This window comes from Antarcticibacterium flavum (assembly GCF_006159205.1).
GTDB classification, from domain to species: Bacteria; Bacteroidota; Bacteroidia; order Flavobacteriales; family Flavobacteriaceae; genus Gillisia; species Gillisia flava.
Genome location: NZ_CP040812.1, coordinates 1,787,810 through 2,249,182, shown reverse-complemented (window position 1 = coordinate 2,249,182; position 461,373 = coordinate 1,787,810). Strand labels below are relative to the sequence as shown.

415 protein-coding genes, 5 tRNA genes, 1 rRNA gene and 5 pseudogenes (2 of these 426 only partly in view) are annotated in these 461,373 nt (G+C 42.0%); 242 read left to right on the top strand and 184 right to left on the bottom strand.

Going from position 1 to position 461,373, the window contains the following annotated elements:
* On the bottom strand, positions 1-4 hold the 5' end (the start) of the coding sequence (gltX, locus tag FHG64_RS09520) for a glutamate--tRNA ligase (protein ID WP_139067942.1). 1,514 nt of this gene lie to the left of the window's left edge; only the first 4 of its 1,518 coding nucleotides appear in the window; it begins with the start codon at positions 2-4; its stop codon lies beyond the left edge, outside the window.
* A 337-nt stretch (positions 5-341) separates the two neighbouring features.
* Here gltX and FHG64_RS09515 point away from each other — a divergent pair, with 337 nt between their 5' ends.
* The 5 genes from FHG64_RS09515 (at position 342) to FHG64_RS09495 (ending at position 7,614) form a co-directional block, all read left to right on the top strand.
* Positions 342-3,647 (top strand): coiled-coil domain-containing protein, encoded by a 3,306-nt coding sequence (locus FHG64_RS09515; protein WP_139066182.1) that lies wholly within the window; start codon positions 342-344, stop codon positions 3,645-3,647.
* On the top strand, positions 3,628-4,059 hold the full coding sequence (ybeY, locus tag FHG64_RS09510; RefSeq protein ID WP_139066181.1) for an rRNA maturation RNase YbeY: 432 nt from the start codon (positions 3,628-3,630) through the stop codon (positions 4,057-4,059). Before FHG64_RS09515 ends, ybeY begins: the two co-directional genes overlap by 20 nt.
* A 16-nt stretch (positions 4,060-4,075) precedes the next feature.
* On the top strand, positions 4,076-5,947 hold the full coding sequence (gene mnmG, locus FHG64_RS09505) for a tRNA uridine-5-carboxymethylaminomethyl(34) synthesis enzyme MnmG (protein WP_139066180.1): 1,872 nt from the start codon (positions 4,076-4,078) through the stop codon (positions 5,945-5,947).
* A gap of 61 nt (positions 5,948-6,008) precedes the next feature.
* Entirely contained in the window at positions 6,009-6,872 is an 864-nt protein-coding gene (locus FHG64_RS09500) for a class I SAM-dependent methyltransferase (protein ID WP_246054057.1), read from the top strand.
* A 226-nt stretch (positions 6,873-7,098) separates the two neighbouring features.
* On the top strand, positions 7,099-7,614 hold the full coding sequence (locus tag FHG64_RS09495) for an OmpH family outer membrane protein (RefSeq protein ID WP_139066179.1): 516 nt from the start codon (positions 7,099-7,101) through the stop codon (positions 7,612-7,614).
* A gap of 69 nt (positions 7,615-7,683) precedes the next feature.
* On the opposite strand, the gene FHG64_RS09490 is transcribed toward FHG64_RS09495, so the two are convergent.
* Both FHG64_RS09490 and FHG64_RS09485 read right to left on the bottom strand, forming a co-directional pair.
* Positions 7,684-8,079 (bottom strand): DoxX family protein, encoded by a 396-nt coding sequence (locus tag FHG64_RS09490; RefSeq protein ID WP_139066178.1) that lies wholly within the window; start codon positions 8,077-8,079, stop codon positions 7,684-7,686.
* A gap of 12 nt (positions 8,080-8,091) precedes the next feature.
* Complete coding sequence (locus FHG64_RS09485) at positions 8,092-9,246, bottom strand: DNA polymerase III subunit (protein ID WP_139066177.1); 1,155 nt, start codon at positions 9,244-9,246, stop codon at positions 8,092-8,094.
* Between the two features lie 71 nt (positions 9,247-9,317).
* Here FHG64_RS09485 and FHG64_RS09480 point away from each other — a divergent pair, with 71 nt between their 5' ends.
* From FHG64_RS09480 to FHG64_RS09470, 3 genes are all read left to right on the top strand, one after another.
* On the top strand, positions 9,318-10,502 hold the full coding sequence (locus tag FHG64_RS09480; RefSeq protein ID WP_139066176.1) for a phosphoglycerate kinase: 1,185 nt from the start codon (positions 9,318-9,320) through the stop codon (positions 10,500-10,502).
* A 125-nt stretch (positions 10,503-10,627) separates the two neighbouring features.
* Entirely contained in the window at positions 10,628-12,220 is a 1,593-nt protein-coding gene (locus tag FHG64_RS09475; RefSeq protein WP_139066175.1) for a LysM peptidoglycan-binding domain-containing protein, read from the top strand.
* Positions 12,221-12,242: 22 nt separating this feature from the next.
* Positions 12,243-13,217, top strand: a complete 975-nt coding sequence (locus FHG64_RS09470) for a DUF4837 family protein (RefSeq protein ID WP_139066174.1) — start codon at positions 12,243-12,245, stop codon at positions 13,215-13,217.
* 49 nt (positions 13,218-13,266) lie between these two features.
* On the opposite strand, the gene tatA is transcribed toward FHG64_RS09470, so the two are convergent.
* A complete protein-coding gene (gene tatA, locus FHG64_RS09465; RefSeq protein ID WP_139066173.1) occupies positions 13,267-13,458 on the bottom strand; it encodes a twin-arginine translocase TatA/TatE family subunit in 192 nt (63 codons plus the stop codon).
* A gap of 112 nt (positions 13,459-13,570) precedes the next feature.
* On the opposite strand from tatA, the gene FHG64_RS09460 reads away from it, so the two are divergent.
* Genes FHG64_RS09460 through FHG64_RS09430 form a run of 7 tightly spaced genes read left to right on the top strand, consistent with a single transcriptional unit; the run spans position 13,571 to position 20,875 of the window.
* Complete coding sequence (locus FHG64_RS09460; protein WP_139066172.1) at positions 13,571-14,440, top strand: M23 family metallopeptidase; 870 nt, start codon at positions 13,571-13,573, stop codon at positions 14,438-14,440.
* A gap of 6 nt (positions 14,441-14,446) precedes the next feature.
* Positions 14,447-15,952 (top strand): GH3 auxin-responsive promoter family protein, encoded by a 1,506-nt coding sequence (locus FHG64_RS09455; RefSeq protein WP_139066171.1) that lies wholly within the window; start codon positions 14,447-14,449, stop codon positions 15,950-15,952.
* A 3-nt stretch (positions 15,953-15,955) separates the two neighbouring features.
* Complete coding sequence (locus tag FHG64_RS09450) at positions 15,956-17,641, top strand: DUF6909 family protein (protein WP_139066170.1); 1,686 nt, start codon at positions 15,956-15,958, stop codon at positions 17,639-17,641.
* Positions 17,642-17,648: 7 nt separating this feature from the next.
* Positions 17,649-18,194, top strand: a complete 546-nt coding sequence (gene rfbC, locus FHG64_RS09445; protein ID WP_139066169.1) for a dTDP-4-dehydrorhamnose 3,5-epimerase — start codon at positions 17,649-17,651, stop codon at positions 18,192-18,194.
* Positions 18,191-19,054: a dTDP-4-dehydrorhamnose reductase gene (gene rfbD / locus FHG64_RS09440; RefSeq protein WP_139066168.1), complete on the top strand. Its 864-nt coding sequence runs from the start codon at positions 18,191-18,193 to the stop codon at positions 19,052-19,054. The genes rfbC and rfbD overlap by 4 nt, the downstream gene beginning before the upstream one ends.
* A 47-nt stretch (positions 19,055-19,101) precedes the next feature.
* Positions 19,102-20,091, top strand: coding sequence for a UDP-glucuronic acid decarboxylase family protein (locus FHG64_RS09435; RefSeq protein WP_139066167.1), 990 nt, complete (start codon positions 19,102-19,104; stop codon positions 20,089-20,091).
* Between the two features lie 7 nt (positions 20,092-20,098).
* On the top strand, positions 20,099-20,875 hold the full coding sequence (locus FHG64_RS09430) for a glycosyltransferase family 2 protein (protein WP_139066166.1): 777 nt from the start codon (positions 20,099-20,101) through the stop codon (positions 20,873-20,875).
* Here FHG64_RS09430 and FHG64_RS09425 read toward each other — a convergent pair.
* Entirely contained in the window at positions 20,868-22,175 is a 1,308-nt protein-coding gene (locus FHG64_RS09425; RefSeq protein WP_139066165.1) for a phenylacetate--CoA ligase family protein, read from the bottom strand. The genes FHG64_RS09430 and FHG64_RS09425 overlap by 8 nt on opposite strands.
* Before the next feature lie 88 nt (positions 22,176-22,263).
* Between FHG64_RS09425 and purD the strand changes: the two genes are divergently transcribed.
* The gene (gene purD, locus FHG64_RS09420; RefSeq protein WP_139066164.1) at positions 22,264-23,538 is read left to right on the top strand and encodes a phosphoribosylamine--glycine ligase; all 1,275 of its coding nucleotides are present in this window, start codon (positions 22,264-22,266) and stop codon (positions 23,536-23,538) included.
* On the opposite strand, the gene FHG64_RS09415 is transcribed toward purD, so the two are convergent.
* Positions 23,530-23,763, bottom strand: a complete 234-nt coding sequence (locus tag FHG64_RS09415; RefSeq protein ID WP_139066163.1) for a DUF6341 family protein — start codon at positions 23,761-23,763, stop codon at positions 23,530-23,532. The two genes, purD and FHG64_RS09415, sit on opposite strands and share 9 nt — an antisense overlap.
* A gap of 46 nt (positions 23,764-23,809) precedes the next feature.
* Here FHG64_RS09415 and FHG64_RS09410 point away from each other — a divergent pair, with 46 nt between their 5' ends.
* From FHG64_RS09410 to FHG64_RS09390, 5 genes are read left to right on the top strand one after another with little or no spacing between them, the layout of a single operon-like run.
* Positions 23,810-24,736 carry a DUF6427 family protein gene (locus FHG64_RS09410; RefSeq protein WP_139066162.1) on the top strand — a complete coding sequence of 309 codons (927 nt, stop codon included), beginning with the start codon at positions 23,810-23,812 and terminating at the stop codon, positions 24,734-24,736.
* The gene (locus FHG64_RS09405; protein ID WP_139066161.1) at positions 24,733-25,377 is read left to right on the top strand and encodes a hypothetical protein; all 645 of its coding nucleotides are present in this window, start codon (positions 24,733-24,735) and stop codon (positions 25,375-25,377) included. Before FHG64_RS09410 ends, FHG64_RS09405 begins: the two co-directional genes overlap by 4 nt.
* On the top strand, positions 25,374-26,375 hold the full coding sequence (locus FHG64_RS09400; protein WP_139066160.1) for a DNA adenine methylase: 1,002 nt from the start codon (positions 25,374-25,376) through the stop codon (positions 26,373-26,375). Before FHG64_RS09405 ends, FHG64_RS09400 begins: the two co-directional genes overlap by 4 nt.
* 1 nt (position 26,376) lies before the next feature.
* A complete protein-coding gene (locus FHG64_RS09395; protein ID WP_139066159.1) occupies positions 26,377-26,982 on the top strand; it encodes a DUF4254 domain-containing protein in 606 nt (201 codons plus the stop codon).
* A gap of 11 nt (positions 26,983-26,993) precedes the next feature.
* Positions 26,994-28,100, top strand: a complete 1,107-nt coding sequence (locus tag FHG64_RS09390; RefSeq protein WP_139066158.1) for a glycosyltransferase family 9 protein — start codon at positions 26,994-26,996, stop codon at positions 28,098-28,100.
* Between the two features lie 76 nt (positions 28,101-28,176).
* On the opposite strand, the gene FHG64_RS09385 is transcribed toward FHG64_RS09390, so the two are convergent.
* Positions 28,177-29,223: a ferredoxin--NADP reductase gene (locus FHG64_RS09385; protein ID WP_139066157.1), complete on the bottom strand. Its 1,047-nt coding sequence runs from the start codon at positions 29,221-29,223 to the stop codon at positions 28,177-28,179.
* A 95-nt stretch (positions 29,224-29,318) separates the two neighbouring features.
* Between FHG64_RS09385 and FHG64_RS09380 the strand changes: the two genes are divergently transcribed.
* The 22 genes from FHG64_RS09380 (at position 29,319) to FHG64_RS09275 (ending at position 49,505) form a co-directional block, all read left to right on the top strand.
* Positions 29,319-30,803 (top strand): DUF5687 family protein, encoded by a 1,485-nt coding sequence (locus tag FHG64_RS09380; RefSeq protein ID WP_139066156.1) that lies wholly within the window; start codon positions 29,319-29,321, stop codon positions 30,801-30,803.
* A 14-nt stretch (positions 30,804-30,817) separates the two neighbouring features.
* Positions 30,818-31,546 (top strand): ABC transporter ATP-binding protein, encoded by a 729-nt coding sequence (locus FHG64_RS09375; protein WP_139066155.1) that lies wholly within the window; start codon positions 30,818-30,820, stop codon positions 31,544-31,546.
* A 94-nt stretch (positions 31,547-31,640) separates the two neighbouring features.
* Positions 31,641-34,184 carry a type IX secretion system periplasmic lipoprotein PorW/SprE gene (gene porW, locus FHG64_RS09370; protein ID WP_139066154.1) on the top strand — a complete coding sequence of 848 codons (2,544 nt, stop codon included), beginning with the start codon at positions 31,641-31,643 and terminating at the stop codon, positions 34,182-34,184.
* 37 nt (positions 34,185-34,221) lie between these two features.
* Positions 34,222-34,629, top strand: a complete 408-nt coding sequence (locus FHG64_RS09365; RefSeq protein ID WP_139066153.1) for a bactofilin family protein — start codon at positions 34,222-34,224, stop codon at positions 34,627-34,629.
* On the top strand, positions 34,598-34,825 hold the full coding sequence (locus FHG64_RS09360) for an AtpZ/AtpI family protein (RefSeq protein ID WP_139066152.1): 228 nt from the start codon (positions 34,598-34,600) through the stop codon (positions 34,823-34,825). Before FHG64_RS09365 ends, FHG64_RS09360 begins: the two co-directional genes overlap by 32 nt.
* 8 nt (positions 34,826-34,833) lie before the next feature.
* Positions 34,834-35,220: a hypothetical protein gene (locus tag FHG64_RS09355; protein ID WP_168191344.1), complete on the top strand. Its 387-nt coding sequence runs from the start codon at positions 34,834-34,836 to the stop codon at positions 35,218-35,220.
* A gap of 134 nt (positions 35,221-35,354) precedes the next feature.
* Positions 35,355-36,440 carry a F0F1 ATP synthase subunit A gene (atpB, locus tag FHG64_RS09350; protein WP_139066150.1) on the top strand — a complete coding sequence of 362 codons (1,086 nt, stop codon included), beginning with the start codon at positions 35,355-35,357 and terminating at the stop codon, positions 36,438-36,440.
* Positions 36,441-36,463: 23 nt separating this feature from the next.
* On the top strand, positions 36,464-36,694 hold the full coding sequence (atpE, locus tag FHG64_RS09345; RefSeq protein WP_006989078.1) for an ATP synthase F0 subunit C: 231 nt from the start codon (positions 36,464-36,466) through the stop codon (positions 36,692-36,694).
* 90 nt (positions 36,695-36,784) lie between these two features.
* A complete protein-coding gene (locus tag FHG64_RS09340) occupies positions 36,785-37,279 on the top strand; it encodes a F0F1 ATP synthase subunit B (RefSeq protein ID WP_139066149.1) in 495 nt (164 codons plus the stop codon).
* 4 nt (positions 37,280-37,283) lie between these two features.
* Positions 37,284-37,838 (top strand): ATP synthase F1 subunit delta, encoded by a 555-nt coding sequence (gene atpH / locus FHG64_RS09335; protein WP_139066148.1) that lies wholly within the window; start codon positions 37,284-37,286, stop codon positions 37,836-37,838.
* 45 nt (positions 37,839-37,883) lie between these two features.
* Complete coding sequence (atpA, locus tag FHG64_RS09330) at positions 37,884-39,464, top strand: F0F1 ATP synthase subunit alpha (protein ID WP_139066147.1); 1,581 nt, start codon at positions 37,884-37,886, stop codon at positions 39,462-39,464.
* Between the two features lie 116 nt (positions 39,465-39,580).
* Positions 39,581-40,441 carry an ATP synthase F1 subunit gamma gene (atpG, locus tag FHG64_RS09325; RefSeq protein ID WP_139066146.1) on the top strand — a complete coding sequence of 287 codons (861 nt, stop codon included), beginning with the start codon at positions 39,581-39,583 and terminating at the stop codon, positions 40,439-40,441.
* Positions 40,442-40,605: 164 nt separating this feature from the next.
* Positions 40,606-41,046: a hypothetical protein gene (locus tag FHG64_RS09320; RefSeq protein ID WP_139066145.1), complete on the top strand. Its 441-nt coding sequence runs from the start codon at positions 40,606-40,608 to the stop codon at positions 41,044-41,046.
* An 84-nt stretch (positions 41,047-41,130) separates the two neighbouring features.
* Entirely contained in the window at positions 41,131-42,570 is a 1,440-nt protein-coding gene (locus tag FHG64_RS09315; protein ID WP_139066144.1) for an oligosaccharide flippase family protein, read from the top strand.
* 11 nt (positions 42,571-42,581) lie between these two features.
* Positions 42,582-43,226, top strand: coding sequence for a plasmid pRiA4b ORF-3 family protein (locus FHG64_RS09310; RefSeq protein ID WP_139066143.1), 645 nt, complete (start codon positions 42,582-42,584; stop codon positions 43,224-43,226).
* Between the two features lie 91 nt (positions 43,227-43,317).
* Positions 43,318-43,752, top strand: a complete 435-nt coding sequence (gene dut, locus FHG64_RS09305) for a dUTP diphosphatase (RefSeq protein WP_139066142.1) — start codon at positions 43,318-43,320, stop codon at positions 43,750-43,752.
* 72 nt (positions 43,753-43,824) lie between these two features.
* The gene (locus tag FHG64_RS09300; RefSeq protein ID WP_139066141.1) at positions 43,825-44,835 is read left to right on the top strand and encodes a sugar phosphate nucleotidyltransferase; all 1,011 of its coding nucleotides are present in this window, start codon (positions 43,825-43,827) and stop codon (positions 44,833-44,835) included.
* 53 nt (positions 44,836-44,888) lie between these two features.
* Positions 44,889-46,262, top strand: coding sequence for a tetratricopeptide repeat protein (locus FHG64_RS09295; protein WP_139066140.1), 1,374 nt, complete (start codon positions 44,889-44,891; stop codon positions 46,260-46,262).
* Positions 46,263-47,033: a DUF4292 domain-containing protein gene (locus FHG64_RS09290; protein ID WP_139066139.1), complete on the top strand. Its 771-nt coding sequence runs from the start codon at positions 46,263-46,265 to the stop codon at positions 47,031-47,033.
* A complete protein-coding gene (locus FHG64_RS09285; RefSeq protein ID WP_139066138.1) occupies positions 47,033-48,256 on the top strand; it encodes a murein hydrolase activator EnvC family protein in 1,224 nt (407 codons plus the stop codon). Before FHG64_RS09290 ends, FHG64_RS09285 begins: the two co-directional genes overlap by 1 nt.
* A 90-nt stretch (positions 48,257-48,346) precedes the next feature.
* Positions 48,347-49,054 (top strand): hypothetical protein, encoded by a 708-nt coding sequence (locus FHG64_RS09280; RefSeq protein WP_139066137.1) that lies wholly within the window; start codon positions 48,347-48,349, stop codon positions 49,052-49,054.
* Positions 49,044-49,505 (top strand): hypothetical protein, encoded by a 462-nt coding sequence (locus FHG64_RS09275; protein WP_168191343.1) that lies wholly within the window; start codon positions 49,044-49,046, stop codon positions 49,503-49,505. Before FHG64_RS09280 ends, FHG64_RS09275 begins: the two co-directional genes overlap by 11 nt.
* Positions 49,506-49,670: 165 nt before the next feature.
* On the opposite strand, the gene FHG64_RS09270 is transcribed toward FHG64_RS09275, so the two are convergent.
* Together FHG64_RS09270 and FHG64_RS09265 are read right to left on the bottom strand one after the other, a co-directional pair.
* Complete coding sequence (locus tag FHG64_RS09270; protein ID WP_139066135.1) at positions 49,671-50,183, bottom strand: acyl-CoA thioesterase; 513 nt, start codon at positions 50,181-50,183, stop codon at positions 49,671-49,673.
* A gap of 57 nt (positions 50,184-50,240) precedes the next feature.
* Positions 50,241-51,173 carry an HU domain-containing protein gene (locus FHG64_RS09265; protein ID WP_139066134.1) on the bottom strand — a complete coding sequence of 311 codons (933 nt, stop codon included), beginning with the start codon at positions 51,171-51,173 and terminating at the stop codon, positions 50,241-50,243.
* Positions 51,174-51,402: 229 nt separating this feature from the next.
* Between FHG64_RS09265 and dprA the strand changes: the two genes are divergently transcribed.
* Entirely contained in the window at positions 51,403-52,503 is a 1,101-nt protein-coding gene (dprA, locus tag FHG64_RS09260) for a DNA-processing protein DprA (protein ID WP_139066133.1), read from the top strand.
* Here dprA and trpS read toward each other — a convergent pair.
* Positions 52,500-53,468: a tryptophan--tRNA ligase gene (gene trpS, locus FHG64_RS09255; protein WP_139066132.1), complete on the bottom strand. Its 969-nt coding sequence runs from the start codon at positions 53,466-53,468 to the stop codon at positions 52,500-52,502. The two genes, dprA and trpS, sit on opposite strands and share 4 nt — an antisense overlap.
* Positions 53,469-53,540: 72 nt before the next feature.
* Between trpS and FHG64_RS09250 the strand changes: the two genes are divergently transcribed.
* Complete coding sequence (locus tag FHG64_RS09250) at positions 53,541-54,281, top strand: lysophospholipid acyltransferase family protein (protein WP_139066131.1); 741 nt, start codon at positions 53,541-53,543, stop codon at positions 54,279-54,281.
* Positions 54,282-54,284: 3 nt separating this feature from the next.
* On the opposite strand, the gene FHG64_RS09245 is transcribed toward FHG64_RS09250, so the two are convergent.
* From FHG64_RS09245 to recA, 4 genes are all read right to left on the bottom strand, one after another.
* Positions 54,285-55,649, bottom strand: a complete 1,365-nt coding sequence (locus FHG64_RS09245) for a PorT family protein (protein ID WP_139066130.1) — start codon at positions 55,647-55,649, stop codon at positions 54,285-54,287.
* A 1-nt stretch (position 55,650) separates the two neighbouring features.
* Positions 55,651-56,193, bottom strand: coding sequence for an RNA polymerase sigma factor (locus FHG64_RS09240; protein ID WP_139066129.1), 543 nt, complete (start codon positions 56,191-56,193; stop codon positions 55,651-55,653).
* A 20-nt stretch (positions 56,194-56,213) separates the two neighbouring features.
* Complete coding sequence (locus tag FHG64_RS09235) at positions 56,214-56,639, bottom strand: hypothetical protein (RefSeq protein WP_139066128.1); 426 nt, start codon at positions 56,637-56,639, stop codon at positions 56,214-56,216.
* 127 nt (positions 56,640-56,766) lie between these two features.
* Positions 56,767-57,783, bottom strand: a complete 1,017-nt coding sequence (recA, locus tag FHG64_RS09230) for a recombinase RecA (protein ID WP_139066127.1) — start codon at positions 57,781-57,783, stop codon at positions 56,767-56,769.
* A gap of 378 nt (positions 57,784-58,161) precedes the next feature.
* Here recA and trhO point away from each other — a divergent pair, with 378 nt between their 5' ends.
* From trhO to FHG64_RS09200, 6 genes are all read left to right on the top strand, one after another.
* On the top strand, positions 58,162-59,193 hold the full coding sequence (gene trhO, locus FHG64_RS09225) for an oxygen-dependent tRNA uridine(34) hydroxylase TrhO (RefSeq protein WP_139066126.1): 1,032 nt from the start codon (positions 58,162-58,164) through the stop codon (positions 59,191-59,193).
* A gap of 115 nt (positions 59,194-59,308) precedes the next feature.
* Positions 59,309-60,475: a PSP1 domain-containing protein gene (locus tag FHG64_RS09220; RefSeq protein WP_139066125.1), complete on the top strand. Its 1,167-nt coding sequence runs from the start codon at positions 59,309-59,311 to the stop codon at positions 60,473-60,475.
* Positions 60,468-60,959: a gliding motility lipoprotein GldH gene (locus tag FHG64_RS09215; protein WP_139066124.1), complete on the top strand. Its 492-nt coding sequence runs from the start codon at positions 60,468-60,470 to the stop codon at positions 60,957-60,959. The genes FHG64_RS09220 and FHG64_RS09215 overlap by 8 nt, the downstream gene beginning before the upstream one ends.
* A 13-nt stretch (positions 60,960-60,972) precedes the next feature.
* A complete protein-coding gene (locus FHG64_RS09210; protein ID WP_139066123.1) occupies positions 60,973-63,279 on the top strand; it encodes a penicillin-binding protein 1A in 2,307 nt (768 codons plus the stop codon).
* Positions 63,280-63,436: 157 nt separating this feature from the next.
* Positions 63,437-64,135 (top strand): CoA transferase subunit A, encoded by a 699-nt coding sequence (locus FHG64_RS09205; RefSeq protein ID WP_139066122.1) that lies wholly within the window; start codon positions 63,437-63,439, stop codon positions 64,133-64,135.
* 136 nt (positions 64,136-64,271) lie between these two features.
* Positions 64,272-64,928, top strand: coding sequence for a CoA transferase subunit B (locus tag FHG64_RS09200; RefSeq protein WP_139066121.1), 657 nt, complete (start codon positions 64,272-64,274; stop codon positions 64,926-64,928).
* A gap of 56 nt (positions 64,929-64,984) precedes the next feature.
* Here the strand turns inward: FHG64_RS09200 and FHG64_RS09195 are convergent, their stop codons facing one another.
* The 3 genes from FHG64_RS09195 to FHG64_RS09185 all read right to left on the bottom strand — a co-directional run bounded on the left by FHG64_RS09195 (position 64,985) and on the right by FHG64_RS09185 (position 67,345).
* Entirely contained in the window at positions 64,985-65,347 is a 363-nt protein-coding gene (locus FHG64_RS09195; RefSeq protein WP_139066120.1) for a DUF6616 family protein, read from the bottom strand.
* A 258-nt stretch (positions 65,348-65,605) separates the two neighbouring features.
* Positions 65,606-66,733, bottom strand: a complete 1,128-nt coding sequence (locus FHG64_RS09190) for a diaminopropionate ammonia-lyase (protein WP_139066119.1) — start codon at positions 66,731-66,733, stop codon at positions 65,606-65,608.
* Between the two features lie 126 nt (positions 66,734-66,859).
* Positions 66,860-67,345: a peptide deformylase gene (locus tag FHG64_RS09185; protein WP_139066118.1), complete on the bottom strand. Its 486-nt coding sequence runs from the start codon at positions 67,343-67,345 to the stop codon at positions 66,860-66,862.
* A 286-nt stretch (positions 67,346-67,631) separates the two neighbouring features.
* Between FHG64_RS09185 and xth the strand changes: the two genes are divergently transcribed.
* The 3 genes from xth (at position 67,632) to FHG64_RS09170 (ending at position 70,860) form a co-directional block, all read left to right on the top strand.
* A complete protein-coding gene (gene xth, locus FHG64_RS09180) occupies positions 67,632-68,453 on the top strand; it encodes an exodeoxyribonuclease III (protein WP_246054055.1) in 822 nt (273 codons plus the stop codon).
* Between the two features lie 185 nt (positions 68,454-68,638).
* The gene (locus tag FHG64_RS09175) at positions 68,639-70,297 is read left to right on the top strand and encodes an APC family permease (protein ID WP_139066117.1); all 1,659 of its coding nucleotides are present in this window, start codon (positions 68,639-68,641) and stop codon (positions 70,295-70,297) included.
* A complete protein-coding gene (locus tag FHG64_RS09170; RefSeq protein ID WP_139066116.1) occupies positions 70,213-70,860 on the top strand; it encodes a hypothetical protein in 648 nt (215 codons plus the stop codon). Before FHG64_RS09175 ends, FHG64_RS09170 begins: the two co-directional genes overlap by 85 nt.
* 86 nt (positions 70,861-70,946) lie before the next feature.
* On the opposite strand, the gene FHG64_RS09165 is transcribed toward FHG64_RS09170, so the two are convergent.
* Together FHG64_RS09165 and FHG64_RS09160 are read right to left on the bottom strand one after the other, a co-directional pair.
* Complete coding sequence (locus FHG64_RS09165; RefSeq protein WP_139066115.1) at positions 70,947-72,050, bottom strand: Gfo/Idh/MocA family protein; 1,104 nt, start codon at positions 72,048-72,050, stop codon at positions 70,947-70,949.
* A gap of 52 nt (positions 72,051-72,102) precedes the next feature.
* A complete protein-coding gene (locus tag FHG64_RS09160; protein ID WP_139066114.1) occupies positions 72,103-73,947 on the bottom strand; it encodes a PLP-dependent transferase in 1,845 nt (614 codons plus the stop codon).
* 224 nt (positions 73,948-74,171) lie between these two features.
* Here FHG64_RS09160 and FHG64_RS09155 point away from each other — a divergent pair, with 224 nt between their 5' ends.
* Entirely contained in the window at positions 74,172-75,743 is a 1,572-nt protein-coding gene (locus tag FHG64_RS09155) for an AbgT family transporter (protein WP_139066113.1), read from the top strand.
* Positions 75,744-76,073: 330 nt separating this feature from the next.
* Here FHG64_RS09155 and FHG64_RS09150 read toward each other — a convergent pair whose 3' ends face one another.
* From FHG64_RS09150 to FHG64_RS09095, 12 genes are all read right to left on the bottom strand, one after another.
* Complete coding sequence (locus FHG64_RS09150; RefSeq protein ID WP_139066112.1) at positions 76,074-76,961, bottom strand: bile acid:sodium symporter family protein; 888 nt, start codon at positions 76,959-76,961, stop codon at positions 76,074-76,076.
* Between the two features lie 5 nt (positions 76,962-76,966).
* Positions 76,967-78,856 carry a S9 family peptidase gene (locus tag FHG64_RS09145; protein WP_139066111.1) on the bottom strand — a complete coding sequence of 630 codons (1,890 nt, stop codon included), beginning with the start codon at positions 78,854-78,856 and terminating at the stop codon, positions 76,967-76,969.
* A 166-nt stretch (positions 78,857-79,022) separates the two neighbouring features.
* Complete coding sequence (locus tag FHG64_RS09140; protein WP_139066110.1) at positions 79,023-79,376, bottom strand: bleomycin resistance protein; 354 nt, start codon at positions 79,374-79,376, stop codon at positions 79,023-79,025.
* A gap of 91 nt (positions 79,377-79,467) precedes the next feature.
* Positions 79,468-80,091: a DUF1648 domain-containing protein gene (locus FHG64_RS09135; RefSeq protein WP_246054361.1), complete on the bottom strand. Its 624-nt coding sequence runs from the start codon at positions 80,089-80,091 to the stop codon at positions 79,468-79,470.
* A 16-nt stretch (positions 80,092-80,107) separates the two neighbouring features.
* Positions 80,108-80,497, bottom strand: a complete 390-nt coding sequence (locus FHG64_RS09130; RefSeq protein WP_139066109.1) for a hypothetical protein — start codon at positions 80,495-80,497, stop codon at positions 80,108-80,110.
* A 17-nt stretch (positions 80,498-80,514) separates the two neighbouring features.
* Entirely contained in the window at positions 80,515-81,135 is a 621-nt protein-coding gene (locus tag FHG64_RS09125; protein ID WP_139066108.1) for a GNAT family N-acetyltransferase, read from the bottom strand.
* 141 nt (positions 81,136-81,276) lie between these two features.
* Entirely contained in the window at positions 81,277-81,636 is a 360-nt protein-coding gene (locus tag FHG64_RS09120; protein ID WP_139066107.1) for a hypothetical protein, read from the bottom strand.
* 55 nt (positions 81,637-81,691) lie between these two features.
* Positions 81,692-82,168, bottom strand: coding sequence for a cupin domain-containing protein (locus FHG64_RS09115; RefSeq protein WP_139066106.1), 477 nt, complete (start codon positions 82,166-82,168; stop codon positions 81,692-81,694).
* A gap of 707 nt (positions 82,169-82,875) precedes the next feature.
* Positions 82,876-83,865, bottom strand: a complete 990-nt coding sequence (locus FHG64_RS09110) for an acyl-ACP desaturase (RefSeq protein ID WP_139066105.1) — start codon at positions 83,863-83,865, stop codon at positions 82,876-82,878.
* A gap of 156 nt (positions 83,866-84,021) precedes the next feature.
* Entirely contained in the window at positions 84,022-84,756 is a 735-nt protein-coding gene (locus FHG64_RS09105; protein WP_139066104.1) for a metallophosphoesterase family protein, read from the bottom strand.
* Positions 84,757-85,893, bottom strand: a complete 1,137-nt coding sequence (locus FHG64_RS09100) for an ATP-binding protein (protein ID WP_139066103.1) — start codon at positions 85,891-85,893, stop codon at positions 84,757-84,759.
* Between the two features lie 493 nt (positions 85,894-86,386).
* Positions 86,387-87,148: an SDR family NAD(P)-dependent oxidoreductase gene (locus tag FHG64_RS09095; RefSeq protein WP_139066102.1), complete on the bottom strand. Its 762-nt coding sequence runs from the start codon at positions 87,146-87,148 to the stop codon at positions 86,387-86,389.
* A 183-nt stretch (positions 87,149-87,331) separates the two neighbouring features.
* On the opposite strand from FHG64_RS09095, the gene FHG64_RS09090 reads away from it, so the two are divergent.
* From FHG64_RS09090 to FHG64_RS09035, 12 genes are all read left to right on the top strand, one after another.
* The gene (locus FHG64_RS09090; RefSeq protein ID WP_246054359.1) at positions 87,332-88,171 is read left to right on the top strand and encodes a DUF4382 domain-containing protein; all 840 of its coding nucleotides are present in this window, start codon (positions 87,332-87,334) and stop codon (positions 88,169-88,171) included.
* A gap of 150 nt (positions 88,172-88,321) precedes the next feature.
* On the top strand, positions 88,322-89,326 hold the full coding sequence (locus tag FHG64_RS09085) for an AAA family ATPase (protein ID WP_139066101.1): 1,005 nt from the start codon (positions 88,322-88,324) through the stop codon (positions 89,324-89,326).
* 81 nt (positions 89,327-89,407) lie between these two features.
* On the top strand, positions 89,408-90,274 hold the full coding sequence (locus tag FHG64_RS09080; protein ID WP_139066100.1) for a DUF58 domain-containing protein: 867 nt from the start codon (positions 89,408-89,410) through the stop codon (positions 90,272-90,274).
* Positions 90,275-90,283: 9 nt separating this feature from the next.
* A complete protein-coding gene (locus FHG64_RS09075; RefSeq protein ID WP_139066099.1) occupies positions 90,284-91,975 on the top strand; it encodes a DUF4381 domain-containing protein in 1,692 nt (563 codons plus the stop codon).
* Positions 91,975-92,979 carry a vWA domain-containing protein gene (locus tag FHG64_RS09070; protein ID WP_139066098.1) on the top strand — a complete coding sequence of 335 codons (1,005 nt, stop codon included), beginning with the start codon at positions 91,975-91,977 and terminating at the stop codon, positions 92,977-92,979. Before FHG64_RS09075 ends, FHG64_RS09070 begins: the two co-directional genes overlap by 1 nt.
* Before the next feature lie 26 nt (positions 92,980-93,005).
* Positions 93,006-94,055, top strand: a complete 1,050-nt coding sequence (locus tag FHG64_RS09065; RefSeq protein WP_139066097.1) for a VWA domain-containing protein — start codon at positions 93,006-93,008, stop codon at positions 94,053-94,055.
* The gene (locus FHG64_RS09060; protein ID WP_139066096.1) at positions 94,052-94,918 is read left to right on the top strand and encodes a tetratricopeptide repeat protein; all 867 of its coding nucleotides are present in this window, start codon (positions 94,052-94,054) and stop codon (positions 94,916-94,918) included. Before FHG64_RS09065 ends, FHG64_RS09060 begins: the two co-directional genes overlap by 4 nt.
* Before the next feature lie 43 nt (positions 94,919-94,961).
* Positions 94,962-96,725, top strand: a complete 1,764-nt coding sequence (locus tag FHG64_RS09055; protein ID WP_139066095.1) for a BatD family protein — start codon at positions 94,962-94,964, stop codon at positions 96,723-96,725.
* A 3-nt stretch (positions 96,726-96,728) separates the two neighbouring features.
* The gene (locus FHG64_RS09050) at positions 96,729-97,487 is read left to right on the top strand and encodes a tetratricopeptide repeat protein (RefSeq protein ID WP_139066094.1); all 759 of its coding nucleotides are present in this window, start codon (positions 96,729-96,731) and stop codon (positions 97,485-97,487) included.
* 81 nt (positions 97,488-97,568) lie between these two features.
* Positions 97,569-97,859: a hypothetical protein gene (locus FHG64_RS09045; RefSeq protein WP_139066093.1), complete on the top strand. Its 291-nt coding sequence runs from the start codon at positions 97,569-97,571 to the stop codon at positions 97,857-97,859.
* A gap of 175 nt (positions 97,860-98,034) precedes the next feature.
* Positions 98,035-99,618 (top strand): SulP family inorganic anion transporter, encoded by a 1,584-nt coding sequence (locus FHG64_RS09040; protein ID WP_139066092.1) that lies wholly within the window; start codon positions 98,035-98,037, stop codon positions 99,616-99,618.
* 140 nt (positions 99,619-99,758) lie between these two features.
* Positions 99,759-100,325 carry a carbonic anhydrase gene (locus FHG64_RS09035; protein ID WP_139066091.1) on the top strand — a complete coding sequence of 189 codons (567 nt, stop codon included), beginning with the start codon at positions 99,759-99,761 and terminating at the stop codon, positions 100,323-100,325.
* 484 nt (positions 100,326-100,809) lie between these two features.
* On the opposite strand, the gene FHG64_RS09030 is transcribed toward FHG64_RS09035, so the two are convergent.
* Positions 100,810-101,343 carry a CvpA family protein gene (locus tag FHG64_RS09030; protein WP_139066090.1) on the bottom strand — a complete coding sequence of 178 codons (534 nt, stop codon included), beginning with the start codon at positions 101,341-101,343 and terminating at the stop codon, positions 100,810-100,812.
* Between the two features lie 48 nt (positions 101,344-101,391).
* Between FHG64_RS09030 and FHG64_RS09025 the strand changes: the two genes are divergently transcribed.
* The 4 genes from FHG64_RS09025 to FHG64_RS09015 all read left to right on the top strand — a co-directional run bounded on the left by FHG64_RS09025 (position 101,392) and on the right by FHG64_RS09015 (position 103,397).
* Positions 101,392-101,748 carry a hypothetical protein gene (locus FHG64_RS09025; protein WP_139066089.1) on the top strand — a complete coding sequence of 119 codons (357 nt, stop codon included), beginning with the start codon at positions 101,392-101,394 and terminating at the stop codon, positions 101,746-101,748.
* Between the two features lie 65 nt (positions 101,749-101,813).
* The gene (pheS, locus tag FHG64_RS09020; RefSeq protein WP_139066088.1) at positions 101,814-102,833 is read left to right on the top strand and encodes a phenylalanine--tRNA ligase subunit alpha; all 1,020 of its coding nucleotides are present in this window, start codon (positions 101,814-101,816) and stop codon (positions 102,831-102,833) included.
* The gene (locus tag FHG64_RS19185) at positions 102,834-103,001 is read left to right on the top strand and encodes a hypothetical protein (RefSeq protein ID WP_168191342.1); all 168 of its coding nucleotides are present in this window, start codon (positions 102,834-102,836) and stop codon (positions 102,999-103,001) included. It abuts the gene before it with no gap.
* Complete coding sequence (locus FHG64_RS09015; protein WP_139066087.1) at positions 103,002-103,397, top strand: hypothetical protein; 396 nt, start codon at positions 103,002-103,004, stop codon at positions 103,395-103,397.
* 8 nt (positions 103,398-103,405) lie between these two features.
* On the opposite strand, the gene FHG64_RS09010 is transcribed toward FHG64_RS09015, so the two are convergent.
* Positions 103,406-104,401 (bottom strand): NAD(P)H-dependent glycerol-3-phosphate dehydrogenase, encoded by a 996-nt coding sequence (locus FHG64_RS09010; protein WP_139066086.1) that lies wholly within the window; start codon positions 104,399-104,401, stop codon positions 103,406-103,408.
* A gap of 307 nt (positions 104,402-104,708) precedes the next feature.
* Here FHG64_RS09010 and lysM point away from each other — a divergent pair, with 307 nt between their 5' ends.
* Positions 104,709-105,206: a peptidoglycan-binding protein LysM gene (gene lysM / locus FHG64_RS09005; protein ID WP_139066085.1), complete on the top strand. Its 498-nt coding sequence runs from the start codon at positions 104,709-104,711 to the stop codon at positions 105,204-105,206.
* Positions 105,207-105,726: 520 nt separating this feature from the next.
* On the opposite strand, the gene nadD is transcribed toward lysM, so the two are convergent.
* From nadD to FHG64_RS08975, 6 genes are all read right to left on the bottom strand, one after another.
* Positions 105,727-106,311 carry a nicotinate (nicotinamide) nucleotide adenylyltransferase gene (gene nadD, locus FHG64_RS09000; protein WP_139066084.1) on the bottom strand — a complete coding sequence of 195 codons (585 nt, stop codon included), beginning with the start codon at positions 106,309-106,311 and terminating at the stop codon, positions 105,727-105,729.
* Positions 106,308-106,895 (bottom strand): guanylate kinase, encoded by a 588-nt coding sequence (gmk, locus tag FHG64_RS08995; RefSeq protein WP_139066083.1) that lies wholly within the window; start codon positions 106,893-106,895, stop codon positions 106,308-106,310. The genes nadD and gmk overlap by 4 nt, the downstream gene beginning before the upstream one ends.
* The gene (locus FHG64_RS08990; RefSeq protein WP_139066082.1) at positions 106,895-107,752 is read right to left on the bottom strand and encodes a YicC/YloC family endoribonuclease; all 858 of its coding nucleotides are present in this window, start codon (positions 107,750-107,752) and stop codon (positions 106,895-106,897) included. Before FHG64_RS08990 ends, gmk begins: the two co-directional genes overlap by 1 nt.
* Before the next feature lie 118 nt (positions 107,753-107,870).
* A complete protein-coding gene (locus tag FHG64_RS08985; RefSeq protein WP_353057336.1) occupies positions 107,871-108,410 on the bottom strand; it encodes a DUF1206 domain-containing protein in 540 nt (179 codons plus the stop codon).
* Positions 108,411-108,463: 53 nt separating this feature from the next.
* On the bottom strand, positions 108,464-108,712 hold the full coding sequence (locus tag FHG64_RS08980; RefSeq protein WP_139066080.1) for a DUF1206 domain-containing protein: 249 nt from the start codon (positions 108,710-108,712) through the stop codon (positions 108,464-108,466).
* Positions 108,713-108,958: 246 nt separating this feature from the next.
* Positions 108,959-109,924, bottom strand: coding sequence for a YheT family hydrolase (locus tag FHG64_RS08975; protein WP_139066079.1), 966 nt, complete (start codon positions 109,922-109,924; stop codon positions 108,959-108,961).
* Between the two features lie 81 nt (positions 109,925-110,005).
* Here FHG64_RS08975 and FHG64_RS08970 point away from each other — a divergent pair, with 81 nt between their 5' ends.
* The gene (locus tag FHG64_RS08970; RefSeq protein WP_353057335.1) at positions 110,006-110,521 is read left to right on the top strand and encodes an acyl-CoA thioesterase; all 516 of its coding nucleotides are present in this window, start codon (positions 110,006-110,008) and stop codon (positions 110,519-110,521) included.
* On the opposite strand, the gene FHG64_RS08965 is transcribed toward FHG64_RS08970, so the two are convergent.
* From FHG64_RS08965 to FHG64_RS08955, 3 genes are read right to left on the bottom strand one after another with little or no spacing between them, the layout of a single operon-like run.
* Positions 110,502-111,407 carry a DMT family transporter gene (locus tag FHG64_RS08965; protein WP_139066077.1) on the bottom strand — a complete coding sequence of 302 codons (906 nt, stop codon included), beginning with the start codon at positions 111,405-111,407 and terminating at the stop codon, positions 110,502-110,504. The genes FHG64_RS08970 and FHG64_RS08965 overlap by 20 nt on opposite strands.
* On the bottom strand, positions 111,400-111,753 hold the full coding sequence (locus tag FHG64_RS08960; RefSeq protein WP_139066076.1) for an arsenate reductase family protein: 354 nt from the start codon (positions 111,751-111,753) through the stop codon (positions 111,400-111,402). Before FHG64_RS08960 ends, FHG64_RS08965 begins: the two co-directional genes overlap by 8 nt.
* Before the next feature lie 31 nt (positions 111,754-111,784).
* A complete protein-coding gene (locus FHG64_RS08955; protein ID WP_139066075.1) occupies positions 111,785-112,549 on the bottom strand; it encodes a DUF3298 and DUF4163 domain-containing protein in 765 nt (254 codons plus the stop codon).
* 179 nt (positions 112,550-112,728) lie between these two features.
* Here FHG64_RS08955 and FHG64_RS08950 point away from each other — a divergent pair, with 179 nt between their 5' ends.
* On the top strand, positions 112,729-113,871 hold the full coding sequence (locus tag FHG64_RS08950; RefSeq protein ID WP_139066074.1) for a cystathionine gamma-synthase: 1,143 nt from the start codon (positions 112,729-112,731) through the stop codon (positions 113,869-113,871).
* Between the two features lie 180 nt (positions 113,872-114,051).
* Here FHG64_RS08950 and FHG64_RS08945 read toward each other — a convergent pair whose 3' ends face one another.
* Positions 114,052-114,828: a THC0290_0291 family protein gene (locus FHG64_RS08945; RefSeq protein WP_139066073.1), complete on the bottom strand. Its 777-nt coding sequence runs from the start codon at positions 114,826-114,828 to the stop codon at positions 114,052-114,054.
* 198 nt (positions 114,829-115,026) lie between these two features.
* Here FHG64_RS08945 and gdhA point away from each other — a divergent pair.
* The 10 genes and pseudogenes from gdhA (at position 115,027) to FHG64_RS08895 (ending at position 129,479) form a co-directional block, all read left to right on the top strand.
* A pseudogene (gdhA, locus tag FHG64_RS08940) lies at positions 115,027-116,369 on the top strand (NADP-specific glutamate dehydrogenase).
* 316 nt (positions 116,370-116,685) lie between these two features.
* Positions 116,686-119,802: a WD40/YVTN/BNR-like repeat-containing protein gene (locus FHG64_RS08935; protein ID WP_139066072.1), complete on the top strand. Its 3,117-nt coding sequence runs from the start codon at positions 116,686-116,688 to the stop codon at positions 119,800-119,802.
* Between the two features lie 75 nt (positions 119,803-119,877).
* Complete coding sequence (gene recO, locus FHG64_RS08930; RefSeq protein WP_139066071.1) at positions 119,878-120,597, top strand: DNA repair protein RecO; 720 nt, start codon at positions 119,878-119,880, stop codon at positions 120,595-120,597.
* Positions 120,597-122,996 (top strand): TonB-dependent receptor, encoded by a 2,400-nt coding sequence (locus FHG64_RS08925; RefSeq protein WP_139066070.1) that lies wholly within the window; start codon positions 120,597-120,599, stop codon positions 122,994-122,996. Before recO ends, FHG64_RS08925 begins: the two co-directional genes overlap by 1 nt.
* Before the next feature lie 248 nt (positions 122,997-123,244).
* Positions 123,245-123,904, top strand: coding sequence for an NDR1/HIN1-like protein (locus FHG64_RS08920; RefSeq protein WP_139066069.1), 660 nt, complete (start codon positions 123,245-123,247; stop codon positions 123,902-123,904).
* An 8-nt stretch (positions 123,905-123,912) separates the two neighbouring features.
* Positions 123,913-124,170 carry a hypothetical protein gene (locus tag FHG64_RS08915; RefSeq protein ID WP_139066068.1) on the top strand — a complete coding sequence of 86 codons (258 nt, stop codon included), beginning with the start codon at positions 123,913-123,915 and terminating at the stop codon, positions 124,168-124,170.
* Between the two features lie 161 nt (positions 124,171-124,331).
* The gene (ileS, locus tag FHG64_RS08910; protein WP_139066067.1) at positions 124,332-127,733 is read left to right on the top strand and encodes an isoleucine--tRNA ligase; all 3,402 of its coding nucleotides are present in this window, start codon (positions 124,332-124,334) and stop codon (positions 127,731-127,733) included.
* A gap of 5 nt (positions 127,734-127,738) precedes the next feature.
* Positions 127,739-128,122, top strand: coding sequence for a TraR/DksA family transcriptional regulator (locus FHG64_RS08905; RefSeq protein ID WP_139066066.1), 384 nt, complete (start codon positions 127,739-127,741; stop codon positions 128,120-128,122).
* Positions 128,123-128,191: 69 nt separating this feature from the next.
* Positions 128,192-128,812, top strand: coding sequence for a DUF4097 family beta strand repeat-containing protein (locus tag FHG64_RS08900; protein ID WP_139066065.1), 621 nt, complete (start codon positions 128,192-128,194; stop codon positions 128,810-128,812).
* Positions 128,813-128,855: 43 nt separating this feature from the next.
* Entirely contained in the window at positions 128,856-129,479 is a 624-nt protein-coding gene (locus FHG64_RS08895) for a lipoprotein signal peptidase (protein WP_139066064.1), read from the top strand.
* Here the strand turns inward: FHG64_RS08895 and FHG64_RS08890 are convergent.
* The 6 genes from FHG64_RS08890 to FHG64_RS08865 all read right to left on the bottom strand — a co-directional run bounded on the left by FHG64_RS08890 (position 129,476) and on the right by FHG64_RS08865 (position 134,264).
* Entirely contained in the window at positions 129,476-129,895 is a 420-nt protein-coding gene (locus FHG64_RS08890) for a response regulator (RefSeq protein WP_139066063.1), read from the bottom strand. The genes FHG64_RS08895 and FHG64_RS08890 overlap by 4 nt on opposite strands.
* Before the next feature lie 6 nt (positions 129,896-129,901).
* A complete protein-coding gene (locus FHG64_RS08885; protein ID WP_139066062.1) occupies positions 129,902-131,350 on the bottom strand; it encodes a sensor histidine kinase in 1,449 nt (482 codons plus the stop codon).
* Positions 131,351-131,412: 62 nt separating this feature from the next.
* Positions 131,413-131,979, bottom strand: a complete 567-nt coding sequence (locus tag FHG64_RS08880) for a 5-formyltetrahydrofolate cyclo-ligase (protein WP_139066061.1) — start codon at positions 131,977-131,979, stop codon at positions 131,413-131,415.
* Positions 131,969-132,967 (bottom strand): succinylglutamate desuccinylase/aspartoacylase family protein, encoded by a 999-nt coding sequence (locus FHG64_RS08875; protein ID WP_139066060.1) that lies wholly within the window; start codon positions 132,965-132,967, stop codon positions 131,969-131,971. The genes FHG64_RS08880 and FHG64_RS08875 overlap by 11 nt, the downstream gene beginning before the upstream one ends.
* A 3-nt stretch (positions 132,968-132,970) precedes the next feature.
* On the bottom strand, positions 132,971-133,843 hold the full coding sequence (gene rimK, locus FHG64_RS08870) for a 30S ribosomal protein S6--L-glutamate ligase (protein ID WP_139066059.1): 873 nt from the start codon (positions 133,841-133,843) through the stop codon (positions 132,971-132,973).
* Positions 133,815-134,264 (bottom strand): ATP-dependent zinc protease family protein, encoded by a 450-nt coding sequence (locus FHG64_RS08865; RefSeq protein WP_139066058.1) that lies wholly within the window; start codon positions 134,262-134,264, stop codon positions 133,815-133,817. The genes rimK and FHG64_RS08865 overlap by 29 nt, the downstream gene beginning before the upstream one ends.
* 177 nt (positions 134,265-134,441) lie before the next feature.
* Here FHG64_RS08865 and uvrC point away from each other — a divergent pair, with 177 nt between their 5' ends.
* The 12 genes from uvrC to FHG64_RS08815 all read left to right on the top strand — a co-directional run bounded on the left by uvrC (position 134,442) and on the right by FHG64_RS08815 (position 150,194).
* Positions 134,442-136,238: an excinuclease ABC subunit UvrC gene (gene uvrC, locus FHG64_RS08860; protein WP_139066057.1), complete on the top strand. Its 1,797-nt coding sequence runs from the start codon at positions 134,442-134,444 to the stop codon at positions 136,236-136,238.
* A complete protein-coding gene (locus FHG64_RS19900; protein ID WP_317133600.1) occupies positions 136,235-136,909 on the top strand; it encodes a patatin-like phospholipase family protein in 675 nt (224 codons plus the stop codon). Before uvrC ends, FHG64_RS19900 begins: the two co-directional genes overlap by 4 nt.
* Complete coding sequence (locus FHG64_RS08855) at positions 136,906-138,462, top strand: POTRA domain-containing protein (RefSeq protein WP_317133599.1); 1,557 nt, start codon at positions 136,906-136,908, stop codon at positions 138,460-138,462. Before FHG64_RS19900 ends, FHG64_RS08855 begins: the two co-directional genes overlap by 4 nt.
* 510 nt (positions 138,463-138,972) lie before the next feature.
* Positions 138,973-140,136: a homogentisate 1,2-dioxygenase gene (locus FHG64_RS08850; protein ID WP_139066056.1), complete on the top strand. Its 1,164-nt coding sequence runs from the start codon at positions 138,973-138,975 to the stop codon at positions 140,134-140,136.
* 69 nt (positions 140,137-140,205) lie between these two features.
* Positions 140,206-141,348, top strand: a complete 1,143-nt coding sequence (gene hppD / locus FHG64_RS08845) for a 4-hydroxyphenylpyruvate dioxygenase (RefSeq protein WP_139066055.1) — start codon at positions 140,206-140,208, stop codon at positions 141,346-141,348.
* Between the two features lie 307 nt (positions 141,349-141,655).
* Positions 141,656-142,435: a DUF3108 domain-containing protein gene (locus tag FHG64_RS08840; protein ID WP_139066054.1), complete on the top strand. Its 780-nt coding sequence runs from the start codon at positions 141,656-141,658 to the stop codon at positions 142,433-142,435.
* 3 nt (positions 142,436-142,438) lie between these two features.
* Positions 142,439-143,407 (top strand): tryptophan 2,3-dioxygenase family protein, encoded by a 969-nt coding sequence (locus FHG64_RS08835; RefSeq protein WP_139066053.1) that lies wholly within the window; start codon positions 142,439-142,441, stop codon positions 143,405-143,407.
* Positions 143,408-143,409: 2 nt separating this feature from the next.
* Positions 143,410-143,859, top strand: a complete 450-nt coding sequence (locus tag FHG64_RS19895) for a hypothetical protein (RefSeq protein ID WP_317133598.1) — start codon at positions 143,410-143,412, stop codon at positions 143,857-143,859.
* Positions 143,859-144,641: a peptidoglycan DD-metalloendopeptidase family protein gene (locus FHG64_RS19890; protein ID WP_317133597.1), complete on the top strand. Its 783-nt coding sequence runs from the start codon at positions 143,859-143,861 to the stop codon at positions 144,639-144,641. The genes FHG64_RS19895 and FHG64_RS19890 overlap by 1 nt, the downstream gene beginning before the upstream one ends.
* Position 144,642: 1 nt before the next feature.
* Positions 144,643-146,274 (top strand): glucose-6-phosphate isomerase, encoded by a 1,632-nt coding sequence (pgi, locus tag FHG64_RS08825; protein WP_139066052.1) that lies wholly within the window; start codon positions 144,643-144,645, stop codon positions 146,272-146,274.
* Positions 146,275-146,460: 186 nt separating this feature from the next.
* Positions 146,461-149,667: a TonB-dependent receptor gene (locus tag FHG64_RS08820; RefSeq protein WP_139066051.1), complete on the top strand. Its 3,207-nt coding sequence runs from the start codon at positions 146,461-146,463 to the stop codon at positions 149,665-149,667.
* A gap of 89 nt (positions 149,668-149,756) precedes the next feature.
* Positions 149,757-150,194, top strand: coding sequence for a hypothetical protein (locus FHG64_RS08815; RefSeq protein ID WP_139066050.1), 438 nt, complete (start codon positions 149,757-149,759; stop codon positions 150,192-150,194).
* Positions 150,195-150,224: 30 nt separating this feature from the next.
* Here the strand turns inward: FHG64_RS08815 and FHG64_RS08810 are convergent, their stop codons facing one another.
* The 5 genes from FHG64_RS08810 to FHG64_RS08790 all read right to left on the bottom strand — a co-directional run bounded on the left by FHG64_RS08810 (position 150,225) and on the right by FHG64_RS08790 (position 153,127).
* On the bottom strand, positions 150,225-150,887 hold the full coding sequence (locus FHG64_RS08810) for an HD domain-containing protein (RefSeq protein ID WP_139066049.1): 663 nt from the start codon (positions 150,885-150,887) through the stop codon (positions 150,225-150,227).
* 33 nt (positions 150,888-150,920) lie between these two features.
* Positions 150,921-151,652, bottom strand: a complete 732-nt coding sequence (locus tag FHG64_RS08805; RefSeq protein ID WP_139066048.1) for a lysophospholipid acyltransferase family protein — start codon at positions 151,650-151,652, stop codon at positions 150,921-150,923.
* A gap of 52 nt (positions 151,653-151,704) precedes the next feature.
* Entirely contained in the window at positions 151,705-152,085 is a 381-nt protein-coding gene (locus FHG64_RS08800) for a hypothetical protein (RefSeq protein WP_139066047.1), read from the bottom strand.
* 111 nt (positions 152,086-152,196) lie between these two features.
* Positions 152,197-152,607: a BrxA/BrxB family bacilliredoxin gene (locus FHG64_RS08795; protein WP_139066046.1), complete on the bottom strand. Its 411-nt coding sequence runs from the start codon at positions 152,605-152,607 to the stop codon at positions 152,197-152,199.
* A gap of 124 nt (positions 152,608-152,731) precedes the next feature.
* Positions 152,732-153,127, bottom strand: a complete 396-nt coding sequence (locus FHG64_RS08790) for a hypothetical protein (RefSeq protein WP_139066045.1) — start codon at positions 153,125-153,127, stop codon at positions 152,732-152,734.
* Positions 153,128-153,294: 167 nt separating this feature from the next.
* On the opposite strand from FHG64_RS08790, the gene FHG64_RS08785 reads away from it, so the two are divergent.
* A complete protein-coding gene (locus FHG64_RS08785; protein ID WP_139066044.1) occupies positions 153,295-154,026 on the top strand; it encodes a TerB family tellurite resistance protein in 732 nt (243 codons plus the stop codon).
* A gap of 2 nt (positions 154,027-154,028) precedes the next feature.
* On the opposite strand, the gene FHG64_RS19790 is transcribed toward FHG64_RS08785, so the two are convergent.
* Positions 154,029-154,577 (bottom strand): TonB-dependent receptor domain-containing protein, encoded by a 549-nt coding sequence (locus tag FHG64_RS19790; RefSeq protein ID WP_139066043.1) that lies wholly within the window; start codon positions 154,575-154,577, stop codon positions 154,029-154,031.
* Between the two features lie 2 nt (positions 154,578-154,579).
* The gene (locus FHG64_RS08775) at positions 154,580-156,289 is read right to left on the bottom strand and encodes a TonB-dependent receptor (RefSeq protein WP_139066042.1); all 1,710 of its coding nucleotides are present in this window, start codon (positions 156,287-156,289) and stop codon (positions 154,580-154,582) included.
* Between the two features lie 99 nt (positions 156,290-156,388).
* On the opposite strand from FHG64_RS08775, the gene FHG64_RS08770 reads away from it, so the two are divergent.
* Genes FHG64_RS08770 through FHG64_RS08760 form a run of 3 tightly spaced genes read left to right on the top strand, consistent with a single transcriptional unit; the run spans position 156,389 to position 158,331 of the window.
* Complete coding sequence (locus FHG64_RS08770) at positions 156,389-157,045, top strand: metal-dependent transcriptional regulator (RefSeq protein ID WP_139066041.1); 657 nt, start codon at positions 156,389-156,391, stop codon at positions 157,043-157,045.
* A 3-nt stretch (positions 157,046-157,048) separates the two neighbouring features.
* Entirely contained in the window at positions 157,049-157,870 is an 822-nt protein-coding gene (locus FHG64_RS08765) for a ZIP family metal transporter (protein WP_139066040.1), read from the top strand.
* Between the two features lie 50 nt (positions 157,871-157,920).
* Positions 157,921-158,331, top strand: coding sequence for a hypothetical protein (locus FHG64_RS08760; protein ID WP_139066039.1), 411 nt, complete (start codon positions 157,921-157,923; stop codon positions 158,329-158,331).
* Positions 158,332-158,414: 83 nt separating this feature from the next.
* On the opposite strand, the gene FHG64_RS19180 is transcribed toward FHG64_RS08760, so the two are convergent.
* From FHG64_RS19180 to FHG64_RS08745, 4 genes are all read right to left on the bottom strand, one after another.
* Positions 158,415-158,564, bottom strand: coding sequence for a hypothetical protein (locus tag FHG64_RS19180; RefSeq protein ID WP_168191341.1), 150 nt, complete (start codon positions 158,562-158,564; stop codon positions 158,415-158,417).
* 7 nt (positions 158,565-158,571) lie between these two features.
* A complete protein-coding gene (gene feoB, locus FHG64_RS08755) occupies positions 158,572-160,671 on the bottom strand; it encodes a ferrous iron transport protein B (RefSeq protein WP_139066038.1) in 2,100 nt (699 codons plus the stop codon).
* A 1-nt stretch (position 160,672) separates the two neighbouring features.
* Positions 160,673-160,903 carry a FeoA family protein gene (locus FHG64_RS08750; protein ID WP_139066037.1) on the bottom strand — a complete coding sequence of 77 codons (231 nt, stop codon included), beginning with the start codon at positions 160,901-160,903 and terminating at the stop codon, positions 160,673-160,675.
* A gap of 76 nt (positions 160,904-160,979) precedes the next feature.
* The gene (locus tag FHG64_RS08745; protein WP_139066036.1) at positions 160,980-161,654 is read right to left on the bottom strand and encodes an SCO family protein; all 675 of its coding nucleotides are present in this window, start codon (positions 161,652-161,654) and stop codon (positions 160,980-160,982) included.
* Positions 161,655-161,810: 156 nt separating this feature from the next.
* Between FHG64_RS08745 and rseP the strand changes: the two genes are divergently transcribed.
* The gene (gene rseP / locus FHG64_RS08740; RefSeq protein ID WP_139066035.1) at positions 161,811-163,130 is read left to right on the top strand and encodes an RIP metalloprotease RseP; all 1,320 of its coding nucleotides are present in this window, start codon (positions 161,811-161,813) and stop codon (positions 163,128-163,130) included.
* A 300-nt stretch (positions 163,131-163,430) separates the two neighbouring features.
* Here the strand turns inward: rseP and FHG64_RS08735 are convergent, their stop codons facing one another.
* The 3 genes from FHG64_RS08735 to FHG64_RS08725 all read right to left on the bottom strand — a co-directional run bounded on the left by FHG64_RS08735 (position 163,431) and on the right by FHG64_RS08725 (position 165,194).
* Complete coding sequence (locus FHG64_RS08735; RefSeq protein WP_139066034.1) at positions 163,431-164,606, bottom strand: esterase; 1,176 nt, start codon at positions 164,604-164,606, stop codon at positions 163,431-163,433.
* Between the two features lie 387 nt (positions 164,607-164,993).
* Positions 164,994-165,067: transfer RNA gene (locus tag FHG64_RS08730), tRNA-Asn, on the bottom strand.
* 53 nt (positions 165,068-165,120) lie between these two features.
* A tRNA-Asn gene (locus tag FHG64_RS08725) sits at positions 165,121-165,194 on the bottom strand.
* A 449-nt stretch (positions 165,195-165,643) separates the two neighbouring features.
* On the opposite strand from FHG64_RS08725, the gene FHG64_RS08720 reads away from it, so the two are divergent.
* From FHG64_RS08720 to pncA, 4 genes are all read left to right on the top strand, one after another.
* A complete protein-coding gene (locus FHG64_RS08720) occupies positions 165,644-166,063 on the top strand; it encodes a hypothetical protein (RefSeq protein WP_139066033.1) in 420 nt (139 codons plus the stop codon).
* 157 nt (positions 166,064-166,220) lie between these two features.
* Positions 166,221-166,760, top strand: coding sequence for a macro domain-containing protein (locus tag FHG64_RS08715; protein WP_139066032.1), 540 nt, complete (start codon positions 166,221-166,223; stop codon positions 166,758-166,760).
* Between the two features lie 12 nt (positions 166,761-166,772).
* Positions 166,773-168,203, top strand: a complete 1,431-nt coding sequence (locus FHG64_RS08710) for a nicotinate phosphoribosyltransferase (RefSeq protein WP_139066031.1) — start codon at positions 166,773-166,775, stop codon at positions 168,201-168,203.
* On the top strand, positions 168,181-168,786 hold the full coding sequence (pncA, locus tag FHG64_RS08705; protein ID WP_139066030.1) for a bifunctional nicotinamidase/pyrazinamidase: 606 nt from the start codon (positions 168,181-168,183) through the stop codon (positions 168,784-168,786). Before FHG64_RS08710 ends, pncA begins: the two co-directional genes overlap by 23 nt.
* On the opposite strand, the gene FHG64_RS08700 is transcribed toward pncA, so the two are convergent.
* The gene (locus FHG64_RS08700) at positions 168,783-169,499 is read right to left on the bottom strand and encodes an acetolactate decarboxylase (protein WP_139066029.1); all 717 of its coding nucleotides are present in this window, start codon (positions 169,497-169,499) and stop codon (positions 168,783-168,785) included. The genes pncA and FHG64_RS08700 overlap by 4 nt on opposite strands.
* Positions 169,492-170,730 (bottom strand): cysteine desulfurase-like protein, encoded by a 1,239-nt coding sequence (locus FHG64_RS08695; protein ID WP_139066028.1) that lies wholly within the window; start codon positions 170,728-170,730, stop codon positions 169,492-169,494. Before FHG64_RS08695 ends, FHG64_RS08700 begins: the two co-directional genes overlap by 8 nt.
* 276 nt (positions 170,731-171,006) lie before the next feature.
* Between FHG64_RS08695 and FHG64_RS08690 the strand changes: the two genes are divergently transcribed.
* Both FHG64_RS08690 and FHG64_RS08685 read left to right on the top strand, forming a co-directional pair.
* Positions 171,007-172,641, top strand: a complete 1,635-nt coding sequence (locus FHG64_RS08690) for a DUF5602 domain-containing protein (RefSeq protein ID WP_139066027.1) — start codon at positions 171,007-171,009, stop codon at positions 172,639-172,641.
* Positions 172,642-172,823: 182 nt separating this feature from the next.
* Positions 172,824-174,350: a M20/M25/M40 family metallo-hydrolase gene (locus FHG64_RS08685; protein ID WP_139066026.1), complete on the top strand. Its 1,527-nt coding sequence runs from the start codon at positions 172,824-172,826 to the stop codon at positions 174,348-174,350.
* Positions 174,351-174,447: 97 nt separating this feature from the next.
* Here the strand turns inward: FHG64_RS08685 and FHG64_RS08680 are convergent, their stop codons facing one another.
* Genes FHG64_RS08680 through FHG64_RS08670 form a run of 3 tightly spaced genes read right to left on the bottom strand, consistent with a single transcriptional unit; the run spans position 174,448 to position 176,619 of the window.
* Positions 174,448-174,828 carry a hypothetical protein gene (locus FHG64_RS08680; protein ID WP_139066025.1) on the bottom strand — a complete coding sequence of 127 codons (381 nt, stop codon included), beginning with the start codon at positions 174,826-174,828 and terminating at the stop codon, positions 174,448-174,450.
* A gap of 54 nt (positions 174,829-174,882) precedes the next feature.
* Positions 174,883-175,875: a DUF1028 domain-containing protein gene (locus FHG64_RS08675; protein WP_139066024.1), complete on the bottom strand. Its 993-nt coding sequence runs from the start codon at positions 175,873-175,875 to the stop codon at positions 174,883-174,885.
* 51 nt (positions 175,876-175,926) lie between these two features.
* Positions 175,927-176,619 carry a DUF2490 domain-containing protein gene (locus tag FHG64_RS08670; protein WP_139066023.1) on the bottom strand — a complete coding sequence of 231 codons (693 nt, stop codon included), beginning with the start codon at positions 176,617-176,619 and terminating at the stop codon, positions 175,927-175,929.
* 156 nt (positions 176,620-176,775) lie between these two features.
* Here FHG64_RS08670 and FHG64_RS08665 point away from each other — a divergent pair.
* The 5 genes from FHG64_RS08665 (at position 176,776) to FHG64_RS08645 (ending at position 180,432) form a co-directional block, all read left to right on the top strand.
* Positions 176,776-176,847, top strand: a tRNA-Arg gene (locus tag FHG64_RS08665).
* Positions 176,848-177,062: 215 nt separating this feature from the next.
* A complete protein-coding gene (locus FHG64_RS08660; protein WP_139066022.1) occupies positions 177,063-178,325 on the top strand; it encodes a site-specific integrase in 1,263 nt (420 codons plus the stop codon).
* A 277-nt stretch (positions 178,326-178,602) separates the two neighbouring features.
* Positions 178,603-178,884, top strand: coding sequence for a helix-turn-helix domain-containing protein (locus tag FHG64_RS08655; protein WP_139066021.1), 282 nt, complete (start codon positions 178,603-178,605; stop codon positions 178,882-178,884).
* A gap of 5 nt (positions 178,885-178,889) precedes the next feature.
* Complete coding sequence (locus FHG64_RS08650; RefSeq protein ID WP_139066020.1) at positions 178,890-179,639, top strand: hypothetical protein; 750 nt, start codon at positions 178,890-178,892, stop codon at positions 179,637-179,639.
* 424 nt (positions 179,640-180,063) lie between these two features.
* A complete protein-coding gene (locus FHG64_RS08645) occupies positions 180,064-180,432 on the top strand; it encodes a hypothetical protein (RefSeq protein ID WP_139066019.1) in 369 nt (122 codons plus the stop codon).
* A gap of 272 nt (positions 180,433-180,704) precedes the next feature.
* On the opposite strand, the gene FHG64_RS08640 is transcribed toward FHG64_RS08645, so the two are convergent.
* From FHG64_RS08640 to FHG64_RS19410, 6 genes are all read right to left on the bottom strand, one after another.
* Positions 180,705-182,189: a potassium/proton antiporter gene (locus tag FHG64_RS08640; protein ID WP_139066018.1), complete on the bottom strand. Its 1,485-nt coding sequence runs from the start codon at positions 182,187-182,189 to the stop codon at positions 180,705-180,707.
* 170 nt (positions 182,190-182,359) lie between these two features.
* Positions 182,360-182,587: a hypothetical protein gene (locus FHG64_RS08635; protein WP_139066017.1), complete on the bottom strand. Its 228-nt coding sequence runs from the start codon at positions 182,585-182,587 to the stop codon at positions 182,360-182,362.
* 300 nt (positions 182,588-182,887) lie between these two features.
* Positions 182,888-183,241, bottom strand: a complete 354-nt coding sequence (locus FHG64_RS08630; RefSeq protein WP_139066016.1) for a hypothetical protein — start codon at positions 183,239-183,241, stop codon at positions 182,888-182,890.
* Positions 183,242-183,784: 543 nt separating this feature from the next.
* On the bottom strand, positions 183,785-184,165 hold the full coding sequence (locus tag FHG64_RS19420) for an NAD(P)-binding protein (RefSeq protein WP_394344218.1): 381 nt from the start codon (positions 184,163-184,165) through the stop codon (positions 183,785-183,787).
* 11 nt (positions 184,166-184,176) lie between these two features.
* A complete protein-coding gene (locus FHG64_RS19785) occupies positions 184,177-184,542 on the bottom strand; it encodes a cation:proton antiporter domain-containing protein (RefSeq protein WP_317133601.1) in 366 nt (121 codons plus the stop codon).
* Positions 184,543-184,550: 8 nt separating this feature from the next.
* The gene (locus tag FHG64_RS19410) at positions 184,551-185,408 is read right to left on the bottom strand and encodes a cation:proton antiporter domain-containing protein (protein ID WP_218937567.1); all 858 of its coding nucleotides are present in this window, start codon (positions 185,406-185,408) and stop codon (positions 184,551-184,553) included.
* A gap of 188 nt (positions 185,409-185,596) precedes the next feature.
* Between FHG64_RS19410 and FHG64_RS08615 the strand changes: the two are divergent.
* Positions 185,597-187,802, top strand: a pseudogene (locus FHG64_RS08615) (APC family permease).
* Between the two features lie 127 nt (positions 187,803-187,929).
* Here FHG64_RS08615 and FHG64_RS08610 read toward each other — a convergent pair.
* From FHG64_RS08610 to FHG64_RS08590, 5 genes are all read right to left on the bottom strand, one after another.
* On the bottom strand, positions 187,930-188,748 hold the full coding sequence (locus FHG64_RS08610; protein ID WP_139066013.1) for a universal stress protein: 819 nt from the start codon (positions 188,746-188,748) through the stop codon (positions 187,930-187,932).
* A gap of 180 nt (positions 188,749-188,928) precedes the next feature.
* On the bottom strand, positions 188,929-190,410 hold the full coding sequence (locus tag FHG64_RS08605; RefSeq protein ID WP_139066012.1) for a potassium/proton antiporter: 1,482 nt from the start codon (positions 190,408-190,410) through the stop codon (positions 188,929-188,931).
* Positions 190,411-190,452: 42 nt separating this feature from the next.
* The gene (locus FHG64_RS08600; protein ID WP_246054357.1) at positions 190,453-191,007 is read right to left on the bottom strand and encodes a hypothetical protein; all 555 of its coding nucleotides are present in this window, start codon (positions 191,005-191,007) and stop codon (positions 190,453-190,455) included.
* 171 nt (positions 191,008-191,178) lie between these two features.
* Complete coding sequence (locus tag FHG64_RS08595) at positions 191,179-191,706, bottom strand: hypothetical protein (protein WP_139066011.1); 528 nt, start codon at positions 191,704-191,706, stop codon at positions 191,179-191,181.
* Between the two features lie 223 nt (positions 191,707-191,929).
* The gene (locus tag FHG64_RS08590) at positions 191,930-193,153 is read right to left on the bottom strand and encodes an IS4 family transposase (protein ID WP_139065037.1); all 1,224 of its coding nucleotides are present in this window, start codon (positions 193,151-193,153) and stop codon (positions 191,930-191,932) included.
* A gap of 1,046 nt (positions 193,154-194,199) precedes the next feature.
* On the opposite strand from FHG64_RS08590, the gene FHG64_RS08585 reads away from it, so the two are divergent.
* On the top strand, positions 194,200-194,562 hold the full coding sequence (locus tag FHG64_RS08585) for a BfmA/BtgA family mobilization protein (protein ID WP_174760400.1): 363 nt from the start codon (positions 194,200-194,202) through the stop codon (positions 194,560-194,562).
* A 665-nt stretch (positions 194,563-195,227) separates the two neighbouring features.
* Here the strand turns inward: FHG64_RS08585 and FHG64_RS08580 are convergent.
* Positions 195,228-195,680: a nuclear transport factor 2 family protein gene (locus tag FHG64_RS08580; protein ID WP_139066010.1), complete on the bottom strand. Its 453-nt coding sequence runs from the start codon at positions 195,678-195,680 to the stop codon at positions 195,228-195,230.
* A 410-nt stretch (positions 195,681-196,090) separates the two neighbouring features.
* Between FHG64_RS08580 and FHG64_RS08575 the strand changes: the two genes are divergently transcribed.
* The 13 genes from FHG64_RS08575 to FHG64_RS08515 all read left to right on the top strand — a co-directional run bounded on the left by FHG64_RS08575 (position 196,091) and on the right by FHG64_RS08515 (position 215,821).
* Positions 196,091-196,636 carry a lipid-binding SYLF domain-containing protein gene (locus FHG64_RS08575; RefSeq protein ID WP_139066009.1) on the top strand — a complete coding sequence of 182 codons (546 nt, stop codon included), beginning with the start codon at positions 196,091-196,093 and terminating at the stop codon, positions 196,634-196,636.
* A gap of 122 nt (positions 196,637-196,758) precedes the next feature.
* The gene (locus FHG64_RS08570; protein ID WP_139066008.1) at positions 196,759-197,268 is read left to right on the top strand and encodes a RidA family protein; all 510 of its coding nucleotides are present in this window, start codon (positions 196,759-196,761) and stop codon (positions 197,266-197,268) included.
* A gap of 105 nt (positions 197,269-197,373) precedes the next feature.
* Positions 197,374-197,976 carry a lipid-binding SYLF domain-containing protein gene (locus FHG64_RS08565; RefSeq protein WP_168191340.1) on the top strand — a complete coding sequence of 201 codons (603 nt, stop codon included), beginning with the start codon at positions 197,374-197,376 and terminating at the stop codon, positions 197,974-197,976.
* Between the two features lie 140 nt (positions 197,977-198,116).
* Positions 198,117-198,659 (top strand): lipid-binding SYLF domain-containing protein, encoded by a 543-nt coding sequence (locus FHG64_RS08560; RefSeq protein WP_139066007.1) that lies wholly within the window; start codon positions 198,117-198,119, stop codon positions 198,657-198,659.
* 113 nt (positions 198,660-198,772) lie between these two features.
* Entirely contained in the window at positions 198,773-199,789 is a 1,017-nt protein-coding gene (locus FHG64_RS08555) for a LacI family DNA-binding transcriptional regulator (RefSeq protein WP_139066006.1), read from the top strand.
* Positions 199,790-199,922: 133 nt separating this feature from the next.
* Complete coding sequence (locus tag FHG64_RS08550) at positions 199,923-202,703, top strand: triple tyrosine motif-containing protein (protein ID WP_139066005.1); 2,781 nt, start codon at positions 199,923-199,925, stop codon at positions 202,701-202,703.
* 252 nt (positions 202,704-202,955) lie between these two features.
* A complete protein-coding gene (locus FHG64_RS08545; RefSeq protein ID WP_139066004.1) occupies positions 202,956-205,979 on the top strand; it encodes a SusC/RagA family TonB-linked outer membrane protein in 3,024 nt (1,007 codons plus the stop codon).
* 11 nt (positions 205,980-205,990) lie between these two features.
* A complete protein-coding gene (locus FHG64_RS08540; protein WP_139066003.1) occupies positions 205,991-207,454 on the top strand; it encodes a RagB/SusD family nutrient uptake outer membrane protein in 1,464 nt (487 codons plus the stop codon).
* A gap of 18 nt (positions 207,455-207,472) precedes the next feature.
* Positions 207,473-209,584, top strand: a complete 2,112-nt coding sequence (locus tag FHG64_RS08535) for a hypothetical protein (RefSeq protein WP_139066002.1) — start codon at positions 207,473-207,475, stop codon at positions 209,582-209,584.
* Between the two features lie 21 nt (positions 209,585-209,605).
* A complete protein-coding gene (locus tag FHG64_RS08530; protein ID WP_139066001.1) occupies positions 209,606-211,255 on the top strand; it encodes a family 16 glycosylhydrolase in 1,650 nt (549 codons plus the stop codon).
* Between the two features lie 73 nt (positions 211,256-211,328).
* Positions 211,329-213,605 (top strand): beta-glucosidase BglX, encoded by a 2,277-nt coding sequence (gene bglX / locus FHG64_RS08525; RefSeq protein WP_139066000.1) that lies wholly within the window; start codon positions 211,329-211,331, stop codon positions 213,603-213,605.
* A 3-nt stretch (positions 213,606-213,608) separates the two neighbouring features.
* Positions 213,609-214,370, top strand: a complete 762-nt coding sequence (locus tag FHG64_RS08520) for a glycoside hydrolase family 16 protein (protein WP_139065999.1) — start codon at positions 213,609-213,611, stop codon at positions 214,368-214,370.
* 50 nt (positions 214,371-214,420) lie between these two features.
* Positions 214,421-215,821 (top strand): sugar porter family MFS transporter, encoded by a 1,401-nt coding sequence (locus tag FHG64_RS08515; RefSeq protein WP_139065998.1) that lies wholly within the window; start codon positions 214,421-214,423, stop codon positions 215,819-215,821.
* 10 nt (positions 215,822-215,831) lie between these two features.
* Here the strand turns inward: FHG64_RS08515 and FHG64_RS08510 are convergent, their stop codons facing one another.
* Positions 215,832-216,284, bottom strand: coding sequence for a nucleoside deaminase (locus FHG64_RS08510; protein WP_139065997.1), 453 nt, complete (start codon positions 216,282-216,284; stop codon positions 215,832-215,834).
* Positions 216,285-216,528: 244 nt separating this feature from the next.
* On the opposite strand from FHG64_RS08510, the gene FHG64_RS08505 reads away from it, so the two are divergent.
* The 4 genes from FHG64_RS08505 to FHG64_RS08490 all read left to right on the top strand — a co-directional run bounded on the left by FHG64_RS08505 (position 216,529) and on the right by FHG64_RS08490 (position 220,127).
* A complete protein-coding gene (locus FHG64_RS08505; protein WP_139065996.1) occupies positions 216,529-218,304 on the top strand; it encodes a 1-deoxy-D-xylulose-5-phosphate synthase in 1,776 nt (591 codons plus the stop codon).
* A 23-nt stretch (positions 218,305-218,327) separates the two neighbouring features.
* Positions 218,328-219,389: a DUF3078 domain-containing protein gene (locus FHG64_RS08500; protein WP_246054356.1), complete on the top strand. Its 1,062-nt coding sequence runs from the start codon at positions 218,328-218,330 to the stop codon at positions 219,387-219,389.
* Between the two features lie 195 nt (positions 219,390-219,584).
* Positions 219,585-219,827 (top strand): type II toxin-antitoxin system ParD family antitoxin, encoded by a 243-nt coding sequence (locus FHG64_RS08495; RefSeq protein ID WP_139065995.1) that lies wholly within the window; start codon positions 219,585-219,587, stop codon positions 219,825-219,827.
* Positions 219,828-220,127, top strand: a complete 300-nt coding sequence (locus FHG64_RS08490; protein ID WP_139065994.1) for a type II toxin-antitoxin system RelE/ParE family toxin — start codon at positions 219,828-219,830, stop codon at positions 220,125-220,127.
* Positions 220,128-220,592: 465 nt separating this feature from the next.
* Here FHG64_RS08490 and dgt read toward each other — a convergent pair whose 3' ends face one another.
* From dgt to FHG64_RS08455, 7 genes are all read right to left on the bottom strand, one after another.
* Complete coding sequence (gene dgt, locus FHG64_RS08485) at positions 220,593-221,936, bottom strand: dGTP triphosphohydrolase (RefSeq protein ID WP_139067933.1); 1,344 nt, start codon at positions 221,934-221,936, stop codon at positions 220,593-220,595.
* Positions 221,937-222,176: 240 nt separating this feature from the next.
* Positions 222,177-223,136 carry a ribonucleotide-diphosphate reductase subunit beta gene (locus FHG64_RS08480; protein ID WP_139065993.1) on the bottom strand — a complete coding sequence of 320 codons (960 nt, stop codon included), beginning with the start codon at positions 223,134-223,136 and terminating at the stop codon, positions 222,177-222,179.
* Between the two features lie 354 nt (positions 223,137-223,490).
* Positions 223,491-224,315: a DUF4412 domain-containing protein gene (locus tag FHG64_RS08475; RefSeq protein WP_168191339.1), complete on the bottom strand. Its 825-nt coding sequence runs from the start codon at positions 224,313-224,315 to the stop codon at positions 223,491-223,493.
* Between the two features lie 67 nt (positions 224,316-224,382).
* Positions 224,383-225,129, bottom strand: coding sequence for a hypothetical protein (locus tag FHG64_RS08470; protein ID WP_139065991.1), 747 nt, complete (start codon positions 225,127-225,129; stop codon positions 224,383-224,385).
* A gap of 95 nt (positions 225,130-225,224) precedes the next feature.
* Positions 225,225-226,184, bottom strand: a complete 960-nt coding sequence (locus tag FHG64_RS08465) for a hypothetical protein (protein WP_139065990.1) — start codon at positions 226,182-226,184, stop codon at positions 225,225-225,227.
* 227 nt (positions 226,185-226,411) lie between these two features.
* Positions 226,412-226,876 carry a hypothetical protein gene (locus tag FHG64_RS08460; protein ID WP_139065989.1) on the bottom strand — a complete coding sequence of 155 codons (465 nt, stop codon included), beginning with the start codon at positions 226,874-226,876 and terminating at the stop codon, positions 226,412-226,414.
* A 443-nt stretch (positions 226,877-227,319) separates the two neighbouring features.
* Positions 227,320-227,913 carry a DUF3109 family protein gene (locus tag FHG64_RS08455; RefSeq protein WP_139065988.1) on the bottom strand — a complete coding sequence of 198 codons (594 nt, stop codon included), beginning with the start codon at positions 227,911-227,913 and terminating at the stop codon, positions 227,320-227,322.
* A gap of 147 nt (positions 227,914-228,060) precedes the next feature.
* Here FHG64_RS08455 and FHG64_RS08450 point away from each other — a divergent pair, with 147 nt between their 5' ends.
* Genes FHG64_RS08450 through FHG64_RS08440 form a run of 3 tightly spaced genes read left to right on the top strand, consistent with a single transcriptional unit; the run spans position 228,061 to position 229,487 of the window.
* On the top strand, positions 228,061-228,636 hold the full coding sequence (locus FHG64_RS08450) for a MarC family protein (protein ID WP_139065987.1): 576 nt from the start codon (positions 228,061-228,063) through the stop codon (positions 228,634-228,636).
* Positions 228,637-228,681: 45 nt separating this feature from the next.
* Complete coding sequence (locus tag FHG64_RS08445) at positions 228,682-228,879, top strand: hypothetical protein (RefSeq protein WP_139065986.1); 198 nt, start codon at positions 228,682-228,684, stop codon at positions 228,877-228,879.
* Entirely contained in the window at positions 228,879-229,487 is a 609-nt protein-coding gene (locus tag FHG64_RS08440; RefSeq protein WP_139065985.1) for an FAD-dependent oxidoreductase, read from the top strand. Before FHG64_RS08445 ends, FHG64_RS08440 begins: the two co-directional genes overlap by 1 nt.
* Here the strand turns inward: FHG64_RS08440 and FHG64_RS08435 are convergent.
* From FHG64_RS08435 to FHG64_RS08420, 4 genes are all read right to left on the bottom strand, one after another.
* Positions 229,479-229,700: a hypothetical protein gene (locus FHG64_RS08435; RefSeq protein ID WP_246054354.1), complete on the bottom strand. Its 222-nt coding sequence runs from the start codon at positions 229,698-229,700 to the stop codon at positions 229,479-229,481. The genes FHG64_RS08440 and FHG64_RS08435 overlap by 9 nt on opposite strands.
* Before the next feature lie 97 nt (positions 229,701-229,797).
* Positions 229,798-231,384: a S41 family peptidase gene (locus FHG64_RS08430; protein WP_139065984.1), complete on the bottom strand. Its 1,587-nt coding sequence runs from the start codon at positions 231,382-231,384 to the stop codon at positions 229,798-229,800.
* On the bottom strand, positions 231,385-231,816 hold the full coding sequence (locus FHG64_RS08425; protein WP_139065983.1) for a deoxycytidylate deaminase: 432 nt from the start codon (positions 231,814-231,816) through the stop codon (positions 231,385-231,387).
* 102 nt (positions 231,817-231,918) lie between these two features.
* Positions 231,919-232,509: a HupE/UreJ family protein gene (locus FHG64_RS08420; protein WP_139065982.1), complete on the bottom strand. Its 591-nt coding sequence runs from the start codon at positions 232,507-232,509 to the stop codon at positions 231,919-231,921.
* A gap of 1,084 nt (positions 232,510-233,593) precedes the next feature.
* Between FHG64_RS08420 and FHG64_RS08415 the strand changes: the two genes are divergently transcribed.
* Both FHG64_RS08415 and FHG64_RS08410 read left to right on the top strand, forming a co-directional pair.
* Positions 233,594-234,289: a protein-L-isoaspartate(D-aspartate) O-methyltransferase gene (locus tag FHG64_RS08415; RefSeq protein ID WP_139065981.1), complete on the top strand. Its 696-nt coding sequence runs from the start codon at positions 233,594-233,596 to the stop codon at positions 234,287-234,289.
* Between the two features lie 649 nt (positions 234,290-234,938).
* Positions 234,939-235,682 (top strand): sterol desaturase family protein, encoded by a 744-nt coding sequence (locus FHG64_RS08410; RefSeq protein WP_139065980.1) that lies wholly within the window; start codon positions 234,939-234,941, stop codon positions 235,680-235,682.
* 365 nt (positions 235,683-236,047) lie between these two features.
* Here FHG64_RS08410 and FHG64_RS19175 read toward each other — a convergent pair whose 3' ends face one another.
* Complete coding sequence (locus FHG64_RS19175) at positions 236,048-236,188, bottom strand: hypothetical protein (RefSeq protein WP_168191338.1); 141 nt, start codon at positions 236,186-236,188, stop codon at positions 236,048-236,050.
* A gap of 158 nt (positions 236,189-236,346) precedes the next feature.
* On the opposite strand from FHG64_RS19175, the gene FHG64_RS19170 reads away from it, so the two are divergent.
* On the top strand, positions 236,347-236,514 hold the full coding sequence (locus FHG64_RS19170; protein ID WP_168191337.1) for a hypothetical protein: 168 nt from the start codon (positions 236,347-236,349) through the stop codon (positions 236,512-236,514).
* A gap of 2,791 nt (positions 236,515-239,305) precedes the next feature.
* Here the strand turns inward: FHG64_RS19170 and FHG64_RS08400 are convergent.
* From FHG64_RS08400 to FHG64_RS08390, 3 genes are all read right to left on the bottom strand, one after another.
* On the bottom strand, positions 239,306-242,719 hold the full coding sequence (locus FHG64_RS08400; RefSeq protein WP_139065979.1) for an amidohydrolase family protein: 3,414 nt from the start codon (positions 242,717-242,719) through the stop codon (positions 239,306-239,308).
* 105 nt (positions 242,720-242,824) lie between these two features.
* On the bottom strand, positions 242,825-243,139 hold the full coding sequence (locus FHG64_RS08395; RefSeq protein WP_139065978.1) for a hypothetical protein: 315 nt from the start codon (positions 243,137-243,139) through the stop codon (positions 242,825-242,827).
* Between the two features lie 54 nt (positions 243,140-243,193).
* Positions 243,194-243,442 carry a hypothetical protein gene (locus FHG64_RS08390; RefSeq protein ID WP_139065977.1) on the bottom strand — a complete coding sequence of 83 codons (249 nt, stop codon included), beginning with the start codon at positions 243,440-243,442 and terminating at the stop codon, positions 243,194-243,196.
* 228 nt (positions 243,443-243,670) lie between these two features.
* Between FHG64_RS08390 and FHG64_RS08385 the strand changes: the two genes are divergently transcribed.
* The 4 genes from FHG64_RS08385 to FHG64_RS08370 are packed head-to-tail and all read left to right on the top strand — an operon-like array spanning position 243,671 to position 249,518.
* Positions 243,671-243,970: a helix-turn-helix domain-containing protein gene (locus FHG64_RS08385; RefSeq protein ID WP_139065976.1), complete on the top strand. Its 300-nt coding sequence runs from the start codon at positions 243,671-243,673 to the stop codon at positions 243,968-243,970.
* Positions 243,963-245,615: an Eco57I restriction-modification methylase domain-containing protein gene (locus tag FHG64_RS08380; RefSeq protein WP_139065975.1), complete on the top strand. Its 1,653-nt coding sequence runs from the start codon at positions 243,963-243,965 to the stop codon at positions 245,613-245,615. Before FHG64_RS08385 ends, FHG64_RS08380 begins: the two co-directional genes overlap by 8 nt.
* Position 245,616: 1 nt before the next feature.
* On the top strand, positions 245,617-248,367 hold the full coding sequence (locus FHG64_RS08375) for a BpuSI family type II restriction endonuclease (protein WP_139065974.1): 2,751 nt from the start codon (positions 245,617-245,619) through the stop codon (positions 248,365-248,367).
* Positions 248,364-249,518, top strand: coding sequence for a DNA cytosine methyltransferase (locus tag FHG64_RS08370; protein ID WP_139065973.1), 1,155 nt, complete (start codon positions 248,364-248,366; stop codon positions 249,516-249,518). Before FHG64_RS08375 ends, FHG64_RS08370 begins: the two co-directional genes overlap by 4 nt.
* Before the next feature lie 349 nt (positions 249,519-249,867).
* Here FHG64_RS08370 and FHG64_RS08365 read toward each other — a convergent pair.
* A pseudogene (locus tag FHG64_RS08365) lies at positions 249,868-250,041 on the bottom strand (ATP-binding protein); the annotation flags it as partial.
* Positions 250,042-250,110: 69 nt separating this feature from the next.
* On the opposite strand from FHG64_RS08365, the gene tnpA reads away from it, so the two are divergent.
* The 3 genes from tnpA (at position 250,111) to tnpC (ending at position 252,315) form a co-directional block, all read left to right on the top strand.
* Entirely contained in the window at positions 250,111-250,392 is a 282-nt protein-coding gene (gene tnpA, locus FHG64_RS08360) for an IS66 family insertion sequence element accessory protein TnpA (protein WP_139065972.1), read from the top strand.
* Positions 250,392-250,733 (top strand): IS66 family insertion sequence element accessory protein TnpB, encoded by a 342-nt coding sequence (gene tnpB / locus FHG64_RS08355; protein ID WP_139065971.1) that lies wholly within the window; start codon positions 250,392-250,394, stop codon positions 250,731-250,733. Before tnpA ends, tnpB begins: the two co-directional genes overlap by 1 nt.
* Before the next feature lie 73 nt (positions 250,734-250,806).
* Positions 250,807-252,315: an IS66 family transposase gene (gene tnpC / locus FHG64_RS08350; RefSeq protein WP_139065970.1), complete on the top strand. Its 1,509-nt coding sequence runs from the start codon at positions 250,807-250,809 to the stop codon at positions 252,313-252,315.
* A gap of 75 nt (positions 252,316-252,390) precedes the next feature.
* Here tnpC and FHG64_RS08345 read toward each other — a convergent pair.
* From FHG64_RS08345 to FHG64_RS08335, 4 genes and pseudogenes are all read right to left on the bottom strand, one after another.
* A pseudogene (locus FHG64_RS08345) lies at positions 252,391-252,963 on the bottom strand (ATP-binding protein); the annotation flags it as partial.
* Positions 252,964-252,983: 20 nt separating this feature from the next.
* Complete coding sequence (istA, locus tag FHG64_RS08340; RefSeq protein WP_139065968.1) at positions 252,984-254,537, bottom strand: IS21 family transposase; 1,554 nt, start codon at positions 254,535-254,537, stop codon at positions 252,984-252,986.
* Between the two features lie 690 nt (positions 254,538-255,227).
* Positions 255,228-255,362: a hypothetical protein gene (locus FHG64_RS19885; RefSeq protein ID WP_317133596.1), complete on the bottom strand. Its 135-nt coding sequence runs from the start codon at positions 255,360-255,362 to the stop codon at positions 255,228-255,230.
* Positions 255,359-255,706: a UpxY family transcription antiterminator gene (locus FHG64_RS08335; protein ID WP_317133595.1), complete on the bottom strand. Its 348-nt coding sequence runs from the start codon at positions 255,704-255,706 to the stop codon at positions 255,359-255,361. The genes FHG64_RS19885 and FHG64_RS08335 overlap by 4 nt, the downstream gene beginning before the upstream one ends.
* 471 nt (positions 255,707-256,177) lie before the next feature.
* Here FHG64_RS08335 and FHG64_RS08330 point away from each other — a divergent pair, with 471 nt between their 5' ends.
* A complete protein-coding gene (locus FHG64_RS08330; RefSeq protein WP_139065967.1) occupies positions 256,178-256,684 on the top strand; it encodes a hypothetical protein in 507 nt (168 codons plus the stop codon).
* Between the two features lie 6 nt (positions 256,685-256,690).
* Positions 256,691-257,431, top strand: a complete 741-nt coding sequence (locus FHG64_RS08325; protein ID WP_139065966.1) for an LVIVD repeat-containing protein — start codon at positions 256,691-256,693, stop codon at positions 257,429-257,431.
* 590 nt (positions 257,432-258,021) lie between these two features.
* Here the strand turns inward: FHG64_RS08325 and FHG64_RS08320 are convergent.
* Positions 258,022-258,324, bottom strand: a complete 303-nt coding sequence (locus tag FHG64_RS08320; protein ID WP_139065965.1) for a helix-turn-helix domain-containing protein — start codon at positions 258,322-258,324, stop codon at positions 258,022-258,024.
* On the bottom strand, positions 258,311-258,652 hold the full coding sequence (locus FHG64_RS08315) for a type II toxin-antitoxin system RelE/ParE family toxin (RefSeq protein WP_139065964.1): 342 nt from the start codon (positions 258,650-258,652) through the stop codon (positions 258,311-258,313). Before FHG64_RS08315 ends, FHG64_RS08320 begins: the two co-directional genes overlap by 14 nt.
* Before the next feature lie 139 nt (positions 258,653-258,791).
* On the opposite strand from FHG64_RS08315, the gene FHG64_RS08310 reads away from it, so the two are divergent.
* From FHG64_RS08310 to FHG64_RS08295, 4 genes are all read left to right on the top strand, one after another.
* Entirely contained in the window at positions 258,792-259,277 is a 486-nt protein-coding gene (locus FHG64_RS08310; RefSeq protein WP_139065963.1) for a helix-turn-helix transcriptional regulator, read from the top strand.
* Between the two features lie 23 nt (positions 259,278-259,300).
* Positions 259,301-262,276: a DEAD/DEAH box helicase gene (locus FHG64_RS08305; RefSeq protein WP_246054353.1), complete on the top strand. Its 2,976-nt coding sequence runs from the start codon at positions 259,301-259,303 to the stop codon at positions 262,274-262,276.
* 486 nt (positions 262,277-262,762) lie between these two features.
* Positions 262,763-263,323, top strand: a complete 561-nt coding sequence (locus FHG64_RS08300; protein WP_139065962.1) for a LemA family protein — start codon at positions 262,763-262,765, stop codon at positions 263,321-263,323.
* Positions 263,324-263,326: 3 nt separating this feature from the next.
* The gene (locus FHG64_RS08295; protein WP_139065961.1) at positions 263,327-264,283 is read left to right on the top strand and encodes a M48 family metallopeptidase; all 957 of its coding nucleotides are present in this window, start codon (positions 263,327-263,329) and stop codon (positions 264,281-264,283) included.
* Positions 264,284-264,761: 478 nt separating this feature from the next.
* On the opposite strand, the gene FHG64_RS08290 is transcribed toward FHG64_RS08295, so the two are convergent.
* From FHG64_RS08290 to FHG64_RS08280, 3 genes are all read right to left on the bottom strand, one after another.
* On the bottom strand, positions 264,762-265,508 hold the full coding sequence (locus tag FHG64_RS08290) for a CPBP family intramembrane glutamic endopeptidase (protein ID WP_139065960.1): 747 nt from the start codon (positions 265,506-265,508) through the stop codon (positions 264,762-264,764).
* Between the two features lie 128 nt (positions 265,509-265,636).
* Entirely contained in the window at positions 265,637-266,011 is a 375-nt protein-coding gene (locus tag FHG64_RS08285) for a PH domain-containing protein (protein WP_139065959.1), read from the bottom strand.
* A 486-nt stretch (positions 266,012-266,497) separates the two neighbouring features.
* Positions 266,498-267,370, bottom strand: coding sequence for an MBL fold metallo-hydrolase (locus FHG64_RS08280; protein WP_139065958.1), 873 nt, complete (start codon positions 267,368-267,370; stop codon positions 266,498-266,500).
* A 368-nt stretch (positions 267,371-267,738) separates the two neighbouring features.
* Between FHG64_RS08280 and FHG64_RS08275 the strand changes: the two genes are divergently transcribed.
* A complete protein-coding gene (locus tag FHG64_RS08275; protein WP_139065957.1) occupies positions 267,739-268,260 on the top strand; it encodes a CIA30 family protein in 522 nt (173 codons plus the stop codon).
* Positions 268,261-268,746: 486 nt separating this feature from the next.
* Here the strand turns inward: FHG64_RS08275 and FHG64_RS08270 are convergent, their stop codons facing one another.
* Positions 268,747-269,043 carry an isoamylase early set domain-containing protein gene (locus tag FHG64_RS08270; RefSeq protein ID WP_139065956.1) on the bottom strand — a complete coding sequence of 99 codons (297 nt, stop codon included), beginning with the start codon at positions 269,041-269,043 and terminating at the stop codon, positions 268,747-268,749.
* Between the two features lie 647 nt (positions 269,044-269,690).
* Here FHG64_RS08270 and FHG64_RS08265 point away from each other — a divergent pair.
* The gene (locus FHG64_RS08265) at positions 269,691-271,373 is read left to right on the top strand and encodes a Na/Pi cotransporter family protein (RefSeq protein WP_139065955.1); all 1,683 of its coding nucleotides are present in this window, start codon (positions 269,691-269,693) and stop codon (positions 271,371-271,373) included.
* A 27-nt stretch (positions 271,374-271,400) separates the two neighbouring features.
* On the opposite strand, the gene FHG64_RS08260 is transcribed toward FHG64_RS08265, so the two are convergent.
* Positions 271,401-272,111 carry a hypothetical protein gene (locus FHG64_RS08260; RefSeq protein ID WP_139065954.1) on the bottom strand — a complete coding sequence of 237 codons (711 nt, stop codon included), beginning with the start codon at positions 272,109-272,111 and terminating at the stop codon, positions 271,401-271,403.
* A gap of 94 nt (positions 272,112-272,205) precedes the next feature.
* On the bottom strand, positions 272,206-272,973 hold the full coding sequence (locus FHG64_RS08255; protein ID WP_139065953.1) for an undecaprenyl-diphosphate phosphatase: 768 nt from the start codon (positions 272,971-272,973) through the stop codon (positions 272,206-272,208).
* A gap of 274 nt (positions 272,974-273,247) precedes the next feature.
* On the opposite strand from FHG64_RS08255, the gene FHG64_RS08250 reads away from it, so the two are divergent.
* The 6 genes from FHG64_RS08250 (at position 273,248) to FHG64_RS08225 (ending at position 277,373) form a co-directional block, all read left to right on the top strand.
* Positions 273,248-273,329: transfer RNA gene (locus tag FHG64_RS08250), tRNA-Leu, on the top strand.
* A gap of 409 nt (positions 273,330-273,738) precedes the next feature.
* Positions 273,739-274,068, top strand: a complete 330-nt coding sequence (locus tag FHG64_RS08245) for a hypothetical protein (RefSeq protein WP_139065952.1) — start codon at positions 273,739-273,741, stop codon at positions 274,066-274,068.
* 98 nt (positions 274,069-274,166) lie between these two features.
* Positions 274,167-274,673: a hypothetical protein gene (locus FHG64_RS08240; protein ID WP_139065951.1), complete on the top strand. Its 507-nt coding sequence runs from the start codon at positions 274,167-274,169 to the stop codon at positions 274,671-274,673.
* Complete coding sequence (locus tag FHG64_RS08235; protein ID WP_139065950.1) at positions 274,673-275,623, top strand: calcium/sodium antiporter; 951 nt, start codon at positions 274,673-274,675, stop codon at positions 275,621-275,623. The genes FHG64_RS08240 and FHG64_RS08235 overlap by 1 nt, the downstream gene beginning before the upstream one ends.
* A gap of 2 nt (positions 275,624-275,625) precedes the next feature.
* The gene (locus FHG64_RS08230) at positions 275,626-276,084 is read left to right on the top strand and encodes a COG2426 family protein (protein WP_139065949.1); all 459 of its coding nucleotides are present in this window, start codon (positions 275,626-275,628) and stop codon (positions 276,082-276,084) included.
* A 29-nt stretch (positions 276,085-276,113) separates the two neighbouring features.
* Positions 276,114-277,373 (top strand): dicarboxylate/amino acid:cation symporter, encoded by a 1,260-nt coding sequence (locus tag FHG64_RS08225; protein ID WP_285897870.1) that lies wholly within the window; start codon positions 276,114-276,116, stop codon positions 277,371-277,373.
* Positions 277,374-277,743: 370 nt separating this feature from the next.
* Here FHG64_RS08225 and FHG64_RS08220 read toward each other — a convergent pair whose 3' ends face one another.
* Both FHG64_RS08220 and FHG64_RS08215 read right to left on the bottom strand, forming a co-directional pair.
* Positions 277,744-278,541 (bottom strand): LuxR family transcriptional regulator, encoded by a 798-nt coding sequence (locus tag FHG64_RS08220; protein ID WP_139065948.1) that lies wholly within the window; start codon positions 278,539-278,541, stop codon positions 277,744-277,746.
* 456 nt (positions 278,542-278,997) lie between these two features.
* A complete protein-coding gene (locus FHG64_RS08215; protein WP_139065947.1) occupies positions 278,998-280,329 on the bottom strand; it encodes an ATP-binding protein in 1,332 nt (443 codons plus the stop codon).
* A gap of 702 nt (positions 280,330-281,031) precedes the next feature.
* Here FHG64_RS08215 and FHG64_RS08210 point away from each other — a divergent pair.
* Positions 281,032-283,233 (top strand): vanadium-dependent haloperoxidase, encoded by a 2,202-nt coding sequence (locus tag FHG64_RS08210; protein ID WP_139065946.1) that lies wholly within the window; start codon positions 281,032-281,034, stop codon positions 283,231-283,233.
* A gap of 310 nt (positions 283,234-283,543) precedes the next feature.
* On the opposite strand, the gene FHG64_RS08205 is transcribed toward FHG64_RS08210, so the two are convergent.
* From FHG64_RS08205 to FHG64_RS08185, 5 genes are all read right to left on the bottom strand, one after another.
* Positions 283,544-284,152: a nucleotidyltransferase family protein gene (locus FHG64_RS08205; protein ID WP_139065945.1), complete on the bottom strand. Its 609-nt coding sequence runs from the start codon at positions 284,150-284,152 to the stop codon at positions 283,544-283,546.
* Entirely contained in the window at positions 284,149-285,294 is a 1,146-nt protein-coding gene (locus FHG64_RS08200) for an XdhC family protein (RefSeq protein WP_246054352.1), read from the bottom strand. The genes FHG64_RS08205 and FHG64_RS08200 overlap by 4 nt, the downstream gene beginning before the upstream one ends.
* 5 nt (positions 285,295-285,299) lie before the next feature.
* Complete coding sequence (locus FHG64_RS08195; protein ID WP_139065943.1) at positions 285,300-286,454, bottom strand: cysteine desulfurase family protein; 1,155 nt, start codon at positions 286,452-286,454, stop codon at positions 285,300-285,302.
* Between the two features lie 225 nt (positions 286,455-286,679).
* On the bottom strand, positions 286,680-288,947 hold the full coding sequence (locus FHG64_RS08190; RefSeq protein ID WP_139065942.1) for a xanthine dehydrogenase family protein molybdopterin-binding subunit: 2,268 nt from the start codon (positions 288,945-288,947) through the stop codon (positions 286,680-286,682).
* Positions 288,948-288,960: 13 nt separating this feature from the next.
* Positions 288,961-289,425 (bottom strand): (2Fe-2S)-binding protein, encoded by a 465-nt coding sequence (locus FHG64_RS08185; RefSeq protein WP_139065941.1) that lies wholly within the window; start codon positions 289,423-289,425, stop codon positions 288,961-288,963.
* 346 nt (positions 289,426-289,771) lie between these two features.
* Here FHG64_RS08185 and FHG64_RS08180 point away from each other — a divergent pair, with 346 nt between their 5' ends.
* The 5 genes from FHG64_RS08180 to FHG64_RS19585 all read left to right on the top strand — a co-directional run bounded on the left by FHG64_RS08180 (position 289,772) and on the right by FHG64_RS19585 (position 292,800).
* Positions 289,772-290,683: a DUF302 domain-containing protein gene (locus tag FHG64_RS08180; protein ID WP_139065940.1), complete on the top strand. Its 912-nt coding sequence runs from the start codon at positions 289,772-289,774 to the stop codon at positions 290,681-290,683.
* A 180-nt stretch (positions 290,684-290,863) separates the two neighbouring features.
* Positions 290,864-291,424: a peroxidase-related enzyme gene (locus FHG64_RS08175; protein ID WP_139065939.1), complete on the top strand. Its 561-nt coding sequence runs from the start codon at positions 290,864-290,866 to the stop codon at positions 291,422-291,424.
* Between the two features lie 10 nt (positions 291,425-291,434).
* Positions 291,435-291,851, top strand: coding sequence for an FAD-dependent oxidoreductase (locus FHG64_RS19595; protein WP_246054350.1), 417 nt, complete (start codon positions 291,435-291,437; stop codon positions 291,849-291,851).
* Entirely contained in the window at positions 291,806-292,063 is a 258-nt protein-coding gene (locus tag FHG64_RS19590) for a hypothetical protein (RefSeq protein ID WP_246054348.1), read from the top strand. Before FHG64_RS19595 ends, FHG64_RS19590 begins: the two co-directional genes overlap by 46 nt.
* Positions 291,985-292,800 (top strand): FAD-dependent oxidoreductase, encoded by an 816-nt coding sequence (locus FHG64_RS19585; RefSeq protein WP_246054346.1) that lies wholly within the window; start codon positions 291,985-291,987, stop codon positions 292,798-292,800. Before FHG64_RS19590 ends, FHG64_RS19585 begins: the two co-directional genes overlap by 79 nt.
* 57 nt (positions 292,801-292,857) lie before the next feature.
* On the opposite strand, the gene FHG64_RS08165 is transcribed toward FHG64_RS19585, so the two are convergent.
* Both FHG64_RS08165 and FHG64_RS08160 read right to left on the bottom strand, forming a co-directional pair.
* Positions 292,858-293,955 carry an alkene reductase gene (locus tag FHG64_RS08165; RefSeq protein WP_139065938.1) on the bottom strand — a complete coding sequence of 366 codons (1,098 nt, stop codon included), beginning with the start codon at positions 293,953-293,955 and terminating at the stop codon, positions 292,858-292,860.
* A gap of 131 nt (positions 293,956-294,086) precedes the next feature.
* Positions 294,087-294,572, bottom strand: a complete 486-nt coding sequence (locus FHG64_RS08160; protein ID WP_218937566.1) for a carboxymuconolactone decarboxylase family protein — start codon at positions 294,570-294,572, stop codon at positions 294,087-294,089.
* A gap of 237 nt (positions 294,573-294,809) precedes the next feature.
* Between FHG64_RS08160 and FHG64_RS08155 the strand changes: the two genes are divergently transcribed.
* The 12 genes from FHG64_RS08155 (at position 294,810) to FHG64_RS08100 (ending at position 307,553) form a co-directional block, all read left to right on the top strand.
* The gene (locus FHG64_RS08155) at positions 294,810-295,751 is read left to right on the top strand and encodes a ribose-phosphate pyrophosphokinase (RefSeq protein ID WP_139065937.1); all 942 of its coding nucleotides are present in this window, start codon (positions 294,810-294,812) and stop codon (positions 295,749-295,751) included.
* 444 nt (positions 295,752-296,195) lie between these two features.
* A complete protein-coding gene (locus FHG64_RS08150) occupies positions 296,196-296,855 on the top strand; it encodes a 50S ribosomal protein L25/general stress protein Ctc (protein WP_139065936.1) in 660 nt (219 codons plus the stop codon).
* A 436-nt stretch (positions 296,856-297,291) separates the two neighbouring features.
* A complete protein-coding gene (pth, locus tag FHG64_RS08145) occupies positions 297,292-297,918 on the top strand; it encodes an aminoacyl-tRNA hydrolase (RefSeq protein ID WP_139065935.1) in 627 nt (208 codons plus the stop codon).
* 6 nt (positions 297,919-297,924) lie between these two features.
* Positions 297,925-298,863, top strand: a complete 939-nt coding sequence (locus FHG64_RS08140; RefSeq protein ID WP_139065934.1) for a bifunctional riboflavin kinase/FAD synthetase — start codon at positions 297,925-297,927, stop codon at positions 298,861-298,863.
* Positions 298,853-300,172: an HTTM domain-containing protein gene (locus FHG64_RS08135; RefSeq protein WP_139065933.1), complete on the top strand. Its 1,320-nt coding sequence runs from the start codon at positions 298,853-298,855 to the stop codon at positions 300,170-300,172. The genes FHG64_RS08140 and FHG64_RS08135 overlap by 11 nt, the downstream gene beginning before the upstream one ends.
* A 54-nt stretch (positions 300,173-300,226) precedes the next feature.
* Positions 300,227-301,498, top strand: coding sequence for a serine--tRNA ligase (serS, locus tag FHG64_RS08130; RefSeq protein ID WP_139065932.1), 1,272 nt, complete (start codon positions 300,227-300,229; stop codon positions 301,496-301,498).
* Positions 301,499-301,543: 45 nt separating this feature from the next.
* Positions 301,544-303,328, top strand: coding sequence for a tetratricopeptide repeat protein (locus FHG64_RS08125; protein WP_139065931.1), 1,785 nt, complete (start codon positions 301,544-301,546; stop codon positions 303,326-303,328).
* Between the two features lie 322 nt (positions 303,329-303,650).
* A complete protein-coding gene (locus FHG64_RS08120) occupies positions 303,651-303,965 on the top strand; it encodes a DUF4286 family protein (protein WP_139065930.1) in 315 nt (104 codons plus the stop codon).
* 64 nt (positions 303,966-304,029) lie between these two features.
* Positions 304,030-304,863, top strand: coding sequence for a 16S rRNA (adenine(1518)-N(6)/adenine(1519)-N(6))-dimethyltransferase RsmA (gene rsmA, locus FHG64_RS08115; RefSeq protein WP_139065929.1), 834 nt, complete (start codon positions 304,030-304,032; stop codon positions 304,861-304,863).
* Positions 304,847-306,199 carry a magnesium transporter gene (gene mgtE / locus FHG64_RS08110; protein WP_139065928.1) on the top strand — a complete coding sequence of 451 codons (1,353 nt, stop codon included), beginning with the start codon at positions 304,847-304,849 and terminating at the stop codon, positions 306,197-306,199. Before rsmA ends, mgtE begins: the two co-directional genes overlap by 17 nt.
* Positions 306,200-306,231: 32 nt before the next feature.
* Positions 306,232-306,597, top strand: coding sequence for a cupin domain-containing protein (locus tag FHG64_RS08105; RefSeq protein ID WP_139065927.1), 366 nt, complete (start codon positions 306,232-306,234; stop codon positions 306,595-306,597).
* A 5-nt stretch (positions 306,598-306,602) separates the two neighbouring features.
* Positions 306,603-307,553, top strand: coding sequence for a 2-hydroxyacid dehydrogenase (locus FHG64_RS08100; protein WP_139065926.1), 951 nt, complete (start codon positions 306,603-306,605; stop codon positions 307,551-307,553).
* Between the two features lie 538 nt (positions 307,554-308,091).
* Here FHG64_RS08100 and FHG64_RS08095 read toward each other — a convergent pair.
* The 6 genes from FHG64_RS08095 to FHG64_RS08070 form a co-directional block, all read right to left on the bottom strand.
* Positions 308,092-308,289 carry a YwbE family protein gene (locus FHG64_RS08095; protein WP_139065925.1) on the bottom strand — a complete coding sequence of 66 codons (198 nt, stop codon included), beginning with the start codon at positions 308,287-308,289 and terminating at the stop codon, positions 308,092-308,094.
* 1 nt (position 308,290) lies between these two features.
* Complete coding sequence (locus tag FHG64_RS08090; RefSeq protein ID WP_139065924.1) at positions 308,291-308,935, bottom strand: SDR family oxidoreductase; 645 nt, start codon at positions 308,933-308,935, stop codon at positions 308,291-308,293.
* Between the two features lie 90 nt (positions 308,936-309,025).
* On the bottom strand, positions 309,026-310,825 hold the full coding sequence (locus FHG64_RS08085; protein ID WP_139065923.1) for a GNAT family N-acyltransferase: 1,800 nt from the start codon (positions 310,823-310,825) through the stop codon (positions 309,026-309,028).
* 59 nt (positions 310,826-310,884) lie between these two features.
* A complete protein-coding gene (locus tag FHG64_RS08080; protein ID WP_139065922.1) occupies positions 310,885-312,138 on the bottom strand; it encodes an aspartate kinase in 1,254 nt (417 codons plus the stop codon).
* A gap of 2 nt (positions 312,139-312,140) precedes the next feature.
* Positions 312,141-312,614, bottom strand: a complete 474-nt coding sequence (locus FHG64_RS08075; protein ID WP_139065921.1) for a GNAT family N-acetyltransferase — start codon at positions 312,612-312,614, stop codon at positions 312,141-312,143.
* A gap of 74 nt (positions 312,615-312,688) precedes the next feature.
* Positions 312,689-313,168: a GNAT family N-acetyltransferase gene (locus tag FHG64_RS08070; RefSeq protein ID WP_139065920.1), complete on the bottom strand. Its 480-nt coding sequence runs from the start codon at positions 313,166-313,168 to the stop codon at positions 312,689-312,691.
* Between the two features lie 116 nt (positions 313,169-313,284).
* Between FHG64_RS08070 and fbp the strand changes: the two genes are divergently transcribed.
* Complete coding sequence (gene fbp, locus FHG64_RS08065; protein ID WP_139065919.1) at positions 313,285-314,295, top strand: class 1 fructose-bisphosphatase; 1,011 nt, start codon at positions 313,285-313,287, stop codon at positions 314,293-314,295.
* On the opposite strand, the gene FHG64_RS08060 is transcribed toward fbp, so the two are convergent.
* Positions 314,296-314,721: a TerB family tellurite resistance protein gene (locus FHG64_RS08060; RefSeq protein WP_139065918.1), complete on the bottom strand. Its 426-nt coding sequence runs from the start codon at positions 314,719-314,721 to the stop codon at positions 314,296-314,298.
* A 155-nt stretch (positions 314,722-314,876) separates the two neighbouring features.
* On the opposite strand from FHG64_RS08060, the gene FHG64_RS08055 reads away from it, so the two are divergent.
* The 7 genes and pseudogenes from FHG64_RS08055 (at position 314,877) to mfd (ending at position 327,426) form a co-directional block, all read left to right on the top strand.
* Positions 314,877-315,956: a ligase-associated DNA damage response exonuclease gene (locus FHG64_RS08055; protein WP_139065917.1), complete on the top strand. Its 1,080-nt coding sequence runs from the start codon at positions 314,877-314,879 to the stop codon at positions 315,954-315,956.
* 23 nt (positions 315,957-315,979) lie between these two features.
* Positions 315,980-317,611 (top strand): ATP-dependent DNA ligase, encoded by a 1,632-nt coding sequence (locus tag FHG64_RS08050; protein ID WP_139065916.1) that lies wholly within the window; start codon positions 315,980-315,982, stop codon positions 317,609-317,611.
* Positions 317,612-318,218: 607 nt separating this feature from the next.
* The gene (gene ltrA, locus FHG64_RS08045; RefSeq protein ID WP_139064915.1) at positions 318,219-319,457 is read left to right on the top strand and encodes a group II intron reverse transcriptase/maturase; all 1,239 of its coding nucleotides are present in this window, start codon (positions 318,219-318,221) and stop codon (positions 319,455-319,457) included.
* Between the two features lie 187 nt (positions 319,458-319,644).
* Positions 319,645-322,132: pseudogene (locus tag FHG64_RS08040) on the top strand (ligase-associated DNA damage response DEXH box helicase).
* Positions 322,133-322,141: 9 nt separating this feature from the next.
* Positions 322,142-322,777: a ligase-associated DNA damage response endonuclease PdeM gene (gene pdeM, locus FHG64_RS08035; protein WP_139065915.1), complete on the top strand. Its 636-nt coding sequence runs from the start codon at positions 322,142-322,144 to the stop codon at positions 322,775-322,777.
* 16 nt (positions 322,778-322,793) lie between these two features.
* On the top strand, positions 322,794-323,594 hold the full coding sequence (locus FHG64_RS08030) for a tryptophan-rich sensory protein (RefSeq protein ID WP_139065914.1): 801 nt from the start codon (positions 322,794-322,796) through the stop codon (positions 323,592-323,594).
* Between the two features lie 406 nt (positions 323,595-324,000).
* A complete protein-coding gene (gene mfd / locus FHG64_RS08025; protein WP_139065913.1) occupies positions 324,001-327,426 on the top strand; it encodes a transcription-repair coupling factor in 3,426 nt (1,141 codons plus the stop codon).
* A gap of 189 nt (positions 327,427-327,615) precedes the next feature.
* Here the strand turns inward: mfd and FHG64_RS08020 are convergent, their stop codons facing one another.
* From FHG64_RS08020 to FHG64_RS07975, 11 genes are all read right to left on the bottom strand, one after another.
* Positions 327,616-328,191 carry a hypothetical protein gene (locus tag FHG64_RS08020; protein ID WP_139065912.1) on the bottom strand — a complete coding sequence of 192 codons (576 nt, stop codon included), beginning with the start codon at positions 328,189-328,191 and terminating at the stop codon, positions 327,616-327,618.
* Positions 328,181-328,711 carry a hypothetical protein gene (locus FHG64_RS08015; RefSeq protein WP_139065911.1) on the bottom strand — a complete coding sequence of 177 codons (531 nt, stop codon included), beginning with the start codon at positions 328,709-328,711 and terminating at the stop codon, positions 328,181-328,183. Before FHG64_RS08015 ends, FHG64_RS08020 begins: the two co-directional genes overlap by 11 nt.
* Positions 328,712-328,797: 86 nt before the next feature.
* Entirely contained in the window at positions 328,798-329,055 is a 258-nt protein-coding gene (locus FHG64_RS08010) for a hypothetical protein (RefSeq protein WP_139065910.1), read from the bottom strand.
* Between the two features lie 476 nt (positions 329,056-329,531).
* Positions 329,532-330,170: a hypothetical protein gene (locus FHG64_RS08005; RefSeq protein WP_168191336.1), complete on the bottom strand. Its 639-nt coding sequence runs from the start codon at positions 330,168-330,170 to the stop codon at positions 329,532-329,534.
* Entirely contained in the window at positions 330,160-330,396 is a 237-nt protein-coding gene (locus FHG64_RS08000) for a hypothetical protein (protein WP_139065908.1), read from the bottom strand. Before FHG64_RS08000 ends, FHG64_RS08005 begins: the two co-directional genes overlap by 11 nt.
* Before the next feature lie 3 nt (positions 330,397-330,399).
* Positions 330,400-331,566: a hypothetical protein gene (locus FHG64_RS07995; RefSeq protein ID WP_139065907.1), complete on the bottom strand. Its 1,167-nt coding sequence runs from the start codon at positions 331,564-331,566 to the stop codon at positions 330,400-330,402.
* 396 nt (positions 331,567-331,962) lie between these two features.
* The gene (locus FHG64_RS19165; protein WP_168191335.1) at positions 331,963-332,109 is read right to left on the bottom strand and encodes a hypothetical protein; all 147 of its coding nucleotides are present in this window, start codon (positions 332,107-332,109) and stop codon (positions 331,963-331,965) included.
* A 65-nt stretch (positions 332,110-332,174) separates the two neighbouring features.
* Complete coding sequence (locus FHG64_RS07990) at positions 332,175-332,528, bottom strand: hypothetical protein (protein WP_139065906.1); 354 nt, start codon at positions 332,526-332,528, stop codon at positions 332,175-332,177.
* Positions 332,529-332,661: 133 nt separating this feature from the next.
* Positions 332,662-332,967, bottom strand: a complete 306-nt coding sequence (locus tag FHG64_RS07985) for a hypothetical protein (RefSeq protein ID WP_139065905.1) — start codon at positions 332,965-332,967, stop codon at positions 332,662-332,664.
* A 150-nt stretch (positions 332,968-333,117) separates the two neighbouring features.
* Positions 333,118-333,810, bottom strand: coding sequence for a hypothetical protein (locus FHG64_RS07980; RefSeq protein ID WP_139065904.1), 693 nt, complete (start codon positions 333,808-333,810; stop codon positions 333,118-333,120).
* Positions 333,749-335,152, bottom strand: a complete 1,404-nt coding sequence (locus FHG64_RS07975; protein WP_139065903.1) for a hypothetical protein — start codon at positions 335,150-335,152, stop codon at positions 333,749-333,751. Before FHG64_RS07975 ends, FHG64_RS07980 begins: the two co-directional genes overlap by 62 nt.
* 588 nt (positions 335,153-335,740) lie before the next feature.
* On the opposite strand from FHG64_RS07975, the gene FHG64_RS07970 reads away from it, so the two are divergent.
* The gene (locus FHG64_RS07970; RefSeq protein WP_139065902.1) at positions 335,741-335,989 is read left to right on the top strand and encodes a type II toxin-antitoxin system Phd/YefM family antitoxin; all 249 of its coding nucleotides are present in this window, start codon (positions 335,741-335,743) and stop codon (positions 335,987-335,989) included.
* Between the two features lie 197 nt (positions 335,990-336,186).
* Here FHG64_RS07970 and FHG64_RS07960 read toward each other — a convergent pair whose 3' ends face one another.
* From FHG64_RS07960 to FHG64_RS07950, 3 genes are all read right to left on the bottom strand, one after another.
* The gene (locus FHG64_RS07960; protein WP_246054344.1) at positions 336,187-338,091 is read right to left on the bottom strand and encodes a BamA/TamA family outer membrane protein; all 1,905 of its coding nucleotides are present in this window, start codon (positions 338,089-338,091) and stop codon (positions 336,187-336,189) included.
* A 64-nt stretch (positions 338,092-338,155) separates the two neighbouring features.
* Positions 338,156-338,518, bottom strand: coding sequence for a YraN family protein (locus tag FHG64_RS07955; protein ID WP_139065901.1), 363 nt, complete (start codon positions 338,516-338,518; stop codon positions 338,156-338,158).
* Between the two features lie 73 nt (positions 338,519-338,591).
* The gene (locus FHG64_RS07950) at positions 338,592-339,167 is read right to left on the bottom strand and encodes a hypothetical protein (RefSeq protein WP_139065900.1); all 576 of its coding nucleotides are present in this window, start codon (positions 339,165-339,167) and stop codon (positions 338,592-338,594) included.
* Positions 339,168-339,288: 121 nt separating this feature from the next.
* On the opposite strand from FHG64_RS07950, the gene metG reads away from it, so the two are divergent.
* The 3 genes from metG to FHG64_RS07935 all read left to right on the top strand — a co-directional run bounded on the left by metG (position 339,289) and on the right by FHG64_RS07935 (position 345,370).
* Positions 339,289-341,367, top strand: coding sequence for a methionine--tRNA ligase (gene metG, locus FHG64_RS07945; protein WP_139065899.1), 2,079 nt, complete (start codon positions 339,289-339,291; stop codon positions 341,365-341,367).
* A 205-nt stretch (positions 341,368-341,572) separates the two neighbouring features.
* Positions 341,573-342,475 (top strand): histone deacetylase family protein, encoded by a 903-nt coding sequence (locus FHG64_RS07940; protein WP_139065898.1) that lies wholly within the window; start codon positions 341,573-341,575, stop codon positions 342,473-342,475.
* A gap of 117 nt (positions 342,476-342,592) precedes the next feature.
* On the top strand, positions 342,593-345,370 hold the full coding sequence (locus FHG64_RS07935) for a M16 family metallopeptidase (protein WP_139065897.1): 2,778 nt from the start codon (positions 342,593-342,595) through the stop codon (positions 345,368-345,370).
* A gap of 92 nt (positions 345,371-345,462) precedes the next feature.
* On the opposite strand, the gene FHG64_RS07930 is transcribed toward FHG64_RS07935, so the two are convergent.
* The gene (locus FHG64_RS07930; protein WP_139065896.1) at positions 345,463-345,792 is read right to left on the bottom strand and encodes a single-stranded DNA-binding protein; all 330 of its coding nucleotides are present in this window, start codon (positions 345,790-345,792) and stop codon (positions 345,463-345,465) included.
* Between the two features lie 264 nt (positions 345,793-346,056).
* On the opposite strand from FHG64_RS07930, the gene FHG64_RS07925 reads away from it, so the two are divergent.
* From FHG64_RS07925 to FHG64_RS07910, 4 genes are all read left to right on the top strand, one after another.
* Entirely contained in the window at positions 346,057-346,677 is a 621-nt protein-coding gene (locus tag FHG64_RS07925; protein ID WP_139065895.1) for a DEAD/DEAH box helicase, read from the top strand.
* Positions 346,678-346,841: 164 nt separating this feature from the next.
* Positions 346,842-348,104, top strand: coding sequence for a DUF389 domain-containing protein (locus FHG64_RS07920; protein WP_168191334.1), 1,263 nt, complete (start codon positions 346,842-346,844; stop codon positions 348,102-348,104).
* 36 nt (positions 348,105-348,140) lie between these two features.
* Positions 348,141-348,617, top strand: coding sequence for a hypothetical protein (locus FHG64_RS07915; protein ID WP_139065893.1), 477 nt, complete (start codon positions 348,141-348,143; stop codon positions 348,615-348,617).
* A 770-nt stretch (positions 348,618-349,387) separates the two neighbouring features.
* Positions 349,388-349,837, top strand: coding sequence for a GNAT family N-acetyltransferase (locus FHG64_RS07910; protein ID WP_317133594.1), 450 nt, complete (start codon positions 349,388-349,390; stop codon positions 349,835-349,837).
* Positions 349,838-350,128: 291 nt separating this feature from the next.
* Here FHG64_RS07910 and FHG64_RS07905 read toward each other — a convergent pair whose 3' ends face one another.
* The 12 genes from FHG64_RS07905 to FHG64_RS07855 form a co-directional block, all read right to left on the bottom strand.
* On the bottom strand, positions 350,129-350,416 hold the full coding sequence (locus tag FHG64_RS07905) for a hypothetical protein (RefSeq protein WP_139065892.1): 288 nt from the start codon (positions 350,414-350,416) through the stop codon (positions 350,129-350,131).
* A 24-nt stretch (positions 350,417-350,440) separates the two neighbouring features.
* A complete protein-coding gene (locus FHG64_RS07900) occupies positions 350,441-351,235 on the bottom strand; it encodes a TIGR04290 family methyltransferase (protein WP_139065891.1) in 795 nt (264 codons plus the stop codon).
* A 9-nt stretch (positions 351,236-351,244) separates the two neighbouring features.
* Positions 351,245-352,318: a CgeB family protein gene (locus FHG64_RS07895; protein WP_139065890.1), complete on the bottom strand. Its 1,074-nt coding sequence runs from the start codon at positions 352,316-352,318 to the stop codon at positions 351,245-351,247.
* A gap of 14 nt (positions 352,319-352,332) precedes the next feature.
* Positions 352,333-353,445, bottom strand: a complete 1,113-nt coding sequence (locus tag FHG64_RS07890; RefSeq protein ID WP_139065889.1) for a CgeB family protein — start codon at positions 353,443-353,445, stop codon at positions 352,333-352,335.
* The gene (locus tag FHG64_RS07885; RefSeq protein ID WP_139065888.1) at positions 353,438-354,565 is read right to left on the bottom strand and encodes a CgeB family protein; all 1,128 of its coding nucleotides are present in this window, start codon (positions 354,563-354,565) and stop codon (positions 353,438-353,440) included. Before FHG64_RS07885 ends, FHG64_RS07890 begins: the two co-directional genes overlap by 8 nt.
* Positions 354,566-354,574: 9 nt before the next feature.
* Entirely contained in the window at positions 354,575-355,705 is a 1,131-nt protein-coding gene (locus FHG64_RS07880; RefSeq protein WP_139065887.1) for a glycosyltransferase family 4 protein, read from the bottom strand.
* Positions 355,695-356,717 carry a Gfo/Idh/MocA family protein gene (locus FHG64_RS07875; protein ID WP_139065886.1) on the bottom strand — a complete coding sequence of 341 codons (1,023 nt, stop codon included), beginning with the start codon at positions 356,715-356,717 and terminating at the stop codon, positions 355,695-355,697. Before FHG64_RS07875 ends, FHG64_RS07880 begins: the two co-directional genes overlap by 11 nt.
* A 164-nt stretch (positions 356,718-356,881) precedes the next feature.
* Positions 356,882-357,868: an MDR/zinc-dependent alcohol dehydrogenase-like family protein gene (locus FHG64_RS07870; protein ID WP_139065885.1), complete on the bottom strand. Its 987-nt coding sequence runs from the start codon at positions 357,866-357,868 to the stop codon at positions 356,882-356,884.
* 23 nt (positions 357,869-357,891) lie between these two features.
* Positions 357,892-359,433, bottom strand: a complete 1,542-nt coding sequence (locus FHG64_RS07865) for a GDP-mannose 4,6-dehydratase (protein ID WP_218937565.1) — start codon at positions 359,431-359,433, stop codon at positions 357,892-357,894.
* On the bottom strand, positions 359,430-359,921 hold the full coding sequence (locus FHG64_RS19405; protein ID WP_218937564.1) for a hypothetical protein: 492 nt from the start codon (positions 359,919-359,921) through the stop codon (positions 359,430-359,432). The genes FHG64_RS07865 and FHG64_RS19405 overlap by 4 nt, the downstream gene beginning before the upstream one ends.
* A 10-nt stretch (positions 359,922-359,931) precedes the next feature.
* Complete coding sequence (locus FHG64_RS07860) at positions 359,932-361,044, bottom strand: NAD-dependent epimerase/dehydratase family protein (protein ID WP_139065884.1); 1,113 nt, start codon at positions 361,042-361,044, stop codon at positions 359,932-359,934.
* Between the two features lie 21 nt (positions 361,045-361,065).
* On the bottom strand, positions 361,066-361,773 hold the full coding sequence (locus tag FHG64_RS07855; RefSeq protein WP_139065883.1) for an SDR family oxidoreductase: 708 nt from the start codon (positions 361,771-361,773) through the stop codon (positions 361,066-361,068).
* Between the two features lie 363 nt (positions 361,774-362,136).
* Between FHG64_RS07855 and FHG64_RS07850 the strand changes: the two genes are divergently transcribed.
* Positions 362,137-362,484, top strand: a complete 348-nt coding sequence (locus tag FHG64_RS07850; RefSeq protein WP_139065882.1) for a hypothetical protein — start codon at positions 362,137-362,139, stop codon at positions 362,482-362,484.
* On the opposite strand, the gene FHG64_RS07845 is transcribed toward FHG64_RS07850, so the two are convergent.
* Entirely contained in the window at positions 362,481-362,948 is a 468-nt protein-coding gene (locus FHG64_RS07845) for a CBS domain-containing protein (protein WP_139065881.1), read from the bottom strand. The two genes, FHG64_RS07850 and FHG64_RS07845, sit on opposite strands and share 4 nt — an antisense overlap.
* A gap of 125 nt (positions 362,949-363,073) precedes the next feature.
* On the opposite strand from FHG64_RS07845, the gene FHG64_RS07840 reads away from it, so the two are divergent.
* From FHG64_RS07840 to FHG64_RS07825, 4 genes are all read left to right on the top strand, one after another.
* Entirely contained in the window at positions 363,074-365,401 is a 2,328-nt protein-coding gene (locus FHG64_RS07840) for a M28 family peptidase (protein WP_139065880.1), read from the top strand.
* Between the two features lie 281 nt (positions 365,402-365,682).
* Entirely contained in the window at positions 365,683-366,489 is an 807-nt protein-coding gene (locus FHG64_RS07835) for an SDR family oxidoreductase (protein ID WP_139065879.1), read from the top strand.
* A gap of 78 nt (positions 366,490-366,567) precedes the next feature.
* Positions 366,568-366,897 carry a nucleotidyltransferase family protein gene (locus FHG64_RS07830; protein ID WP_174760399.1) on the top strand — a complete coding sequence of 110 codons (330 nt, stop codon included), beginning with the start codon at positions 366,568-366,570 and terminating at the stop codon, positions 366,895-366,897.
* Positions 366,866-367,201, top strand: coding sequence for a HepT-like ribonuclease domain-containing protein (locus FHG64_RS07825; RefSeq protein ID WP_139065877.1), 336 nt, complete (start codon positions 366,866-366,868; stop codon positions 367,199-367,201). Before FHG64_RS07830 ends, FHG64_RS07825 begins: the two co-directional genes overlap by 32 nt.
* 18 nt (positions 367,202-367,219) lie before the next feature.
* Here FHG64_RS07825 and FHG64_RS07820 read toward each other — a convergent pair whose 3' ends face one another.
* The 3 genes from FHG64_RS07820 to FHG64_RS07810 all read right to left on the bottom strand — a co-directional run bounded on the left by FHG64_RS07820 (position 367,220) and on the right by FHG64_RS07810 (position 371,262).
* Positions 367,220-368,815, bottom strand: a complete 1,596-nt coding sequence (locus tag FHG64_RS07820; RefSeq protein ID WP_139065876.1) for a 4Fe-4S binding protein — start codon at positions 368,813-368,815, stop codon at positions 367,220-367,222.
* 230 nt (positions 368,816-369,045) lie between these two features.
* Positions 369,046-369,615, bottom strand: a complete 570-nt coding sequence (locus FHG64_RS07815; protein ID WP_139065875.1) for a transposase — start codon at positions 369,613-369,615, stop codon at positions 369,046-369,048.
* A 363-nt stretch (positions 369,616-369,978) separates the two neighbouring features.
* On the bottom strand, positions 369,979-371,262 hold the full coding sequence (locus FHG64_RS07810) for an NAD(P)/FAD-dependent oxidoreductase (RefSeq protein ID WP_139065874.1): 1,284 nt from the start codon (positions 371,260-371,262) through the stop codon (positions 369,979-369,981).
* A gap of 78 nt (positions 371,263-371,340) precedes the next feature.
* On the opposite strand from FHG64_RS07810, the gene FHG64_RS07805 reads away from it, so the two are divergent.
* Positions 371,341-372,054, top strand: a complete 714-nt coding sequence (locus FHG64_RS07805; RefSeq protein WP_168191333.1) for a DUF547 domain-containing protein — start codon at positions 371,341-371,343, stop codon at positions 372,052-372,054.
* A gap of 499 nt (positions 372,055-372,553) precedes the next feature.
* Here the strand turns inward: FHG64_RS07805 and FHG64_RS07800 are convergent, their stop codons facing one another.
* The 6 genes from FHG64_RS07800 to FHG64_RS07775 form a co-directional block, all read right to left on the bottom strand.
* Positions 372,554-372,874, bottom strand: a complete 321-nt coding sequence (locus tag FHG64_RS07800; RefSeq protein ID WP_139065873.1) for a GIY-YIG nuclease family protein — start codon at positions 372,872-372,874, stop codon at positions 372,554-372,556.
* Positions 372,875-373,146: 272 nt separating this feature from the next.
* Positions 373,147-373,959: a purine-nucleoside phosphorylase gene (locus FHG64_RS07795; protein ID WP_139065872.1), complete on the bottom strand. Its 813-nt coding sequence runs from the start codon at positions 373,957-373,959 to the stop codon at positions 373,147-373,149.
* On the bottom strand, positions 373,956-374,570 hold the full coding sequence (locus FHG64_RS07790; RefSeq protein WP_139065871.1) for a TIGR04282 family arsenosugar biosynthesis glycosyltransferase: 615 nt from the start codon (positions 374,568-374,570) through the stop codon (positions 373,956-373,958). The genes FHG64_RS07795 and FHG64_RS07790 overlap by 4 nt, the downstream gene beginning before the upstream one ends.
* A 36-nt stretch (positions 374,571-374,606) precedes the next feature.
* Positions 374,607-375,668 carry an arsenosugar biosynthesis radical SAM (seleno)protein ArsS gene (gene arsS, locus FHG64_RS07785; protein ID WP_139065870.1) on the bottom strand — a complete coding sequence of 354 codons (1,062 nt, stop codon included), beginning with the start codon at positions 375,666-375,668 and terminating at the stop codon, positions 374,607-374,609.
* A 427-nt stretch (positions 375,669-376,095) separates the two neighbouring features.
* Positions 376,096-376,431, bottom strand: coding sequence for an arsenosugar biosynthesis-associated peroxidase-like protein (locus FHG64_RS07780; RefSeq protein ID WP_139065869.1), 336 nt, complete (start codon positions 376,429-376,431; stop codon positions 376,096-376,098).
* Between the two features lie 435 nt (positions 376,432-376,866).
* Positions 376,867-377,046, bottom strand: a complete 180-nt coding sequence (locus tag FHG64_RS07775; protein WP_139065868.1) for a hypothetical protein — start codon at positions 377,044-377,046, stop codon at positions 376,867-376,869.
* 687 nt (positions 377,047-377,733) lie between these two features.
* Between FHG64_RS07775 and FHG64_RS07770 the strand changes: the two genes are divergently transcribed.
* From FHG64_RS07770 to FHG64_RS07730, 9 genes are all read left to right on the top strand, one after another.
* Positions 377,734-378,753, top strand: coding sequence for a helix-turn-helix domain-containing protein (locus tag FHG64_RS07770; protein WP_139065867.1), 1,020 nt, complete (start codon positions 377,734-377,736; stop codon positions 378,751-378,753).
* A gap of 509 nt (positions 378,754-379,262) precedes the next feature.
* Entirely contained in the window at positions 379,263-379,601 is a 339-nt protein-coding gene (locus FHG64_RS07765) for a type II toxin-antitoxin system RelE/ParE family toxin (RefSeq protein ID WP_139065866.1), read from the top strand.
* A 1-nt stretch (position 379,602) separates the two neighbouring features.
* Positions 379,603-379,893, top strand: a complete 291-nt coding sequence (locus FHG64_RS07760) for a helix-turn-helix domain-containing protein (RefSeq protein ID WP_139065865.1) — start codon at positions 379,603-379,605, stop codon at positions 379,891-379,893.
* A 514-nt stretch (positions 379,894-380,407) separates the two neighbouring features.
* Positions 380,408-380,884, top strand: a complete 477-nt coding sequence (locus tag FHG64_RS07755) for a UpxY family transcription antiterminator (protein ID WP_139065864.1) — start codon at positions 380,408-380,410, stop codon at positions 380,882-380,884.
* A gap of 456 nt (positions 380,885-381,340) precedes the next feature.
* The gene (gene gmd, locus FHG64_RS07750; protein ID WP_139065863.1) at positions 381,341-382,456 is read left to right on the top strand and encodes a GDP-mannose 4,6-dehydratase; all 1,116 of its coding nucleotides are present in this window, start codon (positions 381,341-381,343) and stop codon (positions 382,454-382,456) included.
* A 64-nt stretch (positions 382,457-382,520) separates the two neighbouring features.
* Positions 382,521-382,892 (top strand): GxxExxY protein, encoded by a 372-nt coding sequence (locus tag FHG64_RS07745; RefSeq protein ID WP_139065862.1) that lies wholly within the window; start codon positions 382,521-382,523, stop codon positions 382,890-382,892.
* A gap of 575 nt (positions 382,893-383,467) precedes the next feature.
* Complete coding sequence (gene ltrA, locus FHG64_RS07740; RefSeq protein WP_139064915.1) at positions 383,468-384,706, top strand: group II intron reverse transcriptase/maturase; 1,239 nt, start codon at positions 383,468-383,470, stop codon at positions 384,704-384,706.
* 109 nt (positions 384,707-384,815) lie between these two features.
* Positions 384,816-385,787 carry a GDP-L-fucose synthase family protein gene (locus tag FHG64_RS07735; RefSeq protein WP_139065861.1) on the top strand — a complete coding sequence of 324 codons (972 nt, stop codon included), beginning with the start codon at positions 384,816-384,818 and terminating at the stop codon, positions 385,785-385,787.
* A gap of 101 nt (positions 385,788-385,888) precedes the next feature.
* Positions 385,889-386,281, top strand: a complete 393-nt coding sequence (locus tag FHG64_RS07730; protein ID WP_139065860.1) for a hypothetical protein — start codon at positions 385,889-385,891, stop codon at positions 386,279-386,281.
* 1,051 nt (positions 386,282-387,332) lie between these two features.
* Here the strand turns inward: FHG64_RS07730 and FHG64_RS07725 are convergent.
* Both FHG64_RS07725 and FHG64_RS07720 read right to left on the bottom strand, forming a co-directional pair.
* A complete protein-coding gene (locus tag FHG64_RS07725; protein ID WP_139065859.1) occupies positions 387,333-388,655 on the bottom strand; it encodes an L-lactate MFS transporter in 1,323 nt (440 codons plus the stop codon).
* 1,118 nt (positions 388,656-389,773) lie between these two features.
* Positions 389,774-389,846 (bottom strand) — tRNA-Phe (locus tag FHG64_RS07720).
* A gap of 118 nt (positions 389,847-389,964) precedes the next feature.
* Here FHG64_RS07720 and FHG64_RS07715 point away from each other — a divergent pair.
* From FHG64_RS07715 to FHG64_RS07680, 9 genes are all read left to right on the top strand, one after another.
* Positions 389,965-390,696 carry a type III pantothenate kinase gene (locus FHG64_RS07715; RefSeq protein WP_139065858.1) on the top strand — a complete coding sequence of 244 codons (732 nt, stop codon included), beginning with the start codon at positions 389,965-389,967 and terminating at the stop codon, positions 390,694-390,696.
* A gap of 166 nt (positions 390,697-390,862) precedes the next feature.
* Entirely contained in the window at positions 390,863-391,123 is a 261-nt protein-coding gene (locus FHG64_RS19580) for a hypothetical protein (protein WP_246054342.1), read from the top strand.
* A complete protein-coding gene (locus tag FHG64_RS07710) occupies positions 391,120-391,938 on the top strand; it encodes a hypothetical protein (RefSeq protein ID WP_246054340.1) in 819 nt (272 codons plus the stop codon). Before FHG64_RS19580 ends, FHG64_RS07710 begins: the two co-directional genes overlap by 4 nt.
* Positions 391,939-391,956: 18 nt before the next feature.
* Positions 391,957-393,321, top strand: a complete 1,365-nt coding sequence (locus tag FHG64_RS07705; RefSeq protein ID WP_139065857.1) for a tetratricopeptide repeat protein — start codon at positions 391,957-391,959, stop codon at positions 393,319-393,321.
* A complete protein-coding gene (gene lptC, locus FHG64_RS07700) occupies positions 393,282-393,893 on the top strand; it encodes an LPS export ABC transporter periplasmic protein LptC (protein ID WP_246054339.1) in 612 nt (203 codons plus the stop codon). The genes FHG64_RS07705 and lptC overlap by 40 nt, the downstream gene beginning before the upstream one ends.
* On the top strand, positions 393,890-394,081 hold the full coding sequence (locus tag FHG64_RS07695) for a hypothetical protein (protein WP_139065856.1): 192 nt from the start codon (positions 393,890-393,892) through the stop codon (positions 394,079-394,081). Before lptC ends, FHG64_RS07695 begins: the two co-directional genes overlap by 4 nt.
* A gap of 6 nt (positions 394,082-394,087) precedes the next feature.
* The gene (locus FHG64_RS07690) at positions 394,088-395,377 is read left to right on the top strand and encodes a hemolysin family protein (protein WP_139065855.1); all 1,290 of its coding nucleotides are present in this window, start codon (positions 394,088-394,090) and stop codon (positions 395,375-395,377) included.
* 1,363 nt (positions 395,378-396,740) lie between these two features.
* Positions 396,741-398,813: a peptidylprolyl isomerase gene (locus FHG64_RS07685; protein ID WP_139065854.1), complete on the top strand. Its 2,073-nt coding sequence runs from the start codon at positions 396,741-396,743 to the stop codon at positions 398,811-398,813.
* Between the two features lie 438 nt (positions 398,814-399,251).
* Positions 399,252-399,650 carry an endonuclease domain-containing protein gene (locus FHG64_RS07680; protein WP_246054337.1) on the top strand — a complete coding sequence of 133 codons (399 nt, stop codon included), beginning with the start codon at positions 399,252-399,254 and terminating at the stop codon, positions 399,648-399,650.
* A gap of 95 nt (positions 399,651-399,745) precedes the next feature.
* Here FHG64_RS07680 and FHG64_RS07675 read toward each other — a convergent pair whose 3' ends face one another.
* On the bottom strand, positions 399,746-400,675 hold the full coding sequence (locus FHG64_RS07675; RefSeq protein WP_139065853.1) for a GYDIA family GHMP kinase: 930 nt from the start codon (positions 400,673-400,675) through the stop codon (positions 399,746-399,748).
* On the bottom strand, positions 400,672-401,988 hold the full coding sequence (locus FHG64_RS07670; protein WP_139065852.1) for a hydroxymethylglutaryl-CoA reductase, degradative: 1,317 nt from the start codon (positions 401,986-401,988) through the stop codon (positions 400,672-400,674). Before FHG64_RS07670 ends, FHG64_RS07675 begins: the two co-directional genes overlap by 4 nt.
* A 198-nt stretch (positions 401,989-402,186) precedes the next feature.
* On the opposite strand from FHG64_RS07670, the gene FHG64_RS07665 reads away from it, so the two are divergent.
* From FHG64_RS07665 to FHG64_RS07655, 3 genes are all read left to right on the top strand, one after another.
* Entirely contained in the window at positions 402,187-404,358 is a 2,172-nt protein-coding gene (locus FHG64_RS07665) for a S9 family peptidase (protein WP_139065851.1), read from the top strand.
* Positions 404,359-404,382: 24 nt separating this feature from the next.
* Positions 404,383-405,981, top strand: a complete 1,599-nt coding sequence (locus FHG64_RS07660; RefSeq protein ID WP_139065850.1) for a peptide MFS transporter — start codon at positions 404,383-404,385, stop codon at positions 405,979-405,981.
* Positions 405,982-406,262: 281 nt separating this feature from the next.
* The gene (locus FHG64_RS07655) at positions 406,263-406,805 is read left to right on the top strand and encodes a thioredoxin family protein (protein ID WP_139065849.1); all 543 of its coding nucleotides are present in this window, start codon (positions 406,263-406,265) and stop codon (positions 406,803-406,805) included.
* A gap of 3 nt (positions 406,806-406,808) precedes the next feature.
* Here the strand turns inward: FHG64_RS07655 and FHG64_RS07650 are convergent, their stop codons facing one another.
* From FHG64_RS07650 to surE, 5 genes are read right to left on the bottom strand one after another with little or no spacing between them, the layout of a single operon-like run.
* On the bottom strand, positions 406,809-408,848 hold the full coding sequence (locus tag FHG64_RS07650; RefSeq protein WP_139065848.1) for a ComEC/Rec2 family competence protein: 2,040 nt from the start codon (positions 408,846-408,848) through the stop codon (positions 406,809-406,811).
* A 44-nt stretch (positions 408,849-408,892) separates the two neighbouring features.
* Positions 408,893-409,462 carry a C40 family peptidase gene (locus FHG64_RS07645; protein ID WP_246054336.1) on the bottom strand — a complete coding sequence of 190 codons (570 nt, stop codon included), beginning with the start codon at positions 409,460-409,462 and terminating at the stop codon, positions 408,893-408,895.
* A gap of 7 nt (positions 409,463-409,469) precedes the next feature.
* Positions 409,470-410,585 (bottom strand): lipid-A-disaccharide synthase, encoded by a 1,116-nt coding sequence (lpxB, locus tag FHG64_RS07640; RefSeq protein WP_139065847.1) that lies wholly within the window; start codon positions 410,583-410,585, stop codon positions 409,470-409,472.
* 1 nt (position 410,586) lies between these two features.
* Positions 410,587-410,868, bottom strand: a complete 282-nt coding sequence (locus FHG64_RS07635) for a hypothetical protein (protein WP_139065846.1) — start codon at positions 410,866-410,868, stop codon at positions 410,587-410,589.
* Positions 410,855-411,643, bottom strand: coding sequence for a 5'/3'-nucleotidase SurE (surE, locus tag FHG64_RS07630; RefSeq protein ID WP_139065845.1), 789 nt, complete (start codon positions 411,641-411,643; stop codon positions 410,855-410,857). Before surE ends, FHG64_RS07635 begins: the two co-directional genes overlap by 14 nt.
* Positions 411,644-411,789: 146 nt before the next feature.
* On the opposite strand from surE, the gene FHG64_RS07625 reads away from it, so the two are divergent.
* Positions 411,790-414,015 carry a carboxy terminal-processing peptidase gene (locus FHG64_RS07625; protein ID WP_139067924.1) on the top strand — a complete coding sequence of 742 codons (2,226 nt, stop codon included), beginning with the start codon at positions 411,790-411,792 and terminating at the stop codon, positions 414,013-414,015.
* Between the two features lie 681 nt (positions 414,016-414,696).
* On the opposite strand, the gene FHG64_RS07620 is transcribed toward FHG64_RS07625, so the two are convergent.
* The 7 genes from FHG64_RS07620 to purH are packed head-to-tail and all read right to left on the bottom strand — an operon-like array spanning position 414,697 to position 422,010.
* Positions 414,697-414,945: a hypothetical protein gene (locus FHG64_RS07620; RefSeq protein ID WP_139065844.1), complete on the bottom strand. Its 249-nt coding sequence runs from the start codon at positions 414,943-414,945 to the stop codon at positions 414,697-414,699.
* Between the two features lie 23 nt (positions 414,946-414,968).
* Complete coding sequence (gene rodA / locus FHG64_RS07615; RefSeq protein ID WP_139065843.1) at positions 414,969-416,219, bottom strand: rod shape-determining protein RodA; 1,251 nt, start codon at positions 416,217-416,219, stop codon at positions 414,969-414,971.
* Complete coding sequence (mrdA, locus tag FHG64_RS07610; protein ID WP_139065842.1) at positions 416,219-418,087, bottom strand: penicillin-binding protein 2; 1,869 nt, start codon at positions 418,085-418,087, stop codon at positions 416,219-416,221. The genes rodA and mrdA overlap by 1 nt, the downstream gene beginning before the upstream one ends.
* Positions 418,084-418,590: a rod shape-determining protein MreD gene (locus FHG64_RS07605; protein WP_139065841.1), complete on the bottom strand. Its 507-nt coding sequence runs from the start codon at positions 418,588-418,590 to the stop codon at positions 418,084-418,086. The genes mrdA and FHG64_RS07605 overlap by 4 nt, the downstream gene beginning before the upstream one ends.
* A complete protein-coding gene (gene mreC, locus FHG64_RS07600; protein WP_139065840.1) occupies positions 418,583-419,404 on the bottom strand; it encodes a rod shape-determining protein MreC in 822 nt (273 codons plus the stop codon). Before mreC ends, FHG64_RS07605 begins: the two co-directional genes overlap by 8 nt.
* A 15-nt stretch (positions 419,405-419,419) precedes the next feature.
* Positions 419,420-420,448: a rod shape-determining protein gene (locus tag FHG64_RS07595; RefSeq protein WP_139065839.1), complete on the bottom strand. Its 1,029-nt coding sequence runs from the start codon at positions 420,446-420,448 to the stop codon at positions 419,420-419,422.
* 35 nt (positions 420,449-420,483) lie between these two features.
* Complete coding sequence (gene purH / locus FHG64_RS07590) at positions 420,484-422,010, bottom strand: bifunctional phosphoribosylaminoimidazolecarboxamide formyltransferase/IMP cyclohydrolase (protein WP_139065838.1); 1,527 nt, start codon at positions 422,008-422,010, stop codon at positions 420,484-420,486.
* 142 nt (positions 422,011-422,152) lie between these two features.
* Here purH and FHG64_RS07585 point away from each other — a divergent pair, with 142 nt between their 5' ends.
* Complete coding sequence (locus tag FHG64_RS07585) at positions 422,153-423,406, top strand: ABC transporter permease (protein WP_139065837.1); 1,254 nt, start codon at positions 422,153-422,155, stop codon at positions 423,404-423,406.
* A gap of 496 nt (positions 423,407-423,902) precedes the next feature.
* Here the strand turns inward: FHG64_RS07585 and FHG64_RS07580 are convergent, their stop codons facing one another.
* Positions 423,903-424,379 carry a GAF domain-containing protein gene (locus FHG64_RS07580; RefSeq protein WP_139065836.1) on the bottom strand — a complete coding sequence of 159 codons (477 nt, stop codon included), beginning with the start codon at positions 424,377-424,379 and terminating at the stop codon, positions 423,903-423,905.
* A gap of 84 nt (positions 424,380-424,463) precedes the next feature.
* Here FHG64_RS07580 and xrtF point away from each other — a divergent pair, with 84 nt between their 5' ends.
* The 13 genes from xrtF (at position 424,464) to FHG64_RS07510 (ending at position 440,454) form a co-directional block, all read left to right on the top strand.
* The gene (gene xrtF, locus FHG64_RS07575) at positions 424,464-425,027 is read left to right on the top strand and encodes an exosortase family protein XrtF (protein WP_139065835.1); all 564 of its coding nucleotides are present in this window, start codon (positions 424,464-424,466) and stop codon (positions 425,025-425,027) included.
* Positions 425,005-425,457: an exosortase F system-associated membrane protein gene (locus FHG64_RS07570; protein ID WP_139065834.1), complete on the top strand. Its 453-nt coding sequence runs from the start codon at positions 425,005-425,007 to the stop codon at positions 425,455-425,457. The genes xrtF and FHG64_RS07570 overlap by 23 nt, the downstream gene beginning before the upstream one ends.
* 113 nt (positions 425,458-425,570) lie before the next feature.
* Positions 425,571-425,975: an HYC_CC_PP family protein gene (locus FHG64_RS07565; RefSeq protein WP_139065833.1), complete on the top strand. Its 405-nt coding sequence runs from the start codon at positions 425,571-425,573 to the stop codon at positions 425,973-425,975.
* A gap of 130 nt (positions 425,976-426,105) precedes the next feature.
* The gene (locus tag FHG64_RS07560) at positions 426,106-429,981 is read left to right on the top strand and encodes an efflux RND transporter permease subunit (RefSeq protein WP_139065832.1); all 3,876 of its coding nucleotides are present in this window, start codon (positions 426,106-426,108) and stop codon (positions 429,979-429,981) included.
* Entirely contained in the window at positions 429,971-431,236 is a 1,266-nt protein-coding gene (locus tag FHG64_RS07555) for a TolC family protein (protein ID WP_168191332.1), read from the top strand. Before FHG64_RS07560 ends, FHG64_RS07555 begins: the two co-directional genes overlap by 11 nt.
* 2 nt (positions 431,237-431,238) lie before the next feature.
* The gene (locus FHG64_RS07550; RefSeq protein ID WP_139065830.1) at positions 431,239-432,996 is read left to right on the top strand and encodes an efflux RND transporter periplasmic adaptor subunit; all 1,758 of its coding nucleotides are present in this window, start codon (positions 431,239-431,241) and stop codon (positions 432,994-432,996) included.
* A 9-nt stretch (positions 432,997-433,005) separates the two neighbouring features.
* Entirely contained in the window at positions 433,006-433,569 is a 564-nt protein-coding gene (locus FHG64_RS07545; protein WP_139065829.1) for a DUF2911 domain-containing protein, read from the top strand.
* Positions 433,570-433,976: 407 nt separating this feature from the next.
* The gene (locus FHG64_RS07540; RefSeq protein ID WP_139065828.1) at positions 433,977-434,426 is read left to right on the top strand and encodes a DUF305 domain-containing protein; all 450 of its coding nucleotides are present in this window, start codon (positions 433,977-433,979) and stop codon (positions 434,424-434,426) included.
* 63 nt (positions 434,427-434,489) lie between these two features.
* On the top strand, positions 434,490-435,203 hold the full coding sequence (locus FHG64_RS07535; protein ID WP_139065827.1) for a PepSY domain-containing protein: 714 nt from the start codon (positions 434,490-434,492) through the stop codon (positions 435,201-435,203).
* Positions 435,204-435,239: 36 nt separating this feature from the next.
* Positions 435,240-435,833: a DUF3347 domain-containing protein gene (locus FHG64_RS07530; RefSeq protein ID WP_139065826.1), complete on the top strand. Its 594-nt coding sequence runs from the start codon at positions 435,240-435,242 to the stop codon at positions 435,831-435,833.
* Positions 435,834-436,101: 268 nt separating this feature from the next.
* Entirely contained in the window at positions 436,102-436,671 is a 570-nt protein-coding gene (locus FHG64_RS07525; protein WP_139065825.1) for a helix-turn-helix domain-containing protein, read from the top strand.
* A 93-nt stretch (positions 436,672-436,764) separates the two neighbouring features.
* Positions 436,765-437,085 (top strand): four-helix bundle copper-binding protein, encoded by a 321-nt coding sequence (locus FHG64_RS07520; RefSeq protein WP_139065824.1) that lies wholly within the window; start codon positions 436,765-436,767, stop codon positions 437,083-437,085.
* Positions 437,086-437,226: 141 nt separating this feature from the next.
* Entirely contained in the window at positions 437,227-440,454 is a 3,228-nt protein-coding gene (locus FHG64_RS07510; RefSeq protein ID WP_246054334.1) for a heavy metal translocating P-type ATPase, read from the top strand.
* Between the two features lie 360 nt (positions 440,455-440,814).
* Here the strand turns inward: FHG64_RS07510 and FHG64_RS07505 are convergent, their stop codons facing one another.
* The gene (locus FHG64_RS07505) at positions 440,815-441,690 is read right to left on the bottom strand and encodes a DUF7282 domain-containing protein (RefSeq protein WP_139065823.1); all 876 of its coding nucleotides are present in this window, start codon (positions 441,688-441,690) and stop codon (positions 440,815-440,817) included.
* Between the two features lie 258 nt (positions 441,691-441,948).
* A complete protein-coding gene (locus tag FHG64_RS07500; protein ID WP_139065822.1) occupies positions 441,949-444,447 on the bottom strand; it encodes a zinc-dependent metalloprotease in 2,499 nt (832 codons plus the stop codon).
* Between the two features lie 351 nt (positions 444,448-444,798).
* Between FHG64_RS07500 and FHG64_RS07495 the strand changes: the two genes are divergently transcribed.
* Together FHG64_RS07495 and FHG64_RS07490 are read left to right on the top strand one after the other, a co-directional pair.
* The gene (locus FHG64_RS07495) at positions 444,799-445,011 is read left to right on the top strand and encodes a DUF2267 domain-containing protein (RefSeq protein ID WP_139065821.1); all 213 of its coding nucleotides are present in this window, start codon (positions 444,799-444,801) and stop codon (positions 445,009-445,011) included.
* A 194-nt stretch (positions 445,012-445,205) separates the two neighbouring features.
* Positions 445,206-445,883 (top strand): hypothetical protein, encoded by a 678-nt coding sequence (locus FHG64_RS07490; RefSeq protein WP_139065820.1) that lies wholly within the window; start codon positions 445,206-445,208, stop codon positions 445,881-445,883.
* A gap of 91 nt (positions 445,884-445,974) precedes the next feature.
* Here the strand turns inward: FHG64_RS07490 and lysS are convergent, their stop codons facing one another.
* A complete protein-coding gene (lysS, locus tag FHG64_RS07485; RefSeq protein WP_139065819.1) occupies positions 445,975-447,681 on the bottom strand; it encodes a lysine--tRNA ligase in 1,707 nt (568 codons plus the stop codon).
* Between the two features lie 173 nt (positions 447,682-447,854).
* On the opposite strand from lysS, the gene FHG64_RS07480 reads away from it, so the two are divergent.
* Both FHG64_RS07480 and lipB read left to right on the top strand, forming a co-directional pair.
* Entirely contained in the window at positions 447,855-448,013 is a 159-nt protein-coding gene (locus tag FHG64_RS07480; RefSeq protein WP_139065818.1) for a YqaE/Pmp3 family membrane protein, read from the top strand.
* A gap of 581 nt (positions 448,014-448,594) precedes the next feature.
* Positions 448,595-449,305: a lipoyl(octanoyl) transferase LipB gene (lipB, locus tag FHG64_RS07475; RefSeq protein ID WP_139065817.1), complete on the top strand. Its 711-nt coding sequence runs from the start codon at positions 448,595-448,597 to the stop codon at positions 449,303-449,305.
* A gap of 31 nt (positions 449,306-449,336) precedes the next feature.
* On the opposite strand, the gene FHG64_RS07470 is transcribed toward lipB, so the two are convergent.
* Complete coding sequence (locus FHG64_RS07470) at positions 449,337-451,784, bottom strand: DUF3352 domain-containing protein (RefSeq protein ID WP_139065816.1); 2,448 nt, start codon at positions 451,782-451,784, stop codon at positions 449,337-449,339.
* 35 nt (positions 451,785-451,819) lie between these two features.
* Complete coding sequence (locus FHG64_RS07465) at positions 451,820-452,419, bottom strand: ribonuclease HII (RefSeq protein WP_139065815.1); 600 nt, start codon at positions 452,417-452,419, stop codon at positions 451,820-451,822.
* Positions 452,420-452,589: 170 nt separating this feature from the next.
* Here FHG64_RS07465 and FHG64_RS07460 point away from each other — a divergent pair, with 170 nt between their 5' ends.
* The 4 genes from FHG64_RS07460 to FHG64_RS07445 all read left to right on the top strand — a co-directional run.
* Positions 452,590-455,664 carry a SusC/RagA family TonB-linked outer membrane protein gene (locus tag FHG64_RS07460; RefSeq protein ID WP_139065814.1) on the top strand — a complete coding sequence of 1,025 codons (3,075 nt, stop codon included), beginning with the start codon at positions 452,590-452,592 and terminating at the stop codon, positions 455,662-455,664.
* A 3-nt stretch (positions 455,665-455,667) separates the two neighbouring features.
* Positions 455,668-457,086, top strand: a complete 1,419-nt coding sequence (locus FHG64_RS07455; RefSeq protein WP_139065813.1) for a RagB/SusD family nutrient uptake outer membrane protein — start codon at positions 455,668-455,670, stop codon at positions 457,084-457,086.
* 184 nt (positions 457,087-457,270) lie between these two features.
* The gene (locus tag FHG64_RS07450; RefSeq protein ID WP_246054333.1) at positions 457,271-459,208 is read left to right on the top strand and encodes a putative porin; all 1,938 of its coding nucleotides are present in this window, start codon (positions 457,271-457,273) and stop codon (positions 459,206-459,208) included.
* Between the two features lie 696 nt (positions 459,209-459,904).
* Positions 459,905-461,373, top strand: a 16S ribosomal RNA gene (locus FHG64_RS07445) (it continues 49 nt past the right edge of the window).

Sequence of the window (461,373 nt, the reverse complement as noted above, 5' to 3'; positions counted from 1 at the left end):
CCATAGAATCTAATTTTAAAGCAAAGGTAATAGATAATTTTTCGATAAGCCATTTTATGTAAGTGGCATACTGCTTTTCGAATTTTGCCATTCTTATCCTAAGTCACATTTCAAATTCTTCCGGGGAGTGGGGGAGGGTTCTAGTTTGAGGAAATTAAGTTCTCTGCGTGTCCTGGATTTAGGAATGACTACAATTTGAATTTGTTTTCATAACCTCCTGCAGGGATTGATTCCTATTTTAAAACTGAAACAGAATGATTTATAATATCTTATATACTTGTAAACCTGAAACTAATAAAAGAAATTTGTAGTTTTAGTACCATATACGAAGAGGGAAAAGAATGGAGGATTTTAATTACATAAAAAAGCAGCTTGCGGCCTTTACAAGAAAGTATTATCTCAATGAATTATTGAAGGGAGCCATTCTGTTTTTTTCTATTTGGCTGTTATATTTCCTTCTTGTTTTATTTATCGAATATTTCTTCTGGCTTTCGCCTCCCAATCGCAGTATCTTATTTTGGGCTTTTATAGCAGTCTCTGTAGCATTGTTGATCAAGTTCATCGTCGTACCCCTTTCAAAATTATTTAAACTTTCCCGGGGGATTAATGAACTGGAGGCTTCCCGGATCATAGGAAAACATTTCCCGGAGGTTAATGACAAACTTCTTAATGTATTGCAATTGCAGCAGTCTGGAGAACATTCTGATCTTTTACTCGCAGGAATAGCTCAAAAATCAAAGGAATTAAAGCCTGTACCCTTTAAAACAGCGGTTACCTACAGGAGTAGTTACCGCTACTTTAAATACGCTGCCTTTCCAATTATTATTATTCTTGCTGTGATCATTACGGGAAACCAGGCGGTTTTTTCTGAAAGTTATTCCAGGGTCATCCACTATAAAACTGCCTACGAACCACCGGCACCTTTTAATTTCAATCTTCAAACAGATGTACTTCAAGTGGAAGAGGGTAATAGTTTTCCCCTTACTGTATCCACACAAGGCACTATGGTGCCTGAAACAGTTACTATTCATTTTAATAATGAAACTTATTTCCTCCGGACCCTGGAGAATGGTATGTATGATTTTGTTTTTCAGGGTGTTAAGGAAGATGTTGACTTTTATCTAAGTGCAAACGGAGTAAGAAGCCATACCTATACCCTGGAAGTCCTGGAGGTGCCCCGCCTGCTTGAATTTAAATTAAGGATGGAATATCCGGGATATCTTAAAAGATCTTCTGAAATTAAAAAAGGCAGCGGAAATGTAATTGTGCCAGAGGGAACTAATATCACCTGGGAACTGGATACAAGATCAACAAATGAAGTAATCTTCAGTACCAGGGACACTGCTGAAAGTTTTAGACGGGAGGGATCAAAATTCAGTTTTACATCAAGCTTTTTCAACAATACAAAATACCAGGTTACGACGTCCAATGAGAAACTAAGAGATTATGAATCGCTCGATTATTCTATAGAAGTTATAAAAGATGAATTTCCTCAAATTGAAATTCAGCACAAAAGAGATAGTATTAATAATGGGGAACTTTATTTTTTTGGAAAAATAAGCGACGACCATGCGGTTGCCGGTTTGAACATGGTTTATTATAAGGGAACAACAGGGGAAGAGGCGGCAAACAGGACTGCTATTCCTGTAAGCAGGGAAGTTTACAATGAATTTTTCTATAGTTTTCCTGGTGATTTGAATCTTGAGAAAGGGGAAAATTACAGCATTTATTTTGAGGTTTACGATAATGATGGCGTAAATGGCGCAAAACGGAGCAGGAGTGAAACTTTTAGTTATAGGGAGAAAGCAGAAGAAGAGATACGGGAGGAGAAAATTAAACAACAGGGAGAGTCTATTAATAATCTATCCCAAAGCCTTGAAAGAATTCAACTTTCAGAAAAGGAACTGGAGGAAATCTCACGTCTTCAAAAGGAAAAGGAAGAGTTAAATTTCAATGACCGTAAAAAACTGGAAAATTTCCTTGAAAGGCAGAAAAGCCAAAATGAAATGATGAAAGACTATTCCCAAAAATTAAAGGAAAGTTTACAACAGGAAGGACAGGAAGATAAAGGTGAATTCAAGAAACAGCTGGATGAAAGATTACAGCGCAATGAGGAAAGGTTAAAGGAAAATGAAGATTTGCTGGAGGAGTTGCAGGAGTATGCCGATAAGATTAACAGGGAAGAACTTTCTGAAAAACTGGAGAAACTTTCCAAGCAAAACACAAATAAACAAAAGAGCCTGGAACAATTACTGGAATTAACAAAGAGATACTACGTACAGGAGAAGACCCAAAAGATTGCCCGGGATCTCGAAAAACTGGGGGAGAAACAAGAGGGAATGGCTGCAGAAGATTCCACCAATACCGTTGAAAAGCAGGAAGAATTAAACAGGGATTTCGAAGAGGTTATCGAGAAAATTGAGGATGTTGAAAAGGAGAATGCAAGTCTTAAAAAACCCTATGATCTGGAAAGGGATATCGAGGAAGAAAAAGAGATAAGTGAGAAGCAGGAGAGTGCGGGTGAACAACTAAAGGAAGAAAACAAAGAGGGTGCCAGGCAGGAACAGAAAAAAGCAGGAGAGATGATGAAGAAGATGGCAAAGAAAATGCAACAGGCGCAAATGAGTGCTCAGGGAGAACAGTTAAATGCCAATATCGAAAGCCTGAGACAAATTCTTAGTAATTTAATGGTTTTCTCTTTCGAGCAGGAAGAGCTATTATTAAATTTTAGAAAACTTAGGCCTAATGACGCCTCTTATGCCGGTGCGCTTAGAAAACAACAAGTTCTTAAAGAGCATTTCCAGCACGTGGATGACAGCCTTTTTGCCCTTGCGATGAACAACCCTATGATATCTGATAAGATCACCACTAAGCTCACAGATATTGAATTTGATATTGATAAATCCCTTGATCGTTTAGCACAAAATGAAATTCCGCAGGGAACTGCGAGCCAGCAATATGTTATGACCGGCACCAATGAACTTGCTTTGATGTTAAGTGATGTGCTTGGGAATATGCAGGAGATGGCCAACCCCAGTATGTCACCCGGTGGCGGGGGAGAGGAACAGCAATTGAGTGATATTATCATGACCCAGGAGGAGTTAAAAAAGCAAATGCAGGAGGGTTTGAATGAGCAGGAGCAACAACAGGGGCAGGAGGGTGAAGAAGGGGAAGAACCCCAGGAAAGAGAGGGAGGTAGTGAAAGTCGTGAAGGTGGTTCGGGACAGCAGGAAGAAATGAGTGGAAAGCTCTTTGAGATCTTTAAACAACAACAGCTACTAAAACAGCAACTTGAAAATAGATTAAAAGAAGCACAGGGGGATACCCAACAAGGTGAACTTTTACAGGAAATGGAACAGGTTGAAAAGGATATATTGAATAAAGGCTTTAATGCTCAAACTCTCGAAAGAATGAACAGGATCATTCATAAAATGCTGGAATTAGAACAGGCAACTTTTGAACAGGAAGAGGATGAGGAAAGATCTTCAAGGACTAATACCACCAATTTTGAGAACACGGCTAAGGATCAAAATCTTAAAGCCCGGGAATATTTTAATTCAACCGAGATTTTAAACAGACAAACCTTACCTTTGCGGCAAATTTATAAAGCTAAAGTAAAGCAGTATTTTGAAGCCGTCGAAAATTAATTTTTATTCCGAAAATTCTTTCAACCTTGAAGCACAGGAAAAATATGCCGGCTGGATTGAGCGGGTCATATCTTCTGAAGGGAAAAAGCTGGAAGAGATAAGCTACATCTTTTGTGATGATGAATACCTCCTTAAACTTAATGAGGAGTATCTTCATCATGACACATATACCGATATTATAACCTTCGATTATTCTGTAGGAAAAATATTGCAAGGTGATATTTATATTAGCACCGAAAGGGTTGATGAAAATGCGCGGGAATATAATGTTAGTTTCGAAGAAGAATTGCGACGGGTAATAATACACGGGGTTTTACACCTCGCAGGTTATAAAGATAAGACAGAGGAAGAATCCTCTTTGATGAGAGAAAAGGAAGAGGAAAAAATGAAATTGTTCCACGTGGAACAATGATAAGAATTTGAGATATATGTTTGATAAAGTTTATGACGTAATAGTAGTAGGTGGTGGCCATGCTGGTAGTGAAGCAGCTGCTGCCGCTGCCAATATGGGTTGTTCCACCCTTCTTGTTACTATGAACCTTCAAAATATTGCCCAAATGAGCTGCAACCCGGCTATGGGTGGAATCGCAAAGGGACAGATCGTAAGAGAGATCGATGCCTTGGGGGGTTATAGTGGTTTGGTGAGTGATACCAGTGCTATTCAATTCAAGATGCTTAATAAATCAAAAGGTCCTGCCATGTGGAGCCCGAGAGTTCAAAGCGACAGGATGATGTTTGCCGAACATTGGAGGCTTAGATTGGAGCAAACCCCTAATCTGGATTTCTATCAGGAAATGGTTGCCGGTTTAATTGTAGAGGGGGAGAGTATAAAAGGAGTAAAGACATCCCTTGGTCTTGAAATAAAAGGGCGAACTGTTGTGCTTACAAACGGTACCTTTTTGAACGGACTCATTCATATTGGTGATAAAAGTTTTGGTGGAGGACGTTCCGGCGAAAGAGCTGCGACCGGTATAACAGAGGAACTTGTTCAATTAGGTTTTGAAGCCGGGAGAATGAAAACAGGAACCCCGCCGCGGGTGGACGGTAGATCTCTTGATTTTTCAAAAATGGTGGAGCAACCGGGAGATGATGTGCCTTCCAAATTTTCTTATTTGGATGAAACTAAACCTTTGTCAAGACAAAGGTCTTGCCATATGACTTATACCTCCCCGGTTGTGCATGATCTATTGAAGGAAGGATTTGAACGCTCTCCTATGTTCAACGGCAGGATTAAAAGTATTGGTCCGCGATATTGTCCTTCTATAGAAGATAAGATCAACAGATTTGCTGATAAGGACAGGCATCAACTTTTTGTGGAGCCTGAAGGTTGGAATACCGTCGAATATTATGTCAATGGCTTTTCAACTTCGCTGCCCGAGGATGTACAATTTAAAGCACTAAGGTCTGTTGAAGGATTTGAGAATGTGAAATTTTTTAGGCCAGGCTATGCGATCGAATATGATTATTTTCCACCAACGCAATTAAAACATACCCTGGAGACAAAACTCGTAGAGGGATTATATTTTGCAGGACAAATAAATGGAACTACAGGGTATGAAGAAGCAGCATCGCAAGGATTAATGGCAGGACTAAATGCAGCTTTAAAAGTGCAGGAAAAAGATCCATTTATTTTGAAAAGGGATGAAGCATATATTGGGGTGCTGGTGGATGACCTTATCACAAAAGGAACAGAAGAGCCTTACAGGATGTTTACCTCCAGGGCAGAATACAGGACCTTGTTGAGACAGGATAATGCCGATTTTAGGCTAACGCAAAAATCCTTTGAAATTGGATTGGCCAAAGAATCGAGGATGAGAAAGATGGAAGAGAAGAAGGAGAAATCTCTAAAATTCGTAAAGTTTTTAAAAGAAACAAGTGTTTTGCCTGAAGATTCGAATCCTGTTTTAGAGGACAAGGATTCTTCAAAAATGAAGCAAAGCGATAAGATCTTTAAGATCTTCTCCAGGCCGAATATTACAATGGAAGATGTGAGAAAATTTCCGGGCGTTAACGAATTCATTGAAGAAAACCAGTTGAATGAGGAAATGCTGGAGCAAACTGAAATTCAGGTTAAATATTCGGGTTATATCGATAAGGAAAAAAATAATGCTGACAAACTTCACAGGCTGGAGGAGGTGAAGATTCCCGGTAATTTTGATTATTCAAAAATCAAGTCAATGTCTTTTGAGGCACGGGAAAAATTGAACAAGATTCAACCCGTAACAGTTTCGCAGGCATCACGAATTAGCGGTGTGAGTCCAAGTGATATTTCAGTGCTGTTGGTTTATATGGGAAGATAATGTTTCACGTGGAACATCGGGATATTTTTGTAATTTAACAAGGTGAAATTTAAGCTCTTCCGTGAAAAATAAAATAGAGAACCCTTCTTTACAAGAGTATCATATTTGTAAAGATCATACAGTAACGGGTAGGTCTTTTAGGTTGCTCTATGACCAGGAAAAAGACATGTTGATCACATCTCCAAAACCTACTGTTGAAGAATTACCTTTTTATTATCAGAGTGAAGATTATATCTCCCATACCGATTCCAGGAAAACCTTAACCGACAAAATTTACCAGCAGGTGAAAAAATTCATGCTGGTCAAAAAAATTAAATGGATAGATAAAAAATTTCCGGAGCGGGGAAGGATTTTAGATATTGGAGCAGGAACCGGGGACTTTTTGCTGGAGGCAAAAAAAAGGGGGTGGAAGGTAAACGGAATTGAACCAAATATAAAAGCCCGGGAGCTCGCCCTTGAGAAAGGAGTTAAGATAGATAAGGATGCGGGAAATTTTAAATCGGGAAAGTTTGATGTCATCACCATGTGGCATGTTCTTGAACACGTCCCCGATCTTAGAGCACAGGTCATAGAAGTGGAACATTTGCTAAAAAAGGGAGGTCTTTTGATAATAGCCGTTCCTAACTTTAAAAGTTATGATGCATCTTACTATAAAGAAGATTGGGCAGCTTTTGATGTGCCCCGACATTTATGGCATTTTTCCCAAAACAGTTTTAAACATCTTTTTAGCGGTACTGGTTTTAAACAATCTGATTTTCGCCCATTGATGTTTGACTCATTTTATGTGAGCCTGCTCTCAGAAAAAAATAGGACAGGTAAAACAAATTACCTGAGAGCTGCCTTCATTGGTTTAAAATCTAATTTCAAGGCCAGGTTCACATCTGAGTATTCTTCTATCGCCTATTTCTTCAGAAAACTAGGCTGAAAACGATTTTAAAGCTTTTTAAGGGCTTTTCTCTTCCTATAAAAGGAAAGGCTATTCCATAATACAAGATAAACGAATCCTGCTGCTCTAATTAATCGATTTTTCATTTGATTTTATTATAAGACTTCTTTTTTTAATAAGATTATCCTATAGTAGGAAAAATTAAAAAAATATTCTTTTCCAATCTTACTTTCTTACTTTTGTCTTTAAATAAATTTTAACAGTGATGAAAAAACTTTTAATGGTTGTATTGATTGCAGCCGGTCTTACAAGTTGTAACCAGGAAAAAACAGCTTATGTGGATACCACAAGATTGATCCAGGAATATACCGAGATGCAGGAAGTGGAAGCCGAATTCAATACCCGCTCTGAGAGTGTTAAAACCCAACTTGATTCCCTTGCCCGTGGTTTCCAGCAGGAAGTACAGGAATACCAGGCTAATATGGGAAGTATGACTACTGCTCAAAGACAGGAGATTGAAGAAGAGCTTATGCGTAAACAACAAACTATCCAGCAGCAACAACAAAGAATGGGAAACCAGTTACGGCAGGAGAGCGATGTGGTGATAGATTCTATTGTTGATAAGGTAAAGGATTACGTAAGGGATTATGGCCAGGAGAATGGTTATACTTATATTTTTGGCTCAAACGAAAGCGCCAACATTATGTATGCTAAAGAAGGCCGGGATATTACAGATGAGGTTCTTGAGAAATTGAATGAGAGCTACAGGAAACCTGAATAATTAAAGATTACACCAAAAAAAAATCCCCGGCACTGCCGGGGATTTTTTGTTTTAAGATTGATTTGATATTTATGACATGATATATACTCCCAGGATGACAACCACAAAATATCCTGTGATCGTAAAAGCACCCGCATAGTCCTTGGCAACCCGTTGTCCAAACAATAACATAAGCAGAGTAATGGCAGAAAGTACTGCAGCGTACAAGGCAAGAGTGACCTCTCCTGTAGTTAATATCTCCACGATCCCGGCAATTGCAAGTAAGCCGGCAATCACTTCCAGAACCAGGATGATGCCAACCATCAAAGGTACCTGCCCCGCCAAAAATGTTCCTGAAAAATGCTCTTTTAGCCATCCTGTATTTCCTTTCCAGTCGACGATCTTATCTATGCCAGACTGTAAAAATGTGATGGTGATAAAAACGAGTATAAGCAACTCTGTTAAAAAAGCATTGAGATATTCCATAAAAAAGATTGATTATGCCGCTTTCTTGTGAAGCAGGCGGGTTAATTTAATTGAAAGGTCTGTAAGGATAATACGGGAATTTCCGTTTCTTTCTATGTGATAAATCGCATCTTCGATCTCCTTGCTTATTCCCAGTATATTGAGATCATTTACAAATGGCGCAAATTTTTCCAGCTTAAAGTCGGCAGCCTGCATTTTCATGTATACCAGGTTTCCAGCATTGTAATTAAGCAGGAGTGCCTGCCTGAAGAAATTTAGGCAGTATAATAAAAAACTCTTTTGAGATTCCCTGCCCATTCCTGCGATCTCTTCACTCCAGGAAATGAGATCAATTATAGAAGCTTTATTACCCTTTGCTTTAAAAGCCGTACGCACCCATTTTATAAACAGCGCTTCAAATTGTTCATCACCGGCATCTTTTCGCATTATATGCAATGCCCTGGCATAACTGCCGTTGGCCTGCACTGCAATATTGGTAGCATTCCCTGGGTCCGCCTGGTGATAATTCTCCAATGCTTCAGCAATAACCGCTTCAGGAAGTGGGGGAAAACGCAGGATCTGGCATCGTGATCTAATGGTTTGAATTATTTGTTCCTCATCTTCAGCAATAAGGATAAAGAGGGTTTTATCTGGCGGCTCCTCTATTAATTTCAGGAGTTTATTTGAAGCGGCAGTATTCATCTTATCTGCCATCCATATAAGCATTACCTTATAACCTCCTTCATAAGATTTGAGTGATAGGGATTTAAGGATATCCTGGGCCTCATCTACTCCTATTTGACCTTGTTTATTTTCAATTCCCAGTTTTTGGTACCAGTCATATAAACTGCCATAGGGATCCTCCTTCACAAACTCTCTCCAGGAGCTAAGAAAATTGGAGGAAATTGGTTTGGATTTTACCTGCTCTGTTGTAGCGACAGGAAAAGCAAAGTGGAGGTCGGGGTGTGCAAGATTTGAAAACCTTGAATTACAGGAGGTATTCCCGGTGTTGTTCTCCTGCCCGTTATTATTGCAAAGGATATATTGGGAATAGGCTATTGCCATAGGTAATAACCCGCTGCCATGACTGCCCACAAAAAGTTGTGCATGCGGTATACGGCCCCTGTCTGCAGTGGTGGTTAAATGGTTTTTAATATGCGGTAAACCCAGGACTTCAGAAAAAAGCATAAGCAAAGATAAAATTTATCTACACTTTATATCTTCAGAAAAAATTATATTTGTGATATATACTTTTACTTATGAAAACACTAGACGATTATAATTTCAAAGATAAACAGGCTTTAATTCGGGTAGACTTCAATGTCCCTGTGAGTAACGGGGAAGTGGGGGATGCCACCAGGATTGAAGCGGCTAAACCCACTATAATAAAGATCCTTGAAGATGGCGGCAGTGTGGTGCTTATGTCTCACCTTGGAAGGCCCGAGGGGAAGGAAGCAAAATATTCTCTGGAACAAATCACAGATACCGTTTCAAATATCCTGGGAGTAAAGGTGAAATTTGTAAATGATTGTGTGGGTGAAGCGGCAGAAAAAGCTGCTAGTGAATTAAATCCCGGGGAGGTTCTTCTTCTTGAAAATCTTAGATTTTATGACGAAGAGACTGCCGGGGATGAAGGTTTTGCCAAACAGCTTGCAGGTCTTGGGGATATATATGTAAATGATGCTTTTGGAACTGCCCACAGGGCTCACGCCTCTACAACAATTGTAGCGCAATACTTTGATGATAAATGTTTTGGCTATCTCCTGCAAAAGGAAATAGAAAGCTTAAATAAGGTGCTAAAAGCTGCCGAAAAACCTGTAACTGCAATCCTTGGTGGTGCCAAGGTTTCATCAAAGATAACTGTCATAGAGAATATTCTTGATAAAGTAGACCATCTTATCATAGGTGGTGGAATGGCATTTACATTCGTAAAGGCCAAAGGTGGGAACGTGGGTGATTCCCTGGTGGAAGAAGATAAGCAACAACTGGCACTGGATATTCTAAAGAGTGCAGAGGAGAAGGGGGTAAAAATTCACTTACCCGTGGATTCTGTGATAGCCAACAGCTTTTCCAATGATGCCAAAACCGATGTAAAGCCTACCGGAAATATTCCTGAAGGCTGGATGGGACTTGATGCAGGACCTGAAACCATTGAAAATTTCTCTAAAGTAATTGCAGGCTCCAAAACTATATTATGGAATGGTCCAGTGGGAGTATTCGAAATGGATGCTTTTGCAAACGGGACAATTAAAATTGGGGAGGCTATAGGTAAAGCTACCTCCAATGGGGCCTTCTCCCTGGTTGGTGGTGGTGACTCTGTCTCTGCAGTGAAAAAATTTAATCTGGAAGATCAAATGAGCTATGTTTCAACCGGCGGTGGTGCCATGTTGGAAATGCTGGAAGGAAAATCCCTGCCGGGAATCGATGCTATTCTTAAAGCTTAGGCACGAAAATCCTAAGATTTTCGTTCTGTTTTTTAACATGAGGTAGATAGTTACATCTGTAAGGATTCTGTATTTTAAGAACTGAAAATAGGTGTAGATCAGGCCGGTTAAAATCTTATTAATTTATGAAAAAAGTTATCTCTTTACTCATATTCTTGATCACCCTGGGGCTAAGTGCGCAAACGGGAAAAAAGAAGGAAGCTGAAGATCCTGAACCTAAACAAGCCAATTTCAGGGTACAGGTCTTCAAAAAATCTGAAGATGGAGATATAAAATTAAAGGAGGCCGATCCTGAATTTAAGAAGCGCCTGCCCATTTCGGCTAATATTGAAAGTCCTGCCTTACTGGACTTAAATGACCTGCCACGCGCCGCTAATATAGATTCCGTTTGGAAGGCAGAGCTTTTAAATTCAGACCTCTTTGAGAAAATGAGGTCAGAGATACTTGAACAGGACTATGCAGAGGTGGTTTATAAAGAATTACCCACAGATACTTTAAAGGCCCGACTGGAAAGACTTAATGCCCGGACCCCTTTTAATGTAGAGTATAATCCAATCCTGGAAAGCGTTATAAAATCATATCTCAAAAGGAATAAAAGATCCATGGAAAGGCTAATGGCCTTAAGTGAATACTACTTTCCCCTGTTTGAACAACACCTGGACAGGCTGGATGTTCCCCTGGAGATAAAATATCTCGCAATCGTAGAATCGGCCCTTAATCCCCGTGCTAAATCGCACATGGGTGCCACAGGACTGTGGCAGTTTATGTTTGCCACCGGTAAGATGCACGGGCTTGATGTAAGTTCTTACGTTGATGAACGTATGGACCCTGTGCTTTCATCCAAAGCAGCAGCCGAGTATCTTGCTGCTCTTTACAGGACATTCGGTGATTGGGACCTGGTGCTGGCAAGTTATAATTCTGGTCCGGGGAATGTTTCCAAAGCGATTAGAAGAAGTGGAGGATCTACAAATTACTGGGACCTGCGAAGGTTTCTTCCCCGTGAAACAGCTGGTTATGTGCCTGCATTCCTGGCGACACTGTATTTATTTGAGTATGCCGATGAGCACGACTTCCAGCCCAACCGACCTGAAATTGCATTTTTTGAGACCGATACTATCCACGTGAAACAACTGCTCACTTTTGACCAGATCACAGAAGTTACAGGAGTTGAAAAGGAAATGCTGCAATTCCTTAATCCTAGCTATAAACTGGATATTATACCTTATGTGAAGGATGAGGCTTATGCGCTTAGGCTGCCCAGGAGCAGTGTGGGCCTCTTTGTGAACAATGAAGATAAGATCTATGATTTCACAAAAGAACAGCTGGCACAAAAGGAAAAAGATTTGCCTAAATTCATAAAGGCTGAGGACCGGGTGAGATATCGCGTTAAAAGTGGTGATTATCTTGGGAAAATAGCCCAGAAGTATGGAGTGGGCATAAGCAGTATAAAAAGCTGGAATAACCTGAGGAGTAATAATTTAAGGGTAGGACAATACCTTACTATATACCCCAGGAAAGCTGTTTCTTTAACTGAAACAGCCTCAGAAAAATCGGGCAACAGCAATGTTTCTAAAAGTTATACTGTGAAGCGGGGAGACTCCCTTTGGAGTATAAGCAGAAAGTTCCCGGGAATTACGGTACAGAATTTGAAGAGTTGGAATGATATATCAGATTCTAATTTAAAACCGGGAATGGTCCTTAAGCTATCGAGAGGCTAACCCGGCAATTAACTATAGCTTTATGAAGAATATATTATTCTCACTGGTTTTCACTTTACTTTTAGTAGGATGTAATAACGGAGAAGAAGATGAAAGAATACTTGCCACCTCCTCCGGTAATATCAATAATGTAACTGTAGTGATGGAGAATGACCGGTGGGAAGGCTCCATAGGAGAAGCTCTTAGAAATACGCTGGCCGCTCCGGTAGACGGCCTGCCGCAGGAAGAACCTCTATTTTCCCTAAACCAAATGCCTCCGGAAGCCTTTACAGGTTTCGTAAGGAAGAACAGGCTCTTTATTAAAATAGAGCAGGGGAAGGATGCAAATTTTGGAATTTTCAGAGAAACCTTTGCAAAGCCTCAAACCGGCGTTCTAATAACGGGACAGAATACAGATGAGATCGTGGATCAAATCTATAAGAATGCCGAGGAAATCGTAAGGACTTTTAAGAATACCGAAATTAAAGAGAAACAACGCCGAATTAGAAAATCTTTAAAAGATGACAGCAGATTAAAAGAACAGCTAGGGGTTTCTTTAAAATTTCCTACCGCCTACCGGTATGCCATAGAAGATGAGGACTTCTTCTGGATTAGAAAGGATATCCCGAAAGGTATGATGGAATTAATGGTCTATGAGGTCCCGCTGCATGTGATAGAAAAGGATACTAATATTATAGCTAATATTATTAGGATGAGGGATTCTATAGGACAGGCACACATTCCCGGGCCTGTAGAAGGAAGTTATATGATCACAGAGGAAGCTTACGCTCCTTATTTATTTGAATCGCAACTGGATGGCAAATTTGCCTGGGAGACCAGGGGCACCTGGGAAGTTAAGGGTGCTTTTATGGCCGGCCCCTTTATTAATTATGCCGTAAGGGATAGTGTTAATAACAGGTACGTGGTACTTGAAGGATTTGCTTTCTCTCCTGCCACAGGAAAGAGGGATAATATGTTTGAGCTGGATGCTATTCTGCAGTCCTTAAGAATAGAATAAAAAAAAGCCCAATCTTAAATTGGGCTTTTTTTAAATGCTATAAATTTGATTATTTGTTCTCTTCAGGAACCTTTTTATCGTCTGAATCGTCTTTGGAGGCGTCCTTAAATTCTTTGATACCACTACCTAAGCCCCTCATTAATTCAGGTATCTTACGCCCACCGAATAATAACAGGACAACTATCACAATAAGGATAATTTGCGGTGCTCCAATCATTAAAGGTAAATTAAATAAAATCATAGTAATATGTTTAGATTTACAAATTTAGGAAGAATTGCTCAATCTAAACGATCTTATGTGATAAATAGTATAAAATTAACTTTGTAGTATCTTTGCAGGAGCAGGAAATTGTATGACCAACGAAAAGAAAAATAAGAAGAAATTTGCTAAAAAGTTACTTCACAAGTACCGCTTAGTAATTTTAAATGAAGACACATTTGAGGAGCGGGTTTCTTTTAAACTTACCCGCCTCAACGTTTTTGTAGTGGTAACCCTTAGTGCGATCTTTCTCATTGCGGCCACAACCTTTCTCATTGCATTTACAGGATTAAGGGAATATATTCCGGGATACTCATCTGCTGCTCTAAAAAGACAGGCAACCGAGCTGGCTTATAAGACAGATTCCCTTCAAACGGTGCTGGTGGTGAACAACCAGTATTATGAATCCATAAGGAGGGTGCTTACCGGTGACATGGAACCTTCAAGACTTAATCGTGATTCTTTGGAACGCTCTTTCCAGGCAGATCCTTCATTGCTGGACCTAAACCCATCCAGGGCAGATTCCCTCTTAAGGCAGGAAGTGGCACAGGAAGACAGGTTTAATGTTTTTGAAACAGCTGGCTCTGCAGGTGAATTCTCATTGTTTCCACCGGTACAGGGACCAATTACAGAGGGTTATGACCTTAGGACCAGGCATTATGCCGTAGATGTAGTGGTAGCTAAAAATGCACCTATTAAAGCCGCTGCAGATGGACGCGTGATCTTTGCTGAATGGAGTGCAGCCACAGGTTATGTTATTATGGTAAAACACGATTACGGACTCATTTCTGTTTACAAACACAACTCCTCTCTTACCAAGGAGCAGGGGGATCTTGTAAAGGCAGGTGAAGTAATTGCTGCCGGTGGATCCTCCGGGGAACTTAGTACCGGCCCGCATTTACACTTTGAACTATGGAAAGAAGGAAACCCGGTTAATCCTACAGATTATATTGACTTTGAATAAACAGGTATGTCTATAAAATCCTTTGCAGCCAAAATATTTGCAAACCACATTAGAAAAAAAATAGATAAATGGGCCTCCAATCCTATGGAAACCCAGGAAAAAGTGTTTAATGAACTTCTGCAAAAAGGTAAAGAAACGGCCTTTGGAAAAGACCATGGTTTTGAGACGATCACCTCTTATTCCCAGTTCCAGGAAAAGGTTCCTATCAGGGATTATGAAGAGCTTAAGCCATACGTAGACCGAATGGTTGCGGGTGAGCCGGATGTCCTGTGGCCGGGAAGACCTCTTTATTATGCCAAGACCTCTGGCACCACCAGTGGCGCCAAGTATATCCCTCTTACCAAAGATTCCATGCCTACCCATATTAAGGCCGCCAGGAATGCTATTTTATGTTATATAGCAGAGACTGGAAAAGCTTCTTTTGTAGATGGGAAAATGATATTTCTACAGGGAAGTCCGGAAATGGATGAGAAGAACGGGGTAAAACTAGGAAGGCTATCCGGGATCGTGGCGCATTATGTCCCTGCTTATTTGCAAAAGAACAGGATGCCCACCTGGGAAACAAATTGTATAGATGACTGGGAAACAAAGGTAGATGCCATTGTGGAGGAGACAAGGAAAGAAAATATGACGGTCATAAGCGGTATTCCCTCCTGGGTTCAAATGTATTTTGAAAGGCTGCAGGAGAAGACCGGCCAAAAGGTGGGAGACCTATTCAGGAATTTTAACCTGTTCATTTACGGGGGGGTTAATTATGAACCCTATCGTGCAAAATTTGAAAATCTAATAGGGAGGAAGGTAGACAGCATAGAACTTTATCCTGCTTCTGAAGGTTTTTTCGCTTTCCAGGACAGGCAGGAGGATAAAGGAATGCTACTGCAGCTGGACTCAGGAATGTTTTATGAATTTGTAAAAGCCGACGAGTTTTTTGATGAAGTTCCTAAAAGATTAACCCTGGGAGAGGTGGAAATGAATGTGAATTATGTTATGATCATTTCAACCACAGCAGGTTTATGGGGATATAATATTGGCGATACAGTGATGTTTACTTCGTTAAAACCATTTAAATTGGTAGTTTCAGGTAGGATAAAGCATTTTATTTCAGCGTTTGGAGAGCATGTGATCGCAAAGGAAGTGGAAGAGGCAATGCAAACTGCCACAGAGAAAACCGGGGCGAGAATTTCAGAATTTACCGTGGCACCGCAAATAACCCCGCAGGGAGAGGAGCTGCCTTATCACGAATGGTTCATTGAGTTTGAGCAGGAACCTTCAGATCTAAAGGAATTTTCTGCCATACTTGATGAAGCCCTTCAGCAACAAAATTCGTATTATCTGGATCTCATTTCAGGAAAGATCCTTCAGCAATTAGTAATAACCAAAGTGCCCCGGGATGGATTTCAGCAGTACATGAAATCTATTGGGAAACTGGGCGGGCAAAACAAATTACCCCGCCTGTCCAATGACCGGAAAATAGCCGATGCGCTTGAAAAAATAATAAAGACAGAGAAATAATATATGGCAAATTTAAACCTGATGGGCAGGACCCGTGCCCAGGAAAGCACCAATTCAATAGAGCGCCTTTACATTACTATGAGGCACCTTTTTAACCGGGGCTTTTATAAACCAATGGGAGTATCTGGAGAAACCCTTAGAGAAGCGCTTATGACGCTGCGCCCCGAAATATATGGTACGATCGCCGAGGAGAAAGTGGAGCTTAATGGCCTTCTTTACGTGATGGACCGTCTTCCCAAAGGCATTGAGGAATGCAGGTATATTAATTTAACCAGTGACGAGGGTTATGCAAATTCGCACTTTAAACCTATTGTTCCTCCAAAACGTCGCAGGAATTGTTACAGGATCGATGAGGAACAAATAAACATTGAGATCACCCGTGGAAGGTCTGAGATCTATGATATCCTTACCCACCTAACTTTCCTTTTTATGGAATCCCATAAAATTATGAGAAGGATCATTATTGATGAGGATGGAAGTGTTTCAAGGGACTGGGATAAACTGGAGGCCGCTGTAAAAAAGAAGGACCTCTCCCAAAATGAACGAGAAATAGCTTTAACGCATATGGCCAATATACTGGGAAGGACCTTTAAGGAGGTTACAGAGATATATCCAAAATTCATGATCCCTGAGAATGAAGAAAGACTGCTGCATATAGTCTACTGGCTGGGGAAACTTGCGCTTGATGAAACGGTTAATAATAATAAACGTATAGTAACCTTTAGCCCTGTTCTGCGCGAGCGACTGGGACACCATATTCACGGGGAAGTTTGGGCAGATACTATCAAGAGGCAATTGCTGGAAAAAAACCTGATGCACCGCCCAATCCATATAATAAGTGCTAACATGCACAGTGTGATGAACACACTTTTCACACCCGAAGCCCTTGAAAAGGAAATGGGGAAAAAGCCGGTTATGGAAATGTATGAGGCTTTAAGCGATAAAGGCAATGGCCAGCTGCGCAATAAAGTGATGAAAATGGCACTGGAGAACGGCATGCAATTCATTGAAGATAAGAGCGGCACCAATATAGATGTCCAGATCTTTGATACAGCCCTTTTAAAGGTTGGGTATCGCAACGCAGCATTTCATGAAATGGAGGCAGATTCAAAACCCGTGATCCTGGTGATGGATTATGCTTTTGGAGAACAGGCCTATGAAACTATGGATGAGCTCCTTAAACCATACACTTATGAGGATAACGAGATACATTTAAATGTTGTGTCGATCTCAATTATGGGAAAGGCCGGTATCCTGGAGGGTGGGAAAGGAGATATTATGATCCCCTCTGCCCATTTATTTGAAGGCACTGCAGATAATTACCCCTTTTACAATGAACTACGCAAGGAAGATCTCGATGGGCAGGGAATTAAAGTGGTAGACGGGACTATGATCACTGTACTAGGAACTTCCTTGCAAAATAAGGACCTGCTTAAATTCTTCCAGGAATCAACCTGGAATGTTGTGGGGCTGGAGATGGAAGGAGCGCATTACCAAAAGGCGATCCAGGCAGCTTCACGTCTACGGGATAATATAAGGGAGGATGTGCAGGTGAGATATGCTTATTACGCCAGTGATAATCCCCTGGAGACAGGGAGCACCCTGGCTTCGGGAGGCCTGGGAACAACCGGGGTAAAACCTACATACCTGATCACAGAAAAGATCCTGGAACAAATTTTTAATTCATAATATTTACATGAAATTTCATTCAACCCCCTTAAAGGATTGTTTTTATATAGCACCAGATGTCTTTAGAGACCACCGTGGCATCTTCCTGGAGAGTTACCGCAAAAATAAATTCAGGGAAGGCACAGGCCTGGATATTGATTTTGTACAGGATAACCAATCGGTTTCCACGAGAGGCGTATTAAGGGGGCTACATTTCCAGGGGGGCGATCACGCGCAGGCAAAGCTTGTAAGGGTGATCTATGGCGAGGTGCTGGACGTAGTGGTAGACCTTAGACCAGATTCTCCTACGTTTAAAAAATCCTTCAGTATTTTGCTGAATGATAAAGAGCACCACCAGCTGTTCATTCCGCAGGGGTTTGCACATGGATTTTTAACCCTCTCTGAGGTCTCTGTATTTTCTTATAAATGCGACCGATATTATTCCCCCGGGGCAGAGAGCGGCGTGATCTATAATGATCCTGAACTTGCAATTGACTGGGGAATGCCTGAAGAGGATCTTATATTATCCACCAAGGACAAGCAGCTTCCAACCCTTAAAATGCTTTTTCCATGAAAACAGTTTTGATAACAGGAGCCGGTGGGCAACTGGGGAAATGTTTTGAACTTGCTACCCGCGAGATGGATGATATTGACTGGTTATTTATGGATTCCAATGAAGTGGATATCACTTTAACCTATGATCTACAACAGGTCTTTAGCAGTAAAAGAATAGATTTTTGTATAAACTGTGCGGCGTATACCAACGTAGAGAAGGCGGAGGATGATCGTGAAAAAGCATTTCTTATCAATGCAACAGCGGTAAAGAACCTGGCAGAAATTTGCAAAAAAAACAGGACAGTTTTATTCCATTTTTCTACAGATTATGTTTTTGACGGCAGTGCATCTACTCCTTATAAGGAAGAGGATCAAACGGCCCCCATAAATGTTTATGGTGCTTCCAAACTAAAAGGGGAGCAATTTATAGAGGAAATAAGCCACGCATATTTCATCTTTAGGACCTCCTGGTTATACTCACAGTTTGGCCATAATTTTTACAAAACTATATTAAATAAGGCAAGGGAAGGGGCAGCATTGAATATCACGACCTCTCAAACCGGTACCCCTACCAATGCAAATCACTTAGCCAGGCTCATTGTTGGGTTAATAAAAGAAAATAACAGCAATTACGGTTTATATCATTACAGCAACACAGGACAAACCACCTGGTATGGATTTGCAAGGGAGATACTTAAGATTTCGGGCAATCTGGATTCTGTAAGCCTTAAAGAGGACAATTCTTACCAAACCATAGCAAAGAGGCCGGCCTATAGTGTGCTGGATAAAGAAAAGGTGCAAGCTGGTTTATCAAAATCGATTGCGTCCTGGGAAGATGCTTTGAAAGAATTATATGAAACCGGTTCTGTAAAAGATTGATCTTTCAATATTTTCGTTAAATTTAGGCTTAACATAAATTCTATTTGATGGCAAAAAGAATACTCATTACCGGGGCAGCGGGATTCCTTGGATCCCATCTTAGTGACAGGTTTATAAAAGAAGGTTTTGAAGTTATTGGAATGGATAACCTCATTACCGGGGATATGAAAAATATTGCCCACCTTCTCAACCATCAAAATTTTGAATTCTTCAATTACGATGTTACCCAGTTTGTACACGTTCGGGGAGAGCTTGATTATATCCTGCATTTTGCCTCGCCGGCAAGTCCAATAGATTATTTAAAGATCCCTATTCAAACCCTAAAGGTTGGTTCTCTTGGAATTTGGCACCTGCTGGGCCTTGCAAAGGAAAAGAATGCAAGGATCCTTATTGCGTCAACATCTGAAGTGTATGGAGATCCCCTGGTGCACCCACAAACCGAGGATTATTACGGGAATGTTAATACGATATGTCCCCGGGGAGTATATGATGAGGCCAAACGTTTTCAGGAATCAATGACCATGGCCTATCACCGTTTTCACGGCGTTGATACCCGTATAGCAAGGATCTTTAATACATATGGCCCCAGGATGAGGTTGAATGATGGCCGGGTGATCCCCGCTTTTATTGGTCAGGCCTTGAGGGGGCAGGACCTTACAGTCTTTGGGGATGGTTCCCAAACCAGGTCTTTTTGTTATGTGGATGACCAGGTGGAAGGAATTTACAGGCTTCTGCTTAGTGATTATACAGATCCTGTGAATATTGGAAACCCAGATGAGATCACTATTAAGGATTTTGCTGAAGAAATCATAAAACTTACAAATACCACTCAAAAAATAATTTATGAACCCTTGCCGGCAGATGATCCCATGCAGCGACAACCCGATATTACCAGGGCAAAAGAGATCCTTGGATGGGAGCCAAAGGTTTCAAGGCAGGAGGGAATGAAGATCACATACGAATATTTTAAAGGCTTAACAGAGGAAGAACTTTTTAAGAGTGAGCACAAAGACTTTTCCAGGCATATAAAACGCTAATATAGCTATGCACGAAGCGTCTAAGGTTTCTGTAATCATGCCGGCATATAATTCCGAAGCATATATTGCAGGGGCGATAGAATCTGTTCTTCATCAAACCTGGGACAATTGGGAACTTTGGGTTATAGATGATGCATCAACAGATCCCACTGTGAAAATTGTGGAGGAATATGCGCAACTCTATCCCAATATTCACATTATTAAAAATCCCATTAACCGGGGAGCGGGTGCGGCTCGAAATAAAGGCATTAAAGCTGCTACAGGAGATTATATTGCGTTCTTGGATGCCGATGATCTTTGGATGCCTTTAAAGCTTGAGGAGCAGCTTAAATTTATGCAGGAGCATGACCTCGCGATGACCTTCTCAAGTTATATCCTGATCGATGAGGATGGAAAGCTTTTGCAAAAGGAGATAAAAGCCCTTCCACATCTTACTTATCAAAAACTACTTAAATCAAATTACGTGGGAAATCTTACCGGCATTTATGATGTGAGGAAAGTGGGAAAGGTATATGCTCCAGTTATTAGGAAGCGGCAGGACTGGGCTTTGTGGCTGGAGATACTAAAAAAAGTTGGGTCAACACGTGCTATTACTGCACCTCTTGCCTGTTACAGGGTTAGAAAGAATTCGGTCTCAGGAAATAAATGGAAACTCCTGCGCCATAACTACAGGATCTACAGGAGCTTTCTTGAATATGGTTTTCTAAAAAGCCTGGGAGCAATGAGCAGGTTTCTTTGGGAACACTTTCTTGTAAAGAACCGTCAGGTTAAAAAGCTTAAATAAGAGAGGTGAATTGTTTTAGCTTCCCGCTTATATTCCTTTGAAGGATATTCTTTCTTTCCAGTTCTACCTGCAGGTTCTTACCCACAAAAGTCTCTATGGCCGTAAGTATCCTTTGCACCTGGACGGGGGTGAATTCCTGCTCGCTCACGTATTCGATCTTAAAAGTATCCAGTGCTGTTTGAACGATCACAAACTCCTTAATGCTACCTGCGTCTTCTATAATTGATTTTGTCACATAGTAGAAAGTCAAACCCGGGACCACTTTGCCATCTGCCAGTTTTGCCACATCATTTGTCCTTCCGGTAAGTTTTTTAAGTATTGGCCGCTTTAAGGTGCTTCCGGGCATTAAGGTGCCGGTATCCCCAATATCATAGCGTATCATGGGATGAGCCTTATTGTATAGCGAGGTGATCACAATACGCCCTTCCTCACCATTCGGCAAGATCTGGTTATTCTCATCAAGGATCTCAATAAAGAGGCTTTCAGAATTTACGATCCATTCCCCATTTGAATTTTCAAAAGCTATAAGACCCACCTCGCTGGCTCCATATTCGTTTACAACAGGCACTCCAAAGAATGTCTCAATAAGCTGTTTGTCTTTTTCAAAAAGTTTTTCAGAAGTAACTATGCACACCTTAAGAGTAGGGCACAGATCCTTTAATTTTAAATTTTTCTTCTGTAAATATTTGGCAAACAATACAATTGCACTGGTATAGCCATTGACATAATCAAAAGGTGACTTCCTGAACCTCTCGAGGAAAGCCAGCATTTTCTTCTCGCTTAGATCAAAGACATTAAAACGCCGGCGAAGGCTTACCCGGTCTTTAAAACGCTCCAAAAGATTGCCATAGAAATCCAGGGGGATCCCGTAGAATCGTGCTTGTAAGGAGCTGTTAAGGTCAATATCTATCCATTGGTACCTGTCGATGAACTCTGCCCAGGTAAGGGCATGGCAAAACCTGTCCTTTGCAAAGATAAAGGGATGACCGCTGGAACCAGAAGTTTTACCTATGTAGCAGGTTGATTTTGTATAAGGTTTGCTTAGCCGCTGGTCCAGGGGGCGTTGCAGGTCCTTCTTTTGCATTACAGGCACCTCCTCCCATGATGTGAAATTATTACTGCCATAAAACTGCCGGTAATGCTCGTTATGCTGCAGGTGATACTCTACAATATGACGGGATTGCTCTTCAAGGTATGCGCCATAGACATCCTCGGGTATCTTTTGAATTTGCCATAGTTTTTCCTGTGCCCTGTTGATAGGGAACCTGTTAAGCTGAAGGGAGATCTTAAACCAGTTCAAGGGAAATTGGCTTTATTTTATTGGAATTTATTAGTGCTTCAATTTACAAACAATTATTTTTGGCACAAGAATATAAAACAACTTCCATATGAATATTTTAATCCTTGGCGCCGGCGGGCGTGAGCACGCATTCGCAGTAAAGATCAAAGAGAGTGCAAACTGCTCAAATCTATTCGTTGCCCCCGGGAATGCAGGTACTGCCCAGGTAGCTGAAAATGTCAATTTGAAAGTAACCAATTTTGAAGCGATCAGGGAATTTGTATTGGAGAAAAATATACAAATGGTAGTTGTAGGGCCTGAGGATCCTCTGGTAGAAGGAATATATGACTATTTTCAGGAAGATCCCGACTTAAAGGAGGTGATGCTTATAGGACCTTCAAAAAGGGGAGCGCTGCTGGAAGGAAGTAAGGAACGTGCCAAGGAATTTATGGGGATACACAAGATACCAACTGCGGCTTATCAAAGTTTTACTGCTGAAAGTCTTGAGGCAGGGAAGAAATTCCTGGAGACCTTAAATGCGCCGTATGTCTTAAAGGCTGATGGGCTGGCTGCCGGAAAAGGGGTTTTAATTTTAGAAGATCTGGCCGAAGCAAAACAGGAACTGGAGAATATGCTTGTGGACAGCAAATTTGGTGCTGCAGGAGCTACTGTGGTTATTGAAGAATTCCTTGAGGGTATAGAACTAAGTGTTTTTGTTCTTACAGATGGTAAGAATTACAAGGTTCTTCCTACAGCAAAGGATTACAAGCGAATTGGCGAAGGCAATACAGGTTTAAATACCGGTGGTATGGGTGCCATTTCCCCTGTACCATTTGCCAATGAGGAATTCATGAAGAAGGTGGAAGAGCGTATTATAAAACCTACCATTGAAGGGCTTAGAGAGGAAAAGATCGATTATAAGGGTTTTGTCTTCATTGGTTTAATGAAAGTAGGTGATGATCCTTATGTTATTGAGTATAATGTGAGAATGGGAGATCCCGAAACAGAAGTGGTTTTACCGAGGATAGAGAACGATCTGGTACTATTACTTCAAAAAACTGCTCAACAAAGGCTTGATGAGGTTGAAGTTAACATTAAGAAAGAATCTGCTGTGACAGTAGTTCTGGTTTCTGGCGGATATCCTGAGGATTATGAAAAGTCAAAGGAGATATCAGGTCTGGATAATGTTGACGGCTCGGTAGTGTATCATGCCGGCACTACCCAAAAGGACGGAAAGATCCTTAGCAGCGGCGGGCGTGTGCTTGCTGTTACCTCTTTTGGAAAGGATTACAAAGAGGCACTAAAAAAATCTTATCAAAATGTCGATAAACTCCATTTTGATAAGATGTATTATAGAAAAGACCTTGGATTTGATTTATCCTAAAAAGGAATGTGCAGTAGGATCACGGTTTTCCTCGTCATTGTCATTGAATTTCTTAAGCTGCTTCATCCAGTATGCGAAGGCAACAATTACAACAAGTACAAAGATCCAGTTTATAATGTTAGCTAAAAACCAGGAGGTTTCAAACTCTACATCTCTAAGCATATTAAATGGAAGAAATAAAATCTCCTCAAATAACCAGGCAATTCCCTCAAAAAAATCTCTCATTTCTTTAGTTTGAAATATTATTTTCACAAAAATATAAAAAACGGTAATGCTAACAAGCTTTTTTAGCAAATCAAAACCTATAAATTTTCTTGCCGTCATATTATTCATGGCGGCTTTTTATCTGCTGGCAAACTTGCGGCCACTGCTTGACTCCTTTAGTCTTTCAGGAACGACGGCAAAATTTGGGGTCCTTATTGTTTTTATTATAAGCGTTTCTGTGCTTAATTTTATAGCCAAGAAAAATGACCTTACAAAACGCAGTGCCTTTAAGATCCTCATATTTGGGGTGCTTTCGGTCTCTTTTTGGGAAATATTGCGCAATGATCAGGTAATTATCGCCAATCTATGTGTACTGCTGGCATTGAGAAGAGTAATAAGCCTGCGATCGCAAAAGGACATTAGGCAAAAGATCTTTGACGCCACCTTCTGGATATGCATTGCTTCCCTGTTCTATTTTTGGGCGATCCTCTTTTTATTGATCGTATACAGCGGGATCCTGCTTCACGTTGCAAACTATTTTAAGAACTGGCTGGTTCCCGGGATTGCCTTCCTGGCGGTCTTTGGATTGGTAACATCCTTTAGCATCATTATGTATGATGACTTTTATACGTTCTCCCTGTGGTTTGAAACCAGCAGTTTTGATTTTGAACAGTACAGCAATCCGGCGTTATTTATTCCCCTAAGCATCATTCTTGCCCTATGTGTTTGGACGCTTTTCTTTTACCTGGGACTGCTTCAAAAGGCCAATATAAACTCCAGGCCCACATATATACTTGTACTCCTTACTTTGGTTACCGCTATTGCAGTTGCATTGTTTTCGCCGGTCAAGAATGGCAGTGAATTATTGTTCTTTTTCGTTCCCCTTTCTATAATCTCTTCCAATTATTTTGAAAGTAAAAAAGAAAAAGTCTTTAAAGAGATCCTGCTCTTTGGCCTTATTCTCATGCCCATTCTAATACCCTTCATATTTTGAATTCCCGGCAGCTGTTTCAAATAGAGGACGAATTAAAAAAGCGGCTGGATCATCCATACAGCTGGGGAAGAAAGCAAAATGATCAATGGGATAGATTTTCTGGCTTTATTTATAGAACACAAAGCTGGGAGGAGGTCCTGGAGCAGGCAGGGAAGGTTGCCGAACAGCAAAACCTGGAAAAAGCTTCTTTTATTAATTATGCGGCAAACAGGTGGTATAACTTCTGGAGCGCAAAAGCCGTTGAAAGTATTTTCTGCGATTTACCGGGTGTTACCCCTGCGCGGGACGAGAGGGACAGGCTTCGGGATTTTAATATTCAGGGAGTGGATATGGACCTAAAGACCAGTATTTACCCCAGAGGCTTTAACCACGCTTTGGATTATGCACAGCGACATCCCGGTGATTTGGTTACCTGGCTATACCGCAACCAAAGTTCACAGCAAAGAATGCATTACTATAACAGGTTGTTCCTTATAGTATATGCTGAAGGGGGTGATCATTGGAAATTAAAAGCAGAAATTCTGTTTCTAAAGGAGGTGGTTGAAGATTATGTTGTTAATTTTGACTCTCAAAAATTGCTGAAGTTTCAATACCAACCCGGGAAATTCGCCTTCTCAGACATTATTTGGGCAATAAAATGAATTACATAGGATCTAAACATAAACTTGCCGGTTTTATTCGCTCCACCGTAGAGGAGGTTATGGGGCTGGACCTTACAGGAAAAGTATTTTGTGACCTCTTTGCGGGTACGGGTATTGTGGGCCGTAGTTTTAAGCCATTGGTAAAAAAAGTACTGGCCAATGATATCGAATATTACAGCTATGCATTGCTTAAAAATTATATTGGAAATAATCGGGAGTTAAATTTTAAAGAGAGGATTGAAGAATTAAACAATTTGCCCGGCAGGGAAGGATTTATTTTTAAGCACTATGCTGAAGGAGGAGAGGAAGGAAGGCTTTATTTTTCTGCTGAAAATGCACGCAAGATCGATGCTGCGAGGATAAAACTGGAGGATTGGCGTGAAACATCTGTCATCGAGGAAGATCTTTATTATTTTCTGCTGGCTTCTGTTATTGAAAGTGCAGATAAAGTGGCCAATACAGCATCGGTTTACGGGGCTTACCTCAAGAAATTAAAACCTTCAGCAATAAAAGATTTGCAGATCCTTCCCGCCCATTTTGAGATCGCAGGAGATGGCCATAAGGTTTACCGGGAAGATGCCAACGATCTTATTGAGCGCATTGAAGGTGATATCCTGTATTTAGACCCACCTTACAATGCCCGGCAATACGGAGCAAACTACCATTTGCTTAATACTATTGCAAAATATGATACCTTTGTACCTAAAGGAAAAACAGGCCTAAGGGACTATTATAAGTCATCATATTGCAGAACCGGGGAGGTGAGGGACTCCTTTGAAAACCTCATTAGATCTGCAAATTTCAGCTATATTTTCCTTAGTTACAATAATGAGGGCTTAATGCCTGCGGAAGAAATTAAAAAAATCATGCAGCAGTACGGGAAATACGACCTGGTAACCAAAGACTATCAGCGTTTTAAAGCAGATAAGACAGAGAACAGGAATCACACAGCTACTGCTACGACCGAATATTTACACATCCTAGAAAAAAATCAATAGTATGTTTTCAGATAAAGCAAACCAGATATTCCAAGAAGTAATAGAGAAATACCACGAGATAAACAGCGTGGAGCAGCCTTTCGAGAATCCCTATGACAGGGAGAACGAGCTGCTGGAGCATTTGCTGTACCGCAAATGCTGGATAGACACTGTACAGTGGCATTATGAAGATATCATTCGTGATCCCAATATAGATCCTGAAGCGGCTCTTAAACTTAAAAGGCAAATAGATGCCTCCAACCAGGACCGTACAGATACGGTAGAATATATTGACAGCTATTTCCTGGAAAAATACAAGGATGTTACTCCAAAGGAAGATGCCACGATAAATACTGAAAGTCCCGCCTGGGGGATTGACAGGCTTTCTATCCTCGCCCTTAAGATATATCATATGAATGAGGAGGCCAACAGGGAGGATGCCAGCCAGGAGCATCAAATGAAATGCCAGGCAAAACTTGATGTGTTACTGGAACAAAGGGTAGACCTCTCAACAGCTATCAATCAATTACTTGAGGATATAAGCAAAGGCGATAAGTATATGAAGGTCTACCGCCAAATGAAGATGTATAACGACGAGGAGCTTAACCCTGTTCTGCGGAAAAAATAAAACCTTTTGAAATGAGCGGCAATCGATCTACCGGCGGTGCTTCCCGAAATTCTCCCAGCAATTCCCGGGATAAAAAGGAGCACATCCTGGTAATTCGCCTCTCGGCCATGGGAGATGTGGCAATGCTGGTGCCTGTGCTAAGGGTAGTCACAGCCACATATCCGCATTTAAAGATCACAGTCCTTACCCGGAAGTTTTTTGCACCTCTCTTCAAAGGGATCCCCAACGTTGAGGTTTATGATGCCGATGTCACCGGAGTTCACGCCGGGGTCATAGGCCTTGGTAAACTTGCCCAGGAATTAAGGGATCTGGAAATAACAGCGGTGGCAGATATGCACGATGTGCTGCGAAGCAATATCCTTAAAACCGTATTTTGTTTTTACGGTCTTACTGTAAAGCAAATCAACAAGGGAAGGACAGAGAAAAAGGAACTTACAGCATTTAATAATAAGGTTTTTAAACAACTTAGGTCTACACATCAAAGGTATGCCGATGTTTTCTCTCACCTTAGATACCCTATAAACCTGGAGGACCATTCCTATCCTGAAAAGCAAAAGTTATCACCCAACACCCGGGAGATCACCGGCAAAGACTTAAAAAAATGGGTGGGCATTGCACCTTATGCCCAGCATGATTCAAAAGTGTATCCTGAGGATCTTTTGATGCAGGTGCTGGAAGACCTTGAGAAGGATCCAAATATGAAGATATTTCTTTTTGGCGGAGGGAAAGCCGAGAAGCAGAAGCTGGACCAAATAGCGGGGAATTACAAAAACACGATCTCTCTGGCCGGCAGGCTTACTTTTGAAGAAGAGCTGGCTTTAATTTCCAATCTGGATATAATGCTTTCAATGGACAGTGGCAATGCGCATCTTGCAGCCATGTACGGGATCCCGGTGGTTTCGCTGTGGGGAGTGACACATCCATTTGCCGGTTTTAAACCATTTGGGCAGCCTATGGAAAATAGTCTTTTTCCAGACCTACATAAATATCCTGCGATTCCCACCTCGATTTATGGTAATAAGGTGCCTGTTGGTTATGAGGAGGTGATGAGGACCATCGCGCCCCAAAAGGTTGTGGAGAAGATTAAAAATCCACTTCTGCCTGTTGGTAAGACATAAAAAAGAGATCACGTAGACCTCTTTTATATATTACAATTTCCCTTTTTTCAAACTGCAGGGTGCATTGAAAATGCCCCTAAACATCATCATAATCTACCTTTAGGGTAGGCGTAAGAGCCTGCGCCTGGCACGTAAGAATAAGCCCTTCAGCTATCTCACTGTCAGTAAGGATCTGGTTTTTGCGCATCTCAGCTTTACCTTCGGTAATCCTGGCTATACAACTGCTGCAAATACCTCCCTGGCAGGAATAAGGGACATCCAGATCGTGCTCCAAAGCTGCATCAAGAACGGTTTCCTTACTGTCCATTGTAAAGGTGGTTTCCTCATCATCTACCGTGATGGTTAACTCTACCTGGCCTTCCACACCAGTCTCTACCGCTCCCGTACCTTCAGTAGTAAATAATTCAAAAAGAATATTTTCCTCTTTAATCCCATTCTCTAAAAGTATGGTCTTCACATTTGTGATCATCTCCTCCGGGCCACAAAGGTAAAAGGTCTCTATGGAAGAGTCCTTGAACTTATTTTTTAGCACGTAATTAACGGTACTGGTCTCAATACGTCCAAATTGTGCATTTTCTTCCCGTGTACGGCTGTAAATGAATTCAATAAAAAGCCTCTCCGGAAATTTTGCCTGCAGTTCGAGCAGTTCCTTATAAAAAATCGTATTCTCTGTTGATTTATTCCCGTATACAAGAATAAAATTGCTCCCCGGTTCGCGGTTGAGCACTGTTTTTATAATGGATAATACAGGTGTGATCCCGCTTCCGGCCGCAAAAGCAGCATATGTATTTGACCTGCTGGCAGGTTCAAAGATAAATTTCCCCTCTGGTGGATGAACTTCAAGGATGTCCCCTGCCTTTAGAATATTATTGGCAAGCACAGAGAACTTTCCACCTTCAACTTCCTTAACGGTGACTTTGAATTCCCCGGTTCCAGGTGCCGAACATAAGGAATAGGCCCTTCTTATTTCTTTTCCTTCCAGGTTTGTCCTGAGGGTAATGTATTGTCCCGCTTTATAATTAAAAACCTCTTCAAGATCTACAGGGATCTCGAAAGATAAACTTACGGCTTCGGTGGTTTCCCGTATAACTTCTTTTATCTTTAAAGGATAAAATTGACTCATATTCTAATCTTTGAGGCAAAAATACAAAGTCTGGAGTTTTTTAAATGTAACAATTTGGTAAATTTCCACACTACTAAAGAAAGAAGCACAGGATTATGTACAAGAGGTTAGTCTTACTGGAGTGGAAAGCCTTTTTTAGATCGGCCAGTGTTGGCAAGAGCATCGGGCTTAAGATACTCATGGTTTTCCTGGCATTGTATTTTGCCACCCTTTTTCTATTTACAGGGATTGGCCTGTATCCCCTCATCCAGAAATATTTCCCGGGAGAAGATCCCATAACAGTGGCAAATCGTTTTGTCCTGCTTTGGTTACTCGCAGAGCTTTCTATAAGATTCTTTTTACAAACCCTGCCCATACTGGATATTAAACCCCTGTTGGTACTTCCTGTACTTAAACGGAAGGTTGTGAATTTTGTACTTATAAAATCCTTTTTTTCTTTCTTTAACTTTCTTCCGCTTTTGGTGATCATTCCTTTTGGACTATTTAATATCTATAAGGATGAATACAATGCAACGGCGGTAATTTCCTGGATGATTGCCCTGTGGGGATTATCCCTGGCTGTTAATTTCACCAATTTTATTATTAAGAAGAAATTTACTGAAAACCTAAAGGCCCTTCTTCCTGTAGCATTGGGGATCGCGGCTTTAGGTGTACTGGATTATTTGGGCATTTTGGATATTTCTGGCAGCTTTGGCAGCTTGCTTGATCAAATCCTTATTTATAACTGGGCCGCCGTGATCCCAATCCTTATGGTAGCTGCTCTTTACATCTGGAATCGTATCAACCTTGAAAGGAAGTTTTTCCTTGATGCACATTTGAAGGAAAGGACCAGCAATGCCAATACCCGGGAATTTACGTGGACGAGGCGGTTTGGCGATATTGCTCCTTACCTGCAACAGGATCTTAAGATGATATGGAGGAACAAAAGGCCAAAAACAACTATATACATGTCACTTTTGCTTCTTGGGTATGGAATGTTCATATATCCCCAGGATATCTATTTGGATATGCCTGCCTTTTATGTTTTTGTAGGCATCTTTATCACGGGCATATTTATGATAAATTTTGGCCAGTTCATCCCGGCCTGGGACGCCTCTCATTATCCCCTTATTATGGCCCAGAATATCCCGGTTAAAAAATATCTTGAGGCAAAAGCCGGGCTCATCACGTTTAGCGTGGTAGTTCTTGCAATACTTGCCACCCCTTATATTTATTATGGATGGCGTATATTTTTCCTGAATTTGGTATGTGCCGTATATAATATCGGCGTAAATATCCCCATTTTGCTCTACGCAGGTTCGTTTAACAGGAAGCGTATAGACCTGGATAAAAGCCCATTTATGAATTACCAGGGAATGGGTGCGGCCCAGTGGTTGGTTGGCCTGCCGCTCCTTATATTGCCGGTCCTCCTTTTCTGGATCTTTTACAAGTTTATATCCTTTGAGTGTGGCGTCGCCGTGTTATTGGGATTAGGGTTACTGGGGTTGATCTTAAGGAATCGCATTTTGGAATTTATAGCACAAGTATATAGAAGAAAAAAATACGCTATGATAGAGGGATTCAAGCAAACAGGAGAATAATAAAAAGCACAGGTATGATCACAGCAAGCAATCTAACAAAAGTATATAACGGGGTTACAGTTCTTAGTTTAGAGCACCTGGAAATTCCTGCAGGACAAAGTTTTGGACTTGTAGGAAATAACGGTGCGGGAAAGACCACTTTTTTTAGTCTTTTACTCGATCTTATACAGCCTACCACAGGGAGTATCTTCAACAATGATATTACGGTAAACCAAAGTGAGGAATGGAAATCATATACCTCCTCTTTCATCGATGAAAGCTTTCTCATAGGATATCTTACCCCCGAGGAATACTTTTATTTTATTGGAGATCTACGCAAGCAGAACAAAGCCGATGTTGACTCCCTGCTTACGGGTTTTGAGGATTTTTTCAACGGGGAGATCATTGGTCGTAAAAAGTACTTGCGGGACCTTTCCAAGGGAAATCAAAAAAAAGTAGGCATAGTTGCCGCTCTCATTGGAGATCCAAAAGTTGTTATCCTGGATGAACCCTTTGCAAACCTTGACCCCACAACACAAATAAGGTTGAAAAAATTAATTAAGGACCTTGCAATGGAAAGGGATACCACCTTTCTTATCTCCAGCCATGATCTTATTCATATCACTGAAGTCTGTGAACGAATCGTGGTGCTGGATAGGGGTGAGCTGGTAAAAGACATCCATACCTCCAAAGCGACCCTTAGCGAGCTGGAGAGCTTCTTTTCAGGGGAACAACACCTGGAAGCCCAGAATAATTTTTCGTAAAATTCCCCCAATGCCGGTTTATAAAAAGAAATGTACTTTAGCATACTAAATACAGGACATTTAAGTTATATATTTTATCCGGAACTTATTGATTTTGAATAAAAATACCATTGGGATCCTATGCGTTCTTTTGATGATAGCCATTTCGGGATGCTCCCGTAAAAAGGATAAATTCATCAACAGGAACTGGCACGCGGTTACTACTGAATATAATACCCTTTACAACGGGAATCTTGCCCTGGAAATGGGCAGGGAACAAATAGCCACTTCTTACAGGGAGAACTTCTGGCAGCTTTTGCCGGTTGAAAGAATGCAAATTTCTGAAGAGATACGAGTGCCGGGAGCTGAAAGAAATGAGAATTTCCAGATCGCTGAGGAGAAGGCGACTAAAGCTATCCAGAGACATTCCATGCTCATACAGGGGAAGGAACGAAATCCTCAAATAGATGAGGCATACCTTTTACTTGGAAAAGCCAGGTATTATGATGAACGTTTTATTCCAGCCCTGGAAGCTTTCAATTATATCCTTCACAAGTACCCTGCAAGTAACACAATAAGCCATGCTCAAATTTGGCGGGAAAAGACCAACATGCGGTTGGAGAATGATAAACTTGCCATTAAAAATCTTAAGCGTCTTATAGAATCTGGCCGGCTGGAAAAGCAGGACAGGGCAGATGCGCACGCTGTTCTTGCCCAGGCCTATATCAACACAGGCTCTATAGACAGTGCAGTAGCGCCTATAAGAACTGCCGCTGTCCACACCACGAAAAATAAGGAGAAGGCGAGGTATCATTATATTGAGGGCCAGCTGTACAACAGGCTTCAAAAGAGGGACAGTGCCAATATGGCTTTTGAAAAGGTGATAGATCTAAACAGGAAGATCCCAAGGGAATTCCTCGTAAATGCAAGGCTGGAAAAAATGCGCAATTTTGATTTCAGCACCGGCAACAGGCATGAATTCCTTTCAAGGCTTCAGGAAATGGAGGAGGACAGGGAAAACCGCCCTTTCCTTGACAAGATATATTTTCAAATTGCTGAATATTACAGCTTCTTAGACTCTTCTGCTGTGGCTATTGATTATTACAATAGATCATTAAGAACCCCCTCGGGTGACAGGTTTTTACAATCTGTAAATTATGAGACTTTGGGGAATATATATTTCGACAGGTCGCAGTATCGTACAGCGGGGGCTTATTTTGATAGCACCCTTACCAGGATCCCCAACACTACGAGGGATTATTTTGTGGTAAAGAGAAAAAGGGACAATTTGCAGGAAGTCATTATGTATGAGGAGATGGTGGAAAAGAATGACAGCATCCTCGACCTGGTAGCTATGAGTGACGCACGCCGGGAGGATTATTTTATTAAATACACCAATGAGCTTAAGGAGCAGGCAATAGAAGAGGCGCGCAGTGGGTTTCTGGCAGAGTCACCTGCAGTGGTACAGGGTCCTCCAATAAGAAGCCCGGGTGGTCCCCCGGGACTGGGAGCTCCCAATACGATCTCAAATTTTTATTTCTACAATCCTGCAAGGGTAAATACAGGAATGCAGGAATTTCTACGACAGTGGGGTGCCCGTGAACTTAAAGATAACTGGAGAACAGACCCCGGGAATATTGCAACAGGAGGGGAACGGCAACTGGATGAGGTTTCAGAATTGATCATTGCCAATAATCCAAAATTCAATCCCGCAACTTATATTGAAAGAATCCCAAGTGATTCCCGAATTATTGACAGCCTTCAGTCACAGCGTAATAACGCCTACTACAGGCTGGGCCTTATTTATAAAGAGAAATTTTCTGAAAATCAACTGGCGAAAGAAAGGTTGCTCTCGCTTATGGATTTCACTACTGAAGAGAGGTTAATTTTACCAGCCTCATATTATCTCTACCAAATTTACCTCGAAGAAGGAAATGCTGCTGAAGCTGAACGTTATAGGAACAAGGTGCTTCGGGAATATCCTGAATCGAGGTATGCCTCCAGGATCCTAAACCCCGGCTCTTCCTTAGAGATGGAAGATTCAGTTGAAGTGAAATATAAAGAAATGTATGCTCTTTTTGAGGAAGGGGAATTTGAAAAGGCCATTACATTAGGGGAACAATACCGCAAGGATTTTAATGACCACGAACTATTGCCAAAGATTGAACTTTTACATGCTACTGCGACAGGAAGGTTATATGGCTTCCTAGCCTATAGGGAAGCTTTAAGGCAGGTTTCGGTGAACCATCCGCAAACACAGGAAGGACTCAAAGCGCGCGAACTGCTGGATAATGCACTGCCAAAAATGGCAAAAAGTGAATTTAGCGATTCACCCGGCAAAGTGAAAATGCTTTATACTTTTCCTGTACTTCAAAAAGAGGAGGCGTTAGACCTGCAACAGAGGATAGATGCTGCTTTGGAGGAACTGCAATATAAAAATTACACCACATCCTTAGATGTTTATAATGTGGACACTATATTTGTAGTGGTTCATGGCTTTGAGAATATGGAACGTGCCGGCGGTTTTGAGGAGCTGTTGCGTGTTAATAAGGATTACGCTATTCAAAGAGAGCCGGTGATCATCTCCTCAGAAAATTATCATGTAGTACAATTGCATAAAAATCTTGATGCCTATTTGAACCGCAAAACAACCCCCTAACCCCAAATTTTTTACCCCAACCCCAAACCCCACTCTCATGTTTAAAAAAAACTCCCCCAACCCAAATCCTGAAGCCAGTAAAGAACAAAGCAGGATAGCAGCAGGAACTCTCATCACCGGCGATATTGAAGCCAAAGGAGGTTTTCGTATCGAAGGGACTATTAAAGGCAATGTTACTACCTCCGGAAAAGTGGTCATAAGCAAGGGCGGATACATTGAAGGAAACCTTACTTGCCATAATGCCGATTTTGAAGGAAAATTTAAAGGGAAACTGGTGGTGCAGGACACCCTCACCCTGCGTTCAACTGCGGTAATTGAGGGAGAGGTGGTCTCAGGAAAATTATCTGTAGAACCAGGTGCAACTTTCAATGCCACCTGTGAAATGAAAGGAAATATAAAAACCCTCTCCAAAGATGGTCAAAAACAAAAGGAACGCTCCGCATGATAAATACCTGGAGTTCGTAAACATTGCGATCCAGATGGGAATTATCATTGCTGCCGGCGTTTTCCTTGGCATTTGGCTGGATAAGGAGTATCCAAATGAATACTCTGCATTTACAATTGGGATCTCTCTCCTGGGTGTTTTCATAGCACTCTATCAGGTCATAAGAAAAGTGATCCAAATGAGTAAAGACGAATAATTTTAAATATGAAAAACCAACTCTTGAAGTTCCTGGCAGTGCTCCTGCCGCTTACCCTGTTTCTTTTTATTGCTCAATATCTTCTCATAAATTTCGCTCTGGAAGAATATGATTTTTTCTATCCTACCTATGCGATCTATTTATTTCATTTTTTTGCGACCTTTCTCATTTATTTGATATTGGTATTGATCTATCATAATTTCAGGGATAAAACAGGCTTTGCCTTTATGGGAGCCAGTTTTCTTAAAATGCTTGCGGCCATAATCTTTCTTCTTCCAATGTTGTTAAACCACACCGGTAATGCATTTGGAGATTTACTCAGTTTTTTTGTTCCCTACTTCCTCTACCTGGTTTTTGAAACTTTTTATGCAGTGAGGCTAATAAATGCGAAATAAGGAATTGGCACTCAATAAGCTTCATAAAAATTGCAAAAGAGGCAAAAAAAATAATCGGGGGCTTTTAGATAAGAATTAAAAGCATACCTTTGCACGGAAATTTTGAGCCCACAATTATTAAGTTTAACAGGACTATGACAGCACAAAAATCTTTGAAGATTATAGTGACATTTGCACTGGCTATTCTTCCTTTTCTTTCCTTTTCACAGGAAGAAGGCAGCGCTGTAAAGGAAGCTTCAGAAAAATTTAATGCTACAGATATGATCATGCACCACATTGGTGATGCTCACGAATGGCACTTTTTTGGGGAAGGAGATCATTCCTATACCTTACCCCTTCCTGTTATTTTATATACAGATAATGGATTTGTGACATTTATGTCCAGCAATTTTAACCACGATCTTGAAGGGCAGGTAATTGTGGAAAAAAATGGAATGAGTTTCGTGAACTATCATGAAAAGATCTACCGCCTTGAGGATGGGGAAACAGCTTTGGAATTTGGAGAGGATGGGTATCCTGTCAATGCCGGCAAGCCTTGGGATTTCTCGATAACAAAGAATGTGGCTGCAATGTTCATTACTGTGATCCTGATGCTCTGGTTCTTCTTTTCACTGGCCAACTACCACAAAAAGAATAAGCAGGCGCCTAAGGGCTTTAATAACGTTTTAGAGAGTCTTGTGTTATTTGTTCGTGACGATATTGCTATCCCTCAAATTGGTGAGAAAAAATATATGAAGTTTATGCCGTTCCTTTTAACTGTGTTCTTCTTCATTTGGATCACCAATCTGCTTGGATTGCTACCCGGGGCAGCAAACGTAACCGGAAATATCGCCGTTACTGTTTCTCTTGGTTTATTCACTCTTGCTTTGATATTTATCAATGGGAACAAGGACTACTGGAAACACGTTTTCTGGATGCCAGGTATTCCAACATTCGTGAAACCTATTCTTGCTGTGGTGGAAGTGATGGGGTTGTTCATTAAACCTATCGCTCTTATGATTCGTCTTTTTGCCAACATTACGGCAGGACATATTATCATCTTAAGCTTACTTGCTTTAATATTCATTTTGGAAAGTGCCGGAGTTGCCGGGATCTCGGTTCCTTTTGCACTATTTATAACAGTACTGGAATTGCTGGTTGCATTCCTACAAGCGTTTATTTTTACAATGCTGTCTGCCCTGTTCATCGGGATGGCGGTTGAGGAACATGAACATCATTAATTTTAATTTTTAATTTAATTACTATGGAGTATTTACACATTGGACTTGCCGCATTAGGAGCTGGTCTTGCAGTTATTGGAGCTGCTATTGGTGTTGGTAGAATTGGTGGATCTGCAATGGATGCCATCGCTCGCCAGCCAGAAGCTTCTGGAAAGATCCAGACTGCTATGATTATTGCTGCGGCTCTTGTAGAGGGTGTTGCCCTTTTTGGAGTTGTTGCTGCATTACTAGGGGTACTTACTGTACCTGCTTAGTCCTTAAGTTTAAGAACCGGTTCCCAACGGTTGGTTGGGAACTGGTTTTAATTAATGTTATTGATTAAAAATTTATATATATAATTAATTATGGATTTAATAACTCCTGAGGTTGGCTTATTTTTTTGGCAAACCGTAGTTTTTCTGGTTCTTATCTTTATAATGGCAAAATTTGCCTGGAAGCCTATTCTTGGTGCTGTTAAGGAGAGGGAAGATTCTATTAACAACGCACTGGCATCTGCTGAAGAGGCCAGGAAGGAAATGCAGAATTTGCAGGCAGACAATGAGAAGCTATTGCAGGAAGCACGTGTTGAGCGTGATGCGATCCTTAAAGAAGCCAGGGAGATCAAGGAAAAGGTGATCAACGATGCTGCGACTGAAGCACAACTTAAAGCCAATAAGATCGTAGCCCAGGCACAGGTGACCATTGAGAATGAAAAGAATGCTGCTATGGCAGAGATCAAGAACCAGGTTGCAACCCTGTCTCTTCAAATCGCTGAAAAAGTAGTACGGGAAGAATTATCCAGTAAGGAGAAGCAGCACAAGCTGGTTGAGACTATGCTGGAAGATGTTACCTTAAACTAAAATAATGAAAGGGACCAGAGCAGCACAAAGATACGCAAGGGCAATATTAGACCTTGCAAAGGAACAAAATGCCTCTGAAGCAGTGTATGGTGATATGGAAACTATTTCCAAAACCATTACCGCAAGTAACGAGCTACAGGATGTTCTTTCCAGCCCGGTGGTAAAATCCAGTCTTGTGAAAAATGCATTGACAGAGATCTTCAAGAATTCCCACGCGGTTACCCTTGGAGCTTTTGATATCCTGTTAGAGAACAACCGTATCTCGATTTTAAAGCACGTGGCTCAAAAATATATGCTCTTGTATAATGAGCTTAATAATATACAAATTGCTACTGTGACCACTGCTATTCCTCTTGATGCTTCCCTGGAAGAAAAGATACAGGCTAAGATCAAGGAGATCACCGGTAACAGTGCAACTATAAAGAATGTTGTTGATCCCTCTATTATTGGAGGTTTTATCCTTAGAATTGGAGACCTGCAATATAATGCAAGCGTTGCGAGGAATTTCAGCAACCTGAAGAGAGAGTTCAAAAACAACACATATACATCACAAATTTAATTAAAACAGGTACGCTTTAGACGTGCCAATTTTATTCCAAATATTATGGCCGAAGTAAATCCTGCTGAAGTTTCAGCAATATTAAAAAAACAACTTTCAGGTTTTGAAGCAAAGGCTTCTCTTGATGAGGTGGGTACAGTACTTACCGTGGGAGATGGTATTGCACGTATTTACGGTTTGGGTAATGCCCAGTATGGTGAATTGGTGGAATTTGAAAGCGGACTTGAAGGAATTGTATTAAACCTGGAGGAAGATAATGTAGGGGTAGTGCTTTTAGGACCATCAAAAGATATCAAAGAAGGGTCTGTTGCAAAAAGAACCGAGCGCATTGCTTCTATTAGGGTAGGTGAAGGTATTACCGGAAGGGTAATCGATACCCTTGGAAATCCAATCGATGGTAAGGGACCTATCCAGGGAGAGACTTTTGAAATGCCACTGGAGCGTAAAGCACCGGGAGTAATTTACAGGGAGCCTGTAACAGAGCCACTTCAAACAGGGATCAAGGCTATTGATGCAATGGTACCAGTAGGAAGAGGACAAAGGGAATTGGTAATTGGTGACCGCCAAACGGGTAAGACCGCGGTGTGTATTGATACTATCCTTAACCAAAAGGAATTTTACGATGCAGGTGAGCCTGTATTTTGTATATATGTTGCTATAGGACAAAAAGCTTCTACCGTTGCAGGGATTGCAAAGGTTCTTGAAGACAAGGGAGCTCTTGCCTATACAACGATAGTGGCCGCAAACGCATCAGATCCTGCTCCTATGCAGGTATATGCTCCGTTTGCAGGTGCTGCAATTGGGGAATATTTCAGGGATACTGGACGTCCTGCACTTATCGTGTATGATGACCTTTCAAAACAAGCGGTAGCTTACCGTGAGGTATCTCTTTTATTACGTCGCCCACCGGGACGTGAAGCGTACCCTGGAGACGTTTTCTTCCTTCACTCAAGGTTACTGGAGCGTGCTGCAAAAGTGATCAACGATGATAAGATCGCGAGTGAAATGAATGACCTGCCAGATTCTATTAAGCATCTTGTAAAAGGTGGTGGATCGTTAACTGCACTTCCTCTTATTGAGACTCAGGCGGGAGACGTTTCTGCATATATCCCAACCAACGTAATTTCGATTACAGACGGGCAGATATTCTTAACCTCAGATCTTTTCAACTCGGGGGTTCGTCCTGCGATCGATGTGGGTATCTCTGTATCACGTGTGGGTGGTAGTGCACAGATCAAGTCTATGAAAAAAGTTGCCGGTACCCTTAAACTGGACCAGGCGCAGTACCGTGAACTTGAAGCATTCGCCAAGTTTGGGTCAGACCTTGATGCTGCCACAATGAGCGTTATTGAGAAAGGTAAGAGAAACGTGGAGATCCTAAAGCAGGCAGAAAATGATCCATTCCCGGTTGAAGAGCAGGTAGCGATCATCTTTGCAGGTTCCAAGAACCTTCTAAGAGCGGTTCCTGTAGAAAGGGTTAAAGAATTTGAGAAAGAATATCTTGAGTTCCTTAATATGAAACACCGTGATGTCCTTGATGGCCTAAAAGCCGGAAAGCTTACAGACGAGATCACAGATACGCTTACGAATGTAGCGAAGGAACTTTCAGCAAAGTATAAGAAGTAGTATTGAGTATAGAGAATTGAGTAATGAGATACTCCTTTTCTGTTTCAAAGTTGAATTATAAGTATTGAGATTTAGATCTAATATCTAATATCTCAATACTCAATACTAAAATAAAAATGGCAAACTTAAAAGAATTACGCAGCAGGATTACATCGGTATCATCTACGATGCAAATCACCAGCGCCATGAAAATGGTATCTGCCGCTAAGTTGAGCAAGGCACAGGATGCGATTACTGCAATGCGGCCTTATTCTGAAAAGTTGACAGAGTTATTGCAAAGCCTTAGCGCGACCATGGAAGAGGATGCAGGGAGCAAGTATTCTGAAAAAAGGGAGGTGAAGAAAGTGTTGATCGTTGCGATCTCCTCCAACAGGGGGCTTGCAGGGGCGTTCAATACTAATATCGTTAAAGGGGTGAGGGAACTTGCTTCTACTACCTATGCAGGGAAGGATGTGGAACTTCTTACCCTGGGTAAAAAGGCAAATGATGTATTGAAAAAGACTTTCACTATCTCAAAGACCAACAGTGCGATATATGATAACCTGGACTATGAGCATGTGGCTGAAATTGCTGAGGAGCTTATGGAATTGTTCGTAGATGAGAAATTTGATGAGATCGCTATCATATATAACCAGTTTAAGAATGCAGCTACTCAAATTGTTACTACAGAGCAATTTTTGCCTATACAGCAATTTAAAACAGATGAGAACGTAACCCTGGATTATATTTTTGAACCTTCCAAAGAGGAGATCGTAAAGGACCTTATTCCAAAATCTTTAAAGATGCAACTTTACAAGGCGATGAGCGATTCCCTTGCGGCAGAGCACGGTGCACGTATGACCGCGATGCACAAGGCCACAGATAATGCTACAGATCTTAGGAACTCTCTTAAGCTGTCCTACAACAAAGCGAGACAGGCATCTATTACCAATGAGATCCTTGAGATTGTTGGTGGTGCCGAGGCTCTTAATAATTAGAAAAATTATTGAACTGCACCACATTTCGGGGCGAAATAATATAAACTTACCCTTTAAAACCCTGTTGTAAAAAGCAGGGTTTTTCTTTTGGCATGCAATTTGTTTTATACCTTTATATCGCAAGGCTGTTTTAGCCTTGAGAGAACCCTCTAAAAGAAGACCACATGAAAAATCTATTACCTTATATCGGTTTGGTATTTACCCTTGTCCTTTTCAGCAGTTGTGCTGGAAATAAAGGATTACAGGAAAAAGCACCCGCGCAGTTTCAACCGGCATATTTCACTACCAATGCTGCTTCAGTCCAGTTATTTATTCCTGTGAGTTCAATTCAGACGGAGAGGGTAGAGCTTAACAGCGTATATTTTAGAGGAAGGAAGGCTCCCCTTGAAGTACATCCCGAAAGGCCTGGAGTTTATATGGCCAATTTTGATACAGGGAAGCGGGATATCATAATGCACGAGGATCCAAAGAAGGAATATGGTAACAAGGTTCCTGAAGTGCATGAAAAACCTCCGTTTGACCTCGATGAGGATGAAGCTTTAATTGTCTTTACAGAGAATAACAGTACAAAGTTCTACAAGATCACCGGTATAGAGCAACGATAGTAGAAACTCCCTTAAAAAAACCTGCACATTACGGTAAGTTTGTCCGGAATTTAGGATATTTAAGCTCTAAACCAAAAAAAGCTTTTGAGTACCCTAAAACGGTTTTTCCAGGATACAATTGTTTATGGATTTGCAACGGTATTGCCGCGGCTCATGAATTTTATCCTGGTGCCGCTCCATACCTTTGCGCTAGGCACCGCCGGATATTCAATCAATACCACCTTCTATGTTTGGGCAGCTTTTTTTAACGTGGTACTTACCTATGGGATGGAAACAGCCTTTTTCAGGTTTTTTAGCCATTCAAAGGAAAAAGCAAAGGTGTTTTCAACAGCTTTTATCAGTTTAACGGTTACTACAATAATCTTTTTCCTGGTGGTTTTTACCTTTAGGGAATGGATCACCGGGCTTGTAGACCTGCAACCGGTGTATTTTAATTACCTCTTAGGTATCCTGGCACTGGATACCCTGGTTGTGGTTCCGTTCGCTTATTTAAGGGCACAGGGGAGGCCTTTGAAATTTGCCACTGTCAAGATCATCAACATTGGCGTGGTAGTATTGCTTAACTTCTATTTCCTATGGTTTGTGGCACAATTTCCAAACCTATCGCCAGAGCTTGTTCTTTCAAACTATACAGAGGCAGATAAAGTAGGATATATTTTCCTTGCAAACCTTGTGGCGAGCGCGGTGACTTTTCTTATCCTTTTACCATATTTTTTCAATACAAAGATCGAATACAGCTATAGCATCTTTAAACAAATGTGGAAATACGGCTGGCCCATAATGGTCGCAGGGCTTGCATTTGTTATAAATGAAAATCTTGATAAACTTCTTCTTAAGGATATGATCTCACCCCAAGTGATGGGGGCATACGCCGGCTGTTACAAACTTGCTGTTTTCATGATGATCTTTATTCAGGCCTTCAAAATGGGAGCAGAGCCTTTTTTCTTTAATCACGCCAAAAAAGAAAATGCGCGCGAGACCTATGCCCTTATCCTACAGTATTTCGTAATTGCAGGAAGCCTCATCCTTGTGGTCCTGGTAGTATATATAGATCTCTTCAAAAAGTTGATCATTCGTGATGAGGATTACTGGATCACCATTTCCATTGTCCCTGTGGTACTGCTCGCCAATCTCTTTTTGGGAATTTACCACAACCTTTCCGTATGGTATAAGCTTACAGATAAGACAAGGATAGGGATGTATATCTCTATTTTTGGAGCAATAGTAACAATAGTATTTAATCTTATATTTATTCCCATTATAGGTTTCATGGCAGCAGCCTGGGCCACCCTCGCGGCTTATGGCAGTATGATGGTAATTTCCTATTTTTTGGGTAGAAAATATTATCCCGTACCTTATAACTTAAAAAAAATTGGATTATACCTGTTGATCTCTATTGTGATCTCTTTTATTTCCTATATTTTCTTCCGGGAAGATTATTTGACAGGAACAGCTTTTGTAATTTTGTTCCTGGCGAGTATAATTTTCCTGGAAAAGAACCAGTTAAGACGTATAATGTCCTAATACCACCCTAAATGAGCAAAGATACAGCTGTGCAAATAAAAATAGTTCTTAAGAACAGCAAACCTCCTATATGGAGAAGGGTTCTGGTAGATAGTGCTATTAGCTTTGAAGAGCTGCATTATACTATACAGCTTAGTATGGGCTGGGGTATTTACCACTTATATGAATTCAAGGTAGATGGATATAAGATTGGGGTGATAGATGAGGAGATGGATGACTATGGCTTTGGAGCTTCAGAAATGATAGATTCTGAAGAGATCATCCTGGACGAAATCATTTCCAAAGGAATTAAAAAATTCACTTATGAATACGATTTTGGTGATTCCTGGGAGCACAGTATAGAAATTGAAAAAACGCTGCCTATGGATCCTGAAAAGTTCTACCCGGTATGCATTAAAGGAAATATGAATTGCCCTCCTGAAGATGTGGGGGGTATCCCCGGCTACCTTTACCTTCTCGAAGTGCTGAAGGATCCAACTCATCCCGAATATGAAGAACTTAAAGAATGGGTTGGAGGAGAATATGATCCCGAGGATTTTGATCTCGATGAGACCAATTTTTTCCTTCGGGAAATAGGGGAGATCATGGATAGCGATGAGGACGATGATCTATTCCCCGGGGATGCAGAGGATGATGATGACGAGGAAGAATTTTAAAGCTCAAAAAGGCTAAGCTTATTTTAATTAGTTATAAAAAATAGATCCTTCAGAGAAAGAAGGAGCAAATCAATAAATATAATTTTCAGAAATGACAATAAAGATCATAAACAGGTCACAGCATAATTTACCGCATTATGAGACCGAAGCTTCAGCAGGAATGGACCTTAGAGCCAATATATCTGAAGTTGTTACGTTAAAACCTTTGGAGCGGGCCATCATTAAGACCGGCCTTTTCATTGAACTGCCGGTAGGCTATGAAGCCCAGGTGCGTCCAAGGAGTGGCCTGGCAGCAAAAAAAGGTATTACGGTGCTAAATGCTCCTGGTACCGTAGATGCCGATTACAGAGGTGAAATAGGAGTGATCCTGGTGAATCTTTCCAATGAGGAATTCAGGATAGAGAACGGTGAACGTATTGCGCAGCTGGTGATCGCTAAACACGAACGCGCACAATGGGAAGAGGTTGAAGTCCTCGAAGAGACCACTCGTGGCGCCGGCGGATTTGGCAGCACTGGAACAGTATAAAAAGAATATTAATTGTAAAGGGAGGATAAAAAAAATAATGAAATTTTTAAATCTCCTGTTTAAATTTAAATAATGAAGATCATAGTACCAATGGCAGGACGTGGATCACGCCTGCGACCACATACACTTACAGTACCAAAACCACTAATTCCTATAGCAGGAAAACCAATTGTACACCGCCTGGTAGAGGATATCGCCCGCGTCCTTGATGAAAAGATCGATGAAGTAGCATTTATCATAGGTGCCGATTTTGGTGAAAAGGTGGAAGCAGACCTTAAGGAAATAGCAGAAGCTATGGGCGCTAAGGCCAGCATCTACTACCAGGATAAACCTCTTGGGACAGGACACGCAATTATGTGTGCAAAGGATTCCCTGGAGGGCCCTGCAGTGATCGCTTATGCAGATACGCTTTTCAAAGCAGACTTCACCCTGAACAAGGATGCCGATGCCGTGATATGGGTAAAACAGGTGGAAAATCCCAGCGCTTATGGAGTGGTAAAACTCAATGAGAAAAGGGAGATCACAGATCTTGTGGAGAAACCAGAAGAGTTTGTATCAGATCTTGCGGTTATAGGAATTTACTATTTCAAAGATGTAGCTGTACTTAAGGGAGAGTTGCAAAATGTACTGGACCAGAATATCATTCGCGGCGGGGAGTACCAAATCAATGATGGTATCGAGGCAATGAAACAAAAAGGCTACACGTTTGTGCCCGGGAAAGTTGATGAATGGATGGACTGCGGGAATAAAGATGTAACCGTGGAAACCAATGGCAGGATGTTGAATTTTCTTCACGGCGATGGCGAAAAACTTATTTCCAACTCGGTTAAGATCACCAATAGTGAGATCACAGAGCCTTGTTTTATTGGCGAGAATGTAGAGCTGGTGAATGCCAAAATTGGACCTAATGTTTCTATTGGTAACGGCTGTATTATAAAAGATTCCGCAATTAAGAACAGTCTTATCCAAGAGTTTGCTGAAGTTCGCAATGCAAAGCTGGACAACGCGATGATTGGTAATTTTGCCAAATTTGACGGGAATTTTACCCAGATTAGTATTGGGGATTATTCTGTTTTGGAATAATTTTAAAGGCCCGGGACTTTGTCCCCAAAGGCAATATATTAATGTAGAAAGAGATGAAGGCCCTTGTAATTTTTCTTATGCTGTTCGGGTTTACTGCCCCTGTGCTCCTGGCACAGGAGGATGGTCTGCCTTTAAGAATTACAGTTGCCAATGAGGACGATCTTGGGAATGTGACAGATGAGTTTCAGGAGAACTTCTTTGAAGCCCTTAAACAAAAGGCTATAGAGAATTATGAAAGAGCCCTGGCATCCCTGGAAAAATGCGAAAAGCTCCAGCCAAATAATCCAGTTGTACATTTTGAAAAGGGAAAGAATTACAAATTCCTGGAAGATTATGACCTGGCAATAAGCAGCCTTCAAAAAGCCAACCGCCTTAAGCCCGACCAGGAATGGGTCCTGGCAGAACTAATGGATGCCTTTTATCGCAATGAAGATTATGAAAATGCTATTATCATAGCCAAAAACCTGGTTCCCATCAATACCAGATATTATGATAACCTGGCAGATCTCTATATGAAATCTTCACAGTACGAGGAACTTTTGAAGCTATTGGACAGGCTGGATGCCGAACTTGGGATTGCCGATTACCGCCTGGGGTTGAGACAGCAGGTATATGCTATCACCAATAATACCCCTGCACGCATCCAGGTCCTGCTGGAGGCTATCGAAACAAATCCTGAAAAGGAGGCAAACTATCTTAACCTAATTTTCGTTTATAGCGAAGAGGGGATGGAGCAGGAAGCCTTTGGTGCTGCACAGGACATGCTTGAGAAATTCCCCAATTCAAAGGTGGTTCACCTGGCCCTGTATAAATTTTATCTTGAAAAAGGAGAACCTGGAAAGGCTATGGAATCTATGAAAATTGTTTTAAAGGCTGAAGAAATAGATGCAGAATCAAAATTCAGGGTTTTAAATGATTTTTTACTTTTTGCAGCTCCAAATCCGGAATATGAGGAGGAAATAAAAGAGGTGATCAATATTTTTTCTGAAGCTGAGAACAGCCCCCAGGTGTATCAAAAATTAGGGGAATATTTTCTCATAAAAAACCAAAAGGAGCAGGCTCTTAGTTATTTTGAGCTTGGGATAGAAAAGGATCTTGATAATTTTGAACTTCTTAGAAATACCCTGCTTCTTCAATTGGATATGGGTAGGTATAATGACGCCGAAAGTCTAAGTGAGAAAGCCCTGGAGATCTTTCCTGCCCAACCTGTGCTCTTCCTTATACAGGGGGTGGCATTAATTGAGCTGGAAGAATACAGGAAAGCAGAAGAAATACTTACTTTTGGCCTGGATTATGTTATAGAGAATGAGGCGATGGAAGCCGATTTCTATGAGCAGTTGTCCAAAGCCTATACAGGGCTGGGAGATGCAGCAAAAGCTGCCGATTTTGGTGACCGGGCAAAGGAATTAAAAAATAAAATAAATTAGATGATCAGGAAAATAGTTATAATCCTTGTAGTAACCCTATTTACCGCCTCCTGCGGAAGCAGAAAAAAAGCAGCTGAAATCGAAGATGCCGCCACTGCAGAAGTAATAACCAGGCATTATGATAATCAGGCCGATTTTAAGACATTAAGCAGTCGTATGCGGCTCAATTACCAGGATGAGGAAAGGTCTCAATCTGTTACAGTAAGCTTTCGTATGGAAAAGGATGAGACCATTTGGATAAGCGCACAGCTACTGGGTATACCACTTGCCAAGGCATTGATCACCCGGGACAGGGTAAGTTATTTTGAGAAAATTGGAAAAACTTATTTTGATGGAGATTACAGCCTGTTGAGCAAATGGCTGGGCACCCCGCTGGATTATGATAAGCTTCAAAATCTTTTGCTGGGACAGGCAATTTATGACCTTCGGGAGGACCGGTATGTACTTACAGAATCTTCGAGAGGCTACCAACTTGTGCCTGCAAATGGCGCAGCCGATGCTATAAGAAAGATGTTCCTCCTGGATCCCCAGAATTATAAAGCTTCTGCACAACAACTTAACCAGGACAGGGAGAACAGGAATGTTACCGTTACCTATCCTAAATATCAGCGTGTTTCAGGACGTACGCTGCCAGAGGAGATCAAGATCGTGGCCAACGAGGGAGGCAGGGGTACTAATATCGATATTTCCCTGCGCTCAGTAAGCTTTAATGAAAATTTGAATTTTCCGTTTGAGATCCCATCTGGTTATGACGAAATTGTGATCGACTAATGAAGTTACAAAAGCTTTTACCCCCGGTACTTTTATTTATATTTCTGTTTTTTGCTGTGGTACCCGCCTTTTCTCAAAGTACCCGGGAAGACCTTGAGCAGCGAAGGATAGAACTAAGGGAGGAGATAAAGAGGATAAATTCCCTTCGTACTACCAACAAGCAGCGGGAGAAATCTGTACTTACAGAGGTGGAGGACCTAAACCGGCAAATACGCACCACAGAGAATTTGCTTAAGGTCACCAATCAACAGGCTAATCTCATTACAAGAGATATAAATTCCAATACCAATAAAATCCAACAATTACGAAAAGAGTTGGAAAAGCTTAAAGAAGATTATGGGGAGATGATAGGGAAATCCTATAAAAGTAAATCCCAGCAAAGCAGGATCATGTTCCTGCTATCCTCACAGAGCTTTTTACAGGCTTATAAGCGCCTGCAATACATGAAACAGTACGCCAACTACCGCAAGAACCAGGGAGACGAGATACAGGAGCGTACGAAGGAATTACAGTCCCTGAACTCCAGTCTTATTGCCCAGAAAAAGCAAAAGGAAAGATTGATAGCTGAAAACAGAGAAACAAGGGCCCAACTGGAAAGGAACAGGCAATCACAACAATCTCTTATTAAGACCATAAGACAAAAGGAAGGACAATTTGCCTCAGAGATAAGGAAGAAACAACAGGAACTTACCGCAATTGATAAAAAGATCGATGAGATCATTAGAGCATCTATAGCACGGGAGAACAAGGAAAGTGGTTCCACTTCCAGAGATACTTATGCGCTTACGCCAGAGGCTAAAGCCCTGGCAGCCAATTTTGCCAGTAACAAGGGTAAACTACCCTGGCCTGTGCGATCTGGAGTGGTGGTGAGACGCTTTGGTTCACAACCCCACCCGGTAGTGAGAACTGTTACTATTGAAAGTAACGGGGTTCATATTGAGACCGATGAGGGCAGTACAGCCCGCGCTGTTTTTGGAGGAACTGTTAGTGAGGTACAGGCTGTTCCCGGCTCCAATAAAGCTGTAATGGTAAGACATGGAGATTATCTGTCTGTATACAATAACCTGGGAAAGGTGTATGTAAAAAGAGGTGATAAGGTTTCCCTTGGGCAGGACCTTGGGGAGATATCGACCAACAGCAGCTCGGGTAAGACCACCCTTTATTTTCTAATGTACAGGAATATGGATAAAATGGATCCGGCAGACTGGATCCTGAGGATGTAAGGAGGAAATTTCTGTTATAATTCTTCCGGAGCTACCGCAGAAGGAATTTTCATTTTATTTTGCTAATTTTAGCTCACATTCCTACTTTCTATGATCAGGATTCTCTGCGTTTTACTAATTACTATTTCCTTGTATAGTTGTATCCCGGAGAAAGTAAGAATTATTTCTGATAAAAGAATTTCGATTGAAGGCAAGGTTCTAAATACAAATCTGCCGATTGGGGGCGTCCCGGTGGTCTCTTTTGGAGTATCTGGCACTTATGTTAATTCTCACCCTTCGCATATACTTGGCTATGGTAGAACTTCAGCCTCCGGAGAATTTAGTTTTATATCTCTTGATTCCAGGAATATGAAGCTTTCCATTAGTGTTAATCCTCCATATGAGGAACTTTATAATGACAATTTTGCTACTCTACATTTTTTGTACCCGGAAGGAGAACGTCCGGCAACTATTAGACTTGAAGAAATAGATCTGCCAAAGAAGGTAAATTTTACAGTAAGGCTGGAAAATACATCTGGCACTCCGGAAGAGTTGACTTATACCCTTGATTTTAGAAATCCTGAAAGCACCTACCTGTTGGAACAAAGTCCCGAAAACGAAGAGGAAGCAGCATTGAACTTGCGGAATTTTGGCAGTAAGGGCGGGACTCATAATCTTTCAGATGGAATTAAAGAAGAGGTTTTACTTACACTTGAGGATTCTGAGATCATATTTAAATACATCCTTGGAGAGAGGGAACCACAGGAGATCTCTATTCCTGTAACTCCACAGGTAAATGCGTATAGCTTTGAATATTAAACTATTATTTTTACTGCTTTTTTGTGGCATTACTTTTTGTAATGCACAGGAAATCCCCGGGGGAAATGATGATTTTAATGATGATCCCGAGACGGTTTTCTTTAATCTGGAAATATTCAGGCCTGTAGGAATTGGAAATTCCTTTTTAGCAAAGGACTATAATGACGGTGCCGGTCTTGCTTTTGATTTTAACTGGTTTTTCCTTCCGCAATTTACCCTAGGTACCCATATTAATATTTTTGGAAGCAGCGTAAAAAATCAATCTGCAGTTGGGAATATACAGAAAACCTCTGTTAGCATTTTTGGTCTTACGGCAGGATATTATCACGAAATGGACCGGCACTGGAATTTACATGCCACCGCAGGCTTTGGGGCTTTAAATTACAGAAATACGGCCCCGAGGATAAGTTTTCTGAATCTGGCACTTCCTATTGGGTGCAGGTGCAGGTAGCTTACAGGTTTAATAAGACAGTGGCCGTTTATTTTAAAATGGAACCACGGCTCGATAGGCTGAAAATTATGGCCCCTGCTGGATTGGATGATTATTTTAACCGGCACTATATTTTGAGTCCGGGATTTGGATTGCGGTTAAATTTTCACAACCCCGGGGGATAATTTAATCCTTAAAAAGGGCCTTAAGCTCTGTAGCATCGTGCGGCTTCATTTTTCCCGCCAGTACCAGGCTTAATTGCTTTCTTCTTAGTGCGGCATCAAATCTTTTTTGTTCTAGCTCTGTTTGCGGCTCCAGTGGTGGTACATTTACAGGGGATCCTGTTTCGTCTACGGCTACAAATGTATAAATAGCTTCGTTGGCTTTAGAACGCTGGCCGCTTTCCCTGTCTTCCACCCATACATCTATAAAGATCTCCATGGAGCTTTTAAAAGCCCTCGAAACGGCTGCCTCAACAGTTACCACGCTTCCCAGGGGAATGGCTTTATTAAAAGCCACGTGGTTGACAGATGCTGTTACCACGATCCTGCGGCTGTGCCTGCGCGCAGCGATACTTGCCGCACGGTCCATACGCGCAAGCAGTTCGCCTCCAAAAAGATTGTTTAGGGGATTAGTCTCACTGGGTAAGACCAGGTCTGTAAGAGTGGTTCTTGAGTCTTCCGGATATTTTGCCTGCATTGCCAAATTTTTGGCAAAGGTAAGTCGCAGAACTTGCTGTTACAAGTTAAGGAACTATTAAAGTTCCTGTATCAAAAGCCAGGCACCGTCATTGGTTTGCTTTACTTCTCTTAAAGTCTGTAAAGCTTCGGCCCTGGTTTTATGGCTGCTGTAAACCACCTGGTGCAACCCGTATTTGTTCTCCCCAATGTAGCGTGCCTTATGGCCTTCAGCCTTAAGTTCGCTTACGGTTTGATGAGCATTTTCCTCAACTCGAAAAGCTCCGGCAACTACATGATAATTACCGCTTTGCCTGGTTACCTTAAAAGTGATTTCAGGCAGTGGATTATCAATTACAAATGTTGCCTGCTGGATCTTTTGGTGAAGTTGAGATTCTGCAGCCTGTTGTTCTGCCACATTGTGCTCATTCACCTGGTTGCTGTAAAGGTTAAGCCCTGCAAAGCCCGAGAGGCCAAGAGCGATCAACCCAACTGCGGCATATCGTAGATATGGCCTGCTGTTCCTTCTCTCTGGCGTAAACAGGAATGGTGTTTTTTCTTCAAGTTCCTCAACCTGCTTTTTAAGTGCTTCTCTTTTCACTTCAAGAGCAGGAACCTGGCTAAGTCCAAAAGCTTCAGTTAAATAGTTTGTTTCCTTAACAGGCTCAAACTGAAGGCTGTCTTCACTGGAAAGTGTAAAACTTCCAAGGTTCTCCAGGGAAACTGTTTGCTTCTCCTCCAAACGGGTATGTAATTTTTGAACATACTCATCGATCATGTAAACCGCCTCTGGATATGATATTTGCCTGGCATCTGCAACATAATTGGCTAGAAGGCCATCGTTCTTCTTAAGCTGCGCATTAAACGAAAGCACTTTTTTAGGCGGATAGAATGCCTGTGCCTTTTCATTGTAATGAGCCGGTTCTTTCTGGGTCAAAAACGCACCGAATCCTGGCAGGATCACACATTCGTAACGGTACAATAAATCGGAGATGTGAGAAGCTATAGTCATAAAAACAAAAGTAAGATTTTATGGAACAGGATAAAATTAGCTAAAGATATCTTATTAACAAATCTTTTTTGGCAGAAATACCAACAAAATTATTAACTGTTAATTACTGAAAATCAGTAAAAAAGAACTTTATTATTTGCCCCTAATTCTCTTATTTTGCTGAAAATTTACCGCCACCGGCCTGGTCAGGATTTACAGGGGCTTTTTCCTGTACCCGTGGCATGATGTTATGGAAAAGAACGAACTTCTATATATTCTGGCGCTGCAAAACCTTCCTAATCTGGGAGACAGTACCGCCAAAAAACTCATAAGGCACCTTGGAAGTGCACAACAGGTATTTTCTGAAAAGAAACAGAATCTCCTTAAGGTAGACGGGATAGGCGACATTAAATTGAAAGGCCTGGAAGACCCCGCATATCTTAAACTGGCAGAAGAGGAATTAAGGTTTATTGAAGAAAACGAAATACAAACCACCTACTATAAAGACAAGGATTATCCAGATAAGCTGAAGCATTGTGCAGATGGTCCCATCCTGCTGTTCTCCAGCGGGAATATAGACCTTAAGAACAAGCGAATCATTAGTGTGGTGGGAACCCGGTTGATCACCACCCAGGGTATTGCCTTCTGTGAGCAGTTCATTGAGGAATTATCGCCCCTGGAACCGGTTATTGTTTCTGGCTTCGCTTATGGTGTAGATATTACTGCTCAAAAGGCAGCTGTAAAGAACGGCCTCCAGACTATTGGAGTTCTTGCTCATGGCCTTAACCAAATCTATCCAAAGGTGCATAAGAAATACGTGGCACAAATAGAGGAGAACGGCGGCTTTTATACTGATTTTTGGAGTAGTCACGCATTTGACCGTAATAATTTCCTGAAACGAAACAGGATCATTGCCGGGATAAGTGAAGCAACGGTAGTTATTGAGAGTGCCGAAAAAGGAGGCTCCCTGGTCACTGCAGATATTGCCAACTCCTATAACCGGGAAGTTTTTGCGGTGCCGGGCAGGCCAACAGATTCTCAAAGCAAAGGCTGTAACAATCTTATTCGTTCCCAAAATGCACATTTACTAACCTGTGCGGCAGACCTGGTGTATATGCTTAACTGGGATGTAAAGGATAAACCGGCAGCAGTTCAAAAACAGCTGTTTATAGAACTGGAACCACAGGAACAGCAGCTTTATGACTACCTGCAAACAACCGGCAAGCAGCAACTGGATTCTATAGCACTGGGCTGTAGTTTTCCAACCTATAAAGCTGCAGGGCTGTTATTGGAAATGGAACTTAAAGGGGCGGTGCGGCCCCTGCCTGGAAAACTCTTTGAAGCTATCTAGTAGCCAAGTTTTGTCCGTACCCGCTCCAGCACCTCATTAGCAACGATCCGTGCTTTTTCAGCTCCTACCTGGAGAGCAGCTTCGATCTCCTCAGGGTGGTCCATATAATAATTGTAGGATTCCCTTTGTTTTGCAAATTTTTCAATGATGAGGTCAAACAAGGCCTGCTTTGCATGTCCATATCCAAATCCTCCCGAAGCATAGTTGGCCCGCATCACCTTCACCTGCTCCTCGTTCCCAAGAAGTTTGTATAAGGCAAAGACATTACAGGTTTCTGTATCCTTAGGCTCCTCTAAGGGGGTACTATCTGTTTGGATCCCCATGATTTGTTTTCGCAGTTTTTTATCTGGCAGGAATAGGTTAATGAGATTTCCTTTGGACTTGCTCATCTTTTCCCCATCTGTCCCGGGGATATATTTTGTTTCTTCCTGCACCTTAGCTTCCGGCATTACAAATGTTTCTCCCATTTGCGCATGAAAGCGGGAGGCTGCGTCCCTGGTCATTTCCAGGTGTTGCAGCTGGTCTTTTCCCACAGGGACAATTTCAGCATCATAAATGAGAATATCTGCCGCCATAAGCATGGGGTAAGTAAATAAACCCGAATTCACATCCTCAAGCCTGTCGGCCTTATCTTTAAAAGAGTGGGCCAGGGTCAACCGCTGGTAAGGAAAAAAGCAACTTAGGTACCATGAAAGTTCTGTAACCTGTGGGATATCGCTTTGCCGGTAGAAAACTGTTTTTTCAATATCAAGTCCAAAGGCCAGCCAGGTGGCTGCTGTGGAATAAGTGTTTTCTTTAAGGGCTTGCGCGTTTTTTATTTGAGTAAGGGAGTGCAGGTTAGCAATGAATAAAAAGGATTCATTTTCCGGTCTGTTGGCCATTTCTATGGCTGGCATAATGGCTCCCAGTAAATTTCCCAGGTGTGGAGTGCCCGTACTTTGCACCCCTGTAAGAATTCTTGCCATGGATTTTTTAAATTTTGACAAAGGTACTTCTTTTATGGAATTGGTAAATTCATTTTACTATTTTTACCGCATATGGGAGTTATAAGGTCTATTGCGATCATTATTTGGAGAATATGGTTTTATGTACTTCTGGCATTACCCATTGTGGTAATGTTCCCCTTTTTGATACTTTTTACTTCTTCTGAAAGGTTTTATCCGCAGTACTTTGTATGTGCCAGGATATGGGCAAAATGTATCTTATATGGAATGGGATTCTTTCCGAAGAAGATATCTTCAGCAAAACTTGAAAGGGGAAAGAGTTATATGTTCGTAGCCAACCATACTTCCATTACAGATATTATGCTCATGCTTGCTGTGGTAGACCACCCATTTGTTTTTCTGGGAAAGGTAGAGCTGGCTCGTATCCCTTTATTTGGATATTTTTACAGGCGTACGTGTATCCTTGTAGACCGTGGGTCGCAAAGGAGCAGGTTGGAGGCTTTTGCTGAAGCTCAACGCCGGCTTAAACAAGGAAATAGTATTTGTATCTTTCCTGAAGGAGGCGTACCCAATGATAAAAAGCTGGAAATGGCGACCTTTAAGGATGGCGCATTTCGCCTGGCCATTGACCATCAAATCCCTATTGTTCCCATAACTTTCCACGATAATAAAAGGAGGTTCTCCTATACCTTCCTTTCAGGTTCTCCTGGAAATATGAGGGCAAAGATCCATGAGGTTATTCCCACGGCAAACAAGAGCCAGGCCGATAAACGGGAACTTAAGAATAAGGTCTATGATATTATCCTTAGCGAGTTGCGAAACCCTTCCCTGTAAATCTTAAAACTTAAAACTAAATCCTGAATAGATCCCGAAGAAATAAGGGTTCAGGTTGGTTGAATTTTGATAGGTATTGATCTGGTACTTAAAGATAGGCTCCAGGTTAAGTTGAAATTGTGGAGAGATCTTATAATCCACACCCACACCTATATTTGTACTAAAGCTTACATTATTAAGGTTATTGGCCTGCCCAAGATCTGTTGAGAAGTTGGAAGAATTTAATGAGATCATATTCTCATCAAGAAAAAGGGTACTTCCACCCCCAATGATGTTAAGCCCAATCTTCTTGTCTATTATTACGTATTCGATTTCCAATGGCACTTCAATGAACCCAAGGCGTTGATTTAGATACCCCGTAGCCGGTGCAGCAATGCTGGAACGATTAAATTCGGTAGAGGCATAGGCATTACCAAAGGGTCTTGCCGCCGTGTTTTCAATTCGATACTTTGGGATCTCACCCCCTCTGTAATCTATTCCACTAAGGGCAGAAGGGTTGACAGTAGCCGTAAATGCAATACCACGGGTATTATGACTTAAGTCCACCTTACTAATACCGGAACGGATCTTAAGTTTTTCAGAAATTTGATAAGCCAGGTTGATACCGTAGGACATTGAGACTTCCCCGCCACTTTCATTATTGGCAAATCTTGCATCTATAGCATTCCCGCTGCCCATATTCTCAAAATATACCGGGGCTGCAGTAGTGGTTACCCTAAGCTTTTTGGAAGCGGCCTTTTCCTGGCTGGTCTCTTCCTCTACAAGCGATATTTCTTCAAAAATATTTTTCTTTACAGGTAAATTATTTGGAAGGACCGGGGTGTCGGGATTATTCTCCTGCTCAATCATTGCACGCGTGGAGAAAGCAGAGCTGTTCACGGCCATTCTTGCCGTGCCTGTATTTTGAATCTCTGAAACTCCTCTAACAGGGTAATTCACCAATCCTGCAACTGCTCCTCCAGGAGTTTCTCCTGTGGCAGTTTCACTATTGGTGATCGATTCAATAGTCTCCTTATTTTTCGTATCCTGCATAATGGCCTGCAGGATTATGGACGACCGTATCATATTTTCATTGTAGCTGCTGGAAACAAGCCGTAGCTCTCCAAAAGGCCGTTCCTGTGTTGAGGTGACCGGTGCCTGCTCATATGCCGGGGTAGATTTAAAAAGACCACTGGCATAGTTGAAAAGAAGTGCTAAAACTGCAGCAACTCCTGCAATCCTGTACCATAGGGGCAAGGCGCTTCTTCTTTTGCGTTCCTTTTCCTGTAATCTTGCAGATATATTGTTCCAGACCGCCTCGCGTGGGGTAGCCTCGAAATCCTTGAATTTCTCCTGGTATAGCCTGTCTATATGCTTTCTTTCTTCCATTCTACAGCGAACTAACCGCCTTTGTTACCTGGTTGGCTTCTATTCTTTCTTTTAAAATCATTCTCGCCCTTGCAAGGTTAGATTTGGATGTGCCGGTAGTTATTTGCAGCATTTCGGCGATCTCCTTGTGGGAAAAACCGTCGAGTGCATACAGGTTGAATACCTGGCGGTACCTGTCTGGCAATTCCTGGATGATCTCCAGCAAATAATCCATTGGCACCGTATCCTCATCTATTTCAAGAGCCGGTTCTTTGAGATTTTCTTCACTAAAGATCTCAAAAACCGTTTGTTTTCTATATTTCTGAAGGGTGGTATTTATCATAATACGCTTCATCCATCCTTCAAAGGACCCTTTGTCCTGGTATTGCTTTATTTTCTCAAAAATTGTCATAAAACCATCCTGCAGGTTGTCTTCTGCCTGTTGGTAGTTACTGGAATACTTAAGACACACTGCAAAAAGCTTGTTGGCATATAGCCTGTAAAGCTGTTCCTGTGCTTTTATATCCTGTTTTTTACAATTATGTATGAGTTGCTTTAAACTCAAATGCCGGGAGATATTAGTTATTACTCTACTCCTGGCGGGGTTACGGGTACTTCTATAGTTAAAAATTGGTCTGTTCCTGCCGCATTTCGTCCCTGCCAGAATTTAAAGATATAAAAATCATCCCGTTCTGCAACAAAATTAATTACGGAGGTGGCCTGTAAATTTCCTGTTTCCACACAATTAGGGTTACTGGTTCTAAAACTTGTAACCACTCCTATGGTGATCTCATTCTCATCCCTGGAGACATCCAGGCCTGTAAATGTATGGCAGGAGGTAGGCCGTTTATACAATATTTCTATTTCATAGGTTTGACCAAATTCAAAAGTTTCGGGCATATCAACAGAGAGGACACTTGCGAGGTTTTGCATAAGGTCCCCGGCATCATCATCGCTACTGCAACCGGTGGAAAGGATTGTAATAAAAACAAGCAGTAATAGTCTCTTCATTCGCATAATCTTCGGGTGGCCCCGGTAGGTTGTATTCATCAGATGCAGAATAGCGAAAAGGGTTGCGTTGACGCAAATAAAAAAATCCCACCGAAGGCAGGATTTTTATAAATATTTAAAAATATTTTTAGGCAATTGCCAGTTTTATGGCATTTTTAATTTTGTCTTCAAGTTCATCCATAAGATCTGGATTGTCCTTTAATACAGCTTTCACCGCATCACGGCCCTGCCCCAGTTTTGTATCCTCATAGCTAAACCAGGAGCCACTTTTCTTGATGATCTCGTAATCTACTCCAATGTCAATGATCTCTCCAATCTTTGAGATGCCTTCCCCATACATAATATCGAATTCGGCTGTTTTAAATGGAGGTGCCACTTTATTTTTCACCACTTTCACCCGGGTCTTGTTACCCATGATATTGCTGGCTGCATCCTTGATCTGGGTGGACCTTCTTATATCCAGTCTCACTGAAGCATAGAATTTAAGGGCATTACCACCTGTAGTCGTTTCGGGGTTTCCAAACATCACCCCAATCTTTTCCCTTAACTGGTTAATGAAGATAACTGTGCAATTGGTCTTGCTTATACTGGAAGTAAGTTTTCTCAACGCCTGGGACATAAGCCGTGCATGAAGACCCATTTTTGAATCCCCCATTTCTCCCTCGATCTCACTTTTGGGAGTAAGAGCGGCAACAGAGTCGATTACGATAATGTCTATCGCGCCCGAGCGTATAAGATTATCGGTTATTTCAAGGGCCTGCTCCCCATTATCTGGTTGAGATATGATCAAATTTTCAAGGTCTACGCCAAGAGCTTCAGCATAAAACCTGTCAAAAGCATGTTCAGCATCAATAAAAGCTGCGATCCCACCATTTTTTTGAGCCTCTGCTATGGCGTGAAGGGTTAATGTTGTTTTACCAGATGATTCGGGACCGTAGATCTCGATCACCCTTCCGCGGGGATAACCTCCCACTCCAAGGGCGATATTTAGACCAACAGAACCCGAGGAGATCGCTTCCACATCAGATATCGCCTGGTCACTCATCTTCATCACCGTTCCCTTGCCATAGGTCTTATCCATCTTGTCCAGGGTAAGCTTAAGGGCCTTTAATTTTGCTTCTTTTTCTTTGTTATCTGCGCTCATATTTATGACTGTCTTTTTTAAATGCGTGCTGCTAAAATACTATAAGTTTTTCTATCGCTATAATTTTAACACGCAACCTTTTTGAAAATTCTGCATCTAATAAGTAATTAAAAGAAGCAGACATATGAGGTTTCTTAAGATGAGTTTAATTTTGAATCGATTCGGTTCTGCCACTACAATTCTTTTAAGTTGTAGTAGCAGGATTGATGGAGGCTAAGCGTTATTGGTTTTTTATGATAGTAAGTAAAAAATAATAATAACGAATTAGCCATTCAGAAAAATGCCCTGGGAAAGAATCTCAGGGCATTTTTTCTTCCCTTGATCTAAACCTTTATCTTTGCGCAAAATTTTTTCTTTAACTTAATAAATTGGTATAGCATGCAACTGTACAATAAATTAAGCGCAAAGGAAAGAGCAGCTTTAATACAGGAGGCCGGGGAAGACCGGCTCACTCTTTCTTTTTACGCCTACGCCAAAATTGGCAATCCGCATCTTTTTAGAAATTATCTCTTTATTGCCTGGGACCAAATGGAAGTTCTTGGACGTATCTATGTGGCCCATGAAGGCATAAATGCCCAGCTTTCTGTTCCTGCGAAACGTTTTAATGAATTCAAGGAATTTCTGGACAGTATCTACTTCCTCGAGAATGTTAGGTTAAACATCGCCATCGAGCATGACCTTATGTCCTTCCTTAAATTAAAGGTGAAGGTGAGGAAGAAGATCGTGGCAGATGGGCTTAATGATGAAACCTTTGACGTAAGAAATAAAGGTGTTCATGTAGATGCCCCCACCTTTAATCAATTACTGGAAGATCCTAATACGATCCTGGTGGATATGAGGAATCACTATGAGAGTGAAATTGGCCATTTTAAAGGAGCCATAACACCAGATGTGGATACCTTCAGGGACTCTCTGGATATTATAGAGGAAGATCTTAAGGATCATAAGGAAGATAAGAACCTTGTGATGTATTGTACAGGTGGTATACGATGTGAAAAAGCCAGCGCTTATTACAAACATAAAGGCTTTAAAAATGTATTTCAGCTGGAGGGGGGTATTATTGAATATGCCAGGCAGGTGGAAAATATGAAGCTGGAAAATAAATTCATAGGTAAGAACTTTGTATTTGATCACCGTCGCAGCGAACGCATTACTCCAGAGGTTATAGCAAGTTGTCACCAGTGCGGGAAACCATGCGATACACATGTTAATTGTGCCAATGAGGCGTGTCACCTGTTGTTCATCCAGTGTGATGAATGTGCCGCGGCCATGGATAATTGCTGCTCCACCAATTGTAAAGAGATCAACGCGCTTCCTTATGAGGAGCAAAAGGCCCTTAGAAAGGGGATACCGAACAGCAACAAGATCTTTAAAAAAGGAAGATCTGAGGTGCTTAAATACAAGCAGTAGGTAATAAGATCAAAAAAAATAGCGTACCAATAAATATTGGTATATTTACCTTTTAATTTTATTATCAAATCAAATTCGGCCTGCAAATTAGGTCAGGATTTTCAATATATATTATATGGGATGTACAAGTTGCTCGACCGGCAAAGACGGTCAGCCAAAAGGATGTAAGAATAATGGCACATGTGGTACAGATGGTTGTAATAAGCTCACTGTTTTTGACTGGCTGGCCAATATGTCCTTGCCAAATGGTGTTGAGGCCTTTGATTGCGTGGAAGTACGTTTCAAGAACGGGAGAAAGCACTTTTTTAAAAATACAGAGAATTTAAGTTTAAGTATAGGAGACGTTGTTGCCACAGAGGCTTCACCGGGACATGATGTAGGTATTGTTACCCTTACCGGGGAGCTGGTACGAGTGCAAATGAAGAAAAAGAAGGTAAGCCGCGACAGCGATGAGGTCCTTAAGATATATAGAAAAGCTTCCCAAAGGGATATAGATGTTTGGCAGGAAGCCCGTGACAGGGAAGATAAAATGAAGGTGCGTGCACGGGAGATAGCCATAAGGCTGGACCTGCGCATGAAGATAAGCGATATAGAATTCCAGGGGGATGCTTCCAAGGCTACCTTTTATTATACTGCTGAAGAGAGAGTGGATTTTCGCCAGCTAATCAAGGAATTTGCCAGGGAATTCAATACCCGTATCGAGATGAGGCAAATAGGCTTCAGGCAGGAAGCCTCCAGGCTGGGAGGAATTGGTTCCTGCGGGAGGGAACTTTGTTGCTCTACCTGGTTAACCGATTTTAGGTCTGTAAACACTTCTGCAGCGCGATACCAGCAATTATCCCTTAATCCGCAGAAACTGGCGGGACAATGTGGGAAGCTAAAATGCTGTTTGAATTATGAACTGGACACCTATCTGGATGCCCTTAAAGCCTTTCCGAAAACTGAAATAAAGCTGTATACTAAAAAGGGTACAGCGGTATGTCAAAAAATAGACATTTTCCAGGGTTATTTATGGTATGCCTATGAAGGAGACTGGATGAACTGGCACAAACTTACTGCAGAGCAGGCCAATAAGATCATAAAAGCCAATGTTGATAAAGAACCTGTTGCCAGCCTTGAGGAATATGAGATAGTGGCAGAGGCAGATGAGAAAACAAAATCAGATTTCAACAATGTGGTGGGGCAGGATAGTCTTACCCGTTTTGATGCTCCAAAAGGATCTGGTAATAAGAAGAGAAGAAAATCAAAGCGTCGTAAAGGAAAACCTTCTAAGAATGCATAGATCTTTTTTATGTGGGCTGCTTGTCCTTGCAGCCGCTTTTGTTACCTCTTGTGATAAGGACCGGGTTTTCGACGAATACAAATCTCTTCCCGGTACATGGAATAAAGATTCTGTTGTAACGTTTAAGCTTGAGAATATAGATACCTTACAAAATTACGACCTGTTTATTAACGTTCGAAATAACAATGATTTTGCCTATAGCAATCTTTTTTTAATAGCCCAGATCCATTTTCCATATGGGAAAGTGATCACAGATACCCTGGAGTATCAAATGGCGGCACCGGGAGGGGAATGGCTTGGCACAGGATTTGGTGACGTGAAGGAAAATAAGTTGTGGTATAAGGAACAGGTAAGGTTCAATGAACCCGGCCGGTATGAAGTCACCCTAAGGCATGCAATGCGCAAAAGCGACAGTGAGCAAGGTATCGAAAACCTGGAAGGAATTACCCAGGTAGGTTTCCGAATAGAGAATACCCAAAATTAATGTAATTGCACAAATGGCAAACCCATCAAAAAAATCTAAAAAAAACACCGGCTACAGTAAATATATTATTGGCTTCTGGACATTGTTTTCCCTTGGTATACTAACTATTATTTTCCTGTTCCTCCTTGCGAGCTGGGGCGCGTTTGGAAAAATGCCAAAATTCGAGGAGCTTGAAAACCCTGAGACCAATCTCGCTACAGAAATTTTTTCGGCAGATGGGGAAACCCTTGGAAAGTATTACAGCGAGAACAGGACTCCTATAAAATATGAGGATTTGCCAACCCATCTTGTACAGGCTCTAATTGCTACTGAAGATGAACGTTTTCATAACCACTCCGGGATAGATGCCAGGGGCACAATGCGTGCAGCGGTGTATCTTGGCGAAAGGGGAGGTGCCAGTACCATTACCCAACAGCTCGCAAAACAGCTTTTTACCGAGGATGTTTCCAGGAGCTTTACCGGCAGGGTCTTACAAAAGTTTAAGGAATGGATCATCGCGGTGAGGCTGGAAAGGCAGTATACCAAAGAAGAGATCATTACTATGTATTTCAATAAACACGATTTTGTGTACCAGGCGGTTGGAATACGGTCTGCTGCCAGGATCTATTTCGATAAAGAAGCAAAAGATCTTGATATAGAAGAAAGTGCTGTACTGGTTGGAATGCTTGTAAACGCAGCTTATTATAACCCTATGCGCCGGCCAGACCTTGTGGAGCAGCGGCGTAATGTGGTATTGGGCCAAATGGCGAAAAACAATTTTATCACAACCCAGGAAAGGGATTCTCTTCAAGCCCTGCCTATGGAAATCAAATTTACCCCACAGGGGCATGATGATGGGATCGCAACTTACTTCAGGGTATACCTTCAGGGTTTCATGAGGGACTGGATCGAGAAAAACCCTAAGCCTGACGGGGAACAGTATAATATCTTCAGGGACGGATTAAAAATATACACCAGCCTGGATTCCAAAATGCAGAAGTATGCAGAGGATGCTGTAGAAATGCACATGGCCAAACTTCAAAAGGAATTTGACAGGCAGAACGAGAATAATAAGACAGCTCCTTTTCGCGATATAGATGAAGCAGAGATCGAGGGTATCATCAACAGTTCAATGCGAATTTCTGACAGGTGGAAGCAAATGGAAGCCCAGGGAAAATCCAGGGAGGACATTGTGAAATCCTTTGATAAGGAAACTAAAATGCGCGTTTTTAGCTGGAGCGGGATCAAGGATACGGTGATGACCCCACGGGATTCCATAAGATATTATAAATCCTTCCTTAATACAGGAATGATGTCTATGACCCCACAAACAGGAGAAGTAAAAGCCTGGGTTGGTGGTATAAACTTCAAGCATTTTAAGTATGAACATGTGAAGCAGGCTAAAAGGCAGGTAGGTTCTACCTTTAAACCTTTTGTATATGCCACTGCTATAGATCAGCTAAAATTATCGCCATGTGATACGCTTCCCAGGAACCACTTTACTATTGAGGCAGGCAGGCATGGAAACCAGAATGACTGGTCTCCCCGTAACAGTGATAATGAGTACAGCGGGATGATGACCTTAAAGGAGGCATTGGCACAATCTGTAAACACCGTTACTGCCCGTTTAATTGATAAGACAGGAACAGGCCCGGTGATTGAAATGCTCAATAAACTGGGAATTGATACCAGGAATGTGGATAAGGGACCTGCAATTGCACTTGGTACGGCAGATATGAGCGTTTTCGAAATGGTCTCTGCCTACAGCACCTTTGTGAATGAAGGAGTTTATGTAAAACCGGTTATTGTTACCCGCATTGAAGATAAGAATGGAACTATCCTGTACCAGCATGTGCCCGAGACCAGGGATGTGATGAGCAAGGAAACAGCCTATGTCACAGTAAACCTCCTGGAGGGAGTAACACAGGGAGGTTCTGGGACCAGGTTAAGAGGAACCTGGGCAACCAACAATATCGATTACCAACGCGCTGTAACAGGATATCCTTATGATTTTAAGAACCCAATCGCAGGTAAGACCGGAACAACACAAAACCAAAGCGATGGCTGGTTCATGGGAATGGTACCAAACCTGGTAACCGGTGTTTGGGTAGGAGGGGAACACCGCTCTGTGCATTTCCCGGGCATACGTTATGGACAGGGAGCTACTATGGCCCTTCCAATTTGGGGGATCTATATGAAAAAGGTATATGCAGATCCTTCCCTGGAAATATCCTCGGGAGATTTTCCCCGACCCGAACGTCTTACTATTGAAGTGAATTGCAGAGACTATGGCAGGAATAATGATGATTATCAATCCCTGCCAGATGAACTTGAATTCTAAAACTCTTAGGTAAATCCAATTCACCATATAAAAAATAAGCCCTTTAACTTTTAAAAAAGTTGAGGGGCTTTTTTGTGTTTTAAGTCACACCCGGCTTTTTGAAGAAAACGTTGTAGTAAGCTCATTAATTTCGTAATTTTCGCAAAACTGAAATCTAATGATCAAAAAGACTGTAAAGAACGTACAGGAAGCGCTGGAAGGAGTTAAAGATGGAATGACGATGATGCTTGGAGGCTTCGGCTTAAGCGGGATTCCTGAAAATGCCATAAGTGAACTGGTAAGACTCAATGTTAAAAATCTTACCTGCATTTCTAATAACGCCGGGGTAGATGATTTTGGCCTGGGCCTTTTACTTCAGAAAAAACAAATCGACAAAATGATCTCTTCCTACGTGGGAGAGAATGCGGAATTCGAGAGACAAATGCTAAGCGGGGAGCTCGAGGTGGAATTAACTCCCCAGGGTACGCTTGCTGCAAAGTGCCAGGCAGCGCAGCAGGGATATCCTGCAATTTTCACCCCCGCAGGTTATGGGACAGAGGTGGCCGAGGGGAAGGAAACCAGGGAATTCAATGGAAAACATTATGTCCTTGAGGAAGCTTATAAGGCCGATTTCGCATTTGTAAAGGCCTGGAAAGGCGACGAGGCAGGCAATCTTATCTTCAAAGGCACAGCGAGAAATTTCAATCCGTTGATGTGTGGTGCTGCGACGATTACCGTGGCAGAGGTAGAAGAGCTGGTAAAACCTGGAGAACTGGATCCAAATCATATCCATATCCCGGGGATTTTTGTGCAAAGAATTTTTCAGGGCAGCAATTACGAAAAAAGAATTGAACAGAGAACTGTTAGAAAACGATAGTGATATGAAGATCTGAAAATGAGGCGATTTGAAAATGATTTTTCTCCTTGAAGAGTAGCGGAAAAATCCTCAAATTCTCAAATCAACCAATCATCAAATTAAATCTTCAAATCAACACATCTTCAAATTAAAAAATATGTTAGATAAAAACGGAATAGCACAGCGCATCGCAAAGGAAGTAAAGGATAAATATTATGTGAACCTTGGGATAGGCATCCCCACTCTGGTGGCGAATTATGTAAGAGATGATATTGAAGTGGAGTTCCAGAGCGAGAACGGCATCCTGGGTATGGGACCTTTTCCTTTTGAAGGGGAAGAGGATGCAGATCTTATTAATGCCGGTAAACAAACCATTACAGCCCTGCCGGGTGCGAGTTTCTTTGATTCTGCCATGAGCTTTGGGATGATTCGCGGGCAGCACGTTGACCTTACTATCCTTGGAGCTATGGAAGTGGCAGAGAACGGTGATATAGCCAACTGGAAGATCCCGGGAAAAATGGTGAAGGGAATGGGAGGCGCAATGGACCTTGTAGCATCTGCTGAAAATATAATTGTTGCTATGATGCATACCAACCGCGAAGGGGAATCCAAGCTTCTTAAAAGATGTACCCTGCCACTTACGGGAGTGGGTTGTGTGACAAAAATAGTTACCAATCTCGCTGTGATCGAGGTAACCGATAAAGGCTTTAAGCTTCTGGAGCGAGCCCCCGGGGTGAGCGTGGAGGAAATAAAAAATGCCACAGAGGGAACCCTCATTGTTGATGGGGATATCCCCGAAATGAAACTAAATTAAAAAACAAACCCCGGAGCCACAAGCTGCCGGGGTTCGTTTTTATATAAGGTTGTCACTTATTCGATAATTGAGGTAGACTGTTTTTCAAGATTGATGAGGTTGTCAATGGCCTTGTTCAAAGGAATGATCTCCCCGCGGGCATTCACCTGCGAAAAATACTTGTGCCAGCCGGAGTCCGCCACCGCTTTCTCCAGTTCCTTTACAGCATCTATAGAAGGCAGGGTCCAAACTGCCATATAGCGGTAATCGCTGCGGTAGGGGGTATGCTCATCATTCATTGCCCAGCCGGTAAGCTCCACCCCCGAGCCCATAAGCTGCTGTATTCCCGGCCCAACTTTGTCAAAAAAATCCTTTCTCTCTTCCCTGGAAAGGTCCATCCATTTCTGGGTTACATTCCATAACTCTACATATAAATACATAATCTTTGGTTTTTGGTTAGTACTGTTTTACCTAAGTTACTAAAAACCTAATTATGAATAAAATAGTTTAGGGAAGATTATGACTTAATGTTCCGGTAAAGGAATCTGGACCGCTTTGCTGCTAGAATCCAGAATCTGGACCGATTTTTCTGTCATTTTCAGATTATCAGATTTATTGACCTCTATTTCTGTTTCAACTTTGAATGTCTTCAGGATTTCCAGTCGACATTGGTTTCAGAAATAAGATATACACTGAATTTAACCGGGAGTCTGATTTATGATCTTCTGAAAGTTCTGAGGATCTGTTGCACCTTCCGTATTATAGACCAGGACCCTTGTTTTTGCTGAGATACCCAGGGCCTCTTTAAGTTCAGCAAATCGGTTATCATTTATCAAAGCTAGAAAACCCGCAAAACCTCCTGCGCCAGATTCTCCTGCTTCCACGCGTGGATCATCTCCCTGTCCATTATGAAGCATCCTGATTGCCTGTTCCATGAAGCTGTCTTCAATGGCCATTGAGGCAGTCGCTGTATTCCTCAGGATCTCCCAGGCAGTGGTGGAGGGGATTCCGCAGTTTAAGCCTGCCATCATTGTTTTGGAATTGCCAGAAGGGCTGCTGCGCTTTCCGCTTTTAAAAGAGGTAAGGAAGCCGGCAGCTTCAGCAGGTTCCACGATGACCAGTTGAGGCCTATTTTTTCCATACCGGTTCTGGTAATACCAGGCTGCAGCGGCAGGCCAGCTGCCTACCCCCGCCTGCAGAAATACGATGTCTATACCGGGTTCCGGCAATGAGTGTATGCTGTCTTCCATTTCTTTGAAATGGGTAAAATAGCCTGCCATTATGTAAGCCGGGATCTCTTCATAATCTTCTGTGGCAGTATCCTGTACCAATTGCCAGCCGTTCCTGTCACTCATCTCCTTCGCCCTGGCGCAGGCAGCTTCATAATTTCCATCAACCACCTCTACCTCTGCACCTTCATTTCTTATTGCTTCAACTCTCGCAGTGGTGCTTCCTGCCGGCATAAATACATAGGCTTTCTTATCTAGCATTCTGGCGCTCCAGGCCACAGCGCGGCCATGATTCCCGTCTGTCGCCGTGCAAAAGATATCAATTTCAGGATTTTCCTCCAGGATCCTGTGAATGGCATAAGAAGCCCCGAGACCTTTAAAAGCCTTGAGTCCAAATCTGCGGGATTCATCCTTCACAAAAATGCTTTTTACTCCCAATTCCTTTGCTGCCTCTTTTAATTCTACAAGAGGTGATGGTTTATATTGAGCTAAAGAAGAATGAAATTTCCTTGCATCACTGCTGCTAAAAATTTGATGCGTAAGATCCTGAGGCAACTCCCCGGAAGGTTCATTTATATAATAAGCGGTGTTTTCCATTTCTTTAATTTTTCAGTCCGGACTATAGACTCCAAATCCTCGAAACCTGTGTTCCGGTTTCTATTCCAATTGCAAAATTTTAGTCTAGATTCTAGACTCTAACAGCGTAGCGGTCCAGACTCTTTATTACAGTCTCCACTTAAAAGACTTCTCATCTATGGCTCTCATAGTACATAGCACGCCGTTTAGATGGTCATATTCGTGCTGTAACAGTTCAGCTAGGTCATTTGTCAATTTCATCTCCTGCGGCTGCCAGGAGGCGTCCAGATACTTTATAGTAGCTGCTTTATGCCTCTTTACCTTCACCAGGAGATTAGGGAAACTCATGCAATCATCCCATACTTCAAACATTTCCTCACTTAGATACGTGAATTGCGGGTTTATAAAAACCACCGGCCGGTCTATGTTCATATAAATAAGCCGCTTCATTATGCCAAGTTGTGGCGCTGCAATTGCCCTTCCAAAGTTATATTTTGCCCTTATTTCCTTCATAACATTGTCCAGGTCCCGCACCCACTCATCAACCAGCGGTAGCTCGTTTTTTTCGACAGGTTCACACGTCTCATAAAGGCGGGGATCTCCAAGCAGCAAAAGGTCATCTAAATTTTTCATCTCAGGTAGTTATATTTCAAAGGTAAGAAATACCATGTTTTACAGCAGGGGCATTACGGGTATAAATACCTATAAAAAGGAATAAGTTCTACCCTTTAGCTTTCCATCTGAAGGTATTTTGAGGCCGGTAATAGTTTCTGTTTTCTGCTGAAGGGTTTTTGCTATTAAAACATACTTTAGAAATAACCTGAAATGTACTCTTATATCACTCCTCCTTCAGAAAAGATCTAGCTACTTCAATATCTTGCATTCCAAGGTTGCTGCCGGGTTTCCAATTATTAGTACCTTGAGTTATTATATTCAGAAAGAAACAATGAAGATCTCCACTTATAATGTGAACGGAGTTAATGGCCGGTTGCCTGTGCTCTTACGCTGGCTTAAAGAAGCGAAGCCAGATGTGGTTTGCCTGCAGGAATTAAAGGCGCCCAATGAAAAATTCCCTCAAAAGGAGATTGCCGCTGCAGGATATAATGCCATTTGGAACGGACAAAAGAGCTGGAACGGGGTTGCCATACTCACCAAAGACCTGGAAATTATCGAAGTGGCACGAACGCTCCCCGGGGAAGAGGACGATGTTCAAAGTCGTTATCTTGAGGCCCTGGTAGAAGATATTATTGTAGGATGCCTCTACCTCCCCAATGGCAATCCGGCCCCCGGGCCAAAATTTGATTATAAAATGCGGTGGTTTAAGCGTCTTACAGAGCACGCTTCAAGTTTACTGGATCTGGAGACCCCGGTGGTATTGGCAGGAGATTATAACGTGATGCCTACAGAACTTGATGTCTATAAACCCGAGAAGTATAAGAATGATGCCCTCTTCATGCCAGAGGTGCGCACTGCTTACAGTAATTTGCTAAGCCAGGGCTGGACAGATGCTCTACGGGAGCTTTTCCCCGGCGAGGAGGTCTATACTTTCTGGGATTATTTTCGCAATGCCTATGGCCGCAATGCTGGATTAAGGCTGGATCATTTCCTTTTAAGCCCGCAGTTACGGGACCAGTTAGTGACGGCAGGGGTAGATAAGGAAGTGAGGGGCTGGGAAAAGACCAGCGACCACGCCCCTGTTTGGATTGAATTGGCCAATAAGGGGAATTTCAGCTTTAAATAATTTAAAGGGTATTCTCGCTGGAAAAGAACAAGTAGATTACAGTTTATGAATGCTTGCCGGTATTTAATTTACATGCTTTTGTAGGGCCCCGGGTTTTTGTCAATAATTAAGATTTAAAGCGCCGATCTTTTGAGTAATTTTAAAAGAAGTTAAATCACCAGTTTTATACGCAGATTATATCCATTATGAGTAAAGATAGCTCCACACCATCATCAACCCGCAGCATAGGTTTCATGGGTGCGCTTGGCATTGGGGTGGGAGCGATGGTAGGTGGTGGGATCCTGGCCCTTGCAGGGGTTGCCTTTGCAGTAAGTGGACCATCTGCAATCCTCGCGTTCACACTAAACGGACTTATCGCCCTCATTACTGCCCTAAGTTTTGCTGAAATGGCTTCAGCAAATCCGCAGTCGGGCGGGACCTACACCTATGCTAAGAAAGCCCTCTCGCTGCAGGTGGCCTTTGGGGTAGGGTGGATCGTGTGGTTTGCTTCCCTGGTAGCGGCAGTTCTCTATGCCCTTGGATTTGGGGCTTTTGCCGTGTTCGCTCTTCAGCAAATTCCCGCAGGAGGCTTCAGCCAATTTTTGGAAAACGACATTTTGCCGGTCCTGCTCGCTCTTGCAGCCATATCTTATTTTGCCTTCAGCCTTAGAAAAGGTACAGGCGACGGGGGCGCAGTGATCAATATTGGAAAACTGGCGGTTTTCGCTGTCCTTATAGCCGGGGGGCTTGCGGTTTTTATACAAACACCTTTTGATCATATTGCCAATAGCCTCGACCCCTTCTTCTCAGGCGGATTCAGTGGCGTGGTCGCGGCGATGGGGTATACTTTTATCGCGCTGCAGGGTTTTGATCTCATTGGATCTGCTGCAGGGGAGATTAAAGCTCCTGAAAAAACCATTCCCAAAGCTATGATGGGTACCCTTGCAGTTGGACTGGCGGTCTACCTCCCGTTGCTGTTTGTAATGTCTACCGTGGGTGTTTTACCGGGTGGATCTATTACTGCGATGAGCGTGGAAGATCCCGAAACGGTCCTGGTCATCGCGGCACAAAATTATCTGGGAGCTTTTGGGTTCTGGCTGGTACTGGTGGCCGGTATCTTTTCAATGTTATCTGCCCTGCAGGCTAACCTTTTTGCGGCTTCCAGGATCTCACTGAGAATGGCAGAAGACCGTACCCTCACGCATTACCTTTCAAGGATCGATGCGAAATATGGTACCCCGGTGATGTCCATTTGGATCACCTGCGGGATCGTTGCCCTGCTGGTATTGATCCTGCCAGATGTGGCCGCGGCGGGTGCGGCTTCCAGTTTGATCTTCCTCATCACCTTTGCCCTGGCGCACCTCATTATGATCTTAATGCGCAACCGTGGCTATAAGGAGAGCGACACCTTTCGAGCTCCCTTCTTTCCTGTTCTTCCAATTGTGGGAATGGCTGCCTGCCTTGGGCTGGCAATATTTCAGGCAGTTGTGGTGCCGGCTGCGGGATTGATCTCCCTGCTTTGGCTGCTTATTGGAGCTGTACTCTTTATTTCCTTTTTTGTGAAGAAGGCACAAACCATAGAAGCATCGGAACATGCCCTGGACCCGGACCTCGTGCGATTAAGGGGATTAAGTCCTCTTGTTTTGCTTCCTATTTCCAATCCTGCCAACGCAGCATCGATGGTTTTCCTGGCAAATGCACTGGCCCCGCCTGTGGTAGGAAGGGTGCTGCTGCATTCCATTGTTATTCCGGGACAGAGGAGGGTGAACTGGATAAAAGTTTGGCCTCAAGCCGCGATGCCACCCAATATGCCCTTAAAGCCTCTTTCGAAGCTGGCTTGCGACCCGATACGCTTACAACAATAGCCGCACATCCCTGGGAAGAGATCGAGCGGGTGGTAAAAGTTCATAATTGCCGCAGCCTGCTGCTGGGATTAAGCGATCTTAATGATTTACAGACAAATGAGAATCTTGAAAAACTGGTAAAACATGTGAAGGCAGATGTGGTGGTTTTCCGGCAGCCTTATAGCGGCTGGAAGATCACTACAGCACAAAAGGTCCTTATTCCCGTTGCGGGATTTGGAAGTCACGATCCGTTAAGGGCACGTGTGGCTGCCAGTCTTTGGCGTGCTTCACAACCGGCGATAAATTTCATACAGATCCTGCCGGCAAACACCCCCCGCGAAGCCCTCCAACGAAACCACCTGAAGCTCTCGCGCTTTGCGAGCAGAATTATTCCGGGCAAGATAGAGGTGCATATCATTGTAAATGATGATGTGGAAGCAGAACTTATAAGTCAGGCTTCAGCACATGACCTGGTGATAATGGGACTTGGAAAAGCAGGGAGGAACGAAAAGGCTTTTGGGCATCTTGCCTTAGGTTTGGCTGAAAAAACAGATACGGCCCTGATATTTATTAGTAAAAAGTAAAAACAGTAAATCTGCCTTGGACTCAGGGTTCGGGTTAAAGATATTCTTTTTTCTAATCCTTGTTGCCTCAGTAGACAGCAGTAAGGTTAGGGGTTTAAATTAACCGTCTTTCCCTTTTCGGCGCTACGGCGGGCTGCGTCGAGGATCTCCATTACCGTCATATTGTTTTCGAGCGAAGAAAGATCATTTTCTGCCGGGATTATCTGCCCCCTTATTACCGCGGCAAAATAAGCGAAGGGGTCGTTGTACGGGTAACTCAATTCCTGCAGCTTATGCGCTTCCTCACTGTAATTATCATAGCCTTCTGCCTGGCGCACCCGCAGGTCATTCCGGTTATCAGAATAGATCACTCCTGTTAGGCCGTAGAGCTCCATATCCTTTCGGCCAATGGGCCAGTTCCAGGAGGCCTGTATGAGCACCGTGGCATCTTCATAATCCAGAATGATATTGGCTTCATCCTCTACCAGCGGATTATTTTCAGGCTGTAATTGCCGGGTGACGGCGGTAACTCTCAGAGGTTTTTTGCCCTCCTGTATCCAGGTGGCAAGATTGGCGCCATAACAGCCAAAATCCATAAGTGCCCCGCCACCATTTTGTACAGGGTCTGTGAGCCATTCAAGAAATTCTTCGTTAACCCCAATCTTTTTTGGTCCCCGGTGACCATCTCTTACAATTATTTTGTGCAGGTCTCCAACAGTACCTTCATCAAGGAGCTTTTTGGCTTCCTGGTTGGTGGGGTACCAGGTGGTCTCATAATTGGTGAGTAAATGTATATTATGCTCCTTCGCCAGGGACTGCATTCTTAAAGCGTGTTCCATATTTACCGCAAGGGGTTTTTCAACCATTACATGGATACCTTTGGGGGCACAGGCTTCGACTACTTCCAGGTGCTGGAAAATAGTTCCAAAGGCGACTACGGCTTCAGGTTTGGTTGCCGCAATCATTTCTTCCAGGCTATTGTAGACCAGGTCCATGGAAAAACCATGCTGCTTCGCATACCGCTGTGCCAGCTCCCGGTTGGGCTCTGCAATTCCCGCGATCTCCACATCGCCCAAATCTTCCCTGCCCAGCAGCCAGTGTACATGGGTATGGGTAAGCCCCGCTATTCCAATCCTTACCGGCCGTTCCTGGGAATGTGCCAACAGCGGAATAAGAATTAAAAATGAACAGATGGCGATTTTTTTCTTCATATTACAGCTGGATTATTTTGGCAATTACTTGAAAAATGTGAGTATTATTAAATCAAATTTGCTCCACAAATTCCAGAAATACCTTTTTATGACGTTCGAGATCCATCCTGGGGGAACCCGATACCCTTGCGATATAGTCCTTATCATCCTCCTTCGTGGTACCCTGGGTAGATGTTGCCGGGATTGTCCAGTAACAACCTTTTAACTGCCCATAACTTACACAATATTTACTTTCATCTGGGATCTCACTTATCATCATATCGATGAGCTTTTGGTTCAGGGATCTTTTATAAGCTTCCCGTTCCTCGTGAGTATTCCCTTTAGTAGGGAGGTCCAGTGAAAATACTGAAGGGGTAAAGCCTTCCGCAGCCAGTTCTTCTGAAACAAAATTGATCTTTGCCTCCGGTAAATTCTCCTTTATGAAGTTCACAAATTCCCGGGTATTTTTATAAGCATCTTTGATCCTCTGGTTCATTGAGGGCAACTGTTCAGCCAGGATCTCAACCTGCAGCGGGGTGGCCTCATTGTCACAAAGCTTAAGGTGGTTTTCTATTTTTTCCATTAGTGCTGCAGCTTTAGTATTTGCCACACAGTAACCCGCTGTACATCTACCCCCGCTTGGGAATTTGGACCCGCTTACGTAGGAAATAGCTTTAACATTGGAGAATATCCAGTCTTCACTTAAGAACTGCACATTGGGACAAAAAGTCTGGTCCAGGATAAAGACCGGGGCTATTGCTGTTTCACCTTTGGCAGTTTGACGTTCTTTTGTAAGTACATCTCTCAATTTTTCAAGATCCGGGACTTCCACCCTGGGATTTGTAGGGATCTCAGCAATAATATATGGTACGGCATCTTCCCGGGCAATGTTCTCCAGCACAGTGTTAGTGCTTTGCACCATGTCGTTGTCGCCGTCTACCGGCAGGTCCACCACTTCAACATTCTCCAGGCAGGCGGCAACCCGTCTTGCCTGGTCGTTTGTTCCCCCGTAACAATTTGGAGGCACAATGATCTTTATATCCTTCCCGGGATGATTTTGAATAGCATCATCAATGAGCCCCATCATAATGGCATATTGAATTGAAAGCCCGCTGGAGGCCAGTAATGCTTTTGTTGACGTACTGGTGATCTTCTTTATAGATTCAAGGACGCTTGCCTTGTTTTCCCCGGCAGGCGCTGCATCTGGCTGTGAAGCTTTTTTACCAATGAGGCTTTCAAGTGCTTCAAAAGAATTGACCGGCGTCATGGCAATTGACTCTCTTCTGCGTACATGCTGGATTTCAGAGATATAACCTTCATTTTCCCAGCCATTGACTATTATCACACTACCCAGCCGGGGGTGAAGATTTACCGTAAAGTCAATTAGCGGATTACGATCAATGTTGCTAAGGTCTTCTTTTTCAGAAATAAAAACAGTGCTACCCGCAAATTCCTGAATTTCTGCCACATCTTTTATTTGAACAATTTCAAAATCATAATTATATATTCGTCTCAAGGTTTCAGCATCAAAAAATTGGGGGAGCTGACTGGTGTGAACAATTCGGGTTCTTTTATTATCAAATAAATTTTTCCTGAGGATCGCCAATACAGGCATTGTCCTGGAGGAGAAACTTATGACATTCTTAGCCTTGAGGCCATTCACTTCTGCAATCGCCCATTCCAGGACAGAGGACAGGGGGTGGCCCAGCCTTATATAATCGAAAGCAGTGGGTAATCCGCTTAAAGCAGCTCTTTTAGCATTATTATTTTTATAAAGGGCTTCAAATTTTTCCAGGAATTGCGTCTTGGCAAGTTCTTCATTATAAATATCAAGCCGATGGGTGGTTAATTTTATCCAATCCTCAGGCATATTTTTGAGTACCATTTCAAGGTAATCCAGCACGTTATTCTCTTTCATATAAATTTCTATTGTTTTTTAAAGGATGGTGCAAAACGCATACCCTATAAAGATCTATGTCGTATTGACATCCCGCTAATCTCTTGGAGCTTTTTTATTCCCGGCAAGATAAAGGGAAATAGATTTATTTGAAAATGAAATAATGTGGCTACTGAAGAATAACGAAGGCTTTATTTTAATAAATTCATATTTTAGCACTTCATTAACAAACTAGCTGGTCAAATATGGAAAAAGCGGTCGATTCATCTCAAAAAAAAGGCTTATTAAATAAAGCACTGGATTTAGTAGAAAGGGTTGGAAATAAACTTCCGGATCCAGCAATTCTGTTTTTCTATTTGCTCCTTTTCATCTGGGTCTTATCGGCTGTCCTTTCTCCCTTTGATTTTGGGGAGGTTCATCCTATGACCGGCAATAGTTTGAATGTTCAAAATCTACTTACGGGAACCCAACTTGCGGCCTTTCTGGCAAATATGGTAAATACTTTCGTGCTCTTTGCGCCCCTTGGAATTGTGCTTGTCGCCATGCTGGGGGTTGGAGTAGCAGAACATTCTGGTTGGATCGATGCGGGATTAAAGAAGCTCTTAAACTTTACACCGAAACAACTACTTACTCCTATGCTTATTTTAATCGCTATAGTGAGTCACACGGCGGCAGATGCCGGTTATGTACTGGTCATCCCCCTGGGAGGTGTGATCTTTTATGCCGCGGGCAGGCACCCTTTAGCGGGAATTGCAGCAGCATTTGCCGGAGTTTCCGGTGGGTTTTCAGCCAATTTTATTCCCTCGGCGATAGATCCCCTTATTATGAGCTTTACGCTGGAGGCGGCAAGGATCCTGGATCCCGATATTAATTTGAATCCGCTTAATAACTGGTATTTCACCTCGGCTTCAACCTTATTGATCGTACTTGTAGGCTGGTGGATCACAGATAAGATAGTAGAACCACGTTTAAATAAAGTTAAAGTAGATGGGGATGAAGATCAAATGCCGAAAATGGAAAAAGTGACCTCCCGTGAAAGTAAGGCTTTCTGGATGGGATTTCTTGCGATGGTATTAGGTATCATTGGTTTGTTCTTGTGGGCTTACCCCGAGGATTCAGCCCTTAGAGGCCCCGGAATGGTAAACCCAGAGGAACAATCTCTCACTTCTTTTCACGCGCCATTGATGAAGGCAATAGTACCTCTTATCTTTATCCTGCTATTGATCCCGGGGCTTGTTTTTGGTTTTGTTTCCGGCCGATATAAATCTTCTGGAGATTTGATCCAAAGTATGAAGAAATCCATGGAAAGTATGGGTTACTACATCGTAATGGCCTTCTTCGTTGCCCTCTTCATCGATGCATTTTCAAGGTCAAATATTGGGTTGTTAATAGCTATAAAAGGCGCTAATTTCCTGCAGGCTCTGGAATTGCCGGGGCAAATCACCTTTGTGGGGATCGTAGTGCTTAGTGCATTTGTGAACTTAATGGTGGGCTCTGCCTCTGCCAAATGGGCACTTATCGCACCCATCTTTGTTCCAATGTTAATGCAGCTGGGCATTTCTCCAGATCTTACCCAGGCGGCCTATAGGGTAGGGGACTCGGTGTCTAATATCATTACGCCTCTTTTACCGTATTTTCCACTGGTAGTGGTCTTTGGACAGCGCTATGTAAAGGGAATGGGAATTGGAACCCTCATCTCTATGATGTTGCCCTACTCTGTGATCTTCCTCATCACCTGGACCGTCTTCCTGCTGGTTTACTGGTGGCTTGGAATTCCATTGAGTTTTGAGGCGAATTATGTTTATCCGGCACAGTAGAGATATCTGCTGCACAAATAACAGAAAAGATGTTTCCACGGTTTGGTAAACATCTTTTTTGTTGCTGAAATTTTTTCAATTTAAATTGATGCCTCCCGGTATTGATTTACAGGTTTTAAATTTCCCTGAAGCCTTTCCTTTTATGGTGAGAGGGCAAACAACCTTGCCCTTGGTAAGGTTTCTGGTCCTAAATAAATTTGAAGGTTTCAATTTGTTCAGTACAGGATTAGGTGTCTTATTTTTCAGACTACATTAAAAGTCCTGGTTCTAGATTCCAATAGCAAAGCGGGTCCAGAATCTTTACAGGATAATCCTGATTTTTTATATGATTTATCCTGGGGTCTTCCGTATCCCCTGTACCCTGTTTTTCTTATTACCTAAATAAACCAATAACATAGCCCCTGGGAACATTATGATGCTATATATAGCTGAAGGAATGGTCATTACAGAATTCTCCAGAATCCCCGCTGCTATGGCAATTCCCAGGGTACCGTTTACGATACCCACTTCAATCCCCACAGCAAGAGACTGTGCTTTATTTTTAGTAATTGCTTTGGTAATATAGTAACCGATGAGCATTCCCAACAAATTCAGCAATAATGATAACGGGCCCGCTTTGAGGAAGAACTCCACCAGGTTTGCACGTTCCTTTATAAGTACTGAGGCTATAATTAGAACCAAAAATATAGCTGATAGGATCTTTACCGGCTTCTCGGCCTTATGGGAAAGACGAGGTGATCTTTTATGAAGGATCATGCCTATGCCCACAGGAAGGATGGTGATTATCAGGATCTGGATGATGGTCCTAAAAAACGGAAGTTCTATCATTTGGCCTTCCCCCATAAATTGCAACATTCCTATATCCACCAGGATGGGAATGGTAAACACCGTGATCACGCTGGCAATTGCCGTTAAGGTGATGGAAAGTGCCACATCGCCCTGGGCAAGATGGGTAATAAGGTTTGTGGTTGCCCCACCGGGACAGGCTACCAGTAAAACGAAGCCAACCGCCAGCTCAGGTTGTAAAGGGATGAGGTATAACATCCCAAAAGTAAGAGCGGGAATGAATATAAGCTTTAGCACCAGTCCCACGCCCACTGCTTTCGGAAAGAGCACCACATTCCTGAAGTCGGCAGGTTTTAGGGTCAGCCCCATCCCCAGCATAATGATAAAGAGGGCGAGGGGTAAAAAAACTTGTGTGAGGAGGTTGGCTTCCATCTAGCTTACAGGGTTTCCTCCAGCCACCTGAAAAATTCACGCTGCCACACCATCGCATTCTGTGGTTTTAATATCCAGTGGTTTTCTTCCGGGAAAAGTATAAACCTGCTTTTGATACCCTTTTGCTGCAACACCTGGAATGCTTCCTGGCTTTGACCCACCGGCACACGAAAATCTTTTTCGCCCTGGATAATGAGCATTGGGGTGTCCCACTTTGATACATTGGTGATAGGGTTAAAGGACGCATAGGAATGTTGAGCTTCCTTATTTTCAGTATCCCAGTAAGGACCGCCTATATCCCAGTTCACAAAGAATAATTCTTCAGTAGTGCCATACATACTTTGCAAATTGAAAAGCCCTGCGTGGGAAATAAATGTCTTAAACCTGTTTTCATGTATTCCTGCAAGATAAAAAGCAGAGTATCCCCCAAAACTGGCACCTACCGCTCCTATTCGGGAATTATCAACATAAGGTTCTTCACTTAGAGCATCTATAGCGCTAAGATAATCGTCCATGGCCTGTCCTCCCCAGTCCTTGCTTATATCTTCATTCCAGGCAACCCCATGCCCGGGCATCCCGCGACGGTTAGGTGCTACCACAATATAACCCTGTGCAGCCATTACCTGGAAGTTCCATCTAAAGGAATAGAACTGACTCAAAGCGCCTTGTGGGCCGCCCTGTAAATAAAGCAGGGTAGGATATTTTTTTGAAGCATCAAAGTCTGGCGGGAAGATCACCCAAACCAGCATTTCCTTTCCATCTGTAGTAGGCACCCATCTTTTTTCAACTTTGCTCTTTGAAATGTTATCATAAATGGAGGCATTTACATTGGTGAGCTGCTCCCACTTTTTGGTTTTAAGGTCAAGGGAATAAATTTCAGCTGCATGGTTAAAATCGGTGCGGGTAAGGATCACCTTGTTTCCGGAAAAACCAACAATGCCGGTGATATCAAAATCCCCTTTTGCCACTTCTTTAACTTCAGGTGTGGCTTTCCTGTTTCCGGGGAAATTCACTTCCATTAACTGCACTGTTCCGCCAACAGGGGCTACAAAATATATTTTAGAACCATCAGGACTCCATTTGAATGAATTTACTGTTCCATCCCAATTGGCGGTTAGGTTCTTATCCTCTCCATTATGTCTTACGATGATGTCAAATCCATCGCGACCCATTTGCAGCCAGGCCAGGTCTCCTTTTGAAGAAAAGGCGGGGTATTTATCGTAACCGGGATAATCATCGGTTAAGTTTCTGGTTTGTCTGGAATTTAGGTCATACTCGTAGATATCTGTATTTGTACTGTTGGCATATTCTGTTCCCGTAAGTTTTTTACTTACGTACAGGATCTTTTTACCATCAGGAGACCAGATGTAGTCTTCATCACCGCCAAAAGGTTTTTGAGGGGAGTGATGAGGTTCATCTTTCATAATATCAATCCCTTCAGCACCCTCTTTGTTTTCCCTGTAAAATACGTGATTGAATTTCCCTTCGTTGTAAGTATCCCAATGCCTGTAATCCAGGGCGTCATAAATATAAACTTCAGAGTCTTCCATTTCAGGATAATAATCTTCACCCAGTGCTTTATTCACCTTCACCTCCTCGTGATATAGAATATATTCCCCATCTGGCGACACATTTTTGTCCTTAATCAACTCTTTGTGGTTTTCAACCTCCTTTTGTTCCCCGCCTTGAAGGCCAACGGTATAATTTTTACTGCTGAAGTCATTTTCAGCTATGGAGGGAGTGGTGACCCTATAAACGACAGATTTTCCATCCTTTGAAATCCCTAATGCTGAAACCCTCCCGAGCTCCCATAATTTTTCCGGAGTCATAACTTCCTGAGCCATAATGCTTGCAGAACTCAGAATAAATGCAGTAATAAAAAATATGTATTTCATAAGATCCTGTTTTTATAATGCCTTAAATTACTAAAAATAAGGCTTCACTTTTTAACAATTGATATTTTTGCTGGCGAAATGAAAAGCTGAAGTTGAAGAATTTTTCATCGCTAAAAATAGTGATATCAATTCAAGTCATGTTTGTAAGCTTATTTTGCATTTATCACTACTGTAAAGTCTGTCCAAAAGTTAGTAAATTTTTGTCCGGATCAAGTAAGGCAAACTCCTTTTGTCCCCAGGGTTTCATTGAGAGGTGGCCATTAGGATGAATTTTAACCTTTTTATCCAAAAGCTCCCTGAAAAGAATATCAATATCATTGGTTCTAATATACACCTGGGAATAATTCTCTTCAGGCTTAAGTTCCTTGAACTCAAAAAAATGAATTTCAATATTATCCTTGCCTAACATTAAGTAATCCCCGTAATCTCCAAGTTCTTTAAAACCTAAATTGTTAAGATAATATGCCCTGGTCAAAAGTTTATCTCGCATTGGTAGTTTTGGATTTATTGCTGTAAACATATTTTTAGTTTTAAGGTCAGTACATAAATACAAAATGATTAAATGATTGTTTTTGTGCCATATCCTCCCTTTTGCTTTGGAAGACGCATTATTAAGATTTTTTCTTTTTTAATTTCTGCTCTATGGACTTTAGTATATAATAGATCATTGGTATAAGGATAAGCCCTATTGTTAATGGCAAAAACCAAATTCCAAGTCCTTCAACATTGCCGTGTGCGTTTTGGATCGTTTTAAAAACAATAAGTCCAAAAATTATTATGATAGCTAATTTTAAAAATCTAATCATACGGGTGGCATTGTTATATTGATGCAGTGCATTTTCTTTTGTTAATTCGGTAGGATAATTGAATATATGAGGAAAACGATTCAAATAAGTAAGCCCCATAAACAGTACAGTTGAAACAATCGGCAAAATTAAAATTTGGGTTTTATTTCCAAATCTGTCGGCCTCTCCGGCTCCATTATAATGTACTGGTATAATTTCTGGTAATGTGGAATAATTGGAAAATGTCAGGATCCAAATCAAGGCCATGCCAATCCAACTTATAAATTCAATTGATTTATCAAATGTCGTTAATTGTAATTTTATCTTGGGAAGGTCACTCATGTCGAGAGTTGAAATTGGTCTTAATTCCGCTTGTAAAAGAGCATGCTTGCTATTTCCTACAAGGCAGATCCAGGGTTTATATTCAATTTCGTGAATTACTATGCACACAAGTACTAATTTAATTCTATAAAGCATTATAAATTATCCACCCGCCAAATAAAAATGCAAAGGGTGCTAGGAGTTGGAAATAGAAGGGTTTAAGAAAATGCGCGCTCATTAAGGAAAATTTATGATGTATCTTTCTTGGGACAGCATACAGAATGAGAGAAGTTATGAGCATTATCCATCCCAAAATTTTAAATGCTTCCGGTATTTTAGAAGAGTCGGCATATAATATTAAAGAGACAGCAGGTATCAATCTAACAGTTATTTCGGCATAATTAATAAAATTGGTGCTACCTGCCTGTCTTAAGGTTAACCTCGCTTTTGATGGAGCTATGAGCATTACAAAGCCTATAAAGATTATAAATATTCCGAAACATATAACCACCCATTTTGCAATTTCTAAAATCATATTGTATGGCTGAGATATTAAAAAAGAGGGTCAGGCGTTGGGTTTAATTTGTTTTTCAGTTCGTATTTTACATATTCGTGCCACTCATTTTTTAAAATGCTTAATAAAACGGCATCAGTTCGTCCAATCCCATTTAGTGCAGGAAAAATTGCTCGTGAAAATCCTTCTTTTTTACACCCTACACTTTCCATTGCCGCAATGCTTATTTTATTCTCTATATAAGCTGCAAGTCCAATTCTTTCAGCCCCCATTTTTTCGAAAGCGAATTCAAATAATAGGTACTTGCAATGCTTGTTTAACCCCGTGCCTCTGAATTCTTTTCCGTACCAGGTATACCCCAGTCGTATTGCTTTTAAACCCGGCAGGATTTCGAGGTATCTGGTACTTCCTGCATACCGGTTCTTTATTTTGTCAAATACGACAAATGGATAATCCCTTTCCTCTTTTCGACGGTCAATAGTCGATTGGATATATTTTGTCAAATTATCAATACCGTTTCCTTTCTCGAAAGAGTATTTCCAGATGTCGGTTTCATTTGCTATTCCTATTAGATCGTCAACATGTTCAATTTTGAGAGGACTCAATTTTACAAAGTCATCTTCTAAAATGTACTCTTCTTTAAAATCGAAATTGAGCATTAGGTCCTTGTTTAATTGGCTATATTTTCTCCTGTATCACAACTTACTTTACTGGAGGCTAAAATTGTATGTCTTTCATCTAAGCGCAGCCCACTTGAGATGTTCATACTTTAGAGTATATGGGCAGGAGACATCCTTTTGCTATAATTGGTAAGTTAGTTTTATTTTTCCTTCTGTAGCTTTATAAGGATAGAGAGTTATATATTTATTTGACTCGCCATAATAATCCAGCCTTATTTCATTTTCAAAGTCACCTATGAAATAGTAGTTTAAATTTGATTCCTTAGATTCGTGAGAGCTTATATTCAAACGAATTGTATCATTTGAATACCCTTTTATTTTCGTGTAGAAAACAAAATATGCCTTTTCAGGAAGTGGAATAAGACTATCTACAAATGGTTCCTTGAAATTTTCTATGGTTGCCTTTTTTCTGTCCTGGGTATTTCCACAGGAATTAAACAAAATTAACAGAGTTAGCAATTTTAGGTACTTCTTATTCATTAATAGTTGGTTTATTGGTTTTTTCTGTTCATTTAATTAAACCTCAATATCACCATTAATTGCTTTTCAGTTTTTTAGCTACCTTATCATAATATTCCTGTGTTAGTACCTCTGTCCAAACTGTTGGCTTTTCACCACTATAGAAAGCCAGATAGGTGACATCCTTATCCTTTGTTGAAGAGTGCCAGTGCTCGGTCTCTTTCTCACATTTGATGATGTCCCCTTCTTTGAGTATTACAGGTTCTTTTCCTCTCTCCTGGTAATAGGCTTCGCCATCCACAATTATTAAAACCTGTACTGAACTATGCTTATGCCAGTCCAGTGTAGAGTTTGCCAAAAAAGTGGCTTTTGTAATATTATAACCCAACTCTGGATCATCATGAATGATGGCATTTAACCAGGCCTCTCCTATGTAATGGGTGTTTGGAGCTTTAGTACCCTCAGTAAGATAGGATGACACATCATAATCTTGACTTTGGGAAAATAAAAATAGAGGGGCTAAGAGAACCAGGGTAAAAACCAGAGATTTCATTTTTATAATTTTAATATTTCACACAATTCTTTGGTATTGAATGCTTTCCTATAAGTTCAAATATAACAAATAGTGCAGATTAGAGGGTTTAATTCTTCGCCCTATCTTCCGGACTATTGGCGTAAAGAAAGTTTTCAGAGGAAGCAGAGTCAAACACCGAAATTTATTTTCATCTCCTGGCATAATTTGATAAATAAATATCTGTTCAACCTCCAGATTTGAAGAATGTAGAATTGAGAAATTAGCAGTAAATGATTTTTTTTATGGCTTTTATGTTGTTGAATATATTTAAGTCTGTCGCTATAAAAGGTAGCCACGAAGACACGAATATCTTTGTTTTAGTTCCTAGCCGAATGATATTGAAATCTCAATTCCTGAACCAGGAATCCAGATTCTGGTTTATGGACAAAAGGGTTCAGCACTAACATTCGGCTATATCTTAACCTTGCCAGAGGTACTTGGCCGGCTCAAAAAAGTATTCTCAGGATAACATAAGTGTGGAAAAGGCACCAAACTCGTTGTTTAACTCCGCCCTACCGTGCTTGAAATAATTAATCTCAAAAAAAACAAAAATTAAACTGGTTTTCTCTATTTCAACCTACAACCTACAACCTACAACCTACAACCTACAACCAAAAAAACCCACTTATCACTAAGCAGGCTTTTTTAATCTTATTTTATATTACTTAATTCTTAACACGTAAGAACTAGATCCTCCCATTGGCCTCCACCCATTTAAATTGGTGCTGGTCCTGGGGGATGGAGATCCTGTTGGCTATCCTGCTCATCCTGTCCGGAAGGGCCATAAGGTAATCCCTGGCTTTTTCTGCCTCGTCTGTAAGCGAGGTGTACTTATCTATTTCCCAGTAATCATTAAGTTTTTTAAGAATGTCTATATAGTCGAAAGTGGTGTACACCCCCAGGCGTTGCGCGGCATTGGAGAAATTCTCAAAAGCCTCTGCAATTCCCTGGCCGCTCTCGCGTATGAACTGCGCCGGCATCACGATCTTTTTCTTCATCATATCATTAAAAGCCAACATCATTTCACTTGGGTCATGCTCAAAAATGATCTTTACAAATTCCCTGTAAGCAAGATGGTGCCTCATTTCATCACCTGCAATAATGCTGCACATCTTGGCCAGCATCTTATTACCTTTCTTCTTGGCAAGCTGTCCCACTCTTTTATGGGAAATATTGGTTGCCAGCTCCTGGAAACTGGTATATACGAAATTCTTATAAGGATCTCTTCCCGTACCTATATCAAAACCGTCATTGATCAAATATTGGGTAGTCTTTTCAATCTCCCGCATATTCACACGGCCGCTAAGGTAAAGGTACTTGTTAAGAGTGTCTCCGTGACGGTTTTCCTCCCCGGTCCAGTGGCGTATCCATTTGGACCAGCCGTCGCGCCCATGCTGGTCTACCCCCTTCATATCCATTAACCAGGATTCGTAGGTAGGCAGTGCTTCTTCTGTAACCATATCTGCCACCAGAACAACCCAGAAGTCATAGCCAAGTTCCTTGGCTTCTTCCCGAATTTGCTCGAGTTCATCCATATAGTTTTCCTTTTGAAAGTTTGGCAACAAATCTGTAGGTTGCCATATTTCCTCCACAGGAATTAGATATTTTTCTACAAAACTGTCTACATCTTTCTCGACAGTTTGCATTACTTCAAGTCTCATGTTATCTAAGGCCATAGCTTCATTTTTTAGGGGACCATACAATACAAAAAGGTGAATTCTGTAAAGCGCTGGCTTAAAATCTTTTAATAGATCCTTTCACAATAATAGTGCTAGAAATCATTTATGCCTCAAATATAATAAGATATTATGCCCCCGGGGTATAAAAATATCTTAATTTCTACCTTCTTCTTCCGCATAAAGCTTATATACGGGCTCACTTTGCCAAAGCTCCTTGGAGTCTATGTCCATGGCACTCAATTTCCCTTTAAATGCAGCCCCTGTATCGATATTCCAAACATTGGCCGCATTCACCGGTTCTTCCTTTCCTATCCTGGTGGTTGGTGTATGGCCAATGTAGATCTCTTTAAAGAGTTTAAGGCGTTTGGGGTAATAATCATGCTCTTTAGAAAGGGAATTGTCCAGTGACAGGGCAGTTTCCCATAAGGTGCGGTCCCAGTAAAATCCAGTGTCATGATACTCCTGCTGCGGTCCGTGCAAATTTGTAAAGCCTGCATGTACAAAAAGCCGCTCTTCCTTATCGATGTAATAATTAACCATTTGGTCAAAAAATTCTATATGCGCCGCGATCTCCTCCTTTGAAAAATTCCTGTAAGCATCTATGCTGGACTGCCCCCCATGCTGCAGCCATTGATCATTAAGTTCCCCTGTCTTCAGCCACCGGTGGGTAAGGTCGTCGTGATTGCCGCGCAGGAAGATGCAGGTGTTTTGCTTCCCCAGTTCTATGAGGTAGGAAACCACGTTGGCACTATCACTCCAGCCATCTACATAATCACCAAGAAAAATGAGCTTGTCCTTCACGGTTACCTCTACCTTTTTTAATAAATCAACCAGGGCCCTTAACCCTCCATGTATGTCTCCAATAACAATTTTTCTTCCCTGTGACATTTAACTGTATTTTACTTTTCTCAATATTCTCATACTCTCCTTGTATAGCTGGTAGGCTACCTTGTTATGGCTTCGCAGCAATTCCCTGGCATTTTCAAGCTTCTCTATGGCCTTTTCAAAATTGTTTAAATAACAAATTAAATAAGTTGCGGGCAAATTTAGAAGATCTTTCTCTTCATTTTTATTCAAAGCTTTCCCGTTCTTAAGTTTTGCCAGCAGAGCATTATTTGAGTTATAAATGTGATAGAGGATCTTTTTGTCAAACTGCGGCGGCTCAAACAGCAGGCGGGTATTGATATCATAGCCGGCATTTTCAGTAAATCTTATCGTCACCTCTTCCAGTGGGTAATATTGAAATTTATTCTGAAGGCCCAGATTCACATATTCCACGATCTTAAAATGGTCCTCATCCACTTTGATACTTACCTCGTCAAGATCTGAATAAAACAACTTCACCTGCTCATTGATCAATTCGATATCCACCCTGGAATAATAAACCTCCCCATTGGTCTTCTTGATCTTCCCGGCCCAGCAAACCACAAAATATTCTTTAAAAACCCGGTAAGCGGGATTAAAATCCTTGCGTTTTTTCATAAAGTCGAACACCCCGTCCAGGGTAAGCTCTATGTTGTTATGGGAATGCCGCTCGATTGCTTCTACGATTGCTGAATTTGTGTCCTTCACCTCAATATCAAACACCTTTGGCATGCTAATACTCCCTTCTCTGAAGAATACGGCCCCGCCATAATATTTCCAGATGTTCTTGCGCAGGGAACATATTTTCCCGTTGTTGGGCCTTATAGTCACCAGCCCTACCACCAGCTCATCTGGCAGGTGTGGGAACGGGATATTCTCATAGCCCACCAGCGGCGGATTCGTAAGATAGGCGTTGATCAAATTCTGAATTTTGCTGTCATCAAAGAAATCCACCCCCGTGATGCTGTTGTCTTCATCCTCCACCCCAATCACGATATAGGAATTGTTCTGCGGATTCGAATTAGACAGCGCGCACACGTGTTTCAGGAACTTTGCCTTTCCTTCTTTTGTATCAAGATTAAGCCTGCGCTTTTTATCATAAAAGCTGTTCTCGTCATTATGCGCGAGCAGGTTTTTTATAAGCAGGCGTTTGTTGATCATGCCAGTCGTTAGTCTTTAGACTTTAGTCGTTAGAATGGAATAAGTTACGGTGTAGCTATAATACGAAAAAGTCGGGAAAAGAAATTGCGTTTTCTGTTTACCGTTTTCCGTTTCCCGTTTTCTGTTTTCTGTTGGAATTTGGAATTTGATGCTTAATGCTTGGTGCTTGGAATGTGAGATTTTTTAACCACAAGTGGCCACGGAGTTTACAAAAGGAGTTTCACGGAGGAAAAAATATACTAAAAAAAGGGCTCCCCTACTTTCCAGGGAGGGGTGGTCCCGCTTGCGGGAGCGGGGTGGTTGCCTCGTGACCGGAATTATTCTCGTATTAATAAGCCAACAAAGCGGAATATGAAACTCTTGGACTCTGGACTCCATCTTCTTTTTCCCGTCTTGTCTCTTGGTTCTTGTCTCTTGTTTCTCACCCACCCCAATTTGTCCAGATTCTAGATTCTAGACTCCTCCTTAATAATATCATCCCGGCAAACTACAATTAGCCTCGCTCCTCAACTTTATTAACAACGACGCTGCTCGCCTGCGCAGCGGGCATCACGGTGAGATCGGCAATATTAACGTGGGCGGGTACTGTCACCATAAAGGCGATTATACGGGCAATGTCTTCCGGCAATAGGGGCTGGTAGCCTTGGTAAACTTTCCCGGCTCTGTCGTGGTCGCCTTTGAAGCGCACATCACTAAAGCCCGTCTTTGTTAGACCCGGATTTACGGCGCCAACCTTGATCCCGGTCTTGTTGAGGTCCAGGCGCATTCCCTGGTTAAGGGCATCTACGGCATACTTGCTGGCACAGTACACATTTCCGTTTGGATATACTTCCTTGCCGGCAGTGGAACCTACATTTATGATGTGCCCGCTGTCCCTTTCCAGCATCCCCGGGAGTACCGCCTTGGTCACGTACAGCAAACCCTTTACATTAATATCCAGCATGGCATCCCAGTCGTCAATATTGCCACTCTGTATAGGCTCCAGTCCATGCGCGTTCCCCGCATTGTTAACCAGTATATCTATCCTGCTGAAGGTGTTTGGCAGATTGCCTATTTGTTCAAATACTTCAGCCTTGTTCCTAACATCGAATATCAGAATATGTGAACTTACTGCTGAAGGAAACTCCTCCTGCAGGCGTGTGAGGGCATCTTCATTCCTTCCGCAGAGGATGAGATTATAGCCCATTTGAGCAAATTCCAAAGCCGTAGCCCGGCCTATTCCACTGCTGGCACCTGTTATTATTACTGTTTTCATAGTGTTAAAGATTGTTTAAGTGTTTTTCTAAGAAAAAATTTTAAGATCCTGCGGCTCAACTCTTTGTAGGGTTTTACCCACTTTAAGCTTTTGTTAAAATTTGTTAAGGCATAAATTTAAGTGAAATGAAGCCGGCAATACGCCGTTAAACAAGGCAAAACTCAAATCAATTAAATTATGAAAATGAAAATGTTTTCTGGAAAACTAAAACTAAGAAAATTTGCCGGTTTATTATTGGCTGCTGTAGCCTTAACTTCTTTTTACAGCTGTAGTGATGATGATGATAATAACCTGGAAGAGGATACTGCCCGTCTTACGGTAAGGATGACAGATGCTCCCGGGGACTATGACGCAGTTTTTGTGGAAGTGGAGGATGTAATGATAAAATCTGACCTTGAAGCTGAAGGTGAAGGATGGGTAAGTGTTGGTAACGTACAAACCGGTATCTATGATCTTCTTGAACTTACAGGTGGGGTAACCCAGTTGCTTGCTGAAGCTGAAGTGCCTGCAGGTCACCTTGGCCAAATAAGATTGGTCCTTGGTAACAATAACTCTGTAGTAATCAACGGGGAGTCGCAGCCGCTTAGCACCCCGAGTGCACAACAATCTGGGCTTAAATTACAGGTGAACCAGGAGCTTGAAGCAGGAGAACAGTATGAATTCCTGTTGGATTTTGACGTAGACCAGTCTATTGTAACTGCCGGGTCTTCTGGCGGATTCATTCTTAAACCTGTTATTCGTGTTTCTGCAACTGCTGAGACCGGCATGATCATTGGTGAGGTACACCCATCTGCCGTTGGAGGACTGGGAATCCAGACTGTGGTAAAAGCTACAAACGCCAGTCACACAATTTCTGCTTATACAGATGCTAACGGGGCCTTCGTTCTTAATGGAGTGCCTTCTGGAACCTACCAGATTACTGTAACTCCTGAGGCTGCGAGCGGACTTTCAGCTAAGACCATGAGCAATGTAGAAGTGAGCTCCAATGCTACAGTGGACCTGGAGACCATATTTTTGGACTAAGACTCTTTTTTGAACATATTTAAAAGCAGCGGAAACTTTTCCGCTGCTTTTTTGTTTAATGCAGGTTTTTAACAGGGTTATCTCCAATATTTTTCTATTTGCATCGTTGGTATTTTGTGAATATCTTCACATATTTTAAAATACACATCAATGATAGAGAATAACGCTTCAATAGATATCGCAAGCCTTAATGAGAAAATTGAGAGGGAAAGTGCCTTTGTTGACCTGCTTACCAATGAGATGAACAAGGTGATCGTTGGCCAGAAGGGGATGGTTGAACGTTTACTCATAGGCCTTTTAGGCCAGGGACATATCCTTTTGGAAGGTGTGCCCGGTCTTGCAAAAACACTTGCTATTAACACTCTTGCACAAGCCGTGCACGGTAGCTTTAGCCGGATACAATTTACTCCAGACCTTCTTCCTGCAGATGTTGTGGGGACGATGATCTATAATATGAAAGTCAATGACTTCAGCATTAAAAAAGGTCCAATCTTCGCCAATTTCGTGCTGGCAGATGAGATAAACAGGGCTCCTGCCAAAGTACAGTCTGCCTTGCTGGAAGCCATGCAGGAAAAGCAGGTGACCATTGGCGATGAGACTTTTGTACTGGACAGGCCCTTCCTGGTAATGGCTACCCAAAACCCGGTAGAGCAGGAGGGAACCTACCCGCTGCCAGAGGCACAGGTTGACCGTTTTATGCTTAAAACCGTGATCCAATACCCTGCGATGGCAGAGGAGCAGCTTATTGTACGTGCCAATCTTAGAGGCGGCTTTGAGAAAGTAAACCCCGTGGTTAGCCTGGAGCAGATCGCCAGGGCACAAGCCGCTGTTAGGGAGGTGTATATGGATGAAAAGATCGAGAAATATATCCTGGATATCATCTTCGCCACCCGTACCCCTGAAAAATATAAACTTGAGGAGCTTACGCCGCTTATTAATTTTGGTGCTTCCCCGCGTGGTAGTATCAATCTGGCTACCGCTGCAAAATGTTACGCTTTTATCAAGAGAAGGGGATATGTTATTCCTGAAGATGTGCGCGCAGTGGTATATGATGTCCTTCGGCACAGGATAGGAATTACTTATGAGGCAGAAGCTGAGAATGTTACTTCTGAAGATATCATAAGCAAGATCATCAACGAGGTAGAAGTTCCATAGAAATATCCTCCCGCCATAAAATTTTTCAAAAGAAAATAAACGAAAAAGAGGATCTTCAGTCTTAATTGAAGTACAGCATAAATGGATACCAAGGAGCTACTTAAAAAGGTTAGAAAAATTGAGATCAAAACCCGCAGGCTAAGCAATCATGTCTTTGGCGGGGAGTATCATTCTACCTTTAAGGGCCGCGGGATGACCTTTAGCGAGGTGCGCGGTTACCAGTTTGGCGATGACGTGAGGAGCATTGACTGGAATGTGACCGCCCGGTATAATGAACCGTTTGTTAAGGTATTTGAAGAGGAACGCGAACTTACCATGATGCTGGTGGTGGATGTTTCGGGATCTGAATTGTTCGGGTCCAAAGAACAGTTCAAAAAAGAGGTGATCACAGAGATTGCGGCGATCCTGGCATTTTCTGCAACTCAGAATAATGATAAAATAGGCTTGCTGCTGTTTTCAGATAAACCGGAGCTTTTTATTCCGCCAAAAAAGGGAAGGTCCCACGTGCTACGTATAATTAGGGAATTGCTGGAATTTGAACCAACAGGTAAGGAAACCAATCTTGCAGAAGCTTTAAAATACGTGAGCAATCTCATAAAGAAAAAGGCCATCATCTTTATCCTGTCAGATTTTTTGACAGATGATTACAGCCATACCTTAAAGATACTTAGCGGGAAACACGATGTTACCGGCATACGCGTCTATGACGAGCGGGAGCAGAGTATCCCCAATGTTGGTTTGGTACAAATGTTGGACAGGGAATCTGGCGAACTCATTATGGTAAATACCGGTTCCAAAAGTGTTAGAAATGCCTATGGAGCCTACTTTCAAGACCGTGAGAATTATTTTAGGGATAGTTTTTCCAAAAGTGGGGCGGGAATGCTTAGCACTATGGTGGGTGAAAGCTATGTGAAAAAATTACTTGGTTATTTTAAGACCAGAGGATAAGAAAAACGAATGACAAACAGCTTTTTTAGAGAAGATTGCCTTACTAGCTTACCCATTACACCAGCCTTGACAGGCGCCGGCGATACAGTTGCCTGCATTAAAAGGGCTCTCTTTATTTCTATTTTGCTGCTCCTTTCATTTCCTGCTTTAGCGCAGGAAACAAGGGTGACTGCCACTATTGATACTGCTCAAATTTATATTGGAGACCAAATCTCCTATAAAATTACGGTGGATGCAGCCGAAATTCCCTCTATTGTTTTTCCTGAAGCTCAAACATTTAATCCGCTGGAGGTGGTAGAGGCTCTTACCATAGATACTTCCAGGGTGGAGAACAGGTACAGGCTGGTGAGGGAGTACTACCTTACTCAATTTGACTCCGGCAGCTATATGATCCCCTCACAACGGGTGCTGGTGAATGATAACCCCTTTTTTACAGATTCGGTTAGAGTAGAGGTGAGGGATGTAGTGGTGGACACCACCAAACAAAAAATGTATGCCATCAAACCGGCTATGGAAGTTCCAGGTGGGTTTCGCATACTTGTATGGCTATGGTGGCTGCTGGGAATGGCAGCGCTTGGGGCTTTGATCTATTACCTCCTGCGCAAACGAAAACAAAAAAAGGAAGCAGCCAAACAACTGCCTCCCTACGAACGTGCCCTCTTCGAACTACAGCAGCTGGACAACTCCAGGTTACTGGAAAACAGGGAAACTAAAGAATACTATTCCAAGTTAACAGAAGCTGTTCGCCGGTATATTGAAGATGAGGTACACCTGCGGGCAATGGAAAGCACCACCTCTGAACTTATTCATGACCTGGAAGTGAAAATGGAGAAAGGGGAATTAAAACTTAGCCGCAATACGATTGATGACTTAAAGGTAATCCTGCAGCGTGCAGATCTTGCAAAATTCGCCAATTCCAGACCTGATATTATTACTGCTAAAGGGGACCGCTCCAAAATAGAATATGTCATCAATGATACCAAAGCCGCGATCCCGGAGCCTACAGAGGAGGAGCTGTTGCGGGATGAGGAATACCGTAGGGCAAAACTTGCCCGTAAAAAACGTAGAAAGATCATTATGGGCGCAACAGCGGGTATGGTGGTAATAATAATAGCTGTTTCTGTAATAATCTCCACGCGCGGGTTTGATTACCTGGCCACGAGTATCTTTGGAAACCCTACCAAAGAGCTGCTGGAGGGGGAATGGATAAGCAGTGAATATGGCGATCCTGCTGTAACCGTGAACACACCGCGCGTTTTAAAGCGCGGGGAATTGGATATGCCAGATGAGGCCCGTAGAATGATGGTAGGTAGTGAAACTTTCATCGACGGGGACCTTGCGGAAGATCTATATGTCGTGGTGAGTACCGTAAGATTCCAGCAGGGGACAAAATTTGATCTTGATACTGCCGTGGAAGGGGTTTATAATAACCTGGAAAGCAAAGGCGCAAGGAATATTATAGTTAAGGATGAAGATTACACCACCCTGCAGGGGATCCCTGGCGTGAAGGTGTTTGGTACCCTGGAAATGGAGCATCCCCGCCGCGAGGGAGAGTTTATAAGCAAGGAATATTCCATTCTCAACTTTGGTGTGGGTGGTGGCTTCCAGCAAATAACGGTGATCTTTGATGAGGAGGATGAATATGCAGAGGAGATCGCGGGAAGAATAATTAATTCGGTTGAATTTCAAACCAGACCCTGATGCTTGAGAATTTTACATTTGAAAATCCCGGTTTTTTCTGGCTTCTGGCACTTTTGCCACTGTTGGCGGCCTGGTATTTCTGGAAAAAGGATAAGCAGCAGGCAGAGCTTAGAATGTCCAGCCTAAAAGGATTTAAAGGTACTAAAAGCATCTTGCCAACACTAAGGCACATTTTGATTTTCCTACGCCTGCTGGCACTGGCTTTCTTTATTGTCGCCATGGCCAGGCCCCGTACTACAGATGTTACCAGCAGGACCAGTTCCACCCAGGGAATAGATATAGTGCTGGCCATTGACGTTTCAGCAAGTATGCTGGCACGGGACCTTAAACCCAACCGCCTGGAAGCACTTAAGGAAGTGGCGGCAGAGTTTATACAGGACAGGGTAACCGACAGGATTGGCCTGGTGGTTTATGCAGGAGAGAGTTTTACCCTTACCCCGGTAACCAGTGATAAGGTGGTAGTGCTTAACGCTCTTAAAGATATTGAATATAATAACGTGATTGAAGGTGGTACTGCCATAGGAATGGGACTGGCAACATCTGTAAACAGGCTAAAGGACAGTAACGCCAAAAGTAAGGTCATCATCCTGCTTACAGATGGGGTGAATAATGCGGGGTTTATAGATCCGTTGATCGCTAGTGAACTGGCGGTGGAATATGAAATTAAGACTTACACAATTGGATTGGGAAGCAACGGGATGGCGCTTTCCCCCATAGGCACCCTGCCCAATGGCCAGTTCCAGTATGGTAATGTACCCGTAGAGATCGATGAGCAACTTATGCAGGATATTGCAAAAACCACTGGAGGAAGATATTTTAGAGCGACAAATAATGAGAAACTTGAGGAGATCTATGAAGAAATAGATGCTCTGGAAAAAACCGAGATCGAAGAACTGAAGTATTATAATTATGAGGAAAGGTTCAGGCCATTCCTGTTGATAGGAGGATTATTACTTATTATGGAGCTCTTGTTGAGATTTACAATATTCAGGAGTTTTATATAAGGAACATTAAAAAAGCAGCATAGAGAATGTTTATTTTAGAAGAAGGAAAATATTTCTGGTTATTGCTCATCGTCCCGGTGCTGCTGTTCTTTTATGCCATACTTTATCTTTGGAAGAAGCGCAAACAAAAGCAGTTTGCCGCACCGGGAATGTTACAACACTTAAGCCCGGACAGGAGCTGGTTCAAACCTGCCCTTAAATTTGGACTTATCCTACTGGCACTTGCCAGTCTTGCCATTGCACTTGCAAATCCAAAAATTGGCACGAAAATGGAAATGGTTACCAGGGAAGGAGTAGATATTGTCTTTGCCATAGATGTTTCCAAGAGTATGGAGGCAGAGGATGTTGCCCCCAACAGGCTTGAAAAATCAAAGCAACTGGTAAACCAGGTTCTTAACAACCTGGCGAGTGACAGGGTAGGGATCATTGCCTATGCAGGCAGTGCCTTCCCGCAACTGCCCATAACAACAGATTATTCCTCTGCAAGGATGTTCCTGCAGGCACTTAATACAGATATGGTCTCCTCACAGGGTACCGCCATTGGTGATGCGATTGAATTGTCAAAGACATATTTTAATCCGCAGGAGCCTACCAGCAAGGTGCTGGTGATCATTAGTGACGGGGAGGACCACCTGGGAGAGGTTACAAGTGTGGCAAAAGATGCAGCAAATGAAGGTATAAGAATAGTCACCATTGGTGTGGGCACCCCCCGTGGAGGGCCTATTCCTATGAAACGAGGGGGAGTGGTGCAAAGCTATAAAAAGGACCAAAGCGGGGAGACCGTGATCACGCGGCTGGAAGAGCAAACCCTTAAGGATATAGCAGCTGCTACCAACGGGATCTATATAAGCGGAAATGTTACTGCTGAAGTGACTGAAAATATGACAGATTTTCTCGGGAATCTCGATAAAACTGAATTTGAATCACGGCAGTTTGCAGAGTATCAGTCACAATTCCAGTGGTTTCTCGGTTTGGCAATCCTTTTGCTGTTGGTAGATATATTCCTGCTGGAAAGGAAAACAGCCTGGGTCAAAAAACTCAATTTGTTCAACGAACGAAGAGCAGTTAAGAAATGAAGGTAAAAGCATATAATCTCAAAGTTTTGAGGCCATTATATATACTGGTCCTGGCATTCTTTTGCATTACTGTAGCCAACGCTCAATCACTCCAGGAGGAAAACAGAAAAAAAGAGAGGGAGACCAACAAGTTGATGCGGGATGCTGAAGATAAATTGGGAGAGAACGATTTTGAATCGGCTGAAGCATCTTACAGGGAAGCTGTAGCAAAAAACGATAACAGCGTAAAAGCCAGGTATAACATGGCCAATATGTACTATACCAAAGAAAAGCCATCTCAGGCAACTTCCAGGTTAAAGCAGGCCGCACAGCTGGCAGAAAGTAAGGAAGATAGGCATAAGATATTCCATAATATGGGGAACAGCTTTATGGAACAAAAGAAATATGCAGATGCTGTAGAAGCCTATAAGAATGCCCTGCGTAATAACCCGAAGGATGAAGAGACCCGCTATAACCTGGCCCTTGCCAAAAAAATGATAGAGGAAGAAGAAAAAGAAGGCGGCGGCGGTGATGATGACCAGGAAAGTGAAGAGAAGGACCAGCAGGAGCAGGATCAAAATGAAGGCGGCGAGGGAGACAAGGAACAGGAGCAGGATAGTGACCAGGGAGAAGACAAGAAGGATAGTGGAGGTGACAGTGGTGAGAACCAGCAGGAGCCGGAAGAGCAGGACGACCAGGGGAAGCCACAGGAACAGGAGCAAAATGAAGAGGGACAGGCACAACAGCCCCAGCCCGGACAGCTCTCACCACAACAAATAAAAAGCCTCCTGGAAGCTATGAACAATGAAGAAAAGAAGGTGCAGGATAAAATAAATGCTGAAAAAGCCAGGGGAGCAAAGACAAGGACAGGAAAAGACTGGTAAGTTCCCTGCATTACAGGAGACTAAAAAAATTGATCGTATTAAAATGAATTTGAAGTTATTCATACTTACATTTTTTCTAATCATATCCTCAGCGGGGTTTGCCCAGGTAAAATTTGAAGCCAAGGCAAGCAAACAAAAGCTGGGGGTGAATGAGCGTCTAAGGGTGGATTTCGAAATGAACCAGGATGGGGATAATTTCAAGGCTCCTTCTTTTAACGGCTTTACTGTGGTGGGTGGCCCCAACCAGGTGGTGAGCAACCAGTGGATCAACGGGAAACGCACCTACTCCAAGACCTACAGTTACTTTCTTGAACCTACAGCTCGTGGAAAATTTACCATTGGACAGGCAGAGATCATAGTTGATGGAGATACCTATAAGACCTCGCCCATCCAGGTGGAGGTAACGGCAGCAGTAGACACACCTAAAGACGGGGATAACTCAGAACTTATTGCGAGCGATAATCTGCATTTGGTGGCAGAGATCTCAAATCCCAATCCTTTTCTTAACCAGGCGATAACAGTGGTGTATAAACTTTACGTAAGCCCACGAATAAGCGTGAGTAACTGGAGGGAAATGGATAGTCCTGTATACCGGGATTTCTGGAGCCAGAATATAGATATTAAACAACTCAAGATCGAGACCGGCGAATACCAGGGGGAGCCATATCGCTATGTTGTGCTAAGAAAGACAATTCTCTACCCTCAAAAGACAGGCGAATTGGAGATAGAGCCGCTTACCCTCTCTGTCTCTGTAGATGTACCCAGCGACCGGCGTGATATCTTTGGGGGCAGGCTATATAAAACCGTGGATAAAACAGTGGCGGCAGGAAGACGAACTATTAACGTGAAATCTTTGCCTGAAGCCGGGAAACCTGCCGGGTTCACAGGAGCGGTGGGGAAATTTGATTTCAAGGTAAGCCCCAGCCGTACCGAACTTGCAGCTACAGAGTCCCTCACTGTACAGGTGCGGGTATCGGGTAACGGTAACCTCAAACTTTTTGAATTGCCAAAACTGGAGGTACCTTCTTCCTTAGAGCGGTATGAGCCAGAACGCACAGAGAATGTGCGTACAGACCTAAATGGGACCCAGGGCAGCCTTACAGATAATTACACGGTGATCCCTACCAGGCAAGGCAAGTTCCCTATCCCGGGAATATCATTTTCTTATTTTGATCCCACCAGCGGTACTTATAAGACTATAAACTCTGAGGAGATCCTGCTGCAAGTGGAAAGGGCTCCTGCGGGAAGTTCAATGCCTTCAGCAGCGACAGGAGGTGTTTATAAGCAGCCGGTAGATTTCAGCGGCGCCCAGTTCAAATACATTAAATTAAGCACAAGCCTTCGGCCGGTGGGTTCCACCTTCTTCCTTGGATCCTGGGTCTTCTGGAGTCTTATGCTTCTGCCGTTTGCACTGGTTTTTGGAGCGATCGCTCTGGGTAAAAAGAGAAAAACACTTGCAAATGATGTACAAGGAAACAGGATTAGAAAGGCGAACCGCCTGGCCAGAAAATATCTTTCAGAAGCCAAACGTAATTTGGGAGATCAAAAAGCATTCTATGAATCCCTCGAAAGGGCATTACATAATTACCTTAAGGCAAAATTGCACATTCAAACAAGTGAAATGACAAAGGAACATATCCAGGTCCTGCTTTCAGAAAAAAATGTGGACCAGCAAACATCCTTGGAATTCATTTCCCTGCTTAAAAGTTGTGAATTTGCACGCTATACCCCAACCTCCCAGGGGGCAATGGAACAGGATTATGAAAAAGCTGCCCGGGTACTTGCAGCATTGGATAAACAGTTATAGGCTATGAATAATAATATAAAGTATATTTTTTTCTTTATTTTTTTAGCTGTTCTCCCTGTTATGGGCCAAAACCCTGTACTTTTTGAGGAAGGGAACAGGGCTTACAATGAGGGCGATTATGCTGCAGCAATAAATGATTACCAGCAAATAATCGATAACGGGGAAACATCTGCAGAGGTTTATTTCAATTTAGGGAATGCTCATTATAAATTGAACAATATAGCCCACAGTATCTATAACTATGAAAAGGCCCTTCAGCTCAATCCCAATGACAGGGATATACGCGATAACCTGGCTTTTGCCCGTAATATGGTGCTGGATAATATAGAGGAACGGGAGCCTACCGGTCTTAGCGGGATGTGGCGAGACTCGGTCTCTGTGCTTGGATATAACCAGTGGGCATGGCTGGCGATAAGCTTCGCCATCCTGTTTTCCATCTTCTTTCTCATCTACTACTTCAACCGTAGAAGTGTTATAAAACGTCTGTTTTTTACCCTTTCTATGGTTGGGATCTTCTTCTCTGTCCTTTCTGTTGTCTTTGCATTTCAGCAAAGGGAATATGCCACAGGAGGACAATATGCTATCATTTTTGCAGAGGAAGCAGATGTGAGGGGTGAGCCTACCCTTAGAGGTGAGGAGATCTTCACGTTGCATGAAGGTACAAAAGTTGAGGTCCTGGAAACTTATCAGGACTGGGTGCGGTTTGAACTTGCAAATGGCATTCAGGGGTGGATGGATAAAACCTATTTAAAACCGCTTTAAATAGATTTTCTCTATGTTAACCTTTAATTAAAATGTAAAATTTGCTTTTTTAAGGAAATTTTTAATATTATTTTTGCCACAATGAAGAAAATAGCTCAATTACTATTGTTCGTCTTTGTGGTGTTTCTTGCAACACCCACGGTGGTTACGTACATAGATAGGGACATTGACGTGTCCATGGCTTTTACGGCTAATGAGGAAGAAAATTCTTCCAAGACCCAGCCCGGCTTTGAGTATACCCTTCACGACCACGATCCTACTTACACTAGCATACAATTTTCACAGGAGCAAACCTCATTGAACCATTCTTATAAGGAAGGTTACAGGCTTGTATTCCTTGATGTGCTATCCCCGCCTCCCAAACAGGCATAACAGCTTTATACTTAAGATTTAAATGCATCCCGCCGGGGGTGTAAGGCCATATTTGTTGCATTATATTTTAATGCAATCCGCTATTTAAAATTTGCGGTATTTGTCCTGAAAAATCATTCCCTTTAAATAAATCTGGAGATCAAATTTATAATTTCTCCGTAATAAAATATTATATATGTTTAAACACATAAAAGCCGATTTGCCTGCTAGTTTAGTTGTTTTCTTTGTTGCATTACCACTATGTTTGGGTATTGCACTTGCCAGTGGCGCACCCCTCTTCTCAGGTATTATTGCGGGTATTATAGGAGGTATTGTTGTTGGTGCTATTTCCGGGTCTTCTATTGGGGTAAGTGGTCCTGCAGCCGGTCTTGCGGTTGTGGTTCTTACAGCAATCTCTGACCTTGGGAGCTATGAATTGTTCCTTGTGGCAGTTGTTATTGCAGGGGTCCTGCAGGTTATAATGGGATTTTTAAAGGCCGGGGTTATAGGATATTTCTTTCCCTCTTCAGTCATTAAAGGGATGCTCTCTGCTATTGGGATTATCATTTTCTTAAAACAAATACCTCTTGCTTTGGGATACGAAGAGGGAGAAACGCCATTCGCATTTTTTGAGACTACAGGATTTGACCTTTACCGGTCTCTTTCAAATATGGTTACTTCCATTGACCCCGGCGTGGTTTTAATTACAGCGATCTCACTTGTCATCCTATTGGTTTGGGATAAGGTCCTTGTTAAAAAGAGCAAATTTTTCAAACTTGTTCCTGGGCCACTTGTAGCTGTACTGGTAGGAATAATCTATCAATTGATCCTTAGTGGTAGTGACTCTCCTTTCGAAATCACAGGAAACAACCTGGTATCTGTACCGGTGCCAGATAATTTTGGAGATTTCCTTAGCCAATTCACCTTCCCAGATTTCACACAAATGGGTAATACCCAGGTATATATTGTGGCAATAACTATTGCAATTGTAGCGAGTCTTGAGACACTGTTAAGTGTTGAGGCAACAGATAAGCTGGATCCTCATAAGCGTGTTACTCCTACCAACAGGGAACTGGTTGCACAGGGTGTTGGTAATACAATGTCTGGTCTTGTTGGAGGATTGCCAATTACCCAGGTAATCGTTCGAAGTACTGCCAACGTAATGAATGGTGGTAGAACAAAACTCTCAGCAATAATCCATGGATTTTTCCTGCTATTCAGTGTGCTTTTAATAGCTGAATATCTTAACCTTATTCCTTTGGGTGTTCTTGCCGCTGTTCTACTTATTATTGGATGGAAACTTGCAAACCCCGGGCAATTCGTAACGATGAAGAAGTTAGGGAAATCCCAGTTCATCCCCTTCGTGGTTACGGTGGTGGCGATCGTGGCAACAGATCTTCTTGTGGGGATACTACTTGGTCTTGCAGTTGGAATTATCACTATACTTATTAATAGTTACAAGAACTCTCACTTCCTTAATATTGAAGATAAATCCAACGGGGTACACCGTATAAAAATGGAACTGGCAGAGGAAGTTACTTTCTTAAATAAAGCTGCTATCCAGAGAGAATTATATGCACTGCCAGAAAATACATATCTTATCCTGGATGTGACCAAAACCAAAGCGCTGGATCTGGACGTATTGGAGATCCTTGATGATTTTTCAGTTACTGCAGAGGAAAGGAATATTAATGTAAAATTGATATCACAAAGAGGTGAGGTTGAAAACCCCCACAGTTACAGGGAATTTTTTGGGGTGAATGTATTTGAAGGCGCATAACATAGTAAGGAACCAAATATCAATTAACCTATATAAATGGAAATTTCACGTAGAAGCAAATGTTGCGGAGGTCCAATTTTATAAGGGAAGATAAAATCAAAACATAAAGATAAATAGTTCAATATTTAAAACGATAAATTATGACTAAAGAAGAAGTATTAAATAGGTTAAAAGAAGGAAATGAACGTTTTACTGCCGATAATAAGGAAGGTAAGCTTCAGGATAAATCAAGAAGAGAAGAGCTAACGAAGGGACAATCTCCATATGCAATTGTTTTAAGTTGTGCTGATAGCCGTGTGGTGCCGGAGCATGCTTTTGACAGTGGGCTTGGGGAATTATTCACGGTGCGTGTAGCAGGGAATGTTGCCAACAGTTCCTCTATTGCCAGTATGGAATATGCAGTAGCACATTTAGGATCTGAGGTTATTGTGGTAATGGGCCACGAAAGCTGTGGGGCCGTAAGCGCTGCTTTAAGCGGTGGTAACAACGGCTATAACCTGAACCATCTTTTGTCTCACATAGCGCCTGCTATAGCGGCTTCAGGTAAAGATGCTCCTGTGAATGATGTGGTAAAGAAAAATGCACAGCTCACAGCCGAGGAACTTAAAACCCGCTCTACGATCATAAGAGAGGCTGTTGAAAGCGGAAAAGTTCAAATCGTTCCTGCGTATTATAATTTAGACTCAGGGAAAGTAGACTTTTTGTAGAATTTCCCATATATTATATCAAAGGCTGCCTGCAAGGGTGGCCTTTTTTTGTTTTGGTAGTAGTGAGTGATTTTTGTTGTCAGTTGTCGGTTCTCCGTTGTCGGTTATGATGGGAGAAGGCGAGACTGATTTTTCATCTTTTCGAGGTAAATAGCAGTTTAACCACAGTTAAATGGAGTTTAAAAAAGAGTTTCACGGAGGAAAGATGAGTACGCAGATTTTAAGTCATTACGCGAAAAAGGTAGATGCAGCAATTACTTATTTCCCCTTTGGGATATAGCGGGCTTTTTGTTCCACAATTGAAAACCGCCAACTTCCGGGTCGGGGCAAGCCCGACCCCTACAACAGGCGTTAACTCCACTCTCTGCACTTTCCACATTTTCAACCTACAACCTACAACCTACAACCTTTTTTAACCGACAACCGGCAACTGACAACCGACAACTGAAAACCGCCAACTTCCGGGTCGGGGCAAGCCCAACCCCTACAACACCTCCGTCTCCTCCTCCTCATCATCAAACAAATCCAGCTCCCTGGCTTCTCTCATAATGGAAGGAATGATCGCCGGGGCGATATTGCGTACAGGTCCATATAGAATTGAATCCTGCAGGGTTTCTTCATCAACTACCTGCACATCCTCTTCAGTTGAATGGAAGAACATGATGATCACGCTTACAATAAATGCTACTTTCAGGACGCCAAAGATGCCTCCCAGGAGTTTATTCAGAAGTCCCAGCATAGCAAGATTTGCTATGCTGGTAAGAAATTTTCCTGCTAGAGAAATAAGGAATACCACCAGTATAAACGTAATGGCAAATGCCGTTAGATTCACATATTGAATGTTCCAGGTAACCCTGTCGGCAAGATAATCGCTTAAAATATGGGAGAAATATACCGCCACATAGATACCTGCTATGAAGGCTACAAAGGAGGCAAGTTCGGCAAAGAATCCGCGGAAGAAGCCCCTCACCAGGCCATAAAGCAGGATCACGGCCAGGATTATATCAACTGTATTCATTAGCTCAAATATAGTTTTTACAATGCCTAAGATACGTATCTTTGCCAAATGGCAAGAGATGAACAATTAAAAGAGCGGTGGACAGTTTTACAAACCAAACTTTCACAGCAATTTGCAGATGGGGACTTGCTGGACCTGGATGCAATAATATATTTAATTGGGGTGCAGGAATTAGGGCAACCCCACAGGAAATTCAAGAAAGATCACAAGCTGGACCTTATGCATATAGCAATATGCCGGTTGCTGGAACCTTATGGGTATTATGAATTCGATTATTTCGACGAGGACAGCTGGCCACATTATAAGGTACTGGAAACCCTGCCGGCATTAAAGGCGGGAGAACAGGCGGTGCTTATGAAAGAGGCGATCGTGCAATATTTCCTGGAAAAAGGCTATATAGAATAGGACCACACATACAGGGGGTAAACTTCTTTTTTAGTAAATTTGCCCTTCTTAAAATGAAAGTTTTCATGATTGACAAGATAAAGGAGCATATAATTAGAGTTGAGAATTTTCAGGCTAACAGTCCGGAGGAGGTTGAAGCCTTCCGTATTGAATACCTTGGAAAAAAAGGACTTTTGAACAAGTTCTTTGCCGACTTTAAGAATGTTCCCAATGAGCAGAAGAAGGATTTTGGACAGGCTATTAATACCCTAAAGACCGCCGCACAGGAAAAAGTAAATCTGCTTAAAGAGACTATGGAGGGGCAGCAGGTAGAAAAAGGTGTGTATGGAGACTTAACACGCCCGGGGGAACCTTTGGAGATAGGTGCCCGCCACCCAATTTCCCTTGTTAAGAACCAGATCATTGAGATCTTCTCCAATATTGGTTTCAATGTTTCTGAAGGACCAGAAATTGAGGACGACTGGCATAACTTTACTGCCCTGAATTTGCCCGAATATCACCCTGCCCGTGATATGCAGGATACTTTCTTCGTTCAAACCGATCCTGATATACTTTTGCGTACCCATACCTCCTCTGTACAGGTGAGGTATATGGAAAATAATGAACCGCCCATAAGGACCATCTCCCCGGGGAGGGTCTTTAGAAATGAAGCCATCTCAGCAAGATCCCACTGTATATTTCACCAGGTAGAAGGGCTATATATTGATAAAGATGTTTCCTTTGCCGATTTAAAACAAACTTTATTGTATTTTACAAAGCAAATGTTCGGGAAATCTAGAATAAGGTTGCGTCCGTCCTATTTCCCTTTTACCGAGCCAAGTGCAGAGGTTGATATATATTGGGGCCTTGAAACTGAAACCGATTACAGGATCACCAAGGGTACCGGCTGGCTTGAAATTATGGGCTGCGGGATGGTAGATCCAAATGTTTTAAAGAACTGCGGGATTGATCCTACAGAGTATACAGGATTTGCCTTTGGAATGGGAATAGAACGTATTGCAATGTTGTTATACCAAATTGGAGATATTCGAATGTTTTATGAGAATGACCTGCGTTTCCTTAAACAATTTAAATCAAGCATATAGATGAAAAAAGTTGGAATCATTATCCTGGGTATTATTGTACTTGCTCTTATTCTTTCCCTAACCCTTGTTTTTCAGATCCTGGAATTCATGGTGGGAGCAATCCTCTTTGTTGTTGCCGTTATAGCCCTTATTTTTCTATATTTTAAGGTAAAGAATAAACTGGATTAAGTGAAAAAGGATATTGAGATCCCACAAGTTGAAGGGGTTTACGTAGCCGCCGTGAGGGAGGAAAATAAAGCCTTCAGGTCACAGGACTGGAACGCTTACCTTATCAATGACAGGATGGAACCCATAGAAATGGTACTTATCATTGCCCGTGGTTACGACGGGAAGGATCTCACCTCAACCATGCGGCACTCAATAAAAGTGCTTCCGGCTAAATCCTATGCTAAAATCGAGTTCATGCAGGATGAGGTGCTAAAGCTCAATAATGAGTTCCTGGTTACATTTTTTGAAGGAAACAGGATGTATGAAAAGACATTCACCTTCAGTAAAAATACAGTAAAGGAGGATGCAGCCGTGAAATTACCGGTTATTCCCGCGAAAGGCATCCTGGCAAATTAATGAAACTATTAGTCTAGTTTTTCAGCTAATTTCTTAAATACCTTCTTTGGATTTTTTCCTTCGTAAAGGATCCCGTAAACCGCATTGATAATAGGGGTCTTAGCACCTTTTTCCTTATTGATCTTATAGGCACTCTCAGTAGCGTAATAACCTTCGGCCACCATGCTCATTTCCATTTGGGCGCTTTTTACCGTATAGCCTTTTCCAATCATATTTCCGAACATACGGTTACGGCTAAAGACTGAATACCCGGTTACAAGAAGGTCTCCCAGGTAGGCCGAGTCATTGATGTTACGCTTCATTTTATGGACTTTCTTGATGAATTTCTTCATCTCTCTAATGGCATTGCTCATAAGCACGCTCTGGAAATTATCTCCATAACCAAGCCCATGGGCGATACCAGCTGCGATAGCGTAGATATTCTTGAGCATCGCTGCATACTCTGTGCCGGTAACATCATCACTGGTCTTGCAGGTGATGTAATCGCTCTGGAGGTGTTTGGCCATGATCTTTGCCTTTTCCTCATCCATACAGGCTATGGTAAGATAGGACAGTCGCTCAAGGGCTACCTCCTCGGCGTGACAAGGGCCGGTGATCACTCCGAAGTTTTCATCGGGCACATCATACTCGCGGTTGAAATGTTCCCCCACAATAAGGCTCGTTTCAGGGACTATTCCTTTAATTGCTGAAAAGATCACCTTATCTTTTAATGGAACGGTTAATTTATCCAGTTCCTGCTTCACAAAGGCAGAAGGGATTGCAAAGATTATATAGTCTGAAGCTTTTACAACCTCGTTGATGTCATTGCTTAATTTAAGCTGGTGCACATGGAATTCAACCGAACTTAGATAGTTGGGGTTATGTTCCTGGGTCTTTATATGGTGAATCGCTGTTTTACTGCGCATATACCAGTTGATCTCATCTAGGTTCTCACTCAACATTTTAACAATAGCCGTAGCCCAGCTACCGCCTCCTATTACTCCAAACGTGGGGGTTTTATCCATAATCTTATTTATACTGGCCAAAAATACATAAAATTAAAAGATTTGCCGAATCCTGCTTTTTTATGAGAAGCCTTCACAATCTACTCCCTTATTTTGCGTTACAATATTGAAAAGTGGCGGTTGATATTTTTGATCACCGGTTTTCATTTAGTTTTTTGGTTGGTTATTTAGTTAAACAGGGGAGAGGCCATCAGGAATTTTCCCTGTTTTTCTTTTAAGTGAAAGAGGTGCTAACAAAACTTTAATATTTTCTACATGTTTAATATTACGGGGATTTCGTACTTTAGAAAAAACACAAAGTAGAGCTATGGGATTGTTCAAATTTATAAAGAATGCAGGCGCCAAGGTTTTTGGTCCTAATAAAGAAACCCGAAAGGAAACTGCCAGGGTTGAAGGAGAGATAAATGAACAGGAGAGGCAGGAAGACCAGAAGGCGGCCCGAAAGCTGGAAGAAACAATAAGGGACCTAAGCCTGCAGGTAGATGGGCTTAAAATAGATATAGAAGGCGACACAGCTACTGTCAAGGGGAAGGCAAAAGACCAGTCCACCAGGGAAAAGGTTGTCCTGGTAGTTGGAAATGTTGAGGGTATTGCTGAAGTTGATGATCGAATGGAAGTAGAAAATAAGGAACCCGAAGCTGTTTTCCATACTGTAGAAACAGGCGATACCTTAAGTAAAATATCCAAAGAACATTATGGAGATGCCAATAAATACAATGAGATTTTTGAGGCCAATAAGCCAATGTTGAAGCATCCCGACAAAATATATCCCGGGCAGGTGCTGCGCATTCCGGCCAGGAAATAATAAAGTACAAAGAACTGTTTAAAAGATTTGAGAAGGTTACATTGAGCGCAGTCGAAGTGCAAAGTTATAGGTCCACAATGAAAAAAGTAGGATCAATTAACCCAACCGAACTTTCAAAAAGGTTTCTTAGACAGTTCTTTACAAAAGAAGATCCCGCTATTATCAAGTAGCGGGATCTTTTTTTTTATCCTTGTCTTGTGTTCTGTCAAATTATGCTCTTCAAAATTAAAACCAGGAACCAACCTGGGAACAGGAGCCAAGAAACAAGAAACAAGAAACAAGAGCCAGGACTAAGAAAATAGGGAAATGCCCCCTTGAGACTAACGACTTACGAACGACTATCCCCCCGTTCTTCTCTCCAGTTTTTAACACATCCTGACTATCTACTCTTCACTTTCCACTTTTTTAACCTACAACCTACAACCTACAACCTACAACCGACAAAAGCCAGGCCGGTTAACCGAACTCAAAGAGGTATTAAGATGTTTAAACGGACGAATAGATTAATAATTAGAAACGCCTATTTATAAAAGTTCATTCTATCAATATATTCCCAAACTTTTGGAGGTAACATAGTGGTAATATTTTTCCCTTCTTTTATAGCCTGTCTTATAAATGATGAGGAGATCTCGATCACAGGGGCTTCCACCCGGTGGATCTTTTGATGCTCCTTGAACCTGTCATCCATTTCCCCTTCAGAGATACGAGGATAAACGTAAATGGAATGGCGCTCCAGGATGACCTCGTAATTCTTCCACCTGTGAAAACTGTTGAGATTATCCTCTCCCATAATGAGGGAAAATTCATAATTGGGGTGGTCTTCTTCCAGCTTTGCCAGGGTAGTGGCAGTATAATTGGGTTGTGGTAACCTAAATTCCACATCGCAGGGCTTCAGTTTTTCGTGTCCTTCGCAGGCCAGGTATACCATTTCCAGCCTGTGATGGTTCTCCAGCAAGCTGCTTTTTTTCTTAAAAGGATTATGTGGGGTAACTACCAGCCAAACTTCATCAAGGTCGCTGAACTCAACCATGAAATTAGCAACTATAAGATGCCCTGTATGAATAGGATTAAAGGTCCCGAAATAAAGACCTACTTTCTTTTTCATTGGTCGTTTTTTTCTGCTTTCACAAAGGTTGAAACCAGGTCGTAAGCTTCATTTAATGCAGTTTGAAGGTTATTATTCTCGATTATAAAATCAAACTGTGGGGCTGTGGCAAGTTCAATAGAGGCTTTGGCCACGCGCATATTTATTTTGTCGTCGCTCTCTGTCTTACGTTTCTTTAAACGAATTTTGAGTTCCTCTATACTGGGAGGTTTAACAAATACAGCAAGGGTTTGTTCAGGATATATATGCTTAATGTCCAAACCTCCCACTACATCAATATCAAAGATCACATTTTTACCTGCAGCCCATATTCTTTCAACTTCAGTTTTTAAGGTGCCGTAAAAGTTATCCCGGTACACTTCTTCCCATTCAAGGAATTCATCATTTTTTATCTTCTTCTTAAAATCGGCCAGGGAAAGAAAGTAGTAATCCTTTCCATTGACCTCCCCGCCGCGTGGTTCCCGCGAGGTGGCAGATATTGAGAAATCCAGCTTAAGTTCAGGCTGGGCTAGTAAGTGTCGTACAATGGTAGTTTTTCCCGAACCCGATGGTGCCGAGAATACAATTAATTTTCCGCCTTGCATTAGAGTACGTTTAAAAGTTGTTCTTTGATCTTTTCCAGCTCATCCTTCATTTGCACTACCAGTTGCTGCATAGGTGCGTAGTTGGACTTGCTACCTATGGTATTGATCTCCCTGCCCATTTCCTGGGAGATGAAGGCAAGTTTCCTTCCGTTGGAGTCTGCAGACTCTATAGTTTCCTTAAAGTAGGATAGATGGTTATCAAGACGTACCTTTTCCTCAGTAATATCAAATTTTTCAATGTAGAACACAAGTTCCTGTTCAAAGCGGTTCTCATCTACATTCTCCTTTAGCTCTGCCACTCCTTTTCTAAGGCGTTCCCTAACGCCGGCGATCCTGTCTGGATCCATGGCGATGATGTCTTTCAAAAGGGATTCTATATTGGTAATCCTTTGTTTGAGGTCTTTTTCAAGAGCGAGGCCCTCATCTGTACGAAAGGTATTGATCTCCTTTAAGGCCTCTATTACCGCCTGCTCTATGGAAGCAAATTCATCCTCGTCTATTTCTTCCCTTTCCGTTTTCAAAGCATCGGGCATTCTTACAGCCATTTTTAGTAACTCAGTCTCATCACCCTGGACGATCTCTCTTAACTGCTGTATATATTTTTTCACTACCGCCGGGTTTACTGAAGCTGCTGTTTCCTCTCCAGTAACCTCTACATATAGGGAGAAATCCACCTTTCCCCTTACCAGGGCGGCACCAATGGTGTTTCGAAGCTGTAATTCTTTTTCCCGGTATTGTCCCGGGATCCTGGCATTAAGGTCCAGGGTCTTGCTGTTTAAGGATTTGATCTCTACCGTTATCTTTTTGGAAGGTAGCTGTATTAAGCTTTTTCCAAAACCTGTCATTGACTGGATCATGCGTGATTTTTAAATAGTTGCGCAAAGATAATCAAATTAGTGGAACAGGTTGTGGCCAGGCCCTCTTGAGATATAGCCAAACCTTGCATTTATTAAAGGTGAAAATTATTTTTAGCGATCAGGTAAGCCTGGTGAGATTCGCATGCCGGGCAACCATCACATTAAAGAGACCGTATAGGGTCAATCCAAGTGCCACAACCCCCAGGAGCCAGGTGCCATAACTAAATGTAAGCAGGTATTGCAGGGCACCTTCTGTACCCTGGTATGCGTTGGCATTATGCTGCAGGATGACTTCCACGATAAAAAACGCCAGTATCCCAAAAACCACCCCTCTTGAAATATAGCCCATTCTGCCAGATTTTCTAATGAAATCATATTCGTGTTTTATACTGGGATAATTGTCTATCTTCTTCATATAACTCGCTGTGTAAGCTATATAAAATTGCTGAATTGCCTGTCCAACAATGATCGCTGCCAGGAGCCAGAGCAAAGCCTTACCCCAGTCCATGGAAAGTAGTTCCCAAAGTGCGGCCTTTTCATCACCATTGTCATTGTCTTCCACACTGGCCTTACTGTTACCCATGAGAGCCCTTATAAGCGGCTTTGCAAAGGAATAGGCAATGGTACCATATAATAAACCGGAATAAAAATATCTAATCCTTTTAAAAATTGATTTTATTTTCTTCTCATCGGCTTTTCCTTTGGGACGTCTTACTGTTTGATAAAATCTCCAGAGGGCATATGCAAAAAGCCCAAGGATGCGATCCCTATAAGAGCTTTACCCAAAGGGAGGTCAAGGAGGAATTTAATAACATTCCTACGGCTTGAAACATCCCCGCCCCAACCGAAAGCCGCCATAAAGGTGAGGGATCCCAGGATCATATAAACAATACCCTTCATAAAGAACCCAAAGGATCTTATTTTGGCTATTTTACCTGTTTCTGTGTTATTAAAATCCATGTGTACTGCCGCTATTGCTTATTGTAAAAATATTATAAAGCTGTCACTCCTTGACCGGTTCCATTTAAAATAATTTCGTAGTGGCCAGATTAAAATAAATAGAATTTCCCTGAAACCAGTATATATAATAGTCAAGGAGTAAATCACTTCTACATAGGGAGACATAAATTTCCTGGAGGGGGTAAGGCTAATTAAGGACATAGGACTTAAAGTCCAGGTTCTGGTAGCAGCATTAGCTGGAAACTTTTACCGGGCATGTTTATTTATGAATTCAACAGCTCTCTCCTCGGCATATGTTTCCTCTTTATTCTGGAGGAACCCAACGTGGCCTCCATGTTTTGGTGTCTCCAAATAGAAATGCCTGTTGTTTTGTGCAAGCCCTTCGGGGGAGGAATTCCTGGAAAGAAAGGCATCATTGGTGGCGTTGAGCAGCAGGGTAGGTATCTTAATGTTAGGAATAAAATTGAGGGCGCTGCTTTTTTCATAGTAATCCCTGGCTCCCTCAAACCCATGCGCCTTACCGGTGTAGAGGTCATCAATAGAATAAAGGCTCCTGCAGGAAGCGATCTCCTCTGTGGAGATTTGCCCAGGGAATTTTTGCTCTCTTAACAGTAACTGCTTCTTCAGCTTATTTACAAAGCGCCTGGAATAGATGAAATTCTGTGGCTCCTGCAATTTCAGTAAGGACTTATAAAGGTCACAGGGCGCAGAAATTGCCACCGCTCCCTTGATCTCTTTGGGGAGTTTGCGGTCTTCACCCAGGTACTTCAGCATAAGATTCCCACCAAGGCTAAAACCTGTTAAGGCCAGTTCAGAATAAATATTCCCATCCAAAATATGGGCTATCACCTGTTCCAGGTCCTCGCTGGCACCGGCATTATAGGAGCGGTAGAGCCGGTTCATCTCCCCGCTGCAACCTCTCAAATTCACTGCTGCCACATCCCAGCCGTTCTTATTAAAATGATTCGTCATTCCCATTACATAAGGCCGGTTGGAACTTCCCTCCAGCCCATGGAGGATGATTACAACCCTCGTATTTTTACCGGGGGCGCTGCTCCAGTCTATGTCCATAAAGTCCCCGTCCTCTAACTCCAGCCGCTCACGTTTGAATGGTGGCCGGGGGACTTTACGCAGGGCAGATGCATATATGGTGCTTATATGGTAATTCCTGAAAAGCAACGGAGCTTTGTATGTACTTTCTATAACCGGCATATGGCTAAATTGCAATAAATTGACAAGATGGACAATGTTACAAAAAACAAAACAATTATGCGTGCATAATAAAAATTTGGTATTTTAGCGGGAAAGCAAATACAAGATATGTACGTTAAAGAATTTGATATAAGATGGAGTGACCTGGATGCCAACAGGCACCTTGCCAACACTGCATACATCAATTTTATGAGCCACACCCGTATGGGTTTTCTTATGGAGAATGGTTTTGGACACCGGGAGCTGGCAAAATATAATATTGGCCCGGTAGTTTTCTATGAACATGTCTATTATTTCAAGGAGGTATTTGCCGGTCGTCCGGTAAAGGTCACCCTGCAATTAAAAGGACTTTCAGAAGACGGGATGTATTTTGAGTTCGTACATAATTTTTACGATCACAAAGGCAGGAATTTTGCCAGCTGTGAAATGATGGGAGCCTGGATAGACCTTAAGGAGCGAAAACTCATTGGCCTGCCGCAGGAACTTTTTGAAAACCTAAGCAGTTTGGATCACACTAAAGATTTTAAGGTCTTAACCAAAGAGGACACCCGTCGCTTTGGAAAAAAACCCATGGATATTAATCCCGAACAGCTTTAGGTCCCGTCTTTCTGGTTACCAGATAAACTCCTGCAAAAACCAGCACAGCTCCAAGGATCTTTACGGTGGTTAGGGTATCTGCTCCTGTGCTTACGGCATAGATGATCGCGATGAGAGGCTGTAGGTAAATGAAGGCGCTTATGGTAGAGGCACTTAGTTCCTTTAAAGCATAGACATTAAAAAGATAGGTGAGAAAGGTGGTGCCTACCACAACAAATCCCATTTTCCAGATTGCATCAACCGGAAGTTTCAGCCATTCCACCCTTGAAAATTCTGGCCAGGCGATAGGAAAGTTAATGATCACCGCCAGGAGAAAGAACCACTTCATAAGGGTGAAAGGATGATATTTGGCTGTTAAAGGCTTGACCAGGATTAGGTACAATCCGTAAGAAATGGCATTTATCATAAAGAAAATATTTCCCAGGGGAATGTTAGGTGCATTTTCAGCTTTCTCGGCACTAAAAAGCACCAGGCTTAAGGCGCCGGCCAGCCCCAAGAGGATGCCCGTGATCTTAAGGATGGTAATTCGTTCTTTGATTAGGATTGCTGCCAGAATAAGCACCAGGATTGGGGAGAGGGTAACGATGACTGAGCTGTTTATGGGGGTGGATAGGCTAAGTCCTTTAAAGAACATGAGCATATTGATCACCATACCAAAAACGGTGCAACCCAGGATCCTGGGCCAGTCACTGGTTGCGATCTTCTCCCGGGGCCCAAAGATGCTAATCGCCCAAAAGAGAATGGCAGCGCCAAGAACTCTTAAAAGTATAAACCCAAAAGGCTCAATATGGTCTGGCATCACCCCTTTGGCCAGGGTGTGATTGATGCCATAGATAGTACCGGCTCCTGTTGCAGCCAGGATGGCCAGTAACCTCCTGTTATCCATTTATCGCTTTTTTGGCAGCCTCCACGGTTTTTTTGGAATTTCCAATGAATATCTCCCCATTATTAATGATAACCGGCCGCTTCAAAAATGTGTAATGCTCAAGGATTAACTTTCGGTATTGAGCTTCATTTAATGTTTCGTTTTTTAAATTCCGCTCCTTATACAATCTTGCTCTTTTGCTGAAAAGAGCCTCATAGCTTCCTGCCAGGCGCTCCATTTCATCCACCTGTTCCCCTGTAATAGGTTCGTTCTTGATGTCCTGAAGGATAAATGACTGTGGCGGCTCCAGTTCCTTTAAAATTTTCTTGCAGGTGTCACAGGTGGAGAGATGGTAAATCTTTTTCATACTTTATTTTTTTGCTGAAGGTCTTATGAACTTAAAGTATCTTCAGGTATTCTTCTGCCTGTTCCTTTGGTATCTCCAGCTGTATGCCCCCTTCTGAATATGAGGCTACTTCATAAGCGTTATACCTTAATATGATCCTGTTACGGTAAAAACCAATGTTCTGTGGCAGGCTGAAGCTGTCACCCTCAAAGAAATATCCGGTACTGTTGATGGGCTGGTCCTGCGGGATATCATTCTTCTCACGGAATAAACGCTCTGCATACTCATTGAATTCCGAAGTGAAAAGCTCTGAAGTTTCATAGGTCTCCCCTGTTTCCGGGTTAAAGTTGAGGTAACTGGTACTTGTAAATCCATGAGCCCCGCCGGTGAAAATGGCCAGTTTAAATTCCATGGAGATAAGTTCAGGCGAATTTGTTAAGATCCTTCCTGCGACTGATGCCTCCCAGGGGATGTTGTATTCCGGGAATTCCTTTGCAGATGCTTCATAATTATCGATAAAATTCTGCGAAAGTGCTTCCAGGCTTCCAAAATCATTTTCCTCCTGGAAGTCGATCAAATTGATGACATGCTGCTCTATATGCCGGTTAATGTTCCTGTTCCTGTCATTGTCATTTTTGGCCCAGGGAATATGAATGCTTATAAAAGCACAATTTTCCTCCTCGGGGTCGCAGTCTACACTGGATACCTCATCGATATGAAATTCCTCAAATACAGGTGGAGGGGTCTCTTTCCCGCAACCGGTTAATAATGTGATAATAAAAAGAGTGCAAAGCAGCTTTTTCACGGCATTTTTCATTGTTAAATTAGGGATAAAGGTACATGCAATTTTGCCAATCCCCAACAGGAGTAGTACATTAGAAGCAAATAATTTAGAGGTTATAATTTACCTTATTCTTTGTGGATATTGCCTTGTAATCGACTTATAATTAATAACATCAGGATGTTTTCATTTTAAAAATATTTTAATTCTCATTTATGAAATTCAATACCAAAACCATCCATGGGGGACAACAGAATATTGACCCGGCCTATGGAGCAGTAATGCCTCCCATATACCAAACAACAACTTATTCGCAAACCACTCCCGGAGGACATAAGGGTTATGAGTATTCCCGCAGTGCCAATCCTACCCGCACCGCCCTTGAAAATTCCCTGGCGAGCATTGAAAATGGGAGATTTGGAATGGCCTTCGGTTCAGGTCTTGCTGCAATTGATGCCGTGATGAAACTTTTCAAACCCGGTGATGAGATCATATCCACAAATGATCTATATGGAGGGTCATATAGATTATTCACAAAGATATTTGAAGGTTTTGGATTAAAATTTCGGTTTATTGGAATGCAGGATGCTTCTTCTTTAGAGGAGCACATTAATGAAAACACAAAGCTTATTTGGGTTGAGACTCCTACCAATCCAATGATGAATATTATTGATATTGAAGCCTGTTCCAGGGTTGCCAAAAAGCATAACCTCCTCCTGGCAGTAGACAATACCTTTGCCACGCCATACCTGCAGCGGCCGCTGGACCTGGGGGCAGATATTGTGATGCACAGCGCGACAAAATACCTGGGAGGCCACAGCGACGTGGTTCTTGGAGGACTGGTTGTAAAGGATGAACAGCTGGCAAAGAAATTATACTTCATTCAAAATGCAAGTGGGGCGATTTGTGGTCCGCAGGACAGCTTTCTTGTGCTGCGAGGAATAAAGACCTTACACTTACGTATGCAGAGGCATTGTGAAAATGGAGAGAAGATCGCAAGGTTCCTTAAAACACATCCCAGGGTTGGAAAAGTGTACTGGCCCGGGTTTGAAGATAATCCTAACCACGAGATCGCTAAAAAGCAAATGAGCGGCTTTGGGGGAATGATCTCTTTTACTACTGCACAGGGCACCCTTGAAAGTGCCGTTAAGGTAGTGGAGAAATTAAAGATATTTACCCTGGCAGAATCCCTGGGGGGAGTTGAATCTCTCGCCGGGCATCCTGTAAGTATGACACATGCCTCAATTCCCGTGGAAGAACGTGAGAAAACCGGGGTGGTGGATTCTCTTATAAGATTGAGTGTAGGTATTGAAGATGAAGAAGATCTTATCGGGGACCTGGAACAGGCTCTGGAATGAAAATTTCTTTTTCGTTAAACAATGTTGATTGGAGAAAAGAGAACAAAGAAAATAGAACAGAGAACAGAAAGATCAAATGTCGTTTGGGCTCAGGAGTGCGAAGTCATTCTGTTAATAAGTCCTGGTTCTTGTTTCTTGGCTCTTGGCTCTTGTTTCTTTGCTCTTGGGAACCGGGTATTCTTAGTAGTTGAGGTAGTAGACATAGCCTACAGTGAACCACATGACAAAATCATTGTACTTATTTTGAGGAGCCTCAATATTTAAACCGTCAAGCCAGTCGGTATCATAATAGTTCCACCTGGCTTCCACAACCAGGTCACTTACCAGGTTTAACCTGTACCGGGTACCAATACTTCCCTGCAGGGACCAGGTAGATCCCCCGTCGAGGTCTATTCCTCCTATGAAGGTGGGAAATATCACCTTGGGGTTATCTATCTCACCAAGGTCTGACCAGGCTGTGGGCTTGAAATACACAAAGTGGAAGCCGGCAGCGATGAAAGGTGAGAAGCGCAGGCCAAAAGAGGTATAATCTTTTATGCTAAGGGGATAATACTCCAAAGCTGCACCTATTTCCAGAAGCTGGGTCCTGCCGTGCATTGCCCGTAACAACCTTCCACCTTCAGAATCCTTGTTGGCTACCGGGCCATAATGTTCCAGGTCGCTAAAGAGGTAATCCATCTCTGTGCGAATCTTGAAGTGATCACTAAAATAATTTTGAGTGGGGTAACAATTACATTCAGCCTGATAGGCAAAGTTCATATAATGCACAAACCCTATCCCAAAACCGGCATTTTCAATATTGTTCTTTAAATTCCATCGCTCCCCGTAATCGGTAAAAAAGGAGGCAGGGCCAAGGATCACCCCAACTTCATGGGAAATACCTATCTGTGCTCCTGCTCTTTGAGTAGAAAGCGCACAAAAAATTATTGAGAAAACAAGAATGCGAAACTTCGCCATGTATACCCGGTTGAAGGAGAAACAAATATATAAAATAGAAGTTAACAATTTTCACAGTATCTTAAGACCTCTTTGCGCTAATAAATTGAGTCGTTAATTTTATATCAAATCAAAAAATTACAAGGCCTATCATTAAAGAATCTTTATATTTGCATCAGTTTACGCAAACGTTTTTAATAACAATAATAGCATTGTATTATGGAGCAAAATGTCAAAGACTTTTTGGAGGTTGTATCTAAAAGAAATCAGAACGAACCGGAGTTTATGCAAGCTGTACATGAAGTAGCCGAAACGGTTATTCCATTTATAGAAAAAAATAAAAAATATCAAAACGCCATGTTGCTGGAGCGAATGGTAGAGCCGGAAAGGGTTATCATGTTCCGTGTGCCGTGGATAGATGATCAGGGAAAGACACAAGTAAATCGCGGGTTCAGGATTCAAATGAACTCTGCAATTGGACCATATAAAGGAGGTATTCGCTTCCACCCATCAGTAAATCTTAGTATCCTTAAATTCCTTGCTTTTGAGCAGGTGTTTAAGAACAGTCTTACCACACTTCCTATGGGCGGTGGTAAAGGTGGTGCCGATTTTGACCCTAAAGGAAAATCAGATAATGAAGTGATGCGTTTTTGCCAGAGCTTTATGACAGAGCTGCAGCGCCATATTGGTGCAGATACGGATGTTCCTGCAGGAGATATTGGTGTAGGTGCACGTGAAGTGGGTTATATGTTTGGACAATACAAGAGGCTGAGAAATGAATTTACCGGAATTCTTACCGGAAAAGGCCTTTCTTATGGAGGATCGTTAATTCGTCCCGAAGCTACGGGTTACGGTAACGTATACTTTGCGCAAAATATGCTGGAGGTAAAGGGTGATTCATTAAAAGGAAAATCTGTTGTTATCTCCGGATCAGGAAATGTGGCACAGTATGCTGCTGAAAAAGCTACCCAACTAGGGCTAAAGTGATCACTATGTCCGATTCCGGTGGGTATATCTATGACGAGAACGGAATTGATGCTTCCAAACTTCAGTTCATCATGGACCTTAAGAATGTGAAAAGAGGAAGAATAAGCGAATATGTAGATGAATATTCTTCAGCTAAATATTTCGATGGTGAAACTCCATGGGGTGTGAAATGTGATGTGGCAATGCCTTGTGCAACACAAAATGAGCTTCATAAAGAAGATGCTGAAAAACTGGTTTCAAATGGTTGTATGCTTGTTGGAGAAGGTGCCAATATGCCTTGTACGCCAGAGGCTGTAGCTGTGTTCCAGGATGCAAAGATACTTTTCTCACCGGGGAAAGCTTCTAATGCCGGTGGGGTTGCCACTTCAGGTCTTGAAATGTCACAAAACTCCATGAGATATAGCTGGACCGCGGAAGAGGTTGACAAAAAACTTCACGAGATCATGAAGAACATTCACGCAGCCTGTGTACAGTTTGGAACTGAAGAAGATGGATACATTGACTATGTTAAAGGTGCAAATATCGCCGGTTTCGTAAAAGTAGCCGATGCTATGCTTGCTCAAGGCGTGGTATAATCCAACCTTATATACAAAAAATTAAGTGCCGCTCCTCGAGCGGCATTTTTTATTCGAAGAGGGTAAATACCCCTACGCTTGCCTCGTAAGTAAATGTAGTGAAGTTCGAAAACGTGTTCCACTAAAATGCTCTGCAGGCTTGCCCCGGAGAAATTTTACTTTGAAATCTTCAAAAAGTCCAGTAAAAACTAGTCTTCCTTATAATTGAAGTTAGGAGAATTTCCTGCCGGCAATTCTGTTATCCCGCATTTCCCCCACCACTTTTAGGTTTTAAAGACAAAAAATCCTTAAACTTGAAGTACATTCCTTACATACTATGAAACAAAAAGGCTATTACTTCACGCTGTCTCTAATTTTATCATTATTGTTTTCTCTATTGTCCCTGCAAAAAATACAGGCGCAACAGGAAATTGACACCTCAGCTTTTCAAACCCTTGAATACAGGATTGCAGGACCTTACCGCGGTGGAAGATCTACTGCAATTGCTGGGCATGCGAACAGGCCCCACGAATATTATTTTGGTGCCACCGGGGGCGGACTCTGGAAAACTACAGATGGCGGCCTTACCTGGAATCCTGTTACAGACGGGCAAATAAATGCCTCCTCTGTAGGAGCCGTTGATGTGGCAGACAGTGATCCCGATGTCGTGTATATAGGCTTGGGGGAATCTCAATTTCGTGGGAATATTATGCAGGGTGACGGAATATACAAATCTGTTGATGCAGGAAAGACCTGGGAACATGTAGGTTTAAAAGATTCACAAACCGTCTCTCGGGTTCGTATTCATCCCACCAATCCAGATATAGTATATGCCGCAGTGTTAGGACATCCCTTTGGGCCCAATGAAGAGCGCGGGGTCTTTAAGACTACTAATGGCGGGAAGACCTGGGATAAAGTGCTGTACAAAGGGCCAAAGGCCGGGGCAGCAGATATTATCCTGGATCCCAATGATCCTGAAACTATTTACGCCAGCATTTGGGAAGTTTACCGCACCCCCTGGAAAATGTGGGGCGGGGGCGGTGCCTCCGGCCTTTTCAAATCAACCAACGGCGGGAAGACCTGGGAGGAACTAACCAACAAACCGGGGATGCCGCAGTTGCCGATAGGGAAAATTGGAATAACCGTTTCACCTGTGGATCCCAACCGGGTGTGGGCAATCATCGAAGCCAATGAAGGTGGCGTTTTTCAATCCAATGATGCCGGGATGACCTGGGAAAGGACCAACGAAGACAGAAAGTTGCGCCAGCGGGCATTCTACTACACCCGAATCTATGCCGATCCTAAGGACAGGGAAACTGTCTACGTACTCAATGTTGATTTCTGGAAATCTACAGATGGCGGAGTAACTTTTGACGAGAAAATAAGGGTGCCCCATGGCGATAACCACGACCTGTGGATAGACCCCAATGATCCTAACCGAATGGCAGAGGCCAATGACGGTGGGGGAACAATAAGTGTTAACGGCGGGAAGACCTGGACAGATGAGGATTTCCCCACTGCACAACTTTACCATATTACAGCAACTAATGACTTTCCATATTTCATAGCCGGGGCCCAGCAGGATAACAGCACAGTGGCCATTCCCAGTGAAGGCTGGGATTTTCTTAGTGCCGGGAATAATACCCTTAAACCCCGGGTGCATTCCTATGCGGTAGGAGGTGGTGAAAGTGGGTGCATTGCCCAGGATCCCAATAACCTTGATATCTTCTATGCGGGTAGTTATTCAGCCGTTCTCACCAGGATCAATAGAAGAACGGGAGAGCGAAGACGTATAGAGCCGTATCCGCGTTATTTTATGGGTAACGCTGCTGAAACCCTTCCCGAGCGGGTGCATTGGACCTACCCTATAGTTTTCTCCACTCTTGAGGACCGGCTGTATGTTACCTCCCAGCACGTGTGGACAACCACCAGTGAAGGGCAATCCTGGGAAAAAATAAGCCCGGACCTTACCTATGCCGATCCTGAGACCATGGGAGTAAGCGGGGGAGAGATCACTTTGGATATGAGTGGCCCAGAACTCTATGCCACTATTTATGCGCTGGCACCTTCTTTTCACGAGGTGAATACCCTCTGGGCAGGGTCAGACGATGGCCTGATACATATTACACGTAACCATGGAAAATCCTGGGAGAATATCACTCCTTCCGGCCTTCAAAAGCATTCGCGGGTGAGCATTATTGATGCATCGAGGCATAAGGCAGGGGCGGCTTATGTGGCAGTAAAGCGCTACCAAATGAACGACAGGTCCCCATATATCTTTAAGACCAATGACTACGGGAAAACCTGGAAGAAGATCATAAACGGGATTCCGGAAGGGCATTATGTGCACGCGGTAAGGGAAGATATAACCACCCCGGGAGTACTTTATGCAGGTACAGAACATGGAATGTATGTTTCCTTTGACGACGGGGAACAGTGGAATTCCCTGCAGCTCAATTTACCCGATGTTGCCATACGGGACCTTGCCGTTACAGAAAAGGATCTGGCCATCGCCACCCACGGCAGGAGCATGTGGATCCTTGATGATATTGCACCCATTAGGGAATACAACAAGGAAAACCTGGCAAAGGAACTTCACCTCTACACCCCCTATTACGCAGTACGCCGTGTGCAGGATGCTGTTTTCAACTATAATCTGGCACGGGAAGCAGGGGAGGTGAAGATCGAGATCCTAGATGCTTCAGGAGAAGTTATACAGTCTTTTGTTACTGAAGAGGTGGAGGAAAAGGAAGAAGATGGAATCAAGGCGGCAAAGGGGGAGAAGGAAACTTCAGAAGCAACGGCAGCACAAGAGGGTGGAAAAGAGGAAAAACCTTCCGAAGAAAAGAAAACCACAGGGCCTACCACCAACCGTGGACTTAATACTTACACCTGGGACCTGCGCCTGCCCGGATCCACCGTATTTGACGGGATGATCCTATGGTCGGCAAGACCTGAACGTGGCCCTATGGTTGTGCCGGGATGGTATACCGTAAGGGTGACTGCCAATGGAAAAACGGAAAGTGAACGCTTTGAAGTGAAGATGGATCCAAGAATTGAGGATGTAACCCGGGAAGACCTGGAGGAGCAATTTGATTTGCTGGTCAAGATCAGGGAAAAGGTGAGCGAGGCCAATGAGGCGGTGATTAAAATTAGAGAATATAAGGAAAGCCAGGGAGAAGATATTGATCCCGCTGTGCTGGAAAGCCTGAATGCAGTGGAAGAAGCTATATACCAGGTAAAAAACCAGAGTAACCAGGATCCTTTAAATTATCCTATACGGCTCAATAATAAGATCGCCACTCTTGGTCTTATAGTAGACAGCGGCGAGGCAAGGCCAACAGATGGTGCTTACGTGGTTTTCAAAGAGCTTTCAGAAGAACTTGCGGTGCTTATAAACGAGATGGAAACTATCCTGCTTAATGCGCAAAGGGAAACCCCCGTAAGAAATTAATTAAAGGTTGGGTGCTTAATAAGAGGACCGAATGTAAACCCCGATTTTTATATCTTCGGGTGGTAAATAAATTCCATGCTGGTAAACACCCGGGCAATCGTTATTAGCGCGCTTAAGTATGCTGAGGCAGATCTTATTGTGCGATGCTTTACTCAAACCTCAGGCTTAAAGAGCTATCTCCTGCGGGGGGTGCTTAAGTCAAGGAAAGGGAAATTCAAAGCCTCCATGTTCCAGCCGCTCACCCAGCTGGAGCTGGTGGCAAAACACAAGGATAAAGGTAAACTGGAATATTTACAGGATGCCCGGCTGCTGTTGCATTACCAGAGTCTCCATACCAATGTGGTGAAGAGCACGATGGTCTTGTTTCTTTCTGAAGTTTTGCGAAGTGCCATCCAGGAGGAGGAACAAAATGAGCCTCTATACGTTTACCTGGAAGGAGCTGTTAATTACCTTGATCAAACCGAAAATATTTCCAACTTTCACCTGTTGTTCCTGCTGGAGCTTACCAGGTACCTGGGGTTCTATCCGGATGATTCCCTTGAAGGTGGTTCCTGTTTCAATCTCCTGGATGGTATTTTCCAGGAGGAGAAAACCAATGAGTATTGTATAGACGGGCCTAATTTTGTACTTCTAAAGCAGCTTCTCGGTACAAATTTTGATGACTTGGAGCATATAAAACTAACCAGGAGCGCACGCGCTAATTTTCTTACCATGTTACTCGCTTATTACCGTTTACATATTGAATCATTCAGGAACCCGCAATCCCTTACGGTGCTAAATGAAATTTTTAATTAATGCGGTTACTATTATTTATATTATTTCTTGCAGGATGTAATTCATTACAGGCACAGGAGGTCCTGGTTATCGATGAAGAGACAGGGAAACCATTGCCCTATGTAGCGATCTATAACAGAGATAAGACCAAAAGCACCTTTACTGCCGGCCAGGGAAGGGCAGATCTTACAAAGTTCTCACCCGGGGAGGTGATCATTTTCAAGCATGTTTCCCACCGGGAACATGTGACTACCAAGAAACAAATATTGGCAGCAGGAGCAAAGGTCTATTTGGTTATTGACGATAATAATTTGCAGGAGATCGTCCTTTCTGTTTCCAGGTTTAATTCCAGGAGCAGGGATGTGCCGCAAAAACTGGTGAGCATAAAACCTGCCGAGATTGCCTTTACCAACCCTCAAACTTCTGCCGATATGCTCCAAAGAACGGGCAAGGTATATGTGCAAAAGAGCCAGATGGGTGGTGGTAGCCCAATGATAAGAGGGTTTGCAACCAACCGTCTTCTTCTCACGGTAGATGGGGTGCGTATGAACAATGCGATCTTTCGCAGCGGGAATCTGCAAAATGTAATCTCTGTTGATCCTTTGGCAGTACGGGAGGCAGAGGTGATCCTGGGCCCCGGCTCTGTGATCTACGGGAGTGATGCTATAGGCGGGGTGATGAATTTTTATACCCTGAAACCGGTTTTCTCCTATAAAGAAGAGAATATAAGTGGGAATGCATTTACGAGATTCTCTACTGCCAGCAATGAGAAAACCGTTCATGCCGATGTTAATTTTGGATATGAGAAATGGGCTTTTTTAAGCAGTATCTCATATTCAGATTTTGGAGATCTTAGGATGGGAAGCCATGGGCCTCAAGAATATCTAAGGCCCAAGTATGTCGTTACCAGGAATGGAGAGGATTTCGTGGTGGACAATGATGATCCACGGGTGCAGGTGCCAACGGGATATAACCAGATAAACCTCCTCCAAAAGATCGCTTACCAGCCCCACGAATTGTGGGATCTTACAATGGGTTTATATTATTCCACCACTTCAAATTTCCCGCGATACGACAGGCTCTACCAGGAGCGGAACGGTCGTCCCCGTAGTGCTGAATGGTATTACGGGCCGCAAAGATGGTTTCTGGGAAATGTGCAAATTGAAGCCCGAACCCACCGGAAAATGTATGACAAGGTAAAATTTACAGGTGCTTATCAATTCTTTAATGAAAGCAGAAATGACCGGGATTTTGGAGGTGATATAAAATATCATTCAGAAGAGAACGTAGATGCCTGGTCTGCAAACCTGGATTTCGAAAAAAACTTTGGTAAGGATAAATTCCATTATGGAGCAGAGTATGTTCTTAATTTTATAGGTTCCACAGGGTCTCAAAGAAATCTCCTTAATAATACAATTGCACCAGATCCTTCAAGATATCCCGATGGGTCCTCCTGGCAATCCATCGCCGCCTACAGCAGCTTTCAATGGGAGATCAATAAGCAACTTAATGCACAGTTTGGTGCCAGGTATAACAGGATCCTGCTTAGGGCAAATTTTGAGGATTCCTTTTATGATTTCCCATTTGACAATGCCAACCTGGAAACCGGGGCCCTTACGGGAAGCGCAGGAATAAACTGGAAACCAAATCACAGGACCACCTGGAGGGCAAATATTTCTACAGCCTTCAGGGCTCCTAATATTGACGATATTGGTAAGATCTTTGACTCTGAGCCCGGTGCGGTTGTTGTGCCAAACCCTGGATTGCGACCTGAATATGCTTATAATATGGATGCCGGGCTTAACTGGAAGATCTCCCATAATTTCATCGTGGACCTGGGAACATTTTATACCATCCTTGAAGATGCCATGGTGCGCAGGGAATTTGATCTTAATGGAGTTACAATTATAGATTACCAGGGGGAGCCCAGTAGGGTGCAGGCAATTCAAAACGCAGCAGGAGCTTATGTTTACGGGATTGAGGCCGGGGCAGAGTTAAAGATCTCCCAGGCCTTAAAAATTCTTTCCCAGCTTACAGTTACCCGCGGTAGGGAGGAGCAGGAGGACGGCAGCACTGTACCGCTTCGCCACGCGGCTCCGTTATTTGGAAACACTCACCTTGTATGGACTTCCGGGAAAGTGAAGCTGGACTTCTTTAGTGAATACAACGGGCAGTTCGATTATGAGGACCTGGCACCGGAGGAACAGGGCAAAGCATTTTTATATGCTGTAGATGAAAACGGAAATCCTTACTCCCCTTCCTGGTATACCCTTAATTTTACCGGGCAGTATGAGATCGACGAACACTGGCAAGCCACGGCATCCTTAGAAAATATTACCGACCAGCGCTATCGTACCTATTCATCTGGCCTTACCGCACCGGGAAGAAACCTGGTACTGGCCTTGAGGTATAGCTTTTAAAAGCAAAATTTAAAACTTAGAAGTTTTTACTGCCGAAACTATCTTGCTGTTTTGAGCTGTATGTTACCACACCCCAATATTTCTCCCCGGGAATTATTTTATGATCTTTTTTTATTCTGCCTCCGGCATCTTATAAAAACCTTAACCCTTGTTATTGTGATAGTTACATCGTAATTGATATCTTATTCTTAAATCTTCAAATTTTAACAAGTAGATATTATTCTATGTGATTGAAGAAAGGAAATGATATGAGAAATAATAAATGGATAATATTAATTGGTGTGCTGTTAATAGCGGTTGCAGGAATATGGTGGTGGTTTTCTTCTTCTTCTTCTTCTTCTTCGGATTCCTCATCACCATCTCAGGGGGGAATAATAGCAGAGGGCCTAACTCCTGAAATGGATATCCTCTCAGCCAGAATAACTAATATAAGTGACGACAGGGTAGATGTTATTGCAGAGGTGATCTTTAAGAATTCCCTGCCTGTCGAATTTAGCAGCAGTAGCTTGGAATACGAGGCTTACATCGATTCTATTAAGGTGGTGGAGGATGCGCATGATGATCCCGTGACCTTAAACAGTGGGGATAGTACAGTGATAGAATTGCCATTAGAGGTAAGGTCAGGCCCACTTGACCGGGTGCTAAGTTATTTTAAAGAAAATAATATTGATAGTGCACACTATGCTCTAAAGGCATCAGTCATTCTGGATGTTCCAATAGAAGGCAAAGAAGAATTTGACCTCGAATTGAGCGATACTCTCCCGGCATTTAAAAAAATGGAATTTAGTATTGAAGAAGTGGAAACTAATATCCTTAGTTCAGATGACGGCCTGGACCTGGTTATTAGGGCCAGGAATTTCAATACTTTTCCCACAGAGATAAGAAGCGGATCTTTTTCATTACTATAAGGGACGAAATGAAGGTGGTGGGCCAGCTGGAAGAAATTGTTTATATCCCCGCCAATGGGACAGAGGATGTTTCCTTATTTGCCGAAAAGGAATGGGGAAGCCTCACTCAAAGTGCCAGGGATTTTATATTTAACAGGGAAGATACCCGTTTTAAGATCCATTTTAATGGGATATTACATTCAAATAGTAAAATGCTTAATGAAACAGAAGTTGACCTAAGGGTGAATGGTACCCTGGATGAATTATCTGAAGCTGTGGGCAACTAATTCCCTGCAGCACAAAACAGTTCCCCGGTAGCACATTTTTATCTTCAAATGCTAATTCTACATTTTAGCCTTGGGGCTGCTATGATATCATTTAACCATTTAATCATCACGTAATTTCTTAAAAATCCTTATTTTCGCGACTCATTGGAAATATTGAAGAAATGAGCAAAAAGTTCGCTGAATATAAAGGACTTGACCTGCCAAAAGTAGCCGAGGAGATCCTTGGCTACTGGAAGGAAAATGAAGTATTTGAGAAAAGTATGACCACCCGTGAAGGGAAAGAACCTTTCATCTTTTTTGAAGGTCCACCGTCTGCAAACGGTCTGCCGGGTATTCACCACGTGATGGCGCGTGCCATTAAGGATATTTTTTGCCGATATAAAACTCAAAAAGGTTTCCAGGTAAAACGTAAAGCAGGGTGGGATACCCATGGTTTGCCAATTGAACTTGGGGTAGAGAAGGAGCTTGGGATCACCAAGGAAGATATTGGAAAGAAAATAAGTGTAGAGGACTATAACCAGGCCTGTAAGAATGCAGTAATGCGTTATACAGATGTTTGGAATGACCTTACTGAAAAAATGGGTTACTGGGTAGATATGGACGATCCATATATTACCTATAAGTCCAAATACATGGAAACCGTATGGTGGCTGCTTTCAGAGATCTACAAAAAAGGCCTTATCTATAAGGGTTATACTATACAGCCTTATTCCCCAAAAGCAGGTACAGGATTGAGTTCTCACGAACTTAACCAGCCGGGTACTTACCAGGATGTTACAGATACTACTGTGACTGCGATGTTCAGGGCTAAGAAAGAATCCCTGCCCGATTTTCTTCTGGATGGTTCGCAGGATGTATTCTTCATCGCCTGGACCACTACTCCCTGGACCCTGCCGGCCAATACCGCATTAACAGTGGGTCCAAAAATTGAGTATACTACAGTTAAAACTTATAATCAATATACATTTGAGCCTATCACTATTGTGGTGGCAAAGGATCTTGCTGAAAAACAATTCGATAAGAAGTTTAAAAAGGTTGAAAGTGAGGAAGGACTGAAGCCTTTTAAGCAGGGAGATAAGATCCCGTATTTAATTGGAGAAAGCTTTCTGGGAAAAGACCTGGTGGAGATCAAGTATCACCAATTGATGCCTTATGTGCAGCCTTACCATAAGCCTGAAAATGCCTTTAGGGTAATCGCCGGGGACTTTGTTACTACAGAGGATGGTACGGGAATAGTACATACCTCTCCAACTTTTGGTGCAGATGATGCCATGGTAGCTAAACAGGCAAGTCCTGAGGTGCCGCCGCTTTTGGTCAAGGATGAGAACGAAAACCTGGTACCGTTGGTAGACCTGCAGGGAAAATTCGTAAAGCAGCTTGGGGAACTTGGCGGGAAGTATGTGAAAAATGAATATTATGATGAAGGCGACGTCCCGGAGAAATCTGTAGATGTGGAGATCGCCATCAAATTAAAAGAGGAGAACCGCGCCTTTAAGGTGGAAAAATATGTTCACAGTTATCCTAATTGCTGGAGAACAGACAAGCCAATATTATATTATCCCCTTGACTCCTGGTTCATCAAGGTGACAGATTTTAAGGATCGTATGCATGAGCTTAATCTGGGCATCAACTGGAAGCCAAAATCTACCGGAGAAGGTAGATTCGGGAACTGGCTTGCAAATGCAAATGACTGGAACCTTTCCCGTAGCCGCTATTGGGGTATCCCATTGCCAATATGGAGAACAGAGGACGGGAAGGAAGAAATGATCATAGGCTCTGTTGCTGAACTTAAGGCTGAGATCAAAAAAGCCATTGAAGCAGGAGTAGCAAAAGAAGATATATTCGAAGGTTTTGAACCAGGGAATATGAGTGAGGAGAACTATGATAAAGTAGATCTTCACAAAAATGTGGTGGATCAAATCATACTTGTATCTCCATCTGGTAAGCCAATGAAAAGGGAGGCAGATCTTATTGATGTATGGTTTGATTCAGGCTCCATGCCTTATGCACAATGGCACTACCCATTTGAAAATAAAGAGAAGGTAGAGGGAGGAGAGCGCAAGGCCGATTTCATTGCTGAAGGGGTTGACCAAACAAGAGGTTGGTTCTACACCCTGCACGCTATCGCTACGATGATCTTTGATGATGTAGCTTATAAAAATGTGGTTTCCAACGGGCTTGTACTTGACAAGAACGGCCAGAAAATGTCCAAACGTCTTGGCAATGCCGTAGACCCATTTGAAACCCTGGCTGCTTTTGGACCCGATGCCACACGATGGTATATGATCTCCAATGCCAACCCATGGGATAATTTAAAATTTGATATTGAGGGAATAGGGGAGGTGCGCCGTAAATTCTTCGGAACGCTCTATAACACCTATTCATTCTTCAGCTTATATGCCAACCTGGATAATTTCACTTATTCTGAAGAAGATGTTCCTTCAGCTGAACGTCCTGAAATTGATAGGTGGATCCTTTCAGAATTACACACTCTTATACAAAAGGTAGATGTAATCTATTCAGAATATGAACCTACAAAAGCCACCCGTGCAATCTCTGAATTTGTGCAGGAAAACCTTAGTAACTGGTTTGTAAGGTTAAGCAGAAGGCGTTTCTGGAAAGGAGATTATGAGCAGGATAAGATCTCTGCTTACCAAACTCTTTACACTTGTCTTGATGCAGTTGCAAAACTAAGTGCGCCGGTAGCCCCATTCTTTATGGACAGGCTGTATAAGGATCTTAATGCCGCCACCGGGAAAGAAAAATATGAATCTGTTCACCTGGCAGAATTCCCTGTTTTTGATGCCTCATTCATAGATAAGGAACTGGAGCGCAAAATGCAGAAGGCTCAAACTATTTCTTCTCTAGTACTTTCACTGCGTAAAAAAGAAATGATCAAGGTAAGACAGCCGCTGCAAAGGATCATGATCCCTATTTTGGATGAGCAGCAAAGAGCAGAGATCGCTGCGGTGGAGGATCTTATAAAATCTGAAGTAAACGTAAAGGAGATCGAACTCATAGATGATGCTTCAGGGCTACTGGTGAAGCAAATAAAGCCTAACTTTAAGGTGCTTGGACCGCGGTTTGGAAAAGACATGAAAGCAGTGAGCGCGGCTATAAATAACTTCACTCCAGAGCAAATTGCGACCATTGAACGCGAGGGTACTATTTCGATTGAAATTAATGGAAAAATGATTACTTTTGCAGCCAATGAAGTGGAAATCAGTTCTCAGGACATCGAGGGCTGGCTGGTGGCGAGCAATGGAGGATTGACCGTTGCGTTGGATGTTCATATCTCAGATGAGTTAAAGAACGAAGGAATTGCCCGGGAACTTGTGAACAGGATACAGAACCTAAGAAAGGAATCTGGATTTGAAGTAACAGATTCTATTGATGTGACCCTACAGAAGGATGGTATTGTCGAGGATGCTGTCTTAAATAATATAAATTATATCAAAAACGAGACACTAACTGCAAACCTCGAATTTGCAGATGTGGTTAAGGATGGAAGCGAGGTGGAATTCGATAACGTCACCACTAAATTGTGGATCAAAAAACATTAAGACCCATGTCAACAGAGACCAAAGAACGCTTCAGTGATGCCGAGCTGGCGGAATTTAAGGAATTAATCCAGGCAAAGATTAGAAAGGCACAGGAACAACTAGAGCTTTATAAAAGCGCCTATGTTAATGACGGAAACAATGGTACAGATGACACTTCCCCTACTTTCAAGGCTTTTGAAGAAGGAAGTGAGACCCTAAGCAAGGAAGCAAATTCCCAGCTGGCCATACGTCAGGAGAAATTCATCAGGGACCTTAAAAATGCCCTGGTACGTATAGAAAGCAAAACCTACGGGATTTGCAGGGTTACCGGTAAATTGATCAATAAAGAACGCCTTAAGCTTGTACCTCACGCGACTTTAAGTATTGAAGCGAAGAACTTGCAACGCTAAGCGTTAGTTTTAAAACAGTTTAGAACGCCCTGATGTGATTTTCATACAGGGCGTTTTTAGTTCCTCTTTATGAGATATTTTTTCTTCATATTCATTTTCCTAACCAGCTCCCCGGCTGCCCTTTTCCAGAGTGAAAGCTCCAGGTTAATTGATGCTGCCGGAGTAAAGGAGTTAGTGATCCTTACAGATGAGGTTTATAAGATTTATATAAGGTCGGGTGATGGAGAACAGATCCTTCTTACCACATATAGTGAAGGGGAATATTATAATGAAATCCACCTGGATGTGGAGCGTTCACAGGAGCGGGTGGTACTAAACTCTCGTTTTCGGGAGATCCTGCAGGGTGGTTTTGATAAATTAAGTGCGCACAAGGTGTTTTCCATGGAGATTAGCCTTCAAGTTCCCCAGGGGCTGGATGTATATGTGCGCTCAAATATTGCCTCGGTTACAGCTTCAGGAAATTTCAGGAATTTTAAGGCAGAGCTGCAGGAGGGATATTGCCACCTGGAACAGTTTACCGGGAATGCCCTGGTGAATACCTACAGGGGGAACATTTGGGTGCAAACTGCCGGGGTGGAAGTGAAGGCAAATTCGGTAGCCGGGAAAGTACAGGTAGATCCCAATCTTCAAGGTCAAAACAGGATCCAACTTCGATCTGTAACCGGGGATATTAAGGTAGAGAAAAACTAAATAATATTAGTATTTTTGGAACCGGTTAAATACAACACAATCAATGTCCTTAAAAAAAGCCAGCCTAATCATAATTTTGATCCTGCTTATAGATCAAATTTCCAAATTATATATTAAGACTAATTTTGTTCTGGGAGAAGAGGTAAAAGTCTTCGACTGGTTTAGTATTCTGTTCGTAGAGAATGAGGGCATGGCCTGGGGAACCAAGATCCCGGGACAGTATGGAAAACTGCTGCTTACCCTGTTTAGATTGGGAGCTATTGTTGGTATTGCCTACTGGTTATGGGATTCTGTAAAGAACCACGCATCACGTGTACTTATTGTAGCGATCTCTTTCATTTTTGCAGGTGCCTTTGGAAATATAATAGACTCGGTTTTTTACGGACTCATTTTTACTGACAGCTATGGACGGGTGGCAGAGTTCATGCCTGAGGGTGGTGGTTATGCCGATCTTTTCTATGGAAAGGTAGTAGATATGCTTTACTTCCCTTTATATGATGATACCTTACCTGATTGGATCCCATTTTGGGGCGGGGACCACTTTACTTTCTTTGAGCCGGTCTTCAATGTGGCAGATACTGCTATAAGCACGGGAGTTGTGCTGTTGCTGCTGTTCAATAAAAAAGCCTTTCCTAAAAAAGAAGAGGAAGAGAACAAGACTAGTTAAGCCACATCCTTATCGCGGTCAAAGATCTTCTCAAACTTTTTAAGCTCAATGGGTTTTATCAAATAATCTGTTACCAGGTTAAAGGATCTTGCCCGTTCCAGATCCCGGGGATCAATGGATGAGGATACCACATAAAGCGTGATCTTTTTATCAAAATTGTTCTTGATCTTTATGAATTCCCCCAGGAATTCCCAACCGTCCATGACAGGCATATTTAGGTCCAGGAAGATGATATCCGGAAGTTTCTCCTCGGTCATATTGGAGAGGATCACTTTAAAATAATCCAGCGCCTCCAGGCCATTTTTGAAAATGAGAAGGTTTTCTGAAAGCTTTTTGATCTCGATGATCTTGCGTACCAGGTTCACGTATATTTTATCATCGTCGATAATACACGCCAGTTCTACTTTTTGCCCCATGAAATTCTAGAATTTGATTTTAAAAGTTGTACCAATATTAACGGTACTTGTAACCGAGATGGTACCCCCCATGGTTTCCACCTGGTTCCTTGTTATAAACAAACCAATGCCTTTAGCGTCGGGATTATGGTGAAAGGTCTTATACATTCCAAACATTTTGTCCCCATGCCGGTCCAGGTCTATTCCCATTCCATTATCACTTACTTCCAGGTAGGGCTGGTCATTCTTTAGGTAAGACTGTATGAATATAACCGGTTTTCTTCCCGGCTGTTTATATCTTATAGCATTTGTGATCAAATTTAGTAAAATGCTTTCAAGATATTCAGGAATATACATAATTTCTTTCAAATTTGAAAAATCTGAAACAATCCTGGCACTTTCCCTGTTGATCAAAGAGGAGATGGAAGCCACTACCACATCCAAAGAATTGCTGAAAGCCACCTGCCGCCGCTCCTTCTTTAAAAGGTTTTGATGGGATACCATATCATTCAACTGAGTAATCGCAGCATCCAGGTTTTCTGAAATACTTGAAATATTATCCAGCAGCTCGATCTTTTCTTTCGCATCCCGCGATTCCGAGACCAGCTGCACCACCAGGCTCAGGTTACTACTGTGGGATCTTAGGTTATGTGATACCACATGGGCAAAATTAAATAACCTTGAGTTTTGAGTGGCTATGATATCCAGGGAATTCTGAAGATTGATCTCGTTGTTCTTGTTTTCGTCTATATCCTGGAAAACCCCGCGTATGCCAATGATCTCCTGCTCTTCATTGTAAACCGGCTTTCCGGTTGCCCTTACCCAAAACTCCCTGCCATACAGAGTGACCATTTTAATTTCCTCTTTAAAAGGAATCCCGTATTTTTCGCATTTATCAAATAACGAAATTGCTTTCTCCTGGTGGTCCCTTCCATAAAATCTTAACCTTTCATCGTAGTTTAAATGAAAATCCTGCGGGCAGTCCAGGATCTTCTTCGTTACATCGTCCCAATAGATAGCCTTTGTAACAGTATCCACATACCAGCCGCCTGTAGAGGTCATTTCGGCAGTTTCCCTGTAATAGAAGAAATTTTCCTCTATAGTGTACTGGTCCCTCTTGGATTGATGAATATTTACGAAAAGCAGGACGGCAGTTTCTTTATTATTGTCCCGGCTTTTTAAATTGCGACACTCAAACCAGCGATATTTATCATTTTGAAGCTTTAATTTTATTTCCTGGCTAAAGCCCGTGGCCCCCTCCAGCAGGTTCTCATATGCCACCCTGAAATCATAACGGTAATCCCGGTGCAGGATGTGATTAAGAAAATGTTCAATTGGGGAGGTTTGTGGAGCAGGCGCCCCTACAAGTGATGCAAAATGTTCACTCCAGGTAATCTCTTGTGTTAGAAGATCGATTTTCCAGTAGGCAATATCAAAATCTTCCAGAATACTGTTTAACTGAAGGTCGTTGAGCATCAGGTATCACTATAAGTGGCTTAAATGTAACGCAATGTTAAAAATAAAGCAAGAATACAGGCTTATTTTTTAAAATTATAGATGGTTGACGGGGTTACGCAATAATCCAGAGGTACATCACTTTCAAGAATTCCGGGGATATTATCTTCGGCTTCAAAAAGAGAAAGCCCTACCTTGATCACATCTTTACTGCATCCCGATAGGAAGATATCATAGAATCCCTTGCCATAACCTACCCGGTGACCCTGGCGGTCAAATGTAAGCAGCGGCACAAAAACCACGTCTATTTGATGTGCAGGCACCTCAATTCCACCTTGTGGTTCCGGAATTCCCCAGCGGTTCTTTTTGATGGTAGTGGTATCTGTAAGCAGGTAATTATGTAATTGATTGGTTTCAAAGTCACTTTTCGAAAGCACTATATTCTTGTCCATTCCCTGCAAAATATGGAGAATTGGCTCTGTGTCTATTTCTTTCTTTTCAGAAATACTTAGAAAAAGATGGTAGAACTCATATTCCCAAATGGGCAGTTTGAGCAGTTTATTGGCAATCTCAAGACTCTGTTCTTCCAGCTTTTCTCCCGAAAGTTCTTCCCTTAAAGCTATATATTTTTTTCTCAGCTTACTCTTCATCTTTATCCTCTGCTTGCCTGGGCGGTGCTGAAATATGAAAGATTGCATCTCCCTGGTAAACAATGGGAGATTCATTCACATTGATGATATAGCCGGTATGCGGTGCTATCACCTTGTGGCGAAATTTTCCATAAGGATCTGTAATAGTGGCGATGTATTCTCCTTTTTCCACGTGCTTCCCGCATTCAATTTTTACGTGAAGCAGGCCACTGTATTTTGCGCGCATCCACGAACTGTTCTCAATGACTATGGTCTTTACCGGAGGATCGGGACTTTCAAACCTTGGCTTCAACATCCCCAGGTGGTGCAGGATACGCATTGTTCCTTCCACGCCATGCCGGGCTATTTCCTTGTTGCTGTCCATAGATTTCCCTCCTTCATAAAGCAGCACCATTTTCCCCTGTCTATAGCAGGTTTCCCTGTAGGATTTTCCAATGGTCTTAGAATGCATGGTAAAAGGAGCGTTGAAGATATTTGCAAATTTTATACTTTTCTCATCTCCTTTTAAAACCCTTACCTGGGCTGCATTAAATCTACTTGCCCCTCCTGTGTGGAAATCAAGACAGAAATCTGCCACAGGCAGGATCTTATTGACAAACTGAAATGCAAACCTGCTTGCCAGGGAGCCATTCTTTGTGCCGGGGAAGACCCGGTTAAGGTCCCTGCCATCTGGGAATTCCCTTTTCATATTCAGGAATCCAAATACGTTTACTACCGGGATGCAAATGATAGTTCCCTTTACCGGCTTATTGATGTTTTTAGAAATGACCTGCCGTACGATCTCCACCCCGTTGATCTCATCACCATGAATACCGGCAGTAAGAAGAACCACAGGGCCGGGTTTTTTTGAACGTTCAATAATGACCGGGACCTCTACAGAAGTTGTGGTGTAGAGTTTGGCCATGTTAAGGTTGATCACTGCACCTGTTCCCGGGTGCACTTTCTTTCCAAGGATCTCAAGAACATTGTTCTTGTCTATATGAGCCATAGGCTATACGTTTCTTTCTATATATCTTATAATGGTTTTTGCAATATCCTTTCCGGTGGCAGCTTCAATCCCTTCCAGGCCGGGAGAGGAGTTAACTTCCAGGATCAAAGGACCACGGGAACTTTGCAGCATATCTACTCCTGCCACACCAAGGCCCATCGCCTTGGCAGCTTTTATTGCCGCATTCTCTTCATCATCTGTAAGTTCAATTACACTTGCGGTTCCCCCGCGGTGAAGGTTTGAACGAAATTCCCCTTCCTTTCCCTGTCTCTTCATAGCCCCTACAACGTGGCCATCTACTATAAGCGCACGAATATCTGCCCCGCCGGCTTCCTTGATGAATTCCTGCACGATTACCCTTGCCTGTAATCCATTAAAGGCTTCGATAACACTCTCTGCTGCGTTCTTGGTTTCGGCCAAAACCACTCCAAGACCCTGGGTACCCTCCAGAAGTTTTATAATAAGAGGAGCTCCTCCTACGTGGTCAATAACCTCCCCAACATCTTTAGAATAGTTCGTGAACACAGTTTTAGGTAAACCCAGGCGAGCACGCGATAGCACTTGTAGACTTCTTAGTTTATCCCGGCTTCTCACCAGTGACTGTGACTCTGTAGTAGTGAATACCCCCATCATCTCAAATTGTCTTACAACGGCTGTTCCGTAAAAAGTCACTGAAGCTCCTATCCTGGGAATTACAGCATCTGTATCTACGATCATCTTGCCCTTGTAAAAAATAGAGGGTTTCCGCTTTTCTATTATAAGGTCACACTTAAGAGGATCTATTACCTCTACGTTATGGTTCCTTTTTTTAGCGGCCTCTATAAGGCGCTGGGTGGAATACAAATGGCTATTCCTGGATAGAATTTTTATGTTCATTAGATTTTAAATTATAAGAAACATCGGTGAGTTCAGTATCTACGATAAATTTTTTAGTGAGAAATTTTCTTCCAATCAATACAGGATACCGCATCTCCTGCCGGGCCGACAAAGAAAGGGAAATTTTAAAAACCTTGTCAAAAATTTTTATTGTGGATTGTACCTGGAATCTCTTCTGGATTATACCGTTACTACTGCGTACAAATACGATATCGTAGTTCTTAAAAATAAACTCTTTACCATTGTAAAGCGGGTGTTCTTCATCCAGAAAAGTGCAGTGCAGCGCATCTTCCCTTTCCACTATATTATCACAATGAATGGAAGAGGTATATGCACCGGTATCTATCTTTATTGCAATATCTTCCAGCTTCAACAACGGGAAGTCTGCTTTATCTACCCTGCCTATTACTTGTTTTTCCATTCCTGCAAGGTAATAAAATGATTAGTGGTGATTTCTTATAACATCCTTAAAATGTAGGTTTTTGCAGTTTTAATCTTCATTTATGCTGAAGGTTAAGTATTACTGCAGGAAAATTTTAACATTTCATGTCCGTTCTGATATTTAGCCCTCCCGTGATAATGTAATACCTTTGAAGTAATGGAGACACCTGCATTAAACGTCCAGTTACAAACCCTGCCGGCCAGCCCCGGGGTCTATCAATATTTTGATAAGAACGGAAAGATCCTCTATGTAGGGAAAGCAAAAAACCTGAAAAAGAGGGTTACTTCCTATTTTACTAAGCGCCACGACAGCCATCGAATTGGTGTAATGGTAAAGAAGATAAGGGATATAAAACATATTGTTGTAGACTCTGAGACAGATGCGCTGCTGCTGGAGAACAATCTCATTAAAAAACACCAGCCAAGGTTCAATGTCATGCTTAAAGATGACAAAACCTACCCCTGGATATGCATAAAGAACGAACGCTTCCCGCGGGTCTTTCCCACCCGGCGCCTGGTTAAGGATGGGAGCGAATACTACGGCCCTTTCACCAATTTTAAAACCGTAAATACCCTGCTGGACCTTATAAAAGGCCTGTACCAGCTGCGCACCTGTAATTATGACCTGGCTGAAGAAAAAATACAAAACGGGAAATATAAAGTTTGCCTTGAATATCACCTTGGAAACTGCAAAGGCCCCTGCGAGGACAGACAAAGTGAAGAGGAGTATAACCGGAATATTTCAGCTATACGGGAGATCGTAAAGGGAAACTTCAAGGATTCCCTGCAGCAATTCCGCCAGCAAATGAAAGAACACGCAGAGCGCATGGAATTTGAAGATGCGCAGCGTATAAAGAACAAAATAGACATCCTCGAGAATTACCAATCCAGGTCTACAGTAGTGAATCCGCGTATCAATAATGTGGATGTTTTCTCAATAGTTAGCGACGAGGGCTATGGCTATGTGAACTTTCTTCAAATCTCACATGGGGCCATAATTCGTTCCCATACAATTGAGATGAAAAAGAAACTTGATGAGAGCGATAAGGAGCTGCTGGAACTTGGGATCGTTGAAATAAGACAGCGCTTCCATTCCAGGTCCAGGGAGATCTATGTGCCTTTTAAAGTGGAGGTGGGAGAAGAGGTGCAAATTACGGTTCCAAAACTTGGAGACAAGAAAAAGATCGTGGAGCTCTCTTATCGCAATGCAAGATACTTCCGCCAGGAACAGTTCAAGCAAATGAAGATCGTGGACCCGGACAGGCACGTAAACAGGATCATGGCACAGATGAAAGAGGACCTTCGGCTAAATGAAGAACCGCGTCATATAGAATGTTTTGATAACTCCAACATACAGGGGACAAATCCTGTGGCAGCCTGTGTGGTCTTTAAAAATGGAAAACCCAGTAAAAAAGATTACAGGAAATTCAATATAAAAACCGTGGAGGGACCAGATGATTTCGCCTCAATGGAGGAAGTGGTCTTTCGAAGGTACAGGAGGTTGCTTAACGAGGAAGAACCATTACCGCAGTTGATCATAGTAGACGGGGGTAAAGGCCAGTTATCTTCAGGAGTGAAAGCTTTAGAGGATCTGGGGCTGCGGGGCAAGATTGCCATCATTGGGATAGCCAAGCGGCTTGAGGAGCTCTATTATCCCGGGGATTCCATCCCGCTGTACCTTGACAAGAAATCTGAAACTTTGAAAATAATTCAGCAGTTAAGGAACGAGGCGCATAGATTTGGTATTACCTTTCACAGGAATAAGCGAAGTAAAACCGCCCTTAATACAGAGCTGGAAGCTATCCCGGGAATTGGGGATAAAACGGTAGTGGAACTCTTAAAGAATTTTCGCTCCTTAAAAAGAGTGCGGGAGGCCAGCCTGGAGGAGTTAGCTCAGGTAATAGGAGCAGCAAAAGCATCCATTGTATATAAAAATTATAATCCCGATAAATGAGAAAGCGCCTGCTTTTATTGTTTTTGCTTTTTCCCCTGTTCCTGCACGCACAGGAGCAGGAGAGGCCAAAGATTGGCCTGGTACTAAGTGGAGGAGGAGCCAAGGGTCTTGCGCATATTGGAGCATTAAAAGTAATTGAGGAGGCGGGTATAAAAATAGATTACATTGGAGGCACCAGTATGGGAGCCATAGTCGGGGCCCTCTACGCCTCGGGATACAGCGCTTCACAGCTGGATTCCATTTTTCACGAGATCAATTTCAATATTCTCATCCAGGATGATATCCCGCGCAGCGCCAAGACATTTTATGAGAAGGAAGAAACAGAAAAATATGCGATCACCCTTCCCTTTGATGATTTCCAGGTAAAATTTCCCTCTGGCCTTTCCCGTGGCCAAAATATCTATAATCTTATTTCCAGGCTTACCGTCCATTTAGGGGATGTTAGGGATTTTTCAGAATTGCCCATTCCCTTCTTTTGCATTGCTGCCAATATAGAATCCGGGGAAGAGGTGATCCTGGACAGCGGCTCTTTGCCAAAAGCAGTATCTGCCAGTGGAGCAATTCCCACTCTATTCAATCCAGTTAGGCATGATGGAAAATTGCTTACAGATGGTGGGGTGGTCAATAATTATCCTGTTGAAGAATTGCGCAGGCGGGGGCAGAGATCGTGATAGGAATAGATGTGCAGGATACCTTGATGAACAGGGAACAATTAAGGAGTGCCTTTGACATCCTTACCCAAATAAGCAATTTCAGGACTATCCATGACATGCGGGAAAAGGTGGAGCTTACAGATATCTATATAAAACCCGATATAAGTAATTACAGTGTACTGTCTTTTGAGAAAGGGGAATCTATCATTAAATCTGGAGAGGAAGCAACCCGCGCCAGGCTTAATGACCTGGAGGAGCTTGCCGCCAGGCAGGGCCTGGCTTACAAGCCTAAGGGAAAGAAGAATGTGGTGGACAGTATTAACATCGCCTCCCTTACCATTGAGGGCAATAACAGCTACCCCCGTGCTTATATCCTGGGAAAAATGCGACTCAGGTATAATGCCCAGTACACTATGGAGGACCTTAGCCGGGGGATCAATAATCTCGCTGCTACCGGGAATTTTAACCGTATCAACTATAACCTTATTCCCGTGCAGGACGCCTACACCCTCGCGTTGCAGCTGGAGGAGAGCAGGAGCAAGACCTTCCTACGCCTTTCATTACATTATGACAACCTGTTTAAGAGCGGCGCCCTGGTGAATCTTACAAGAAAAAGTAATTTTTTTACCAATGACGTGGCTTCCCTCGATGTAGTCCTGGGCGACAACTTCAGGTATAATTTTCATTACTACCTGGATAAAGGTTACTACTGGAGCGTAGGGGCCAGGTCCCGCTATAACAGTTTTCACAAAGGGGTGGCTTATGACCTTGTTTTTAATGAACCCCCGGTTGATGCGATTGGGGGAATTAACCGGGTCGAAATAGATTACAGGGAGGTAACCAACCAGGTTTATATAGAGACTTTGTTCCAGCAGATATTTTCCTTTGGAGTGGGTATTGAACATAGGTTCCTGAGGGTCTCTTCTGAAACAATAAGTCCGTTGAGGGCTGCTTCCAGTGCGGTGACAGATTTTGACCGTACCAATTATTTCAGCGCTTTTGGTTACCTGCTGCTTGATAGCTATGATGATAAATATTTTCCTTCCAGAGGTATTAATTTTGAAGGCAACTCCCATATTTACTTGTTATCCTCCTCCCCGGAAGAAGATTTTGCTGAATTTTCTATAACCCGGGGTCATTTGGGATATGCCTTTACTCCCATAAACAGGCTTACTGCCAGGATATCTTCTGAAGCCGGTTTCAGGATTGGGAATTATCCAAGAAACGCCCTCAATTTTTTCCTGGGTGGCTACGGCAACGATATCCTTAATAATGTGATCCCATTTTATGGGTATGATTTCATAAGCCTCTCTGGAGACAGCTACATCAAGGGACTGGTAGAACTCGATTATGAATTCCTGAGAAGGAACCATATTATTGCCAGTGCCAATTTCGCCAATGTTGAAGATGACATCTTTTCCAGTGGAACCTGGCTTAGCCTGCCAGACTATAGTGGATATGCCATAGGTTATGGCCTGGAGTCACTTTTTGGGCCAATCGAGGTCAAATATTCCTGGTCGCCCGAGGTGCGGTCTTCCCAATGGTTCTTCAGCCTTGGATTCTGGTTTTAGAATAATTTGAAGATTTGAAAATGAAATAATTTGAAAATGAATCTTCAAATCCCAAATTCATAGTTGTCCGGTAAGAGAGTCTGGACCGCTTCCGCTACTAAAATCCAGAACCTGGACTTTAGATTATAGGGCCTGGAAATAGACCATTAACCTTCTGCGGAATAATTGAAAAATTCAAAAAAAATTTTAAACCCAGAACCACCCCCAGGGCGGGTTTGATATATTCTCTGCCCGCATATAGGAAGGCTTAAAGAAAATTTCACCAGTTTAATCGAACAACAAGGATTCCAAATACCAAATCCCAAATCCTCAAATCTTCAAATCCTCAAATCCTAAAATTTTCAAATTTCAAATTGCCCCATTTTCAAATCCATAGAAACTTCTTTTAATCCTTCCTTAAGAACGATTTTCATAAAAAATATCGATATTTGTGAGAATTCGATTTAAAGCCACTATAATATACGAAAACGTTATATCACACCGGCTTTAGAACCTTAAAATAAAATCCTTATGCCTTTTTATCACAAATTAGGAAAGATACCGCATAAGAGGCATACCGTTTTTAAGAAGCCAGACGGTAGCCTTTATTATGAACAATTATTCGGCACCATTGGATTTGACGGAATGTCTTCCAATATGTATCACGAGCACCGGCCCACACAGGTGAAGGAAATAAAAGGGAGCTATAGTGTCAAACCAAAAGTAGCCACCGAGAATAATATTAAATCCTATCGCTTTAGAGGTTTCCAGATGCCCCCGCAGCCAGATTATCTTGAGAGCCGCAAGGTGGTGCTTACCAATAGTGATGTGGACATCATCCTTGCTGCACCACAGGAATCCACCAGGGATTATTTTTATAAGAATACAGATGCAGATGAGTTGCTCTTCATACATAAGGGCAGCGGGAAATTGCGTACACACTTGGGTAACCTGGACTTTAAATACGGCGACTACCTGTTGATCCCCAGGGGTACTATCTATAAACTCGATTTTGATGACGATGTAAACCGGCTTTTTATTGTGGAATCCAGGAGGCCAATTTACACCCCAAAACGTTACCGTAACTGGTTTGGCCAGCTGCTGGAACATTCCCCATTTTGTGAACGGGATTTACGACAGCCTTACGAGCTTGAAACAAATGATGAAAAGGGAGATTTCCTTATTAAAGTAAAGAAACAGGGAGAGATATTTGATATGGTCTATGCTACCCATCCTTTTGACGTTGTAGGCTATGATGGCTATAATTATCCTTATGCATTCTCTATTCACGACTTTGAACCTATTACCGGGAGGATCCACCAGCCGCCGCCGGTTCATCAAACCTTTGAAACAGATGCCTTCGTGGTTTGCAGTTTTTGTCCAAGAAAATATGATTACCATCCTGAAAGTATCCCTGCACCCTATGCCCATAGTAACATAGACAGCGATGAGGTATTGTATTATGTAGATGGGGATTTTATGAGCAGGAATGACATTGAAGCAGGACATATTTCCCTGCATCCCGCCGGTATCCCGCACGGGCCGCACCCGGGAGCAGTAGAAAGAAGTATTGGGCAGGTGGAGACTGAAGAACTGGCTGTAATGGTTGATACCTTTAAACCTTTAATGGTGACAAAGGATGCGATGACAATTGCTGATGAATCCTACCACCAGTCCTGGCTGGAACATGATTAAAATATAAATTATTATCAGGCCCGGCGACAACTATAAAGTGGGGCCTTAGGAACAATTAAAAAACAAACAATGAGTACAGATAGCACATCATTAAACCTTAAAAAAACTGTAGAACAGGCAGAGGATTTTTTGCCTTTGCTGGGTACAGACTTTGTTGAACTTTATGTAGGTAATGCCAAGCAGGCCGCCTACTATTATCAACAGGCCTGGGGCTTCCAGCCTGTTGCTTATGCCGGTCTTGAGACCGGTAGGAAGGACAGTGTGTCGTATGTATTGCAGCAGGATAAAATTCGCCTGGTGCTTACCTCCCCGCTGCAACCCGGGGGCGAGATCAACGAGCATGTAAATAAACACGGCGATGGAGTGAAAGTAGTAGCCCTTTGGGTGGATGATGCCCGCAAAAGCTATGATGAGACCACCAATCGTGGGGCAGAGTCCTATGTAGAGCCTTATGTAATGGAGGATGAGCACGGGAAAGTTGTGATCTCAGGAATTCATACCTATGGAGAAACAGTGCATTTATTTGTAGAAAGAAGTGCATATAACGGCCCCTTTTTGCCGGGGTACAAGAAATATGAGCCAAGATTCCAGGTGGAGCCAACAGGTTTGAAATTTATTGACCATATGGTAGGGAACGTTGGATGGAATGAAATGAACAAATGGTGTGAATTCTATGCCAAAGTGATGGGATTTGCACAGTTGGTTTCCTTTGATGATAAGGACATCTCAACAGAATATACTGCCTTAATGAGCAAGGTGATGAGTAATGGTAATGGAAGGATCAAATTCCCTATTAACGAACCTGCTGAGGGAAAGAAGAAATCCCAGATAGAGGAATATATAGATTTTTATAATGGCGCAGGGGTGCAACATATTGCCGTGGCTACAGATAATATAATTGATACCGTGACCAAACTTAGGGACAGGGGCGTAGAATTCCTATATGTGCCAGAAGTTTATTATGACACTGTCCTGGACAGGGTGGGGGAGATAGACGAAGACCTTGAGCCTTTGAAAGAACTGGGAGTTCTAATTGACCGTGATGATGAAGGTTATTTATTACAGATCTTTACAAAGCCTGTTTTGGACCGTCCTACGATGTTTTTTGAGATCATACAGCGCAAAGGAGCTCAATCTTTTGGAAAAGGTAACTTTAAAGCCCTTTTTGAAGCTATTGAGAGGGAGCAGGAATCAAGGGGAACTTTACAATAATTGATAAAATATTGCCAATTCGATAACTGAATTATTTAAAAAATTGCCACAAGGATAAATTTATGGTTAAAGTAAATTTTTGTGTTGCATAAAAGACTCAAATAGGGGACTTTTGCACCGCATTTCGGAGTGGTTACCAAAGTGTATTAAATTTTTTTTTCATAATTTAAGTTTTAGTTGGTTAATAAGATAAAAACCCCGTCATTAATTTGATGGGGTTTTTTGTTTTGATACATTTGGAATAGTAATTGTAATTCTTGAAAATAGATAAATTTTTTTGTCCTCCGGTATCTATAAATTTTGAAAAATGAAGAAAAATAGAATTGCAGTAATCATACTCTTATTAGTATTTCTCCCCCTGAGCCTTTTCTCACAGGCTGCATATGATGTTGGGGAATGGTTTAAATTTCGTGTTCATTACGGCCCGTTAAATGCCGGATATGCCACCATGGAAGTGGCAGATGCCAGCTTTAATAGCAAGGACACCTATCATGTAGTAGGAAAGGGCTGGTCTGCCGGAGCTGTTCATGCCTTTTTTCGGGTAAATGATAACTATGAGACTTATATAGATAAGAATACCGGCCTGCCATACAGGTTTATAAGACAAATAGATGAAGGAGGCCATACCCGGGACCAGCAGGTAGATTTTAATCACGACCTTAATAAGGCCTATGTTTTTGACAGGAAGAAGCAAACAAATGAATCCTATCAGGTACCAGATGGGGTGCAGGATATGCTCTCTGCCTTCTATTACCTGCGTAACGATCTTAATGGTAAGCCCCTGGTGCCGGGAAAGGAATATAAGCTCAACATGTTCTATGGAGATGAAAGCAATGAGTTCAAGTTAAAGTTTCTGGGAAGAGAGGTTATTAACACAAAATTTGGTAAAATTGCCACTTTAAAATTTCGCCCCTATGTTTTGGCAGGAAGGGTGTTTGAGGAGAAGGAAAGTCTTACCTTTTGGGTGAGTGACGATAAGAATAAAATGCCGGTAAAAATTAGTGCCAAGCTGGTTGTTGGATCACTTAATGCCAGCCTGGAAGAATTTAAAGGGTTAAAACATCCCCTTCAAATAATAATGGATTAAAGAATGGACGAAATAAAACCCGAAATTGCCGAAAGGATCTTCAAACTGGAAGAAAAATTCAGGAATTCCGGCCAGGATTTGGGTTCGTACCTGGATGGGCTTTTATATGATAAATATCTTACCTATTGGGATTACATAAGCCTTGATACACTTCTTAGTCTTCAAAATACAAAAACGCATTTTCCAGATGAGGAGATCTTTATCACCTATCATCAAATAACTGAACTTTACTTCAAGCTCATCATTCATGAGCAGCAGCAAATAATCGCAGCCGATGATCTTTCTGCTGCTTTTTTTGTGGAAAAACTTAACAGGCTTAACAGGTATTTCAGGATCCTTATCAATTCCTTTGATGTAATGATCAAGGGGATGGACCGGCAGCAATTCCTTCAATTTCGTATGGCTTTGCTACCTGCAAGTGGTTTCCAGAGTGCACAGTTCAGGATGATCGAGATCTATTCCACTCCCCTGCAACATTTAATTCCGTTTGCTGAAAGAAAAGATTTTTCAGAAGAAAATAGTGTCGAGGAGTTATTTGAAAATTTATATTGGAAGAAAGGCGGGATTGACCTTGCAACAGGGGAAAAGACACTTACCCTGCGGCAGTTCGAAATTCGCTATACCCCGCGTTTCCTTAGGATCGCGAACGAGGTAAAGGGAAAAACTTTGTTTCATAAATACCTGGAGCTTCCTGAAGAGGAAAAAGAAAATAAGAACCTAATAGAGGCCTTGCGCACTTTTGATGTGAATGTGAACGTTAACTGGCTGTTGATGCATATGGGGGCAGCACACCGGTACCTTAACAAGGATAAAATGACGATTGCAGCAACAGGGGGAACAAACTGGAAGGATTTTTTACCTCCCAGCTTTCAAAAGAATACATTTTTTCCGAATTTATGGACAGATGAGGAATTTAATAATTGGGGCAAAGAATGGGTTACCCACTTGTTTAATAAAGAAAATACAAATTAGCATTGAAAAAATTAAGTTACTTACTACTGCTGGGCCTTTCCTTAACCGCGTGTAAACAGGAAAAAGAGCCTCGTGAAATTTCTGAAGTAAAAGTGGTGGAGGAGCCCCCAATTTACGAGGAGTATGGGATGGTGTTGAATGACTATGAGGTGGTGCGGGACACCATACGCTCGGGCGATTATTTTGGAGGGATCCTCAATACTCACGGCGTAAGTAGTGCAAAGGTTTATGAAATAGTAAACCATGTGAACGAAACCTTTAATCCAACAAAACTTGTTGTAGGAAAACCATATGTAATCCTTAAAGCAAAAGACTCTGTTTCCACTCCTGAATTTTTTATCTATGAAAATGACAGGATAGATTATACGGTGGTAAATATTGGAGATAATGTTGCAGCCTATAAGGCAAGTAAACCCGTCTCTATTAGAAAAAAGACAGTTTCGGGGTTATAGTGAGCAATCTTTCAGACGCTATTACAAATGAGGGCTATAGCATTTTACTGTCTTATGAACTTAGTAATATCTACCAGTGGAGTATAGATTTCTGGAAGCTTCAAAAGGGGGATAAGTTCAAGATGGTGTTCAACGAAAGATATATAAATGATACTATTTATGCGGGGATAGAAGGAATTGAAGGGGCGGTTTTCGTACACCAGGACAAGCCATATTATGCATTTAACTATGCCGTAGATCCGGAATCTGGGAAGGCCGATTTTTATGACGAAGAGGCGCGCCCTCTGGAGAGTTTCTTTTTAAAGGCACCCCTTAACTTCAGCCGTATCTCTTCCAGGTATTCAGGCAGAAGATTTCATCCGGTACAGAAGACCTGGAAAGCCCATAGGGGTACAGATTATGCTGCACCTCACGGTACCCCAATTTGGAGTACTGCCCATGGGACTGTAATTGCCTCTGGCTATACCGCCGGTAATGGGAATTATGTTAAAGTAAAGCATAATGACACTTATACAACTCAATACCTTCATATGTCCAAGAGAAACGTGAAAGTGGGACAAAGGGTAAGACAGGGAGATGTCATTGGATATGTTGGCAGTACAGGACTGGCTACAGGCCCACATGTATGTTACAGGTTTTGGGTGAGAGGAGAGCAGGTAGATCCTTTCAGGCAAAATCTACCGGCGGCAGATCCTATAAAGGAACATTTAAAAGAAGATTATTTTGCCTCTATCACGCCGGTGAAGGAGCAACTTGAGGCAATCCCATTTAAAGAAATATAGCATGAAAAATATAGATCCATCAAAGACTGAAGCCTGGAAAAAACTTCAGCAGCAATTTGAAGAACATAAAAATCTGCAAATGAAGGATCTTTTTAAAGAAGATCCCTCGAGAGCTGAAAGGTTCACTATAAATTGGGAAGATTTTTATGTAGACTTCAGCAAAAACAGGATCACAGAAGAAGTGCAGACTTCGCTTCTGGAATTAGCTGAAGAATGTGGCCTTAAGGTGGCGATGGATGCCTATTTTGGAGGGGATGTCATCAACAGAACAGAAGGGCGCCCTGTTTTACATACGGCTTTGAGATCGCCTGAAGATGCTACAATTAAGGTAGACGACGAGAATGTAATGCCGGAGGTTTACGCCGCGAAGAAAAAGTTGAGTGACTTCTCTCAACAAATAATCACAGGTGCCAAGAAAGGACATACCGGGCAGGCATTTACAGATGTGGTGAATATAGGCATTGGAGGATCAGACCTTGGGCCTGTAATGGTGACAGAGGCTCTTAAATTCTATAAGAACCATTTGAATGTACATTATATCTCGAACGTTGATGGAGACCATGTACAGGAAACCTTGAATAATTTAAATCCTGAAACCACCCTTTTCGTTATCGTTTCCAAGACCTTTACTACCCAGGAGACCATAAGCAATGCAAATACAGCGAGAGACTGGTTTAAAAAAACGGCGCCCGGGGATGCGGTTTCCAAACATTTCGTAGCCGTTTCCAGCAACCTGGAAAAGGTAGGAGAATTTGGTATAGACCAGGAAAATATATTTCCTATGTGGGACTGGGTAGGCGGGAGATTCTCCCTTTGGAGCGCCGTTGGGCTTTCCATAAGCCTGGCTGTGGGATTTGACCAGTTTGATCAATTGCTACAGGGAGCTCACAAAATGGATGAACACTTTAAAAAAGAGGAGCTTCGTTCCAATATTCCCGTGCAACTTGCTTTGTTAAGTGTGTGGTATAATAACTTTTTTAAGGCTGAAAGTGAAGCGGTGATCCCGTACACTCAGTATTTACAAAAGTTACCTTCCTACCTGCAACAGGCAATCATGGAAAGCAACGGGAAAAGTGTAAATCGCAATGGTAAACCTGTCTCCTATGAAACCGGAAATATTATTTGGGGTGAACCGGGCACCAATTCCCAGCACGCCTTTTTTCAATTGATCCACCAGGGTACAAAATTGATCCCTGCCGATTTTATTGGCTTTAAGGAATCTCTTTACGGTAATAAAGACCATCATGATAAGCTTATGGCCAATTATTTTGCGCAAACCGAAGCGCTGCTTATGGGTAAAACTGCGGCTGAGGTTAGGCAGGAGCTGGATTCAAAAGGTATGGACAGGGAAGAAGTTGAAAAACTTGAGCCATTTAAAGTCTTTGAAGGTAATAAACCAACTACATCTATTCTTATCGATAAACTCACTCCAGAAAGTCTTGGGAAATTGATCTCGATGTACGAACATAAGATCTTTGTACAGGGAGTTATCTGGAATATATTTAGTTATGACCAATGGGGTGTGGAATTGGGTAAGCAACTTGCATCAAAAATTCTTTCCGAAATCGACAAATCTGACGTTTCAAATCACGATAGTAGCACTAAAAATCTGTTAAAATCCTATATAAAATAATAGTTACCTTATTGTTAATAAGTTGTTAGCTAATATAATGTTCTTTCAATCAATTGATTAGCTTGTTTGGTTAAGTTTGCGCAGCAGGAGGTGTTAAAAGACAAAATCTTAACATTACGTTAAAGTATAGTCTTTAGAAAATCGCTTCTTTTGCAGCGAATTATAAATCATAACTTAACAAGTACAATGAAAAGATTTACAGGTTTATTTGTCGTCTTATTTTTAATGATGGCTGCCTCAACATTTGCACAGGGGGTTACCACCTCAGCAATTAATGGACGGGTTTTAGATTCTAGCGGGGAAGGACTCCCTGGTGCCAACGTAGTTGCCGTGCATCAACCTTCTGGTACCCAGTATGGGGCAATGACAGATTTTGATGGTTTCTACCGTATATCAAATATGCGTGTAGGTGGACCATACCTGATCACAATATCCTATGTAGGTTTCGAAACCTTTACTGCAACAAATATTAATTTGCAATTAGGGGATTCAAGAACGATCAACTCTACCCTTTCTGAAGCGGCAGATGCTCTTTCAGAAGTGGTAATTACTGCTGAAAGAGGCGGGATTTTTGACTCCAGCAAAACAGGAGCAGAGACTAACGTAAGCCAGAGACAGGTAAATGCTTTACCGTCTATTTCAAGGAACATTGCAGATTTTGCCAGGTTAACACCACAGGCTCAGGTATCTGGAGATGATGTTATTTCTATTGCCGGTCAAAATAACAGATACAACGCACTTTATATTGATGGTGCCGTAAACAATGATGTATTTGGACTTGCAGCAAGTGGAACAAATGGTGGACAAACAGGAGTTAGCCCTATTTCCCTTGATGCGATTGAATCTTTCCAAATTAACGTAGCTCCATTTGACGTAAGACAATCTGGTTTTGCCGGAGGTAGTATAAACGCAATTACAAAATCTGGTACAAACCAATTTGAAGGATCTGTTTATGGTTTTTATCGTGACCAGAGCCTGGCAGGGAAAACCCCTGTTGGAGTTGCCGGTGCAGATGGGGAACGTGAGAGACTCGAAGACTTTACTGCAGTCACCACAGGTGTTCGTGTAGGTGGTCCAATTATTAAGGACAAATTATTCTTCTTTGTAAACTATGAAAGACAGGATAATGAAACTCCGCAGCCATTTGATATATCTAATTATCGCGGGGATGCCACTGCCGCAGATATGACTACTCTAACAAACTTCCTTACCAATGAATATGGTTACAATCCCGGAGGTTATGCCAATAACACATCTTCTTTGGTAAGTGATAAGCTTATTGGAAAAATTGACTGGAACATCAACGACAAGAATAAATTGTCATTTAAGCATTCCTATGTTAAAGCAGTACAATTAAACGCTCCAAGGTCGAACCAGGGTGCGATCAACTTCTTCAACAGTGCGATAAATTTTGAATCTGTTACAAATTCCAGCGCACTTGAATTAAGTTCTCAAATTGGTGACAATATGTCCAACAACCTTGTTGTGGGTTGGACTACAGTAAATGACAATAGAGATCCACAGGGAGAATGGTTCCCGGCTGTACAAATTTTTGATGCTGCAGGATCTTCAATTAACTTTGGATCTGAAGCATTCTCTACGGCAAACTTATTAGAGCAAAGTACCTTAACTATTACAGATAATTTCAATATTTATTCCGGTAGACATAACATCACCATTGGTACAAATAATGAATTCTCATCTTCAAGAAACGTTTTCTTCAGACAAAATTTCGGAGAATACCGTTACAGTAGTTTGAATGATTTCCTAACAGGAGAAAGAGCTAACAGATACCGTCACGGATACTCCTTAATTGGAGGTTTTGGGGATGACTCACAGGGAGCTGCAGAGTTCGATGTTTTCCAATTTGGGTTATATATTCAGGATAAGATAAACCTTACAGATAACTTTAAAGTAACTGTAGGTGCAAGAATTGATGTTCCGTTCTGGGATGATGGACTTGTAAATGATGATTTTAATAACAGGACTATCCCAATGCTTGAAGCTGCAGGGAAAGATCTTAGAGGTGCCCGTGTAGGGGAGGGAATAGATGCCAATGTTCATTTCTCACCTCGTTTAGGATTTAACTGGGATGTAAACGGTGATAGATCTACCCAGGTACGTGGTGGAACAGGAGTATTTACTTCAAGATTGCCGTTAGTATGGCCTGGAGGTGTTTATAACAACAACGGTTTAACGGCAGGTTTCATTCAAAGAACAGGAGATGGAGTTCCGGCGTTTAGTCCAGATCCAAGAAACCAGTTGCAAGATCCTCCACAGGGGTCTGGCCAGGTTGGTGGTGAAATTAACCTTTTTGCCAAAGACTTTAAACTTCCACAAGTTTGGAAAACTAATATCGCTGTAGATCAAAGATTACCTGGTGACTGGATCCTTTCTGCAGACTTTATCTATAATGATGATCTAAATGCTGTAGCATACGAAAACATCAATCTTGAAGGTCCACAATTCATGACTACAGGCGCAGGTTCAAGACCCAACTATGGTTATGCAAATATTGATAACACTTATGATGCAGTTTACATGGGTTACAATGTTAAGGAAGGGAACTCTTACAATGTTAGCGGTACTATAACAAAGAACTTCTATAGCCCATTTATTGATGTAACTGGACAGGTTTCCTATTCTTATGGAGACTCTAATGTATTCTTTGATGCTACGTCCTCACAAAACAGCTCACAATGGAGAAACCTTGAAACTGTGATGGGTTCTAACAGGCCTATGCTTTCAAGATCAGATTTTGCACCGGGTCACAGGATCATCTCAAATTCTACTATTGAATTTAAATGGAATGATAACTTACGTACACGTATAGGTTTATTTTATGAAGGAGCCCAGGGACAGCCATTTAGCTACGTATATAACGGTAGTGGATTGCTAAGTGATACAGGTTCATTCTCTGCACTCGCGTTTATTCCATCAACTCAGGCAGAAGCTAACCTTATTGATTCCAATTCAATGACAGCTTCTCAACAATGGACGGCTTTAAATGCTTACATTGAAGGTGATGAATATTTAAGCAGCCGTAGAGGACAATTTGCTGAGAGAAATGCAGATCGTACGAACTGGACTCACATCCTTGATCTAAAGTTTGCTCAGGAATTTAGATTACAAATCAAAGAAACCAATCACAGGTTTGAGTTTACTGCAGATATCTTTAACTTCACCAATTTCCTTAATAAAGAATGGGGACAAAGAACTTTCGCCAATTTTGGACAGGTTCAACTTGCCAGATTCGAAGGATTTGCTGCAGATGGAACTACACCACAGTTTACTTTTGACCCAAGATCTTTGGAAACCAGAAATATCATCGATGATTCAGGTTTACAATCTTCAAGATGGCAAATGCAGGTTGGTCTAAGATATTCTTTCTAGATAAAATTGAAAGTTATTAATGAATAGCCCCGGTCTCCCGGGGCTATTTTTTTATGAGAAAAAACTATCTTTGGTAAAACTTTAATATTATGTACGAAACCGTTCTCTTTATTCACTCTTACTGGGCTTACCTGGTACTTCTTTTGTTAATCGTAGCTTCCGTTAATGCCCTTGTTGGATTTTCTTCAGGTAAGGAATATGGTGCAACAAATTTCAGGATTGCCCTTTTTACACTTATCGTTACCCACATCCAGTTACTTATAGGCCTTGTGCTTTATTTTGTTTCTCCTTACTTCAGGATGTTTGGAGAGGCAGGAATGGGCGGTGTTATGGGAGACTCTGTACTGCGTCTTTATCTTGTGGAACACCCTTTAATGATGATCATTGCTGTGGTTCTTGTAACAATGGGGTACTCAAAACATAAAGCAAAACTCACTTCAAAGCCAAAATTCAAAATGCTGGCAATTTTCTATACGCTGGCGCTAATAGTAATGCTTTCCAGAATTCCCTGGAATGCCTGGTTTTAATATTTTAAAAGGTCCCGGAAACGGGATCTTTTATTTTTCACCATTCCACTCTGCATAGAACTGCGACAGGAAGTTTTCCATAAATACATGTCTTTCATCAGCCATTTTGCGGCCCGTAGGGGTATTCATCCTGTCTTTTAAGAGGAGCAACTTTTCATAAAAATGGTTGATTGTAGGTGCAGTTGAATTCTTATATTCTTCTTTACTCATTTGCAATTTTGGCGTGATGGCAGGATCATATAAAGCCCTGCCTTTAAAGCCCCCGTAATTGAAAGTTCTGGCTATTCCAATTGCCCCCAGCGCATCCAGCCTGTCAGCATCCTGGACTACATCCAGTTCGAGGGAATGGAAATCCTTTTCAATATTTCCTCCCTTGAAGGAGATATTCATAATTATCTTCTCAACATGTGAGATAACCTTTTCATCAACCTGCAATTGAGAAAGAAACTTCCTGGCAACAGCCGGCCCCACACTTTCATCCCCGTTGTGGAATTTATAATCGGCAATATCATGTAACAGGGCTCCAAGGGCTACGATAAGATGATTTGCCTTCTCTTCCTTATTGATGTGCAGTGCATTCTTATATACCCTTTCTATATGGAACCAGTCGTGACCACCTTCAGCATTTGCAAGGGTTTGTTTGACGAAATCAATGGTAGTCTCAATAATAGAAGCGGGATTGGTTTTATGCATAGTTTCTGAAAATTTTTCAGTAGAAATTAAATCTTAACGAATATCGGCAATGATGGTCCTCTCCACAAGGGCGATTAAACTGGTAGGATCATCTGAACTAACCGATATGGGCTCGTGAACCTTAAGTTTAACATGAACCCCAACTCCAAGAGGAAAATTCCCGTACCTAAACAGCTTCCAGGAATTATTCACGGTAATAGGCACCACAAGGGCCTCAGGAAGCTTTTTAAAGAGCACCTGCAGGCCGGTAACCGCAAACTTCTTGGGTTGGCCTGTCCTGCTGCGGGTTCCTTCTGGAAAGATCACCGCAGAGCGTTTTGTTTTTTTAAGATAATCTGCAAACCTGGAGATCTCTGTGATCGCTTCCCTTGGATTCTTCCTGTCTATTAATGCGCTGCCTCCATGCCTTAAATTAAAGGAAATTCCCGGGATGCCTCTTCCCAGCTCTTTCTTGCTAACAAATTTGGGATGGTGCTTCCTTAGGAACCATATGATTGGAGGGATATCATACATCCCCTGGTGGTTTGCCACAAAAATACAGGTCCTGTTAACCGGAATATCATGGGGATTATCTATACTAAACCTGGTGCCCATTATATTAAGGCTCCTCATAAGGAACAGGTTAAATATATCTACAGATTTTTTATGTGCCTGGTAACCGCCTAGTTTTAGAGCAAGCCACTGGATCACATGGAATATCAAAAGATTGGAAAAGAAAATGAAATAACATATAACCGACAGGGGGTAGGAAATGATTTTCTTCATGGCACAGGTTAACTACTGCAAAAATACATTTTTATGCCAATTTAAGAAGTGGTTATTCCAGCTGTACGCAGTTTCCATCTACGCAACCAAGTTTTGCCGGTTCCGGCGGGATGCTGCAGTCGCTCATAATACCTTCTTGTTTGTTATAGGTTGCTTCAGCCTTTGTATAGGCATCAACTTTGGTTTGAAGCTCATCCACATCTACATTGGAAGAGAAAATAAGATAACCCTGTGGGCCACCGCAGGCTTTGCTGCCATATGGGATAAACCGGCATTGTGAGTTCTCTGTACAACTGCCTTCCTCGATAAGGGCTTCAATTGCTACAAGTTGCTGGTCAAGTTGCTCGCGGGTTACTTCCTGTTTAATCTGCGCCATTTGTTCGCAGCTGGCAAAGACCCCGACAAAAAGGGAAAAGGAAAGAAAAATTTTCATGTGGAGAGGTTTAGGTTGTAGGAAAGGTACTAAATTTCTCTCATTTTGGGGTAAACAAAAGCCGGCTTTAGTGAGCCGGCTTTAAAATGTCATCTTGTGAAAATTTGCTGCTTAGCAAAATTCGTTATAAGCACCCACAAGGTTTTCTGCTATCAACTCTGCAGGGCGTCCTTCAATATGATGACGCTCGAGCATATGAACCAGTTCTCCATCTTTGAACAATGCCATTGAAGGAGAAGAAGGAGGGAAAGGCACCATAAAACCACGGGCCTTATCTGTGGCTTCTTTATCTACCCCTGCAAATACAGTTACTAAATTGTCTGGGGTTTTTGAATTTTGTAATGATATTCTTGCGCCGGGACGGGCATTTGCTGCAGCACAGCCACATACCGAATTTACTACTACCAGGGTAGTTCCTTTACGTTGCATGGCTTCCTCTACATCTGCTACCGTGTGTAGCTCTTCAAATCCTACTTTTGTAAGATCTTCCCGCATTGGTTTTACTAATTCTGCTGGATACATATATTGGATTTTTTATTAAATGATTATAAGTTACAAAGATAGGCATTTTAGTTAACCTTAAATATCTCCTGTTTCTATCCGGTCATAGTATTAACTTATGGTAGATCACGGTAAATGTGTTTTGTCACCCCTTTTTATTTTCTTTTTCAGAAGGTCTTAATTTCCTTGATTGAACTTCGAGATATTTTTCAAACTGGGGTTTGGTGAGTATATTTCTAAACTCGCTGGATTCCCGGGTTTGAAGTGCTGTTAATCTGGCTTTTTTTGCTTCTTCATTCATTTTTGAATTCATAATTTCTTCTTTTTTCATCTCAAACTCCAGGATCTTTTTTTCGATTAACCGTGCTTGTTTTGTGGTAAGGGATAATTCCATGTTCCATCTGGCAGTTGCCTCCTTTGCTATTTCCCGTAGCTCCTGTCCAGGTTCACCAGGGGTAAGGTCCTGGGAGGAAACAGTAAAACTTGCAAAAAATGCCAATAGCATTAAGATTCCAGATCTTATAACTTTTGTCCTGTCCATTTTAATTTGATTTTTCGTTCGTAGATTAGAAGATAAAACCATAATATCAAAAATAGGGTTAAAGCAGGGTTAAAATAAACCCGGGCAAGCCTTGAAGTATTGTATCTTCTTCCTGTCCTTAAACTTTCCCAAAATGTTATCTTTGCAGCTTATTAAGAAAAAATTACATGTTTAAATGGATACTGGCCATTATTGGCTTTATGTTTTTTAGGTACGCAGGTGCTGTCCTTGGATTTATCCTGGGGACTGTAATAGATAACTGGAGCCGTTCCTCTACAAGTTTCCAGGCAGGCTATGGCAGGGAAGGGCAAAAGGTTTCCCCGGGGGATTTTGAACTCAATCTTCTTTCGCTGGCATCCATCGTGATTAAAGCCGATGGTAAGGTTTCTCAAACGGAGCTGGATTACGTGAGGGCCTATTTTGTACAGGCTTATGGTAAGGAAAGAGCCAATGCTACTTTTCGCACCTTTAATGATGTTATAAAGAACAGGGAAATATCGGCTCAACGTATTGGCCTTTATCTGCAACAGCGTACCCGTTATGAAGTGCGCCTTCAAATTATCCATTTCCTCTTTAGTATCGCGAAGGCAGATGGGCAGGTATCCCAGGCAGAGCTGAATCAACTACGCGAAATATCGGGCTTCCTGAACTTAATGAAAAGGGATTTCGAAAGTATTAAGGCGATGTTCTTTAAGAGTGCAGATAATGCATATAAGATCCTGGAAATAGAGAAATCGGCCACAGATGCCGAGGTGAAGAAGGCATTCAGGACCATGGCCAAGAAATATCATCCAGATAAACTACAGCATATGGATGAGGCTTACCGCAAAGGAGCCGAGGAAAAGTTCAGAAAGGTCCAGGAGGCATATGAACACATCCAGAAGGAACGGGGTATATAATCCTAAAAAGTATATCTAAGGTTCAGCATTAGATTCCTGCCGGGGCTGGGAACATTAAAAGCTCGAAGGATGGACATATGATCAACATAGTTTTTGTTCAATGCATTTTGTAAGGTAAGCCCACCTTCTATAGTGGTACGACCTGTGAACCAGGTTTTGTTTATTCCTATATTAAGCAGTGAGTAACCCGGGGTTTCCTCTTCGTTGATGCCTGTCCTGTTTTGCCGGTTTATCATCCTTAATCTTGAATGTAAGTGGAGCGACCTGTCTTCAAGGGTATAATAATCCAGAGACAGGTTTAAATTATCTGGAGGAATAAAAGCCAGTGGTCTGCCGGCATTGTTATCTATTCCTCTCACCATTGTTCCATTAAGGCTCGTTTCCAAATTATTGTCCCTCAACCATGAATGTTTAATTTCAAATTCCAGTCCGCTGAAACGGGCTGTGGTTTGCCGGTATTCCCATAACTCCATCCCGCTCTCATGCTGCTGCCCTGCTGCCTCAAAAAATATGTAATTATCAATGATACTACTATAGGCTGAAATGTTCATTCTCAATTTTTTTTCTGAAGGGTATAGGAAAGATCTGCCTGCAGGCTCTGCTCCCTTTCAAATTGATCATTTCCTTTTTCAAATCTACTGGTGCCGGGATGTGGGCCGTTTGAGAAAAGTTCGGCAAGGTCTGGCGCCCGGAATCCGCCTGAAATATTTAATTTAAAAATGTGATTTTTATTAAGCATTTTTGTGGCCCCCAGGGAAGCGGTGGTTCCACTAAAGATCCTGGTTAACTCTTTGTCTCCCGGATTCCCCGGAAGGATGAATTCATTTTCCACCAGGTTTGGGGAACTCGCAATAGCAGTAACTTCTCTGTAATCATACCTTAAAGCTCCTTGCAGGAACCAGGAATTGAGATCCATTCCCGCTAAGTAGTAAAGCCCGGTTTCAATTAGATTGGCATCGGGAATGAGAATATCCTGTGCATTTGAAAGGTTATGGTTGGTGAGATAACTACCCTGTACTCCAAAGCTATGGGAGATTGTGCCTTGCGGAAATTTGATGCGGGCGTTGTAGAAAGTGTGACTCTGTTTTAGCCCGAGATCTGTTGCATCAAAAGAAGTCTCGATCTCCTCCCTTGTATTGCGATGATGTGATAAATGCAGGATTGTTTCAACATTGCTGTGAAATGTTTTTTGATTATATGATAACAGAAGGTCTTCCACTTTTTGAAATGGCAGTTGCATTTCCCTGGCCCACTCATGAGTTGCGAGAGATTCCCCGGGCAACATTTCCTCATCTGTGATAATGCCCAGTTGTTGATCGTTGTAACTGAATGACAGCTTATTTTTGAATCTTTGCCGGTTCATTCCCGCGTGGAGTCTAAGGGTCTTAACATTGAATCTGCTGTTTCCAATGATGCTGTTGTTCCCATCCCTATAATCGGCATGATTTTCATAGGCAATATCTGTAGCAAAAAATAGATCGTTCCTGAACTTTTTTCCTGCAGATGCATTGAACCTGTACCCATTGGAGACCGTATTTAATGTAGCGCCGGCACTACCGGTAATTGAATTGCTTTGAAGGTAAGATTCCGTGTCATTAACAAGAAGTACCCCGCCCAGCGCCCCTGAACCATACAGGACAGATGCCGGCCCCTTAATAATATCCACATTTTCTATTCCCAGGTCATTGACCCCTAAGCCGTGATCTGCCCCCCATTGATGGTTCTTGAGCTTGTTTCCCTGATAAATGGTCACTATACGGGTAAATCCCAGGCCGCGTATAAATGGTTTTACAATCCCCTGGCCCAGTTCTGCCCCGTATACTCCAGGTGCTTCTCTAAGCACTCCCATAAGCCCTCCCGGGGAGCCGGTATTCTTTAAACCCTTTAATTCGATACTTGAAATATTATAAGGGGTTTTATTATTTAATCCCGCACGCCTATCAATGATAAGGATTTCTCCCAACTCATCCCGGCTGGGAATCAATTCAAAATTAATTATAAGCAGGCTATCAGGCTGTACCAGTACTTCCCGAACCTCTTTTAAGTATCCCACAGAGCTGGCAGTAAGAATGTACTTTCCGGGCCTGATATTTTCTATAGAATAGCTGCCATCCTCCCGGGTCATGACACCATTTTTGCCGTCAAGGAGGATATGCACCAGGTCCAGGGGTTCCCCGGCCGTGGTCACTATGCCTTTTATCCCACTGTTTTGTGCTGTGGCAGAGAGGAAAAAAGAAAAAAAGATGACCGTGAGAGTTTTCATTACATATATTTTCACAAAAGTATAATATATTTTTAGACTTATCTAAAAATTGTATTTGATGTTTTTAAATTTTGTATTTTTGAATTCCAAAAATGTTGTATGTATACTTTTTCTGAAGAAAACTATCTGAAAGCCATTTTTCATCTTGAACGTATGTATCCTGCCGGGGTAAGCACCAATGCCCTGGCTGAACAAATGGATACCAAGGCTTCCTCGGTAACAGATATGATCAAAAAACTATCTGATAAGGATCTTGTTAATTACCGGAAATACCAGGGGGTGAAATTAAGCAAGGCCGGGAAGCACACGGCGGTTACTGTAATAAGAAAACACAGGCTGTGGGAGGTTTTTCTGGTAGAAAAGCTTGGCTTCAACTGGGATGAAGTTCATGATGTGGCAGAGCAGCTGGAGCATATTCAAAGCGAAAAATTAATTAAAGAACTGGATAGGTTCCTGGAATTTCCAAAACGTGATCCTCACGGGGATCCTATACCAGATGCCGAAGGCAATTTCACTGTCTTCAATAAAGTCCTGCTGGCAGATCTTGATAAGGGCGAAGCGGGAATATGTGTGGGAGTTAAAGATTCTTCTCCTGCATTTTTGCAGTTCCTCGATAAACACAGGATTGCCCTGGGAAAGGAAATAAAGGTGCTGGAAAAGGAAGATTTTGACCAGTCCATGAAAATTAAACTTGAAAAAGAGGAATTGAGGATATCCCATCAAATTTCAGGGAATTTATTTATAAAAACTGCTTAGTGTATGGATAATATAATTAATTACTTTGAAAGTATTGACCCAATCCTGGCTGCCTTTCTTGCCACTTTATTTACCTGGGGGCTTACGGCCCTGGGTGCTTCCCTGGTGTTCTTTTTTAATAATATGAACCGGGCTTTCTTTGATGGGATGCTGGGTTTTACCGGCGGGGTGATGGTTGCTGCGAGTTTTTGGAGCCTGCTGGCACCCGGGATAGAAATGAGTCCCGGCGAAGGCTTTGTTAAGGTCATTCCTGCCGTGGTAGGTTTTGCAACCGGGGCTTTGTTCCTGTTTGGCCTGGATAAGATCCTGCCTCACCTTCATGTCAATTTTAAAATGAGCGAAAAGGAAGGAATTAAAACACCCTGGCATAAATCTACCCTGCTCACTCTGGCAATAACCCTGCATAATATTCCTGAAGGACTTGCGGTGGGAGTTTTGTTTGGTGCAGCTGCTGCAGGTTTTGACGGGGCTACCATTGGTGGTGCAGTTGCCCTGGCATTAGGTATTGGTCTACAAAATTTCCCGGAGGGCCTGGCAGTTTCCATGCCTTTAAGAAGGCAGGGTCTTTCCACCTGGAGGAGCTTTAACTTTGGGCAACTCTCTGCCGCAGTAGAGCCTGTTGCTGCAGTTCTTGGGGCCTGGGCCGTATTGACTTTTGAACCCATACTTCCGTATGCATTATCTTTTGCAGCAGGGGCTATGATCTTCGTGGTAGTGGAGGAGGTGATCCCAGAATCACAACAAGATCGATTTACAGATATTGCAACGATGGGATTCATTGGCGGTTTCATCATAATGATGACCCTGGACGTTGGTTTGGGCTAATATTTGCAACAGGAACAAATTTAGATCGTCTTTAAAGAAAGTTCCTGTTTATGAAAACTATCCTTTTTTTATTATTAATTATAATAACCCCGGTAATGTGGGCCCAGGAGAGTCAGCTGCCAGATGCTGTTGTCTATAGTTCCCTGTTGCAACCGGGCGAGTTGCTCAGCATAGGCAATAGATCTATTAAATTCAGGGAAGTTGTGATGGATTCCCGTTGTCCAAAAGAGGTGATGTGCGTATGGGCAGGAGAAGCAAAAGTGCTGGTGGAACTTTTCGAAAATAATATTCTTATCGGGGAAAGGATATTGACCGTGAATACCGGAAATATTCCGCTTGACTTTTCTGCAGGGGGCGTGAGTTATAATTTAAACAGGATCCTTTTGTCGCCTTACCCCAGTACTAAAGTGGAGGAACCAAATTACGAGCTGGAGATCAGTATTACGGAAAGAATTTTATAATTTATCCTTGATAACGGCCTATGTTTCAGCAGGAATTTATAATTGTTGGTGGTATAAAAGCTGAAGCACCTTCAGCAAAAACATCAATCACAGCCGCAGCCAGATACCCCGCAGGCTTTAGTCTTTTCTTTTCTGGTCTTTAAAAAAGCCGGTTTCCAAATAAACCTGCTTACCATATAACCAACTGCAATTGCGAAGGTGATAAAAACCAGTATTTCCTGTATATTTTCCATTCTTATTTTATTTTAATAATTGGAAGGCAATTAGTGCAACCACGTAGGCGAACCCACTCATAATTACCAGCTGCAGCACCGGCCACTTCCAGGTATTTGTTTCCCTTTGTACAATTGCCAGGGTGCTCATACATTGCATGGCAAAGGCGTAAAAGAGCAGCAGACTTATCCCGCTGGCAAAGGTGAATAACGGCCCGCCCAGAACCGGGTTTGTCTCGGCTGCCATTCTGTTCTTGATCGTTTCTTCCTCATCACTTCCCACGCTGTAAATGGTGGCAAGAGTTCCCACAAAAACCTCCCGTGCTGCAAAGGAACTTACAATAGCTATACCAATTTTCCAGTCGTATCCCAGCGGGGTAACAGCGGGTTCTATAGCCCTGCCAATGATCCCGATATAGGAATGTTTCAATTTATAGGAGGCGATCTCTTCCTCAAGGTCCCCTGCTTCAATATTCTGGTCCTGATATTCTGTGGTTACGATCTCCTCTGCGCGGTCAAAATTCTCTCCCGGGCCATAGCTTGCAAGAACCCACAGGATAATAGAGATTGCCAGGATGATCTTTCCTGCACCCACCACAAAGGATTTTGTCTTCTCTACCACATTGATTCCGACATTGCGAAACATAGGTAGTTTATAATTGGGCATTTCGATCACAAAATAGGTGCGGGAACGAATCTTGAGGATCTTATTAAGGATCCATGCACTTCCAATGGCGGTACCAAAACCTATAAGATATAACAACATAAGAGTGAGCCCCTGCAGGTTAAGTCCAAAATAACTGCGATCTGGTATCACCAGCGCAATGATAATGAGGTACACGGGTAGCCGTGCTGCACAGGTGGTAAAGGGTACCACAAGAATTGTGATAAGACGTTCTTTCCAGTTCTCGATATTCCGCGTTGCCATCACTGCGGGAATTGCACAGGCAGTTCCAGATACCAGTGGCACCACACTTTTCCCGCTTAGGCCAAACCGGCGCATTACCCTATCCATTAAAAACACCACCCTGCTCATATATCCACTTTCCTCCAGTATGGAAATGAAAAGGAATAAAAAGGCGATTTGTGGAATGAAAATAACAATTCCTCCAAGGCCGGGGATGATCCCCTCGGCTATCAGGCTCGTGAAAGGACCTGCCGGCATTACAGATTTTGTCCATTCACTTAGGGCTGCAAAGGTTTCATCAATAAAATCCATAGGATAGCTTGACCAGTCATAGATCGCCTGGAATATGAGCAGCATGATAAGGAAGAAGATCACATACCCCCAAACTTTATGAGTAAGGACACGGTCCAATCTTGTTCTTAGATCGCTAGCACTGGCAAGGTCAATACTCATTGCCGACTTCAATACCCCATTTATGAACTGGTACCTTAATATAGTTTCCTTTTGCTGAAGGCGCTTTAGATCGGCTGTGCTTTTTGTGGAAAATTCAGCTCCTTCAGTAATGCTGTTTCGGTTGATATTTCCAAAATTGACATCCTGGGTGATCACCAGCCATAATTTGTATAGTGACTGATTGGGAAAAGCCTTCCGCAGCCTGTCAAAATATTCAGGATCCATTACCGAAGCATTGAGGCAGGGCTCTGTAGGAAGTTTTTTATAATTAAGTATAAGCTGCTTTAGCTCCTCGATACCGGTATTTTTTCTTGCACTTACCAGGGCAATTTTTGTATTCAATTGTTCCTCCAGGAGAGGGATATCAAGGCTTATACCTTTACGCTTCATCCTGTCGGCCATATTGATCACCAGGATCGTGGGGATCTCAAGGTCTTTTATTTGGGTGAAAAGAAGAAGATTGCGCTTAAGGTTCTCAATATCGCTTATAACAACTGCCACATCGGGAAAATCCTTGTCGTTCTTATTCAGCAGTAACTCTATTACAACGTTCTCATCAAGTGAGGAAGCATTCAGGCTGTAGGTTCCCGGTAGGTCCAGGATATGCGCCTTTAACCCACGCGGTAATTTGCAAACCCCTTCCTTCTTCTCGACGGTAATACCCGGGTAGTTACCCACCTGTTGGTTAAGACCGGTGAGCTGGTTAAATACAGAGGTCTTACCTGTATTAGGATTTCCAATTAATGCAACATTAATTTGTTTTCCCATTTTAAGGAATTAAATCTATTTCGATTTGAAGTGCTGTTTCTTTTCTAATCGCAAGGTGGCTCCCGTTGATATTTAGGTATAATGGGTCACGAAAAGGTGCCATTTGCACCAGCTCCACCTCATTCCCGGGAAGACAACCCATTTCCAGCAGCTTAAGAGGCACTGTGTCTACAGAGAATTCTTTAATGATCCCTTTTTGCCCGCGCTTAAGATTAGCAACAGTCAGCTTCATTTTTATTTAGATTGATTTTAAACAAGGCAAAAGTAGCTTAAAAAACTGTGACAGAAAAACCAGGAAGCTAAAAGTATTAGTTTTGATATTCAGCTTTTAAGATCCTTAGATCATCCAGGAGTTTGTCTATGGCTTTAGGATCTGTGCCATCATAGAATCCTCTTATTCGCCGGGATTTATCTATCAGGACAAAATTCTCTGTATGTATCATATCGTAGGGCCCGCCATCCCCGTCTGTCTTTGAAGCGAGGTATGACTTCCTGGCAAGATCATAGATTTGTTTTTTGTCTCCGGTTACCAGGTTCCATTTGGAATTATCTATCCCCTTTTCCAGAGCATAGGCTTTAAGGACCGGCACACTATCGTGTTGAGGGATCACAGTATGAGAAAGCAGGAGCACTTCAGGATCTTGCTTTATCTTTTCCTGGATCTCCAGCATATGGTCTGTCATAATTGGACAAATGTCAAGGCAGGTTGTAAAGAAAAAATCGGCTATATAGATCTTATTCTGATAGAAATCCTGTGTGATCGTATCCCCATTTTGATTTAAAAGCTGGAAGTCGGCTATTTTATGGTATTTCCGTACCCATTGTACGGTGGTATCCACCAGTTCTGTATTCACCATATCGGGCTGGTAGACCGGTAATTTTTCCTGGGGTTTCAGGATGCTGTATATGCTCACGATAATAATAACGGACATTATGAATAGTACGATCGCGAAGAATTTATATTTGGCAAAGAACTGCAGCATGAGAGAATAAATTTCTGCAAAATTACCACCTGGAGATCAATTAATGGCATAACAGGTATTAAATTTCAGAATGCTAAATCACTAGCTTCTATTTATGCTTTTTTAGGAGTTTATAAAAGGTTACTTTTGTGCGATTAAAATTTGTGACTGCACTATATGGATCCATTTATAATAAAAGCAATACAATTACTTCTTAGTTTATCATTACTTATTGTTTTACACGAGCTGGGGCACTTTATCCCTGCAAAATTATTCAAGACCCGGGTTGAGAAATTCTATTTGTTCTTTGATGTAAAATTTGCCCTTTTCAAGAAGAAAATTGGGGGGACAGAATATGGTATTGGCTGGCTACCCCTGGGGGGTTACGTGAAGATATCAGGGATGATAGACGAGAGCATGGATAAGGAGCAAATGGCCCAGCCGCCAAAGCCCTGGGAGTTTAGGAGTAAACCGGCATGGCAAAGGCTTATCATTATGCTTGGAGGGGTGACCGTGAACCTTGTTCTTGGTTTCCTCATCTATATGATGGTGCTGTTTGTATGGGGTAGCGGCTATGTAAGTGCCGATGATATGCCCCGCGGATTTGCAGTGGCTGAAAATTTCAAGGAGTTTGGATTCGAGGATGGGGACAGGGTACTGGCCATTAATGGGGAGGAACTTGAGAATTCCATTGATGTGAACAGGTATTTGTTCCTAAGGGATGTGAAGAATATTACTGTGCTTCGCCAGAGCGGGGAACAGGAGGTGATCTCCTTACCAGATGATATTGGCTCCTATATGTTCCAGGAAGGGATCATGCAACCGTTTATTCCAATCCAATCGCCGGTGCTGGACTCTGTTGTGGCAGAAACCGCTGCTGAAAGGGCCGGACTGCAAAAAGGTGATAGCCTAATCTCGCTTAATAATGTGGAAATAGGTTACTGGCACGAGCTTGCGCCCATTACTACTGAAGCAAAGAACAAGGAAATTGAAGTGGTGTTTAGCCGCGAGGGAGAGATAATGAGCACCAAAGTAACTCCCGACGATGATGGGAAACTTGGGGTATATCCATCTGGCCGGGGATTCCAGGTACAGAAAAGGGAATATAGTATCGGTGAGAGTATCTCTGAAGGTTTTGATTATGGCTACTGGACCCTACACGATTATGTAGCCCAGTTCAAATATGTCTTCACCGCAAAAGGAGCTACCCAGGTTGGCGGATTTGGAGCCATAGGTGGCCTGTTTCCCGATGCGTGGAACTGGCAGGGCTTCTGGCTGGCAACCGCGCTTATTTCCATCATTCTTGCGTTTATGAACATACTTCCTATTCCTGCACTGGACGGGGGGCATGTGGTGTTCCTTATGTATGAGATCGTAACCGGAAGAAAACCTAATGAGAAATTCATGGAGTATGCACAGCTGGTAGGTTTCTTCATACTAATCGCCCTGGTACTATTTGCCAATGGGAATGATATTTACCGCTGGTTGTTTGAGTAAATAATTCTAAAACAGTTATATAAAAGGACGTCAGATTTTATATCTGGCGTTTTTTGTGTAAAGTATAGTGATTCTTTAAATAAATAGTCTAGGTTCCTCGCAGTAGATAATTATTTAACCACGGAGGTAAATAGAGTTGCAAAATGAGTTTCACGAAATTAATTCGTCACCTGGCATTTTAGAAAAAGTGTTATCAAACAACCTCTTCAACTCATTTGACAGTAACTCTTTTTTATAAGTACTGACTTTCCACTTTCCTCTTTCCACTTTCCTCTTTCCTCTGCCCTTTACTCTCAAAGCCTACTCTTGAAATAGCTGTGGCGTAAATTCCACCAGGTAATCCCGCCAGTTAGACCAGGTGTGGCCACCTTCGGTTTCAACATATTCATAGTCCATTTCAATCTTATCCAGGGTTTTTCGAAAATCCTCCACGCTTTTGTAGAGAAAATCGGTTTTCCCTATGGCGATCCAGTAGAGTTCGATCCCGTTCTCTTTTTGCTTTTTAAGAGTTTCCTCTATATTTTCATAAACGGGAGAATTGGTTTTTTCGAATGGATTAATGCCAGGGGAGAAGAGGCCTACATAGTCAAACATATTTGGATAGAACCTGGAAATGTGCAGGGAGTGGAATCCTCCCATGGATAGGCCTGCGATGGCCCTGTTCTCTTTATCGGCTTTTACCCTGTAATTGCTTTCTATGAAATTTATGACATCTGGAAATGAGCTTTCCATACTTCCTTCCATGGTATTTGGCAGTTGAAAATTGGGCTTATAAAATCCTTTTGAGGATTCGCCGGGTGCAGCCTCCTGAGAATAATTTCCATTGGGCATCACCACAATCATAGGTTTGGCTTTCCCCTGTGCGATCAAATTATCAAGGATCTGGGATGTGCGTCCAAGGGCCATCCAGGCTTCCTCATCCCCTCCCATCCCGTGAAGCAGGTATAGGACGGGATAGTTCTCAGAACTATCTTCATATCCGGGGGGAGTGTAAATTGTTATTCTTCTACCGGGATTATCCTTGTTTGATGGAGATTTGTACCATCTCCTCGAGACCGTACCGTGCGGTACGTTGGTCACCATATAATTATCGGCCTTTCCGTTACCTACCATTAAGATATTACTAACTGTGGCCACATCCCTTATTTGATGAACATTATTAGGATCTGTAATTCTCAACCCGTCTACAATAAATGAATAGCTGTAAAGGTTTGAGGGAAGTGGTTCTGTGGTATAGGTCCATATATTATCTTCATTTTTGCTCATTTCCACAGGGATGGTGTTCCCGTTTTCCTGGGGAAGCCATTCTCCACTTATTTTCACCTCCCCGGCACTAGGAGCGTGAAGCCTGAAACTTACAGAATTGTCCTCGTGTACCTCTGGAGAGACAATGTCCCCGGCTCCTTGAAGTGCCTGTTGGGAAAATCCGGAGGTGGTGAAGAGTATTAAAAGAGTTAGAAATAGAAAATTTTTCATTTGATGAAGATTTTGATCAGAATCCTAAAGTTCTGAAAAAAGATTATATGAATCTTGTTTTTAATTGGTTAAAGAAAAAATTTATGTGTCAATTTTGATTAAAGACTGGTAACATTTGTAATTCATAGATAAGCTAAGAAAAGCCTCCTTCCCTTTTTTTTTAGGGAAGGTGGATTAATCGGCGAAGAATTTATATCGCTAAGAAACTTTTCTTACCGATTAAGACGGAAGGGTTCTTAGCAGGGAAAAGTGGATTAATTAGTTCCAGGTGATTTGCGTGAGATAGAATATTATTTGATGAGTCTAATTTTTTATTTAGCTTTTCCATTTTAAAATTCCGCAATTTTTAAAAAACAAGAAAGCCTGACATCTCTGCCAGGCTTTTTGCTCCCCCTCTTGGGCTCGAACCAAGGACCCTCTGATTAACAGTCAGATGCTCTAACCAGCTGAGCTAAGGAGGAAAATAATCTTTTCCGTATGTACGTAATCCAGCTTTTTTAAAGCTTTTTGTTTGCTCCCCCTCTTGGGCTCGAACCAAGGACCCTCTGATTAACAGTCAGATGCTCTAACCAACTGAGCTAAGGAGGAGTGTTGCAATCATTTTTGCGGTTGCAAATATAATGTAATTTTTATTCTTCGCTAAATATTCTAATAAAAAATAGAAAAGAATTATTAGGTATTTATAAGCTCCTCTAACAGTCGAATTTGGTTAGCTGAATTCCGGAAAAAAAATAAATTTTTTTTCACCCCCCCCCTGTAAGGTTTAAGCATCTTCTATGACTATATGTTTGTACAATGCACTTGTACAGTACTTCCATATGGTTAGACATGCGTTACATAGATTCTTTGGGGGAATTTAGTAATATTATAAATGGACGGTTGGGGCCGTCCATTTTTTTTGTATTTAATTTCTTGCCTTTTTTATGCGTAAAACTTTTATAATCAAATAGTTGGAAATAAAAATAGGGGATTTTCCCCTATGGAGAAGGGAAAGTATGTAGTAAATTTAGAGATATAGTTCTTTAAATATTACGGCCATGAAAACTCTTTCTGCAACTCCCTGTCTTCTCTTGATTTGTGCAACCCTCCTTTTCGCCTGCAGTGACGATCACGAAGCACTTTACGACGAACAATTTCTCACAGCCAATATCAATGCTGAAAAATATACTGTTAATTCTACTTCGGGAAAAGTACACTGCGAAAAGATCCTGGCAAACTATGGGGCGATTGATCTGCTTGTTAAGGTAGAATCCCACAGCGGAAAGAATATTGAGTTTCGCATCCTGAATTACAAGGGAAAGGGTCTTTACTCCTTTGGGGACAATCCTATGAACAAAAGCTGGATCTCTTATTCTGAAGCTTCTCCACCGGGTAATTGGACTGCTCCTTACCGTGTTCCGGGGCTGGGGATATCACCAATCGTTTGGAAATTACAGATGATGATGGCACAATTATAAAGGGTAATTTTGAATTTTCTGGCTATGAGAATTCACAATTTTCCTGGAGATCTGTCTCCCAGGGAAATTTTAACCTCAGGGTACGACCTATGAGGTAAGGTTCAGTGTAAACATCAAATTAAGCGGCTATTTTTGTATCTTTTCTTTAAAAATCCAGATGAAAATAGCGTATGGAAAGGTAGAAATTGAAGTTATTCGCGGGAATATTGCCTCCCAACCAGATGTAGATGCCGTGGTAAATGCCGCGAATGCACAACTTGCTCCCGGAGGGGGAGTGGCAGGTGCCTTACACGCAGCAGCCGGGCCGGGATTATATGAAGAGTGTAATCCACTGGCCCCAATTTTACCCGGGGAAGCTGTTATAACCTCTGCCCACAACCTTCCCAATAAAAAGATCATTCATTGCTTAGGCCCTGTATATGGAAAGGACAAACCTGAAGATAGCCTTCTGTCAAATTGCTATGCCAATGCACTTAGGCTTGCAAATGAAAATGAACTCAGCAGTATTGCATTTCCTGCAATCTCAACAGGTGCCTTTGGTTATCCCTTTAAAGAAGCTACAAATGTTGCCTTTAAAACTATTTTAAAGGAACTTCCTGCACTTAAACATTTGCAAAGGATTAAATTTGTTATGTACAGTGAAGGCGACTATAACCATTATCTTCAAAAACTAAAGCAGCTAGAGGAGGAGAACTAAACCACCAACCGAATGATCAATTTTTCAGCGACTTATACAGACCAGTACCAGCTGGCGATGGCAGAGGTCTATTTTAATAATGGCCACAAAGACCACATTGCGGTCTTTGATTACTATTACAGGAAAAACCCTTTCCAGGGTGGTTATGCTGTTTTTGCCGGCCTCGAAGACCTGCTACGCATTCTTCAGGATCTCAAATTCACCAAAAAAGACCTGGAATATCTAAGAAAAGGCGGATTTTCAGATAAATTTCTATCATATCTAAAGAACTTCAGGTTCACAGGTACTATCTATGCGAGCCATGAAGGTGATATTGTATTTCCAAACAGGCCCATATTACAGGTGGAAGCAAATATCATAGAGGCACAAATCATTGAGACCATGTTGCTTAACCTTCTCAACTTTCAAACCCTTGTTGCCACAAAGGCCAGCAGGATAAGACTGGTAGCCGGGAATAGGCATTTAATGGAGTTTGGGATGAGAAGGGCGCAGGGTGCAGGTAGTTATCACGCCAGCCGGGCTGCAATAATTGGAGGTTTTAACGGGACCAGTAATGTTATTGCGTCAGAGGATTTTAATATTCCTGTGTCTGGTACCATGGCTCATTCTTTTATCCAAAGTTTTGATGATGAGCTGGAAGCCTTCCGTAGTTTTGCAAAGGGAAGGCCAAATAATTGTGTGTTGCTTGTAGATACTTATAACACCCTCTCCAGTGGTCTTCCAAATAGCATTACGGTTGCAAAGGAGATGGAGCAAAGAGGACAAAAGCTCGCAGGCATAAGGTTGGATAGTGGCGATCTCGCCTATCTGGCCAGGGAAAGCCGTAAAATGCTGGATAATGCCGGGCTTGATTATGTAAAGATCATTGCATCCAATCAATTGGATGAATATGTAGTTAAAAGTTTACTGGAACAAAAAGCACCCATTGATATTTTTGGGATAGGTACCAGCCTGGTGACAGGCCAGCCAGATGCGGCACTGGACGGGGTTTACAAGTTAAGCATGTCCAATGGGAAACCCAGGTTGAAAATATCTGAGACCCTTGCTAAGATCACCATTCCCCATATAAAGCAGGTTTATCGCATTAGGGATAAAAATGGCGAACTTATAGGGGCCGATGCGATCACGCTGCGGGAGGAAACCGAACTTGAAAAGATCTATGACCCCGTAGGCCCTTTAAAATCGCTTCCGGTTAAGGAATTTTATATGGAACCCCTTCTGCATAAGGTAATGGAGAATGGCCACATTCAAATTGAATCAAGAAGCGTTTGGGATATAGCTGAATATGCTGCGGAAAGACTGGAATCCCTCCCACCGGAATATAAACGTTTTGACAATCCGCACATCTATAAAATAGGGATTAGCCGAAGGCTGAAAGAGGAAAGAGAAAACCTGATAAAGAAATATAAAAAAATGGACCATGAAGACGTTGATCATAATTGATGTTCAAAATGATTTCATTCCCGGGGGAGCTCTCGCAGTACCGGGAGGAGATGAGATAGTGGAGGTAATTAACAGGCTTCAGGAAAAATTTGAGCTCATTATCGCCACCCAGGACTGGCACCCACAGGGCCATTCCAGTTTTGCTGAAAGTCATCCCGGCAAGAAAGAATTTGAAAAAATTCAATGGAAAGGGCAGGAGCAGGTGTTATGGCCGGTACATTGTGTGCAGGAAACCATAGGAGCAAATTTCCATCCCAACCTGGAAATGTCCCGTGTCGAAGCCATTTTTAGAAAGGGAACAAACCCCGATATTGATAGCTACAGCGGCTTTTATGATAATGCCCACCTCAAATCAACAGGACTGGGCGGTTATCTTAAGGAAAAAGGAAGTACTGAAATCTATTTTTGCGGACTCGCGGCAGAGTATTGTGTTTATTTCTCAATCCTGGATGCTTTGCAGGAGGGTTTTGAGACTATTCTCATTGAAGATGCCACCCGTGCACTGGATGAGGAGGATTTCGAAAATGCCAAAAAGAATATTCTTGCAAAGGGTGGGAAGATTGTAATGTCTAAAGATCTTTAGGGAGCCCCGGGAAGCAGGAGGGTCATTTTTTTAGGTGACAGCTCGTCGATATGTCCTGCAAGGCTTTCATCTTCATTTTTAAAATGCATATGTACATTGGAAGAGTGATGCGTGAAGATCCTGTGATGGGAGCGGGAATAGAAACCAACTACCGCTACTTGTTCTTCACTCAAGGTTCCCTGTAATCCCGATTCTCTATGTTTTTGGGGTGTATGAATGCTGTCCCCTTCTTTCCAGTCTATAACATGCCATTCGAGGGAGCTAACCTCCCCCTCCAGGAGGAAGGGAAATGGTTCCTCCATATCCTGCTCATTTTCTCCTGCAGCCCGGGCTATAAAATTTTCCAGGGACTGGGCCGTAGTAACTGTATCTGGAATATTTACTCTTTTCCATGAAGGTACCTGTGCAAAGACAAATAAAGCCGATTTATAATCATAAGAAGTATCAATTTTCACACTGTCATTTTGGACGATGGAATTCATTGCCTTGCTGTTGAATATTTGTATTTCTCCTTTTAGATCTTCCATAGCTCCAAGGGCATAAAGGTTTTCTACGGCTTCAAACTCTGTTAGAGTCGCAGTTGCTGTAAGGTCACCTTCCATCATCATATTTTTCATAGCACCATAATACTGTACCTCATATTTATGAGGCGTGGATTCCTCCTCACAGGAAATAAGGCTAAGGGCTGCTACCAGCAAAAAGGACTTATGCATTGGAGAATATTCTTTTGAATACTTCAATTAATTTCTTCACTTCCTCTATGGTATTATAATGTACCAGGCTCACTCTCACAACCCCTTCATACTGCAAAAGATCAAAGTCGGCAACCAGTTTTTTAGCATAAAAATCCCCAAATCGAATTCCTATGTTATAAGGGTCTGTTCTTTCCACGATCTCCCTGCTGGAAAAATCTTTATGGATGAATGAGATGGTGGGAACCCTTTTTTTAGAATCGGCAGTGGGCTCGCCAATTATTTTCACATCCGGTACAGAGGCGAGGTACTCCAGTAACGGGGCAGCAAGTTGCTCTTCATAAGAGGCAATAAGTTCAAAGCTCCCGGCCTGCTTTTTTCTTTCGTCAACATCACTCTCATCATCGGGGTAATGGTAATCATGGAATTTTGTAAAATATTCAGTTACTCCTTTAAGGGAGTAGGTAAGCTCAAAATTATAATTCCCCGGCTGGAATTTATAGGGGACATCATCAGGTTTAAAAAAATAATGATTAATGCCCTTCATTTTGGTAAACAGGTCAATTTTTCCGTACATCACCGCAAGGTGGGGACCATATAATTTGTACCAGCTAAAGATGTAAAAATCCACCCCCAGCTCCTGTACATCCACTTTTCTATGTGGGGCATACGCCACCCCGTCAACGCAAATAAGGGCCCCGGCATTATGGACCACTCCTGTTATTTTTTTAATAGGATTAATACTGCCAAGAATATTGGAACAATGAGTTACAGCAACCAGGCGGGTCCTGGAGGATAATAAATTCTCAAGCTCCTCTATTTTAAGTTCAAAATCATCTTGATTTGCTTTCCATATCTTTATTTTGATTCCCTGCTGTTCCAGGTCTGTCCAGCAGGAAACATTTGCTTCATGGTCTGTATTGGTTACAATAACTTCATCTCCCTCCTGCCATTCAGCACTTAGTGACAAGCTAAGTATACGCAGTAACATAGAAGTGGAAGGTCCCATTACCACTTCCTTATGGCCGGGGGAATTTATAAAGCCTGCCACCTGTTTTGTAGCCTGCTCAAGTTTTTCCCCTGCAGTTGCAGAGACCTTATAAGAAGCCCCCAGCTGTACATTATAATTTTTATAATATTCATTTATGTAATCTATACTGCTGCCAAGAATTTGGGATCCTCCCGCGTTGTCCATAAATATAAAATCCCTTTCCAGTGCAGGAAACTTTTTTCTTACAAAGCTTACATCCATATAAAATTTTCTTTATTTCTTTTAAAGTGTTGCTACTCCCTAAGGAGTTGCTGTAGGCAAGATAGTAAAATAGTTTTTTGATAAGGACTATTACCTAAATACAAGAGGTTAAATATTTTACAGGGAATCCCCTAATGAATTAGATTTCAAAAGGTTATAAATTAGATCACCTGCAGGAAGTGGTCATTCCCGACATTCCTGCTCCTTTGAGTCCCCCATTATTGGGCTTCGAGTTCCAAAGAGATTAATTTACTAATTATTCAACCACTATTTATTATGAAAAAATTGTATTTAGGTGTCGCCTGGATGGCGATGTTGTCATTGATCTTCACTTCTTGTAGCAGTGATGATGTACAGTCCAATAGGAATATTAATCCTGAAAAAGCTACAATTTCCTTTAACGCCTTACTGGAAGACCTGTCCGGTAACAGGTCTGCTTCCAAACAAGCGGTTACAGAGATACCGGCTTGTTCCAATGAAGCTGTGGTGTATGTTGAGATCATCCTTTCCAATGCAGAAGGGAATGTCGTTGGTTCTCCCGGAGATCCTTTTAGGATAGACCTTGTGGCAGGGCAGCTTTTTACTGAGGAAGCGGCAGAGCTGGAACTGGAGCCGGGAATTTACTCTCTGGACTATTTCGTGGTTTATGATGGTAGCGGCAATGCTACCTGGGTAACACCCATGGCAGGAAGCCCTCTTGCGAATTTTGTGAATACTCCCTTGCCCATAGCTATAGATTTACGGGCAGGAGTGAAAAAGTATGTGGATGTACCGGTACTTTGTTTTGATGATCGTATGGTGAATGAATATGGATATTTATTCTTTGACCTGGTGCCCGGGATTGCCATAGAATGGTGTGTATTCGGAAATTATTGTGATGAGACCGGCAGGCACTACCCAGCAGCTTTTAGCCTGGATATTTGGAGCTATGAAAATGGCCAGATGGGAGCTCAATTATATTCAAATCTCACCAATACCGTAGCGCTAAATGATGCCGGGGATTATGCGGGTACTCCAGTATGTGTCGCCCTGCCAGATTCTGAAGGTTTGGACGAATATTATGTCGAGATCACCCTGCTAAATTCTGATGCCTATGGAACAATTACAGAGAGTGTTATTCGCCAGGGGGTTATTACAGATGAAGATGTAAGAAGCCTGTTTTCCGGTGAAGGCGCCGTGGATTATTTCCACTTCCGTGAAGGTTGTTCCGGTGTTGATTCCAATGATTTCTTTACGCGTAGTGATGCGCCGGTTACTTATTACGGGCCTGTCCAGCCCTTTGGTGATGGGACCGCCTGGTCTATGGTGCAGCTTGACAGTGATGGTGACCTTCACGCGATTGCTTTAAAGTTTACTGAATCTGCTCTTTCAGGACTGCCGCAGATGATGTATGAAATTACCCTGCCCTTACCTGCCGAGGCAGAGGGGATCGTTTTTGACCACATTGATATAGGTTTCATGCCCATGGGTCACGAACCACCGGGTGTCTACGATTTACCTCATTTGGACCTGCATTTCTATATGATCTCTGAAGAGGAAAAGGCACAAATTACAGATGCTATTCTCGCCGACATCCTTCCTGCACCAGAGTTCATTCCTGCTACTTATGTGCCGGGACCCGGTTTTATTCCTATGATGGGTAAACACTGGTCCAGCCTTGAAGCAGGAGAATTGAATGGGGAAGTCTTCGATCAAACCTTCATTATGGGTTCTTATGATGGAAGCTTTATATTCTATGAACCTATGGTCACCCTGGATTATTTGAGTGAAAAAACAAGTATAGAATACAATATTCATCAACCACAGAGTTTTGAAAGAACAAGATATTATTACCCTACCAGGTACAGTATTAATTATGATGCTGAAGCCATGGAGTATACTGTTGTTTTAAGCGGAATGGTTTGGCGATAATTTAAATCTCACCAAATTTCTATTGGGCTGCTCTTAACCGGGCAGCCTTTTTTTATACTCTTCTGAAGAAACTCTCTATAACCGGAATTTAGGAGTGCTGAAATTTATAAAGGAATGTTATATTTGAGGATCTTATAAACATTTTAGAATTTAATTAGTATGAAAAACAAATTGCAGGTACTATGTACCTTTCTTTTTTATCTACAACAGTTCTTTTTGCCCAGCAACAGAATGAGGTAGTAGATAACATTATCAAAGAAGCCAGTGAAAATTCACAATTAGAACACCTGGGACACGAATTACTTGATCTCATTGGGCCGCGTTTAGTAGGTACCCCAGAAATGAAAAATGCTCATGACTGGGCGGTAAACACTTATAAAGAGTGGGGGATAGAGGCAGAGAATGAGCAGTGGGGAGAATGGCGTGGCTGGCAGCGCGGGATCACCCATATAGATATGATTGAGCCAAGGGTACGTAGCCTTTCAGGGATGCAACTGGCCTGGAGCCCATCAACGGGAAGAAAGCCGGTGGAGGCAGAGGTAATTGTGTTGCCACAGGCGGCAGACTCTGCTGCCTTTCAAAGAATGTTGCCGCAGGTAAAAGGTAAACTGGTAATGATCTCTATGCCACAACCAACGGGACGACCAGATTATAATTGGGAAGAATGGGCAAAGGAGGAATCATTTGAGAAAATGAAAGAAGAACGCGAAGAGCAAATGAAGGCCTGGAGAGAAAGATTAGGCAATACAGGATTTGGAAGGGATTTGCCACAGGCCCTTGAAAGAGCCGGCGCTGTAGGTATTATTACGCTTAACTGGTCAAGAGGTTTTGGAGCTAACAAGATCTTTTCTGCTTCTACAAAGAAGATCCCTACAGTAGATCTATCCCTGGAAGACTATGGAATGGTATATCGCCTGGCTGAATCTGGAAAGAAACCAAAGCTAAGAATAACTGCAGAATCCAAAGAACTGGGTGCTGTACCGGCATTTAATACCATAGCAACTATTCCCGGGAGCGAGCTTCCAAACGAATACATTATCCTCTCTGCCCACTTTGATTCCTGGGATGGAGCTACCGGTGCTACAGATAATGGTACGGGAACATTGGTGATGATGGAAGCTATGCGAATTCTTAAAAAGTTGTACCCTAACCCAAAAAGAACCATCATTGCAGGTCATTGGGGCAGTGAAGAGCAGGGGCTTAACGGTTCCCGGGCTTATGTGAAGGATAACCCCGAGGTTGTGGACAACCTCCAGGCCTTATTCAATCAGGACAACGGTACCGGTAGAGTGGTAAACCTTTCTGGCGGTGGTTTCCTTCACGCCTATGATTATTTAACCAGATGGCTTGAGCCCGTACCAAATGATATCAAAGGAGAAATTGAAACCAACTTCCCCGGGTCACCGGGCCGTGGGGGATCAGATTATGCATCTTTTGTAGCTGCAGGAGCTCCCGCATTCAGTTTAAGTTCTTTAAGCTGGGATTATTGGAACTATACCTGGCATACCAATCTTGATACTTATGACAAGATCGTGTGGGATGATGTAAGGGACAATGTGATCCTTACCGCCATCCTTACCTATATGGCAAGTGAGGACCCTGAGAGAAGTTCAAGAGAACGTATCAATCTTCCTAATAATCCAAGAACAGGAGAGCAAATGACCTGGCCGGAGCCAAGGGACGCAACCCGCAGAGGAGGATTGGATTAATTTAATTTGATCTATAAAAGAGAAAATCCGTGGGAGATAGCTTCCACGGATTTTTTTATATTTTTAATTTCTTCCCTATAAGGAAAAAACCTGCATCTTAATTACTGGTAAGATCTGCCCCTACAGGAATAGTACAGTCATGTCCCGGCTGCCCATGGGGAGGATTCTTTGTTGGTGTTGCTGTAGAATTATTAACTCTCACAGGGGAGCTGGTGGGCGAATTGATGGTTTGTGATTGCTGCTGTTGTTGCATAGCCTGGGTTCCTGAAGCCTGGTCCAATGGTGCTCCCACAGGGATATCACATCTATGCCCTGGCTGTCCGTGTGCAGGATTCACTGCAGCAGTTGTTTTTGGATTTTGATTTGTTTGTACTTCACTTTGGGGTGGTGTGGCGGTGGCCTTCTCTTCATCTTTACATGATGTGAAACCCATTACGCATATCGCCAATATTCCCAAACCTATCTTCCTTATTTGCATAATAATATTTTTTATAATTTCTTCTGAATCATAAAAGTAAGAATTAGAAATCTTCTAGGGCTTTTTTACAATTCGATTTAAGTCTTCTTTAGAAACATTTAACAAACCCGAAGCAGGTAAGCGGGTGGTCATTTCCCGCCAGTTATCATCTTCAGCAAATATTTCCCTGAATACAGGTAATGCTTCTTCGATCCTTCCGCTGTTGGCAAGGGCGATGGCCTTCCAGTATCTCATCTCCAGGTTTGCCGGGAAAAGTTCCTCTGCCTTGCCATAATATAGCAATGCATCTTCCACATTTTCCTCTTCCATAGCCACATCTCCTTTATTCATAAATTCATATGCCCTGGCGACTTTGAGTAATCGTTCCAGTTCCTCGAGTGGTTGAGCATGGTCATCTACCCTTAGATCTATTTTCTTATCTTCCCAGGAATTCTCCACCTTTTCAGGCCCAACTACAATGAGGGCAGCACTTTGTTTGCCACGAATATCCCCTCCTGCAGCTTCAGCAGCCTTGAGCACTTCCACAACCCTTTCAGCAAGAGGTAAAGTCTTATGATCATTAAAAGCTTTTTTCATCGCCGGGATCACATTATCGTTCAACATCATATTGGCCTGTACCGAGAAATTTTCAGCAGCATGGTGCATTGCAGATTCCACGCAGTTCTCCCCGGTAAAGGCAGCAGAATTACCCTTGTTATCCAAAAAAGCCACCTGCCGGTATTCCTTTCCCTCATCCTTTGAAACAAGTTCATTTAATGCTGCAGAGGCAGATTTTCCATTTTCCATTAATTCAAGTCCACGGGGGCCATAAGCAGGATTTACAAAAGACTGTGTGGCCACAACACCCACTCCAGATTTTCCCCAGGATACCAGGGAGCCTACAGAGAACCAGTGGCTTTGCACCCCCACGGCCATTTCTCCTGTAATAGAATCCCGGGCAACAATAGAGTAAGTATGGGCAAAAGCATCACCGCTTATTGCCGGGTTTTGAGAAAAAAAAGGTGCACTCATACCGGTGAAGAATAAGAATAGGAAGAAATTTTTCATATTTGAATGGATAATATTCCATCAAATATATCAAAAAACCTTTAGGAACAGTTAGAGGGTGTGATGCAAACTTAGCTGGATCTGGCCTTTGCTCCAGGAGTTGGTGGTTTGTTCCATATAGCCAAGCTGTAATCTCAGGTTGTCCTTAAGGGAATATCCAAGTGCAGCGTAAAAACGATTCCTGTCAAACAACTCCACGCTGTTTCCTGACCCTATATTTCTTTCACCATTAATAAATAATTCATTATAAAGAGCAACATATACGGCGTTCTTACTTAGGGTAGGCTGGTTGAGGGGAACATTTAGGAAGAGATTATATCGAAACCTTGTGCGCATATCCTGCTCCTCGACCCACCGTTGTTCATATCGAAAGCGATGAGTGAGGTAAAATCTGCTGCCAACCAGTTGTGGCAGTAAAGCTTCCTGGTAGATACGGCTTTCTCCAACCGTCTCATTACTGTCGCCGTAATCCCCGGTGGTGATGTGGGCGTATCCCAGGGTAAATTTAATATTGGCGTTTTCCGGGCTGTAGGTGAGCCCACCTCTTAGTAGTAGTTGTTCCAGGTCGCCGCCCAGGTTCCAATTACGGTATTGCACATCACCCTGTAAACCAAAATTGCTTTCCTTAAAAGTAGTATTCCAGAAGTACATATACCAGGCACCGGTTTTGTCCTCGTTGATTTGCGAAAAGGATAAGGTTGTAAAAAATAAGGTGGAAATGAGCAGATAGAATTGCTTTGGCATAACTTTTTTTACAAATATAAGTACCCGGGTAAAGAGATTAAAATTTCCCGTTGAGTTTTACCGGCTGCGATTCCCAATTAGTTTTGAACCCCGGCGGAAGTTTTATTTTGTTTAGGGCATTTTTTATTAAAACATTTTTATTTTTGTGGGGATTTTGGCCTCGTAGTTCAATGGATAGAATAGTAGTTTCCTAAACTGTAGATCCAAGTTCGATTCTTGGCGAGGCCTCTTTTAACATTTTCTAAAAGCTCAAAACCCTCTTAATCGTATGATTATCAGGGTTTTGCATTTTTTATGATTTTAAAGAATGTTAAATGATAAGGCATAAAAAGTTCACAAATCGTCAACATTTTTACAGCCTGATTCCTTAAATTGAACCCTAATAAAACGCACTATTTGGTGATTGGACTTTCGTACTAAAGTTCAACTTAAAATCATCAACCATGCGTACACAGTCAACATTTTCAGTTTTATTTTGGATTTATTCCAAAAGGGCAATAAATAACTTAGCGGTTATTTATGCAAGGATCACCATAAATGGTAAAAAATTAAATATCAGTCTCAAACGAAAGGCTGATATACACCTCTGGGATCAGAAGAAGAGGAGGGTAAAAGGTACATGTCCTAAATCCAAAGATCTTAATCAGTATTTGGATCAGGAATACTCAAAATTATTTCAGTGTTACCAGGAATTAAGAATAGAAGGGAAGATCTTATCGCCAGAGAATATCAAATCAAAATATTTTGGGGGTTTCGATCACCTGGTTTCTTTAGAAGATCTATACACATATCACAATGAAAATTTTTTTTCTAAACTGAAACATAACACCTCCCGTCTTTATATTACAAGTCAAAATTATATAAGGAGATTCATTAAAAAGGAATATAGAAGATCGGATTTTTACTTAAAGGAGTTAGATTACAGTTTTATAATAAAGTTTGAAAATTATCTCAGGTCAATCCGTCCCAGGCATTATCAAACCTGTCTTCAGCATAATGCAGTTATGAAGCATATCCAACGTTTGAGAAAAATGGTGACGCTGGCTTTTCACCTGGAGTGGATTGACCGGGATCCCTTTGTAAAGTTTAAGCCCCATCTGGAGCAGAAAGAAAGAGAATTTTTGACTGTGGAGGAACTTCAGAAAATTGAAGATCTGGAACCGGAAATTCCAAGACTCCAAAGAGTTAGAGATCTCTTTATTTTTAGCTGCTATACCGGTATAAGTTATGGTGACCTAATGCTGCTCACACCTCAGAATGTTTCCATTGGAATAGACAAGAAATTATGGATAGTAACCCGGCGTGAAAAGAATGGAAATCAGGTTAAACTGCCCTTGTTGTCAAATGCTATTATCATTCTTGAAAAATACAAGAATGATGAAGACTGTCAGGTTAATAATAGCCTTTTACCGCTAATTTCAAATCAAAAGCTTAATAGTTATTTGAAAGAAATTGCTATAACCTGCAAGATTAAAAAAAATGTAACCTTTCACCTTGCCCGGCATACGTTTGCAACTACAGTTGCATTAACAAACGGGGTTCCCATTGAAACAGTTTCCAAGATCTTAGGCCACAGGAAACTTTCCACCACCCAGATATACGCAAAGGTCATTGAAAGAAAAGTTAATGAAGATATGGATATCTTACAGAAAAAGTTGAATGGAAATTTTGCATTTAATGAGACCAGAAAAGAGAAAATTTGGTGAAACGCAGCCTCAACCTCAATTTTAAATTTTATAGGAATTCGACGAATTTTCTATCAAATCCATAATTCTTTGACTCCTCGAATGTTAAAATTCAATCTTTCAATTTAGACCTGGTCTATTGCTTTAATCTTTGAATGTACGAAAGTCTAATCACAGGATTTCACCGGCCCTATTTTATACAGGACGGTGAGATCAATGATTCAATGAAGCTGAATTTCACTTCTCTGGGATTGAATAGGAGAGGTAAATTCTATTTATTAATTTAAAAATTTGTATAATGGAAAAGTTAGAACATCCATTTTTGGTAAGCTTGAATTCCCTTGAGCTGAAAATGGAACAGCTGCTAAGGGAGTTCAAAAAAGATCAAATACAGGATCCGGAATACATAATCCTTAACAATGCAGATTTTCTACATATGTTCAAGATCAGTTCCAAAACCGCGCAGACCTGGAGAGATGAAGGCTTAAGTAATTATGCCCAGGTAAAAGGAAAAATTTATTACAAACTAAAGGATATTCATGTTTTTCTGGATCAGCACTACAAACACGTTAATCTCTAAGTTTTATGAGTGCAGGTTTATCAGTTCCCATAGAAATGTTCCTGGAGGGGCAGAAACAGTCCTGTGGAAGGAAACTGAGGGTGTTTCTATGCCTTAAACTCCTGTACAAAAGTGGTAAGACAAAACTCAGGGAGAAGGATCTACTATTTCTTGAACTGGTGGAACAAATAAGGACCAGAAAAACTACCCTGCAATACATTCAATTTTTTATAAAGAAAGGCTGGATTCATTACAATGCCAGGACAGGTTATTATATTTTAAAATCCTTTGACAGGATTAGGACGGAAAATGATTGGAAAGTTAGGCTTGCGTACCCGGTTACTTTTGAAAATTATCAAAACATAAAGGCCATAACAGGAGCAGTCCTGTATGGGTATTTGCGCAAAGACTTCTGGAGAAAAGTTAGGAAAAGGAAAAGCGTACAAATAAAAGGCAGTACCTATCATTTTCTTTCTTCTAATTTTAATTGCCAGGAGGCGGCGGCACCTATATCATTATCAGGAATAAATAAAATATTCGGTTTATCTGTATCAACTGCTTCCAGGTTAAAGGCCAGAGCAGGGAGTCAAGAGCTAATTAAAATAACCAAGAATTATAGTTCTATAATACCTCATAAGAGAGCAATGGAATTATGCTTAAAGTATAACGAGTTAGAGAATAATCTGGTCTTTCACCAGGGAGAATATCGGTTGCAGTTAATCGATACCATTTTACCTCTTTTTCTTTTCACAAAACGGAAAAAACTGAAAGCATAAAATAAAGGTTATAAAGGAAAAATAAAAAAACCAAAAAATAAAACCTTCCTGCAGCGCGATAGCGCCACCGTTATGATGTTTTCCTGTTTATTTTTTGGTTGGCTGAGAATTGGTATAGTAGTGTTTCACTTGACCATCAATTATGGGACAGTGAGGTCCAATAATAGATATAGCTGTATCGAGATGTCCAATAATTAATTTCCTGTACAAGTACGCCAAGCATCCTAAAATCTTATTGGTATGGATTGCTTCATAGTAACCCACCTAATCCATGCTGAGATTATTACAAAAAATTTTAAAGTATGTCTTCTAAATGGGGACCCTTATCAAACAATATAGAGAAGAAGTTTTTGCCGCATATACTAAGGGTATCTCAGTTTTTTTCTACCTTTTGATGCTACAACAAAATATAATATAATAACACATGGAAAAAAGAGAAAACGTCTACCATAATATGGAATTAATCTTGGAAAAATTGGAATCAAATGGAGAATACGTACTTCAAAATCTTTCATCAAAGGAGGAAAAAGCGGTTTCTTTACTTTTACAATTTCGTGCAGTTTTTTGTACCACCGGAATAAGTCCAAACTCAATTTTACCAGGAGAGAATTTTAGAGAAATGGTAGAACTTGGTCCTGAGAAATGTATAAATTTTGCCGAAAAATTAAGTCCTGCAATCATTCCTAGTTCCTGGAAAATTCTTAATTCAAATTTATTAATTTCTGGAACATTAGGAGCAGCAATTGGCGGCGCAATTGCCGGTGTAATTTCTTTTTACATTGGATGTGGATAATTACTTCTTAACTTACCACCTAAAAGCTTAAAAATTAGCAGAAAAAATAAGCTAAAATTGTGTAAGAAGTTGGATTCAACTAGATTTTAAAATTACGAGCATCCGGTTATAAATTCACATAAACGAACGACCATTGTCTTAATCTGACAGAAAATCAAATGATTTTCGCCTTTCCCAGAAGAGTTTTAAACCATCGGCAAGGAGTAATAATAGTCTTAAAAATAACGGGTTGTAAAAAAGAAATAGCTTAAAAAAAATTCTTGTAAATTTTTTTAGTTCAATTCCTCCTCTATGATAGGAAGTTGTAGCTGTTGATATGCCTCCTCTATCGTGGAGATATTTTCAAATAAAACCACGAGGACATCATTAGCTGCAATAATAGTTGTTCCATTTGGAGTTATAAATTTCCCATTCCTCATGATCATGGCTATAATGGCTCCCCGGGGGAAATCGAGATTTACAATTTTTTTACCTATACTTTCATTATCCGGGGGAATAGTTATTTCCCTCATTAATGATTTAGCTCCATCAGCTAAAAATTTGTCGACCGGAGATTCGGGTTTGACTTTTGAAGGTAATCCCACGTGTAACCATTTAGCCACTATTGATAGAGTAGTTCCCTGAACAAGAACAGAGGATAAAGAAACAAAAAAAACGATGTTGAAGATAATATCTGCTTTATCAATTCCCGCAATAAGAGGGTAAGTTGCAAAAACAATGGGAACAGCGCCTCTTAAGCCTACCCAGGAAATATACCATCTTCTTCTCATTTTCATTTTAAAAAAGGAGAGACTAATAAAAACACCCAGGGGTCTTGCAATCAAAATAAGGAATGCTGAAATTAACATTCCAATACCTAAAACGGGAATTATTTCTGAAGGATTCACGAGAAGTCCTAAGGTTAAGAATAGTACAATTTGCATGAGCCAAGCTAAGCCATCAAACATCCGCATAATGGTTTTCTTATGGATTAAATTAGCATTCCCCAACAAAACCCCGCTTAAATACACAGCGAGAAATCCATTTCCTCCAACAAAATCTGTTGCAGAAAATATTATAAACATAAGGGTGATAGCTAATACAGGGTATAGACCTTCAAAATCGAGCTTAATTTTATTGATAATGAATTTACTAAGTTTCCCAAATAATAAACCGAGAGCTGCTCCAATTATTATTTGCTGAAGGAATAAAGGAATAATGTTCCATAGGCTCCGATCCTGATTCACTACCAGACCAAGAAAAGCAATGGTAAGAAAATAAGCCATAGGATCATTACTACCACTTTCCAATTCAAGGGTAGGCCTCAAATTGCTTTTCAAAGCCAGGTTTTTAGATCTTAAAATTGAAAAAACTGCTGCCGCATCTGTAGAGGAAACAATGGCTCCTAACAGAAGCCCTTCAAAAATCGTAAAATCAGTTATAGCCCATACAAAAAGCCCAACACCAAGAGCTGTAAGTAAAACTCCCAGAGTAGACAAAGAAACACCTTGCCAAACCACCGGTTTAATACTCTTCCAACTGGTGTCCAACCCTCCGGAAAACAAAATAAAATTTAGGGCAATAATTCCTATGAATTGGGCAAGATTTGAACTTTCAAAATTAATCCCTCCAATCCCTTCAGTTCCAGCCAAAATTCCAATGGCTAAAAACAAAATCAACGTAGGAACACCAAATTTGTATGAGGTTTTTCCCGCCAGGACACTGATAAAAAGGAGCAAGGAACCAATGAGTAAAATATTCTCTATTGTTAAATCCATTAAAGTTAGAAATTTAGCGTTTCAATACTTTCAATCACTTTTTCAATTTATATACATTATATACAGATAGAAAATCTATTATTTAAACAACTGGATCCCTTCAATAAAGAAGGAACTAGTAGGAAAACTAAAATAAAAACACCTTTGAAGAATTATCAAACCGCTAAATGTCAATTAATCAATTTTTGCCATTTCTTCGCTTTTTGTAATTGCACCTCGGCTTCCGAGTTTATATCATCCTCGTCATTGTGAAAAACCATTTCAAACGGTTTGACTTCTGTCTTTTTATAAAGTAAAACCAGGCTTACAAAATTCGTTTTTCCAGGGCGATCTGGGAAATTCACAATTTTTAATTCACAATTAGCGATTTCTGTAAGATTAACTAAATCTACCTCCATAGTTATTTTATTTATAATTAATAGCTTCTGGAGTTTCGAATCGAGTCCCAGCAGAAGGGACGGAGTTACTTCTGTTATATTAGGATTAATATTTTTTCTTTTGCTTTTCTTTTTAATAGTTTTTCCATTTTGGTGGAGTGGTAAACTATATATATAACAGGTCCTATAAATAATAGTAATAGGACCAAGCCTATCAAGGTAGACGAATTATCCATAAATAAAATATGTTGAAATTAATTAATTAGAGAGTTATATTCTTGGAAAGAATATATACAAGAATTCATTAAAGGGAAATCTTAATTACCAAAAATAATGTGATGGATACAGTTGAATTCTAATAACGTACTGTAAATCCTGACATGAAGGTGGAATGGATTGAAAATATAAATTATTAGAAATAGAATTACAATCGTGAAGGAAATTAGTTTCTAACTCAGGTCCAGATATTTTGTTTTTACAATTTCCATTGGCAGATTTATATTGCAATTTCTTAAAGAAAAGCTGGAACGGAAAATTGACAGTTTGTATATTTTCTTCGGAAAACTTTTGATTTTTATTTCCAACTGCTGTACTGGCATTCATCTCATTATTAACTAGCAATACGATGGCAGCCAGTAATAATATCTGTAATAAATTTCCTAAAAATTTTCTCACTGAGCAAATAAAGTTAAAAATAGTAGGTTATCCAATTATTTCAAAAATAATTAGAGATAATAAAAGTCATTCAAGGGAAAAGCAATTAATAATAAGAGGGAGGAGGTTTTGACAAATTTCTGGATTAATTTTACCCTAAGATCTCCCTTTATACTTATCCTTTAATAAAAATTCTCCTAGATAGCCGCCAATGAATGAAGACAGAAAAGCTACAACAGTATAAACTAGCAGGGAAAAAGAAAATTCGATAGGGTCGTTAGTGAAAATTGATCTAGATATTGGAATAAGTTGAACGCTAATAATACCAATACTCAGATATAAGCCAATAATTTTGAAATTAGCACTTGATGAAATCCTGATTAGCAAAGCTACTATCATGCCAGATACAGCCATGGAAATCTGGTGATGAAATTCCCACAGTTCAATTTCGCCATACCTATTGTGATATGTTGAGATATAGCTGAGAATCAAACCGGACAGAAAACATCCTATTTTAAATTTATAACTGGTCATGATTATGAAATTGGAACTATGAAAACAAACCTAATTTGAGTTCTCAAGTATTTTAGTCGCGGCCTCTTTAAAAGGCCTAAGTACTGTATATGAACCGCACTCTTTTAATTTCTCTTCATCATTATCTGATTGGGCTAAAGTTGTAATTTTACCCTCAAAATTATTTTCCTCCATAAATTTTAACAATCTTATATTAGTTTCAACATTTGTAGAGGTGCTAATAATATGATTGGTGTTTTTAATTGGTAATAAAGACGGTAATTCGGGGTCTTGAGCATCAGCATATTCAGCTTTGATTCCTTTGTCCAACCAATGGTTTACAACCTCTGGATCAAAATCCACTATCATAATATTGTGGTTGTTTTCAAGAAGGTTCTCTGCCAAATGTTGGCCAAAACTTCCAACACCTATAATTATATAATCTATAGTTTCAGGAGTTTCATCTTCTTTTCCCTTTGTAGGTTCCTTTTTTCAAAGATGCTAAGTAATGGAGATAATTTTTGAAATATTGGACCGGAATAAAGAATAATATAGGTTGACAATCCTATTGTAATTAATCCAACTAAGGTTATAAGACCTAAGGTTTCTTCATCAATATGGCCATTACTTAATCCGAGAGCTGCCAAAATCAAAGAAAATTCACTGATTTGAGCAACCGTCAAACCCGCGAGAAAGCTCACCCGCTTTTTATAACCCATAATTCCCATAATTACCATAACAATTATTGGATTTCCTATTAAAACAAATAATGAAAATAAAATGGCTGGAATTAATTGATCACCAAGTATGGAAAGTTCTATATCTGCTCCCAGATTAATAAAAAGAATAAAAGCATAAAATCACGGATACTTTCTAGTCGTCCTGAGATGATCTCTCGATAATGGGTTGATGCAAGGGACATTCCTGCAACAAAAGCGCCCACTTCCAAACCAAAACCTAGATAATCTCCGGCAGCTGCTAAAGTTACTGCCCAGGCAATGGATGAAAGCACAAGCAATTCCTTATTCCTCGCGAGTTTTCTTAGTGCAGAGTCAATTACATATTTTATTAATAAAATTATTATTGCTATAAAAGCGATGCCTTTTAATAATACCATTAATAGCTGGCTCCCGATATTGGTTTCTCCTCCAGTTTCCCCAAAAGCTGAGAGTACAATCATAGTTATTACAACGGCAATATCTTGAACGATAAGAAATCCCATAGCTATTTGACCATGTAACTTATCAATCTCGTTTTTATCGGAAAGCATTTTCACAATAATAATTGTACTTGAAAATGTCAGGGCAACTGCAATATATATGGAATGGACAACAGAAAAATTAAGTGAAATGGCAATTAAATACCCAAATCCCGCGGTAAATATAATCTGACCTATGCCCGTTATAAAGGCAACTGGACCAGTAGATTTAATAAGGTTTAGATCCAATTTTAAACCAACTATAAAAAGAAGGATTGCAATTCCTATCTCCGCGAGTAATTCAATTTGCTCACGAGATTGCAGTAAATCTAAAACTTCAGGACCTATTAATATTCCAACCGCAATAAAAGAAATAATAATAGGTTGTTTTAAAATTTTACCTAACGAAGCTAAAATAGCAGAAATCAAAAGAAGGATAGCAAATTCGTAAAAGGGGTGAGAGTGGATGGCTTCCATTAGGAATAGATAATTGTTTAAGGAAAATGGTGTTTTAACTAAAATATGTATATAAAATTAATGGGGTCTTTACTTTAAGGAAAATTTATAGATCTCTACCGATTAATAACCCACTATTTTGAAAGTATTGCCTAAATTTAATATAAGACAGTCTACTGATCTATTATTATACAAATTTTAAATTCAAAATGAATCCAGCTCCATTTACTTCAGTAACCACACGCAAAATAGGATTTTTCCGGGCATTGGGCATTGGGGTGGGAGCGATGGTTGGGGGCGGAATATTGGCTCTTGCCGGGGTGGCCTTTGCAGTGAGCGGGCCTTCGGCAATTCTGGCCTTTGCGCTAAACGGACTGATAGCCTTTATTACAGCGCTGAGTTTTGCCGAAATGGCTTCAGCGAATCCGCAGTCTGGCGGCACCTATACCTATGCCAAGAAGGCGCTATCGCTTCAGGTAGCCTTTGGGATAGGGTGGATCGTTTGGTTTGCCTCGCTTGTAGCCGCTGTTCTTTATGCTCTTGGATTTGGTGCCTTTGCTTTGTTCGCTCTTCAGCAAATTCCGTCAGACGTGCTAAGCGGAATCCTGGAATTTGGAATGGTTCCGGTTTTGCTTGCCTTCGCAGCCATAGGATATTTCGCGTTCAGTCTTATCAGAAGTTCCGGCGATGGAGGCGCGGTTATTAATATTGGTAAACTTGCTGTTTTTGCCATACTCATAGCCGGTGGACTTGCTGCTTTTGTGCAAACACCATTCAACCAAATAACACAAAGCCTCGACCCATTTTTTTCCGGAGGTTTTAGCGGAGTAATCGCTGCAATGGGGTATACGTTTATCGCTTTGCAGGGATTTGATTTAATTGGTTCTGCCGCAGGTGAAATCAAAAATCCGGAAAAAACAATCCCAAAGGCAATGGTGGGTACACTTGCAGTTGGCCTTGCTGTTTATTATGTCTACCGTTGGCGTGCTGCCGGGGGAGTCAATAACAGAATTGAGTCGGGAAAATCCTGAAACCGTTCTGGCAGTCGCTGCACAAAATTACCTGGGAGCTTTTGGATTCTGGCTGGTTTTGGTTGCAGGTATATTTTCAATGTTATCAGCTTTGCAGGCCAACCTTTTTGCAGCTTCACGCATCTCATTGAGAATGGCTAAAGACCGTACATTAAATCATCACCTGTCAAATATTAATGAAAAATTCGGGACACCTGATACGTCGATTTGGGTTACCTGCGGGATTGTAGCACTTCTTGTTTTAATCCTACCCGATCTGGCCGCAGCCGGTGCAGCTTCCAGTTTGATCTTCCTAATAACTTTTGCACTGGCACATCTTATCATGATCTTAATGCGAAATCGCGGATATAAAGAAAGTAATACCTATAGAGCGCCTTTCTTTCCTGCGCTTCCATTCGTGGGAATAATCGCTTGTGTTGGATTAGCAATTTTTCAGGCGATTGTGGTACCGGCTGCCGGAATTATTGCACTAATCTGGCTCCTTGTAGGAGCCGTCCTATTTATATCCTTTTTTGTAAAAAGAGCCCGAGCCATTGAGGCATCTGAACAAGCACTGGATCCGGACCTATTACGATTAAGAGGCTTGAGTCCCCTCGTGCTGCTCCCTATTTCAAATCCTGCAAATGCGGAATCCCTGGTTTTTCTGGCAAAGGCACTGGCACCACCGGTGGTAGGGCGGGTACTGCTCCATTCTATCGTAATCCCAAGCACCGAAAAGGATGATCTTGAGAAAAGACTTATATCAAGCGGTGATGTTACACAATACGCCCTTCAAGCTTCTTTTAAAGCGGGCTTACGTCCCGATACAATTACAACTATTGCTGACCATCCATGGGAAGAAATTGAACGGGTTGTCAAAGTTCACAATTGCAGGAGCTTGTTATTGGGGTTGAGTGAACTGAACGATCTTCAAACCAGTCAAAATCTTGAAAAACTGGTAAAACACGTGAAGGCAGATGTGGTGGTGTTCCGCCAACCTTACAGTGGATGGAAAATTACCGAAGCACGAAAGATCCTTATTCCAGTAGCTGGTTTTGGAACTCATGACCCCCTCCGGGTGAGGGTTGCTGCCAGCCTGTGGCGTGCCTCTCAGCCCGAGATCAAATTTATACAAATCCTGCCATCTAATACACCACCGGAAATACTTCAAAAAAATAATTCGAACCTTACACGTTTTGCTCGCCGTATCATTCCGGGAAAAACCGAGGTCCAAATCATTTCAAATGATGATGTCGAAACGGAACTTATTAACCAGGCTTCCGGACATGATTTGGTAATAATAGGATTAGGTAAAGCAGAAAGAAACGAGAAAGCATTTGGCCACCTTGCTCATGCTCTGGCTAAAAATACAAATACGGCTTTAATATTTATAAGTAAAAAATAATTTGTGTAAATATTATTCCTACTACTATGGTAAGAATTAATCAAGCCATGACCTACTGCCTTTTAAGAGGTGACCCAGAATTATTCTGCATTTAAGAAATGAATTATCGGAGATATCATAAGACACTTCATTTAGATAAAACAATGAGTGGAGTTTGCCCCCGGTATACCAGTTCATTAATGGTAAATTTTCTGAAAAGATTATCGGTTAGGGAGCGTGAACCTTGTTGAAGAACTAAGAATGAATTATGGCTTTGCTTAATTTTATCTCTTAATGCAGAAGTAGCATCATTCCCCCTGTATATCTGGATAGCAGGATCATAATTGTTGTATTCGGCTTGTAAATGTAAAAGATGCTCTCTGGCTTTTTGCTCTGTTTCGGTCTCTTTCAAAATAGTAAAGAATTCAATTTTCTCTAAATTATTTTCAAAGGCTTTTAATACCGTATGCAGGTGTTCCCCGTTCAGTGTATAAGTGGGGTGAACCCCTACCAGGAGTTTTTTGGGAGGGTTCATCTTCGAATTTGTAGGTACGGTAACCGTCAACATATCCGATTCGTCTATGATTGAAAGGGTAATGCTGCCAATAAACAAACGTTTTAGAATCCCGCTTTCTTTTAAGCCTGTAAACACCCAATCAAAATACTTCGGGGAAGAAAGACCTCTGAGAAGAACAAGAATAGGTTTCTCACTAACCTGAAAGGAATCATTACTATAGATACGACCTTTTGCAAGTTCACGAAGTTTTGAATAAGCTTCATTAATCTCCACTTGTATAATCTCTCTTCTGCTTTCCTCATCGGCCATTGCCGGTACTAAACCGGGTACCTGATGTACAAAAACAACTTTGGCATCAATGAGCTCGGCTATATTGAATCCAAAATCTATAAGGTTCTCTGTGTTTTTGGAAAAGTCGATCAGGACCAGTATTCTGTTTCTTTTAATCATAAATCCTGTTTTTAATAAAAGCTTTTATTTTAAGTGGGATTCCCTTCTTTTATAAGCTTTTCTAAAATACAACAAAATACCTTTATTTGTTAAGATTCAAAACCAGGTACCGAATTTATAATGTTTGTGAGACCACAGGCAATGGATTCAATAAGTAGCGTAAATCTATTTCCATGGGTTCTAAGATTTTGTTGCGTCACGCTGCGTGTATAAGCAATCATTCACCTTAACAAAATCTTCCGGATGGTCTGCAAGCACCATCAATATATCTTTAGGTTCAATTTCTGTTGAACCTCCTGGTCGGAGATATTCCTCTCTTCTTTTAATCATTATTATAAAAGCAGATTTTGGGAAATTTAAATTAACGATTCTCTTATTAACTGCATAGGAATCCGGTGAAATTACAAATTCTTTCAAGGAAGATTTTGGAAGATCTAATATTAATTTATCTACTTCTGTAATTCTTTTAGCTTTTTCAGGCAGGACAACATTAAGCCATTTGGCAACTATAGATAAGGTTGTTCCCTGAATTAATACAGAGGTTACTGAAATAAAAAATACAATATTGAAAATTGTATTTGCCTTGTCAATTCCTGCTAAAAGAGGGTAAGTTGCAAACACTATAGGCACAGCACCACGCAATCCAACCCAGGAGATGTAAAACCGTCTTCTTAGTCTCATTTTGAAAAACATAAGGCTTAAAAAAACGCTTATTGGTCTGGCAACAATAATAAGAAATAATGAAATTAAGAGACCAATCCCCATGTAGGGAAATACTTGTGACGGGTAAACTAATAAACCTAAAGTAAGGAACAAAACAATTTGCATTAACCAGGCTAATCCATCATACATTTTGAAGATTGTTTTCTTATGAATGAATTCCTGATTCCCTAAATAAACCGCACAAATATAGATAGCAAGAAATCCATTACCACCTACAAAATCTGTTGCGGAAAATGTAATGAACATAAGAGCTATTACCAGTACAAAGTAAAGACCTTCAAAGTCAAGTTTAATATTATTAATCATAACTTTGCTAAGCTTCCCAAAAACAAAACCTGCAATGCCTCCTAAAATCATTTGTTGAAAAAACAGCGGAATAATGGAAACAATACTTTGATCCTGATTAATTACTAAGGTTAAGAATGCAATAGTTAAAACATAGGCCATTGGGTCATTACTACCACTTTCCAATTCCAGGGTCGGACGAAGGTTTACCTTTAATGCAAGACTTTTAGAGCGTAGGATAGAAAAAACTGCGGCTGCATCTGTTGAAGATACAATAGAACCTAAAAGCATACTTTCATAAATAGTAAAATCTGTAACGAACCATACAAATACTCCCAGAGTGAGAGCTGTGAGCAACACGCCTATGGTTGATAAAACAAGTCCCTCCCGCAGAATAGGTTTTACGGTGGTCCAATCTGTTTCTAATCCCCCGGCGAACAAAATAAAACTAAGGGATACGATACCAATAAATTGTGCAATTTCTGGATTGTTAAAATGAATGCCGCCAATACCGTCAGAACCAGCCAACATCCCAATCACCAGGAAGAGCAATAAAGTTGGAACGCCAAATTTATATGAAGTTTTACCTATGACAACGCTTACTAGAAGTAGGAGAGAACCAATTAATAATACGTTTTCAATTGTTAAATCCATACTTGTTTTTTTTCCGGGGGATACAACTGAATTAGAAAGGCATTAATTCCAATTTTCTAAATTTCGATTAGTTTTAAAAATTTTGTAGTACACCAGACAACTAATAAATACGAGTACAAAACCAATAAGATTTGTAATAGTTGTTACAAGACCGATAAATAAAACTAGCATTCCTGATAATAGTCTTTTTTCGGAATATCTTATCAACTCCATTGCCGATAAACTTTCTATATCCCTTGAGTATTTATATAGTTCTTTATCTATTTGTAATTGGGCTATTAATATCCAAACTACAGCTATTTTTAAAATCAACATCCCAGTCTGATTTATTAATGGATGATGTAATTTTTCTATTGGAAAAAAAATAAAATAATACTCAGGAGCTAAGGAGTAAATGAATGTCATAAAAATGAAACAAATAAAAATTGCCCAGTAATAACCACTTATTCTTTTCAATCTATCGTAGGCCGTCATTTTCTCTATAGAATGTGAAGAGGTAACTTTCACCGCATTTCTGGCAAATTTCCAAAATATCACCAAACTTGTAGCAACTAGCATTAATGCTGGTAAAAATATCTGTAAATTGTAATCGGGCATTATTAATTTTTTAACAAACTTATCTCCTGATCATTTCTTTTCTTTACTCAGAAAACCAAAAGTCCCAAGTTATAATAAGAAAAATAAAAACACCGGCTTAATATTTTAATCCATATTCAGGTTAATTGCAAAAATAGAAAAGTATAAAGTAATAATCTTAATTCAGGAAACCTATATTGTTTTGTTATATATATAGAATCCAATTATAACAAGTGTTAAACTGAATAGGGAAGGTATAGTGATCGAAAAGCCTATAAAAATTAACATCATCCCGGAAATTAGCAACCCTTCGAACCTTCGCAAAGATTTGAATAAAATGGTTTGATCATTTTCTTTCGTAATCTGAGTTAATTTTTGATCGATTTGAATTTGAGCTATTAATATAATTCCCAACGAAAATTTGAGTAATAAAACACCAATTCCAAGAATTACGGGATGCTGTAAATGATCAACAGGAAAAAATATAAATAAAAACTGGGGAGCAATGGAATAAACTAATATCTGAACAACAAAACAAGAAAATATGCCCCAGAAATGGCTATTAATTCTGTGAAGGCGTCTATAATTTTTAACTCCCTCAATAACTGGCACCCGTTTACTGACTGGTAAGATCTTCTTTACATATTTCCAAAACAGGATAAAAACTATTGCGACACATACAAATGTTGGAAAAAACATTTGCAAGCTTAAATCTACCATCTTTATTTTTTGAAAAGCTTGGTCTGTAAATCTTGTTAAGAAAATCGTTTTTTATTTTTGGATGTTTTCAATTCACAAAAATAACAGATTATTTAATTTCCTATCCATAATTAAATCCAGGAAATTATAAGATAAAGGATCACTGGCGTCCGGTAAAAATAGTATTTCTTGTTTTAATCTTAATAAACCTTGATTCTACCTCACTTCGATTTTTATTTTCAATCTATGGGGGTCCTATGTCAAAAAGGTTAGGTGCAAGCTGTATATTTTTAGGATAAATGTTAGGATCTGCTGATTTTAAAAGTAAGTCTGTAACTCTCACATAATTCATTAAATGAAGTCTAAATAGCCCGCAAATCACCGAATAAGATAATCTGCAACGTCGAGACCCTTTTCGAGCTATTTGGACCAGTAAATCCGCTATAAGTGCACACCAGATTTGAATTCGTATTGCATTCTCATTATCGCCAATAAAGCTGGTGATCTTAAGGTTTTGCTTGAGCCTTTTAAATAAAAGCTCAATTTGCCATCGCTGCTTGTATATTTCTGCAATTGTGCAAGCAGGCAGCTGCATATCATTGGTAATAAATTCAATTTCCCGTTGATCTTTGTGATCATAAAACTTTATAATGCGGCATTTTACTTTTTGTTTTTGCTGGCTATGCCCTAATTCTGCTCTACAGTCTTCCAATATGCCATATTGCTCATCCTCCTTAGTTAAGAGGTTATAATTCCCCCAAGTTACTTTGCATCTTTTGTGCAGTCGGCTTACAAAACTGACATCGTTTTTACTCCAATGAATAAATAAACCAAAATTTAAGTATGCCTTATCAAAAACTACAATGGTCTGTGCAGGAAGTTTTTTAAATCGGGGCATAAAATTTTTATCATTTTCCGCTGCTTTAGTAATCATTATTAAAGAAGGAACTTGTTCTTTTAGCCACATTCCAGTATGTATTTTAACTCCTCCCTTACGCCTCCCGTTAGCCATAGCATTACCACAGGCCTTCATTATATTCTTGAATAACGTAACAGTGGTAGAGTCAACCAAAAACAGCCTGGAGAGCCATTTTTCATTTTTAGGTATACTGCTGTCCGAGAAAAAACGATAGTGCTGCTTATATATGCTTATAAAGGTTTTTTCAAACAACTCAGAACACCGGCGCATATTAGCATCACTCACGGTGCTTCTGCATGGCATAGAACTCATTCCTAAATGTTTTAAACTTTGATTATGTGCTGCTAAACCAGAGCATAACTCACGTAATCCGCCAACATTCTCAATAACCGCAAACAACATACAGACCAGGTGATCCCAGGATGTAAATCGTTTGGTATAGCGATCTGTACCTAATTGGCCAACTAAACGGTTAAAATTGCTTCGGGGAATAAAAGATAACAGCTGTCCGAGAACCGGCATTCCAGAATTTCTTGTAATTTTGTCCATAATGTCCGCTTTAAGTGGAACCTTTAAAGGGAGTCTGCGGTCGAAAACGAGGACTCCCTTTTTCCATGGTATTAAGGTAGGATTTAATTTGGTTTACCGGACGCCAGTGGATAAAGGATCTAGAATAGTTCAATATAGTGATATCACTGGTAATACATAATCTCGTAATCATATTTTGCACTTCCAACCCCTCAGCACATTTCCCTCCATTCCGTTATACTCCATTGCGGGAAAAGAGCTTCGTAGAGCAGTCTTGGACACATGTCTGAAATATCTTCCTTACGTTCCGCTCCCATCGCAGAAAAATCGGGGACGCTTCACTTCCGTGAGAATATTTCAAACATAAGTCCGCCCGGCCTGAACTCGCATTAAGAACTTAATTAACCAGCTGTCACTTCAATTCAAAATTCACCCTCCAGACCATCTCCGTAAAACCATTTTTTGGGAAGCAAAGGAATGTGATTTAGAAGTTAGCCGGCCTTAAAGACGATTGAGATATTTTCCCAATTTTCCTACGGCCTATCCTAATTCTAAATCACAAATTATAAGGCATCAAAAAATGGTAACAGCGAGGGCTCTATGGGAAGTAAATTAAGCTGAGGAGGATGTTATCAGATCCAAAAATTGGTTATTCAAAAAAATGGAAAACGCTCCGGATATGAAAAGTAAATTTAAATAAAAGTTGAAGGTTTTACTATTACCTATATCCATCCAAAAAAATTGTCATTAAAGTACTTTTATATTTTTTCTATAACAATCACATCTTCTTTAGGAATAGAATAATTCCGCTTAAAGTTTTTTCCCAAAAATTATCCTATTCCAGGAGAGAGTTCGACAATAATTTATCTTCGGTTTAAGGAGGTAAAGGAATAGCAAGAGGGTAACACGCAGAGCGGTGTTAAACATTCCTTTTTGTTTTTAAACACCTAATGGTCAATAATTTAAAAATAATGGGTGAATTTAAAAATTATGGATTTACTGGTTTTGGGCTCTAAACCCCAATAAAATGGTCAAAAATACCAGTAAACCTCAGAAAAGTCTGAATTATGAAAAAGGTTAAAAACATCACTATAGAAAAGAAAACGGCTGAACGCTTTCAGCAATTTTCCAGAACTCATTACAAAACTCATACGGATGCAATAACAGGAATGTTGGATTTTTTCCTTTATAATGAAATTTCTCCAAAAGAAAAGATCGGTCCTACAGCGAAAACTATTGAAAAACTAATTAATAAAAGGATCAACGCCGTAATAGCTATTATAAAGGAAATTGAAAAGACTCAAACCAAACCAACAATAGGGATTCTCCAGGCACTACTGGAACAGGAGGAGCCAAAAAAGAAGCCCTTGCTGGTGGAGAAGAAACGACCTTCCGGGGACAGGCCCAACTACCGGAAATTCAACAGATGAATCTAATAATTGATTAGCATTAATATAAAAGCGAATAATGGAAATATTCCTGCTATAGAAACATATTTGACATCTTTTAATTCTAAATAATTATCTTTAGTAAACGAAGTGAAAGATCACCAAAAAGAGTTCACAAATCGTCAACATCATATAGGTTAATTCGGTAAAGCCCTTTAAAATAAGGCCTCCGGCGGGAAAGTTCGATTCTTGGCGAGGCTACTTTTTACATTTTAAAAGAAAACAAAACCCTGTTAATTCTAAGATTATCAGGGTTTTGTTTTTTTATATTGTTGTGAGAGTGAGTTGAAAGCACATAAAAAGTTCACAAATCGTCTACCTTTTTTGATGAGAATTTTAAGTTCTGGAAGTGCAAACAACTTTCTGGTCCATTGGTGCCCTATTATTATAATGTGAATTTCGGTTTAGCTTTGCCATATATTGCCTGAGTTCCTGTCAACCTTAAAAGGACGGTGGTTTAATATCTAAATACTTTAGAAATATCCACGCTTTTTAAATCTGGGAAAGCGCTGTTTTCCATTGATGTAGATTTTAGTCCAGGTTCTATATTCTAGCAGAGGAAGCGGTCTAGATTCTATAACCGGTAAACAATGATTCCGGACTTCAAACTGCATTTAGTTACCCCCCTGTTTTCTACGGGTTGCATACTATGTAATTTTACCATTATCTACCATGCTTGCTGTATGGTATGGAATTGTAATGGTTTTTCCCGTCGCCTTGTCTGTGATGGTATTGGTACCCCATGCCAAAACCCACTCTCCCTCATTCCAATTATCTGTAACTTTCACCGGCAAATAAAGTTCACCTGTAAGGCTATGGCTGTATTTATTTGTGCTTTCGGTATAATAATTTTTATGCTGTGTCACTGTGAGAGAATCCAATCCCCCTCCCAGGCCATAAATCATTGCGTTTGGTGCTAATTGGTTGTTCATAGCAGCCACATCACCTGCCTGCAGTGCCCTTGTATAGTCCTGAACAACCTGCAGGGCTTTATTGGCGTTCGGGAAATCCAGGGTTGCTGTTCCTTCCTGTGCACTGGTGATTGCCGGTGCCAGCAGAAGCACAAAGGCCAGGGCCAGAGTTATTTTTAAGGTTTTCATAATTGAATATATTTAAAATGGTTAATAAAATTTTTTTGAAATATTTTATAATTTCCTGAATTTCAACAGGAAGAAAAAGCCATAAGGGACGAATACTCCTTTTTTCTGTCCGAAAGAAGGGATATTGTTTTCAACCGTCTTTCCCGGCAGGTAGAGAATTTTCCTTTTTTCTTTTGCCACTTACGACACCAACTTTTAGGGCAGCTTGTACTTTCTTGATTTAAAGCTTCGTTATATTCAATTCTTTCGGTTATGTGTTTTTACTTGTTGGAATTTCCGGGATGCCCTCCAATTTAAATACCTTTAACTTTTTTGCTTAAAAAGCTAATATTAAGTGAAATAACACCGGGTTAACAATGTTTATTTAGGATAAAGGCTAATTTCAATCTCAAACCAAAAATTATAAAGAGATGAAATCACTGACTAACAAAGTTTACATGCCACTATTTGTGCTGGCGCTATTGCTGCTGGCAAGTTGCGGAAGTATGAGAAATACCGAGGAGGATCTTAGAAGAGATGCTTCAGATGCACGGACTGATATAAGACAAAATCATTCCAATGCAGCTCAATTACTTGAGAATTCTGCCGGCTATGCTATTTTTCCAAATGTTGGAAAAGGAGCTTATATCATTGGCGGAGCTTCCGGTAACGGGGTAGTTTATGAGAATAATACTATAGTAGGTTATGCAGATCTTAAGCAAGTTGATATAGGATTGCAGGCCGGAGGAAAATCCTTTGTAGAAGTTCTTATTTTTGAGACGAAAACAGATCTTGAGAGATTCAAGGAAGGTGGTTACGAACTCGGTGCAAATGCATCAGCCGTAATACTTGACAAGGGAGTATCCCGGGATATTGATTTCCAGGATGGAGTTGCTGTGATCACCATGCCAAAAGGTGGTGCAATGGCAGGAGTATCTGTTGGAGGGCAACGTTTTACTTTCCAGCCTAGACAATAGAGTTAGGAACCACATATAATTTAAAAACGGCCAATAAGGCCGTTTTTTTATGCCCCTGCCTGGCAGCTGCAGTTATTTTCCTGAAAAATTAATTAACTTATCCACTCTTAATATTTGAAGAAATGAAAAATTATACCCTTTTTGCTATTCTCCTCCTCGTCTCCTTGCCGAAAGCCTTTTCACAACATTCACCCGAAGAGCGCCTACAGGAGCTAAATATCAATCTTCCTGAGGTTAAACAGCCGGTAGCCAATTTTGTGAAATGGCGGCAGGTAGGTAATCTCCTTTTTCTTTCAGGGGAAGGAAGTGAAGAAAAAGGAACACTTGGAAAAGACCTTACGGTAAAGGAAGGTTATAATGCTGCAAGGGGCACCGGTATCAAGATCCTGTCAACTTTAAAAGCAGCAACGGGAGATCTTGGCCGTATCAAACAATTTGTCAAGGTGCACGGGATGGTGAATTCCTTACCCGATTTCTACGAGCAACCACAGGTAATCAATGGATTTTCAGACCTTATGGTGGAGGTTTTTGGAGATAAGGGAAAACACGCGCGGGCAGCTGTAGGCCATGCGACCTTACCATTTAATATAGCGGTGGAAATAGAAGTTATAGTGGAACTGGAAGAGGATTAAGAATATTTTAATATCCTGAATTTAAACATTATAACTCATATTTAACGCATCCAGAGATCTCCTTTTTCTATCTTCAAGTAGATTAAACCCGAAAAACAGGAGATTATGAAAACGAAGAGTAAATTTTTGAGAATTATAAGTATGTTCTGCATGCTTTTATTCACAACAGCCCTTATAGCCCAAAATGATACAATTAGGGACTGGGAAACAGACAGGGGAGATCGTGATGAGGTAGTGGACATGGAAAAGCGGGAAAAAATTATTAGAGATGCTGAGGAGGCTAAAAATGTTATTTCCCAAATGAACCCAAATGCTGCACGACTATTTGACTCTGCAGTAGGTTATGCAATTTTCCCCAATGTGGGTAAAGGTGCATACATCCTGGGAGGAGCTGCAGGTAATGGAGTGGTTTATGAAAATGGAGAGAGAGTAGGTTTTGCTGAATTAAGACAACTCGATATTGGACTTCAAATTGGAGGGCAGGCCTTCAGGGAAGTGATATTTTTCGAAACCCAGGCTGCCCTGGACCGTTTTAAAAATGGAAATCTTGAATTTGAAGGTAACGCATCTGCAGTAATAATAGAAGAGGGTAAATCCCGAAATATAAGTTTCCAGGATGGGGTTGCAGTTGTGACCATGCCTAAAGCTGGTGCGATGGTAGAATTATCTATTGGAGGACAACAGTTCAGCTATGGAGAGTTGGATTAAACTTTAAACTGAAATAGAAATTAAAAAATCCGGACCCTGTGGCCGGATTTTTCTTTTATGAAAGCATAAATAACACTAGATTAACATCAATAGCAGCAGGAATTGTTTACTTTGAAAGATTTTAACCAAACTATTGAATTATGAAAACTTCCTTAAAGCCTTTGTGCCTCTTTTTCATATTCTTGATGACATTCACATTTGTAAGAGCACAGGATGAAAGAGAGGAATTTTTAAAGGATGTCAAAGAAGCCAAAACTGCTTTTGTGCAAAAGGATCCCGCAATGTCCAAATTATTTGCTTCTGTAGAAGCCTATGCCATATTTCCGAATGTGGGCAAAGGGGCATATATTATTGGTGGCGCAGCAGGGAATGGAGCTGTATATCAAAGCGGAAACCTTATAGGACTGGCCAAATTAAGACAGGTGGATGTGGGAGCGCAAATTGGAGGACAGGCTTATAGCCAGGTACTATTATTTGAAAATGAAGCTGCAGTGAACCGTTTCAAGCAGGGAAAATATGAGGTTGCCGCAAATGCATCTGCAGTGATCCTCGAGGAAGGAGCAGCATCAAGCATAAACTTTAGAGACGGGGTTGCGATCGTAACCCTGCCTAAAGCGGGTGCGATGGTAGAAATTTCTGTGGGCGGACAAAAATTTGAATATCAGGATTTCAGAAATCCATAATACTATCTGTTCAGGTGTAATATTCCCTTTTTGTGGTAAAAATTTCCTGAAAAACAACAATTATCCCTTAATCTTGATTATTTTTAAAGCTTGTTTAAAAATACCCTACCCTTATGAGATCAAAAATTACCCTCAAAGAGCTCGCTAAACTTCTGAATGTATCGGTCTCAACCGTTTCAAAATCTCTGAATGACAGTCCAGAGATAAGTCCCAAGACAGTACAAAGGGTAAAGGAACTGGCCCAGCTGCATAATTACAGGCCAAATCCCACCGCAGTCAACTTAAAGCGAAACAGGACAGGAAATATCGCCGTGATCGTTCCTAATATCTCCAACACTTTTTTTGCAAAGGTCCTGGGAGGAGTAGAAACAGAAGCAAGGAAACTCGGTTTCCAGGTCATTACTTATATATCAAATGAATCCCTTAAGCTCGAGAAACAAATTACTGAGCTTATCTCTAATGGACTTGTTGATGGTTTGCTGATTTCAGTTTCGGAAGAGACACAAAAAATGAATGACTACGCGCACCTGCATAACCTGCTGGAATATGAGATACCGGTAGTGCTCTTTGACAGGATCATTCCAAATATCGAAATAGATATGGTAGGAGTAAACGACAAGGACAGTATCTATGATGCTGTTCAATTCCTATACTCCAGGAATATTAAAAAAATAGGCCTTGTTTGTGCATTGGGGGACATAGGTTTAGGACAGCTGCGTATTGAGGGGTATAAAAAAGCCTGTAAAGACCTTGGACTTCCTGTAGATGAAAAATTTGCGGTAGTTTCCAGGGATATACCTGAAGTAAAGGATAAACTTAAACAGCTACTACAGGAGAAAGAAGTGGAAGCCCTCATTGGCCTGGATTTTCTTAGCACCCTGTTAACTTCGAGAGCCATACAGGAAGAGGGGCTTAAGATCCCTGAGGATATTAAGATGATAGGTTATGTAAACGAGGATATTGCGCCAATCCTTTATCCCTCGCTGAGTTATGTAGACCAGCATCCCAGGCAAATGGGAGAAACAGCCGCGACCCTTCTTGTAGAAAGAATAAAGGGGAATAAGCCTTCAACACCCTCTCACACCACCCTAAAAACCGAATTGAAACACCTGGACTCCACAAGGTTCTAGGAAAATAGGCAGGTCGTTCGAGAATGACAGGATTCTTTAAAATGCATTGAAGTGCCACCAGTGTTTTTTAGCAAATTCTCGTTAATTTTGTACAATCCCAATTTTTAGGATTAAATTCAACAAAATTTTAAGCTTGAGGATCTTAAGCATTATTCTTCTATTTGCTGTTTCTCTTGGAATGGCCCAGGAATTACCACCGGTGATCAATTTTGATCCAAACCAGTATATGGGAGGTAATCAAAACTGGATGATTTCCCAGACACCAAATGGTAATATGTATATTGCCAATAGTACCGGCCTTCTGGAATATACCGGGGAGGAATGGAACCTTTATCCTATGCCAAATAACACTATCGTGAGAAGTGTGGAGGTAGTTGGAGAGCGGGTGTATGCAGGGGCTTATATGGAAATTGGCTATTGGGAAAGAACAGGCACTGGCAGGTTGGAATATTCAAGTTTGCTATCGCAATTTCCAGATCCTTTGCGCGATGGGGAGCAATTTTGGCATATAAGGCACCTTGACGATTTTTTGATCTTTCAAAGCTTTGAAGGCCTGTATCTATATAATGAGGCAAATGAAAGTATAACGAAGATCCCAGGCCCTCCCGCAGCTATTACCAATCTTTTTAAGGCCGGTGATGATATTTTTTTCCAGGTAATGGCCCGGGGCCTTTATACTATAAGGGGAAATGTCGCGCAGCAGGTAATCGCAGAAGAATTCTTGCAGCAAATAGAAGTGATGCATATTACCCGAAAGGGTTCAGATCTCATTCTTATAAGCAGAAATGGAATGATCTATTCCTGGGATGGTGATTCTCTTGAAGCTGCCCTTCCTGCTTTGACAGGTGAGCTGCAGGGGAAGAGTGTATTTTCTGCGCTGGATCTTGAAGATGGTACTTTTCTTTTAGGTACTGTGGAAGACGGGATTTTTCATCTTGATAAAGAAGGTGCTTTAATAAATCGTTTTAACCAGGAAAATGGCCTCCTTAATAATACGGTTCTTCATCTGTATGTTGACAGGGAACAGAATATATGGGCCGGTCTTGATCACGGCCTGGCAGTCATCAATCTGGAATCATCCTTTCGCTCCCACCAGGATATATATGGGAAACTGGGCTCTGTATACGCATCTTTTCAAACCAATACACATTTATACCTTGGTACCAACCAGGGGCTTTTTTTTAGACGAATAGGGGAGAACGGGTTCGAATTTATGGAAGGAACCAACGGGCAGGTATGGAATCTACAATTCATTGACGGTTATTTATTTGCAGGTCACAATAATGGTACATTCCTAATTGAAGCTGAAAATGCTACCAGGATCTTTGACCGTACTGGAACCTGGACAATTTCGAAAACCGAAGGGACACCCGGTTTTTATGTGCAGGGACATTACAATGGGCTTAGCCTGTTACGGGAAATTGATGGGGAATTTAAAGACCTGGGGATGCTGGAAGATTTTCCTCATTCCTCCAAATTCATTGTTCAAACCGGTAATGATGAATTCTGGACAGTAAATGAACATAAAGGAATTTTCAGGCTTAAGCTGGATTTTGAAAAACAGAAACTTAATATCCTTAAGAATTTCAGCTTTGATACAATTTCAGGGATCAATTCGAGTATTTTTAAATTTAATGACAGTCTTTATTTTTCCTCCAGGGAACGCTTGTTAAAATATGATCCTGAAGAAGAAAATTTTAAACCTGATAGTGGTCTTTCAGAAATTTTCAATACAAAAGAGCTCATTTCAGGGAAAGTGATAACCACCGGAGATGGAAGGATATGGGGGTTTTCTGAAAATACTATATTTAATGTGGAGGTTTCCGGCTTTAGCAATACATATAGGGAAAACTCCATTTATTTACCCAGGGAATTAAGGAATATCACCCTGGGTTATGAAAATATAAGCTTTCTTCCAGATGATTCCTATCTCCTTGGGATCTCTAATGGATATTTAAAGTTTGAAGAGGAATTTACGAGCATTGAGGATTATGAGTTAAGGATAAACCAAATAACCGCTTCTGCGCTTGATGCAGAGCCCCACTTACTTGACCTTGAGAATGAGGAGCCTTTCCATTACAAAACAAATAATATAACCTTTAAATACAGCATTCCCGTATTTAAGAAATTCTACAGGCCAGAATATAGTTATCGACTTTTGGGACTAAGCAGCCAATGGAGCCCATGGTCACAAAACTCTGTTGTTTCATTCACAAATCTTCCTTTTGGGGATTATGAATTTGAAGTACGGGGGAGAATAGGGGATAAGTATCTGGACCCAGTACTGTATTCTTTTCAAATTTCCCGCCCCTGGTATTTAAGTTTTACTGCGTTAACTGTCTATTTTCTATTCTTTATCCTGCTGGTATATCTTATCAATAAATTATACAAAAGGAAGCACCAAAAGGTCATAAGAGAGAATGAGAAAGAATTGCGCATGAAAAACCTGGAGGCAGAAAAGAGGATCATAGAACTTCAAAATGAACAGCTGGAGAGGGATATGGAGAGCAAGAACAAGGAACTGGCTGTGTCTACTATGAGTTTGATCAAAAAAAATGAATTCCTTAGCAGTATAAAGGAAAAACTCAAAGATTCCCGGGCTTCTGGTGAAGTTTCTTCTGTGATAAAAACCATTGACAAGGATATAAGTGAAGAAGACAACTGGAAATTTTTTAAAGAAGCCTTCAATAATGCCGATAAGGATTTCTTTAAGAAAATAAAATCCCGGCATCCCAACCTAACGGCCAATGATCTTAAGCTTTGTGCATATTTAAGGTTGAATCTCACCTCGAAGGAGATAGCCCCGCTTTTAAATATCTCTGTAAAAAGTGTGGAAATAAAGCGATATCGTTTGCGAAAAAAGATGGATTTGGAGCATGATGTGAATCTCGTAGATTACATCCTGGCAATATAAATCTTTACATTCTTCTTATTTACCTCTACAATAACTCTACATGTGTTGTTTTCCAGGGGATATGCTGTTAGTTCTTTAGATTCTTTCCCTACTTGGAAACCTGCCTTTTTAGAGACTTTATGCTCGTAATTTCAATCTTTCTTTCCCAGGTTACAAAATAATTCACTCCTGTATATTTTTTGTAAAGGTGGCTTTTTGAATTCCTTAACATATCTCGCATATCTTGCTGTAGCAATTTAAACTTATAGTCTAATGAAGAAATTCACATGTTTTATAATTGCCCTTTTTGGTGGGGTATTGTCCATGTTTTCTCAATCGTTTTCGGTTGAAGGAAATGTTGTAGACAATAATAATCTGCCTTTACCGGGGGTAAATGTTTTAGTTAAGGACCAAAGCCGGGGTACAACCACAGATTTTGATGGTAATTTCGCACTGGCCAATGTTTCTACAGGCGATGTTCTGCAATTTTCTTATGTGGGATTCGTATCGCAGGAGGTTACAATTACAAATGACAGTTTTATTGAAGTAATGCTGCAAACCGATGCCGGTGCCCTTGATGAGGTTGTCGTTATTGGATATGGTACCCAGCAGCGAAGGGATGTGACCGGGGCTGTTTCGGTTGTTTCCAGCAAGACCATTGATGACCTGCGTCCAATCAAGATCGAGCAGGCTTTACAGGGTACTGCTGCAGGTGTAAATGTTCTCCCGTCCTCGGGAGCACCGGGTGCAGGTATCAATATTAACATTAGAGGTATCGCCTCCAATAGTGTAAACGGTCCTCTTGTATTAATTGACGGTTACCAGGGAGATCTTGGAACCCTCAACCCCAATGATGTAGAGTCCATTTCCATTCTTAAAGATGCGCAGGCTGCTATTTATGGTATCGCAGGTGCGAACGGGGTGGTTCTTATCACAACCAAATCTGGTTCTAAGAATACCGCTCCTACTATACAGTATGATGCTTACCTTGGTATACAGGAGACCAGTAGAAAAGTGCCCTTACTAAATGCTACAGAATATGCATTGCTTTTAAATGAGGCATATGCCAACAATGGACAGCCTCTTCCTTATCCAAATGTAAACGGATTAGGAGAAGGAACGAACTTCCAGGATGCGGTTTTTGATACAGCTCCAATGCAACAGCATAACCTTACCCTCTCGGGCGGATCGGAACGGGTGACTTACTCTGTAGGTGGATCTCATCTTTACCAGGAAGGTATCGTGGGAGCAGAGAAATCTGATTTTACCAGGAGTACAGCGAGGTTTAACCTGGGAATTGATATTTCAGATATGTTCGATTTCACTGCAAACTCCATCTATACTAATATAGACCGGCGTTCCATTAATGAAGGCGGGCTTGGCTCAGTACTTTTCAACGCCCTTAATATGGCGCCCACTTTTGCCCTGGACCAGGAAGACCTGCAGGGTAGGTTGGGGAATGAGATCATTAATCCGTTATCCCAGATACAGAATACGTTTAATGATTATAACCTTAATAAGTTCAATGGATCTTTTGCCCTGGATTTCACCCCTACAAGCGAGCTAACTTTTACCTCAAGAATAGGATACAACCTTTCATTGAGCAAAGGAAAGGACTTTGCGCCTTTGATCTCGTATGGCCCCGGGAAGGTATTTAACAATACCAGGAGCCAGGTGAACCAGAACAGGATCAATGATAACAGTTATACTTATGACCTGTTTGGTACTTACGATACTTATTTTGGTGATGATCATCACCTAACCGCCACAGGTGGTATGACGGTAATAAGAAACTGGGGAGATGGTCTATTTGCCTCAGGCTTTGATGTTCCCAACAATTCCTGGGACTTTGCAGATATTAGCCTTACCACAGGAACTGTAGACGATAAGCCTAACAGTTCTTATGTATATGATATTAGAAAACTTTCTTTCTTTGGAAGGGTGCAGTATGATTATCTTGGAAAATATCTTATATCTGGTATGATACGTCGTGATGCCTCAACCAGGTTTGGACCAGAGAACAGGGTAGGATACTTCCCTTCTGCAACAGCAGGATGGATACTTTCTGAAGAAGATTTCCTGCAGGATAACGCAAGCATTACTTTCCTTAAAATTAGAGGTAGTTACGGGGTTCTTGGAAATGACGAGGCAGGTAGTCCCCAGTTTTACCGCTCCCTTCTTGATGGACAGGCCACCTATGTTTTTGATGGCCTTCTTGTAAATGGTACTGCTCTTGGCCGTATTCCTAACCCTGCTTCAGGATGGGAAGAATCTGAAAAGATCAACTTCGGGGTAGACCTAAGGATGTTCAATAACAAACTTGATATCACAGCAGACCTTTTCCGTGAGGACCGTAAGAACCTGCTGGTTGCCGGAATCCCGGTTTCAGGGATCCTTGGAGGGGGAGCACCCGGTGCAGGAGCTCCAACGGTAAATGCGGGAACTACCCGTAACGAGGGACTTGAATTTGCAGTAAGATATTCAGATAAAATTGCAGATGATTTCAACTTTAATGTAAGCTACAACGCTACTTTCCTTAGGAATGAAGTGGTTGCAGTAAATGGAACCGAGTTTGTGCCCGGCGGGAACTTTGGAGTAGGCCAGCCACAACCGGCGAGATTCCAGGCAGGATTCCCAATAGGTTATTTCTTCGGGTATAAGACAGATGGTATTTTCCAGTCACAGGCAGAAGTAGATGCTCACCCATCACAGGCTGCCCTTGGAGCCCCTGCTGCCCCGGGTGACCTTAGATATGTTGATATAAATGGAGATGGTGTTATAAATACAGATGACCGTACGAACATTGGAAATCCAATTCCAAAAGCAATTATGGGTATCAACCTTAGCTTTGATTATAAAAACTTTGATTTTGTGAGTTACACCTTCGCTTCCCTTGGGAATGATATGGTGAGGAACTATGAGAGAAACCAGCCAAACGTGAACCGCCACGCCTATATTATGGACAGGTGGACAGGCCCGGGAACCAGCAATGAAGTTCCCAGGGTAACCACAGGGGCAACTTCAAATATGGTGTTCTCAGATTATTATGTAGAAGATGCTTCCTACGCCCGGATACAGACCGTTCAACTGGGATATACGCTACCGGAAGAATATCTGTCCGGGTTGGGAGTAAGCAGGCTTAGAATATATGCCTCTGTCAACAACCTTTATACATTCACAAAATACCGCGGGTTTGACCCTGCGGCATCCTCTGGAGCTGCTATTGGTGGCGGGATAGATTATGGGTTCTACCCAATCCCAAGAATATATATGGCCGGGATAAACCTTAACTTTTAAAAAACTGCAACATGAAAAGATATAGTTTGAAATTCAAATATCTTCTTTTATCGCTTGTCCTTATAAGTGGGGTAAGCTGTAGCGAGGATTATCTTGAAAAAACAGAAGAATATAATATCGACTCAGAGAATTATTTCAATTCTGAAACAGATTATTACAATGCGCTGGTAGGAGTTTATGACATTCTCCAATCCACCTACGTGAACGTCCTGCTGGGTGAGATAGCTTCAGATAATACCCTTAGCGGGGGTGAAAGTGCTACAGATGTTATAGGCTTTCAACAGGTAGACGAGATGACACATACCCCTGTAAATGATAACCTGGATGATGTGTGGGACTGGAACTTTGCAGGAGTACAACGTGCCAATTACATCCTGGAATTTGAAGATAAGACAGATTTTGACGGGAAGGATATGATCATTGCAGAAACACGTTTCCTGCGGGCATATTTCACCTTCGAACTTCTTAAATGGTTTGGACCTATCCCGCTTAAAGGGGATGAGCGTTTTGTGCTTGGGGATGAAAAGACCGTACCACGTGCATCAAGAGAAGAAGTGTATGCTCAAATTGAGAGTGACCTACAGTTTGCCGTAGATAATCTGGAATATACCGCACCACAAACAGGCCGGGCAACAAAAGGTGCTGCCCAGGCCCTTCTTGGAAAAGTGTATCTATACCAGGATAAATTTGACCAGAGCGCCACTGTACTTACAACACTTATAAACAATGGGCCTTACGCTCTTTCAAACTTCGCTACTCTTTTTGAATATGAGGGAGAGAATAACGAGGAATCTGTTTTTGAAGTTCAATATACAGGGGAACAGGGAGCAGGTTTTGGCTGCTTGCAGTGTAGCGAAGGAAATGTGGCTGTAGGATTCCAGGGCATCAGGAATTATACAGGCCCTCTTTTTGAATCGGGCTTTAGTTTTAACGTGCCGGTAGAGGAGGTTTACAATTTGTTTACAGAAGATGATATAAGAAGGGATTATTCAATCCTTGATATTGAAGCCTGGGCCGCACAAACCGGAGCTACTTATGCTGAAGGTTATAAACACACAGGATATTTCAACCGCAAATACCTTCCACGTCAAAACGACAATATGGGAGATGCTAATTTAACCCAGCCGAATAACTACAGGGCTATACGCTATGCAGATGTGCTTCTTATGGCGGCTGAAGCTTTGAACCGCGGCGGGATCAATGACACCCGAGCAAGAACTTATCTCAATATGGTAAGGGAAAGAGCAGGCCTGGATGCTGTAGAGGTTTCAGGAAATAATTTAACCGAGGCTATTTACAGAGAGAGAAGACTGGAACTTGTAGGGGAAGGACATCGTTTCTTTGACCTGGTACGTACAGGTAGAGCTGCACAAGCCATCGACGGATTTACCGCGGGTAAAAACGAAGTATTTCCTATTCCATTGGAAGAAATAGAATTCTCACAAGGGAACTGGAGCCAAAATCCTGGTTACTAAAATCTAAAATAGAGAAAAATGAAAAAATATTTTAAAATACTCTTTTCGGTGCTTTTCGTCATAGCAGTTACAGGCTGTGATAAGGACGATGACCACCTGGATCTTAACAGCCTGCAGGCACCATCCAACCTGGGAGCAACTTTCCAAATAACGCAGGACAATAGTGGAATGGTCACCATAATCCCAACGGGAGAAGGTGCGGTTCTTTTTGAAGTGGATTTTGGAGATGGTTCCCCGGTTGCTGAAGAAGTAAAGGTAGGGGAAAAAGTAACCCATGTTTATGAAGAAGGACAATACGAAGTTGGAATCACAGGGATCAATGTGAATGGAAAAACGGCAACCGGAATACAGCCTTTAACCGTTTCTTTCCTGGCACCAGAAAATCTTGAAGTGGATATCATTCGTGATCCTGTAGACAATTACACTATAAGTGTTGCTGCAACTGCACAAAATGCTGCTATGTATGAGGTGTATTTTGGAGAGGATGAGGAAGAGGAACCAGCGCTGTTAATGCCGGGGGAAACCGTTTCCTATACCTATTCTTCTATAGGTACTTACAGCGTAAGAGTAGTTGCCTTAAGTGGAGGAGCTGCGACAACAGAGGTGGTAACCGAGGTGATGATCACAGATCCTTTATACCTGCCAATAGACTTTGAATCTTCAACTCTTAACTATACCTTCAATAATTTTGGTGGAGGCGAAGGTGCAGGAGTACCAATAATAGATAATCCAGATCCTAGCGGGATCAATACCAGTGCAAGAGTAGCATCATATACCAAGCCTGCCGGAAGTGAAGTGTGGGCAGGTACTACCATTGCCCTTGATGAACCTATAGATTTCTCAACAAATCAATATATCGCCGTTGATGTTTGGTCTCCTGTTGCGGGAGCTGATGTGATATTCAAGATTGAAAATCTTGGAGATGCCAACATTAATGTGGAAGCGGTTGCGACTACCACAGTAGAAAACCAGTGGGAAACTTTAATATTTGATATGTCTGGAGTTGATGCTTCACAAGATTATGGAAGGGTTGTCCTCTTCTTTAACTTTGGAGAATCCGGAACTGGAGAAACTTACTACTTTGATAATATAAGAACCACCAGGCTGGAGCTTGTAAAATTGCCACTTACCTTTGAATCTGAAACCCTTGCCTACAACTGGGGAGGTTTTGGAGGCGCAGGAGGTTCAGTAATAGATAATCCAGATGCCAGCGGCCTTAACAACAGTGCCAAAGTTTCCCAGATCACCAAATCCTCGGGAGCTGAAACCTGGGCAGGTATTTCTTTAAACCTTGATGAGCCTGTAGATTTTACAGAGAGTACTACAATAAGTATGAAAGTTTGGTCTCCGGCCGCCGGGGTGCCAATCCTGTTCAAAATGGAGAATTCAGCCTCAGCACCAGATGCCAATGGAAATCCTTCAGTAGTTGTTGAGGTGATCCAGAATACTACCACTTCAAATGAGTGGGAAGTGATGAATTTTGACCTTACAAGTTTTGAAGCCTTCAGCAGCGACATCGATTATGACAGGGTGATCATATTCTACGACTTTGGAAATCCTGGTACAGGGGCAACCATGTATTTTGACGATATCGCAGTAGGAGAATCTACCGGTGGTGGTGGTGCAACAGAGCCAACCGCAGCCGCAGCTGCCCCAACTTTTGACGAGGCAAATGTGATCTCTATGTTCAGTGATTCATATACCAATGTTCCTGTAGATACCTGGTTGACCAGCTGGTCTGCCGGGCTGCTCGAAGATGTGTCTCTGGGAGGGAATGAAGTTAAAGTGTACAGCAACCTAAATTTTGTAGGCATTGAAACAACCAATCCTCAAATTGATGCAGGTGATATGACACATTTCCACGTAGACTTCTGGACAGCAGATCTTACAGAATTCAGGATCAAACTGGTGGATTTTGGCCCTAATGGAGTATATGATGGCGGTGGTGATGATGTGGAACACGAGATCGTCATCTCCAATCCTGCACAGGGACAGTGGGTAAGACTTGATATTCCGCTTGAGGATTTTGAAGGGCTTACCACAAGAAATAATATTTCGCAGCTCATATTTTCCGGAAACCCTTCTGGCGAAGGAACTGTCTATGTTGACAATATATTATTTCATAATTAACAGCATCAAAAACAACATATAATGGAAAAATTAATAATTATAAAAAGAACCTTCTTCATGCTGCTTCTTGTTTTTGGAGCAATGAGTTGTGTCGAAGATGATTATAGCATAGGGGAACTTAAAAATCCTACCAGCCTTAGCGTAACAGCAGAGGTGGTAGGAGCCACGACTGAGGATCCCTATGGGGACGGCAGTGGTGCCGTACAATTCACTGCAAGTGCAGATGATGCAATGACCTATAAGTTCATATATGGCGATGGTTTTGAGGAGGTATCCCACAGCGGGAGAACCACTCATAACTTCAATGAGAACGGGGTCAATGATTATACAATAACTGTTATAGCTTCGGGCACCGGCGGGATCTCTGCCAACACGACCACGACGGTAACTGTTTTTAGCGATTTCAGCGATCCTGAGACCAAGCAGTTATTAACCGGTGGAAGTTCCAAGACCTGGTATGTGGCAGCAGCACAACCCGGCCACCTGGGAGTGGGGCCATCTGCTGGAGAAGGTTTTTCAAGCCCTATCTGGTATGCCGCAGCTCCTTTTGAAAAGGCAGGTGCACCTGTAAGCTCTTGTTTTTATACAGATGAGCTTACCTTTAGCCTGGAGGGAGAAAATATTGTTTATACCTATGATAACATGGGGCAAACTTTCTACAATGCTTCTTACGGTCCCGACTTTGGTGGCTCTGGATCTGAAGATGAATGTCTCGATTTTAGTCCGGCGACTTCTTATAATGTTTCGCTTTCCCCATCGAGTTCCGGTCTTTCAGAGGAGCAAACAGTGGGAACGGTAATAAATATCTCTGGCGGTGGCTTTATGAGTTACTACATAGGCACAAGTTCTTTTGAGATCCTGGAGATCACTCCTACCTTTATGCACGTAAGGGCAATAATGGGTAATGATCCCGGTCTTGCCTGGTATTTAAAATTCACAACTTCCCAGGGAGAAGAAGAGCCAGATGAATTTACATCTATTTACAACGATCTTTTATGGGAGCAGGATTTTGATACCGATGGTCCCGTTGATACTGAGATCTGGAATTTTGAAACCGGAAATGGTCAGGCTGGCTGGGGTAACCAGGAGCAGCAATATTATACTACAGAGAATGCAGTTATTGAAGACGGCAACCTGGTGATCACTGCCCGTGCTGAAGAGAGAGATGGATTCAATTACACCTCCTCCAGGATCACAACTGAAAATAATTTCCAGTTCCAGTATGGTCGTGTGGAAGCACGTGCCAAACTTCCAGAAGGAGCCGGGACCTGGCCTGCGATCTGGATGCTGGGCTCCAACTTTAGAGAAGTTGGCTGGCCAGAGAGCGGGGAGATAGATATTATGGAGCACGTAGGAAACCAACAGGATGTGATCCATGGTACCCTGCACTATCCCGGGCGTTCCGGCGGTAATGCCGATGGTGGCTCCCTGGAAGTACCTGGCGTAAGCACAGATTTCCATATTTATACCATGGAGTGGTCTCCGGAAAGAATTGTATTCCTGGTAGACGACCAGGTGGTTCATACCTATGCCAATGATCCTGCGTCATCTTTTAACCAGGAGTTCTTTCTAATCCTTAATGTAGCCATGGGAGGAACCTTTGGCGGTGAAATTGACCCTGCTTTTGAAGAATCCTCTATGGAAGTGGATTACATAAGGGTGTACCAATAGTTTAATGTTAGTTTTTGTTTGAAGTAGTTCCCCGGAGGGTTTTTTCCCTCCGGTTAACTTAACACGCACCAAAATGAAAAAAATAAGCCTCTTCGTCCTGTTCGCCCTGGGTATTAACCTGGCACAGGGACAAAATTCCCGCATCCCCAGTTCTGTAAGGGATGTAGAGAAAAAAGTAGACTCGGTTCTAGCACTCATGACCCTGGAGGAGAAGATAGGGCAGCTGGTACAATATAATGGTAGCTGGGACTTAACAGGACCGGCTTCCAATATGGATGCCCGGCAAAAAGAAGAAAATATCAAGAATGGTCGTGTGGGCTCCATGCTCAATGTACTTTCTGTTGAAGCCACTAACCACGCCCAAAAACTGGTGATGGAAAATTCCCGTTTAAAGATCCCAATGATGTTTGGGTATGACGTTATCCATGGGTATAAAACAATTTTCCCGGTGCCCCTGGGAGAAACTGCCAGCTGGGATATGGAAGCTGCAGAGGAGTCGGCACGAATTGCTGCGCTGGAATCTGTGGCTCATGGGGTGAACTGGACCTTTTCCCCTATGATAGATATTTCGCGGGATGCCCGTTGGGGAAGGATCATGGAAGGTAGCGGGGAAGACCCTTACCTAACCTCCAAAGTAGCTGTGGCCAAGGTGAATGGTTACCAGGGGAATGACCTTGCAAATCCTCATACCATCGCTGCTACCGCCAAGCACTTTGTTGGTTACGGTTTTGCTGAGGCAGGACGTGATTACAATACCGTGCACATTGGAGAGAATGAACTTCACAACACCCTGCTTCCACCCTTCAAAGCTGCGGCAGATGCGGGAGTTGCCACGGTGATGAATGCCTTCAATGACATAGACGGTACCCCGGCAACTGGCCATAAGGTCCTGCAGCGGGATGTGCTAAAAGGAGATTGGAACTGGGACGGATTCATAGTTTCAGACTGGGCTTCGATATCTGAAATGATAGATCACGGCTTTGCCAGGGATCGTAAACACGCTGCTGAAATTGCCTTAAAAGCCGGTAGTGATATGGATATGGAAGGTGGCGCCTATGAAGTGGGGCTAAAGGAACTTGTGGAAGAAGGAAATCTGGATGAATCCCTAATAGATGATTCTGTAAAAAGGATCTTGCGTATCAAGTTCAAAATGGGACTTTTTGAAGATCCCTACCGTTATTCTAATCCTGAAACCATCAAATCCATCTCCTACGAGGATCACAGAAAAGTTGCCCGCGATATAGCGAGGAAGTCAATTGTACTTTTAAAGAATGAGAATAATGTTTTGCCACTTGCATCAACTGTAAAAAATATAGCAGTGATAGGACCTCTGGCAGATGATAAGGACACCCCGATAGGGAACTGGAGAGGACAGGGAGAAGCAAATTCTGCTGTATCTGTTCTTGAAGGAGTTCGCAATGCGGCAGGTAAGGATGTAAATGTAACTTACGCCAAAGGAGCCGATCTTGGAATGGGGGAGCGCAGTTTCTTAATGCCACTCAAGATCAATAAGACAGATACGTCTGGCTTTGCTGAAGCTGTTGAGGTAGCCCGTAAGGCAGATCTAGTAGTAATGGCCCTTGGAGAAGATGCTTTCCAAAGTGGGGAAGGCCGCAGCCAGGTGAATATTGGCCTTGCAGGGGTGCAACAGGAATTGCTGAAGGCGATACGTGAAGTAAACGAAAATATTGTGCTTGTACTTATCAATGGAAGGCCCCTGGAGATCTCCAAAGCAAGTGAAGAGGTACCGGCAGTACTTGTAGCCTGGCAGCTTGGTTCAGAAAGCGGAAATGCGATTGCCGATGTGCTTTTTGGAAACTATAATCCGTCAGGAAAACTTCCGGTTTCATTTCCAAGAGCAGTGGGACAGGAGCCTTTATATTATAATCAAAAGAATACAGGAAGGCCATACAGCGCTGAACATGTAACCTATTCAGCATATACCGATGAAAAAAATGACGCTCTTTATCCTTTTGGGTTTGGTTTAAGCTATACTACCTTTGAATATGGCGAACCACAACTTTCAGCAAAAGAGATCACGGTAAGTGGTAACCTGGAGGTGAGGGTGAATTTAAAGAACACGGGCAAGGTAAAAGGAAGAGAAGTGGTTCAGCTATATATTAGAGATCTTGTTGCAAGCACCACCCGCCCGGTTAAGGAATTAAAAGATTTTCAACTTGTGGACCTGGAGCCGGGAGAGTCAAAAACTGTAACTTTCACCATTGAGGAACCAATGCTTCAGTTTTATAGCGCCAACAAAAAGTGGGAAGCAGAAGCAGGGGAATTTGAAGTTATGACGGGAGGAAACTCACGGGACCTAAAGAAAACAACATTTACTTTAAAAAAATAATAGATGAATAACAGGAATCTAATATTTACAGCTCTTGCCCTTTGTTTGAGTCTCACATCACCCGCCCAGGTACTGTTTGAAGATAATTTTGAAGGGGACAGCCTGGATATGACAAAGTGGAATCACGAAGAGGGTGATGGGTGTCCTAATCTTTGTGGCTGGGGAAATAACGAGCGACAAATCTACAGCCGGGATTATCTAAGTGTGGAAGATGGCAAGCTGGTCATTACGGCTGTGAAGGATGGAGATAAATATTACTCAGCCAAAATAAATTCGAAGGATAAAATGGAATTCCAATATGGCACCATTGAAACCCGTTTGAAATTGCCACAGGGTCACGGTATCTGGCCTGCAGTATGGATGCTGGGTACTAATATAGGAGAAGTGGGCTGGCCAGCTTCAGGAGAGATAGATCTTATGGAATATGTTGGGCGGGAGCCGCATACCATATATTCTTCCCTGCACACTCCTGCCAGCCACGGGGATACTGAAAATTCGAAGAAAACCTTTATCGAGGATATTGAAGAAGGCTATCATACCTTTAAAACCGTATGGACAAAAGATGATATTCAATATTATATTGATGGGGAGCATGTGTATACATTTACGCCAAAGGTTTATGATGAGGAACATTACCCCTTTCGCCATCCTTTCTATTTCCTTATCAACATGGCCGTGGGAGGGAACTTTGGCGGCCCGGAGGTGGATGACACTATATTTCCTGTAAAATTCTATGTTGATTATATCAAAGTGACGCAGGAGTAGCTTATTGCCAAATTTTTTAATTAGTTTTAAGCCTCTCTTAATTCCTACCTATGAAGAATAAAACTTATTTGATCCTTATCACCATTGTCTCTGCTCTTGGAGGCTTATTATTTGGTTATGACACAGGGGTTATCAATGGATCGCAATATTATTTTAGTCAGTATTTTGATCTTGACCCCGGGATGAAGGGGTGGGTTGTAGGTAGTGCCCTGCTGGGTTGTTTTGCAGGTGCTATCGTCGCCGGACCAATAAGTAAAGCCATAGGAAGGAAGTACTCCCTAATAATCTCGGCAGTGCTTTTTTCACTTTCAGCCTGGGGATCTGGTTTGCCTGCGTTCTTACCAGAGTCTGTTTCCCTGCTTGTGGTCTTTAGGTTATTGGGTGGTCTGGGGATAGGGATAGCATCAATGAATGCACCCACTTATATCGCAGAGATCGCTCCCGCAAAGATTAGAGGTACTCTTGTAAGTTATTATCAACTGGCAATTGTAGTAGGTTTCTTCGTGGTATTCCTGGTTACATATTTTATTGGTAGCAGTGCTACAGAGGCAGAGAATATTGAATTTGGATGGAGGTATATGCTATGGAGCGAGCTCATTCCCAGTACGCTCTTCCTGGTCCTGCTTTTCTTTGTGCCTAAAAGTCCGCGATGGCTGGCAATCAAAGGGCTTAATTCTGAAGCTTATAAGGTGCTCACGAGGATACACGGGAAAGAGGTGGCCGATTTTGAAATCAAAGAAATAGAGAAATCCATAGCCCGCGATAAGCAAAAGAACAAGCTAAACATATTTGCGAAGGGTGTTTTTGCTATAATAGTTATAGGTACGGTCCTTTCTGTCCTGCAGCAATTCACCGGTATCAATGCCGTGTTATATTACGGAGCCGATATTTTTGAGAGTGCCCTTGGCTTCGGTCAGGAAGATGTACTGCAGCAGCAGGTGCTTCTCGCCGGGATCAACCTTGTATTCACCTTCGTGGCAATGGCAACCGTAGATAAATTTGGAAGAAAACCGCTTATTTATATAGGTGCAGTTGGGATGCTGGCAGGATTCCTTCTCCTTGGGGCAACCCTTATGAGCAACTCGGTAGGTCTACTATCCCTCATTGGGGTATTACTTTTCATCGCCTCATTTGCGATGTCTATGGGTCCTGTGGTATGGGTGATCCTTTCTGAAATGTTCCCCAACAATATGAGGAGTATCGCTATGTCTATTGCCGTTGCAGCACAGTGGGCAGCCAATTACGTGGTAACGCAAACCTTCCCTATGGTTGCTGAAAGTGAGTTGAACCGAAGCGATTTCTGGAGTGGCTCCCTGCCATATTTTATCTTCTCAGTATTCATTTTAGGGATAATCATTTTCACCTATAAATACATACCTGAAACCAAAGGGAAAACCCTGGAAGAGCTGGAGGATATGTGGGATATTCCTGAAGAAGCCAAGAAAATTTAAACGCGAGGAACTATTTCAAATTTCTTTTTTCTATAAAGAAACGCTTCAGTAAACCTGATGCTTCAGTTTCCATAGTGCCGTGGGAAACCTTTGTTTTTGGATGAAGTTTACCACCCATAGCCCTGTAACCTCTCTGAGGGTCTTCAGCAGCAAAAACCAATCGCGATAGCTGACTCCAGTATAATGCCCCGGCGCACATCTGGCAGGGTTCCAGGGTAACGTACATCGTGCAGTCCTTGAGATACTTCCCCCCAAGAAAATTGGCTGCTGCTGTGATGGCCTGCATTTCAGCATGAGCAGTGACATCGTTCAGAGTTTCAGTAAGATTATGTCCCCGGGCAATGATCCTGTTGTTGATCACCACTACCACCCCAACAGGAATTTCCCCCCTCTCATATGCCAGTTCTGCCTCAGCAATTGCCTTCTGCATAAAATAAGTATCATCAAAGGGAGTGATTTGCATTTTTTAGATTTTGCTGAAAAGATATGGAAAGGAGAAACAAGAATCAAGAAACAAGAACCAGGAAACAAGATACAAGGCAGATGAATCTGTAGGGACGCAGCATGCTGCGTCCCCACCATCGCCAGCCACAAAGGGGGAAAATTAAATTGTAGAAACGCAGCATGCTGCCTTCATACCACATCCCCTACCGCCAACCAAAATTTTTGGCCTTCCAAATTCAAATCCAAAATGTACCTTTGTTGCTATGGCATATAAAATCCTGAATAAAATTGATTCTCCTGCGCAGTTACGGGAACTTCCTGAGGAAAAGCTGGCGGCATTGGCGGGTGAATTAAGGAAATTCATCATAGATATCGTAGCGACCAAGGAGGGCCATCTGGGTGCCAGTCTTGGGGTGGTGGAACTCACAATCGCATTGCATTATGTTTTTAATACTCCCAATGATCTCCTTGTATGGGATGTGGGCCACCAGGCTTATGGCCATAAGATTCTTACCGGGAGAAGAGAGTCGTTCCATACGAACAGGCAGCTGGAAGGCCTTAGCGGATTTCCCAGGCGCAGCGAGAGTGAGTACGATACCTTTGGTACGGGTCACTCCTCCACCTCCATCTCTGCAGCACTGGGAATGGCCATTGCCTCGGCCTTGCAGGGAGACCTGGAGAGGCAGCATATCGCCGTAATTGGAGATGCCTCTATCGCCAGCGGGATGGCCTTTGAAGGCCTCAACCACGCCGGGGTGACAAAGGCAAACCTGCTTGTCATCCTTAACGATAATGCCATTGGAATTGATCCCAGTGTTGGCGCTTTAAAGCAATACCTTACCAAAGCGAGGGTAGGATATAAACCTGCACAGGATAATATTATTGAAGCCCTTAATTTTAAATATTTTGGTCCGGTAGACGGGCATGATCTCCCTGGGCTTATAAAAACCCTGGAGGAATTGAAAAAAGTTGATGGTCCCAAGTTCCTGCATGTGATCACTACAAAAGGGAAAGGGCTCAAAAAGGCTGAGGAGGACCAGGTGAAATATCACGCCCCGGGTAAATTTGTGCCAGATACCGGGGAACTGCTGCCGTATGATACCTACGGGCTTCCCCTTAAATATCAGGATGTTTTTGGACTTACCCTTGTTGAACTGGCTCAAAAGAACGAAAAGATCATAGGAATTACCCCGGCAATGCCCACCGGAAGTTCTCTTAAATATATGATGGAGGCTTTTCCTGAAAGGGCCTTTGATGTGGGTATAGCCGAACAGCACGCTGTAACCCTGGCAGCCGGTATGGCTACCCGGGGGCTTAGCGTTTTTTGTGCGATCTATTCCACTTTCCTTCAAAGAGCTTATGACCAGGTGATCCACGATGTGGCGCTGCAAAATCTACCTGTAATATTCTGTCTTGACAGGGCAGGGCTGGTTGGCGAGGATGGGGCTACGCATCATGGTGTCTTTGATATATCATATTTACGATGTATTCCCAATATGATGATCGCAGCTCCTGCAAATGAACATGACCTGCGTAATTTGATCTACACGGTACAGGAAGAACTGCCGGGCCCTATTGCTATAAGATATCCGCGAGGGAGAGGTGTATTTCCCAACTGGCAGCTGCCGTTCAAAAAAATGGAATATGGAAAAGGGGAACAGGTAAGGAAAGGAAGCAGGATTGCTGTTATAAGTATTGGCAGTATTTTTCATAATGTGGAGAAGGCTATCGATCTAATAAATAAACCGGGGAAAATCGCACATTTTGATGCCAAATTTGTTAAACCTCTGGATGAGAGCCTGCTTCACGATATATTCCATAATTTTGCGAAGGTGATCACAGTAGAGGATGCTGCGGTGACAGGAGGCTTCGGTACCGCGGTGCTGGAATTTGCAGCCTTACATTCATATAGCGCTACCATAAAATGCCTTGGGATCCCAGATGAGTTTATTGAACACGGAAGTTTGGAAGAATTATATGAAATTGCCAAAATTGACGTTGAGAGTATAGGAAAGACCATGACGGACTTGTTAAGTTAAATTTGTAGTCCCTGCAGAATATTATGTTTAAAAGAATTGAATACCCCGTTCCCTTTTTAATATGCTTCTTATTTTTTACCACCGGGATCTTTGCGATGCCGGCTGCTCCCCGAATTATAAAGGCAGAGTTCAAACCCCTGGTTGGTATTGATACTACAGGTACTGCCTTGCCCACTATAGATTCTACCAGTGTGGAGAGTGTGGCCGATGTGCCGCAGGAGGTGATGATATTCTGGACAAAAAAGAATGCCGTGGGAGTCAACTTTAATGAGGTAGCTTTCGTGAACTGGAATGCAGGGGGAAACAATTCGGTTTCAGCATTGTTCCATGGGAATTTTGAACGCCGTTATCAAAAAGATCTCCTTTCCTGGCGAAGTAATGCCCAGGTACGCTATGGGATCAATGCGCAGGAAGGCAGGGAACTTAGAAAAACTGAAGATCAAATAGTAGTGAACTCTACCTTTGGTTACAGGAGGGACTCGATATCAGATTTTCGGTATTCGGCAAAATTCAATTTTAATACCCAGTTCGCCAATGGGTACAGATATCCTGATACCGAACAACCCATTTCCAAATTCATGGCTCCGGGTTATATTTTTATCGGGATAGGAACAGAATATACACACCCAAGAGAAGATCTAACAGTATACCTCTCCCCGGTAACACAAAAATCCACCTTCGTTCTGGACAGGACGCTGGCGAATCAGGGACGGTTTGGGGTTACCCCTGCAATTAGGGATGAGGAGGGTAACATAATCGAAGATGGAGAAAGAGTACGTACCGAGCTCGGGATCCTGCTCACCAGCGGTTTTACCAAAGAGATATTTGATAACGTAAATCTGGATAATCAATTAAGCCTGTATTCAGATTATCTTAACCGGTTTGGAAATATCGATGTGGACTGGGAGCTCAATGTGAATATGCAGGTGAATGACTTCATTAAAGCCAGTATTGGCTCACACGTGCGCTATGATGACGATGTAAAGGTGCGCGAGGACATTAATGGAGATGGCCAGCTGGAAACCCTTGGCCCGCGTATTCAGTGGAAGCAAATGCTTGGAGTGGGAGTGGTTTATAATTTTTAGAGCCTGATGCCCTTGTCCTATTTTCTAAACTTCAGATCAAGACTATACGAAAATCGTTCTTTCAGGCTCAAAACCTGGCGAGACTGGATTTTGATTATTTAATATTTCTTTCAATCCTTCCTCGTAGAAATTTATCAATCAGAAAAACTGAATTTATACCAATTTTTGGTATATTAGAGTTCAATATGTAGTTTTATGAATAAAAACACCTCCATTTCCCTTGGGCAATATTTTGAACAGTTTGTGAAAAGCCGTATTGAAGAAGGGCGCTATAAAAACGTTAGTGAAGTTATACGAGCAGGATTGAGGCTTTTAGAAGAGGAGGAAAACAAAGCTGCTGTTTTAAGGATCGCCATTCAGGAAGGGATTGATAGCGGGATTGCTACTGATTTCGATCCAAAAAGACATCTGAAATCTTTAAAAGCAGGTAGAAAATAAATGGCCGGATTTAGGCTGACTAATAAAGCCGTTCAGGACTTGTCTGGAATTTGGGAATATACGCGTGAATTCTGGTCTGAAAAGCAAGCCGATAAATATTACGAAACACTTATTCCCATTTGTCGCCAAATTGCTAATGATCCAAATCTCGGTAAGAATTATGACGGGATCACTCCGGGTTTGTTAGGTTTAAAAACGAACCGACATATTATTTTTTATCGAGTGATGAATGAGAATTATGTAGAAATTTCAAGAATTCTACACGAGAGAATGGACTTAAAAAAGAGGATCTCTGGATAAAGAAATTTTCAAACTCCCATCTCTTAGTTAAGTTCTCTTTTTGCTTTCTTTCACGTTCAAACCTCACAGGTTTTTAAAACCTGTGAGGTTTACCTGGCGAGACTGGATTTTATATAATCAGGATTTCTGCTTTGTCCCGTTAGGGACTACATATGGGTAGAATCGAACCAGGTAAAAAAATCTCGTGCCTTTAGGTACGGCATATAAAATTTGTGTCATATTCTGTACCTACGGCACAGGTAGACGTTGGGATTATTTTTTCTACCCATAGATAGTCCCTACGGGACAAGTTATTTGAGCTACTTAAAAATTTTAAGTAGTTAACTATGTTTTAAAATTGTGATTATCAGAGTGGCGGTACTATAACTTCTCTCTTCTCTTCTCAATTTTCTAATCCAGAAGTCTCTTGTTTCTTGGTTCTTGATTCTTGTCTCTTGCCTCTTGATTCCGCCTCCGCGGCGACGATCACAATCTCAACCCTTTATATTTTTCAAACGACGCCACCGTAAACCCATCTGTAAGCGAAGCGGTATAGGAGCATATTTCCAGGAGGGTGTTGTAAACAGATCCTTCCCCTGGATTTAATCTTGCTACAGATTTTCTTACCAGGCCATTAAAATTGGAATCCTCTTCCTCAGGGCTGGCGGGAAGGAAAGCACTGGTATAAGTGTCCAGCAGGTGGGAGAGCATTTTATAGCCGGCAATCTCCTTATTGATCACCTCTTCGCTCTGGTAGATCTTTTCCACGCTTATTTTTATAATATCCTTGATCTGGGCTTCATAGCTGCTCTTATCAAAAAGGGATTCGTGAAATTCGCCCTTGAGGATAGCCTCCTCATTCTTCAGGAAGATCTCTACCGCTTCGGTTATAAGAGTATTAATGGCCAGTGCCCGCAGGTAGCTAAGCCTGTCGGCAGTATTGGTAAGGGCATTGTATTTGGCAGTATTGATGCTGTTCTTTACCAGCTTAATGAGATATTCCAGGGCATATTCCTCATCGATAAGGCCTAAATTGATCCCATCCTCAAAATCAATGATGGTATAACAAATATCATCTGCAGCCTCCACAAGGAACGCGAGTGGATGTCTTGCAAAAGCTACCTGTTCTCCTTTTCTCACCTGTAAAAGCCCTAGTTCTCCAGCCACTTCCTCAAATATCTCTTTCTCGGTTTGAAAGATGCCGAATTTCTTATCACCTATATTTCGGGTGGGTCTATGCGGAAGGGATTCCTTTGGGTATTTTATAAATGCTCCCAGGGTGGCATAGGACAGGCGTATACCTCCTTCAATCCCGGGCCGGGTCTGGGTAAGGATTTTAAAGCCGTTTGCATTTCCTTCAAACCTGATGAGGTCCTCATATTCTCCTGCGGTAAGCCGGTCTTTAAATCGTTTGCCATTTCCAAGGCTGAAATATTCTCCAATCGCCTTTTCACCCGAATGTCCAAACGGCGGATTCCCAATATCGTGTGCCAGGGAAGCTGCGGCTACTATAGCGCCAAAATCATTCATCTGGTAACCGTGGATGGTGTTAAGGTGCGGGTGCTTTTCCAGGATCTTTTGTCCTGCCAGCCTGCCCAGGGAACGTCCCACTACAGATACTTCCAAACTATGGGTAAGGCGGGTGTGAACAAAATCTGTTTTTGAAAGGGGGATGACCTGGGTCTTGTCCTGCAAACTTCGAAATGCCTGGGAGAAGATGATCCTGTCATAATCTACTTCAAAACCCAGCCGGGTCTCATTTTGTTCCTTGCGTAACCTTTTGTTTTTATCTCCATATCTCTTTAGAGAAAGGAGCTGTTCCCAGTTCATCATTATTGTGCTATTTTATTTGAATTATCCCTTTCATTTCCCTGCTGCAGGTATTTTTGCCCGGCTGCCAAAAATAATAAAAAAGGGAAGTAAACTCTCGAATACTTCCCTTTTTAAGGTAATTGACATTATTTGTCGGGGGATAAAATCTTTAGGTGCGGTTTTCCCTGTTTCCGCATCTCTATTCGTTAGCCGGTACAGCCGTGATGGGGGACACGGCTGTACCGGCTTAGAGTCGGCCTAATGACCGGTATTCTGGTTTATCTTATTAGTATCCTGTTCTTTAGTTGTCTTTTTCAATTCTCCTGCTCTCCTTTCCAGGATTCCCACCTGTGGAGAGGGGGTATTGTTCATAAAAGCATAAGGGCTTTCACTGCCGAATTCCTTTTCACAACCAAAGGCTTCCAACAAAGCATCGGTAACAAATTCTAAATGCTGTGTGGTGGCAGCGGGACTAAGGCCGCTCATATTAATTGGAAGGCAGGAGGTGAAAAATTGTTCTTCTATCCTGTGAGCCTGCAGGAGGATCTCGCGTATCCTGGCCTTGCTCACCCTGTTTGTCAAATGATTGTTATGCAAGTAACAGGCGAAATCCCTGTGGGTCTCAAGGTCCCTTGCAATTAGGTTTCCCGCATAAGTTAATCCCGGGAGCAGATTGCGGTTCTTCAACCTGTTAATAACACAAGCGGTTCCCGTAGAGAAAATCCCTTTTAAAGCAGCCATCGCAACCAGTCTTTCGGCAAATGCTGCGGTCTCAAAAGCAGCCTGCCAATTTGATCTTTCGATAAATGTTTTGGAAGAGGTTACCTTCTCTGGCAGCTCCTCATATTCTGCTTCTTCGGGAATGTAAATATTCAAAAGCATAGAGAAAGTTTCCCGGTAAGTGTTTTCCATCATTTGCTGGAAACCAAAAAATGATCCTGACCCCGGCTCCTTTATTTCAGTATTTAAGGACGCGGTTAAATTACGGCTCAAGTCCTGTGAAGCAGCCATGAATGCCAGTAATTGTTTAAGATAATTTTGTTCGCGGCTGGAGAGTTTGGTATTCCAGTCCTGCACGTCCTGATGGAAGTCTATTTCTTCAGCAGTCCAGAAGGTGGCCTGTGCTTGCTTGAACCAGTCCCAAATATCATTGTGTTTTACAGGAAAAATTACAAATCTGTCTTTGTTGTCCTTGAGAATAGGTTCCTTATTTGGCATTTTTAGACCCGTTTCGTATTGATTATCAGCCGTATTGATTTTGGCTTTAACAAATATGAAAATTAATATCAGGTAAAAGGAGAGACTCCGGCAAACGTTTTCAACAAAGTTTTTAACATAAAACAGGAAATTTTGGATGCTGTTTTAAGGCTTTTAAAGGATCAAAACGCTGATTTCCAAACAAATATATTTTAAAGATTATAAAAATAGGTTCAATTAATTTTTAACAAGTGTTGAGGGTCATTTGGTTGAGGTCCAGGATAATACCCCTTCCTTTGTTTTGTTATTTACAAAATCGAAAAAAAAAGATCCCGTTCGTGATGAGAACGGGATCCGGAAATAAGGCCGGTTAGTTTATTCTCCTGCCATACTCTTGTATTCATTCTTTTGGATGCTGAAGGGTTTTTTCTCCAATGCAGTGCAGGTCATTGAGACGTTCTCCTTTGCTTTTTTCTTGCCCTCCATGATCATTTGCATCATAAGTCCATTTGCATCTTCCAGCCATTGCGGATCAAATCCTTTAGGGAGCTGTGTGTTTTCATTCCTGTAGATGTCATTAAAACTTATTTCCGGCTCTGAGGTTACATAAAAGGTATAGACCATATCCTCATTCTCTGCCTGGAAACCCTTGCAGTCATAACCCAGGATCTCTTTACTTCCTATGGGTTTAAATGACATTTCCTCGTTGTACTCTTCAGCCTCCTTCATATCTTCAGCCGTTAGTTCAGGCATTTTTGTTGCCATGACCATTTTGTTTTCCCCGGAATTCATGTACATCACATTCATTTGCCTCTTGTGGTCCATCACCATAAAAACATCATTTTGCGGCATGCGAATTCCAAAATAGGGGGCATCTTTTTTAAGAAAGTATTCCATCTCCATATCCCCCTGGGCAGTGTTCATAGTCATAACATAGCGCCATTCAAATTCATACACCTCCGGCACCTCGGCCACATCCACCATTTCAAAACCTGGAGCAAAGCCGGTTTTTCCAAAGTCAAAATTCAGCATGTTATCCATTGACTTTCCTGCCTCTGCAGCAGCCTTGTCGGCCACCTTATTGGTGACTGTGTTTTCAACCCTTTGCTCCACTTTTTTCTGAAGCTTCTTTAAAAACTGCGCTTGTAACGGCAGGGCGCAAAAGGCCACTAAGATTCCTGTTATTAGTACTTTTTTCATGGTGTACATCTTTAAAATATTAAAACTACATTCTTTGGATCCCTTTAAAAATTAGTGGGGTAAGGGCTCAATTTCCAATGGCCAGCCATTGGATATCTTCTGGCAGGTTTTCCACCCTGCTTACAAGTGTTTTTGAAGGATAGGTTTTTCCTGTTTTTGAGGTAAAAACATCTGTAATCTCATATTTGATCATATTCCAGCCCTTTTGCAGCTTTACATCTACCAGGTATGTGTCTTCATATGATTCACTATCATTACCAGTATAGGTGGGCGTTACACATTTGCCGTTGGCAAATCCTTCCTCTTCCATAAAAAGCCATTCTAAATAATAACCCGGTATTACACTCTCCATTCCGTAAGATTTTAACCAGGTGGCAACTTCGATTGAGCTGGCGGCATAAAGGATCCCCAATTCTGTGAAGCCCGATGGGTCTGTAAGAAATAATTGAGGAAGACCGCTTACTATAGCCTCTCCGTTGATAGTCACAGCAGATTCTTCATTAAGACAGGGGAAGGTGGTGGCGAGCGTCTTATAACTCATAGACCAGCCCTGTGGGGCGTTAGCGGCTTCTTTTTCAGCAATTTCTCTAAAGCTGTTCAAATAATCGGGATCCAATGGAATATTCATGGTCCCGTCTTCACTAATGGTCCCAATCTTTGTCATTTCATCATTGAACATTCCAAAATAAACGATAAGGCTCTCCCCCTGGGTCCAGTTGGTTACATTTCCCTGGAGGCTACTTTGTGCAGCGGTGTTATAGGTAAAATAAAAGAACACCGGGAGCACTACCAGTTTAAGAATTAGATGTCTCATATCCAAGCAGTTTTAAGGTGGAATACTCATATATTAACTGCAAAAAGTACTTTCCAATTTATATATTTCCTATACCTGTTTTCCCTCCAATTTTATCACCGTTTACTTAACCTGTTGCCGGGGATACTAAAAGTTACCAGCATATTTTTGGACCTTGGGTCGGGCACTTCGGCTATAAAGGCATAATTTCCCGGGGTAAGGGTGGCAGTGAAATAGGACGTCTTTCCTTCGGGCATTTCCTGGGTGCCGCCAAGGAATATGACCCCTTCTGGTACCGGCGTTTTAAAAGCATCTGGATCACTCCAGTTCATCCAGGTATTTAATTCATCCAGGTTGGCATTCTCCTCCAGCCGCACCAGGTGCACATCGTGTCCTACAAAATGTTCGTGTGGTTTTTGATCGCGAAAGAATACAGAAAAATTCATTTTCCCCTCACGTGGATTTTCTTTGTAGGTAATGCCTTCATCTGCCGAGATCTCCAGGAGCACATCCTCATACGGTGGTTTTCCTTCTCCTTTAGTCTCTTTCACTTTAAATTCCTCCAGCATGCCCATAGCTGTATGAAACATCCCATTGGGCATCTTGACGTAACATTCTATCACATAATTGCCGGGCTCGAGATCTACTGTGGTGATTGCCGCTCTACCAGGAGAAATAAGACCGGGGCCTCCTGTGAAGACCACATCAAAGAACCAGGCCGGGAGGTCATTAAATTCAGCAAATCCCTGTTCGCTGTCGCCGTTATTTATATAATCCATCGCCCTGTTGAATACAGGTACCACCTCCTTGCGGGTGTTCTCTATGCTTTTACCTTCCGGCAGTTTTTCCAGCACAAAAAAATGCGTATCCCCGCTGCGGTTATCATATTTAAAGGTTGTCCAGCCCGAAGGGAACTCTGCCGGGAGTTCAAAATTCATTCCCGTAGAGACTACCAGGATAGTATCCTGTGCCATCATATGCCGTATTTCCTCCTGCTGGAAGCTAAAGGCATTTCCAGCCAGGAGTAGCGAACTGCAAAGCAGGAATATTGAGATAATTTGATCGTTCAACTTCATATGCTTAATATTTGGACAGCCGGAAAATTGGCCAGATTAAATTTCCTTTTTCTCCACTGCTGTGGGAAGCAGGGTTCGTGCTTTGGAGTTAAACTTGTTAGGGAAGTGATCTAAATTTACAAAAAGAAATGATCCTTCAAAAGTTTTATCGCACAAAATCAATAACTTAGAGTTATTGACGGTCTGCGATTCCGAAAAAAACAGTGGTTAAAATAATCTGCAAATTTTCAATTTGCTTTAAGAACAAAGGATCCTTTTTGATTGGCCAAAACAGTGGTTTTTATTCCTGCCAGACTAAAGCGGCTGCCGGGGGCATATTCCGGCCCTGGAAGAAAATCGGTGCCGGGCATTAGGTTTTCCATTGTATTAATAGTGAAAACAGAGCTCCTGCTGTTTACGATCTTACTGTCCTTTATTTTTAAAGTGCCTTCTACACTTCCTAAATAATATTCACACCTGTAACAATCTTCCTTTAATTTATAGAGCTGGTGCTCCACATTGGGTTCTTTTAAAAATACCTCGTTGATCCCGTTGGTTTTGGGATCTACAGAGTATACCAGGGCAGTATTCTTTCGGAATTCAAAGTCCTCTATCGGGCGATCGGGTTTTTGGATCTGGGCCTGCGCAATAGAGCAGGTTAGAAGACCGGTCACAAAAAGAAGGGCCATTTGGCGTAAAGTAATGCTATGCATAAAATAAAATTGTAAATTCTTTAAAAATGCAGATGAATAGGGGAATGCAACAGGATTTAACTGTGAAGGGCTCCGGGACTGTCGGGCAATCGCAGAGGGGTTCATTTTTGGAGTAGCTTCCTAAGGAAGGGAACAGTAAATTTAAAGAAAATTCCTCACGGGAGAATTCAGATATTAAAAATAATATTGTTGCCCGGTTAAAATAGTCTGGATCGCTTCCGCTGCTAGAATATAGAGCGTGGACTAACTTCTACGTATATAGGAAACAACACCTGACGAAATTCTAAAAAGCGTGAAATTTCTTAAACAATTCCGGATTCAAAGTGAACGCCTGAGTGAGAATTATATGGTCTCTGATTATTTACAGCAAGGCTTAACATACATTCACCTATCTTTAATCTCACACCAAAGATGAGATATAAAGAATTAGTTGATTAGGGGAATTAACGTTTAACGGCCTTTTCTTTTTTCAGTTTAAACTCCAGGGCAGTTTTCTCCAGTTCCTCATACCAGTCTTCCCCAAATTTTCTAATCAAAGCCTCCTTTACAAACTTATATACCGGTACCTGTAATTCCTTCCCCAGGGAGCAGGCATCATCGCAAATATGCCAGTGGTGGTAGTTCACAGCCGCAAATTCTGAATAATCCTGCACTCTTACGGGATACAAATGGCAGGAAACAGGTTTTTTCCAGGAGATCTTTCCCTGGTTATAGGCTTCCTCGATGCCACAAAGTGCAATGCCTTTGGTGTCAAAGGTGACATAAGCACAATCTGCCCCATCGATCAGCGGGGTTTCAAATTCCCCATCCTCGCCAATTATCGAAGTTCCCTGTTTTTCGATGGCTTCGATACCTTCAGGACGAAGGAATGGTTTTACTGCAGGATAGATCTCCTCCAGGATTTTGGTCTCCTCCTCATCAAGAGGGGCGCCGGCGTCGCCGTCAATACAGCAGGCACCTTTGCAGGCAGAGAGGTTGCACACAAAATCTTTTTCAAAGATCTCTTCAGAAACGATGGTTTTTCCCAGTTGAAACATGCGGCAAAGATATCTAATTATGTGAATTTTAGAAACACTTCAGCAGCCAAAAACACAGGCAATGAAAACAGACTTTATTTTACAGTTATATAACGCGGGATCTGGTTTTAAAACTTAATTTTGCCCAGAATTTTAAGATCCTTAATTATGAATTTTGATCTCCGGGAAATCGCGACTGCAAGCATGATCCTTTTTGCGGTAATAGATATTATTGGGAGTATTCCAATCATCATTGACCTGCGAAAAAAAGCGGGGCATATTCAAAGCGAGAAGGCTACTATTGTTGCGGGTATCCTTATGATCGTGTTCCTGTTCGTGGGGAAGGAGATCCTTAACCTTATTGGGATAGATGTGAATTCCTTTGCGGTAGCTGGTTCTTTTATCCTGTTCTTTCTTGCTCTGGAAATGATCCTGGGCATTACTTTATATAAGGATGACGCACCAGAGACTGCTGCGGTGGTGCCGCTTGCCTTTCCGCTCATCGCGGGAGCGGGTACCATGACAACGCTGCTTTCCCTAAGGGCAGAATATCATACTGTGAATATAGTAGCTTCTATCCTGGTAAATATCATCATTGTATACATTGTGCTTAAATCCTCTGGAAAGATGGAAAGGTTTTTGGGGAAACAAGGCATCAATGTGATACGAAAAATATTTGGTGTAATTTTGCTGGCGATAGCTGTTAAGCTTTTTACCACGAATATTCAAAGCCTGTTTGATTAACCGGAAAACTACAGGTTAAGCTTCCGGCAAAAAAAATAATCTATTATGAAGATCTTTATATATATCCTTATGATCATTGCGGTGGCAGTAATTGGGTATAATTTTACCGTACTGGATTTTGAAAACCTCCTTGCGGGGCAAAGCGGGATTGCCCTTATAGGGATCCTTTGTGCCGCCTGCGTGCTGGTACTCCTGGGCATTCTGCTTACGTCGCGTGCTATTGCTAAGAAATCCAAACAATAATGAATTTTGAGGTGATGATCGTAGGGGCCGGTGCTGCCGGACTTTCCTGCGCCCTTGTTTTAGGGTCGGCGAAAGAAAAATCCTACGCACAAAATCATTCTGTAGGAATTATTGCGCACCAGAAGGCTTCGCATTTACAATCTGCTGTGATCAATAATGCATTGGGCATTACCCCGGGTACCACGGGAGCAGAGATCCTTCGGGAAGGCCTGGTTCATCTGGAGAAATTATACCCGCAGGTAGTGCAGATCTCCCGGGAGAAAGTGATCGAAATTTCAGTTGAGGGTGAGGGAATCAGGTTACGCACCAATAAAAATTCCTACAAATCTAAAATTATAGTTGTCGCTGTGGGGTATACAGACCTTATGAAGATAAAGGGGCTGGAGTCCTATATCATTCCGCATAAAAAATCCCCTTCAGCAAAGAACAGGATACAATTAAAGAATGAAGACCACCTGGTGCTCCCGGGACTTTATGTTGCAGGTACCCTTGCAGGTCACAGGAGCCAGTATGCTATAGCCTGTGGGAGTGGAGCTGCCGTTGCTACAGATATTTTGACCTTGTGGAATGATGGAGAGCACACTAAGGTGCACGATAAATTAGAATAAGGTAAAGTAGGTAATCACAGTTACGGGAAGGCAGGCGATCATAATGATAATAAAGATCCTGTGGAGTTTCCTGAACAGTAACGCGCGCTTAAGTTGCTTTTTAAATCTAAAGTCGGCAGAGGATTTTATCTGTTCCTCGATTGCTTTTAAAGAGACATTTGAAGAGTCTACCAGGATCTCCTTTTGCAGGAATAACAAGGCACTGTTGTCCATTAACCTGAAGCTTACAGCTATTATGTAGAAACACAGGGGGGACAACAATAAAAAAATGGCCGTATAGTCATTATAGGCATCCATGCTTACGAATATACTAGGAACTTTTAGATAATTCAATGACTTTTTCTACAATTCGGTCATCTTCATTAATTAATCGCTGAAATTCATCGGTGCCAAACAATTGCTGGGCCATAACAGCCGTTAGGTAACGTTTCACCAGGGGCTTATAGTTATTGATCCTCACAGGAATATTCTGGGAGCGGGCATATCTACGAAAGTCCTCTACAGTCTCATCATTTACAAGTTCCCGGTTGTTGAATTCTTCCCAGCTAAGGGAGTTGTAAAAGCTACGGTCTTTTTCAAGCTGCTGGAATACGAAAGTGCTCAGGAAGCCGCTGCGCAGGATATAGGTAAGGTTTTCCTTCTCCACATTGGTATCCTTTGGCACAAACACATCCGGAATTATTCCCCCACCACCATAAACTATGCGTCCTCCCGGGGTCACATATTTCAAACTGTCATCCACGCTTATACTATCGGCACTGGAAAGTTCACCGTTCTTATACCGGCGTATATAGTCATTGAAGTAAGCCTCATTGCCTTCTTCATAAGATTTCTGAATGGACCTCCCTGTAGGAGTATAATAACGCGCAATTGTAAGACGCACAGCACTGCCGTCGCCCAGTTCCATTTCCCTTTGCACCAGGCCTTTTCCATAAGATCTACGTCCAATAATGGTACCCCTGTCATTATCCTGGAAGGCCCCCGCTATGATCTCACTGGCAGAAGCAGAATTCTCATTGATAAGAACAAAGATCTCCTTGTCCTCATAAGTACCCTTTCTACTGGAAAAAGTCTCTTCCATAGCCCCTTTCTTGTTTTTGGTAAAGAGGATTGGCTTCCCGTCTTCCAGGAATTCATCTACTATATTTATGGCTTCTGAAAGATAACCGCCAGGATTATCCCTAAGGTCCAAAGCGATTTGGGTTGCTCCCTGTCTCTTTAATTCTTTAAGGCTTTCCTTAAATTCTTTAAAAGTAGTTTCAGCAAAACGGTTTATTTTAATGTACCCAAGATCATTGGTAAGCATATATGCAGCATCCACACTTTTTAAAGGTACCCTTCCACGCTTTACATTGAACTTGAGCAGATCTTTTAGTCCTTTTCGAAAAACCGTAAGGGTAACATTTGAATTCTCGACTCCTTTAAGCTGACTTATAAGCGAATCATTGGTCATATTGCGGTCAAAAAGCTGCTCGTCATTGGCATAGAGGATGCGGTCCCCGCCTTTGATCCCTATGCGTTCGCTGGGGCCTCCTTTAAGGGGCTGTATTACGACAATGGTGTCATTTACACTCTGGAAACTTACGCCTATCCCAACAAAATCGCCTTTCATACTTTCTGAAACACTGGCATATTCCTGCTGTGGGATATAGACTGAATGAGGGTCCAGATTCTCCAGGATCCTGTTCACCGTGATATCCACAATACTATCTGTATTCACCGCGTCTACATATTCGTAGTCAATGTAATCTATAAGCCGGTTGAGTTTTTCCTTCTTGGGATTGGAGGAAAAAAGCCCCTGATTTTGGGTAAAGTTTATCTTTGAGCCAAGCAGGATCCCTGCGGCACAAACAAGCCCCAATAAGAGCGGAAGGTATATTTTGTTGTTGTTCTTCAATTAAGTATCAAGCTCTGTTACCTGTTGTAATTTAACCCCGGCCTTTTGTAAAAAATCAAGGCCAGAATTGTCTTTATAATCTATTTGATACACCACCCGGGTGATCCCGCTTTGGTGAATGAGTTTGCTGCATTCCTTGCAAGGGGACATGGTAATGTATAAGGTTGCACCCTGGCAGGATTGTGTAGAGGAAGCTACCTTAAGGATGGCATTTGCTTCAGCGTGAAGTACGTACCATTTTGTATAACCCTCTTCATCCTCACAAAAATTCTCAAAACCGGTGGGGGTACCGTTATATCCGTCGGAAATTATCATCCTGTCTTTCACAATAAGTGCGCCAACCTGCTTTCTTTTACAGTGGGAAAGCTTCCCCCATTCCCGGGCTATGCGCAGGTAGGCCTTGTCATATTTGAGTTGCTTGGTATCTTGCATATCTTAAAAAAAGCTTTGCAATATTCCCGCAGGCACCTGTGAAAGAGGACCTACTAAAGTATTGCAAGGTGAGGTTTATTACAATTTAAGTGAGTTAAAATTTTATAAAAACGGCTGTATATTTTCACGTAAGATAGGAAGAATAACCCCTATAACTATAGATGAGGTAACAATGATCCAGTCCCGCCGTGATACCCGGAAGAAATTCTGAAAGATAAAGGAAAATAAAAGCACCACGAATGCCACGATAATAAGCGCCGCTTCTATTCCCAATGCAAATTCTATAAGCGGAAGGAATTTGGTTTCCTGGTTCCCCGCCACCATTTTAAAGAAGGTAGAAAATCCGAAGCCATGTATGAGGCCGAAGAATCCTGTGCTGAAGTAGAGCAATCCTGCATTGAGCTGTTTCTCTTTTCGTTTTGCGGTAAACAGGTTGAAAAGTGCAGTTACCAGGATTGTCACGGCAATGAGCAGCTCGATCCACTTACTGCTTATGCTCACCACCTGGTAAACCGAAAGAAATAAAGCAACAGTGTGACCCAGGAAAAAGATGGTAACCAGCGACAGCACCCGTCTCCAGGAAGAGAAACTGTAAGCAGCTACAAGGACGATCAAAAATAAAATGTGATCATAGGCATTCCAGTCCAACACGTGTTCCAGGCCCAGATTGAAGTACAACCAAAATTCAGACATAAATAAGTAATATTACGGGCCGAAATTACGAAAAAATAGTTAGTCGTTTTTCTGTTGTCAGTTGTCGATTATCGGTTATCAGTTGTTGGCTTGTTCGGGGAAGGTAATTCTCATTTTTTCGAGGTTATTTTTACTTAACCACGGAGTTGCCTGCGGCGTTTGTTGGTTGGGGTTTGGGGTTTGTTGTTGTTTTCCGTTTACTGTTTACCGTTTTCTGTTGGTTTTTTACTGGGGTGGTTAAGTCTTATTTTTTCGAGGTTATTTGTTATTTAACCACAGAGTTTAAAGGGAGTTTAAAAAGGAGTTTCACGGAGGCAACTGGATTATGGATTTTAGCAGATTACGCGGAAAAGTATAAATAGTTATTTTTTTGTTCCCCCTTTGGGGTTAGGGGGCTTTTCATTTTTTCGAGGTTATTTGTTATTTAACCACAGAGTTTAAAGGGAGTTGAAAAAGGAGTTTCACGGAGGCAACTGGATTATGGATTTTAGCGGATTACGCAGAAGCCAGCAGTTTGGCGTTTACCGTTTTCTGTTTTCCGTTGGGGCTTTGATTTGGAGACTGTTTCTCATTTTCTCGATGCAAATTTTATTTAACCACAGACTTTTTAAAGTAGATTTAAATAGGAGTTGGACGGAGGAAAAAGGATTACACAGCGACCTTGAGGCACAACGATTTTTTTGTTCCCCCTTTGGGGTTAGGGGGTTTTTCATTTTTTCGAGGTTATTTGTAATTTAACCACAGAGTTTAAAGGGAGTTGAAAAAGGAGTTTCACGGAGGCAACTGGATTATGGATTTTAGCGGATTACGCAGAAGCCAGCAGTTTGGCGTTTACCGTTTTCTGTTTTCCGTTGGGGCTTTGATTTGGAGACTGTTTCTCATTTTCTCGATGCAAATTTTATTTAACCACAGACTTTTTAAAGTAGATTTAAATAGGAGTTGGACGGAGGAAAAAGGATTACACAGCGACCTTGAGGCACAACGATTTTTTTGTTCCCCCTTTGGGGTTAGGGGGCTGCGTCCAGACTTTCCATTCTCCACTTTATTTCATATATTATACTAGCATCCAATTAATTACGAAATCATGAAAACAGGAATAATTTTACTTGGATTAATCCTCTTCATCATAATTCCCGAAACTGTTCAGGATGGATTCCAGCAACAGCGGGAACAAATGGTGAAGAGGCAGCTGGAGGCGCGTGGAATAAAAGATCAAGCCACTTTGGATGCCATGCGCAAAGTAGAGCGGCATAAACTGGTGCCCGAAGATATGAAAAAAAATGCCTATCGGGACGGTCCGCTGCCAATAGGAGGGGGGCAAACTATTTCGCAACCCTTTATGGTAGCCTTTATGACAGAAGCTATAATGCCAAAACCAGATATGAAGGTGCTGGAGATTGGAACCGGCAGTGGATATCAGGCAGCGGTGCTGGCAGAGATCGTTGATGAGGTATATACCATTGAAATTGTGGAAGAACTAGCCCGCCGGGTACAGGGAGATCTAAAAGATATGGGCTATAATAATATTCACTTTAAAGTAGGTGACGGCTATCATGGCTGGGAGGAACATGCTCCATTTGATGCTATCATCGTCACTGCCGCCCCGGAAGAAATTCCGCCCCGGTTGGTGGAGCAACTAAAGGAAGGCGGCAGAATGGTCATCCCGGTAGGTGCCAGGGGAACGGTGCAAAACCTGCAACTTATTGAGAAACGTGCAAATGGAAAAATAAGGACCCGGGAGCTTATGCCGGTGAGGTTCGTGCCGTTTACGAGGGATTAGTCTTTAGTCTTTAGTCTTTAGTCGTTAGATGGGATGGCCTGCGGCGTTTGTTGTTTGGTGTTCGGGGTTTGTTGTTGTTTTCCGTTTACTGTTTACTGTTTTCATTCGTTTACTGTTTTCTGTTTTCTGTTGGTTTTTTACTGGGAGGTTAAGGCTCATTTTTTCGAGGCTAATTTTTATTTAACCACAGAGTTTAAGGAGTTTAAAAAGGAGTTTCACGGAGGCAAATGGATTACGTGGATTTTAGCGGATTACGCGGAAAAGTATAAATAGTGATTTTTTTGTTCCCCCTTTGGGGCCAGGGGGCTTTTCATTTTCTCGAGGCTAATTTTTATTTAGCCACGGAGTTATAGGGAGTTTAAAAAGGAGTTTCACGGAGTTAAAAGGATTACGGAAAAAAGGGATTTCGCTGATTTTAACGGATTACACTGAAAAGTATACATAGTGGATTTTTATTCCCCCTTTGAGGGTTAGGGGGCTTGTCCACTTTTTTTTCAACAGACAACCGACAACCGACAACCGACAACTTTTTTTAACCTACAACCTACAACCTACAACCTACAACCTTTTCGAACCTACAACCTACAACTTTTTCAACCCACAACTGACAACTTTTTTTCTTAACTTCATTTTCAGTTTAGAAAACTGTATGATCCACGGAATAACATCGGCCTCCACCTTTTTAATCTTCATCGCCATCTTTTTCATCGCGATCCTGCTGCGGTATTTTGTGGCGGCGGGGGTGTTCTATGGGTATTATTACGTTTGGAATGCTGGTAAATACAAAAACCTGCGGCTTAGTAAACGGAAACTCAGAAAAGGGCAGGTGAGGAAGGAGATCCTTTGGAGCATAAAATCCTCTTTGGTCTTCGCGGCCTTTGGTGCCGTTACTTTCTGGTTGTGGCAACAAGGATATACCGCTATTTATCTGGATGCAGCCCAATATCCCTACTGGTACCTCCCTGTAAGTCTCGTCATCATTCTGCTGCTGCACGAGACTTATTACTACTGGGTTCACAGGTGGATGCACAATCCCAAAGTTTTCAGGAAAGTGCATAAGGTGCACCACGACAGCCTGGCGCCCACTCCCTGGACCGCCTTTTCCTTCCACTGGTGGGAATCGATCCTGGAGGCGCTTATCCTTCCGCTTATTCTTGTTTTTATTCCGGTGAATATTTATGTGCTGGGATTTTATTTGATTATTATGACCATAAGCAGTGTAGTGAACCACCTGGACATTGAGATCTATCCCCCGGCATTTATGAATAGTAAAGTCGGGAAACTATTCATCGGTGCCACACATCACCATCATCATCATTCCGAGTTTAATACCAACTATGGGCTTTATTTTACGTTTTGGGATAAGTGGATGGGAACTGAAAGTAGTCGGTAGTCGTTAGTCTTTAGTCGTTAGAAGATGGCCTGCGGCGTTTGTTGTTTGGTGTTTACCGTTTTCTGTTTACCGTTTTCTGTTTTCTGTTGGCTTTTCCTTGGGGAATAATTTTCATTTTTTCGAGGCTATTTTTAATTAACCACGGAGTTAAAAGGAGTTAGGTACAGAGTTACACGGAGTAAAAGGATTACGCGGAATACGCGGATTGGTTTTAACGCTTCCCCTCCTACGGAGGGGTGCCCGTAGGGCGGGGTGGGCTCTTGGCGGGTTCAGAATATGATTTCATTTCAGAATTGTCAACCGGGGATTACTTAATGCTCCGCCTGAACAGATGGATGGGATCCCGCAGCAGGTCTTTTTTGGTGCTATAGGTGCTTGCGATGTAAATAAGCTAAATTTTCTTTGGCATCGAAATCATCAACAAATCCGCTTTTTTCTCCAATTTCCAGAGCTTTAATTAATACTTCAGAATGTTCTCCCGGTGATATGGATGTGTTCTTTCCCATGGTGAATAGTGTTATAGTAAAAATACCAAAAGCTGGTAATGGAATCAAATTAGTTCAATTTCGCATATTAAGCGAAATTTCTTCCGAGGGATAATTTTTTAAGGCAAGGAGAATAAAGCGAAGATGGAAGTTTTTATCTTTAATCAAATCGCTGAGATATGGAAGCTGAAGATAGAGATGATTTAGAAATTTTTACTGTTGATGGAAGGGCATTGACTATAATGGAGTTGGGAATTGAAATTGCTTCGGCTGAAGAGGATTATAAAAATGGAAATTTTATCACCCGGGAACAATTAAAGGAAGAGTTCAAAAATTGGAGAAAATAAGCTGACTATATATACATCTGGGCGAATCTCCTATTATAGTTTTGGAATGAAAGCAAAACTGACATTACACCTAAATAAAAGGAGTACTCTGAACATTTAGGCGAAAAATATAAATGATCCGGCCGTTTTGAAGACAGGGATTCTCCTCTTGATTTTATCCTTAGACTCGTGCAAAAAATTACCTGGTGTAGTATATAGATTTCTAATATTCTTTTTTTTGTGTCCCGTAGGGACTATCTATTGGTAGAAAAAATTATCCCGGAGTCTATCTGTGCCGTAGGTACAGCATATAAACCGGGGATCTTATATGCCGTACCTAAAGGCACAGGGTTTTTAATCCATCTTTTTTCTACCCATATGTGGTCCCTAACGGGACAAAAAACCTACCGAAGGTCAAAAATAAGAGGCCTTTTCTGGTTATATTCGTGAGTAAAACAGACAATATTTTTCGTCCTGCAGCGGCCTTGATTCTAGCAGCCTGTCAGGTCCTTTTACTGGCTCCCCTCCTTTTTTTCAATCCTGATAGGGATTGGGAGGGGGCGCCATAGCGGGGACGGGGTGGTTTGGAAAAATATGTTCGCACCTCCTAACGTTATCGTCCAAATCTTTATTTACATTTTAACCATCCTCATATTCCTGTCCAATTAAGGATGCGAATAATTTGGTCTTTCTAAGAAAACCTCACAGGTTAAAAAAAACCTGTGAGGTTTGTTCGAACTGAATTGGGATTTAACTCAGGAGGAAGTCGCCCCTACTGTTTGTCATCCTGAGGAGGCCTTTTTCGGCCGAGGAAGGATCTCTGGCGGAGAGTTTTCGTCCCGCTTATTTCTAAACTCGTGCGGAAGGAGAAGCGAGTTTGCCAGTTTAAGGAGGAGCGTGTCCTGTGTTTTGTACCTGCAACTATCCCTTCCTGCTGCACCGACCGTAGGGATCCTTCACTACGTTCAGGATGACAAGTGAAGGGGGGCTATGCTCTCTGGCCACTTTTTTTAACCGACAGCTGACACCAGACAACCGACCACAAATAACACGTCCTGACTATCCACTCCCCACTTTCCACTCTCCACTTTCTTGACCATTTTTCAACCGTTTAGTCAATTCTCCCTTCATAGGACCGTTCCTTCTTTTTTGCTGCAATCCTCTCCCTCTGGTCGTCGGTTGCAAGAAAAAGAAGCAAAAAAGTCTAGGCTTACGAAAGCTTCTCTAAATTTTTCATTCGGTGGCTAAATTTTAGGAACTCGCGGGAATATAACTTCTGGCGAGAATAATCCGTTTCGCTCAAACAGCCAAAAATTCTTAACGCCCCACTCATTTCAAATTTTACGATAAGCTTTCGTAGGCCGGGAAATTTTTCTATCGAGTATATTTTGTCCTACAAAGCAAGAAAAAGCAATCCTTTTACAACTTCACACTACGGGATCAAGTTAAAATGAGCCTCAAAAAAATGCGGATTAATCTCGCCACCTCAAAGCAAAAACCGACAACCGAAAACAGATAACCGACAACATTTTTTTAACCTACAACCTACTACCTATAACGAATAACACGTCCTGACTATCCACTCCCCACTTTCCACTCTCCACTTTCTTGACCATTTTTCCACCGTCTAGTCAATTCTCAATTCATAGGACCGTTCCTTCTTTTTTGCTGCAATCCTCTCCCTCTGGTCGTCGGTTGCAAGAAAAAGAAGCAAAAAAGTCTAGGCTTACGAAAGCCTCTCTAAATTTTTCATTCGGTGGCTAAATTTTAGGAACTCGCGGGAATATTCATTCTGGCGAGAATAATCCGTTTCGCTCAAACAGCCTAAAATTCTTAACGCCCCTCTCATTTCAAATTTTACGATAAGCTTTCGTAGGCCGGGAAATTTTTCTATCGAGTATATTTTGTCCTACAAAGCAAAAAAAAAGCAACCCTTTTACAACTTCACACTACGGGATCAAGTTAAAATGAGCCTCAAGAAAATGCGGATTAATCTCGCCACCACAACACAAAAACCGACAACCGACAACAGATAACCGACAACATTTTTTTAACCTACAACCTACTACCTATAACGAATAACCCGCCCTGACTGTCCTTTCTCCACTTTCCACTCTCCACTTTTTCTGCCCAATGACCATTTTTCCACCGTCTAGTCAATTCTCCCTTCATAGGACCGTTCCTTCTTTTTTGCTGCAATCCTCTCCCTCTGGTCGTCGGTTGCAAGAAAAAGAAGCAAAAAAGTCTAGGCTTACGAAAGCTTATCTAAATTTTTCATTCGGTTGCTAAATTTTAGGAACTCGCGGGAATATTCATTCTGGCGAGAATAATCCGTATCGCTCAAACAGCCTAAAATTCTTAACGCCCCTTTCATTTCAAATTTTACGATAAACTTTCGTAGGCCGGGAAATTTTTCTATCGGGTATATTTTGCCCTACAAAGCAAAAAAAAGCAATCCTATTACAACTTCGCACTACGGGATCAAGTTAAAATTAGCCTCAAGAAAATGCGGATTAATCTCGCCACCACAACACAAAAACCGACAACCGACAACCCACAACCGACAACATTTTTTTTCAACCTACAACCTACAACTTTTTCAACCGACAACCGACAACCCACAACCGACAACATTTTTTTTCAACCTACAACCTACAACCTACAACTTTTTCAACCGACAACCGACAACCCACAACCGACAACATTTTTTTTCAACCTACAACCTACAACCTACAACTTACAACCCTTCCACCTCCAACAAACAAAAAACCCGACACACTCGCCGGGTTTTTCAAATCATTCTAAAACAGTACTACTCCCGTATCCCCGGCAAATTCTCCGGCTGCACGGTTTGCCAATTAGATTCTTTGGCCGGTTTCTTTTCGGGGTGGAGCTCGTCGAGGCTTTCGGCGTTGTAGATCCTTCCGTCTTTGATGACGTAGCGAACGGTGTTGCTGTTGCGGATGTTCTCCAGCGGATTCCCATCCAGGATCACAAGATCTGCCAGTTTTCCGGCTTCTACCGTTCCCAGGTCGCCGTCGAGGCCAAGGGATTCTGCTCCCAGGATGGTGGCGGCGCGCAGGGCGGTGTGCTCATCCATTCCGCCGCTTTGAAGGGCCCAGAGCTCCCAGTGGTAACCCAAGCCCTGTAGCTGACCGTGACTACCCACACCTACAAGTCCGTTGGCGTCGATTAGGTCTTTCATCATCGCAGCATGTTTTTGGAAAACGTGTTCCTCTTCCATGAACCAGGCGCCGCGTCTTCTGGATTTTCTCGCCAGTTCCTCGTAAGGGGTGAAGCGCTGTAGCTTTTGATCGTTGTAAGGCTGCTCTGTAGCGTAGTAATATTCCTCTGCCCACGGCCCGCCATAGGAAACGAGCAGGGTAGGGGTTACCGCCATTTTAGATTCGGCAACAGTCTGGATCACGTCTTTGTAAACGGGATACACCGGAAAGGAATGCTCGTGCCCGGGATAGCCGTCGAGTAACTGAGTCATATTCAGTTTGAAATCGAGTCCGCCCTCTGTGGTTGGCATTAGTTCGAGTTCTTTACTGGCCTGGATCACCCACTGGCGCATTTGCCTGTTTCCTACCAGGTACATCTTAATGCTCTTGGTGTCGTAGTATTTACTGTATTGTTTCAGGACCCGCCTGGTGTGGTCAAGATCCTTCAGCTTATAACCCCAGTATCCAAGACCCGGTCCTGTGCTGTAGATTCGCGGTCCTGCCAGCATCCCGGCTTCCACCATATCTGCATACGTAAGCACATCTGTGGTTCCGGTTTGCGGGTCTCGGGTGGTGGTGACCCCATAGGCGAGGTTGGCGGCATACATCCAAACCTGGTTCTTATGGATCTCAGCATTAGGTCGTAAGTGCGCGTGGGTATCAATGAAGCCCGGCATCACGGTCTTACCAGATGCGTCGATCTCAGTCGCACCGCGGGGCACGTCCAGGCTTCCGGCAGGTCCCACGGCTTCAATCCGGTTGTTCTTGATGAGAATATCCCCATTCTGGATGATCTCGTCTCCCTTCATCGTAAGGATGCGGGCGTTCTTTATGACAGCTGCTCCCTGCGGAAGGGCTCTCTGGTAGGTGATGTTTATCTCAAACTCATCAGCCTTGAAACTATCCTCATCTTTTGGGGTGATCTCCTCTTCTTCTGAATCTTCTTCCTCATCCCCGTTCTCTTTCTCATCTTCATCGCCTTCCTCCTCATCATCTGAAGCATCTTTCCCTTCAGCTTCGGCTTTCAGTTTTTTGGCTGCTTTCAGGCTGTCATTGTGCACTTTTGCTGCTGCCAGGTCGTAAACGAAATGGCTGGCACCAAGGGACCAGTGGGCATTTTTGGAGTTACCGCTCCAGGCCGGGAATTCCCCTCCAATTTCAGTCACCTGTGATGCGGGGAAAGCGGCTTTATCTACATTGGCAACAGAGATCTCCGGCGTTTTTCCGAATCTTGGAATGGTTACCGAATAAATATCGTTGTTGATCTTTGCCAGCGCCTTCTTCCCATCGGGAGAGATCAGGATAATAGATGGCTTCGAGGCTTTATCATTTTCAGCCCCGTTCTGCTGCGTCAGGGCGGCGTGGTCGTGATCGTGGTCGTGGACAGAACTTCCGAAGGGGGTGATCCCCTTTACCTTCAGCAGCTCTTTTTCATCGGTCCCATCCCAGCGGATAGAGATCAGTTTTTCGTCATCATTCAGATAAACGCGATCGTCCACCTTCGTGAAGTGCGGATTCGTCCTGCCTTTGTACCGCTCAATAATGGTGACCTCCCCACCTTCCGCAGGGATCCACGCGAGATCTTCACGGCTGCGGGAGCCAAAGCCGCTAAAGGAATTGCGATACGTTTCAGCAGTACCCCTCAGGAACGCGATCCTGTCACTGTTATAGGAATACGCGGGCTGGGAGTAGATGGCGCTCTGGGAGGTGAGCCTCTTCAAATTGCGGCCGTTGGCATTCACGCTGTAAAGATGCCCGCCCTCTTCCTGCCAGGTGGTGAAAACAATGCGGCTCCCATCTGGCGACCAGGCGGGGTGAGCCTCGGTAAAATCGTGCTTTGTAAGCCTGCGGGGTTCCCCGTTTGGAAAATCCATCACGTACAACCTGTTAAGGGCCGTGAACGCCAGTTTGGAACCATCCGGAGACGGCACGGCATTCCTTATTTGCGTCACCCGGGCAGTGGGATCATCCTTGATGGGATATTTGAAAATAACCTCGGGCCCCATGTGCAGGTCCAGGTCTACCTCAAAAGGAATTTCTGAAGCTTGTTTTGTCTCCACATTGATCTTGTGGATCTTTCCGCCGTAATAAGTGATAAGATGATCGCTGTTGGGCGTAAAGGACATCGCCGGCAGCACGCCAAGGGAAGCGATAGACTCCTGGTCATCGCGCTGTATGGGATATGCCAGCCACTCCTCGCGGCCGGTGGCGAGCTCGCGCCTTACCAGCCCGGTTTGGTCCTCAAAGCGGGTACCGTAGACAAGCCATTTTCCATTGGGGGACAGCACAGGGGTGAAAGCACTGCCGTAGCGGGCAGTAACATCTGTAGTCTCCCCCGTCTCCATATCATAGCTGCCAATTTGGTACTGCGGGAGCTGCGCGTTGTAATTCCACGCACCGCTGCGTTTTGAATAGTAAATGCTCTTCCCGTCGTGGCTAAAGGCGGGGTCTATGGCCTTGAGATTATCTGGCTTATCAAGCAGCTGCGCGCCCTTGCCGCCCTCGCGGTGGTAGAGGTGCAGTTTGATATTGCGGCGGCCCTTGGCTCCTACGATATATTCCCCATCTGGCGACCAGCTGGCAGAAAAGTAGTTCTGGTTATCATCTTCTGTGATCTGGGTGGTCTCTTTGGTCTCGAGGTCCATAAGCCAGATATTGTCTGCCCCGCTCCTGTCTGAAATAAAAACGATCTCCTTCCCGTTGGGGCTGTAGCGCGGGTGCACGTCATAGGCCATCCCGCTGGTAATATTCTCGGCCTTCCCGCCGGTGAGGGGCATACGGTAAAGGTTCCCCATCATATCAAAGATGATGTTCTTCCCATCTGGGCTCACGTCTACAGAGATCCAGGTGCCCTCGTTGGTGGTGAGGGATATCTTTCTTTCAGGTTCCAGGGGTAATTCCTTGGTGGCCAGGCTGTCTTTTTTGGCAATAGTATCCTGGCCGAAGCTAATGCCGGTTCCCAGCAGTAAAAATGCCAGGAGCAGCTGTAGGGGCTTTGTCATAAATTAAAATTTTGAATTTGATAATGAGGCGGTAAGATAGGGATTTTCTGAAATTTTTTTAAGCTGAAGAATAGAGAGAAGAGAGAAGAGAACAGAGAAAAAAGATTAAGTGGAGAACTCGTTCAGGAATTCTTCTATGGATCGTTTAGCTGAAGGTGCTTCTTTTGTGAAGGAAAATTGCCGGAATTCATACCAATCTGTAAAATCCTGAACTATGCTTTTATGCTCCGGAAATAATGGGACTTTAGCTGAAAGTGGGTAGAAATATTCCTGATCGATGAGGTTGCTTTGTAACTTCCTGGTTACCTCCTCGATTGTATGGTTTTGTTCATTTCTGAAAATTAGTTCTCCGAAGATCTTATAGTTCCCTTCATCCCGATGTAGGTATTCAAATTTGATGTTGTTTGCTGAAGTTTTCATGGTTGCTTTTTAAGGAAAGTTACCAGGAAAATTTGAGATGTGGTTAATGGAAATTTAAAAAGATGAATATTGGTATAGAAGAAATTTGTCCAATTCTTCCTCAGAATCAAAAGTTATTTTTGGCTCGCTTCCTTGTTTAAGAAATAAGTTTAAAGCCATTTCATTGTCAAATAACCTGAAGTGATTACCCTCGTGATTGTAAACAAAACATATAGATCTTTTTAGATCCTTAGATATTTCAAGTTTTTCAATTGTTCTGGAAGGCCTTAGATATTTGACTTCAATTTGGTTTATTGTATTCATATTTTTTTGCCTTAAAGTAAGAAGACTTCTTTATTATGCCATTGCAAGGACTCTTGAGAAGGAAAATAATATTGCCATATGAGTTACCTTCAAGGAATTTGTTGGTGAGACAATAAAACTATGTGTAGGACAATCAAGTAAAGAAGATAATATTTTTGAGTAAAAAGAGAAATTTGAAATAAATAAAACTATATTTGACCATATTAAGACAAGTCTATTTTTAGTAAAATGACACTTGGGCAAAAAATTAAAATATTAAGAGAATCGTCAGGGATGCTACAAAGACAACTTGCGGCTATTCTTGAAATTGGAGATGGATATTTAAGTAAGGTTGAGAGTGATCAAAAAGTTCTCAGACGCGCTCATTTGAAAACGATAAGTAAAACTTTTAATTATTCCTATGAGGAATTAGAAGCGCTTTGGATTGCGACTAAAATTTATGATATTATCAAAAATGAGAAAGAAGGTCTAAATGCTTTAAAAGTAGCTGAAGAGCAAATTAAATATCAAACTGGTAAAAATGTTTAATACAATTTCTAAGCCATATATAAATGATGATGTTGTTAAATCCTTTGAGGAACAACTTGAGCTGTTTTTTTCGAACGACTTTAAAACAAAATCAGAGACACCAGCGCCAGATGAAAATTTAGGTCAAGTATTCACTTCTCCTATCTTGGCTAAGTTTATGGTAAGTTTGTTCAAGAAAAATAAAGAGATAAACTGTTCCATCCTTGATCCTTGCATTGGTCCAAATACTTTTTTCAAGGCTTTACCGCTAGATTTAGCCAATTGTAATCTTAAAGGAATTGAAATTGATAAAAATTTAATTAATGATGAAATTGAAAGTTTTTTTAGTGGTTCAAAAAGAACATTAATTCAAGGTAGTTTTTTTGATTTACCAATTTCCGAAAAATTCGATTTAATCATACAGAACCCACCATATGTAAGACAGGAGTTATTGCGGAATGGAGTTAACTCAAAGAGAAATATTAAAAACAACTTTTTAGCAGGTTTGACAGCAGTACCCTCTCAGTCTAACTTATATATCTATTTTCTGTTGAAATCAATTGTCCACTTGAAAGATAATGGGGAAATGGTTGCTGTAATTTATGATAGTTGGCTTTATAGTAGTTTTGGGAATTTTTTAAAAGACTCGTTTTTAAAATTAGGATCTTTGCAAAGCATTTACCATTTTAAAAAAAGTGCTTTTGAAAATGTTGATGTTGGAGCTACCGTAATTAAATTCGTAAAGGATAAAAATAAGAGTAAATCTTTCTCTTATCACTCTCTAAAAGATTTAAATGATTTGAGGAGCTATAATGACTTAAATTTTCATTGCCAAAGATTTAAACAACATGAATTATTGACACATTCTTTTAATAATGAAAGTGCAATAGATTTTAAATTGCCTCTATTTAAAACACTTAAATCCATCGTTTCTCAACCAATCCAACGAGGAACATCTGCTATAATCAACCAGCATTTTATATTTACCAATAATATTTTACCTGAATTAAAGCCAATTATTAAAGATATTTCTCAAATAAAAACCTATTCTGTTTATCAAGGAAATGCGTATGTTCTAGCAGTTAGTGATACAACTTCCTGCAATACTAAAGAGTATTTAGATGTAATAAGAAATAAGATACTTAATTCGCCGCCAGATAAATACAAAGCAGTAAAAAATAAAATATTATCTGGAAAAAATTGGTTTAAAATAAAAACAAAATCCAGTGGGAATTTTATTTTTAATTATTATCTCAGAAACAATGTAGACTTTATTCTAAATCCTAATAAATGTTTGTCTTCTGATAATTTTTATAATCTTAGTATTCCAAGTTCCGAATTGGTATATTTAGCAATATTAAACTCAACCTTTACAAGACTAAATGTTTTAAGTAACTCAAGAAGTCAAGGCAATGGTTTAAGGAAAATTCAGCTTTATGAATTCAAAGAAGTTAAAGTTGTAGATGTCAAAAATTTGTCTAATCAAACCTCTGCTAAATTAAATGAACTAGGAGAAAAATTGTTATCAGTAAATAGATATCAAAATGAACAACAACAAATAATTGAGCAAATTGATAATTTATTGCTCAATGAATATAACGAACAATATAATTCCTCATTTTCGCTAAATGACTTGAAAAAGGAATTAAAAGAATATTATAATTAATATGGTAAATCTCTGGTACAACTCAGATGAAGTTACAGGTTTTCATCCAGTTGTCAAGAAAGCAATAAATGATGCTATTTCAAACTGTGGTTACAATTCTCTGTTAGAAGTAATTCATCACCCAGCAATTCCTAATAGCACTATAGTTCCTGACTTTGCAATCAAATTAAAAGCTTCCAACAGATATATCTTTGTTATGGAAGTAAAAAAAACTGCTCGTGATATTACTTCACAAAGATTTCAAAATCAAGCAAGGTCATATGTTTCAGATTTTTCTCCTTTTTGGGAACCAAATTATCCGAAATATTTTTGCCTGACTAATATTGAAGAATTGATTTTATTTGCAGATAGGCAAGGACCAATCTCAAATTGCATCTTAAAGGATAATCCAAAATCACATTTACCTTTCAACCCCCAAACTCGTGACGCTACTCACACAATAAGAGAGTTTCAGGCCACTTTAGAACAAATTTTACCAATAATTTATAACAGAGTTCAACCTGAATGGGAAAATAATTGGGGGCCCATCATAGATTCATTTTTTCAAAATTACAAGAGTGTTAGCGCCGGGTTAATGCATAATAAGGAATTGTCTGCAGAACTTACCTTATACGAACTATTCCGTTTACTAGCTTTTACTTATTTAAAAGATTATTATAACCAAACAAATAACACCAATCAAAGTTATTTCAGAAGTCTTCCTGTTGCGGACGAAAGCTTACAAGCTTTTAAAAATAGGCTATCAAATAATTACAATAGAGTTTTACAATTAGATTTTAAACAAATTTTTTCCAACCATCCAAATTCAACTGACAGAATATTTCCTGAAAACTTTACTGAACCTATTAAACGATACTTCATAAACACAATCCAAACACTGAATAATTTTGGCACCCAAGCAGTCTCAGACAATCCATTACCGGAATATATTTTTAATCTTTTAACTTCAAAAGTTTATGATAAAGAAACTCTGCACAAGAAGGGTAAAATAATGTCAGATACAGAATTGTCAATATTACTTGCAACTTTGACAATTGAAAATGAAAATTCTTTGGTAATTGATCCTTGCTCGGGGGATGGTGCTTTATTAGATGCAGCATATGATTATATTAATATACTTAATCTTTCTAGTGGAATAACGAAAAGTCATAATGAACTATTAAGTCAAATTAGAGGTACGGAAGTCGATCCATTTTTGGCTCAATTGGCAACATTTAGATTAGTTTCTAAAAATTTATCTGGGGTTAATAACAGTACCAATGCTAACATCCTTACGGGTAATACTTTTGATAATCCTGAAAAATCAGGATTTGATGTTTTATTAATGAATCCTCCTTTTTTGAGAAATGATAATCCGGAAGCCCCTATTACAATTGCGGACAAAACCTTAATGAATAGCGCAATAAGGAATAATGGGCAGCCAAACTTTGTTACTCTCGCTTCGCAACCGAATTTATATTTTTACTTCGTAAATTATGCGTTGCATTTTTTGAATGATAAGGGAAGGGCAGGATTAATATTAATGGCGAAATTTTTAAATAACGAGGAGGGAGAGCACTTAAAAGAATTTATATCAGATAAGGTTGAGGCCATTATATTATATCCTAGAAATTATTTTGAAGAGTTTAAAGTCACCACTGTAATTACAATTCTTAATAAACAGCCACCTAGTAAAATAAAGTTTTTGCGAATATTAGACTCTGATTTGTTATCTCGTCCAAATGACATTAAATCAATTCTTTCTTCGAATTCTGGCACGGTGATAACTTCAGATTACACAATTAAAGAGACGAATAGAGACATAGATTCTTCAGAAAATTGGAAGTTGTATTTAATTGATCCTGAGGATAAATTTCACAATCTAGATTCTCTTTCCTTTTTAGAGCCTTTGGATACTTTTTTTAAAATTAAGAAACGAGGGGGTGCCGAAAATTATGGAGGCTCTAAAATAATTTTTCCCGATTTTAAAAAAATACCATTTTCCGAAATAAACTCTTCGAATAAAGGTTTTGGTATTAAAAATAGTAGAAGTGCCAGAAAATTAATTTTAGACCAAGAAGATTTAGAGTCAGAGCCTGCTATACATTTTCCAAGTCGATATGATGATAATACAAATAACGGATTAGATGCTATTAATCAAAGTGACACTTCTCTAAATGCTGTTTTCAACATCCAAAATGCAATAGACGCAGGTAAATGGAAAAGAATAGTAAATACAGCTTATAGGAATAAAGTTTCATTTGACATTTTGATTCCTAGAGCAGAGAGAACTAAACATACATGTTATTATAATCCTTTTAACAATCCAGTGGTTTTAACTACTAATTTCTTTTATTTAAGAGGTTTTGAAAATGGAAATGCTGACTCTTCACTTTCTTCAAGCAGTCAAATGAAATTTATAGTTGCATTCTTAAATTCTTGTTTTGGCCAAATACAATTTGAAATTCACTCTAATAATCAAGAAGGATTAAGAAAGCTGGAGGGTTTTCATATTGACCAATTCAAAGTGCCAGATTTAAAACAATTAAGCAGAACTGAAATAATTTCGGCAGTAACTGCCTTTGAAAATCTTAATGAACAAAATATTTCTACAAGTGGAGATGAAGGATTAGCAACGCCTAGAAGAATTTTAGATGAAGAAATTGCGAAAATAATTTTCTTGAGGGATAATTTAGGTTTTAGCTCAAGTGGTGAATTAGCTGATTTTTTCGAACTCTTTTTAGCAGAGTTAGTAGAAGATAGAAAATTATGAAAAAAAATAAAATAAAAATTGTAGGTTTATTTTCAGGTTGCGGTGGTTTAGATTTAGGATTTAAGCAAGCAGGTTATAATATTATTTGGGCGAATGACATTTTAAAAGATGCTTGTGATACATATAAATTAAATGTCGGGAACCATATTGTAAATGAAGATATAACTAAAATTGATTTGAAATCAATTCCGCCTGCTGATCTGATAATTGGTGGTCCTCCCTGTCAAGGATTTTCAGGGATAGGTAAAAGGGATCCAAATGATAATAGATCTGCATTAGTCTATTCGTATTTAGATGTAGTGAATAAGATTCAACCAAAGATTTTTTTATTTGAGAATGTGACAGGTATAAAATCTTCAAAGACTCCTGATGGTACTAAAGTTATAGATAATCTAAAAAATGCATTTGAACATATTGGCTATCATATTAATATTCACACATTAAACGCTGCAGATTATGGTGTGCCACAAAAAAGGAAAAGAGTATTTATAATTGGAAACAGAATTGGTGTCGACATAACGGCACCTCCACAAACTCATTTCGATAGTGTAAAGGATAAAAAACCTTGGATTACCTCCTTTGAAGCTATTTCTGATTTAGAATCTCCCTCTGAAAATGGAAATGTAAAATATAGAAATAGTCCATTATGTGAATATCAATCACTTATGCGAGAAAATACAAATAGAACTACCTTGCATAAGATACCCTACTCTAGTCCTACTGATAAAGAAATAATGAAGCATGTCAAACCTGGTGGTAATTATATGGATGTGCCTGATAAGGTTTCTACTAAAAGAATAATGTATTTCAAGAGTACTGGAGGTAGGACTACTACGTATGGTAGACTTGATCCTAATAAACCTAGTTATACATTAAACACACATTTTAATAGACCAAATATTGGCTGTAATATACATTATGAAGATAATAGAATGATTACGATTAGAGAGGGTTTAAGGTTTCAGTCCTTTCCTGATGATTTTCACCTAGTATCTAAAACACAAAGAAATTTTTACGTTCAAGTTGGAAATGCAGTTCCACCTTTATTATCCAAAGCTTGGGCTGAGCACCTTAAATTTTATTTAATTGAAAAGCGATCGGATCTGGCAATTTCAAATGCTAAATCGGGGGTGGAACCTTTCATAAAATAGTTAAACCAGGATAAGATATTTTCCAATAAAATTTTTAAGAAAATTTCACTTGTTATTTATATAATACTCTACAATTGTAACATCCGCTTCAGCCCAATCCAACTTGCGTAATTCATTTACCGGCATCCATTTTATTTTCAAATGTTCTTTAAGATGCATTTCAAATGTTTGCAGGGAACAGCGAAATGGGATCGATTCTATTTTTCTGTTTGGCCATTATAGCTACGCCTGTTTGAGGGAAGTCTTTCCAGGATCCGAATAAGTTGGCTATTTCGGAGTGACCGTGCCACTGATTTCGGTTCAAACAGTGCCACTTTGAAAGATACTGCAATTATATAAAAAATTAATGTTACTCGTTTTTTAAAACTCCTTTTCTTAATGATTCTCCTTTGAGATCTATCCTGTGAGAGGAATTTACAATTCTGTCCAGGATCGCATCGGCAATAGTTCCTTCCCCGATAATATCATACCATGCAGATACCGGTATTTGAGAGGATAGTATAGTAGATGTTTTATTGTAGCGTATCCACCCCACAAAGTGCATATTGCTAAAAACCTAGCCTGAATATAGCTTTGCTCAAAAACAAATAAAATGAGTAAAGAACAAGAAATGTTTGCCTTGATCGATGAATTTGAAAGTGGTTCTCTAAACGGGAGAGAATTTTGTGAAACTAAAGGGTTGGTACTCTCCACATTTTATTACTGGAAAAAAAAGAAAGCCCGCAATGAATCACCCGGGAGTGGAGGATTTATAGTTATCAGTCCTAACACTGTTAAGGATGGAAACCTGGAACTTATTTATCCTAATGGGATCCGGCTAATACTTGAGGTCTCACAACTTCCACTGATCAGTAAACTTCTCAGGCTTTATTAATGTTTGCCCTAAGCTCGTTCCATAAATATCACTTTTATCCCAAAGCCTGTGATATGCGAAAATCTTTTAATGGCCTGAGCGGACTGGTAAAAAATGAACTTGGCAGGGAACCAACCAGTGGCGATGTGTTTATTTTTTTGAACCGTAACCGCACGCACCTTAAACTCCTGCACTGGGAAGCCGGGGGTTTTGTATTGTACTACAAACGCTTGGAACAGGGCAGTTTTACCCCGCCGGTTTTTAAAGGAAATAACCATGGTATGACCTGGTCAGAACTGGTGCTTATGGTGGAAGGCCTGCAGGTAAAAAAAGCCCATCAGAAACTGAGGTATCCCAGATAAAAAAGTAACAAAAACCCAGTAAAAACAAGGGTTGACAATAGGTTTAAAAGTGTGGTTTTCGTATCTTTAACCCATGCAAAAACCCATAGAAAATCTTACTAAAGATGAGCTTTTGGCACTCCTTGATAAGGAGACTGAGAGAAGGGCGAAAGCAGAAAAAGAAAATATCGATCTTAAATTCCAATTAGCTTATTATAAGCGCCTGGCTTTTGGTCAAAAAAGGGAACGCTTCGAAGGGGATAAAAACCAGATGAGTCTTCCCTTTGAGATGGAGCCGGAAAAAGCGGAAAAACAAGAAGCCGAGTTAAAAGAGAAGCTCAGCTATGAGCGTCGCAAAAGAACTTCCGTCCATAAAGGGCGAATGGCCCTGCCTGAGCATCTTCCGGTAGAAGAAATTGAAATCTATCCCCAGGAAGATATCACCGATATGATCTGTATCGGCAAGGAAGTGACCAATGAGCTGGAATACGAGCCAGCTAAATACTACATCAAACGTTACATCCGCTATAAGTATGCTCCTAAAAATAAAGAAGGAGTAATCATTGGAGAATTGCCCGAGCGGGTGATTGAAAAAGGCATTCCGGGAGCCGGACTCCTGGCTTCCATTCTGGTCGATAAGTATGAGGATCATCTCCCGCTTTACCGGCAACTGCAACGCTTTAAAAGAGCAGATATCCCCATTGCCTCTTCCACTTTAGAAGGCTGGACCAGGCAAAGTCTTAAAATATTAGATATCCTTTATCAACATCTATTGGAGGACACCAGGTCAATGGGGTACCTCCAGGCGGATGAGTCCCCGATAAAAGTAATCGACAAGAATAAAAAAGGCACCACCCACCAGGGCTACTATTGGGTGTACCATAACCCTATGGATGGAAGCGTACTCTTTGATTATCACCGGGGACGAAGCCGAGAGGCTGCCGACCATGTACTGGCTGATTTTAAAGGCTACCTCCAAAGTGATGGCTATGCTGCCTATGACAAGATTGGCAAGCGGGAGGGGGTTACCCACCTGAACTGCTGGGCCCATGCCAGAAGAGAATTTGATAAAGCAAAGGATAATGACAGGGAACGTGCCGAAATAGCCCTGAGCTTCATCCAAAAACTCTACGCGGTGGAAGCTCAAGCGCGAGAACACAACTTAAGCCCGGAACAGCGTAAATCCCTGCGCCTGGAAAATGCATTACCCATTATTAATGAATTTGCCAAATGGATGTTCCAACAGATGAAGCATCAGTTGATTCTTCCCAAGAGTCCTATCGGAAAAGCCTTCCGATATTCCATGGATCGCTGGGATCAGCTCAGCGCTTACCTCTATGATGGAATCCTGGAAATAGATAACAACCTTATTGAAAATGCCATTAGAAAACTGGCACTAGGCCGAAAAAACTACCTGTTTGCAGGTTCTGATGATGCAGCTCAACGTGGTGCAATAATGTACTCCTTCTTTGCGATCTGCAAAAAACACGAGGTAAACCCATATGAATGGCTCAAGTACACCCTGGAGAATATTATGTCCATCAACCATAAAGACATCCGGAATCTGTACCCGCAGAATTACAAGAAATTACAGCAAGGATAAATCAAATTTACCAAAAAGAGCATCCTGTAAATAAAATCATGCTAAGTTAAAAGATGCAGTTGGTGGGCCGGATACATTGTAGCGGTCATCTATAATATCCATTAAGGTCTCTCTTGCGTGATTATCGAAGGCCTGAAGTCCAAAGTCATCAAGGATGAGTAGATCTGCTTTAAGTAGTTTGTTGAGTTCTTTAAGATAGGTTCCATCAACTTTACTAAGTTTAAATTTCTTAAAGAGGCGAGCTGTATTGGAGTATACAGTTTTATATCCCATAAGGCAAGCCTGATGCCCTAATGCCTGGGCTAAATAGCTTTTACCAACACCGGAGGCACCGGTGAGAATAACATTTTCTCTTCTGCTTATAAAGTCCAAGGATCCCAGGCGTACAAACATATTCTTATCCAGATTACGACTGGAGGTGTAGTTCACTTCAGCAAGACTTGCTTTCTGCCTAAAGTTTGCTTGTTTAAAAAGACGGTCAATCTTTCGGTTCTCGCGATCCTCCCATTCGTGGTCTGCCAGTAGTGCCAGGTATTCATCGGCAGTAATATCGTTTAGTTGATTGTTGTTCACGTACTGATGATGTAGCTGGGCCATAGCACCCAATCGCATTTGTTTTAATTTTTCAATAGTTTGATTGTTATTCATATTTCTGATTTAAATGAGTTTTACTTGTAAGCAGCAGCACCCCTAATGTTTTGATGGGATGGAATATGGGTCTTATCTTCTTCAAGGTCCTGGTAAAAGAGGGAGCTTTGGTCGAGGTTGTTTTCTAATATCTTTTTGATCCGCTTGTATGAAGCCGCATCTGCCTGCAAAGCTCTTTTACACGCATTGTCAAGCCTCTGGGAACTGTAGGACTTGTGAAGCATGATAAGCCCCATCACCCGTTTGTAACCTGTTTCAGGATAGTCACTGTCAGCAAGGATCTTTTCTACACAGCTCACTACGTTAGCCCCATGCGCAGCGGCTTTGTTTTTAAAGTATTCAGGACTCCAGGAGGTATATCCTTTATGGGTGCTACTTAAGTGTTCTGTATTTGTGGTGTAGGTTCCCTTAACAGGATTTCGCTGATGCAGGGCAATTCGAACGTGGTTATAATAAACCTCTACCACACTTTTTGTATAATGGATCAGAGTCTTTTTGCCGATGTATCGGTAAGGAACGCTATAATAACTTTTATCTGGAGAGAAGTATACATATCCCATCTTCTGAACCTTTGCACGTTTATAATCCTTGATCTCATAGGCAGATGTAGGCAAGGGTTTTAGGTATTCCCGCTCTATGGATTGAAAGAGTTCCCTGCGGCTGGCTTCCTTTCGCTGGAACAGTAAATTATTATAGGTAACAAGCAGGCGTTTTATCTCCCGGTTTAGATCTTTTAAGGAGAAGAAGGTCATCTCCCGCAAGGGATAATAAATCCGTTGATAGACCAGGTGGACTGCATTCTCCACCAGAGCTTTATCCTGTGGAGCATAGCTGCGGGTGGGATTGATCACACAGTTATAATGGCGGGCAAAGTCTTTAAAGCTTCGGTTGATCTCCGGCTCATATTTACTTGCCCTGGTCACTGCAGATTTTAAGTTATCTGATACAATGGCTTTAGGCACACCTCCATAAAAATGTAATGCATTACCGCAAGAAGTGATAAGATCCTCCCGTTTCTGGCTTTGACTAGCCTCTACGTAAGTATACTGGCTGTTAGGAAGGATAGCAATAAATACTTCTACGGGAATAAGTTCTCCAGTGTCTTTATCAACGATATGCAGTTTTTTGCCCGTATAATCAATGTACATCTCATTACCTGCTTCGTGCTCAAGTTTCATAGAACCTTTGACCTTAGCATATTTACGCCGGTAATGCTCCATAAACTGCGTGTAGCTATAAGGCTGGGAAGCATGTTGTGCATATTCCTGATAATGGTATAAAAACGTAAAACCAGGATGATTCCGGGCCTTATTGACCCCTTCAAAGTAGAGCATCAGTTCATCATGCCGCTCATTATCAATAGTGGTAAGTGAAGGAAAAAGCGCATCCAGGCGTACATTATCAAAGGATAGTAGTTCTTTAAAAGAATAGTCACTGGCCTTAAAAAGCTTCATGTAGCTGTTGACAGTGTTTCGGGAGATGCCCAGAGTAGCACCGATTTTACGGTTACTAAAACCATCCAGTTTTAAGGTAATAATTTGTTTTAAGTCCATCGGATCAAGGGTGTTGGCCATATCTTATTACATTTTTTGCAACAAGATATTACTTGATCTTCCAAAGTGGCACAAATTGAACCGATACGACTGGCACAAAACGAACCGTTATGGTTCCTTGAATTCCGGAAGTGGCACAAATCAAACCGAAATGACTGGCACAATTTGAACCGTTATGATTTTCATTGCTGCCAAAAAGTGGCACAAATCAAACCGAAATGCCTGGCACTAACCGACCGAAATCACTGGCACAATTCGAACCGAAATAGCCATAAGTCGTTAGTGGGAGTGTTTTCCGTTTGCGGGTTACCGTTTGAGGACGGTTAATGGGTTAATTGGGGATTGGTTAATTTGTTCACATCGAGGATTGTAATTTCGTTACTCTTATTTGATTTTTTAAAATTTAAAATTCGGTGTCTGGAATTTTTTGTCTTGCCGACTTTACAGAAAAAATCATATATTCAATCAATAACTTATGGAAGTTCACCTAATTTCTAAGGCAGAGTATTAGTAAATAGCTTCAGCAGAAGGGTTTCATTAGCGGCTGGGGGCGAGAGTGCTTTTCATTTTCTCGAGTCTAATTTATTGTTAAACTCCGTGTTTAAAAAAGAAATAAGAGCGGCATTTTTCAAATTAGTAATACACAAGTCCAGTCTCTAGACTCTAGATTCCAGACTCTTTTACTCAATTCTCAATACTACCTACTCAATACTAATCAACCACATCTGAGGACCTCACATTCACCACAAATCCCATAGACTTCAGAATAAGTCTCATTCGTTTTTTACCTATTTTCTGAATGATCGCTTCCTGTCCTTTGAAGTCGCCTTCAGCAATGGTGATCACTTGTCTCCGGGAGAGAGATGATCTGTGGAGAAGATCTCAATTTCGTCGTTATTGAGCCAGCTTTTGATTGTTTCAATTTCTTTATCCTTAACGATCGCCGGTTTACCCAGCCAATAAAGGAATTGTATTACTCCGGGAGCCTTGAAGACATCCTGTCTGGATTTTTCTGTAAGTCTTACGAATACATAGGATTTAAAGAGTGGTGTCACCACTTTTTTCTTGCGGTCGCTCCATTGCCGCACCTCGGTGATCACTGGGCAATAGGACTCTATATTCGTTTCCTCCAATTCGGTAGCCACCCTCTTTTCCCACCGGGGTTTGGTGTATATCACGTACCAATTCATATATCCGAAAGATTTTTCCGTTACCGCCACACCGGGTTAGTAGGGTGTTCCGGGAAATGGTGGCGTTAAAGGATCGAAATTCAAATTTAATATAAATTTTTTGGATTGCGCGGATTAAAGCGGATTTCGCGGAATGGTAATCGTTTGGGCCTTCGGCGTTTGTTGTTTGGTGTTTGTTGAGTGGATTTAGGTGGCGAGATTAATTCTTGTTTTTTCCGAAAATAAACGTATTTAACCACGGAGTTCAAGGAGTTAATAATTTGACGTGCGGTATCTCACATCTCTAATCTTACCCCGGGTTATTTCCTTAGGTCGCGGCGTGAAAAGTTTGTTTTCCGTATCCCTTTTCTCTTTTTTCTATTCTCAATTTCTATTTAATATCCTCATGTTTTTACAATTAACAAAAAAATGAATGATTTGTTATATATTTAAAAAATCATTGAAAATTTCTCTCATAAAAGATCATTTAATATGAAAAAACCTCTTTTACTTCTGTTACTGCTTTTTTTGATGCTACTTCAATCCTGTTGGAGGAATCTTCAGGATGATGTGGGTTTTGTTGAGGAGAGCAGGTATCAACCTATTACACAGCAGCGTTCTTCTTTTGAAGCGACTATGACTATTATGGGGGACCGGCCGGTATTAAACTCCGGAAAGATCTATGTAAAAGACGATCTTATCTATTTAAATGAAAAAAGTGAAGGATTCCATATCATCGATAATTCTGATCCCGAAAATCCTGTGCCGCGGGCTTTTCTAAACATTCCCCTTGCTACAGATCTTGCAATTCGCAACAACATCGTATATGTGCACCATGCGGTAGACCTGGTGGCTTTCACTTATAATGCCAATTCCCTTAAGATCGTACACCGGGAACGGAATGTTTTTCCCGAACTGCGCTCGCCAGATGGGTATGATGCTTCTTTTTTTGATGTGCCTGAAGATGAGGTGGTAATCGGCTATGAATTAGTAAACTAAGACAACATGAGAAAGATTGGTAATTTTTATTTTTCTGTAGCACTGATGCTTGCAGGATGCAGTGGAGACAATATTTCCCCCGGTTACAATTCTGGAGATGGCAGCGGCGGCTCCCTTGCCCGGTTCTCTCTTGTTGGGGACTATTTGTACACGGTGGATGATCAATCCCTCCGAATCTTTAATATCATCGATCCCGAACAGCCTGCTTTTGTGGGAGAAAAATATATTGGTTTTGATATAGAAACGCTCTATTCCCTGGATGATTACCTATTTGTGGGAAGCCGGCTGGGAATGTTCATCTTTGATATCTCCGATCCTAAATTTCCCCTTCAGCTATCTGAAGTGCAGCATGCGCGAAGTTGCGACCCCGTAGTTTCTTCGGGAGATTATACCTATGTCACCCTGCACACGAATGCCTCTTGCGAAGGAAATATAAATCAGCTGGAAGTATATGATACCCGGGATCTCATGAGGCCGGAATTACTGGCCACCATCACCATGGACCGGCCAATTGGTCTTGGATTATACCAAAATCACCTTTTAGTAACAGACCTTGGGGTGGTGCGTATCTTTGATGTCACCAACCCTGCAAAGCCAGATCTTATTGGAGGAATAGAACAGGATGCTTTTGACCTTATAATTCGCAATGATGACCTGTTCATAATAGGGGAGGAGTCTTTGAGTCAGTACCGGTTAAATCCGGATGATATGGGGGAGGTTGTTTTTAGGAGTAGTATTCAATTTTAGTCGTTAGTCGTTAGTCTTTAGTCGTTAGTGGCCTGCGGGGTTTTCCGTTTACCGTTTTCCGTTTTCCGTTTTCTGTTTTCCGTTTGAGGGTGGTTAATTCGTTAATCCGAATTATGGAATTTGGTTTTTGGAATTTCTTGATTCTTGTTTTCTCTGGCTGCGTCTGCCTGGCTGTTTTGCTAGACTTTTTATCCCAAATCTTTCTCTGTAGTTTTTTGGGTTCCCTTTAGGGTCAGGGAAAAACCAAAAAACTACAGGACCGCGATTGGAATTAGAACTTTGATCTGATTATATTTTTCTCCGTTCTTAAATCCCCGGTTGACTGTCATCAATTACTTGTTAATATGAACCCGCCACGGGACCACCCCGGCAGCCCCCTAGCCCCCAAAGGGGGAACAAAAAAAGGAATCGCTGTACCTTAAGGTTTCCGCGTAATCCGCTAAAATCCGCGTAATTTTTTACCTCCGTGAAACTCCTTTTTCAACTCATTTTAAACTCCGTGGTTAAACAAAAAAATAGTCTCGAAGCAATGATAATTACTCTTCCACGGTATTATTCAACAGAAAACGGTTAGCGGTAAACAGGAACAGTTAGACGTCCAGTGATAATTTTAAACTTCCCCCAAGTCCATCGCGAATTATTCTCATAAGTGTGGAAAGTCTTATATCGCTGGCGTTATTTTCAATTCGGGAAATGTAGGTTTTGGTTGTTCCAACTTTATCTGCAAGCTCTTGTTGTGTCATCTGCTGTTTCTTTCTGGCCTCCTGTATCAATACCCCTATCTTAAAAGTTTCAAATTCTTCCTGGAATTTCTCGCGTGATGCTGTTCCACTTTTGCCATACTGCTCGTCCAAATGATCATCAAATGATGTGATTCGCTTATCTGTTTTCATAGTACTCTTTTTTTAACCGTTCTGCTTTTTTAATTTCCTTTAATGGGGTTTTCTGTGTCTTTTTTTGAAATCCGCTCAACAGGATTATTAAATTTCCTTCATCAAAGAAACAGAAGATTCGAAAAATCCCATTTCCGGCGGATATCCGTACTTCCCAAATTCCGTCGGTATTAGACAGGTGTTTAAGAAATTTTTCAGGGACTATTCTTGTAGTTTTAATTAGCAAAAGAGTCCAGTCAATTTTCTTTTGAACTGCAAGAGACTGTTTTTTGTAAAAATCCCTGAAATGATTTTCGTAAAACCCTATCTGCCTATTAAATTCTTCCAATCCTTATTACCATTTAACGCATACCAAAGTTACCTAAAAAGGTAACAAATCCCAAATTTGATTCGGACTAATAACAGAGTTTGTTTTTTCCAGCTTTCAAAATAATTTAAACATAAACAAATTTGTTTATGTTTGTGTTATGGATAACTTTTTAAATTACAAAGGCATACACCCTGGGAAAGTTTTAAAACGTGAACTGGATAAGCGTTCATTAAAGCAACGCCCTTTTGCTTTGTCTATTAATGAACATCCGCAAACCTTAAATGCAATTACTAAAGGAAAAAGAAATCTTAATACTGCCCTTGCCCTGAAAATCGAGGAAAAACTGGGTTTGGAAGAGGGTGCAATGGCAATTTTACAGACCTATTATGATATACAGAAAGAGAAAGAAAAGCAGGTTCAGGAAACGCCTGATCTTTCAAAACTAAGAAAGGCCTTATTCTGGGATACCGATTTTAATAAGATCAACTGGCAGGAAAAAAGTAAGGCAGTTATTAGTAGAGTGTATGAACGGGGAAACGGAATTGAGAAGGAAGAAATCACTCGTTTTTATGGGAAGGAGAAAGTAGATGCGGCGCTTGGAGAAGATACCCGAAAACCTTTTTCAGTTTCATTTAAAAAATAGGGATGCGCCTATTACAATAGTCAATGAATATAAATAATATAACTTCATTATTTAAAGGGAGAACCGATGTGTTTGCTGTTCATTGGCAGAAAGGAAAGAAAAGTGGTTATATGCCGGCATATCGCTATGACCCTTATATGTATCGGTTACATAAAATGAAGGGAGGATCTTTTAAGGATTATAAAGATAAAGCACACCTCCCCTTAAATGATCTCCAAATTCAAAAGCATTTAAGTGGCCAACAATTGGTAGGAATCTATCCATTGTTGAAGGACAATACCTCCTGGTTTATAGCTGCCGATTTTGATAAGCAGAATTGGATTGAGGAATGTCAGAAATTAATTGAAGTTTGTAATGAATATGGAATTTCTGCATATTTAGAAAGGTCACGATCTGGTAACGGGGGACATGTATGGATATTTTTCGACCAACCATATCAGGCATTTAAAAGTAGGAGGATTCTGCTTAAATTAATGGAGTTGGCCGGCTTGTTTTCTGTGTTGGATAAGAACTCCAGCTTTGACCGATTATTTCCAAATCAAGATTATCTTTCCGGTAAAGGTTTTGGCAATCTTATCGCATTACCTTTTTATAAACCTGCAGTTGAAAATGGTCATAGTTGTTTTGTTGATCCTTCAACTGAAGACCTAAAACCTTATCCAGATCAGAATAAATTTTTATCCGCAATTCAAAAGACACCGGTTGACCACCTGGATACCTTATATGACTCTTTAGGTCTTAGCACCTCTACAGATAGTACAATTAAAAAAAATAGTTCAGGAAAACTTCAAATAAGCCTGAGCAATGCTCTTCATTTAAACAGAGCTGGAATAAATTCCAGTTTAATTAATTTTTTAAAGGAAGAACTCAATTTTTCAAATTCTGAATTTTTCATTAAAAAGGAAGCGGGTAAAAATACCTGGGGAACACAAGCCTACATCAGTTGTATCGATGTTACAGAAGAGGAAATAGTCATACCGAGAGGGTTTGCCGGAAAATTGATCAGGTTTTGTAAGGAACAGGAGATAAATTATGATTTTCACGATTACCGGAAAAAATTAGCGCCGGTTGATTTCATTTGGGAAGTGCCTCTTCGATCACACCAAAACCTCGCGATTGAAGTTTCTTCCAGAAAGGATTTTGGAATAATCTCAGCTCCTCCGGGTTCAGGAAAAACTGTTATGGCTCTTAAGATAATTGCTTCTAAACAACAACCGGCCCTTATCATTGTGCACAGGAAACAATTAATGGAGCAGTGGATTGAAAGTATTCAGGCTTTTCTTGGTATTCCTAAAAATGAAATTGGGAAGATAGGCCAGGGCAAGGCAAAAGCTGGCAAAAAGATTAGCGTTGCTATGATACAGAGTTTGGGGAAATACATTGACAAACAACAAACCGCAACTTTTACCCAATCTTTTGGCACCATAATTATTGATGAGTGTCATCACATTCCTGCCCAAACTTATAGAAAGACAATATCAAAATTCTGTTCATATTATCAATATGGGCTGACTGCTACTCCCTTTCGTAAAGGAAATGATGAAAAGTTACTGTTCGCTTATTTAGGTGAGAAAATTGCAGAAATTAAACCTCAGGATATAGAGGAATACAAACGACCCCGAATTGTGATTAGGAAAACTTCCCTTGATATTCCTTTCAATTCTAAAACTGATTCCTTCGAGACTCTATCAAAAATTCTTATACATGATTCTTCTAGAAATAGTTTAATCCTAAAGGACGTAGAAGCAGAACTTAGACTTGGTAAAAAAGTAGTAATTATAACAGAACGCAAGGAACATATAGATTCTTTAAATCAATATCTTAAACAATCTTTTGAATCTATAACACTGAGTGGAGAGGATACGGAGGCAAACCGAAATTTAAAATGGAAATTATTACAAGAAGGGAATTATCAGGTTTTAATTACCACCGGACAGTTTTTTGGTGAGGGTAGCGATTTGCAAAATGCTTCCTGTCTTTTCCTTGCATATCCTTTTTCCTTTAAGGGTAAACTGGTCCAGTATATTGGGAGGGTACAACGTTCAGAGAAGACTCCTGTCATATATGATTATCATGATTATAAAATTGATTATCTCAATCGGCTTTTTCTAAAAAGGAATAGGCATTACAGACACTTCGATAAGCAAGCTACCTTGTTTGATGAAGAAATGAAGACATCAACTTCTCAAATTTTAACCATCGACAAAAAAATAAAAGTGCCAATTTCGGATCTTGATTTTCGATATGGAGCGGCTGCTTTTAAGTACGGGACTTCAGACATTGAGACACTTGAATTTGAAATAGAAAATGAGGATTTAAGACCGGAGTTCGAAGTCTTAAAAACCTATTTTTCCAAGGCGCTCAAATCAAAATATATCGAGGTCGAAATATATGCAGAATTTGAAAATAAGGTGTTGGTGGCACAATCTGCATACTCCCATGACCTAGAAAAAATTAATCAGGAGCTAATTGAAAGTGTCAGGTTTCGGTTTGTGCAAAAAGATATTTTAGGAAAAGCACATTCCTCTGAAACGGATAATAACTTATTGGATTTAGAGAGTTTACAGGAACAGAATTTTCCGTTATATAAATCCGAAGAAGAGCTTCTGAATGAGCTTTTGAAGAATAAACACCTAAAACACTTCCGCCAAATCCAATATCTGGCTTCTAAACACGAGAGTGACATTCTTAGGATTCGTTTTGTATTGCAACCTTTCTCTTTTGTTTTCCTGCTTTCAGGTAGAGACGCATATCATTTAGTTTTAGAAACCCTGGATACTGAAGAAGCTACCTACCTTTGGCATCTGGACAAAAAAACGGGAGATTTAAAAGATAACTTAATTCTCGTTGATGAAGATTTAAATATTATACGAAACAAAGGGAGACAATATTTCCTGCAAACTTCTAAAAATAATTTTAGCCGGATAGTACATGATTATTCTGATGAACGAAAAGGGTTTGTAGTATGGAAAAGTGCTTTGGAAGAGAGGCTTTATTAAATTTAAAAACTCACTACGTTATTCCTGGTTTTAAATTACCGGTTGGCTGTTAGAACTGCGAGTCAACTCGAACCCGCCACGGGACCACCCCGTCCAGCGAAGCTGTCCACCCTCCCGATCCATATCGGGATTGAAAAAAGGAGGGGAGCCGTTTAAAAAGACGCTTGTTACTAGAATCAAGAATCAAGACCGCTTCGCTCCAAGACTTTTACTCCGCGTAATCCGCTAAAATCCGCGTAATCCCTTTTCCTCCGCGTAATCCTTTTTCCTCCGTGAAACTCCTTTTTTCAACTCCATTTAAACTCTGTGTTTAAGCAAAAAAATACCCTCGAAAAAATGAAAATCATCCTCCGCAGAAAAACCCAACAACAAACACCAAACAACAAACACCAAACGTCAAACGACGCAGGCACTTTCTAACGACTAACGACTAAAGACTAACAACTAAATAACTATATTTACAATTACAGAACAAAAACCAAAAACATGGCAATATACATCATCATTGGAATCCTCGTCATCCTCGTGATTTGGGGTGTGTCTATTTACAACAACCTGGTAAGCCTGAAGAACAACCGGGAAAATGCGTTTGCAGATATCGATGTGCAGCTTAAGCAACGTCACGATTTAATTCCGCAGCTGCTTGGAGCGGTGAAGGGATATATGGAACACGAGCGTGGAACGCTGGAGTCTGTTACCCAGGCACGTCAAAAGGCTATCAACGCTACCGGGATCAATGAGAAGATCGAGGCGGAGAGAGAGCTTACTTCAGCGCTGCAGGGACTTAATGTGCAGGTGGAAGCTTATCCGGACCTGAAGGCGAGTCAGAATTTTATGCACCTTCAGAAGGAAATAGCCGATATTGAAAATAAACTGGCTGCTGTGAGACGCTACTTCAACAGTGCTACCAAAGAGCTTAATATCGCTATTCAAAAATTTCCGAATAATATATTCGCAGGGATGTTCGGCTTTACTACCCAGCCTATGTTTGACCTTGGTGCTGCAGGAAGGGAGCGTATGGATGTTGCGCCAGAGATCAAATTCTAAACAGTGGCTTTTGTAGGGATCCACACCCAGATCAAAAGGAATAACAGGAAATCTATCCTGCTCCTTATCGCATTTCCGTTGCTTATCCTGGCGGCGGTCTATGCCGTGGTGTTTTTTACCAGTGTGGATGAATACGGGAATTTTTCACCGGAATACGCTTTTGATGTTTTCCTGCAGGCAATCCCTTTCGTACTTACAGTAGTCCTCATTTGGTTCCTCATCGCCTATTTTGCCCATGGGAAAATGATCTCCATGGCCACCAAATCCAAACCCCTGGAGCGGAAGGAGAATATGCGGGTCTATAACCTGGTGGAGAACCTTTGTATGAGCGTGGGGATGAAGATGCCCGCGGTGCGCATCATTGAAAGCGATGCCCTCAACGCGTTTGCCAGCGGACTCAAGGAAAAGGACTACACCGTGACCCTCACCCGTGGTCTCATTGAAAAGCTGGATGACGATGAGCTGGAAGGGGTGATCGCCCACGAGCTGATGCATATACGCAACAAGGATGTGCGCCTGCTGGTAGTCACCATAGTATTCGTGGGGATCTTCGCCTTTGTGGTGCAGGTGGCTTTTCGAAGTTTTCTCTACGGAAATATTGGCGGTAGCCGAAGAAGAGGAAAGGATAGCGGCGGCGGACAGCTTATGATCGTGATCCTGATAGTTTCCTTTATCGCCTATTTTATCTCGATGCTCTTCAAATTTGCCCTAAGCCGAAAACGGGAATATATGGCCGATAGCGGTGCTGCTGAAATGACCCGGAAACCCTGGGCGCTTGCCTCTGCTTTAAAAAAGATCGCACCCAACCACCACGTAAAAGTGAGGAGCGAGGAGGTACAACAAATGTTCATAGAAAACACCCCCAAAGACACATCAGCCGGCCTCTTCGGCGGACTGGGAGGACTTTTTTCCACGCATCCCCCAATTGAGAAGAGAATTGAGTTTTTGGAACAATTCTAGGGAGTAGTGAGTAGTTAGTATTGAGAATTGAGTAGTGAGATGTTGTCTGTTGTCAGTTATCGGTTGTCGGTTAAAAAAAGTGGAGAGAGGAGAGAGGAAAGTCTGGACGGAGCCCCCTAAAACCCAAAGGGGAAACAAAAAATAATTCTATGTGTCCTTCTTTCCATTCCCGGTTGACTGTTTAAAACTAGCCATATATTCTGAACTAGCGACGGCCCACCCCGCCCCTCGGGCACCCCTCCGGAGGAGGGGAAAACTCACTGCGGCTTACATTTTTCGCGTATTCCGCTAAAATCCGCATAATCCTTTTTCCTCCGTGAAACTCCTTTTTTAACTCATTTTAAACTCCGTGGTTAAGCAAAAAATTACTCTCGAAAAAAGGAGAATCGAACTTCCCAAGATGAGCCAACAGAAAACAGAAAACGGTAAACAGAACACAACGAAGAGCCTCTAAAGACTAACGACTAACGGCTAAAGACTACACAAGATTATAGATCGACACCAGCGCAATAGTATCCAACAACCCATGAACGAAAATCAACGGCCAGACCCTTCTTTTGTTAAGCAGGTACGCGGTGCCGAAGACGAGTCCTACCAGCCCTGTGAGGATGATTCCTCCCAGTCCCTGCCAGGCGTGCATGAGTCCGAAGATGAGGGAGCTTATAACCACGGCAGCCCAGGGGGACCAGCGGTTACGGCCCAGGAGGATATCCAGGGTATTGATAAGGAATGCCCTAAAGATCACTTCCCGAAGGAAAGCGGCGGTGATCCAAACAAGAATAAGGGCACTGATCAACAACGGTAAATTCTGCTGAATAACCATTAGGTGATCGACATTTTGGGGAGAGGTGATCTCCTCCACGTATGGTTTGACATATAGGGATAGCAGTACAACGGCAATGAAAACAGCCGCGGTTACCAGGATGGGTCGCCACCAGTTATCTGGCCTGCCAAGGCCCAACTCGCTCCAGCTCCAGCGTGCGGCCTGTTTGTTGAGCAACACGATCACGCTAATAAATACAGCATTAGTAATAAGAAGCCAGAATCCGGGACTGCTTAGTTCAAGAATTGAATAGGCAAAATAGGTTTGTGCGAGGTATTGCAGGCAAAAATCTCCCGCCAGCAGGATCATTAAAGAAACCCCGAGTACCATTTTATGACCCTCATCATCGATCGCCGGTCGAACGGGAGTGTTGTGTATTCCAGGTATTCTAATTGCCCTCATTTTATCTTATCTCCATCCGGCATTTGATTTTCTGCCGAAATGTTAACAAAAATATAAAATTTTTTGCAAAATACTGGTTTGACAAAATAAAGTTGCTGAATTTGAAGCAATTAAACATTTGAGTAGTGCTATTTCACCTTCTCACTAAGCAGAACACCAACTTCGGCGATGTCTATTTTCTTGCCCAGTTTGACCCCAAACACACCCACGCCAGAGACCCAGATCTTAAGGTCGCTGTCCCAGTCAAAAGTTCCTGCGGTCTCTACAGAAAAAGAGGTGATCTTCGAATAAGGGAACATCCTGAATTCCTTTTTCTTACCCGTTATTCCCTGAATATCGATCGCGATGATCTTCCTGTCTGTAAAAATAACCTTATCCCTTGCGTGCCGGTAATATAAAAGTATATTCTCCCCCGGCGCCAGGAACATATCAAAAAGCTCACGGCCTTCCTCATTAATAACTTTCTCAGTAACGCTGAATTTTGCTAAAAGATCTATAGGCATAGTTTGATGTATTATTAATTGTCCTCTAAATTAAAATTTGTTTTTAAATAATGGAAGGGCTTGGGAAGAGTTTGGCAATCGGTTGTCGGTTATCAGTTGTCGGTTATCAGTTGTCGGTTGTCGGTTGTCGGTTGTCGGTTGAAAAAAAGTTGTAGGTTGTAGGTTGTAGGTTGTAGGTTGAACAATTGTAGGTTATAGGTTGGGAAAAGTGGAGAGTGGAAAGAGGAGAGAGGAAAGTCTGGACGAGAATAAAAGAGGTCAGAGGAAAGAGGACAGGGTTCTTGTGACGTCTTGTTTCTTGTCTCTTGATTCTTGTTTCTTTTTAATCCTCCGTGAAACTCCTTTTTTTTACTCATTTTAAACTCTGTGGTTAAGAAAAAGAATAGTCTCGCAAAAAGTAGGATTATCTCGTAAAGAAATTTTCAACAGAAAACGGAAAACAGCAAACGGAAAACAGCAAACCATCTAACGACTAAAGACTAACGACTACAAAAAAATCTCCTCCCCATCCTTTGGAATAATCAACTTTTCAACTTCCCCGTTAACCGAATTCGCAATTTGCTGCAAAGAGGCCCGGGTGGTGGTGCAATGATCAAGAGCTTCCATGTGAACTGCAATAACTCTGGCATTGCCGCTGGCTTTTAAGAGGGAGATGGTTTGCTCCTCATCCATCAGGATCGGGTTTTCTTCATACCCCGGGAATCTTGCTCCGCCGGTATTGGCTACAATGATATCTGGTTTAAATTCCTCGATGGCCTGTGCGACTTCCTCTGTCCATATACTATCACCGATAATATAGATCGTTGGCTGATCTTTGGCTTGTAAAACAAATCCGGAGACGGTTCCCATCCTTTTGCCGATCTCCCCGCTTCCATGTTTCCCACCTGTGCGGTGAATATTTATATCATTCCACAGAAGATGTTCCTGCAGGGTGTGGGTATTGGAGAAATCCAGTTTTTGAAAATAATCCTCATCTGCCGGCTGATTCACAATTTTTACATCGCGGGGCAGGACTTCCCTGGCAACCGAATCAAAATGATCTGAATGTGTATGCGATACCAGCACGAGATCTGTGTTTTCAATAATGTCCTCCACACTTAACGGCAGTTCCACCGTAGGGTTCCTTTCTCCTCCTGCAAAAGGATTATAAGCCCCTTTTTCAGCAAGTAATGGATCCACCAGGATCTTTTTCCCCGCGTAATGGATTACCAGAGTCGCGTTTCTAATTAACTGAATGCTGTTTTTCATAAAAGAATAAGTTTCGGAAAAAGCTGTCTGAGAATAGAGCAATCCGCCAGGTGTCACTACAGAAAGTGCTCCCAGGCAGGAAAGGTTGGAGATGAATTTACTTCTTTTCATAGGTTGTACAAGGTAAGGAAAGTTGGAGTTAGTTGTCAGTTCTCTGTTGTCTGTTGTCGGTTGAAAAAGTTGTAGGTTGTAGGTTGTAGGTTGCAAAAAGTGGAAAAGCCCCCTGGCCCCCAAAGGGGGAATAAAAAACTCGCAAAAAGTAGGATTATCTCGTAAAGAAAATTGCAACAGAAAACGGCAAACGGCAAACGACAAACGGCAAACGGCAAACAGAAAACAGCAAACGGCAAACAGAAAACAGCAAACAGCAAACAGCCACCCCTATACCCTAAACACGAATTAACAAATCCCCAATTAACTTATCCACAGCAAACTAATTGAAACTGAATCCTTAATTTTAAAGAAAACTGAATGCAGCTATGAAATTTTTAATTCTAACTACAATGATTATGAGCAGTTTACTTCTATTCGATTTTAGCGCCTCAAAAGATTGGTCTGCCTGGGAGATTGAGAATGACGTGGTGATGGGTGGAAATTCCACCAGCGACCTCTCCCGCAGTGAGGAGGGACACGCAGTCTTCACAGGATTCGTTTCCCTGGAGAACGATGGCGGCTTCGCTTCTATACAGTACCACTTTGAACCTAAGGATATCAAAGGCTATGAGAAAGCAGTAATACGGGTAAAAGGCGATGGGAAGGAATATCAATTTCGTATAAAAGCAAATCTTAATGAAAGGGCAGCTTATGTATATACCTTTAAAACCAGTGGTGACTGGGAAACGATCGAGATCCCTCTTAATCAAATGGAGCCAACATACCGCGGGAACAAGCTGGACCGGCCCAACTTCAACGCCAATGAGCTACAGGAAGTCAGGTTTATGATAGGCAACGGGAAAGCTGAGAATTTCCGGCTGGAGATTGATAGGATTGAGTTGAGGTAAGTTGTTGGTTGTCGGTTGAAAAGGTTGTAAGTTGTAGGTTGTAGGTTGAAAAAAGTGGAAAAGCCCCCTAACCCCCAAAGGGGGAATAAAAAAAGTCTGGACCTGGAAAAAAAGTCAGAGGACAGAATTTTTGCGACGTCTTGTTTCTTGTCTCTTGATTCTTGCATCTTTTAAAGGCTCCGTGAAACTCCTTTTTTCACTCATTTTAAACTCTGTGGTTAAGCAACAAATTAACCTAAGAAAAAGGAGAATTAAGCTATCAACCAGAAGCCAACAACAAACAACAAACCCCAAACACCAAACAAATTTCAAACGCCAAATCCCAAATTCCAACCAGAAAACGAAAAACAGTAAAAAACAGATAACAGTAAACGGAAAACAGTAAACGGAAAACCCTCAGCGTAATCCGCTAAAATCCGCGAAATCCAGCCAGGTCATCCAAAAATGCCTGCAATCCAAGCCTATACAAGAACCTCTGCAACCAAACTATACTTCCAAAACAGGATTCTCTGCTCCCGCGTGGTCGTTCCAGCGATGGGAATCGGCTTCAGGTTCGTTGGTGTAATTGCCGTCGATTAAATATTTGAATTCGTAGCTTTTATCTTTTTGCAGATCAAAGGTGCCTTTGAAATTTCCGTTCCTTTGCTTCTTAAGAGGATGTGCCGCAGGGTCCCATTCATTGAAGTCACCTACTACACTCACTTCCTTTGCCTCTTCAGCCGGAACTACGAAGGTTACTTTACAAACAGGTTTACTTTTGAGATATTTTTTTTGGATAGCCATGATTTTCAGTTTTAAATTGGGCCTCAAGAACACGATTAAAATCCTGATTTGCAATAGGTGAAACCCGTATTAACACCAGCATTTTAAATTTTAACTTGCTGCAAACGATGTAGTTGAAAAGTTTTTTTCGGTTGTCGGTTTTCGGTTGTCAGTTCTCAGTTGTCGGTTGAAAAAAGTTGTGAGGTGGTAAATGTTGTAGGTTATAGGTTGTAAGTTGTAGGTTGTTGGGTTGAGGTGGCGAGAGTGATTCTCCATTTTTCGAAATTAATTTTATTTTACCGGGATATTTGAAGGTAGCCACGAATGCACGAATGTTTTTGTTTTCTGCTCTTCCGGCCGTCGTCATCCTGAACTTGTTTCAGGATCTAATGGGCTGAGGGTGTTACTCATCTCTCGAACCCTCGCATACCTCACCTATTTCTTCCCGGCAGCAGAACTGCTGATCAAAAAAATCTGCGTAATCCGCTAAAATCTGCGTAATCCAGGAAAACAACGCCAAACCCCGAACAAGCCTGCCGCAGGCGGGTTACAAACCTCAACTCCCATACTTAAGACACCCCAACTTTTTCAAATCTCACATCCAAAATCTCACATCTCAATTCTCAATACTATTTCCCCTATCTTTATATAGCTATACCTCCCCTTAAATGGAAAACACAGGTTTTGATTTCTGGATGTTTATCGCCGGTCTGGGGATCTTCCTTTTTGGGATGCGGCATCTTGAGGACAGCATAAAAGCGCTGGCAGGAAAGTCCTTTAAAAATCTGCTGCAACGGTTCACGAAGCGAAGCTGGAAAGGCATCCTCACCGGCACCGCCGTAACAGCTATTCTCCAAAGCAGCACCATGGTCACCCTGCTTGCCCTGGCCTTTTTGGGCGGGGGGATGATCGGTTTGAAAAACGCGGTGAGTATTGTCCTGGGGGCAAACCTAGGTACTACTTTCACCGCCTGGATTGTGGCGACTTTCGGATTCAAACTCGATATAGCCGACTTCTCCTTCCCCTTCCTTGCCGTTGGGATCCTGAGTTACCTTTTCCTGGACACCCGACCCATTTTGCGGAATCTGGGAGGCCTGCTGGTGGGATTTGGATTGCTGTTCCTGGGGCTGGATTATATGAAAGTGGCTATTGAGACCGTGGCCGGCCAAATTGACCTGGCAACTTTTTCCGGCTACGGCTTGTGGGCTTTCGTACTAATTGGGGTGATCATCACGGCGCTCATTCAGTCCAGTTCTGCCATGATAGTGATCATCCTTAGCGCGCTTAACGCAGACCTTATCGATATTTACCAGAGTGTGGCAATGGTCATAGGAGCCAATATAGGGACCACCACCACCCTTATCTTCATCTCCATTGGCGGTACGGCCGATACCAAACGGCTTATGATGGCGCACGTGATCTTTAATGTGGTAACGGGAACGTTGATGTTCTTTTTTATTAAGCCGCTTGTATATGTAACCTACTATATTTTTGGGGTAGAAGATCCGCTTATGGAGCTGGTGTTGCTAAATACAGTTTTAAATGCAACGGGAATTCTCCTGTTCTATCCTTTTCTTGGTTTCTTCGGAAGGTTTCTCAAAAGGAGGTTCGTTAGTGCAACCCCGGAAGGGGAGACGCTGTACGTCAAAAATATCTCCCCGAAGGTGGCAGATGTTGCCCTGCAGGCATTGGATAAGGAAATAGCTGAAGTTTACCGCATCACAGCCGAATACATAAAGCAGAATTTTGGGATAAATGAGCGCGACAGGAACAAGGAGTCCAGGTGGAAGAAAATATTTGCAAGCGCCAGCGGACTCTCAAAAAAATACGAAAAGATAAAACGCATTGAAGATGAACTCACTACTTATTATGCCGAGCTTCATAAAGAAAATCTCACCCCGCACGAGGCCGGGCAGCTTACAGCTATTATGATGGGATTGAGGTCTCTTATTTATAGTGCCAAAGATATCAAGGATGTTACCCATAATATTCTTTATATGTTGGAAGCAGAGGATCCTTTGGCAACAAAGATCCTTGATAATCTAAGGGAGGTGGTTTATCACAGGCTGGAGGAAATTCAGCAGGTATTGGAATTAGAAGAAGTAGGGGAGCATCCACCATCCTGGGTACAGGAGAATGAGCAGGTGTATAACGAACTCATTTCAGAATTATATAATAATATCAAAGGACACAGCAGGAAAGGAGTGCCAATAAGTACGATCACCAACGTCATTAAACAGGGGATCTCGTCGCTTGATAATCTTTGCAGCGCAATCATTTACTGGAAGTTCCGAAAAGTCACGACGCTGGATGAGGAAACACTACCGGGGGTGGAGGAGAAGGTTGAATAAATATAAGTTGCCTGCTGAAGGTTCTTTCTAATTAAGGTTAATCCCAAAAGCGAGCCCGATCCATGGCTTTCCCTGGTAGATCCAGTGCTGCCTGTTGGTGTCCAATAGGTGGTCAAAACCAAGGGCAAGACCGGCCGTGAGTCCGTTAAAACCTATGATCCCGGCCACTCCTGTAGAGAATACCATCCCGTCATATTCCAGGTCGATCATTTCGCGGGTTACCCACGGATTTACAGGTTCAGAACTTAAACCCGCAAAACCACCCAAGCTAAATCCAACGTGACGTATCTTTCTTTCGGTTTCTCCCAAAGGTGATTTGTCATACCTGATGCTGTACATATCATTACGAAAACCCAGGTAAACATTTCCATTGAAATTAGTGGTGAGCTGCTGTGGTACTCCGGCTGTTTTGAATCTGTACTTTAAAGGCATGGTGAGAATGTCCAGATCAAAGGAAGGGTTGTGGAAGGTATAGTTCCTATCATAACTACCAGTGGTTGGAGTAAAAATACCGGCAGGTACCGCAGCAATTTGCTCTGTTCCCCCGGTAACAGTAATTGGAAAAACTTTTATGCTGTCCTCCTCTACATCTATATAAACCTTATTCCCGGCCTGCGGGATCACGGTGTTGTAATACTTTGAGGATTCGAAATCGTATTTGGAAGATTCCTGCAGGGAAGTGCAGGAGGTGGAAATGGTTAAAATAAGAATGCCGATAATATAGAAGTACTTCTTCATTTCAGATTTTTACAAAAGCCGGAAAACGGATGGCTGTCCCACACAGGTTAATAAGGGTAATATAAGGAAAACCCTACTTCAGCAAAAATTATTCTTAGAGATAGAAGTAAAGAAAGACCACACCCAAGACAATCCTGTAATAGCCGAAGTGCTTAAAACCATAATTTTCCACGATCTTTAAAAAAATCTTGACGGCAAACCAGGCCGATACGAATGCAACCAGCAAACCCAGTCCCAGGAGCATAAATTCCCTGCTGCTAAAAGTGAGGTCGGTTTTTAGAAGATCGTATCCTGCAGCTGCGGCAACTGTGGGTAAAGCCAGGAGGAAAGAAAATTCAGTCGCCTGTTTTTTATCGAAGCCGTTGAAAACCCCTCCCACAATGCTGGCTGCTGCCCTGGAAACTCCTGGAATAAGGGCGAAACATTGCCAGAAGCCGATAAAGAGTGAGTCTTTATAGGAAATGTTGGTGATATCTTCATACCGGCTTTTTTGAGAAACCACCTTCTTGTCTACCAGGATAAGTACAAGCCCACCTATAATCAACGAAACAGCGACCACCACCGGACTAAAAAGTACATTCTTGATAAAATCATATCCCAGGAACCCAAAAACGGCAATGGGTAAAAACGCCACTCCCAGTTTGAGGTAGACATCTATTCCCTGCAGGAACTTTTTAATATACATAATGGCAATAGCCAGGATGGCCCCGGTTTGAATGAAGACCTCAAAGGTTTTTACAAATTCGTCGTCGTGGATCTCAAAGAACCGGGATAGCAGGATCATATGCCCGGTACTGGAAACCGGAAGAAATTCGGTTATTCCTTCAATGAGTGCTATTAAAAATCCTTCGAAAATGGTCATTAAAAAAGATTAGAAGTGAACGCGGCATTTCGAAACAGTTGGGAAATTAAATTTTTCAGGAATCAGGTAACCACTTTAAAATTTCATCCCTTCCGTCCTGCATCGCGCTTTGGAATTTGAAAGTGCAAAAATATTGGAATGGGTTCAATCCTGAAAATATAAATTAGGAAGACGGGTTAATTTAATTGAAAATTAATCCCCCTTGCAAAGTAAAATTACCCGCAATAAAAAATGCAGGATTATAAAAATTTTGCTAATTTTGCCACCTCCTTAAGCTCGAGTGGCGGAATTGGTAGACGCGCTGGATTCAAAATCCAGTTCTTTCGGGAGTGCGGGTTCGATTCCCGCCTCGAGTACTTTTAACATGTCAAATCAAATCAAAACCCCGTAAACTTCAATGTTTACGGGGTTTTTCATTTTTACTGATATCATAAAATATCAAATTTTGCTATATAAAAGGTGTCCCATTCGGTGACCTTGAGTTAACACCAAAGGTGCGCCCGAATGGTCTGCAAAGCCTTGTTAAATAAGGGCTTACGAGTTTAATGCTAAATTGAGGAAAAAGATGCAAGATTTACTTCCAGTTCTATTCTATGTAAGGAAAAGTAAGAACAAAAACGCTACTCACGCTGCGGTATCCTTGCGATTAACCCATTAAGTGTTATCCCTCAATATGAAGTTTTAAAAAATTATTCGACCTCCCCTATTTTTATTGAAAATTTAACAAATTAAGGTTCTACATTTGATACTCATTTCAAAAGAGAGATGAATATATTAAGGTTTATACTAATTCTTCTGCTGCTGGTTCCCACCAGCGGTCAAACCTTTGCTTTTTCAATTGAAATAAATGACGAACCGCTACTAATCGAAGCAGGTTCCCAGGTATCTGAGGATTTTCAGGATCTTATGCCTAGCCGTTTATCCACTTCTTTTGATATCTTAAAAGAAAGAATTTTCCCGACATATCACGCCGTTCAGGTCAAAGAGGATAACCGGGAATTTTCCAGGAGTAAAGCGTATTCTGCTCAAAATCGGTTTATAACTCCGGGGCTAAGTATACCAGATATAATCTTTCCCTTTCACACCTTTCTCTAGATCCTATTTTTGGTTTCCATAACCCAAAAATTAATTGTGAATTCCCACAGGGAAATTCGCAATGCATATTAATAGGATTCATCTAAATATCAAAGAAAATGAAAATCGATTTTATAGTTATATCGGGTATCCTGGTAATCTTCAGTTTTTTACCATTTATCCTTTTCCCTTTACTAAGAAGTAAAGATGAAAAAAATCTTAGGAATAAATTTAAAAATGAAACATCCTCCCGTGGATTGAACATAAGTTATATGCTTGCCTGGAACAGCAACCTTGCAGGTATAGATATATTAAGACGGGAGTTTGTTCTTACTCAATGGCTCAATGAGAAATTCGTGGTGAAACATGTTGATCTAAATAAAATTCATACATTAAAAATAATGGTCGAAAACAGGCTGGTGGAAAGACATAATAAAAATACAGAAGAACTTTCCCGTATTTCCCTTGCGTTTTTCCAAAGTAATTCTGTCGAACCGGTAATGGTTAACTTATTTGACTATGACCTCAATTTCACACAGGATTATGAATATAAAAATGCTCAAAAACTGCTTGCCGAATTACAGAAGTACGCCTGTGCACAACCTGTGTTAAAACATACCGCTTAATGTTATTAAATATAATTCTACTGGCTGCAGGTCTGCTCCTTCTAATAAAGGGAGCAGACTGGCTGGTATTTGGAGCTTCAAGTATAGCAAAGAAACAGCAAATCTCAGATCTGGCTATTGGACTTACAATAGTAGCTTTTGGGACTTCAGCCCCGGAACTGGTGGTAAATATAGCCGCCTCTTTAGATGGGCATCAGGAGATTGTTTTCGCCAATATCATTGGGAGTAACAACTTTAACCTCTTTTTTATTTTGGGGGTAGCCGGACTTATTACCCCTTTGGTAGTGCAGTCTAGTACCCTCTTTAAAGAGATCCCTGTTTCATTTGTAGCTGTAATTATGGTCCTGTTCCTTGCTAATAGCTTTATTTTTCAGGATAGCATCCTTAGCCGTTTTGACGGGGTAATTCTTTTGATTCTTTTCCTGTTATTCCTGGGATATGTTTATACCCAGTTAAAAAAAGAACCGGGAAAAGAGGAGATTAAAGTGATCAATTTAGCAGTCTGGAAGATATGGGGTCTTATAATCATTGGTTTAGTTGCCCTTGTAGCAGGAGGTAAACTGGTGGTTAATAGTGCCATATTTATGGCCACTTCTATGGGGGTAAGCGAAAAACTAATAGGACTAACCATAATAGCTGCAGGAACCTCTTTACCGGAACTTGCTACCTCGGTCGTTGCAGCTCTAAAGAAGAAAAGTGATATTGCAATTGGGAATGTGATAGGCTCTAACATATTCAACATCTTTTTTATCCTGGGTATGAGTGCCACAGTAAGACCAATTATTTATGATATGGCCTTCAACCGTGATATTTACCTGCTGTTGGTAGGTACTGCTGTCCTTTTCATATTTCTTTTTTTTGGTAAGAAAAAGTTAGGCAGAATTCCTGCAGGAATGTTGGTAGCAACTTTTATTCTCTATACTCTCTATCTAATAAGTTTTGAAATATAGCGATGGTCTACGATATTTTAAGTGCGATGTTATGGAGTATCTCTCCTTTCGGGGAAGCAAAGGTGGGAATACCTTACGCTATATACAATGATGTAAACTACTACCTGGCATTTACACTATGTTTTGCAGCTAATGTGATGGTGTTTCCGGTTATGCAGTTTTTTCTAAATTATATCAATAGATATTTATTGAGATGGAGATTCTATAAACGATCGGCCATTTTTGTGGCCAGAAGAGCCAAGATTGGAGCCGGTGGCAATGTGAAGAAATATGGGTTTTGGGGTTTGCTTGTTTTTGTGATGATGCCAATCCCCGGTACAGGGGTGTACGCAGGAACCATCGCGGCCTGGTTATTTGGTTTGGAGAGAAAGAGAGCTTTTATAGCTAACACTGTTGGAATTTACTTCTCATGTGTCATCGTATGGACTATTACAGTACTTTCTGTAGAAGGAATCAATTAATTATATGCTTAAATTACAATACTTAGGAGTTGAAAAAAATTAAATTGGCCCTGCACTGGCAGATCCTGTTAGGGATGGCGGTAGGGATAATATTCGCATTAATTTTATCAGCTTTCTCCTGGGGTGCAGAATTTATTAGAGACTGGATCAAACCCTTTGGCACCATCTTCATAAATTCCCTTAAGCTTATTGCTGTCCCCCTTATTCTGGCCTCCCTAATCAAAGGAGTTTCTGACCTGGGAGACCTTTCTAAATTATCCAAAATGGGGTCCCGAACCATTTTTACCTTTATCCTCACCACTTTCGTGGCGGTGTCGATAGGACTCATATGTGTTAATCTTATTAAGCCGGGAGCTACAATTTCAGAAGAAACCAGAAATAATTTGTTAGCCGGTTATGCCAAAGAAGTGACCGGCAGGATTGAACTGGCACAGGAACAAAAAGAAGCCGGACCGCTGCAGGCAATGGAGGATATTGTTCCTTCTAACATTTTCTTTGCGGCGAGTGATAACACAAAAATGTTGCAGGTAATATTCTTTGCTATATTTTTTGGAATAAGTCTCATTCTAATACCTTCAGCAAATGCTAAACCTGTAAAAGATTTTTTTGACGGGTTTAATGATGTTATCCTGAAAATGATAGACCTTATAATGCGAGCAGCACCATTGGGTGTGTTTGCACTTATGGCTGCTCTGGTGGTAGAATCCCCAGATTCTAATTTGTTCTCAGCGCTGGCAATGTATGCCTTGACTGTTTTGGTGGGCCTCTTTTTGATGCTGGGAGTATATGCTGGTATCGTCTATTTCTCTTCTAGAACAAATGTGCAAACCTACTTCAAGGCTATAGCACCTGCACAGTTACTTGCTTTTTCAACCAGTTCGAGTGCAGCCACGCTTCCTGTAACTATGGAATGTGTGGAAAATAACCTTCGTGTACCAAAAGAAATCGCTGGTTTCGTACTTCCAATAGGTGCAACAATTAATATGGATGGCACCAGTCTCTACCAGGCGGTGGCAGCGGTATTTATAGCACAGGCTTTTGGAATGGATCTAAGCCTTGAAGCTCAACTTATGATCATACTAACCGCTACCCTTGCCTCCATAGGATCTGCAGCTGTGCCTGGTGCGGGAATGGTGATGTTGGTGATCGTGTTGGCTCAGGCAGGTATTCCTGAAGCTGGTTTAGCCTTGATCTTTGCAATTGACCGCCCCCTAGACATGTGCAGAACGGTTGTGAATGTTTCCGGGGACGCAGCTGTTTCGGTAATGATGGATAAAATATCAAAATGATGTATTTCTAGTTTATTTTTCTACAATTCGTTTTACTCTAATTTAAATAAGAATTATCATAACAAGCCTGCCCGGGAACACTGCAAATTGGGATAATGGGATACCGCTGTAATGGTGTGATAAGCGAAATTATATGCACTCACGCATTGAGTACTTTTAAAACCTGTATTGGTTTGGGATATCAAAACTTTGCAGGTTTTTTGTTTCTGCTTGACAAAAAGCAGATAACCATTTTTAATTTGACCTTAAAACCTGAGATACATTGGAGGCTAGATGTTGATCGCAACAAACAGCCGCTGGGAATAATCCTGCATTTTCAGCCTACATAACAATTTTTTACAATTCTTAATTGATCTGCTTTTATCACTGCCTACATGATTAAGCCGGTAAGTATTCTCTCCGCGATTAATTCTGCTGTTTTATTACACCCTGTTTTTTTTAAGATATTTTTGCGGTGAGTTTTAACTGTATGTTCAGAAATATTAAGGTTTCCGGCAATTTGTTTTGCACTTAAACCTTTGGCCAAAAGGTCAAGGATCTCCTGCTCCCTATCTGTCAATTTTTCCAGGACCTTGTGGCATTTGGAATTTGCAAATTCAGGATCAAATACCCCTTTTTCAGGATCTATATTGTAGAATGATTGCCTGCCTTCGAGGTCTATGAATGAAACGTTATGGCTGCTTTTTGAAGTGAGATGGGAAATATCTGTATGTATACTCAGCACGTGCTGCATTCCCCCCGATTCACTAATTGATAAAGGCGTTGCCTGGTGAAGCATAATCCTCTTTTTCCTATCACGGTCCTTCATTTCATAAGAATAAACCAGCTTGTAATCGGTAATTTTTTCTCTGGGTAAAAATCTTCCGTAAAAATCCCTTACCACTACCTCCTTTTTTTGTACCCATTCCAGTTCTCTGGGGGTAGCTGTTTTTAATAATTTTTCTATTGTTACATTTTTCGGATGTATTCCGGTGAGTAATTCAACATCTGGAGAAATATAATCCAGTTCCAGATCGTGTACATTGAGGATGTAAAAATATGACGTGCCCGGAGTAAACAGACCGGCCATTTTTTTGAACTGCTGCGTTACCTTAAAAGGATCGTATTTCTTCACCTCCCTGGAATATTCTTCTCTCCAAAAGTTAGTGATTTGCTTCGATTTAGACATTTTTATAGGTCTGGTTGCATTAAAAGATATAAAAACCTTGAAAAGTAATCAAGTTATGGAGGTTGGAATAGCTTATTAATGTCCTAATATTTTCCAGAGGTAGACAATTAGTTTATAGGACAGGCCGTAGTATTTGCCTAAAAATACCTTTAAAGAGGTATTTTATTAAATCAAAGTATGGTTTACATTAGTATAAACGCCAGAAGGCCAATAGTGTAAAGATTAAAAAACTATAACCATAATAATCCTCCGGGAACAGTTCCAATTAAACCCAGGAATCTCAACCGGATATTTGGTAGGGCACTTATCCAACCGGAGGATATTTTTAAATAATTATTCCGTAGATTAATTTTCCATTCTATTAATCTGTATTAACGATCAACCGGGTACTTTAAAATTCTCATTTTATGCCCTGTGATTAATTTCTGAAGAACATTTTCCCCTTCTTCTTTCTCTTTATTTAGTCAGGGTTATTTTAAATACTGATCCTTCATTTAGTTTGGATTCCACCTCCAGATCTCCACCATGTGCTTTTATAATATCATAACTAAGGCTTAAACCAAGGCCTGTTCCCTCTCCGGTGGGTTTGGTGGTGAAAAAGGGCTGAAAGATCTTATCTTTTATTTCTTCCGGAATGCCGGGACCATTGTCCTCTATTATGATCTCGATCTTATCTCCAAGGTCCCTGGTAGCAACCTTCACTATGGGTTTGAAATCTGGATTCTTTTTTCCGGTATCTGTATTATCTATGGCCTGAAAAGCATTGTTGATGATATTTAGCAATACCCTTCCAATGTTCTGGGGAATCACATTGACTTTGGGAAGATTGGGGTCAAAGTGGGTTTCAAAATGAGCCTGAAAATCACTGTTTTTAGCTCTCATTCCATGAAAGGACAGGCGCAGGTATTCATCTGCCAGAGAATTTATGTTTGTTAAAACCCTTTCTCCCCCGTTGGTGCGGCTATGATCCAGCATTCCCTTTACAATAGAATCTGCCCGCTTGCCGTGATGGTTGATCTTTTGGAAATTTTCTTTGATGTCCTGAAGGATCTCAGCCATTAAGAGCTCGTTTCTCTCCTCTTTCTTTTTCTTAATTTCTTCTTCGATTTCTCCTATCATTTCAGCACTTACATCTGAAAAATTATTTACAAAATTCAGCGGATTCTGTATCTCATGGGCAATGCCCGCGGTAAGTTCTCCAAGGGAAGCCATTTTTTCAGAGTGGATTAGTTGAGCCTGGGTGGCCTTAAGTTTGCTCAGGGTGTTTTCCAGTTCCCGGTTGGCATTTTCCAGCTCTTTCGTTCTTCTTTTAACAGCATTTCTTAGCTGAATATTTTCAGCCTTTATCTTCTCCAGGCCAACGGTTTGTCCCTCTTCTGTCCTGGAATCTGGAAAGGAGATATGTTGCTGGACAAACTTCCATCCGTCTTTCTTTTTTTGTAGTAAGGAAGATACCCTTGCATTATCATAAAAAGTCCAGGCTCCATCTATATTTATATAACAATCTGCCTTCTCAATAATGCCAATGAGGCCATCAACAACTTTCATCCTGATATCCCTGTTCCTGAATTCGATCTTGCCTGCCACGGGTCCTACAGCTCTTTCCAGGTAATTTCCAGATTCATTTTTATTGTAATATACTTCCTCCAGGGTTGTGCCAATTTGGTGGATTTCCTCTGCCATGAAAGATTTATATGTTTCCACATCGGCATTGAACATGCTATTAAAGAAATGGATATACAGCTCTTTTACATCGGCCTCCAGATTTTTTGTTAGTGTCTTGCTCATTGATTATTAAATCGGATATGTTTATAGATATTGACCTTGCTTGTTCCCACTGTATTCTTTAACCATTCTCTTTACCACCTAATTCTTCTATTTCATCCAGGTACCTTAGTGACTGTGAAATTTTTAAGTGAGCTCTTTATAGGAAAGAGGGAGCTTTACTTTTGGGGCTCTTTAGGGGACGGAAAATCAACCCTGATAGGTCTTCCCGACTAAAGATTTGTATACTGATCTTTTTATAGCTGAAAATAGTTAAGGAGGGAAACCAAGTTAGAATTTCGTGAAGGAGCATTTTAAAAAAGCTTCTTACGTGAAATAATTTCTATAAACTTTTACAAAAAAAAGTATGAGTTTAAGGGAAATATTCAAGAGAACCTTAAGCTCCCGGCACTTATTTACCACTTTTAAAAACCGGTAAAATCGTAATATATAAAGCTACTATTTAATTGTAAAATATGAATAGAAAATAAGAAGGTTTTTATATAGAGTTTCATCTAAATAATTGAATATCAGCATATTTTAAGGGAAATTACCCATATTCATCGTGGGTAAAATTAGATAGCTTTAGTGTGAAACATATTCATCCTTCCAAAAATTTGGACCCTACCTCCAGCTCCCCTCATATTAGTGTTTTGCGCCTCTTCATTCCACAACAGCTGGAATTTGTGAAATTCTTATTAGCTATTCAATTAATTCTTTTTAATTATGAAAAAACTACAAATTTGGCTATTTGCACTAGGGGTGTGCGTAGCCATGACTTCCTGTAGCAAGGAAGAGGTATCGAATCGAGCCGATTCTACCGAAAAAGCCAGCCTTTCCTTTGGTGCTATCCTCCATGATATGGAGGCCAACAGGCTTGCTTCCAAACAATCTTTGGAGGAGTTACCGCAGTGTACAGATGACGCAGTCTCTTATGTTATGATCATTCTTTCCAGAAATGGCACAAATGTGGTGGGTACCCAGCAGCAGCCATTCAGGATAGACCTGGTTCCAGATCAATTGTTTACTGAAGAAGCACCAGAGCTGGAATTAGATCCTGGAATCTATTCCCTGGATTATTTTGGAGTTTACAATGCGGCAGGGGACCTTATTTGGGTTGCACCTGGCTCCGGAATTTTTAGTGAATTTCTGAATTTTCCCTTGCCACTTGAAATTGATCTCAGAGCAGGGGTTAAAAAATATGTGGAAGTATCTGTTCTTTGCTTTGATGACCGGTTTGTAAATGAATACGGATACCTGTTCTTTGATCTTGATACCAACCGGGCTATTGAATTTTGTGTTTTTGGTAATTACTGTGATGAAACAGGCAGGCATTATCCTGCTGCATTTAGCGTGGATATTTGGTCCTATAGCAATGGAGAGACCGGCGCACAGTTATACGCCAATGTTGCGAATACCGTAGCTATGAATGATGCCGGGGATTATGCAGGCGCACCTGTTTGTTTTGCCCTGCCCGATACTGATGGTCCAGATGAATATTATGTTGAAATTACCTTATTGAATTCTGATGCCTATGGAAATGTTACTGAAGAAGTCATACGCAGCGGAGTGATAACAGATGAGGATGTAAGAAATCTTTTTGACGGGGATGATGCTGTAGATTATTTCCACTTTAGAGAAGGGGCCTGTAATCTTGATGATTCCCCCGATATTTTTGGGGATGATGGAACGGCAGATGCTTACAGCAATGAGACTGTACTGGAATGGAACGAGCTGGTAGCCGCATCTATAAATCAACAAATGCCCCAACCGCTGGAGGTGAAAGCTTATGCGATGATCACCCTGGCGATGCACGACGCTCTAAATAATGTAGTGCCAAAATATGAAACCTACGCCCTGGATAATTCCCAGGTTGATACCGAAGGTTTATCTACAGAAGAACTACATTTAATGGCAGATGCTGCCGTTTCTCAGGCTGCAAGGGATGTGCTTGTGCAGCTTCGTCCTGCCGCAACAACAGCGGCAGATGAACTTCTGGCCTTAATACTTTCCCAAATCCCAGATTCAGATCAAAAGGAGCAGGGTATCCAAGTTGGTATGGATGCTGCCGCTGCTGTATTGGCAAAAAGAGCAAGTGATCCAGCCTTAGGATTTGAAACCTACCCGGGAGGTACAGAGCCGGGTGAATATCGGGTTGATTATTTACCTTACGTGAATGCCAATCCGCCCGTATGGCCTGCAAACACAGTCTATGGTGCCAATTTGGGGGAACTTCCACCATTTGGGATTCTATCCAGCGACCAATTTATGGATGAAGGTCCCTATCCTTTAAATTCTGCAGAATATATAGCAGATTATAACGAGGTGAAAACCCTGGGATGTGCCAACTGTCCGGCAAGGACTGCAGAACAACTGGAAATTGGATTATTTTGGATAGAAGGCCCTTCAAGTTCAATGAACCGTATTGCCAGGGACATTATTGTACAAAGAGATCTTGATGGTTGGGAAGCTGCCAGGCTTATTGCTCTTATTCAAATGGCGATAATGGATTCTTATATAGCCTCTTTTGAGGAAAAGTTCCACTTTACATTCTGGAGGCCCATTTCAGCTATAAGGAATGGGGATACAGATGGGGTTGAAGCAACCATAGGAGATGAGACCTGGATGTCCCATTCAATAACCCCGCCAAATCCTGAATTTCCTTCTTCTCACTCCTACGCTGCAGGCGCTGTTGCAGAGATTTTTAAAGCTTATTTCAATAGCGACCAGCTTAACCTTACCGTTATAAGCCCTTATACCTTACCGGGAGTTGAACGTCAAATGACCAGTTTCTCACAAATATCCAATGAGAAAACGATTTTTGGTCTATACATAGGTCACGACTTTAGGCACGGTTTGGAAGTTGGTCAAAGGAATGGTGAGGAACTTGGAGCATATATCTACGAGAATAATTTAAGAGAAAAATAGAAAAATTCTTGCGGGTATTTTAAACTCATATTTTTGAAATAGTCCGGTTCCATACGAGCCGGACTATTATTTTTAATTTCCCCGGAAAGAATGAAAGGGATTTGTGAAAAACCAACAACCTCCACATTCCAAGAACTAAGAACTTTGTTTTTTCAGTATTTAAGTAGTCCTGCTATTTCACTGTTCTAATTTCATCAACAAATGAACAGTAAAGGAAGAACCTTCTCCTTATTTGAAATCTACTGCAAACTTAACTTCATTAACTTCGATCATTCTTTTCAAAATGTAAAAGATAATTTAAGGTAGAAAATTAGATTCTGTCTTGTTTGCGCAGTAATTCCAGATCTTTTGGGGTGTCTACGTCAAAATTTGCTTTCGGGATCCTGAGGGTTTGGAATTGGAAATCCTTATTTCCTATTAATTTCTTTGCTCCCCTGTCCCCCTGTAACTTCATTAACTGCGGAAAGACCTTCCCGGAGAAAAGGGCCGGCACTCCTACATCACCTGCATATTCAGAGAATGTTGCATCGCTATTTTCTTTCAGCTGAAGGTCTATCAAAGCTTCCAGATCTTTCCTGGTAACAAAAGGTTGATCGGCCAGAAGGATGAGAGTATGTTCGGGTGTATGTTTTTGATCAAGGAGTGCTGTCAATCCTTTCTTTATACTCCCCGAAATTCCTTCTTCCCAGTCTTCATTGATTACAATTTGAAAACTATTGGTATTGGTCATGGAGCTTATCTCCATTGCCTTTGCTCCCAGAACTAAAACCCGGGAAGTAAAATCGATGCTGCCGGCAATATCAATGACGTGCTGCAGCAATGTTTTGTCATTATATTCTACTAGCTGTTTAGGCTGTCCCAATCTTTTTGACGCCCCGGCTGCCAGGATCATCACCCCAATATTCCTGTTCCCTGTCAAAGCCTGATCTTTGTGAAATTATCCTCCTTAGTATTATGGATGGGGCCGCTCTTTTTTCTTAAGTGCCCTGCAGTATTACCAGTAAGCACCGCCTGGATCTCTGCCAGGATGGAAAGTCCAATTTCTGCAGGTGTTTCAGCTCCAATTTCAAGCCCAATCGGGGCGTAGATCCTGTCAAGGTTCTCGGGTTTTAATTCAAATCCTTCAACCTTTAATTCATCCAGCATTCTTTGGTATTTCTTTTTAGGACCCAGGATTCCTATGTAGGGAATATCATCATAGGCCAGGAGCAGTTTAAGGACTGCGAGATCATAATTATAATTATGGCTCATCAAGACAAAACAGCTCCTTTTATTTGGCTCAATATTCTTTAAGGTCTCCTCGGGTTTGGAAATTATCACCTGGCAGGTTCCTGTAAAACGCTCATTATTAGCGTGCGTTGGCCGGCCGTCAATAATCGTTAAATCCCATCCAAGTAATTGGGCCTGCCGCGACAGGATTTGTGCATCATTTCCCGCTCCAATAATTACAAGGTTTACCGGGGGCTCAAAATTTTGAATGAACACGTGCTGGTTCACTCCCTCTAAAGAAACTTCTATAAACCTGTTGGTTTTATCTTCCAGACTTATTTGTGCCTCTTTAAGAATAATATCGGCTATATCCTTATTAGGCATCTCGCCTTCCAATTTCAGGTTCTTGTAAATCATAAATAAAGTTCCGGGCTGTTCTTTTGAGCGGTCCAGATTGAACTGCACCGCGATGGCAGCAGGATCCTTCTGCTTAATGAGAGCCTTCAGCAACTCACAGGGATTGTGTTTCTTTTGGTAATCCAGCGGCTCAAAAAGTACCTGGATGATGCCGTTGCAACCCAGCTGGGCACCTATCACCGCGTCATCCTCATCGCTTGTATCATAAGTAACCAGGTTATTTTTTTGGCGGTGCATTGCAAGCAGTGCCTTTCGCAGCGCATCCCCTTCCAGGCAACCCCCGCTTATTGCACCCGTAATGTTGCCAAATTCATCTATTAACATCCTGGCGCCCGCCCTTCTATAAGAAGAACCTTCCACGTGTACGACTGTTGCCAGAACACTGGAAGTACCTGCCTTTTTCAGCAACTCATATGCAGCGATTATGGCGTCCATTTCCCTCATGCTCTTACAATCCTTAATTCATCTACCACCTTTTTAATTTCAGCAGCGGCTTTATCTATATCGGCCTCAGTTGTTTGTCTGCCAGGGCTTATTCTTAAAGAAGACAGTGCCAGTTCATCACTTATACCCATAGCTTTTAACACGTGGGAAGGTTTCAGTAAATTTGAGTTACAGGCAGAGCCCCGGGAAACCGCGAGGCTATTTAATTTTCGCAGTAGGTGACTGCCATCTGTATTCTTAAAGGTCACATTTGTAGTATTTGGCAGCCGGGCAGCAGATTTGGAATTTATAGTTACTTCTTCGATCTCCTCCAGGAGAGCCTCCAATCTATTTCTAAGGTTTTCAATTCTAGTTACCTCTTCTTTCATCTCTTTTAAAGCAATCTCTGCCGCTTTTCCAAAACCTACAATCGCTGGTACATTTTGGGTTCCTGCGCGCATTCCCTTTTCCTGCTTACCTCCATAGATCTGCGGCTCTATATCCAACTTATTCTTTTTATTGATATATAAAGCTCCTGCACCTTTGGGGCCGTATATTTTATGTGCTGAAAGAACGGCCAGGTCAACATCCAATTCCTTAAGGTCGACCGGGATTTTACCAACACCCTGGGTAATATCGCTCATAAATTTCACCCCTTTTCGCTCTGTTATTTTGCTAATGTCTTTTACAGGATGGATAAGGCCGGTCTCATTATTTGCGAGCATAAGACAAACCAGGATAGTTTTAAAGGTAATAGCCTCCTCGAGTTGGTCCAGATCTATATTTCCCTGTGGGTTTACCTCCAGATAGGTGATATCAAACCCCTGTCGTTCCAGGAACCCGAGGGTATCCAGGATGGCTTTATGTTCTGTCCTGGCGGTAATAATGTGGTTTCCCTTATGCTTATTTGCCCCGGCAAAGCCCAAAAGGGCCAGGTTTGCAGCCTCTGTAGCACCAGAGGTGAAAATGATCTCCCCGGGCCGGCAATTAAGGAGGGCAGCGAGTTGTTCCCTGGCCTGTTCCACAGCATCATTGGCATCCCAGCCAAAAATATGATCACTACCGGCATTCGCGAATTTATGCGTAAAATACGGCAGCATGGATTCAAGTACCCGGGGATCAACCGGGGTGGTAGCATTATGGTCCAGATATATTTTATTGTCCAGCTTCATTGAATAATCTTATGCTGCGAAGTGATTCTATTAAAGTAAACATCCTTAAAATTTGGTTGAAGATTGAAAACCATCTTAAGATAATTTGGGTATCTCATGATTTATAAATCCAGGTTTGCCTGCCAGTAAAAACAGGAAACCGGGCAGGTATTTATATAAAACACCTTGCAGGAATTTAACCTTCTTTAAAACTGTGTAGGATCTATATGGATTTCCAAAAATTGATTAAGTTTTAAATTCTCCCTGCAGTTCAGAAATAAACGGTTGTTTATACATCCTTTTTCCACTGGCCTTATAGAGCGCATTTGCCAAAGCCCCTATTACAGGTGGATAGGGAGGTTCTCCCAGCCCGGTGGGATCTATCCCGTTATCTACAAAATGAACATCGATTTTTTTAGGTGCTTCCCTGTGCCGTATAAGCCGGTAGGAATCAAAATTGCTTTGTTGTGTTATACCGTTTTCAAATGTAAGCTGGCTGTACAAGCCGTGGCCAATTCCATCAATAGTTCCTCCTTCTACCATATTTATTGCAGCATCGGGGTTTACCACAATCCCACAATCTACTGCACAAACCACTCTGTCAATGACCGGTTCATTATTGCGCAGTGTCAAGTCCAATACCTGGGCCACATAGGAATTATGGCAGTAATAGGCAGAAACCCCTCTGCTTTGTGAGGTGTTACTGTTATTCCAGGATGATTTCTCCCGAACCAGTTCGAGAACCCCTGCAAATCTTGCAGGATCGTAATCATTGTTTTCTCCCACAGGATCATTTTGTGCCCGCTTCAGCATTTCCAATCTAAATTCTATAGGATCCTTGCCCATTTCTTCTGCAAGTTCATCCAGGAACGACTGCTCTGCCCCGGCGATGAAGTTTGAACGTGGTGCCCTGAAGGCTCCAATGGAAATATTGGAATCTACGGTCCAGCTTTCAGCAAGATAATTATCTATTGCTCCTGCAGGAAAGCGGTTGGCGAACAGCGGACTCTCAGACATACCACCTGCATTTACGTGGAATGCGGTTAGGTTGTTGTTAGCATCCAGGGCGGCCCTGTAGGTCACATAATAAGCAGGGCGGTACACTCCATTGGTCATGTCATCCTCACGGGTGTAAACCAGTTTAATTGGAGCTCCCATTTTTTGCGAGATAAGGGCAGCTTCCACCACAAAATGTCCGTAGAGCCTGCGGCCAAATCCCCCGCCCATACGGCTCATTTGAATATCTATGTTTTCCAGGTCCATACCCAGCCGCTTGCTTATACTTTTCTCAGCAAATTCGGGGGTTTGTATAGGTCCTATTAATTCTGCCTTATCGTTTGTCACATTGGCAAAAAAGTTCATTGGTTCCATACAATTGTGTGCCAGGTAAGGGCAGCTGTAAGAACGCTCAATAACCTTTGCTGCATTTTTAAATGCAGCTTCTGGATCTCCATCCTTTCTAATCATTTCAGCTTTTTTGGACGCGACTTCTGCCATTAAAGTTGAATGTATATTAGAGTTCTCCAGCCCGCCCGAGTCCCTTAGCGCCGGGGATTTTTCCAGGATCTCAATTTCCTTTACCAGCTCCGGCCTTAGGTCCCATTCTACCTTGATCTCTTTTCTTGCCTGCATTACCTGCCAGGTAGAATCTCCTACCACCACTACAACCTGTGGAAAAGCACCAACGTCGCTCCATTCCTTTTCCATATCATCCGGGTAGGTGTTTATTGAAAAAACATCCCTTATGCCGGGCATTCCTTTTGCCTTTTCAGCATCCATATTTTTAAATTCCATACCAAAAGCAGGGGGCTGGATGATCATGGCGATAAGCATATCCTCCCGCTGTATGTCCAGTCCATATAATGGCTGGCCGGTGACTATCTTCTTTGCATCCACATTTTTCCTGGAGGTACCTATGATCTTAAAATTATTATTATCCTTAAGTTGTACTTCTTCTGGTACTTCAACATCTACAGCTGCCCTTGCGATCTCACCGTATCCTATACTGCGGTCACTGCCGCTATGCCTTATCACTCCGTTTTCAACGCTAAGTTCTGATACCGGAACTTCCCATTGAGCTGCGGCGGCGGTTAGCAACATTTGCCTGGCTGTGGCCCCGGCCATTCGCAGGGACTCCCAGCCCTGTCGAATGCTCTGGCTGCCTCCTGCCAGCTGTCGGGTGAACACTTCTGTATTTAAAGGTGCCTGCTCCACCAGGACGTTGTTCCAGTCTACGTCCAGTTCCTCTGCCACGAGCATGGGCATAGAGGTTTTTACATTTTGCCCAATCTCGGGATTGGGAGAATAAATCGTGACGATCCCGTTATCGCCTATTTTGAGATAACCATTGAGTTCAAACCACTCGTCTGGCATTTGCATGGCCAATTCGGCCTCAGCCTCTTCTTTACCACGGGCACATCCTAACCAGCTAAATCCAATTACTAACCCACCTCCCGCAAGGGAAACACTTTTTATAAAGGATCTTCTTCCTATACCTGTTTTTACTTTACTCATTTTTGTGGGTTTTTTAAACTGTTCTTGATTTTGATGCTGTTTTGATCGCTGCCTTTATGCGCACATAGGTGCCGCAACGGCAAATATTACCGTTCATGGCCGTATCTATTTCCTCATCGCTTGGATTAGGATTACTTTTAAGCAGTGCTGAAGCGCTCATAATTTGTCCCGCCTGGCAATAGCCACATTGAGGGACATCATGTTCCAGCCACGCCATTTGTACGGGGTGGTCCCCATTTTCTGAAAGGCCTTCAATAGTGGTGACCTCATTCTCCTGAACTGCCGATATCGGTATTTGGCAGGATCTTACGGCATTACCGTTGAGGTGTACAGTACATGCGCCACATTGAGCGATCCCGCAGCCAAATTTGGTGCCTGCCAGCTTAAGATGATCCCTTAAAACCCACAATAAAGGAGTGGTTTGGTCTACATCTACGGTGAGGTTCTTTCCATTGACGGTAATATCGAATTCTGCCATAATAAAACTAGATTTAATTGAAGTCTATTAAAGTATGAAAAAAAAATTTTACGGCCGTTGCAGTCAAAGAGTAATTGAGTACCTGCCATAAAATTTAACAGAGCCAGCGGGATATTTGAACCAGCACCTGTGCATCTACGCAAAAATGATCCTTTTAATTTAGAGTTGATTTACCTGGATAATTTTATTTTCTACCATTTATACAAATAAACCGGGCTAAGGAAAAACCGGGATGGCAAATAATTTTCTTAAATTGTTTTGGTGTTTAAATGATTGCAATACAGGCAGATCTATCTAATTTTAGATGCTATTCTTAAGAAATTTTTGATCTAAAATAAAACCGATAATGAAAAAAAGAACGTTGATCCTGTTATATATACTTCCTTTTATTTCCTGTGGAGGGGGAGGGGGACTTTTTAAAGGTGGTATTGGGAGTAGTGCTGAAGGTATTAATTATGCCAGTGCAAACATGAGGGTGGAAGAGGCCTATGAAAATCTCAAAGCTGCTCTGGGTGAAAATGATGATATTTCTGTTATTGCAGAAGTGGACCATGGGAATAATGCCGCCGGGACGGGACTGGAACTTCCTGCTTCAAGAATAATATTCTTTGGTAATCCAAAAGCCGGAACCCAATTAATGCAGAAAGATCAAATTGCCGGGCTGGACCTGCCCTTACGGGTCCTTTTCTACGAGAATAATGAGGAGGTAGTGGCACTTTTTAATAGTGCTTCTTATATGGAAAAGCGATACAACCTTCGAAACAGCAATACGTTACAGCAAATTTCCTCCAATCTGGATAGATTGATGGGGGACGCGATGGGGACAGAGGTGGTATGGGGGAAAAGTGCCAATGTGAGAAATTCCCAGGGTATTAAAACGGTACAAAGCACCCGTAGTTTTGATGAGACCTATTCTTCCATCCTTAAAATCCTGGGTAATAATAATGATATAAAGATAATAGCCCAGCTGGACCACAGTGCCAATGCCGCCAGCGTGGGGATGGAGTTGCGCCCTACAAAACTCATAATTTTCGGGAATCCCTCTTTGGGCACTCCTTTGATGCAATCGGCTATTAGCACCGGGCTGGATCTTCCGCAAAAAATGCTGGTTTGGGAAGATGAGGAGGGAACGGTGAATATCTCATTTAATACGCCGCAATTTTTAAAAACGCGTCACAACTTCAAAGGCCTTAAAACAGAGGTGGAAACTATGGCAACGGGCCTTAACGATCTGGCCCGGGCTGCAGCGGGAATTTAATTTTTTCTTTTTTCTTCGGAAATAATCGTCGCAGGATGTATTTTCAGCAACTTTCAGGTACTTCAGCAATAAGAATCCTGTTGTATATTTTTTTCAGAAACAGATCATTGGGATGAAGAGGGTTTTCAGAAGTAATATGCATTTTAATGAATATATTTATAATTCATCCAAAGAATTAAAATGTCCAGAATTAAAACCATTCAACCCGGGGAAGCAACCGGCCGGCTAAAAGAGATATATAACGACCTGGAAAAACAAAGGGGCCAAATTGCTGAAGTTCATAAAATGCAAAGCCTGAGGCCAGAGAGTATTGTGAAGCATATGGAATTGTACATTGAGATCATGTTCAGCAAATCTCAGCTTTCCAGGGCTCAGCGTGAAATGATGGCAGTTGTGGTCTCTGTGGCGAACAATTGCAACTACTGCGCTGCACATCACGGGAGTGCCTTGTTGCACTATTGGAAAAATGAAGAAATGCTCGCTGCCTTAAAGAATGACTACAAAGAGATGGAACTCACCAATGTGGAAATGGCCCTCTGTAAATATGCAGAGGAGGTGACCCTGCGGCCACAGAACCTGGAGGAAGTAGATCCCACCGCATATTTAATAGAAGTAGGATTTAAAGATCCTGCCATCCTCGATGCCAGCCTGGTCGTGGCTTATTTTAATTTCGTAAACCGGATGGTCTTAAGCCTGGGGGTTGAAATTGAACAGGACGGGGGAGCAAATTATAAATATTAAGCCATAAAAAATGGAAGAATTTGACGCGATAATAATTGGCACAGGACAGGCAGGGCCGCCACTGGCTGCCAATCTTGCGAAGAACGGATTTAGGACCGCGATCATCGAAAAATCCCACCTGGGAGGCACCTGTGTTAATGATGGATGTACGCCCACCAAAGCCTATGTAGCATCTGCCCGCAGGATTTTTGCGGCCGGTAACAGCGAGGAGCATGGGGTAGTATTGGAAGGGGAATTGAGGGTTGATCTCAAAAAGATCAAAACCCGAAAAGATGAACTTGTACAGGAATCCCGAAGCGGACTTGAGAAAATGTTTGCTGACACCGAAAATATAACTTTAATAAGGGGGAAGCTACTTTCATTGATGAGCATACGCTGCAGGTGGGTGAAAAAGAATACAGGGCCGGGAAGATCTACATCAATGTAGGCGGGAGACCGCGAATTCCAGATGATTTTAAAGAAGTAGAACATCTTACCAATGACAGTATCCTGGAGTTGGAGGAGATCCCGGAGCACCTTATAATTGTAGGAGGGGATATGTTGGTCTTGAATTTGGCCAGATGTTTCGCAGGTTTGGCAGTAGAGTTACTATCCTGGAAAGAGGAGAGCAGCTGCTCGAAAAAGAGGATGAAGATATAGCTGAAGAAATTGCAGCGATATTTAAAGATAGCGGGATTGAGGTGAAGCTGAAATCCAATTGTATTAGTGCAGTAAGATCTGGCAATGCAATAACTGTGAAATATGATTGTGAAGAGAATAGGGAAGATATTACAGGTTCACACCTGCTACTTGCTACCGGCAGGATCTCGAATACCGAGGATCTTGGCCTGGAAAGGGCGGGAGTGAAGCTGGATGATAAAGGCTATATAGTGGTAAATGAAAAGTTGCAAACCAGTGTACCCCATATCTGGGCAATGGGAGATTGCAATGGGGAGGGGGCTTTCACCCACACTGCTTACAATGATTTTCAGATCGTGAATTCTCATCTTTTCGAAAAACGAAAAAGATTTTTGTCAGATAGATTTACCTGTTACGCCGCTTTTATTGATCCGCCCCTGGCAAGGGTGGGGTTGAACGGAAATGATATTAAGGAACAGGGGATTAAAGCAAAAGTGGCAATTATGCCTATGAACAAAATTGCAAGGGCGAAGGAAAAAGGGGAAACAGCCCGGAAATTAAAGATATTTATTGAAAACAATACCAATAAGATCCTGGGTGCTACTTTCCTTGGTACGGGGGCAGATGAGTATATTCATACTATTATTGACCAAATGTATGCAGGAGCTTCGTATGAGATCATAAGAGATGCCGTACACATTCATCCAACTGTGAGCGAATTGCTGCCCACTATGTTGGGTGATCTTAAAGAGTTTTGAAATTTCCATAGAAAAACCCTTGCGTGAAACAAGGGTTTTTGTTAAAAGGACTCTATGCTACTTATTTGCTGTCAATTCCCATTCCTCGTGAAAAGGATAGTCTGTATATCCTTTTTCGCCCGGGGTATAGAAGGTGTCATAATCTGGTTCGTTAAGCTCTAGATTATTCTCGAACCTGTAGACCAGGTCTGGATTGGCCAAAAATGTACGGCCAAATGATACCAGGTCGGTTTTGTTTTCTGTAATGCTTTTTTCAGCCTCCTCTTTGGTAAATCCGCCATTCATTATAAGGGTGTTTTCAAATATTTCCCTCATTTGGCTGAATATATTTTTAGCAACATCTGGCGATCCCAGGGCTGAGTTGTCTACCAGATGCAGGTATGCCAGATCATATTTGTTAAGCTTTTTTGTAAGATGTAGGAACTGTTCCTCCAGGCCTTCAAAAATTTCTGTTCCGTTAAATGCACTGTAAGGAGATAATCTAATGCCCACTTTTTCGCTGCCAATTGCCCCGGTGACCTTTTCAATTACCTCAAGGGTGAATTTGCACCTGTTTTCCTTAGTTCCGCCATATTCGTCGGTTCGCTTATTGGTCGCAGTGTTTAGGAATTGGTCTGCCAGGTATCCGTTGGCAGAATGTACTTCCACTCCGTCAAAACCTGCTTCGATTGCATTCAAACTGGCCTGGACGAATTCTTCCTGAGCTTCCTTAATTTCCTCTTTTGTCATTGCCCTTGGTACGGGATATGGTTGCGGGCCATGCTGGTCTGTGTACATTTCTCCTTCCAGGGCTATTGCTGAAGGGGCGAGGATATCAGCTTTTTCTTCCATATTATATTGATGGGAGACCCTTCCTGTATGCATAATTTGAAGAAAAATCTTTCCGCCCTCCTTATGAACTGCCGTGGTGATCTTTTTCCAGCCTGCAATTTGCTTAGCTGTGTAAATTCCGGGAATACGTGCATATCCAAGTCCGTTTGGTGAAGGTGCTGTTCCTTCTGAAATAATAAGCCCGGCTTGTGCTCTTTGGGTATAATATTCCAGCATTAGGTCATTAGGAACATTATTGGTAGCCCTGGCCCGGGTTAGGGGTGCCATTATTACACGGTTGTTAAGTTTTAATTCCTTCAGATTATAGGTGGTCAATAAATTCATAGTTGTTTCTTTAATTTTTTAGTAAATCTTTTAAGGTTAATGGTGTTGCCTTATAATTTATTTTCTGCAAAAGCCTCGTCGATTTCTGTATGAAAAATATGGTTTGAATAATTGCTGATAGTTTTTACAGCCTATGCCAGGATAATTGCAAGGATCTGTTTTTCGGTATACCCTGCATCCAGAAATTTTTGAGCTTGTTGAGGTGTTGGATTTCCCCGGCTTTCATTCATTGCTTTTGTAAATTCATGCAGTGATCTTAATTTCTTATCCTCAATTTGTTTTCCTCCTCTAATTGCTTCAATGACATCTTCAGGGGTTTTTGAAACATTTTCAGCTATATAGCTATGGGCTGCGGTGCAATATCCACAGGAATTGGCTATGCTAATAGTTAAAAGCACCACTTCCTGCTCTGCAGGCGTGAATTCGCTTTCTTCCCTGAATTTGTGATAACCTGTATCATAGGTTTCCTGAAGCCCAGGAAGGTTTACCATATTTTTATACATATTCGGGATCATCCCGTTGGCTTTTTTTGCTCTTTGCAGGATCTCCTGTTGTGTGGGACCTGCATTTTCCATTTCTACTGGTTTTAAACCTATTTGATATGTGTTATTCGACATAATTTAATTTTTAAAATATTCTATGTGTTTGGACGGGTAAGGGTATTTCAAATTACCTGTGTTAACAAAGGTTTGTGAGTGGTTCATCTTTATTTATTCCAATGCATAGGAAAGGGTTTCCCTAAGGGAGGATTTTTAAATTAACTAATCGGGTAATATAGGAGTTGATTAGAATAAATTTCTAAATTTGGGGCACACAACAAAAAGCCACATAAACAACCCTCAAAACAACACAACATGCCAAATGTAATTACAGATGCCAAGATCTTTACCTGTAACCAAAGCAGGGAACTATCAGAAAAGATAGCGCAGGCCTACGGTGCCCCTCTTGGAAACGTGATCACCAGCACATATAGTGATGGAGAATTCCAGCCCTCATTTGAAGAATCTGTACGGGGGTCCCGTGTATTCATTATAGGCTCAACCCATCCTGGAAGTGACCATTTAATGGAGCTACTTCTTATGCTGGATGCTGCAAAGCGTGCATCGGCAAGGCACATTACTGCTGTAATTCCTTATTTTGGCTGGGCGAGACAGGACCGTAAGGATAAGCCCAGGGTTCCAATTGCCGCAAAAATGATCGCAAGTATCCTTGAAACTGCAGGAGCCACAAGGATCATAACTATGGATTTGCATGCCGACCAGATACAGGGCTTTTTTGAAAAACCGGTAGATCATCTCTATGCCTCCACGGTTTTCCTGCCATACCTAAAAAGCCTGAATCTTGATAATCTTACCATCGCATCGCCAGATATGGGAGGTTCCAAGAGAGCCTATGCATATTCCAAAGCCCTGGAAAGCGATGTGGTAATTTGTTACAAGCAACGTGCTAAAGCAAATGTCATCTCTCACATGGAGCTTATTGGTGATGTAACAGGGAAAAATGTAGTGCTTGTGGATGATATGGTTGATACGGCCGGTACCCTTACTGCTGCTGCAGATCTTATGATGGACCGTGGTGCTATAAGTGTACGCGCCATTTGTACCCATCCAATTCTCTCCGGAAAGGCTTATGAGAAAATTGAAAACTCAAAACTTCAGGAGCTTATCGTAACAGATTCAATCCCATTAAAACAGGAAAGCCGAAAAATAAGAGTAGTAAGCTGCGCCGATCTTTTTGCTGAGGTTATGCAAAGAGTACATCAAAACAGGTCTATTAGTTCGAAGTTTATTATGTAGGGTTATCGGTTGTCGGTTACCGGTTGTCGGTTGAGAAAAAGTGGAGAGTGGAGAGAGGAGAGTGGAAAGTCTGGACGTGAAAAAAGTAGACGGTGGGCAGAGGACAGAATTTTTTGCGACGTCTTGTTTCTTGTTTCTTGTCTCTTGATTCTTTTAAAGACTCCGTGCAACTCCTTTATCAACTCATTTTAAACTCTGTGGTTAAGGAAAAAATTAAACTCGAATAACGAGAAATTATCCTGCACAGAAAATTTAACCATAACACAAAACACCAAAAAAACGAATGAGCGTCTCTCGAATCAACGAATTAACCATCCATTACTCATAAATAAAAACGGTAAACAGAAAACGGAAAACGCGAGAGCAGCGAGCTGTAATTATTTCTCCCCCAGGGTTTCATAAAACAAAAATATATCGCACCTTTGCAGCCTAAAATTTTTAACAATGAAATCACTAACGATCAAAGGATCTAAAAGAGAAAGCGTAGGGAAACGTTCCACGAAAGACCTACGTAATGCTGGAAAGGTTCCTTGCGTACTATACGGAGGGGGCGAGCCATTACACTTTGCAGCAGATGAGATTGCCTTCAAAGACCTCGTGTATACTCCTGATGTACATACAGTGGTTCTGGAATTGGGTAACGGAGACAAATTTGATGCTGTACTACAGGACATCCAATTTCACCCGGTAACCGATAATATCCTACACATGGATTTCTACCAGATCTTTGAAGACAAAGAAATTACTATGGAAATCCCTGTACACACTAAAGGTGTTGCGCGTGGGGTTAAAAATGGTGGGGTTTTACGTTACAACCTGCGTAGGGTAAGAGTTAAAGGTCTTCCACAAAATCTTCCAGATTTTATCGAAGCCGATGTTACCAACCTAAGAATTGGAAACAAACTTTATGTTACAGCGGTACAAAGCGATGACTATACCATCCAGCATCCTGATAACACGGTTATTTGCCAGGTGAAAACTTCACGTAACATCATAGCAGATACTGAAGATGAGGAAGAAGAAGTAGCAGCAGATGAAGTTCCTGCAACTGAAGCTTCAGCTGAAGGGAATCCTCAGGAAGGTGCAACAGACGCTAAAGAATAGAACTTTATTTTTTATAATCTCAAACATCCCGGTCCAAAAGGCCGGGATGTTTTTGTTTGTGGCTTTTTTTTCACAATTGTCAAAAGAATCAAGAGACAAGAACCAAGAGGCAAGACTTGACTGTAGTTCCATTAGCTAACTTGCGCGACAAATTCCCACACCATCCTAATTAGACAGGTTGTGAACGCAGAAGTGATATAATGCGTCCCTACATTTTCTCTTCTCTTTACTCTCTGCTCTTTTTTCTATGTCTTGTTTCTTCATTCCTGGTCCTGTTTTTTGGTTAACTCATCCAGATCCGGGTAAAAAGGTAGACCTGACATGTCACATCTCTACAATTTTCTTCGTCCTGGTTCTTGTCTCTTGATTCTTGGTTCTTGTCCAAAAAGAATGTGGGAAAAACCATTTTAATTTTATCTTTACCAAAACTTAATTCATGCTGGCATTCTTCGGAAGAATATTAGGCAAAAAACAAGCAGAGGAACAGGTAGATCCAATGAAAAAATTTTTGATAGTGGGACTGGGGAATATTGGGCCCAAATACCATCACACAAGGCATAATATAGGTTTTAAGGTTGTTGACCATATAGCAGAAAAGGAAGAAGTCAGCTTCAGCACAGAAAAACTGGGAGATGTGGCTAGTTTCAGGTTTAAAGGTCGCACATTTATACTTCTTAAACCTTCCACTTATATGAACCTAAGCGGGAAGGCTGTGAACTACTGGCTTACAAAAGAAAAAGTACCCATAGAAAATTTGCTGGTGATCACCGATGATCTAAATCTTCCATTTGGAACTATAAGGGTGAAGACAAAAGGAAGTGACGGGGGACATAATGGTTTGAAGGACATTCAAACCCAATTAAACACCACAAATTACAACAGGTTTCGTTTTGGAATAAGCGATGAATTTTCAAAAGGAAGACAGGTAGACTATGTGTTGGGCGAATGGGAAGAAGAAGAATTAAAGCAAATGCCGGAGCGATTGGATAAGGCAGTGGAAGTTGTGAAATCCTTTGGTACATCCGGGATCAACAACACAATGAATACTTTTAACGGTAAATAGAATCTCTTGAAAGAACATAAAGGAGCTAATGCTTTTCAAAGCGATCATGGTACAGTGATCACTATAGGGACATTTGATGGGGTACATGCAGGCCACCAGAAGATCATAGAACGGCTTGTGGCTACTGCAAGGATGAGCGAAATGGAATCGGCGATCCTCACTTTCTTTCCACATCCTCGCATGGTGCTGCAAAAAGAAAGCGGTATAAAACTTATAAATACAATTGAGGAACGCAAACAGATCCTCGAAAAGAGTGGGATAGACCACCTGGTCATACATCCTTTTACGCATCAATTCTCCCGCCTTACGGCCCTGGAATTTGTGCGCGATATCCTGGTAAATAAATTGAAAGCAAAAAAGGTGATCATAGGATATGATCACAGGTTTGGCCGCAATCGTACAGCCGATATCAATACGCTGCGGGAATATGGAGAAAGATTCGGCTTTGATGTGGAAGAGATAAGCCAGCAGGACGTGGAGGATGTGGCGGTGAGCTCTACCAAAATTCGGAAAGCATTGATGGAAGGACGAGTAGAACGGGCCAATAATTACCTGCAACACCCATTTTCTCTTACCGGTATTGTGGTAAAGGGTAAGGGACTTGGCCGGGATTTTGGTTATCCCACAGCCAATCTGCATATTGAAGAAGATTACAAGCTCATTCCAAAAAATGGTGTGTACGTGGTACGTGCGGTGATAGATGCGGTTCCTTACTATGGTATGATGAATATTGGCACAAATCCAACAGTTGGCGGGAAAGAGGTTACCATTGAAACTTATTTCTTTTTACTGGATAAGGATCTCTACGGAAAAAAATTGCAAATTGAAATGCTCACCAGGATAAGGGATGAGAAGAAGTTTGATACTGTAGAAGCCTTAAAACGAGCCATGAAACAGGATGAAGCCTTTTCTGAACAATATATAAGAGATAATTATGCTGAATAAGTGGCTATTCACCCGAATTGATAACAGCGCCCTGGTGGTGTTCAGGATCATGTTCGGGTTTCTTATAGCTATTGAGGCATTTGGGGCCATTGCCACCGGCTGGATTCGCCGCACCCTAATGGAGCCGCAGGAAACCTTCAATTTTATCGGGTTCGATTTCCTGCAGCCTTTGCCGGGTGAGGGCATGTTATATTATTACGGCCTTATGGGGCTTTTTGGGGTGCTGGTGATGGTAGGTTATAAGTACCGGCTAAGTATAATCGCTTACGGTCTCATGTGGGCCGGCGTTTACCTTATGCAGAAGTCTTCCTATAACAATCACTACTATCTATTGATGCTCCTGTGTATTATCATGGCGCTTCTACCCGCAAATCGGCATATTTCTCTTGATGCAAAGCTCAAATCCTCAATTCGTGACATTTCAATGCCGCGTTGGGTGTGGGTGGCTATAGTGTTGCAAATGTGGATCGTCTATACTTACGCGGCTATAGCAAAGTTGTACCCAGACTGGTTTAATGCTACGTTCCCGGAGCTGCTTATGTATTCCAAAAGGAATTACTGGCTGGTGGGGGATTTCCTGCAACAAAGCTGGGTGCATTATACCATCGCCTGGTTTGGATTCCTTTTTGATCTCCTCATCATTCCGGCACTGTTGTGGAGAAAGACCCGCGTCCCGGCATTTCTGGCAGCGATCTTTTTTCACCTTTTCAATAGTTTCATATTCCATATCGGGATCTTTCCTTACCTGGCTTTAGCCCTTGCGGTTTTCTTTTTTCCTTCGCGCAGGATCAACCAGATCTTTTTGAGGGGCAGAAAACCGTATTATGAAGCAGGGGAAGTGGTGGTGCCTTCATATAGAAAACCTTTGCTTGTATTTTTTTCTGTTTGGTTTATCGTCCAGATAGCCCTGCCCTTAAGGCATCACTTCTTCCAGGATAATGTTTTATGGACAGAAGAAGGCCATCGTTTAAGCTGGAGGATGATGCTGCGTAGTAAAGGTGGGGACAGTACTTTTAAAGTGGTAGAAAAAGGAACTACAGATACCATCTATGTGGATAAAAATAACTACTTAAGCAATAAACAATTAAGGGCTATTAACTCCAAGCCAGATATGTTATGGCAGTTTGCCCAGCGCCTTAAAAGGGAATATGCTGCACAGGGCAGGGATGTGCAGGTTTTTGTAGATGCACGGGTAAGGGTAAATGGAAGGCCGTCCCAACAGTTTATAGATCCAAAAGTAGATCTGGCAGCCGAGAAATGGCAGCATTTTAAGCATCATGACTGGATTTTACCCTCCAATTTAGACTGATATTTTTACCGGCTTTTGCTACATTTGTGGCACATTTAAAACCACACCGTACTTATGTTACAGGTTAGCAATATTCGAGCAAATAAAGAAGCGTATATAAACGCCCTTAAAAAAAGAAATTTTGAAGCTGAAGGGATTCTTGAGGAAGTCCTGCAGCTGGACGAAACCCGCCGCTCTACCCAAACTCAACTGGATGAAACTTTAGCTGAAGCTAACCAGCTTTCCAAAGAAATTGGCCTCCTGTTTAAGACCGGGGAGCATATGAAAGCAGGGGTGCTTAAGGAGAAGTCGGCTAAGCTGAAGGAGTCTTCAAAAACTCTTTCAGAAACCCTCAATGATACAATCCTAAAACTGGATCAACTACTTTATACAATCCCGAATGTGCCGCATGACTCTGTTCCTGCAGGTGTTTCAGAAGAAGATAATGAGGAAGTGTTCCAAGCGGGAGAAATCCCAACTTTAGCTGAAGGTTCCCTGCCGCATTGGGAGCTGGCAAAGAAATATGACATTATAGATTTTGAACTTGGCAACAAGATAACAGGCGCAGGTTTTCCTGTTTATAAAGGAAAAGGTTCCAGGCTGCAGCGTGCCCTGATAACCTATTTCCTTGATAAGGCAGCAGAAGCCGGTTATAAGGAATACCAGTTGCCATTACTGGTAAATGAAGCCTCAGGTTTTGGAACAGGACAACTTCCAGATAAGGAAGGGCAAATGTACCACGTTACAGAGGATGATCTTTATCTTATCCCTACTGCCGAGGTGCCAATGACAAATATGTTCAGGGATATGATGCTTACAGATGTGGATCTTCCCATTACCTGTACAGGCTATACTCCCTGTTTTAGAAGAGAGGCCGGGTCTTATGGTGCTCACGTTCGCGGGCTCAATAGATTGCACCAGTTTGACAAAGTAGAGCTGGTAAGACTGGAAAAGCCAGAGGAATCCTATGCTGCCCTTGAAGGTATGGTGGAGCATGTGAAGGATTTGCTTGAGGAACTGAAATTGCCATACAGGATACTTAGGTTATGTGGTGGTGACCTTGGGTTTACATCGGCATTGACCTATGATTTTGAAGTGTTCTCTACAGCACAGGACCGCTGGCTGGAAATAAGTTCAGTTTCCAATTTTGAGACCTTCCAGGCCAACAGGTTGAAATTAAGATATAAGGACAGCGAGGGTAAGAAGCAGCTTCTTCATACGCTTAATGGAAGTGCATTGGCTTTGCCACGTGTTTTGGCAGGTATTCTTGAGAATTATCAAACCCCACAAGGGATTAAAGTGCCTGAGGTCCTGGTGAAATACACCGGCTTTGATGTTATAGATTAACAGGATTTAAATATTAACCACAGCGCATTTTGTTATCTTTACATCATGCGCTGTTTTGTTTATATAAGCCTATGGTTACTCACATCTTCCGGAATTCTTGCCCAGAATGAACAATTGGGACAAAATTACCTGGACCAGGGGGAGTATGAAAAAGCGCTAAAGACCTATCAACAACTCTACCGGGAGAACCCGGGGAATTCCACTTATTTTTACGGGCTTGTTACCTCCCACCAGGAACTGGAGGATTTTTCTTCAGCTGAAGCACTGCTGAAAGATCGCCTTCAAAAGACTCTTCAAAATCCAAATGTTTATGTAGAACTGGGGCATAACGCCAACCTTCAGCAGAAAAAAGAGGAAGCCGCTTCCTGGTTCGATCAGGCTATTGATTTGCTGAAGGAGAAACCAAATTACACGTATTCCGTAGCCCGTACTTTTGAAAAATACAGTCTGCTGGATTATGCCATTCTTGCCTACCGCACCGGGATGGATGAAAATCCCAAACAAAAATTTCACCTGCAGCTGGCAAGATTATATGGGGAGCAGGGAAAACTGGAACAAATGTTCACCTCCTACCTTGATCTTATGGAAAGGGAGCCGGAGATAAGTTACAATCTTGTACGGGAATTTGACAGATATATTACAGATGATGCTGCCAGCCCTGCCAATAATGCGCTTAGAAAATTACTGCTGCAGCGCCTGCAAAAGAATCCAGACCTTGTTTACAATGAGATGCTGGCCTGGCTTTTCTCGCAACAAAAGGAATTCAACAGGGCCTTTGCCCAGGAAAAGGCGATCTATCGCCGTAACAATAATGACCTGCAAAGGATCATACAACTTACAGTAATGGCCAGGGCAGAAGGTGACCTGGAAACCGCCAAGGATATTGTTTCCTTCATAATTGAGGAATCACCATCTCCAAACATTCTTTTGCAGGCAAATCAACTGCTGCTGGATATGAAGATCGCCACGGCCGCTAAAAACGAATTTTCTGCAATTAAAAAAGATTTTGAAAAACTTTTTGAACAATATGGTTATGGTCGTGAAACCCTCTCGCTACAGGTGGATTTTGCCAATTTTCTTTCATTTCAACTAAATGAAACAGGGCAGGCCGTGGCAATTCTTGATAAACTTTCGGGACAAAACCTTTCAGACTTTGAGCAGGCAAGGGTAAAAATGACCTTAGGGGATGTACTGGTGATGGAAGAGAAGTTTAATAGGGCTCTCATATTTTATTCCCAGGTGCAAAACCTGGTGAAGAATGATGAGATCGCACAGGAGGCTCGCTTTAAGGTGGCAAGAACTAGTTACTTTAAAGGGGATTTTGAATGGGCCAAGACGCAGCTGGATGTACTAAAGGCATCCTCTACCCAGCTTATAGCCAATGATGCGCTGGAATTAAGTCTTTTGATCCAGGATAACAGTGTAGAGGACAGCCTGCAAACAGCACTTAAAAAATTTGCAAGGGCAGACCTGCTGGCGTTTCAGAATAAGAACAAAGAAGCCATCGCCTTGCTTGATGAGATCCTGCAGGAGCATCCCGCTGAAAAAATTGAGGATGAAGCCCTGTTAAAACAAGCCGAACTTTTTGAGGCCGAGGAAAACTGGACCAATGCCGAAGCCAATTATTTAAAGATCCTGCAATACCATTACGAGGATATCCTGGCAGATAATGCCACCTGGCGCCTGGCAGAGCTATATAATAACCACCTGAACAATCCCGAAAAAGCAAAGGACTATTACGAGGAGATCATTTTTAATTTTCCCGCCAGTATTTATTTTGTAGATGCGAGGAGAAATTTCAGGCAGTTGAGGGGAGATGCTATTGAGTAGTGAGAAATGAGTATTGAGTATTGAGAAAATAGAGAATAGAGGTAAGAGAAGAGACAGGATGGGGGAAAAGAGTTATGAGTTATGAGTTATGAAAAATATCCAGGAAATTATGATTTGATAAAAAACTCAAGATAAAAAACAGACCGAAAAAGTGCTTACAAGCCTTTTATTATAAAAAGAAAGTCTAACAGCGTAGCGGTCTAGTTTCTATATTCCACCAGCGCAGCGGTCTTTTTTTTAACCTACAACTGACAACCGAAAACTGTCAAACCGAAAACCGACAACCGATAACTGACAACCGACAACCGATAACCGAAAGAAAATGTACATCTACAACGTAACAACAAATATCCAGGAAGATATCCACGAGGAGTGGCTGGAATGGATGCAGAATGAGCATATTCCAGAAATGCTGCTAACCAAAAAATTCACCAAAGCCTTAATGAGCAGGGTGGTGGTAAAGGAGCCTATGGGAGGTATCACATACTCAGTTCAATATACCTGCATCAACAAGGAAATGTTGGAAAAATATTATGAGGAGGATGCGGCACAACTGCGTTCGAGAAGTAAAGCCTTTGAGGGTAAAATGGTAGCTTTTCGCACCGAACTGGAGGTGGTAAACGAGCAAAAGGAATAACCTGTTTGCTTTAGATTTACCTATTCCTACTAAGCCGGAAAATTCCCGGGTCAAAAAACATTAAATGAAAAAGAACAAAGGAAAATATTCCCCCCAGCATACCCCTGCTAATGATGGTGAGGTGCGTGCGAAAAAACACCTCGGCCAGCATTTTCTTACCGATGAATCTGTTGCCGAAAAAATAGCCGACTCCCTTACCTGGGAAGGTTATGAGAATGTGCTGGAAATTGGCCCTGGTATGGGTGTACTCACAAAATACCTTCTCAAAAAAGGAGTGAATTTGCACGTGATCGAGATTGACCGGGATAGTGTTGCATATCTTGATGAAAATTACCCAACATTGGAAGGGAAGGTCCACCAGGAGGATTTCTTAAAGTATGATTTGAGGAAAATTTTTCCTGAAGGTCCCTACGCGATCATCGGAAATTTTCCATATAATATTTCTACACAAATAGTTTTCAAAACACTTGAGAATAGAGAAGAAATTCCCGAATTTGCAGGCATGTTCCAAAAGGAGGTTGCACAGAGGATCGCCGCCCCTCATGGGAACAAAACCTATGGCATCCTGAGTGTGCTTACTCAGGCATTTTATGAAGTAACCTACTTACTCACCGTTCCCCCTGCGGTGTTTAATCCGCCGCCAAAAGTTGAGAGCGGAGTAATACGTTTGACCAGAAAAGAAGATTATAGTCTTCCCTGTGATGAGGCGCTTTTCTTCAGGGTGGTTAAAACTGCCTTTCAGCAAAGACGCAAGACTCTTAGAAATAGCTTAAAGATCTTCCAGTTACCAGATAATTTGCGTGAAGATGCTATCTTTGGACAGCGACCTGAACAGCTTAGCACAGAACAATTTATTGAACTTACACTAAAAATTGAGCCATATGCAATTTCAACTTAGTGATGAATTAATCGAGAAGATAGAATACCTCATTGAACAAAAGAACGATGAGGAACTGCTATTGCATCTTGAGGATATTCACCATGCCGATATTGCAGAGATCCTTACCGAACTGGAACTGGATGAGGCTACCTATATCATAAAGTTACTCGACAGCGACAAAACCTCTGAGGCTCTTATGGAGCTGGAGGAGGGTGTAAGGGAACGAATTCTCGATAATCTTTCTCCTAAAGAAATAGCCGAGGAGCTTGAGAATATGGATACCGATGATGCGGCCGATATCATCGCAGAACTTTCTGAAGAAAGACAACAGGAAGTAATTTCCCAGATCATTGATGAGGAGCATGCAGATAATATTGTGGAGCTGCTGCGCTACGATGAAAATTCTGCCGGTGGTCTTATGGCGAAGGAGCTTGTAAAGGTGAACGAGAACTGGAGTGTTACCAATTGTATGAGTGAGATGCGGGCCCAGGCAGAAAATGTTACCCGGGTGCACTCGATCTATGTGGTAGATGACAGGAATAAGCTTAAAGGAAGATTATCATTAAAAGACCTTCTTACCGCAAGGAGTAATGCACATATACGGGATGTTTACATCCCGCAGGTAGATTATGTGAATGTACACACCCCCGGGGATGAAGTAGCAAGGGTGATGCAAAAATATGACCTGGAGGCGATCCCGGTGGTTGATGAAATGGGCCGGCTGGTAGGCCGGGTTACCATTGATGATATCGTAGATTTTATAAGGGAAGAAGCGGAGAAGGATTACCAAATGGCTGCAGGTATTTCTGAAGGTGTGGAGGCAGATGACAGTATTATGAAACACACCCGCGCCCGCCTGCCCTGGCTGGTGCTTGCACTCCTTGGCGGATTTATAAGTGTTACTGTCCTTGGAACCTTTGAGGATGCAATGGAGAAATATGGTGCTCTGTTCTTCTTTGTCCCCTTGATCGCGGCAATGGCAGGAAATGTAGGAGTCCAATCATCTGCCATCGTATTGCAGGGTCTTGCCAATAATACCCTTCGGGGTTCTCTAATGAAACGCCTTATTAAGGAGGTGGGGCTAAGCCTGCTCAACGGGGTGGTACTTGCTATAATGCTAGCTTTGGGAGGTACATTTTTATTAGGCTTTGATTATATCTATGGTGTGACTGTGGGGATCTCTCTTGTTTCAGTTATTGTGATAGCTTCATTAATAGGAACCTTTGTGCCCATTATACTTGATAGGCAGGGTATAGATCCCGCAATGGCCACCGGCCCCTTTATAACCACAAGTAATGATATCTTCGGGATACTTATCTATTTCTCAATAGCAAAAGCCATTCTCGGTTTCTAGTAGAGTTAACCTAAATGTTTTAAACCTTAGTTGTGAACGCTATCAACCTTCAGCAAAAACTTAAAAAATTTAGTGATCACTGGCATCCCCGTCAAATAGCTGGAATAGATGACATGCAGGTCTTGCTGGCAAAGGTGAAAGGAGAATTTGTGTGGCATAAACACGAGAAGGAGGATGAACTCTTTCAGGTTGTGAAGGGGACGCTCTTTATTCAGTTCCGGGATCGCACAGAAGAGGTGAAGCAGGGAGAGATCATTGTTGTTCCAAAAGGTGTAGAGCATTGCCCTATGACAAAGGACGGGGAGGAGGTGCATATCATGCTTTTCGAAAAGCTTTCTGTTAAGCATACAGGCGAGGTGACAGACGAAAAAACAAGGACTACTTATCCAAAAATTTAAAGGGAATGATCATACTTCATGCAGACAGTAATCACCCATTATTATTAAAAAAGCTTGCGGAAGCGGGACATCATAATATTGAAGCTTATGACCAGTCTATGGAACAGATCCTGGAGAACCAGCATCTGTATGACGGGATTGTAATAAGAAGCAGATTTGATATTGGGAGAAGTTTTCTGGATGCTGCCCCTAATCTTAAATTCATTGCCCGCGTTGGGGCTGGACTTGAAAGTATAGATGTGGAATATGCTGAAGAAAGAGGGATCGCACTTTTCTCTGCTCCAGAAGGTAACCGCAATGCCGTGGCCGAACATGCGCTGGGAATGCTGCTTTCCCTGTTCAATAAGCTGAATAAAGCTGACAGGGAAGTGCGGAACGGTTACTGGAACCGGGAAGCAAATCGCGGATTGGAGCTCGACGGGAAAACAGTAGGCCTTATAGGCTATGGAAATATGGGAAAAGCCTTCGCCAAAAAACTCCGCGGATTCGAGGTTGAGGTTCTCTGTTATGACATACTAGGGGGAGTTGGAGACGATAACGCCCGGCAGGTATCTTTAGCTGAATTCTGCCAAAAGGTGGATGTGGTAAGTCTACATACCCCGTGGACTGCTGAGACGAACAAGATGATCAATGAAGAATTCATCAATTCTTTTTCCAAACCATTTTGGTTCCTTAATACCGCCCGGGGTAAAAGTGTGGTAACAGAGGATCTTGTTCAGGCCCTAATTCAGGGAAAAATCCTGGGTGCCGGCCTGGATGTGCTGGAATATGAAAAAAGCTCTTTTGAGCAGCTTTTCACAGACAAGAAAGAAATGCCCGAAGCGCTACAAGAGTTAATGCTTCTTGAAAATGTCCTCTTCAGCCCCCACGTGGCGGGGTGGACCGTTGAGTCGCATGGAAAACTCGCTACTACTATTGCAGATAAGATAATAGAGAGGTTTGGGAGGGGGGAGTAGGTTTTTTTCTTATAATCATCGAATCGAATGGCAGTCTAATCCCCTTTCATAGGACCGCTCCTTCTTTTTTGCATCGCCCAAAAAAGAAGTAAAAAAGTCTAGGCTTACGAAAGCTTCTCTAAATTTTTCATTCGGTGGCTAAATTTTAGGAACTCGCGGGATTATAAATTCTAGCGAGATTAAACCGTTTCGCTCAAACAGCCTAAAATTCTTAACGCCCCTCTCATTTCAAATTTTACGATAAGCTTTCGTAGGCCGGAAAACACCTTCTAACAAAAAAAATATTGATTCGCATTGATGATTTTCAGACGTTATCACCTCAGGCTAATAAAAAAATTTTATCAGGGTCTCAGCCTGACGGTAGCAAGAAGAGCAGGAAACAAATAAATATTCGTGCATTCGTGGCTTACAGGAAGGAATCGAGATTTCGCGAAATCCGCTTAAATCCGCGTAATCAAATTAACCTCCAGGCATCAAACCTGACCTAATCTGAATTTTACCGACTAACGACTAACGACTAACGACTAAAAACTAACGACTAGACAACCCCAACAACCTCCTGCACTCTCCCCACTTCCCCAGATTCCAATCGCACTTTTATCCCGTGAGGATGCATCGGCGATTTGGTCAGAATATCGAGGACAGTGCCCTCTGTGAGATTCCCTGTGCCCTGGTCGTGCTTTTGTACAATGAGAACTCTTGTACCGGGATGTATGTCTTTTCTGGTGGGTTTCATGTTACTTGCTGGCTTCTATAAGTGCCGATTTGATTGGTTCCTCTCCTTCCAGCGCCTCAATAACCTTGTTCTTAACAAGAGGATCTGCAAGGCTCATTACGAGAAGGAAGGCCACATCATCTCTGGAGATCTCACCCTGTTCGTCAAGTTTTTCAGCAAGTTTTACCTTGGCAAATCCAAGATCATCTGTTAGCGCCCCGGGCCTTAATATAGTGTAAGGAATTCCGCTGTCCATGAGATGTTCATCTGCCTTCTGCTTTGCTTCAAGATATACCTGTAATTTCTTGTGTTGTGAAGGATCGTCTGCTCCCATGGAGCTTAGCATCACAAATTTTTTGACTTTAGCCTTTTTCGCGGCATCAATTACTCTAATAGCCCCTTTCTGGTCTACTGCTATTGTTTTCTCTTCCCCGGTATCACCACCACTTCCGGCAGCGAAGATCACTTTGTCTATTCCTTTAAGGGCGTGGTCAACATTCTCCTCCAGGTTTGCCAGCACCCACTGCACGTCCATGTCTTCAAAAACCCCTTTCTGCTCCTCTTTGCGAATCATTGCCACAGGCTCAAAACTCTGTGAATTGTTTAAGATCTCCACAATTCTCATTCCTGTATCTCCTGTTGCTCCTACAATTAATATCTTTTCCATGTTCTTTAATTTTGCTGTTTGAATATAAGAAGGTTCTGCCTTAATCCCGAATGGGAGGGAGGGTATAACACGAAATTAACAGCCGTTACTCTATGAATTTGCCGCTTTTTGTTCAAGTTCTTTCTGAAATTCTTCCATCACCGGTTTTACTGTACTTTCCGGAAGGTCGGCAATCTTTATGTACATAAGACCATCTACAGCATTGTTGAACAGAGGATCTACATTGAAAGCAACCACCCGCGCATTCTGTTTTATGTATTTCTTGATGAGCACCGGTAATCGCAAGCTGTTCGGCTCAAGTTCGTCGATGAATTTGTCGAATTTATTTAGATCGGCCTCGCTGGATTCAAAGATCATCTCCTTATCCTCATCCTTCAGCTTAACTTTGAATTCTTTTTTCGGATTTACATATTGCGCTACCTCATTATCGAAAAAATTTGACCGCATAAACTCGATCATAAGGGATTTGGAAAAATTGGAGAACTTATCACTTATGGTTACCCCGCCAATAAGATATTTATGCTCCGGAAATCTTAGGGTGCAGTGCACGATCCCTTTCCATAGTAAAAATAAAGGCATAGGTTTTTGCTGATATTCCTTGATAATAAAAGCCCTGCCCATCTCAATGGACTGGCTCATCATTTTATGCAGTTCGGGTTCGAAGCGAAAAAGGTCCTGCAGGTAAAATCCGTCTATACCGTATTTCCTGTATATCTCTGCGCCCATTCCCATCCTGTAGGCACCCGCCACTTTTTTAGCATCATTGTCCCAAAGGAACATGTGGTAGTAATAATCATCAAATTTATCAAGATCTACCGCCTGATTTGTGCCTTCTCCAATTTCCCGAAAAGTGATCTCCCTTAACCTGCCAATTTCCTTGATGATATTGGGTACAATTTCACGCTTTGCAAGGAACACCTCATAGTTCTTGCTTTCCAGCAATCGTTTATCCAGGTGGAGGCAGGTCTCGATCTCTGCCTCAATTAATTCCTGTTTGGTCTCTCCCGCTATATCCTTTGGTGCTTTGGGAATTTTTAAAGTCTTTGGAATGTTGTCTATCAATCTCTTTCGCTCAAAGGAATTGGCGAGCATATAAGTTTTCCTGCGAAGAAATCCGGTAAAAGCCTCTAGATTAGGATGTGCAGCCTGCTCTTCAGGAGAAATGGCATTTCCTATACGCACTTTTATTTTTCTCTTTTTTTGCGTTAACATCTCACTTGGGAGTTTAGCGGTACGCAAAATATCACTAAGCCCGGCCAGTCTGTAGAAAAAAAGGCTGTTCTTAGCGTGAAAATAAATAGGAATGACAGGAACATTGGCTTTTTGGATAAGTTTCATAGCGCCGGGTTCCCAGGGTTTATCTACAATTCTCCTTTGATCTCTATAGGTTGAAACTTCCCCGGCCGGGAAAATTCCTAACCCGTGACCCGCTTTTAAATGAGAGATTGCCTCCTTTATTCCCGCAATGCTGGATTTGGCTTCCTTGTGATCTTCGAAAGGATTCACCGGCATAATATAAGGTTTAAGCGGCTCCAGCCTTTGAAGCAGGAAATTAGCGATCACTTTATAATCACTGCGTTGCTCCAGGACAGTTTTCATTAAGATCATCCCATCAATCCCACCCAGGGGATGGTTGGAGATCGTAATAAATGCACCTGTTTTTGGAATACGTTTGAGATCTTTTTCCGGGATCTCGAAATCTACCTGAAATCCATCAAGTATGGAGGTAATGAATTCTTCTCCTTTGAGATGCTTCCTTTTCTCATACTCCTTATTGATTCTGGAAAGCCTGGTAGTTCTAAGGATGAGCCAACCTATGGAGGTGCCCAGGAACCCCATTTTATCAAGGTTCATTACTTTGGCTACTTCTTTTGAACTTACGATTCCCATGGGCTGTTGGTTTTGTTTAACAAATATAGTAAATGCAAAAAAATAGATCCTGCTCAGGATCAGGCCCGCGTTACGAGCTGTACCGTGTTTTGCATCACCTGCTTAAGCAGTACTTCCTTATCTTTTTCCAGTGCTTCCAGTGCTGCCTCATCAAAATGCCTGATAGTATAAAGGGAGACTCCCTCAATATAATCTACCTTGAAGCGCGCCTTAAGATGCAGGATAAGCTTTTCCAGATTATTAAATTTATTATCAACACAAACGGCAAAACTAATAGCTGAATTCTGGATGAGGTCCACCTTCATTTGATATAGATGGAACAGCCGGAAGATCTCGCTGATATTCTCCTCTACCATAAAAGAAAAATCCAGGGATGAAAGGGATATAAGCACCTGGTTCTTTTTCACGATAAAACAGGGGATGGCTGGGATAAGGGTTTGTCCTTTGCTTACTGCGGTACCATTACCCTTTGGATCTATAAAGGATTTCACAAAGAGCGGGATCTCCTTGCGCTGCAATGGCTGTAGAGTCTTAGGATGTATCACAGAGGCCCCGTAAAATGCCAGCTCAATGGCCTCTTCGTAAGAGATTTGGTTAAGCAGCGTGGTGTTTCTAAAAACCCGTGGGTCTGCATTTAGCACGCCCGGGACATCTTTCCAGATGGTCACCTTTTCGGCATTAAGGCAGTATGCAAAAATAGCGGCTGTATAATCACTTCCTTCCCTGCCAAGGGTGGTGGTGAAATTATTGGCATCGGCCCCAATGAAACCCTGGGTGAGATATACTTTCCCGGGTCTAACTTTTGCCAGGATCTTTTCCTGGGTTTCGGGCCAGTTTATGGTGGCATCGCGATAAGTACTGTCTGTTCTTAACAGCTTTCTTGCATCAAGCCAGGTGTGATCCAGGGCACTAAGGCTAAAATATTCGCTAAGAATAACAGAAGATAATAGTTCCCCATAACAAACGATTTGATCATATACAAAATCGTATTGGGTGGATTTATTATGCTCCAGGAAATTAATAAGCTCAGCAATTAGATCATCTATTTTTTGATATATCACATTTGCTGAATCCTCAAATAGTTGTGATGCGATCTCGAGATGGAAATTCTTTATTGCTGAAAGTTGTTCCTTCGGAATTCTATTTTTTTCCAGATAGGAAGCTACCACTACCTCAAAAGCGTTGGTCATTTTTCCCATAGCCGAAACCACCACCACCTTATCTTCAGCTCCCGTGTGATTCAAAACTGCCACGACGTTCTTTACTGAAGGTGCATCCTTTACCGATGCTCCCCCAAACTTGAATACCTCCATGCCTACTCCTGGATATTTTTTCTTATTCCGGTTTCATCCATATGCACTGTGTACCAGTTCTTTTTGATATCGGCTCCTGTATTCTCGTAAAATTCGATGGCATTTTTATTCCCTTCAGAAACTACCCATTCCACTCTTCTTACACCATTTTCGTGGCCATATTGCACGACTCTTCTATAAAGTGCTCCGCCTAGTCCCGTTCCCCGCATTTTCTCCCTTACAATAAGGTCTTCCAGATGTACGGTGCGGCCTTTCCAGGTAGAAAAACGAAAGTACACCAGGGCCATTCCTTCAATCTTCCCTTCTACATCTGCCACGAAGCATTTAAAATTCCCTTCGTCAAAACCTTCATGCTCCAGGTCTTCCTCCTTGATCTCCACTTCACTGGATGCATTCTCATAGGCTGCAAGTTCCTTGATAAGATCAAGAACCTGTGGCATATCCTCCCTTTTTGCCTCACGTATTGTATATTCCATAATTTCTAATGCTTTATGCAAATTTAGCAATAGATTCCCGGAAGTGTGCAGCAGATGGTTTTTGAATTAAAATTTTAACCTTGGCTTATGAATTCCTTCATCGCCTGTTCATCCATTTGCACGGTATTCCAATTTTCAAATACAGTTGCCCCGCTTCTTTTATAAAAATCTATCGCAGGTTGGTTCCAGTCCAGGACCACCCATTCGGTTCTTTTACAACCCTGTTCCAGCGAATATTCTATTACTTTTCTATACAACGCGCTGCCAATGCCGGTACCCCTCATCTTCTCCCTCACAATAAGGTCTTCCAGGTGAACGGTGCGGCCCTTCCAGGTGGAGAACCTAAAATATACCAGGGCAATTCCCTCGATGTTTCCGTTTACTTCTGCTACAAAACAGGTAAAAAGGGGGTGATCGCCAAAGCCTTCCCTTTCCAACTCCTCTACGTCCACCTCTACGGCTTCAGTTTCTTTTTCGAAATGTGCAAGTTCCTTTATTAGCTCAAGAATAGAGGGTGCATCCTTCTTTTCAGATTTTCTTATGTTGATTTCCATAGATATGTTAATTGTTTCAAAAATAAGGAACCTAAAATTTATATAAACAACGAAATCGTTGTAGTAACTTAAATATTTGAATAATTTTACTGCGGTAAAAAATCAAACAAAACAAAATGCCCAAGAGAAACCAGACTTTAGGTGAATTTATAATTGAAAATCAGGCAGACTTTGCCTACTCTTCCGGGGAGCTTTCCAGGTTGATAAACTCCATAAGACTTGCTGCCAAAGTGGTGAACCACGAGGTGAACAAGGCAGGGCTTGTAGATATTATTGGGGCATACGGCGAGACCAATGTACAGGGTGAGGACCAGCAAAAGCTGGATGTCATGGCCAATGAGACATTTATTCAAACCCTTACCAACCGTGAAATAGTTTGTGGCATAGCTTCTGAGGAAAATGATGACTTTATTACCATTCCTGGGTCAGATGGGAAACATCAGAATAAATATGTGGTTCTTATTGATCCCCTGGACGGTAGTTCCAATATAGACGTAAACGTATCTGTAGGAACAATCTTTTCTATTTACCGCAGGGTGACACCAATAGGAACCCCGGCGACAATAGAAGATTTTCTGCAAGCGGGGAATAATCAGGTTGCAGCAGGTTATATAATTTATGGTACTTCCACAATGCTGGTCTATACTACCGGCCGCGGGGTAAATGGATTTACACTTAACCCTGCCCTGGGATCCTGGTACCTCTCGCACCCCGATATGAAATTTCCTGACACAGGAAAGATCTATTCAATTAATGAGGGGAACTATGTACATTTCCCACAGGGGGTAAAGGATTATATTAAATACTGCCAGGAAGAAAAAGACGACAGGCCTTACACTTCAAGGTATATTGGTTCTATGGTAAGTGATGTTCACCGTAACATGATCAAGGGTGGGATATTTATATATCCTAAGAGTTCCACAGCCACGAACGGGAAGCTGCGGCTTTTGTATGAATGTAATCCCATGGCCTATCTTGTAGAACAGGCCGGGGGGAAAGCAACAGACGGCTTTAGACGAATCCTGGAGATCAAACCCACAGAATTACATCAAAGGACCCCAATTTTTTGCGGTAGCACAAAAATGGTAGAAAAAGCCGAGGAATTTATGGCAAAATATGATGAGTAATTATTTCCTGTCTATTAAAAGCTGGTAGTCATCATAGCTTAATTTTCCGCTAAAGATCTGCACAGACCGTTTGATAAGCCGGTCGGCAACGGTGGAGGAAAATCCTATGGCGATGGCATATTTCTTCAATAATTTCATCTCAAACTCATCTACATTGGCGTCTGAATAGATAATCGTGAACAGGTCATGTAATCTTTCCAGTCTTCCTTCGTAGGTGTTGTTTGGGTGGATGGGATAATCTGTAGGTTTTTCCAGGATCCTGGTATATTCCTCTTCAGATATGTCAAGCTTACGGGCAAAGCGCTCCAGCATTGCCTGCTCGTGTTTATTTAATTCCCCATTAACCGTTGCCAGGCTTACAATAGCCGCAAAATGCCCTAGGTTACGTAAATGCTCTCCTGAGCCGTATAGATCTGAAATTGCCATGATTTTAATTTTTTGTGGGACAAATATAATTAATCGTCCAGGCGAAAAATATGAAAATTATCAGGAAAACCAGCTTTTTCCAATCGCTAATCTTTTCTTAATCCCTTTTTCACCGCTTTCAAAATACCTAACTTCCTTTCAGAAAAAAGCAATGGATGACCCCGCCGTTATTGATATTTAATGATAAAGGAATTTACTGCACCCGGGCAGATGTTTACCTGGATCCCTGGAGGCCGGTGGAGAAAGCTATTATCTCTCACGGGCATGCCGACCATTCCCGCTGGGGCCATAAACACTATATTACCCACCATTCCAATGTGCCTATCATTAAACATCGCCTGGGGGAAATAAATGTAACGGGTAAGGAGTGGAATGAGACCTTTAGCATTAACGGGGTCAAATTCTCACTTCATCCTGCCGGCCATATCATTGGCTCCTCCCAGATAAGGGTTGAATGTAAAGGAGAAATATGGGTTTTCACGGGAGATTATAAACTGGAAGATGATGGGGTGGCCGTTCCCTATGAACCGGTAAAATGTCATTCATTTATTACCGAATGCACCTTTGGCCTTCCTGCCTTTAAATGGACCCCGCAGGCACAGGTGATGGCAGATATCAACGCCTGGTGGCAACAAAATAAACAAGACGGCCGTACTTCTGTTCTTTTCGGATATTCCCTGGGGAAAGCTCAACGGCTGCTGAAGCATCTTGATCCAAACATTGGAAAGATCTACACGCATGGTGCAATTGAAAATATGACAGAAGTTTTGAGGCCAATGATGGAATTTCCTGATACCACCAGGGTTACAAGGGAAACAACCAAAGATGAATTAAAAGGTGGTCTTGTTTTGGCTCCTCCTAGCGCCCATGGAACCCCGTGGCTAAGAAAAATGGTGCCTTACGTTACGGCATCTGCCAGTGGATGGATGGCCTTTCGTGGTGCAAGAAGGAGGCGGGCGATAGATAAGGGATTTGTGCTGAGCGATCATTGCGATTGGCAGGGACTTTTGCAGGCAATAAGGGAAACCGGCTGTGAAAAAGTGATTTGTACCCACGGGTATACAGATATTTTCAGTAAATACCTCTGCGAACAGGGGTATGATGCCCGTACCGAAGAGACCCAATATGAAGGAGAAATGGGAGAGATGGAAAGCAAGGCAGAAAGTACAGATGAGCTGGTGCCCGATGAGGAAAAAGCAGCAGCGGTTGGAAAAAAAGATAAACCGGAAAAATAACCGGGAAAGAAGCAGGCACAAAGATGAAACGATTTGCTGAACTTATAAGGACGCTTGACAGCACTAATAAAACCACACTTAAGGTGGAGGCACTTACCGATTATTTCCTGGAAGCGCCGGAGAGGGATAAGGTATGGGCAATTGCAATCCTTTCGCACCGTAGGCCACCCCGGCCGGTAAACACCACCTTACTGCGCCACTGGGCCTCTGAACTTTCCAATATTCCGCTGTGGTTGTTTGAAGAATCTTACCATATAGTTGGCGACCTGGCAGAAACGATTGCCCTTGTGATACCTGTTTCTGAAGCTGTTTCAGAAAAAAGCCTTACCCAATTCCTGGAGGAGATCATTGTCCTAAAATCCAAACCTGAAGAGGAGAAAAAGGAATATCTTTTTGACAACTGGACCCACCTTAATTATTATGAACGATTTGTCTTCAGCAAGCTTATAACCGGCAGTTTCCGCATCGGGGTGAGTCAGAAGTTGATGACGCGCTCCCTTTCCAAAGCCACGGGAATAGAAGAGGACATCCTGGCATATAAACTAATGGGGAACTGGGATCCGAACACAATTTCCTTCAATCAGCTGGTGCTGGAGGAGAATGAGGAGGATTATCTCTCAAAGCCGTATCCGTTTTATCTGGCCTATGCTTTGGAAGATGAGGTGCAGGATCTGGGGGAGGTGAGTGACTGGGCAGCAGAGCATAAGTGGGATGGCATTCGTAGCCAGGTGATAATTCGCAACGACGACCTTTTCGTGTGGAGCAGGGGAGAGGAGCTGGTGACCGATAAGTATCCGGAATTTGAGGTTTTTAAGTCGGCCATACCCAATGGTACCGTTATAGATGGTGAGATCCTGCCTTTTCCAGATGGTGCTATCGGCACTTTCAATGACCTGCAAACCCGCATTGGCCGTAAAAATGTTTCCAAAGCTTTGCTAAAGAAAACCCCGGTGATCCTCAAGGCTTATGATGTGCTGGAATGGGAGGGCAAGGATATCCGGGAAAGGCCTTATGCTGAAAGACGGGATATTTTACATTCTCTACATGCCGATGTTTCTACGGAAGAATTGCCACTGCATATTTCTGAAACCATTTCGTTCCAAAATTGGGGGGAAGTAGCTGCCGAAAGAGACCGCGCCCGGGAGGAGAATTCTGAAGGCTTAATGCTGAAGAAGCTTGACTCCCCCTACCTGGTTGGCCGTAAAAAAGGCGACTGGTGGAAGTGGAAAGTGGATCCCTTAACCATAGACGCTGTCCTCACCTATGCCATGCGCGGCCATGGAAGGCGCAGTAATTTGTTTACAGATTACACCTTCGCATTGTGGGATGGGGAAAAGAAGGAGTTGGTAACCTTCGCCAAAGCCTACAGCGGACTTACAGATGCAGAATTCAGAAAAGTAGATGCCTGGATAAAAAAGAATACCCTCGAACGCTTTGGTCCCGTGCGCAGTGTAAAACCACATCACGTCTTCGAAATAGCCTTCGAAGGTGTAGCAGAATCCAGCCGACATAAAAGCGGGGTAGCCACCAGGTTTCCAAGGATCTTGAGGTGGAGACAGGATAAAATGATCGAGGAGGCGAATACGTTGGGGGATTTGAAAGGGCTTATAAGCCCCCCGGCCCCCAAAGGGGGAGTTGATGGGGGTGAGAAGTAAGGTTTAGAGTTTTTATTAGTAGTGTATTAACAACAGAGAAATTTTCTTTGCGCTCTCTGCGGGATCTTTGCGCTCTCTGCTTGTGCCGTGAAGTTAAAGACGGCTGAAGTTCTTTAACATGCTGTAATAAAGATGATACAACTCTTAGCAATAAGAACGAAGTATCGGCAACGCTGTGCAGGCGGGGTTGCCAAACCACCCTGTGCTGCAAAAGCCGTAAGGCCGCTGTGGTGAACGTTCAGGGGAAAGGTGGAATAAATCCATCAGGTATGGATATAAGAGATGAATGAAAATAAATCGCTGATGAAGTAACGAAATCGCATAGTTGTGTGGCAAAATCGCATTATGCTGAGGATGCAGAGATAAGCACGGCGGAAACCTGATTTACTGGCCGTGTGCCCACCGTTATACAGGCGACATGACTTATATCCGGGCTTTATTACGGAACTCGGGATCTCCGTTTCAGGGAACTGTGAAGAGCAGGGAAACGGAAGTCGGACCGAACCATAGTAGTGATGATGTCCTGTGAAAGCAGGAAGGAGCGAAGGGTTCGGGTTATTCAGTTGAATGTTCACTACTACAACCGATAAAAAGGGATGATTAACAAATGAATGTACACGTAAAGAAAACAGTACCAATTGAGTTTTCACAGGTGGTGAAAGCTTACCGCAAGGTGAAAAAAGGGGGTAAAGCCGTTGGGATAGACAACCAGAGCTGGGTTGAGTTTGATAAACAAACTGAGCGCAATCTCTACGTTATCTGGAACCGATTAGCCTCTGGCAGTTACCACCCTCAGGCTGTCCGAGAAGTAGAGATACCTAAAAAGGACGGCAAGGTGCGCAAATTAGGAATCCCAACCCTTAAGGATAGAATAGCCCAACAGGTGTTGAAGGATTATATGGAAAAGCGGATAGACCGGCTCTTTCATGACAACTCGTATGGTTACAGGCCACTAAAGAGTGCACACGATGCCGTTGAACAGGTCAGGCAGAACTGCTTCAAGCAGGACTGGGTGATAGATATGGACATCAGTAAGTTCTTTGATGAAATGGATCACGAGTTGGTGCTAAAAGCGACCCAACACGTTATGGACGAAAAATGGGTGAAACTGTATGTAGAGAGATGGTTAAAGATGCCTGTCCAGAAGAAGGATGGCACCCTGCAACAAAAAGAAGGAAAAGGAACACCTCAGGGAGGTGTGATAAGTCCTTTGCTTGCCAATCTGTATCTACACTTCTCCCTTGATATGTGGCTGAGCAAACACTACCCTCAGGTAAACTTTGTTAGGTATGCAGATGACATCGTCATCCATTGCAACAGCAAGGAAGAAGCGGAAATGGTACTTGAGGCAGTCAAACAAAGACTGACTGAAGTAAAGCTACAGGTCAACGAATCCAAAACACGCATCGCTTACTGTAAGGATTACAAGCGGAAGGAAAAACACGAGACGGTCAAATTTGAATTTCTGGGCTTTAGCTATCAGCCAGGAGCGAGAATAGGAAAATTTGATGGTCAAATTTATACTGCCTTCACAGCAGAAATCAGTCAATCCAATCAAAAGCGGATTAGAGAGATTATTAGAGATAATAAGTTATGGAACAACACAACGTTGGATATAATGGACATAGCCAAAAGTCTCAATATGAAACTTATAGGTTGGATAAACTATTACAGTAAATACAGCAAAAATAAACTAAGACGCTCACTAATAAAGGTAGATTCACGACTGATCAAGTGGATGAAAAACAAATACAAGATCAACACCGGAAAATCTATCATTAAGCTCAAACAGATAAAACAGTTAAAACCCAACCTGTTTTATCATTGGCAAACTGGTTACTGTTGATTTATAAAGAATAACACGAGCCGTATGACGGGAGACTGTCACGTACGGTTCTGTGAGAGGCTTAGGGGTGAAACTCCCCTTTGCCTACTCGGCGGGTTCTTAGCGCGCTTTGCGTGGAAAAGGTTTCACGCAAAGATCGCAAAGGTTAGCGCAAAGTTCGCAAAGCAAAAAAAGGATTTTAAACTTAATGAACAAACCAGAACTTTTAAAATTAGCCAATGACTGGTTCTTGAACCAGTCCTGGAAGCCCTTTGCTTTTCAAAAGCAAACCTGGGGATGCTTTTTTGAAGGGGAAGAATGGTTTGTTGAATGCACCCACCGGGAGCGGGAAGACCTATGCCTTATGGATTCCGATCGTGCTGGATTATATAAGACAGAATCCAGATTATAAAACGAAAACAAAAAAGGGACTAAAGGCAATCTGGATCACCCCGCTGCGCGCTCTTTCTGTGGAAATTGAGCAGGCGGCTAGTCGGTTTGCAGAGGAAATGGGAACAAATCTAACTGTGGGGATACGAACCGGGGATACCTCGATGAAGGAACGTGCATCTCAAAGAAAATCAATGCCGGACCTATTGATCACCACGCCTGAAAGTCTGCAACTGCTGCTGGCTTCCAAAGATTATGATAAAAACTTTAAAGACCTCAATGCTATAGTTATTGATGAGTGGCATGAGCTGCTGGGCACAAAACGCGGGGTGCAGGTGGAGCTGGCGCTGTCACGGCTTAAGACCGTTTCACCAAAGATGAAGATCTGGGGAATATCGGCCACCATAGGGAATCTACAGGAGGCACGGGAAGTATTGCTGGGGCCGGGATCTGAGGCTTTTGAGAATTCTGAATTGATACGGGCCAACCTCAATAAGAAGATCACTGTCAAGTCCATCATTCCGGAGAAAATGGAGAAATTTCCCTGGCGGGGGCATTTGGGTATGCACCTGATTGATGAGGTGGTGCCGATTATAAAAGCATCGAGAACAACGCTACTCTTCACCAATACCCGCTCGCAATGCGAGCTCTGGTTTCAAAAGCTTATCCATAAATATCCTGAATTTGCCGGGGAGCTGGCAATGCACCACGGGAGCATAAACAAGGAAACCCGGCTTTGGGTAGAGCAGGCGATTCGGAATGAGAGCCTCAAAGCCGTGGTTTGTACCTCCAGCCTCGATCTGGGGGTAGATTTTGCACCCGTGGAAACCATCATCCAGATTGGAGGACCCAAGGGCGTCGCCAGGTTCATTCAGCGGGCCGGGCGTAGTGGGCACCAGCCCGGGAAGGAAAGTGTGATCTATTTTTTACCCACCCACGCCATTGAACTCATAGAAGCCTCTGCCCTGCAAAAAGCGGTGAAGGAGACCGTGGTGGAAGACCGGATTCCCTATCTGCTCAGCTTTGATGTGCTGGTGCAGTATTTAACCACCCTTGCAGTTTCCAACGGATTCTTTCCGGCAGATATCTATCCGGAAGTGAAATCGACTTTCTGCTTCAGGGATATCAACGAAGACCAGTGGCGCTGGATCCTGAATTTCATTACAAAGGGGAGTCAGAGTCTGCAGGCCTATGACGAGTATAAAAAAGTAGAGATCGAGGAGGATGGAAAATTCAGGGTAAATGACCGCGGAGTGGCGATGCGGCACCGGCTACAAATCGGAACTATAGTAAGTGACGCGATGCTTACGGTGAAATTCATTACCGGTGGCTACCTGGGCAGTATCGAGGAGTGGTTTGTTTCCAAGCTCAATCCCGGGGACAGCTTCACCTTTGCCGGTAGGAACCTGGAGCTGGTGCGCATAAAGAATATGCAGGTGTTGGTGAGAAAGTCCCCGAAGAAGAACTCCAAGGTTCCCAGCTGGCAGGGTGGCAGGATGACCTTTTCTGCCCAAATGAGTGAATTGCTGCGGGAGGAGATGTACGAGGCAAAGGCCAGTGTGAATGCAGGAACTACAACTACAATAAGAAGATCCAGGGAACTTAAGGCGCTAAAGCCAATTTTTGACAGGCAGCAAAAAGAATCCATCATCCCCGGGAAAGGGGAATTTTTGATCGAAACTTTTAAGACCCGGGAAGGTTTTCACGCGATCTTCTATCCTTTTGAAGGCCGATTTGTGCACGAGGCCCTTGCGAGTTTATTTGCCTACAGGATAAGCTTGCTGCAGCCCATCTCCTTTACCCTCGCGTTTAATGACTACGGATTTGAACTCCTGAGCGACCTGGAATTTGATATGCAGCAGGTGCTGGATAATGATCTTTTTACTGCGGAATTCCTGATGGATGACCTTCAGAAAAGTTTGAATTCCACTGAAATGGCCCGCAGGAAATTCCGTGATATTGCCGTGATAGCAGGAATGGTATTTACCGGTTATCCAAATAAAATGATAAAAACAAAACACCTGCAATCCAATTCTCAGCTACTCTTCAGCGTATTTCGGGATTATGAGCCGGATAATCTGCTGTTCCTGCAATCATACCGGGAAACCTTTGAACATCAGCTGGAAGAGGGGAGGCTGCGGTTGGCATTGGAGAGGATCGCCAATCAGCAAACCGTGTGGAAAGCTTGTGAGAAGCCCACTCCGTTTGCATTTCCGATAATTACAGACAGGCTCCGGGAGAAATTATCTTCAGAAAAAATAGAAGACAGGATAAAACGTATGCTGGAACAACTGGAAAAGGATTAAATTTGCAGCGTGGTAAAATCCGTTCAAATTCTTCAGCAAAAATTTTTATTCCATCCCTCCGGTGCGTTGTACTGGCCGGAGCGGGATATGCTGCTTATAAGCGATGTGCACCTTGGGAAGATCTCGCATTTCAGAAAATACGGCAGCGCAGTGCCCGCCGGTGCTATTGCTGAAAATTTTCGCCGACTTTCAGAAGTTATTGATTTTTTCAATCCGGAGAATGTAGTTTTCCTGGGAGATCTTTTTCATAGCTACGCCAATATTGAATGGGACCTTTTTACGAACTGGCTGGTGGAAATCACCGCAAAGGTAAGCCTGGTAGTTGGGAATCACGATGTGATCTCTGCCTTGAAATATGAAGAAGTTGGGGTGGAAGTAAAGCAGGAACTTATCCTGGGAGAATTTTTCCTTTCTCATCATCCCGAAGAAAAGGAGGGTTACCTGAATATTTGCGGACATTTGCACCCGGGCTATAAGCTGCGCGGCAGGGGAAGACAGACGCTCCCATTAAAATGTTTTTACAAAAGTGAAGACCGGTTGATCCTTCCGGCTTTTGGAGAATTTACCGGTAATTACTGGATCTCACCCAATGAGGGAGACCAGGTTTACGCAATTACAAAAAAAGAAGTATTTTTAGTGAACTAACTAAACCTGCTTCAACATGACTCGAAACCTTTCGGTCCTGAATCTTCTTTCAGTTATTCTAATGATCATTGTGAGCTATTATTCCCAGGCCATCCGGTTGAATGATAATACCATTGGCGGGGTAAGTGAGCATTACGAAAATCTTTTTACCCCCGCGGGGTATGCGTTTAGCATCTGGGGTTTGATATATGTTTCCCTGCTGGTCTACTGCTACTTTCAGCTTAACAGGGTCTTTGTGAGTGAGGGAGAGACAAACTTTATTGACCAAACCGGCCCCTGGTTCATCATTGCAAATGTGGCGAATGCCTCCTGGGTGGTAGCCTGGTTGTACGAGAATACCCTGTTCTCTGTCATTCTTATGTTCATAATCCTTTTTAGCCTCATAATGATTATTCGCCGTACCAATATGGAACGCTGGGATGCACCATTTAAGATCATCGCATTTGTATGGTGGCCTATTTGTTTTTATGCCGGCTGGATCACTGTGGCCACTATTGCCAATGTGGCCGCACATCTCACCAGCCTTGGCTGGAGAGGCTACATTCTTAGTGAGACCCAGTGGACGGTGATAATGTTGATCGTTGCTGTGGTTATCAATTTCCTTATTGTATACAGAAGGAATATGAGGGAATTTGCCCTTGTAGGGATATGGGCTCTTATCGCGATCTACGCCAGGCATACAGACGGGAACGTTGCGGTTGCTTATACCGCGTTGGGTGGGGCGATTTTGCTATTTGGATATGTGAGTTATCATGGGCATAAGAACAGGAAAACGAATCCTATGTATAAACTGGTGGCGGGGGAGAGTGAGGGTTGAATATGGGCTGGATTTAACCACTGAGTTTAAATGGAATTAGACACGGAGGTACACGGAGTATACTTCATTCTTGTCATCCTGAACGAAGTGAAGGATCCCTATTCCGGGTGCAGGGAGAAACGACAGTCACTCAAACAAAACATATTTTCCCACTTATCTTTAAAATTGCAAACTCGCTTCTCCTCCCGCAAATATTCCTGGAAAACCACACCAATTATCTCCCGCGAGAGATTCTTTGTCGCGCAAAAAGGCGCTCCTCAGAATGACAAAAAAGTGGAACTATGAATTCTCTCCTATTGTCCCTTTCTCTAAACCAATGTACCCCAGGATCTAATAAGCATTATAAAAAAGTTAAAAGTACGCAATGACTTTGTGAGGCAGGAGGGTAGGGATTATCTTTGCGCCAATGAGTAAAACCATCATTGCCCAAAATTTCGCACAGTCCCCGCAACAGCTGGAACTGCAAAAATCTATTGCCTCTTCTGAAAATAAATCCCAAAATATCCACCTTCGAGGGCTGGTGGGATCCTCTTTATCTTTTGTTGTTTCCAATGCTTTTGCCGAAGCTGATGCTCCATTCCTGCTCATCTTTAACGACAAGGAAGAAGCGGCATATTATCTAAATGACCTGGAACAGCTGCTGGGTGATAAGAATGTTCTTTTCTATCCCGGAAGTTACCGACGGCCTTATCAAATTGAGGAGACAGATAACGCCAATGTGCTTTTACGCGCAGAGGTTTTAAACCGGATCAACTCCCGTAAGAAACCCGCGCTTATAGTTACCTATCCCGATGCGCTATTTGAAAAAGTGGTAACGCGCAAGGAGCTGGAGAAAAGCACCCTTAAAATTGCTCTTAATGACAGCCTCTCCATAGATTTTGTAAACGAAATACTCTTCGAATACAAGTTCAAAAGAGTTGATTTTGTCACAGAGCCGGGCGAATTTTCAGTGAGGGGAGGGATCATAGATGTCTTTTCCTTCAGCAATGATGAGCCTTACAGGATAGAATTCTTTGGAGATGAGGTAGACAGCATCCGCAGCTTTGATGTGGAGACGCAGCTTTCTACAGAGCAGGTGAAGAAGATCTCCATTATGCCCAATGTGGAAAATAAAAAGCTGAATGAAACCCGTGAAAGCTTTTTAAAGTATGTTTCGGCCAACACAGTTGTGTTTGTGAAGAATATGGACCTGCTTTCAGCACAAATGGATAAATTGTTTGAAAAAGCAGTAGAAGCTTTTCAGAAGTTACCGGGAGAAGTGAAACACGGGGAGCCGGAAGAGCTTTTTTGTAATGCAGAGACATTTCAGAAGCAATTAAAAGATTTTGCGCTGGTAGAACTGGGAAATCAGAATATCCTGCAGGGTGGGGGCACCAAACGAAAAACTACCGGAGAGGATTTTGCCGGGGAAGAGATCATTTCCTTTAACACCAAACCCCAGCCATCTTTTAATAAACAATTTGATCTTTTAATTGACAACCTTATTGAAAACCAGGAGGCGGGTTATAAGAACTTCATCTTTTGCGTTAGCGAGCAGCAGGCCAAAAGATTTCACGACATTTTTGACGATCAGGATCGCGAGGTTAAATATCAAACCGTGGTGCTTTCAATATACCAGGGTTTTATCGATGATACGGCCAAAATGGTGTGTTACACAGATCACCAGATCTTTGAGCGCTACCATAAATTCCAGCTCAAGAACGGCTATGCCAAGAAGCAGGCGATCACTCTTAAGGAGCTTACCAATCTTGAGGTAGGGGATTACGTCACTCATATTGACCACGGGATTGGGAAATTTGGCGGACTCCAAAAGATAGAGGTGGAAGGCAAGATGCAGGAGGCGATCAAGCTTATTTACGGGGAGCGTGATATTTTATACCTGAGTATTCACTCCCTGCACAAAATTTCAAAATACAACGGAAAGGACGGGAAACCGCCGAAGATATATAAACTGGGCAGCAACGCATGGAAGAATTTAAAACAGAAGACCAAGGCCCGGGTTAAGCATATTGCTTACAATTTAATCGAATTATACGCCAAGCGAAGGCTGCAAAAAGGATTTGCTTTTGGGCCTGATAGTTATTTGCAACATGAGCTTGAGGCTTCTTTTATCTATGAGGATACACCGGACCAGAGCACAGCTACTGAAGCAGTAAAACTGGACATGGAAAACGAGCGGCCTATGGACAGGCTTGTATGCGGGGATGTTGGCTTCGGAAAGACAGAAGTGGCCATTCGCGCTGCCTTCAAAGCGGTAGATAACGGAAAGCAGGTCGCTGTTTTAGTACCCACTACCATTCTGGCTTTTCAGCATCACAAGACCTTTACAGAACGGCTGAAGGATTTTCCTGTTACCGTGGATTATTTAAACCGATTTAGGACAGCGAAAGAGCGGAAGCAAACCCTGGAAGAACTGGAGAACGGAAAGGTAGACATCATCATTGGTACCCATCAGCTGGTGAACAAGTCGGTTAAATTTAAAGATTTGGGCTTGTTGATCGTGGATGAGGAACAGAAGTTTGGGGTAGCGGTAAAGGATAAGCTTAAGACTATTAAAGAAAACGTGGATACGCTCACCTTAACAGCAACCCCAATACCGCGTACACTGCAATTCAGTTTGATGGCTGCGAGGGATCTTAGTACAATTACGACTCCGCCGCCTAACAGGTATCCCATTGAGAGCCATGTAATACGATTTTCTGAAGAGACCATTCGCGACGCGGTGATGTATGAAATTCAGCGTGGGGGGCAGGTGTTCTTTATACATAACAGGATCGAGAATATTAAAGAAGTCGCCGGGATGGTACAGCGCCTGGTGCCAGATGCCAAAGTGGCCGTAGGCCATGGGCAAATGGAAGGGAAGAAACTGGAGAAACTCATGCTTTCCTTTATGAATGGGGAATTCGATGTGCTGGTTTCTACCACCATTATTGAAAGCGGATTGGATGTTACAAACGCCAACACTATCTTCATCAACAATGCGAATAACTTCGGATTATCAGATCTGCACCAAATGCGGGGCCGGGTAGGCCGGAGCAACAAAAAAGCCTTCTGCTATTTTATCACTCCGCCATATTCTGCAATGACAGATGATGCTCGTAAGCGAATCACTGCTCTGGAACAATTCAGCGAACTAGGAAGCGGATTCAATATCGCGATGAAGGATCTGGAGATACGCGGAGCCGGAGATCTTCTTGGAGGAGAGCAAAGCGGCTTTATCAACGAAATAGGATTTGATACCTACCAAAAGATCCTGAATGAGGCCATTGAGGAGCTAAAGGAAAATGAATTCAAGGAGCTTTACAGCGATAGCACAAATATTGAAGATAAGACCTTCGTTAAAGACACCCAGATCGATACCGATTTTGAACTGCTGTTCCCCGATGATTACATCAACAATATAACCGAGAGGCTAAATCTCTACACCGAATTAAACGGCATCCAAACTGAAGAGGACCTGCAGAAATTTGAGACCAGGCTGGTGGATCGTTTTGGAGAACTGCCCACACAGGCGGTGGACCTATTGAACAGTGTGCGAATCAAATGGATCGCTTCCAAAATAGGTCTCGAAAAAGTCGTGATGAAACAGGGTAAAATGATAGGTTACTTTATTTCAGATCAGCAATCTGATTTTTACAAAACCAAAGCCTTTACGAAAGTGCTGCAATACGTACAAACCCATCCGCATTCCTGCACCATGAAAGAAAAGAAAACCCGCGCCGGGTTGAGGTTGTTGCTCACTTTTGAAAAGATAACTTCTGTGGAAAGGGCGTTGAAAGTTTTGGAGCCTTTAAAAGCCCCCTCACCCCCAAAGGGGGAATTAGCGAAGTAGGGAAAAAAGCCCCCACAATTTTTAAATGTGAGGGCTTTATCGAATACGAGGGAAGGGGCTTCTCTTTACCCGAAAATCTCACCTCAAGTAAATATATCCCCATTCTTTATTCACAGATATACCTACTAGAAATTGTAGTCAAAAAGATTTTAGTTGATTTCCAGAATAGTAGTTTGGGCGTTATAATATTCAAGAAACCTCAATCGTTTTTTCAAACACAATTTGCCATTTTTCATTGATCTTTTTCAGCAAATACAATTTAAGATAGCTTGCCAGAGGATGTGTACTGTGGCCGGCATATACTGCGGCCTTATTGTTCTGTTGATTAAATGCAATTGGTGAAATTCCCAGCATTTGAGAATATTGAGTGTCAGAATCCTCAAGCGACCTTCCAAATATGAGGGTGTGTCCTTTCTCACTTTTTAAATATTCTTTTTTTACCGGTTTGACCGGTAATGAAGATATGCTGTCCACCAGCATTTGAAACTCCGAAAATTCCTCCTGGAGATCCAAAGTGTTTGATGTATTGAACATCATAGTATCAACCACAATTTCCATCTTTACTTTGTTGATGGAATCAAAATTTATCGATTTAGGTTTTGAACCATCTTTGGGCGGTGGTGGAGGTGGCGGTAATGGTTTAGCCATTTTGTCTATCAAAAGAGAATATATTGCCGCTTCCTGCTTTTCTGGATTGTTTGGAGGTTTGTTGCAACTAAGCACTAGCAAAAGCGTGAGTATTAAAATGAATAAATTATTGTTCATCACATTTAATATTAAAATTCGAAGTAATTTCGTTTCTGTACTGGGAATATTCTTCATCAGTAATACCCAAAGAATTATTGGGATCATAATTTCTGAGACCATCCCAGGCAAAAGTTTTATAGTAATTAAGTGGATATTGTAAATTGTCCATTTCCCAGAGAGCTTCAGCGATCGGTTTAATGTAAAATATGGTCATATAAATATGGTCAATATTATCTGCATATGCTGTCCCAGCATAGAGTTGAAAATATTCAAAAAGGAGAGGCATGTCATCAGGATCAACATCGCCAGTATGATGTTCATTAACAAATCTGAAAATTTCCGCATGAATCCCCTCATGTAAAAATCCTGCAGCAAAATTAATAGGATTCTGATTTGTATCTTCTATTTTAATAAAAACCTCACCAGTAGTATCTACATTTTCCCAGTTCGTACACATATTTTCCGTCCTGTCACACTCTCCTACAGTAAAAGTTAAATCATAATTTGGATTTTTTATAAATTTACTAATAGTCTGCAAAAACAATGCGCTCTCAGAATTTATTATTTTTTCTAAGACTTTTGCTAAACAAGGAAATTCATAAATAGAATCATCTATATGTACATTTACAATAACTGGCTCCGGGTCAGTTGGGAATGGGCTGCCACCTCCAGCTCCGGTATCCCAGTCTGGATCGCCTTCTGTTGGAATGGTTGGAATTGATTCGGGATCTGTCGGGCCGCAATCCTCGCTTTTACAACCGCCACCACCACTTGGGTCAAAGGAGGTACAGGTTTCACTGTAATAGTAGACAGAGGTGCAAAGTGTGCCAAAACACCAAATTTCAACCCGCTCAAGTTCATATAAGCATACAGTTTTTCCATGGGTTTCTGGAATATTTTCCTGTGCTCCATTATTTGTGGTAATGATGTTTTGTACCTCTCCCTTTATGTCGAAAACGGTTATTTTTCCTGAGAAGTTTTCGAAATCCCGGTCACTCTTAAGCCATTCCCGGGTGGGTTGATATCGAAAAATTAAAGTTTAATTTCCTTCCCCTCACTTACTACCAAATTGTCAAAATAATAGTCCTGAGATTCTTTTGGAGAAGATTTTTCTTTTAGTTTTTTTTAAGGAGAAGGTATAACTGCTGGCTCCCTTCTTAGTTGTGATCTTTTTGACTTTTATATTTTCATTAATTGCGCCGAAAGGGATTGTGTTTTTTGAAAATGTGGAGGAAGCAGATGGAACTCTATCTAAAAGTTCTGGTGATATTTCTTTAAAGTCCTGCAATTCAAATTTGCAATTATTACAATCTTTAAATTAGGAGTTGCTTGACTTTAGATTAAAAATTAATACCTATTTAATAAATCCATAAACCGTGACTTTTTTTTATATACCAGTCATCCTTTTTTTTCTCAAGAAAATAAATGCTAGTAATTCCAGCACGACTGCTTGTACTACTCGATGCTATAATTGTAGCACGAGAATAATCCTCATTGAATGCAATACGTGAAAAACTTAAAAGTTTATCAAATTTTATATAATCTGAAACTGTATTATCTAATAGTGTATCATGAAATGGTATAATAGAATCCTTAGAGTTTTCAATGAAATAATCAAGAACTAAAGGTGTATTCTTTAATGATTTTAACTTTAATATTAAATGGTTATAATCATTTCCAAAGTCCTTAGAAGGAAAATCATAAATTTCTGTGGAGTATAATTTGGGTTCTATTGCAATTATCTTTACATCTTTTTCGTCTTTCTTTATTTTGTTTAAAACAGTTAATTTATAAAGTGAATCATTTTTATTTAATTCATTTAAAGGAGGTGGTATAGGTATATCTATAGAAAGTGTATCTATCAGAATAGATATAACTTTTTCCGTCTCCACATCTACTTCATTTTTAGTGTAATACATATGATCAGAACATGATAGCATTACAATTACAAGAATAAATGTTGTTATGTTTGATTTTTTATAATTTTCAATCTTCACAATCATTATTGAATTCTGTATTAGTTAGTACTTCAACCTGATTTTTGTAATAATCAGAATCTAAACTTTTATTGAGATTTTTAAATACACCATTATCCCAATAACCATTATATCCATATGCTCTCAATCCATCCCATCCAAAACCCATATATTTTTCTAAGGGGTATTTATAATTATCTAATTCTCTAATAGCTTTTGCAATTGGAACCACATAATTATCAGCCATATATTAATGTTGTGCATGGGTAGTTGCAACATCTAAACCATTTTGCGCTCCATATTGGAAATAGTAATTTAATAGAGTTCTTCTTTCTGAAGGATCGACGCCTGTGTTATGTTCATAAACATATTTGTAAATTTCAGCATGAATTCCTTCATGAAGTATTAGCAATGCTAAATCTAAATTAGCATTACCTATATTCTGTATTTTAATGGTTACATTTCCATTGGCTATATCACTCCCATTTGTGCAACCGTCCGCTGAGGGTGATGAGCAAACTCCTCTTTCTATTTTTAAGATATAATTATCATTATTCTCAAACTTACCAATTGTATTCATAAATAAATTTCCCCCGTTCAATTTATCAAATACACATTTAGCTTTACCGGTGAGGGTACTAATAATTTCCACATTGGTTTCATTAGAAGTATTATCTCCCCCACCTCCAGCTCCGGTATCCCATTCGGGATCTCCTTCTGTTGGAATGGTTGGAATTGATTCGGGATCTGTCGGGCCGCAATCCTCGCTTTTACAACCGCCACCACCACTTGGGTCAAAGGATGTACAGGTTTCACTGTAATAGTAGACAGAGGTGCAAAGCGTGCCAAAACACCAAATTTCAACCCGCTCAAGTTCATATAAGCATACAGTTTTTCCATTGGTTCCTGGAATATTTTCCTGTGCTCCATTATTTGTGGTAATGATGTTTTGTACCTCTCCCTTTATGTCGAAAACGGTTATTTTTCCTGAGAAGTTTTCGAAATCCCGGTCACTCTTAAGCCATTCCCGGGTGGGTTGATATCGAAAAATTAAAGTTTTAATTTCCTTCCCCTCACTTATTACCAAATTGTCAAAATAATAGTCCTGAGATTCTTTTTGAGAAGATTTTTTCTTTAGTTTTTTTAAGGAGAAGGTATAACTGCTGGCTCCCTTCTTAGTTGTGATCTTTTTGACTTTTATATTTTCATTAATTGCGCCGAAAGGGATTGTGTTTTTTGAAAATGTGGAGGAAGCAGATGGAACTCTATCTAAAAGTTCTGGTGATATTTCTTTAAAGTCCAGCAATTCAATTTCCGGTTGTTGGTTGTCCTGTACAGCAGGAAGGGGGGGTAAAGTATCTTTCTCACAGGAAGCCAGGAAAATGGTTGCCGTTAACAGTAGGTAAATTTTTTTCATTTAAAACATTTTTATACGATTAATAAAAAATTCTGCATTAAAGGTGTAGGGACAAAAAGCTTTAAAAAGCAGCATAAAGAAGTTTGAGTTGGCAATATAATGTGATTTTAATAAAGTACATTATGGTTTTCCGTACAAATAGTATGGGTTTTTCGCCAATCAGGTTCTTTTTATTTGGTATAGGAAACTCCAACCGGGTTGAAGTTGTTATTGACTTTTGAAAAGATAACTTCGGTGGAAGGTGCCTGGAAAGTTTTGGAACCTCTGAAGATTTCTTTAATTTGGAAGGAGGTGTTAATCCTTAGCACCCGAAGGGGATAGCTTATCCTCGTTATTAACGAAGAAAGCCCTCACAGTTTTTTTCTGTAAAGGCTTAAATTATTAGGAAATGCAGGATTACTCTTTAACCGGGCGTGTAAATTTCACCTCCCGCAGCACTATACTGTCATTTTTTATCTCATCTACATCTACTATAAAGATCGCTACATCCTGCTCCCAGCTGTCTTCTTTTTCGAAAGTTTTGGCAACCTGGATATAGGGCATTTTTCGAAAAAAGTTAATATCCAGTAACTTTTTGTCTTTTAAATATGATTTTGGCTTATATAAAATTACGGGGGGGTGCCGCCAAAGGTATTATAGGCTCTCTGACTTTGGTTAAAATGGGAAAAACTAAATTCAAAATCGTATCCTTCAGGAGGTTCCATTTGCTCAATATAAAACACTATGGATTTTTTGAGTTTTTCTTCTGGAGAACCTGCTTGTAATGCTTCAGTAAAATTGTCTTTTCGCATTTCTTTGTAGACATCTTCAAATAGGATATAGATAGTATCCTTATTTGTTGAGGTTTGAGCAGAAATATTTAAAGCCAATAAATAAAATCCGGTCAGCATCACAATTTTATTCATCGCAATTAGGATTTTTTGTTGAATTTGCTTCAGTGCCTGTTTTGTATAAACTAACATTATTATCCTCATCACTAAAAAAAGCAGTACCTGCTTGAGTATCTTTTAATCCTCTATAGGAAACATACTTATAAAATTTATCCCAGGCCCATGAGGAATTATCGTCATAGCCATTTAAGAAGTCACTATCATCTCACAAAGGATGCACTTCTTTTATGCCTTTCTGCATAATTTCCGTATAATGATCAACCATCAATTGATGTTCCCAACCTTGTAGCTGCCTGTACTGTTCATATAAACCTTCAAAAGTTGTGTCGGCGGGAGTAACTCCTTGTTCGGGATTTAGGAGTTTTATACCGGGAAAATCTCTTATACTTATAGTATCACTCCGCATTTTGATTTTATTATGTCGAAATAACAGGTCTTCAATAAAAAAATCAATTTTTCCATCTTTAAACTTATTCTCGACATAAGTTTTTTCTTTATAGGATTTATCCATTTCACCCTTTTAAAAATAGTGAAGGTTAGAATTTTCTTCAAAGCCAAAAAATAATGAATTACTAGTATTGATCTGGCTCACAACTGGGTGCGTGACTGTAAAAATTACAGCAAAAATAAATAAACTATTTTTCATCATCATTTTTTTTAATCAACTTATGAAATTGTCAAAATTCTCTATTGCAATCCATTTACCATTTTCATATTTATATATGGATTTCCCACCATGCCCACATAGATAATTTACACAACTTGTCGAAACTTCGAAATAAGCCAATGTATAATCTTCATTAAAAATTGGGCGGCTTATGTTCAGCCATTTTCCTTCACAATTTGCATTATACCATATCCAAAATGGTTCTCCATTATCTCTTTGTTCTTTAAGCTCCCTTTGCTTTTTCAGGGTTATAAGATTTAAATCGCCTATTAAGCTATCAGTCAATGTAAAATGATGTGTTAATTTTAGTTGTTTATAAAGATGTTTTTCCGCCTTAATTTCAAGTTTATGTATAATAGTATTTTTTATTTCACCAGGTAGGCTATCGATTGGCTCATTTTCCATCACACATTTAATTGAAGCATTTTTCGAAAATTCTAATAACCATTGCCCAATTAATTGATCAGAATTATTTTTATAATTTATAATTTCTTGTTCGGTTGAGGTTTTGCCGCAACTTAGAGTTAAGATAGCCGAACCTACTATTAAAAACGTGAGTTTCATTGTTTTTACTTTATGTATAATTATCTTTAATTCTATTTTTTCTTTTATTTTAAAATAAGAATTAATCACAACTATTGTTTGTAACGACTTCGCCCTTGGGGCTTGTTGTTTGTTGGCTGCCATTTGATGAATTATAGGTGTAACTTTGGTTATTTAATTCTGAATTGACTATTGCAGCTATTTCATTTCTTTCATTTAAGGTAAATTGTTCCACATAACTTGCCAGGGTTGAAAAAGTACCTCCCCAAATCATTTTCCTACTATAATCCATATCAATGTTAATGTCTTGGGAATTGGCGAAATTTAAAAGTGTAGATGCCAACCTATCAGTGAACTTCACCATGTACTCATGCTGTAGATCCTGTAATGTTTGGCTGGTACCGTCATTTCTGGAATCTTCCGAGGCTAAAACATTGCTATAGGCTTCGGCCAGTTCCTGGTATGTTGGGTTCAATAAAGAGTAACCCATTTCACCGGATTTCCATAGATAAAAAAGCATTGCGTGAGTATTTTCATGTATAGTATTGGCAGCTATACTTAAGTTGGACATTGTACCAAAATAGTTTTCATTAAAAATTATATTGGTTGTACAAGGCAGGTTACATCCCAAAGCGTTTACGGCTTTTGCCGATTCTATTCCTTCCAACGGTTGGGAGCTATAAACGACATGAAAATCATTGCCTGATTCAAAATATTCGAGGAATTCTAAGTTTAATTCTGAACAAAGCTGGTAAACTTCTTGAATAGTATTTCCTATACAGGGATAATTTTGTTGTAATTCCTGATCTATTTCAATTTTTACCGTAATTTCATTCGGCTCTGGCATTGGAGCTGGGCTACCCCCTCCACCTCCGGTATCCCAGTCTGGATCTCCTTCTGTTGGAATGGTTGGAATTGATTCGGGATCTGTCGGGCCGCAATCCTCGCTTTTACAACCGCCACCACCACTTGGGTCAAAGGATGTACAGGTTTCACTGTAATAGTAGACAGAGGTGCAAAGTGTGCCAAAACACCAAATTTCAACCCGCTCAAGTTCATATAAGCATACAGTTTTTCCATGGGTTTCTGGAATATTTTCCTGTGCTCCATTATTTGTGGTAATGATGTTTTGTACCTCTCCCTTTAAGTCGAAAACGGTTATTTTTCCTGAGAAGTTTTCGAAATCCCGGTCACTCTTAAGCCATTCCCGGGTGGGTTGATATCGAAAAATTAAAGTTTTAATTTCCTTCCCCTCACTTATTACCAAATTGTCAAAATAATAGTCCTGAGATTCTTTTTGAGAAGATTTTTTCTTTAGTTTTTTTAAGGAGAAGGTATAACTGCTGGCTCCCTTCTTAGTTGTGATCTTTTTGACTTTTATATTTTCATTAATCGCGCCGAAAGGGATTGTGTTTTTTGAAAATGTGGAGGAAGCAGATGGAACTCTATCTAAAAGTTCTGGTGATATTTCTTTAAAGTCCAGCAATTCAATTTCCGGTTGTTGGTTGTCCTGTACAGCAGGAAGGGGGGTAAAGTATCTTTCTCACAGGAAGCCAGGAAAATGGTTGCCGTTAACAGTAGGTAAATTTTTTTCATTTAAAACATTTTTATACGATTAATAAAAAATTCTGCATTAAAGGTGTAGGGACAAAAAGCTTTAAAAAGCAGCATAAAGAAGTTTGAGTTGGCAATATAATGTGATTTTAATAAAGTACATTATGGTTTTCCGTACAAATAGTATGGGTTTTTCGCCAATAAGGTTCTTTTTATTTGGTATAGGAAACTCCAACCGGGTTGAGGTTGTAACTAATATTTGAAAAGGTCACTTGTTTTGTGCAGGCGTTAGAAGGGGGAGGAGCAAAGCCTGCATGTTCTCCAAGGGATGCTACAATTAACCATAGGAAGATATCCTAATCTACAATGGGGAATGGCTATTGTATATATTAATTTACGGGCAGGAAATTTCGAGGACAGTGGTCAGTAAAAGCAGGAGGAATAAAGTTTAAAAAAATCATATAACCAAGAGGTAATAATTTCATTCACGATTTAATTACTTTTAGGTATCTTCAATTTTATGGAAACAGTAAATTACTCAGAATTTCGTGCTAAACTGAAGCATTGGTTCAGTAAGGTAGGCATTGACCAAAGCGGCATCATTATCGAGCGAAAGACCAGCAATGATCTTGTATTAATAACTCTGGCAGAGTACAATTCTTTAAAAGAAACCACCTATTTGCTTACCGGAAAAAACAGAGATATTCTATTGAACTCCATTAAAGAACTGAAATCGGAAAAAGGTGTGCAAAAAGACCTGATCGAATAGATGAAATTGATCTGGCCGACTTCTTCCTCGGAGGATTCTTTATACTGGCAAAAAGTCGATAAAAAGCTGGTTAAACTAATTAACGAACAATCATTACGAGAAATGAAAACCATAAACTTTTCATGTTTAATACTCTAAGCAGCGGTAATGAATTATACCCTATGTCCTGCCCAATAAATCTAATAACCGCTCCAAAATCACTGGTATAACACAGTCCTCGGTTTTCCAAATTCAAAATCCTGGAACCCGAAGTCGGCAGTATTAAAGGCGTTGATCCTAAAGACATCATTTCCATTACCGGGCATACGGGGATAAAAGGAAAAGGATAACTGGAAAACGTCGAAGACCAGGTAATCGTTGCTTATAATAAACCCTGCTCCAATCGCATTATATACCCTGCTGTTGGAGATCCTTTGATCATTATCTCCCAGCATGGCAACAGAATATTTTAAAAAGGGATTAAGCCGGAAACCCCACATGTTCCATGGGGAATAGAATTGGGTTTGCAGGGTGAGCAGGAACTTTTGGGTACCGAATATCCTGCTGCGAAACCCTGGGATCCCCATATTATTAAGCTCATGGAAATCGGCCCCGTATACACCCAGGATACTGCCATGCTCATTAAGGGTGACGCGATCACCAATAGTATTAAAACGATTCTCTCCCCATACCACCTGTGGCTTTATAAACTGCCGCATTTTCCAATAGGGGCCTATGTCGATTAGATTGGTAAAATAATTTGCCTGAAAAGCTAGGGTGGTTTGCTCTGGTTCCTTTTTGTGAAAAAATAAACCTGCTTCTATATTGGTGCTTAAAAACCCCCAGTTAAAGTAATTACCATAGGCCACTCTTCCTCCCATATAGAGACGGTCCCTGTGATTCTTCCTTTGGTAACCCCCGGTGATCCCATATACCGTACCAACGGGCACGTCCTCAATGATCCCGTAGTTAAAGATATACCGGTCCTGTTCGAACTGCCGTGATGCTATCCCTATACTACCCAATAAAAAGGTTTCACTGGAAAAGAACCTGTCGGGGTCAACTTCAATATTGGGGCTTTCTTTAAAATTTACCCGGAGATATCTTGCAGAGGTAATGAGGTTGGTGGTACGGTCATTTTCAGAATCTCCTTTAAACACCTGGAAGGAATGCCCTGCCCAAAGATCATAGGTATTATACCTCAACCTGTCATAATGCAGCTCCAGCGCCTCTGTAGCCAGGGAATCTTTTCTTAGTTGCTGGTCGGCATATACCCCACCGGCCCATCTTGTAAAAGGTGAATAGAAGACCCTTTCAATATTGATCCCTTTATAAAAGGAATTATCCAGGTAAGAACTATAACCTACTGTTGAGCCTATATAAGTGTTTTTAAAATTCCTTACGGTATATCTTACATCATAGGCATTCTCCCCCAAATCAAAATGCCTGGTAAAAAGTGCCCGCAGGTCATGGCCGGTGCCTAAAAAGTTACGTTCCCGTAAACCTAGCCTAGTACTTGAAGTTGAAAAAGAGGCTTCAGGGATGACACTCCAGGAATCCAGCACCCTCACTTTTACGTCTACAGAGTCTGCCTGTGACGGAGTATCCTGCCTAACATGACTGGCAGTTATTTGAGCGCTGCGAATATAGGTTTGCCTCCTTATAAGTCGTTCAGATTCTTTTATTAACAGACTGTCCAGGGGCTTATTTTCTTCTATTAGCAGTAGATCCCTTAATACCCATTCCCGCGTTCTCACGTGTAGCCTGTTGCCTGTTCTTTCTACCCAGCTCTCTGCCTTCTTAAGTGTATCATTAATGGAATTGCCAAAAGGATCCAGGGTTTCAATTATAATGTTCCGAATTATTTTACCCTCATAATCTCTAAAGCTTCTTTGCTGTCGTCTTCGAAGAGCTGCCCGGCCGCTTTGTTTTGTGGACCTGAAGACCAGGCCGTGAAGAAATCTTGTAACTTTTGTTTTTTCTGAAAATTCCTCAATCTCTTCATATAATTTAATAGTATCATTTTCAGGTTTCTTCTCCTGGGCAACACCTGCGGTTGCAGCAAAAAGAAGGATCACCAGGAAAAGAATATTTTGTTTTAATGATACAAGGCGGTAAGACATTGCAGGGGGTTGAATTTTTCTGCTATTGTTGATGGATCAATAAAGTTTCTGTAATATAATAATTTCATTCAAAACTAAGAAAGGCATCCTCTATATGGTCAATACGGGTGCCTGCTTTGTTTTTAATGATGGCCACAATATCAAAACGCACTTCCACATCCATGTTGTGGTCATTGACAAAATGATCTACCGCTTTGACCAGGCGATGGATCTGCCGGGCTTTTACAAATTCCTGGGGATTCCCAAAATCGGGCGTACTGCGGGTCTTTACTTCTATAATCGAGAGAATATTATCTTTTCTGGCAATGATGTCTACCTCTGCTTTTTGGTAAACAAAGTTTCTTGCTACGATCTCGAAACCTTTTTTGAGAAGAAAATCTACTGCGAGATCCTCTCCTGCCTTTCCCAGTTCATTATGTGCTGCCATCCATTAAAAAGGAATTAATTGAGCGATAGGGATATTAAAAGTACGGCATTTTATAATACGCGCATTAAATAAATCAGGGTTTATAAACCACGGTTTGAACCTTCAGGTCCATATATGCCAATTCTTCCTCAGTAGGTTCCAGGATAAAGTCTCCATAAAATTTTCCTTCAGGACTGTTTTTTGGCGCCAGGAATACCCTCAAATTACTGTTTTCCAGGTTTCCTTCATTCCACACCACGGCGCCGCTGTAATCCCAGCCAAAACCATAGAAGGAAATTGGTTTTCCGTTAAGCTCGTTGAGCTGTTGATAGGTCGTTCCGGGTTGTATCCCTGCATTTGTTTTCCACTTCCCCGCTTCAGCAAATCGAATGTCATTTATCTGTGTGCGCTCCTCATTGGCCCAGGTGATATGTAGTTCATCCTGAGTATCGGGATAAAGAATGCAATAGGGGTATTCCTCTGTGCCTTCTTCAAACATCCCTACATCTTCCTTCATATCGGCATCTGGATGCTTTTGTTTTATCTCATCAAGAGATAGGGACGCCAGGTTTTCCACTATAAAAGGATCCTGCGTAGATGGCTCATTTGGTTTTGTACTCTTGCAGGACACTGCGCCTGCAAGAATTAATAAAACTAATAATCGTTTCATTCCGGTGAAATTTGGGATAAAAGTAGATACATTTCCCGCACCGGCATTGTCTTTTACAAGAATTTAACGCGTAATATTTAACAGTTACGTACCTTTACAGCCTTAAAAATTTCACCAGTTAATGGAGCAATCTCAACAACGATATACAATTACAGCCGCCCTGCCATATACCAACGGGCCTATTCATATTGGACACCTGGCAGGGGTTTACGTGCCGGCAGATATTTATGCGCGATTCCTGAGGATGCAGGGCCACGACGTTGCCTTTGTGAGCGGGAGCGATGAACACGGGGTGGCAATCCCGATGAAAGCCAAGAAAGAAGGGATCACCTCGCAGCAGCTTATAGATAAATATCATTCTATTATAAAAAGATCTTTTGAAGATTTTGGAGTTTCCTTTGATAATTACTCCCGTACATCATCAGAAGTACATCACAATACAGCATCACAATTCTTTAAGAAACTCTTTGATGAGGGAAAATTCATCGAGGAGACTACAGAGCAGCTTTATGATGCAGAAGCTAACCAGTTCCTGGCTGACAGATTTGTAACAGGGACATGCCCAAAATGTGGGAATGAGGAAGCCTACGGGGACCAGTGTGAAACCTGCGGAAGCTCTCTCAATGCAACAGATCTTATAAATCCAAAGTCGGCTATTACAGGTGCTGTTCCTACAATGAAACAGACGAAGCATTGGTTTCTGCCTATGGATCAATATGAGGACTGGCTTAAGGAATGGATCCTTGTAGGGCATAAACGTGACTGGAAAGTGAATGTTTACGGGCAGGTTAAATCCTGGATAGATGATGGCTTAAGGGCTCGTGCTGTAACCCGTGACCTGGATTGGGGAATCCCGGTGCCGGTAGAGGGAGCCGAAGGTAAAGTGCTTTATGTGTGGTTTGATGCACCTATTGGATATATTTCATCTACCAAGGAGTGGGCAAAGAGAGAAGGAAAGAACTGGGAAGATTACTGGAAGGAAAAAGACACCAAACTCGTACATTTTATAGGTAAGGATAACATCGTTTTCCATTGTTTGATCTTTCCTATTATGCTAAAAGCTGAAGGATCCTACATTTTACCTGAAAATGTCCCTGCCAATGAATTCCTTAATCTTGAAGGAAAGAAGCTCTCCACTTCCAAAAACTGGGCAGTTTGGCTGCACGAATATTTGCAGGATTTCCCTGGTCAACAGGATGTGTTGAGGTATGTGCTTACAGCTAATGCGCCTGAGACAAAAGATAATGATTTTACGTGGAAAGACTTCCAGGCAAGAAACAATAATGAGCTGGTAGCAGTATTCGGGAATTTCATTAACCGGGTAGTGGTACTTACTCAAAAATACTATGAAGGTGAAGTTCCTGCCCCGGGAAATTATTCTGAAGTAGATGAAGAAACCCTGTCGGCTTTAAGAGCCTATCCGGCAGTGATCGCGAGTTCAATTGAGAAATATCGCTTTCGTGAGGCGCAGGGGGAATTGATGAACCTGGCAAGACTGGGGAATAAATACCTGGCAGATGAGGAGCCCTGGAAACTCATTAAAACAGATGAGGAGCGGGTAAAAACGGTAATGTACGTGGCCCTGCAAATAGCAAGTGCCCTGGCTACCCTTAGCGAACCTTTCCTTCCTTTTACTTCAGCAAAACTGAAGAAGATATTGAATATGGAGCAGGAGGAAACAGTAAAGGACGGCACCTTGTGGAATGAGATAACTTCTAAAGAAGCCTTACTCCCTGCCGGGGAGCATATTGGGGAAGCGGTATTGCTTTTCAGTAAAATAGAAGACGAACAAATACAACAACAACTGGATAAATTGGAAGCGACAAAAGCAGCAAACGAAGCAGAGAACAAGAAAGCAGCACCGCAAAAAGAAACTGCCACCTTTGAAGATTTTTCAAAAATGGACCTGCGGGTTGGGACTATTGTAGAAGCCACCAAAATGCCGAAGGCAGATAAGCTCCTGGTCCTTAAAGTAGAGACCGGGCTTGATACAAGGACCATAGTTTCAGGAATAGCCCAAAGCTTTAAACCGGAAGAGATCATTGGTAAAAAAGTAACCGTACTGGTAAACCTGGCGCCAAGGAAATTACGTGGTGTGGAAAGCGAGGGAATGATCCTTATGACTGAAGATACTGCAGGAAAGCTGGTATTCCTTAACCCCGATACCGATGGGGTGGAGAATGGGGCAGTGATATCTTAAGTTTATTTGTTGGAGTGATTAGCCTGGAATTATATATGTTCGGATGCAATAGATATTTTGTTTGTAGTTCTATGTCAACCTGAACGCAGTCGAGGCGCAGTCGAGATGTCACCCCGAGCGCAGTCGAGGGGTCTCCTTGTAGCAGGATCGCTCTTATTTACGACCCGTTCTCGACTGCGCTCGAACTGACATTCTAAAAAAAAGCATGCTCAAAATCGCCTACCATTCCATTTATAAACATCCTTTGCCGGAAGGTCACCGTTTTCCAATGGAAAAGTATGAGTTGCTTCCAAAACAGCTCCTGCATGAGGGTACCTGCACGAAAGAGAATTTCTTTGAACCGAAAGCAGCTGCCACAGAGCATATCCTTTTTGCTCATAGCACCGACTATGTCGAGGATCTTCAAAACCTTAACATAGATGCCAGGGCAGCACGAAAAACAGGTTTTCCGCTGTCGGCAGAACTGGTTGAGAGAGAGATCAAAATCGCGGGTGGAACGATTCAATCTGCACAGTTTGCTTTAACGTATGGAATCTCAATGAACATTGCCGGTGGTACCCACCACGCTTATTCCGGCCACGGGGAGGCTTTTTGTCTATTAAACGATCAGGCCATTGCTGCGAGGTACCTTCAGAAGGAAAAACTGGCAGGGAAAATTCTTATTATAGACCTGGATGTACACCAGGGGAATGGAACAGCAGAGATCTTTGAAGGGGATACTTCAGTCTTCACCTTCTCCATGCATGGGAAGAATAACTATCCATTTAAAAAAGAAAGATCAGATCTTGACATAGAGCTGGCAGATGGTACCGGCGATGAGGAATATCTCTCTATCCTAAAAAGAACACTTCCAAAACTTCTGGAAGAGCAGCAGCCGGATTTCGTCTTTTACCTTAGCGGGGTGGATATAATTTCAACCGATAAACTGGGAAAACTTGGCTGCACGGTAGAGGGATGTAAGGAAAGGGACCGGTTTGTACTCCAAAGCCTCTGCGACCTTAATCTCCCGGTGCAGGTAAGTATGGGAGGAGGTTATTCGCCTGAAATTAAGACCATCATCGAAGCACACGCCAATACCTACAGGCTGGCACAGGAGATCTGGTTTTAGAGGGTGCGACCTATATTTGAAAGCATGATAATTTTGCTGCAGGAATCTGATAATGTGTGCTTTAAATTCCTATCTTTAGGTACCCCACCTAATTAATAACCTGTAATTTTTAAAATTATGAAGAAGTTCGCTATTCTTCTCGTATTCCTTGTGTTCTGTTTTCAGGAACATAATGCACAAAACTTTAAGGCAGATAATATTAATATCGAGTACGAGCGATTTGTTCTGCCCAATGGTTTAAAACTCCTGGTTCATGAGGATCCCAAGGCGCCTATAGTAGCGGTAAACGTATGGTATCACGTAGGATCCAAAAATGAAAAACCAGGGAAGAGCGGTTTTGCCCATCTTTTTGAACATTTGATGTTCAATGGGAGCGAGAATTTTAATGATGATTACTTCCAGGCAATCGAGAGAATTGGTGGGACAGATGTGAATGGAACTACAAACCTGGACAGGACCAATTATTTTCAAAACGTACCGGTATCGGCTTTGGACCAGGTTTTATTTCTGGAATCGGACAGGATGGGCCATATGCTGGGCGCTATTACCCAGGAACTATTGGATGAGCAACGTGGTGTGGTACAAAACGAAAAGCGGCAGGGTGAAAATCAACCCTATGGGCAGCAATGGAATTATCTTACCCGTGCCCTGTATCCAAAAGGCCATCCTTATTCCTGGACCGTCATAGGAGAAATGGAAGATCTTAATGCGGCAACCCTGGATGACGTTCGGGAATGGTTTAAATCCTATTATGGTGCTGCAAATGCTGTAATTGCGATTGCAGGGGACATCAAACCTCAGGACGCTTATGACAGGGTGCTTAAGTATTTTGGCCATATTCCCGCCGGTCCTACAATTGAGAGACAGGAGAGAAATATTCCCGAACACTCTAATGATACTTACCAGGTGTATGAGGACCGGGTGCCGGAAAGCAGGGTTTTATTTGCCTGGAACACTCCTGACTTTGGGGACAGGCAGGACATTCATATGGACCTTATTGCTTCTATACTAAGTAGCGGAAAAAATTCCCGGTTATATAAAAAACTTGTCTATGAGGAGCAAATTGTAAGTTATGTCAACGCCTATCAGGCTTCAGCAGAAATTGCGAGTAGATTTATTGTCTCTGCCAATGTAAGGCCCGGGGAAGATGTGGAGCGCGTGAAGAACACGCTTTTAGCTGAAATAGAAGATTTGATAGAGAATGGTCCTAAAGAAGAAGAACTTAAGCGGGTGAAAGCAGAGTATTTTGCAAACTTCATCAAGGGAATGGAACGAATTGGTGGTTTTGGAGGGGTAAGTGACATCCTGGCCTCCAATGAAACATATTTTGGAGATGCTTCTTACTATAAAACCGTTCTTAAATATGCTGAAGAGGCAACTGCAGAGGACCTTAGAAAGACTGCTAAAGAATGGTTAACAAAGGGAAAGCATACATTGATAGCAAATCCTTTTCCGCAGTATACAGTTACGACTTCAACGGTGGACCGCTCCAGCCTGCCGGAATTAGGAGTGACCAGGAGCAGCAAGTTCCCCCAGGTAGAACGGGAAAGACTTTCCAACGGTATGGAAATAGTTTTGGCAAGAAGGGAAGGTGTTCCCACCATTGCGATGAACCTTATGTTCAATGCGGGTTTTAAAACAGATCATATAACACAACCGGGAACCGCTGCCTTAGCCATGAATTTAATGGATGAAGGCACTGCAAATATGGATGCACTGGAAATAAGTGAAAAGCTTCAGTTATTGGGAGCCAGTCTTTATACAGGGTCAGACCAGGATATTTCCTCTGTAGGAATGACTACCCTTAAACCTACGTTGGATGAAAGCCTGGACCTATTTGCAGATGTTGTTCTTAACCCTGCCTTTGAAGAAAAGGAATTTCAGAGATTAAAGACAGAGCAACTTAACGGCCTCAAACGGGAGAAAGCGCAGCCTTTCACCATGGCATTAAGGGCTATGAATAAATATCTTTATGGGGAGGACCATCCATACGCAAGTCCTTTTACAGGCAGCGGTTACGAGCATACGGTAGAGAACATAACCCGGCAGGATATTGTCACTTTTTACAATACATGGATCAAACCCAATAATGCTACCCTCATAGTTACGGGAGATGTAACTATGCCAGAGTTAAAATCGAGACTTGAGAGATCCTTAAAGAACTGGAAGAAAGGGGAGGTGCCAGAGATTACTTTTACCACACCAAAACAGGCTGCCGGCAATACTCTTTATTTGATCAACCGGCCGGAGTCTGAACAAACTATAATAATTGCTGGGCATTTAACAGAGAAGTACGGCGATCTAAATGAAGTGGCGGTAGAGCAAATGGTAAGTATTCTTGGGGGAGAGTTTACCTCGCGTATCAATATGAACTTAAGAGAAGATAAAAACTGGGCATATGGTGCGGGAGGATTTGTGATGGATGCACAACAGGAAAGACCATTTTTGGTGTATGCCCCTGTACAAACAGACAAAACAGCAGAATCTATCATGGAACTGAAAAAAGAAATTGAAGAATTTATTACCTCCAGACCGGCCACCCAGCAGGAATTGGACAAGGTTAAAACCAATAAGGTCCTCGCGCTACCGGGGCAATGGGAAACTAATTCTTCAGTGAACAATTCTCTCTATAACTTAGTGAAATACAATCTGGGAGATGATTACTATCAAAACTACGATGCCACGGTGAGGAATCTGCAAATTGGAGATCTTCATAAAGCCAGCCAAATGGTAGTTAAACCAGAGGAGGTAAACTGGTTTGTAGTAGGAGACAGGGCAAAAATAGCTTCCAGGCTTGATGAGTTGGGATTCAATTCCATTGTGGAGATAGATCCAGATGGAAACCCACTTACTCCTGCAGTGGGTAGCAAGGGTAAGCAAAACCTGAAAAATTGAAATTCTGGTTTTGCTAAGAGGTAAGAATATAAAAAAAAGCGCAGGAGCGAGAGTTCCTGCGTTTTTTATAACGAATTAAAGTATTCTATTTTTTACTTCATTAGCAATAGCTCATTACAAACGATCTCTGTAACATATCTTTTCACTCCATCCTTATCCTCGTAGCTGCGGCTGGTGAGTTTGCCTTCAAGGCCTACTTCTTTTCCCTTTGGAACATAATTTTCAATAAGGTCAGCCAGTTTTCCCCAGGCTACTACATTGTGCCATTGGGTATCTGTGATCTTTTCTCCTTTGGAATTCTTGTAAAAATCATTGGTGGCCAGGGAGAATTTGGCAAGCTTTTTACCAGATTCAAGATTAACGATCTCGGGCGCATTTCCCACGTGCCCAATTAACTGAACTTTGTTTCTTAAAGTGCTCATAACTATAGAATTTTGTTTAGCTGAAAATCATTCGTTCATTTCAACAGGACAAACTTAGCCTGAGCTTAGCGCCTTATTCGGTTGGTAAAAGCTTGTTTTCGTTTACTTTCGTTTGTAAACGTTTGTTGTCGGGTATATAAAAGATCTTTTTACTTCAATATATTCCAAAATGCAGTGGTACCTTTGACTGCTGAAATTTTTCTGTAATAATTGAAATTTTAGCAACCGAATTTTCAGCAGAATAAATCCATTAGATAAATATTTATGTCCTTCAAAAAACTTCATCCCCTGCTTAAAGATACTCTTGAACACCTGGGAATGGAGGCTCCCACTCCTTTTCAAAAAGCAGCTTTGCCACGTATAAAGAGCGGTGCGAATATTTACGGGATTGCACCTGAAGGCGCAGGAAAGACTACCGCCTTGATCATTAGCACGATCCATAAGCTCAATGCCGAAGCTTTTGAAGACGCTCCGCGGGCATTGATCATTGTGAAGGATAAGGAGGCAGCCCTGGCGCTGGAAGAAGAATTCAGAAGGTTTTTAAAGAATACAGATCTCAGGATCTTTTCTGCCTACGATCAACCCGATCTGGATACTCAAAAGGGGGAGATCTATGAAGGAGTGGATATTGTGATCTCCACTCCCAATAAAATTTTCAGGTTATTTAAGGCTACAGGGATCAATGTTACGCAATTGAAATTATTTGCTGTTGATGATGCTGAATTCCTTTCCGGAAATAAATATTACAATGACCTGGTTCGAATCCCCGAGCATATTTCCAAATGCCAGTATCTCATATTTGCTTCAGCTATGAATGGAAAAATAGAGAGATTTCAGGATTCCTTTATGGCACATTCAGAAGTTGTGAAGGTTTCAGGTAATTAGATCCTTCCGAAGAAAAATCCCTAAAACTACCTTAAGGCCACCCGCTGTTGGCTGCATATTTTTTATCTTGTAGAAGATCAATGAATACCTGGTACCGGGGCGCACCTGCTCCTGCTTATTTTTCCCGGATTCCGGGTTTTTTCGGGTATTCCCAAAACACGTTTATGCGCCAGTTAACAATCAAATTGCCAAAAGGACATAAGGATAAGGTACTGGAAACTGTAGAAGAATTTCAGGGAAAAAATACCATTCATCTTCCAAATGAGGAGCATGATGTTTTCATGATCTACCTCCCAAACGAGAGGGTAAATGATTTCTTAAAGAAGATTGACCAGTATGAAGAGCCGGAGATCAACCTCATTCCACGCGGAGTTATTACATTATATCCTCCGGCCTCTGAATCCCCGGACCAGGTAGCCGATGTGCAGCCAAAGAGTTCCCTGGAGATCTACCTGGGAGGTATTCAAAGCGTGGGATCGATGTTTGGCCTTTTTGGTTATTCCCTGGCTGCAGGGATCATTGTATGGATAGGGCTTTTTACTACCACCACGTACCTTCTGGTTGCCGCAATGCTGGTAGCCCCTTTTGCAGGACCGGCTATGAACGCGGCCCTGGCAACGTCCGCTGGCAAAATGCCTTTGCTTAAAAGCAGCCTGATGCGTTATGGTTTGGCCATAATTACCGGGATTATTGCCAGTTTAATACTAACTTTCATATTCCCACTTAAGACCCTTACTCCCCTAATGGAGGAGGTAAGCCAGGTTTCTAAATTTGCCCTTTTCCTGCCGCTTATTTCAGGTTTCGCGGGCGCGGTAAATATATGCCAGTCAGAGAGGGACAGCCTGGTCTCCGGTGCGGCAGTGGGTATTCTTGTGGCAGCATCCCTGGCTCCACCGGTGGGACTGGTAGGAGTGGGATTGTATATGATGGATTGGCAGGTAGTCTTTAGCAGCCTGTTCAGGATCCTACTGCAGTTGCTGGGAATTCACCTGGCGGCCACCCTCGTGTTTTATTTTTACGGACATGTAACCCCAAAAGGTGTAAGATTTTTAAAAGGGAGTTATAAGACAGTTGTGATCACCAGTCTTGTAGTGCTGTTCGGAATAGCCGGAATGATGTACTGGCAGTTCAGCCAGCCGCCTTTCCTTCGTAAGGCCAGTATGAATACCGAATTGGCCGAAGTCCTGGATGCCGAACTTCAGAAATTAGAGTATATTAAAGTCCTTAATAAAGATGTAACCTTCAGCAATGAAAAACTGGACAATAAATCCCTGGCAAGGTTTGAAGCTACAATTCTTGCGAAGGACACCACTATTACAGATGAAGCACTAAAATCGGCAGTTATAAACCACCTAAAACAGAATATGGATTATCCCTACCGCCGGGATATTTATGAAGTATATGAAATACGGGTGGTGACAGATTAACGAGTTTCTTAACTTGCAGGGAAATCTCAAATACCTATGAAAGCCGCTACGGTAAGTCAGCTCAAAAAAGAACTTAATTTTCGCTCAAGAGAAGAATTACTGGAGCTTTGTTTACGCCTCTCTAAATTCAAGAAAGAGAATAAGGAGTTGCTAACCTACCTTTTGTTCGAGGAAGGGGATGAGGTGGCCTATATTCAGAATGTCAAGCAGGAGGTGGATGAGTTATTTAAAGATATTAATACCAAAGCCTGGTTTTATATCAAAAAAAGCATCAGGAAGATCCTTAGGGTGGTGAAGAAATACATCCGCTATTCCGGAAAAAAAGATACCGAGGTGGAATTGCTGATGTATTTTTGTTTTAAGCTGAAGAATTTTTCTCCCTCGATAAAGAGAAATCCTGCAATGCAAAACCTGTACGACCGGCAACTGATCTCGATCAACAAAACCCTGCTCAAGCTGCACGAGGACCTGCAGTACGACTACAAACTGCAGATGGAGGAGATGGGGATTTGAGAAGTGAGTATTGAGAAGTGAGTATTGAGATATGAGTATTGAGATTTTAGTATTGTCGTTGGTAAAGTGGCCAGAGGACAGGTGAGACCCAGGAGACAAGAGACAAGAGGCAAGACAATTGTGAGGGGAATCTCTCTCTTTTTCGAATCTAATTGAAATTTAACCACAGAGTTCCACGGAGTTTTACACGGAGTTATAGGAGTAAAAAACTTTATTGATAACATTACTAAAGAAAAGGCAAACAACAATTCACAACTGATAACCGATAATTTTTTCAACCTACAACTTACAACTTTTAAAAGTGGTCAGAGGACAGAGGACAGAGGACAGAGATTAGAAAAAAGAGAAAATTTTCTCTTCAATACACTTTAACTCGAAGAATCCATAATTAATCTCGTCACCACTAAAAAAACCGACAACCGACAACTGACAACATTTTTTTTCAACCTACAACCTACAACTTTTTTTAACCGACAACTGATAACTCACAACTGACAACTTTTTCAAACCTACAACCTACAACCTACAACTTTTTTTAACCGACAACTGATAACTCACAACTGACAACTTTTTCAAACCTACAACCTACAACCTACAACTTTTTTTAACCGACAACTGATAACTCACAACTGACAACTTTTTCAAACCTACAACCTACAACCTACAACTTTTTTTAAACCGACAACTGATAACTCACAACTGACAACTTTTTCAAACCTACAACCTACAACCTACAACTTTTTTTAACCGACAACCGACAACTCTTCCAAATGACCCCCTTCCCCGAAATAAAAACCAAGCGCCTACTTCTCAGGCAAATTCAGGACAGTGATCTTGAAAACATTTTTCGCGGATTGTCCCATCCCGATGTGATCAAATATTGTGGGGTGAATTTTAATAGCCGGGAATCCACAAAAGAACAAATGACCTGGTACAGGGATCTACTGAAAAATGAAACCGGCATCTGGTGGGCAATTTGTTCACAGGATAATACTGTTTTTTATGGAGCTACGGGTTTTAATAACCTTCAGAAAGAACATAAAAAGGCAGAGATTGGTTTTTGGCTCTTGCCGGAATTTTGGAGCAGGGGGTATGTAAGTGAGGCTGTAAATGCCATTATGGATTACGCCTTTAATTCCATGGATCTTCACAGAATTGAGGCTTATGTGGAAGTGGGAAATGAGAATTCTGCAAAGGCTTTGAAAAAGCTCAGTTTTTGACTACGAGGGCAGACTGCGGGACAATGAGATCAAAAATGGGAGATTTATAAGTGTGGATGTGTATGCGAAGCTGCGGGAATAATGAATATTCCTGTATTCGATTGTAGAAGAATCAAGAGACAAGAGACAAGAGACAAGAAACAAGACAAAATTCCGCTCATTATAATGAGAATTTGTCAGGCTGGCCTATAATCTACAACCGACCAATCTATTAAAAAAACAGATAAGTCGAAACACCGTGGAGATATGAAAATCCGGCTTTCTACTTATCTGCCAATTTTAGGATAATTATTATCCGTTTTTATTCTCAAAATGGAACTCCTTGTTTTTCGTTTCTCCCTCCGGCTCATCGGTATATACAAATTTTAGATTGTTCTCATCAAAGATGGTGAAGAACTTATCCCACGGGAGCTTATCCACATTTTCACTGGCATCCCCGGGAAAGCTAATGCGCAGGAGTCCGCCGGCACGGCCTGTTTCGTTGTTGCCTTTGGCAAGGCCTGGTTTCCCTTTCCGGGCTTCCACCCAGCTTTTAATTTTACTATGATCTGTTGTTGAACTCATTTTCTGGTTTGACATTCGTCGTGAATTTTAAATTAATTGTTACTTTTTTGTTTTCTTTGATATTTCCTTTTGCCAGTCCTTTCCCACTGCCGATAAATACTCTGAATAATTCCAGGATTCGAGGCTTGTGGTAAGACTTTTGTCTTTTTCTGCAATATAAGTCTCCTCGCCGGGCATTGCAACTATTTTGAAGCCGCAGCTTCGAAGCATGGAAATTATTCCCTGATGGTTTGGTGCCCACCAGTTGGTTGGATCTCCTGCCAGGCGGTCTTCAATAAAGGCCATTTTAGGCCAGGCAGCGGTTTTCATAATATCCCTTTTATGGAACTCCACATCCTGCGGGATCTCCATTTCTTCCTTTCCCGGGAGGGAGAGAGTTTGGAAGACCATCATTTTAGTGGTCTTCTGTGACAGAATATCCAGGGCTAGCAGTGGGTATCTTAAATGGTAAAACACTCCCATGAACCACACCAGGTCATATTTCTCTTCGGTATGTGCCAGGTCATATACCTGCATTTGCCTGAAAGTGATCCTGTCATCCAGCCCGAATTTCCCTGCCGTCCACTTCGCCTGTTTAAGGTAATGCTCATCCAGGTCTATAGCGTTAACTTCAGCTCCGCGTTTTGCCAGTTCCAGGGAATAAAAACCTGCATTGCAACCAATATCCAAAACTTTCCAGCCGTTAAGATCCTCAGGAATTGAGGATTTTATTTCCTCCCATTTAAATGTGGGAAAATCTCCCAAAAAATGATTGGGTGCGGTCTCCCTTCCATCCGGGAGGTGGATGTTATGAAACCACGGTGCTAATGCTTCGATTTCTTCCTTGGTTGACATAATCGTTATTTATACTTTGCTTGTTTCTTTTAATTGATCTACATAATCTACCAGTTCCCTTGCTCTTGCTTTGGCAGTGTGGTACTTCAGGACTTTAGTTCGGGCATTGATCCCAATTTGTTTTCTCTCCTCTTCAGAAATATTAAAGAAATATTCCAGTACATCTTCAGTAGAGTGGGCAATAAGGATCTCCTTTCCCGGTTCAAAGATGCTTTCAATCCCATCCCAATGATCAGAAATTATAGGCACCCCGCAGGCTGCTGCTTCAAATAACCGTACGCTGGGAGAGTAACCTGCTTTGATCATATCCTCCCGGGTAACATTAAGAGTGAATTTCTGGGAATTGTAAAATTTCCGGTGCTGTGCCGGCGGCAGGTGCTCAATGCGCTGCACATTCTGGGACCAGGAGATGTCTTTTGGATATTGCGGACCGGCTACTACAAATTCCTCTTCAGGGAAATGAGCTGCCGCCTTGTTTAGCAAATTTTCTACAGTGGGTTGCCTGTCATCGCTGTAAGTTCCCAGGTACCCCATTTGCCATTTAAGGGGCTGCTCTTCTGGAAAATATAGTTTAGTGTCTACAGAGCAATACAGGGCTTTTGCCATAGGGGAACCATAATGCTGTTCCAGGTGTTCCAGAATTGGCCCGCCGGAGAAAGAAAGGTACATGTCGTACCTGCCAATAGTGGCGGGATCCAGGTATTCGTAATCCTGCCGCTCAAGTTTTGCCAGCGTTACCGGGGTATCTATATCATAAAAAGCAGTGGCTCCGGTTGCCGTATCTATGGCCCAGTTTCCAACTTCTACTCCCTGCTGCACATAGGAGCCAACGATGACGACATCTGCACCGGCCACTGCTTCTCTGTATTTTGATTTAAGTTCTTCATTGGTCTTGTATAGTCCAAGCTCACAAAATGTGGGTTGCGGCATATCCCTGTGGCCGGAATACCATGGCACATCTTTTTCCAGGAACAGGATCTCATGTCCCAGGTTTGCCAGCTCCCGGAGTAGGGCGCGGTAGGTGGTGGCATGTCCATTTCCCCAGGAGGACGTAACAGAAAGACCTATGATCACAAATTTCATTTTTCTTAATGTCTTTAATGGTTATCTATTGTTTTCTCTTCTCCAAATAATCTCCTGGAGATCACCTCTTCCAGTAGTGCTGCCCGGTGCTCATAGGTGTGGGCTGCAAGAACTTTTTTATAGGCAGCCTCACCTATTTCCCGTGCCCTCTCCGGGGTTAATTCTCCAAGTATTTTTTCCAGCTCTTCACCGTTTTTTACTACCAGGATCTCCTCATTAGGTTCAAAAAAAGTTTCTATTCCCTTCCAGTGATCTGTAATGATACAGGCCGCAGCCCCGGCAGCCTCAAAGACCCTTGTTGCAGGGGAAAAGCCATATTTGGCCATACTGTCCCGGCTTATATTAAGTACGGCCATTGGAGTGCAGTTAAAAGCATTGTGGTCCCTGGTATACACATGGCCCAGGTACTTTATATTTTCCGGCAGGGGCTTATCATCCCAACCACTGCCGCCAAGGAGGAACTTTTTATCTGGTAAATTTTGTGCAGGTTTAATAAAGAATTCTTCTACCCTTTGCTCCCTGTCCGGTAAACGATTACCCAGGAAAACCAGGTCTCCCATAAATTTTTCCTGAGGCTCCACGGGGAAGTGAGTGTCTGTATCCAGCGCATTGTAAATGGGAATACACTTTTTTGCACCATTCTTTTCATAGGCATCTATTACCGGCTGTCCTCCTCCATAAGTGAGCACAAGATCATACTTTGGAATTAGATCATTAAAGGGATCATTCCTGTCTTTCTCTATCCTGTCCAGGGTGGCAGGGGCATCTACATCCCAGAAGATGATGAGGTTGGTTTCTTTTTTTAATTGACTGACTTCAAATTCCAGAAGTTCATCAAAAGCACCCACGCCACTGGCCTTGATGATCACGTCTGCTTCAGATGCCTCGCGCAGCAATGCCCGGAGGGTTACTTCATCATCGGGATATACCACTACCCGGCAATATTCGGGATCTTCTATATCCCGGTGTTTTTGTCTTTCATAAATATCAGGTTCATAAAAAGTGACTTCATGGCCCATATTTCCCAGGGCTTTTACAATGCCCCGATAATAGGTCGCCGCACCGTTCCAGTAGGCAGAGACTATGCTGGAGCCAAAGAATGCTATTTTAAGTTTCGTATTATCCATTTGTTCCAGATTTTTGGGTGTAAGGGTACTGTTTATTTATCTGGGTGATTATTTCCTCCAGTTCATCCACACGGTGGGCGCAGGTGTGCCTGGCCAGGATGGTTTTTCTGCCGTTTTGTGACAGGCTTTGGGCCAGTTGTGCGCTCTTGAGCACCTCTGCTATTCTGTAACCCATTTCATTGCCATCATTTGCCAGGAGGTAATCTTCTCCCGGGGTAAACAAATTTTCTGCATCCTGCCATGGGGAACAAATGAGCGGGATGCCGCAGGAAAGAGCTTCAAATGGCCGAATTGTGGGAATTCCCGGCAGCATTTCCACATAAGGCCTTCTGGGAACGTGGACCGTAAGTTTATACCTGGAAAAAACTTCCGGGACTTTATAGTTCGGCAGCCACCCGCCGTATTCTATCCCCGCGTCTGCAAGGGCTTTTTTAGCTTTTTCAGGATATCTTACCCCGTAAACTTTTGCCTTCAGCTTTAATTCCTTTACAGGCTCTATGAGGAATTCCATCAGTTCTTCTGTACGTTCATTATCACCCCAGTTTCCTATCCACACCAGGTCCCCCTCTTTTTCCAGATCGCGTACCGGTTTAAAAAGCTCTGCATCTGCAGCCTCGTGCCAGGTAAAGACATTGCTGATCCATTTATTTTCCAGGTAGATATTTTTAATAACCTCTCCAAATACCAAGGCCGCATCGTAATTGCTAAAATCGTATTTCCCCATTTCTTCGGGGGCAGATGCCGCCCTGTGGTGAGTATCGTGAAAGAGCAGCTTAAAACCATATTTTTCCTTTTGCTTTCCAATATTCGCCACCATTTGAGGGTCATTCCATTCGTGTACAATGACAAGGTCTGCATCTCTCAGTATCCCCTCGTAATTCAACTGCTTTGAAGGATTATAGAATTGCGGACTCAAACCCGGATAATATTTACGGAACTCATCCATCTTCTCTGCCCCGTGGTCCTTGATGAGGTTATTCAGGCTCCATCCACCCTCTGGTTCATAGACCTCCACATCATTCCCTCTTTGCTGTAGCTCCCTGACGATACCTCTTAAAAAATGGGCGTTGCCGTGGTTCCAGTCAGAATACAATGAATGATAGAACATTATGATTTTCATAGCTGTGTTTTATTGGGTGGTAGTTTTACCCTCTTCCCTGAGGTCGTGATCAAATTCTCTCTTTGCCAGGAGTTCTCTGTATGTTTCAGTATAGGCTGCCGCCATTTTTGTTGCTGAAAAATCTGCAGCCCTTTTCATTGCTTTTTTTGCGATATCACTTCTGAAGCTTTCATTTCCATTAAGCTGAAGGATCAGTTTTTTCGCTTCTGTATTATTTTCAGGATCAAAGAAAACAGCCGTATCCTGCCATAGTTCAGTTAAAGTATCCAGTTCATTAAGCACCAGTGCACAACCCGATGCTGCTGCTTCCAGGATAGCAAGACCAAAAGGTTCATATATGGTGGGGCTAACAAAGATCTTCGCCCGCTGCTGCCACTGGTGAGCTTCTTCCTGTGGGAGTTCCCCCAGGAATTTTACATTTTCAATAAGAACGGCTTCCCCGGTATCTGGATTTATATTGTTTCCTACCACATAAACCGGCCAGGGCAGGTCCTTCGCCATCCCGGAAAGTGATTGCAAATTTTTGGCCTCATCCCAGATCCTGCCCATACAAAGTATAAAATCTTCTTTTTCATTATCTGCTGAAGGTTGCAGGTCCTTGCCGTTGTAGATCACCCTCGTGTCTGTAGAAATAGAATGAGTGGCTATAGCCTTTTTCATAATTGCTTTTGTAGGTGCCACCACCATATCTGAAGTATTCAGCGATTCTGAAACCAGATTGGTATACTTGTTCCAGATAGCGGGGGCAGAAGTTCCTTTCACCGCCTGCCACCAGGTTTGCACGCAGGAATGGAAGACGGTAATGGTAGGGCAGGACCAGTCTTCCTTTCTGTGCGCATAATTATTAAAATGCAAAATATCAGGCTGTACTGTGTGGTAAATGGAATTGAGCCACTTTTCTGCCTGCTCCACATCCTCCCAGGGATCCTGCATCCATTCCAGTTTGTAGTCACTCTTGTACAGTAAAACGTTTTCCAGTGCAGCCGCTTCTTCTTCCTGTTCTTTTGAAGGCCAGTTTCCCATAGCCGCCAGGTGTATAAAAACCCCTTCTTTTTCAAGGGCCCTGCATAATTCTATGGAATAGGTCCATACGCCTCCCACGGTATCTGTAGTCATCAAAATTGTAAGTCTATCTTCCATAAATTCTGTCTATTATTTCTGCGGTTCTTATAAATTCTTCTCCTGCTTCAGGATCGTGTTTTTTTCCTTCCAATAATTCTTTTGCCCAAACCACCCCGGCGCGACCACTCCAGTCATCCGGTGGTGCCACAAGCGTTTCAGTTTGGGTGCCGTTATATTTTTCAGCTGTAAAATCGTAGAAGGAGCCATTGATGTTTTTAAACGCCGCTCCCCCTTTGGTGCCATAGAATTTGGCTTCTATTACGGCATCCCTTCCGGCAGAAATGTGCCAGGAACATTCCAGATGTATGTTGGTGTCCCGGGCAGAAACCATGTTTACGCTGGCAAAATCCTCTACCTGCTCTTCAAAGGAGGTAAGTTTTTTTCCCTGGTGGTAAAGCCTGCTTCTCACATCTTTTATTTCCGGGAAATCAAGCGTCCACAGCGCCAGGTCCACCAGGTGGATCCCCAGGTCCATAACACACCCTCCACCGGACTTCTTGATGTCGTAGAACCAATCTTTATCAGGACCATAAGCGTTATGGAATATCAAGTCCACTGCATATACCTCCCCAATCTCCCCTGCCTTGATGAGATCATAGACAGCTTTAAAAGCTTTGGTATACCTGTAGGAAAGGTCGACCCCCAGGAGTTGATTAGCCTGCCAGGAGGCTTCAACCACCTCCCGCACTTCATTAGCAGTACGGCCAAGGGGTTTCTGGCAAAAAACGGCCTTGCCTGCTCTAAGAGCTTCAATACTCTGCTCTGCATGCATAGCACTGGGGGTTGCGATTACCACCCCGTCCAGTTGTTCCTCCTCCAGCATTGTTTGCAGGGAGTCGAGATGGCAACTTTTAGGTGCTAGCTTTTTTGCTTCTGCTGCGTTTTCTAATTCAGGGTCTACAATTGCAAATGCCTTGCTCCCGGTATCGCGTAGGATGGCTTCCATCCTGTTCCTGCCTATCCATCCTACCCCCACAAACCCCAGGGCAAGCTCCTTACTTTTCTTATTCTCCGGTTTGGTTGCGATCATTCTTATTTTATTTAAGTTTTTGGCTTTGCCCAAGCCTGGATTCTAAATTATCTTTTGTTGAACAATGAATTTCTGATAGAGTTTTTCATATAAATTCCTGTCTCCTGTCTCCTGTCTCCTGTCTTGTCTCTTGTTTCTTGTCTCTTGATTCTTTTCCCCCTCCGCTACTGTTTATTAATAATTACCCCTTTGATAAAACCATCCTGCCGTTCTGTAAGGTCTTTATAGGCTGCGTCCATTTCTTCCAGGGAATAGCCGTGGGTAAAGAAGGGGAAAGGATCCATTTCCTGCTTCTGTATGGCATCTATAGCGGCCTTGATCCCTTCAACATATTTTTCGGGCTCCCGCTCATGTGCATTGATCATATCTATTCCCCGCCAGTTTAGCATTTGCACATTTACGCTGCGCATCCCGTCCTGGTGAAACCCGGCGACTATGAGTTTCCCCTTTTCAGCAGTGAGTTCTATAGAGAGATTAAGTGGCCATTCCTTCCCGGTGGCTTCTATAACCCTCTCACAAAATTTACCCTCTGTGATTTGCTTCACTTTTTCTATGATCTGGTAATGATCATCCATTGTTATACATTCATCTGCCCCGGCTTTTTTTGCCATTTCCAGGGAAAAATCCCTTCTGGAGATCGCGATCACCCTGGCACCTGCGCTTTTTGCCAGCTGGATCAATAATAATCCAAGGAATCCACTTCCCACTACGGCAATGGTTTGTCCTTTTTGAATATCGCTTCTTGAAAAGATATTCATCGCACAGCCCAATGGTTCGCCGGGAAAGGGTTTGTTGTCCAGAAAATCGGGCAGAACCACCAGGTCGCTTGCTTTTGCAATGTCATGAGTAGCATAAGCATTATAGGAGAGGCCTGTGACCCTTTCCCCCGGTGTAAAATTCTTCGCATTGCTTCCCACCTTATCTACAATCCCCCAGGCTTCATGACCGGGGTTGCCTGCCGGGATTGGATACTCAAACCAGTCCCTGCCTTCCCACACCGGGATGTTAGAGGCGCAAATCCCGCAGCCTTCAATTTTAATGCGTACTTCATCCTCCTTTGGTTCCGGTAAGTGTGATTCTTTAATTTTCACTTCTCCGGGTGCTGTTATCACCGCCGCACGATAATCATCTTTATTTTGTACAGGTGGCATTTTTTGTAAGGTGGGGCTTAATATCATAGAGCAAATGCGTTTGAGGTTGTTTGATTATTCTTTTTATTTTCTAACCCCCGTGCCTCCTCCAGCCATTCCTGTAAAAGCTGGATACCCTTCTCCACAGTATGTTTGGGTTTCCATCCGGTTGCCTGTTGAAACTTAGAGGTATTTGAGACGTAGTAAAGCTGGTCCCCGGTACGCCATTCCTCAAAGGAGATATCCATTTCTTTTCCTGTTTGTTCTTTTATGATGTCAAGGATCTCCAGGAGGCTTACTGTATTCCCAGGACCGCCTCCTATATTGAAAACTTCCCCTGAGAGTTTTTCTATATTTTCACCTGCAGCTATAAAAGCATCAACAAGGTCTTCTACAAACAGGATATCCCTTACCTGTTTCCCATTTCCATAGATCACAAGAGGTTTGTCCTCCAAAGCGCTTATTAGGAAATGTGCCACCCAACCCTGGTCTTCTGTTCCAAATTGGTGGGGGCCATATATGCAGCTCATGCGAAAGACGGTGGTCTTAAGCCCGTAGGAACGGGAGTAATCCAGGATATACTGGTCTGCCGCACCTTTGGAGCAGCCATATGGGCTATGGAAATCCAAAGGTCTGTCCTCTGCTATTCCATTCTGTTCAATGTCTTTATCGGTAGGGTGGTACCTGGTTTCATTTGGGATCATCTCCACATCGTTGAGATTGCCGTAAACCTTATTGGTAGAGGTGAAAATTAGCGGGGGTTGATGATCTGTTTTCCTAATGGCTTCCAGAAGATTGAAAGTTCCTTCCAGGTTTACCTTGAAGTCCAGAGTAGGATTGGTGAGGGAGGTGGTGACGGCAACCTGTGAGGAGAAGTGAAAAATTTGTGAAGCGTATTTTACGCTTTCTTCAAGTAATCTCTTTTCATTGATGTCGGCAATCTGGATGATCAATTTATCTCCAAACTCCTGTTGCAGCCATTTTAAATTCTGCTCCACTCCATCACGAAAGAGACTGTCGTAAACCATTACCCTTTTTCCTTCTCCCAACAGGCGTTCAGCCAGATTGGTCCCAATAAAACCGGCTCCGCCGGTAATAAGGCTATATTTCTCCTGCTCTTTAACCTCATAGTGTTTAGAAATATATTTATGTTCCTGGATATTTTCAACTCCTCCGGTCTCTAATAATCTATAAAGAAGTTTCGGGGAGTTATCTGCTCTTTTAAGTCCGAAATGGTATTCCCTTTCATCCAGATGGAATCCACCCACAGTGGCATTTTTTGGATCCAGGTCTTTCAGGCTGTACCAGTAAATCCTATTTGCGCGGGTTCCTATTACCTTTGTAAATTCCTCAAATTGTTTTACTTCATCATTCTGCCAGGTAGAGAAACCTACTTCAGAGATCCAGATCTCTTTTTTCATGCTATATTTCTCCAGAACATCCTGTACCGCCTTTATATTAACCTCCCATCCCTTCCATTGCTGATCGAATACATGGGGAAATCCATGTATCCCCACGGCATCTATATGTTCCAGGGCTCCATGCTCTATCATCATTTGCAACCAATTTGGGTCTATGGGGCTCATTCCCCCAGGAGGGTTTTCTTTCCCTGTTTTTTAGCCCAATACGCCGCCATAGTGATCATCCTGGAAAATTTGGTCCAGGAATAATCCAGGGTAAAATCGTATTCTACTTTGTTATTTGGTTCATTCCACAGCTCTACCCACTCAAAATGCTCCCCGTAACGTGTGATCATAAGGTCAATAAAATCGGCATAGGCTTTTAAGTTTTTTGGAGGGGAGGAGGTTTTTTCCATTTCTCCAATGGAAGGCGGAGTATACAAGAAGCAGGGCAGGACCTCTACATGTTCACTTAACTCCGGGAAGAGCCAGTCATACCATTCCGGGGTTCCTTCCACATACCAGTCGGCCCAGGAGATCCCGGTTCTTAAATGAGATATGCCAAGGGCCTTTAGATCCTGAATGGCATTTCTTACTTCTTCATATTCCCCGGGACGAAACCATTCCAGGATCCCTACTGTAGTCGTTGTATTTTCCTTTCTGCTCTCGCTCATATCACTTCATTTATACAGTTAGACCTCTTGTAGACAATTCGGTGCTGGCCTTGTCAACATTATCTGTAGCTATCTGGTCCTTAAGCCAGGTTGCCAGTTCCAGCAATCCTTCTTCAAAATTCACTTTTGGTTCAAAATTCAGGAGTTCCCTGGTTTTAGTTGTATCGGCAAAACAGTGGCGTATATCACCAACCCGGTATTTTCCTGTAATTTCCGGCTCGATATCCTTGTTCATCACCGCTGCCAGTTTATTGGCTATGTGGGTTATGGTATATTGATTTCCGCTTCCAATATTAAATACCTCCCTGGCGGCTTCATTGGTTTCCATTGCCAACCTACAGGCGCGGGCTACATCCTTTACGTGAATAAAATCTCTTTTTTGTTTTCCATCCTCAAAAATGAGGGGAGGGTTATCGTTGAGCAAGCGGGAGGCGAAAATGGCAAGAACGCCGGTATATGGGTTAGAAAGAGCCTGCCGGGTGCCATATACGTTAAAGAACCTCAGGGCGGTGGTATTGATATTATAGGCCTTTCCGGTCATTAAGCACAGCCGTTCCTGGTCATATTTTGAAAGAGCGTAGACAGATGATAAATTCGGGTTTTTATCTTCGGGCGTGGGTATTGGTTCGAGTTTTTGGTCTTCACGGTACATTTCCCAACGGTCTTCCTTAAGATCTTCCAGTTTTCTCTCACACTCCATATAAGTTTTTCCCTGCGCATCCTGATACAGGCCTTCGCCATATATACTCATACTTGAAGCGACGACAAGTTTCTCCACCGGGTTCTCAATTAGGGCCTCCAGGAGCACTGCTGTTCCCAGGTTGTTCACATCTGTATAATCCTTTATCTGGTACATGCTTTGTCCTACTCCCACCATAGCTGCAAGGTGAAAAACGACCTGTACGTCCTTAAGGGCTTTTTTTACATCTTCGGGATTTCGTACATCCCCTACCTGCAACTCCACCTCTTCGTGTAGGTAAGAAGGGCGCTTTGCAGCTTCTCCATGCACCTGCTCACTCAGGTTATCCAGGACCCTCACGCGGTAGCCCGTGTTTAGTAATTCATCTGCCAGATGTGATCCTATGAATCCTGCTCCTCCCGTTATTAAGATCAATTTACTCATCTAAGTTCTTTTTTGGTTAGGTTAGAAACTTTGTTCGAGGGGTCGGGTTATAATTTTATTTATACTTGTTCCTTTTTTCTTTTTAATGGCATACAGTACATCCTGCGCGATTTCTTCCGGGGAAATTGCTCCCATGTTGAGCTGCTCAACAGAAGTTTGACCGGACACCTGATTTTCAAAAAATGCGGTATCTGTGATCCCGGGGCTTACCACGGTGACATTTATATGCGGAAGGGTCTCCAGTCGGAGAGTTTCTGCCACTATTTCCAGGGCGGTTTTTGTGGCCGAGTAGACCCCACCGTAAGGATGAGGTCGTCCTGCTGAAACTGAAGAAATGATCACCACATTTCCCCGCTGTTCCTTCATCATGTTGGGCACAAATGCCCTTATGCATCTTAGGGCTCCCATGAGATTGGTGTTGATGATCTCCTGCCATTTTTCAGGATCCCCTTCGGTTAGTTTTTCCTGTATACCCCGCCCGGCGTTGATCACCAGGATCTCTGGATGGCCTATCTCTGTCGTGCACCAGGAGTAGAGTTTTTCAATATCTTCAGCATTCCCCACATCACACTTTCTAAACTTCAGGTCCTTCAGGTTGCCCGGGAAATCCCTTTTATCGGCAATGGCAACTTTAAAACCTTCCGCAGAAAAAATTTCAGCGATAGCACGTCCTATCCCGCTGCTTCCGCCGGTGATCAATGCTGTATGAGGTAAGCCTTTTGCTATCATTATTTATTTTTAATAATTAAGTTGCGGGGGCTTCCTTTAGCTTAAAGCAGGATTTTACCGGAACGAATTTTTTCAAATCCTTCCGGAGTTCACAATAAAAATTTTGAGGGTAGTGGCCAGGGGGTGCAGGCCATTTTTTATTCTGCAGGCTTTTAATGAGCCGCGTGTCTCAAAGGTAAAGGAGGGTAGTGTGAAATTGTATTAAATATGGTTTAAAAGAATCCTAAAGGTTACCGGCCGCTTTTGATAATTCCCCATTATAATTGAAGTGAAAGGCAGGCGGCTGCTGAAGCTGACCGTAAATCTAACTGTTAAGGATATGTGAAAAAGATAAAATTTTAAAATTTTATATATCTTTAAAAGATGCAAAAAGATTGTTTGGAATGTGGGGAAAAAATCGTAGGTCGCGTAGATAAGAAATTCTGCAGCGATTATTGCCGCAATGCATACAACAATAAAATGAACAAGGACAAAACGAACCTTGTACGAAATATAAATAACCGCTTAAGGAAAAATTATCGCATCCTGGAGGAATTAAATCCCACAGATAAAACAAAGGCCAGCAAAGCGAAATTGCTGGCCAAAGGTTTTAGCTTCGAATATTTTACAAGCATCTATACTACCAAAACTGGTAACATTTATTACTTTGTTTATGACCAGGGATATCTGGCCCTTGAAGGTGAATATTATGCTTTAGTTAGGCGCACCTAGCAATGCCAGTTCTGGCTGCGCAGGTCCATTGCCGCACAAAGAATATCTTTACGGCTTATTTGCCCAACGAGCTTCCCGTTCTCTACAATTGGAAACCTGCGGCAGTTATGCTTGTAGAAGAGGGATGCACAATCAAAAATGTTCATTTTCCTGTCTATGGTTTGCACATCTGTATCCATATACTTCTCAATTTGCATATCACCAATAGGCATATTATAATACCTGCTTTCTGAGATCTGTTTCATACAATCCCCGTCCGATATTATCCCTACCAGCTCATTGTTCTCATTAACCACCGGTGCCCCGGAGATCTTATTATCAAGTAGCGCCTGCATGACCTCTATGACCAGCTGGTCTTTTTTAAAGGTGATAAGGGACCGTGTCATGTAATCTTCTACCAAAATTGGCGCGCTTTCTACTTTTTCGGGTTCGGCCCTTCTTCCCTGAAAACTTTTAATTCCCATAACCCTAAGTTTTTGATTTATAGCTTAATAATATAAACATTTTTTTTGATTTCCCTTCAAAACTCCATTTTTTCTTTTATTAAATATTACTTAATTATCTTTAAACCATCCTATTTTAAATCTTTATGCTGAAGAAATTTTCACCCCTCGCGGTATTTATACTCCTCCTGCTCACTGTTTGGTACCTGTTTAATTATTCCATGCCTTCTTATTCTGAAGATGCCGATGCTCCCGAAACAGCTTTTTCCACCTCCCGGGCCTTTGAACTTGTTGAAAAAATGTCCACAGCACCACATTTTGTAGGCAGCCCGGCACATAGCAGGGTGAGAAATTATATTGTGGATGAATTGCAGAAAATGGGGTTGGAGGTGCAAACACAAGCAGGTTACAGTCTTAATAGAAATGGAGCCTTAAGCTATGCCCGTAACATCCTTGCCCGTATCCCGGGAGATGGTACAGGGAAAAGTCTTGTCCTTATGTCCCATTATGACAGCGCCGGGCATTCCTCTTATGGTGCCAGTGATGCCGCAAGTGGGGTAGCTACTATCCTCGAAGGGATAAGGGCATTCCTCGCTACGGGAGAATCTCATTTCAATGATATTATCCTCCTTTTTACAGATGTGGAGGAGGTAGGTCTGCTGGGAGCCCAATTGTTTGTAAGAGAACATCCCTGGGCGGCAAATGCTGGCCTGGCCCTGAATTTCGAAGCCAGGGGCAGTGGTGGGAACTCCTTTATGCTGCTGGAAACAAACAGCGGGAATGCAGGCCTGATAAAGGAATTCAAAGGTGCGGCACCTGCATATCCTGCAACAAATTCCCTGGCCTACAGCGTTTACAAGATGTTGCCAAATGATACCGATCTTACTGTGTTACGGGAACAAGGTGATATCAACGGATTCAACTTCGCCTTTATAGATGATCATTATGATTATCATACAGCCAATGATATTCCCGCAAACCTTGATAAGGAAACCCTGGCGCACCAGGGAAGCTACTTAATGCCTTTGCTCAATTATTTTAAGGATGCAGATCTTACTGCTCTGGATGCCGAAGAGGATCTTATTTATTTTTCAGTGCCTCCCGGTGAATTGATTACCTATCCCTTTTCCTGGATAATGCCAATGCTGCTGCTCGCCACTGTCCTTTTCCTGCTGGTAGTGGGCTACGGAATTGCAAAAAAGAAAATTAGCCCGGCAGGAATTCTTAAAGGAGCAGTGCCTTACCTCATTAGTGTGGCAGGAGGTGCCCTGCTGGTATATCTTTTATGGCAATTTGTACTTTTTATATATCCCGAATACCGTGAAATGGAGCATGGGTTTACCTATAACGGTTATTATTATATCACGTCAGCCATTTTCATAGCTCTTACCTTGTGTTTTCTCGCTTATAACAGCTTTGGAAAAACTAATACGGCAGCAAATAATTTTGTTTTTCCGCTTCTCTTCTGGCTGCTGCTATGCGCACTTATGGCACTTTATCTCCCGGGGGCGGCATATTTCATCATTCCGTTTTATTTCGGGTTGGTGCAGCTTTGGGTAATGATAAGACAAAAGAGGCCTAACCTGTTTCTAATGTTCCTTTTGGGCCTACCGGCACTAATAATATTGATGCCTTTTGTAGTGACCTTTACCGTGGCACTGGGTCTTAAGATAGTATTTGTATCGGCTTTGATAACGGCATTTTTATTCAGTCTTTTTCTTCCTGTATTCCTGTTCTTTAAGCGGAAAAAAGCAATGGCTCTGTTATGTTTTCTGGTATTTAATGCGGCTTTTATCACTGCGCATTTTAAATCTTCTTTTACTGAAGATCGGCAGAAGCCCAACAGCCTCGTTTACCTGTACAATGCCGATGAGCAAACGGCCAGCTGGAATTCCTATGACAGGCTGGTAGATGACTGGACCAAAGTTTATTTTGGGGAGGACCCGGTGATCATAACTGAAGCAGAAGAATTCAGCAGCAAATACGGCTCCGGGTTTACCTTTAAAACGAAAGCACCGGTAGTGGAGCTGGCAGAGCCGGGGATTATCATGCGCAGAGAAGGGGAAGACAGTTTGTCCGGCACACACCGCTATAGCCTAAAAATAGTGCCCAACCGCAAAGTGCACAGGATGGAACTTTATGCACCAAGAGAGCTCAATTTTGAACAATTTCGCGTGAACCGTCTGGAAGCCGATTCGGTTTACCTGGGTGCAAATCAATTCCATATTCATAGCAAGAGATGGCACAACAGGCTGCTGACTTATCACGTTGCAAACAGGGACACTCTTAGCATTGAGTTCAGTCTGGATAGTGAGAAAACTCCGGAATTCACCCTGTACGAATCCAGCTATGATCTGCTTGAAAATTCGGACCTGGGCGTAAAACCAAGGGAGAAATATATGATGCCGAGGCCGTTTGTTCTTAATGATGCGGTGATCGTGAAAAAGGAAATTCGCTTTGAGCAGGTTGACTAGCATCAGGGATCAAGAACCAAGAACCAAGAACCAAGACAAAAGACAGGAGAATAGAGAGAAGAGAAGAAAGCACAATGATTACCGGAGATTTTGGTAATAAATAATTGGCATTTCGATCTGGATAAAGTTTTGTTTTACAGCACCTGGAAAAACTGAGAAGAGGTAAAAGTTTAAAACAAAAAGCAAATTTAAAACTAACGTCTAACATCGAACGTCTAACATCTAACATCTAACGACTAACGACTAACGTCTAACGACTAACGACTAATTTTAATAAACATATGAATATATCGATACTGGGGTGTGGCTGGCTGGGATTGCCATTAGCTAAAAAGCTGGTGGAGCAGGGGCATGTTGTAAAAGGAAGCACCACCACCCGTGAGAAGATGGATACACTTACTGCTGAAGGTATTACTCCCTATCAAATAAAACTCTACGAAGACGGGGTGCAGGGTGATCTAACAGCTTTTTTATCAGATGCCGATCTTTTGATCATCGACATCCCGCCCGGGCTGCGTAAAGACCCCGATGCCGACTTCACCGCCAGGATAGGAAGGTTAAAAGCATATATAGAAAAGTCCGGAGTAGAAAAGGTGATTTTTGTGAGCAGTACTTCTGTCTATGAAGACAGAGAAGACCTGCCGGAGTACACAGAAAATGATCTTCCAAACGCCAGTGGCAATAACTCGCAGCAGCTTATGGCTGCCGAGAATATCCTCAGGAACAGTGAAGAATTCACGACCAGTATTATTAGATTCGGCGGACTCATTGGCCCCGGCCGGCACCCGGTTAATTTTCTTGCGGGCAGGGAGGGGATTAAAGATCCGCAGGCACCGGTGAATCTAATACATCAGGAAGATTGCATTGGAATTCTCATAGCTCTAATCGAGAATGAAATCTGGGGTGAGATCCTCAATGCCGCCTACCCGGAACATCCTTCCAAAGAAAGCTACTACAGCCGCGTGTCCCGAGAAAAGAACCTGGCAATTCCGGAATTTGATCAAACCACGCCTTCTAAGGGGAAGATCATTTCTTCTGTGGTACTTAAGGAGAAATTAGGGTATGAGTTTGGGAAGGGGATTTATTGATTTTGTTTCTACACCATAATGGATTAAGAAAATGTTCCTTAAGACCATTAATAAATTGATTATCTTAGTTATATGAATATGGAGGAGAACATAAAGGCGAATATAGAAGAGTTTATAGCTCTCTGTAGGTTATATAATGTGAAAAAATTATATGCTTTTGGCTCTGCTGTTACAGATCAATTTGATGAAGATTCCAGTGATATAGATTTGTTAATTGAAATCGAGGAAAGCGATCCCCTGGAAAAAGGAGAAAAGTTGTTGGCTATATGGAATGAATTTGAAGATTTCTTTCAAAAAAAAGTTGATTTATTGACTGATTCTTCTCTCAAGAATTCGGTGCTAAGAAAAAATATTGAAGCGACTAAGATTTTAATCTATGACGGAGAAAGGCAGGAAGTATCTATCTGATATATTATTGGCTATCGACCTGATTGAAAATTTCATAGCTGACACACCAAATTTCGAAATTTATAATACAGATTTAAAAACTCAAAGCGCTGTAGAAAGACAATTAGTAATTATTGGAGAAGCTTTAAATAAATTGAAGCAAATTCAACCCGATTTTTCAATTCAAAGCGATAAGCAGATTATAGGTTTTAGAAACAGACTGGTCCACGGGTATGATAGCATCGATAATACAATTGTGTGGGTTATTTTAAAGAGATATTTACCAGAGCTGAAAAAAGAAATCCGGCTTCTTTCCAGTGTCTAAATATAAGGATCGAAGCATTTAATCCTTCGTCCGCTCACTTTTCTGGTGCACCAAAGTCATAAGATCCACATCATTTCCCAGTAGCACTTCTTCAGAATTTATCCTGTCTTCACGGCTGCCATTTTCGAGTTTAAGAACTCCACGCGGACATACCGCCGCGCAAATTCCGCAGCCAACGCAGCTGGAACGGACTATATTTTCTCCTTTTTGAGCATATGCCCTTACGTCGATCCCCATCTCGCAGTAGGTGGAGCAATTTCCGCAGGAGATACACTGTCCGCCATTGGTAGTTATGCGAAATTTTGAGAAAAGTCGTTGCTGCATTCCCAGGACGGCAGCCATAGGGCAACCAAACCTGCACCAAACCCGGTTTCCGAAAATGGGATAAAAACCAACCCCTATAACTCCTGAAAATGCTGCTCCTATCAGGAATCCGTACCAGGCTCTAAGTTGGTGGCCATCGAAAAAGAAAATCCGGTAATTTCCGCTGAAGTAGTTTATGGCGATAATGGACATGATGATAGCGAAGTAGCCTATGGCTCCCATTTTGGCATCTTTGGCCAGCTGTTCTCTTTTAAAGATCATAATTAGAGCAAAGATGAGGGTTAAAAAACCTGCAGAGCTCCAAAGGAAAATGTCCTTTGTAAACCATCCTCCTCCGGGGTTTTCCATAAGATATGAATAAATAACCGCAATGGTCATTACCACCACAAATACCAGGACGCTGTGAATTACCCAACGCTCTACATTCCAGGCAAATTTGCTTTTATCGCTAAGGTGCCGGTAAGGATCGCCGGCCGTTTCTGCAAGTCCGCCGCAGCCACAAACCCAGGAGCAATACCAGCGCTTTCCGTATTTATAAGTGAGGATAGGAGTAATCACAAAAATTGAAATTATCCCAAAAATGAACATCATCATCCCGATATTTCCGGCGGTAAAAAATTCGCTCATCTTATAGCCTGCAAAGAAATCATAGTTCAGAGGCCAGATGTTGGCCGGATTAAAGTAAGGCTGATTAAATCTCATCAATATCTCCGGGATCAAAAACGCGAATCCCAGCTGGAAGAACATGACCGAATAGGTCCTGTAGATCTCATATTTATTGTGACGGTATTTCAGGATGAATTTGTATCCAAAGATGAGAATTGCTAATGTATAGAGCGTCCCGTAAACAAACCACTGACTCGCGCCGTGGCCGCTAATGAGTCGGCTCAAAGGGTCAAAAAGTGCTATTATCCCGGTATTTTCACCGTCTTCCCGTAAACCCAGGTACTCAGGATACCAATAGAGAATTACGTAAAACAGGGTGAGGGAGATCCCTACGATCCAGGCCCAGAATCCGCGGGAAGTATTGGATTTGAACCAGACGCCATCATTCTTAATTCCCGCGTGTTTTCCCAGGTAAGCGTCATTGGCAAAGATCACCGTGCCTGCGGTTATCATTCCCAGGGAAAGGATCAGGAAAAGGGTTTTATTCGGAAATTCCACATTGGCAATGGACAACACCATAATAAACAATCCTACCAGCCCAATGGCGGTTGCTATCTTTTGAGTAGTAGAGATCGCCGCGGGCGCATCCCCGGTTAGTGACATGTTATTTTCTGGTTTGTTCATTGTAATCTATATTTCGTATTCACCTCAAAGCTTTTAAGCAACAGCGAGGTTTTCACGTTCTACGAAGATCGGTTTCTTACCTGTCTTAAACAATAAAATTATCCTCGCAAGTAGATATTACTGATCGATCGCTGGTTCCCTTAAAAAAAATCAAACTATCCTCGTAATTAGACCTCACAGGTTTCAAAAACCTGTGAGGTCTGGAGCGTCCTCAAGATGGAAATCTATTCTTACTCCAGGAACTTTGAACCTTCCATCTCTTTTATTTCTTCCTGCCTTAAATTATGGCAACTTATAAAATCTTCCCGACCACCAAATAATTCATAAATTTCTTCGGTTTTTACGAAACTTTTCTCCCCTGAAGCCAAAGGTAAATATGAGGAATATTTATATAAAGAAAAGTCTGAAATCATTCCATGATTTACAGGATTCATGTGAATATAAAGAACAAGAGTCCTAAGATAATCCTCATCCTGAATTCTTATTCTTTTAAATCTATCCTGAAACAAGCTTCCTCTTCTTTCATAGGCTATATTTATAGTCTTGGAATAAGCATTAAATAAGTTTGAAAAAGCCCTGGAAATGAGTTGCCCCTCAATTTCCTCTTTTGTGCGAACCAGTAAATGAAAATGATTTTTTAATAAGCAGTAGGAATAGATATCTGCAACAGGGGTAATGTGTCTATCTAAAAGTCTAAGGAAGTATGAATAATTTCTGTTTTCAATGAAAATGTCCTCCCGGTTATTGCCGCGATTGAAAATGTGGTAAAATCCATCTGCAACTAAAGGTTCGTATTTCATTATTGAAATATTCTTTTTTAGTAGACCTCACAGGTTTCAAGAACCTGTGAGGTCTGAAATATTCTTAAGAGTTAATATAAAGATTATTTGGAAGAAATAAGATCATGTTTTTCTTTCCCCTTCTCTGAAGCTATATTATTTATCTTTCTAAAAAGACCTCACAGGTTGGAAAAAACCTGTGAGGTCTGGGTTTTAGAACTGTGAGTTTTGAAATATCCTTAGGAATTAATTTATAGATAATTTATAAGAAAGAAGGCTATATTTTTCTCTCCCACTTCTCCAAGAATTATATTTTTCATCTTTCTAAAGAGACCTCACAGGTTGGAAAAAAACCTGTGAGGTCCAGGCTTTTCGAAATTATACTCACCCCACCATACTCTCCCTAAAACTACCAAATATCTCCTTTTCATACCTGTCATAAAACTCCGGATCAAAATTGGCAAGTCTTAAGTTCGCCAGGACATGCTGGAGACTTCTCTCTTCTGTAAGCCAGCGGTCAAAAATCTCGTGGCGCATTCTTATTCCGAAAGTATTGATGCCCTGGAATCGGTTGTTTTTAGGATCAAAGGCTATAGTGATCCCTTTGGTGCCATCCCGGTGCTGCCAGTGGAAGTGGCGGTGGTTTTCGTTCTCCTGTGCCCACACCCTGCCGTAGGTTTGATATTCAATGTCAAAGAATTTGGCCGAATTGAACCAGTGTCCCGGATTGTAGGCCATCTTGGTGCCGGTGAGGGTTTGCCCCAGGGCTTCCCCCATCATCCTGCCGGTATACCAAACAGCTTCCACGGGAGCCCTGTCAGCCGGTGTTTCCCTGTGCTGGGCGCAGTCGCCTATCGCATAAACATCCGGAAGATTCGTTTGCAGGTACTCGTCGACCAGGATCCCTGCATCGGTTTCCAGTTTGCTGTTCTTCAGGAAGTTGATATTCGGTTTTACGCCAACACATAAGCCGACTAAATCACAGGGAATCTCTTCTCCTTCAGCAGTAAGAACAGCTTTTACCCTTCCGTTATCATCACCAATGATCTTCTCCAGGTTGGTGTTGTGCCTAAGATCAATGCCGTGGCTTTCCACGTGGCGGGAGATCATCTTCGCATCCTGCTCTGGTAATACATTTCCCCAGAATCCGTTTTCACGAATTAGCATAGTAACGGGAATTTTCCGGGTGTGCAGCATCTCTGCCATTTCCACGCCTATGAGTCCGCCGCCAATGATAACCGCCCTTTGGCAGTTTTCAGAATTCTGTTCCAGCAGGTCCAGATCCTGCAAGCTTACGAGCCCCTGCACCCCTTTTAGATCTTCTCCTTGCCAGCCAAAGGTTTTATAGGAAGAACCGGTGGCAAGCACCAGTTTATCATATTTCATAGGTTCCCCAGATGAGAAGTGAAGTGTTTTCTCATCGAAATTCACCTTTTCTACCCAGGCTTTTTTCAGCTCGATCCTGTTCTTTTTCCAGAACCAGTCCTCATATGGTTTGAGATGTTCGTATCTCATATGGCCCATAAAAACATACATAAGGGCGGTGCGGGAGAAGAAATGATCACTTTCGCCGGAGATCACGGTGATCCTGTGGTTAGAAAATTTCCTCACGTGCCTCGCTGCGGTGATCCCTGCAATTCCGTTGCCTATTATAACAATATGATCCATAGAAATGAGTAATTTAGAAGACCGAAAAAATTGACATTGAAGGAATAGGTATGACGTTGATTCTTAACAAATGTATATATGAAAAAGTTTATTCTGCTCCTGTGCTTCTTAATTTTTACTGCTGAAATTTCAGCCCAGGAGCATTCCCGCTTCTTTGATCTGGCTGATGATTTCTTTCAGCAATACACACATAACGGACAGGTAAAGTACGCAGAAATTCAGCAGAATCCCAAGGCATTGAATGAATTGTTGGCAGTGGCGAAAAAAACCCGTATCCCTTTGGAGAATGAAGCCGAATTCAAAGCCTTCTGGATCAATGCCTATAACCTCGCCACGATCAACGGGATCGTGCAGGAATATCCCGTGGCTTCCCCTATGGAAATTGAGGGGTTCTTCGACAAAAGAGTTCACAGCCTTGGCGGTAAAAGCCTCACCCTGGATGAGGTTGAACACGAGGTCCTGTTCGGAAATTTCCCGGAGGAAGCGCGGTTCCACTTTGTGCTGGTATGCGCCGCAAAAGGCTGTCCGCCGCTGCTCTCCCGCGCCTACCTGCCGGAAACCCTGGAACAACAGCTGCAATCCCAAACCGAAAAAGCCCTGAATGATCCCAGTTTTGTGAGGGTGCAGGGAGACAGGGTGCTATTTTCTGAAATCATGAAATGGTATAAGGATGATTTCACCCGGGGTGGGGGATCATTGATTGAATATGTTAACCAGTTTAGGAAAACGCCGGTTCCTGCTGGGCGTGAAGTGGGGTTTTTTGAGTATGACTGGGGGTTGAATGGGGGGTGAGATTTTTCTTCTTTCCCTCTCTTTGTCACCCTACGGAGCGCTTTTTCGCGCGACAAACCACCCATTTTTTGTCATCCTGCGGAGCGCTTTTTCGCGCGACTAAGGATCTCTTGCGGTGAAGGAGTTTTGTGGCATTCCTGAAAGCATCTGCGGTAGGAGAAGCGAATTTGCGTATTGTGAGATGAGCGGCATAAGCTGTTGTATGAGAGCAACGGTCTCTTCCCGCTGCACCGGCTGTAGGGATTCCTCACTTCGTTCGGAATGACAAACCACCCATTTTTTGTCATCCTGCGGAGCGCTTTTTCGCGCGACTAAGGATCTCGGGCGGTGAATGAGTTTTGTCGATTTCCCAGATGCATCTGCGGAAGGAGAAGCGAATTGCGCTTTTCTGGTTAAGCGCCATATGCCGTTTTATGTGAGCAACGGTCTCTTCCCGCTGCACCGGCTGTAGGGATTCCTCACTTCGTTCGAATGACAAGCGGGAAATTTAATCCCGATATTAAAGGTTAATGAAAAAATGATGATTCAAAAATTCCCATTTCGGATTATTTCTTGAAATTAGTTCCTCTTTCTTTTTCCTCGTCCAAGACTTTATTTCCTTCTCCCGTGCTATTGCTTCCTGGATCCAGGTGTACTTCTCATAATGCACCAGAAAAAAACAATTATATCGCGCGGTAAAAGACTGTTCTCTTTTTTCAGCACCTTCTTTATGCTGTTGCAAACGAATTCTTAGATCGTTTGTCACTCCTGTATACAGCACAGTTTTATGCTGGTTGGTGAGGATGTAGACATAATATGTGTGATGACCTTGAATGCGCATATTGAAAGATAATAATTTTCGGCTTTTTTCTTCCTTTACGCGTTCGGAATGACAAACCTCCCTTTTTTGTCATCCTGCGGAGCGCTTTTTCGCGCGACTAAGGATCTCTTGCGGTGTATTATCGCCATCGCTTTCCAATGAACATCTGCGGTAAGAGAAGCGGATTTGCGTATTGTGAGATGAGCGCCAGAGGCCGTTGTATGTAAGCAACGGTCTCTTCCTGCTGCACCGGGAGTTGAGATTCTTCACTACGCTCAGAATGACAAAAACCTTTAAATTCGTTTAATCAACCCCTTAAACAACGTGATCATCTGCGGCTCGGCTTGCTGGGCCATGGCGATAATTTCCTGGATGTCTACGGGCTGCAGATTGTCGGGGTTGCCTTCATCTGTTATTACCGAGATGGCCGAAACCGGTAAATTAAGGTGATTGGCGACGATCACTTCGGGGACGGTGCTCATTCCCACGGCATCGGCTCCTATGATCCTCAGGTATCGGTACTCTGCGCGGGTTTCCAGCTGGGGGCCAAGGACCGCGGCGTAGACACCTTTGTGCAGTTTTATTTTATTTTCTCTGGCGATCTCCTCGAGGATGCTGTTCATTTCAGCATTATAAGGTGCGCTAAGGTCGACGAAACGGGTACCCATTTTGTCCACACCTTTGAAAGCGAGAGGAGAACCAGGCTGAAGATTCAGGTGATCATCCAGCAACATAAGCTCTCCTTTTTTATAATCGGGATTTAACGAGCCGGACGCATTGGAAACCAGGAGTTTTTTAACTCCCAGCAGGTGCATCACTCTCACGGGATAGGTCACGTCAAATTGGGTATAACCTTCGTAAAGATGGAACCTTCCCTGCATCACCACCACTTTTTTACCTGCCAGAAGTCCGTAAATGAGTTTCCCTCGGTGGAATTCCACGGTGGCTGTGGGAAAATTGGGAATATGATTGTAACTCACCTCTTTGAGGATCTCAATTTCGTCTATCAGCTGCCCCAGGCCGGTGCCCAGGATAATGCCTATTTCAGGTTTATCAAACCCTTTATCTATGAGGTAATCTGTAGTTTCGTGTAGTTGTTTGATCATTTCTTTAAATGTTGAAAAAATTTCTGAAAATCCCTATGCTCCTTAATATCCTCAAAGGTATCAACATCGTTTAATTCCTTCAGCAAAAAAACCTGCTCATTTTTAAGGTCGGTTAAAGTGTCTTCCAATACAGAAGATGTACTCCAGAATTTATTCTTAAAAACTTTTAGCGTGGGTTTTGTCATTCCCAGAAGATAGTATCCGCCGTCTTTGGCAGGTCCCAGGACATAATCATTTTCTTTAAGGCTGCTGAAGGCTTGTTTTATTTCTTCGGAAGAAAGCTCGTAAATATCACTTCCAACTATAACCACCTGTTCATAGCCACTGCTGAAAGCCTCCTGAAAAGCCTGCTGCATTCGGTCCCCCAGGTCTTTACCCCGCTGCACTTTTTTCTGAAAAGCCTCTTCTTCCCAAATATCGTTCTGCTGAAGGTTTTCGGAATAATAAACTACTTTATCGTAAGGCAGGTCTTTGGTGATGCCGTGGGTATGTTGAAGCAGAAATTTGTAGATATCCATCGCCGCCTCGTGGCCCACATCGGCAGCCAGCCGCGTCTTGACCCTGCCGGGTTGCAGATTCCTGATGAAAATAATTAAAAGCTGAGATGCCAATTCCAGAAGTTTTTTAGTCAGAAGCCAAAGGTAATTTTATTTTGTCACAGTTCCCTGGCAGCTGCTCCCTGCTCCCGCGGTACAGCCGTAGCAATGCTGTGAAATCAGGATCTCCCGGTCATTTAGAAGGGTTTCGTTGTAGTCGCTTATGTGTTGGACCTTGCTGTCCACCTTCATATCCAGCATCTGGTTGAAATCGCAGTCATAAAGCCAGCCGTCCCAGCTTATGGAAATGGTGTTGGTGCACATCACATTCTCCACCGCGACGGGATTGTAGGCCTCCACCAGGGCGTACATATAATCCTCGTAATTTTCAGATGCTATAAGGTACTCCAGGAAACGGCTAATCGGCAGATTGGTGATCGCAAAGAGGCTGTTGAAATCTATATCAAAATCCTTCTTCAGCGCTTTTTTGAAATCCCGTTCCATGGAAGCCTGATCTGTAGGTAAAAAAGCTCCTGCGGGATTGTACACCAGATCGAGCTTGAGATCTGTCCCTTCCTGGGCATATCCCACGGCATTTAGCATTTGCAGCGCCTTTATGGATTTATCGAAAACTCCGTTCCCGCGTTGTTTATCGGTTTTTTCTTTTTTGTAGAATGGGAGGGAGGAGACGACGTGGACTCTGTGTTTTTTAAAGAATTCCGGCAGATCGTGGTATTTTTTATTGGCAAGGATGATCGTAAGATTTGAACGGACGATGAAGTCTTTGATCCCCGCTTTGGAAGCTTCCTCCACAAACCACCTAAAATTCGGATTCATCTCCGGTGCCCCGCCGGTAAGGTCCAGGGTATGGGCGCCGGTGGTTTTGATCACCTCCAGGCACTGCAGCATGGTCTCTTTTGTCATTATCTCCTTCCTGTCCGGCCCCGCATCCACGTGGCAATGCGAGCACACCTGATTGCACATATATCCCAGATTAAGCTGCAGGATCTCCAGCGCCTTTGGTTTCAACGGATAATTACCAGATTGCGCGATCTTATCTTTAAACAGCGGCAGTTCCCCGTCCCCAAAGATCCCGTTGCTCAAATATTTTAACTGATTGGCGGGCTTTGAAAGGTCGTTCTTTCTTGCTGCCAGGGATTTGGAAATAGTCATTAGTCGTTAGTCTTTAGTCGTTAGAGCCTGCGGAGTTTGTTCGCTGCGCTCACGTTTGTTGTTTGGGGTTTGTTGTTCGGTTCGATTCTATTTTTCTGTTCTTCGAGATTAATTTTTATTTAACCACGGAGTTAATGGAGTTGGGCACGGAGTTGCACGGAGTTCTCTGGAGAACCAAGAGTCAAGAGACAAGAAGCAAGACAAAAATATCTGTCTTCTGCTAGCGCGCCTTAACTTTTCAATGTCCTGTGTCCACTTTGTTGAAGGTCTAACAGCGAAGCGTCCTATACTCTATATTCTTGGAGCGCAGCGGTCTTTTTTAACCTACACTACAACCTACAACCTACAACCTACAACATTTTCAACTGGCAACTGACAACTGACAACTCACAACTCACAACTCACAACCGACAACCGCCAACTCCCCCTACATACTCAGCTTCTTATACTTATTCATCATCTGCACCCCATGCACCAGCGTCGCGCCGCTTTTTATTGCTGCTCCCACGTGTACGGCTTCCATCATTTCTTCCTTTTCAATTCCACGTTCCAGGCCGTCTTTGGTGTAGGCGTCTATGCAGTACGGGCATTGGACCACGTGGGAAACCGCTAAAGCGATGAGGGATTTCTCCCTGGCACTCAGCGCTCCTTCTTCAAAAACCTTCCCGTAATAATCAAAGAACTTGCTGCCCAGTTCCTCATTCCACTCTGTAATATCCCCAAACTTCCTGAGGTCGGCAGGATCGTAATATGTTTTGCTCATAAGCTCATTTTTATTTTTGTCTAAAATATTGGAATAAAATTACGCGGGCAAGGAAAATGGGTTCTCAGTTGTCGGTTGTCGGTTGTCGGTTGTCGGTTGTCGGTTGAAAATGTTGTAAGTTGTAAGTTGTAGGTTGTAGGTTGTAGGTTGAAAAAAGTGGAAAGTGGAAAGTGGAAAGTGGAGAGAGGATAGTCGGGACGTGTTAGGTTACAGGAAAGCTGTTCCTGTCTACTCCGTGAAACTCCTTTTGAAACTCCTCGAACTCCGTAGTTAAAAAAAAGAATATTGTCGAAAATCCCTGAATTAGCCTCGCCAGAAAATCTCAACAACAAACAATAAACACCAAACCTCAAACACCGTAGGTATCCACGGAATTCGTCAAAATTCGTGCAATCTTTTTCAGCGCAATCCGCTATAATCCGCGCAATCTCTTTTTTAGAAATCAAGCCAGCCGGAGAAGGCTGCGATTATTACCAGGACTACAATAATTGCAACCACTATCAATAATACATTTGATTTGGGTTTGTTGCGCTCAACTTCAGTAGACTGGTTTCTTGCGTGTTCCTTGTCATGAGGAGTAGGGACGGGTGTCGATTTATCGCTTTCTTTGCTCATTTTAGCTGGTTGTTGGTTTCTTCAACAAGGTATTCAAAATTAAGCAAAAAGTAAAACGACAGCTACGTGAAAGATTTGTTATAATTCAGAAAAAGGAAAATTAGAAAAGATAAAAGCAACCGGTGTTATCTTTTCCTTTTGCGTAGCGTTTTCATAATTTTCCGCATCAAAAACACTGTTATAGTAATGATGAGAAGTACTTCGAGGCCCAGTAAAATGTAGAAAATTGTCATAGCTATAATTATTAATTGAACGGGAAACTACTATAGCTGCCTCAGAAATTAAGAATGTAAATATCTGATAATTAATTATTTTCGATTGCCGTATAACAAATTTAGTTTACTGTTATTCACAGGTTCTTAACAATTATTTTCTGAAAAATATAACTGATAATTGTAGGGCCTCTTGCTGTTTATTACTTGTAGAGGAGTTTTAGGGGCATAGTGGGCACAAATTCCGCAGAAAAAATTAAAGATTTTATAAAATTTTAATAATTGATTAAGAATCGTCTATTTTCTATGAGTAGGTGATTTTAACGTTATTCGCATTATTATTAGTTTGTATCCCATATTTAGCTTGTTTTAAAAAATCTTACCTAAAGGTTATGTTAATTTTGGACAGAAGAATCATTTTCGGAATGGTTGTTTCTTAAATTTATAAAAAACTAAATTTCCGGGCCCGCCTTATATGAGAATTGATGTCAAAACCTTACCGGTAAACGAGATAATAACAGATCTTTCCAAGCATCTTGACACCCCTGTGGATAATCGGGATGCCGAGTTGCTTATCCAGCTACCTGAAAATCTGGGGGAGGGATATATTAAAGGCTCCAGTTTTGACTGCGGGATGGGGATCATTTCCTATAACTGCAAATTTCATGAGGACACCGAGATATGCTTTACTCTTAATACTGTCCACCCTTTAAAATTCATTTTTTGTTCTGAAGGGGAGGTGGCACATGCTTTTCAGGAAAGCGAAGAACTGCATAAGATCGAAGCGTACCAGAATATTATAGTTTCCAGCAGTGGGTATAACGGCCATAAACTTTTCTTTAAAGCCAATGTGCGTACGCACGTTTCCAGTCTTGAGATCATAAGAAGCACCTTTGCCCACCGAACCAATTACGGCTTCCGCGACCTGGAACCTACTCTTAAGGAACTTTTTAAGGACGCCGTGTCAAGCCAGCAATTCTTCTACCAGGGAAATTACAGCATACGTGCTGCAGATCTTATGGAGGAACTCAACTCCAGAGATTATACCGGGTTTCTTCGTTCGCTTTACCTGGAAGGAAAATCTTACGATATGCTGGTGATCCAGATCGCCCAGTACCAGGATGACGAATCGGTAGACCGTTTACCCACGATCCTTCGAAAATCTGATATCGAAAAAGTAGACTACGTTGCCCGCCGTATCCTTGGGGACCTTGGGAGCAATCTTACCGTGGAAAGCCTGGCCAAGGAAGCCGGTACCAATGTGAACAAACTTCAGGAAGGCTTCAAGTATGTCTATGATCTTACGGTGAATAAGTTCATTCAGCACAAAAAACTGGAGGCTGCAAAGGATATGCTGCTCACCACAGATAAAAACATTTCTGAAATAGTAACCGCCATTGGCCTCAATAACCGAAGTTACTTTTCCAAGATCTTCAAGGAAAAATACGGGGTGAACCCGAAGTATTTTTTGAAGACGAGGAAGGCGGAGGTGTAGCCCCCCGGCCCCCAAAGGGGGAGCAAAAGAGAAAGAAACGCTTGCTGCTGGAATCAAGAATCAAGACCGCTTCGCTGCAGGACCTGTGTTGGTTGTAGGTTGTAAGTTGTCGGTTGAAAAAAGTTGTAGGTTGTAGGTTGAAAAAAGTGGAGAGAGGAGAGAGGAGAGAGGATAGTCTGGGCGAGTAAAAGAAAGACCGCTGGCGCTGCGAGAATCTAGAATCAAGACCGCTTCGCTGCAAGACGGGTGGAAGTTGTAGGTTATAGGTTGAAAAAAAGTGGAGAGTGGAGAGTGGACAAAGGATAATCTGGAAGCTGCCCTGTAGCCCCCGAAGGGGGAGTAAAAGAAAAAGATCTTTTTTTTCATTTTTTGCATCCGTAGCGTATAATCCTCTTTCTATAGAGATGTGGTGCTATTCCGACATTCTCAATGCTTCCAAATAGCTGTTTTCTCACTTATTATTTATTTCTTTTTCCTATATTAGTATACTAATTAGTTAACTTTGGCGGGTGGTAAGACAAATAATTTTTTATAAAAAATTTTTCGTTGATTTCTATAGAAACCAGGAAGGGAAGGTTCAGGAAAAGATTGAATATGTTTTAGATTTAGTTCGGTTTGAAAGACAGGTACCGGTTAAATTTTTTAAAGCACTTGAAAACACAGATGGTCTTTACGAAGTTAGGGTAATTACAGCTTTCAAAAGTATCAGGATCTTATGTTTCATGGATGAGAGAAACTTAGTAGTTCTTGTCAACTGCTTTGTCAAAAAAACTCAGAAGACACCAAGAAAAGAAATCAAACTTGCCGAAAAATTAAAGAAGGAATATTTACAAGAAAAAAATGGCTGAGATGAAAAATATAACAAATTTTGAGGACCTCCTCATTCAAAAATACGGAAAGAAAGGAACTTCAGCCCGTGAAAAATTTGATTCAGATTCTCTTTCTTTTAGACTTGGTGTTATGCTGAAAGAAGCTAGAAAAGAGGCTAATCTTACACAAGAAGAACTTGCAGAACGTACGGGAACTAAAAAAAGCTATATTTCCAGAATTGAGAGAGGGTTAAGTGATATTCAGGTTTCCACCTATTCCAAGCTAATTGAAACCGGACTTGGAAGACATCTTAAGATAGAAATAACTTAAAAAAAATTAACCCGCTGGCGCTGCTGGAGTATAGAGTCTGGATCGCTACGCTGCGAGACTTTTAAATGTTAGGTGGGTGAAGAGAATGGAATTTTTTGTCTCTTGATTCTTGGCTCTTGTCTCTTGTCTCATTTTCTAACAAACTCCGTGTACCTCCTTTTTAAAACTCCGTGGCACTCCGTGGTTAAATACAATTATTCTCGAAAAAAAGAAACTTAGCCTATCCACATAGATCCAACACCAAACACCAAACTCCAAACTCCAAACCCCAAACAACAAACAGAAAAAACTTCCAAGCACCAAATTCCCAACGGTAAACGGCAAACGGTAAACAGAAAACAACACCAAACACCAAACACCAAACACGACGGATCTAACGATTAAAGACTAACGACTAAAAACGCATAATCCAAAAAATTTATCTTAAATTTGAAATTCGATCTCGTTTAGCCCCGGTATTTCCGGAACACCCTACTAACCGGTGCGGGCAATGACGACTAATCTTAGCAAATAGATGAACTGGTATGTGATATACACCAAACCCCGATGGGAAAAACGGGTGGCTACCCAATTGGAGGAAATGGAGATAGAAACCTATTGCCCTGTGGTAACAGAGGTGCGACAGTGGAGTGACCGCAAGAAAAAGGTGGTGACCCCGCTTTTTAAATCTTATGTATTTGTTAGACGGAATGAAAAAACCCGGGAGGAGGTTTTCGAAGTTCCGGGGGTGATCCAGTATCTTTTCTGGCTAGGCAAACCCGCCATTGTGAAGGAAAAAGAAATTGAGACCATCAAGAGCTGGCTCAATAACGACGAGATTGAGATCGTCTCCACAGACCACCTCTCCCCCGGAGATCAGGTAACCATAGCTGAAGGCGACTTCAAAGGCCAGGAAGCGATCATTCAGAAGATTGGAAAAAAACGGATGAGACTCGTCTTAAGGTCTATGGGTTATGTGGTGAATGTTAGGTCTTCAGATGTGGTTGAGTAGTATTGAGTAGTTAGTATTGAGTAGTGAGAAAAAGAGTCTAGAGTCTAGAATCTAGAGGCTGGACTTGTTTTGAGGAAGCGAGAGTGGCTTTCCTTTTCTAAGCTGTATATTGTATACTGTAAAGTGTACATTGTTCTTTATTTCGGGTCTCGTTCTTAGATAAGCTTTAAACATAAACGAGTAAAATTTTGTTCCAATTTTTTAAACACGGAGTGACAGGAGTTTTAACTCCGTGAAACTCCTTTTTTAAACTCCATTAAAAACTCTGTGGTTAAATTACCATTAGCCTCGAAAAAATAAGATTAACCTCGCAACTATAAGTCAAACCTACAACCTACAACCTACAACCTACAACAATTGATAACCGACAACTGACAACCGACAACCAACTTTTCCCTATATTTAAATCCCAAAAACTCCGCGGGAATCCGAACTAATCCGCGAAATCCGTTTTTAATGAAAAAAATTGCACTCATCACCGGTGTTACCGGCCAGGATGGAGCTTATTTAAGTGAATTCCTTATAAAGAAAAACTATATAGTCCACGGACTCAAGCGCCGATCGTCACAATTCAATACCGACAGGGTGGACCATCTCTACCAGGACCCCCACGAGAAGGACCGAAATTTTATTCTTCACTACGGTGATATGACCGATAGTACCAACCTTATTAGACTTATTCAGGAAATTCAGCCTGATGAGATCTATAACCTGGCGGCGATGAGCCACGTGCAGGTGTCTTTTGAAATTCCCGAATATACCGGTAATGCCGATGGCCTTGGAACCTTGCGCATCCTGGATGCCTTGAGGCTGCTGGGGCTGGAGAAGAAGACGAAGATCTACCAGGCTTCCACATCTGAGCTTTATGGCAAGGTGCAGGAAGTGCCGCAAACGGAGAAGACGCCCTTTTATCCGCGTAGTCCTTATGGGGTGGCGAAGCTCTACGCCTACTGGATCACCGTGAACTACCGGGAGGCCTATGGCATGTTCGCCAGCAACGGGATCCTCTTTAACCACGAATCACCCAGGAGGGGAGAGACCTTTGTGAGCAGAAAGATCACCCGCGCCGTGGCGAGGATTGCTCTTGGGCTGCAGGATAAATTCTACTTGGGGAACCTGGATGCGAAGCGTGACTGGGGCCACGCGAAGGATTATGTTCGAATGATGTGGATGATCCTCCAGGCACCCGAACCCGGCGACTGGGTAACCGCCACCGGGGTGTCAACATCTGTAAGAGACCTGGTAAGAATGGCCTTTGCTGAAGTGGGAATAGAACTGGAATTCCGCGGGAAGGGAGTGGAGGAGAAGGCGTTTGTAAAATCCTGCAGCGATGAAAAATCTCAGCTTGCTGAAGGAAAGGAAGTACTGGCGATAGATCCAAATTATTTTAGGCCTGCTGAAGTGGATCATTTGGTGGGGGATTCAACTAAAGCGAGAACTGTATTAGGGTGGGAGCCAGAGTACAACTTAAAAGCATTAGTAAATGAGATGGTGCAGAGTGACATAAAGCTTATGGAGAAAGAGAGGTACGTCAAAGATGGTGGGTATGATATTTTGAATAATTTCGAATAATAAGATTTAACCACGGAGTTAAAAGGAGTACGGCACGGAGTTACACGGAGTAAATTAAAGTAAAATGGAGTTGAGTTTATTATCTGAGAAGATTTTGAAATGTGCTTTTAAAGTTCATTCTGAATTAGGGCCCGGACTGTTGGAGAGTTCTTATGAGGAATGTCTATATTATGAGCTTCAGCAAATGGGTTTAGAGGTAGAAAAACAAAAAGCGCTGCCACTTATCTATTACGAAGTAAAACTCGATGCAGGTTACAGGGTGGATATTTTAGTTGAAAACAAAATAGTGGTTGAGGTAAAAGCAGTAGAAGCACTAAATGACGTACATACCGCCCAGGTTCTAACATATCTAAAACTATCCGGATGTAAAGTAGGTTTGCTTATGAATTTCAACGTCACCTCATTAAAAAATGGAATAAAAAGATTAGCTCGCTAGCAATATCAACTCCGTGAAACTCCTATTCCAACTCCTTTTAAACTCTGTTTGTGCCGTGAAGTTAAAGACGGCTGAAGTTCTTTAACATGCTGTAATAAAGATGATACAACTCTTAGCAATAAGAGCGGAGTATCGGCAACGCTGTTCAGGCGGGGTTGCCAAACCACCCTGTGCTGCAAAAGCCGTAAGGCCGCTGTGGTGAACGTTCAGGGAAAAGGTGGAACAAATCCATCAGGTAGGGATTTAAGAGATGAATGCAAATGAATCGCTGATGAAGTAACGAAATCGCATAGTTGTGTGGCAAAATCGCATTATGCTGAGGATGCAGAGATAAGCACGGCGGAAACCTGATTTACTGGCCGTGTGCCCACCGTTATACAGGCGACATGACTTATATCCGGGCTTTATTACGGAACTCGGGATCTCCGTTTCAGGGAACTGTGAAGAGCAGGGAAACGGAAGTCGGACCGAACCATAGTAGTGATGATGTCCTGTGAAAGCAGGAAGGAGCGAAGGGTTCGGGTTATTCAGTTGAATGTTCACTACTACAACCGATAAAAAGGGATGATTAACAAATGAATGTACACGTAAAGAAAACAGTACCAATTGAGTTTTCACAGGTGGTGAAAGCTTACCGCAAGGTGAAAAAAGGGGGTAAAGCCGTTGGGATAGACAACCAGAGCTGGGTTGAGTTTGATAAACAAACTGAGCGCAATCTCTACGTTATCTGGAACCGATTAGCCTCTGGCAGTTACCACCCTCAGGCTGTCCGAGAAGTAGAGATACCTAAAAAGGACGGCAAGGTGCGCAAATTAGGAATCCCAACCCTTAAGGATAGAATAGCCCAACAGGTGTTGAAGGATTATATGGAAAAGCGGATAGACCGGCTCTTTCATGACAACTCGTATGGTTACAGGCCACTAAAGAGTGCACACGATGCCGTTGAACAGGTCAGGCAGAACTGCTTCAAGCAGGACTGGGTGATAGATATGGACATCAGTAAGTTCTTTGATGAAATGGATCACGAGTTGGTGCTAAAAGCGACCCAACACGTTATGGACGAAAAATGGGTGAAACTGTATGTAGAGAGATGGTTAAAGATGCCTGTCCAGAAGAAGGATGGCACCCTGCAACAAAAAGAAGGAAAAGGAACACCTCAGGGAGGTGTGATAAGTCCTTTGCTTGCCAATCTGTATCTACACTTCTCCCTTGATATGTGGCTGAGCAAACACTACCCTCAGGTAAACTTTGTTAGGTATGCAGATGACATCGTCATCCATTGCAACAGCAAGGAAGAAGCGGAAATGGTACTTGAGGCAGTCAAACAAAGACTGACTGAAGTAAAGCTACAGGTCAACGAATCCAAAACACGCATCGCTTACTGTAAGGATTACAAGCGGAAGGAAAAACACGAGACGGTCAAATTTGAATTTCTGGGCTTTAGCTATCAGCCAGGAGCGAGAATAGGAAAATTTGATGGTCAAATTTATACTGCCTTCACAGCAGAAATCAGTCAATCCAATCAAAAGCGGATTAGAGAGATTATTAGAGATAATAAGTTATGGAACAACACAACGTTGGATATAATGGACATAGCCAAAAGTCTCAATATGAAACTTATAGGTTGGATAAACTATTACAGTAAATACAGCAAAAATAAACTAAGACGCTCACTAATAAAGGTAGATTCACGACTGATCAAGTGGATGAAAAACAAATACAAGATCAACACCGGAAAATCTATCATTAAGCTCAAACAGATAAAACAGTTAAAACCCAACCTGTTTTATCATTGGCAAACTGGTTACTGTTGATTTATAAAGAATAACACGAGCCGTATGACGGGAGACTGTCACGTACGGTTCTGTGAGAGGCTTAGGGGTGAAACTCCCCATTGCCTACTCGGCGGTTAAAAAAAATAAGATGGAAAAACACTCTCGAATATACATAGCTGGTCATAAAGGAATGGTCGGCACCGCCATTTGGAAGAAGCTCCAGGCTGAAGGCTATTCAAACTTAAACGGCAAAACATCAAAAGAGCTCGATCTAAGAAATCAAAAGGATGTAAACAATTTTATTAATTCAGAAAGACCTGATGTAATAATTGATGCAGCCGCCAGGGTTGGAGGCATAATGGCTAACAAAGAATACCCCTACCAGTTCTTAATGGAAAACCTTCAGATGCAGAACAACCTAATAGACGCCGCTTACAGGAACGATGTGCAAAAATTCATCTTTCTCGGCAGTTCCTGCATCTATCCCAAGCACGCCCCGCAGCCTATCAAGGAGGAATACCTCCTCACCGGCAGCCTGGAGCCTACGAATGAGTTCTATGCCATCGCCAAGATTGCCGGGGTGAAGGCTTGTGAGGCGATCAACAGGGAGTACGGCAGGGATTTTCATTCCTTGATGCCGACCAATTTATACGGTCCCAACGATAATTTCGATCTGCAGACCTCCCACGTCCTGGCGGCGATGATAAGGAAATTTCACGATGCTAAAATGAAATCTGAAAAAACCGGTCACAGGGAGCCTGTCGAACTCTGGGGCACCGGCACGCCCTTCCGCGAATTTCTGCACGTGGAGGACCTGGCAGATGCCGTGTGCTTCGCGATGGAAAACAATCTGCCGGAAAACCTGTATAACGTCGGCTCCGGAAATGAGCTCAGCATCAAAGACCTCGCAGAACTCATCCAGAAGATAGTTGGCCATCAGGGCGACATCCACTGGGACTCCTCAAAACCCGACGGCACCCCCAGAAAACTAACCAGCATCGATAAGCTGAAACGGGAGGGATGGGAGTCGAGGATTTCTCTCGAGGAGGGAATTCGTAGTACGTATGAGTGGTTTTTGGAGCAGGAAGGTGGGTATAAGGAGGTTAGGATTAATAGTTAAGACTGACATTTGAATGAATGTAACTTTAACATTTAAACATTTGCACATAATCTAAAAATTTTGTTAATTTAAGAAATGCTAATTATTCATCCCTACTTAATATGACAGCACTGGCTTATAAATCTTCGCTCACTTCTTCTTACTACAAGATGGACAATGTTCTCTACGAGATCCGTGATCAAAAAGGATTGTTGAGGAACAATAAATATGAAGCCTGGAAGGAAGAGGTGCTGAACGATCTGTTACAAGCCGGATTTATAAAAGTGGAAGAGGATCTTTACACCATAACCGAAGAGGGCAGGGAAGTGATCAACCAAGATAGTTTTTTATACTATAACAGAAGGATTAATCTTGAGAAACAGTTTTCTGAAGAGGAGGACCGCGAGGGCGGACTTTTTAAGAATTTTTGGTTGCTTCTTTTTGGAGGTAGCCTTTTAGGGGTAGTGATGCTTTGGTTCTTAATGAAATTTGAAATCGCAAGTTTTTTGTTTTAAGTGTTATAATAGTTTTTATTGGTTTTTAATAAAGAGTGCCCCGGGAGGGGCATTTTTTGTTCTAAGAATATTGGGTGGAAGGATTAATAATGGGATGATCTAAGGGGCGGGAGGCTGGAGTCTAGAGACTGGAGACTAGACTTTTTTCTACCCCTAAATCCCCTAAAGGGGACTTTTGATCTTAGTAAAAAGTGGTCTTAAAAAGAAGAACGTTAGCCCCCTTGAGGGGGTTGGGGGTTTTGGGAGCAGGCTTTTTTCATTTTCAGCATGAATCTCTTTTGTACCTCAATAACGGCTCCTTCCCTTTTTTCAAGGGAAGATGGATTGATTGGCTAAGAAGATAATTCTGGTAACGAAAATTCCTTCAGCCAATCAAGACGGAAGGGTTCAATGCGGGGAAGACGGTTCTTAAGGCACGAGAGTCATTCGTGAGGACCTTCTCCGCTTGGTTTAATTGTTTTACAGAGATATATCCCCGTCACGCTGTGCCCACCCCGCCCTGCGGGCACCCCTCCGCAGGAGGGGAAATGTCGTGTTCTAAATTTTCGGGGTAATCCGCCAAAATCCGGGTAATTCTTTGGCACAGGGGTATAATGGAAAAAGAGTTAGTTCAATTTTCTGAATTCTCCTTCCGCAGCTGCTCAAAAGAAAACGACAAGCTCATCCCCCGCCAGAGATCCTTAGTCGCCAGAAAAGCGCTCCTCAGGATGCCAAAAACGACGGCCGCACTCTTCTTGTCATTCTGAGCGCAGTGAAGAATCCCAATTCCCGGTGCAGTGGGAAGGGACAGTAGCAAGTACAGAAATCATTTTAGGTCATCTCACAATTGGCAAATTTGCTTCTCCTCCCGCAGCTGCTCAAAAGAAAACGACAAGCTCATCCCCCGCCAGAGATCCTTAGTCGCCCGAAAAAGGGCTCCGCAGGATGACAAAAAGCGGGGGAAATCCCAACCTTGTTCGAACAAACCTCGCAGGTTTTTTTTAACCTGTGAGGTTTTCTTAGCAAGAAAATCAACCTCGCTATTTATAATTATCAATAAAAGTTTTGAGATCTAAGATACCCCCTCAGCAACACCAACCGTCTTCACCTCACCTGCAATCTCCAAAGCACTCTCTTCCATCTTTCCAACCTCCACATTCTGCTTTTTGATCTTCTTGATCTCACGCGCCATCAAAATAGAAATCACCAACGCCACACCCAGCAATCCAGCAAAGAAATACAGGGTGCTGTTGTAGCTATTGGTAGCTGTTCTCACCCAGGCGGCAAACAGCGGCCCGGCTAAGCCGGCCAGGGCCCAGGAGGTTAGGATATATCCGTGAATGGCACCCAGCTGTTTGGTGCCGAAGACATCTCCAATATATGCCGGGATAGTGGCGAAGCCACCACCGTAACAGGAGAGGATTACAAACAGCACTACCTGGAATAAAAACGCGTCTTTAATTCCCGGCAACAAAGCAAAGGCGATGATCTGGATCGCAAAGAAGGTGCTGTACATGGCGGGCCTTCCAATAATATCAGATAGGGACGCCCAGCCAATCCTGCCCACTCCGTTGAATAATCCCATAATTCCCACCATCGTAGCTGCAGCTATTACGGTTAATCCGACATTTTCCTGTGCCATGGGAGAGGCTACAGAGATGATCGCGATCCCGCAGGAGACGTTGATGAAAAGCATCAACCATAAATACCAGAACCTCCTGGTTTTTACTGCTTCATTCGCGGTGAGCTGGGATAGGTCACCTTGGATCTTCTTTTTTCCGGAATCTATCGTAGCTTTAAAACCTTTTGGCAGCCAATCCTTCGGCGGTGGCGCGAGATACAGGGATGATAAAAAGATCACCACGAAATAGAGGCTGCCCATGATAAAAAAGCTGTTGGCCAGTCCCACAACATCAATCAGATAAACTATCAGCGGACTACTAATTAGAGCCGCGAAGCCGAAGCCCATGATGGCAAGTCCGGTCGCGAGTCCGCGTCTGTCCGGGAACCATTTCACGAGGGTGGAAACCGGGGTGATATATCCCAGGCCGAGTCCAATTCCGCCGAAGATGCCATAGAAGAGGTAGAGCAGATAAATGGACTCCAGGTAAACCGCGAGTCCGGAGCCCGCAATCCCTATTCCGAAGAAAGCAGCGGCAAGCATTCCCGATTTCCGCGGACCTTTTTTCTCCAAATAGTGCCCCAGGAAAGCAGCCGACATCCCCAAAAAGAAGATCGCGAGGCTAAAAGTGAACTGGGTGTCTTTAAGCTCCCAGCCAAATTGTTCAATAAGCGGTTTGGTATAAACGCTCCAGGCATACACCGCCCCTATAGAAATATGAATCCCAACTGCAGAAGCCGCAATAAGCCACCTGTTCTTCACCGGTTGTTCCATGAAATGATCTTTTGTGCAAATTCAAAGTAGTAAAGGAAGGACAGGAGAGGTAAATAAAAAATGACGAAAGTCATATGAGCGAGAACCAAGAGACAAGAACCAAGAGACAAGACGAGAGGGGAAAAGAGGCTGGAGTTTAGAGTCTGGAGGATAGCCTTTTTCCTGGGTTTGAAAAGCCGCTAAAGGGGATTTTTGATTGCACCCGCAAATTGGTCTTGAAAAGGAAAATTTCAGCCCCCTTGAGGGGGTTGGGGGTTTTGGGAGCAGAATACTTTTTCCGCCTCCCTTTAGGGCGGGGCAAAGCGGGAAAAGACTTTTTGGCATGAATATTTTTCCTCCCGCAGATGCTCAAAAGGAAAACGACAACATTCATCCCCCGCCAGAGATCTTTAGTCGCCCGAAAAAGGGTTCCGCAGGATGACAAAAAAAGGGGAGAATCCCAACCTTGTTCGAATAAACCTCACAGGTTTTTTTTAACCTGTGAGGTTTTCTTAGAAAGAAGATCAAACTCGGTAGTCCATTGGAAAGAAAGCGGAGAAATACTAAGTAGGAAAGTTTAGGGCCATGGGCGGGAGTGTTTGTAGGAACGACTCTATTTTTCCACGCCACCACCCCGTCCGCTAAAGCGTCCACCCTCCCGATCCATATCGGGATTGAAAAAAGGAGGGGAGCCCTTTGATTCGTTTTCAAAAGAATTTATTTAGGGAATTGAGTGGCTGGAAATTAAAATTAAATCCGAATTCCGCATTGCTCGCTTTTGCTTCGAGTTTAATCCCGGTCACGAAGGTCCCACCCCGCCCTGCGGCCACCCCTCCGCAGGAGGGGAAACTTAGTGATCTAAATTTTCCGGGAAATCCGCCAAAATCCGCGTAATCCTTTTAACTCCGTGAAACTCCTTTTTCAACTCCTTTGAAACTCTGTGGTTAAACAAAAATTAGCATCGGAAAAAGAAAATTACCCTCCCAAGAAAAAACCAACAGAAAACAGCAAACGGAAAACGGAAAACAACACTAAAACCCAAACAACAAACAACAAACTCCCCTAACGACTAACGACTAAAGACTAACGACTACCTCCACAAACGAAAAAACCCAAGACTTTCGTCTCGGGTTTTTAAGTGGTGCCTCCAGGAATCGAACCAGGGACACAAGGATTTTCAGTCCTTTGCTCTACCAACTGAGCTAAGGCACCAGTTGCTTTGATTGCTGTTATGCTTTCAAGCGGGTGCAAATATAATTTCATTTTTATTAACCCACAAAGGAAAATTTAAAAAAATGCTTTTGTACCTTGGCTTTTTTATTCAAAATCTATGAACCTGGTTATTGATATTGGAAATACGCTCGTGAAAATGGCTGTTTTCCAGGATGCTACCCTCCTCAAAAAGAAAACCTCCCTGCGGCAGGATTTTTTTAAAAATCTTGAAGAAATTTTTCAAAACTATCCAAATATCACTCATTCCCTCTTGTCGGTAGTTGGAAAAACCCCTGCGAAGTTGGAAGAAAAGCTTCGGGAAAAGACCATTCTCATCACCATGGACCGGGAGTTGCCACAGGTGTTTAAAAATAAATACGCCACGCCCAATACGCTGGGGCAGGACAGGATCGCCCTGGTTTCGGCTGCTTCAAAATTATATGCACAGCAAAATGTGCTGATTATCGATGCGGGAACCTGTATCACCTATGATATCCTAAACTCTCAAAATGAATATTATGGCGGTGCTATCTCCCCGGGACTGCACATGCGTTACAAAGCCATGCATACGTTTACTGAAAAATTGCCGTTATTAGAACCGGAGGAGGAAGTGAGCCTCACCGGTAACTCTACCCGCGGCAGTATGCATAGCGGGGTTATTTTTGGCATCACGGCAGAAATTGACGGGATCATTGATGCTTATAGGGCTCAGTATAAAGAATTAACAGTAATTTTGACGGGCGGGGATGCACAATTTTTGTGTAAACGATTAAAAAATAGCATATTTGCCAACTCAAATTTTCTCCTCGAAGGATTGAATAATATTTTAGAATTTAATAAACCTCAATGATCAAACGATTTTTTATAATCGTGGCCTTATTTTCCACAGTGCTAGCGGCTGCGCAAGAGGGTACTTCCTCACCATATTCATACTACGGGATAGGCCTTACTAAATTTAAAGGGACGGTAGAGAACCAATCCATGGGGGGCTGAGCATCTTTTCAGATAGTATACACGTGAACCTTCGCAATCCTGCGGCTTATGGTAAACTTAAGCTTACCACCTACACCGTGGGTGGCAGCCATACCAGGACCAATATGGAAACTTCCAGTGAGAGCGAAAGCGCCCAAAACACTTCGCTTGATTACCTGGCTATAGGTATCCCAACCGGGAAGCTCAATTTTGGGCTTGGACTTATTCCCTTTACCTCTGTGGGTTACAGGATAGAGGATCAAAATAATGATGTGTCCAACCGGTTTACCGGCCGGGGGGGATGAATAAGGTTTTCCTCACCACTTCCTATGCTTTTACTGAAGATTTTAGCCTGGGTGTGGATGTGAACTATAACTTCGGAAATGTTCAAAATTCCCGCACATTCTTCGAAAGGAATATACAGTACGGTACCAGACAGATAAATCGTACAGATCTTAGCGGATTTAACCTGAATTTTGGTGCCGATTACCGAAAGAGAATAGCACCAAACCTGAATCTACATGCTGCAGCCATTTATTCCCCGGCAATGGATATCACTACCAACAGGATGACAAATACGTCCAGAGTGCAGGTGAATAATGCAGGGGACATTGCGGTGCTTCCCGGTTCTACAGATGTGAACCTGCCCGAAAGACAGGTATCCCTACCCGGGCAGTATACCCTGGGTGGTGGAATAGGAAAACCCAATAAGTGGTTTGTTGGAGCAGAATATACCGCAATACAGGCGGCAGAGTTCAATTTAAATGCCGGGCCAAGTACGTTACCCTTTGCTTATGAAGATGCAGCACAATACAGGCTGGGTGGGTTTTATGTGCCCAATTATACCTCTATGACAAATTACCTTAACCGCATCGTATACAGGGCGGGAATACGATTTGAAGAAACCGGTCTAAACCTCAATAATGAGAGCATTAACGAGTTTGGCATATCTTTTGGATTAGGGTTACCAGCAGGATCTAATTTTTCTAATGCGAACCTGGGTTTTGAGTATGGTCAGCGCGGTACAACAAACTCCGGATTAATAAAAGAAAACTTTTTTAAACTATCTTTGAGTTTATCATTAAGCGAAAGATGGTTCCTGCAAAGAAGATTTGATTAACCACATAAACACTAAAAAATGAAAACGAAAATTATCATCGCCTTTTCGGGCTTATTATTAAGTACCAGCGTGCTGCAGGCACAGGATTGTGCTACTAAAGCTGCCCTGGCTTACGACGATGCTAAAGCACAAAGATACGACCAGGCCTACCAGCCACTTATGGAAGTGAAGGAACAATGTCCTACTTATAGTCTGGCAACCTTCCAGTACCTTGATCGTATCCTTAAGCACAAGCTTGAAAACGCACAGGGGGCTGAAAAGAATAAGCTTATTGAAGAAAACATTCAGTTAATGAATGACAGGCTTAAACATTTCCCTAACAAGACCAATGAAGCAGATATCCAGGGAGAAATCGCCTGGTTGAAATACGACAACGGGATTGGAACCAAAGAGGAGCAGTTCAAAGCTTTTGATGATGCTTACAAGGCCAGCCCGGAGAGCTTCACAAGCCCAAAGCGTATCTATGCATATTTCTCTCTTCTTGTAGATCTACAGGATGAAGGTAAAAGAGACCTGCAGGATGTATTTGAGCTGTATGAAGAAGTGATCACCAAGATCGAGGATGAAGAGAACAAGCTTGCACAAATGCTTGCACCTCTTGTGGAGAAGCAGGAAACAGGAGCTACTTTGACTGGAAAGGAAAAGCAGTTGGCAGATAATGCTGAAATTAACCTTAGTGCTTACTCTACTGTAAAAGGGAGTGTAAATGCAAAACTTGGTCAAAGAGCAGATTGTGATAACCTTATCCCTTTATATAAAAAGGACTTCGAGGCAAATAAAACCGATGTTGACTGGTTGAAAATTGCTTCTGAAAGACTTTCTGCAAAGGATTGTACAGATGATCCAATCTTCTTCCAGGTGTCTGAAGCACTTCACAGAGCTGAGCCTTCTGCAAAATCTGCCCTTTATTTAGGACAGCTGGCTGAGGCTGAAGGTAAATCTTCACAGGCTATGAAGTACTATACAGAGAGTGCTGAACTTGAGGAGAATCCAAGAGATAAGGCAAGAGTATATATGAGAATTGCTGATAACTATAGAAAAGGAGGAAACTTCTCCCAGGCAAGAACTTTCTATAGAAGGTCTCTTGACGCACAACCTTCAAACGGTAGAGCTTACCTGCATATCGCAAATATGTATGCTCAAAGTGCAAACAACTGTGGAGAAACCACTTTTGAAAAGAGAGCTGTATACTGGTTGGCTGCAGATTATGCTGCGAGAGCAGGACGTGTAGACCCATCTTTAAGCAGCACTGCAAATGAAACAGTTGCAGCCTACAAAGGTAGAGCTCCACAAAAGTCTGATATTTTCCAGGCCGGGAAGCAGGGCGAAACCATAAGGATTGGATGCTGGATTGGGGAAAGCGTAAAAGTACCTACATTGTAAGAAGATCAATGATCACATATAAGAATATAATTAGAGGCATTGTCACAGTTACCGCTGTGACAATGCTTTTTTCATGCGAAGGCAATCTTAACAGGATTCGGGCTATGGACCTCCCGGGCGATAGTCCGCAGGCAATTGGCACGAACCTGGATCTTAAGTATACAGATTCCGGCAGGGTAGTGGCTACCTTAAAAAGTGAGCGTATGCTGGACTATACCAACCTGGAGTTTCCATACCGCGAATTTCCCGATGGGATAGAACTGGAGTTCTTTGATGAGAACAGGCAAAAGAATACGGTGACCTCCAATTATGCCATCATTTACGATGAAACGGGTCTTATTGACCTGCAGGGCGATGTAGTGTTGGTGACCAGCGACAGTACCAGGCTGGAAGCAACCCAACTTTACTGGGACCAAACCATAGGATGGGTATTCACAGATAAACCAAATACCATACGCCGTCCCAGCGGGGCACGTAACCAGGGGCAGGGCTTTGATAGCGACCTAAATTTCACTAATTTTCGCTCCCGTACCAATGTAGGGGTACAGGTCATAGAAGATAAAAACCAATGATGAGATTTTTTAAATACTTTGAATACGCGTACCTTGTAATTGCTGCGTTTTTCCTGTTCGAGACCATTCGCATTTGGAACGAGGAAAGAAATAGGGCATACCTTTTTGCCGCCTTTGTTGTGGTGGCGATCTTTATGTACTTCTTTAAAAGACGGTTCAGGAAGAAATTGGAAGAAAGGAACCGGTAATCCTGTATGGAAAGTGAAATAATAATTATTGTAGGTGCTTTGATCCTTTCTGCATTCTTTTCAGGAATGGAGATCGCCTATATTTCTTCCAATAAGATCTTTATAGAGATCGAAAAACGACAGGCGGGTTTTCTTGCCAAGGTCCTTAAACGCCTTACTAAAAAACCTTCCAAATTCATCGCCACTATGCTGGTGGGGAATAATATCGCCCTGGTGATCTACGGTTTCTTTATGGGGGATCTTATCATGCAGTGGCTGCAGGGGATGAATGGCACAGAAAGTTCATTTCTCCAGGTGCTTATCACAGATTTTAGCCTGCTCACGCAAACTGTAATTTCCACACTCGTAATACTTTTTACTGCGGAATTTCTTCCCAAGGTTTTCTTTCAGATATACTCCAATTCCCTGCTGAAGTTCTTTGCAGTACCGGCGTATTTGTTCTACCTGCTCTTCAGTTTTGTGTCAGATTTTATTATCTGGATATCAGATTTTATTTTGAAGCGTTTCTTTAAGACTGAAGGGGATGAAGTGCAGCTGGCCTTCAGCAAAATAGAACTGGGGAATTTTATTAGTGAACAAATGGAAACGGTTGAATTGCACGAGGAAGTGGATAGTGAGATACAGATCTTTCAGAATGCCCTGGAATTTTCAGACATTAAAGCAAGGGAAGTGATGATCCCGCGTACAGAGATCGTGGCCGTGGACCTTAATGTTGCGCCCCGCGATTTGGTTCAGACTTTTACCGATACCGGCCTTTCCAAGATCCTGGTGTATAACGAGACGATTGACGATATCATAGGATATATTCATTCCTTTGAACTGTTCAAAAGGCCTTCAACTCTTAAATCTATTTTGCTTCCTGTGGTTTTTGTGCCCGAGACCATGTGGGTTAAAGATGTCCTGAATATCCTTATCAAAAAGCGAAAAAGTATCGCGGTGGTGATCGATGAATATGGGGGTACCAGCGGGATGATCACGGTGGAGGATATCGTGGAGGAACTTTTTGGGGAGATAGAGGATGAACACGACCCGGTGATCCTTATCGAGGAAAAGCTGGAGGAGAACAGGTATAAATTTTCTGCGAGGCTGGAGGTAGATTATCTCAATGAAGCCTATAAGCTGGACATTCCTGAAGGGGAGAACTACGAAACCCTGGGTGGATTTATCACCAATTACACCGAGGAGATCCCGCAGCAGCTGGAGGAGGTGAAGATCGAGAACTTTCACATAAAGATCCTGGAGGTGTCCACTACCAAAATTGAATTGGTGGAGCTGGAGATAAGGGAGAGGGATTGATCAATTTTAGAGGCGGGAGTCTGGAGTCTATAGTCTGGAACCAAGAACCAGGAACCAAGAACCAAGAACCAAGAACCAAGAGCAAAGAATAGAGAGCCAGGAAAAAAGAAGGGGGAACAAGATCCGGGACTGGAGTCTGGAATCTAGAATCTGGCCAAAATAATCCTGACGTCATGCTGAGACCTGCGGTAAAAAATTTACCTAGCGTGAGGTGATGACGTATGAATATCATCAATGAATATACTAATCTTCTTTGCAGAATTTCTCCCGGCCTACGAAAGCTTATCGTAAAATTTGAAATGAGAGGGGCGTTAAAAATTTTAGGCTGTTTGAGCGAAACGGATTGAACTCGCTAGAAAGGATTTGCCCGCGAGTTCCTAAAATTTAGCCACCGAATGAAAAATTTAGAGAAGCTTTCGTAAGCCTAGACTTTTTTGTTTCTTTTTTGGGCGATGCAAAAAAGAAAAGGCGGTCCTATGAAATGGGAATAAACTCCCCTGGATAATAGAAGAAATATAGTACGTCAATGGTAACTTGTTTCAGCATCTAACGTTCTTGAAAAGTACCGCCGCTCTCAACTGCATGACATTTAAACCATAGCCTCCTGTGCAGCCTCTGAAGCTTTGATGAATAACATTCGTCCCTGCCTTGACCACCCTTATAATCCATGAGACCCTGAAAAACTTTGCAGGGCGACTATAGATTAGGAGCTTCCAGGAAGATTTTTTCTTTGGAGTACGAATACTTTTTCCGCCACCCTTTAAGAAGGGGCAAAGTGGGAAAAGAGATAGGAATACAAAAGCGTGAAAAGATTACTATAACCGCTTTGTTCGCTTTTTGTTTTGAAATTATTTAAAGTTCCGAGGAGCCCACCCCGCCTTTCAGGCACCCCTCCGCAGGAGGGGAAACCTCTGTAGCTTAAATCCGTTAAACTTTGTGTTTAGGCCACCATTAACCTCGAAAAAAGGAAAATTAACCTCGACAGAAAGATCCAACACCAAACACCAAACAATAAACACCAAACAACTTCCAAACTCGGAAAAAAAATAAAATGAATCAAACTACTTTTTCCGCCACCCTCGGGAGGGGCAAAGCGGAAAAATACTCGATTATTAAATGATTAATGAAAAGCAGAAGCATTAAGGGTGTGAGGCGGATGAGGGACCTTAGTATAAGATCATATTTTTTCCTAAAATGTACCTGCAGCCATCTTTTAAAGGGGCTGGGAAAACCTTCTGCCGGATACGGACTGAAAACAAGTATCAAAAACTCTTATTCCTTAATAATTTGCAAATATTAAGTTTTATAATTAGGCTAAAAACACTATTTTCGCCCACTATATTAGATTAAACAATAACTAAAAATGGCAGTATTAAATAAAATTAGGCAACGTTCTGTTTTCTTGATTATTATTATTGCATTGGCCCTGTTCTCATTCGTACTGGCCGATGTGATTCGTAACGGGGGGATGAGTTCGCAAAAGTCCCAAAATGTAGTTGCAACCGTGAATGGCGAGGAGATAAGCAGGGAAGAGTTTGCAAGACAGGTTGAGGCCTATCAACAAAATATGGGACAAAACGCCTCTACTACCCAGGCTGTAAACCAGGTATGGGAAATGAAACTTCGTGAGGTAATGCTTCTTGATGAGTTTGATAAGCTGGGAATAGATGTGGGTGAGGCACAGGTGAGACGTGCCCTGCGTCAACAACTTGGTCAAAACCCAAATTTCACCAATGAGGCCGGAATGTTTGATGACAACAGGCTGCAGGAATATGTTGCCAATTTAAGGGCCACTTCTCCACAGGCATACCAGCAATGGGTTGCTTATGAGAATTCTATTGCAGAGAGTGCCCGGGAAAATATATACTACAACCTTGTAAGGGCAGGAGTAGGTGCAACCCTTCTTGAGGGAGAACAGGCTTACCGCCTGGAGAATGACAATGTCGACATTCGTTTTGTACAGGTTCCTTATACGACTGTACCCGACAGTGAGGTTGAGGTTTCCAAAGATGATATTCGCAACTATGTGAAAAAACATCCTAAAAGATTTCAAACTGAAAAAGCACGTGATATCCAGTACATCTTCTTCCAGGAGGAGGCTAGTGCCAGTGATGAAGCTGAAGTTAGAGAGGAACTGGAAAGAGCCATGGAAGGATTCAGGAACACTAACGATGTTGCCAGCTTTGTGAACCAGAATTCAGATATAGAATTCCAGGACAGGTTTGTATTCAGAGACCAATATACCGGTAATAATGCAGCTGCGATCTTCGATATCGAAGAAGGAGAGGTTACTGCACCATACAAGGAAGGCGGATACTGGAGAGTGACCAAAATGCTGGAAAAAAGACAAATGGCCGATTCTGCCAACGCGAGCCACATTATGGTGACCTGGGAAGGACTTCCAACTGCTGAAGGGGCTACCCGTACAAAAGAAGAAGCTAAACAACTAGCCGACAGCCTTGCGCAGGTGGTAAGAAGAGATAAAGAAAAGTTTGCCGACCTGGCAACAGAATTTTCTGCAGACAGGGCTTCGGTTACTCAGGGAGGGGATCTTGGAGATTTTCGTCCGGGGGATATGATCCCTGCATTTGATGAATTCGTTTTTTCAAATTCAGCCGGTACTGTAGGAGTGGTAGAAAGCGACTTTGGATATCACGTGATCAATATTAAGGAAAAAACAGAAGAAAAGCCTGCGGTTAAGATAGCCATGCTTGCAAGAAGGATCGAGCCGTCTGAGCAGTCACTGAATGACCTTTATACAAAGGTTACAAGATTTGAAATGGATGCTAAAAACACCAGCTTTGCAGATGCTGCCAAAGAAGGAAATCATGACATTCGTACAGTAAAAGATGTAAAAGCTTTAGACGAGAACATCCCTGGGGTGGGACAGCAAAGAAGAATTATACAATGGGCCTTTGACAATGAAGTGAAAGCCGGTGATATCAACAGGTTCGAATTGCCAACAGGTTATGTTGTTGCCCAGGTAACTGCAGTGAAAAAAGAGGGATTGATGAGTGCTGAGGATGCATCATCAACAGTGACCCCAATCCTTATGAGAGACAAAAAGGCAGAGGTCATCAAAAACAAGATAAGTGGAAATGACCTGCAGCAAATCGCGCAGAACAATAATACAAGTGTTGAGTCTGCTAATGCTGTAAACCTTAAAAACCCAACTATCGCAGGTGCAGGAAATGAGCCTAAAGTAGTGGGTGCAGCCTTCGCTCTTGAGGCCGGGCAGGTTAGCCAGCCAATCGCAGGGAACAGAGGGGTATATGTAGTGGAGTTAACAGCAAAAAATAGTGCTCCGGCTATGGAGTCCTACAGGTCTTTCGCCACCCAGCAAACCATGCAAAGAAGACAGGGAGTTGAAGATAGAATCTTCAATGCCCTAAGAGAAAAAGCAGAAATCGAAGATAATAGAGCCAATTTCTATTAGTCCTCTTTAGAAAATAACTTAAGCCCCCGCTGTGAGAACAGCGGGGGTTTTTGTTATTAATAGATAATCGTGTAATTTTAATTCCTTGCCCCGGCCCTAAAGGGAGGGAATTAAAATAAGAAGAATTGTAGTATTAAAACTTTTTCCGCCACCCTTTATGCAGGAGCAAAGCGGGAAAAGAGATTGGAGTACAATGTCTAACAAACCTGCAAAGGGAGATAAAGAGTTCTTAGTCTTTTCAAATTTCTTCCTTATATTGAAAATCCTTTGCATTTTAATTCCTTGCCCCGGCCCTAAAGGGAGGCAATTAAAATGAGAGTATTGTAGTGTCAAAACTTTTTCCGCCACTCTTTAGGACGGGGCAGAGCGGAAAAAGAGATTGAAGTACATTCTTCTTTTATCCATATAAGCAGTTATGAAATTATATATTCCACTTTTATGAAAAAAGATCATCCTTATCGGGACAATAGTATGCATAAAGGTGCTCCTTCTGAGAATTTTCGGCTTGCAGAGATTTTAAGACAGAAAATGACAGTTCCTGAGTCACTGCTATGGGAAAGAATCAAAGATAATCAGCTCGGGAAAAAATTTAGAAGACAACATCCGATTCATTTTTTTATAGCTGATTTCTATTGTCATCACAGTAAATTAATAATTGAAATTGATGGTGATTACCACAATAATGAGGAGCAAAAACAACAGGATTCTGAGAGAAGTGAAATATTAAAATTTCAGGATCTTGAAATAATACGATTTACTAATCTAGAAATCCTAAACGACCTTGAAGCAGTCATTGATATAATCAAGAGAAAACTTATTTCCTCTGCAAATGAATAATTAAAGTTCCCATACTTTTTCCGCCACCCTTTAGGGCGGGGCAAAGCGGAAAAAGAGTAGTATAGAAGATTGGACTCTAAATTTCCTCTCAATACCTACCCCACCATCTCCTCATAACCCAAGATCACTCCATACCCCTTCTTCCTAAAATAATCCTTTTCCTCCTCGCCGCCGGTGGCAAGTATAAAATCCCCACCCCAGCCGCCGAGGCTTTTGATGCTTCCGGAGAAATCGGGGAAGAGTTGGGTTTTGATTTTTGGAGTATTGATAATGCCCGAGATAAGGGTTTCGTGGATGTTAAGCAGCAGATTGAATTCTGACAAATTATCACAGGAAATGATAGAAGCGGTAAGTCCGGAGGCCTTTGAAACTGCTCCCTGGATATTCTCCCTGGGCTGTTGCCTGTAGTGTGCAATAGAAGACCGGCTGTTTTGCTTTTGATTAAGGTAAACGAAAAAAAGACGGTCTTTGAATGGAGGGTCGAATTGCACATTTAGCACATTCCGGCCATTTCCCTGAAGTTCATAGGTGATTGGGCCTTCTGCCGCTGCGGCTGCGATGTCATAACCGCTGCCTCCAAATGTCTTTTCCAGCAGTTGGTATGCATCGATCTTAAACCATTGGGCTATGTTGTTTATTAGGGTGGAAGAGCTTCCCAGGCCCCATTGTCGATCGAATTCCAGTTGGGTGACGACTTTGTAAGCCTGCTGGTCTCTGAAGAGTTGCGGATTGAGCTTATGAGCTTCGGTAAGGATCTCCAGGAGTTTATTTGTAAGCCCGGTTTGTGTGGGATCGGCTGTTGTTTCTTCTGCCCGGAAGTCGGTTCCGTCGAAACTTAGCCTGCTTTCAAACCATGTTTCTCCATCTTTATTAAAGGCTTTCCAGGTGGTGAACTCTCCTTCAGCAGGAGTTACTTCTAAAGATTGTCCAAATTTTGTTGGTATGGCAAGGGAAAGTGTCCCATCCAGCACAAGATATTCCCCGGTTAATAATAGCTTTCCCCTGCTGTAGAACTTTTGGCTCATTGGCGAAGTTTTTCCAGTTGTTCCACCACCCCGCTATGGGTGACGGTATGATGCTTAAAATAATTGATCAATTCCTCTTTCTCTCCCGCAGTGGCGTTTTGCTGATTTAAAATATTCATAAGATGCATTTTCATATGTCCCTGCTGTATCCCTGTGGTCACAAGGGATCTTAGGGCTGCAAAATTCTGCGCCAGGCCGGCCACAGCGATGATCTCCATCAATTGAGGGGCAGTTGGTTTTTGAAGGATCTCCAGCGCCACCTTTACCAGCGGATGTAGATTGGTGAGTCCGCCCACGGTACCTACTGCCAGTGGGATCTCCATCCAGAATTTGAAGATGCCGTCTTTCACGCTTGCGTGAGTTAAACTTTTATACTGCCCGTCCCTTGAGGCATAGGCGTGAATGCCGGCTTCTACTGCCCTGAAGTCATTTCCTGTAGCCAGCACCACGGCATCGATCCCGTTCATAATTCCTTTATTATGGGTAACGGCACGGTATGGCTCCACTTCGGCTATCCTGACGGCCGTGATAAATTTTTCAGCAAAGGAATTGGGGTCATAGCTGTTGTCTTCATCCAAATCTTCAACAGGGCAGGAAACTTCAGCTCTTACAAGACATTCAGGAACAAAATTGGAGAGGATGCTCATTATAACCTCAGGATGTTTCTCCTCTTCATTAAAATCCTCAAAACCTTCCGCAGCACTTTTAAAGATCTCGGCAAACCTCTCGAGACAGGAGTTGATGAAATTGGCTCCCATAGAATCTTTCGTCTCAAACTTGCAGTGCAGCTGGTGGTAATGAGGAACAAGACTGGTTTTATCCCTTAGCTCTATGTCCAATACCCCTCCACCACGTTTTTCCATATTCCGGGTGATCCCTGCCACTCCCTCCAGGAGCATAGGTTTTACCTGCCTGAAGAAAGTCTGCAGTTTTGCAGTGTCCCCCTTAAAAAGGAAATGCACCTGGCCAACCTTGGTGGTATTAAGCACCTGCACCTTGAAGCCGCCACGGGTGCCCCAAAATTTTGCAGCTTTACTGGCAGCCGCGATCACAGAACTTTCCTCTATGGCCATGGGAATTGCATAAAGCTTCCCATTGATCTCAAAATTTGGTGCGATGCCAAACGGCAGGTAGAAATTGCTTAATGTATTCTCTGTAAACTCTTCGTGAAGCTGCTGCAATCGCGTATCTGCATTCCAGTATTGGCGAAGGATATCTTCTGAAAGTGGGGAGTCCTTAAGGTATGTTTTTGATAACCAGGCTATTTTTTCTTCCTTACTAAGTTTGGAAAATCCTGTAACGGGTTTGATCATTTCTATAATTAATTGAGAGGCCAAAGATACAATTACTGCCTTTAATCCTGAAAAAGCAGGAGGATTTGAAGTTATTCTTTTCCTTCCCAATATTTCCGGAAGGTAAACGTTAACATAATGTTAGGATTTAACACAGGCAAGGCCGGTTTTTTGCCGAATTTTTAGTAAACTTGGCCTACAAAAATATTTCTGCAATTTATGAGATTATCGAATATGCTGCTTGCCTTTCTTTTGGCAGGTACTTCTGCGGTTTACGCCCAGGAAAAAGAGATCACCCTTGAAGAGATTTGGAACGGAACCTTTAGCCAGGAGAGGCTGGAGTCGCTTCGTTCGCTCAATAACGGGACAGAATATATTGTCCTTAACCAAAACCGCGAACAAGGTTCAACCAGTATTGATGTGTACGATTACAAGAGCGGTTCCAAAAAAAGAAGCCTTGTTGATAGTGAAAAATTGGATGATATCGCTCGATTTGGTTCCTATGAGCTAAGTGATAATGAGAATAAGATCCTGCTGGGAACAGAGAGCGAACAAATTTTCAGGAGATCCTCCCGGGGGATCTATTATGTATATGATGTGAAATCGGGATCACTTACAAAGGTGAGCGATAAAAAGATACAGGAGCCCACTTTTTCTCCAGATGCTTCAAAAGTAGCCTTTGTACACGAGAACAATATTTTTATTAAGGACCTTGCGACCGGGGCAGAAAGCCAGGTAACTGCAGATGGGAAGAAGAACGAGATCATTAACGGGATCACAGACTGGGTATATGAAGAGGAATTCGGGTTTGTGCGTGCATTTCAATGGAATGCAACAGGAGATCACCTTGCCTATATCAAATTTGATGAGATCAACGTGCAGGAATTTTCTATGGATCTCTACGGGGAAGAACTATATCCCGGAGCCTCCACTTTTAAATATCCAAAGGCAGGGGAGGAAAATGCAATAGTTTCCCTCCATTTATACCATTTGCAAGAGGGTAATACCACTGAGATCAACCTTGGGGATTACCAGGATTTCTATATTCCACGTATTAAGTGGACCAATGATCCTGAAATTCTAAGCGTGCAGGTGATGAACCGCCACCAGAACAACCTGGACCTTATTTTTGTGAATGCAAGGACCAATGAGGCAAGGGTTGTTCTCAATGAAACCGATGAAGCCTATGTTGATATAACCGATAATCTCACCTTCCTGAAGGATAACAGCTTCATCTGGACCAGTGAGCAGGATGGTTACAATCACATATACCACTACAATAAAAACGGAAAGCTGCTTAATCAAATAACCCAAGGAGATTGGGAAGTTACACGTTATTACGGTTTCAATGAAGGCAGGAATACCATTTACTACCAAAGCACAGAAAACGGAAGTGTGAACCGCGATGTATATTCCATACGAACCAACGGGAAGAACAAAACAAGACTTACAGATAGGGAAGGAACTAATAGTGCCGATTTTAGTGCAGATTTCACCTACTTCATCAACACCTTCAGCAATACTGAGACCCCTGCAGAGTATACCTTAAGGGATGCAAAGAATGGAAAAGTGGTAAGGGAGATCAAAGATAACAAAAAACTACTTCAGAAGTCTGAAGCATACGGTTTCTCCCCGAAGGAGCTTTCTACAATAGAGATCAATGGGAATGAGCTGAACATGTGGATGATCAAACCTGCCGATTTTGATGAGAACAAGAAATATCCGCTGTTGATGTTCCAGTACTCCGGCCCTGGATCGCAATCTGTTTCCAATACTTATTTTAATTCTAATGACTACTGGTACCAGTTGCTGGCCAATGAAGGTTATATCATCGCAACAGTGGATGGGCGGGGTACAGGATATAAAGGAGCTGCCTTTAAAAAAGTGACCCAGAAGGAACTTGGGAAATTTGAACTCGAAGACCAGATCGCGGCTGCAAAGAAATTTGCCTCTTATGATTATATAGATGAGGACCGTATAGGAATATGGGGATGGAGCTATGGCGGTTTTATGTCTACCAATGCCATTCTTAAAGGCAATGAGGTCTTTTCCCTGGCTATAGCAGTTGCCCCGGTAACCAGCTGGAGGTTCTATGATACTATCTATACTGAAAGATATATGACTACCCCACAGGAAAATCCATCTGGTTATGATGAGAATTCCCCTATTAATCACGTGGAAAAACTTAAAGGAGATTATTTGCTGGTTCACGGTAGTGCAGATGATAATGTGCATGTGCAAAATACTATGAGGCTTATTGAAGCTTTAGTGCAGGCAAACAAACAATTTGACTGGGCGATATATCCAGATAAGAACCACGGGATCTATGGCGGGAATACCAGGCTGCACCTGTACACTAAAATGACGAATTTCATCAAAGAAAAATTATAACAACCTTACCCTAAAAGATATATAATGGCTAATACAGCACCTCCAGTTGATCAAAAAGAATTATTTGGGCACCCTATGGGGTTATACGTTCTGTTCTTCACAGAGATGTGGGAACGTTTTTCCTACTACGGGATGCGGGCCATTCTCGTACTCTATCTTGTAAGTGCCACAACAGAAGGCAATGCAGGACTGGGCTGGACCCAGGGAGAAGCGCTCGCCCTTTATGGATGGTATACCATGCTTGTTTACGTGGTTTCCATTCCCGGCGGTATCCTGGCAGATAAGGTTTTTGGCCAGAAAAAGGCAGTACTCATTGGGGGGATCATCCTGGTAATTGGTCACGGGATCCTGGCAGTAGAGGAAATGTGGGCCTTTTATACAGGTCTTGCCGGGATCATAGCAGGGGTAGGGCTTTTGAAGCCTAACATTTCTACTATGGTAGGTGGACTTTACCGTGAAGGGGACATAAGAAGAGATAAAGGATTTACCATATTTTATATTGGAATTAATCTTGGCGCCTTTCTTTCAAGCTTGATCGTAGGTACGGTTGGTGAAGTTTATGGATGGCATTATGGTTTTGGTCTTGCCGGGATCGCGATGGCATTTGGATTGATCGTTTACCTCTGGGGCCAAAAATACCTTACCAATGTGGGTAACCTGCTTTCAAAAGTAGAACGCGATGAGGGTGCATCCCTTGGCAGCCTTTTCAGCGATTTGTTTAGCTCCCCGCTTCAGCTTACTGTTACCCTTGTTCTGCTTGCAGCATCGCTGTTTGGAATGTACACTATGGGAATAGCATATGGATTATTGTTCATCTTCTTAACCCTCGTGGTGGCAATGATGATGATGGTTTACAAAGACCTTACAAGTCAAATAATGAAGGACAGGTACGTGGTGATGCTGCTTTCCTTTATCCTGGTGATCGTATTCTGGGGTGCATTTGAGCAGGCCGGTGGTCTTATGAACATTTATGCGATGGATAAGACAGACAGGAGTATTCCCTTTGAACTCCCATTTGGAATTGGAGCTGAAGTTCCGGCTTCCTGGTTCCAGTCACTAAATGCGCTCTTCATAATAATGTTTGGGGTATTGGTTGCCAATTTCTGGGCAAGGAGAAAACTTAAAAGCAAGGAGGCTTCTTCTATTTTCAAGATGGCCACAGGTGTTATTATAATGGGCCTTGGATTTGTGTTCATGGTATTTGCGGCAATGGAATTCGAAGCCCAGGGAGCATCAGCTATGTACTGGCTTGTACTGGCATATTTATTACATACCATTGGGGAACTATGTTCTTCTCCCGTGGCACTTTCATTCATTACCAAATTGGCGCCGGTTAAATACGCTTCCCTTATGATGGGGGTGTACTTTGCCGCTACCGGGCTGGGGAATAAGGTTGCCGGTACCCTGGGAGAGTTTGCAAGTGAAGCCGGGGATATTGCGATTTTTGCAGGGATTACAATTTTTACTGTAGCCTTTGCTTCTATTGTTTTGATAATGCTGAAACCACTTAAGAGATTAACCCACGGAGCTGAAGATAACGAACGGGAATTGCCGCAACAGGAGAAATTCGAGTTAAGCGACGAGGAGCTAATCGTGGAAAAAGATGAACGCAACCGAAGATAAGAATACGAACTTTTTTAGTTTAAATCTTGTCTCTCCAAGGTATGAAGTTCCTATTTAAGTAAATTTAAAAACCGCAGGAAGGATAGAGGCTTTCACAAAGAATCTCTATGTCGCTATAATTTTCGTGGTTCTTTATTATCCCGGTATCAGCAGGATTGGTGAATTTCCTATTGAAGCCTGTGCGTGGCAGACTAATGCATGGAATTCATTAAAGTTTTTTATTTTTGGGAAATCAAATTCAGGAATGATAATTGGAATACTCGAAGAAAAGATATTATGATATGAAAGGATTACTGGCCATTTTCACATTCCTTATCGGTTTAAGCTTTACCCAGGCACAGGAAATCAACTGGATGTCCATGAATGAAGCACTGGAAGCTCAGAAAAAGCAGCCCAGGAAGATCCTTATGGATGCCTATACCACCTGGTGTGGCCCGTGTAAATTAATGGATCAAAAGACCTTTACCAATAAAGATGTGGTGAATTATGTGAATAAGCATTTTTATGCGGTAAAATTCAATGCTGAAGGTACCGAGGAGGTACAATATAAAGATTTTAACTATACCAATCCCAATTACGACCCTAACCGGAAGGGGAGAAACAGTCAGCACTTTTTTGCCAACGCACTGAAGATTACCGGTTACCCCAGCCTGGTGTTCTTTGACGAGGAGAGCAATGTGATAGCGCCCATTATGGGTTACCGTACCCCCGAACAACTGGAGATATATTTAAAGATGATCGCAAAAGACGATTATAAAAATCTGACTACAGCAGAAGCCTGGCAAAAATATGAGAAAGGCTTTAAGGGCAGTTTTAAAAATTAAGTGTTAATGATCTTCCTTTTGGAAGGCGAATACAAAAGCTCCTTTTTCCCCAGTAGCGTGAAAAGGGAGTTTTGCTTTTTTAGCAGTTTCTTTCCATCTTTTTACTGCTGAAGGATAGTTGCTCCCATCAGCAATGATCAATGCCGGCTGTAGCTCGTTGATAGCCCTCTCGAGATTGATACGCGGGGATTGGGAAAGAAGTAACACATTTGGTGTAAGCCCGTCGAGTTGATAGATCCCACTGCTGTCAATTCTCAAGAGCCTTTTATTTTCGATTTCATAGATATTGCGTATGGACACTTCTGTAGTTTTATTTATATCCTTTTCTGTAATATAATCCCTGACGAAGCTGTAGGAGAGGGCAGCATCCGGCATATCATGAAATAACAGCAGCTTCCGGTCGCTTTTAAAGCCAATTGCCGAGTTGCGGCTTTTGTGAAAAATAATGGTTTCCCGGTGATTGACCTGGTGTTTTTCAATAAGGAAAACCACCTGGAGCAGGGCGATGCTAACGAGGAAATATATGATCCTGGGATAATTTATCTTTTTGAGGAGCAGGATAAAACCGGCGACCAGCAGGTAAGAAACAAGACACAGCAGCAGGGAAAAACTGATGTTCTCAAAAATAAAATCCTCCCGTGCTGCAATGAATGCCACCACTTCGTTAAGGACACTTATCATCCACCCAAAGGCCCTGGCAAGAAGTTCCGGAAGCCAGCCGGCCGCTGCAAGCAACAGCACCAGGATCCCGGCGCCGAGAATAATTCCCAGGAATGGCAGGATTAGTAAATTGGTAAGGAAGAATAATCCCGGGAACTGATGAAAGTAAAACAGGCTTAAAGGTAATACTCCTATTTGGGCAGCAACAGTGACAGTGAGGATTCCCCAGAAATATTTTATGAGCCGGTTTTCTCCCTTGTAAAGAGCAAAAAGCTGTGGCTGTATAAGTACAATACTAAAAACAGCTGCATAACTTAACTGAAATCCCACCTGCGAAATATAACCGGGATTTATAAGCAGCAAGACCAGCAGGGAGATAAAAAGAGTATTCAGCACACTGGTCCTTCGATTGAGTTGCATTCCAATAGCTACAAAAGAGAACATACTCACAGCTCTAACGATAGAGGGGGAGAGGCCGGCCAGGAGGGCGAAGCTCCAGAGGAGCACGAGTAATAAAATAGCTTTTAAAACCTTTCCTTTTGGAAGCCGGTCCAGGGGTTGCAGCAGCCGGTTCAATAATAGCAGTATAATACCCACATGCAGGCCCGAGACGGCCAGGATATGTATCACTCCCGCAGCAGCATAATTGCTGTAGATCTCCTGGGAGATCTCCTGTCGCTGTCCCAGCAGCAGGGCCTGGATGATCGCAAGTTCATCCTGTTCAAATTTATATTTCTTAATGTTTCCAATTATTCCATCTCGTAAATTGCCCGCAATATTTCTTAACCCCGGCTCTTGTATTCCAGATTGTATTACCGCCTCCGGCTGCACATTGATTTGCCGAAGTACCCCCAGACCTTCCATATAATCTGAGTAATTGAATTGGTAAGGATTCAGCGGAGTGTTGAGCTTTGTGACCATGCCTGCAATATGGATGATCTGGCCCGGCCTTAGGGAGCCCGTGGTACTGTCCCGTGCGACATTCAGCAGGAGTTTTCCTTTGGCGGGATTTTTACTAATCTGCCTTGTTTTGATAATATATTTATCCTGGAAAAAACCCGGTTTCAGGATTTCGTGAACTTCAGCAGTGATTGGTAGGACTTCCTCTTCAGCAATATAGTGTATATAGTGATTGGGATTGTTAGCAGGTTTATGAAGTGTAGCTGCTGTAGTTCCAATGAGAACGAATAAAGCAAGGCTCGAAATTCCGAATAAAAGATCTGGAAGGAAAAGCCGTCGGGCACGGTAGTAATTAAAAATAAACAATAAAAGTCCCAACAGGAGAAATACAGCCACATCCACAATTTTAAATGTGAAGAAGTTTCCCAGCAGGATGCCTGCCAGGACACAAAGGCTAAGTTTTATGATGGTAAAATTCAGCAAGCCGGTTTTGTTGATCTTTCAGCTAATCAATTTACCGAAAAATCTTAAATCACCCGCCGTGCCATCACAAAATGATCAAACCAGTAATTTTCTGAAAGAGAAGAGATGATCACTCCGCGGGAAGAGGAGGAGTGTATGAAAAAGATGTGTCCCGGTTGTATCTCCACTACCAGGCCTACATGATTGATCACCTTCCGGTTCTTGTCTGTCTCAAAGAAGAGCAGGTCGCCTATATTCACATCCTCCAGGGAGAGCCTGTCTCCCAGTTTGGCCATGTCTTTAGAGGAACGTGGCAGGGCGATCTCTTCCTGCAGGAAGGAGGTATATACCAGGCCGGAGCAATCCATGCCATCTTCAGTCGTGCCCCCATATTTATATCTTGTTCCCTCAAAATTGCGGGCATAGGAGGTTATATTGTAAACCCTGTTATCTTCCGGCACCTCTTCTGGCGCGGCGGTTTTGATATCTACCTGTGGTTGTGCTACCCGGGTAATTTTTTTAGAAGGAGTTTCAGGCACATTTTCAGCAGCCATTCGTGCTTTTGAAGTTCCGCAGGAGGTGAGGAATAAGGCAAATAATATCATTCCTGCAATTCTAAAAAAGATGTGTGTCATAAAAACATTATTTATTAAGGTCTTCGAAAATGAGTCTGGCGGTCTTTTCACTTGCCCCGGTACCACCGAGTTTTTGCTCTAACTCATAATACTCCTTAAATATTGCCTCCCTGTGATCTTTTTCAAGGATCTTTTTTAGTTCCCTTTTCAGGTTCTTCTTGTTAAGATCGGACTGGATTAATTCCCTGACTACCTCCCTTTCCATAATAAGGTTGACCAGGGAAATATAATCCAGCTTTACAATTCGTTTTGCAATTTGATAGGAAATTGTGCTGCCCTTATAACAAACCACTTCAGGAACCTTGAAAAGCGCCGTTTCCAATGTAGCAGTGCCAGATGTTACGAGCGCTGCCGTGGCCAGGGTGAGTACATCATAGGTCCTGTTCATCACCAAATTAACGTTCTTCTTCTTGATATACGGACTGTAGAAGTCTGCATCCTGGCTGGGTGCACCTGCTATGACAAACTGGTAATCCCGAAAATCATCTGTGATGCTAAGCATGATCTCCAGCATCTTTGAGATTTCCTGTTTTCGGCTTCCCGGAAGCAGGGCAATGATGGGACGCGAATCCAGGTTGTGTTCTTTTCTGAAGGTTTCTTCATCCCCAAGCTCATATTGGCTTATGGCATCAATGAGCGGATGGCCCACAAAATGTACAGGGAAATTATGCTTCTCCTCGTAGAATTGCTTTTCAAACGGCAAAATAACATACATCTTGTCTATATCCCGTTTAATAGCTGTGATCCTGTTCTCTTTCCAGGCCCATATTTGAGGAGAGATATAAAAATGTGTTGGGATCTTTTCCTCCTTTGCCCATTTCGCGATCCTTAAATTGAAGCCGGGATAATCGATGAAAATAAGGGCATTGGGTTCATAGTCCTTAATATCTTCCTTGCAAAAGGCGATGTTCTTTAAGATCGTGCGCAAATTGAAAATTACTTCTACAAACCCCATAAACGCAAGCTCACGATAATGTTTTACCTGGGTCCCGCCCACTGCCTGCATAAGGTCTCCTCCCCAAAATCTAAATTCAGCTTTTGGATCTGTCTTCTTAAGGGCTTTCATAAGATTTGCAGCGTGAAGGTCTCCTGAAGCTTCACCGGCTATGATATAATATTTCATTTTAGAGGAATTTATAAATTACCAGCACTACCGCGGTTGTAACCATTGCCAACATAACCCCGCGAGCATGATATATAAGGTTCTTTTTCAGAAATAAAAAGAAAGGCAGGAAATTAAGCGCTGCTCCCAGGACGATGATCTTTCCCAGGTAATCATTTTGGATGGCATCCCGTATGGTCTCCTCCAGCTCCATTTGGGAGAAAAGTAAAATATATACTAACATCCCGCTTATAGTAGCCGCAAGCCCGGTTAAGAATCCAACAAGGATATTAATTTTTATCATTGAGGTTCCAGCTGTTTAGATCCTGAATAAAATGATGGGCGGTAAGGTCAAATTGTACGGGAACTACAGATACGTATCCGTTGGTCAGTGCCCATTCATCTGTATCCTCCCCCTTATCTTCATTAACAAATTTTCCCGTGAGCCAGTAATAATCCCGCCCCTGCGGATTCGTCCTTTTGTCAAATTCCTCTACCCAATAGGCTTTTGCCTGCCTGCAAATTTTAATTCCCTTAATTTCCTTTTCAGGAAGTTTTGGAAGGTTCACATTGAGAACCACTCCCTTTGGCAATCCATTCTTAAGCACATTTTGGGTGATGGCCTTTACGAATTTTTTGGTAGGCTCAAAATCTGCAGTCAGGGAATAGTCCGTAAGCGAAAAGCCTATGGCCGGGATGCCTTCTATTCCTGCTTCCACAGCTGCGCTCATGGTGCCCGAGTAGATCACGTTTATAGAGGAATTGGAGCCGTGGTTTATACCGCTCACACAAAGATCTGGTTTGCGGTGCAGGATCTCCTGGGTTGCAATTTTAACACAATCTGCCGGTGTGCCGGAACATTGATACTCCTTATGGTTGAATTTTTCTTTAATGGTGACCGGGTCACAATAGAGGGTGTCGCTCAATGTGATCGCATGTCCCATTGCACTTTGGGGACTGTCTGGCGCCACAACAATTACTTCTCCCAGTTCCTTCATTACCTCAATAAGGGCACGTATTCCCGGGGCAGTGATCCCATCATCATTGGTGACCAGAATGAGCGGTTTTTTTTTCGGCATAAAAGCTTTTTTAAGAGTTGCTAAAATAGTAATTTCCAAAGGAAAGCTTATCTTAGGCGTTTAACAATTTATTGCGCTGCTTTATACTATTGGCATAGTTTTTTATGTTATATATTGAATACTTAATGATGAAACTTACACGGCTTATGAAAAGGAATTATAAAATTTTGATTGTAGTGCTACTTATGGCAGTAGCCTCCTGCAGTTTTACTACCAAAACTTCCAATGATCCAAACAAAGATAAACTTCTTCTGGACCTCATTACCTATGTACTTGATCGCGGCCATTTTGACGCGAAGGATATAGATGATGATTTCTCCAGGGAAGTATATAAGGATTATCTAGGGGGCATTGACCCTCTTAAAAGATTTTTTTATAAAGAAGATATTGAGGAATTTGCCGCTTATGAAGATAGGATCGATGATCTTATTAAGGATAAGGACTTAAGTTTCTTTGACCTTACTCACGAGAGGTTACAACAAAGAATGAAAGAGGTACGCGAGATCTACAAAGAGATCCTGGCAGAGCCTTTTGACTTTACTGAAGAAGAAGAGATCAATACCAACTATGACGAAATTGAATATGTTTCCAGCCGCGAGGAACTAAAGGAACGTTGGAGAAAACAACTTAAGTTCACAACCCTTAGCACCTTTTACGATAAAAAACAGGAGCAGGAAGGTGTGAAAGATGAAGACCTTGAAGATTACACCTATGAGGATCATGACGGGACCCTGGAAAATCCTGTAAAGGAGCCTGGAAAGATAGCTGCAACAGATGAAGACGGTGAGCCACGTGAAAAAAAGACCGATGCTGAACTGGAAAAGGAAGCAAGGGAAGTTACCCTTACTTCTATGGATGAGTATTTTGATTTTACTGAGGAATTAGAGCGCAAAGATTACTTCTCTGTCTATGTGAACGCCATTGTTGAGGAGTTTGATCCACATACCTTTTATTTTGCGCCACAGGATAAAGACAGATTCGATATAGCAATGTCTGGTAAGCTTGAGGGAATAGGAGCCAGGTTGCAAAAGAAGAGTGACAATATTACAATTATGGAGGTGATCTCCGGTGGTCCTGCCTGGATGAGTGACCAGCTAAGTGAAGGGGATGTTATCCTTAAAGTGAAGCAGGAAGATGAAGAGAATCCCGTTAGTATAGTGGGAATGAGACTGGATGATGCCGTGAACCTTATCAAAGGACCAAAGGATTCAAAGGTTACACTTACTGTTAGAAAGAAAGTGCTTGGAAATATTGAGGACGTTACGATTACACGCGATGTGGTGGAATTGGAAGAGACCTATGCAAAATCTGCAAAGGTGAATAAAGACGGAAGGGTCTTTGGATTGATAAATCTTCCAAAGTTCTATTTTGATATGGAAAACTACAGCGCACGTAACGCAGCAGGTGATGTTAAGCAGGAGATCATTAGATTGAAAGAAGAAGGAATGGAAGGCCTTGTGCTTGACCTTAGAAATAACGGAGGAGGATCCTTAAAGACCGTTGTGGATATTGCCGGACTTTTCATTGAAAAAGGTCCTATTGTACAGGTGAAATCCAAAATGGAAGGACAGGAAGTCCTTGAAGATAAAGATCCGAGTATACTTTGGGATGGTCCTTTAGTGATCCTGGTTAACGAACTATCAGCCTCTGCATCTGAGATCCTTGCGGCAGCGATGCAGGATTATAAGCGTGCAATCATAATTGGAAGCAAGCAAACTTATGGAAAGGGAACTGTCCAAAACGTGATAGACCTTAACCAAACTGTACGAAGCAATGAGTATGGGGATCTGGGAGCACTTAAACTTACTACACAGAAGTTTTACCGTGTGAATGGTGGTTCAACTCAATTGGAAGGTGTGAAAAGTGATGTGGTTGTTCCAGACAGGTACAGCTATATAGATATAGGGGAGAAAGATTATGAGAACCCATTGCCCTGGGACCAAATAAAACCGGCCAAGTATAAGATCTGGGATGGTTATATAGATTATGATGATGTGATCGAAAAGAGCAAGGAGAGAATGGCTGCGAGTGAGCAACTAAATCTTATTTCTGAAAATGCAAAATGGGTAAAGACACAAAGAGATGAAGAGATCTACCCATTGAAATACGAGGCTTACCATAAGCAGAGAGCGAGTACCAAAGAAGAAGCAAAAAGGTTCAATGAAATTTCCAAGTATTCTTCAAATCTCACGTATGAATCGCTTCCTTATGAAGTTGCGCAGGCTGAAAAGGATAGTGTTCTAAAAGAGAAAAGGGTAAGATGGCATAAATCCCTGAGCAGCGATGTGTATGTTGAGGAAGCAATCAATGTTCTTGGCGACATACAGGTAAATAACATTAAGAAATCCAAACTGGCCGATATAAGGAAATAACGGTTAGGATATTTATAAGCTAAACACCCCTAAAGATTTTACTTCTGGGGTGTTTTATTTTTGATGAGTTGGTTTGATTTAGGGAAAAATAATATCAACTGAGGTCATTAGACAAAAGGTTTTTGTCCCCTGCAATGTCCAGCTCTAATTAAAAAAAAGCTAATTTTTAGGCTGCGAATGATCCGTTAATGGAAAGGCAAAATGGTCTCAGCCCAGAGGGGGCAGCCTTTCAATAGCACGGCGTACAACCTGCCATACAGATATAAAATTTGGTAAAAGCCCCAGAGGGGCGATATATTTTTAGATGTGTGGGAAACATCATTTAATAGAATATGATTATAAGCCCCAGCGGGGCGAAATATTTATAGATTTGCGCGAAACATCATTTAATAGAATATGATTAGAAGCCCCAGCGGGGCGACATATTTATAGATTTGTGCAAAAAATCATTTATTAGAATATGATTAAAAGCCCCAGCGGCGACCTATTTATAGATTTGTGCAAAAAATCATTTAATAGAATATGATTAGAAGCCCCGGCGGTGCAACATATTTGTAGATTTGTGCAAAAAATCATTTAATAGAATATGATTAGAAGCCCCAGCGGGGCGGCATATTTATAGATCGTTTGCAACCCATATTATAAAATGAATCAAAATTAAAAGCCCTGAAAGGGCGAAATCTAATAGCGATGGGTGCAGCCCATCGGCCAAAAAGAATTATGATGTTTTAGCCCTGAAGGGGCGAAATAAGAAGCAGGTATTTCAATTGCACAAAAATAAACGTCCCCGTAATAATAAAAAGTTCCGGAATCTTCAACAAGTTGCTTTACAGGAAATTCTTCAGCAATAAAAAATATAAGATGAAAAGAAAATATATCTATCCCGCCATTATCCTTCTGGTCGCAGCCATTCTGATCCTGGCTGAACAATGTTCTGGTTAACGGGAGGTACACTACCAGTATGACATTCTTTCCGCATCCAGTTTTATAAAAATAAAGAGCAGGAGGGTGAAGCCCCATAGGCCCGAACCTCCATAGCTGAAGAAAGGTAACGGGATTCCCACTGTAGGGAAGATGCCAATCACCATCCCAATGTTAACCATAAAATGGAAGAAGATGATCCCGGTGATGCTGTATCCATAAACCCTGTTGAAGACAGATCGCTGCCTTTCAGATAAATAAAGCAATCTTATCATAAGCAGGATAAACAGCGTGATTACTACAGAAGTTCCAAAGAAGCCCCATTCCTCACCTACGGTGCTAAAGATATAATCTGTATGTTGTTCAGGGACAAATTGTCCTTTGGTTTGTGTGCCCTCTGTCCAGCCTTTGCCAAACCAGCCGCCGCTGCCAATAGCGATCTCACTTTGGTTAGTGTTGTACCCAATTCCCTTCCTGTCCACCTCCTGGCCAAGGACTATATTAAACCTGTCCCTGTGATGCTGTTTCATCACATTCTCAAATACATAAGTTACAGAGAGGGAAAAGCCAATTGCCATGGCTGTGAAGAAAAGATACTTTATAATGCTTGGCCTTCTTCGGCGGTTATAAAGAAAAATCAATATAGCTACTATCACAATCCCCACTATATTCACTACGGATCCAAAAACAAGGGTGGTAACGAATAAAAGAGCGGCAAAAAAGCCAAGTAAAATATAAGCTATATGCAAGCCTTCACGGTATAAAGGAAACACGAAAGCGAAATATACCAGGGCGCTACCGGGATCGGGCTGGAGAAAAATGAGAAAGATTGGTAGTGCAATGATGACAAACGCCGTTAGCTGGTGCTTTATAAGCTTAAAATTTGTTTGAATACCACTGGCATATTTCGCAATTGCCAGGGCCGTAGCAACCTTTACAAACTCTGCCGGCTGTAAGCTTACTCCTCCTATTACATACCAGGCAGTTTGTCCCGCAATTGTGCGCCCGAAGACAAATAGGCCTGCCAGGGAAAGAAGTGCAAAAATATAGATCACGCTGGAAAACCGTTGATAAAACCTGGAATCTATGGCGAGGGTGACCACGATAAGAAGAAAGCTCAAAATGATCCAGACGGCCTGCTTCCCGTATACTTCGTTAAAATCAAAGATGGAGGAGGGATTATCTCCCAGGGAGGCAGAGTAGATATTTACCCAGCCAAAAAGCACCAGTAAAAGGTATAGCAGGATGGTTATCCAGTCAAAAGCAACTCCGGGTTTGGACATTATTGGTTAATTCTAAAGGATTCCCCGCTGTACGGTTTCATGTATTCATCTTCCAGGCTGTGAGTAAGGATCCATTTTTCCATGTCTGTACGGGTGATGGTTCCCTTCAGGTATTTCTCGATCATAAGACCTGCGATCCTCCCGGCATAGCGTCCTCCCCAATAACCATTTTCCACAAAAACTGCCATGGCAATTTTGGGATCATCAACCGGGGCAAAGGCTATAAAGATAGAATGGTCTGTTAGCTGCACCCTTTTGCCTCCAATCCTGGTAAAATTCTCTGCCGTACCTGTTTTTCCTGCAATCTCTATATCTGGAATACGCAGGGTAGAGGCTGTCCCACTTTTATAAACCTGGTGCATCCCTTCTATCACAGGCTCAAAGTGCCGGGGTTCTATGGTGGTGAATTTCTTCTCAGTAAAAGCCTCGTCTTTAATAGGCTTTCCTTCAATTTTCTTTAAGATATGCGGGGTGTAATACCAGCCCTTGTTTGCAATTGCAGCAGTCATATTCGCCAGCTGTATAGGGGTCATCAAGACTTCTCCCTGTCCAATAGCATTAGATAGGGTTGCTGTTGAGAACCATTTATAGGTTGGATATTGGTAGATCTTATTATAATAATCGGCAGTTGGGATCTTGCCAGGACGTCCCGTAGAGAGGTCGCTTCCCAGGTAATCCCCGAGGCCAAAACTTGCCAGGTGGTTAGCCCAGGTGTCCACGCCTTCCTGGGGAGTAGGATATTTTTCTATTGTTCTTCTATAGACATTTGCGAAATAGGCATTACAGGATTGTGCAATTCCCGGCACCATATTCAGGGGGCTGCTATGTGGGTGACATCCCATTTTTCTACCCCGGCCATAAAAATAGCCGCCGCTGCAGTGAAATCTATCCTCTGTGGTTACCACTCCTTCCTGTAGCCCAATAAGCGCATTTATTGTTTTAAATGGAGAACCGGGTGGGTATTCTGCCAGTAGTCCCCGATCATACAGGGGCCGGGCGATGGAGTCATAATAGAGTTCAGAGAAATTGGGCGACCTTTTACGGCCAACCAACTTTGCGGGGTCGTAACTTGGAGCAGTTATAAGCGCAAGTATCTCCCCTGTGGCAGGTTCAAGTGCTACAATGCCTCCCCATTTATTTTCCATTAATTTCTCGCCGTATGCCTGTAGTTCAGAATCAATAGTTATAGTAAGGTCTTTGCCTTTTTTGGGCAGGGTGTCAAAGATCCCATCTTTAAAGGCGCCTATATCACGGTTAAACCTGTCTTTTTGAATATATTTTACTCCCTTGACCCCACGCAGCAATTCCTCGTAATATCCTTCTATACCTTGTTTTCCAATAAGATCTCCAGAAATGTAGTATGGATTATCTTCAATGATCTTTCTGTTAACCTCTGTAATATATCCTAAAACATTGGCAGCATTTTCTATTTGATAATCACGCTGTGATCGTTTTTGAATATAGAATCCGGGATAGTTACGCATTTTTTCCTGGAAATAAGCGTATTCAGATTTTGATAACTGCGGGACGATTATAGAGGGTAAGCGGGGTGAATAGATCTTTGCCTTATCAAGTTTTTGAGCAAGTTGTTCCGGGGTGATATTAAGGATGCTGCAAAACTCGGCAGTATCAAATGCCTTTACATTTCGAGGAATTGCCATAACATCATAGGAAGGCTGATTTGAAACAAGCAGGTTGCCGTTCCTGTCAAAGATATAACCGCGCTGCGGGTAATCATAAACTACTTTGACAGCATTGTCTTCAGATAATCTTACAAAAGAATCATCCAGTACCTGCAGGTAGAAAAGCCGGGCCAGGAATACGATCCCGGTGGTAAGAATAATGATGTATAGCAGCAATCTTCTCATCGGCGTTTTGGTTTAAATAAGGTTAAGCTGATAAGGATCAATATAATGGTAAATATACCCGAAAAGAAGGTTTTTTTCAATATTAAAAATAAATGTGAAAAGTCAAACATTTCCAGGGTAAATAATACCAAATGATGTACAAATACCAGGAGTGTAATATAACTTATACGGGCCCCATAAGGGGTGTTGGAAAGCTTTACCGTTTGGTAATCATAACTCACTCCAAAGGAAAACCGTAAAAATACTGGCCTTATATATGCCGCAAATAAACTTGCTGCAGCATGTATCCCGCCACTATCCTCGAAGGCATCAATAGTTATACCCAAAAGGAATGCCAGGAATAAAAACAGGGATTGGGAAGTGTTAAAGGGGTAGAGCACCAGGAACAGCAAGTATAGATATGGATTGACATATCCCAAAAAATTAATATTATTAAGCAGGAGCACCTGCAATAATACAAGGAAAATAAAGCGCAGGCTGTTTATGAGTATCGTGTTATTCATTGGCGGTCTCCAGGGCTTTTATCTCTTCCTTATCTTCATTTTCAATAATGTAGACGTGGCCAATATTGGTCATATCGTTGAACAGGCGAATGTTTAAGGTATAGTAACTTTCATTTTGGTCCAGGGAAAATTCCTCAACCTCACCAATTGGAATACCTTGTGGAAAAATAAGTGACCTTCCCCCTGTGACAATGGTATCTCCTACCTGCACTGGTGCCAGGCGCGGCACATCTATAAGTTGTACCAGGTTAGGATCCTTACCATTCCAAACCAGGGATCCAAAATGAAAACTTTTTTTAAGCTGGGCATTTATCCTGGAATTGGAATTGAGGATTGAAATGGCGCGGGAATATTTTTGAGTCACATGATCTATTATCCCCACGATCCCCTGGCTGGTGATTACCCCGTATTCCTTTTGGATGCCAGAGTTTGCTCCCCTGTCCAGGGTAATATAATTATCTACCTTGGAATAATTATTATTTATTACCCTTGCTGTACGAAAGGTATAAATACCTTCTACAAGGCTGGAATCGGTAATTGTCTCCAGAGCTGTTGTGTCTTTCACATTCGCAAGCAGGCTTCGCAGCTGTTTGTTTTCCTCAAGAAGTCGTTTGTTATAATCTTCCAGGTGAAAATAATTCTGAATATTTGCTGCACGGCCATAAATACCGCCCGTTATCGCGTTGGCAGAACTTATGAACTTGCTTTTATGGAATGAATGTGACTGTATAGTTAGGAACAGGGAAAGGCTGAGCAGCAACAGGAATAAAATGTTATTCTTATTGCGGATAAGAAAATTAAATATCTGCTGCATACGTGTGCTCTCCTACTACTTTATCAAGATTCCCTTATAACGGCTAAGATTTTTTAGACATATTCCCGTACCTCTTACCACTGCTCTAAGAGGGTCCTCAGCGATGTAAACCGGAAGATCTGTTTTTAAGGAAAGGCGTTTATCAAGGCCGCGTAGCATAGAACCACCACCTGCAAGATAGATACCGGTATTGTAAATATCGGCAGCAAGCTCGGGCGGGGTTTGAGAAAGGGTTTCCATAACCGCATCTTCAATCCTTAATATGGATTTATCCAGGGCTTTGGCAATTTCCCTGTAGGAGATTTGCACCTGTTTAGGTTTCCCTGTTAAAAGGTCACGGCCCTGTACGCTCATTTCATCTGGCGGCACTTCAAGATCTTCTGTGGCAGCACCAATCTGGATTTTTATTTTCTCTGCAGTACGTTCCCCAACATAAAGGTTGTGCTGGGTACGCATATAATAAACTATATCATTGGTGAAAACATCACCGGCGATCTTGATCGATTTGTCACAAACGATCCCTCCCAGAGCGATCACCGCAATCTCTGTGGTACCACCACCTATATCCACGATCATATTTCCTTTTGGCTGCATGATATCAACTCCAATACCTATAGCGGCGGCCATAGGTTCGTGGATAAGATATACTTCCTTACCATTCACTCTTTCTGCACTTTCCTTTACAGCCCTCATCTCTACTTCTGTAATTCCCGAAGGAATACAAATTACCATTCTTAAGGCAGGTGCAAACATTTTTTTCTTAAGGGCCGGTATTTCCTTGATGAACATAGTGAGCATTTTCTCACTTGCATCAAAATCGGCAATTACGCCATCCTTAAGTGGTCGAATTGTTTTGATATTCTCATGGGTTTTCCCCTGCATCATCGCAGCTTCTTTTCCCACCGCGGTTATTTTTCCCGTAGTGCGGTCCCGGGCGACTATGGAAGGGCTGTCCACAACTACTTTATCGTTATGGATTATAAGTGTATTTGCCGTTCCTAAGTCAATTGCTATTTCTTCAATGAGAAAATCAAAAAATCCCATAGTATGTATGTTGAGGTTAGGTAAATGTAGTAAAATTAATGTTTAAAATGCCTTGTGCCTGTCATCACCATGGCAATATTATTATCATTGCAATAATCTATGCTTAATTGGTCCTTAATTGAACCACCGGGCTGGATAACAGCGGTTATTCCTGCATTTCCTGCTATTTCCACACAATCTGGGAACGGGAAAAAGGCATCACTTGCCATAACAGCGCCTTTAAGGTCAAATTCAAAAGAACCGGCTTTTTCAATACTGTGCCTAAGGGCATCTACCCTGGAGGTTTGCCCGGTACCGCTTGCGAGTAATTGCCTGTTTTTAGCTAAAACGGTGGTATTGGATTTTGTATGCTTGCAAATTTTTGATGCAAAAATCAGGTCATTTAACTCCTTAGCCGTAGGTTTATTATTGGTAGACTGCGTTAATTCATCTGCACGATCGGTTTTATGGTCCCTGTCCTGTACCAGTACCCCGTTTAAACAGGTGCGTACCAGGTGGGTAGGAAGTTCAGTTTCTTTCTGAATAAGAATGATCCTGTTTTTCTTTCCTTTCAATATCTCAATGGCTTCTTCAGAATAAGACGGAGCAATAACTACCTCACAGAATAAGTTGTGGATTTCTTCAGCAGTCGCGGCATCAATTTCCACATTGCTGATCAAAATTCCGCCGAAAGCTGAAACCGGATCCCCGGCCAAAGCATCTTTATAAGCTTCAAGGATCGTGTCCCTTTGAGCGAGTCCGCAGGCATTGTTATGCTTCAGGATAGCGAAAGTAGGTGCTTCCCCTTTAAATTCCTGCATTAGATTCACTGCGGCATCTACATCAAGAAGGTTGTTATAAGAAAGTTCCTTCCCGTGCACCTGGTCAAACATCTCATTGAAATCCCCGTAGAATGTACCTTTTTGATGCGGATTTTCACCATAACGAAGTGGCATCCCTTGAGAAAAGCTCTGCTTGAAAACCTCTTCTTCGGTATTTAGATAATTAAAGATCGCAGTATCGTAATGGGAAGAAACATTGAATGCCTTTGCTGCAAACCGCTTCCTGTCCTCAAAAGTGGTCTCTCCATTTTTTTCTGAAAGAAGATCCAGGAAAGCTGAATAATCCTCAACAGAAGAAACACAGATCACATCCTTAAAATTTTTCGCCGCGGCCCGGATTAGAGATATCCCTCCAATGTCTATTTTTTCAATAATATCAGCTTCAGAAGCACCTGAGGCTACAGTTTTTTCAAAAGGATAAAGATCCACGATCACAATGTCAATTTGCGGGATCTCGTACTTCGCCATTTCAGCTACATCTCCCTTATGATCCTGCCTGTTAAGAATTCCTCCGAATACCTTTGGATGTAAGGTTTTCACCCTTCCTCCAAGGATCGAGGGGTACGAGGTAACATCCTCTACGGGAATTACATCAATACCCAAATCCTTAATAAACTCCTCTGTACCTCCTGTTGAATAAATGCTGATTCCCAGCTCATTAAGCTTTCGGGCTATTGGTTCCAGCCCATCTTTACTAAAAACAGAAATAAGTGCAGATTTCGCAGATTTTAAATCGCTCATTGTGTTGTGTTTGTTAAGGTTGCAAAAGTAATTAAATCACCATAAAATCTAAAGATATCCTGTTTTATTTCTGGAAATTATTGTAACGAAAAACAACTGCCTGCGTCTTATCAATAATTGACGCCAAACACCTGTCATTTCTATGCTTATTTATCTAAGGCTTCTCAAGGAAAGTTTCAATTTCGCCATCAATGCGCTGCGCAATAACAAGCTTCGTACATTTTTATCTTTACTTGGGGTTACTATTGGGATCTTTTCTATAATCGCGGTCCTCGCTGCAGTGGATTCCCTGGAAAGGGAGATCAAGGGGACTATGAGTTCCCTGGATAACAGCACCATCATCCTTATGCGGTTTTCTTTTGGCCCAACAGAGGTGCCAAGGTGGAAAAGGGAGCAGTTTCCAGATATGTCCTATGACGAATACCAGTACCTTAACCGCAGTATGGACGATGTCGAGGCGATAAGCTATGCGATGAACGTGCCAAGGGAGAATATTCGCTATGGTGACATGACTGTTGAAAAGGTAGAAATTGGTGCTATTACTGAAGGTTATTATGATATCGAGGCACTGCAGCTGGAAACCGGAAGGTTCTTTAATGAAGCAGAATCTGTTAGCGGGTCACCGGTAATTGTACTGGGTCATGAAGTTGCCAACAATCTTTTTGGAAGCAGTGATCCCATAGGACAACAGGTTAGGCTCTATGGTAGAAAATTTTCAGTAATTGGAGTGCTGAAAAAGGAGGGCATGAACATCTTCGGGAACTCTAAGGACGAAGCTGCCTTGCTACCGGTAAATGTGGTGCGAAGGATCTACGGCGATAACAACAGGAATACCTTCCCGCAAATAGTGATAAAACCTGAAGCAGGGGTGGATAATGCCGAGTTCATAGCCAAATTAAAACAGCAACTGCGAAGTTACCGCGGACTCAAACCCGACGAGATCGATAATTTCTTTGTGAACCAGCTGCAGGGGTTTGCAGACCTTATTGATAACATCACCAGCCAGATGAATTTCATAGGCCTTATCATTAGCGGATTTTCACTTTTGGTTGGAGGATTTGGAATAGCCAACATCATGTTCGTGAGCGTGAAAGAACGCACAAACCTCATTGGGATACAAAAATCTTTGGGAGCAAAGAACAGGTTTATTTTATTTCAGTTCTTATTTGAAGCCGTTATCCTCGCGGTAATAGGTGGGCTTATTGGTTTATTCCTGGTTTGGCTGGTTTCACTTGCCGCATCGCAGTTCACAGGGGAATTCCAGTTTATTCTTTCCCCCTGGAACATGTTTCTTGGTACCGCAGTATCAGCAGCGATTGGATTGGTTTCGGGAATCATCCCGGCAATCTCTGCATCCAAGTTGGATCCTGTGGAGGCGATACGGACGGGAATGTAACAAAAGACCGCTGTCGCTGCTAGAATCAAGAGTCAAGACCGCTTCGCTGCAAGACCTGCACGAACAACGCCTAAGATTTTGAGAATACTTCTTCCCCGCCTTGAACCCTTCCGTCTTGATTGGCTGGAGCGTTTTTCCTGCCAGAATTTTTTTCTTAGCCAATCAATCCACCTCCCGATCACTATTGAAAGCCTGAAAAAAGGGAATTAGTTTTTTAAGGAATGCTATGTAAGATATGTGGTAAAAACTCTTTTTCCGCTTTGCCCCTCCGATTCCTATTGGAGCTAAAGGGTGGCTGAAAAAGTAGTATTCTTTTCATTCTACAAAGTAAAATTCTAGCCTCTAAATTCAAGACCCTTTTTGGTCGATACTTAGGCTTAGTGCTTGGAATTTGGTGCTTGAAATTTTTTCTCTTCTCTCTTCTCTCTATTCTTTAGTCTTGTCTCTTGGTTCTTGTCTCTTGGTTCTTAGCTGGAAATCTCTTAGAACGTTCCTGCTAAACAAGAAATCCCTCTGCCTCAATAACTTTAGCTACTTCAGCATTCACATATTCCAGAAATTTCTCGTCTTCTTTTGTAAAGGGATCCGGGGTGTTGGAGTCGATATCTATTTGTCCGAAGTTCTCGCCATTCACAAATAAAGGTACTACAATCTCTGCCTTTACATTGATGCTGCAGGCGATGTAGTTGTCCTGTGCTTTCACATCTGGCACCACGAAATTTTGATTTGAGACAGCAACCTGTCCGCAAATTCCTTTTCCGAAGGGGATGATAGTATGGTCTGTAGGCTCACCTACATAAGGTCCCAGTTTTAATTCCTCTTTATCTCCATTCTTGAAGTAAAAACCCACCCAGTTGTAATAGGTGATATTTTTTTCGAGAAGTGCACAAACCTCTTGAAGCCTGTTTTCTACAGAAACATTATTTTGAGCTAATATGGAGGTAACATCCTGTTTTAATTGTTGAAAAGCCATAACAAGTTTATTTTTCGCAAAAGTATTTAATTAATAGGTTTGGGAGGTTGCAATTTTCCATAAATTTGATAAAACCGGCCCCCGTTGCTTCAGTTATTTAAGAAATATAGATCTGTGGTAATCTTCATCCTTACCTTCCTTGGAAGTTACCTGGTGTTTTCTATGATCTATAATGTATACCTGGATCTTTCTGACGGCTCCCGCTATTACCCCGATTTTTTCACGCATCTGGTCTCTGTACAAAGCGAGGCGGTGATCAAAGCAATAGGCTATAGCGCTCATATTTTGCCGCATGGTGAGGAGCCTTCCATGAAACTTTTTATCAATGATGTTTTTCTTGCCAGGGTTGTGGAAGGTTGTAATTCCATAAGTATTGTCATTCTCTTCACTTCCTTTGTGCTTGCGTTTTTTTCAAGGGTGAAAACCACCTTGCTTTTTATCCTGGCAGGGGCAGTGATCATTTATGCTATGAACATCGTGCGTATTGCGCTGCTCACCATCGGGATTTATGAATATCCCCAATATGCCGAATTCCTACATAGCATAGCTTTTCCGCTGGTAATTTACGGGACTGTCTTTATCCTCTGGATCATATGGGTGCGAATATTTTCTAAAACTGGTAGCGATGACGGTAAAAACAAGATATAGGGTTGCCGGGATCTCCCTGCTGGTGGGGTTGTTGGTCCTGATACGTTATTTTGAACATAAGTTATTTTATGATCCTCTAATACATTTCTTTTACTCAGATTATCTCAATGGGGGTGTGCCTAATTTTGAAACTACAAGATTATTGCTGAATGTAGTTTTTCGCTATTTTCTCAATTCACTTATCTCACTAGGGATCATCTACATTGCTTTCTTTGACCGAAATATCCTTAAATTTTCTGTGCTCCTGTATTCCCTGCTGTTTTTTCTCTGTTTCCCGGTTTTCATGTTTTTGGTCTTTACAATAGAAAATGAGAATTTTCTTGCGTTGTTTTACGTGCGCAGGTTTTTGATTCATCCCGTTTTCATCATCATTCTATTGCCGGCTTTTTATTATTACAGGTTGCTGGAAAGGAGAAAGAAGCAGCTGTAAATATTGAAAACACTGTTACAGAGATATTTGGAATGTAGTTTTTCATAGCTTCTGAAAGCTCCAACTTTCACATTTTGCAGCACCAATTGAAAAATTGTATATCTTTGTGCCGTATGGAAAAGCCTTTTCATAAAATAATTGCTTCTTCGATGGCATTTTTAGTGCTGTTGTCCACCTTCTCTTTTGTGGTGGATATGCATTACTGCGGAAGCATTTTAGTAGACAAGGCCGTTTTCTCAAAAGCTGAAACCTGCGGGATGGCGATGCATTCCGGGATTGAAGGTTTAACTGAAGATTCCTGCTGTACCAATGAACAGATCGCTGTTGAAGGACAGGATGAACTCAAGGTTAATTTTGAGAAACTGGACCTGCAGCAACAGGTTTTCCTCGCATCATTTACTTATTCTTATATAAATCTCTTTGAAGGTGTTCCACAGGCAACAGAACCTTATAGAGATTATTCCCCACCCTTGCTGGTCACAGACATACAGTTGCTGGACCAGGTCTTTTTAATTTGATTTAAATAATTTTTCAGGTTATCTGCACTTTCATTTTGATATGAGTAAGCAGATGGGACTGTTTTGTTTATGCGTTGTGCCGAATTTCAAGCCTTCAGCAAGACTAGAAAAAATTATTTAAATCAAGTACATGTTTAATAAAGTAATTAAATATTTCCTCTACAACAGGCTGGTCACCATTCTATTATTGGCTGCCTTTATAGGCTGGGGAATGGTTACCGCTCCCTTTGACTGGGATACAGGTTTTCTGCCAAAAGATTCTGTTCCCGTTGATGCCATTCCTGATATTGGTGAGAATCAGCAAATAGTTTTTACCGACTGGCCCGGGCGTTCCCCGCAGGATATTGAGGACCAGATCACGTATCCGCTTACATCTTCCCTTTTGGGGATAAGCGGGGTAAAATCAATACGGAGTACTTCCATGTTCGGTTTCTCCAGTATTTATATCATTTTTGAGGAAGGGGTAGAATTCTATTGGTCCCGTTCCCGGGTACTTGAAAAACTAAATTCCCTGCCCGGCGGCCTCCTGCCGGACGGGGTGCAGCCCGCGCTGGGGCCAGATGCTACTGCCCTGGGACAGGTGTACTGGTACACCCTGGAAGGCCGTGATCCCGATGGGAATGTAACCGGTGGCTGGGACCTGCATGAGCTGCGGCGTATACAGGATTATTATGTGAAGTTGGGGTTAAGCGGAGCCTCCGGAGTCTCTGAGGTAGCCTCTGTTGGCGGCTTTGTGCAGGAATATCAAATAGATGTGGACCCGGATGCCTTGCGTGCATACGGTGTAGGAATTGATATGGTGATGATGGCGGTGCAGAATTCCAACAGGGATATTGGCGCTAAGACTCTTGAGATAAATAAGGTGGAGTACATGGTACGCGGCCTTGGATATATTAAATCGATTGAGGATATAGAAAATACGGTTGTCACCGTCAATGACAACACCCCAGTTCTGGTACGTGACCTGGGCAGGGTTAGCCTTGGTCCGGAAGAGCGAAGAGGAGTGCTGGACAAAGGCGGGGCAGAGGTTGTTGGAGGGGTAGTGGTTGCCAGGTATGGGTCGAACCCGCTGGAGGTCATTGAAAATACCAAGGCAAAAATACAGGAGATCTCTGCCGGTCTTCCTCAAAAAACCCTGGCAGATGGCACTATAAGTAAACTTACCATTGTCCCGTTCTATGACAGGACGCAACTTATACAGGAAACAATTGGCACCCTGGAGGAAGCTCTTTCCCACGAGATCCTTATCAGTATTTTGGTGATCATAGTGCTCGTGCTCAATCTACGGGCCTCCCTGCTTATTTCCAGTTTGCTCCCTGTAGCGGTGCTAATGACTTTTATAGTCATGCGTTATTTTGGGGTGGACGCCAATGTGGTTGCACTTTCCGGGATAGCGATCGCCATTGGGGTGATGGTGGATGTTGGAATTGTGTTCGTCGAGAATACCATAAGGCACCTCGAGATGAAGAAGAACCATGGGGCTAGTGGTGCCCGGTTACTGGAGGTTATAAATAAAGCCACCATCGAAGTAGCTCCTGCAGTGACTACGGCACTTGCCACTACGATCGTGAGTTTCCTGCCGGTATTCTTTATGGAAAATGCTGAAGGAAAATTGTTCAGGCCGCTGGCTTTTACCAAGACCTTTGCGTTGGCAGCTTCCTTCTTTTTAGGTATCCTTATCCTTCCGATGCTTTCTTATTATGCATTTAATTTAAGATTACATAAGGAGAAGGCAGTAAGGATTTGGAATATCGCTCTTATTGTGCTGGGGCTTTTCCTCGCCATTTATTTCTGGTTCTGGTTGCCTCTTGCACTTGTGATAATTGGGATTGTAAGGTTACTGGAAGACCGTAATCCCGACTTCCTGGGAAGATACTCCAATAAGATCACGTTGTTTATTATCCTGGCAACGACTTTATTTTTCCTTACCCAGGAGTGGTTGCCATTAGGGTACCATAACTCATTGGTTGAGAATTACCTTTTTGTGATTGTCCTGCTGGCAATTACTCTTTTGGTTCTCCTGGGTATAGTAAGGTATTACAAGCCAATTCTTAGCTGGTGCCTGGAGAACAAGGGAACTTTCCTATTGGTGCCGCTTATCACCATTCTTTTTGGAGCTATAATATGGCTCGGTTTTCCTAATATCTTCGGATTTGTGGCCAATGGTTTTGATAAAGTGGGGGTAAACGTTCGAACTACCAAAGTCTGGAGCGGGATGGCTCACACCTTCCCGGGAGTGGGAAAAGAATTTATGCCCACACTTAATGAGGGTAGTTTCCTTTTGATGCCCACGGCCATGCCACATGCGGGAATAGAAGCCTCCCAGCAAACCCTGCGGCAACTGGATATCGCGGTAACTGCAATCCCTGAAGTGGAGATCGCGGTTGGAAAAATGGGAAGGATTGAAAGCGCACTGGATCCCGCTCCCATTTCTATGTATGAGAATGTGATCAATTATAAATCTGAATACATATTATCAGATGCCGGAAGACCGGTGTCTTTCAAAGTCGATCGCGATCGCAGGTTTATCCTAAAATCGGGGGATACTTTGGAGCATTCTGTTGCAGTGGAACGAGGTGTGAGCAGGGAAGAACTTATAGAGGACAAAGACGGAAGATATTTCAGAAACTGGAGAGATCATATCAATAGTCCGGATGATATCTGGGATGAGATCGTGCAAAGGACAAGGCTACCGGGGGTGACTTCAGCTCCAAAACTTCAGCCTATAGAAACAAGACTGGTGATGCTGCAAACCGGAATGCGGGCACCAATGGGAATTAAGGTGTACGGACCCGATCTGGAGACAATTCAGGAATTCGGGATACAACTGGAGGGGCTTCTTAAGGAGGTGCCATCGGTCAAGGCCGGGGCAGTGTTTGCCGACAGGATCGTTGGGAAGCCCTATTTGGAAATAGATATTGATCGAAATGCCATAGCGAGATATGGACTCAGTATAGAAAACGTGCAGCAAACCCTGGAAACCGCGGTGGGTGGAATGGAGATCACCAGCACCGTAGAAGGCCGGGAGCGTTTCCCGGTGAGAGTACGGTATCCGCGGGAGTTAAGGGATGATCCTGAAAGTATAAAAAGGATCCTTGTTCCCACTCCTTCCGGTCCGCAGATCCCGCTGGGGGAACTTGCAAAAATCACCTATGTGCGCGGTCCGCAAATGATCAAAAGTGAGGATACCTTTTTGGTAGGTTATGTGTTGTTCGATAAAATGGAAGATTTTGCTGAGGTGAATGTAGTCAACGATGCGCAACAATATTTACAGGATAAAATTGACAGCGGCGAATTGAGTGTTCCCGCTGGAGTAAGCTATAAGTTCAGTGGAAACTATGAGAACCAGGTACGGGCGGTAAAAAGGCTGTCCATAGTTATACCTATAAGTTTGATCATTATTTTCCTGCTGTTGTACTTTCAGTTCAAGACCATTATTGCTTCTACCATTCACTTCTCAGGGGTGTTTGTAGCCTTTGCCGGCGGATTCATTATGATCTGGCTCTACGGGCAACCCTGGTTTATGGATTTCTCAATTTCAGGAATGAATATGAGGGATCTGTTCCAAATGGGGAATATTAACCTTAGTGTCGCGGTATGGGTAGGTTTCATCGCTTTGTTCGGGATTGCGACAGATGATGGGGTACTTATGGGAACTTATATCCACCAGGTGTTTGAGAAAAGGGATCCGCAAACGGTACCCGAAGTTCGGGCAGCAGTAATGGAAGCCGGTCTTAAAAGAGTGCGTCCTGCGATGATGACCACCGCGGTGACGATAATCGCCCTCTTTCCTGTACTTACCTCCAGGGGTAAGGGAGCAGATATCATGGTGCCTATGGCGATACCAATAGTTGGAGGAATGATCATTCAGATCATGACCATTTTCGTAGTTCCAATTTTACAAGCCTACTGGAGAGAAACAGTTGTTTCGCGCACCAACTCCCCACAAGCGGGAGAGACTAACCTTCAGGTTAATAACTCCAAAAAATTTGATGATGAGAAATAAGATTATAAAAGGTATAGGAGCTATTCTCCCCCTTTGGGGGTTGGGGGGATTATTCTTCCTTAGTAGTATGTTCTCCTATTCCCAAACCCTTGAGAACTACCTTCAAATGGCGGCAGAGAATAATCCGAAGGTTAAATCGGCTTACTCGCAGTTCGAGGCAGCCATGCAGCAGGCGCCGCAGGTTGCCAGTCTTCCCGATCCCACGCTCACGATGAGCGCCTTTGGAAGGATGATAGAGACCCGTCTTGGTGCACAGGAAGCCAGGTTTTCCTTTATGCAGATGTTCCCCTGGTTTGGAACACTAAAGGCAAAAGAAGATGCTGCGGTATTGCGGGCAGAGGCGAGATTTCAGCAATACCTGGATGCACGAAATGAGGTTTTCTTCGGAATAAAATCTGTTTATGCAGAGCTCTATGCCCTTGAGGAGAGTATAAAGATCAGGAAAGAGAACCTGGAGATCCTGGATTCTTACAGGGAGCTTGCTCTTAGCCGGTTCAAAAGTGGGAGTTCTCCGATGGTAAATGTGGTTAAAACCGACATACAGAGAGAGGCTGCCAAAACAGAAATTGAATTGATGGAAGACCAGCGACGGCCACTAATTATTCGGTTGAACCTAATGCTGTCCCGGGAGCCGGGGGCAGTTGTGAAGGTAGAAGATACACTTACTTTCCCTGCAGCTGTTGTGGGCGGAAGGAACGAGGTGCTTTTTGGCAATCATCCTACCGTAGCTGCACTTGAAAAACAACAGCAGGCGTATGAGATGGAAAAGGTTATAGCAGATAAGGAAGGAATGCCCATGGTGGGGCTTGGAGTAGATTATTCCATCATTTCCAAAAGAACAGATGCCAACCCTCCAATGAACGGGCAGGACGCGATTATGCCAATGGTATCGGTTACGCTACCCATTTTTAGAAAAAGGATAAAAGCAGCAAAAAGGGAAGCTGAACTTATGGCTGAAGGCATGGAGTATGAGCAGGAAGCAGCAATCAACGAATTGCAGGGGAGATTATCCGGGGCTCAGTTTCGGTTATCAAGAGCGAACAAGCTTTTAGACCTGTATGAACGGCAATTGGAAAGTAGTGCTCAGGCAAACACGCTATTGATCTCGGCCTTTAGTAATGCAACGGTGGATTACGAAGAAGTGCTGCAAATGAATCAGGATATTTTAAACCTGGAAACTCAAAGGATAGAGGCTATTAAGGAAGGCTTTACTGCGCAGGCAGAAATAGAATATTTATTCTCAATAACAGAGTAATTATGAAAACAGAAACCAAAAAATATTTAAAATGGGTAGGGATCCTGGTCCTGGGAATTTTCCTGGGCTGGGTAATATTTGGTGGCTACAGTGATGATCACGCAGAGCATAGTGATGTAGCAGCCGGGCAGGAACAGGTATGGACCTGCTCCATGCACCCGCAGATAAGACAGGAGGAACCCGGGGATTGCCCAATTTGCGGGATGGATCTTATTCCCCTGGAAGCAGATGAAATGGGAGATGCCACAACCGGTTATAGCATGAGCGAGAATGCAATGCGACTTGCTAATGTGGAAACGATGATAGTGGGAAGCAGAAGTGCCAACAGGGAGATAAGGTTAAACGGAAAAGTGCAAATAGATGAAAGAAATTCCTACTCCCAGTCTACTCATATCCCCGGAAGGATAGAACGGCTGAATATCAACTTTACCGGAGAAAGGGTGCAGCGGGGACAAACCCTGGCCACTGTATATTCGCCGGAAATGGTCACGGCCCAGGAAGAATTACTGCAGGCAGCCCGGATAAGGGAAAGTCAGCCGGAATTATTCCAGGCCGCGAGGGAAAAATTGAGAAACTGGAGGATTGGAGATGCGCAAATAGACCGCATCCTCTCCAATAACACCCCTATACAACGTTTTCCAATTACTGCAGATGTTGCAGGAGTGGTAACAGAAAAAATGGTGAACCTGGGAGATTATGTGGAACGCGGAATGCCACTTTACCAAATAGCCGATCTTTCGAGGGTATGGGTGTTGTTTGATCTCTATGAAAGCGATCTGGCCGCGGTGAGGGAAGGAGACGAGATCGAATTTAGGATCAACTCCCTGCCCGGGGAAACCTTTGAAGGATCGATAAGCTTTATAGATCCGCTTTTGGGCGGACAAACAAGGGTGGCTACCGCAAGGGTTGAGGTAGAGAATAAGGCTGGCAGGCTTAAACCTGAAATGTTCGCAACAGGAATTGTAGAAGCAGGAGGGACAGTTGAGTCTCCGCAGCAACTAACCATTCCGAATTCGGCAGTTCTCTGGACCGGGAAACGTTCCGTAGTCTATGTTAAGGAACAGGCAAATGGAAGAGCTGTGTTTAATATGAGAGAAGTAACCTTGGGGAATTCCCTTGGAAATTCCTATGTAGTTCTTGATGGTCTTGAAGAGGGAGAGGAAATTGTCACTAACGGAACCTTTACCATTGACGCCGCGGTTCAACTTTCCGGCAGGGCCAGCATGATGAATCCGGAGCAGGCGCCAATGTCCACAGGACATGATCACGGGGACGGCACCCGTGTGATGGAAGATCACGTAGAAGTTGAGGTGGGAGAGCCGGTGAAGAATGAATTACGAAAGGTCCTTAATAAATACCTGGAATTAAAAGATGCCCTGGTGAGTGATAATTCGGCGCTGGCGGGAGAAAAGGCAAAAGAGCTGGAGAAATCCTTGTCTACTCTTACACTGCCATCATTAAGTACTGAGGAAAAGAAAATCTATGATAGTTTTCATAAGGAGATGACAACAGCTGTAAAGAAGATTATCGGTGCAGGTAACATCGAAGCTCAAAGGGAACATTTTATTGAATTATCCACCACCACAATTGGTTTAGTGAAAACCTTTCAGCTTTCGGGGGATGGGTTATATGTACAGCGATGTCCTATGGCCAACAGCGATAGGGGAGCGAACTGGCTAAGCAGGTCCAACGAGATTAGAAATCCATATTTTGGTAGTTCCATGCTTACCTGTGGGGAGGTAATAGAAACCATAAATTAAGAAGTAAAGATGAAGAAATTATTGATTATAGCAGCCCTGAGCTTAATAAGCTGTGGAGAAGATAAAAAGAAGGAGGAGCACCATCATACCCCTGTACAAAATGAGAATAAAGCGGCCTCCCTGAGTCCTCATACAAGCGAAATGGAAGTGATAGGAGGTGCGCATATTCACATAGATTATTCGGCACCCAGTGTAAGGGATAGAATAATCTTTGGAGGCTTGGTTGGATATAATACGGTGTGGCAGGCAGGAGCCCATAATGCAACCTGGATAGAGACAGACAAAGATCTGTTAATCAATGGTGAAACCCTTCCGGCTGGTAAATACGGTTTCTTTGTAATTCCGGGAAAAGAAAATTGGGAAGTGATCTTCAATTCACGCTGGGAACAACACGGGAAGGATGATTATGATGAGGCGGAGGATGTGCTTAGGATGGAAGTGACCCCGGATACCCTTAGTGAAACTCAGGAGCAGCTGAGGTATGAGATAGAAAAGAAATCCGACAAAGAGGGAGTTATAAGCCTGGCGTGGGAGAAGATTAAAATAGAACTGCCGTTTGAGGTGCAGGATTGAGAGAAATTGTGGAATTTTGAGTTGTCTAGATTGGCAGGAGAGAACGGGCGCAGTGTGAGGATGATCGTTAGTTTAAAACCTTAGATGCTGAACCTTTAAACCAGGTACCTTTGATGAACGTTTTTTGTCCCTTTAGGGACCAAATATGGGTAGATATGAAAAAAAGGAAGACCACCGTGCCTTTAGGTACGGCATATAATAAGCCTGATTTATATTCTGTACCTACGGCACAGGTAGCTTCTGATTATTTTTTCTACCAATAGATAGTCCCTATGGGACAGGAATAAAATAATGAAGATCAAATCCTGAGGCAGGTAATGGAAAGCCGAATTCACCATGAAGAGTCGAGGCTAATTAGAGAAAGAGAAAAGAGATATATAAAGTAGTAACAACCAAAAACAAACAATATGAACAACTATCTAAAATTCGGTTTAATGATGTTGACCTCCTTCATCATAATGTATGCGGTCATGTTCTTCAATGTGGACGTGTTTGGCCACGTGATGCTTAGCACTATGCGCACCTATATGACAATTTTAATGATAGCCCCAATGGCCATCACTATGATGTTGTACATGTGGGGAATGTATAAGAACAAAAAGACCAATTATGTTATTATAGGGGTGGCTGCAGTGGTTTTTGTAGTTACATTTTATATGATGAGAGCCCAGACAGGTATAGGGGATGTGCAGTATATGAAGGGTATGATCCCTCACCATTCCTCTGCCATACTTACCAGCCAGGAAGCCAATATCCAGGATCCTGAGGTGAAGAAGCTGGCAGAAGAGATCATCAAGGCCCAAAAAGAGGAGATCGCCCAAATGAAAGCTTTGATAGAAAGACTGGAACAACAATAGAGGAAACGCTGCGAAAGATAGAAAATTCAATAAATTTGCAGATAATTTTAGAAAGATATAAAATTGGCTAACCGAAAGACCATCCTCAAATACAGAAAGGTTCACCGCTATCTTGGGATCTTTATCGGCCTACAATTTATTATGTGGACTGTAAGTGGATTGTATTTTAGCTGGACCAACCTTGATGAGATACACGGCGATCATTTCAAGAAGCACCACCCTGAGGTTATCGGTTTTAATAACTTAGGCCTGCCGGGAGATGCATTGGAAAAAATAGAGGTGGAAAGCCTTGAGTTAAAGGAAATAGCCGGGCAGCCGTATTACCTTGTCAATGGGAAGATTCTAATCAACGCTCAAACCGGAAAAGAAAAAACAGAATTGTCCAAAGAGGAGGCCCTGGATATTGCGGGAAGACATATGGCAGAAGGATTGGAAATTGCAGGAATTGAAAGGATTGAAGAAACCGGGAAACATCATGAATACAGGAGTGGCTCCCTCCCTGCATATGTGATCTCCTATAAAACTCCTGAAAATTTGAAAGCCTATGTTTCAATAAAAGATGCCAGCTTTAAAAGTGTTCGGCACCGGGACTGGAGATGGTTTGACTTCCTGTGGATGACCCATACTATGGATTATGAGGGAAGGGATGATTTTAATAACACGATCCTGCGGGTTTTCTCGCTGTTAGGTTTAATAACTGTCCTTAGCGGATTCCTATTATGGTATCTCACCTCTCCTTCTATTTACAGGATCAAAGAATTTATAACACGAAAATAATTTTTAACTATAATCTGAATTTTAAACAAGCACAAAATGAAAAAAACTCTTAGAAATTTAATGATGTTAAGCCTTGTGGCAGGAACTTTATCAATGACCTCCTGCAGGGAAACAAAAGAAGATGAAGCTGCAGAGCCAATGCAACACGAAATGCGCGAGGGAGAGGACATGGAGCATGATATGGACCACACCACTGGAGATGACGTGGTGCTAAACGATGAGATCACGGCAGAATTCCAGGATGAGGAGATCGCATCTGTATACCAGCATTACATAGATATCAAGCAGGCCCTTGTTCAAACCGATGCAGAAATGGCCCAGGACCGGGCAAAAGGGATGATCGCAGATCTGGAAACAGAGGAAGGTTTTGAAGACCTTGCAGCATCGGCCAGAAGGATCTCCACTTCCACTAATGTGAATGAGCAAAGAGAAGCCTTCTCAGACCTTACCAAAGCTATGGAAACAAAACTTGAAGGAGCACTTGCTTCGGGAGAGATATATAAGCAGTACTGTCCTATGGCTTTTGAGGGAAAAGGTGATGCCTGGTTCTCAAATGTAAAGGAGATAAGAAATCCCTATTACGGAGATAAAATGCTTAAATGTGGTAGGGTAGAAGCTACCATACAATAGTACTATTAAACCCGGCAAGTTTTTGCCGGGTTTATATTTTCTCAAATTCAAAATCGTTATTCACCGGGTAAAGAATCAAGAATCAAAAGCCACGACAAAATGAGGAATGACTAGTAATGATGTTCTTTTTGAAGAAGCTAAACATTTTTACCAGACAATAATGATCCCAAATCTCAATTCTCATATCTCAATTCTCATATCTCAATTCTCATATCTCATATCTCAAATCTCATATCTCAAATCTCAAATCTATTCCGGATAAATCAATATGAACAAAAACGTCCTTTACATTAAGAACATGGTTTGTGACCGCTGCATCCTTGCGGTAAAGGAGGTGATGGAGAAAAACCATATTCCTTTGCATAATATAACTCTGGGGGAGGTTGAAATTGAAAGGAAACTTTCTCCCGATGAGGAAAATATCCTTAATCAGCATTTGGATAAGCTGGGATTTCAGCTTATTGGCGACAGGGAGAGCAGGCTGGTGAACAGGGTAAAATCGCTTATAATTAAAAGCGTATATGAAGACAAGGCCTTCAGAAATAAAAATCTTTCAGAAATATTAAAGGAAGACCTGCACCTTGATTACAGCCATTTAAGTTCTGTATTTACCCGCAGTGAAGGAAAAAGCATCCAGCATTATCAACAGGAGGTAAAGACTGAAAGAATCAAGGAACTTCTGGAATATGATGAGCTTAGCATCCAGGAAATTGCTATGGACATGGGTTACAGCAGCCCCGCTTATCTTTCTACCCAATTCAAAAAAACTACCGGGATCACTCCATCCCAATATCGCGCAAAGCATTTAAGGTCCAGAAATTCTTTGGATTCAATATAAAATCCCGGGATTTTATAAAATTTTACCATAATATTAAAAGTCATTACGGTTTCTTCTGCTTAACTTTAATGTAAACCATTAAAAACCAATATTATGAGAAATGAAAAATTGATCCATGCATTAGGTAAATGCATCAATGCGTGTAACTATTGTGCAGATGCGTGCCTTGATGAAGACAATGTAAAAATGATGGCTACCTGTATAAGAACAGACCGGGTATGTGCAGAGGTTTGCTCTACACTTAACCAGGTATTATCTACTAAGTATAAAGATGTACAGGGACTTATTGATTACTGTATAAAAGTGTGCGAAGCCTGTGCAAATGAGTGTGAGAAACACGAACACCAGCATTGCAAGGATTGCGCAAAAGCCTGCCGTGAATGCGTAGAGGCTTGCAGAAGCTATGCTGCTTAAGAAATCAAATTAACCCCGGAACCTCCGGGGTTTTTTAATGGCCAATTCTCCTTCAAACACATAAAATCACAATTTATTTCTCTAAAACTGAAAGTACGGCAGGATAGGATATCTTAATTTTGTTTAATTAATTCTGAAGCTATGAAACATACATATCGAATATCAGGAATGACCTGCAACGGCTGCCGGACGCATGTGGAGAAGGTTTTGAAAGAAGTTCCCGGAGTGAAAAATGCTTCGGTCAATCTTGAAAAAGCTGAAGCGGAGGTGGAGATGGGAAGACATATCAAAACTGAGGAATTTCAGCAGGCATTAAAGAAACATGGCGGGAATTATAGCATTTCAGATCTTTCTGATGCAGAGCCTTCAGCAGGGAATTCAGAGAAGAATAAAGTTAGGGTCCATAAATATTCAGTCTCAGGGATGACCTGTAACGGCTGCCGGACGCATGTGGAGAAGGTTTTGAAAGAAGTTCCCGGAGTGAAAAATGCTTCGGTCAATCTTGAAAAAGCTGAGGCTGAGGTGGAGATGGAAAGACATATCAAAACTGAGGAATTTCAGCAGGCATTAAAGAAACATGGCGGGAATTATAGCATTTCAGATCTTTCTGATGCAGAGCCTTCAGCAGGGAATTCGCAGGATAATAAAGTGATGGTACATAAATATTCAGTCTCAGGGATGACCTGTAACGGCTGCCGGACGCATGTGGAGAAGGTTCTTAATGAAGTTCCCGGAGTGAAAAATGCTTCGGTTGATCTTGAAAAGGCTGAAGCTGAGGTGCAGATGGAGAGGCATATTAAAACTGAAAAATTTCAGCAGGCCCTGGCGAAAGATGGCGGTAGCTATGGAATAACAGACAAGACTTCCACCGGAGTACGGCAGGAATATAAGATAACCGGGATGACCTGTAAAGGCTGTCGGCAACATGTGGAGGATCTTTTAAACAAGGTTGAAGGTGTGGAATCTGTGGCTGTAGACCTTGAAAAAGAAGTGGCGGTTGTAACTATGGATCGCTCTATTCCCGTTGAGGAATTCAGAAAAATATTTGAGAAGGATGGCGGGACTTATAATATCTATCTGCCCTGGGAGGACCGGGAGCAGATGAAAAAGGAAGCTGCCAAACCAAAGGGAACGGGCACCGGCACCTTTTACTGTCCTATGCATTGTGAGGGAGAGAAAACTTATGACAAGCCGGGCGACTGTCCCGTTTGCGGAATGGACCTGGTGGAGGAGATGAGTTTCAAGAGTGCCGGGACAACTTATACCTGCCCAATGCATCCTGAGATTGAGCGGGATGAACCGGGGGATTGCCCAATTTGCGGGATGGATTTGGTTCCCGTTGAGCCGGAACCTTCAGCAGAGGAAAAGGGCTATCAAAAGCTTCTGAGGAAATTAAAGATCGCCACTGCATTTACCCTGCCTATTTTCATCATCGCTATGTCTGAGATGATCCCGGGTAATCCACTATATGATATCATGGATATGTACTACTGGAACTGGGTGCAGTTTGTACTTTCAATCCCTGTAGTTTTCTATGCCACGTGGATGTTCTTTGAACGGGCGTACAAATCTATTCTCACCTGGAATTTGAATATGTTTACTCTTATTGGGATAGGTGCAGGGATTGCGTGGATCTTTAGTGTCTTCGGTCTTCTTGTACCCGGTTTTTTTCCGGAACAGTTTTTAACACACCACGGCACTGTACATGTATATTTCGAAGCAGCCACCGTGATCCTAACGCTGGTCCTGCTGGGACAGGTGATGGAAGCCAGGGCTCATTCCAGGACCAATTCCGCGATCAAGGAGTTGCTTAAACTTTCCCCAAACACCGCAATAAGGGTTGTAAACGGGCAGGAGGAAACAGTGCCTACAGACCAAATTATGGTTGGTGACATCCTGCGGGTTAAGCCCGGCGGAAAGATTCCGGTGGATGGGATTATTGAGACCGGTAGTACCAGCATAGATGAATCGATGATCACCGGGGAGCCAATTCCGGTTGATAAAGCTGAAGGTGAAAAAGTAACATCGGGAACCATCAATGGGAACCAGTCCTTTACAATGAAGGCAGAGAAGGTTGGGAATGAAACCCTTCTTGCACAGATCATCAAAATGGTAAATGATGCCAGCCGTTCCCAGGCGCCCATTCAAAAACTGGCAGACAGGATCTCGGCCTATTTTGTGCCCGTAGTGGTGATCATTTCTATCATTACTTATATCGTATGGGCTATTTATGGCCCGGAACCTTCTTATGTCTATGCTCTTATTAATGCCATTGCGGTATTGATCATCGCCTGTCCATGTGCGCTGGGGCTTGCCACCCCAATGTCTGTTATGGTAGGAGTTGGGAAGGGAGCGCAAAACGGGGTGCTTATCAAGAATGCCAGGGCGCTGGAACAAATGGATAAAGTAGATGTGCTCATTATTGATAAAACCGGAACAATTACAGAAGGCCGTCCAAGTGTGGAAAAAGTAGTGTCTGCAGGAAATCTTTCCGAAGAAAAACTCACAGCTATTATAGCCGGAGTAAACAGTATGAGTGAACATCCACTTGCCGAGGCAACGGTTAAATATGCCCGGGAGAAGAAGATCACCCTTCCTGAAGCCTCTTCCTTTATCGCGGTTACCGGAAAAGGGGTAACAGGAAATGTGCAGGATAAAAAAATAGCCCTGGGTAATGAGAAGCTCATGAAGGAAGTGAATGCCGGGATTACAGCTAATTTAAGAAGCCAGGTGGAAGCAGAGCAGGAGCTGGGAAAAACTGTTTCTTATCTCGCGGTAGGAGGCAAGGTTGAAGGTTATATTACTATTACAGATCCTATTAAGCAAACCAGTAAAGCTGCCCTTAAGGAGTTGCTCGACGAAGGCCTGGAGGTGATCATGCTCACAGGAGATAATGAAAAAACAGCAGGAGCTGTTGCCGGGGATCTACATCTTACCAGCTTTAAAGCAGGGATGCTTCCCGGGGATAAATTACAGGAGGTGGAGCGCCTGCAGCAAAGTGGAAAGAAAGTAGCAATGGCAGGAGACGGCATTAATGATGCTCCGGCACTTGCGAAAGCCGATATTGGTATCGCTATGGGCACAGGGGCCGATGTTGCTATAGAAAGTGCGGAGATCACACTGGTGAAGGGAGACCTGCAGGGGGTTGTGAAAGCAAAAAAGCTGAGTAAGAAGGTGATGAGGAATATAAAAGAAAATCTCTTCTTTGCGCTTATTTACAACACCCTGGGAGTGCCAATTGCTGCAGGGGTTTTATATCCTGTATTTGGGATCCTGCTGTCACCAATGATCGCTGCTCTTGCAATGAGTTTTAGTTCTGTTTCTGTAATAGCAAATGCGCTGAGGTTGAGAGGAGCAAGCTTGAAATAAATTGAAAAAAGATCCCGCCGGGTGGCGGGATCTGGTAGGGGAAAATTTTTCCTATCTGTATAGTGGCTTAATTCAAACAGATTGGTGCAATGAAAACTCAATACTTTTCCCTTTGGGAATAACCTGGGGTTGTTTATTATTTCAAATATTCATTCTCTTAGATTTATACTCGCCAGTATAAAACAAAACTGATTTTTTAAGTAACTTTCTGGTTCTGTAATATTTAGACTTCATTTCCCGAAAAAGGTTTAAGAGGGATATAATATTTAATCATAAAAAAAGGAACTGCTGAAAAACAGTTCCTTTTTTATGATTTCAATTTCAATTCTGGTTTACAAGCTCTTAATAAATTTTATTTGACTATTGAATTGTAAATCCTCCGGTAGTACTTCTATTCCAAACAAATCTACCTTCACCTGTAGTAGTGTCAAAACCATATCTTTCAGGAAGGTCTTCTGTACCTCCAGGGGTGTAGGTGAATTCCTGGTCGGCAGGATCATCATTGTAAAGCCTTGGATATATTGTGTATCCTGAATAGTCAAAGTCTGGATCATCAAATGCCACGGTGAAATCATCCCAGGTTCCGGCTTCTACAAAACCACTACCAAGGATCTCATCTTCGTTAATAGTTCCATCTTCATTTTCTCCATAGAGTACGATCCATCCATCATTGAGTGTATTCACATTGCTAAAGGTTACTTCATTATTTTCAGTAACCATCTGGTTGTCAGCAGCCATAAGGCTTGGAGCCAAAACATTTACCGTTTCACTCACATTTTCTCCTGCTGCATTTTGAATAGGACTATCAGGTCCGCTTGTAGTTTCATATTCAAATGTACCGGCAACTCCCGCATCCCGGTGAAGCATGATTACAATATCATCTCCCTCTTCATCCCCGGTTAGGTTAGCATCACTGGTTAATTCAAGTTCCACATTGGTGTGAGTTCCTTCTTCCAGCCAAACAGATTCAGAAACTATTCCTGCCTCGGTTTCTTCCCCGGCATTTCTGGCAACAAGCCAGCTGTCCTGGCCTACGGTTACGCTCTGTACAATAATAGTGTTTTGAGAAATTGTTTGCTGGTCCTGGACTGTGATCGAACCTGTTGGATCTGGATCAGGATCAATAATCACGTCATCAATGTCATCATCATTACTACAGCTTGTAAAGCCCACTGCGAAAATTGAAAAAGCAAAGTACGTAAGATACTTTGCAAAATTGTTACTTAAGGTTCTCATAGTTAATATATTAGGTTAATAAATCAATAGCGCAATGTGAAAAAAAATATTCCATCGTGGAAATTTTTAAGACTGCAAGGCCTCATATTTATTACCTTTTTAACTACTTTCTTAAGGTCTACTAAATGTATCTGCCGGTTGGGAGGTTATTTGTGAAAAACCGTTAACTGCTTCCTATTCGGGTGTTTTTTTGACATAAAATCAAAAAAAATCTACCGCTTTTGGCGGTAGATTTTACATTGTCAAATAATTTATATGTTATTTGATGGGATTGAGTATAAGATCAATTCTTTCAGCGGCATCCATCAAGTGGTACCGGGTAAGTTGATCGCCAGATCTATTTGCTGCATTTCTAATACTGCGCTGCAGGGAAACCAGTTCTCCTCTTACTACAGGACGTATATCACTTTGAGCTACATTGATGTTACTGCGTGAAACAAATCTTCTAAACCTTGCAGGAAGTTCATCCTGGTCTTCAGTCATAAGATGTTCCATTCTTTCAATGTAAGCGCGTTGCAGGTTTCTTCTGTAGCGGTCAATTTTTTGACCCCGGTTAAGTTCGCTCCAAATGCCGTTTCTTAGTTCGGTCATCATATCTAACAAAGAATAAGCATCATTGCCGTTTATCTCCTCATTTTCCATAAGCCTTGCCATTCTTCCGAAGTCAAGAAGGTTGTTGAGGGTTCTCTCCTGGGTACCACGAAGCCTTTCCACATTTCCATCGAATTCAATCCTGCTGAAAATGTCCTGATCAATTAACCACTCTGGTGTGGTAAACAGTTCATCCTGAAGGAACTTCATTGCCTTCTTCTGCTTATCTTTAGGAACGTGCGTATAAACCGGACCTTCCTGGTCGTAAGTCTTGTAATATTGATATACACCACCTACATTGGCAGCAACGTGCCCCATATAACGGTTGTATTGTCCAAGGACCTGCCCGTACATAGTATCAAGGTCATCGTATTCCTTACCATCTTCAGCCGTCCACTCAATTAGATTAGGTACGATACGCTTAAGGTTGGCGATACCATACTCGCTGGCAAGAACTGCATCATCACCAAGATCCTCTGTTTGTGAACTTGGATCTATCACGCCACCACTCTGCTGGCTTCCGAAGCGATACATAGGATCATCCTGATGTTTAAGGATCCATTGGTCAAGTATCTCCTTCTCCTCTGTAGCCGATTTATCCAGGATTGGCCTGTAACCCCACTCTACAGAGTATTTATCGTAAATTCCAATGTTTGGCATTAAAGCAACATCCCCATCTCCAGGTTGTGCGATATAATTAAATCGTGCATAATCCATTATAGAAGGGGCCGTTCCAAATTCTTTTGTAAACTCAGGATCCCGTAATTTTTCTACAGGGTAAGCGACACTGCTTCCCATGTTATGAGGAAGTCCAATTGTATGACCTACTTCGTGAGAAGACACAAAACGAATTAATCTTCCCATAACTTCGTCCTTAAATTGTACGCCACGTGCATCTTCATTAATAGCAGCAGTTTGTACAAAGAACCAGTTCCTTAATAAGGTCATTACATTGTGGTACCAGTTGATATCACTTTCCAGGATCTCCCCGCTACGTGGGTCACTTACGTGTGGCCCGTTTGCATTTGGAATTGGAGAAGCAAGATATCTTACAACACTGTATCTAACATCCTCCGGGCTCCAGTCTGGATCTTCCTCATATGTAGGAGGGTCTTTGGCTATAATGGCATTTTTAAATCCTGCAGCTTCAAAAGCAACCTGCCAGTCTTCTATTCCCTGTTTAATATAAGGTACCCATTTCTTAGGAGTAGCCCTGTCTACATAATAAACAATTTGTTTCTTAGGTTCTACAAGTTCCCCTCTTTTGAATTTTTCAATGTCCTCATCTTTAACCTCAAGTCTCCAACGATCCAGGTAGCGTACTGTTTTGGATTCCTGGTTTGGAAGGCCGTAATCTGTTTGTCCACGTGCGAACCAACCTACACGCTGGTCAAAATAACGGCGCTTCATTGGTTCCTTTGGAAGCAGGATCATAGAGTTGCTCAATTCTATAGAAATTGAACCTGTACTGGCATTCGAAGGAGGGTCTCCCGCATTGTATGTTTTTACGTGCCTAACCTCGAGATTTTCAGGATAGCTGCGAATAGTGTCTATATAAGACCTGCTCTCATCCAGCCTGCTCACCTTGTATTGTTTTCTATCCCTGTCTGGAAGGCCAAGTGCCATGATATCCTTTGTGTAAAGGTCTGTCACCTCAATTACATAATTGTTGTTTACAGAATCCTTGGAGATCGCTTTTATTGGGAAGGTGTGAAGTACCGGTTCAAAATTGGAATTCACAACAGCTTCGTGGATTGGCAAAGAATCTGCCGCATAGATCTCGTGAGATACTACTCTAAGAAGGATGTGGTTATTCTTCTTGTTCCAGCGGTGTACCTGTGTGTTTTGTTTACCTCCACCAAAACCAATTCCGGTAGCAGTTTTTGCAATACGGGTCACAGTTAGCATCTCGCGGTTCAAGAGACTGTCTGGTATTTCATAGAAATACTTCTCATCAATTTTGTGAACAGTGAAAAGACCTTTGTCTGATTTTGCATTTTTGGTAATTACTTTGTCATACGGCTTTAAACCGTTTTTATCCTGGGATTCCGGTTTCTCGGATGCTGCTGCCGTGCTTTTCTTATCATTTTTTTGAAAAACGGCACAACCGGAAACAGATAAGGATAGGGCTACTACCAATAGCCTGAACGTGAATTGTTTGGTCATGAAAACTTTTTTTTAATTTAATAGTATTTAGATACTGAAGAGTGATATAGCACGGGAAGTGCAGGTATAAGACGATCCAGCGGTTAATAATTTGACGGCTAAATATATAAAAGGTTTAAAGAGAAGTTAAAAAAACCTGGAATTTAACACTTGTTGATTGTGAAGTGGGAAACTTTTAGTGCCTGGCTTTCCGGTCATTTAAATGAATATGCTCTATGAGTCACTCTTTCTTCCGCCGCAAAAAAAAACAGCTAGAGCCTGTAGGTTAATTATATGTTAATCAAATTCATGGCCCCGGGTAGACCTCTGGAATTTTGTATCTTATAGCATAAAATTTAAAAATACATAATTATGGAGCAAGTTGTAAAAATGGTAGCAGAAAAGGCCGGAATATCAGAATCACAGGCGAAAACTGCAGTAAATACTGTAGCCTCTTTCTTAAAAGATAAAATGCCGGCAGGTATGGCTTCGCAGGTAGATGCTTATTTGAGTGGAAGCGGTGATTCTTCTTCAGGTATTGGGGGAATGGCAGACAAAGTTGGCGGAATGTTCGGAAAGAAATAGTTATCAAAGATAAAGATATTATACAAGAACCTTCAGGCTTGAAATGGCTGAAGGTTTTTTTATTATAGCGGGATGAAGTCTGTAATTGGTTTTAGAAAATAAATGTTTTTATCAGGAAAAGTATAAGAATAACAAGAAGTTTAAATATTTTTGGTACATTCTTTGAAACGATTTAATAAATACAAGAAAATATTATGAGAAAGATCTTTGTTCTGTTTATTGGAGGTTTGTTGATAAGTTCAGGTAATATGTTTGCCCAGATCCCCCAGGATGGCGGGCTTCACACCGATATGCTTATTCAAACCAGGGCTACTAATGAATTTGTTACTTATGAAGGTACACCTTACCTGGAAGATAATTTCAAACCCGGTACCTTTACTATCGAGGGAAAAGAACCTACAAATGCCTTTTTGAGGTATAATGTGGTCACCGAGGAGATGGAGATTAAAACCGATTATAATGGAGAGGTCACGTATTTGCTTCCCACGAATAAAAATATTAGGTACCAACTTGGTCCCAATGAATATGTGTTCAGGAATTTACGGGTTGATGGCAATTTACTTAAGGGCTATTTTGTGGAGCATTATGTGGGAGAAAAAGTGAGCCTGGTTGAAAAACTTATTGCGAGTACAACAGAGCCTATGAAAGCTCAAACTGCCTATCAAAAGGATAAGCCTGCTCAAATTGTAATGGAGGAAAAATATTTTCTTATTCTGGAGAATGGGGAAGTACAGGAGGTAAAACTTAAAACGAAGGATTTTACAAAAGCCTTACCAAATTCCAGGGCGGTAAAAAATTACCTGTCCAATAATAAAGTCAAGACTATTGAAGATTACAAAAAGCTGCTTCAATGGTATGAAGAGCAAGCCTAAAAGGTTTTTTCGATAATATAAAAAAAGAGGTTGCCATTCCCGGCAACCTCTTTTTTATATTGGACCATCTGCACCAATGGCAGACTGTGCTTTAGGCACTTTTAAACCACTGTTCTACTTCTTCCAGCTGCAGTGCAGCAACCGGTAATTTATTCTTCTTTCTTAGACCATTTAGTTTTTGATGGACCTGGGTCGCTTTATTCTCCTGTAATTTTGCCACACTTCCAAATTCGTGCATAACAGTATCCACCCATTCATGAGGAACTCCCAGTTTTATAAAATCTTCTGGTTTTGGAACTGCTGCTTTCTTTTCCGGTTTCATTTGAGGAAAGAATAGTACTTCCTGTATCGACGCATTATTAGTAAGGAACATTATCAACCTGTCCATTCCAATTCCAAGGCCTGAGGTTGGAGGCATTCCATATTCTAAAGCTCTTATAAAATCATTGTCGATGAACATGGCTTCATCATCTCCTTTTTCAGATAATTTAAGCTGCTCTTCAAATCGCTCTCTTTGATCTATAGGATCATTAAGCTCTGAATATGCATTGGCCACTTCTTTCCCGCAAACCATAAGTTCAAAACGTTCTGTCAATTCAGGATTCTTCCGGTGCTCTTTGCATAATGGGCTCATCTCTTTAGGATAATCTGTTATAAATGTTGGCTGTATGAAGTTGCCTTCACATTTTTCCCCAAAGATTTCATCGATAAGTTTTCCCTTACCCATAGTCTCGTCAACATCAATGCCCATGCCTTTTGCCGCCTCAAAGAGTTCCTTTTCACTTTTGCCGGTAATATCAAATCCTGTATATTCTTTTATGGCATCGGTCATTGTCACCCTCTTATAAGGTGCTTTAAAATCTATATTATACTTGCCAAAGGTGGCTTCTGTTTTTCCGTTCACTTCCATAGCACAATGCTCCAGTAGATTTTCAGTGAACTCCATCATCCAGTTATAATCCTTGTAGGCCACATATATCTCCATGGCAGTAAATTCAGGATTATGGGTGCGATCCATACCTTCATTCCTGAAATTTTTGGAGAATTCATAAACCCCATCAAAGCCACCCACAATAAGTCTCTTAAGATAGAGCTCATTAGCGATCCTTAGATATAAAGGCATATCCAGGGCGTTATGATGTGTTATGAACGGGCGGGCCGCTGCACCACCTGGAATGGACTGCAGGATAGGGGTCTCCACCTCAAAATAACCCTTTTCATTAAAGAAATTACGCATCGCATTAAAAAGCCTGGTGCGCTTCACAAAAATATCCTTAACCCTTGGATTCACCACCAGGTCGGCATAACGCTGCCTGTACCTTTGTTCGGGATCGTTGAATTCATCGAAGGTCTTTCCTTCCTTATCTGTTTTTGGAAGTGGTAATGGTCGCAGGGATTTGCTTAGGATAGAGAAATCTTTCACCATAATGGTCTTTTCGCCTACCTGTGTAGTAAAAAGCTCTCCTTCAATACCTATAAAATCACCTATATCCAGTAATTTTTTATATACGTCGTTATATTTGGATTTATCCTCCCCGGCACATATCTCATCACGGTTAAAATATACCTGTATCCTTCCGGCGGCATCCTGGATCTCGGCAAAGGAAGCCTTTCCCTGTATTCTGCGTGACATTAAACGGCCGGCAACTACCACCTTTTCACCTTCATTAAAATTATTCTTAATTTGGCCAGAGGTGTGCGATACGGGAAATAAAGCTGCCGGATATGGGTCTATTCCCAGTTTCCTTAGGGATTGTAATTTCTCCCTTCGTACTATTTCTTGTTCAGATAACTGCATTTTCGTCTTTTAAAATATGAAACTAAGCCATTACGGCAAAGCAGTTGCAAATATAGGGACATTCACACAATCAATCAATTAGATTTTATCCTGAATATGAGCTAAGGCAGAGGTTTGTTTTAAGACCTATAATATTTGGTATCTTTGCTGAAATCCTATAAAATTCATCAAATATGAGCGTGTGGCGCGTTATCCTTTCAATTCTCTTTCCACCCCTGGCAGTCTACGACCGCGGGTGTGGCTCTATCCTCATTGTTTTGATCCTTACCCTGCTTGGATGGGTGCCGGGAGTGATCGCGGCATTGATAATCTTGAATAAACAAGGGAAGTAGGAGGGGGAAGAGGATCCTGGAATCTAAAATTTGGAGTCTGGGTAGGAGCCAGGAATAAAGAACCAGCACAGATGTAGAGACGCGATTCATCGCGTCTGGAGGGAAACAAGAAACAAGAAACAAGAAACAAGAAACAAGAAACAAGAAACAAGAAACAAGAAACAAGAAACAAGAAACAAGAAACAAGAAACAAGAAACAAGAAACAAGAAACAAGAAACAAGAAACAAGAACCAAGAACCAAGAACCAAGAACCAAGAACCAAGAACCAAGAACCAAGAACCAAGAAAAGAGAAAAGAGAGAAGAGAGAAGAGACGGGATTCGAGAGTCAAGGGACGTGGTATATGCGCCTGCTAAGTGAAATGGGCAACACTCAACCCCATTAGATCCTGAAACAAATTCAGGATGGCGGTACGAGAATAGGAGAAAACAAAAAAAGAACATTCGTGCATTCGTCGCCAACTTAAGAACCAGGAATTAGGGAACAAGTCAAAATCGTAGAAACCCAATAAAATGCTTCTGGCGTAGGAATAGATTGGTGAAGAAAAACAGGGAACAGAAAACAGAAAACAGAAAACGAACTTGAACAAAAAAATACACATACAGGAACTGGGTTTAAAGGATTATAAGGAGGTGTGGGATTATCAGGAAAGATTATTTAAGGAGATCCTCGATAAAAAGATTAGGAACCGAAGGGAAGATCTTTCAGAAGAAACCCCCAATTACCTGCTTATGGTAGAGCATCCACATGTGTATACTCTTGGAAAAAGCGGAAAACCTGAACACTTCCTGTTGAATGATTCCCAGTTAAAGGAGAAAAATGCCTCATTTTATAAGATAAACAGGGGAGGGGATATAACCTATCACGGGCCGGGGCAACTAGTGGGATATCCTATTCTGGATCTTGAGAATTTTTTTACAGATATCCATAAATACCTTAGGTTGCTGGAGGAGGCTATCATTCTTACATTAAAGGAATATGGGTTAAAACCTGAGCGTAGCAAGGGTGAAACCGGGGTCTGGCTTGACGTGGACACCCCATATGCCCGCAAGATATGTGCGATGGGTGTTAGAGCCAGCCGGTGGGTAACTATGCATGGTTTCGCTCTCAATGTGAATGCCGATCTTGGATATTTTGATCATATTATCCCCTGTGGGATTCGTGGAAAGGCAGTAACATCTCTCAATGTTGAACTGGGACGCAGGGAAGTGTCTATGAAGGAGGTCGAAGAACGATTGCTTAAACATTTTTCTTCATTGTTCCAGGCAGAATTCATCTCACTTTCTACGTGATTTGAACAATTATTACAGAAGAAGGGAATTACTAAAATTCGTACAATAATAAGGTGTTGTCCTCTGCCTTTACTGTAAGGATTCTGTCCCCGGCTGCGTTTTGCCGTAGGTCAATAGCAGATGTTCCATAAACGGGAAATCCCGGGATAAGTTCCCCTTCTTCATCAAGCAGATACACTTTTTGGGCCTGGGTATCAATAATCCCTATAAAAGTTTTCTTTCCTATTTCAAAAATTTGAGGTTTGGTATACAAGCCATAGTCAAGGATAACCTCCCTGCCGTTGATCCTAAGGTTGTTTTCAGATTGGATCACCCTTACCTTATTTGTTGCAGTAAATATTGGATTAACAGCATTGGGAATAGCTTCCCTCGATACTTTGGCTGCTTCAGTAATACGTATTAATTGATCATTGGAATCAACAGAAGCGAAGGTGTTCTCATGAAGATACCATTCGCTATTGGAAAAACTGAAGTTTTCAGAGACCGTGACCCTGGAATTTCCCTGGCGGCTTAAAATGTGCAGCTTTCCAGAGGCCTCCGGAATTACAATGTAGTCCTTATTTCTAATCCTTATATGTTTTGGAGCCTCAACTATTTCAGAACCTGTACTTTTAAAATCAAAGCCCTTTACCCGCCTTCCCCTGGAATCATACATAAGGACGTCTTTGCCCTGGGTGATCACAAATCTATAAGTGCGGTTGTTGTCATAATCAAATACCGAAAGGGGCCTGGTAATTTCATCCTTAAAATCGAGTGGAAATGGTTTTACATTATTACCATTGCGGTCCAAAACATAAAGGGAATTTGGGGAGGAAAAGGCCAGTTGCAAATTTCCGTTCTTAAACAGGTCCACCTGGTAGAGGGGGCTGTTTATCCTGGCATCCAGTTCCTTCTTCCACAGCTGTTCCCCGGTAGAAGAGTACAGGTAAAGAATATTTTCTTCATTCTGGAAAGCTACCTCTGTCTCATTATTAATATGATTTCTTAAAAGGGCGGGAGCAGTGGCAATGGGACTTTCAATTTCAATGCTGGCAGTTTGGCTTATACCATTACGCCTGGAGGCTGTGGTTGTATTAAAGATCCCGTGGATATGTGCAAAATTCCTTTCCTGTACAAATTGCAGGGCAAGTATGGGATATTGCGATAGGTCGAGACTCTTGCTTGATTCCTCCATTTTCCCAGCACTTAATTGGATGAGCCTGGGTTTGAAGTTTTCGGTGTTAGCAACCATCAGTAGGGTGGAGGCACCTGCAAGATTCTGCATAGCATCCTTATAATACTCCTGTTCCCCTAAAGTAGACCCATTCAAATAGTTTGTGATAATATGCTCCAGCACTTCAACATCTTCAGCCATTAAAATATAATTATCAAGATATGCAAAGTAGGTGTTCGTCATTGAAGGGATCAATTGGTCCAGATAATCTGTGAGTTTGGGGTTGGTGGTAAATTTTAGTATTTCCACATTTCTATAGATCTTGACTTCTTCTCTTGCAAAAGTGTTGGCCTCCCTGGCTAGGCTGGGATCTGTAGCGGTAAGTACCAGGGCCCGGGAAGATGGCGTAAAGATCATCCCCGCCTCCCGGGTATAGCTAAGAAAATGGTTTTCAGGCAAGGTACGGTTCCCTGTCCTTAGGTTTTGAAACAGTTCTTCGAAACTATTATAGGAGTAGGAATAAAAGCCTGCAGCATCCATGGGAGTTATCAAGGCCAATTCATTTTGAACAGGAGTGACATTGTGAAATGCGGCTAGCAGAACCTTATCATTCTCCTGCCAGGTGGCGATCCCGTTAAAAAGGACTTTTTGATCTGCTATATCGATATCCAATAGACTACCGGTTGCAAGATTTTCAATTGGTAAATTGTTGCCGGGAAAATTTTGAGTGAGAAGGGTGTCAAGGAGCCTATGATTGATAAATAAAGAAAATTTTGAAGCATCTGCAGCAGCATATTCCTTGCTGAAAGGGTTTGGTACTCCTGCGCTATTTTCCTTTAAAAGTGTTTCAAGCTGCTTCCTGGAATTGCTGGCCAGGAATATCCCATTTTTTGTAACAGTAAAAAACCCGGCTTCCTCGAGCTTGTATTTCTTAATGCTGAAATTTTCATAATTGAAAGTTTCAATAGATTTGTTTACCACAGAATCTGTTACTATAGTTATGTTTTCCTCCCTGCTTATTATGGTATAGTCGTAACCTCCCGCTGTTGCACCGGTAAGGCTTATCAAGGATACTCCGCCCTCACTATGCCTGGCTAAGTATTCTAATTGTTCCCTGTGGGAGGGCTCAATTATGAACCTGTTTTTTTGAAGGAATTCCAGACTGTCCATCATTTTAAGCATCGTAACAAGCTCTGGGGCCTGAAACATATAAATACTTTCTGAAGGAATGAAATCATCTATTTCTGCTGTGCTGCTATCATTGGTGCTGCATGAAATTATGGTAAGGAATATGGCAAGTTTTAGCAGAAATCTTTTCCGGGTCAACGTATGGGGTTTTTTATTTAGAACAAAGGTAGTAATCAAAGCGCAAGTTCCAACTGTTCCGGCAGCAACCTGAAGCTTTTTCTGTGATATTTGGTAACTCCATATTTCCTTATCGCCTCCCTGTGTTCCCTGGTAGGATATCCCTTGTTCTTTCTCCAGTTGTACATGGGATATTCCACATGTATCTCTTCCATATAGGCATCTCTGTATGTTTTTGCCAGGATGGATGCAGCTGCAATATTCATATATTTTGCGTCTCCTTTTATCATACACAGGTGCGGGATTTGGGGATAGGGCTTGAAGCGGTTGCCGTCAACCAGGATGTGCTGGGGCCGGATGGATAAATTTTCTATACAATGGTGCATAGCTAAAATTGAGGCATTCAATATATTGATTTCGTCCACCTTATTATTATCCAGGTGAGCAACAGAAAAGCAAATGGCTTTTTTTTCTATTATGTCTCTTAAAATTAATCTTTGCGAAATTTTAAGAATTTTAGAATCATTCAAAATAGCGTTTCTAAACCGGGGAGGAAGAATGACTGCTGCAGCGGTTACAGGTCCCGCCAGGCAGCCTCTGCCGGCCTCATCTGTGCCGCATTCTAATTTATCTTTTAAAAAGGAATTTGCTAACATGTGAATGTTTTTGCGAAAATAATTTAAAATTCTACGCAACCCTTTGAAAGTTTATGCATCTAAGGGGCAGCGTAGTGTTAAAGATTTAACACATCAAATTTTGTAATCGATTTGTTATATTAAGAAATTATTATGATTTTTGGCGCAGGCTAATTCAAATTAACAAAATAATGAAAAAAAGTTTAAATGGAATTCTAACGCTATTATTCGCGTTAGTCGTGCAAATTTCTTTTGCGCAGGACATTCAGATTACCGGGACGGTGTCTGATACGGACGGAATGCCCCTACCGGGTGTAAACGTAATTTTGAGAGGTACCAACACAGGTACTACTACAGATTTTGATGGTAACTACCAGATCAATGCCAGCCAGAACCAGGTTTTGGTGTTCAGTTTCGTAGGTTACCAAACATTAACCAGAACCATTGGAACTAGTAATGTTATCAATGTGTCTCTGGAAGAGGATTCTGCTGTTCTTGACGAGGTTGTTGTACTTGGATACAGCACAAGAGGTGTGGAGGAAGTAACAGGATCTTCAGTTCAAATTGGAGGTGAAGATGTTGCTGAGGTGCCATTGGTATCTGTTGACCAGGCTTTACAGGGTAAAGTTGCCGGTTTACAGGTTACAACTTCTTCGGGTACTCCGGGTTCTGCCCAGGATATCCGTATTCGTGGTCAAAGTTCCCTTACTGCCGGGAATGAGCCGTTATATGTAATTGACGGTGTGCCGGTTAGTAACGATAACCAGGCAGGTAGTGCTAACGTGAGTACCTTAAACCCATTGGCTGCCATTAACAGTCAGGATATCGCAAGTATTACGGTTCTTAAAGATGCTTCGGCTACTGCTGCCTATGGAGCAAGAGGTTCTAACGGTGTAATTGTTGTTACAACTAAAAGAGGTAAGACTGGTGAGACTCAATTCACTTTTACCTCTCAGGTAGGTATTCAAAATGACGCTTATAATAAAAGAGATGTATTAACAGGTGCTCAAAGACTTGAGCTTTTAGGTGAGGCTCTTGTAAATTCTTATGGTGCTAATGGTACATCAGGTGATTTTGGTTTTACCCCTGAAAATGCTATCCCCCTTGCAGTTGACTTTGGAGTTTTACCTGCGGGAACAGAAGATTATGATGGGACAGATTATAACTGGACTGGATTAATTAAGAATGAGGATGCACTATTGCAAAACTATACTTTCTCTGCTACAGGTGGTGATGAGTTAAGTTCTTTCTATGCGTCTGTAGGTTATAACAAGACTGAAGCTACTGTAATTGGAGCTGCTTTTGAAAGAATAAATGGTTCTTTCAACTTTTCAAGAAAAATGAGAGAGAACATGAATTTCACAACTTCTGTGAATGTTTCCAATACTACTCAAAACCCAATTTTAGAGCAGGGATCTTTCTTCTCAAACCCTTTCATCACAAGATACTTGATGAACCCTTTCAACAATCCTTATGATGCTGATGGTAATTTAAGAAGAGGTGGGCTGCAGTTTGGTTCATTACACAACACATTGTATGTAACTGAAAATAACATTGCCAGAAACATGTTAACTCGTGCGCTTTCTAACACACGTTTCGACTGGGAGCTTTTTGAAAATCTTACTTTCAGAAATACTTTAAGCTTAGACTGGCAGGTTACAGATTACAAGAACTACCAGAACAGGTATGAAGGAGATTCAAGATTTGTAAATGGATCTATCTCTGCAAGTGATAATAAAGCCTTAAACCTTGTTTACCAGGGTGGTTTAAATTATAACTTCAAAATAGGACAGGATCACAATTTTGATGTAACCGGTCTTTTTGAATATCAGAAAAACCAAAATCAGTACTTGTTCGGTTTTGGAAACAACTTTCCTGCAGACGGGTTAACGAACATTGCTTCTGCCAGTGCAGAGTTTGATGCTTTCTCATCTTTTACAGATTGGTATAACGTATCTTACCTTGGTCTTTTGAACTATAACTTCGCAGGTAAGTATGTTCTTGATGCTACTATAAGAAGAGAAGGTTCTTCAAGATTTGGACCAGGAAACAGATTTGGTACTTTTGGATCTGTAGGTACAGCCTGGAATGTTCACAGGGAAGAATTTATGAGAGGCTCAGTATTCAATACATTACGTCTTAGAGCTTCTTATGGTATTACAGGTAACAACGCTGTTGGGCTTAATGCTTACCAGGCACTATTAGGATACGGAGCAGATTACTCAAACAATGGTGGGGCTACTCCTACTCAATTTGGTAATGCCGATCTTACCTGGGAAAAAGGTGAGACCTTTGATGTTGGTTTTACTTTTGGAGTATTTGACAACAGGTTAACAGGATCTTTTGCTTACTATAACAGAAGAACTTACGACCTTTTACAGGAAGTTCCATTATCAAGAACCACAGGTTTCTCAAGCCAGGACCAAAACCTTGGTGAGATGACCAACAAGGGTGTGGAAGTTGAATTGGCTTTCGACGTAATTAGAACTGCAGATTTCTCCTGGAATATCTCTGGTAACGTTGCTACTGTAGAGAATGAAGTTACCGCTTTAGCTGTTGGAGCTGATGGTAATGATATCGATCCTTTAGCCGGAAGTGTTTATAAGACAACAAGAGTTGGTTTGCCAGCAGGAACCTGGTACATGAGAACATGGGCAGGTGTAGATCCACAAACTGGAGCTCCTACCTGGTATGTGAACGGTAGAGATGGAGAAGTTACTTCAAACTACAATAATGCTGAAAGAGTTGACCAGGGTGTTGGTGCTTTACCAACTTACTCAGGAGGTTTAGGAACCAGAGTTCAATTCAAAGGTTTCTTTGCTGAGGCTGATATTTATTTCCAGGGTGGTCATAAAATTTATGAGCAATTTGCACAATTTTACCTAAGAACTAACAGTTTTACATTAGGAACTTACAATGGTGCTGCAGAACTTATGGATAGATGGCAACAGCCAGGGGACGTTACGAATGTACCTGTGGTAAACTATGCAAGAAATGACAATTTCCACGCGACTTCTAGCCGTCACTTATATGATGGAGATTTTGTAAGACTTAGAAATGTTGCTTTAGGTTATAACCTGCCATCTCAATTTGCACAGTCTGTTGGTCTTGATGGTCTAACATTAACATTAAGAGGTACGAATCTTGCTACATGGGTAAAAGATGATGGATTATTATTGGATCCTGAAGTAAGAGCAAATGGTTATACAACACTAACAACACCTCCAGTAGAAACTTATACTTTAGGTATTAACGTAAAATTCTAGAAAATGAAAAGAACATTTAAATATTTATTACTATTCGTCCTGAGCATAGGTACTCTTACCTCTTGCTCTGAGGAGGACCTGGAGCCAACACTGGCTCAATCAAAAAGTATTGAGACCAGTATTAATTCTCTGAATGACCTTGAAGCTCTTTTAATTGGAGCAATGGAAAGAATGTCTACAACAGCTTATTATAACAGGGATGTCATAATCCTGGGTGAGGTGTTTTCAGACAATGCAACATCCAATGCAAACTCTAACCGTTTCGTGGTAGAGGCTCAAATGGACTTAAACGCTCAGTCTGCTATTGCGAGTTCTCTATGGTCACAGATCTACGGGGTAATAGCATCTGCCAATATTATTATTGGTGCAGAAGGTATTGAAGGTGATGAAGCAAGAATAAATCACATTAAAGGTCAGGCTTATGCAATAAGAGCACTAGCGCATTTTGACCTTGTGAAGTTCTACGGTCAGCAACACGTAAATAATGGAGGTTTAAGTGCTTCGGGAGTACCTTACGTAACTGCCTTTAGAGACAATGACAACTTATTTCCTTCAAGAAATACTGTACAGGAAGTAAAGGATCTTGCTTATGCAGATCTTGAGAGAGCTCAGGACCTAATGTCTGAAAGCCTTAATGATGTAAGTAAAGAATTCATAACTACTTATGCGGCGTATGCAATCGAAGCAAGGATCGCTAATTATTTTGGAGATCACCCACGTGCTTTAAATGCAGCTGAAACTGTAATCAATTCTGGTAATTATACAATTGCCAGCGAAGGTGAATTCCTTAGTAACTTTAGAAGCCGTGGATCTGCAAACTCTATTTTTGAGATCGCAAACACACCTACAGATAATGCCGGGATAAATGGTCTTGCCAATATCTACCAGGTAGGTTCTTATGGTGATGTTGTTGCGCTTCCAAATCTTGCAGCTATCTATGATGAAGGAGACGTAAGAGGTGTTTCTCCTTATGACCCAACAGCAGGTGTACAACCATCTACTGTAATTGGAGTGAGTGAAAACGGTACTTTAAGAAACGTTGGGAAATACCCAAGAACAGCTCCTTTTGAAGATAACGTTCCTGTTATTCGTTATGAGGAAATAGTGTTGATCTATGCTGAGGCTTTAATGGAAACCGGTGGAGCTGATGCTCTAACCTGGTTAAACCGAATCCCTGAAAACAGAGGAGGAGATACCTATGATGCTGCAACTTTCGAAAACATCTTATTAGAAAGAAGAAAGGAACTTGCATTTGAAGGGTTTAGATTCCATGACCTGGCTCGTGCAGGTATGGATATTCAAAGTGTAGATGTTATTCAATTACATAATGGAGTTGACTATGGTGCTTATAACTTTGCACTTCCAATTCCAACTTCTGAAGTTGATGTAAATGCTAATATTGATCAAAACACAGGATATTAATATCCAATCATAATTGATGAAAAGGCTGCCTGCAAGGGCAGCCTTTTTTTTTTTGATAACATTTCAGAAATTTTTGTCATATTATGTATAGAGCGAAAGCAACAATTGAATTTTTAAAATACTTCCGTTTATAGCCTTTATCGTTGCATTGGGATGGTTTGTTCTGCTAAAAACTAAAATTTGTTTGGTTAATTATTTTACATTTGCAGGAGGTGATTTCCCTATGAAGCAATTATTAATAGTTTTCTTTATTCTGGGTGGTATAATGCTTTCTTACGGGCAGCGGCCGGCAGGGGCTGGCGGTGGCAATAGATTGGAACAAAAGGATTCCCTTCAAAAGCCTCCTATTACTGCGTATAAGATCATTTCCCATCGTGGTGATACTACCTTTGTAGATACATCGCTTACTATACACAAGGATTACAGGTTCAATTATCTGCGAAAGGATAATTTTGAATTGTTGCCCTTTGCCAATGTGGGTCAAACCTATAACAGGCTCGCATATTATTTTAAAGAGGAAAACCTGATTCCTGAATTTGGGGCGCAGGCGCGTCATTTCAATTTTATGGAGGCCGAAGATATTTCCTATTACGAAGTGCCCACCCCATTAACCGATCTTTATTTCAAAACAGTTCCTGAACAGGGACAAAACCTGGATGCCTTTTTCACCATAAATACTTCCTCCAGGTTAAATTTTTCTATAGCGTATAAAGGTTTACGTTCTTTAGGAAAATATCAAAATTCCCTCACCAGTACGGGCAATTTCAGGTCTACCCTTAATTATCAAACTTTGAATAACAGGTACAGGATGAAGGCCCACTTTGTAGCACAGGATCTACTCAATCGTGAGAACGGTGGATTAAATGACCTGGCTACGGAGCAATACATTAATAAAGAGGAGGAGTTTGAGGACAGGTCCCTTTTGGAGGTTAGATTCGAAAATGCTGAAAATGTCCTGTTTGGAAAAAGGTTTTACCTGGATCACGAGTACGACCTTGTAAGTGGAGACAATAATAGAATAGCTCTTACCCACATTCTGAATTTTAGCGATAAAAAGTACATCTTCAGGCAGACCAATCCCGTGGAAATATTTGGTCCAACTTTAAGAGCCACTGCACTCAATGATGAGAGCAAATTAAGACATATCAACAATGTGCTTGGTGTAACTTATGAGAATAACACATTGGGAAAACTGGCTTTTAAAGCAGGGCAATCCTATTATAATTATGGATATAATTCTATAATAGTCCTCGGCGACCAGGTGGTTACCAACAGGCTCGTAGGAGAGAACTATTCTGCCGGGGCAGAGTATGCCAATCAATTTGGTCCCTTTGCTTTGTATGGAGATGCTATGGTCAACCTTGCCGGAGATTTTACCGGCCATTTTCTTACTGCTGGCTTAAATTTCCAGATTACGCCCTTAAATTTTCTGAATGTCGAAGTAAATAGTAATGAAAGGGCGCCGAATTTTAATTTCCTGCTTCATCAAAGCGATTACTTAAATTATAACTGGCAAACAAATTTCTCGAACGAAAGTACCCAGGTGCTTAATGCAAGGTTTATTTCCCCCAAACTGTTGAATCTTGAAGGAGGTTATACACTTATTAATAACTACGCCTATTTTTCCCAAACTGAAGAAGGTTTTACACGGCCCTTCCAGCACGATGGCAGCATAAGTTATTTGAGGATTAAGGCCCAACGTGAATTTCATTACGGAAAATTCTCCCTTGACAATACCATTATGTATCAACGCGTAACAGAAGGAGGGGGTGTTTTTAACGTGCCTGAACTTATAACCAGGAACTCACTATACTTTAGCGATCGCTGGTTTAGGAGGGCGCTATTTGTACAGACCGGGTTTACACTGAACTATTTTACTTCCTATAATATGAACGGCTATGATCCTGTGCTAGCAGAGTTCTATGTTCAAAATGAAGCTTCCTTCGGGGATTATCCTGTTGTAGATTTCTTTTTTAATGGGAGAGTGCAGCAAACCAGGATCTTTTTTAAGCTGGAGCATGTGAATTCGCTAATTACCGGGAACAATAATTTTGCTGCTCCCGGCTATCCCTACAGGGATTTCATTATAAGATTCGGCCTGGTTTGGAATTTCTTTCTTTAAGGAACATCAAAATATCTGGCTGTTTGTCTCTTATGGCTGCCTAATCTTTCCAATTATTTTTTGGTTTAAAGAATGGTGGTTCAACCTGTTAAGAACTTCTTAAATTTTTTTCCTAAAAAAACCTCAAATAATATTTGCGGGAAAGGAAAAAAGCGGTGTATATTTGCAGCCGCTTAGCGAGGGAGTAACATCTTAAGAGTAGCGGAGTTCATTGAGCAGAGACTGGGATTGCGAAGAGAGGGGGAGGTTACTTCCTTGTTGGAGCAGCTTCTTAAAAAAACTTTAAAAAAGGTTTTGGCAGGAACAAAATAGGGTGTATATTTGCACCCCGCTAAATGAGAAAAAGGCGGTTGTTCTTCAAAAGAAATTCCCTCGAAAAAAACTTCAAAAAAAGTTTTGCCGGTAATTAAAATTGGTTGTACATTTGCAGCCGCTTTAAAAACGAGTGGGTGGTCTTTAAGAGTTATTGAAATAAAGAAATAAAATCCCGGGTGGGTGAGAAGAGGTTCGACTCCTTTTATTTTAACAAAGTCGCGGTGCGACATATGTTCTTTGATATATTGAATTGACAGCGCGTTTTACTACTTAGGTAGTAAAGCAAAGAAATTAAATTAAGACTAGAAAGTCATTTTGAGTGTCTCTTATATATAAGAGACAGATACGAACCTTGGTAATTGTAAATTTATTTAAAGATTAACGATGAAGAGTTTGATCCTGGCTCAGGATGAACGCTAGCGGCAGGCTTAACACATGCAAGTCGAGGGGCAGCACGTCTTCGGATGGTGGCGACCGGCGCACGGGTGCGTAACGCGTATACAATCTACCTTATAGAGGGGGATAGCCCAGAGAAATTTGGATTAATACCCCATAGTATTAGAGAATAGCATTATTTTCTGATTAAACATTTATGGCTATAAGATGAGTATGCGTCCTATTAGTTAGTTGGTAAGGTAACGGCTTACCAAGACCGCGATAGGTAGGGGTCCTGAGAGGGAGATCCCCCACACTGGTACTGAGACACGGACCAGACTCCTACGGGAGGCAGCAGTGAGGAATATTGGACAATGGGCGAGAGCCTGATCCAGCCATGCCGCGTGCAGGAAGACGGCCCTATGGGTTGTAAACTGCTTTTATACGGGAAGAAACACCTCTTCGTGAAGAGGCTTGACGGTACCGTAAGAATAAGGATCGGCTAACTCCGTGCCAGCAGCCGCGGTAATACGGAGGATCCAAGCGTTATCCGGAATCATTGGGTTTAAAGGGTCCGTAGGCGGGATAATAAGTCAGCGGTGAAAGTCTGTGGCTCAACCATAGAATTGCCATTGATACTGTTGTTCTTGAGTGCTTATGAAGTGGTTAGAATATGTAGTGTAGCGGTGAAATGCATAGATATTACATAGAATACCGATTGCGAAGGCAGATCACTAATAAGATACTGACGCTGATGGACGAAAGCGTAGGTAGCGAACAGGATTAGATACCCTGGTAGTCTACGCCGTAAACGATGGTTACTAGCTGTTTGGTCTTCGGACTGAGTGGCTAAGCGAAAGTGATAAGTAACCCACCTGGGGAGTACGTTCGCAAGAATGAAACTCAAAGGAATTGACGGGGGCCCGCACAAGCGGTGGAGCATGTGGTTTAATTCGATGATACGCGAGGAACCTTACCAGGGCTTAAATGTAGTCTGACAGGGCTGGAAACAGCTTTTTCTTCGGACAGATTACAAGGTGCTGCATGGTTGTCGTCAGCTCGTGCCGTGAGGTGTCAGGTTAAGTCCTATAACGAGCGCAACCCCTGTTGTTAGTTGCCAGCGAGTAATGTCGGGAACTCTAACAAGACTGCCGGTGCAAACCGTGAGGAAGGTGGGGATGACGTCAAATCATCACGGCCCTTACGTCCTGGGCCACACACGTGCTACAATGGTAGGGACAGAGAGCAGCCACTGCGCAAGCAGGAGCGAATCTATAAACCCTATCTCAGTTCGGATCGGAGTCTGCAACTCGACTCCGTGAAGCTGGAATCGCTAGTAATCGCATATCAGCCATGATGCGGTGAATACGTTCCCGGGCCTTGTACACACCGCCCGTCAAGCCATGGAAGCTGGGGGTACCTGAAGTCGGTCACCGCAAGGAGCCGCCTAGGGTAAAACTGGTAACTGGGGCTAA

Bases quoted from the DNA above. Each gene is read 5' to 3' on its own strand.
- FHG64_RS07510 (WP_246054334.1), top strand. From the start codon at position 437,227: ATGAAACATACATATCGAATATCAGGAATGACCTGCAACGGCTGCCGG.
- FHG64_RS09355 (WP_168191344.1), top strand. From the start codon at position 34,834: ATGAAAAACCAACTCTTGAAGTTCCTGGCAGTGCTCCTGCCGCTTACC.
- FHG64_RS07595 (WP_139065839.1), bottom strand. From the start codon at position 420,448: ATGGGATTTTTTGATTTTCTCATTGAAGAAATAGCAATTGACTTAGGA.
- FHG64_RS07680 (WP_246054337.1), top strand. From the start codon at position 399,252: ATGAAAAAAGATCATCCTTATCGGGACAATAGTATGCATAAAGGTGCT.
- FHG64_RS08275 (WP_139065957.1), top strand. From the start codon at position 267,739: ATGAAATTTTTAATTCTAACTACAATGATTATGAGCAGTTTACTTCTA.
- FHG64_RS07930 (WP_139065896.1), bottom strand. From the start codon at position 345,792: ATGAGCACTTTAAGAAACAAAGTTCAGTTAATTGGGCACGTGGGAAAT.
- FHG64_RS08800 (WP_139066047.1), bottom strand. From the start codon at position 152,085: ATGAAAATTTTTCTTTCCTTTTCCCTTTTTGTCGGGGTCTTTGCCAGC.
- FHG64_RS08530 (WP_139066001.1), top strand. From the start codon at position 209,606: ATGGAAAAATTAATAATTATAAAAAGAACCTTCTTCATGCTGCTTCTT.
- mfd (WP_139065913.1), top strand. From the start codon at position 324,001: ATGAGTAAAACCATCATTGCCCAAAATTTCGCACAGTCCCCGCAACAG.
- FHG64_RS07980 (WP_139065904.1), bottom strand. From the start codon at position 333,810: ATGGCAGCCAACAAACAACAAGCCCCAAGGGCGAAGTCGTTACAAACA.
- FHG64_RS08650 (WP_139066020.1), top strand. From the start codon at position 178,890: ATGAGTGCAGGTTTATCAGTTCCCATAGAAATGTTCCTGGAGGGGCAG.
- FHG64_RS07935 (WP_139065897.1), top strand. From the start codon at position 342,593: ATGAAGAAGTTCGCTATTCTTCTCGTATTCCTTGTGTTCTGTTTTCAG.
- FHG64_RS09430 (WP_139066166.1), top strand. From the start codon at position 20,099: ATGCACGAAGCGTCTAAGGTTTCTGTAATCATGCCGGCATATAATTCC.
- FHG64_RS09060 (WP_139066096.1), top strand. From the start codon at position 94,052: ATGAAGGTAAAAGCATATAATCTCAAAGTTTTGAGGCCATTATATATA.
- FHG64_RS07660 (WP_139065850.1), top strand. From the start codon at position 404,383: ATGGCTAATACAGCACCTCCAGTTGATCAAAAAGAATTATTTGGGCAC.
- FHG64_RS08965 (WP_139066077.1), bottom strand. From the start codon at position 111,407: ATGGATAACAGGAGGTTACTGGCCATCCTGGCTGCAACAGGAGCCGGT.
- FHG64_RS08700 (WP_139066029.1), bottom strand. From the start codon at position 169,499: ATGCATAAGTCCTTTTTGCTGGTAGCAGCCCTTAGCCTTATTTCCTGT.
- FHG64_RS08810 (WP_139066049.1), bottom strand. From the start codon at position 150,887: ATGCATAAAACCAATCCCGCTTCTATTATTGAGACTACCATTGATTTC.
- FHG64_RS08075 (WP_139065921.1), bottom strand. From the start codon at position 312,614: ATGGAATATACAATACGTGAGGCAAAAAGGGAGGATATGCCACAGGTT.
- FHG64_RS08085 (WP_139065923.1), bottom strand. From the start codon at position 310,825: ATGGGAATCGTAAGTTCAAAAGAAGTAGCCAAAGTAATGAACCTTGAT.
- FHG64_RS07480 (WP_139065818.1), top strand. From the start codon at position 447,855: ATGAGCGTGTGGCGCGTTATCCTTTCAATTCTCTTTCCACCCCTGGCA.
- FHG64_RS08370 (WP_139065973.1), top strand. From the start codon at position 248,364: ATGAAAAAAAATAAAATAAAAATTGTAGGTTTATTTTCAGGTTGCGGT.
- FHG64_RS08285 (WP_139065959.1), bottom strand. From the start codon at position 266,011: ATGCCTATAGATCTTTTAGCAAAATTCAGCGTTACTGAGAAAGTTATT.
- FHG64_RS19790 (WP_139066043.1), bottom strand. From the start codon at position 154,577: ATGAACATTTCAGCCTATAGTAGTATCATTGATAATTACATATTTTTT.
- FHG64_RS08815 (WP_139066050.1), top strand. From the start codon at position 149,757: ATGTACGAAACCGTTCTCTTTATTCACTCTTACTGGGCTTACCTGGTA.
- FHG64_RS09035 (WP_139066091.1), top strand. From the start codon at position 99,759: ATGACTAAAGAAGAAGTATTAAATAGGTTAAAAGAAGGAAATGAACGT.
- FHG64_RS08425 (WP_139065983.1), bottom strand. From the start codon at position 231,816: ATGCAAGATACCAAGCAACTCAAATATGACAAGGCCTACCTGCGCATA.
- FHG64_RS08160 (WP_218937566.1), bottom strand. From the start codon at position 294,572: ATGTCGAATAACACATATCAAATAGGTTTAAAACCAGTAGAAATGGAA.
- FHG64_RS08440 (WP_139065985.1), top strand. From the start codon at position 228,879: ATGAATTTTGAGGTGATGATCGTAGGGGCCGGTGCTGCCGGACTTTCC.
- atpB (WP_139066150.1), top strand. From the start codon at position 35,355: ATGACAGCACAAAAATCTTTGAAGATTATAGTGACATTTGCACTGGCT.
- FHG64_RS08570 (WP_139066008.1), top strand. From the start codon at position 196,759: ATGAAAAATTATACCCTTTTTGCTATTCTCCTCCTCGTCTCCTTGCCG.
- FHG64_RS08585 (WP_174760400.1), top strand. From the start codon at position 194,200: ATGAAAAAGGTTAAAAACATCACTATAGAAAAGAAAACGGCTGAACGC.
- FHG64_RS09290 (WP_139066139.1), top strand. From the start codon at position 46,263: ATGATCAGGAAAATAGTTATAATCCTTGTAGTAACCCTATTTACCGCC.
- FHG64_RS08020 (WP_139065912.1), bottom strand. From the start codon at position 328,191: ATGAACAATAATTTATTCATTTTAATACTCACGCTTTTGCTAGTGCTT.
- FHG64_RS08305 (WP_246054353.1), top strand. From the start codon at position 259,301: ATGAATATAAATAATATAACTTCATTATTTAAAGGGAGAACCGATGTG.
- FHG64_RS08760 (WP_139066039.1), top strand. From the start codon at position 157,921: ATGAAAACTATCCTTTTTTTATTATTAATTATAATAACCCCGGTAATG.
- FHG64_RS07810 (WP_139065874.1), bottom strand. From the start codon at position 371,262: ATGGATCATATTGTTATAATAGGCAACGGAATTGCAGGGATCACCGCA.
- purD (WP_139066164.1), top strand. From the start codon at position 22,264: ATGAATATTTTAATCCTTGGCGCCGGCGGGCGTGAGCACGCATTCGCA.
- FHG64_RS07845 (WP_139065881.1), bottom strand. From the start codon at position 362,948: ATGGGAATTAAAAGTTTTCAGGGAAGAAGGGCCGAACCCGAAAAAGTA.
- FHG64_RS07865 (WP_218937565.1), bottom strand. From the start codon at position 359,433: ATGAGCCCCATAGACCCAAATTGGTTGCAAATGATGATAGAGCATGGA.
- FHG64_RS08175 (WP_139065939.1), top strand. From the start codon at position 290,864: ATGTCCAGAATTAAAACCATTCAACCCGGGGAAGCAACCGGCCGGCTA.
- FHG64_RS09295 (WP_139066140.1), top strand. From the start codon at position 44,889: ATGAAGGCCCTTGTAATTTTTCTTATGCTGTTCGGGTTTACTGCCCCT.
- FHG64_RS08880 (WP_139066061.1), bottom strand. From the start codon at position 131,979: ATGAAGAGTAAGCTGAGAAAAAAATATATAGCTTTAAGGGAAGAACTT.
- FHG64_RS08990 (WP_139066082.1), bottom strand. From the start codon at position 107,752: ATGATCCAGTCAATGACAGGTTTTGGAAAAAGCTTAATACAGCTACCT.
- tnpA (WP_139065972.1), top strand. From the start codon at position 250,111: ATGAGTAAAGAACAAGAAATGTTTGCCTTGATCGATGAATTTGAAAGT.
- FHG64_RS08685 (WP_139066026.1), top strand. From the start codon at position 172,824: ATGTACCTTTCTTTTTTATCTACAACAGTTCTTTTTGCCCAGCAACAG.
- bglX (WP_139066000.1), top strand. From the start codon at position 211,329: ATGAAAAAAATAAGCCTCTTCGTCCTGTTCGCCCTGGGTATTAACCTG.
- FHG64_RS08310 (WP_139065963.1), top strand. From the start codon at position 258,792: ATGGATAACTTTTTAAATTACAAAGGCATACACCCTGGGAAAGTTTTA.
- surE (WP_139065845.1), bottom strand. From the start codon at position 411,643: ATGCCGAAAAAAAAACCGCTCATTCTGGTCACCAATGATGATGGGATC.
- FHG64_RS08980 (WP_139066080.1), bottom strand. From the start codon at position 108,712: ATGGATTTTAATAACACAGAAACAGGTAAAATAGCCAAAATAAGATCC.
- FHG64_RS07775 (WP_139065868.1), bottom strand. From the start codon at position 377,046: ATGAGCAAAGAAAGCGATAAATCGACACCCGTCCCTACTCCTCATGAC.
- FHG64_RS09095 (WP_139066102.1), bottom strand. From the start codon at position 87,148: ATGAAAACAGTAATAATAACAGGTGCCAGCAGTGGAATAGGCCGGGCT.
- FHG64_RS07465 (WP_139065815.1), bottom strand. From the start codon at position 452,419: ATGTTAGCAAATTCCTTTTTAAAAGATAAATTAGAATGCGGCACAGAT.
- FHG64_RS09385 (WP_139066157.1), bottom strand. From the start codon at position 29,223: ATGAGTCAATTTTATCCTTTAAAGATAAAAGAAGTTATACGGGAAACC.
- FHG64_RS09215 (WP_139066124.1), top strand. From the start codon at position 60,468: ATGCATAGATCTTTTTTATGTGGGCTGCTTGTCCTTGCAGCCGCTTTT.
- FHG64_RS07920 (WP_168191334.1), top strand. From the start codon at position 346,842: ATGCGCCAGTTAACAATCAAATTGCCAAAAGGACATAAGGATAAGGTA.
- mrdA (WP_139065842.1), bottom strand. From the start codon at position 418,087: ATGAGAAGATTGCTGCTATACATCATTATTCTTACCACCGGGATCGTA.
- FHG64_RS07725 (WP_139065859.1), bottom strand. From the start codon at position 388,655: ATGGAACAACCGGTGAAGAACAGGTGGCTTATTGCGGCTTCTGCAGTT.
- FHG64_RS08325 (WP_139065966.1), top strand. From the start codon at position 256,691: ATGAGAAAGATTGGTAATTTTTATTTTTCTGTAGCACTGATGCTTGCA.
- FHG64_RS07690 (WP_139065855.1), top strand. From the start codon at position 394,088: ATGGAAAGTGAAATAATAATTATTGTAGGTGCTTTGATCCTTTCTGCA.
- FHG64_RS07730 (WP_139065860.1), top strand. From the start codon at position 385,889: ATGACAGCACTGGCTTATAAATCTTCGCTCACTTCTTCTTACTACAAG.
- FHG64_RS08595 (WP_139066011.1), bottom strand. From the start codon at position 191,706: ATGGTAGATTTAAGCTTGCAAATGTTTTTTCCAACATTTGTATGTGTC.
- FHG64_RS08390 (WP_139065977.1), bottom strand. From the start codon at position 243,442: ATGAATACAATAAACCAAATTGAAGTCAAATATCTAAGGCCTTCCAGA.
- FHG64_RS08180 (WP_139065940.1), top strand. From the start codon at position 289,772: ATGAAAAAAAGAACGTTGATCCTGTTATATATACTTCCTTTTATTTCC.
- FHG64_RS09105 (WP_139066104.1), bottom strand. From the start codon at position 84,756: ATGTCACAGGGAAGAAAAATTGTTATTGGAGACATACATGGAGGGTTA.
- FHG64_RS08165 (WP_139065938.1), bottom strand. From the start codon at position 293,955: ATGAATTTATTGACCACCTATAATCTGAAGGAATTAAAACTTAACAAC.
- FHG64_RS07885 (WP_139065888.1), bottom strand. From the start codon at position 354,565: ATGAAAATCATAATGTTCTATCATTCATTGTATTCTGACTGGAACCAC.
- FHG64_RS19185 (WP_168191342.1), top strand. From the start codon at position 102,834: ATGAAAAAAGTTGGAATCATTATCCTGGGTATTATTGTACTTGCTCTT.
- serS (WP_139065932.1), top strand. From the start codon at position 300,227: ATGTTACAGGTTAGCAATATTCGAGCAAATAAAGAAGCGTATATAAAC.
- FHG64_RS07925 (WP_139065895.1), top strand. From the start codon at position 346,057: ATGTCCTTCAAAAAACTTCATCCCCTGCTTAAAGATACTCTTGAACAC.
- FHG64_RS09300 (WP_139066141.1), top strand. From the start codon at position 43,825: ATGAAGATCATAGTACCAATGGCAGGACGTGGATCACGCCTGCGACCA.
- FHG64_RS09025 (WP_139066089.1), top strand. From the start codon at position 101,392: ATGGCAAGAGATGAACAATTAAAAGAGCGGTGGACAGTTTTACAAACC.
- FHG64_RS08590 (WP_139065037.1), bottom strand. From the start codon at position 193,153: ATGGACAAAATTACAAGAAATTCTGGAATGCCGGTTCTCGGACAGCTG.
- FHG64_RS08580 (WP_139066010.1), bottom strand. From the start codon at position 195,680: ATGAAAACCTTAAAAATAACTCTGGCCCTGGCCTTTGTGCTTCTGCTG.
- FHG64_RS07695 (WP_139065856.1), top strand. From the start codon at position 393,890: ATGATGAGATTTTTTAAATACTTTGAATACGCGTACCTTGTAATTGCT.
- FHG64_RS08690 (WP_139066027.1), top strand. From the start codon at position 171,007: ATGAAAAAATTGTATTTAGGTGTCGCCTGGATGGCGATGTTGTCATTG.
- FHG64_RS07675 (WP_139065853.1), bottom strand. From the start codon at position 400,675: ATGAGCCAAAAGTTCTACAGCAGGGGAAAGCTATTATTAACCGGGGAA.
- FHG64_RS09515 (WP_139066182.1), top strand. From the start codon at position 342: ATGGAGGATTTTAATTACATAAAAAAGCAGCTTGCGGCCTTTACAAGA.
- FHG64_RS09495 (WP_139066179.1), top strand. From the start codon at position 7,099: ATGAAAAAACTTTTAATGGTTGTATTGATTGCAGCCGGTCTTACAAGT.
- FHG64_RS09310 (WP_139066143.1), top strand. From the start codon at position 42,582: ATGAGCAAAGATACAGCTGTGCAAATAAAAATAGTTCTTAAGAACAGC.
- FHG64_RS07875 (WP_139065886.1), bottom strand. From the start codon at position 356,717: ATGATCGCAACCAAACCGGAGAATAAGAAAAGTAAGGAGCTTGCCCTG.
- FHG64_RS08960 (WP_139066076.1), bottom strand. From the start codon at position 111,753: ATGAAAAAGATTTACCATCTCTCCACCTGTGACACCTGCAAGAAAATT.
- FHG64_RS08245 (WP_139065952.1), top strand. From the start codon at position 273,739: ATGAATATATTAAGGTTTATACTAATTCTTCTGCTGCTGGTTCCCACC.
- FHG64_RS07670 (WP_139065852.1), bottom strand. From the start codon at position 401,988: ATGATCAAACCCGTTACAGGATTTTCCAAACTTAGTAAGGAAGAAAAA.
- FHG64_RS07905 (WP_139065892.1), bottom strand. From the start codon at position 350,416: ATGTCAAACCAGAAAATGAGTTCAACAACAGATCATAGTAAAATTAAA.
- FHG64_RS08750 (WP_139066037.1), bottom strand. From the start codon at position 160,903: ATGAAGCTGACTGTTGCTAATCTTAAGCGCGGGCAAAAAGGGATCATT.
- FHG64_RS07710 (WP_246054340.1), top strand. From the start codon at position 391,120: ATGAATAAGGTTTTCCTCACCACTTCCTATGCTTTTACTGAAGATTTT.
- FHG64_RS08380 (WP_139065975.1), top strand. From the start codon at position 243,963: ATGTTTAATACAATTTCTAAGCCATATATAAATGATGATGTTGTTAAA.
- FHG64_RS08445 (WP_139065986.1), top strand. From the start codon at position 228,682: ATGAAGATCTTTATATATATCCTTATGATCATTGCGGTGGCAGTAATT.
- FHG64_RS08635 (WP_139066017.1), bottom strand. From the start codon at position 182,587: ATGGAGGTAGATTTAGTTAATCTTACAGAAATCGCTAATTGTGAATTA.
- FHG64_RS08865 (WP_139066058.1), bottom strand. From the start codon at position 134,264: ATGGAAAAACAAGTAATAGGCAGGGTAGATAAAGCAGACTTCCCGTTG.
- FHG64_RS09055 (WP_139066095.1), top strand. From the start codon at position 94,962: ATGAATTTGAAGTTATTCATACTTACATTTTTTCTAATCATATCCTCA.
- FHG64_RS07625 (WP_139067924.1), top strand. From the start codon at position 411,790: ATGAAAAGGAATTATAAAATTTTGATTGTAGTGCTACTTATGGCAGTA.
- FHG64_RS09080 (WP_139066100.1), top strand. From the start codon at position 89,408: ATGGATACCAAGGAGCTACTTAAAAAGGTTAGAAAAATTGAGATCAAA.
- FHG64_RS09480 (WP_139066176.1), top strand. From the start codon at position 9,318: ATGAAAACACTAGACGATTATAATTTCAAAGATAAACAGGCTTTAATT.
- FHG64_RS08715 (WP_139066032.1), top strand. From the start codon at position 166,221: ATGAAAATAGCGTATGGAAAGGTAGAAATTGAAGTTATTCGCGGGAAT.
- FHG64_RS08945 (WP_139066073.1), bottom strand. From the start codon at position 114,828: ATGGCGAAGTTTCGCATTCTTGTTTTCTCAATAATTTTTTGTGCGCTT.
- FHG64_RS07800 (WP_139065873.1), bottom strand. From the start codon at position 372,874: ATGCGCATTCAAGGTCATCACACATATTATGTCTACATCCTCACCAAC.
- FHG64_RS08885 (WP_139066062.1), bottom strand. From the start codon at position 131,350: ATGCTCAACGACCTTCAGTTAAACAGTATTCTGGAAGATTTTGATATT.
- trpS (WP_139066132.1), bottom strand. From the start codon at position 53,468: ATGGCAAGAATTCTTACAGGGGTGCAAAGTACGGGCACTCCACACCTG.
- mreC (WP_139065840.1), bottom strand. From the start codon at position 419,404: ATGCAGCAGATATTTAATTTTCTTATCCGCAATAAGAATAACATTTTA.
- FHG64_RS07635 (WP_139065846.1), bottom strand. From the start codon at position 410,868: ATGATAAAAATTAATATCCTTGTTGGATTCTTAACCGGGCTTGCGGCT.
- FHG64_RS07500 (WP_139065822.1), bottom strand. From the start codon at position 444,447: ATGACCAAACAATTCACGTTCAGGCTATTGGTAGTAGCCCTATCCTTA.
- FHG64_RS08835 (WP_139066053.1), top strand. From the start codon at position 142,439: ATGGACGAAATAAAACCCGAAATTGCCGAAAGGATCTTCAAACTGGAA.
- FHG64_RS07770 (WP_139065867.1), top strand. From the start codon at position 377,734: ATGAGAATTGATGTCAAAACCTTACCGGTAAACGAGATAATAACAGAT.
- FHG64_RS09115 (WP_139066106.1), bottom strand. From the start codon at position 82,168: ATGAAATCTCTGGTTTTTACCCTGGTTCTCTTAGCCCCTCTATTTTTA.
- FHG64_RS19175 (WP_168191338.1), bottom strand. From the start codon at position 236,188: ATGGGAAAGAACACATCCATATCACCGGGAGAACATTCTGAAGTATTA.
- FHG64_RS07745 (WP_139065862.1), top strand. From the start codon at position 382,521: ATGGAGTTGAGTTTATTATCTGAGAAGATTTTGAAATGTGCTTTTAAA.
- FHG64_RS08240 (WP_139065951.1), top strand. From the start codon at position 274,167: ATGAAAATCGATTTTATAGTTATATCGGGTATCCTGGTAATCTTCAGT.
- FHG64_RS09030 (WP_139066090.1), bottom strand. From the start codon at position 101,343: ATGAATACAGTTGATATAATCCTGGCCGTGATCCTGCTTTATGGCCTG.
- FHG64_RS08455 (WP_139065988.1), bottom strand. From the start codon at position 227,913: ATGTTTCAACTGGGAAAAACCATCGTTTCTGAAGAGATCTTTGAAAAA.
- rseP (WP_139066035.1), top strand. From the start codon at position 161,811: ATGGATCCATTTATAATAAAAGCAATACAATTACTTCTTAGTTTATCA.
- FHG64_RS09130 (WP_139066109.1), bottom strand. From the start codon at position 80,497: ATGATTTTAGAAATTGCAAAATGGGTGGTTATATGTTTCGGAATATTT.
- pncA (WP_139066030.1), top strand. From the start codon at position 168,181: ATGAAGACGTTGATCATAATTGATGTTCAAAATGATTTCATTCCCGGG.
- FHG64_RS08555 (WP_139066006.1), top strand. From the start codon at position 198,773: ATGAGATCAAAAATTACCCTCAAAGAGCTCGCTAAACTTCTGAATGTA.
- FHG64_RS08520 (WP_139065999.1), top strand. From the start codon at position 213,609: ATGAATAACAGGAATCTAATATTTACAGCTCTTGCCCTTTGTTTGAGT.
- FHG64_RS09220 (WP_139066125.1), top strand. From the start codon at position 59,309: ATGGGATGTACAAGTTGCTCGACCGGCAAAGACGGTCAGCCAAAAGGA.
- FHG64_RS07850 (WP_139065882.1), top strand. From the start codon at position 362,137: ATGCAAAAAGATTGTTTGGAATGTGGGGAAAAAATCGTAGGTCGCGTA.
- FHG64_RS09185 (WP_139066118.1), bottom strand. From the start codon at position 67,345: ATGAAAAATTTAGATGACCTTTTGCTGCTTGGAGATCCCCGCCTTTAT.
- tnpB (WP_139065971.1), top strand. From the start codon at position 250,392: ATGTTTGCCCTAAGCTCGTTCCATAAATATCACTTTTATCCCAAAGCC.
- FHG64_RS08535 (WP_139066002.1), top strand. From the start codon at position 207,473: ATGAAAAAATATTTTAAAATACTCTTTTCGGTGCTTTTCGTCATAGCA.
- FHG64_RS08645 (WP_139066019.1), top strand. From the start codon at position 180,064: ATGGAAAAAAGAGAAAACGTCTACCATAATATGGAATTAATCTTGGAA.
- FHG64_RS08195 (WP_139065943.1), bottom strand. From the start codon at position 286,454: ATGAAGCTGGACAATAAAATATATCTGGACCATAATGCTACCACCCCG.
- FHG64_RS07990 (WP_139065906.1), bottom strand. From the start codon at position 332,528: ATGTTAGTTTATACAAAACAGGCACTGAAGCAAATTCAACAAAAAATC.
- FHG64_RS07525 (WP_139065825.1), top strand. From the start codon at position 436,102: ATGAACAAAAACGTCCTTTACATTAAGAACATGGTTTGTGACCGCTGC.
- FHG64_RS09195 (WP_139066120.1), bottom strand. From the start codon at position 65,347: ATGTATTTATATGTAGAGTTATGGAATGTAACCCAGAAATGGATGGAC.
- FHG64_RS09365 (WP_139066153.1), top strand. From the start codon at position 34,222: ATGTTTAAAAAAAACTCCCCCAACCCAAATCCTGAAGCCAGTAAAGAA.
- FHG64_RS09490 (WP_139066178.1), bottom strand. From the start codon at position 8,079: ATGGAATATCTCAATGCTTTTTTAACAGAGTTGCTTATACTCGTTTTT.
- FHG64_RS08515 (WP_139065998.1), top strand. From the start codon at position 214,421: ATGAAGAATAAAACTTATTTGATCCTTATCACCATTGTCTCTGCTCTT.
- FHG64_RS08720 (WP_139066033.1), top strand. From the start codon at position 165,644: ATGAAAACTCTTTCTGCAACTCCCTGTCTTCTCTTGATTTGTGCAACC.
- FHG64_RS09140 (WP_139066110.1), bottom strand. From the start codon at position 79,376: ATGTTTACAGCAATAAATCCAAAACTACCAATGCGAGATAAACTTTTG.
- mnmG (WP_139066180.1), top strand. From the start codon at position 4,076: ATGTTTGATAAAGTTTATGACGTAATAGTAGTAGGTGGTGGCCATGCT.
- FHG64_RS07760 (WP_139065865.1), top strand. From the start codon at position 379,603: ATGAAAAATATAACAAATTTTGAGGACCTCCTCATTCAAAAATACGGA.
- FHG64_RS08030 (WP_139065914.1), top strand. From the start codon at position 322,794: ATGACTCGAAACCTTTCGGTCCTGAATCTTCTTTCAGTTATTCTAATG.
- FHG64_RS09360 (WP_139066152.1), top strand. From the start codon at position 34,598: ATGGTCAAAAACAAAAGGAACGCTCCGCATGATAAATACCTGGAGTTC.
- ltrA (WP_139064915.1), top strand. From the start codon at position 383,468: ATGAATGTACACGTAAAGAAAACAGTACCAATTGAGTTTTCACAGGTG.
- FHG64_RS09050 (WP_139066094.1), top strand. From the start codon at position 96,729: ATGAATAATAATATAAAGTATATTTTTTTCTTTATTTTTTTAGCTGTT.
- FHG64_RS07890 (WP_139065889.1), bottom strand. From the start codon at position 353,445: ATGGATAATACGAAACTTAAAATAGCATTCTTTGGCTCCAGCATAGTC.
- FHG64_RS08565 (WP_168191340.1), top strand. From the start codon at position 197,374: ATGAAAACGAAGAGTAAATTTTTGAGAATTATAAGTATGTTCTGCATG.
- FHG64_RS08010 (WP_139065910.1), bottom strand. From the start codon at position 329,055: ATGGAAAAACTGTATGCTTATATGAACTTGAGCGGGTTGAAATTTGGT.
- FHG64_RS07555 (WP_168191332.1), top strand. From the start codon at position 429,971: ATGAGAAATAAGATTATAAAAGGTATAGGAGCTATTCTCCCCCTTTGG.
- FHG64_RS08820 (WP_139066051.1), top strand. From the start codon at position 146,461: ATGAAAAGATTTACAGGTTTATTTGTCGTCTTATTTTTAATGATGGCT.
- FHG64_RS08480 (WP_139065993.1), bottom strand. From the start codon at position 223,136: ATGCCAAATAAGGAACCTATTCTCAAGGACAACAAAGACAGATTTGTA.
- FHG64_RS08495 (WP_139065995.1), top strand. From the start codon at position 219,585: ATGAATAAAAACACCTCCATTTCCCTTGGGCAATATTTTGAACAGTTT.
- gmk (WP_139066083.1), bottom strand. From the start codon at position 106,895: ATGCAAGGCGGAAAATTAATTGTATTCTCGGCACCATCGGGTTCGGGA.
- FHG64_RS08150 (WP_139065936.1), top strand. From the start codon at position 296,196: ATGAAATCACTAACGATCAAAGGATCTAAAAGAGAAAGCGTAGGGAAA.
- FHG64_RS08255 (WP_139065953.1), bottom strand. From the start codon at position 272,973: ATGACCATTTTCGAAGGATTTTTAATAGCACTCATTGAAGGAATAACC.
- fbp (WP_139065919.1), top strand. From the start codon at position 313,285: ATGCCCAAGAGAAACCAGACTTTAGGTGAATTTATAATTGAAAATCAG.
- FHG64_RS08465 (WP_139065990.1), bottom strand. From the start codon at position 226,184: ATGAAGTTGAACGATCAAATTATCTCAATATTCCTGCTTTGCAGTTCG.
- FHG64_RS08070 (WP_139065920.1), bottom strand. From the start codon at position 313,168: ATGGAAATCAACATAAGAAAATCTGAAAAGAAGGATGCACCCTCTATT.
- FHG64_RS09235 (WP_139066128.1), bottom strand. From the start codon at position 56,639: ATGAAGAGACTATTACTGCTTGTTTTTATTACAATCCTTTCCACCGGT.
- FHG64_RS19165 (WP_168191335.1), bottom strand. From the start codon at position 332,109: ATGCCCTATATCCAGGTTGCCAAAACTTTCGAAAAAGAAGACAGCTGG.
- FHG64_RS07955 (WP_139065901.1), bottom strand. From the start codon at position 338,518: ATGGCAGCACATAATGAACTGGGAAAGGCAGGAGAGGATCTCGCAGTA.
- FHG64_RS09075 (WP_139066099.1), top strand. From the start codon at position 90,284: ATGACAAACAGCTTTTTTAGAGAAGATTGCCTTACTAGCTTACCCATT.
- FHG64_RS09455 (WP_139066171.1), top strand. From the start codon at position 14,447: ATGTCTATAAAATCCTTTGCAGCCAAAATATTTGCAAACCACATTAGA.
- FHG64_RS07495 (WP_139065821.1), top strand. From the start codon at position 444,799: ATGGAGCAAGTTGTAAAAATGGTAGCAGAAAAGGCCGGAATATCAGAA.
- recA (WP_139066127.1), bottom strand. From the start codon at position 57,783: ATGAGCGCAGATAACAAAGAAAAAGAAGCAAAATTAAAGGCCCTTAAG.
- FHG64_RS07715 (WP_139065858.1), top strand. From the start codon at position 389,965: ATGAACCTGGTTATTGATATTGGAAATACGCTCGTGAAAATGGCTGTT.
- FHG64_RS08660 (WP_139066022.1), top strand. From the start codon at position 177,063: ATGCGTACACAGTCAACATTTTCAGTTTTATTTTGGATTTATTCCAAA.
- FHG64_RS08220 (WP_139065948.1), bottom strand. From the start codon at position 278,541: ATGTCTAAATCGAAGCAAATCACTAACTTTTGGAGAGAAGAATATTCC.
- FHG64_RS07705 (WP_139065857.1), top strand. From the start codon at position 391,957: ATGAAAACGAAAATTATCATCGCCTTTTCGGGCTTATTATTAAGTACC.
- FHG64_RS09065 (WP_139066097.1), top strand. From the start codon at position 93,006: ATGTTTATTTTAGAAGAAGGAAAATATTTCTGGTTATTGCTCATCGTC.
- FHG64_RS07755 (WP_139065864.1), top strand. From the start codon at position 380,408: ATGAACTGGTATGTGATATACACCAAACCCCGATGGGAAAAACGGGTG.
- FHG64_RS07735 (WP_139065861.1), top strand. From the start codon at position 384,816: ATGGAAAAACACTCTCGAATATACATAGCTGGTCATAAAGGAATGGTC.
- FHG64_RS08735 (WP_139066034.1), bottom strand. From the start codon at position 164,606: ATGAAAAATTTTCTATTTCTAACTCTTTTAATACTCTTCACCACCTCC.
- FHG64_RS07685 (WP_139065854.1), top strand. From the start codon at position 396,741: ATGGCAGTATTAAATAAAATTAGGCAACGTTCTGTTTTCTTGATTATT.
- FHG64_RS09410 (WP_139066162.1), top strand. From the start codon at position 23,810: ATGCTAACAAGCTTTTTTAGCAAATCAAAACCTATAAATTTTCTTGCC.
- FHG64_RS07940 (WP_139065898.1), top strand. From the start codon at position 341,573: ATGCTCAAAATCGCCTACCATTCCATTTATAAACATCCTTTGCCGGAA.
- atpG (WP_139066146.1), top strand. From the start codon at position 39,581: ATGGCAAACTTAAAAGAATTACGCAGCAGGATTACATCGGTATCATCT.
- FHG64_RS07795 (WP_139065872.1), bottom strand. From the start codon at position 373,959: ATGATCAAACAACTACACGAAACTACAGATTACCTCATAGATAAAGGG.
- FHG64_RS08695 (WP_139066028.1), bottom strand. From the start codon at position 170,730: ATGGATGTAAGCTTTGTAAGAAAAAAGTTTCCTGCACTGGAAAGGGAT.
- FHG64_RS09145 (WP_139066111.1), bottom strand. From the start codon at position 78,856: ATGAAATACATATTTTTTATTACTGCATTTATTCTGAGTTCTGCAAGC.
- istA (WP_139065968.1), bottom strand. From the start codon at position 254,537: ATGGCCAACACCCTTGATCCGATGGACTTAAAACAAATTATTACCTTA.
- FHG64_RS08055 (WP_139065917.1), top strand. From the start codon at position 314,877: ATGACCCCGCCGTTATTGATATTTAATGATAAAGGAATTTACTGCACC.
- FHG64_RS07550 (WP_139065830.1), top strand. From the start codon at position 431,239: ATGAAAACAGAAACCAAAAAATATTTAAAATGGGTAGGGATCCTGGTC.
- FHG64_RS09160 (WP_139066114.1), bottom strand. From the start codon at position 73,947: ATGAAAGAGAATAACGTGCTGGATTACCTTGAAATGGTACTCAAAAAT.
- FHG64_RS09375 (WP_139066155.1), top strand. From the start codon at position 30,818: ATGATCACAGCAAGCAATCTAACAAAAGTATATAACGGGGTTACAGTT.
- FHG64_RS09435 (WP_139066167.1), top strand. From the start codon at position 19,102: ATGGCAAAAAGAATACTCATTACCGGGGCAGCGGGATTCCTTGGATCC.
- FHG64_RS08335 (WP_317133595.1), bottom strand. From the start codon at position 255,706: ATGAATTGGTACGTGATATACACCAAACCCCGGTGGGAAAAGAGGGTG.
- atpH (WP_139066148.1), top strand. From the start codon at position 37,284: ATGAAAGGGACCAGAGCAGCACAAAGATACGCAAGGGCAATATTAGAC.
- FHG64_RS09085 (WP_139066101.1), top strand. From the start codon at position 88,322: ATGATAGAGAATAACGCTTCAATAGATATCGCAAGCCTTAATGAGAAA.
- FHG64_RS09155 (WP_139066113.1), top strand. From the start codon at position 74,172: ATGGAAAAAGCGGTCGATTCATCTCAAAAAAAAGGCTTATTAAATAAA.
- FHG64_RS09485 (WP_139066177.1), bottom strand. From the start codon at position 9,246: ATGCTTTTTTCTGAAGTCCTGGGTTTACCGCATATTAAAAACCATTTA.
- FHG64_RS07860 (WP_139065884.1), bottom strand. From the start codon at position 361,044: ATGAGTAAATTGATCTTAATAACGGGAGGAGCAGGATTCATAGGATCA.
- FHG64_RS08100 (WP_139065926.1), top strand. From the start codon at position 306,603: ATGATCATACTTCATGCAGACAGTAATCACCCATTATTATTAAAAAAG.
- FHG64_RS08605 (WP_139066012.1), bottom strand. From the start codon at position 190,410: ATGGATTTAACAATTGAAAACGTATTATTAATTGGTTCTCTCCTACTT.
- dgt (WP_139067933.1), bottom strand. From the start codon at position 221,936: ATGAACTGGGAACAGCTCCTTTCTCTAAAGAGATATGGAGATAAAAAC.
- FHG64_RS08670 (WP_139066023.1), bottom strand. From the start codon at position 176,619: ATGCCAAAGCAATTCTATCTGCTCATTTCCACCTTATTTTTTACAACC.
- FHG64_RS07580 (WP_139065836.1), bottom strand. From the start codon at position 424,379: ATGGCTTTTCAACAATTAAAACAGGATGTTACCTCCATATTAGCTCAA.
- FHG64_RS08135 (WP_139065933.1), top strand. From the start codon at position 298,853: ATGCTGAATAAGTGGCTATTCACCCGAATTGATAACAGCGCCCTGGTG.
- FHG64_RS08270 (WP_139065956.1), bottom strand. From the start codon at position 269,043: ATGGCTATCCAAAAAAAATATCTCAAAAGTAAACCTGTTTGTAAAGTA.
- FHG64_RS07880 (WP_139065887.1), bottom strand. From the start codon at position 355,705: ATGGAAGATAGACTTACAATTTTGATGACTACAGATACCGTGGGAGGC.
- FHG64_RS08435 (WP_246054354.1), bottom strand. From the start codon at position 229,700: ATGGACAACAGTGCCTTGTTATTCCTGCAAAAGGAGATCCTGGTAGAC.
- FHG64_RS07995 (WP_139065907.1), bottom strand. From the start codon at position 331,566: ATGAAAAAAATTTACCTACTGTTAACGGCAACCATTTTCCTGGCTTCC.
- FHG64_RS07970 (WP_139065902.1), top strand. From the start codon at position 335,741: ATGGAAACAGTAAATTACTCAGAATTTCGTGCTAAACTGAAGCATTGG.
- FHG64_RS09470 (WP_139066174.1), top strand. From the start codon at position 12,243: ATGAAGAATATATTATTCTCACTGGTTTTCACTTTACTTTTAGTAGGA.
- FHG64_RS08710 (WP_139066031.1), top strand. From the start codon at position 166,773: ATGATCAATTTTTCAGCGACTTATACAGACCAGTACCAGCTGGCGATG.
- FHG64_RS08290 (WP_139065960.1), bottom strand. From the start codon at position 265,508: ATGAGGGCAATTAGAATACCTGGAATACACAACACTCCCGTTCGACCG.
- FHG64_RS08470 (WP_139065991.1), bottom strand. From the start codon at position 225,129: ATGAGACATCTAATTCTTAAACTGGTAGTGCTCCCGGTGTTCTTTTAT.
- pheS (WP_139066088.1), top strand. From the start codon at position 101,814: ATGATTGACAAGATAAAGGAGCATATAATTAGAGTTGAGAATTTTCAG.
- FHG64_RS08505 (WP_139065996.1), top strand. From the start codon at position 216,529: ATGGCATATAAAATCCTGAATAAAATTGATTCTCCTGCGCAGTTACGG.
- FHG64_RS19595 (WP_246054350.1), top strand. From the start codon at position 291,435: ATGGAAGAATTTGACGCGATAATAATTGGCACAGGACAGGCAGGGCCG.
- lysM (WP_139066085.1), top strand. From the start codon at position 104,709: ATGGGATTGTTCAAATTTATAAAGAATGCAGGCGCCAAGGTTTTTGGT.
- FHG64_RS08330 (WP_139065967.1), top strand. From the start codon at position 256,178: ATGAAAAAACCTCTTTTACTTCTGTTACTGCTTTTTTTGATGCTACTT.
- FHG64_RS08265 (WP_139065955.1), top strand. From the start codon at position 269,691: ATGGAAAACACAGGTTTTGATTTCTGGATGTTTATCGCCGGTCTGGGG.
- FHG64_RS08375 (WP_139065974.1), top strand. From the start codon at position 245,617: ATGGTAAATCTCTGGTACAACTCAGATGAAGTTACAGGTTTTCATCCA.
- FHG64_RS08900 (WP_139066065.1), top strand. From the start codon at position 128,192: ATGAGATATTTTTTCTTCATATTCATTTTCCTAACCAGCTCCCCGGCT.
- FHG64_RS08510 (WP_139065997.1), bottom strand. From the start codon at position 216,284: ATGCAAATCACTCCCTTTGATGATACTTATTTTATGCAGAAGGCAATT.
- trhO (WP_139066126.1), top strand. From the start codon at position 58,162: ATGCAACTGTACAATAAATTAAGCGCAAAGGAAAGAGCAGCTTTAATA.
- FHG64_RS09460 (WP_139066172.1), top strand. From the start codon at position 13,571: ATGACCAACGAAAAGAAAAATAAGAAGAAATTTGCTAAAAAGTTACTT.
- lpxB (WP_139065847.1), bottom strand. From the start codon at position 410,585: ATGAAATATTATATCATAGCCGGTGAAGCTTCAGGAGACCTTCACGCT.
- tatA (WP_139066173.1), bottom strand. From the start codon at position 13,458: ATGATTTTATTTAATTTACCTTTAATGATTGGAGCACCGCAAATTATC.
- pth (WP_139065935.1), top strand. From the start codon at position 297,292: ATGCTGGCATTCTTCGGAAGAATATTAGGCAAAAAACAAGCAGAGGAA.
- FHG64_RS07950 (WP_139065900.1), bottom strand. From the start codon at position 339,167: ATGAAACGATTATTAGTTTTATTAATTCTTGCAGGCGCAGTGTCCTGC.
- FHG64_RS08460 (WP_139065989.1), bottom strand. From the start codon at position 226,876: ATGCATAGCATTACTTTACGCCAAATGGCCCTTCTTTTTGTGACCGGT.
- FHG64_RS08805 (WP_139066048.1), bottom strand. From the start codon at position 151,652: ATGAAGAAAATCATTTCCTACCCCCTGTCGGTTATATGTTATTTCATT.
- FHG64_RS08050 (WP_139065916.1), top strand. From the start codon at position 315,980: ATGAAACGATTTGCTGAACTTATAAGGACGCTTGACAGCACTAATAAA.
- FHG64_RS07460 (WP_139065814.1), top strand. From the start codon at position 452,590: ATGAAAAAAAGTTTAAATGGAATTCTAACGCTATTATTCGCGTTAGTC.
- FHG64_RS07570 (WP_139065834.1), top strand. From the start codon at position 425,005: ATGACGGTAAAAACAAGATATAGGGTTGCCGGGATCTCCCTGCTGGTG.
- FHG64_RS08280 (WP_139065958.1), bottom strand. From the start codon at position 267,370: ATGAAAAGAAGTAAATTCATCTCCAACCTTTCCTGCCTGGGAGCACTT.
- FHG64_RS19900 (WP_317133600.1), top strand. From the start codon at position 136,235: ATGAGAAAGCGCCTGCTTTTATTGTTTTTGCTTTTTCCCCTGTTCCTG.
- FHG64_RS07780 (WP_139065869.1), bottom strand. From the start codon at position 376,431: ATGAGCAAAACATATTACGATCCTGCCGACCTCAGGAAGTTTGGGGAT.
- FHG64_RS07490 (WP_139065820.1), top strand. From the start codon at position 445,206: ATGAGAAAGATCTTTGTTCTGTTTATTGGAGGTTTGTTGATAAGTTCA.
- FHG64_RS09475 (WP_139066175.1), top strand. From the start codon at position 10,628: ATGAAAAAAGTTATCTCTTTACTCATATTCTTGATCACCCTGGGGCTA.
- FHG64_RS19410 (WP_218937567.1), bottom strand. From the start codon at position 185,408: ATGGAAGCCATCCACTCTCACCCCTTTTACGAATTTGCTATCCTTCTT.
- ileS (WP_139066067.1), top strand. From the start codon at position 124,332: ATGAGCAAAAAGTTCGCTGAATATAAAGGACTTGACCTGCCAAAAGTA.
- FHG64_RS08925 (WP_139066070.1), top strand. From the start codon at position 120,597: ATGCGGTTACTATTATTTATATTATTTCTTGCAGGATGTAATTCATTA.
- FHG64_RS08785 (WP_139066044.1), top strand. From the start codon at position 153,295: ATGTTTAAATGGATACTGGCCATTATTGGCTTTATGTTTTTTAGGTAC.
- FHG64_RS09190 (WP_139066119.1), bottom strand. From the start codon at position 66,733: ATGGAAAACACCGCTTATTATATAAATGAACCTTCCGGGGAGTTGCCT.
- FHG64_RS07665 (WP_139065851.1), top strand. From the start codon at position 402,187: ATGAGATTATCGAATATGCTGCTTGCCTTTCTTTTGGCAGGTACTTCT.
- FHG64_RS09250 (WP_139066131.1), top strand. From the start codon at position 53,541: ATGGGAGTTATAAGGTCTATTGCGATCATTATTTGGAGAATATGGTTT.
- FHG64_RS08400 (WP_139065979.1), bottom strand. From the start codon at position 242,719: ATGACAAAGCCCCTACAGCTGCTCCTGGCATTTTTACTGCTGGGAACC.
- mgtE (WP_139065928.1), top strand. From the start codon at position 304,847: ATGCAATTTCAACTTAGTGATGAATTAATCGAGAAGATAGAATACCTC.
- rsmA (WP_139065929.1), top strand. From the start codon at position 304,030: ATGAAAAAGAACAAAGGAAAATATTCCCCCCAGCATACCCCTGCTAAT.
- FHG64_RS08850 (WP_139066056.1), top strand. From the start codon at position 138,973: ATGCCTTTTTATCACAAATTAGGAAAGATACCGCATAAGAGGCATACC.
- FHG64_RS08655 (WP_139066021.1), top strand. From the start codon at position 178,603: ATGGAAAAGTTAGAACATCCATTTTTGGTAAGCTTGAATTCCCTTGAG.
- FHG64_RS09320 (WP_139066145.1), top strand. From the start codon at position 40,606: ATGAAAAATCTATTACCTTATATCGGTTTGGTATTTACCCTTGTCCTT.
- FHG64_RS08675 (WP_139066024.1), bottom strand. From the start codon at position 175,875: ATGAAAAATTTCTTCCTATTCTTATTCTTCACCGGTATGAGTGCACCT.
- FHG64_RS19405 (WP_218937564.1), bottom strand. From the start codon at position 359,921: ATGAGCGAGAGCAGAAAGGAAAATACAACGACTACAGTAGGGATCCTG.
- FHG64_RS08190 (WP_139065942.1), bottom strand. From the start codon at position 288,947: ATGAGTAAAGTAAAAACAGGTATAGGAAGAAGATCCTTTATAAAAAGT.
- rodA (WP_139065843.1), bottom strand. From the start codon at position 416,219: ATGTCCAAACCCGGAGTTGCTTTTGACTGGATAACCATCCTGCTATAC.
- FHG64_RS08125 (WP_139065931.1), top strand. From the start codon at position 301,544: ATGCGCTGTTTTGTTTATATAAGCCTATGGTTACTCACATCTTCCGGA.
- atpA (WP_139066147.1), top strand. From the start codon at position 37,884: ATGGCCGAAGTAAATCCTGCTGAAGTTTCAGCAATATTAAAAAAACAA.
- rfbD (WP_139066168.1), top strand. From the start codon at position 18,191: ATGAAAACAGTTTTGATAACAGGAGCCGGTGGGCAACTGGGGAAATGT.
- FHG64_RS09090 (WP_246054359.1), top strand. From the start codon at position 87,332: ATGAAAATGTTTTCTGGAAAACTAAAACTAAGAAAATTTGCCGGTTTA.
- FHG64_RS07560 (WP_139065832.1), top strand. From the start codon at position 426,106: ATGTTTAATAAAGTAATTAAATATTTCCTCTACAACAGGCTGGTCACC.
- FHG64_RS07530 (WP_139065826.1), top strand. From the start codon at position 435,240: ATGAAAAAAACTCTTAGAAATTTAATGATGTTAAGCCTTGTGGCAGGA.
- FHG64_RS07870 (WP_139065885.1), bottom strand. From the start codon at position 357,868: ATGCCACCTGTACAAAATAAAGATGATTATCGTGCGGCGGTGATAACA.
- FHG64_RS08000 (WP_139065908.1), bottom strand. From the start codon at position 330,396: ATGGCTGATAATTATGTGGTTCCAATTGCAAAAGCTATTAGAGAATTA.
- FHG64_RS08975 (WP_139066079.1), bottom strand. From the start codon at position 109,924: ATGCCGGTTATAGAAAGTACATACAAAGCTCCGTTGCTTTTCAGGAAT.
- dprA (WP_139066133.1), top strand. From the start codon at position 51,403: ATGGAAAAGAACGAACTTCTATATATTCTGGCGCTGCAAAACCTTCCT.
- FHG64_RS07585 (WP_139065837.1), top strand. From the start codon at position 422,153: ATGCTTATTTATCTAAGGCTTCTCAAGGAAAGTTTCAATTTCGCCATC.
- FHG64_RS08210 (WP_139065946.1), top strand. From the start codon at position 281,032: ATGAAAAAACTACAAATTTGGCTATTTGCACTAGGGGTGTGCGTAGCC.
- FHG64_RS07895 (WP_139065890.1), bottom strand. From the start codon at position 352,318: ATGAAATTTGTGATCATAGGTCTTTCTGTTACGTCCTCCTGGGGAAAT.
- ltrA (WP_139064915.1), top strand. From the start codon at position 318,219: ATGAATGTACACGTAAAGAAAACAGTACCAATTGAGTTTTCACAGGTG.
- FHG64_RS09070 (WP_139066098.1), top strand. From the start codon at position 91,975: ATGCTTGAGAATTTTACATTTGAAAATCCCGGTTTTTTCTGGCTTCTG.
- FHG64_RS09390 (WP_139066158.1), top strand. From the start codon at position 26,994: ATGAGCGGCAATCGATCTACCGGCGGTGCTTCCCGAAATTCTCCCAGC.
- FHG64_RS08395 (WP_139065978.1), bottom strand. From the start codon at position 243,139: ATGAAAACTTCAGCAAACAACATCAAATTTGAATACCTACATCGGGAT.
- FHG64_RS09110 (WP_139066105.1), bottom strand. From the start codon at position 83,865: ATGGCCTTAGATAACATGAGACTTGAAGTAATGCAAACTGTCGAGAAA.
- FHG64_RS08610 (WP_139066013.1), bottom strand. From the start codon at position 188,748: ATGATTAAAAGAAACAGAATACTGGTCCTGATCGACTTTTCCAAAAAC.
- FHG64_RS08560 (WP_139066007.1), top strand. From the start codon at position 198,117: ATGAAAACTTCCTTAAAGCCTTTGTGCCTCTTTTTCATATTCTTGATG.
- FHG64_RS19180 (WP_168191341.1), bottom strand. From the start codon at position 158,564: ATGGAAAATATACAGGAAATACTGGTTTTTATCACCTTCGCAATTGCA.
- FHG64_RS08320 (WP_139065965.1), bottom strand. From the start codon at position 258,324: ATGAAAACAGATAAGCGAATCACATCATTTGATGATCATTTGGACGAG.
- FHG64_RS08200 (WP_246054352.1), bottom strand. From the start codon at position 285,294: ATGGACGCCATAATCGCTGCATATGAGTTGCTGAAAAAGGCAGGTACT.
- FHG64_RS09010 (WP_139066086.1), bottom strand. From the start codon at position 104,401: ATGGATAAAACCCCCACGTTTGGAGTAATAGGAGGCGGTAGCTGGGCT.
- FHG64_RS09205 (WP_139066122.1), top strand. From the start codon at position 63,437: ATGATCAAAAAGACTGTAAAGAACGTACAGGAAGCGCTGGAAGGAGTT.
- FHG64_RS09120 (WP_139066107.1), bottom strand. From the start codon at position 81,636: ATGAATAAGAAGTACCTAAAATTGCTAACTCTGTTAATTTTGTTTAAT.
- FHG64_RS07910 (WP_317133594.1), top strand. From the start codon at position 349,388: ATGACCCCCTTCCCCGAAATAAAAACCAAGCGCCTACTTCTCAGGCAA.
- FHG64_RS08095 (WP_139065925.1), bottom strand. From the start codon at position 308,289: ATGAAACCCACCAGAAAAGACATACATCCCGGTACAAGAGTTCTCATT.
- FHG64_RS08475 (WP_168191339.1), bottom strand. From the start codon at position 224,315: ATGAAAAAAGTACTAATAACAGGAATCTTAGTGGCCTTTTGCGCCCTG.
- FHG64_RS07835 (WP_139065879.1), top strand. From the start codon at position 365,683: ATGAATATATCGATACTGGGGTGTGGCTGGCTGGGATTGCCATTAGCT.
- FHG64_RS09450 (WP_139066170.1), top strand. From the start codon at position 15,956: ATGGCAAATTTAAACCTGATGGGCAGGACCCGTGCCCAGGAAAGCACC.
- FHG64_RS09380 (WP_139066156.1), top strand. From the start codon at position 29,319: ATGTACAAGAGGTTAGTCTTACTGGAGTGGAAAGCCTTTTTTAGATCG.
- FHG64_RS07540 (WP_139065828.1), top strand. From the start codon at position 433,977: ATGAACAACTATCTAAAATTCGGTTTAATGATGTTGACCTCCTTCATC.
- uvrC (WP_139066057.1), top strand. From the start codon at position 134,442: ATGGAGACACCTGCATTAAACGTCCAGTTACAAACCCTGCCGGCCAGC.
- FHG64_RS09280 (WP_139066137.1), top strand. From the start codon at position 48,347: ATGATCAGGATTCTCTGCGTTTTACTAATTACTATTTCCTTGTATAGT.
- FHG64_RS09125 (WP_139066108.1), bottom strand. From the start codon at position 81,135: ATGCTCAATTTCGATTTTAAAGAAGAGTACATTTTAGAAGATGACTTT.
- FHG64_RS08905 (WP_139066066.1), top strand. From the start codon at position 127,739: ATGTCAACAGAGACCAAAGAACGCTTCAGTGATGCCGAGCTGGCGGAA.
- FHG64_RS08790 (WP_139066045.1), bottom strand. From the start codon at position 153,127: ATGGACAGGACAAAAGTTATAAGATCTGGAATCTTAATGCTATTGGCA.
- FHG64_RS08950 (WP_139066074.1), top strand. From the start codon at position 112,729: ATGAAATTCAATACCAAAACCATCCATGGGGGACAACAGAATATTGAC.
- FHG64_RS09040 (WP_139066092.1), top strand. From the start codon at position 98,035: ATGTTTAAACACATAAAAGCCGATTTGCCTGCTAGTTTAGTTGTTTTC.
- hppD (WP_139066055.1), top strand. From the start codon at position 140,206: ATGAGTACAGATAGCACATCATTAAACCTTAAAAAAACTGTAGAACAG.
- FHG64_RS09165 (WP_139066115.1), bottom strand. From the start codon at position 72,050: ATGAAGAAAAAAATCGCCATCTGTTCATTTTTAATTCTTATTCCGCTG.
- dut (WP_139066142.1), top strand. From the start codon at position 43,318: ATGACAATAAAGATCATAAACAGGTCACAGCATAATTTACCGCATTAT.
- FHG64_RS07520 (WP_139065824.1), top strand. From the start codon at position 436,765: ATGAGAAATGAAAAATTGATCCATGCATTAGGTAAATGCATCAATGCG.
- FHG64_RS08450 (WP_139065987.1), top strand. From the start codon at position 228,061: ATGAATTTTGATCTCCGGGAAATCGCGACTGCAAGCATGATCCTTTTT.
- metG (WP_139065899.1), top strand. From the start codon at position 339,289: ATGGAGCAATCTCAACAACGATATACAATTACAGCCGCCCTGCCATAT.
- FHG64_RS07455 (WP_139065813.1), top strand. From the start codon at position 455,668: ATGAAAAGAACATTTAAATATTTATTACTATTCGTCCTGAGCATAGGT.
- FHG64_RS08215 (WP_139065947.1), bottom strand. From the start codon at position 280,329: ATGAGCAAGACACTAACAAAAAATCTGGAGGCCGATGTAAAAGAGCTG.
- FHG64_RS09400 (WP_139066160.1), top strand. From the start codon at position 25,374: ATGAATTACATAGGATCTAAACATAAACTTGCCGGTTTTATTCGCTCC.
- FHG64_RS09395 (WP_139066159.1), top strand. From the start codon at position 26,377: ATGTTTTCAGATAAAGCAAACCAGATATTCCAAGAAGTAATAGAGAAA.
- FHG64_RS08260 (WP_139065954.1), bottom strand. From the start codon at position 272,111: ATGAAGAAGTACTTCTATATTATCGGCATTCTTATTTTAACCATTTCC.
- FHG64_RS08575 (WP_139066009.1), top strand. From the start codon at position 196,091: ATGAAATCACTGACTAACAAAGTTTACATGCCACTATTTGTGCTGGCG.
- FHG64_RS08600 (WP_246054357.1), bottom strand. From the start codon at position 191,007: ATGCCCGATTACAATTTACAGATATTTTTACCAGCATTAATGCTAGTT.
- FHG64_RS08060 (WP_139065918.1), bottom strand. From the start codon at position 314,721: ATGGCAATTTCAGATCTATACGGCTCAGGAGAGCATTTACGTAACCTA.
- FHG64_RS07505 (WP_139065823.1), bottom strand. From the start codon at position 441,690: ATGAGAACCTTAAGTAACAATTTTGCAAAGTATCTTACGTACTTTGCT.
- FHG64_RS08090 (WP_139065924.1), bottom strand. From the start codon at position 308,935: ATGGAAAAGATATTAATTGTAGGAGCAACAGGAGATACAGGAATGAGA.
- recO (WP_139066071.1), top strand. From the start codon at position 119,878: ATGCTGGTAAACACCCGGGCAATCGTTATTAGCGCGCTTAAGTATGCT.
- gmd (WP_139065863.1), top strand. From the start codon at position 381,341: ATGAAAAAAATTGCACTCATCACCGGTGTTACCGGCCAGGATGGAGCT.
- arsS (WP_139065870.1), bottom strand. From the start codon at position 375,668: ATGACTATTTCCAAATCCCTGGCAGCAAGAAAGAACGACCTTTCAAAG.
- lptC (WP_246054339.1), top strand. From the start codon at position 393,282: ATGCTGGATTGGGGAAAGCGTAAAAGTACCTACATTGTAAGAAGATCA.
- tnpC (WP_139065970.1), top strand. From the start codon at position 250,807: ATGCAAAAACCCATAGAAAATCTTACTAAAGATGAGCTTTTGGCACTC.
- FHG64_RS08955 (WP_139066075.1), bottom strand. From the start codon at position 112,549: ATGAAAAATGCCGTGAAAAAGCTGCTTTGCACTCTTTTTATTATCACA.
- FHG64_RS09210 (WP_139066123.1), top strand. From the start codon at position 60,973: ATGGCAAACCCATCAAAAAAATCTAAAAAAAACACCGGCTACAGTAAA.
- FHG64_RS09415 (WP_139066163.1), bottom strand. From the start codon at position 23,763: ATGAGAGATTTTTTTGAGGGAATTGCCTGGTTATTTGAGGAGATTTTA.
- FHG64_RS09200 (WP_139066121.1), top strand. From the start codon at position 64,272: ATGTTAGATAAAAACGGAATAGCACAGCGCATCGCAAAGGAAGTAAAG.
- FHG64_RS08640 (WP_139066018.1), bottom strand. From the start codon at position 182,189: ATGGATTTAACAATAGAGAATATTTTACTCATTGGTTCCTTGCTCCTT.
- FHG64_RS19170 (WP_168191337.1), top strand. From the start codon at position 236,347: ATGGAAGCTGAAGATAGAGATGATTTAGAAATTTTTACTGTTGATGGA.
- FHG64_RS08920 (WP_139066069.1), top strand. From the start codon at position 123,245: ATGAGAAATAATAAATGGATAATATTAATTGGTGTGCTGTTAATAGCG.
- rfbC (WP_139066169.1), top strand. From the start codon at position 17,649: ATGAAATTTCATTCAACCCCCTTAAAGGATTGTTTTTATATAGCACCA.
- FHG64_RS08765 (WP_139066040.1), top strand. From the start codon at position 157,049: ATGGATAATATAATTAATTACTTTGAAAGTATTGACCCAATCCTGGCT.
- pgi (WP_139066052.1), top strand. From the start codon at position 144,643: ATGAAAAATATAGATCCATCAAAGACTGAAGCCTGGAAAAAACTTCAG.
- atpE (WP_006989078.1), top strand. From the start codon at position 36,464: ATGGAGTATTTACACATTGGACTTGCCGCATTAGGAGCTGGTCTTGCA.
- FHG64_RS09100 (WP_139066103.1), bottom strand. From the start codon at position 85,893: ATGATCAACAAACGCCTGCTTATAAAAAACCTGCTCGCGCATAATGAC.
- FHG64_RS09340 (WP_139066149.1), top strand. From the start codon at position 36,785: ATGGATTTAATAACTCCTGAGGTTGGCTTATTTTTTTGGCAAACCGTA.
- nadD (WP_139066084.1), bottom strand. From the start codon at position 106,311: ATGAAAAAGAAAGTAGGTCTTTATTTCGGGACCTTTAATCCTATTCAT.
- FHG64_RS08420 (WP_139065982.1), bottom strand. From the start codon at position 232,509: ATGTCTGAATTTTGGTTGTACTTCAATCTGGGCCTGGAACACGTGTTG.
- FHG64_RS08680 (WP_139066025.1), bottom strand. From the start codon at position 174,828: ATGCAAATAAGGAAGATAGGTTTGGGAATATTGGCGATATGCGTAATG.
- FHG64_RS08230 (WP_139065949.1), top strand. From the start codon at position 275,626: ATGGTCTACGATATTTTAAGTGCGATGTTATGGAGTATCTCTCCTTTC.
- FHG64_RS08545 (WP_139066004.1), top strand. From the start codon at position 202,956: ATGAAGAAATTCACATGTTTTATAATTGCCCTTTTTGGTGGGGTATTG.
- FHG64_RS08540 (WP_139066003.1), top strand. From the start codon at position 205,991: ATGAAAAGATATAGTTTGAAATTCAAATATCTTCTTTTATCGCTTGTC.
- FHG64_RS09045 (WP_139066093.1), top strand. From the start codon at position 97,569: ATGAAGAAAATAGCTCAATTACTATTGTTCGTCTTTGTGGTGTTTCTT.
- FHG64_RS08080 (WP_139065922.1), bottom strand. From the start codon at position 312,138: ATGGAGGTATTCAAGTTTGGGGGAGCATCGGTAAAGGATGCACCTTCA.
- FHG64_RS07985 (WP_139065905.1), bottom strand. From the start codon at position 332,967: ATGGATAAATCCTATAAAGAAAAAACTTATGTCGAGAATAAGTTTAAA.
- FHG64_RS07545 (WP_139065829.1), top strand. From the start codon at position 433,006: ATGAAGAAATTATTGATTATAGCAGCCCTGAGCTTAATAAGCTGTGGA.
- FHG64_RS08795 (WP_139066046.1), bottom strand. From the start codon at position 152,607: ATGTATCCAGCAGAATTAGTAAAACCAATGCGGGAAGATCTTACAAAA.
- FHG64_RS08185 (WP_139065941.1), bottom strand. From the start codon at position 289,425: ATGGCAGAATTCGATATTACCGTCAATGGAAAGAACCTCACCGTAGAT.
- FHG64_RS07915 (WP_139065893.1), top strand. From the start codon at position 348,141: ATGAAAGCCGCTACGGTAAGTCAGCTCAAAAAAGAACTTAATTTTCGC.
- FHG64_RS19585 (WP_246054346.1), top strand. From the start codon at position 291,985: ATGTTTCGCAGGTTTGGCAGTAGAGTTACTATCCTGGAAAGAGGAGAG.
- FHG64_RS08155 (WP_139065937.1), top strand. From the start codon at position 294,810: ATGCCAAATGTAATTACAGATGCCAAGATCTTTACCTGTAACCAAAGC.
- FHG64_RS08770 (WP_139066041.1), top strand. From the start codon at position 156,389: ATGTATACTTTTTCTGAAGAAAACTATCTGAAAGCCATTTTTCATCTT.
- FHG64_RS08775 (WP_139066042.1), bottom strand. From the start codon at position 156,289: ATGAAAACTCTCACGGTCATCTTTTTTTCTTTTTTCCTCTCTGCCACA.
- FHG64_RS07900 (WP_139065891.1), bottom strand. From the start codon at position 351,235: ATGTCAACCAAGGAAGAAATCGAAGCATTAGCACCGTGGTTTCATAAC.
- FHG64_RS07855 (WP_139065883.1), bottom strand. From the start codon at position 361,773: ATGATAGCAAAAGGCTTACCTCATACAGCATTGATCACCGGCGGAAGC.
- lysS (WP_139065819.1), bottom strand. From the start codon at position 447,681: ATGCAGTTATCTGAACAAGAAATAGTACGAAGGGAGAAATTACAATCC.
- FHG64_RS09245 (WP_139066130.1), bottom strand. From the start codon at position 55,649: ATGGAAGAAAGAAAGCATATAGACAGGCTATACCAGGAGAAATTCAAG.
- FHG64_RS08415 (WP_139065981.1), top strand. From the start codon at position 233,594: ATGAAAACAGGAATAATTTTACTTGGATTAATCCTCTTCATCATAATT.
- rimK (WP_139066059.1), bottom strand. From the start codon at position 133,843: ATGAACATAAAAATTCTATCCAGGAATAGCCATTTGTATTCCACCCAG.
- FHG64_RS08120 (WP_139065930.1), top strand. From the start codon at position 303,651: ATGTACATCTACAACGTAACAACAAATATCCAGGAAGATATCCACGAG.
- FHG64_RS08915 (WP_139066068.1), top strand. From the start codon at position 123,913: ATGAAGGTGGTGGGCCAGCTGGAAGAAATTGTTTATATCCCCGCCAAT.
- FHG64_RS08235 (WP_139065950.1), top strand. From the start codon at position 274,673: ATGTTATTAAATATAATTCTACTGGCTGCAGGTCTGCTCCTTCTAATA.
- FHG64_RS08840 (WP_139066054.1), top strand. From the start codon at position 141,656: ATGAAGAAAAATAGAATTGCAGTAATCATACTCTTATTAGTATTTCTC.
- FHG64_RS07565 (WP_139065833.1), top strand. From the start codon at position 425,571: ATGGAAAAGCCTTTTCATAAAATAATTGCTTCTTCGATGGCATTTTTA.
- FHG64_RS09285 (WP_139066138.1), top strand. From the start codon at position 47,033: ATGAAGTTACAAAAGCTTTTACCCCCGGTACTTTTATTTATATTTCTG.
- FHG64_RS07825 (WP_139065877.1), top strand. From the start codon at position 366,866: ATGACGGAGAAAGGCAGGAAGTATCTATCTGATATATTATTGGCTATC.
- FHG64_RS07655 (WP_139065849.1), top strand. From the start codon at position 406,263: ATGAAAGGATTACTGGCCATTTTCACATTCCTTATCGGTTTAAGCTTT.
- FHG64_RS07960 (WP_246054344.1), bottom strand. From the start codon at position 338,091: ATGTCTTACCGCCTTGTATCATTAAAACAAAATATTCTTTTCCTGGTG.
- FHG64_RS09270 (WP_139066135.1), bottom strand. From the start codon at position 50,183: ATGCAGGCAAAATATCCGGAAGACTCAAGAACCACTCTTACAGACCTG.
- FHG64_RS08745 (WP_139066036.1), bottom strand. From the start codon at position 161,654: ATGCTGCAGTTCTTTGCCAAATATAAATTCTTCGCGATCGTACTATTC.
- FHG64_RS09175 (WP_139066117.1), top strand. From the start codon at position 68,639: ATGAGTAAAGATAGCTCCACACCATCATCAACCCGCAGCATAGGTTTC.
- FHG64_RS08385 (WP_139065976.1), top strand. From the start codon at position 243,671: ATGACACTTGGGCAAAAAATTAAAATATTAAGAGAATCGTCAGGGATG.
- FHG64_RS08300 (WP_139065962.1), top strand. From the start codon at position 262,763: ATGGCAATATACATCATCATTGGAATCCTCGTCATCCTCGTGATTTGG.
- FHG64_RS08490 (WP_139065994.1), top strand. From the start codon at position 219,828: ATGGCCGGATTTAGGCTGACTAATAAAGCCGTTCAGGACTTGTCTGGA.
- FHG64_RS07815 (WP_139065875.1), bottom strand. From the start codon at position 369,615: ATGAAATACGAACCTTTAGTTGCAGATGGATTTTACCACATTTTCAAT.
- FHG64_RS07645 (WP_246054336.1), bottom strand. From the start codon at position 409,462: ATGACACACATCTTTTTTAGAATTGCAGGAATGATATTATTTGCCTTA.
- FHG64_RS07605 (WP_139065841.1), bottom strand. From the start codon at position 418,590: ATGAATAACACGATACTCATAAACAGCCTGCGCTTTATTTTCCTTGTA.
- FHG64_RS07805 (WP_168191333.1), top strand. From the start codon at position 371,341: ATGAAAAAGTTTATTCTGCTCCTGTGCTTCTTAATTTTTACTGCTGAA.
- FHG64_RS08935 (WP_139066072.1), top strand. From the start codon at position 116,686: ATGAAACAAAAAGGCTATTACTTCACGCTGTCTCTAATTTTATCATTA.
- FHG64_RS08500 (WP_246054356.1), top strand. From the start codon at position 218,328: ATGTTTAAAAGAATTGAATACCCCGTTCCCTTTTTAATATGCTTCTTA.
- FHG64_RS08890 (WP_139066063.1), bottom strand. From the start codon at position 129,895: ATGGGGCAAAAAGTAGAACTGGCGTGTATTATCGACGATGATAAAATA.
- feoB (WP_139066038.1), bottom strand. From the start codon at position 160,671: ATGGGAAAACAAATTAATGTTGCATTAATTGGAAATCCTAATACAGGT.
- FHG64_RS08895 (WP_139066064.1), top strand. From the start codon at position 128,856: ATGTCCTTAAAAAAAGCCAGCCTAATCATAATTTTGATCCTGCTTATA.
- FHG64_RS07820 (WP_139065876.1), bottom strand. From the start codon at position 368,815: ATGAACAAACCAGAAAATAACATGTCACTAACCGGGGATGCGCCCGCG.
- FHG64_RS09150 (WP_139066112.1), bottom strand. From the start codon at position 76,961: ATGGAAGCCAACCTCCTCACACAAGTTTTTTTACCCCTCGCCCTCTTT.
- FHG64_RS07840 (WP_139065880.1), top strand. From the start codon at position 363,074: ATGCTGAAGAAATTTTCACCCCTCGCGGTATTTATACTCCTCCTGCTC.
- purH (WP_139065838.1), bottom strand. From the start codon at position 422,010: ATGAGCGATTTAAAATCTGCGAAATCTGCACTTATTTCTGTTTTTAGT.
- FHG64_RS07830 (WP_174760399.1), top strand. From the start codon at position 366,568: ATGGAGGAGAACATAAAGGCGAATATAGAAGAGTTTATAGCTCTCTGT.
- FHG64_RS08410 (WP_139065980.1), top strand. From the start codon at position 234,939: ATGATCCACGGAATAACATCGGCCTCCACCTTTTTAATCTTCATCGCC.
- FHG64_RS08875 (WP_139066060.1), bottom strand. From the start codon at position 132,967: ATGGCTCATATAGACAAGAACAATGTTCTTGAGATCCTTGGAAAGAAA.
- FHG64_RS09265 (WP_139066134.1), bottom strand. From the start codon at position 51,173: ATGACTATAGCTTCTCACATCTCCGATTTATTGTACCGTTACGAATGT.